399 protein-coding genes, 11 tRNA genes, 2 pseudogenes and 2 riboswitches (2 of these 414 only partly in view) are annotated in these 453,171 nt (G+C 67.0%); of the genes and pseudogenes, 191 read left to right on the plus strand and 221 right to left on the minus strand.

The window, feature by feature from the left end; all coding sequences use genetic code 11:
- The 8 genes in view from trmD to RAH39_RS01385 are tightly spaced (at most 57 nt apart) and all read right to left on the minus strand, a layout consistent with a single transcriptional unit that may run on beyond the window.
- Window positions 1-585, minus strand: the 5' portion of a protein-coding gene (trmD, locus tag RAH39_RS01350) for a tRNA (guanosine(37)-N1)-methyltransferase TrmD (protein ID WP_306591006.1). It extends 207 nt beyond the left edge of the window; the window shows 585 of its 792 coding nt (coding positions 1-585); its start codon is at window positions 583-585; the stop codon falls past the left edge of the window.
- Window positions 585-1,187: an exopolysaccharide biosynthesis protein gene (locus tag RAH39_RS01355; protein WP_306591007.1), complete on the minus strand. Its 603-nt coding sequence runs from the start codon at window positions 1,185-1,187 to the stop codon at window positions 585-587. Before RAH39_RS01355 ends, trmD begins: the two co-directional genes overlap by 1 nt.
- Window positions 1,188-1,206: 19 nt before the next feature.
- Window positions 1,207-2,427 carry a dual-specificity RNA methyltransferase RlmN gene (gene rlmN, locus RAH39_RS01360; RefSeq protein WP_306591008.1) on the minus strand — a complete coding sequence of 407 codons (1,221 nt, stop codon included), beginning with the start codon at window positions 2,425-2,427 and terminating at the stop codon, window positions 1,207-1,209.
- Window positions 2,428-2,429: 2 nt separating this feature from the next.
- On the minus strand, window positions 2,430-2,690 hold the full coding sequence (locus tag RAH39_RS01365; RefSeq protein ID WP_306591009.1) for a hypothetical protein: 261 nt from the start codon (window positions 2,688-2,690) through the stop codon (window positions 2,430-2,432).
- 57 nt (window positions 2,691-2,747) lie between these two features.
- Window positions 2,748-3,299 carry a thiamine phosphate synthase gene (locus tag RAH39_RS01370; protein WP_306591010.1) on the minus strand — a complete coding sequence of 184 codons (552 nt, stop codon included), beginning with the start codon at window positions 3,297-3,299 and terminating at the stop codon, window positions 2,748-2,750.
- The gene (locus tag RAH39_RS01375) at window positions 3,296-4,285 is read right to left on the minus strand and encodes an aldo/keto reductase (RefSeq protein ID WP_306591011.1); all 990 of its coding nucleotides are present in this window, start codon (window positions 4,283-4,285) and stop codon (window positions 3,296-3,298) included. The genes RAH39_RS01370 and RAH39_RS01375 overlap by 4 nt, the downstream gene beginning before the upstream one ends.
- A gap of 17 nt (window positions 4,286-4,302) precedes the next feature.
- Window positions 4,303-5,232, minus strand: coding sequence for an outer membrane protein assembly factor BamD (locus tag RAH39_RS01380; RefSeq protein ID WP_306591012.1), 930 nt, complete (start codon window positions 5,230-5,232; stop codon window positions 4,303-4,305).
- Entirely contained in the window at window positions 5,229-6,224 is a 996-nt protein-coding gene (locus RAH39_RS01385; RefSeq protein WP_306591013.1) for an alpha/beta hydrolase, read from the minus strand. Before RAH39_RS01385 ends, RAH39_RS01380 begins: the two co-directional genes overlap by 4 nt.
- A 101-nt stretch (window positions 6,225-6,325) precedes the next feature.
- Between RAH39_RS01385 and prfB the strand changes: the two genes are divergently transcribed.
- Window positions 6,326-7,432, plus strand: a complete 1,107-nt coding sequence (gene prfB / locus RAH39_RS01390; protein WP_306592096.1) for a peptide chain release factor 2 — start codon at window positions 6,326-6,328, stop codon at window positions 7,430-7,432.
- A 10-nt stretch (window positions 7,433-7,442) separates the two neighbouring features.
- Window positions 7,443-8,273 carry an EamA family transporter gene (locus tag RAH39_RS01395; RefSeq protein WP_306591015.1) on the plus strand — a complete coding sequence of 277 codons (831 nt, stop codon included), beginning with the start codon at window positions 7,443-7,445 and terminating at the stop codon, window positions 8,271-8,273.
- 1 nt (window position 8,274) lies between these two features.
- Here RAH39_RS01395 and RAH39_RS01400 read toward each other — a convergent pair whose 3' ends face one another.
- The 4 genes from RAH39_RS01400 to RAH39_RS01415 are packed head-to-tail and all read right to left on the minus strand — an operon-like array spanning window position 8,275 to window position 11,767.
- Window positions 8,275-8,778, minus strand: coding sequence for a DUF6677 family protein (locus RAH39_RS01400; protein ID WP_306591017.1), 504 nt, complete (start codon window positions 8,776-8,778; stop codon window positions 8,275-8,277).
- A gap of 33 nt (window positions 8,779-8,811) precedes the next feature.
- Window positions 8,812-9,312, minus strand: a complete 501-nt coding sequence (locus tag RAH39_RS01405; RefSeq protein WP_306591018.1) for an FMN-binding protein — start codon at window positions 9,310-9,312, stop codon at window positions 8,812-8,814.
- The gene (locus RAH39_RS01410) at window positions 9,312-10,538 is read right to left on the minus strand and encodes a porin (protein WP_306591019.1); all 1,227 of its coding nucleotides are present in this window, start codon (window positions 10,536-10,538) and stop codon (window positions 9,312-9,314) included. The genes RAH39_RS01405 and RAH39_RS01410 overlap by 1 nt, the downstream gene beginning before the upstream one ends.
- 32 nt (window positions 10,539-10,570) lie before the next feature.
- The gene (locus RAH39_RS01415; RefSeq protein WP_306591020.1) at window positions 10,571-11,767 is read right to left on the minus strand and encodes a cytochrome-c peroxidase; all 1,197 of its coding nucleotides are present in this window, start codon (window positions 11,765-11,767) and stop codon (window positions 10,571-10,573) included.
- A 248-nt stretch (window positions 11,768-12,015) separates the two neighbouring features.
- On the opposite strand from RAH39_RS01415, the gene RAH39_RS01420 reads away from it, so the two are divergent.
- Window positions 12,016-13,119, plus strand: a complete 1,104-nt coding sequence (locus tag RAH39_RS01420) for a TDT family transporter (RefSeq protein WP_306591021.1) — start codon at window positions 12,016-12,018, stop codon at window positions 13,117-13,119.
- Here RAH39_RS01420 and RAH39_RS01425 read toward each other — a convergent pair.
- The gene (locus RAH39_RS01425) at window positions 13,116-14,939 is read right to left on the minus strand and encodes a GGDEF domain-containing protein (protein ID WP_306591022.1); all 1,824 of its coding nucleotides are present in this window, start codon (window positions 14,937-14,939) and stop codon (window positions 13,116-13,118) included. The two genes, RAH39_RS01420 and RAH39_RS01425, sit on opposite strands and share 4 nt — an antisense overlap.
- Window positions 14,940-15,119: 180 nt before the next feature.
- Here RAH39_RS01425 and RAH39_RS01430 point away from each other — a divergent pair, with 180 nt between their 5' ends.
- The gene (locus RAH39_RS01430; RefSeq protein WP_306591023.1) at window positions 15,120-16,658 is read left to right on the plus strand and encodes a methyl-accepting chemotaxis protein; all 1,539 of its coding nucleotides are present in this window, start codon (window positions 15,120-15,122) and stop codon (window positions 16,656-16,658) included.
- A 35-nt stretch (window positions 16,659-16,693) separates the two neighbouring features.
- Here RAH39_RS01430 and RAH39_RS01435 read toward each other — a convergent pair whose 3' ends face one another.
- The 7 genes and pseudogenes from RAH39_RS01435 to RAH39_RS01455 all read right to left on the minus strand — a co-directional run bounded on the left by RAH39_RS01435 (window position 16,694) and on the right by RAH39_RS01455 (window position 21,451).
- Window positions 16,694-18,778, minus strand: coding sequence for a M1 family metallopeptidase (locus tag RAH39_RS01435; protein WP_306591024.1), 2,085 nt, complete (start codon window positions 18,776-18,778; stop codon window positions 16,694-16,696).
- Between the two features lie 194 nt (window positions 18,779-18,972).
- Window positions 18,973-19,212, minus strand: coding sequence for a hypothetical protein (locus RAH39_RS14020; RefSeq protein ID WP_373467334.1), 240 nt, complete (start codon window positions 19,210-19,212; stop codon window positions 18,973-18,975).
- A pseudogene (locus RAH39_RS14025) lies at window positions 19,193-19,249 on the minus strand (30S ribosomal protein S18); the annotation flags it as partial. The gene RAH39_RS14020 and the pseudogene RAH39_RS14025, both read right to left, overlap by 20 nt.
- A 121-nt stretch (window positions 19,250-19,370) precedes the next feature.
- Complete coding sequence (gene rpsR / locus RAH39_RS01440; protein ID WP_285576547.1) at window positions 19,371-19,637, minus strand: 30S ribosomal protein S18; 267 nt, start codon at window positions 19,635-19,637, stop codon at window positions 19,371-19,373.
- Window positions 19,634-20,023: a 30S ribosomal protein S6 gene (rpsF, locus tag RAH39_RS01445; RefSeq protein WP_306591025.1), complete on the minus strand. Its 390-nt coding sequence runs from the start codon at window positions 20,021-20,023 to the stop codon at window positions 19,634-19,636. The genes rpsR and rpsF overlap by 4 nt, the downstream gene beginning before the upstream one ends.
- 105 nt (window positions 20,024-20,128) lie before the next feature.
- Window positions 20,129-20,728: an aminoacyl-tRNA hydrolase gene (gene pth / locus RAH39_RS01450; protein WP_306591026.1), complete on the minus strand. Its 600-nt coding sequence runs from the start codon at window positions 20,726-20,728 to the stop codon at window positions 20,129-20,131.
- A gap of 87 nt (window positions 20,729-20,815) precedes the next feature.
- Complete coding sequence (locus tag RAH39_RS01455) at window positions 20,816-21,451, minus strand: 50S ribosomal protein L25 (protein ID WP_306591027.1); 636 nt, start codon at window positions 21,449-21,451, stop codon at window positions 20,816-20,818.
- Window positions 21,452-21,632: 181 nt separating this feature from the next.
- On the opposite strand from RAH39_RS01455, the gene ppk1 reads away from it, so the two are divergent.
- Together ppk1 and RAH39_RS01465 are read left to right on the plus strand one after the other, a co-directional pair.
- The gene (ppk1, locus tag RAH39_RS01460) at window positions 21,633-23,765 is read left to right on the plus strand and encodes a polyphosphate kinase 1 (RefSeq protein WP_306591028.1); all 2,133 of its coding nucleotides are present in this window, start codon (window positions 21,633-21,635) and stop codon (window positions 23,763-23,765) included.
- A 147-nt stretch (window positions 23,766-23,912) separates the two neighbouring features.
- Window positions 23,913-24,947: an Mrp/NBP35 family ATP-binding protein gene (locus tag RAH39_RS01465; RefSeq protein ID WP_306591029.1), complete on the plus strand. Its 1,035-nt coding sequence runs from the start codon at window positions 23,913-23,915 to the stop codon at window positions 24,945-24,947.
- Here RAH39_RS01465 and RAH39_RS01470 read toward each other — a convergent pair whose 3' ends face one another.
- Complete coding sequence (locus RAH39_RS01470; protein WP_306591030.1) at window positions 24,948-25,979, minus strand: PstS family phosphate ABC transporter substrate-binding protein; 1,032 nt, start codon at window positions 25,977-25,979, stop codon at window positions 24,948-24,950. It abuts the gene before it with no gap.
- A 118-nt stretch (window positions 25,980-26,097) separates the two neighbouring features.
- Here RAH39_RS01470 and RAH39_RS01475 point away from each other — a divergent pair, with 118 nt between their 5' ends.
- The 4 genes from RAH39_RS01475 to RAH39_RS01490 are packed head-to-tail and all read left to right on the plus strand — an operon-like array spanning window position 26,098 to window position 28,459.
- The gene (locus RAH39_RS01475; RefSeq protein ID WP_306591031.1) at window positions 26,098-26,541 is read left to right on the plus strand and encodes a PaaI family thioesterase; all 444 of its coding nucleotides are present in this window, start codon (window positions 26,098-26,100) and stop codon (window positions 26,539-26,541) included.
- A 1-nt stretch (window position 26,542) separates the two neighbouring features.
- Window positions 26,543-27,586: a potassium channel family protein gene (locus RAH39_RS01480; RefSeq protein ID WP_306591032.1), complete on the plus strand. Its 1,044-nt coding sequence runs from the start codon at window positions 26,543-26,545 to the stop codon at window positions 27,584-27,586.
- 47 nt (window positions 27,587-27,633) lie between these two features.
- Window positions 27,634-27,969 carry a hypothetical protein gene (locus RAH39_RS01485; protein WP_306591033.1) on the plus strand — a complete coding sequence of 112 codons (336 nt, stop codon included), beginning with the start codon at window positions 27,634-27,636 and terminating at the stop codon, window positions 27,967-27,969.
- A gap of 7 nt (window positions 27,970-27,976) precedes the next feature.
- The gene (locus tag RAH39_RS01490) at window positions 27,977-28,459 is read left to right on the plus strand and encodes an arsinothricin resistance N-acetyltransferase ArsN1 family B (RefSeq protein WP_306591034.1); all 483 of its coding nucleotides are present in this window, start codon (window positions 27,977-27,979) and stop codon (window positions 28,457-28,459) included.
- A gap of 151 nt (window positions 28,460-28,610) precedes the next feature.
- On the opposite strand, the gene RAH39_RS14030 is transcribed toward RAH39_RS01490, so the two are convergent.
- From RAH39_RS14030 to RAH39_RS01545, 13 genes are all read right to left on the minus strand, one after another.
- Window positions 28,611-28,703, minus strand: a complete 93-nt coding sequence (locus RAH39_RS14030; protein ID WP_373467335.1) for a Fe-Mn family superoxide dismutase — start codon at window positions 28,701-28,703, stop codon at window positions 28,611-28,613.
- Window positions 28,704-28,871: 168 nt separating this feature from the next.
- Entirely contained in the window at window positions 28,872-28,964 is a 93-nt protein-coding gene (locus RAH39_RS14035) for a Fe-Mn family superoxide dismutase (RefSeq protein WP_373467335.1), read from the minus strand.
- Between the two features lie 169 nt (window positions 28,965-29,133).
- Window positions 29,134-29,712 carry a Fe-Mn family superoxide dismutase gene (locus RAH39_RS01495; RefSeq protein WP_306591035.1) on the minus strand — a complete coding sequence of 193 codons (579 nt, stop codon included), beginning with the start codon at window positions 29,710-29,712 and terminating at the stop codon, window positions 29,134-29,136.
- Window positions 29,713-29,860: 148 nt separating this feature from the next.
- Window positions 29,861-31,360, minus strand: coding sequence for a catalase (locus RAH39_RS01500; RefSeq protein ID WP_306591037.1), 1,500 nt, complete (start codon window positions 31,358-31,360; stop codon window positions 29,861-29,863).
- 146 nt (window positions 31,361-31,506) lie between these two features.
- Window positions 31,507-31,950 (minus strand): Dps family protein, encoded by a 444-nt coding sequence (locus tag RAH39_RS01505; protein ID WP_306591038.1) that lies wholly within the window; start codon window positions 31,948-31,950, stop codon window positions 31,507-31,509.
- 10 nt (window positions 31,951-31,960) lie between these two features.
- Complete coding sequence (locus RAH39_RS01510) at window positions 31,961-32,512, minus strand: DUF3501 family protein (protein WP_306591039.1); 552 nt, start codon at window positions 32,510-32,512, stop codon at window positions 31,961-31,963.
- A complete protein-coding gene (locus RAH39_RS01515) occupies window positions 32,509-32,943 on the minus strand; it encodes a rubrerythrin family protein (RefSeq protein ID WP_306591040.1) in 435 nt (144 codons plus the stop codon). The genes RAH39_RS01510 and RAH39_RS01515 overlap by 4 nt, the downstream gene beginning before the upstream one ends.
- Window positions 32,944-33,119: 176 nt before the next feature.
- Window positions 33,120-33,296 carry a hypothetical protein gene (locus RAH39_RS01520; RefSeq protein ID WP_306591041.1) on the minus strand — a complete coding sequence of 59 codons (177 nt, stop codon included), beginning with the start codon at window positions 33,294-33,296 and terminating at the stop codon, window positions 33,120-33,122.
- A gap of 50 nt (window positions 33,297-33,346) precedes the next feature.
- Complete coding sequence (locus RAH39_RS01525) at window positions 33,347-33,874, minus strand: YaiI/YqxD family protein (protein WP_306591043.1); 528 nt, start codon at window positions 33,872-33,874, stop codon at window positions 33,347-33,349.
- Window positions 33,875-34,261, minus strand: coding sequence for a DoxX family protein (locus RAH39_RS01530; RefSeq protein WP_306591044.1), 387 nt, complete (start codon window positions 34,259-34,261; stop codon window positions 33,875-33,877).
- Between the two features lie 20 nt (window positions 34,262-34,281).
- A complete protein-coding gene (locus RAH39_RS01535; RefSeq protein WP_306591045.1) occupies window positions 34,282-34,590 on the minus strand; it encodes a hypothetical protein in 309 nt (102 codons plus the stop codon).
- 92 nt (window positions 34,591-34,682) lie between these two features.
- Entirely contained in the window at window positions 34,683-35,246 is a 564-nt protein-coding gene (gene folE / locus RAH39_RS01540) for a GTP cyclohydrolase I (protein ID WP_306591046.1), read from the minus strand.
- A 38-nt stretch (window positions 35,247-35,284) separates the two neighbouring features.
- Complete coding sequence (locus RAH39_RS01545; RefSeq protein ID WP_306591047.1) at window positions 35,285-35,752, minus strand: hypothetical protein; 468 nt, start codon at window positions 35,750-35,752, stop codon at window positions 35,285-35,287.
- Between the two features lie 160 nt (window positions 35,753-35,912).
- Between RAH39_RS01545 and RAH39_RS01550 the strand changes: the two genes are divergently transcribed.
- The gene (locus RAH39_RS01550) at window positions 35,913-36,038 is read left to right on the plus strand and encodes a hypothetical protein (protein ID WP_306591048.1); all 126 of its coding nucleotides are present in this window, start codon (window positions 35,913-35,915) and stop codon (window positions 36,036-36,038) included.
- A gap of 1 nt (window position 36,039) precedes the next feature.
- Here the strand turns inward: RAH39_RS01550 and RAH39_RS01555 are convergent, their stop codons facing one another.
- Entirely contained in the window at window positions 36,040-36,702 is a 663-nt protein-coding gene (locus RAH39_RS01555) for a hypothetical protein (RefSeq protein ID WP_306591049.1), read from the minus strand.
- Window positions 36,703-36,788: 86 nt separating this feature from the next.
- Between RAH39_RS01555 and purM the strand changes: the two genes are divergently transcribed.
- Together purM and RAH39_RS01565 are read left to right on the plus strand one after the other, a co-directional pair.
- Window positions 36,789-37,823, plus strand: coding sequence for a phosphoribosylformylglycinamidine cyclo-ligase (purM, locus tag RAH39_RS01560; protein WP_306591050.1), 1,035 nt, complete (start codon window positions 36,789-36,791; stop codon window positions 37,821-37,823).
- Window positions 37,807-38,862 carry an acyltransferase family protein gene (locus RAH39_RS01565; protein WP_306591051.1) on the plus strand — a complete coding sequence of 352 codons (1,056 nt, stop codon included), beginning with the start codon at window positions 37,807-37,809 and terminating at the stop codon, window positions 38,860-38,862. Before purM ends, RAH39_RS01565 begins: the two co-directional genes overlap by 17 nt.
- On the opposite strand, the gene RAH39_RS01570 is transcribed toward RAH39_RS01565, so the two are convergent.
- Window positions 38,863-40,305 (minus strand): helix-turn-helix domain-containing protein, encoded by a 1,443-nt coding sequence (locus RAH39_RS01570; RefSeq protein ID WP_306591052.1) that lies wholly within the window; start codon window positions 40,303-40,305, stop codon window positions 38,863-38,865.
- A 149-nt stretch (window positions 40,306-40,454) separates the two neighbouring features.
- Between RAH39_RS01570 and aceA the strand changes: the two genes are divergently transcribed.
- Complete coding sequence (aceA, locus tag RAH39_RS01575; protein WP_306591053.1) at window positions 40,455-41,729, plus strand: isocitrate lyase; 1,275 nt, start codon at window positions 40,455-40,457, stop codon at window positions 41,727-41,729.
- A 26-nt stretch (window positions 41,730-41,755) separates the two neighbouring features.
- On the opposite strand, the gene RAH39_RS01580 is transcribed toward aceA, so the two are convergent.
- A complete protein-coding gene (locus RAH39_RS01580) occupies window positions 41,756-42,562 on the minus strand; it encodes an alpha/beta hydrolase family protein (RefSeq protein ID WP_306591054.1) in 807 nt (268 codons plus the stop codon).
- Between the two features lie 91 nt (window positions 42,563-42,653).
- On the opposite strand from RAH39_RS01580, the gene frr reads away from it, so the two are divergent.
- From frr to RAH39_RS01760, 36 genes are all read left to right on the plus strand, one after another.
- On the plus strand, window positions 42,654-43,229 hold the full coding sequence (frr, locus tag RAH39_RS01585) for a ribosome recycling factor (RefSeq protein WP_306591055.1): 576 nt from the start codon (window positions 42,654-42,656) through the stop codon (window positions 43,227-43,229).
- Between the two features lie 193 nt (window positions 43,230-43,422).
- Window positions 43,423-44,196 (plus strand): TSUP family transporter, encoded by a 774-nt coding sequence (locus RAH39_RS01590; protein WP_306591056.1) that lies wholly within the window; start codon window positions 43,423-43,425, stop codon window positions 44,194-44,196.
- A 58-nt stretch (window positions 44,197-44,254) separates the two neighbouring features.
- Window positions 44,255-44,545 (plus strand): hypothetical protein, encoded by a 291-nt coding sequence (locus RAH39_RS01595; protein ID WP_306591057.1) that lies wholly within the window; start codon window positions 44,255-44,257, stop codon window positions 44,543-44,545.
- A 102-nt stretch (window positions 44,546-44,647) separates the two neighbouring features.
- Window positions 44,648-46,024: an OmpP1/FadL family transporter gene (locus RAH39_RS01600; RefSeq protein WP_306591058.1), complete on the plus strand. Its 1,377-nt coding sequence runs from the start codon at window positions 44,648-44,650 to the stop codon at window positions 46,022-46,024.
- Between the two features lie 2 nt (window positions 46,025-46,026).
- Complete coding sequence (gene rlmB / locus RAH39_RS01605) at window positions 46,027-46,785, plus strand: 23S rRNA (guanosine(2251)-2'-O)-methyltransferase RlmB (protein WP_306591059.1); 759 nt, start codon at window positions 46,027-46,029, stop codon at window positions 46,783-46,785.
- Window positions 46,786-46,918: 133 nt separating this feature from the next.
- A tRNA-Tyr gene (locus RAH39_RS01610) sits at window positions 46,919-47,005 on the plus strand.
- Window positions 47,006-47,037: 32 nt separating this feature from the next.
- Window positions 47,038-47,113, plus strand: a tRNA-Gly gene (locus tag RAH39_RS01615).
- A 66-nt stretch (window positions 47,114-47,179) separates the two neighbouring features.
- Window positions 47,180-47,254: transfer RNA gene (locus RAH39_RS01620), tRNA-Thr, on the plus strand.
- Between the two features lie 51 nt (window positions 47,255-47,305).
- A complete protein-coding gene (gene tuf, locus RAH39_RS01625; RefSeq protein ID WP_306591060.1) occupies window positions 47,306-48,499 on the plus strand; it encodes an elongation factor Tu in 1,194 nt (397 codons plus the stop codon).
- 32 nt (window positions 48,500-48,531) lie between these two features.
- Window positions 48,532-48,681 (plus strand): 50S ribosomal protein L33, encoded by a 150-nt coding sequence (gene rpmG / locus RAH39_RS01630; RefSeq protein ID WP_306591061.1) that lies wholly within the window; start codon window positions 48,532-48,534, stop codon window positions 48,679-48,681.
- 49 nt (window positions 48,682-48,730) lie between these two features.
- A tRNA-Trp gene (locus RAH39_RS01635) sits at window positions 48,731-48,806 on the plus strand.
- A gap of 69 nt (window positions 48,807-48,875) precedes the next feature.
- Window positions 48,876-49,070, plus strand: coding sequence for a preprotein translocase subunit SecE (gene secE, locus RAH39_RS01640; RefSeq protein ID WP_306591062.1), 195 nt, complete (start codon window positions 48,876-48,878; stop codon window positions 49,068-49,070).
- Between the two features lie 13 nt (window positions 49,071-49,083).
- On the plus strand, window positions 49,084-49,722 hold the full coding sequence (gene nusG / locus RAH39_RS01645) for a transcription termination/antitermination protein NusG (RefSeq protein WP_306591063.1): 639 nt from the start codon (window positions 49,084-49,086) through the stop codon (window positions 49,720-49,722).
- A gap of 192 nt (window positions 49,723-49,914) precedes the next feature.
- Entirely contained in the window at window positions 49,915-50,346 is a 432-nt protein-coding gene (gene rplK, locus RAH39_RS01650; protein WP_306591064.1) for a 50S ribosomal protein L11, read from the plus strand.
- A 131-nt stretch (window positions 50,347-50,477) separates the two neighbouring features.
- Complete coding sequence (gene rplA, locus RAH39_RS01655; protein ID WP_306591065.1) at window positions 50,478-51,170, plus strand: 50S ribosomal protein L1; 693 nt, start codon at window positions 50,478-50,480, stop codon at window positions 51,168-51,170.
- Window positions 51,171-51,180: 10 nt separating this feature from the next.
- Complete coding sequence (rplJ, locus tag RAH39_RS01660) at window positions 51,181-51,669, plus strand: 50S ribosomal protein L10 (RefSeq protein ID WP_306591066.1); 489 nt, start codon at window positions 51,181-51,183, stop codon at window positions 51,667-51,669.
- A gap of 54 nt (window positions 51,670-51,723) precedes the next feature.
- Entirely contained in the window at window positions 51,724-52,101 is a 378-nt protein-coding gene (rplL, locus tag RAH39_RS01665) for a 50S ribosomal protein L7/L12 (protein WP_306591067.1), read from the plus strand.
- A 370-nt stretch (window positions 52,102-52,471) separates the two neighbouring features.
- The gene (gene rpoB / locus RAH39_RS01670) at window positions 52,472-56,863 is read left to right on the plus strand and encodes a DNA-directed RNA polymerase subunit beta (protein ID WP_306591068.1); all 4,392 of its coding nucleotides are present in this window, start codon (window positions 52,472-52,474) and stop codon (window positions 56,861-56,863) included.
- Between the two features lie 43 nt (window positions 56,864-56,906).
- The gene (rpoC, locus tag RAH39_RS01675) at window positions 56,907-61,130 is read left to right on the plus strand and encodes a DNA-directed RNA polymerase subunit beta' (RefSeq protein ID WP_306591069.1); all 4,224 of its coding nucleotides are present in this window, start codon (window positions 56,907-56,909) and stop codon (window positions 61,128-61,130) included.
- Window positions 61,131-61,245: 115 nt separating this feature from the next.
- Complete coding sequence (locus tag RAH39_RS01680; RefSeq protein ID WP_306591070.1) at window positions 61,246-62,223, plus strand: GumC domain-containing protein; 978 nt, start codon at window positions 61,246-61,248, stop codon at window positions 62,221-62,223.
- Window positions 62,220-63,269: a Gfo/Idh/MocA family protein gene (locus RAH39_RS01685; protein ID WP_306591071.1), complete on the plus strand. Its 1,050-nt coding sequence runs from the start codon at window positions 62,220-62,222 to the stop codon at window positions 63,267-63,269. Before RAH39_RS01680 ends, RAH39_RS01685 begins: the two co-directional genes overlap by 4 nt.
- 3 nt (window positions 63,270-63,272) lie before the next feature.
- Entirely contained in the window at window positions 63,273-64,610 is a 1,338-nt protein-coding gene (locus RAH39_RS01690; protein WP_306591072.1) for a nucleotide sugar dehydrogenase, read from the plus strand.
- 10 nt (window positions 64,611-64,620) lie between these two features.
- Complete coding sequence (locus RAH39_RS01695; RefSeq protein WP_306591073.1) at window positions 64,621-65,205, plus strand: acyltransferase; 585 nt, start codon at window positions 64,621-64,623, stop codon at window positions 65,203-65,205.
- Window positions 65,205-66,314, plus strand: a complete 1,110-nt coding sequence (locus RAH39_RS01700; RefSeq protein ID WP_306591074.1) for a DegT/DnrJ/EryC1/StrS family aminotransferase — start codon at window positions 65,205-65,207, stop codon at window positions 66,312-66,314. Before RAH39_RS01695 ends, RAH39_RS01700 begins: the two co-directional genes overlap by 1 nt.
- Before the next feature lie 88 nt (window positions 66,315-66,402).
- On the plus strand, window positions 66,403-67,680 hold the full coding sequence (locus RAH39_RS01705) for a glycosyltransferase family 4 protein (protein ID WP_306591075.1): 1,278 nt from the start codon (window positions 66,403-66,405) through the stop codon (window positions 67,678-67,680).
- A 42-nt stretch (window positions 67,681-67,722) separates the two neighbouring features.
- A complete protein-coding gene (locus RAH39_RS01710) occupies window positions 67,723-68,778 on the plus strand; it encodes an N-acetylneuraminate synthase family protein (protein ID WP_306591076.1) in 1,056 nt (351 codons plus the stop codon).
- Window positions 68,775-69,383 carry a NeuD/PglB/VioB family sugar acetyltransferase gene (locus RAH39_RS01715; protein WP_306591077.1) on the plus strand — a complete coding sequence of 203 codons (609 nt, stop codon included), beginning with the start codon at window positions 68,775-68,777 and terminating at the stop codon, window positions 69,381-69,383. The genes RAH39_RS01710 and RAH39_RS01715 overlap by 4 nt, the downstream gene beginning before the upstream one ends.
- Window positions 69,380-70,261, plus strand: a complete 882-nt coding sequence (locus RAH39_RS01720; protein WP_306591078.1) for a sugar phosphate isomerase/epimerase family protein — start codon at window positions 69,380-69,382, stop codon at window positions 70,259-70,261. The genes RAH39_RS01715 and RAH39_RS01720 overlap by 4 nt, the downstream gene beginning before the upstream one ends.
- A complete protein-coding gene (locus tag RAH39_RS01725) occupies window positions 70,258-71,349 on the plus strand; it encodes a DegT/DnrJ/EryC1/StrS family aminotransferase (RefSeq protein ID WP_306591079.1) in 1,092 nt (363 codons plus the stop codon). Before RAH39_RS01720 ends, RAH39_RS01725 begins: the two co-directional genes overlap by 4 nt.
- On the plus strand, window positions 71,346-72,374 hold the full coding sequence (gene gmd / locus RAH39_RS01730) for a GDP-mannose 4,6-dehydratase (protein ID WP_306591080.1): 1,029 nt from the start codon (window positions 71,346-71,348) through the stop codon (window positions 72,372-72,374). The genes RAH39_RS01725 and gmd overlap by 4 nt, the downstream gene beginning before the upstream one ends.
- 40 nt (window positions 72,375-72,414) lie before the next feature.
- A complete protein-coding gene (locus RAH39_RS01735; protein ID WP_306591081.1) occupies window positions 72,415-73,143 on the plus strand; it encodes an acylneuraminate cytidylyltransferase family protein in 729 nt (242 codons plus the stop codon).
- Between the two features lie 13 nt (window positions 73,144-73,156).
- Complete coding sequence (locus RAH39_RS01740) at window positions 73,157-74,449, plus strand: glutamate-1-semialdehyde 2,1-aminomutase (protein ID WP_306591082.1); 1,293 nt, start codon at window positions 73,157-73,159, stop codon at window positions 74,447-74,449.
- 11 nt (window positions 74,450-74,460) lie between these two features.
- Complete coding sequence (locus tag RAH39_RS01745; protein WP_306591083.1) at window positions 74,461-75,198, plus strand: nitrilase-related carbon-nitrogen hydrolase; 738 nt, start codon at window positions 74,461-74,463, stop codon at window positions 75,196-75,198.
- Between the two features lie 48 nt (window positions 75,199-75,246).
- Window positions 75,247-76,530 carry a lipopolysaccharide biosynthesis protein gene (locus RAH39_RS01750; RefSeq protein WP_306591084.1) on the plus strand — a complete coding sequence of 428 codons (1,284 nt, stop codon included), beginning with the start codon at window positions 75,247-75,249 and terminating at the stop codon, window positions 76,528-76,530.
- Window positions 76,531-76,919: 389 nt separating this feature from the next.
- The gene (locus tag RAH39_RS01755; protein ID WP_306591085.1) at window positions 76,920-77,936 is read left to right on the plus strand and encodes a hypothetical protein; all 1,017 of its coding nucleotides are present in this window, start codon (window positions 76,920-76,922) and stop codon (window positions 77,934-77,936) included.
- Between the two features lie 60 nt (window positions 77,937-77,996).
- Window positions 77,997-78,773 carry an oxidoreductase gene (locus RAH39_RS01760; RefSeq protein WP_306591086.1) on the plus strand — a complete coding sequence of 259 codons (777 nt, stop codon included), beginning with the start codon at window positions 77,997-77,999 and terminating at the stop codon, window positions 78,771-78,773.
- Here the strand turns inward: RAH39_RS01760 and RAH39_RS01765 are convergent.
- The 9 genes from RAH39_RS01765 to pnp form a co-directional block, all read right to left on the minus strand.
- Entirely contained in the window at window positions 78,745-79,905 is a 1,161-nt protein-coding gene (locus RAH39_RS01765) for an O-antigen ligase family protein (protein ID WP_306591087.1), read from the minus strand. The genes RAH39_RS01760 and RAH39_RS01765 overlap by 29 nt on opposite strands.
- Before the next feature lie 442 nt (window positions 79,906-80,347).
- Window positions 80,348-81,598 carry a glycosyltransferase family 4 protein gene (locus RAH39_RS01770; RefSeq protein ID WP_306592097.1) on the minus strand — a complete coding sequence of 417 codons (1,251 nt, stop codon included), beginning with the start codon at window positions 81,596-81,598 and terminating at the stop codon, window positions 80,348-80,350.
- 21 nt (window positions 81,599-81,619) lie between these two features.
- On the minus strand, window positions 81,620-82,753 hold the full coding sequence (gene wecB, locus RAH39_RS01775; RefSeq protein ID WP_306591088.1) for a non-hydrolyzing UDP-N-acetylglucosamine 2-epimerase: 1,134 nt from the start codon (window positions 82,751-82,753) through the stop codon (window positions 81,620-81,622).
- Window positions 82,750-83,862, minus strand: a complete 1,113-nt coding sequence (locus RAH39_RS01780) for a UDP-2-acetamido-2,6-beta-L-arabino-hexul-4-ose reductase (protein WP_306591089.1) — start codon at window positions 83,860-83,862, stop codon at window positions 82,750-82,752. The genes wecB and RAH39_RS01780 overlap by 4 nt, the downstream gene beginning before the upstream one ends.
- Before the next feature lie 6 nt (window positions 83,863-83,868).
- Entirely contained in the window at window positions 83,869-84,903 is a 1,035-nt protein-coding gene (locus RAH39_RS01785; protein ID WP_306591090.1) for a polysaccharide biosynthesis protein, read from the minus strand.
- Between the two features lie 54 nt (window positions 84,904-84,957).
- A complete protein-coding gene (locus RAH39_RS01790) occupies window positions 84,958-85,740 on the minus strand; it encodes an AglZ/HisF2 family acetamidino modification protein (protein ID WP_306591091.1) in 783 nt (260 codons plus the stop codon).
- Between the two features lie 2 nt (window positions 85,741-85,742).
- Window positions 85,743-86,357 (minus strand): imidazole glycerol phosphate synthase subunit HisH, encoded by a 615-nt coding sequence (gene hisH, locus RAH39_RS01795; RefSeq protein WP_306591092.1) that lies wholly within the window; start codon window positions 86,355-86,357, stop codon window positions 85,743-85,745.
- The gene (locus RAH39_RS01800) at window positions 86,354-87,508 is read right to left on the minus strand and encodes an N-acetyl sugar amidotransferase (RefSeq protein WP_306591093.1); all 1,155 of its coding nucleotides are present in this window, start codon (window positions 87,506-87,508) and stop codon (window positions 86,354-86,356) included. The genes hisH and RAH39_RS01800 overlap by 4 nt, the downstream gene beginning before the upstream one ends.
- Before the next feature lie 65 nt (window positions 87,509-87,573).
- Window positions 87,574-89,754 (minus strand): polyribonucleotide nucleotidyltransferase, encoded by a 2,181-nt coding sequence (pnp, locus tag RAH39_RS01805; protein WP_306591094.1) that lies wholly within the window; start codon window positions 89,752-89,754, stop codon window positions 87,574-87,576.
- Window positions 89,755-90,185: 431 nt separating this feature from the next.
- Between pnp and RAH39_RS01810 the strand changes: the two genes are divergently transcribed.
- The 5 genes from RAH39_RS01810 (at window position 90,186) to RAH39_RS01830 (ending at window position 95,672) form a co-directional block, all read left to right on the plus strand.
- Complete coding sequence (locus RAH39_RS01810) at window positions 90,186-91,178, plus strand: MraY family glycosyltransferase (protein WP_306591095.1); 993 nt, start codon at window positions 90,186-90,188, stop codon at window positions 91,176-91,178.
- A gap of 216 nt (window positions 91,179-91,394) precedes the next feature.
- Entirely contained in the window at window positions 91,395-94,067 is a 2,673-nt protein-coding gene (locus tag RAH39_RS01815) for an SLBB domain-containing protein (RefSeq protein WP_306591096.1), read from the plus strand.
- A 60-nt stretch (window positions 94,068-94,127) separates the two neighbouring features.
- Complete coding sequence (gene queD / locus RAH39_RS01820) at window positions 94,128-94,475, plus strand: 6-carboxytetrahydropterin synthase QueD (protein WP_306591097.1); 348 nt, start codon at window positions 94,128-94,130, stop codon at window positions 94,473-94,475.
- Entirely contained in the window at window positions 94,475-94,978 is a 504-nt protein-coding gene (locus RAH39_RS01825; RefSeq protein ID WP_306591098.1) for a hypothetical protein, read from the plus strand. Before queD ends, RAH39_RS01825 begins: the two co-directional genes overlap by 1 nt.
- A 13-nt stretch (window positions 94,979-94,991) precedes the next feature.
- Complete coding sequence (locus RAH39_RS01830) at window positions 94,992-95,672, plus strand: HAD family hydrolase (protein WP_306591099.1); 681 nt, start codon at window positions 94,992-94,994, stop codon at window positions 95,670-95,672.
- A gap of 1 nt (window position 95,673) precedes the next feature.
- Here RAH39_RS01830 and RAH39_RS01835 read toward each other — a convergent pair whose 3' ends face one another.
- From RAH39_RS01835 to RAH39_RS01945, 23 genes are all read right to left on the minus strand, one after another.
- A complete protein-coding gene (locus RAH39_RS01835; RefSeq protein WP_306591100.1) occupies window positions 95,674-97,200 on the minus strand; it encodes an Rne/Rng family ribonuclease in 1,527 nt (508 codons plus the stop codon).
- A 190-nt stretch (window positions 97,201-97,390) separates the two neighbouring features.
- Window positions 97,391-97,789: an aspartate 1-decarboxylase gene (gene panD, locus RAH39_RS01840; RefSeq protein ID WP_306591101.1), complete on the minus strand. Its 399-nt coding sequence runs from the start codon at window positions 97,787-97,789 to the stop codon at window positions 97,391-97,393.
- Window positions 97,790-97,884: 95 nt separating this feature from the next.
- A complete protein-coding gene (locus RAH39_RS01845; RefSeq protein WP_306591102.1) occupies window positions 97,885-98,349 on the minus strand; it encodes a hypothetical protein in 465 nt (154 codons plus the stop codon).
- 106 nt (window positions 98,350-98,455) lie between these two features.
- A complete protein-coding gene (gene panC / locus RAH39_RS01850) occupies window positions 98,456-99,346 on the minus strand; it encodes a pantoate--beta-alanine ligase (protein WP_306591103.1) in 891 nt (296 codons plus the stop codon).
- A gap of 51 nt (window positions 99,347-99,397) precedes the next feature.
- Window positions 99,398-100,261 (minus strand): 3-methyl-2-oxobutanoate hydroxymethyltransferase, encoded by an 864-nt coding sequence (panB, locus tag RAH39_RS01855; RefSeq protein WP_306591104.1) that lies wholly within the window; start codon window positions 100,259-100,261, stop codon window positions 99,398-99,400.
- Window positions 100,262-100,322: 61 nt separating this feature from the next.
- Window positions 100,323-103,712, minus strand: coding sequence for an ATP-binding protein (locus RAH39_RS01860; protein WP_306591105.1), 3,390 nt, complete (start codon window positions 103,710-103,712; stop codon window positions 100,323-100,325).
- Window positions 103,713-103,789: 77 nt separating this feature from the next.
- The gene (locus RAH39_RS01865; protein WP_306591106.1) at window positions 103,790-104,683 is read right to left on the minus strand and encodes a protoheme IX farnesyltransferase; all 894 of its coding nucleotides are present in this window, start codon (window positions 104,681-104,683) and stop codon (window positions 103,790-103,792) included.
- Between the two features lie 10 nt (window positions 104,684-104,693).
- On the minus strand, window positions 104,694-105,641 hold the full coding sequence (gene coxB, locus RAH39_RS01870) for a cytochrome c oxidase subunit II (RefSeq protein WP_306591107.1): 948 nt from the start codon (window positions 105,639-105,641) through the stop codon (window positions 104,694-104,696).
- A gap of 17 nt (window positions 105,642-105,658) precedes the next feature.
- A complete protein-coding gene (locus tag RAH39_RS01875) occupies window positions 105,659-105,955 on the minus strand; it encodes a cytochrome C oxidase subunit IV family protein (protein ID WP_306591108.1) in 297 nt (98 codons plus the stop codon).
- A gap of 87 nt (window positions 105,956-106,042) precedes the next feature.
- Window positions 106,043-106,645, minus strand: a complete 603-nt coding sequence (locus RAH39_RS01880; RefSeq protein WP_306591109.1) for a cytochrome c oxidase subunit 3 — start codon at window positions 106,643-106,645, stop codon at window positions 106,043-106,045.
- Window positions 106,645-108,261 (minus strand): cytochrome c oxidase subunit I, encoded by a 1,617-nt coding sequence (locus tag RAH39_RS01885; protein WP_306591110.1) that lies wholly within the window; start codon window positions 108,259-108,261, stop codon window positions 106,645-106,647. Before RAH39_RS01885 ends, RAH39_RS01880 begins: the two co-directional genes overlap by 1 nt.
- Window positions 108,258-109,088 (minus strand): SCO family protein, encoded by an 831-nt coding sequence (locus RAH39_RS01890; protein ID WP_306591111.1) that lies wholly within the window; start codon window positions 109,086-109,088, stop codon window positions 108,258-108,260. Before RAH39_RS01890 ends, RAH39_RS01885 begins: the two co-directional genes overlap by 4 nt.
- 8 nt (window positions 109,089-109,096) lie before the next feature.
- A complete protein-coding gene (locus RAH39_RS01895; protein WP_306591112.1) occupies window positions 109,097-109,810 on the minus strand; it encodes a c-type cytochrome in 714 nt (237 codons plus the stop codon).
- Window positions 109,807-110,955 (minus strand): hypothetical protein, encoded by a 1,149-nt coding sequence (locus tag RAH39_RS01900; protein WP_306591113.1) that lies wholly within the window; start codon window positions 110,953-110,955, stop codon window positions 109,807-109,809. Before RAH39_RS01900 ends, RAH39_RS01895 begins: the two co-directional genes overlap by 4 nt.
- Window positions 110,952-112,112, minus strand: coding sequence for a quinol:electron acceptor oxidoreductase subunit ActD (locus RAH39_RS01905; RefSeq protein WP_306591114.1), 1,161 nt, complete (start codon window positions 112,110-112,112; stop codon window positions 110,952-110,954). The genes RAH39_RS01900 and RAH39_RS01905 overlap by 4 nt, the downstream gene beginning before the upstream one ends.
- Window positions 112,105-113,508 carry an NrfD/PsrC family molybdoenzyme membrane anchor subunit gene (gene nrfD / locus RAH39_RS01910; RefSeq protein ID WP_306591115.1) on the minus strand — a complete coding sequence of 468 codons (1,404 nt, stop codon included), beginning with the start codon at window positions 113,506-113,508 and terminating at the stop codon, window positions 112,105-112,107. Before nrfD ends, RAH39_RS01905 begins: the two co-directional genes overlap by 8 nt.
- Entirely contained in the window at window positions 113,498-116,494 is a 2,997-nt protein-coding gene (locus tag RAH39_RS01915) for a TAT-variant-translocated molybdopterin oxidoreductase (RefSeq protein WP_306591116.1), read from the minus strand. The genes nrfD and RAH39_RS01915 overlap by 11 nt, the downstream gene beginning before the upstream one ends.
- 4 nt (window positions 116,495-116,498) lie before the next feature.
- Complete coding sequence (locus tag RAH39_RS01920; RefSeq protein WP_306591117.1) at window positions 116,499-116,684, minus strand: hypothetical protein; 186 nt, start codon at window positions 116,682-116,684, stop codon at window positions 116,499-116,501.
- A 9-nt stretch (window positions 116,685-116,693) separates the two neighbouring features.
- Entirely contained in the window at window positions 116,694-117,257 is a 564-nt protein-coding gene (locus tag RAH39_RS01925; protein WP_306591118.1) for a cytochrome c3 family protein, read from the minus strand.
- 375 nt (window positions 117,258-117,632) lie between these two features.
- On the minus strand, window positions 117,633-118,256 hold the full coding sequence (locus RAH39_RS01930; RefSeq protein WP_306592098.1) for a Maf family protein: 624 nt from the start codon (window positions 118,254-118,256) through the stop codon (window positions 117,633-117,635).
- A complete protein-coding gene (locus RAH39_RS01935) occupies window positions 118,253-118,753 on the minus strand; it encodes a GNAT family N-acetyltransferase (RefSeq protein ID WP_306591119.1) in 501 nt (166 codons plus the stop codon). Before RAH39_RS01935 ends, RAH39_RS01930 begins: the two co-directional genes overlap by 4 nt.
- The gene (gene lnt, locus RAH39_RS01940; RefSeq protein ID WP_306591120.1) at window positions 118,753-120,261 is read right to left on the minus strand and encodes an apolipoprotein N-acyltransferase; all 1,509 of its coding nucleotides are present in this window, start codon (window positions 120,259-120,261) and stop codon (window positions 118,753-118,755) included. Before lnt ends, RAH39_RS01935 begins: the two co-directional genes overlap by 1 nt.
- Window positions 120,258-121,025 carry a TrmH family RNA methyltransferase gene (locus RAH39_RS01945; protein ID WP_306591121.1) on the minus strand — a complete coding sequence of 256 codons (768 nt, stop codon included), beginning with the start codon at window positions 121,023-121,025 and terminating at the stop codon, window positions 120,258-120,260. The genes lnt and RAH39_RS01945 overlap by 4 nt, the downstream gene beginning before the upstream one ends.
- Window positions 121,026-121,108: 83 nt before the next feature.
- On the opposite strand from RAH39_RS01945, the gene RAH39_RS01950 reads away from it, so the two are divergent.
- The 7 genes from RAH39_RS01950 (at window position 121,109) to RAH39_RS01975 (ending at window position 127,123) form a co-directional block, all read left to right on the plus strand.
- Window positions 121,109-123,223: an OPT family oligopeptide transporter gene (locus RAH39_RS01950; protein WP_306591122.1), complete on the plus strand. Its 2,115-nt coding sequence runs from the start codon at window positions 121,109-121,111 to the stop codon at window positions 123,221-123,223.
- Between the two features lie 376 nt (window positions 123,224-123,599).
- Window positions 123,600-123,884, plus strand: coding sequence for a hypothetical protein (locus tag RAH39_RS01955; RefSeq protein WP_306591123.1), 285 nt, complete (start codon window positions 123,600-123,602; stop codon window positions 123,882-123,884).
- A 302-nt stretch (window positions 123,885-124,186) separates the two neighbouring features.
- On the plus strand, window positions 124,187-124,633 hold the full coding sequence (locus RAH39_RS14040) for a BON domain-containing protein (RefSeq protein ID WP_373467347.1): 447 nt from the start codon (window positions 124,187-124,189) through the stop codon (window positions 124,631-124,633).
- Window positions 124,557-125,255, plus strand: a complete 699-nt coding sequence (locus RAH39_RS01960; protein ID WP_373467336.1) for a BON domain-containing protein — start codon at window positions 124,557-124,559, stop codon at window positions 125,253-125,255. The genes RAH39_RS14040 and RAH39_RS01960 overlap by 77 nt, the downstream gene beginning before the upstream one ends.
- Window positions 125,256-125,351: 96 nt before the next feature.
- Window positions 125,352-125,678 carry a YtxH domain-containing protein gene (locus RAH39_RS01965; RefSeq protein ID WP_306591125.1) on the plus strand — a complete coding sequence of 109 codons (327 nt, stop codon included), beginning with the start codon at window positions 125,352-125,354 and terminating at the stop codon, window positions 125,676-125,678.
- Between the two features lie 73 nt (window positions 125,679-125,751).
- Entirely contained in the window at window positions 125,752-126,285 is a 534-nt protein-coding gene (locus RAH39_RS01970) for an outer membrane beta-barrel protein (RefSeq protein ID WP_306591126.1), read from the plus strand.
- A gap of 91 nt (window positions 126,286-126,376) precedes the next feature.
- Window positions 126,377-127,123, plus strand: coding sequence for an SAM-dependent methyltransferase (locus tag RAH39_RS01975; protein WP_306591127.1), 747 nt, complete (start codon window positions 126,377-126,379; stop codon window positions 127,121-127,123).
- A gap of 140 nt (window positions 127,124-127,263) precedes the next feature.
- On the opposite strand, the gene RAH39_RS01980 is transcribed toward RAH39_RS01975, so the two are convergent.
- The 7 genes from RAH39_RS01980 to RAH39_RS02010 all read right to left on the minus strand — a co-directional run bounded on the left by RAH39_RS01980 (window position 127,264) and on the right by RAH39_RS02010 (window position 134,232).
- Window positions 127,264-128,985 carry an AsmA family protein gene (locus RAH39_RS01980; protein WP_306591128.1) on the minus strand — a complete coding sequence of 574 codons (1,722 nt, stop codon included), beginning with the start codon at window positions 128,983-128,985 and terminating at the stop codon, window positions 127,264-127,266.
- Between the two features lie 51 nt (window positions 128,986-129,036).
- Window positions 129,037-130,335 (minus strand): NRAMP family divalent metal transporter, encoded by a 1,299-nt coding sequence (locus RAH39_RS01985; RefSeq protein WP_306591129.1) that lies wholly within the window; start codon window positions 130,333-130,335, stop codon window positions 129,037-129,039.
- On the minus strand, window positions 130,332-131,468 hold the full coding sequence (locus RAH39_RS01990) for an AI-2E family transporter (protein WP_306591130.1): 1,137 nt from the start codon (window positions 131,466-131,468) through the stop codon (window positions 130,332-130,334). The genes RAH39_RS01985 and RAH39_RS01990 overlap by 4 nt, the downstream gene beginning before the upstream one ends.
- A gap of 65 nt (window positions 131,469-131,533) precedes the next feature.
- Window positions 131,534-133,075, minus strand: coding sequence for an FAD-dependent oxidoreductase (locus RAH39_RS01995; protein ID WP_306591131.1), 1,542 nt, complete (start codon window positions 133,073-133,075; stop codon window positions 131,534-131,536).
- Window positions 133,076-133,148: 73 nt separating this feature from the next.
- Window positions 133,149-133,529 carry a DUF948 domain-containing protein gene (locus RAH39_RS02000; protein ID WP_306591132.1) on the minus strand — a complete coding sequence of 127 codons (381 nt, stop codon included), beginning with the start codon at window positions 133,527-133,529 and terminating at the stop codon, window positions 133,149-133,151.
- A gap of 25 nt (window positions 133,530-133,554) precedes the next feature.
- Complete coding sequence (dps, locus tag RAH39_RS02005; protein WP_306591133.1) at window positions 133,555-134,034, minus strand: DNA starvation/stationary phase protection protein Dps; 480 nt, start codon at window positions 134,032-134,034, stop codon at window positions 133,555-133,557.
- A gap of 48 nt (window positions 134,035-134,082) precedes the next feature.
- On the minus strand, window positions 134,083-134,232 hold the full coding sequence (locus tag RAH39_RS02010; protein ID WP_306591134.1) for a lmo0937 family membrane protein: 150 nt from the start codon (window positions 134,230-134,232) through the stop codon (window positions 134,083-134,085).
- A gap of 591 nt (window positions 134,233-134,823) precedes the next feature.
- Here RAH39_RS02010 and RAH39_RS02015 point away from each other — a divergent pair.
- The 8 genes from RAH39_RS02015 (at window position 134,824) to ligD (ending at window position 143,510) form a co-directional block, all read left to right on the plus strand.
- The gene (locus RAH39_RS02015) at window positions 134,824-135,663 is read left to right on the plus strand and encodes a YihY/virulence factor BrkB family protein (RefSeq protein ID WP_306591135.1); all 840 of its coding nucleotides are present in this window, start codon (window positions 134,824-134,826) and stop codon (window positions 135,661-135,663) included.
- Window positions 135,664-135,739: 76 nt separating this feature from the next.
- Entirely contained in the window at window positions 135,740-136,072 is a 333-nt protein-coding gene (locus RAH39_RS02020) for a PqqD family peptide modification chaperone (protein ID WP_306591136.1), read from the plus strand.
- A gap of 24 nt (window positions 136,073-136,096) precedes the next feature.
- Window positions 136,097-136,414: an ATP-dependent Clp protease adaptor ClpS gene (locus tag RAH39_RS02025; protein WP_306591137.1), complete on the plus strand. Its 318-nt coding sequence runs from the start codon at window positions 136,097-136,099 to the stop codon at window positions 136,412-136,414.
- Entirely contained in the window at window positions 136,407-138,656 is a 2,250-nt protein-coding gene (locus tag RAH39_RS02030) for an AAA family ATPase (protein WP_306591138.1), read from the plus strand. The genes RAH39_RS02025 and RAH39_RS02030 overlap by 8 nt, the downstream gene beginning before the upstream one ends.
- Window positions 138,638-139,309: a leucyl/phenylalanyl-tRNA--protein transferase gene (gene aat, locus RAH39_RS02035; RefSeq protein WP_306591139.1), complete on the plus strand. Its 672-nt coding sequence runs from the start codon at window positions 138,638-138,640 to the stop codon at window positions 139,307-139,309. Before RAH39_RS02030 ends, aat begins: the two co-directional genes overlap by 19 nt.
- A 317-nt stretch (window positions 139,310-139,626) precedes the next feature.
- Window positions 139,627-139,899: a hypothetical protein gene (locus RAH39_RS02040; RefSeq protein WP_306591140.1), complete on the plus strand. Its 273-nt coding sequence runs from the start codon at window positions 139,627-139,629 to the stop codon at window positions 139,897-139,899.
- A gap of 117 nt (window positions 139,900-140,016) precedes the next feature.
- Window positions 140,017-141,018, plus strand: coding sequence for an SDR family oxidoreductase (locus tag RAH39_RS02045; RefSeq protein WP_306591141.1), 1,002 nt, complete (start codon window positions 140,017-140,019; stop codon window positions 141,016-141,018).
- An 8-nt stretch (window positions 141,019-141,026) separates the two neighbouring features.
- Entirely contained in the window at window positions 141,027-143,510 is a 2,484-nt protein-coding gene (gene ligD, locus RAH39_RS02050) for a DNA ligase D (RefSeq protein WP_306591142.1), read from the plus strand.
- A gap of 4 nt (window positions 143,511-143,514) precedes the next feature.
- Here the strand turns inward: ligD and RAH39_RS02055 are convergent, their stop codons facing one another.
- From RAH39_RS02055 to RAH39_RS02080, 6 genes are all read right to left on the minus strand, one after another.
- Window positions 143,515-144,375 carry a non-homologous end joining protein Ku gene (locus RAH39_RS02055; RefSeq protein ID WP_306591143.1) on the minus strand — a complete coding sequence of 287 codons (861 nt, stop codon included), beginning with the start codon at window positions 144,373-144,375 and terminating at the stop codon, window positions 143,515-143,517.
- A 109-nt stretch (window positions 144,376-144,484) separates the two neighbouring features.
- A complete protein-coding gene (gene ftsZ, locus RAH39_RS02060) occupies window positions 144,485-145,759 on the minus strand; it encodes a cell division protein FtsZ (protein ID WP_306591144.1) in 1,275 nt (424 codons plus the stop codon).
- Between the two features lie 34 nt (window positions 145,760-145,793).
- Window positions 145,794-147,008, minus strand: coding sequence for a cell division protein FtsA (ftsA, locus tag RAH39_RS02065; protein ID WP_306591145.1), 1,215 nt, complete (start codon window positions 147,006-147,008; stop codon window positions 145,794-145,796).
- A 107-nt stretch (window positions 147,009-147,115) separates the two neighbouring features.
- Entirely contained in the window at window positions 147,116-147,904 is a 789-nt protein-coding gene (locus RAH39_RS02070; protein WP_306591146.1) for a cell division protein FtsQ/DivIB, read from the minus strand.
- A 12-nt stretch (window positions 147,905-147,916) separates the two neighbouring features.
- Complete coding sequence (gene murB / locus RAH39_RS02075) at window positions 147,917-148,828, minus strand: UDP-N-acetylmuramate dehydrogenase (RefSeq protein ID WP_306591147.1); 912 nt, start codon at window positions 148,826-148,828, stop codon at window positions 147,917-147,919.
- Window positions 148,829-148,850: 22 nt separating this feature from the next.
- The gene (locus tag RAH39_RS02080; RefSeq protein WP_306591148.1) at window positions 148,851-149,426 is read right to left on the minus strand and encodes a TetR/AcrR family transcriptional regulator; all 576 of its coding nucleotides are present in this window, start codon (window positions 149,424-149,426) and stop codon (window positions 148,851-148,853) included.
- An 89-nt stretch (window positions 149,427-149,515) separates the two neighbouring features.
- Here RAH39_RS02080 and RAH39_RS02085 point away from each other — a divergent pair, with 89 nt between their 5' ends.
- Both RAH39_RS02085 and RAH39_RS02090 read left to right on the plus strand, forming a co-directional pair.
- The gene (locus RAH39_RS02085; protein WP_306591149.1) at window positions 149,516-150,433 is read left to right on the plus strand and encodes an oxidoreductase; all 918 of its coding nucleotides are present in this window, start codon (window positions 149,516-149,518) and stop codon (window positions 150,431-150,433) included.
- Between the two features lie 16 nt (window positions 150,434-150,449).
- Window positions 150,450-151,589, plus strand: coding sequence for an MBL fold metallo-hydrolase (locus RAH39_RS02090; RefSeq protein ID WP_306591150.1), 1,140 nt, complete (start codon window positions 150,450-150,452; stop codon window positions 151,587-151,589).
- A 665-nt stretch (window positions 151,590-152,254) separates the two neighbouring features.
- On the opposite strand, the gene RAH39_RS02100 is transcribed toward RAH39_RS02090, so the two are convergent.
- Both RAH39_RS02100 and RAH39_RS02105 read right to left on the minus strand, forming a co-directional pair.
- Window positions 152,255-153,586, minus strand: coding sequence for a hypothetical protein (locus RAH39_RS02100; RefSeq protein ID WP_306592121.1), 1,332 nt, complete (start codon window positions 153,584-153,586; stop codon window positions 152,255-152,257).
- Between the two features lie 57 nt (window positions 153,587-153,643).
- Entirely contained in the window at window positions 153,644-154,129 is a 486-nt protein-coding gene (locus RAH39_RS02105) for a methylated-DNA--[protein]-cysteine S-methyltransferase (RefSeq protein ID WP_306591151.1), read from the minus strand.
- 17 nt (window positions 154,130-154,146) lie between these two features.
- On the opposite strand from RAH39_RS02105, the gene ruvX reads away from it, so the two are divergent.
- Together ruvX and RAH39_RS02115 are read left to right on the plus strand one after the other, a co-directional pair.
- Entirely contained in the window at window positions 154,147-154,584 is a 438-nt protein-coding gene (ruvX, locus tag RAH39_RS02110) for a Holliday junction resolvase RuvX (RefSeq protein WP_306591152.1), read from the plus strand.
- 23 nt (window positions 154,585-154,607) lie between these two features.
- Window positions 154,608-155,483, plus strand: a complete 876-nt coding sequence (locus RAH39_RS02115; RefSeq protein ID WP_306591153.1) for an NAD(P)-dependent oxidoreductase — start codon at window positions 154,608-154,610, stop codon at window positions 155,481-155,483.
- Window positions 155,484-155,584: 101 nt separating this feature from the next.
- Here the strand turns inward: RAH39_RS02115 and RAH39_RS02120 are convergent, their stop codons facing one another.
- From RAH39_RS02120 to RAH39_RS02130, 3 genes are read right to left on the minus strand one after another with little or no spacing between them, the layout of a single operon-like run.
- Window positions 155,585-156,235: an ABC transporter ATP-binding protein gene (locus RAH39_RS02120; RefSeq protein WP_306591154.1), complete on the minus strand. Its 651-nt coding sequence runs from the start codon at window positions 156,233-156,235 to the stop codon at window positions 155,585-155,587.
- Window positions 156,232-157,458 (minus strand): FtsX-like permease family protein, encoded by a 1,227-nt coding sequence (locus tag RAH39_RS02125; RefSeq protein WP_306591155.1) that lies wholly within the window; start codon window positions 157,456-157,458, stop codon window positions 156,232-156,234. Before RAH39_RS02125 ends, RAH39_RS02120 begins: the two co-directional genes overlap by 4 nt.
- A 23-nt stretch (window positions 157,459-157,481) precedes the next feature.
- Window positions 157,482-158,819 carry a response regulator gene (locus RAH39_RS02130; RefSeq protein WP_306591156.1) on the minus strand — a complete coding sequence of 446 codons (1,338 nt, stop codon included), beginning with the start codon at window positions 158,817-158,819 and terminating at the stop codon, window positions 157,482-157,484.
- Window positions 158,820-158,899: 80 nt separating this feature from the next.
- Here RAH39_RS02130 and hflX point away from each other — a divergent pair, with 80 nt between their 5' ends.
- The 5 genes from hflX (at window position 158,900) to RAH39_RS02155 (ending at window position 165,579) form a co-directional block, all read left to right on the plus strand.
- Complete coding sequence (gene hflX, locus RAH39_RS02135) at window positions 158,900-160,084, plus strand: GTPase HflX (RefSeq protein ID WP_306591157.1); 1,185 nt, start codon at window positions 158,900-158,902, stop codon at window positions 160,082-160,084.
- Window positions 160,085-160,197: 113 nt separating this feature from the next.
- On the plus strand, window positions 160,198-160,620 hold the full coding sequence (locus RAH39_RS02140) for a MarR family winged helix-turn-helix transcriptional regulator (protein ID WP_306591158.1): 423 nt from the start codon (window positions 160,198-160,200) through the stop codon (window positions 160,618-160,620).
- A 6-nt stretch (window positions 160,621-160,626) separates the two neighbouring features.
- Window positions 160,627-163,851, plus strand: coding sequence for an efflux RND transporter permease subunit (locus tag RAH39_RS02145; RefSeq protein WP_306591159.1), 3,225 nt, complete (start codon window positions 160,627-160,629; stop codon window positions 163,849-163,851).
- Complete coding sequence (locus RAH39_RS02150) at window positions 163,848-164,951, plus strand: efflux RND transporter periplasmic adaptor subunit (protein ID WP_306591160.1); 1,104 nt, start codon at window positions 163,848-163,850, stop codon at window positions 164,949-164,951. Before RAH39_RS02145 ends, RAH39_RS02150 begins: the two co-directional genes overlap by 4 nt.
- Window positions 164,952-164,985: 34 nt before the next feature.
- On the plus strand, window positions 164,986-165,579 hold the full coding sequence (locus RAH39_RS02155) for a hypothetical protein (protein ID WP_306591161.1): 594 nt from the start codon (window positions 164,986-164,988) through the stop codon (window positions 165,577-165,579).
- 2 nt (window positions 165,580-165,581) lie between these two features.
- Here the strand turns inward: RAH39_RS02155 and RAH39_RS02160 are convergent, their stop codons facing one another.
- Window positions 165,582-166,094, minus strand: a complete 513-nt coding sequence (locus tag RAH39_RS02160) for a DUF4149 domain-containing protein (RefSeq protein ID WP_306591162.1) — start codon at window positions 166,092-166,094, stop codon at window positions 165,582-165,584.
- Between the two features lie 34 nt (window positions 166,095-166,128).
- Window positions 166,129-166,530: a type II secretion system protein gene (locus RAH39_RS02165; RefSeq protein WP_306591163.1), complete on the minus strand. Its 402-nt coding sequence runs from the start codon at window positions 166,528-166,530 to the stop codon at window positions 166,129-166,131.
- A 208-nt stretch (window positions 166,531-166,738) separates the two neighbouring features.
- On the opposite strand from RAH39_RS02165, the gene RAH39_RS02170 reads away from it, so the two are divergent.
- Complete coding sequence (locus RAH39_RS02170) at window positions 166,739-169,414, plus strand: serine/threonine-protein kinase (protein WP_306592099.1); 2,676 nt, start codon at window positions 166,739-166,741, stop codon at window positions 169,412-169,414.
- Between the two features lie 131 nt (window positions 169,415-169,545).
- Window positions 169,546-169,914 carry a DinB family protein gene (locus RAH39_RS02175; protein ID WP_306591164.1) on the plus strand — a complete coding sequence of 123 codons (369 nt, stop codon included), beginning with the start codon at window positions 169,546-169,548 and terminating at the stop codon, window positions 169,912-169,914.
- Between the two features lie 117 nt (window positions 169,915-170,031).
- On the opposite strand, the gene hppD is transcribed toward RAH39_RS02175, so the two are convergent.
- The 4 genes from hppD to rimP form a co-directional block, all read right to left on the minus strand.
- Complete coding sequence (hppD, locus tag RAH39_RS02180) at window positions 170,032-171,141, minus strand: 4-hydroxyphenylpyruvate dioxygenase (protein WP_306591165.1); 1,110 nt, start codon at window positions 171,139-171,141, stop codon at window positions 170,032-170,034.
- Between the two features lie 170 nt (window positions 171,142-171,311).
- Window positions 171,312-174,317 (minus strand): translation initiation factor IF-2, encoded by a 3,006-nt coding sequence (infB, locus tag RAH39_RS02185; protein WP_306591166.1) that lies wholly within the window; start codon window positions 174,315-174,317, stop codon window positions 171,312-171,314.
- Between the two features lie 57 nt (window positions 174,318-174,374).
- Window positions 174,375-175,703 carry a transcription termination factor NusA gene (gene nusA, locus RAH39_RS02190; protein WP_306591167.1) on the minus strand — a complete coding sequence of 443 codons (1,329 nt, stop codon included), beginning with the start codon at window positions 175,701-175,703 and terminating at the stop codon, window positions 174,375-174,377.
- A 1-nt stretch (window position 175,704) separates the two neighbouring features.
- Window positions 175,705-176,274 (minus strand): ribosome maturation factor RimP, encoded by a 570-nt coding sequence (gene rimP, locus RAH39_RS02195; RefSeq protein ID WP_306591168.1) that lies wholly within the window; start codon window positions 176,272-176,274, stop codon window positions 175,705-175,707.
- Window positions 176,275-176,539: 265 nt separating this feature from the next.
- Here rimP and RAH39_RS02200 point away from each other — a divergent pair, with 265 nt between their 5' ends.
- From RAH39_RS02200 to RAH39_RS02210, 3 genes are all read left to right on the plus strand, one after another.
- Window positions 176,540-177,445 (plus strand): hypothetical protein, encoded by a 906-nt coding sequence (locus RAH39_RS02200; protein ID WP_306591169.1) that lies wholly within the window; start codon window positions 176,540-176,542, stop codon window positions 177,443-177,445.
- Window positions 177,446-177,503: 58 nt separating this feature from the next.
- The gene (folD, locus tag RAH39_RS02205) at window positions 177,504-178,412 is read left to right on the plus strand and encodes a bifunctional methylenetetrahydrofolate dehydrogenase/methenyltetrahydrofolate cyclohydrolase FolD (protein WP_306591170.1); all 909 of its coding nucleotides are present in this window, start codon (window positions 177,504-177,506) and stop codon (window positions 178,410-178,412) included.
- A gap of 193 nt (window positions 178,413-178,605) precedes the next feature.
- Window positions 178,606-179,334, plus strand: coding sequence for a phosphatase PAP2 family protein (locus tag RAH39_RS02210; RefSeq protein WP_306591171.1), 729 nt, complete (start codon window positions 178,606-178,608; stop codon window positions 179,332-179,334).
- A 3-nt stretch (window positions 179,335-179,337) separates the two neighbouring features.
- Here the strand turns inward: RAH39_RS02210 and RAH39_RS02215 are convergent, their stop codons facing one another.
- The gene (locus RAH39_RS02215; protein ID WP_306591172.1) at window positions 179,338-179,703 is read right to left on the minus strand and encodes a diacylglycerol kinase; all 366 of its coding nucleotides are present in this window, start codon (window positions 179,701-179,703) and stop codon (window positions 179,338-179,340) included.
- Window positions 179,704-179,881: 178 nt separating this feature from the next.
- On the opposite strand from RAH39_RS02215, the gene RAH39_RS02220 reads away from it, so the two are divergent.
- On the plus strand, window positions 179,882-180,316 hold the full coding sequence (locus tag RAH39_RS02220; protein ID WP_306591173.1) for an EamA family transporter: 435 nt from the start codon (window positions 179,882-179,884) through the stop codon (window positions 180,314-180,316).
- Between the two features lie 7 nt (window positions 180,317-180,323).
- On the opposite strand, the gene RAH39_RS02225 is transcribed toward RAH39_RS02220, so the two are convergent.
- Complete coding sequence (locus RAH39_RS02225; RefSeq protein ID WP_306591174.1) at window positions 180,324-182,366, minus strand: TonB-dependent receptor plug domain-containing protein; 2,043 nt, start codon at window positions 182,364-182,366, stop codon at window positions 180,324-180,326.
- Window positions 182,367-182,632: 266 nt separating this feature from the next.
- Between RAH39_RS02225 and RAH39_RS02230 the strand changes: the two genes are divergently transcribed.
- The 4 genes from RAH39_RS02230 to RAH39_RS02245 are packed head-to-tail and all read left to right on the plus strand — an operon-like array spanning window position 182,633 to window position 186,766.
- Window positions 182,633-183,187, plus strand: coding sequence for a YfiR family protein (locus RAH39_RS02230; protein ID WP_306591175.1), 555 nt, complete (start codon window positions 182,633-182,635; stop codon window positions 183,185-183,187).
- 15 nt (window positions 183,188-183,202) lie between these two features.
- Window positions 183,203-185,143: a hybrid sensor histidine kinase/response regulator gene (locus RAH39_RS02235; RefSeq protein WP_306591176.1), complete on the plus strand. Its 1,941-nt coding sequence runs from the start codon at window positions 183,203-183,205 to the stop codon at window positions 185,141-185,143.
- Window positions 185,144-185,180: 37 nt separating this feature from the next.
- Window positions 185,181-185,558, plus strand: a complete 378-nt coding sequence (locus tag RAH39_RS02240; RefSeq protein ID WP_306591177.1) for a response regulator — start codon at window positions 185,181-185,183, stop codon at window positions 185,556-185,558.
- A complete protein-coding gene (locus RAH39_RS02245; protein WP_306591178.1) occupies window positions 185,555-186,766 on the plus strand; it encodes a hybrid sensor histidine kinase/response regulator in 1,212 nt (403 codons plus the stop codon). Before RAH39_RS02240 ends, RAH39_RS02245 begins: the two co-directional genes overlap by 4 nt.
- Window positions 186,767-187,076: 310 nt before the next feature.
- Here the strand turns inward: RAH39_RS02245 and RAH39_RS02250 are convergent, their stop codons facing one another.
- The gene (locus RAH39_RS02250; protein WP_306591179.1) at window positions 187,077-187,835 is read right to left on the minus strand and encodes a 3-oxoacyl-ACP reductase family protein; all 759 of its coding nucleotides are present in this window, start codon (window positions 187,833-187,835) and stop codon (window positions 187,077-187,079) included.
- A 46-nt stretch (window positions 187,836-187,881) separates the two neighbouring features.
- Here RAH39_RS02250 and RAH39_RS02255 point away from each other — a divergent pair, with 46 nt between their 5' ends.
- Complete coding sequence (locus RAH39_RS02255) at window positions 187,882-188,190, plus strand: 4a-hydroxytetrahydrobiopterin dehydratase (RefSeq protein ID WP_306591180.1); 309 nt, start codon at window positions 187,882-187,884, stop codon at window positions 188,188-188,190.
- Between the two features lie 171 nt (window positions 188,191-188,361).
- Here RAH39_RS02255 and RAH39_RS02260 read toward each other — a convergent pair whose 3' ends face one another.
- The 5 genes from RAH39_RS02260 to RAH39_RS02280 form a co-directional block, all read right to left on the minus strand.
- A complete protein-coding gene (locus tag RAH39_RS02260; RefSeq protein ID WP_306591181.1) occupies window positions 188,362-190,401 on the minus strand; it encodes a pseudouridine synthase in 2,040 nt (679 codons plus the stop codon).
- A gap of 133 nt (window positions 190,402-190,534) precedes the next feature.
- Complete coding sequence (locus tag RAH39_RS02265) at window positions 190,535-193,324, minus strand: M16 family metallopeptidase (RefSeq protein ID WP_306591182.1); 2,790 nt, start codon at window positions 193,322-193,324, stop codon at window positions 190,535-190,537.
- 80 nt (window positions 193,325-193,404) lie between these two features.
- Window positions 193,405-194,010: a uracil-DNA glycosylase family protein gene (locus RAH39_RS02270; protein WP_306591183.1), complete on the minus strand. Its 606-nt coding sequence runs from the start codon at window positions 194,008-194,010 to the stop codon at window positions 193,405-193,407.
- Between the two features lie 2 nt (window positions 194,011-194,012).
- A complete protein-coding gene (locus RAH39_RS02275; protein ID WP_306591184.1) occupies window positions 194,013-194,606 on the minus strand; it encodes an isochorismatase family protein in 594 nt (197 codons plus the stop codon).
- A 47-nt stretch (window positions 194,607-194,653) separates the two neighbouring features.
- Window positions 194,654-196,702, minus strand: a complete 2,049-nt coding sequence (locus tag RAH39_RS02280; RefSeq protein WP_306591185.1) for a M13 family metallopeptidase — start codon at window positions 196,700-196,702, stop codon at window positions 194,654-194,656.
- Between the two features lie 253 nt (window positions 196,703-196,955).
- Between RAH39_RS02280 and RAH39_RS02285 the strand changes: the two genes are divergently transcribed.
- Complete coding sequence (locus RAH39_RS02285; RefSeq protein ID WP_306591186.1) at window positions 196,956-197,150, plus strand: hypothetical protein; 195 nt, start codon at window positions 196,956-196,958, stop codon at window positions 197,148-197,150.
- Window positions 197,151-197,160: 10 nt separating this feature from the next.
- Here RAH39_RS02285 and RAH39_RS02290 read toward each other — a convergent pair whose 3' ends face one another.
- Genes RAH39_RS02290 through RAH39_RS02305 form a run of 4 tightly spaced genes read right to left on the minus strand, consistent with a single transcriptional unit; the run spans window position 197,161 to window position 201,534 of the window.
- Entirely contained in the window at window positions 197,161-197,925 is a 765-nt protein-coding gene (locus RAH39_RS02290; RefSeq protein WP_306591187.1) for an SDR family NAD(P)-dependent oxidoreductase, read from the minus strand.
- On the minus strand, window positions 197,922-199,262 hold the full coding sequence (locus tag RAH39_RS02295) for an aspartate kinase (RefSeq protein ID WP_306591188.1): 1,341 nt from the start codon (window positions 199,260-199,262) through the stop codon (window positions 197,922-197,924). The genes RAH39_RS02290 and RAH39_RS02295 overlap by 4 nt, the downstream gene beginning before the upstream one ends.
- Window positions 199,259-200,209, minus strand: a complete 951-nt coding sequence (locus RAH39_RS02300; RefSeq protein ID WP_306591189.1) for an alpha/beta fold hydrolase — start codon at window positions 200,207-200,209, stop codon at window positions 199,259-199,261. Before RAH39_RS02300 ends, RAH39_RS02295 begins: the two co-directional genes overlap by 4 nt.
- Before the next feature lie 29 nt (window positions 200,210-200,238).
- The gene (locus RAH39_RS02305) at window positions 200,239-201,534 is read right to left on the minus strand and encodes an O-acetylhomoserine aminocarboxypropyltransferase/cysteine synthase family protein (RefSeq protein WP_306591190.1); all 1,296 of its coding nucleotides are present in this window, start codon (window positions 201,532-201,534) and stop codon (window positions 200,239-200,241) included.
- Window positions 201,535-201,922: 388 nt separating this feature from the next.
- A riboswitch (SAM riboswitch) is annotated at window positions 201,923-202,023 on the minus strand.
- Window positions 202,024-202,210: 187 nt separating this feature from the next.
- On the opposite strand from RAH39_RS02305, the gene bamE reads away from it, so the two are divergent.
- Complete coding sequence (gene bamE / locus RAH39_RS02310) at window positions 202,211-202,687, plus strand: outer membrane protein assembly factor BamE domain-containing protein (protein WP_306591191.1); 477 nt, start codon at window positions 202,211-202,213, stop codon at window positions 202,685-202,687.
- A 166-nt stretch (window positions 202,688-202,853) separates the two neighbouring features.
- Here bamE and metH read toward each other — a convergent pair whose 3' ends face one another.
- From metH to RAH39_RS02335, 5 genes are all read right to left on the minus strand, one after another.
- Window positions 202,854-206,279 carry a methionine synthase gene (gene metH, locus RAH39_RS02315; protein WP_306591192.1) on the minus strand — a complete coding sequence of 1,142 codons (3,426 nt, stop codon included), beginning with the start codon at window positions 206,277-206,279 and terminating at the stop codon, window positions 202,854-202,856.
- 110 nt (window positions 206,280-206,389) lie between these two features.
- On the minus strand, window positions 206,390-206,677 hold the full coding sequence (locus RAH39_RS02320) for a 2Fe-2S iron-sulfur cluster-binding protein (protein ID WP_306591193.1): 288 nt from the start codon (window positions 206,675-206,677) through the stop codon (window positions 206,390-206,392).
- Window positions 206,678-206,799: 122 nt separating this feature from the next.
- On the minus strand, window positions 206,800-208,662 hold the full coding sequence (locus RAH39_RS02325; RefSeq protein WP_306591194.1) for a bifunctional homocysteine S-methyltransferase/methylenetetrahydrofolate reductase: 1,863 nt from the start codon (window positions 208,660-208,662) through the stop codon (window positions 206,800-206,802).
- Window positions 208,663-208,738: 76 nt separating this feature from the next.
- A riboswitch (SAM riboswitch) is annotated at window positions 208,739-208,842 on the minus strand.
- 61 nt (window positions 208,843-208,903) lie between these two features.
- Complete coding sequence (locus tag RAH39_RS02330) at window positions 208,904-209,866, minus strand: alpha-ketoacid dehydrogenase subunit beta (protein ID WP_306591195.1); 963 nt, start codon at window positions 209,864-209,866, stop codon at window positions 208,904-208,906.
- Window positions 209,863-210,864 carry a PLP-dependent cysteine synthase family protein gene (locus tag RAH39_RS02335; protein WP_306591196.1) on the minus strand — a complete coding sequence of 334 codons (1,002 nt, stop codon included), beginning with the start codon at window positions 210,862-210,864 and terminating at the stop codon, window positions 209,863-209,865. Before RAH39_RS02335 ends, RAH39_RS02330 begins: the two co-directional genes overlap by 4 nt.
- 63 nt (window positions 210,865-210,927) lie before the next feature.
- Here RAH39_RS02335 and RAH39_RS02340 point away from each other — a divergent pair, with 63 nt between their 5' ends.
- Complete coding sequence (locus RAH39_RS02340) at window positions 210,928-212,610, plus strand: DNA repair protein RecN (protein ID WP_306591197.1); 1,683 nt, start codon at window positions 210,928-210,930, stop codon at window positions 212,608-212,610.
- Window positions 212,611-212,763: 153 nt separating this feature from the next.
- Here the strand turns inward: RAH39_RS02340 and RAH39_RS02345 are convergent, their stop codons facing one another.
- Together RAH39_RS02345 and der are read right to left on the minus strand one after the other, a co-directional pair.
- The gene (locus tag RAH39_RS02345) at window positions 212,764-215,094 is read right to left on the minus strand and encodes a M4 family metallopeptidase (RefSeq protein WP_306591198.1); all 2,331 of its coding nucleotides are present in this window, start codon (window positions 215,092-215,094) and stop codon (window positions 212,764-212,766) included.
- Between the two features lie 227 nt (window positions 215,095-215,321).
- Window positions 215,322-216,869 carry a ribosome biogenesis GTPase Der gene (der, locus tag RAH39_RS02350; protein ID WP_306591199.1) on the minus strand — a complete coding sequence of 516 codons (1,548 nt, stop codon included), beginning with the start codon at window positions 216,867-216,869 and terminating at the stop codon, window positions 215,322-215,324.
- Window positions 216,870-216,968: 99 nt separating this feature from the next.
- Between der and RAH39_RS02355 the strand changes: the two genes are divergently transcribed.
- Window positions 216,969-217,367, plus strand: a complete 399-nt coding sequence (locus RAH39_RS02355; RefSeq protein WP_306591200.1) for a nuclear transport factor 2 family protein — start codon at window positions 216,969-216,971, stop codon at window positions 217,365-217,367.
- Window positions 217,368-217,752: 385 nt separating this feature from the next.
- On the opposite strand, the gene RAH39_RS02360 is transcribed toward RAH39_RS02355, so the two are convergent.
- Together RAH39_RS02360 and RAH39_RS02365 are read right to left on the minus strand one after the other, a co-directional pair.
- A tRNA-Asp gene (locus RAH39_RS02360) sits at window positions 217,753-217,829 on the minus strand.
- 25 nt (window positions 217,830-217,854) lie between these two features.
- Window positions 217,855-217,930: transfer RNA gene (locus RAH39_RS02365), tRNA-Val, on the minus strand.
- Window positions 217,931-218,121: 191 nt separating this feature from the next.
- Here RAH39_RS02365 and RAH39_RS02370 point away from each other — a divergent pair.
- The 8 genes from RAH39_RS02370 to RAH39_RS02405 all read left to right on the plus strand — a co-directional run bounded on the left by RAH39_RS02370 (window position 218,122) and on the right by RAH39_RS02405 (window position 224,795).
- The gene (locus tag RAH39_RS02370; protein WP_306591201.1) at window positions 218,122-218,634 is read left to right on the plus strand and encodes a F0F1 ATP synthase subunit B; all 513 of its coding nucleotides are present in this window, start codon (window positions 218,122-218,124) and stop codon (window positions 218,632-218,634) included.
- Window positions 218,635-218,636: 2 nt separating this feature from the next.
- Window positions 218,637-219,392, plus strand: a complete 756-nt coding sequence (locus RAH39_RS02375) for a F0F1 ATP synthase subunit B (protein ID WP_306591202.1) — start codon at window positions 218,637-218,639, stop codon at window positions 219,390-219,392.
- The gene (atpH, locus tag RAH39_RS02380; RefSeq protein WP_306591203.1) at window positions 219,389-219,931 is read left to right on the plus strand and encodes an ATP synthase F1 subunit delta; all 543 of its coding nucleotides are present in this window, start codon (window positions 219,389-219,391) and stop codon (window positions 219,929-219,931) included. Before RAH39_RS02375 ends, atpH begins: the two co-directional genes overlap by 4 nt.
- A 38-nt stretch (window positions 219,932-219,969) precedes the next feature.
- Window positions 219,970-221,538 carry a F0F1 ATP synthase subunit alpha gene (gene atpA, locus RAH39_RS02385; protein WP_306591204.1) on the plus strand — a complete coding sequence of 523 codons (1,569 nt, stop codon included), beginning with the start codon at window positions 219,970-219,972 and terminating at the stop codon, window positions 221,536-221,538.
- Between the two features lie 4 nt (window positions 221,539-221,542).
- Window positions 221,543-222,415, plus strand: coding sequence for an ATP synthase F1 subunit gamma (gene atpG / locus RAH39_RS02390; RefSeq protein WP_306591205.1), 873 nt, complete (start codon window positions 221,543-221,545; stop codon window positions 222,413-222,415).
- A gap of 95 nt (window positions 222,416-222,510) precedes the next feature.
- On the plus strand, window positions 222,511-223,932 hold the full coding sequence (gene atpD / locus RAH39_RS02395; protein ID WP_306591206.1) for a F0F1 ATP synthase subunit beta: 1,422 nt from the start codon (window positions 222,511-222,513) through the stop codon (window positions 223,930-223,932).
- Between the two features lie 60 nt (window positions 223,933-223,992).
- Window positions 223,993-224,415: a F0F1 ATP synthase subunit epsilon gene (locus RAH39_RS02400; RefSeq protein WP_306591207.1), complete on the plus strand. Its 423-nt coding sequence runs from the start codon at window positions 223,993-223,995 to the stop codon at window positions 224,413-224,415.
- Between the two features lie 29 nt (window positions 224,416-224,444).
- Window positions 224,445-224,795 (plus strand): Hpt domain-containing protein, encoded by a 351-nt coding sequence (locus RAH39_RS02405; RefSeq protein ID WP_306591208.1) that lies wholly within the window; start codon window positions 224,445-224,447, stop codon window positions 224,793-224,795.
- Window positions 224,796-224,811: 16 nt separating this feature from the next.
- On the opposite strand, the gene RAH39_RS02410 is transcribed toward RAH39_RS02405, so the two are convergent.
- The 3 genes from RAH39_RS02410 to RAH39_RS02420 form a co-directional block, all read right to left on the minus strand.
- A complete protein-coding gene (locus RAH39_RS02410) occupies window positions 224,812-225,573 on the minus strand; it encodes an MBL fold metallo-hydrolase (protein WP_306591209.1) in 762 nt (253 codons plus the stop codon).
- A 67-nt stretch (window positions 225,574-225,640) separates the two neighbouring features.
- Window positions 225,641-226,213, minus strand: coding sequence for a hypothetical protein (locus tag RAH39_RS02415; RefSeq protein ID WP_306591210.1), 573 nt, complete (start codon window positions 226,211-226,213; stop codon window positions 225,641-225,643).
- An 81-nt stretch (window positions 226,214-226,294) separates the two neighbouring features.
- Window positions 226,295-226,846, minus strand: coding sequence for a hypothetical protein (locus RAH39_RS02420; RefSeq protein ID WP_306591211.1), 552 nt, complete (start codon window positions 226,844-226,846; stop codon window positions 226,295-226,297).
- A 116-nt stretch (window positions 226,847-226,962) separates the two neighbouring features.
- Between RAH39_RS02420 and RAH39_RS02425 the strand changes: the two genes are divergently transcribed.
- Complete coding sequence (locus RAH39_RS02425; RefSeq protein WP_306591212.1) at window positions 226,963-228,006, plus strand: tetratricopeptide repeat protein; 1,044 nt, start codon at window positions 226,963-226,965, stop codon at window positions 228,004-228,006.
- Between the two features lie 62 nt (window positions 228,007-228,068).
- Complete coding sequence (locus RAH39_RS02430) at window positions 228,069-228,947, plus strand: phosphoribosylaminoimidazolesuccinocarboxamide synthase (RefSeq protein WP_306591213.1); 879 nt, start codon at window positions 228,069-228,071, stop codon at window positions 228,945-228,947.
- Here the strand turns inward: RAH39_RS02430 and RAH39_RS02435 are convergent.
- The 3 genes from RAH39_RS02435 to RAH39_RS02445 are packed head-to-tail and all read right to left on the minus strand — an operon-like array spanning window position 228,937 to window position 232,775.
- Window positions 228,937-230,175 (minus strand): M16 family metallopeptidase, encoded by a 1,239-nt coding sequence (locus RAH39_RS02435; RefSeq protein ID WP_306591214.1) that lies wholly within the window; start codon window positions 230,173-230,175, stop codon window positions 228,937-228,939. The genes RAH39_RS02430 and RAH39_RS02435 overlap by 11 nt on opposite strands.
- Window positions 230,172-231,848: a M16 family metallopeptidase gene (locus RAH39_RS02440; RefSeq protein WP_306591215.1), complete on the minus strand. Its 1,677-nt coding sequence runs from the start codon at window positions 231,846-231,848 to the stop codon at window positions 230,172-230,174. Before RAH39_RS02440 ends, RAH39_RS02435 begins: the two co-directional genes overlap by 4 nt.
- A gap of 24 nt (window positions 231,849-231,872) precedes the next feature.
- Window positions 231,873-232,775, minus strand: coding sequence for a DUF4097 family beta strand repeat-containing protein (locus RAH39_RS02445; RefSeq protein WP_306591216.1), 903 nt, complete (start codon window positions 232,773-232,775; stop codon window positions 231,873-231,875).
- 110 nt (window positions 232,776-232,885) lie between these two features.
- Between RAH39_RS02445 and RAH39_RS02450 the strand changes: the two genes are divergently transcribed.
- The 3 genes from RAH39_RS02450 (at window position 232,886) to yihA (ending at window position 235,492) form a co-directional block, all read left to right on the plus strand.
- Window positions 232,886-234,058 (plus strand): acetyl-CoA C-acetyltransferase, encoded by a 1,173-nt coding sequence (locus tag RAH39_RS02450; RefSeq protein WP_306591217.1) that lies wholly within the window; start codon window positions 232,886-232,888, stop codon window positions 234,056-234,058.
- A gap of 89 nt (window positions 234,059-234,147) precedes the next feature.
- Window positions 234,148-234,834 carry a cell division ATP-binding protein FtsE gene (gene ftsE / locus RAH39_RS02455; RefSeq protein WP_306591218.1) on the plus strand — a complete coding sequence of 229 codons (687 nt, stop codon included), beginning with the start codon at window positions 234,148-234,150 and terminating at the stop codon, window positions 234,832-234,834.
- Between the two features lie 70 nt (window positions 234,835-234,904).
- On the plus strand, window positions 234,905-235,492 hold the full coding sequence (gene yihA / locus RAH39_RS02460; RefSeq protein ID WP_306591219.1) for a ribosome biogenesis GTP-binding protein YihA/YsxC: 588 nt from the start codon (window positions 234,905-234,907) through the stop codon (window positions 235,490-235,492).
- Here yihA and RAH39_RS02465 read toward each other — a convergent pair.
- The 4 genes from RAH39_RS02465 to RAH39_RS02480 form a co-directional block, all read right to left on the minus strand.
- A complete protein-coding gene (locus RAH39_RS02465) occupies window positions 235,481-236,557 on the minus strand; it encodes a VanZ family protein (RefSeq protein WP_306591220.1) in 1,077 nt (358 codons plus the stop codon). The two genes, yihA and RAH39_RS02465, sit on opposite strands and share 12 nt — an antisense overlap.
- A gap of 137 nt (window positions 236,558-236,694) precedes the next feature.
- Window positions 236,695-236,994 carry a hypothetical protein gene (locus RAH39_RS02470; RefSeq protein ID WP_306591221.1) on the minus strand — a complete coding sequence of 100 codons (300 nt, stop codon included), beginning with the start codon at window positions 236,992-236,994 and terminating at the stop codon, window positions 236,695-236,697.
- 53 nt (window positions 236,995-237,047) lie between these two features.
- Window positions 237,048-237,122: transfer RNA gene (locus RAH39_RS02475), tRNA-Glu, on the minus strand.
- Window positions 237,123-237,139: 17 nt separating this feature from the next.
- Window positions 237,140-237,214 (minus strand) — tRNA-Gln (locus RAH39_RS02480).
- Between the two features lie 92 nt (window positions 237,215-237,306).
- On the opposite strand from RAH39_RS02480, the gene RAH39_RS02485 reads away from it, so the two are divergent.
- The 5 genes from RAH39_RS02485 (at window position 237,307) to RAH39_RS02505 (ending at window position 241,637) form a co-directional block, all read left to right on the plus strand.
- Window positions 237,307-237,855: a hypothetical protein gene (locus RAH39_RS02485; RefSeq protein ID WP_306591222.1), complete on the plus strand. Its 549-nt coding sequence runs from the start codon at window positions 237,307-237,309 to the stop codon at window positions 237,853-237,855.
- A complete protein-coding gene (locus RAH39_RS02490; RefSeq protein ID WP_306591223.1) occupies window positions 237,855-238,640 on the plus strand; it encodes a hypothetical protein in 786 nt (261 codons plus the stop codon). The genes RAH39_RS02485 and RAH39_RS02490 overlap by 1 nt, the downstream gene beginning before the upstream one ends.
- The gene (locus tag RAH39_RS02495; protein WP_306591224.1) at window positions 238,640-239,572 is read left to right on the plus strand and encodes a GGDEF domain-containing protein; all 933 of its coding nucleotides are present in this window, start codon (window positions 238,640-238,642) and stop codon (window positions 239,570-239,572) included. The genes RAH39_RS02490 and RAH39_RS02495 overlap by 1 nt, the downstream gene beginning before the upstream one ends.
- 114 nt (window positions 239,573-239,686) lie before the next feature.
- The gene (locus RAH39_RS02500; protein WP_306591225.1) at window positions 239,687-241,114 is read left to right on the plus strand and encodes a serine/threonine-protein kinase; all 1,428 of its coding nucleotides are present in this window, start codon (window positions 239,687-239,689) and stop codon (window positions 241,112-241,114) included.
- 52 nt (window positions 241,115-241,166) lie between these two features.
- Entirely contained in the window at window positions 241,167-241,637 is a 471-nt protein-coding gene (locus RAH39_RS02505) for a DMT family transporter (RefSeq protein ID WP_306591226.1), read from the plus strand.
- Here RAH39_RS02505 and RAH39_RS02510 read toward each other — a convergent pair.
- Together RAH39_RS02510 and RAH39_RS02515 are read right to left on the minus strand one after the other, a co-directional pair.
- Entirely contained in the window at window positions 241,634-242,122 is a 489-nt protein-coding gene (locus RAH39_RS02510; RefSeq protein ID WP_306591227.1) for a hypothetical protein, read from the minus strand. The two genes, RAH39_RS02505 and RAH39_RS02510, sit on opposite strands and share 4 nt — an antisense overlap.
- A gap of 22 nt (window positions 242,123-242,144) precedes the next feature.
- Window positions 242,145-242,393 carry a hypothetical protein gene (locus RAH39_RS02515; RefSeq protein ID WP_306591228.1) on the minus strand — a complete coding sequence of 83 codons (249 nt, stop codon included), beginning with the start codon at window positions 242,391-242,393 and terminating at the stop codon, window positions 242,145-242,147.
- A gap of 122 nt (window positions 242,394-242,515) precedes the next feature.
- On the opposite strand from RAH39_RS02515, the gene RAH39_RS02520 reads away from it, so the two are divergent.
- From RAH39_RS02520 to RAH39_RS02530, 3 genes are all read left to right on the plus strand, one after another.
- On the plus strand, window positions 242,516-243,328 hold the full coding sequence (locus RAH39_RS02520; protein ID WP_306591229.1) for a DUF4097 family beta strand repeat-containing protein: 813 nt from the start codon (window positions 242,516-242,518) through the stop codon (window positions 243,326-243,328).
- Between the two features lie 161 nt (window positions 243,329-243,489).
- Complete coding sequence (gene nrfH, locus RAH39_RS02525; RefSeq protein WP_306591230.1) at window positions 243,490-243,987, plus strand: cytochrome c nitrite reductase small subunit; 498 nt, start codon at window positions 243,490-243,492, stop codon at window positions 243,985-243,987.
- 71 nt (window positions 243,988-244,058) lie between these two features.
- A complete protein-coding gene (locus RAH39_RS02530; protein ID WP_306591231.1) occupies window positions 244,059-245,549 on the plus strand; it encodes an ammonia-forming cytochrome c nitrite reductase subunit c552 in 1,491 nt (496 codons plus the stop codon).
- Window positions 245,550-245,594: 45 nt separating this feature from the next.
- Here the strand turns inward: RAH39_RS02530 and RAH39_RS02535 are convergent, their stop codons facing one another.
- Entirely contained in the window at window positions 245,595-246,653 is a 1,059-nt protein-coding gene (locus RAH39_RS02535) for a helix-turn-helix transcriptional regulator (protein ID WP_306591232.1), read from the minus strand.
- Between the two features lie 92 nt (window positions 246,654-246,745).
- Between RAH39_RS02535 and RAH39_RS02540 the strand changes: the two genes are divergently transcribed.
- The 3 genes from RAH39_RS02540 to RAH39_RS02550 are packed head-to-tail and all read left to right on the plus strand — an operon-like array spanning window position 246,746 to window position 255,103.
- A complete protein-coding gene (locus RAH39_RS02540) occupies window positions 246,746-250,006 on the plus strand; it encodes an exodeoxyribonuclease V subunit gamma (RefSeq protein ID WP_306591233.1) in 3,261 nt (1,086 codons plus the stop codon).
- Window positions 250,003-253,338 carry a UvrD-helicase domain-containing protein gene (locus RAH39_RS02545; protein WP_306591234.1) on the plus strand — a complete coding sequence of 1,112 codons (3,336 nt, stop codon included), beginning with the start codon at window positions 250,003-250,005 and terminating at the stop codon, window positions 253,336-253,338. The genes RAH39_RS02540 and RAH39_RS02545 overlap by 4 nt, the downstream gene beginning before the upstream one ends.
- Window positions 253,331-255,103: an ATP-dependent DNA helicase gene (locus RAH39_RS02550; protein ID WP_306591235.1), complete on the plus strand. Its 1,773-nt coding sequence runs from the start codon at window positions 253,331-253,333 to the stop codon at window positions 255,101-255,103. Before RAH39_RS02545 ends, RAH39_RS02550 begins: the two co-directional genes overlap by 8 nt.
- A gap of 127 nt (window positions 255,104-255,230) precedes the next feature.
- On the opposite strand, the gene RAH39_RS02555 is transcribed toward RAH39_RS02550, so the two are convergent.
- Window positions 255,231-255,812 carry a hypothetical protein gene (locus RAH39_RS02555; RefSeq protein WP_306591236.1) on the minus strand — a complete coding sequence of 194 codons (582 nt, stop codon included), beginning with the start codon at window positions 255,810-255,812 and terminating at the stop codon, window positions 255,231-255,233.
- Between the two features lie 112 nt (window positions 255,813-255,924).
- On the opposite strand from RAH39_RS02555, the gene RAH39_RS02560 reads away from it, so the two are divergent.
- Window positions 255,925-257,583: a DUF4382 domain-containing protein gene (locus RAH39_RS02560; protein ID WP_306591237.1), complete on the plus strand. Its 1,659-nt coding sequence runs from the start codon at window positions 255,925-255,927 to the stop codon at window positions 257,581-257,583.
- 12 nt (window positions 257,584-257,595) lie between these two features.
- On the opposite strand, the gene RAH39_RS02565 is transcribed toward RAH39_RS02560, so the two are convergent.
- The 6 genes from RAH39_RS02565 to RAH39_RS02590 form a co-directional block, all read right to left on the minus strand.
- Window positions 257,596-258,759 (minus strand): class I SAM-dependent methyltransferase, encoded by a 1,164-nt coding sequence (locus RAH39_RS02565; protein ID WP_306591238.1) that lies wholly within the window; start codon window positions 258,757-258,759, stop codon window positions 257,596-257,598.
- Window positions 258,759-259,706 carry a ribose-phosphate diphosphokinase gene (locus tag RAH39_RS02570; RefSeq protein WP_306591239.1) on the minus strand — a complete coding sequence of 316 codons (948 nt, stop codon included), beginning with the start codon at window positions 259,704-259,706 and terminating at the stop codon, window positions 258,759-258,761. The genes RAH39_RS02565 and RAH39_RS02570 overlap by 1 nt, the downstream gene beginning before the upstream one ends.
- A 175-nt stretch (window positions 259,707-259,881) precedes the next feature.
- Entirely contained in the window at window positions 259,882-261,183 is a 1,302-nt protein-coding gene (gene murA / locus RAH39_RS02575) for a UDP-N-acetylglucosamine 1-carboxyvinyltransferase (RefSeq protein WP_306591240.1), read from the minus strand.
- 53 nt (window positions 261,184-261,236) lie between these two features.
- A complete protein-coding gene (locus RAH39_RS02580; RefSeq protein WP_306591241.1) occupies window positions 261,237-262,220 on the minus strand; it encodes a 4Fe-4S binding protein in 984 nt (327 codons plus the stop codon).
- A gap of 112 nt (window positions 262,221-262,332) precedes the next feature.
- Window positions 262,333-262,770, minus strand: a complete 438-nt coding sequence (locus RAH39_RS02585) for a carboxymuconolactone decarboxylase family protein (RefSeq protein ID WP_306591242.1) — start codon at window positions 262,768-262,770, stop codon at window positions 262,333-262,335.
- Window positions 262,771-262,783: 13 nt separating this feature from the next.
- Window positions 262,784-263,251: a carboxymuconolactone decarboxylase family protein gene (locus RAH39_RS02590; protein WP_306591243.1), complete on the minus strand. Its 468-nt coding sequence runs from the start codon at window positions 263,249-263,251 to the stop codon at window positions 262,784-262,786.
- 98 nt (window positions 263,252-263,349) lie between these two features.
- Between RAH39_RS02590 and RAH39_RS02595 the strand changes: the two genes are divergently transcribed.
- From RAH39_RS02595 to sigJ, 3 genes are all read left to right on the plus strand, one after another.
- Window positions 263,350-264,762 carry a MocR-like pyridoxine biosynthesis transcription factor PdxR gene (locus RAH39_RS02595; RefSeq protein WP_306591244.1) on the plus strand — a complete coding sequence of 471 codons (1,413 nt, stop codon included), beginning with the start codon at window positions 263,350-263,352 and terminating at the stop codon, window positions 264,760-264,762.
- 169 nt (window positions 264,763-264,931) lie between these two features.
- Window positions 264,932-265,282 (plus strand): antibiotic biosynthesis monooxygenase family protein, encoded by a 351-nt coding sequence (locus RAH39_RS02600; RefSeq protein WP_306591245.1) that lies wholly within the window; start codon window positions 264,932-264,934, stop codon window positions 265,280-265,282.
- Window positions 265,282-266,145, plus strand: a complete 864-nt coding sequence (gene sigJ / locus RAH39_RS02605; protein WP_306591246.1) for an RNA polymerase sigma factor SigJ — start codon at window positions 265,282-265,284, stop codon at window positions 266,143-266,145. Before RAH39_RS02600 ends, sigJ begins: the two co-directional genes overlap by 1 nt.
- Here the strand turns inward: sigJ and lepB are convergent.
- Window positions 266,142-266,585, minus strand: coding sequence for a signal peptidase I (gene lepB, locus RAH39_RS02610; RefSeq protein WP_306591247.1), 444 nt, complete (start codon window positions 266,583-266,585; stop codon window positions 266,142-266,144). The two genes, sigJ and lepB, sit on opposite strands and share 4 nt — an antisense overlap.
- 10 nt (window positions 266,586-266,595) lie before the next feature.
- Complete coding sequence (locus RAH39_RS02615; RefSeq protein ID WP_306591248.1) at window positions 266,596-266,949, minus strand: hypothetical protein; 354 nt, start codon at window positions 266,947-266,949, stop codon at window positions 266,596-266,598.
- Window positions 266,950-267,094: 145 nt separating this feature from the next.
- Between RAH39_RS02615 and RAH39_RS02620 the strand changes: the two genes are divergently transcribed.
- From RAH39_RS02620 to rfaE1, 5 genes are all read left to right on the plus strand, one after another.
- Window positions 267,095-269,137 (plus strand): (Fe-S)-binding protein, encoded by a 2,043-nt coding sequence (locus RAH39_RS02620; RefSeq protein WP_306591249.1) that lies wholly within the window; start codon window positions 267,095-267,097, stop codon window positions 269,135-269,137.
- A gap of 70 nt (window positions 269,138-269,207) precedes the next feature.
- Entirely contained in the window at window positions 269,208-270,797 is a 1,590-nt protein-coding gene (locus RAH39_RS02625) for a choice-of-anchor Z repeating domain-containing protein (protein ID WP_306591250.1), read from the plus strand.
- 87 nt (window positions 270,798-270,884) lie between these two features.
- A complete protein-coding gene (locus tag RAH39_RS02630; protein ID WP_306591251.1) occupies window positions 270,885-273,206 on the plus strand; it encodes a GH92 family glycosyl hydrolase in 2,322 nt (773 codons plus the stop codon).
- Between the two features lie 154 nt (window positions 273,207-273,360).
- A complete protein-coding gene (locus RAH39_RS02635; RefSeq protein WP_306591252.1) occupies window positions 273,361-273,528 on the plus strand; it encodes a Trm112 family protein in 168 nt (55 codons plus the stop codon).
- A complete protein-coding gene (gene rfaE1 / locus RAH39_RS02640; protein ID WP_306591253.1) occupies window positions 273,525-274,529 on the plus strand; it encodes a D-glycero-beta-D-manno-heptose-7-phosphate kinase in 1,005 nt (334 codons plus the stop codon). Before RAH39_RS02635 ends, rfaE1 begins: the two co-directional genes overlap by 4 nt.
- A gap of 31 nt (window positions 274,530-274,560) precedes the next feature.
- On the opposite strand, the gene RAH39_RS02645 is transcribed toward rfaE1, so the two are convergent.
- The gene (locus RAH39_RS02645; protein ID WP_306591254.1) at window positions 274,561-275,067 is read right to left on the minus strand and encodes a hypothetical protein; all 507 of its coding nucleotides are present in this window, start codon (window positions 275,065-275,067) and stop codon (window positions 274,561-274,563) included.
- A gap of 4 nt (window positions 275,068-275,071) precedes the next feature.
- A complete protein-coding gene (locus RAH39_RS02650) occupies window positions 275,072-276,022 on the minus strand; it encodes a zinc-ribbon domain-containing protein (RefSeq protein WP_306591255.1) in 951 nt (316 codons plus the stop codon).
- A 122-nt stretch (window positions 276,023-276,144) separates the two neighbouring features.
- On the opposite strand from RAH39_RS02650, the gene tmk reads away from it, so the two are divergent.
- The 4 genes from tmk (at window position 276,145) to mce (ending at window position 278,699) form a co-directional block, all read left to right on the plus strand.
- Window positions 276,145-276,801: a dTMP kinase gene (gene tmk, locus RAH39_RS02655; RefSeq protein ID WP_306592100.1), complete on the plus strand. Its 657-nt coding sequence runs from the start codon at window positions 276,145-276,147 to the stop codon at window positions 276,799-276,801.
- Window positions 276,801-277,814, plus strand: coding sequence for a DNA polymerase III subunit (locus RAH39_RS02660; RefSeq protein WP_306591256.1), 1,014 nt, complete (start codon window positions 276,801-276,803; stop codon window positions 277,812-277,814). Before tmk ends, RAH39_RS02660 begins: the two co-directional genes overlap by 1 nt.
- 63 nt (window positions 277,815-277,877) lie before the next feature.
- Window positions 277,878-278,120 (plus strand): DUF2492 family protein, encoded by a 243-nt coding sequence (locus tag RAH39_RS02665; RefSeq protein WP_306591257.1) that lies wholly within the window; start codon window positions 277,878-277,880, stop codon window positions 278,118-278,120.
- Between the two features lie 168 nt (window positions 278,121-278,288).
- Window positions 278,289-278,699, plus strand: a complete 411-nt coding sequence (mce, locus tag RAH39_RS02670; RefSeq protein ID WP_306591258.1) for a methylmalonyl-CoA epimerase — start codon at window positions 278,289-278,291, stop codon at window positions 278,697-278,699.
- 40 nt (window positions 278,700-278,739) lie between these two features.
- Here mce and RAH39_RS02675 read toward each other — a convergent pair whose 3' ends face one another.
- From RAH39_RS02675 to RAH39_RS02685, 3 genes are read right to left on the minus strand one after another with little or no spacing between them, the layout of a single operon-like run.
- Complete coding sequence (locus tag RAH39_RS02675) at window positions 278,740-279,096, minus strand: HepT-like ribonuclease domain-containing protein (RefSeq protein WP_306591259.1); 357 nt, start codon at window positions 279,094-279,096, stop codon at window positions 278,740-278,742.
- Window positions 279,086-279,379: a nucleotidyltransferase family protein gene (locus tag RAH39_RS02680; RefSeq protein ID WP_306591260.1), complete on the minus strand. Its 294-nt coding sequence runs from the start codon at window positions 279,377-279,379 to the stop codon at window positions 279,086-279,088. Before RAH39_RS02680 ends, RAH39_RS02675 begins: the two co-directional genes overlap by 11 nt.
- A gap of 45 nt (window positions 279,380-279,424) precedes the next feature.
- Window positions 279,425-280,339, minus strand: coding sequence for a prepilin peptidase (locus RAH39_RS02685; protein WP_306591261.1), 915 nt, complete (start codon window positions 280,337-280,339; stop codon window positions 279,425-279,427).
- 69 nt (window positions 280,340-280,408) lie between these two features.
- On the opposite strand from RAH39_RS02685, the gene RAH39_RS02690 reads away from it, so the two are divergent.
- Complete coding sequence (locus tag RAH39_RS02690) at window positions 280,409-281,047, plus strand: peptidylprolyl isomerase (protein WP_306591262.1); 639 nt, start codon at window positions 280,409-280,411, stop codon at window positions 281,045-281,047.
- 13 nt (window positions 281,048-281,060) lie between these two features.
- Here the strand turns inward: RAH39_RS02690 and RAH39_RS02695 are convergent, their stop codons facing one another.
- The 6 genes from RAH39_RS02695 to RAH39_RS02720 form a co-directional block, all read right to left on the minus strand.
- Window positions 281,061-281,462, minus strand: a complete 402-nt coding sequence (locus RAH39_RS02695; RefSeq protein ID WP_306591263.1) for a phage holin family protein — start codon at window positions 281,460-281,462, stop codon at window positions 281,061-281,063.
- A 13-nt stretch (window positions 281,463-281,475) separates the two neighbouring features.
- Window positions 281,476-282,375 (minus strand): serine O-acetyltransferase, encoded by a 900-nt coding sequence (locus RAH39_RS02700; RefSeq protein WP_306591264.1) that lies wholly within the window; start codon window positions 282,373-282,375, stop codon window positions 281,476-281,478.
- A 73-nt stretch (window positions 282,376-282,448) separates the two neighbouring features.
- On the minus strand, window positions 282,449-283,516 hold the full coding sequence (locus RAH39_RS02705; RefSeq protein ID WP_306591265.1) for a bifunctional methionine sulfoxide reductase B/A protein: 1,068 nt from the start codon (window positions 283,514-283,516) through the stop codon (window positions 282,449-282,451).
- 70 nt (window positions 283,517-283,586) lie between these two features.
- The gene (locus RAH39_RS02710; protein WP_306591266.1) at window positions 283,587-284,777 is read right to left on the minus strand and encodes a PepSY-associated TM helix domain-containing protein; all 1,191 of its coding nucleotides are present in this window, start codon (window positions 284,775-284,777) and stop codon (window positions 283,587-283,589) included.
- 27 nt (window positions 284,778-284,804) lie between these two features.
- Window positions 284,805-287,171 (minus strand): TonB-dependent siderophore receptor, encoded by a 2,367-nt coding sequence (locus tag RAH39_RS02715; RefSeq protein WP_306591267.1) that lies wholly within the window; start codon window positions 287,169-287,171, stop codon window positions 284,805-284,807.
- Between the two features lie 297 nt (window positions 287,172-287,468).
- Complete coding sequence (locus tag RAH39_RS02720; RefSeq protein ID WP_306591268.1) at window positions 287,469-289,640, minus strand: heavy metal translocating P-type ATPase; 2,172 nt, start codon at window positions 289,638-289,640, stop codon at window positions 287,469-287,471.
- A 75-nt stretch (window positions 289,641-289,715) separates the two neighbouring features.
- On the opposite strand from RAH39_RS02720, the gene cadR reads away from it, so the two are divergent.
- On the plus strand, window positions 289,716-290,195 hold the full coding sequence (gene cadR / locus RAH39_RS02725; protein WP_306591269.1) for a Cd(II)/Pb(II)-responsive transcriptional regulator: 480 nt from the start codon (window positions 289,716-289,718) through the stop codon (window positions 290,193-290,195).
- Between the two features lie 12 nt (window positions 290,196-290,207).
- Here cadR and RAH39_RS02730 read toward each other — a convergent pair whose 3' ends face one another.
- Window positions 290,208-291,188 (minus strand): zinc-dependent alcohol dehydrogenase family protein, encoded by a 981-nt coding sequence (locus tag RAH39_RS02730; RefSeq protein ID WP_306591270.1) that lies wholly within the window; start codon window positions 291,186-291,188, stop codon window positions 290,208-290,210.
- Between the two features lie 288 nt (window positions 291,189-291,476).
- Between RAH39_RS02730 and RAH39_RS02735 the strand changes: the two genes are divergently transcribed.
- From RAH39_RS02735 to RAH39_RS02760, 6 genes are all read left to right on the plus strand, one after another.
- On the plus strand, window positions 291,477-292,001 hold the full coding sequence (locus RAH39_RS02735) for an OmpH/Skp family outer membrane protein (RefSeq protein ID WP_306591271.1): 525 nt from the start codon (window positions 291,477-291,479) through the stop codon (window positions 291,999-292,001).
- Between the two features lie 167 nt (window positions 292,002-292,168).
- Entirely contained in the window at window positions 292,169-292,672 is a 504-nt protein-coding gene (locus tag RAH39_RS02740) for a hypothetical protein (protein WP_306591272.1), read from the plus strand.
- Between the two features lie 14 nt (window positions 292,673-292,686).
- On the plus strand, window positions 292,687-298,614 hold the full coding sequence (locus RAH39_RS02745; protein WP_306591273.1) for an RHS repeat domain-containing protein: 5,928 nt from the start codon (window positions 292,687-292,689) through the stop codon (window positions 298,612-298,614).
- Window positions 298,615-298,629: 15 nt separating this feature from the next.
- Complete coding sequence (locus RAH39_RS02750) at window positions 298,630-301,983, plus strand: RHS repeat domain-containing protein (protein WP_306591274.1); 3,354 nt, start codon at window positions 298,630-298,632, stop codon at window positions 301,981-301,983.
- A gap of 7 nt (window positions 301,984-301,990) precedes the next feature.
- Window positions 301,991-310,663, plus strand: a complete 8,673-nt coding sequence (locus RAH39_RS02755) for a putative Ig domain-containing protein (RefSeq protein WP_306591275.1) — start codon at window positions 301,991-301,993, stop codon at window positions 310,661-310,663.
- A 9-nt stretch (window positions 310,664-310,672) separates the two neighbouring features.
- Complete coding sequence (locus RAH39_RS02760) at window positions 310,673-311,302, plus strand: hypothetical protein (protein WP_306591276.1); 630 nt, start codon at window positions 310,673-310,675, stop codon at window positions 311,300-311,302.
- Window positions 311,303-311,469: 167 nt separating this feature from the next.
- Here the strand turns inward: RAH39_RS02760 and RAH39_RS02765 are convergent, their stop codons facing one another.
- Together RAH39_RS02765 and RAH39_RS02770 are read right to left on the minus strand one after the other, a co-directional pair.
- Entirely contained in the window at window positions 311,470-312,435 is a 966-nt protein-coding gene (locus RAH39_RS02765) for an IS3 family transposase (protein WP_306591277.1), read from the minus strand.
- The gene (locus RAH39_RS02770; RefSeq protein WP_306590246.1) at window positions 312,318-312,653 is read right to left on the minus strand and encodes a DUF1153 domain-containing protein; all 336 of its coding nucleotides are present in this window, start codon (window positions 312,651-312,653) and stop codon (window positions 312,318-312,320) included. The genes RAH39_RS02765 and RAH39_RS02770 overlap by 118 nt, the downstream gene beginning before the upstream one ends.
- Between RAH39_RS02770 and RAH39_RS14045 the strand changes: the two genes are divergently transcribed.
- The 10 genes from RAH39_RS14045 (at window position 312,645) to gspD (ending at window position 322,515) form a co-directional block, all read left to right on the plus strand.
- Window positions 312,645-312,968, plus strand: coding sequence for a helix-turn-helix domain-containing protein (locus tag RAH39_RS14045; protein WP_373467348.1), 324 nt, complete (start codon window positions 312,645-312,647; stop codon window positions 312,966-312,968). The two genes, RAH39_RS02770 and RAH39_RS14045, sit on opposite strands and share 9 nt — an antisense overlap.
- Window positions 312,969-313,003: 35 nt before the next feature.
- The gene (locus RAH39_RS02775; RefSeq protein WP_373467337.1) at window positions 313,004-313,228 is read left to right on the plus strand and encodes a DUF1153 domain-containing protein; all 225 of its coding nucleotides are present in this window, start codon (window positions 313,004-313,006) and stop codon (window positions 313,226-313,228) included.
- A 448-nt stretch (window positions 313,229-313,676) separates the two neighbouring features.
- Window positions 313,677-314,927, plus strand: coding sequence for a GspE/PulE family protein (locus RAH39_RS02780; protein WP_306591279.1), 1,251 nt, complete (start codon window positions 313,677-313,679; stop codon window positions 314,925-314,927).
- Window positions 314,924-316,042, plus strand: a complete 1,119-nt coding sequence (locus RAH39_RS02785) for a type II secretion system F family protein (protein WP_306591280.1) — start codon at window positions 314,924-314,926, stop codon at window positions 316,040-316,042. The genes RAH39_RS02780 and RAH39_RS02785 overlap by 4 nt, the downstream gene beginning before the upstream one ends.
- A gap of 4 nt (window positions 316,043-316,046) precedes the next feature.
- Window positions 316,047-316,472 carry a type II secretion system major pseudopilin GspG gene (gene gspG, locus RAH39_RS02790; protein ID WP_373467349.1) on the plus strand — a complete coding sequence of 142 codons (426 nt, stop codon included), beginning with the start codon at window positions 316,047-316,049 and terminating at the stop codon, window positions 316,470-316,472.
- The gene (locus tag RAH39_RS02795; protein WP_306591282.1) at window positions 316,469-316,864 is read left to right on the plus strand and encodes a type II secretion system protein; all 396 of its coding nucleotides are present in this window, start codon (window positions 316,469-316,471) and stop codon (window positions 316,862-316,864) included. Before gspG ends, RAH39_RS02795 begins: the two co-directional genes overlap by 4 nt.
- Complete coding sequence (locus RAH39_RS02800) at window positions 316,833-317,417, plus strand: hypothetical protein (RefSeq protein ID WP_306591283.1); 585 nt, start codon at window positions 316,833-316,835, stop codon at window positions 317,415-317,417. The genes RAH39_RS02795 and RAH39_RS02800 overlap by 32 nt, the downstream gene beginning before the upstream one ends.
- 1,339 nt (window positions 317,418-318,756) lie before the next feature.
- Window positions 318,757-319,167, plus strand: a complete 411-nt coding sequence (locus RAH39_RS02805) for a hypothetical protein (RefSeq protein WP_306591284.1) — start codon at window positions 318,757-318,759, stop codon at window positions 319,165-319,167.
- Window positions 319,168-319,810: 643 nt separating this feature from the next.
- A complete protein-coding gene (locus RAH39_RS02810; RefSeq protein ID WP_306591285.1) occupies window positions 319,811-320,302 on the plus strand; it encodes a hypothetical protein in 492 nt (163 codons plus the stop codon).
- Window positions 320,299-322,515 carry a type II secretion system secretin GspD gene (gene gspD / locus RAH39_RS02815; RefSeq protein WP_306591286.1) on the plus strand — a complete coding sequence of 739 codons (2,217 nt, stop codon included), beginning with the start codon at window positions 320,299-320,301 and terminating at the stop codon, window positions 322,513-322,515. Before RAH39_RS02810 ends, gspD begins: the two co-directional genes overlap by 4 nt.
- Here gspD and RAH39_RS02820 read toward each other — a convergent pair.
- The 4 genes from RAH39_RS02820 to RAH39_RS02835 all read right to left on the minus strand — a co-directional run bounded on the left by RAH39_RS02820 (window position 322,508) and on the right by RAH39_RS02835 (window position 328,622).
- Window positions 322,508-323,044 carry a hypothetical protein gene (locus RAH39_RS02820; RefSeq protein WP_306591287.1) on the minus strand — a complete coding sequence of 179 codons (537 nt, stop codon included), beginning with the start codon at window positions 323,042-323,044 and terminating at the stop codon, window positions 322,508-322,510. The genes gspD and RAH39_RS02820 overlap by 8 nt on opposite strands.
- 17 nt (window positions 323,045-323,061) lie before the next feature.
- Window positions 323,062-325,743 carry a M4 family metallopeptidase gene (locus tag RAH39_RS02825; RefSeq protein WP_306591288.1) on the minus strand — a complete coding sequence of 894 codons (2,682 nt, stop codon included), beginning with the start codon at window positions 325,741-325,743 and terminating at the stop codon, window positions 323,062-323,064.
- Between the two features lie 108 nt (window positions 325,744-325,851).
- Window positions 325,852-327,348, minus strand: a complete 1,497-nt coding sequence (locus RAH39_RS02830; RefSeq protein WP_306591289.1) for a hybrid sensor histidine kinase/response regulator — start codon at window positions 327,346-327,348, stop codon at window positions 325,852-325,854.
- Complete coding sequence (locus tag RAH39_RS02835) at window positions 327,339-328,622, minus strand: sensor histidine kinase (RefSeq protein WP_306591290.1); 1,284 nt, start codon at window positions 328,620-328,622, stop codon at window positions 327,339-327,341. The genes RAH39_RS02830 and RAH39_RS02835 overlap by 10 nt, the downstream gene beginning before the upstream one ends.
- 268 nt (window positions 328,623-328,890) lie before the next feature.
- Between RAH39_RS02835 and RAH39_RS02840 the strand changes: the two genes are divergently transcribed.
- The 7 genes from RAH39_RS02840 to RAH39_RS02870 all read left to right on the plus strand — a co-directional run bounded on the left by RAH39_RS02840 (window position 328,891) and on the right by RAH39_RS02870 (window position 337,251).
- Entirely contained in the window at window positions 328,891-331,713 is a 2,823-nt protein-coding gene (locus tag RAH39_RS02840; RefSeq protein WP_306591291.1) for a patatin-like phospholipase family protein, read from the plus strand.
- Window positions 331,710-332,543 (plus strand): hypothetical protein, encoded by an 834-nt coding sequence (locus RAH39_RS02845; RefSeq protein ID WP_306591292.1) that lies wholly within the window; start codon window positions 331,710-331,712, stop codon window positions 332,541-332,543. Before RAH39_RS02840 ends, RAH39_RS02845 begins: the two co-directional genes overlap by 4 nt.
- A gap of 128 nt (window positions 332,544-332,671) precedes the next feature.
- Window positions 332,672-333,727, plus strand: coding sequence for an NAD(P)-dependent alcohol dehydrogenase (locus RAH39_RS02850; RefSeq protein ID WP_306591293.1), 1,056 nt, complete (start codon window positions 332,672-332,674; stop codon window positions 333,725-333,727).
- Window positions 333,728-333,730: 3 nt separating this feature from the next.
- On the plus strand, window positions 333,731-334,270 hold the full coding sequence (locus tag RAH39_RS02855) for a flavodoxin family protein (protein WP_306591294.1): 540 nt from the start codon (window positions 333,731-333,733) through the stop codon (window positions 334,268-334,270).
- Window positions 334,271-334,325: 55 nt separating this feature from the next.
- A complete protein-coding gene (locus RAH39_RS02860) occupies window positions 334,326-335,321 on the plus strand; it encodes an aldo/keto reductase (protein WP_306591295.1) in 996 nt (331 codons plus the stop codon).
- Window positions 335,322-335,427: 106 nt separating this feature from the next.
- Window positions 335,428-336,018: an NAD(P)H-dependent oxidoreductase gene (locus RAH39_RS02865; RefSeq protein ID WP_373467338.1), complete on the plus strand. Its 591-nt coding sequence runs from the start codon at window positions 335,428-335,430 to the stop codon at window positions 336,016-336,018.
- Between the two features lie 270 nt (window positions 336,019-336,288).
- Entirely contained in the window at window positions 336,289-337,251 is a 963-nt protein-coding gene (locus RAH39_RS02870) for an AraC family transcriptional regulator (RefSeq protein ID WP_306591296.1), read from the plus strand.
- Window positions 337,252-337,314: 63 nt separating this feature from the next.
- On the opposite strand, the gene RAH39_RS02875 is transcribed toward RAH39_RS02870, so the two are convergent.
- From RAH39_RS02875 to RAH39_RS02915, 9 genes are all read right to left on the minus strand, one after another.
- Window positions 337,315-339,726 (minus strand): TonB-dependent receptor, encoded by a 2,412-nt coding sequence (locus RAH39_RS02875; protein ID WP_306591297.1) that lies wholly within the window; start codon window positions 339,724-339,726, stop codon window positions 337,315-337,317.
- Between the two features lie 95 nt (window positions 339,727-339,821).
- Complete coding sequence (locus RAH39_RS02880; RefSeq protein ID WP_306591298.1) at window positions 339,822-341,438, minus strand: PepSY-associated TM helix domain-containing protein; 1,617 nt, start codon at window positions 341,436-341,438, stop codon at window positions 339,822-339,824.
- Between the two features lie 2 nt (window positions 341,439-341,440).
- Window positions 341,441-341,749 carry a hypothetical protein gene (locus tag RAH39_RS02885; RefSeq protein ID WP_306591299.1) on the minus strand — a complete coding sequence of 103 codons (309 nt, stop codon included), beginning with the start codon at window positions 341,747-341,749 and terminating at the stop codon, window positions 341,441-341,443.
- Between the two features lies 1 nt (window position 341,750).
- Window positions 341,751-342,023, minus strand: a complete 273-nt coding sequence (locus RAH39_RS02890; RefSeq protein WP_306591300.1) for a hypothetical protein — start codon at window positions 342,021-342,023, stop codon at window positions 341,751-341,753.
- A 366-nt stretch (window positions 342,024-342,389) separates the two neighbouring features.
- Window positions 342,390-344,732, minus strand: a complete 2,343-nt coding sequence (locus tag RAH39_RS02895) for an ATP-dependent DNA helicase (RefSeq protein WP_306591301.1) — start codon at window positions 344,730-344,732, stop codon at window positions 342,390-342,392.
- Entirely contained in the window at window positions 344,732-345,907 is a 1,176-nt protein-coding gene (dinB, locus tag RAH39_RS02900; protein WP_306591302.1) for a DNA polymerase IV, read from the minus strand. The genes RAH39_RS02895 and dinB overlap by 1 nt, the downstream gene beginning before the upstream one ends.
- Window positions 345,908-346,240: 333 nt before the next feature.
- Window positions 346,241-346,315: transfer RNA gene (locus RAH39_RS02905), tRNA-Glu, on the minus strand.
- Window positions 346,316-346,328: 13 nt separating this feature from the next.
- Window positions 346,329-346,403: transfer RNA gene (locus tag RAH39_RS02910), tRNA-Lys, on the minus strand.
- A 105-nt stretch (window positions 346,404-346,508) separates the two neighbouring features.
- On the minus strand, window positions 346,509-347,813 hold the full coding sequence (locus tag RAH39_RS02915; RefSeq protein ID WP_306591303.1) for an adenylosuccinate synthase: 1,305 nt from the start codon (window positions 347,811-347,813) through the stop codon (window positions 346,509-346,511).
- Between the two features lie 148 nt (window positions 347,814-347,961).
- On the opposite strand from RAH39_RS02915, the gene RAH39_RS02920 reads away from it, so the two are divergent.
- The 4 genes from RAH39_RS02920 to RAH39_RS02935 all read left to right on the plus strand — a co-directional run bounded on the left by RAH39_RS02920 (window position 347,962) and on the right by RAH39_RS02935 (window position 354,971).
- On the plus strand, window positions 347,962-350,478 hold the full coding sequence (locus tag RAH39_RS02920) for an ATP-dependent Clp protease ATP-binding subunit (RefSeq protein ID WP_306591304.1): 2,517 nt from the start codon (window positions 347,962-347,964) through the stop codon (window positions 350,476-350,478).
- Window positions 350,479-350,528: 50 nt separating this feature from the next.
- Window positions 350,529-353,048 carry an outer membrane protein assembly factor BamA gene (gene bamA, locus RAH39_RS02925; protein ID WP_306591305.1) on the plus strand — a complete coding sequence of 840 codons (2,520 nt, stop codon included), beginning with the start codon at window positions 350,529-350,531 and terminating at the stop codon, window positions 353,046-353,048.
- Window positions 353,049-353,110: 62 nt separating this feature from the next.
- Window positions 353,111-353,704, plus strand: coding sequence for an OmpH/Skp family outer membrane protein (locus RAH39_RS02930; protein ID WP_306591306.1), 594 nt, complete (start codon window positions 353,111-353,113; stop codon window positions 353,702-353,704).
- Window positions 353,705-353,738: 34 nt separating this feature from the next.
- Window positions 353,739-354,971, plus strand: coding sequence for a spinster family MFS transporter (locus RAH39_RS02935; protein ID WP_306591307.1), 1,233 nt, complete (start codon window positions 353,739-353,741; stop codon window positions 354,969-354,971).
- 182 nt (window positions 354,972-355,153) lie between these two features.
- Here the strand turns inward: RAH39_RS02935 and RAH39_RS02940 are convergent, their stop codons facing one another.
- A complete protein-coding gene (locus tag RAH39_RS02940; RefSeq protein ID WP_306591308.1) occupies window positions 355,154-357,637 on the minus strand; it encodes a hypothetical protein in 2,484 nt (827 codons plus the stop codon).
- 125 nt (window positions 357,638-357,762) lie between these two features.
- Complete coding sequence (locus RAH39_RS02945) at window positions 357,763-358,908, minus strand: coiled-coil domain-containing protein (RefSeq protein ID WP_306591309.1); 1,146 nt, start codon at window positions 358,906-358,908, stop codon at window positions 357,763-357,765.
- Window positions 358,909-359,094: 186 nt separating this feature from the next.
- Here RAH39_RS02945 and metK point away from each other — a divergent pair, with 186 nt between their 5' ends.
- On the plus strand, window positions 359,095-360,237 hold the full coding sequence (gene metK / locus RAH39_RS02950; protein ID WP_306591310.1) for a methionine adenosyltransferase: 1,143 nt from the start codon (window positions 359,095-359,097) through the stop codon (window positions 360,235-360,237).
- Window positions 360,238-360,392: 155 nt separating this feature from the next.
- Here the strand turns inward: metK and RAH39_RS02955 are convergent, their stop codons facing one another.
- The 8 genes from RAH39_RS02955 to RAH39_RS02990 form a co-directional block, all read right to left on the minus strand.
- Window positions 360,393-361,316 carry a diguanylate cyclase gene (locus tag RAH39_RS02955; protein ID WP_306591311.1) on the minus strand — a complete coding sequence of 308 codons (924 nt, stop codon included), beginning with the start codon at window positions 361,314-361,316 and terminating at the stop codon, window positions 360,393-360,395.
- Window positions 361,316-362,329, minus strand: coding sequence for a glycoside hydrolase family 3 N-terminal domain-containing protein (locus tag RAH39_RS02960; RefSeq protein ID WP_306591312.1), 1,014 nt, complete (start codon window positions 362,327-362,329; stop codon window positions 361,316-361,318). The genes RAH39_RS02955 and RAH39_RS02960 overlap by 1 nt, the downstream gene beginning before the upstream one ends.
- Window positions 362,330-362,332: 3 nt before the next feature.
- Window positions 362,333-363,160, minus strand: coding sequence for a response regulator (locus RAH39_RS02965; RefSeq protein ID WP_306591313.1), 828 nt, complete (start codon window positions 363,158-363,160; stop codon window positions 362,333-362,335).
- The gene (locus RAH39_RS02970; protein WP_306591314.1) at window positions 363,157-364,590 is read right to left on the minus strand and encodes an HD domain-containing phosphohydrolase; all 1,434 of its coding nucleotides are present in this window, start codon (window positions 364,588-364,590) and stop codon (window positions 363,157-363,159) included. Before RAH39_RS02970 ends, RAH39_RS02965 begins: the two co-directional genes overlap by 4 nt.
- 105 nt (window positions 364,591-364,695) lie before the next feature.
- Window positions 364,696-367,269, minus strand: coding sequence for an ATP-dependent Clp protease ATP-binding subunit (locus RAH39_RS02975; RefSeq protein WP_306591315.1), 2,574 nt, complete (start codon window positions 367,267-367,269; stop codon window positions 364,696-364,698).
- A 199-nt stretch (window positions 367,270-367,468) separates the two neighbouring features.
- Complete coding sequence (locus RAH39_RS02980) at window positions 367,469-369,553, minus strand: M13 family metallopeptidase (protein ID WP_306591316.1); 2,085 nt, start codon at window positions 369,551-369,553, stop codon at window positions 367,469-367,471.
- Between the two features lie 84 nt (window positions 369,554-369,637).
- A complete protein-coding gene (locus RAH39_RS02985; RefSeq protein WP_306591317.1) occupies window positions 369,638-370,876 on the minus strand; it encodes a threonine/serine exporter family protein in 1,239 nt (412 codons plus the stop codon).
- A complete protein-coding gene (locus RAH39_RS02990; RefSeq protein WP_306591318.1) occupies window positions 370,873-371,964 on the minus strand; it encodes an NAD(P)/FAD-dependent oxidoreductase in 1,092 nt (363 codons plus the stop codon). Before RAH39_RS02990 ends, RAH39_RS02985 begins: the two co-directional genes overlap by 4 nt.
- A gap of 138 nt (window positions 371,965-372,102) precedes the next feature.
- On the opposite strand from RAH39_RS02990, the gene RAH39_RS02995 reads away from it, so the two are divergent.
- The 5 genes from RAH39_RS02995 to RAH39_RS03015 all read left to right on the plus strand — a co-directional run bounded on the left by RAH39_RS02995 (window position 372,103) and on the right by RAH39_RS03015 (window position 377,799).
- On the plus strand, window positions 372,103-373,680 hold the full coding sequence (locus RAH39_RS02995) for a methyl-accepting chemotaxis protein (protein ID WP_306591319.1): 1,578 nt from the start codon (window positions 372,103-372,105) through the stop codon (window positions 373,678-373,680).
- A 258-nt stretch (window positions 373,681-373,938) separates the two neighbouring features.
- Complete coding sequence (locus tag RAH39_RS03000) at window positions 373,939-374,382, plus strand: GxxExxY protein (protein ID WP_306591320.1); 444 nt, start codon at window positions 373,939-373,941, stop codon at window positions 374,380-374,382.
- 22 nt (window positions 374,383-374,404) lie between these two features.
- The gene (gene mutS / locus RAH39_RS03005; protein ID WP_306591321.1) at window positions 374,405-376,945 is read left to right on the plus strand and encodes a DNA mismatch repair protein MutS; all 2,541 of its coding nucleotides are present in this window, start codon (window positions 374,405-374,407) and stop codon (window positions 376,943-376,945) included.
- A 150-nt stretch (window positions 376,946-377,095) separates the two neighbouring features.
- A complete protein-coding gene (locus RAH39_RS03010) occupies window positions 377,096-377,401 on the plus strand; it encodes a hypothetical protein (RefSeq protein WP_306591322.1) in 306 nt (101 codons plus the stop codon).
- Complete coding sequence (locus tag RAH39_RS03015; RefSeq protein ID WP_306591323.1) at window positions 377,398-377,799, plus strand: VOC family protein; 402 nt, start codon at window positions 377,398-377,400, stop codon at window positions 377,797-377,799. Before RAH39_RS03010 ends, RAH39_RS03015 begins: the two co-directional genes overlap by 4 nt.
- A gap of 212 nt (window positions 377,800-378,011) precedes the next feature.
- Here RAH39_RS03015 and RAH39_RS03020 read toward each other — a convergent pair whose 3' ends face one another.
- The 15 genes from RAH39_RS03020 to RAH39_RS03090 form a co-directional block, all read right to left on the minus strand.
- On the minus strand, window positions 378,012-378,605 hold the full coding sequence (locus RAH39_RS03020; RefSeq protein ID WP_306591324.1) for a hypothetical protein: 594 nt from the start codon (window positions 378,603-378,605) through the stop codon (window positions 378,012-378,014).
- A gap of 944 nt (window positions 378,606-379,549) precedes the next feature.
- A complete protein-coding gene (locus RAH39_RS03025; RefSeq protein ID WP_306591325.1) occupies window positions 379,550-380,353 on the minus strand; it encodes an ABC transporter ATP-binding protein in 804 nt (267 codons plus the stop codon).
- Window positions 380,350-381,168: an ABC transporter permease gene (locus tag RAH39_RS03030; protein ID WP_306591326.1), complete on the minus strand. Its 819-nt coding sequence runs from the start codon at window positions 381,166-381,168 to the stop codon at window positions 380,350-380,352. Before RAH39_RS03030 ends, RAH39_RS03025 begins: the two co-directional genes overlap by 4 nt.
- Complete coding sequence (locus RAH39_RS03035) at window positions 381,165-382,187, minus strand: ABC transporter substrate-binding protein (RefSeq protein ID WP_306591327.1); 1,023 nt, start codon at window positions 382,185-382,187, stop codon at window positions 381,165-381,167. Before RAH39_RS03035 ends, RAH39_RS03030 begins: the two co-directional genes overlap by 4 nt.
- 63 nt (window positions 382,188-382,250) lie before the next feature.
- Window positions 382,251-382,856, minus strand: coding sequence for a methyltransferase domain-containing protein (locus RAH39_RS03040; RefSeq protein WP_306591328.1), 606 nt, complete (start codon window positions 382,854-382,856; stop codon window positions 382,251-382,253).
- 55 nt (window positions 382,857-382,911) lie between these two features.
- Window positions 382,912-384,108, minus strand: coding sequence for a winged helix-turn-helix domain-containing protein (locus RAH39_RS03045; RefSeq protein ID WP_306591329.1), 1,197 nt, complete (start codon window positions 384,106-384,108; stop codon window positions 382,912-382,914).
- Window positions 384,109-384,308: 200 nt separating this feature from the next.
- Entirely contained in the window at window positions 384,309-386,324 is a 2,016-nt protein-coding gene (locus RAH39_RS03050) for an NADPH-dependent 2,4-dienoyl-CoA reductase (RefSeq protein ID WP_306591330.1), read from the minus strand.
- 42 nt (window positions 386,325-386,366) lie between these two features.
- A complete protein-coding gene (locus tag RAH39_RS03055) occupies window positions 386,367-386,777 on the minus strand; it encodes a DUF4342 domain-containing protein (RefSeq protein ID WP_306591331.1) in 411 nt (136 codons plus the stop codon).
- Between the two features lie 11 nt (window positions 386,778-386,788).
- A complete protein-coding gene (locus RAH39_RS03060) occupies window positions 386,789-387,424 on the minus strand; it encodes a sensor domain-containing protein (protein WP_306591332.1) in 636 nt (211 codons plus the stop codon).
- 152 nt (window positions 387,425-387,576) lie between these two features.
- On the minus strand, window positions 387,577-389,112 hold the full coding sequence (locus tag RAH39_RS03065; RefSeq protein ID WP_306591333.1) for a M14 family metallopeptidase: 1,536 nt from the start codon (window positions 389,110-389,112) through the stop codon (window positions 387,577-387,579).
- A 12-nt stretch (window positions 389,113-389,124) separates the two neighbouring features.
- Window positions 389,125-389,565, minus strand: a complete 441-nt coding sequence (locus tag RAH39_RS03070) for a thioesterase family protein (protein WP_306591334.1) — start codon at window positions 389,563-389,565, stop codon at window positions 389,125-389,127.
- A 381-nt stretch (window positions 389,566-389,946) separates the two neighbouring features.
- A complete protein-coding gene (locus tag RAH39_RS03075) occupies window positions 389,947-390,150 on the minus strand; it encodes a hypothetical protein (protein WP_306591335.1) in 204 nt (67 codons plus the stop codon).
- Between the two features lie 12 nt (window positions 390,151-390,162).
- On the minus strand, window positions 390,163-390,528 hold the full coding sequence (locus tag RAH39_RS03080; RefSeq protein ID WP_306591336.1) for a 5-carboxymethyl-2-hydroxymuconate Delta-isomerase: 366 nt from the start codon (window positions 390,526-390,528) through the stop codon (window positions 390,163-390,165).
- 72 nt (window positions 390,529-390,600) lie between these two features.
- Window positions 390,601-390,888, minus strand: a complete 288-nt coding sequence (locus RAH39_RS03085; RefSeq protein ID WP_306591337.1) for a DUF2164 domain-containing protein — start codon at window positions 390,886-390,888, stop codon at window positions 390,601-390,603.
- Between the two features lie 20 nt (window positions 390,889-390,908).
- Complete coding sequence (locus tag RAH39_RS03090; RefSeq protein WP_306591338.1) at window positions 390,909-391,463, minus strand: hypothetical protein; 555 nt, start codon at window positions 391,461-391,463, stop codon at window positions 390,909-390,911.
- A gap of 127 nt (window positions 391,464-391,590) precedes the next feature.
- Between RAH39_RS03090 and RAH39_RS03095 the strand changes: the two genes are divergently transcribed.
- Complete coding sequence (locus tag RAH39_RS03095; protein ID WP_306591339.1) at window positions 391,591-393,894, plus strand: hybrid sensor histidine kinase/response regulator; 2,304 nt, start codon at window positions 391,591-391,593, stop codon at window positions 393,892-393,894.
- A gap of 65 nt (window positions 393,895-393,959) precedes the next feature.
- Here the strand turns inward: RAH39_RS03095 and RAH39_RS03100 are convergent, their stop codons facing one another.
- Entirely contained in the window at window positions 393,960-394,541 is a 582-nt protein-coding gene (locus RAH39_RS03100) for a TetR/AcrR family transcriptional regulator (protein WP_306591340.1), read from the minus strand.
- 154 nt (window positions 394,542-394,695) lie between these two features.
- Between RAH39_RS03100 and RAH39_RS03105 the strand changes: the two genes are divergently transcribed.
- Both RAH39_RS03105 and RAH39_RS03110 read left to right on the plus strand, forming a co-directional pair.
- The gene (locus RAH39_RS03105; protein ID WP_306591341.1) at window positions 394,696-395,676 is read left to right on the plus strand and encodes an SDR family NAD(P)-dependent oxidoreductase; all 981 of its coding nucleotides are present in this window, start codon (window positions 394,696-394,698) and stop codon (window positions 395,674-395,676) included.
- A gap of 451 nt (window positions 395,677-396,127) precedes the next feature.
- On the plus strand, window positions 396,128-397,435 hold the full coding sequence (locus RAH39_RS03110) for a retropepsin-like aspartic protease family protein (RefSeq protein ID WP_306591342.1): 1,308 nt from the start codon (window positions 396,128-396,130) through the stop codon (window positions 397,433-397,435).
- A gap of 168 nt (window positions 397,436-397,603) precedes the next feature.
- Here the strand turns inward: RAH39_RS03110 and RAH39_RS03115 are convergent, their stop codons facing one another.
- The 4 genes from RAH39_RS03115 to RAH39_RS03130 form a co-directional block, all read right to left on the minus strand.
- The gene (locus RAH39_RS03115) at window positions 397,604-398,422 is read right to left on the minus strand and encodes a DUF5677 domain-containing protein (protein WP_306591343.1); all 819 of its coding nucleotides are present in this window, start codon (window positions 398,420-398,422) and stop codon (window positions 397,604-397,606) included.
- Complete coding sequence (locus RAH39_RS03120) at window positions 398,415-399,155, minus strand: hypothetical protein (protein ID WP_306591344.1); 741 nt, start codon at window positions 399,153-399,155, stop codon at window positions 398,415-398,417. The genes RAH39_RS03115 and RAH39_RS03120 overlap by 8 nt, the downstream gene beginning before the upstream one ends.
- A 76-nt stretch (window positions 399,156-399,231) precedes the next feature.
- Window positions 399,232-401,694, minus strand: coding sequence for a type I DNA topoisomerase (gene topA / locus RAH39_RS03125; protein WP_306591345.1), 2,463 nt, complete (start codon window positions 401,692-401,694; stop codon window positions 399,232-399,234).
- 124 nt (window positions 401,695-401,818) lie between these two features.
- On the minus strand, window positions 401,819-402,652 hold the full coding sequence (locus RAH39_RS03130) for a DNA-processing protein DprA (protein ID WP_306591346.1): 834 nt from the start codon (window positions 402,650-402,652) through the stop codon (window positions 401,819-401,821).
- 138 nt (window positions 402,653-402,790) lie between these two features.
- Here RAH39_RS03130 and rpmB point away from each other — a divergent pair, with 138 nt between their 5' ends.
- The 4 genes from rpmB to RAH39_RS03150 all read left to right on the plus strand — a co-directional run bounded on the left by rpmB (window position 402,791) and on the right by RAH39_RS03150 (window position 404,626).
- Entirely contained in the window at window positions 402,791-402,982 is a 192-nt protein-coding gene (gene rpmB, locus RAH39_RS03135; RefSeq protein WP_306591347.1) for a 50S ribosomal protein L28, read from the plus strand.
- A gap of 105 nt (window positions 402,983-403,087) precedes the next feature.
- A complete protein-coding gene (locus RAH39_RS03140; protein WP_306591348.1) occupies window positions 403,088-403,498 on the plus strand; it encodes a bacteriohemerythrin in 411 nt (136 codons plus the stop codon).
- Between the two features lie 16 nt (window positions 403,499-403,514).
- Window positions 403,515-404,213, plus strand: a complete 699-nt coding sequence (tsaB, locus tag RAH39_RS03145) for a tRNA (adenosine(37)-N6)-threonylcarbamoyltransferase complex dimerization subunit type 1 TsaB (RefSeq protein WP_306591349.1) — start codon at window positions 403,515-403,517, stop codon at window positions 404,211-404,213.
- Window positions 404,210-404,626 (plus strand): GNAT family N-acetyltransferase, encoded by a 417-nt coding sequence (locus tag RAH39_RS03150; protein ID WP_306591350.1) that lies wholly within the window; start codon window positions 404,210-404,212, stop codon window positions 404,624-404,626. The genes tsaB and RAH39_RS03150 overlap by 4 nt, the downstream gene beginning before the upstream one ends.
- 237 nt (window positions 404,627-404,863) lie before the next feature.
- On the opposite strand, the gene RAH39_RS03155 is transcribed toward RAH39_RS03150, so the two are convergent.
- Together RAH39_RS03155 and RAH39_RS03160 are read right to left on the minus strand one after the other, a co-directional pair.
- Window positions 404,864-405,712, minus strand: coding sequence for a sugar diacid recognition domain-containing protein (locus tag RAH39_RS03155; RefSeq protein WP_306591351.1), 849 nt, complete (start codon window positions 405,710-405,712; stop codon window positions 404,864-404,866).
- A 45-nt stretch (window positions 405,713-405,757) separates the two neighbouring features.
- Window positions 405,758-407,017 carry a DNA methyltransferase gene (locus tag RAH39_RS03160; protein ID WP_306591352.1) on the minus strand — a complete coding sequence of 420 codons (1,260 nt, stop codon included), beginning with the start codon at window positions 407,015-407,017 and terminating at the stop codon, window positions 405,758-405,760.
- Between the two features lie 47 nt (window positions 407,018-407,064).
- Here RAH39_RS03160 and RAH39_RS03165 point away from each other — a divergent pair, with 47 nt between their 5' ends.
- Window positions 407,065-409,134, plus strand: a complete 2,070-nt coding sequence (locus tag RAH39_RS03165; RefSeq protein ID WP_306591353.1) for a sensor histidine kinase — start codon at window positions 407,065-407,067, stop codon at window positions 409,132-409,134.
- A 94-nt stretch (window positions 409,135-409,228) separates the two neighbouring features.
- Here RAH39_RS03165 and RAH39_RS03170 read toward each other — a convergent pair whose 3' ends face one another.
- The 6 genes from RAH39_RS03170 to RAH39_RS03195 all read right to left on the minus strand — a co-directional run bounded on the left by RAH39_RS03170 (window position 409,229) and on the right by RAH39_RS03195 (window position 417,186).
- Window positions 409,229-409,756 carry an adenine phosphoribosyltransferase gene (locus tag RAH39_RS03170; RefSeq protein WP_306591354.1) on the minus strand — a complete coding sequence of 176 codons (528 nt, stop codon included), beginning with the start codon at window positions 409,754-409,756 and terminating at the stop codon, window positions 409,229-409,231.
- 64 nt (window positions 409,757-409,820) lie between these two features.
- Entirely contained in the window at window positions 409,821-410,612 is a 792-nt protein-coding gene (surE, locus tag RAH39_RS03175) for a 5'/3'-nucleotidase SurE (RefSeq protein ID WP_306591355.1), read from the minus strand.
- A 103-nt stretch (window positions 410,613-410,715) separates the two neighbouring features.
- Window positions 410,716-412,143, minus strand: a complete 1,428-nt coding sequence (gene adeC, locus RAH39_RS03180) for an AdeC/AdeK/OprM family multidrug efflux complex outer membrane factor (protein WP_306591356.1) — start codon at window positions 412,141-412,143, stop codon at window positions 410,716-410,718.
- Entirely contained in the window at window positions 412,143-415,316 is a 3,174-nt protein-coding gene (locus RAH39_RS03185) for an efflux RND transporter permease subunit (protein ID WP_306591357.1), read from the minus strand. The genes adeC and RAH39_RS03185 overlap by 1 nt, the downstream gene beginning before the upstream one ends.
- Window positions 415,317-415,329: 13 nt before the next feature.
- Window positions 415,330-416,496 (minus strand): efflux RND transporter periplasmic adaptor subunit, encoded by a 1,167-nt coding sequence (locus RAH39_RS03190; RefSeq protein ID WP_306591358.1) that lies wholly within the window; start codon window positions 416,494-416,496, stop codon window positions 415,330-415,332.
- A 48-nt stretch (window positions 416,497-416,544) separates the two neighbouring features.
- Complete coding sequence (locus RAH39_RS03195) at window positions 416,545-417,186, minus strand: TetR/AcrR family transcriptional regulator (RefSeq protein WP_306591359.1); 642 nt, start codon at window positions 417,184-417,186, stop codon at window positions 416,545-416,547.
- Window positions 417,187-417,443: 257 nt separating this feature from the next.
- Between RAH39_RS03195 and RAH39_RS03200 the strand changes: the two genes are divergently transcribed.
- Window positions 417,444-418,004, plus strand: coding sequence for an outer membrane beta-barrel protein (locus tag RAH39_RS03200; RefSeq protein WP_306591360.1), 561 nt, complete (start codon window positions 417,444-417,446; stop codon window positions 418,002-418,004).
- 49 nt (window positions 418,005-418,053) lie between these two features.
- Here RAH39_RS03200 and RAH39_RS03205 read toward each other — a convergent pair whose 3' ends face one another.
- The 4 genes from RAH39_RS03205 to RAH39_RS03220 all read right to left on the minus strand — a co-directional run bounded on the left by RAH39_RS03205 (window position 418,054) and on the right by RAH39_RS03220 (window position 420,698).
- Window positions 418,054-418,710 (minus strand): TetR/AcrR family transcriptional regulator, encoded by a 657-nt coding sequence (locus RAH39_RS03205; protein ID WP_306591361.1) that lies wholly within the window; start codon window positions 418,708-418,710, stop codon window positions 418,054-418,056.
- An 82-nt stretch (window positions 418,711-418,792) separates the two neighbouring features.
- Window positions 418,793-418,869: transfer RNA gene (locus RAH39_RS03210), tRNA-Pro, on the minus strand.
- A 35-nt stretch (window positions 418,870-418,904) separates the two neighbouring features.
- Window positions 418,905-419,306, minus strand: coding sequence for a helix-turn-helix domain-containing protein (locus RAH39_RS03215; protein WP_306591362.1), 402 nt, complete (start codon window positions 419,304-419,306; stop codon window positions 418,905-418,907).
- 12 nt (window positions 419,307-419,318) lie between these two features.
- On the minus strand, window positions 419,319-420,698 hold the full coding sequence (locus RAH39_RS03220) for a sigma-54-dependent transcriptional regulator (RefSeq protein ID WP_306591363.1): 1,380 nt from the start codon (window positions 420,696-420,698) through the stop codon (window positions 419,319-419,321).
- A 109-nt stretch (window positions 420,699-420,807) separates the two neighbouring features.
- On the opposite strand from RAH39_RS03220, the gene RAH39_RS03225 reads away from it, so the two are divergent.
- Window positions 420,808-421,185: a (2Fe-2S) ferredoxin domain-containing protein gene (locus RAH39_RS03225; RefSeq protein WP_306591364.1), complete on the plus strand. Its 378-nt coding sequence runs from the start codon at window positions 420,808-420,810 to the stop codon at window positions 421,183-421,185.
- 6 nt (window positions 421,186-421,191) lie between these two features.
- Here RAH39_RS03225 and RAH39_RS03230 read toward each other — a convergent pair whose 3' ends face one another.
- Complete coding sequence (locus RAH39_RS03230; RefSeq protein ID WP_306591365.1) at window positions 421,192-422,112, minus strand: radical SAM protein; 921 nt, start codon at window positions 422,110-422,112, stop codon at window positions 421,192-421,194.
- A 122-nt stretch (window positions 422,113-422,234) separates the two neighbouring features.
- Between RAH39_RS03230 and RAH39_RS03235 the strand changes: the two genes are divergently transcribed.
- The 3 genes from RAH39_RS03235 to RAH39_RS03245 all read left to right on the plus strand — a co-directional run bounded on the left by RAH39_RS03235 (window position 422,235) and on the right by RAH39_RS03245 (window position 425,826).
- Window positions 422,235-423,023, plus strand: coding sequence for a TatD family hydrolase (locus tag RAH39_RS03235; RefSeq protein WP_306591366.1), 789 nt, complete (start codon window positions 422,235-422,237; stop codon window positions 423,021-423,023).
- A complete protein-coding gene (locus tag RAH39_RS03240; RefSeq protein WP_306591367.1) occupies window positions 422,999-423,730 on the plus strand; it encodes a hypothetical protein in 732 nt (243 codons plus the stop codon). The genes RAH39_RS03235 and RAH39_RS03240 overlap by 25 nt, the downstream gene beginning before the upstream one ends.
- Window positions 423,731-423,852: 122 nt before the next feature.
- A complete protein-coding gene (locus tag RAH39_RS03245) occupies window positions 423,853-425,826 on the plus strand; it encodes a DUF6600 domain-containing protein (protein ID WP_306591368.1) in 1,974 nt (657 codons plus the stop codon).
- A gap of 61 nt (window positions 425,827-425,887) precedes the next feature.
- Here RAH39_RS03245 and RAH39_RS03250 read toward each other — a convergent pair whose 3' ends face one another.
- The gene (locus tag RAH39_RS03250; protein WP_306591369.1) at window positions 425,888-427,672 is read right to left on the minus strand and encodes an acyl-CoA dehydrogenase FadE; all 1,785 of its coding nucleotides are present in this window, start codon (window positions 427,670-427,672) and stop codon (window positions 425,888-425,890) included.
- Between the two features lie 129 nt (window positions 427,673-427,801).
- Here RAH39_RS03250 and RAH39_RS03255 point away from each other — a divergent pair, with 129 nt between their 5' ends.
- The gene (locus RAH39_RS03255) at window positions 427,802-428,494 is read left to right on the plus strand and encodes a class I SAM-dependent methyltransferase (RefSeq protein ID WP_306591370.1); all 693 of its coding nucleotides are present in this window, start codon (window positions 427,802-427,804) and stop codon (window positions 428,492-428,494) included.
- 15 nt (window positions 428,495-428,509) lie between these two features.
- On the opposite strand, the gene RAH39_RS03260 is transcribed toward RAH39_RS03255, so the two are convergent.
- The 9 genes from RAH39_RS03260 to pyrR all read right to left on the minus strand — a co-directional run bounded on the left by RAH39_RS03260 (window position 428,510) and on the right by pyrR (window position 438,141).
- Window positions 428,510-429,961, minus strand: coding sequence for a methyl-accepting chemotaxis protein (locus RAH39_RS03260; protein WP_306591371.1), 1,452 nt, complete (start codon window positions 429,959-429,961; stop codon window positions 428,510-428,512).
- Window positions 429,936-430,454, minus strand: coding sequence for a PAS domain-containing protein (locus tag RAH39_RS03265; protein WP_306591372.1), 519 nt, complete (start codon window positions 430,452-430,454; stop codon window positions 429,936-429,938). The genes RAH39_RS03260 and RAH39_RS03265 overlap by 26 nt, the downstream gene beginning before the upstream one ends.
- Window positions 430,455-430,523: 69 nt before the next feature.
- Complete coding sequence (locus RAH39_RS03270) at window positions 430,524-432,269, minus strand: acyl-CoA dehydrogenase FadE (protein ID WP_306591373.1); 1,746 nt, start codon at window positions 432,267-432,269, stop codon at window positions 430,524-430,526.
- A 105-nt stretch (window positions 432,270-432,374) separates the two neighbouring features.
- Window positions 432,375-432,923, minus strand: a complete 549-nt coding sequence (locus tag RAH39_RS03275) for an ATP/GTP-binding protein (RefSeq protein WP_306591374.1) — start codon at window positions 432,921-432,923, stop codon at window positions 432,375-432,377.
- 46 nt (window positions 432,924-432,969) lie between these two features.
- Complete coding sequence (locus RAH39_RS03280) at window positions 432,970-434,601, minus strand: PAS domain S-box protein (RefSeq protein WP_306591375.1); 1,632 nt, start codon at window positions 434,599-434,601, stop codon at window positions 432,970-432,972.
- A gap of 7 nt (window positions 434,602-434,608) precedes the next feature.
- On the minus strand, window positions 434,609-436,132 hold the full coding sequence (gpmI, locus tag RAH39_RS03285) for a 2,3-bisphosphoglycerate-independent phosphoglycerate mutase (RefSeq protein WP_306591376.1): 1,524 nt from the start codon (window positions 436,130-436,132) through the stop codon (window positions 434,609-434,611).
- A 22-nt stretch (window positions 436,133-436,154) separates the two neighbouring features.
- The gene (locus RAH39_RS03290; RefSeq protein WP_306591377.1) at window positions 436,155-436,643 is read right to left on the minus strand and encodes an ORF6N domain-containing protein; all 489 of its coding nucleotides are present in this window, start codon (window positions 436,641-436,643) and stop codon (window positions 436,155-436,157) included.
- Window positions 436,640-437,599 carry an aspartate carbamoyltransferase catalytic subunit gene (locus RAH39_RS03295; protein WP_306591378.1) on the minus strand — a complete coding sequence of 320 codons (960 nt, stop codon included), beginning with the start codon at window positions 437,597-437,599 and terminating at the stop codon, window positions 436,640-436,642. Before RAH39_RS03295 ends, RAH39_RS03290 begins: the two co-directional genes overlap by 4 nt.
- Complete coding sequence (gene pyrR / locus RAH39_RS03300) at window positions 437,599-438,141, minus strand: bifunctional pyr operon transcriptional regulator/uracil phosphoribosyltransferase PyrR (protein ID WP_306591379.1); 543 nt, start codon at window positions 438,139-438,141, stop codon at window positions 437,599-437,601. The genes RAH39_RS03295 and pyrR overlap by 1 nt, the downstream gene beginning before the upstream one ends.
- 135 nt (window positions 438,142-438,276) lie before the next feature.
- Here pyrR and RAH39_RS03305 point away from each other — a divergent pair, with 135 nt between their 5' ends.
- From RAH39_RS03305 to asnS, 7 genes are all read left to right on the plus strand, one after another.
- Window positions 438,277-438,684, plus strand: a complete 408-nt coding sequence (locus RAH39_RS03305; RefSeq protein ID WP_306591380.1) for a PilZ domain-containing protein — start codon at window positions 438,277-438,279, stop codon at window positions 438,682-438,684.
- 28 nt (window positions 438,685-438,712) lie between these two features.
- Window positions 438,713-439,069 carry a response regulator gene (locus RAH39_RS03310; protein WP_306591381.1) on the plus strand — a complete coding sequence of 119 codons (357 nt, stop codon included), beginning with the start codon at window positions 438,713-438,715 and terminating at the stop codon, window positions 439,067-439,069.
- Window positions 439,070-439,081: 12 nt separating this feature from the next.
- Window positions 439,082-439,705, plus strand: a complete 624-nt coding sequence (locus RAH39_RS03315) for a hypothetical protein (protein WP_306591382.1) — start codon at window positions 439,082-439,084, stop codon at window positions 439,703-439,705.
- 3 nt (window positions 439,706-439,708) lie between these two features.
- Window positions 439,709-441,235, plus strand: a complete 1,527-nt coding sequence (locus tag RAH39_RS03320) for a chemotaxis protein CheW (RefSeq protein WP_306591383.1) — start codon at window positions 439,709-439,711, stop codon at window positions 441,233-441,235.
- Window positions 441,232-443,355 (plus strand): chemotaxis protein CheA, encoded by a 2,124-nt coding sequence (locus tag RAH39_RS03325; protein WP_306591384.1) that lies wholly within the window; start codon window positions 441,232-441,234, stop codon window positions 443,353-443,355. Before RAH39_RS03320 ends, RAH39_RS03325 begins: the two co-directional genes overlap by 4 nt.
- Window positions 443,352-444,296 (plus strand): chemotaxis protein CheW, encoded by a 945-nt coding sequence (locus RAH39_RS03330; RefSeq protein WP_306591385.1) that lies wholly within the window; start codon window positions 443,352-443,354, stop codon window positions 444,294-444,296. Before RAH39_RS03325 ends, RAH39_RS03330 begins: the two co-directional genes overlap by 4 nt.
- 77 nt (window positions 444,297-444,373) lie before the next feature.
- A complete protein-coding gene (asnS, locus tag RAH39_RS03335) occupies window positions 444,374-445,675 on the plus strand; it encodes an asparagine--tRNA ligase (protein ID WP_306591386.1) in 1,302 nt (433 codons plus the stop codon).
- 130 nt (window positions 445,676-445,805) lie between these two features.
- On the opposite strand, the gene RAH39_RS03340 is transcribed toward asnS, so the two are convergent.
- From RAH39_RS03340 to RAH39_RS03350, 3 genes are read right to left on the minus strand one after another with little or no spacing between them, the layout of a single operon-like run.
- Window positions 445,806-446,075 carry a DUF493 family protein gene (locus RAH39_RS03340; RefSeq protein ID WP_306591387.1) on the minus strand — a complete coding sequence of 90 codons (270 nt, stop codon included), beginning with the start codon at window positions 446,073-446,075 and terminating at the stop codon, window positions 445,806-445,808.
- Between the two features lie 50 nt (window positions 446,076-446,125).
- On the minus strand, window positions 446,126-446,401 hold the full coding sequence (locus RAH39_RS03345) for an HU family DNA-binding protein (protein ID WP_306247344.1): 276 nt from the start codon (window positions 446,399-446,401) through the stop codon (window positions 446,126-446,128).
- Between the two features lie 49 nt (window positions 446,402-446,450).
- Window positions 446,451-447,692, minus strand: coding sequence for a type IV pilus twitching motility protein PilT (locus RAH39_RS03350; RefSeq protein WP_306591388.1), 1,242 nt, complete (start codon window positions 447,690-447,692; stop codon window positions 446,451-446,453).
- Window positions 447,693-447,835: 143 nt separating this feature from the next.
- Between RAH39_RS03350 and typA the strand changes: the two genes are divergently transcribed.
- Together typA and RAH39_RS03360 are read left to right on the plus strand one after the other, a co-directional pair.
- The gene (gene typA / locus RAH39_RS03355; RefSeq protein WP_306591389.1) at window positions 447,836-449,662 is read left to right on the plus strand and encodes a translational GTPase TypA; all 1,827 of its coding nucleotides are present in this window, start codon (window positions 447,836-447,838) and stop codon (window positions 449,660-449,662) included.
- 25 nt (window positions 449,663-449,687) lie between these two features.
- Entirely contained in the window at window positions 449,688-450,383 is a 696-nt protein-coding gene (locus tag RAH39_RS03360) for a YdcF family protein (RefSeq protein WP_306591390.1), read from the plus strand.
- 1 nt (window position 450,384) lies between these two features.
- Here the strand turns inward: RAH39_RS03360 and RAH39_RS03365 are convergent, their stop codons facing one another.
- A complete protein-coding gene (locus RAH39_RS03365) occupies window positions 450,385-450,795 on the minus strand; it encodes a hypothetical protein (RefSeq protein WP_306591391.1) in 411 nt (136 codons plus the stop codon).
- Window positions 450,796-450,866: 71 nt separating this feature from the next.
- On the opposite strand from RAH39_RS03365, the gene rsmI reads away from it, so the two are divergent.
- Window positions 450,867-451,715: a 16S rRNA (cytidine(1402)-2'-O)-methyltransferase gene (gene rsmI, locus RAH39_RS03370; protein ID WP_306591392.1), complete on the plus strand. Its 849-nt coding sequence runs from the start codon at window positions 450,867-450,869 to the stop codon at window positions 451,713-451,715.
- 106 nt (window positions 451,716-451,821) lie between these two features.
- Here the strand turns inward: rsmI and RAH39_RS03375 are convergent.
- A pseudogene (locus RAH39_RS03375) lies at window positions 451,822-452,586 on the minus strand (alpha/beta fold hydrolase).
- A 133-nt stretch (window positions 452,587-452,719) separates the two neighbouring features.
- Between RAH39_RS03375 and RAH39_RS03380 the strand changes: the two are divergent.
- Window positions 452,720-453,171, plus strand: partial view of an MFS transporter gene (locus tag RAH39_RS03380; protein WP_306591393.1) — the 5' end (the start) only. Its footprint extends 712 nt past the window's final position; only the first 452 of its 1,164 coding nucleotides appear in the window; the start codon lies at window positions 452,720-452,722; the stop codon falls past the right edge of the window.

A 453,171-nucleotide genomic window follows, 5' to 3' on the forward strand; every position in this document is an offset into this window, starting at 1 on the left:
GCTCTGGAGAACGGCGGGAACGTCCAGATTCTCGAAGACCGCGGGCCGGGTGTAGTGGGGGTGATCCAGGAGGCCCGTGGCGAAGCTGTCCTCTTCGGCGCTGGCGCCATTGCCCAGCACGCCGGGGAGCCAGCGGCAGACGGCATCGATGAGGAACAGGGCCGGCAGTTCGCCGCCGCTGAGGATGGCTTCGCCCACGCTCAGCTCCTCGTCCACGCAGCGCGCCACCGCCCGCTGGTCCAGGCCCTCGTAGCGGGTGCAGACGAGGATCAACTGGTCGAGGCGGGCGAGTTCCAGGACCTTGGCGTGGGTCAGGGGCGGCGCGGCGGGGGTGAAGTGGATGACGCGGCCTTCGCCCGCCCGGGGAACGGACCCCAGCGCGTCCCGCAGCACGTCCGGCCGGAGGACCATCCCCGGCCCTCCGCCGAAGGGGGCGTCGTCCACGTGGCCGAAGGCGTTCCCGGCGAAGGGGCGGTAGCTGTGGGTATGGAGCTGGTGGCCCAGCTCCCGGAACGCCCGGCCGGTGATCCCCAGGCGGGCGGCCTCGAAGAATTCCGGGAACAGGGTGAGGGCGTCGATGCGCATCACTTCACCAGGGCATGGAACGCCTTCACGCAGGTCCGGACGATGAGCCCGAAGCTGGAGGCGAAGTAGACGGTGTTGGCCAGGGAGGCGATCGCCCCCACCCAGGCCCAGGTGGGGCGCTCCTCCAGGAGGGCCGCGCCCAGCAGGCACAGGATGCTCGCGGGGATCTGGTTTCCGAAGGGCAGCGGCACGGGAAGGGCGAGGAGGAAGCCGGTCCAGGCGATGCACAGCCCCATCCACCGGGGGCTGAGGGGGCGCTGGAGGGGCGCCCGGCGGCGGAAGCGCGCCAACTGGACCTCCAGTTTGGCCAGGGCCTCCTTGATCCGTCCCTTGTGGATGGGCTGGGACTGGATGCGCCGGGGCACCCAGGGATGGGTCGTGCCCCACGCCAACTGCGCGCCCAGCGCCATGAGGCCCGCGCCCCCGACGGGCGCCAGGCCGAGGTTCAGGCCCGGAACCAGGCTGGGGAGGGCGACCAGCAGGACCAGCAACCCGTAGATCTGCTCCCCCGCGGCGTCCAGCAGCTCGCCCAGCGTGATCTCTCCTTCCGCGTCCAGGAGCGCGCGGAGGGTCTCGAACAAGGGCTTGGGCAGCGGCGGCACCCGTCCAGCATGACCGAACTCAGCGCGGTTGCGGTCGCTCCCTCACCAGCTGGCCGCAGGCGCCCGCCACGTCCTGGCCGCGGCTGCGGCGAACGGAGACGGAAAGCCCGGCTTCCGACAGCAGGTGGCACAGGGCGCCGATGCGGGCCTCGTCCGGGGATTCGAATCCGCTGCCCTCGTGGGGATTGAAGGGAATCAGGTTCACCTTGGAAGGGAAGCGGCGGGCGAAGGCGGCGAGGCGCCGGCCGTCCTCCAGCCCGTCGGTGACGCCCTTCAGCAGGACGTACTCCAGCGTGACGCGCTCGCCGGATTGGAGCGGGAACCGCCCGAGGGCGTCGGCCAGGGCCTCCAGGTTCCACACCCGGTTCACGGGCATGATGGCCGAGCGGTGGAGGTCCGTGGTGGCGTTCAGGCTGAGGGCCAGCCGGGGGCGCTTCGAGAAGGCGCCGAGCCGCTCGATTCCGCTCACCAGGCCCGAGGTCGAGACCGTGATGCGGCGGGGCGGAATGGCGAGGCCCTTGGGATCCGTCAGCACCTCGAAGGCCGCCATCAGGTGATCGAGGTTGTGGAGGGGCTCGCCCATCCCCATGAACACCAGGTTCACGGGCCGGCCCTCGGGATGGCCGTGGTGGTTCAGCAGCGCCACCGCCTGCCCCACGATCTCCGCGGCGGACAGGTTGCGGACGATCCCCATCTGCCCCGTCGCGCAGAACGTGCACCCCATCGCGCAGCCCACCTGACTGGACAGGCATAGCGTGACGCGGTCGAGATCCTCCGCCTCCGCCTGGGTGGACGCGGGGCGGAAGACGGACCTTTGAGCAGGGGACAAGCTCCGCCCAGGCTTCGCCTGAGCGGAGCGCGGGGGCTCCGGGGGCGTAGGCCGCAGGCCGGACCCCCGGACAACATAAGGCATATGCACGCCCTCCACCTGGGCGCCGTCCGCCAGCTCGAAAGCGTGCTTGGTGGAGCCGTCGGAGGAGGGGAGGCTCTGGACGATGCGCGGCCAGACCAAGTCCACGTCCGTCTCCAACCGGGCGCGAAGGGCTTTGGAGAGGCTGGAGAACTGGTCCCAGGCGGTCCATCGCTGTCGGTAGAGGCCGTCGAAGAGTTGGGCGCCCCGCCAGGCGGGCTCGCCGAGGGAGGCAGCCAGCGCCTTCAGGTCCGGCAGGCCCATGCCCGTTGCGTTGGGACGCGCAACGATTCCGGCTTCGGGAGCCGGCGCATCCCAGGCCTGGGCCATCCTCAATCCATCCGGATCTTGAAGGACTTCATCAGGCGCTTGTCGTCCTCGGAGAAGGGAAGGCTCGACGCGCTCTCCACCGGCTCGTCCCCTTCCTCCGGTCGGGCCCCGATGGGCGCCGCCTCGAGAATCAGCATCAGGCCGTAGCCCTGCGCCTGGATCTGGAACGCGAGGTCCCGACAGTGATCGTCCTCCGCCAGCGCCTTGACCAGAGAATCCCCCAGCTCGCTCACCAGATGGTGAAGGTGCTCTGGTAAATCCATGGGACCTCCGCGTCCCCAGGATACCAGCGGGCGCGGACGCCGGGATGAAACCGGTTCCTAGTCCCGGAAGGCGGCCACGGCGCGGCGGGGATCGCCCTCCCAGAAGGGGCGGATGGCGGCGATTCCCGCCAGGCGGGGATGGCGCAGCGCGTCCATCCGGTCCGGCTCGACCCCCCCCAGCGCCAGGATGCGGGGGCCTTCCGCGGGCAGGGCGTCCAGGAACGCCCGGAAGCGCCCCGCGCCCCAGGGCTCGCCTTTTCCGGGACTGGAGAAGACCGGCGACACCAGGAGCTGGTCGCAGTCCCGGCGGGAAGACCACTGCCCTTCCACATGGAGGGGGCGGGAAAGGGGCACCAGTCCGGCGGGGACTTCGGGGTGGCGCTCCGGGGCGTGAAGTCCGCAGCCCGCCGCGAACGCCACGTCCAGACGGCCGCCCATCCATAGCGCCACCTCGGGCGCCACGTCCTGGCACCAGCGGGCGGCATCCAGCAGGGCGCGGGCGGAAAGGGCGCCCTCCCGAATCAGGAAGGCGTCCACGCCGGAGCGCAAGACGCTCGCCCAGCGGTCCCGGTCGAATCCCAGTCCCGGCGTGACGGCGAGCAGGATCACGCGAACAGCCCCGCCAGGACCGCGGGCTCCACCTTAGGCAGCGCCATCACCGCGGCGTTTTCCACCGCGTGCTCCGGGCGGCCCATCCCGCACAGGGCCACGGTCACGCCGGGGCAGGAGCGGGGGAACTGGAGGGCGGCCTGGGCCGGCGTGGCGCCGCCGAGGGCCGCGGCGAGTTCGGCGGGCAACTGGGTGAGGATCCGGGCCTGCATGATGGAGGCCGACGTCTGGACGGAAAGTCCCGCGGCCCGGGCCGCTTCGAGGGCGCTCAGGGCGACTCCGCCCCACCGCTGGGTGGGCGCGGCGAACGCCTCGGGCAGGGCGAGGTTCAGGGGAAGCTGGATCCAGCGGAAGTGGTGGCTCCGCCCGCCGGCCGCCTCCGCGGCGGTCACGAGCCGCTCCAGGCTGAGGTGGTCCGGCTGGCCCGGCGGAACGCGGAAGCCGTTCCAGGTGGCCACGCCGTAGGCCCTGATCCGGCCTTCTTGGACGAAGGTCTCGCAGGCCTCGAAGGCACGGGCGATCGCGGCGTAGAAGGCGTCGGGTCCCAGGTGCGGCAGCTGCTGTTCGGGATTGTGCAGATGGAAGAGGTCCACGGTCTCCACGCCCAGCGCGGCGCGGCTGATGTCCAGCTGGTGGGACAGGTAGCGGGGCGTCAGGGCGTGGCACCCGTCCACGACGTCCGCGGGATCGAGGATGCCGGGCTTCTCCAGCACGCGCTGGAACCAGGTACGGGGGCTCTCTTCGGTGACGCCATCCCCCATGGGCAGGTAGCCCGCCTTGGTGGACACGAAGAACGCGCCCCGCGGCAGCTTCGCGAACGCCCGGCCCAGCGCGCGCTCCGACCGCCCGCGCCGGTAGTTGGCCGCGGTGTCGAAGACATTGCCCCCGGCGGCGAAGAAGGCTCCCGCGGCGCGGATGTAGCCTTCGTCGGCGTCGGGGGTGTCGTCTCCCAGGTAGGTGCCGAGGCCGAGGGTGCTGAGTTCCATGGCCTCTCCGGTCGACCCTAGCTGTCCAGTTCCTCGTGGACGCCGCTGGTGCCCATGGTCACCAGGCGGTCGGCCGCGCGGCGGGCCCACTCGGAGCCGGGGTAGCTCTCCACCAGCTTCTGGTAGTAGCTCCGGGCCTCGTTGCGGAACCCTTCGATCTTCTCCTTGCCGAAGGCTTCAAAGCTCTTGCCGTATTCCTTCGCCTGCTCCTTGGTGAGGTCCTTCAGGTCCTCCTTCTGGAGCTTGACGGCGTAGTCCTTGTTGAACTGGGTCATCTCCTCGTTGGAGAGCAGGCGCTGGCGCATGGCCTCGCCCAGGTAGAAGTAGGCGCGCTCGCGGTCCACGTAGTCGGGATAGGTCTCCAGGAGGACCTTCAGCCGCCGCTCCGCGCCGGGATAGTAGTAGGTGTTCACGTAGAAGACGCCCACCACCAGCTCGTGCTCGGCGACGCGGCGCCAGCACTGGAGCACCTTGGCGCGAGCTTCCCGGGCGTAGGGACTGCCCGGCGATTCGTTCAGGAGCTGCTGGAAGCCCTCCAATGCCTTGCGGGTCTCGGCCTGGTCGCGCTCGGCGCTCTCGATGGCGGAGAAGTGGCACAGGGCGCGGTGGTAGAGCGCGTAGTCGCGCAGCTCGTGGCGGGGGAAGTAGTTCAGGAAGCTGGTGTATTCCACCTCGGCTTCCGGAAAGCTGGGGCTCGGCTGGAAGAAGAAGCTGTCCCCGAGCATCAGCTTGGCCTTGGGAAACTCCGGAGAGCCCGGCAGGTACTGCTCCAGGTGGCGCAGCGTCTGGCGCGCCTCGTTGAACTTGCCCTGCTTCATCTGCTTGTCCGCCGTGGCCATCAGCTCGGAGGACTGGACGCCCTTGTCGATGTCCTTCGGCTTGCGGCAGCCCAGGCCCAGCCCCGCCAGGAGGGCGGTCAAGGTCAGGGCGGTGAGGATGGGCTTCATGCGGGCTCCGGGGACGGCACTTCACTCGTGGCGGGAGAGGGGGAAGGGTTCCGGGCGGCGGCATTCCATCCGCGGCGGAGGCGGTCCAGCCAGGGCGCGGCGAGGGCGTGGGCCTCCTCCCGGCGGCGGTCGTGGAAGACCTCGTGATAGAAGGCGGGCAGGCGGTGGCGCTCCAGGAGTTCTGACCGGACCGCGGACCACAGCTCCTCGGAACCGTCGGGATCCACCACCGTGTCCGTCCCGGATTCCAGGAGGAGGATGGGGCGGTCCAGTTCGTGGCCCAGGGACAGGAGTTCGGCGCGGCCCTCGTCCAGGCAGGCGCCGAAGGCCGCGGTGACCCAGCGGTGGCAGAGGGGATCCGCCTCGTAGCGCTGGACGAAGACGGGATCGGAGCAGACCTGGTGCTTGTCGCCCTGGAGCCGGATGGCCCGGTGGGGCATGAGGCGGCGGAACACGTGGGCCAGCAGGGCGAGGCTCCGGGAAGGGGGGCGGACCACCACGGCGGGGCTGGAGAGGATCAGGCCGTCCAGGGTGTCCGGGTGCCACAGGAGGGTCAGGAGGGCGACCAGGCCGCCGAAGCTGTGGCCCAGCACCACCTGGGGACAGGCGGGGAGGGGATGCATGGGGACGCCGTCCACGTCCCGAACGGCCCCGCCGCCGCGCTCGGCGTCGTGGCGGCGCTCCTGGCGGAGGAAGTGGGCGAAGTCGTCCGCGAAGGCGCGGATCCCGGCGGAATCGCCCCGGGCGCCCTCTGATCGGCCGAACCCGGCGTGATCGAGGCTCGAAACCGACCAGCCCAGCCCGTGCAGCCAGCGGGCCGTGTGGCGGTAGCGCTCGCCGTGCTCGCCGTAGCCGTGGGAGATCACCACCCGACCACAGGGCGAAGGGTGTTCCCACCGGGCCCAGGCGAGGGACAATCCGCCGTGGCCGATCAAGGTGCCCCGGGAGGTGGGCTCCAGGTCGGCGGGGATCACGGGGGTGAACTCGGGCATCCCCTCAGAATACCGTGAGCCTGGAATTCGACGGATTGCATTAAACTTGAAGGTTTCCCGGGGCCGGGCGCGGCGCTGGATCTGGCCGGAGACGCGTGATGATGGATTTCGAGAGTCTGGCGCGGGCCAAGAACGAGCTGGAGCCCCGGATCCGTCAGCTGGTGGCCCACCTGGATCCCGAGCGCAAGGCGCTGGAACTGGAGCAGATCGAAGAGCGCACCACCGCCCCCGGCTTCTGGGACGACCCCGAAGCCGCCAAGCCCCTCCTGCAGAAGCGCGGCTCGCTCAGCGACGACATCGCGCTGGCCAAGCGCCTGTCCGGCGGGCTGGACGACCTGGAGACCGGCCTGGAGCTGGCGCGGGAGGACAGCGAGATGCTGGTCGAGGCCGACGCCGTGGAAGGCGGCCTCCGCAAGGCGGTGGAGGACGCGGAGCTGCGGATGATGCTCAGCGGTGACTTGGACAGCACCCACGCCATCGTGGCCATCGCGCCCGGCGCCGGCGGCACGGAGAGCCAGGACTGGGCCGCCATGCTCCTGCGGATGTACCTCCGCTTCTGCGAATCCAAGGGCTGGGCCACGGAGATGATCGACTACCAGGACGGCGAGGAGGCGGGCATCAAGGGCGCCACGTTCATCGTCGACGCGCCCTTCTCCTACGGCTACCTGCGGGCGGAGGCCGGCGTCCACCGCCTGGTGCGCATCAGCCCCTTCGACGCCGCCAAGCGCCGCCACACCAGCTTCGCCGCGGTCTACGTCAGCCCCGAGCTGGACGACACCATCGACGTCGACATCCCCGAGAAGGACCTCAAGATCGACGTGTTCCGCGCCAGCGGCGCCGGGGGCCAGCACGTGAACCGCACGGAATCGGCGGTCCGCTTCACCCACCTGCCCACGGGGATCGTGGTGAGCTGCCAGAACGAGCGCAGCCAGATCAAGAACCGCGCGACGGCCATGAAGGTGCTGAAGGCGCGGCTGTACGAGCTGGAGCAGCGCAAGTTCCTGGAGAAGGTGGCCGCCGCCAGCGGCGAAAAGGCGGACGTCGCCTGGGGCAGCCAGATCCGGAGCTACGTCCTCCAGCCCTACCAGATGGTGAAGGACCACCGCACGGGCGAAGAGACCAGCCAGACCCAGAAGGTCCTGGACGGCGACCTCGACGCCTTCATCCGGACCCAGCTCCTCGCCAAGACGCTGAAGACCGAGAGCTGAGGCGGCGGTCGTGGCTCCCGCGGCCCTCGGCTTGACCCTGGCGTCGGCGGTCCTCCACGCGATCTGGAACGCCCTGCTGAAGCGCTCGAAGGACGTGGACGCGACCTCCGCCGTGGCCTTCGCGGCGGCCGTGGCGATCGCGGCGCTCCTGGCGCTGGTGTGGCGCGCCCCCGCGTTTCCCCAGGTCGCCGCGGTGGGCTGGGCGCTGGTTGCCGGATGCGGCGAGGGCGGCTACTTCATCGGGCTCGTGGGCAGTCTGGAGCGCGCTCCCCTGGGCTGGTCCTACGCGTGGATGCGGGGTGGTGCCCTGCTGGTGGCGTGGCCCGCGGGGCTGCTGCTGGGCGAGCCCGTGGACGGGCTGGCGGTGGCCGCGGTGGTGGGGATGCTCGCGGGCCTGGCCCTGCTGGGCGGAGCGACCGGCGGCGTCCGCGGCGGGCGGGCCCTGCCCTACGTCCTGACTGCGGCCCTGAGCATCGCGGTCTACAACGCCTGCTACAAGCTTTCCCTCGGCGCAGGCGCGTCCCCGCCCGCCCTGTACGCGGTGTCCATGGCCGTGGGACTGGGGATCCAGGCGCTGTACCGCCGGCGGAGGGGAGGCCGTCTCAAGCCGGTGGCCCTGGGTCCCGCCCTCCTCGTGGGGGTGGTGTGCCTGGTCGCCTTCCTGTGCTACCTGGTGGCGCTCCGCACCTCTCCCAGCGCGGCGGTCCTGACTCTCCGCAACACCTCGATCGTCTTCACCTTCATCCTGGGCTGGGCCCTGGGGGAACGCCCCCGCCCCCGCGAGGCCGCCGGCGCGCTGCTGGTGAGCCTCGGCGCCGTTCTTCTGGGTTGGCCGCGCTGACCTACTCGCCCTGCTTCGGAGCGGCGAGCTGCTCCTGCTCGTCCTTGGGCAGGCGGAACACCCAGCGGCCCGTCAGGCGGTCCCACAGATCGAAACAGGAGAGCCAGTTCAGAAGGCCCGCGACCATCACGTAGGTGGCGCCGTATTCCTGGGTGAGGGTGCGGACGGGCTCGGTGCCCGCGCCGCCGAAGGCCCAGGCGAAGGCCCCGTACACGGGACCGATGCCCGCCGTCGCGAAGGCGCCCAGGGTGGGGAGCCACGTGCCCGCGGTGGGGACGAAGACGCCGCCCTTCACGCCGGCCACGGCGCCGTACTGCATCTGGAGGGCGCCCAGAACGCAGAAGAGGAGCCACACGCCGAAGAAGGCCTTGGCGCGGCCCTTCTGCCCGATGGCCCAGTAGCCCGCCCCCGGAACCAGCCACTGCAGCAGCAGCGGCTTCCAAGCGGCCTGGAGGGCCTTTTTCCGCCGAAGCGGCAGAGGGAGGCTGGGAAGGGCGTCGGGCATGGCTTCAGATTACCTCAAGCCGGGGACGCGCCCTCAGGGCAGGCGCCCGGCCTCGCGCGCTTCCTTCAGCATCGCCAGGGCGCGGCGCACGCCGTCGGTGACGCTGTTGCTCGAAATGGTGGCGCCGCTGATGGGCGCGATGTCTCTGCCCACCGCCAGCGGCGCGGCGGCGGTCTTGCCTTCGAACTGCCGGCGCCAGGCGGGCATCCGGACTTCCTGGCCGTGGCTCTCGCGGTAGGAGAGGATCTCCACCCGGCGGACGGCTCCGTCCGTGCCCACGCCCACGGCGAGGGTGATTCGCTCGCTGCGGCCCATGACGTTGTCGATGACGACGTGACCCAGGCTCTTGCCGCCCTGCTTGGCCACCAGCACCTGCCCCCGGAACGCGGCGAAGCCGCTTCCCGGGGTGAAGGCGAAGGGTTCGATCAGATCCGCCTGGGGGAACATCCCCCGGGCGGCCTGATCGGGCGTGAGGTAGTCCGTGGCGAAGAGCGGTCCGGACAGCAGGACCGTCGCCAGGAGCTCCCTCTTCATCAGAAGCTCCAGCCGAAGCCGAGGTTCACGCGGTTGGCGTCCTTGTTCTCGCGGAACCGCTGCACGTCGGCCTTGACGACGACGCCGCGGGCCACGTTGAAGTTGGCGCCCACGGTCCACACGCCCTGGTCCTTCATGGCGGCGGGGGTCAGCCCGGGGCCGAGGTCGGCGAAGGAGACGGCGGTGTTGTAGGACTCGTAGCGGGCGAAGGGCGCCAGGGAGTAGCTCCCGGAGGTCCACACGCGGTAGGCGGCCTGGCCGTACCAGCCGTGGAACTTCTCGGGCACCAGGGTGAGCTGGCCCACCAGGGGCTGGTTGAACTCGGCCGTGTGGGAGATGTTGCCGGCGGCGTAGAGGGCGGAGAGGTCCCAGTTGCCGGGGGTCCAGCGGGCGTGGGCGTCCCACAGGGTGATGTCCATGGAGGGGACGCCGACCTGGGCCTGCTTGGCGCCGCCGCTGAAGATGGAGCAGCCCAGCTGGAGGCCGGGGATGCCGCGCCAGTTCAGGGCGCCGAACACGGAGAAGTCGTGGGACTGCGCCTGGGCCAGTTCCTGGTGGACGGAACCCAGCGGCGACTCGGTGCCTTCCGTGGAGGTGGCGTCCCACTTGCCCATGTTGAAGCCCGTGGCCACGCCGGCCTGGAGGGAGATCCCGTTCTCGAAGTCGGCGTAGACCTGGACGCCGCCTTCGCGCCAGGTGCTGGGGATGATGGCCGTCTCCACGAAGTTGCGCTCCACGCCGTAGAAGGCGGTGGGCTCGTGGTTCGCGTTGAGCAGGCCCATGGGCACGAGGAACAGGCCGGCGCGGAAGCCCCAGGTGCGGTTCAGCTGGTGCTCGATGTAGGCCTGCTCGATCTCCACCTCGCCCGGATCGTCGGCGGAACTGACAGCGTGCTCCACTTCCACTTCCGCGACCATGCGGGTGCGGTCGTCGAAGCGGTGCGTGACGCCCAGGACGAAGCGGCGCACGTCGGCCTGGTTGCGGGACCGGTCGCCCTGGGTGAAGAAGTTGAAGTTCACCTCGCCGTAGCCGCCGATGACGGTGGCGGAGTCGGACGCGGCGGGAGCCTCCTTCTTCTGGAGGTCGGCCATCTGGGTCTTCACCTTCTGGAGTTCGGAGGTGAGGGCTTCCACGCGGCGGTTGAGGTCGGCCTCGCCGGGCGTCTGGGCCAGGGCGGGCAGGGCGACCAGGCTGAGGGTGAGCAGGGTGGGGGAGAAGGATTTCATGGCAGCTCGACGGAAAAGGGTGGTGGAAGACATCACGGTTTGTAGCCGTCAGTGAGGGTGAGAAGGAAGGCGACGACGTCATCGATCTCGGCGTCCGTCAGGGCGGGCGCATCGCCGAGCTTGCGGTTGTAGGGCACTTCGGTGGTGTTGACGTTCTTGTGGTACTGCGCCGGCAGGTCGTCGAACTTCTTCACGCTTCCGTCGGGGTTCCTGGGGTAGAAATTCTCGGGGTTGGTGTCGCGCTGGACGTAGAACGTGACGACGTCCTTCAGGTCCGTGTAGAGCCCGTTGTGGAAGTAGACCTTCCGGATTCCGACGTTGCGGAGCGAAGGCACCTTGAATGCGCCGTAGAGATCCGACCGGCCGGTCAGGTCGCCGAGGTCGCGGGCGGCCAGGCCCAGGTCGTAGTAGTTGGGATCGGCGTTCACGGGGAGCTTGGGGTTGCGGGGCACGCCCAGGACGTCATAGGTGAAGTCCGTGAATAGGGGCATGGTGCCGTCCGCGCCCCGGGTGGAGGGATGGCAGGCGGCGCAGTTGCCCTTGAGCGGATCGTTGAACAGGGCCAGGCCGCGCATCTCCTGGGCGGTCAGCTTGACCTTGCCCAGCAGGAACTGGTCGTACTTGCTGTCGTAGGGGCGGAAGGCGGGCTCCTCCAGCTCGTAGCGCTGGATGGCCAGGGTCATGGCCTGGTAGGCCTTCTCCGCGTCGTTGAAGATGTTGGGGCCGAAGACCGCCTTGAATTCCGCGGCGTAGGTGGCCTCCTTCAGGCGCTCCACCACGGAGGCCTTGTCGGGCATGGCCATTTCCTTGGGGTTGAGCGGCGGCCCGCCGGCCTGCTCCGCCAGGGACTGGGCGCGGCCGTCCCAGAAGAACCCGCCCGTGGGCGTGCCTTCCTTGTCGAAGAAGAAGGAGGTGTTGGTGGCCAGGTAGCGGATGCTCGGACTCTGGCGGTTGCCCTGGTCCTGCATGGTGGGACCGCCCATCTGGGCGGGCAGGGTGTTGGGCGCGCCGTGCGCGAACTCGGGATCGTGGCAGGTGGCGCAGGACTGCTGGCGCGAGGCCGACAGGTTCTTGTCCTGGAAGATCTTCGCGCCCAGAACGGCCTGGGCGGAAAGGGTGGCGGTCTGGGCGGCTCGGGTGTCCTCCTTGGACGTGCAGCCGACCAGGCAGGCCAGCCCCACACCGATCCCCAGGCACCACCCTGTGTGGGTGGGCGACAATTTCGGCATTGCATTCCTCCTTAGGCGGGACTGGAACCCAGCCCTGCATCTGTATCGATTCTGAGATTAAGACTCATTGCTGTAGCAACTGTCAAAGGGCATGTGATGAAGATCACCAGCCGAACGGGAACCTTCCCTGATCGTCAGCGCAAATGCAGGTTTCACTGGGAAAATGACCGCCTGGTCGATTGCGCAACGCGCCCTTTTGGGGTTTGGTGAAAGGGCGGAACCCTTCGGCGATCCGCGGTGGAGCGGGGATGGACGAGAAGCACGCGATCAAGCATTTCGCTCCGGGCTGGTTCGCGGTGGTCATGGGCACGGGAGGGCTCGCCAACATCCTCTGCCTGTGGGGAACCCCCGCCTTGCGGACCCTCGGCATGGGCATCGCGGCCCTGGCGGGCGCGGCCTACGTCGCGGTGCTGGTGCCCTGGCTGCTGCGCTGGATCCACCACTTCGAGTACGTGCGCCGGGACCTCCACCATCCGGTGGCCTCCAATTTCTTCGTCACCATGCCCGTGGCCACCGTCATCCTCGGCACCAACCTCCACCTGATCTGGAGCCCCTTCCTCGGTCCGGAGCGGACGTTCGCCCTGATGGTCGCGTGCTGGGCCGTCGCCATCGCGGGCGTGGCCTTCTTCACGGTGGTGACCACCTTCCGCTTCATCCGGGCCGAGGCGCCGCCCGCGCCCGAGACCATGAACTTCTCGTGGATCATGGCGCCCATCGCGAACATGGCCCTCCTTCTGCTGGGGAATCCCCTCTGCGGGCGGGCGCTGCAGTTGCGGCCCCACTGGTGTCCCACGATCTTCGTGATGAATGGGGCCATGTTGGGCATCGGCTTCTTTCTGTTCCTGTTCATCGGGGCCATCATCTTCGTCCGGCTGGCGCAGCATCCCCTTCCGCCGGCGGAAACCACGCCCACCTTCGGGATCTTCCTGAGCGCCGCGGGACTGGCGGTGAGCGGATTGCTGGACCTCGGCGCGTCGGCCCGCGCCCTGGGGATCCTTGAGGAGACGGCCCTCCTCGCTATCGGCGCGGCGGCCGTGTGGGGCTTCGGGATGTGGATCCTGGCCCTGATCCTGGTCATCTGCGTTCACCAGCTCCGCCGCGGCGGAATCCCCTTCAGCCTGGGCTGGTGGGCCTTCGTGTTTCCCCTCGCGGCCTACACCATCGGGAGCCAGAAGCTCGCCGCCCGGTTCCCCACGCTCCTCACCCGCGGCTACGCCGCCGCGCTGACGGTGCTGCTGGCGGCGCTGTGGGCCTACATCCTGGTGAACACGCTGCGGGCCCTCGCCCGGGGCACCCTCTTCGTGGGCAAGCCTCTCGTCCCGGCGCCTCTCACGGAAGAGCCCTCCGGCTAGACGCTCAGCGCTCCGCCGGCCTCCAGAGGGGAAGGCTGCTGCCGGCGGCGCTCCAGAAAGCAGCTGCAGCCGGGCTGCTGCTTGGCCATCTTCTTGGCGCCGCTGGCGGCGGTGGCGATCTCGTGGTGGTTCGCGTAGGCGCCGGGCTGGACGTGCACCACGCCGATGGAGATGGACGCCAGGGGATGGAAGACGATCTGTCCCTTCCGGTCCTCGGACGGATAGCCGCCGGCGGCCAGGTCGTGGGGGTGGAAGAAGGTGTGCCGCCCGCGCTCGAAGCGGTCGAGAAAGGCCCCCGTCCTCGGTTCCCAGCCCTCTTCGGGGATCGCCAGGATGAAGTCGTCGCCCCCCACGTGGCCGACGAAATCCCCCGGCTCGTCGAAACATTCCTGAAGCAGGAGGCCCGTCCACTGGATCAGTTCGTCGCCGCGCCGGTAGCCGTAGACGTCGTTGTAGGGCTTGAAGTGATCCAGGTCGCAGTAACAGACCATGAAGGGCGCGCCCTGCTCCAGGCGGCCCTCCAGGTGCTCGTGGATGGGGACGTTGCCCGGCAGCTGGGTGAGGGGATTGGCGTACCGGGCCGAGGCCAGCTGCATCTGGGTGATCTCCCGCATCAGGTCATGGCCCGAGCCCATTCCGGCGTAGCGTCCGTTTTGGGTGATGACGAACCCCAGCAGGATGTGCCGCGGGTCCGACGCCACCACCCGCTCGCTCAGGTCGTGGATGGGGATGGAGCGGTCCACCACCAGGAAGGCCTCTTCCATGAACTGCGTGCAGGAGCGCTTCCCGTAGAGTTCGGGGCTGAAGGGGCGGGACATGACGTCGATGAAGGAGTGCCGCCCCAGCAGCCCGACGGGAATGCCGTCCGCCACCACGGGCAGCGACTGGAGTTCCGGCTGGCGCAGGAAGCGGGCCTGGATGTCGAGGTTGCTCTGGTGGGGTTCGGCGGGGGGAATGGGGAGCAGCAGCCGCTCGGCCGTGGAGCGCTGGGTGGAGGAGGGCGGCCGGGAGGCCGAGGGCCGGACGGGGCGCAGGCGGTGGTGGAGCTCGTGGGAGATCCTCAGGTCGGGCTGGGGCCGCGGCTTTCCGAGCAGGAAGCCCTGGCCGTAGTCGATGCCCAGCTCCTGGATGACGGCGAGATCCGCGTCGGTCTCGATGCCCTCCGCCACCACCCGGGCGCCCATCCGCCCCGCCAGGTCGCGGATGGACTGGAGGAAGTGCAGCTTCACCGGATCGGCGCCCACGCCCTGGACGAAGTGCTTGTCCACCTTCACGAATTCGGGCTTCAGCTCGGACCATAGGCGGAGGCTGGAGAAGCCCTCTCCCAGGTCGTCCAGGGCGATGGTGAAGCCCAGGGCGCGGAGGTACTGCGCGGCCTCCAGGAGCGGGGCGTACTCGAAGGTCGGCTGGCTCTCCGTGAGCTCGATGACCACGTTGCTCGGCAGCAGCCCCAGCTGGTTCACCAGGTCGGAGCCCACCGACGCCCGGCTGCGCGCGTCCAGAAGGGCGCTGGGGCTCAGGTTCACGAAGATCCGGTGGTGGGTCGCCAGCTGCGACCACACGCCGAGGATGGATTCGATGCACGACCGCTCCAGCTCCGCGAGCATCCCCGCGCAGCGGGCCACACCCAGCAGGTTCAGCGGGGCCTGGAGGACGGAATCGCTCGGGCCCCGGATCAGGCCCTCGAAGCCGTACAGCTCCCCGATGCGGAGGTCGAGGATCGGCTGGAAGCGGGGCGACAGCGCCCGCCGGTCCAGAATGGCCCGCAACTCGGCCATCAGGGGATTGGCGTCCGCCGGGAGGTTGGTGGGCTCGGACATGGAGCACTCCATGGCCCCTTTGTCGTCGTTTGCGGGGAGGCTCCCGTGACGGCCCGGTGATTTCGGGGAAACAAGTGGCGCTCCGTGGGCCGTTACCGAAAAGGTGCAGGCAGGTTCCCTGAGGGGCACGCCGTTGTTCGGCGACCAGCCGATCCATAAAGGATGCAGAGAGCATCTTCCATGTGGCGCCGCTGGTCCCTCCGCCGCCGAATCTTCGGCGGCACTCTTCTGTTCGCGGTGGCGCTCACCCTGGTGATGACCCTGGGAGCGGGCCTGATCCTGGGGTCCATGCTGACCTCGGGCCTGCGCGATTCCGGGCGCAAGGCGGTGGCCGCCGCGGTGGAATCCGTCCGGTCGTGGATCGGCTACGACGATGCGGCCAACACGACGAAGGAGCTGAACAACCTCCAGGACGAATCCATCGTCCGGGTGCTGACCTGCACCTGGGATGAGGGCGCGCGGACCTGGACGGCCTTCGCCCAATCGGAGAAGGCGGGCGCGCCTGCGGCCGATCCCACCGACATCCTCAAGGCGCTTCCCGCGCCGCCTGCGGCCGAGGCGTTCCTGTCCCTCCCCGACGTGAAGGGCTTCCTGCTGATCGGGCGCACCCTCAACCTGGAGCGGGGGAACCGCATTGCGGCGGTGGTCGCCGTGCTGGACGCCGGGCCGGCCCGTGCCCGCCGCAACCAGCGCATCCTGCTTCTCGGGCTCGTGGGACTGGCCGCGGGGGGCTGCGGGGCCCTGGGGGCGGCCTACCTCGCCAAGCGGCTGCTGGGGCCGCTGGAGATCATCGAAGCCCGGATGCGGGACATCTCGGAAGGGGACGGCAACCTCACCCTGCGCCTGGACGAGCGCGGCGAGGACGAGCTGGCCCGCCTGGCCCGCCACTTCAACCGGTTCGTGGACAACATCCAGCGCATCGTCCAGCAGGTGTCGGCCACGTCCACCCACCTGGGCGCCAGCGCCTCCCAGCTCGCGGCGGGCATGTCCGGGATGGGCGATCGCGCCCAGGAGGTCTCCCGCTCCGCGGAACACCAGACCGCCAGCGTGTCGGCGAGCACCGCCACCATCCAGGGGATCGCCCTCGCCGCCCACGAAGTCTCCCGGAACGTGGGCCACGCCCTGCAGGTCTTCCAGAGGGCCGAGGCCGCCGCGGACCAGGGTGGGGCGGCCGTGGAGGGCGCCGTCCAGGGCATGGAGGCCATCCATCACACGTCGCGGGAGATCGGCCGGATCCTCACCGTGATCACCGAGATCGCCAACCAGACGAACCTGCTGTCCCTCAACGCCGCCATCGAGGCGGCCAAGGCCGGCGCCCACGGCAAGGGCTTCGCCGTGGTGGCCGACGAGGTCCGCAAGCTGGCCGAGCGCAGCGCCCTCGCCGTGAAGGAGATCTCCACCCTGATCTCGACCTCGGATCGCGCGATTACCGATGGCAGCCGCATGGTCCACGCCGCCGGTGAGGCCCTCCAGAGCATCCAGGGCGCCATCCGGGAATCCGCCGCCGGCCTCAGAACCGTGGGAGAGCAGAGCGAGGCTCAGCAGCAGGGCCGGCAATCCGTGGTGGCCACCATGGAACACCTCAGCGCCATCGCGGGAAAGAACGTCGCCTCACTGGGGGAGATGGCGTTGACCATCCAGGAATCGATCGGCAGCGTGGAAGCCCTACAGCAGCTCGCCCGGGAGCTGAATGGTTTGGTGGCGCGCTTCCGGGCCTGATGGGGCCCAGCGGGGACCTGGTGGGCTGTATCCGGTCAGGGCTTTTCGGGGGGCAGGCCCAGGCCCCAGAAATAATCGTTCAGGAACGCCTTGTAGTCCTTTTTGGTGATGAATCCCAGAAGATCGAAGAGGCGCGGGGTGGTGACGAACTTCCAGCGGAAGTTGGTCTGGCTCGACTTCAGCCACGTCAAGAAGACGTCGTCACCTAACTCCTGATGGAGGGCATGGAGCAGCAGGGGGCCTTTCCCGTAAAGGAGATCCCGCCGAGCGATCCAGGTTTCCCTCGGGTCTTCGAATCGGATGTCGTTGGCGAGGGGAATGGGCCCCTTGCTCTGGGATTGCTTTGCCTGGGCTTTCCAGATGGCGACCACCTGTGCAAAACGGTTCTTCCCCTTGGTATCGCGGTCATACAGAGCCGCGCAGTAGTCGGCGAAGGCTTCGGTGATCCATTGGTCCTGCGGGCTGGGCATTTTCACCATGATTCCCCAGTACTGGTGGGCGATCTCATGGGCGAGGACATGCCGCACATCCATCGTGCGAATGGAGATGTTGCGTTGGGCGTAGGTCCCGTAAGCATCGGCGAGCTCCTGCATTTGCCGGATGGTCTGGGCCTGTTCGAAGGCGTCGCGGGTGATGTACATCATTCCGGCCGGCGCCTGTCCGTAACCCCATTCGTTCTTTTCGACGATGAGGAATTCCTTGAACGGAAAGGGGCCTAGGAAGGTCTCGTAGTAGCGGATGACATTGCGGGTCTGCTCCTTGAAGACCTTGTTCACGGGACCGGGCTTGAATCCGTAGGTGGCGATCCGCACCGTGAGGCCGTCGCGCACATCCTCATCCAGGTAGTACTTTCCACCGAGGATGGTGGCAAAGCAGATGGGCTGTTCCGTGCGGGTCTCCACCAGGTTCCAGTCCCCGTCCTTCTCCCGCCGGACCGTTCCTCCGGGCATAAAGGCCAGCCAGTCCCCGCGCGTTCGGACCGTGCCGTGGAAGGTGTACCACTCTCCATTGAACCCCTTGGACGTGGGGTACCAACCTTCCTTCACACCCAGTTGCCAATAGTTGCTTCCGCCGGGCTGGATCAGGAAATCGCCTTCGTATTCGACCTGAAGGGTGAAGGGGACACCTCGGGTGGCGGGTTGGGGAAGGCACACGGCGAACAGGTCGTGGGAGTGGCTGAACGGCAGCGGCTTTCCGGCCCCGTCAGTCACACTGCGGATGCGGATATGTCGAGTGGTTTTGGGCTCCGCGATGCTCGACCAAAAGTCGAACGTGAACAGGCGCAATCCACCTTCCAAAGGCATGAGCGTTTGGCGGCTGACGAGGGTCGCCTGCCGGTTGTCCTCGGTCCTGAGATCCACGTCGAGGGCGTTGATCCGGAAGTGCGCTGGGGGGGCGTCCTTGCGCGGATCCCAGCGGAGGTACTGCCCGGAGAGCGGCGCGAGATAGTGCCAATCCTTAAGATCCGGATTGGCGCTTTGAAGGGGACGCACCGCCGCCAGCGTTTCTTCCATGGCTTCCACGTCGTCGTAGCGATACAGCCAATGTCGGCCGTTCCCTTCCAGCTCGATGACGGCCACCGCCCGATTCGGCGCGTTCAAAGTCTGGGAGGCCAACAAATGACCGGGGAAGTAGCCATCCACCTTTTGCCATCTGTCGGCAAAGGCGGCATAGCCAGCCGGGTTTTCCTCTGCGAATTGCCCTTCCCACGCCGGCAGGGCGAACCCGGCCAAGAGGATGCGGGCCCGGGTGAAGGGAATATTCACCACCCGGGCGGAGCTTTCCTTCGTGGGCGGGAGCTTGGTGAGCTCCTTGACGCTCTGCTCCACCAGGGGCCACTCAGGTTCGAAGGTGGACGTGTAGCTGAAGCGGCCGTTCCCTTCGAGAAAGAGACCTGCGTCTTGTTCGCCGCGGCGGAGGGGGGCCCAGCGCCCTGAAAATTGGATCCGGCTTTTCCCTACGGTGAAGGAGACCTCCTGGCTTCCCGTTCTGCTGGGCCCGAGGCGGAGAGCTTCCACGGACTCGAAGGGATCGGAAGGAACCTGAGCCCTGACCGCGGCGCCGAACATGAGGAACAGGCACGCCATCGCCCGGAACCGCAGAGTAAAAGGAGCAGCCATGTCGGGGCCCTTTCAGGAGGAAAGGCGAGAGACATTGAAGATGGTTGGGTCAGAAGCTACGATCCTGAATTTCCCCGCCCAAGGCAAGCGAAGTTCCCAGAACCCCATCCCCTTTTTGCTGCATGTGCGCGGGCTTTCGTACAAAAAAAGGGAGCCATGGGGCTCCCTTTTTTGAAAATCCATCAGCGCCAGGACTAGTCGGTGGCGAAGGGGAGGAGTGCGATGTTGCGGGCGCGCTTGATGGCTTCCACGAGCTCGCGCTGGTGGATGGCAGAAGGCGACCGGTCCCGAAGGGACGTCGAGGCTCCGGGGGAGCCTTGACGAGGGAGGCTTTCGTGCGGAAAAAAAGGGAGCCGTGTGGCTCCCTTTTTTGAAAATCCATCAGCGCCAGGACTAGTCGGTGGCGAAGGGGAGGAGCGCGATGTTGCGGGCACGCTTGATGGCTTCCACGAGCTCGCGCTGGTGGATGGCAGAAGGCGACCGGTCCCGAAGGGACGTCGAGGCTCCGGGGGAGCCTTGACGAGGGAGGCTTTCGTGCGGAAAAAAAGGGAGCCGCGTGGCTCCCCTTTTTGAAAATCAATCAGCGCCAGGACTAGTCGGTGGCGAAGGGGAGGAGCGCGATGTTGCGAGCGCGCTTGATGGCTTCCACGAGCTCGCGCTGGTGGATGGCGCACACGCCGCTGGTGCGGCGGGGCAGGACCTTGCCGCGCTCGGGGGTGAAGGCCTGGAGGGTCTTCACGTCCTTGTAGTCGATCATGAGGGACTTCTCGACGCAGAACTTGCAGAACTTGGCGCGTCGTCCCCCAAAAGCCTTCTTCTTCTTGGGCTTGCCCTTCTTGGCATCGGCGCGGCGCTTCATCCCATCACCTCTTCAGCGGAGCGTTCCTTGATCCCGGCCTGGGCCTTGCGCTTGGCCTCGCGCTCGATGCGCTGCTTGGTGCGGCCCGCGGCCTTCTCGGCCTCGTCCATGCGGACGCTGAGGTACTTGATGACCGCGTCGTGGTTGCGGAAGCGGCGCTCGAGCTCGGCGACGAGGGTGGGACCCGCGTTCATCTCGAACAGGGTGTAGTAGCCCTCGCTGAACTTCTGGATTTCGTAGGCCAGCTTCTTGCGGCCCCACTTGTCGGTCTTGAGCAGTTCGCCACCCTGCTCGGCAATGATCCCCTCGAACTGCTTGACGAGCTCATCGCTCTGCTCGTCCGTCAGCGTGGGGGAGGCGATGAAGATGGTCTCGTAGCGACGCATCTGTCCTCCTTGTGGATGTGAAGCCCCCTTTGGATTCCAGGGAGCAAGGAAGACGTCTTCCTGTGAAGACGCGAAGAATCAGTTTGGCCCGGAAGGGCAGGAAGATCAATGGGAAGTCTGCGAAGCGGCCCTTCCGTCCCCCTCCCAGAACGCCGCCGGATTGACCCGATTCGCCAGGCTCCCGAGGTCCTCCGTCCCGGCCAGGAGCTCCAGGAACCGGGCGAAGGGGGCGTCCAGGGCGTCGATGCGGTCCCACTCGGCTTCGGTCCAGGGGGCCAGGACATAGTCGGCCAGGGGGCGCTGGAAGGGGCCGATGCCGAGGCGCAGTCGGGCGATGTCCCCGGTCCCCAGGCAGCCGAAGACCGAGCGCAGCCCGTTGTGCCCGCCGTCGGAGCCGTCCAGGCGGAAGCGCCCCGTGCCGAGGGGCAGGTCCTTGTCGTCGTAGAGCAGGATCAGTTTCCGCGGATAGAGGCCGCCGGCCGCCGCCTGGGCGCAGGCTTCCCCCGAGAGGTTCATGTAGGTGCTCGGCACGAGCGCCTGGAGCCCCGGCGCCAGCGGATAGAGCGCTCCGGACGGAAAGCGGCGCGAAGGCGCGGGCGCGAGGTTCCGGTCGGCCATCCAGCGCTGGAGCATCAGCCGCCCCAGGTTGTGGCGGGTGTCCTGGTAGTCGGGGCCGGGATTGCCGAGGGGTACGAGGGTCCACATCGTTGAAGAACCTATCAGCTTCCGGGAAAGCAGAACGGGCGCCCTGGGGCGCCCGCTGTTGACGACGAATGACTCGAAGGCCGCTCGCTACTTCTTGTCGTCCTTCTTGCCCTTCTTGGCCACTTCGGGCTCGGCGGCGGCAGGGGCGGCTTCTTCCTCGGCGGCCTTGCCGTGGATGGAGCAGACCACCTGATGGGCGTCACCGGTGAACACGACGTTGGGAACCAGCGTGATCTGCTCGAAGCGGATGCTGTCGCCCACGGCCAGGTTGGTGATGTCCACGTCGATGTGGGCGGGGATGATGCTGGGGAGGCACTCGATCTCGATCTCGCGGTGGGCGAAGTCGAGGACGCCGCCCTGGCTCTTGACGCCGATGGAGGTGCCGGTCAGGCGGACGGGCACCTTGACGCGAACCTTGTGGGTCATGTCCACGCGCATGAAGTCGACGTGGCGCAGGCGGCCGGTGATGGGATCGCGCTGCACGTCCTTGAGGATCACGTGGCGCTTGATGTCCGTGCCCTCGCGCTGGAGGAACATCACGGAGTTCATGCCGGCTTCGCTGGCGATGACGCGGGCGACGGCCTTGGGGCTGATGGCGATGGGAACGGGGGGCTCGTTCAGGCCGTAGACCACGGCCGGGATCATGCCGCTCTTCTTCAGGTCGCGGATGGCGGCCTTACCGAAGGTGTCGCGCTTGGGGACGATCAGGACTTCCTGGGACATGTGTTCCTCCTACCTGGCAGCGGAATCGGGCTGCCCTCTCGTTGGGGCGGGTCCGGGCGGACCGTACGGTCCCTCCCCATGGAGGGCCGAACCAACGATTCTGCCCGAAAAGGCCTTAAAAACGAAGGACATTCCTGAGGCGGGACACATCCCCGTCACACGGCCCGATTATGCTGCTGGCATGTTCCATCCGATCCCCCGACCCGAGGAACTGCTCAACCGCGAGCTGAGCTGGCTGGACTTCAACGCGCGGGTGATGGAAGAGGCCGAGGACGCCACCGTTCCCCTGCTGGAGCGGGTGAAGTTCCTGAGCATCGTCTCCAGCAACTGGGACGAGTTCTTCATGGTGCGCGTGGCGGGGATCTGGCGGCAGATCGACGCGGGCATCACCCAGCCGGGTCCCGACGGGCTCACCCCCCGCCAGTTGCTGGAGCGGGTGTCGTCCCGGATCCACGCCTATTCCGCCCGGCAGCACGAGCTGTTCCACGCGGTGCTCGAACCCCAGCTGGATTCCCACGGGATCCGCATCCTGGATCCCAAGAACCTCGACGAGGATCAGCGGGCCTTCGTCCTCGACTACTTCGAGCGGAGCCTCCTGCCCCTGATCACGCCCCTGGCGGTGGACACGGGCCATCCCTTCCCCCGCCTGGGCAACCGGGCGCTGGTGCTGGTGGTGGAACTGGAGCCCGAGGAGGACCTCCTGGACGGCGACCTGCCGGCCTCGGAACTGTCCTTCATCCACGTCCCGACGGGCCTGGCCTCCCGCTTCCTGCGGATGCCCTCGGAAGCGGGCGCCCACGCCTTCATCATGCTGGAGGACGTGGTCCGCCATCACCTGTCGAGGCTGTTCCTGGGCTACGCGGTGAAGAGCTGCCACGCCATCCGCGTGACCCGGGATTCGGACCTGCCGGTGGAGGAGGATCCTTCCGAGGATCTGCTCAAGACGGTGGAAGAGAGCCTGCGCGACCGCCGCCGCGGCGCGGTGGTGCGCCTCCAGTACGAGCAGGGGCTGTCGTCGGAGGTGCTCGACCTGCTCATCGAGGAGATGGAGCTGAGTCCCGAGGACCTCTATCCGAGCTGGGGCCTGACGGCGTTCTCCGACCTGATGCAGCTCTACGGCCAACTGGACCTGCCGCACCTCAAGGACAGCCCCATGAAGCCGCTGCCGGTGCCGCAGCTGGACCAGAGCGGGAGCCTGTTCGACGCCATCGCCAAGAACGACATCCTGCTGCACCACCCGTACCAGAGCTTCGACGACAGCGTGGTGCGGTTCGTGCGCGAGGCGGCGGACGATCCCAAGGTCCTCGCCATCAAGATGACCCTCTACCGCGTCACGGCCAGCAGCCCCGTGGCGGCGGCCCTGGAACGGGCGGCGGAGCGCGGCAAGCAGGTGACCGCCATCGTGGAGCTGCGCGCGCGGTTCGATGAGGCCGCCAACATCGCCTGGGCGCGCCGGCTGGAGAAGACCGGCGTCCACGTGGTGTACGGGCTGCCCAACCACAAGATCCACTGCAAGGCCTGCCTCGTGGTCCGCCAGGAGGCCGCGGGGATCAAGCGCTACTGCCACCTGGGCACCGGCAACTACAACGAGCGCACCAGCCGCCTCTACTCCGATCTGGGCCTCCTCACCGCCCGCCCCGAATTCGGCGAGGACCTGTCCAACCTCTTCAACATGCTCACGGGGTACACCCGGCCGCCGCGCTTCCACCAGTTCCTGCTGGCTCCGCAGCACCTCAAGCGGGCCCTCCGGGAGCGGATCCACCGCGAGATCGCCCACGCGCGGGAGGGCCGTCCCGCCCGGATGATCCTCAAGATGAACGCCCTGGTGGATCCCCAGTTGATCCAGCTCCTGTACGAAGCCAGCCGCGGCGGCGTGGGGGTGGATCTCCTCGTCCGGGGCACCTGCTGCCTGCGCCCCGGGGTCCCGGGGCTGTCGGACAACATCCGGGCCCTGTCGATCCTCGACCGCTTCCTGGAGCACGCCCGGATCTACCACTTCGCCAACGACGGCCGCGCGGAGACCCTCCTGTCCAGCGCCGACCTGATGCCCCGCAACCTGGAACGGCGCGTGGAACTGGCCTTCCCCCTGGTCGATCCGCTCCTCGCCGCCCAGGTGGTGGAGATGATGGAACTGCAGCTCCGGGACACGCTGAAAGGCCGGGTCCTGGGGCCCGACGGCGACGTTCTGCGGCGCGGGTTCGACCCGGACGGCGCCCCTCTCCGCAGCCAGCTCCGGATCTACGAGCACGCCCTCCTCGCCAGCGGCGTCGGAGCGCTGACCCAGAAGCTGGGACCGCTCGATCCGGACATCTGAAACCGCGAAAGGCGCGAAAAAAGCCGAAAAAGGCATTGATGGCTTTTTGCCGTTCAATCCTTTTCGCGCGCCCGCAGGGCGTTTCGCGCCTTTCGCGGTTTCAGTCCTTCGCTCCGGCCATGGCAAACTGTCCGGCTGGAGACACGCATGTCGAAGATCAGCCGCGCCGCTCTGTTCGAAGCCCTGAATGCCTATGTCGTCCCGGGAACCCAGGCCACCCTCGCCGCCCTCAAGGCCGTGAAGGGGATCGATGTGACGGACGGGAAGGTGACCGTCCTTCTCCAGTTGGCGGAGTCCTACCGGGACCGGGTCGCCCCCATGAAGGAGGCCCTGGAAGCTGTGCTCGCCGGCCAGCCCGGCGTGACCCAGGCCGAGATCGAGATCGGCTGGGAGAAGACGGCCCAGGTGGAGTTCAAGAACCTGATCCCGGGCATCAAGCGCTGCGTGGTGGTGGGTTCGGGCAAGGGCGGGGTGGGCAAGAGCACCGTCACCACCAACCTGGCCGTGGCCATGGCCCAGCAGGGGCTGAAGGTGGGCCTGCTGGATTCGGACATCTACGGCCCCTCCATTCCGATGATGCTGGGCCTCAAGGAGTCGCCCCTGGGCACGCCCGAGGGCCAGATCCTGCCCCTGGAGGCCTTCGGCGTGAAGGTGATGTCCATGGGCGTCCTGATCGAGGAGGACCGGCCCGTCATCTGGCGGGGCGCCATGCTCAACAAGGCCCTCCAGCAGTTCTTGAAGGACGTGGCCTGGGGCGACCTGGACGTGCTCCTGATCGACCTGCCGCCCGGCACGGGCGACGTCCAGCTCACCCTGATCCAGAACGCCCAGGTGGACGGCGCCGTCATCGTCAGCACGCCCCAGGACGTGGCCTTCCTCGACGCCAAGAAGGCCATCGGCATGTTCGGGGCGGTGAAGGTGCCGATCCTGGGCGTGGTCGAGAACATGAGCAGCTTCGTCTGCCCCGGCTGCGGGCAGGAGACCCAGATCTTCGGCCACGGAGGCGTGAAGGCCGCCGCGGCCCGAATGGAGCTGCCCTTCCTGGGCGAAGTGCCCATCGACCTGGCCATCCGCGAGGGCGGCGACTCCGGTCGGCCCCTGGTGGCCGCCCATCCGGACAGCCCCCAGACCCGCGCCTTCCAGGGGATGGCCGAAACGCTGAAGGTCGCCCTGAAGCTCTGATCAGTTCAGCTTGCCGGCCCCCAGAGCCGCCAGATCGCCGGGAATGGCCACCGCGCCGAATCCGGCGACGGCGGCTTGGCCTTCGCGGGAAAGGACGAAGCGGACGAACTCCTTCACCGCCGGGTCCAGGGCCCGGCCCGGAGCCTTGTTCACGTAGAGGTAGAGGAAGCGCGTGAGGGGATAGGTGGCCCGCTGGATGGTCTCCAGGGTGGGTTCCACGAAGCGGTCGCTTCCGAAGGGCGCCACGGGCACCCCCTTCACCATGCGGTTGGCGTACTGGAGGGGGCCGTAGCTGATCCCGCCGCCGTCCACGGCCGGCGCCTCCACCACCGCGAACTGGTCCAGGTAGCCCTTCACCGAGGCCTTGAATTCCCCCTTTTTCAGGACGTGCTCGCGGAAGAAGGCCCGCGTCCCCGAATTCTCGTCCCGGCCGTAGGCCTGGATGTCCCGCTGCTTCCAGTCGCCTCCCAGCCCCAGGTCGCCCCAGCGCAGGATGTCCGCCTTGGCGCCGCCCTTGCGGGTGCTGGAGAAGATGGCGTCGATCTCCTCCATCCGGAGCTGGCGCACGGGGTTGTTGGCATTGACGTAGACCACCAGCGCGTCGACGGCCACGGGGATGCGGATGGGCGCGTAGCCGTACTTGGCCTGGAAGGCGGCCAGCTCCTGGTCGGTCATCTCCCGGCTCATCTGCCCCATCAGGGCCGAGCCCTCCAGCAGCGCCTTGGGCGCCGTGGCCGAGCCCTTGCAGATGAACAGGGTGCTGAGGCGGGGATGGAACCGCTTGAAGTCCTCGCCCCACAGGGCCATGAGCGGCTCCATGGAATCCGATCCCACGCTCTTCAGCTCCCCGGCGACGGGATGCTCCGGCACGTAGGCGGCCAGCGCCACCTCCCGCACGGGATCCCGGCTGGGGAGGGGCGGAACGGGCGGCGCGGGGGCGTCCTCCATGGGCCGGCAGGCGAGGCCGAGGGCGAGCAGGGCCGTGGGAACGCAGGCTCGCAGGAACGTGGAGACACGGGTTCTCGGGGTCATCGCGGATCCTCCCCCGCCATTGCCCCACGCCGCGATGACCGGCCCATGAAGCCTCCGTGAAGGTGCGGGACCGCCCACGTAACGCCCCGCTCCGCCCGGGCTCCAGCTATCCTGGGCCATGCCCCGACCGCAGATTCCCGAGACCCTGGCTCCGGATCTCCTGGAGCGTCTGTGCGCGCGGTTCCATCCCTGGCCGCTGATCAGCGGATGGGGCCTGAGCATCGAGTCCGTGGCCCCGGGCGAGGCCGTCATGGCGCTGGCGCCCACGAAGGCGGTGATCAACGGCAGCCGGGGGAACGTGAACGGCGGCGTCCTTGCCACCATCGCCGACATGGCCAGCGCGCTGGCCCTGAGCACGGCCTTCGACGGGGCGATGCCCTTCGCCACCTCGGACCTGCACATCCGCTACCTGGAGCCCGCCCGGGGCGAGGTGCGGGCGACGGCGCAGGTGGTGCGGATCTCCGGGCGGAGCGGGATCCTCGAATGCCGCCTGGTGTGCGGAGGCCACCTGGTGGCCCTCAGCACGGCGAACTTCGCCATCAAGCCCGGCCTCGGCGGATGAGATGAAGTTCGCGACCCCCTTTCCCTCCGGGCGCGGCGATCAGCACGGCGCGCCGGTGCAGCGCCTGCGCCACGCGCTGGCCCTGCTGGCGGCGGTGATCGTGTGCGGCGGGCTGGGCTACCACTGGCTGTCCGGGCTCGACGCCCTCGACAGCCTCTACATGGCCATCACCACCCTGTTCACGGTGGGCTTCCGCGAGCTGGGCCACGTCAACGCCCACACCAAGATCTTCACCATCTTCTACCTCGTCGTGGGGTTGGGCGTGGCGACCTACGCCATCTCGAACCTCACGGCCCTGCTCCTGGAAGGCGACCTCCGGGGCTACCTCTTGGAGCGCCGCATGCAGAAGCGCCTGGATGGACTCTCCGACCACGTGATCGTGTGCGGCTTCGGAAAGATGGGCTTCCAGGCCGCCTGGGAGCTCAAGAAAGCGGGCATCCCCTTCGTGATCGTCGAACAGGACGAGACCAAGGGCCGCAGCCCCCGCTTCGCCGGCGAGCTGATCCTCTACGGCAACGCCATGGACGAGCTGATGCTGGAGCGCGCGGGGATCCGGCGGGCCCGGGGCCTGATCACCGCCCTCACCACGGACGCCGACAACGTCCTGGTGACGCTCACCGTGAAGCAGATGCGCGCCGACCTGCCGGTGGTGGCCCGCAGCGCCAAGCTGGGCACCGAACGCCAGTTGAAGGCGGCGGGCGCCAACCACATCGTCAGCCCCTACGAGATCGGCGGGCGCCGGATGGTGGGCCTCCTGCTCAAGCCCGAGATGATGAACTTTTTCGACATCGTCCTCCAGCAGGAGCAGCTGGAGCTGGCGCTGGAGCGGATCGCCATCTCCCCCACGTCCGTGCTGGTGGGCCAGACGCTCCGCGAGGCCCGCCTGCGCCACGCCACGGGGGCCCTCCTCGTGGGGCTGGTCCATCCCGGCGCCGAGCTCCGCTTCAATCCGTCGGGCAACGAGCGGTTCCAGGCCGGCGACGAGCTGCTGGTGATGGGCCCGGAAGAGGCGCTGGAGACCCTCACGGAGCTGGCCCTGGGGTGAAGTCCCGGCAGGGGGGATGGTAAGGTGGCCGTTCCCAGGAGCCTCCCGTGACCGCGTCCACCCCCACTCCCGAAACCACCGAAACCGAGGGCCTGACCGAGGTCACCCTCAACCTCGTCGCCCTGGGCGCCGCCGTCGCGGCCAATGCGGAGCGCGCCTTCCACGCCCACCAGGCCCGGCTGGAGGAGCTGGGCGTCTCCAAGAACGAGATGATCCAGGTCGTGAACATGGCCCTGCGGGTGAAGAACGATCCGCACCAGCTCATGATGGGCCTCGCCGAATCCACGCTGACCGAAGGGGGCGGAGGCTGCTGCGGCGGCTGCGCCTGCGAGGAGGCGGGCGGCGAGAAGGGCGACTGCGGCGACGATTGCGACTGCCGCTAGTCCAGCCATGATCCGCCCCGCGGTCCCCGCCGACGCGCCGGCCATCGCCGACATCTACGACCCCTACGTCCGCGCCACCACCATCACCTTCGAGGAGGATCCGGTGACGGCGGAGGAGATGGCCGCGCGGATCGTCCGCGTGTCCGAAGGCTATCCTTGGCTCGTGCTGGAAGAAGAGGGTCGGATTCTCGGCTACGCCTACAGTTCCCTGTGGCGGACGCGGGCGGCCTACCGCTACGCGACCGAAACCGCCATCTACCTGGCCGAGGGCCAGCGGGGAAGAGGCCTCGGCGAGACGCTGTACCGCGCGCTCATCGACGAGCTGCGACAGCGCGGGTTCCATTCCGCGCTGGGATGCCTGGCGCTTCCCAACGACCCCAGCGTCCGCCTCCACGAGCGCCTCGGCTTCCGCAAAGCCGGCCACATGCGCGAAGCAGGCCGCAAGTTCGACCGCTGGGTGGATGTGGGGTTTTGGGAATTGCTTCTGTAGGATCAGCAGCCAAAAAAAGACTCACCACCAAGACACCAAGGGCGCCAAGAAAAGCCAGTCTTGGTGTTGTTCTTGGCGCCTTGGCGGTGTTCATTTTTTGAAAACAGGAAGGGCCCCTTGCGGGGCCCTTTCGTGAAGACGGAGATGTGAGTTACTTGCCGAAGCGTTTGGAGACTTCGCTCCACTTGATGTTCTCGGCGAAGGCATCGAGGTACTTCGCGCGGGCGATGCCGTAATCGACCATGGAGGCTCCGTCTCCAGGAGCGCGGGCCCGAAGGGCAAGCGAATGGGAGCACAGCGCGGGGCGCTGTGCGATAGACGGAGGGCGTGCGAGGGGGGAAACAGGCGGGCCCCCAAGCGGGGGCCCGTCCATGAGCACGCGTGGAGAAGCGCTGGGACGCCCGCGCGCGACCTACTTGCCGAAGCGCTTGGAGACTTCGCTCCATTTGATGTTCTCGGCGAAGGCGTCGAGGTACTTGGCGCGGGCGATGCCGTAATCGACCATGGAGGCTCCGTCTCCAAGAGCGCGGGCCCGAAGGGGCAAGCGAATGGGAGCACAGCGCGGGGCGCTGTGCGATAGACGGAGGGCGTGCGAGAGGGAAATAGGCGGGCCCCCCAAGCGGGGGCCCGTCCATGAGCACGCGTGGAGGGGCGCCGAGACGCCCGCGCGCGACTTACTTGCCGAAGCGCTTGGAGACTTCGCTCCACTTGATGTTCTCGGCGAAGGCGTCGAGGTACTTGGCCCGGGCGATGCCGTAATCCACCATGAACGCGTGCTCCCACGAGTCCAGGATCAACAGCAGGTCCTGTTCGATGGGGATGCCCAGGTGGTGCTCGGCGAAGAAGTAGGTGTGCAGCTTCCCGTCCTTGCGGTTGCGGGTCAGCATGGCCCAGCCGGGCCCGCACATGGCGGCGGCCTTGAGGTCCGCGACGACCTTGTCCTTGCCGCCGGCCTGGTCCAGCGCGACCTTCAGCCCGGCGCTGATGTCCTCGTCCGCGCCCAGGTTCTCGAAGTAGAACTCGTGCAGGAAGGAGCCGTTGAAGGCCACCGCTTCGCGGCGCTTCAGTTCGCTGTACTCGTTGAAGGAATAGTTCGCTTTGCTGTTGTCGATGGCGCCCAGCTTCTCCTCGATTTCATTCAGCTTCGTGATGTAGCCCTTGTAGAGGGTGAAGTGCTGTTCGAGCTGGGAGTCGCTGAGTCCCTTCAGGGCGCCGCCCTTCAGGTGATCGTAGTTTTTGGCGGTATAGGGCATGTGATTCGTCTCCTTCGCGCCCGTCGGGGCACCGAATTAATGTAGCGAATCCTTGAGGATCCAGGTGGAAAGCTTTGACGGATTTTGCCTGTTAACCGCAAGGGTATAAGCACCTTCGCGGTCGCTTGTTAGGGGGCGAGGATGCGATCTACACGCGGGCCGCGAGCATCGCGGCCACGGCTTCGACTTCCGCCTGGGGGAGGCCCAGATGCCTGGCGATGCCGAGGCCGTAGTCCTTGTCCGCGCGGTAGAAATTGTGGATGGCGCGGAGCTGGACCATCCGGTTGGCGGGCCGCATGTGGTTGGCGATGTTCGAGACGAGGCGCTCCCGCTCGTCGTCCTTCATCAGGCGATAGAGGAGACCGGCCTGCTCGAAGTCGCCGGCGCGGTTCGCCTGGGGGTACTCGCTGCGCGTGAAGGCGCCTTCGACCGGCGCGGCGGCCTCCGCGTGCCGGGGCGCTTCGTGCAGATCCCCCAGGCTGTTGGGGAAGTAGTTCGGAGCGGCGCCCCCGTTGGTGTTCACCACCATCGCGCCGTCGCGCTGGTGGTTCTGGGCGGTGGTGGCGTAGGGGCAGTTCACGGGGATCTGCGCGTAGTTGGGGCCCAGGCGGTGGCGCTGGGTATCGGGATAGGAGAAGAGCCGGCCCTGCAGGAGCTTGTCGGGCGAGGCCTCGATTCCGGGGACGAAGCTGGAGGGGCTGAAGGCCGCCTGCTCGATCTCGGCGAAGTAGTTCGCGGGATTCTGGTTCAGGACGAGGCGGCCCAGCGGGATCCGCGGATAGTCCTTGAACAGCCAGACCTTCGTGATGTCGAAGGGATCGTAGCGGTAGGTCTCCGCGTCCTCCAGGGGCATGATCTGGACCGAGACTTCCCAGGCCGCTTCGAGGCCCTGGGCGATGTGGTCGAAGAGGTCCCGCGTGGCGTGGTCGGGATCCTGGGCCGCGGTGCGGGCGGCTTCCTCGGCGGTGAGGTTCTGGATGCCCGCCTCGGTGCGGAAGTGGTACTTCACCCACACGGCCTTGCCCTCGGCGTTCACCCACTTGAAGGTGTGGCTGCCGAACCCGTGCATGTGCCGATAGCTGGCGGGAATGCCGCGGTCGGAGAAGAGGACGGTGAGCTGGTGCGTGGTCTCGGGGGAGAGCCCGTTGAAGTCCCAGAAGGCGTTGGCGTCCTTCAGGTTCGTCTGCGGATTCCGCTTGTGGGTGTGGACCATGTCCGGGAACTTGAACGCGTCGCGGATGAAGAAGACGGGCGTGTTGTTCCCCACCAGATCGTAGTTCCCCTCGTCGGTGTAGAACTTCAGGGCGAAGCCCCGGGGATCGCGCTCGGCGTCGGCGCTGCCCCGCTCGCCGCCCACGGTGGAGAACCGCGCCAGCACCTTGGTCTTCTGGCCCACCTGGCCGAGGAAGTGGGCCTTCGTGTAGCGGCTGAGGTCGTGGGTCACCTCGAAATAGCCGAAGGCGCCGGCGCCCTTGGCGTGGACCACGCGCTCGGGAATGCGCTCCCGGTCGAAGTGGGCCAGCTTCTCGATGAGGTGATGGTCCTGCAGCAGCACCGGGCCGCGCTCGCCGGCCGTCAGGCTGTGCTGATTGTCCGGCACCGGAGCGCCGAAGTTGGAGGTGAGGGGTTTGGAGTCGGAAGAATGCATTGGTGCCTCGCGAAAAGGGGGATGGGAGGGAGGTGGACCCAGATGAACCCCGGGCCCGTCCTCCTCCGCCGGTCCGTCAGGACCGGAGGCGAAGGGCGAGCCCGACGAGGAATGCCATGACTGATCCGAGCGGGATCCGCCGGGGGTTAGCCCAGCATCTCCCGCAGGAACCAGGCTTCCTTCTGGTGGATCTGGATGAAGCGGGTGAGCAGGTCGGCGGTGCCCGGATCTCCGGCGTCGTCCGCCAGTTCAATGCCTTCGCCCAGGAAGGCGACGACGGCTTCTTCGTTGGCCAGGGCCTCTTCCAGCATTCCCTTGTGGTCCAAGCGCGAAGCGGGATTGGAGACCTGGGCCTTGGTGAGGGCTTCGATCTGGGAGGGGGCGTGGATGGGGGTTCCGCCCATGATGCGGATGCGCTCGGCCAGCTCGTCCACGGTGCCGTCGGCGGCGGTGTAGAGCTCTTCGAAGCGCAGGTGGTAGTCGCGGAAATGGGGACCGAGCACGGTCCAGTGGTACCGCTTGGCGTTGAGGGCCAGGACGAAGGCGGTGGCCAGTTCGGCGTTCAGGTGGTCGATGACGGAACGGTTCATGGGGTTCTCCTCAGGAAAGCCAGTGGCTCCAGGCGGCGGGCGCGGGCCAGCGGCCGGGAGCTTCGGCGTGGTTGGAGACGAGGGCGACGGGGGTGCCCCCGTCCGGGATCAGGTAGCGGAGCGCCAGGACCGACGGAAGCCGATCCTCGGGTCCGGCCGTGCCCCGGTCCACGGCGGGCGCGGCGAGCGTGCCGTCGGCGAGTTCCAGGAACAGCTGGTCGGGGAAGGTGTGGAGGGCCGCCAGCCGGCGGTTGCGGATGGCATCGGGGAAACCGAGCATCAGCGTGGCGGCCACACTGCATCCGGCGCTCTCGCGCCGGGGCGCGAGCACGGCGAAGGAGGCGCGGGCCTCCGCCACATCTTCGGCGGGAGCCGAGTCGAGGGTCATGCCCTCGGCCCACAGGGTTTCCACCACCTGGTCCTGCACGCTCTCCGCCGTCTCCGGCTGGAAGGTCACGCCCTCGGCCAGATCCAGGCGCAGCGCGGCCTGGCGGCCCAGAAATGCCTGCCGTGCCTCGAAGCGCGCGCGCTCGGCGGCGGGATCGAAGGCCAGGTTGATCACTTGGCCACCATCGCTTCGAGCTTGGTGAGGGCCTCCTGGAAGCGGCCGGCGTGGAAGCGCTCGACCTTGGCCAGCGTCTGGAACCACGCGGCGATCTCGGGATAGCCCTCTTCCTGCGCCACGCGGGCGAACTCGGGATACATGTCCGTGTACTCGTAGGTCTCGCCGGCCACCGCGGACTTCAGGTTGGTGAGGCTGTCCCCGAGCGGCATGCCCGTGGCGGGATCCCCGGCCTTCTCCGCCAGGAACATCAGGTGCTTCAGGGCGTGGCCCGTCTCGCCGTCGGCGCTGTGCTTGAAGAGGTCGGAGACTTCCGGCAGGCCTTCCTTTTCCGCGACCTGGGCCATCCAGGTGTAGCGGCGATTCGCTTGGCTCTCGCCTGCGAACGCAGCCTTGAGATTCTGGTGGGTCTTGGAATCAGGGAAGGACATGGGAGTCTCCTATGGGCCGCGGTCGGCGGCCTCAAGATAGAGCGATCCCTGTGCCAAATCAATAAGTCAAATCATTGAATCAATTCTGAGATTCTTTGAGGTGCCTGATCCGAAGATCCGCGACCCGCCGAGAGCTTGATCCACGGCATGTCGGGAGGAGCCGCTACCCGCTGGGATCACTCCCCTTCGGGCTCGCCCTCGGCTTCGGTGCCCTCCGGCGTTTCGGCATCGGGAGCGTCGGAATCCGGCGAGTCCTTTTTCGAAGCCTTCTTCTGCAGCTTCTCTTCCTTCTTCTTCTGGCGGGCGAGATCCTTCTGCCGCTTCTCGAAGTTGTAGTTGGGCTTTCTGGCCATGGCGCGTCCGATCCGAAAGGGGGCGAAGCCGATCCAGCCCGGCTTCCAGTCTAGGACAATCTCTGCGCTCCACTCGGGTTCTTCCTCCGCCGGAGGGCCTGGATGAGGTCGTCCAGCCGCTGGAGGAAGGTGGACCGGTCCCGGGCGGTGAAGGGTGCGGGCCCCGTTCCCATCTCGCCCATGGCCCTCAGGTGGGTCATCAGTTCGCGGCCTGCCAGGGCATCCCCGATGGATTCCGGGGTGTATACGCGGCCCTTGGGATCCAGCGCCCGGGCGCCCTTTTCCAGACAGCGCGCCGCCAGGGGGATGTCCGCCGTCACCGCGATGTCCGTGGCCCCGATCCGCTCCACGATCCAGTCGTCCGCGCCGTCGAACTGGCCCCTCGCCACGGCCACCGCCTCGAACAGGGGATTCCGCGGGATCCGCAGCAGCGCATTCGACACGACGAATACCTTCAACTCGCAGCGCAGGGCCACGCGGAAGATCTCCTCTTTCACGGGGCAGGCGTCCGCGTCCACGAAGATCCGGATGGCCGGGGCTTCCGTCGGCGCTCCGGTTCCAGCTTCTCTCTCATCCATTCATTCCGCCTTGTCCAGGCTCCACCGCCCCGCGCCCCGGCAGGCGATGAACAGGAAGAGAAAGCAGTAGACCACGGCCAGTTCCCCCTGGTTCAACGCGGGCCAGAACCGCGCGCCCCACGCGAACTTCCAGTGGAACTGGGCATAGGCGATCGCCATCGTGCCGCTGCACAGGAAGGCCGCCTCCCGTGTGCGGAACCCCACGAGGAGGGCCAGGCCGCCCGCCAGTTCGATGACCCCGCCGATCCACAGTTGGGATCCTGCCGGCGGCCGGAAATCCGCCAGGAACCCGAAGACCTTCTGCGCGCCGTGGAACGCGAACAGCAGGCCCGACATCATCCGGAGCAGGGCGTAGGCGGGCTCGGCGAATCGGGCGAGGGCTCTCATGCGTGCTCCGGGAGGGAACGTCACTTTTTGGGCGCGTCCTTCTTCGCCCTGCGGCGGGAATCCGCTTTCCGCGCGGGCCGGGGCGGGTGGGCCTGGTCGTAGAGGTCCTCCAGCCGCAGGGCCTTGGCGGAGGTGTCCGCCGCCTTGTGGATCTCCTTCAGGACGGAGGCCACCAGATCCATGTCCGTCGCGTCCCCCTTCAGCAGCTCCTGGAAGGCCGCCGACTTCAGCGCCTCCAGCCGCTTCGACTGCCGCTTGCCCGCCGCCCAGTTCAGCAGCTTCGAGAACAGCTCGTAGCCCAACCGGAGTTCGGGGGTGGGGAGGGACATGGGGGAATGGTATCGGAGGCGGCGCGCCACCGGCTGTCCATTCGGGCGCTCATGAGCCGAGGTGCGCGCCTTCCGCAATTCCATGCGTCAGATCAGTTCTTGAACGCCGCCGGGGGATTCGCTTCCCACTCGCCGCCGAACAGGCTCGTCCGCACGGGTACGCCGGGCGTCTTGACGCCCCGGTGGCCCATGCAGGTATGGACGGCGACGAGCTGAACGCCCCAGGCGGCGGGGCGGAGGTAGGTGGCCAGAGCGTCGGCGATCTGCTGGGCCATCCGCTCCTGGACCTGGAGGCGCCAGGCGTAGGCCTGCACCACGCGCACAAGCTTGGAAAGGCCCACGGTGCCGCCCTCGCCGGGAAGGTAGCCGATGGTGGCGTGGCCTTCGAAGGGAGCCAGATGGTGCTCGCAGGTGCTGACGAAGGGAATGCGCTCAAGGATGACGGGAACGGGGGCCAGGGCACCGGGCAGCGGGCGCAGCTCGGCGGCAAGGTCCACGCCGTAGCCTGCCAGGCGTTCGCCCCAGAAATCGGCCACGCGGGCCGGGGTCTCGCGCAATTCCGGCGCTTCCGGATCCTGACCCAGTCCCCGAAGCAGCGCCCGGACGGCGGCTTCGGTGGCGGAGCGGTCGAAGGGCGAGATGGGGGATTCGGACATGGTCCGGTCAGTCTACGCCCGGAATGTCCGCGAAGGGCCTAGGCCAGGAGGTTGAGTCCCGAGGCCAGCTGCGTCTGCTGGCCGGCGGCCGCGGCCTGGGCGGCGGTGGCGGAGGGATTCTGGCTCTGATCGTAGGCGTAGCGGGCCTGGGCCTCGGTGCTGCTCGCGGAGATGGCTTCCGCGGAGACCGGCAGGCCGTCCGTGCTCAGCAGGGCCGACGTGCCGCCGCCCAACGAGGAGAGGAGCGACTGGACCGCTTCCGGGCCGTTGCCCGCGGCGTCGGCCGAACTGTAGGCGTAGGACGCCAGCGCCTGGCTGCCACTGGCCCCGGCCAGGGCGGAAGTGGCGTCGCTGGGGCCGGCGCTGGCCACGAGGCTGCTGGCCTGGGCTGCCTGGGAGCGCCCCGATGCCAGGGCCTGCGTGAGGGCCTGACCGGAGTTGCCGCCTTGCGAGAGGGTGGACTGGTAGGCGTAGGCCGTCAGGGAATTGCTCGCGCTCACGTCCATGGTCGCCTCCTCCAGCTTCATCTCTTCGGCAACTACTCCGGGGAAAGATGAGCTCATTCCTGCCGGTTTTCCATTGTTTCTTTGAAAAAGGTTTTTCCGGGCCGGATCGGGGAATCAACCTTTGGCTTCAGGCCCGCTTCCTTAGGAGAGGGAAGCCTGCATGTTCGAACCATTTCACCCATCGCCCTTGCCCGATTCCCCGCCGCCAGGCGGGATGAGCGGGCTGGCGCTTCGGGCGGGAATCGCCCTGGTGGCGCTGGCGCTCCTGTGGATGCTGCTGGATTGACTCACGCCAGCAGATCCACCTGGGTCTCGGCCTCGGACACGGCGACGGGCGCGTAGGTTTCGATCGCCTGGTGGGCGGTCTGGGGGCGGGTAAAGGCCCCGGAAGCAGCGCCTTGGCCCTGGGATTGGACCGGGCCCGTCCGCAGCACGGCTTCCGGCTGGCGAACAGGATTCGGGACCGGGTTGGAGACGGTGCTCGCGAATGCCGCGGCCGTGCCCACCCCGCTTCCGAACCGAAGCGCCGTCTGGAGCGCGAAGTCGGTGGTGGCGCCGTCCTGGATGGCTTGGGAAAGGGCAGGGAGGTCCACCGCCGGCGTATTTGCTGTGGGGGTGGAAGCATTGGAACTAGGAGCGGTCGCGATGGCCAGTTCGGGGGGCGTCGGGGCGGGCGCGTCCGGGGTAACGACTGCGCCGGCGGTCGCTTCGTCGGGGGTCGGCGAAGGATTGAGGACGGCCAGCAGGGCGAGGCTCGCCTCCTGGGCCACGCTGACGGCGGAGAGGGTATCGCTCGGCGCAGAGGCGCCGCGCTCCGACGCCCCTCCCAACAGATTGGTGAGGTCCAGCGGGGGTGGAACGGCCAGCGCCTGCGCATCGAAGGGCGTCTGCAGAATCCGCGAGGCGCCGGTGGGAGCCGTTCCCAGGGGATCAAGCCGGAGCGCGTCCATGACCCCAACATAGGCCTTTTCTGGCGGAAGGTTTGAGGTCGGCGTGGAAAGATCCGTGTGGGATCATGGGAGATTCGGGAGGGGCCATGAGCCAGAAGGTCAGTTACGCGTCCAGCGGGGTGGACATCAACCGCCAGGACGAGGCTCTGAAGCGGATCAAGCCCCTCGTGAAGGCCACGAAGACCCCCGGCGTCCGTAGCGACATCGGCCTGTTCGGCGGGCTGTTCGACGCCCGGTTTTCGGAAGCCAAACCCATTCTCGTCAGCAGCATGGACGGCGTCGGCACCAAGATGAAAGTGGCCCGCCGGGCCGGCATCTGGGACACCGTGGGCCAGGATCTGGTCAACCACTGCATCAACGACATCCTGGTGCAGGGCGCCCGGCCCCTCTTCTTCCTGGACTACATCGCGGCCCAGCGGCTGGAGCCCGAAATCATCGAGCAGATCGTCAAGGGCATGGCCACCGCTTCCCAGGCGGCGGGATCGGCGCTGATCGGCGGGGAACTGGCTGAAATGCCCGGCGTTTACGCCGAGGGTGAGGTGGACGTCGCGGGCACCATCGTCGGCGTGGTCGACGAAGCCGATCTCCTGCCGTGCCTCGAGGCCATGGGCGAAGGCGACGTCCTGATCGGGCTGCCCAGTTCCGGGCTGCACACCAACGGCTACTCCCTGGCCCGGGCGGTCTGCTTCGAGGTGGAGAAGCTCGACGTGAACGACACTCTGCCCGGCACCAGCCAGACCGTGGCCCAGGCTCTGCTGGCGATCCACCGCAGCTACCTGGCCCCCGTCATGCCCCTGGTGAAGGCCCACAAGCTGGTGGCCATGGCCCACATCACCGGTGGCGGCTTGACGGACAACCTGCCCCGGGTCCTGCCGAAGCACCTGGACGCCGAGATTGACGCCGCCAGCTGGGAGATCCCGGCCCTGTTCCGCTTCCTGATGGACAAGGGCGGGCTGGGAATCGAGGACGCCCGGCAGGCGCTGAACCTGGGCGTGGGCATGGTCCTGGTCGCGAAAGCCGACCTCGCCGGCGACGTTCTGGCCCACCTCCACGCGGACGGAGAGGCCGCCTGGGAACTGGGGCGGCTGGTGAAGGGCGCGGGGGTTGTCAGCTACCGCTAGCGCCGCTTCCGGCCGCCACGGCCTCCTGGATCCCCTCCGGGGCGTCCTGGCTCTCTGCGTGGCCGTGTACCACCTCAGCGTGTGGTTCGACCTGTGGCGCTCCGGCTCCGGGCTGAACATGGCGGCGGCGCGGCTGGGGAACTACGGCGTCTCGGCGTTCTTCGTCCTGAGCGGATTCGTCCTGTTCCGGACGGCGCCCCTGGATCGGATCCGCCGGGAGGGCCTGGGCCGTTTCTGGCTGCGCCGCTTCCTGCGGCTGGCGCCCCTCTTCTACGTGGGCGTGGCCGTGAACGTGCTGTTCCATCTGGGCATGGGCCCCGATCCCACCGGCCGCTTCCTGCTGGAAAACGTCACCCTCGCCTTCGGGGCCATCCATCCCAACCATGCGCTGGTGACGGGAGGCTGGTACGTGGGGCTGGTGGCCCTCCTGTACGCGGTATACCCGCTGCTGGCATGGCTGCGGGAAAAGGCCGGACTGCCCTTCCTGGTGGTCCTGGCCGTGGGCCTGTGGGCCTGGAGCCTGCCGTCGACGCTCCACGACGTCATGGCCCAGGCCCCCTGGAACCGCTTCCACGCCTACGTCCTGGCGCCCAACCAGGTGTTCCTGCTGGCGTGGGGGGGCCTCCTGGCGCACCTCCACGCGGGGACGGCCAAGCGGCTGGATCCGCGCTGGACTCTGCTCCTGGCGCTTCCCCTCATGTGGATTCTCGTCCGTCCCACGCCCCTGTTCTTCGACCACCTGGCGGCGCTCACGGGATGGATCCGCTACCGCTACCTCCTGGTGGCGACGGGGCTCGTCGCCCTCGCGGCGTTCACCCGGGTGGGGACCCTGCCGTGGCCCGGCCGGGTTCTGGCCCGGCTGGGGGCGTGGAGCTACGGGCTGTACCTCATTCACCCCTTCACCATGAAGGTGGTGGCGCGGCACGCCAGCGGCTGGGCCGGGTTCTCCCTTTCCCTGGGACTGGCGATCCTCCTCGCCGCGGCCGCGCACCGGTGGATTGAAGCGCCGGTGGACCGCCTGGGCCGCGGGAAGGCCTGATCAGGTCCCTTCGATCCGGGCGTAGAAGCTCGTGCGGCGGAGGTTCTCGTCCACCTTGAAGGTCTGCTGGAGGGGCGGGAAGGCGCGCTGCTCGCAGTCGGTGCGCTCGCACAGGCGGCAGGTCACGCCGACGGGGACCGGCGGCTGGTCGAGCCGGAGGCCGTCGGCGTAGATCAGGTCCTTGGCGTAGCCCATTTCGCAGCCCAGCCCCAGGGCCTGGGTGGCGTGCTGGCCCCGGTAGCCGCCGGTATCCTTTTGGATGGTGCGGGCGATGCAGAAGTACTTCCGGCCATCGGGCATTTCGCTGAGCTGGGTACGGATCAGGCCGGGCGTGAGGAAGGCGGCGTGGGCGTTCCAGCGGGGGCAGGCGCCGGAGAACCGCGCGAACCGGATGCCCGACGCGGAGAAGCTCTTGGAGATGTTCCCGGCGATGTCGATGCGCAGGAAGTGGAAGGGCACGCCCTCCGCCCCCGGGCGGCGGAGGGTGGTCAGGCGGTGGCAGACCTGCTCGAAGCTGGCCTGGAACCGCCGGGCCAGGATCTCGATGTCGTAGCGCTCCCCGCGGGCCGCGCGGAGGAACCGGTCGTAGGGCATGATCACCGCCCCCGCGAAGTAGTTGGCCAGGGCCACCCGGGCGAGGGCGCGGGAGGCGGCGGTCCGCAGCAGGGGATGGGCGGTGAGGTGGTCCAGCAGGGTACCGTGGTCCAGCAGCGCCAACTGGTGCGCCAGCTGGAAGCTGCGGCTGCGCTGGGGCAGCAGCTCCGACAGGCTGAGGGTCCGCCGGTCCGGATCGAAGCGGCGGAGGAGCCCCGGCGCTTCCGAGGCCGGATGGATCCGCACCTGGATGCCCCGGGCCTCGAAGGCCGCCGCGAGGACTGGATAGGGGCCGTTCGCCTCAAGCCCGGCGCGAGCCGCCAGGGCTTCCGCCGCGGCTTCCAGGTCGGGGAAGTGGTTCATGGCCTGCTGGATGAAGTCGCCCACCTCCTCTGAGGCCAGTCGGGTGGCCTCCGGGTCGAAGCCCTGGCCGTCGCTCAGCCGGGCTGACAGGGTGCCCAGGCTCCCCTGGACGTGCTGGTAGGCGCGGTACAGCTCGAAGACCCCCCGGGCGAGCTGCGGGCTGTTCTGGACCAGCTCCCGGACGTCCTGGGCCTGGAGGCCCAGGGGCTCGAACAGGGAATCGCCGAACACCTCCATCAGGTCGTCGGACAAGCGCTGGTCCTCTTCCGGCGCGAGGGCCTTCAGGTCGAGGTGGAACTGCTGGGCCAGCCGGATCAGGAGCGGCGCCGTCAGGGGGCGCTTGTTTCCTTCGATCAGGTTCAGGTAGCTGGGGCTGATGCCCAGGGCCTGGGCTAGTTGGAGCTGGGTGAGGCCCTCCTGCCGGCGGAGGAGGCGGATCTTGGCGCCGAGGCGGGCTGCGGGCTTGGCGGGGGCGACCGAGGGCATGGGAGGCCTTTACAAGAATTGACTGATAAAAAAGTGATGATTTACAGATATTTTCAATTTAACCCATATCAAATCAATCGTTCATTGACTCGGATCAGAATAAGTCAATCTTTGACACATCGCCACTCTTCCACCTTCCTGGAGCTGCCATGACCCCTCGCTTTTCCGTTCCCCCCCTCGACGACGACTTCTCCGCCCAGCGGTGGGCCGGGATCACGCGCCCCTACGGTCCTGAGACCGTCAAGAAGCTCCGCGGGAGCCTCCACATCGAGTACACGGTGGCCCAGCTGGGTGCCCGCAAGCTGTGGAAGCTCCTCCAGAACGAGGAGCCCACCCGGGCCCTGGGGGCGCTCAGCGGCGGCCAGGCGGTCCAGATGGCCAAGGCCGGCCTGCAGGCCATCTACTGCTCCGGCTGGCAGGTGGCGGCGGATGCCAATCTCTCGGGCCAGACCTATCCCGACCAGAGCCTCTACCCCGCCAATTCGGTCCCCGCGCTGGTCAAGCGCCTGAACGGGGCGCTCCAGCGGGCGGACCAGGTGGAGCACGGGGAAGGGGGCGTCAGCCGCGACTGGTTCCTGCCCATCCTGGCGGACGCAGAGGCCGGATTCGGCGGGCCCCTCAACGCCTTCGAGCTGATGAAGGGGATGATCGAGGCCGGGGCGGCGGGCGTCCACTTCGAGGACCAGCTCTCCAGCGAAAAGAAGTGCGGCCACCTGGGCGGCAAGGTGCTGATCCCCACCGGCCACTTCATCCGCACCCTCGTCGCGGCCCGCTTGGCGGCGGACGTGATGGACGTGCCCTCGCTGATCGTCGCCCGCACCGATGCCGATTCGGCCCGCCTGATCACCTCCGACGTGGACGAGCGGGACCAGCCTTTCCTCACCGGCGAGCGCACCCCGGAAGGCTTCCACCGGATCACCGGCGGATTGCAGATGGCCATCGCCCGCGCCAAGGCCTACGCGCCCTACGCCGACCTGATCTGGTGCGAGACCTCCACGCCGGACCTGAAGGAGGCGCGGGAATTCGCCGAGGGCGTCCACGCCGAGTTCCCCGGCAAGCTCCTGGCCTACAACTGCTCGCCGTCGTTCAACTGGAAGAAGAAGCTGTCGGACGAGGAGATCGCCGGGTTCCAGCAGGAATTGGGCGCCATGGGCTACAAGTTCCAGTTCATCACGCTGGCGGGCTTCCACAGCCTGAACTTCGGGATGTTCGAGCTGGCCAACGCCTACCGCACCGAGCACATGACGGCCTATTCCCGGTTGCAGGAGGCGGAGTTCGCCGCGGAGGCGAAGGGCTACACCGCCACGAAGCACCAGCGGGAGGTGGGCACCGGCTACTTCGACGAGGTGGCCCAGGCCATCAGCGGAGGCCTGGCTTCCACCCTGGCCCTGGCGGAATCCACCGAGGCCCAGCAGTTCCACTAGGTTTCGCCCCGAAGAGCCGGCGGGTGCTATTTGATGGCGTCCGCCGGCTTCGGCGTGGGGGTGGGAACCGCGTAGCGCTTCCCCGTGTGGTGGTAGGTGAGGTACTCGCCGAAGAACACGGCCATGAGATCGGCGCAGTCCGCGAAATAGGCGAAGCCGTGGGCCTCGCCCTCCTTCATGTCCACGGCCACCCCCGGTAGGCCCTTCACCGCGAGGGCGTTTTCGGCGGCGTCCTTGTCGTCGGCGGAAGCGAGCACCAGGACGGAAGCTCCCGCGCGGAGGACTGAGGTCTTCACCCGCTCGCGGGCGTCCGCGCCGAAGACGGGCGTTCCCGCCGGGCTGAGCGCCAGGACGGCCACGGGCTTCACGTCGGCGGCGGCCAGGAGGGACGAGAAAGCGCCGACGCTGGAGCCCGCGAGGCCGATGCGGCGGCCGTCCACGCCCCGCTGTTTGCGGACCCACGCTGCGGCCTGGACGAGGTCGGCGGGGATCCGGTCGAAGCCCACCGCCTGCGCGGAGGCCATGAAGTTGCCGGACACGGTCACGTCGGCTCCGGCCTTCCGGGTGCTGGTGCCGTGGCCGCGCAGATCCAGCGCCAGGGTGCCGATCCCGCGGTCCGCGAGGCGGGTCGCCAGTGGCGCCCAGCCCGCGCGGTCCTTGGCGAACTCGTGGGCCAGGATCACCACGGGCGCCTTCCCCTTCGCGTCCGGAAGCGTGAGGGTGCCCTTCAGCTCGAAACCATCGGAACTGGTGAGGGCCATTTCCGTGGAAACGGGCGCGGAAGCGGTCAGGACCAGGGACGCCAAAGGGGCCAGCAGGCGGAGCGTGCGCATGGGGACCTCGGGGAAGTGCCCCACTCTAGCACGCGTGGAACCGCGGCCTTCCTGAGGTATAAAAGAGGGTTTCCGATTTGAAGAGGTGCCCATGTCCATCCAGACCCCCGACGCCGTCCTGCAGGAGACCAAGCGGCGCATGCACGCGTCCGTGGAGGCGCTGAAGAAGGAGATGGCCACCATCCGCACCGGCCGGGCCAACGCGAGCCTGCTGGACAACGTCCACGTCGAGTACTACGGCTCCACGGTTCCCCTGAACCAGATGGGCACGGTGTCCGTCCCCGAGGCCGGAATGCTGGTGGTGACGCCCTTCGACAAGAGCGCCATCAAGGCCGTAGAGACGGCCATCCTCAAGTCCGAATTGGGCATCAACCCCTCCAACGACGGCAACGTGATCCGCCTCCCGATTCCGATGCTCACGGAGGAGCGGCGCAAGGAGCTGGTGAAGGTGCTCCACCGCCTGGGCGAGGAGATCAAGACCGGCGTCCGCAACATCCGCCGCGACGCCAACGAGGACGTGAAGAAGCTGGAGAAGGCGAAGGAAGGGCACATCTCCGAAGACGCGGCGAAGAAGACCCTGGAGGACATCCAGAAGGTCACCGACGCCCACATCAAGGAGATCGACGAGGCCATGAAGCACAAAGAAGCCGAGATCATGAAGGTCTGACCCCGCCGGGACCCGGCGAGGGTCAGAATAACGCCCGAGTGGGACACGATCCGGCGCGTGACCAGCCGGAATCGCAGCCCGCGAAGCCGGCCCCCGGCGAGGGTCAGAGCCACGCCGGAGTGGGACGCGCTCCAGCGCGGGGCGATGCTCCCTAGCTCATTTGTGCCGTTGAATCGCTTCTCAGAAGATCCCCATGCCCTCCCTCCCCGTCCTCGTCCTCCTCATGCTGGCCGCCCTCCTGGCGGGGTTCATCGATGCCGTGGTGGGAGGAGGCGGGCTGATCACAGTCCCCGCGCTGATGCTCGGGCTGCCGGCGGGGACGCCCCTGCCGACGCTGCTGGGGACGAACAAGGCGGTGGCGGTGACGGGCACCACCTTGGCCGCGGGAACGTTCCTGCGCTCCGGTGCGCTGGCGTGGCGCGAACTGGTGGGACCCGTCCTGGCCTCGGCCCTCGGCGCTTCCGTGGGCGTGTGGCTCACCTACCGCGTCCACGGGGATTTTCTGAAGCCCATGCTCTTGGTTCTCCTGGTGGCGATGCTGGTCTTCACGCTCCTCAAGCCGGAGCTGGGCAGCCTGCACGCGCCGCGCTTCGGGCTCCATCACCAGCGGGGTCTGGCGGCGCTCATCGCGCTGGCCCTGGGCTTCTACGACGGGTTCTTCGGGCCGGGCACGGGCTCGCTGCTGATCTTTCTGTTCGTGTCGGTGCTGGGATTCGATTTTCTGCGGGCCTCGGCCCTGGCCAAGGGCGTGAACTGGGCGTCGAACCTCACGTCCATGGTCCTGTTCGTGAGCCGGGGGAGCTGGATCCCCGGCGTGGCCGTGGGCATGGCCGCGGCGAACGGCGTGGGCGGCTATCTCGGCGCGCACGTCGCGGTGAACCGCGGCAGCGGGTGGGTGCGCGGGCTGTTCATCGCCGTCGTGGGGGCTTTGATCCTCCGGCTGGGCTGGCAGCTGCTCGTGCCCTGACCGCGGCTCCGGTTTCCCCGGTGGCCGGAAAAGCGGACCCGGGTATGCTGGTCGCTCCATGCCCGCTTCCCGCCACCGTCCTTTCGCCTGGGACATCCTCTTCCGAGCGCTGCGCTTCTTCTACCTGCTGTGGGGGGGGATGCTGCTGTCGACCCTGGCCTTCTACGGGCGGCTGAAGCTGCCGCCGGCCTTCTGGCACTGGCCGGACCTGTGCCGAGCGCTGATGGGCCCCTGGGGCCGGGCGGTGGCCCTGGCGCTGGGACTGGTGATGTGCCTGGCGGCGCTCCTGGAGGTGTGGGAGCTGGTGGATCGCCTTCTGGTTCGCTTCATGGACGATCCGGATTCCTGATCCTCTTGGTGATCGGGGATCTTTTGGCGATCCTGGAGCCTTGGGCTTGAACCCTTCGGGGGTTCGGGCCATTCAAGAGTCGTGTTTCGGAGGCGGGGCGATATGGCGCAGGCGGTTCGTGGAATCATCGGGGCGGGACTCGTACTGGGGGCCGCCGCGCTTCCGGCCGTGGCCCAGAGTCTGGCCCTCCCGGCGGCCGATCCCGTGGGCATCAGCCGGAGCGGGGCCCAGGTGGCCTACGGCTACAGCCTCGAAGCCGCCGCCCTCAATCCCGCCCTGCTGGCCTCCCTCCGGGAAAAGGGCGGCTTCTATCTCTCCGGTGGAGCCGACCTGGCGTCCATCCAGCAGAGCCTGGAATCTACCCAGTTCACGCGCTACAGCGCCGACCGCAACCGCGCCCTGGTGGCCTTCGGCGCCGGCTACCACCTCTCGCCCACGTTCAGCCTGGGATTGAAGCTGGACGAGCCCTTCGCCCGTCACGCCCAGCTCCTGGACGATGCCCCGAGCCGCTTCCAAGGCGACGGGATCGATCTCTCCGCCCGACGGCTGGAGGCGCAGGCCGCCTGGGCCCTCAGCCCCAACCTGTCCGTGGGTGTGGGCGTGGGCGCCGCCCGGCTGGGATTCGAGTCCAGCAGCGTCATGCGGTTCGGGATTCCCCTGGACGCCTCCGTGCCCGCCTCCGGCACCAACCCGGTCAGCGGCCTGGTGGAGCAGCGCGTGGGCCAGTCGGGCCACAAGACCGTGCCCAGCTACTCCCTCGGCATCCGGTGGGCCATCAGTCCCCGGTGGACCGTGGCCGCCGCGCACCAGTCGGGGCTGAAGGGAGACCTCGATCTCCAAGCGGGTTTCCGCGGCGCGGACATGGGCGTCTATGCCAATGACGGCCTCAGCCGGACGGCGCCCCTCGGCACGGCCGCGCGGGTTCCCGCGCTCCTGGCCGCGTCCACGCCGTTTCACGCGGGAAGCGACACCGTGGAACTGCCCTCGCAGACCACCCTCGGATTCCGTCACCGGGCCACGCCCATGGTGACCTGGGAGATGGACGTGCGCTGGACCTCGGCGGGCCTCCGGGTGCCCTCCTTCGCGCAGGTGGCCACGCCCAGTGGAACCGTGGTCTCGCCCGCGGAGATCGCCCAGGGCAAGAGCCACCTCGGGGTCGGCGCTTCCGTGGAAGTGGAACTCGGGAAGTTCTGGACGGTGCGCGGCGGACTGTCCCTGGACCAGCGATCGCAGGAGGAGGCCCTGACGGAGCCCCTGCTGGACGGGTCGCGGACGGCGGCCTTCTCCATCGGCGCGGGCTACAAGGTGTGGGGCGGCGAACTGAACTTCGGCTACCAGTACCGGCTGAGCGAGGATCAGGATTCCCGCACGATGGTGGGCAGCTGGAGCTCCTCCGGCTACCGCGTCGTGCAGGCCGACCGGCTGCGGATGGAGGGAATGGGACACCTCCTGGCCCTCGGCTTCAAGAAGACGTTCTAGCCGTGCGCTATCTCGGTCCCCACGCCTGCGAAGAGGCCCTGGTCCGCGGCGAACTGCACACGGTCTGGATCGCGCCGGCGGCCTTCGGGCGGCTGGCGCGGTTCATCGCCGAGGCCCGGACCGCCGGCGTCGTGGTCCATCGGGAGCCCATGGAGGGCCTCGATCGGCGCAGTCAGGGCCAGCGCCATCAGGGCATCCTGGGCGAGGGCGCGGCCTTCGCGTACACCGATTTCGAGGACCTGCTTCCCCGCTTGACGGCGAAGGGGGACGCGTCCCTCGTCCTGGCGCTGGACGGCGTGACCGATCCCCACAACCTCGGCGCCATCCTCCGCTCCGCCGCCGCGGCGGGCGTGGATGGCGTCGTGCTGCCGGAACGGCGCTCGGCGGCGGTGAACGAGACCGTGATCCGCGCCAGCGCCGGAACGGCGGGTCGCGTGCCCGTGTGCCGGGTGGTGAACCTGGGGCGGGCCCTGGACGGATTGAAGGACGCGGGCGCGTGGATCTACGGCCTCGCGGCGGGCGAAGGAAGCCGCGACTACCTGGCGGAGCCCTTCGACCGCGCCACGGTGCTGGTGATGGGCGCCGAGGGAGAGGGCCTCCACCTCAAGATCCGCGAGCGCTGCGACGGCCTGCTGCACATTCCGATGCCCGGCGGCGTGGAGAGCCTCAACGTGTCCGCGGCGGCGGCAGTGGCGCTGTTCCGCGTGCTGGCGCGGCGCAGCACTCCGAAGTTTTCCCTTGAGGCGTCCCCAGGGGTGTGATACCTTTCGAGTTCCCTGTCAGGAAAGCCCTGCCTCGCAGCGAGCCTGACACGGAGCCCTTTCCGGGCTTCGAGGACCGCCTTACGGGGCGCCCCTGGGAAGATTGACAAGCCCCGGGAGGGGCGCCGGACATGCCGAGATGGCCGAGTGGTTAATGGCAGCAGACTGTAAATCTGCCACGCATCGCGTTACGGAGGTTCGAATCCTTCTCTCGGCACCAGTCCTTTGGATCGCATTCAGATCGATCCCTTCGCGGGAATAGCTCAGTTGGTAGAGCGTCAGCCTTCCAAGCTGAATGTCGCGGGTTCGAACCCCGTTTCCCGCTCCACCCTCCCCGTCCTCCGGGCCGCCCGGTCGGACGGAAAGGCCCCCGCTCCCGCGGGGAAGGTTCCAAGCCCACATAGCTCAGCGGTAGAGCACTTCCTTGGTAAGGAAGAGGTCACCGGTTCAAGCCCGGTTGTGGGCTCCACCCTTTGCATCGTTCCCCTTCATTCTCTCTTCCACCCTTCAGGAGGCACCCGTGGCCAAAGAGAAATTCGACCGTTCGAAGCCCCACGTCAACATCGGCACCATCGGCCACGTGGACCACGGCAAGACGACCCTGACCGCCGCCATCACCTACGTGCTGGCGAAGAAGTTCGGTGGAGAGACCAAGTCCTACGACCAGATCGACTCCGCGCCCGAAGAGAAGGCCCGCGGGATCACGATTAACACCGCCCACGTCGAGTACCAGACCGAGAAGCGGCACTACGCCCACGTGGACTGCCCCGGTCACGCCGACTACGTCAAGAACATGATCACCGGCGCGGCCCAGATGGACGGCGCGATCCTCGTGGTCGCCGCCACCGACGGCCCCATGCCCCAGACCCGCGAGCACATCCTGCTCGCCCGTCAGGTCGGCGTGCCCTACATCGTGGTCTTCATGAACAAGATCGACATCGCCGACCCCGAGCTCGCCGAGCTGGTCGAGATGGAAATCCGCGACCTGCTGTCCTCCTACCAGTACCCCGGCGACGAGATCCCCATCATCAAGGGTTCCGCCCGTCTGGCCCTGGATCACGCCGACACCCCCGACCACGCCGATTGCGCCTGCATCCATGAGCTGATGGCCGCCGTCGACGCCTACATTCCCGATCCCGTCCGCGCCATCGACAAGCCCTTCATCATGCCCGTCGAGGACGTGTTCACCATCACCGGCCGCGGCACCGTGGTGACCGGCCGCATCGAGCAGGGCATCGTCAAGGTCGGCGAGGAAATCGAGATCATCGGCCTCAAGGACACCGTCAAGAAGGTCGTGACCGGCGTCGAGATGTTCCGCAAGTCCCTGGACCAGGGCCAGGCTGGCGACAACGCTGGCATCCTGCTCCGCGGCGTGGAGCGCAAGGACGTGGAGCGCGGCCAGGTGCTCGCCAAGCCCGGCAGCATCACCCCCCACACCAAGTTCAACGCGCAGGTGTACGTGCTGACCAAGGAAGAGGGCGGCCGCCACACCCCGTTCTTCAACAAGTATCGTCCCCAGTTCTACTTCCGCACCACCGACGTGACCGGCTCCATTGAGCTCGAGGCCGGCCGCGAGATGGTGATGCCCGGCGACAACGTCACCCTGACGGTCGAGCTGATCCAGCCCATCGCCATGGACAAGGGTCTGAAGTTCGCCATCCGCGAGGGTGGTCGCACGGTGGGCGCCGGCAACGTGGGCGAGATCCTGGCCTAGAGCCGGACCGCCCTCCGACTTAGGAGGTCCCCATGCGCGACATCATTCATCTGCAGTGCCAAGAGTGCAAGCGTAAGAACTACAGCACGACGAAGAACAAGAAGACCACCACGGGCAAGCTTGAATTCAACAAGTTCTGCCGGTTCTGTGGCGGTTATCGGGTTCACCGCGAGACGAAGTAGTCTCCGGTCCCGAGGGTTCCCACCCGGCTTCCCGCCGGGTGGTTCCCACAGGGGAGTAGCTCAGCTGGTAGAGCAGCGGACTCCAAATCCGCAGGTCGCGGGTTCGAACCCTGTCTCCCCTGCCACCTTCCCGGCCCCGGCGGACTCGCTCGGGGCCAGGTTTTTCTGACCGAATCCTTACCGCGAGGCCCATCGTGATCGGAGCCATCAAACAGCAGGCCAAGGATCTGTTCGCGGAGCTCGACCGCGTCGATTGGCCGAGCAAGGAGAAGGTGATGACTTCCACCTGGACGGTGGTGATCGTTTCCGTCTTCGTCGGGGCGTTCCTCTGGTCCGTGGATTGGCTTCTCTCCAAGGGCTTCGCGTACTTCTTCCTGAAGGCCCGTTGAGCCGGAGGCAGCCATGACCGATCTCGCGAGCACCCCCCAGGACACGACGATTCCCGTACAGCCCCAGGGCCGGGAGTTGAAGTGGTTCATCATCCACACCTACTCGGGCTACGAGGCGAAGGTGATGGAGCATCTCCGGCAGCGCATCAAGATGGAAGAGCGCGACGGGAGCTTCGGGGACATCCAGATTCCCGAAGAGACCTACGAGGAGATGAAGGTCGACGCCAAGTCCGGAAAGAAGGAGCGCGTCGTCAAGAAGCGGAAGTCCTTCCCGGGCTATCTGCTGGTCCAGATCCAGGTGGAGCGCAAGCCGGACGGCTCTGTGGAGATGGCCGACGCCGACTGGCACCTGGTGCGGAACACGCCCAAGGTCACCAGCTTCGTGGGCGCCAACAAGAAGCGCCCCACGCCCCTGACGGACGACGAAGTCCGCCAGATCATGCACCACACGGAAGAGACCCAGGAGAAGCCCAAGCCGAAGTACCACTTCGAGAAGGGCGAGAAGGTTCGCATCATCGACGGTCCCTTCGCGAACTTCGAGGGCGACGTGGAGGAGATCCACGAAGAGCGGTCCACCATCAAGGTCATGGTCACCGTCTTCGGCCGCTCCACGCCGGTGGAACTGGACTTCATCCAGATCGAAAAGAGGTGAGGCCGGCCGGGGGTCATTCCCCGGCTGCTTCGTTTCATTTCCTGAAGACTTCTTCGGATTCTTCAGATAAACTGTTCCGTCCCGGTCCGTCTGGATCGGGACGTTTTCAACCCGGTCGGCATCTACGCGGATGCAGGGCCCTCAAGGCGGACGTCGCCGGCATGCGCCGGAATCCCCCGCGGGAGTAGAGACATGGCAAAGAAGATCACCGGCTACATCAAGCTGCAGCTGCCCGCGGGCGAGGCCACCCCGGCCCCTCCCGTCGGTCCCGCGCTGGGCCAGCACGGCGTCAACATCATGGAATTCGTGAAGCAGTTCAACGCGAAGTCCGTGGGCGCGGTGGAGAAGGGCACGACCCTGCCCGTCGTCATCACCGTCTTCGCCGACCGCAGCTTCAGCTTCATCCTGAAGACCCCGCCCGCCGCGGTGCTGATCAAGAAGAAGATCGGCCTCGACAAGGGCAGCGCCACGCCCAACAAGCAGAAGGTCGGCAAGATCACCAAGGCGCAGCTCGCCGAGATCGCCAAGGTGAAGATGCCCGACCTCAACGCCGGCAGTCTCGAGGCCGCCGTCCGTTCCATCGCGGGCTCCGCGCGCTCCATGGGCGTCGAAGTCATCGACTGATGTTTTTCGCGCGGGTCCCCAAACCCGTGCGAGCTGCGTTTTAGTCTTTCGTTTTTGTTGGAGAGCCGCGTCGTGCGGCGATCCCGGCCACCGCGACCGTCATCGCGGGAGATCGTTCGAATGGAGCCAATATGGCAAAACCTGGAAAGAAGTACCGGGCTGCCGCGGCCAAGATCGAAGATCGCCCCTATGAGCTGAAGGATGCCCTCGCGGTCGTCAAGGACTCGGCCTACGCCAAGTTCGACGAGACGGTCGAAGTGCACATGCGGCTCGGCGTCGACCCCCGTCACGCGGACCAGATGGTCCGCGGGACCATCGTCCTGCCCCACGGAACGGGCAAGACGATGCGCGTGGCGGTCATCGCCGGTGGCGAAAAGATCAAGGAAGCGGAAGCGGCGGGCGCCGAGATCGTGGGCGGGGACGAGCTGGTCGAGAAGATCGCCGGCGGATTCCTCGACTTCGATGCTCTGGTCGCGACCCCCGACATGATGAAGGGCGTCGGCCGGCTGGGTAAGGTCCTCGGTCCCCGCGGCCTCATGCCCAATCCCAAGACCGGCACCGTGACCTTCGACGTGGTCAAGGCCATCAAGGAGATCAAGGCCGGCAAGGTGGAGTACCGCGTCGACAAGACCGGCATCATCCACGCGCCCGTGGGCAAGCTGTCCTTCGGTGTCGAGAAGCTGGAAGAGAACGCCAAGGCGCTCATCGATGCCGTCCACAAGGCCAAGCCCGCCACGGCCAAGGGCAAATACGTGAAGACGATGTACGTCGCCTCCACCATGGGCCCCTCGGTCACCCTCAACACCACAAGCGTTGAGAAGTAGGAGGCCGACCATGGAAAAGAATAAGAAGATCGCCGAAGTCGCCGAGCTCAAGGAAACCTTCGCGTCCGCCACCTCGGCTGTCGTGATCGAGTTCAAGGGCCTCGTGGTCGTGAAGGACACCGCCTTCCGCAAGAGCATCCGCGAGAGCAAGGCCCAGTACCGCGTCAGCAAGAACACCCTGCTCCGCCTGGCCGTGAAGGACACGTCCTTCGAGGCCCTCGGCGGTTCCTTCAAGGGCGCCAGCGCCGTGGCCACCACCAGCGACGATGTCATCGCCCTGGCCAAGGCCGTCAATAGCTTCCTGAAGGACAATCCGGCCGCGACCTTCAAGGCCGGCGTCATGGACGGCAAGCAGATCGACGCCAAGGAACTGCAGGTTCTCGCCGAGCTGCCCAGCCGCGAAGTCCTGATCGCCAAGCTGCTCTACCTCATGACCTACCCGATCTCCGGTCTGGCGGTCGCCCTCGAGGGCATCCGCAAGCAGAAGGCCGGCGAGTAGGCTGTGGGGCTTTCCCCCGAATCCAAACCTCAATCTCGAATTTAGGAGGCCATCATGGCTCTCACTGCCGACCAGCTCATCGCTGAGATCGAAACCATGACCGTCCTTGACCTGGCCAATCTGGTCAAGGCCCTTGAGGAGCGCTTCGGCGTCTCCGCCGCCGCCATGGCCGCTCCCGCTGCCGGTGGCGCCGCCCCGGCTGCCGCTGCCGAAGAGCAGACCGAGTTCAACGTCATCCTGGCTGACGCCGGCGCGAACAAGCTGAACGTCATCAAGGCCGTCCGCGAGATCGTCGCCGGCCTGGGCCTCAAGGAGGCCAAGGATCTCGTCGACGGCGCCCCCAAGGCCGTCAAGGAAGGCATCGCCAAGGACGAGGCCCAGAAGATCAAGGAAAAGCTCGAAGCCGCGGGCGCCAAGGTCGAGATCAAGTAGCCTCTTCCCAAGCATTGACGCAAAGCGTAGGGTGCACCCCGCACCTTGCGCTTTGCGGTTTTGTCTGGATCTGGTACGATTATTCCTTCCGCCCGACTTCTCGGGTGGTTCCGCCTCCCACAAAGGCCCCTGGTTGCGAATCGTCCTCAGTCGCCGCTTTCTTCCTTACGCCGCCGGGCTGCTTCTTTCACCGATCGGTGGCGGAGCGGCCATCGGCGCGTCCGTCCCGGCTCGCCTGTTCCGACCGTAATCCCTTCCCCGGGGCCGCGGCTCCGGGGGTCCCGCCGTCTTTGCCTAGGGCCCGCAGCACCGGCTTCTTCCGCCGCGGGTCGTCCATAGAAGGTTCCGCCAACTGCATCTGGAGCGAACCATGAGTGTTCAGCAGAACATCTACCGCCAGCGCCACAACTTCTCGAAGATCCGGTCCCTGGTTCCCATTCCCAACCTGATCGACATCCAGAAGCGCAGCTACGACGAGTTCCTCCAGATGAACCTGCTCCACAGCGAGCGGGAAGGGCGCGGCCTCAAGGCCGTGTTCGAATCGATGTTCCCCGTCCACAACGGGAAGAACCCCGAGGGCACGGACGCCACCCTGGAAGTCGAGTTCCTCGACTACACCGTGGGCCACTGGGCCTGCAAGTGCGAGAAGTACTTGGGCCTCGAGCACCTCCGTACCCAGTGCAAGCACTGCGGCCACAGCATCGTGTCGGACCACCCCAAGGACCCGACGGTGGACTGCCCCAAGTGCGGCACCCGCAACAAGAACGCGGCCACCATCTGCGACGTGTGCCAAGAGCCCGTCTCGATGAAGCAGAAGATGGGCATGGACGAGTGCGTGGAGCGCGGCTCCACCATGGCCGCCCCTCTGAAGATCCGCGTGCGCCTGAATCAGTTCGACAAGGACGACAAGGGCAACCGCCGCTTCAAGCAGAGCCAGGATTCGGAAGTCTACTTCGGCGACCTGCCGATCATGACCGACCGCGGCACGTTCATCATCAACGGCACCGAGCGCGTGATCGTGAGCCAGCTGCACCGCAGCCCCGGCGTCTTCTTCAGCATCGCGTCGGACAAGAGCCTCTACAGCGCCCAGATCATCCCCTACCGCGGATCCTGGATCGAGTTCGAGCTGGACGCGAAGGGCCTGCTCTACGCCCGCATCGATCGCAAGCGCAAGTTCCTCGGCGCCACCTTCATGCGCGCCCTGGGCCTGTTCAGCGAGGACCTCAGCTACAACGAGGCCATGCTCCGGCACTTCTACACGCCGGCCACCTTCTTCCTCAAGAAGGGCAAGCTGAGCGTCGCCGTGAGCGACCTCCTCGTGGGCCGCAAGCTCGGCGAGGCCGTGAAGCATCCCAAGACCAAGGACGAGATCCTGGCCAAGGACAAGAAGATCACCCGCCGCGTTCTCGAGCAGATGGAGAAGGCGGGGATCAAGGACGTGCCCGTGGAGCGGGAGATGCTCGACGGCGCCGTTCTGCTGCAGGACGTGGTGAACATGGGCACCGGCGAAGTGCTCATGGAAGCCAATGAGCCCTTCCTTCAGACGCACCTCGAGATGTTCCTGGCCAACGATGTGCAGTCCTTCGACGTCTGCTTCCCCGAGGCCGACGCCACGGGCAAGGTGTTCTCCGAGACCCTGGCCAAGGATCACACCGAGGACAGCGAAGAGGCCGCCAAGGAGCTCTTCAAGAAGATCCGTCCCGGCGAGCCGGCCACCCTGGAGTCCAGCAAGAAGCTGCTCTTCGGGATGTTCTTCGATGGCCAGAAATACGACCTCAGCAAGGTGGGCCGCCACAAGATCAACGCCAAGCTGGCGCTGTCCACGGACCTCGACTTCCGCACGCTGGGCACCGACGACTTCGTCAAGACCGTCCACTACCTGCTCCGCCTGAAGAAGTACGACACCACCCGCCAGGACATCGGCGAGATCGCCCCCGTGCGCGCGGACGACATCGACCACCTGGGCAACCGTCGCGTCCGGTCCGTGGGCGAACTCCTGGAGAACGGCTTCCGCGTGGGCCTGGTGCGCGTCCAGCGCGCCATCAAGGAAAAGTTTAGCATCGCGCAGGACCCCAACAGCCCCCTGCAGGCCCATGACCTGATCAACAGCAAGCCGGTCATCGCGGCCATGAAGGAGTTCTTCGGCAGCAGCCAGCTCTCCCAGTTCATGGACCAGACCAACCCGCTGTCGGAGATCACCCACAAGCGCCGCCTGTCCGCCCTCGGACCCGGCGGTCTCAGCCGCGACCGCGCCGGCTTCGAGGTGCGCGACGTGCACACCTCGCACTACGGTCGCATCTGCCCCATCGAAACGCCTGAAGGTCCGAACATCGGCCTCATCAGCTCGCTCTCCTGCTACGCCCGCATCAACGAGTTCGGCTTCATCGAGAGCCCCTACCTCAAGGTGGAGAACGGCCGCATCGTCCACTTCGCCAAGGTCACCAGCGTCGGCGACTCCAAGTTCGGCTACATGGACGTGGTGCGCCTCGACGACCTCGAGGAGGAGAACAAGAAGCTGGCGAAGGGCGGAAAGCGCCCGGCCAAGTACGAGATGCACGCCTTCTACCTCTCCGCGTGGGAAGAGGACGAGCACGTGATCGCCCAGGCCAACGTCCGCGTGGACGCCGAGGGCGCCCTGCAGGACGAGGACGTCACGGTCCGCGTCGCCGGCGAGACCAAGATCGTCGCCCGCGACAAGGTCACCCTGATGGACGTGAGCCCCAAGCAGGTGGTGTCCGTCGCCGCCTCGCTCATTCCGTTCCTTGAGAACGACGACGCGAACCGCGCCTTGATGGGCGCCAACATGCAGCGCCAGGCCGTGCCGCTCATCCGCACCGAGGCCCCCATCGTGGGCACCGGCATGGAATACGTGGCCGCCAAGGATTCCGGCGCCTGCGTGGTGTGCCGCCGCTCCGGCATCGTCGAGACCGTGGACGCCAACCGCATCGTGGTCCGGGTCGAGGACGATCCGGAAACCGAGGGCATCGAATCCGGCGTCGACATCTACACGTTGGTCAAGTTCGCCCGCAGCAACCAGAACACCTGCCTCAATCAGACGCCCCTCGTGAAGAAGGGCGAGTACGTCACCGAGGGCCAGATCCTGGCCGACGGTCCCTGCACAGACCACGGTGAACTGGCCCTGGGCCGCAACCTCGTCGTGGCCTACATGCCCTGGCGCGGCTACAACTTCGAGGACGCGATCCTGATCTCCGAGCGCGTGGTGAAGGAAGACCTCTACACCACCATCCACATCGAGGAGTTCGAGGTCCACGCCCGCGACACCAAGTTGGGCCCCGAAGAGATCACCCGCGACATCCCGCAGGTCCGCGAAGAGGCTCTCAAGAATCTCGACGACAGCGGCATCATCCGCATCGGCGCCACCGTGAAGCACGGCGACATCCTGGTGGGCAAGGTCACGCCCAAGGGCGAGACCATTCTCAGCCCCGAAGAGAAGCTCCTCCGCGCCATCTTCGGCGAGAAGGCCAGCGACGTGAAGGACGCCAGCCTGACCGTGCCCCCCGGCATCGAGGGCACCGTGGTGGACGTCAAGGTCTTCACCCGCAAGGGCCAGGAGAAGGATCTCCGCACCCAGCAGATCGAGCGCGACCAGATCGCCAAGTGGGAGAAGGATCTCTCCGACGAAGAGCGCATCATCCGCGCCGAGGCCAAGAAGAAGATCGTGACCCTGCTGAAGGGCAAGGAGCTCTCCGAGACCCTCACCGACGACAAGGGCCAGAAGGAGCTGCTGCCCAAGGGCAAGAAGCTCACCCAGAACATGCTCGAGGCCGTGTCCTACCACCGCTTCCGGCAGGTCTCCGTCGCCGCGGGCAAGAACCGCATCGAGACGGAAGTCCTGGACATCCTGGACAAGACCGAGAGCCAGCTCAAGGTTCTGCGCGACATCCTGAACGAGCGCATGGAGCGCCTCCTCAAGGGCGACGAGCTGATGCCCGGCGTGCTCAAGACCGTGAAGTGCTACGTGGCCGTGAAGCGCAAGCTGCAGGTCGGCGACAAGATGGCCGGCCGCCACGGCAACAAGGGCGTCGTGAGCCGCATCCTCCCCGTGGAGGACATGCCCTACCTGCCCGATGGCCGACCCGTGGACATCGTGCTGAACCCCCTGGGCGTGCCTTCCCGTATGAACATCGGCCAGGTGCTCGAATGCCACCTCGGTTGGGCGGGCAAGACCTTGGGCGTCCACTTCTCCACGCCCGTGTTCGACGGCGCCCGGGAAGCGGACATCAAGGGCTTCCTCACCCAGGCCTGGGAGAAGAACAACAAGCTGGGGCCCGACATCACGGGCAAGACCATGCTGTTCGACGGGATGACCGGCGAGGCCTTCGAGCAGCCGGTGAACGTGGGCTGTGTCTACATGCTCAAGCTGCACCACCTCGTGGACAACAAGATCCACGCCCGGAGCATTGGACCCTACAGCCTCATCACCCAGCAGCCCCTCGGCGGCAAGGCCCAGTTCGGCGGCCAGCGCTTCGGCGAGATGGAAGTGTGGGCGCTGGAAGCCTACGGCGCGGCGCACGTCCTGCAGGAACTGCTCACCTACAAGTCCGACGACATGCACGGCCGCACCCAGATCTACCAGGCCATCATCAAGGGCGAGACCATCAAGGATCCGGGCCTCCCCGAGAGCTTCAACGTCGTGAAGAAGGAACTGAACGCCCTCTGCATCGACGTGGAGATGCTGACGCGCGACATGCTGGATCCCGAGGAAGAAGTGGAGCCCGCGGTCTTCTCCATCGAAGGCTGATTCTCCCTTCCTCCCCCTTCCGACGCATTCCGAGAGGTCTCCCATGTATCCAGAACAGCAGAACATCAACGCCTACGAGTGCATCCGGGTCTCGCTGGCCAGCCCGGACAAGATGCGCTCCTGGTCCAAGGGCGAAGTCACCAAGCCCGAGACCATCAACTACCGCAGCCTCAAGCCCGAGCGCGACGGCCTCTTCTGCGCCCGCATCTTCGGACCCGTGAACGACTGGGAATGCCTCTGCGGCAAGTACAAGCGGCAGAAGTTCAAAGGCGTCACCTGCGACAAGTGCGGCGTCGAAGTCACCAAGAAGTCCGTCCGCCGCGAGCGCATGGGCCACATCCAGCTGGCGAGCCCCGTCAGCCACGTGTGGTTCTTCAAGGGCGTCCCCAGCCGCATCGGCTACCTCCTGGACATCCCCCTGAAGGACCTGGAGCGCGTCCTCTACTTCGAGGCCTACGCCGTCACCGAATCCGGCGGCACGCCTCTCAAGGAAGGCGAGATCCTCAACGAGGACAAGTTCCGCGAGTACCGTGGCATCCACGGTGAGGGCTTCAAGGCCCAGATGGGCGCCGAGGCCATCAAGGAACTGCTGAAGCAGGTCGACATCGAGGCGCTCACCATCGAGCTCCGCGACGTGATGAAGAAGGAGACCTCCAGCCAGAAGCGCAGCAAGGTCGCCAAGCGCCTGCGCGTGGCGGAATCCTTCCACCGCTCCGGGAACAAGCCCGAGTGGATGATCCTGGACGTCGTCCCGGTCCTCCCGCCCGAACTGCGCCCCCTGGTGCCCCTGGACGGCGGCCGCTTCGCGACCTCCGACCTGAACGACCTCTACCGCCGCGTCATCAACCGGAACAACCGGTTGAAGAAGCTGCTCGAGCTGAAGGCCCCCGACGTCATCGTGCGCAATGAGAAGCGCATGCTGCAGGAGGCCGTGGACGCTCTGTTCGAGAACGGCAAGCGGGGCCGCCTCCTGCGCGGCGTCAGCAACCGTCCCCTCAAGTCCCTCAGCGACGCCCTCAAGGGCAAGCAGGGCCGGTTCCGTCAGAACCTGCTCGGCAAGCGCGTGGACTACTCGGGCCGCTCCGTCATCGTGGTGGGCCCCGACCTCAAGCTGCACCAGTGCGGCCTGCCCAAGAAGATGGCGCTCGAGCTGTTCAAGCCCTTCATCTTCAACCGGCTCGAGCACAAGGGCTTCGCCGCCACCATCCGCCAGGCGAAGGAAATGGTCGAAGAGGGCCGCCCCGAAGTCTGGGACGTCCTGGAAGAGGTCATCAAGGACCATCCCGTCCTGCTGAACCGCGCCCCGACCCTCCACCGCCTCGGCATCCAGGCCTTCCAGCCCGTGCTGGTGGAAGGCAAGGCCATCCGCCTGCATCCCCTGGTCTGCACCGCCTTCAACGCCGACTTCGACGGCGACCAGATGGCCGTGCACGTCCCCCTCAGCCCCATGGCCCAGATCGAGGCCAAGGTGCTGATGATGTCCACCCAGAACATCCTCAACCCCGCGAACGGGCGTCCGAATGTGGTGCCCAGCCAGGACATCGTCCTCGGCGGCTACTACCTCACCAAGAAGCGCACCGGCCGCAAGGGCGAGGGCATGGTCTTCGGCCGCGCCGACGACGTGGTGGCCGCTCACCAGGCCGGCGTGGTGGACACCCACGCCATCATCCAGCTCCGCTACACCGGGGAGTGGGTGGACACCGAAGCCTGGCACGCCAAGGACCCCAAGAAGAACTCCGAGCAGGAGGTCTTCGAGGCGCCCGCCGAGACCGTCAACCACCAGCTCAAGACCACCACCGTGGGCCGCGTCCTGTTCAACCGCTCGCTGCCCGCCGAGCTGCCCTTCATCAACGGCCTGCTCAAGAAGGAGGGCCTGCTCTCCCTCGTGAACCGCGCCTACAAGCTGAACGGGCCGGAAGTCACCATCCGCATGCTGGACGCCATGAAGGACACCGGCTTCCAGTGGGCCATGCGCGCGGGCGTGTCCGTGGGCATCGACGACCTCGTCGTTCCCGACACCAAGGCCGCCCTGCTCAAGAGCGCCACCGAGGAAGTCCGCGCCATCGAGAAGGAGGCCTACGAGGGCCGCCTCGACTCCTCCACGCGCTACAACCGCATCCTGGAAGTCTGGTCCAAGACCAGCGATCAGGTGGCCAGCGACATGATGAAGGAACTGGAGAAGCGGAACGAGACCAACACGTTCCTCAACTCCATCTACATCCTCGCCGACTCCGGCGCCCGCGGTTCCAAGACGCAGATCCGCCAGGTGGCCGGCATGCGCGGTCTGATGGCCCGCCCCTCCGGCGACATCATCGAGACGCCCATCATGGCCAACTTCAAGGAAGGCCTGAGCGTCCTCGACTACTTCATCTCGACCCACGGCGCCCGCAAGGGATTGGCCGACACCGCCCTGAAGACCGCCGACTCCGGCTACCTCACCCGCAAGCTGGTGGACGTGGCCCAGGACGTGATCGTCAACGAGGACGACTGCGCGACCCTCAATGGGATCGAGGTGGAGGCCATCGTCAACAGCGACGGCACCATCCGCTCCCGCCTGCGCGACCGCATCATGGGCCGCGTCTCCCTCGAGGACATCCTGGATCCCTACGACGCGGCGATCACCATCGCGCCCGCCGGAACCCTGATCTCCGAAGAACTGGCGTTCAAGATCGAGACCAGCGGCATCGCCAAGGTCAAGATCCGCTCCACCCTCACCTGCGAAGCCCGCCGCGGCATCTGCGCCAAGTGCTACGGCCTCAACCTGAGCACCGGCCGCCGGGTGGATCTCGGCGAGGCGGTGGGCGTCATCGCCGCCCAGTCCATCGGTGAGCCCGGCACGCAGCTGACCATGCGCACCTTCCACGTGGGCGGCGCCGCGAGCCGTACCTCGGAGAAGAGCACCCACGAGGCCCAGATCGCCGGCATCGTGAAGTACGACGGCCTCCAAGGCCGGACGGTGGTCAACCGGAAGGGCGAGACCGTCGCCCTCACCCGCAACGGCTACCTGCTGGTGACCGACGCCGACGGCAACGAGCGCGAGCGCTACAAGATCACCTCCGGCGCCATCCTGAAGGTGAAGGACCAGGAACAGGTCGAGCCCCGCACCATCCTGGCCGAGTGGGACCCCTACAACGACGTGCTGCTCACGGAAGTGGGCGGCGTCGCGGACTTCAAGGAGTTCGAGCTCAACGTCTCCTACCAGGAAGAGAAGGATCCGATCTCGGGCAACTTCCGCAAGAAGGTCATCGATCCCACCGACGACAAGATCCACCCCCACATCAACATCAAGGGGGACAACCACAAGGTGCTCAAGCGCTACAACATCCCCACCGGCGCCTACATCGAAGTGGAAGAGGGCCAGGAACTGCTGCCCGGCGACGTCATCGCCAAGACCAGCCGCCAGCAGGCCAAGACCAGCGACATCACGGGCGGCCTGCCGCGCGTCACGGAGCTGTTCGAAGGCCGCAAGCCCAAGGATCCCGCGATCATCAGCGAGGTCACCGGCCTCGTGAAGTACGGGAATCGCGTCCGCGGCAACCAGAAGGTGGTGGTCGAGGCCGAGACGGGAGAGAAGGGCGAGTACCTGATCCCCCGCGGGAAGCACATCCAGGTGCAGGACGGCGACGACATCCGCGCCGGCGAGAAGCTCACCGAGGGCGCCGTCAGCCCCCACGACCTCCTCAAGGTCCAGGGCGACAAGGCCCTCCAGGCCTTCCTCGTCAATGAGGTCCAGGAGGTCTACCGGGCCCAGGGCGTGGTGATCAACGACAAGCACATCGAGGTGATCATCCGCCAGATGATGCGCTGGGTCCTGATCACCGACGTGGGCGATACCCCGCTGATCGTCGAGGAAAAGGTCGACAAGCACCGCTTCAAGGAGATCAACGAGCAGGCCCTCCGCGACGGCGGCGCCCCCGCCACCTGCGAGCCCCTGCTGCTTGGCATCACCAAGGCCGCGCTGACCTCCGAGAGCTTCATCTCCGCCGCCAGCTTCCAGGAGACCACCCGCGTCCTCACCGAGGCCGCGCTGGAGGGCCGTGTGGACTACCTGCGCGGGCTCAAGGAGAACGTCATCCTGGGCCGGCTCATCCCCGCCGGCACCGGCATGGCCCATTACCGGAACCTCGAGATCGAAGAGGGCGAGTACCCCGAACCCACCCTCAACGAATTCGCCAACGGCGAGGACTTCGACGACGAATACGCCCGCATGGCCCAGCATGTCGAAGAGTTGCAGGGCATGACGGAGATCGACGGCGAGGATCTGTAGCCGAAATCTTCACAGCACTTTTTCAGGGGCGGGAGCGATCCCGCCCCTTTTTTGTGCTCTCCGTTCCGAGAAGCGTGAGAGCGTCTTTGTTGAGACTCTGGTAACCTGTTTCCTTATGTCCGAGATGCCCGAATCTCCAGTCCTGGATCTCAAAGCCAGCCTGAAGCGGCCCCTCCAGTGGGCTTTGGCCGCAGGCGTCTTCGCCGCCCTCATCGCCCTCTTCATGCCGAACTACTACCGCTCGGAAGCGCGTCTCCTGCCGGTGGAATCGAAGGGGCTAGGGGGGAATCTCGGAGGATTGGCCAGTGCCGCGGCCGCCTTCGGCGTCAGCGTTCCCGGCGCTGAGGGCAACGACGCCAATTTTGTAGATATCCTCAACAGCCGATGGCTTCGGGAGCAGCTCCTGCAGAGTGAATTTCAGTACCCCATGCGCACCTGGCGATTTGGTTCTGAGCGTGTTGTGAAGGGGACACTCTCGGTCTATTTGGAGGCCAAGAATACAGATATGGCGCTTCAGGCGCTTGGTAAGGTTCTCTCTTCTTCGCGGGATCTCAAGTCCAAGGTCATCTCCATCAGCGCGGAGACCAGGTCACCAGAACTCTCTTGGGCTGTCGTCCTTCGTGCGAGCAAGCTGCTCGAGGTATTCCTCCAGGAAAAGGGGAGAACTCATGGGGGAGCCAAGGCCGCCTTTGCGGATGCTCGTCTTGCCGACGCTCGCCGAGAGTTCGAAGAAGCTGAAAACGCTTTCCGAACATTTCTTGAAAGCAATCGGAACTACTTGGGCAGTGCGGATCCGGGCGTTCGTCTCAAAGGGGCTCGTCTCGAAGGTGAACTCCGCCTCCGCCAGCAACTCATTACGACCCTTGCCCTCAACCGTGAACAAGCCCTGCTTGAAGAAAAGAACGATATTCCCATTCTAAATGTCTTGGATCCGGGCAATCTTCCCATCGAAAAGAGCCGACCTGCAAGAAGTCAGTTGGTGATCGCCTGGGCTTTCCTGGCTGGTCTCGTTGTATGGGGATTTGAGAACCGCAGGTGGATCAAGGGTCGCCTGTTTGAATCGTCGAAAGAGTCCGAGGGGGAGTCCGCGTGAAGACCATCGCATTAGTGGGTTGTGGACGGATTTCGCTTCGCCACGTGCAAGTGCTGACCCAAATGTCAAATCTCCGCCTCGTGGCTGTTTGTGACCTCCTAGAGGAGCGGGCCCGTACCACTGCAGGCCCACTGAGCATTCCCTACTACACTGATGCGCTGGAGATGGTGAAGCGGGAGAAGCCCGATGTCGTCAGCATCCTGACTGATTCGGGTTCCCATCCTGACGTGGGGTGTCTTCTTGCCCCTCATGTGCCGGTTCTCGTAGTGGAAAAGCCCATGGCGCTCACACTTGAGGACGCAGATCGGCTCATCGAAAGCTGTGAGACCCATGGGACTCGGCTGTTCGTGGTGAAGCAGAACCGGTTCAATCCAGCCATCCAACAGCTCCGACGAGCAGTTGACCAGGGCCGCTTCGGTAAAATGGTTCTGGGAACCGTCCGTATCCGATGGTCCCGGGGCCAAGACTACTATGACCAGGCGGCGTGGCGGGGAACCTGGAAGCTGGACGGCGGGGTTTTCACTAACCAGGCCAGCCATCATATCGACCTGCTCCAGTGGCTATTGGGGCCTGTGGAATCGGTCAAGTCCTACATCTCCACGCGGCTCGTCAACATCGAGGCGGAGGATACGGGGGTGGCCGTCCTCAAGTTCAAGAACGGAGCGTTGGGTGTGGTAGAGGCCACGACCGCCACTCGACCTAAGGATCTGGAAGGCAGCATCTCGGTGCTGGGTGAAAAGGGCTCCGTAGTTGTCGGGGGCTTCAGTGTCAACCGAATGGTGACCTGGAATTTTGTGGAACCATCCCACGAGGATGAGGAGGCCCAGAGAGCCATCACGGATCCGCCGAATGTCTATGGATTCGGCCACAAGCCCTTCTACGAGGACATGTTGGCCTGCCTGGATTCCGGAAAGCGGTCCATGCTGGATGGACTTCAAGGCCGAAAGTCCTTGGAGATCATCAATGCACTGTATGAATCTGCCTTCACAGGTAAGGAGGTTCATCTCCACTACGTGCCGCAGAGCGTCCCGCTTGGGCGCGGGTGATCCATGGAGAACGCGGTCATGCCAACCGGAGAACTCGTCCAGAACCTTCTGGAGAAGATCGAATCAGTCACTGCCAAAGTCGGCGTGATCGGGCTGGGATATGTAGGTCTTCCATTCGCCGTGGAGAAAGGCAAGGTGGGATTCAGAGTCCTGGGGTTTGACCGGAGTGCCCACAGGGTGGGGTTGGTGAACCGAGGGGAGAACTTCATCGGGGACGTCGACGACCGTGAATTGCAGACCTTGGTGGCTGGCGGCTTCATTGAGGCCACCACGGATATGGAGCGCCTGGGGGATATGGACGTGCTGATTATCGCCGTCCCGACGCCCCTCACTAAGAACCTGACTCCGGATCTGCAATACATCGAGGCGGTCACGCGAGATATCGCCAAGCGTCTCCGACCTGGCCAGCTCATTAGCTTGGAAAGCACCACTTATCCGGGGACCACGGATGAGGTTATGAAGCCTATCCTCGAACAATCGGGGTTGAAGGCTGGCGTGGACTTCTTCCTGGCACACAGTCCCGAACGGGTGGATCCGGGCAACCGGCGCTACACCACCAAGAACACCAACAAGGTGGTGGGAGCTTCCGATCCTGCGAGCCGGGAGGTGGCGGTGGCGCTATATCGGAAGACGATCCTCAACATCGTGCCGGTGAGCAGTGCGGCCACCGCAGAAATGACGAAAGTGTTCGAGAACACATTCCGGGCGGTCAATATCGCCTTGGTGAACGAACTGACCCTGCTTTGTGATCGTATGGGTTTGAGTGTGTGGGAAGTGCTCGATGCGGCTTTCACTAAACCTTTCGGCATCATGCCATTTTATCCGGGACCCGGCGTAGGCGGACATTGCATTCCGCTGGACCCCCACTATCTGGAGTGGAAGGCGAGAGAATTCAACTTCAACACCCGGTTCATCGCCCTAGCCGGAGAGATCAATCGTCGGATGCCGGAATTCGTGGCGGACAAAGCCATGCGGCTTCTCAGCGATCAGGGGAAAGGGCTCCGGGGCGCTAAGATCCTCATCCTGGGCGTGGCCTACAAGAAGGACATCGACGACCCCCGGGAAAGTCCCAGTGCGGAAGTGTTGCACCTGCTGATTCAGCGAGGGGCGATCATCACCTACCATGATCCCCACATTCCGCACTTCACGGAGCACAGCCATGACCTGCGTAGCGTGCTCCTCACTGAGGAGACTCTGCGGAAGGCTGATCTGGTGGTGATCCTCACCGATCATACGGCTGTGGACTACGCGCTGGTGTTAAAAATCTCCACCCGCATCCTCGACACCCGGAACGCCCTGAAGCGGGTAGAAGGATCCAAGGCCAATGTTGTGCTGCTCTAAGGAACTCGCCATGGAGAAACCCGCCTACACACATCCCACCGCCGTCGTCGATGAGGGCGCCCAACTGGGCGAAGGCACCAAGATCTGGCACTTCTGCCATGTCTATCCCCAGGCCGTCATCGGAAAGCATTCCATTCTGGGCCAGAATGTCATGGTGGCCAATGGTGTCACCATCGGCGATCACTGTAAGATCCAGAATAATGTGAGTCTCTACGAGGGTGTAATCCTTGAGGACTATGTGTTCTGCGGTCCCAGCATGGTGTTCACGAATGTGACCACCCCCCGCTGTCTCTTTCCCCGCAATACCAGTGAAGACTACCGGACCACCCGCGTGAAGCGGGGTGCCTCCATCGGCGCCAATGCTACTATCGTGTGCGGGATCACTCTTCATGAGTGCGCTTTCGTGGCCGCGGGGGCCGTGGTGACGAAGGATGTTCCCCCTTATGCCATGGTGGCAGGGGTTCCGGCCCGGATCATTGGGTATATGTGCGAGCGTGGGGAGCGCCTAGCTTTTGATGACAGGGGCGAGGCGACAACCAGCTATGGCCAGAAGTACAGGAAGCACGCCCAGGGCCTTGTGGGCAAGGTGGATTGATGAGTGCGCAGACGCAAATACCCATTCTCGATCTGAAGCCGCAGATCGAAAGCCTGTGGCCGGAACTCCAGGCCGCCTTCGAGCGGGTCATGAAGTCCGGCCACTTCATCATGGGGCCCGAAGTGAAGGCCTTCGAGGAAGAGGCGGCCGCCTACCTGGGCGTGAAGCATGCCATCGGTCTGAACTCCGGTACGGATGCTCTGTACATCGCCCTTCGGGCCCTCGGCGTCGGGCCCGGGGACGAGGTCATCACCACCCCCTTCACTTTCTTTGCTACTGCCGAGGCCATCAGCCATGTGGGTGCGATGCCGGTTTTCGTGGACATCGAAGAAGATTCGTTCAACATCGACCCCGACCTCATCGAGGCGGCTATCACGGCGCGCACCAAGGCCATCATTCCTGTGCACCTTTTCGGTCGCCCTTGCGACATGGATCGCATTCTGGCCATTGCCGACAGACACGGGCTGAAGGTGGTGGAGGATTGTGCCCAAAGCTTCGGGGCCAAGTGGAAGGGGCGGCATACGGGATCCATGGGTATCTTTGGCTGTTACAGTTTCTTCCCCACCAAGAATCTCAGCGCTTTTGGGGATGGCGGCATGATGGTTACCAACGACGAGGAACTAGCCGCCACAGCGCGCATGCTTCGGGTCCATGGGAGCCGGAAGAAGTATTTCAACGAGACGGTCGGGTACAACTCGCGTATTGATGAATTACATGCGGCGATGCTGAGGGTGAAACTTCCTCATATTGATATATGGAATACCGCTCGACGCCGAGCTGCCGATCGCTATAAAGGGTTGCTTGAGAACGTGCCTAGATTAATTTCACCGGAAGTTATCCATGGACATGTCTTCCATCAATACTCCGTACTGATTCCCGAAGATCGCCAAGATGAGGTACAAACCAGCCTCCAGGAAAGCGGCATCAGTACGATGGTCTATTACCCCGTGCCCTGCCATAAGCTTAAGCTTTATCAGGACTCTCATGCAGTTGTGACATGTCCGGTGGCCGAGGCTACATCACAGAAAATTCTGAGTCTGCCTATCTGGCCAGAAATAACGGAGGAGATTCAGCGTAGGATAGCTTTTGCTATTCGGCGATGCCTATAGATTCAATTGAAATTCTTGTGAGTGGACAAATGCTATTTGGAGCCGGATTTAAATTTTATTAGTATGAGAGCAGGAAATTAGGTGAATCGTGAGAATTAGAGTATTATATATTGATGGAGATGGGCCTTTTGGAGGAGCCTCGCGAAGCCTTTTTGAGGCCGTACGTGCCTTATCTGTTGAAGCAGTAGAACCTTATTTTATCGCAGCACACGGAACAGCATTTGATTTTTATAAATTGGTAGCGAAGGATGCTATTAATACTCATGGATTGACAAAATTTGATAATACCCGATACGGCTTCTATCGTGGATTACGCTGGTTAGTGCTGCTACGTGAACTGGCTTATATTCCCCTATCAATCGTCGCAGTTTTTAGAGCATATTTCCGATGGGAGAAGGTCGATTTAATTCATGTTAACGAGTTTGTTTATATATTCCCCGCTTTATTGGCAAAGATTTTATTTCGCGTTCCTTTGGTTGTTCATATTCGGTCTGTGGTAGAGTCAGGGCATGGGCTGAAGAGGACAAAATGGCTCAATAGGGTATTGGCGAAGCAGGCAGAAGTGGTAATAGCTATTGATGAAAATACACGGGCTTCGATTCCACCGCATATGAAAGTTGAGGTTATTCATAATTCCTTCACTCCAAAATATATGCTTGAATCTGATCTAGTTTTTGAGGAAAAACTGAAAAAATTGCGTTCGAGTTCTCTAAAAGTGGGATTTGTTGGCAACTTACATCATTCTAAGGGAATATTTGATCTCCTGGACGCCGCGCGAATTCTTAAGAGCCAGAAAGTTGATGTCGAATTTCTTATTGTAGGTTGGGTCACCATCCCAGATACAGGTCTCAAGGCTTGGTTATTATCAAGAGCGGGACTGGCTCAAAATGTTCAGAGGGAGTTGGAAAATCGAATAATTCAATATGATATGAATGATTATTTCCATCTGCTTGGAGGGACCAAGGATATTCAGCGTGTTTACGAGGGTATTGATGTAATTGCTTTCCCTTCGCATTACGATGCGCCCGGAAGACCTGTTTTTGAGGCGGCTTTTTCGTATGTGCCAGCGATCGTTGCTGTGAATCAGCCGCAGGCTGATACATTGGTCCATGGGGAAACAGGGCTAGCGATTCCTGCAAGAGATCCGGAACAATTGGCAGCTGCGATTAGATATTTTTCTGAAAATCCTGAAGAAGTGATTCGCATGGGAAATAATGCCAAGGCCCTAGCAGAAGAAAATTTTGAGCCCCTAAAAAATGCCAACCAATTGCTTGAAATTTACAAACATCTTGTCTTTTTTGGGGAGAAGGGGGCGAAGAGCGATATCACTCTTGCTTCAGGTGGAAAAAATGACGATGATTTGTAATCATGGTGGAGTGTGATTAATAGAAAGGAGAGTAATATGAGAATGAGGGATCTGGCTTTCAATCGAGAGATCTGCTTGGGAGGGCGAAAATTGGGGCAAACTGCCCCCATTTTTATAATTGCCGAAGCTGGGGTAAATCATGGAGGGAACCTTGCAAGTGCGAGGGAATTAATTGAGATTGCACAAGATGCGGGGGCAGATGCGGTTAAATTTCAGTTCTTTAAGGCCAATGAATTAATCGTTCCCGGGGTCGAAAAGGCGCCCTATCAGTTGGAAACTACGGGTTCGGGAGAAACCCAATATGAGATGCTGAGAAAATTAGAGCTTTCAATTGAACAAACGGCCAATCTCCAATCAATATGTAAACAAATTGGGATCACCTTTTTAACCACTCCATTTGATGAAGTGAGCCTTGCAGAACTTGATAGGTTGGATATGCCTGCCTATAAAATTGCTTCCACGGACATTACTAATCTTCCATATCTCCGAAGGGTGGCTCAGAAGGGTAAGCCAATGCTACTGTCCACTGGCATGGCTTATCAGGCTGAAGTAGATCTAGCGCTCACCGAAATTCATCCATTTAATCGAGATGTTGTTTTGCTCCAGTGTACAGCAAATTATCCTATCCAAGATGATGAGGCAAATTTAGCGGTTCTCGATACCTTTAGGGAATCCTATGACATCCTTCTTGGTTATTCCGACCACACTCAAGGAATTGGGGCTGCTCCCTTTGCCATCCCATTTGGAGTGAAGGTAATCGAGAAACATTTCACTCTTGACAAGTCTTTAGCTGGGCCAGATCATCGCGCATCTCTCGATCCCGATGAATTTAAGGCTTTTGTGACCATGGTACGCAGAGTTGAAACTTATTTGGGTAGTGCAATTAAAATGCCCAATTTATCTGAATTGCAGACGAGAAAAGCTCTTCAAAAAGCAATGGTTGCTAGCAGGGATATCGCTCAAGGGGAGATCCTGACGGAGAATAACCTGAAAGCAATGCGAACTGGAGGAAAAGGGATCTCTCCGGCCTATTATCATAATATTATGGGCCAAAAAACCCGGCAGGCTTTCCGTAAAGGTGACATCATCGAGCTATGAGTGAAACTGTTTTGGTTGGAGCTGGAGGGCACGCCCGTGTCGTACTTACGACCTTACGCCTGAACGGCGTAAGGGTTGTAGGCATTTATGACGATGTTTCTCGCGGCGATCAGGAGTACATTTTGGGGGTTCCGGTCGTAGGTGGGCTTCATCAAGTTCCTACAGATGCCAATGTAATCCTAGCTTGTGGTGATATTGCCAGTCGAGCGAATTTTGCCGAACGATTTGCAAACCAGTTAGATTTAACCCCTATCATTCATCCTAGTGCCATTCTGGAGGCTGGTATTATACTGGGAGACTATGTTCAGATTATGGGAGGGACCGTGATAAATGCGGGTGCGCAAATTGGGCGAGGGACACTGATTAATACGGGAGCGGTGATTGAACACGAGGCTGTAGTGGGAGAATTCTGCCATGTTTCCATAAACGCAGTTCTATGCGGGCGCGCAAAACTTGGGGATAGATGTTTCCTCGGGGCGGGGGCGGTGGTGCGGGACTGTGTATCTATCGCAGCTGGAGTGACGGTGGGTATCAACGGCGCCGTCACTAGAGATATTATAGAAGCTGGTATATATGCTGGAGTCCCAGCAAGGAAAATTAAATGATTTTTGTTTCTACATCATGTGTTCGGGCGCGTAAAATTGATGAAGCGGTTATTTTTCTAGCTGAAGCGGGATTCACGAACATTGAACTGAGCGGAGGGACGCAATATTATCCGTCTTGGAAGAATGATTTACTCAAACTTGCTCGATTATACAATCTTACCTATCGGTGCCATAATTATTTCCCCCCCCCGGAACGCCACTTCGTTCTCAATATGGCGTCGCAGGATCAGAACCTTCGTCAACGCAGTATTGCATTTCATTTGGATGCGATTAGACATGCCGCTGACCTCGGCTCTGATACTTATTCCTATCATGCGGGATTCTATGTGGAAATTCAGCCGAATGAGATCGGTAAACCATTGGATGCTCGTACGGCAGCATCTACAGAATTAGCTGAATTACTTTATTTCCAAGGTCATGAGCGTGTTGCAAGAGAGGGGGAGCGCTTGGGAGTCCGACTGTTTATTGAGAACAATGTTTTGGGCCGGGCGAATTTCATTACCTTTCAAGTGATCCCCTTTATGCTATTGACTTGGGAGGATGCTGAACGTCTACGCGCTAAGTACTCTTTCGACCTTCTTGTGGACTTGGCTCACCTAAAGGTTACTTGCGGTTCTCTGGGATTAGATTTTCAGGCCCAAGCACGGCGCTTCCTGACAGAAGCGGAATATGTTCATATTAGCGACAATGATGGATTCGAGGATACTAACGATGGTTTACTATCCGAATCGGATGTCCTCGAAGTTCTCGCAAAAACGCGATTTCTCTCTCGTCATATCACGCTCGAAGTTTATAGGGACCTTCCGACCATTAGTCATTCTCATAGACTGGTCGAAGGTCTGGACTGCCCTCCCCCGCACGGAGTCATCTCTCGATGAAATACCCGATTTATTTACCAGAAATTACCACTCGGGAGAAGGAACTTGTCCTCGAGTGCCTCGACAGTACCTGGATCTCATCTCGAGGACGCTTCATTGAAGAGTTTGAACGACGGGTGGCCGAGTATGTGGGAGTTCGCCATGCTATCGCGGTCATGAATGGAACTGTGGCGCTTCATCTGGCCGTCCTAGCTGCTGGGATTGGCCCTGGCGACGAGGTGATTCTGCCCGATTTTACATATATCGCCAGCGCGAATGCAGTGCGCTATGCAGGGGCTGTTCCAGTGTTAGCGGATGTTGATCCCGAAACGTGGAATATGGGTGTTGAGCAAATTTTGCCGTGCCTCACTCCGCGTACCAAGGCGATCATGACAGTCGACGTATATGGGATGCCGCCGGATATGGATCCCATCCTTAAGCTTGCGAGGCAGCGTGATCTCGTAGTCATTGAGGATGCCGCAGAATCTTTGGGGGCTGAATATCGTAATCGCAGGGCGGGGAATCTGGGCAATATCGGAGTGTTGAGCTTTTTCGGAAACAAGACCATTACCACTGGCGAGGGCGGGATGGTTGTCACGGATGACGACCATTCCGCCGGCGTCATTCGTCAACTCAGGAACCAGGGGAATTCAGAGACGACTCGCTACTTCCATGATCTCCTAGGGTTCAATTATAGGATGACTAACATTCAGGCCGCCATAGGTTGCGCTCAGATGGAGAGGTTGAACCGAATCTTGGAAAGGAAGCGAGAGATCCAGGACCTTTACCGCGAGAATCTGGAGGAATGGTTCACCTTCCAGCGGATCGAAGAGGGTTGCCGCTCATCCCACTGGATGGTGAGTCTCATGGCTCGGGATGCAGGGACTCGTGAACGCGTTATGTTGGGACTGAATCGCGCGGGAATTGAGACGCGACCCTTCTTCCTGCCGGTCCACTCCATGCCTTTCTACCCCAGCCAGGAGGACTCGCCGGTGACGGTGGATATTTCTTCGCGGGGCTTCAACCTTCCCTCCTATCACTTACTTCGGGACGAGGATGTCCTTGAGATCTGCAAAGAAGTCCGTATTTGCGCCGGAGCAACCTCATGAGTAAAAAGGCATTTATTACAGGTATTACCGGACAAGATGGGTCGTACCTTGCCGAGTTGTTGCTTGAAAAGGGATATGAGGTTCATGGCCTCGCACGGCGATCCAGCCTGGAGGTGAAGCTACGGATTGATCATCTGCTCCAGGATATCCACGAAAAGGGGAATCGATTCTTTGTTCACTACGGCGATATGACGGATTCTTCAAATCTCGTCCGACTGCTACAGGAGTTGCAACCCGACGAGATCTACAATCTGGCCGCGCAGAGCCATGTTCGCGTCTCCTTTGAGACGCCCGAGTACACGGCCAACGCGGATGCGATAGGAACCCTCCGACTTCTCGAGGCAATCAGAATCCTCAAAATGCAGAATTCCGTGAAGTTCTACCAAGCTTCTACGAGCGAGCTGTACGGTAAAGTGGACGAGACTCCGCAGCGGGAGACCACACGGTTCTATCCCAGGAGTCCCTACGGGGTGGCCAAGCTCTATGCCTACTGGGCCACGGTGAATTATCGGGAGGCCTATGACATCTTCGCTTCCAACGGAATCTTGTTCAATCATGAATCTCCACGACGCGGCGACAGCTTCGTGACTCAAAAAATTGCTCTAGGGGTGCGCGACATCGTACAGGGCAAGCGGGATCGAATCTATATGGGGAACATCTATGCTAAGCGGGATTGGGGCTATGCTCCCGATTATGTGGAGGCCATGTGGATGATGCTCCAGCATGACCGTCCGGATGATTTTGTCGTGGCGACGGGGGAGACCCACACAGTAAAGGAGTTTATCGAGAAGTGCTTCGCCTTTACTGGGAAAAGCCTTGCCTGGGAAGGGGAGGGAGTAGAAGAGAAGGCTATTGATACCTCCACCGGAAGAAGTGTGATCCTGATCGACCCGTGGTACTTCCGCCCGACTGAAGTTGACCTTCTTGTCGGTGATCCTACAAAGATTCAGCAAAAACTCGGCTGGCGGCCCAAAGTAAAATTCGACGGTTTGGTCGAGATCATGATGAGAGAGGTGCTGAAGTAAGCATGTCCATGAGTACAGTGTTTGCATAAGGATGTAGAATATGATCCATGGGAAGATAGTGTTGGCGGTTATTCCCGCGCGGGGCGGCAGCAAGGGATTACCAGGTAAAAATATTCGTCCGGTGGCGGGCAAGCCGTTACTGGCTTGGTCCATAGAAGCTGGGCTTCAAAGCCGCTATGTAGATTATCTAGTCGTCAGTACTGATTCTCCTGAGATTGCGGCGGTGGCAGAAAGCCATGGCGCTGAGGCCCCTTTTCTTCGTCCCGATAGCCTGGCCTCAGATACTGCCGGCCACGCGGAGGTGATGCTTCATGCCCTGGATTGGATGGAGGTGAACCGCAATGTCCAGGCAGATTATTTGGTGATGCTGGAGCCTACCAGTCCCTTGCGAGACGCGAAGGATGTGGATCTGGCTCTCGAGGTCATTGAGGCTCGGCAAGAAAATGGAAGCTTGGTAGGTGTTTGCCGAACGGAAGCAGCCCATCCGGCTTTCCTTTGTCAGCTTGAGAACGGATTCGTCCGTCCGTTCAACAGTGAGCGTTTTGTCTTCAAGCGTAGACAGGAGCTTGATAATCTTTATTTTTTCGAGGGCTCCATCTACATCTCAAAAGTATCCCTTTTTAGAACTCAGCGCTCTTTTTATCATGAATGGACTGTTCCGTTTGAAGTCCCCAAGTGGAAATCCTTTGAAGTAGACGATGTTGTTGATTTATTGCTAATTGAGCGTTTACTGGAGTTAAAACTGGCCCATTGCGAGGCCCTTAACTAGGTTGGATGGGTATATGAATTATTCCCAGCGTTTGAATCGTGTTATTCCTGGTGGCGGACACACTTACAGCCGCGGCGATGATCAATATCCTTCTAATGCACCCCATATCCTACAGCGGGCCAAGGGGGCCTATGTATGGGATCCAGACGGCAACCGCTATCTCGATTATGGCATGGCTCTCCGAGCGGTGACCATTGGTTATGGTTACGAGCCCGTCGTCATGGCTGCCATGGAGCAGGCGCTCTATGGCAATAACCTTACTCGCGCTTCGATAGTAGAGTTGGAGGCCGCAGAGGCCTTCTGCAACCTAATTCCTTCCGTAGAGATGGTCAAATTTGGGAAGAACGGATCTACGGTTACTACAGCCGCAGTAAAGCTGGCACGCTCCTATACTGGCCGTTCCTTGGTGGCTATTTGCGCCCAGCATCCTTTCTTCTCTTATGACGACTGGTTTATCGGGGCCACGGCCCTTCCTAAAGGCGTTCCAGAAGCATTCCAGGAACTCACTAAGAAATTCAGTTACAATGACATCACCTCCCTAAGCGCCCTTTTCGCAGAGAATCCTGGCCAGATTGCCTGCGTGATCCTCGAGCCTGCCGCGGCGGTACCTCCCAAGGATGGCTTTCTGCAGAAGGTACGAGATCTTTGCCACTTGAATGGAGCGGTGTTTATCCTTGACGAAATGATCACTGGCTTCCGGTTTCATCTTCAGGGAGCCCAGGTCTTATTCGATGTTCAGCCGGATCTTTGTACCTTTGGCAAGGGTATGGCTAACGGTTTCTCTGTCGCGGCGCTTGCAGGTAAGCGCGAGATTATGGAGCTGGGCGGTATTAAGCAGGACGGAATGGAGCGTACTTTTCTGGTCAGTACCACCCATGGTGCGGAGATGTGCGGCATGGGCGCTCTATTAAAGACTATCCAGTGTTATAAGGAATTGGGTGTCGTGGAGCACCTCTGGGCCTACGGCGAAAAGTTGGTGAACGGAATGAATGATGTGGCCAGAGAACTAGGCATCGAATCCGCTTTTCAAGTGGAGGGATATCCTTGCTCCCCCAATTACGTTACTCGGGACGCCAAGGGCGAGGTTTCCCTTGAATTCCGGACTCTATTTCACCAGGAGATGATTCGTAACAAGGTCTTGATTCCCTGGATGGCCTTGTGTTACCAGCATGGTAATGAGGAATTAGATCTTACCCTAACAGCGGTCCGCGCAAGCTTGCAGGTATATCGGAAGGCTTTGGAAGATGGTGTAGGGGGTTACTTAGAAGGCCGCGCTATCCGACCTGTGTTCCGTCGTTATAACTGAGGAGAGAGCGCTTGAGGATCGGTTTGGTCCAATTAGACACTGTCTGGGAGAAGCCCACAGATAGCAAGACACGCATTGAGAGGCTTCTGGATTCTACCCAAGGCCGCTTCGACCTTCTGGTATTTCCAGAGATGACGCTGACTGGTTTCTCCATGAAGCGTGAAAGGGCTACGCTTTCTGCTGAGGACCATACCTTCTTCAAGTCCTTGGCCGCCAGAACATCCTGCTTTGTTGTTTACGGAGGGGTGGAGGAAGATCAAAACCGTTTGATGGTGGTGGGGCCATCCGGCCGGCGCATGGGTTCCTATGCCAAGCGACATCTCTTCAGCCATGGAGGGGAAAAGGCAGTCTACCGACCCGGTTCGGGCCTCCTTACCCTTGACCTCGGCGGAGTGGAGGCCGGGTTTGCCATTTGTTACGACCTACGGTTCCCCTACGACTTCTGGGCCATGGCTGAACGCTGTCAAATGATGATTGTGATCGCCAACTGGCCGGAATCTCGACGTGAGCACTGGATGGCGCTGCTCCGTGCCCGAGCGATTGAGAACCAGGTTTTCATCGTGGGCGTGAACCGTGTTGGAAGAGATCCGGAATTGGCCTATAGTGGGGACTCCAGCGTCCATTCTCCTCTCGGCGAGATTCTCCTCCAATGTGGTAGTAAGGAAGGCGTTTATACGATAGAAATCGATCCTGCAGAGATTGCCCAAGTGCGAAGTCGGTTCAAGTTTATGGCTGACCGACTTGCTTAGCCGAAAATTAATTTGATGGGATACGTATTGCCGCTACGACTTGGAGCCTTGAAAAAGCTGTTTGAGAATTCCTTAGTGCGACATTCCATTCTTTTTATCGGAGCGGAAATTCTCAGCAAAGCCCTGCCTTTCCTGCTTCTTCCTGTTCTGACTCGATTCTTTTCGCTGGCAGACTACGGACTGGTGGCAACTTTCCTAGCCTTCCAAAACATCATGGCGGTGCTCACCGGACTATCCTCCCATGGAGCAGTCAATGTTGCCTATTTCCGGATGGGAAAGGAGTATCTCCCGCCCTACATCGCTTCTGTAATGGGGGTGCTTTCCCTCTCTCTCGGTATATCCATTTTGCTAGCTACCGCCATCTTTCCCTGGCTTGCACCGCGTCTGGGGCTTGGCTGGGGATGGTTAGCTACCGGCGTGGTTATGTCGGCCGCTCAGTTCGTTACCCAAATCAACTTGGTGCTTTGGCAGTGCGAAAGGCGACCTCTCCCCTTCGTGATCTATCAACTTGCACAGACATTTGTTGGAGTGGGGCTGACTATCCTTCTGGTCGTAATTTTCCGCTGGGGCTGGCGCGGACAGCTCGCTTCCCTGGCTTTTTCCTCTTTTCTCTTCGCCGCTCTCAGTTTAGTGATTCTCTGGCGGAGAGGCTATCTTCAGGCCCGCCCCAATGCTAGGGACATGAAGGATGCTGTGCGTTTCGGCGCCCCACTTATCCCTCACTCTCTTTCTGGTTGGGTGCTTACAGGAATTGATCGATTTTTCCTCACATCTATGGTCGGAGCCTCCGCAACCGGCCTTTATGCTGCCGGATTCCAGATCGGGATGATCTTGGGAGTAGCGGCCACGGCGTTCAATCGGGCTTGGATGCCCTATCTGTTCGAGAAACTGGCTGGGGACGATGCAGCCGCCAAAATCCGAATTGTCAGGATTACATACATATATTTTGGGGCTATTCTCGTAGGAGTAGGTCTCCTTGCCGTTTTCGCTCCGGTAGTGGCGGGGATCATCCTAGGCCCCAGGTTTACCGGAGCTACAGTTTATATCTTTTGGTTTGGCTTGGCCTTCGCATTTAATGGGATGTACTTCATGGTGGTTAACCAATTGCTATACGTTAAGAAGACTCATGTCTTGGCTACAATCACCTTTTGCATCGGATTTTTGCACATCGGTCTTACCTATGGATTGATCAAAATTCGTGGTCCTTTAGGGGCCTCTCAAGCTGTCGCCATATCCTTCGCATTGCAGTTCTTGCTCGTCTGGATTGCCAGCGCCCGGGCGTGCCCCTTGCCTTGGAACCTGCTGAAACAGTACGCCACGGAACTCGAATGAGGACCTTGGACGAACTGCTCGACTGTGAAGTTCGGGCCGGAGTGTTCAATGCCTGTTCAACCGATGGGAAAATGTTCTTCTGGCCTTTTATCCGTCATCCTATCCTCCTTGCTTACATAGAACAAGCGACTGGAACAGTGGCAGCCCACGCCATAGGGGGGCGGGGAAACCCCCTCCGCATGGCTAAGTATCTTGCCCAGACTCTCTGGTGGCACCCCACTCGGGTTCGGGAGGCACCACTCCTCTTTCTGTCGAGTGGGGCTGTGAACATGCTTCATGGGAAGGTCTACCGGAACCGGCTCCACGACCATTTCTTGCGGATCTTGCCACCAGGTAGCGTGAATATAATTGAGGATTCATTTCAGTGGACCTACCGTCGGCCGCGAGAAGTGCCGGTCCTCTACCACGATCTAGCCCAAATTCAGGCCAATATTTTAGGGTGTGTCAGTGGGCTCCGAAATCCGGATAGGAAGAAAGAGATCGATGCATTCATCGCATATACGCAGGCCTATTTCCCCCAGCCAGCACCTCTTGGGCTATGGGAAACCGCACGGGAGGATTTACTTCGTTTCGCTTGCAACCTCCCGCATTATCATGATATATATAAGCGCATCTTAGAACGAGCTCAGCCCCGGCTTCTTTGTCTTGATAATGCCTGCTACGGCCGCAGGGCATACATTCTCAGAATTGCGCGAGAGATGGGTATCCAAACTGGAGAGTTTCAGCACGGCCTCATTTCTCCCGCCCATCCGGCCTACAACTATCCGAAGGAGGTAACCGAGAGTCACCCATATACGGTATATCTACCACAAACCATCCTTACTTTCGGTTCTTACTGGTCGGACTGTATACGGGTTCCGGTGGAGAAGGTTCCAGTGGGGTTCTCCTACTTGCAGGAAGAAGCAGCGAAGAGCGCTCTGTCTCCCCAGCTGGATGTCCTCGTTATTTCAGATGGTGTGAATCCGCAGACGTACATCGACCTGATTTCTGCCTTAGCAGAGCAAGATCCCTCGCTCAGGATTTGCTTCAAGATGCATCCGGGTGAGATGCCCTTTGCGGAGCGGCGGTACGCCCGGTTGATGGGAATACCTCAGGTACGATTAGCAGGGCCCGAGCCAATCTACGGCCTCATCGGCGCTGCGCGATATGTAGTCGGTTGTTTTTCTACAGCCCTCTACGAAGCTCTGGCCTTCGGTAAGCGCCCTTTTGTCCTGGATAATGAGTTGAGCCGCCAGCACATCCATGGGGATATCTTCATCCGCTTTCAGGATGCTTCCGATCTCATCGAACGTCTACGACTTGCCCAAGCCCCCGGTGAGGCCAAAAAAGAAATGGGTGCATATTGGGCCCAGGATGGAGACTTGAGGTTTCTCAATTTAGTGGAGCCATTTTTGAATCATGCGTGAGGAAGACTTCTTCGGATCCGATCCGGTGGTATGGATATGAGTTAGATAGGAGGAGGTGAAATGGAGAGGCTTCGAGACAAGGTGGTGGTGCTTACGGGTGGAGCGGGCTTGATTGGGCAGGCGCTGGCCCGCGCGATCATCGCGGAAGGAGCGATCTTGGTGCTCACCGACATTGACACCTTTAGGGGGCTAGAGGCCATTGAAGCTCTAAAGGCCGAGGGATACCCAGGGCATGCCGATTACCACAGCCTGGATATCACATCCAAAGCCTCTGTCCGCGGACTATTGGAGAGAGTGACGGTCGCCCACGGTCGGATCGATGCTTTAGTGAACAATGCCTACCCCCGCAATGGGCATTACGGTCGACGCCTCGAAGAAGTAGAATATGAAGACTTCTGTGAGAATGTGAGTCTTCACCTGGGTGGTTACTTTCTGGCTACCCAGCAGTTTGCTCTGTATTTTAGAGACCAGGGGTTTGGGAATATCGTCTCCCTCTCATCGATCTATGGTGTAGTCGCTCCCCGATTCGACGTCTACGAGGGGACCGGAATGACGATGCCGGTGGAATACGCTGCGATCAAATCGGCTCTGCTGCACCTACAACGATATTTTGCGAAGTATTTCAAGGGGAGTCCGATACGATTCAACTGTTTGAGTCCAGGAGGAATCTTGAACAGACAACCCGAGGAGTTTGTAACTCGGTACAAGATTTATGCACAATCTAAGGGGATGCTGGACGCTTCAGACCTCGGGGGAGCTCTGGTATTTCTCCTCAGCGACGAGTCTCGCTATGTGAATGGGCAGAACCTCATCGTAGACGATGGTTGGCATCTTTGACCAACAGTCCTGCGAGAACTAGGAAGAGAAAGTCATAGGGGGCTAGAAAGCTGCCATAGACCAGCATGGCCGTAAGAAGGATCAAGCCTGTCCCCATGGGAAGAAGATCCATCGGTTTTTCCAGACCCCGATGGATCATACTCCAGATGTCCGCCATCAGAAGGGCGAGAGGTGCTCCCACTCGAGCGAACATCCCTGTCAACCAAGCCTCGGATCCAGTAGTCGCCCCCTCCAATAACTCATCCATAATTGTCACGTTTTTGAGGTTAAAAGTGCCGATGCCAAAAAATGGATTCTGACCAGCCAAGCGGAGATGTTCGGTCCATAGCCACACCCTGAATATGCTTTTCTTAGCTTCATCTGAGCTGCCGATGCTTTGGGTAGAGCGGAATAAGAACCGATTCAATGTGTCTCCCCCCCAATCGGAGAGGTAGAAGAGGATCTGGTCGGCTTGGAGGAGGAGGATCAAACAGAGAATGGCTAGGGGAAGGTAGACCATCTGGAAAGAAGTTCGAACTATAACCCTCCTGCGAACTAGAATTAGAAAAAGTATTGCGAACCCGGTCGCGATCAGGGCCGACCGGACCATGGAGAAAATGAGGAAATAGGCTCCTATGGTTAGGCATATTCTTCGAAAAGGGGCGGTTTTTTTAATGGCATTGAGAGTGATAATAATGGCAGAAAAAAAACCCGTCGTAGCAATAAATGGCGTAAACCCCGCTCGAAATACGGGCTCACCAAGGGGTTCCGTCCCTGGCCATGCTCCATAGGGGGCGAGACCCAGGATGTTCAAAGTAATGCCAACTAACACGGAGGTGAGGAAAAGACCGTTTAAGAGTGTTGGTGAAACGGAGAGTTCAAGGGAGAAGATTGTGAAGAAGGTTAAACCGATTAATCCGCATGCAGTGATAGTCGCGATATCGCCGCGCAGGAGCGCCACGCTAGTGACGAGGGCGGTGAAGCCGAGCGTCAATGCGCCTGAGGTCTTCGTTCCACGCCTCACCAAAGCTTGGATTGTCCCAAGAATAGCAAAGAGGGAAACAGGAAACAGCGTCAGGACATACAGGATAGAATCTCGCGCGAGTTCCATCTCTGTTGGTATGCAATATTGAATAAAGCAGTAATAGATCACTAGCCCCGAAAAGCAGCGTTGCATCAGGGGAGAAGCGGGGTGATGAGCAGGGAATCTCTTCAATGGGCGCTGGGAGTTAAAGGAAAGAGTTGCGAGAGCCAAGAGGACTCTCAAGGAGGGCAGTGATATCCTATCATCAGACTACAGGAGATCCTAGGCTTGATCGGAGATTTATCAGCATCCCGAATTGTTTTGCATATGTATTGGGGTGATTTCAGAGTTCTCCGTTCCGTAGATAATTCTATCCTGGCAAATTATAGTACCTCCGCCGATCTGTTATCTGGATGCCAATTAAACCTCATCTTCCTCCAAGGCGACATGCATCACAGGCGTCGTTACAAGAAAGATCGAAAATATACTTCAGCGGGTTTTGAATCAAGGGGAATAACTCTTCCAAGTGTGGCCCTATTTCTACGATTATTATAGATCCTTATTCTATTTCTTAGGGATGAGTCCTACCTCGCGACGGAATAACTACATTAGTAACAACAAGTTCTTCCGTCCAGGCTTCCAGGTCGGAGATCAGGCTTTCCCGATCAAAATGAGTAATGCAGTACTTACGCCCTTGTCGTCCCATTGAAGCGCGTACCTCTCGACGAAGATCGGCAAGGTTTCTTATGCATTGCGCGAGGGCGACTCCATCACCGGCCGGGCAAGCAAAACCGGCTCCGGAATCAAGAATAATTTGTGCCCCTTCTCCATCTAACATACCAATAAGTGGCAGACCGGTGGCTAAGTAAGTCTGTAACTTACCTGGAACCGTCAGACTGAAGATAGGTTCGCGGCGAAGAGTGACGAGAAGTGCCTGAGCTCCTCGCATAAAAGAGGGCACTCGCTCCAGAGGATGTCGACCGAGGAGAATTATCCTGCTCTGTAGCTTCCGTTCCTCGATTTGGGTCTTGAGAAAGCTCGCCGCTCGTCCGTCTCCAACGATAAGCCAGCGGATATCGCCATGTTCTTTTAGAATTTCAACCGCCTTCAATATCGTTGGAAAGTCCTGAGCCTCCCCGATATTTCCTGTGAACATTACATTGAACGTATTTTTAAATGGAACCATCTCCGGGGCTAGTGGCACATCTTCTAGGGGGATGTGAAAAATTGGCTCAGACCAGCTGGGGAAATAACGAACTTTCGAGATGTTCCCAGTATACCTGGCGATGTTTGGGAAGAAAGCCCTAGATTGGATAAGTATGCGATCGCAGTGCTGGTAAATGAATGATACTAGGTGACCCACCCATGCCAAAAGGTGTGGAGATTTCAGCACGCCGACGGCGGAGAGCGATTCTGGCCAGAGGTCCAGCACCCACATCAGCATCGGTGCCCGCTTCAGACGGCGGAACCAGATTGCGGGTAGAGCAGCGGTGATAGGGGAGGTCTGGAATACGAAGATCGCGTCGTAAGGCTGGCCGCGCAGGCGCCAGGTTCCGAACAACAGGCCGGAGAGGACGAAGCTGAGATAGTTGAGCGCCAAGCGAAGGTTGCCCTTGCCGCGTGGGAGGATTGGGACGCGCACAACTTTGGCCCTAGCGTATTCGTCGAAGTCGTCTGGAGAGGCTTTGAATGGGGGATAGATCTGACCCTCGGGGTAATTCGGGTACCCCGTGAGCACGGTCACCTGGTGGCCCCGGCTGACGAGATTCTCCACCAGGTCATTAATCCTGAAGGGCTCTGGCCAGAAATACTGAGTGACCACTAGGAGACGCAAAGCTGGCTCCTAGGTATATTTGCGCCACACTACCCGGTTCACGTAATCCGTGTAGCTGTGGAGGATGCGGACGACCTTGTGGGAAACATCGGGGATGCTGTAATCCGCAACGAGCCGGGGCCTGGGGGAATTCCCATCCACCCCACTCTGAAGGAGGGCTAGGCCCTGTCGGACGCGGTCCACCTCTAGGCCGACCATCATGACGGCAGCCTCTTCCATGCCTTCCGGCCGCTCGTGGGCTTCCCGAAGGTTGAGGGCGGAAAACCCCAGGATCGAAGATTCCTCCGTGATGGTTCCGCTATCGGAAAGCACAACTCTGGCCGACATTTGAAGTCGGACGTAGTCGTGGAATCCCAGCGGCTTGAGCAGGGACACTCGAGGGGAGAATGCGATGCCTTCGGCTTCGATGCGTTTCCGTGTCCTGGGATGAGTTGAGACAATCACGGGAAAGTCGAAATCGGTCGCCAGAGCGTTCAGAACCGCCACCAGCTTGGCGAAGGCGCGGGGCGACTCGATGTTCTCTTCCCGGTGGGCGCTCACCACGAAGTAGCGTCCGGCCTCCAGGCCGAGCCGTACGAGAGCGTCGGAGGCCTCGATGTGGGGGCGGTAGTGGTCGAGCACCTCGAACATCGGGCTGCCGGTCTTGATGACGAGGTCAGGGGGGAGGCCCTCCCGAAGCAGGTACTCGCGGGCGATGGAACTGTAGGTGAGATTCACATCGGCGGTGTGGTCCACGATCCGGCGATTGGTTTCCTCCGGGACGCGTTGATCGAAGCAGCGATTGCCAGCTTCCATATGGAAGATGGGGATCTGCCGGCGCTTGGCCGGGATGGCCGCCAGACAGCTGTTGGTATCGCCGAGGACCAGGAGGGCCTCCGGCCTGACCTCCGCAAGGACCTTGTCAACGGAGGTGATGATGTTTCCGATCGTTTCGGCTACGCCGCCGGTAGCGCTATTCAGGAAGTGATCCGGCCGGCGGATACCTAGATCTTCGAAGAAGACCTGGTTGAGTTCGTAGTCGTAGTTCTGGCCGGTGTGGATGAGGACATGGTCGCAATGCTCGTCGAGGCGAGCGAGAACGCGGGATAGCCGGATGATCTCGGGACGGGTGCCGACGACGGTGGCGACCTTGAGCTTCTTCACGGGATCACCTTCATGGGGATCGTGTCCGGCCTGGCCCGGTCGAACGCTTCGTTGGCCCAGAGCATCACGATGAGCTCGTCTTGGCCGATGTTGGCGATATTGTGCGTCCACCCGGGCACGGTCTCGACGATTCGGCCCTCCCCGCCCGGGACGGTCAGGGTGTGGATCTGTCCCGTGTCCATGTGGCGGAATTCGAATCGGGCGGTGCCCCGGACGACGAGGAATTTCTCGGTCTTGGTGTGGTGGTAGTGATCGCCGCGGGTGATGCCGGGGTGGGCCGTGAAATAGGAGAACTGGCCGCAGTCGTGAGTCTTGAGCATTTCCGCGAATTCGCCCCGGAGATCCACATGGCGGGGGACTTGGTAGTCAAAGTGTTCCGGAGGGAGGTGGCTGAGGTAGGTGGCGTAGAGAGCCCGAACGAGTCCAGAGCCGGCCTGGGGAGCCGCGAGAGAAATCCGATTCTTGGGGAAAGACCGAATGAGTCCGGCCACCTCGCCTACCGTGGTCTCGAAGACGGGACCGGCCTCAAGGAAACCTGAGGAGGGGGGGGGCGAGCTCAGAAGGCGCAGGAAGGCGTCGATGACATCATCGATGTAGACCAGCCTGAGCGGGGCCGAGGGGTCATGGATGGTGATCGGCAGGGCCCGCGCGACGTTATGGCAGAAGGTGGCCACCGCGGAGTTGTAGTTCGGCCGACTCCATTTCCCGAACACGTTGGCCAACCGAAACAGGTGGACCGAGGCCCCTGTAGTGCTGGCGTAGTCATGGAGCACCCCCTCCGCCTGACGCTTGCTCAAGCCGTAAGGGTTGTCCAGGGCCGCCTGGATAGAGGAGGAGAAGATCACGGGAATGGACCGCCCGGTGGCCGCAAGGGCTTCACACAACTGGCCGGTGAAGCCGGCGTTGCCCGTGGCGAATTCTGCCGGATCGGTCGGCCGGTTCACTCCGGCGAGGTGGAATACCACGTCCGCTTTGTGGACCGCCTCCTGGAGGGCTTCCTTGGAGGAATCCGCTTCGATCTCCAGGATGTCCCGATGGCCGACTTCACCCAGGCGGAGCATGAGGTTGCGACCGATGAAACCCTTCGATCCCGTGATGAGGATGATCATGGAGTCTCAGGCCTCCGCTACGGCCGGTTGACCGTTGGCGATGCGCCGCATGAATTCGAGCTTCAAAAGGAGTTCCTCCATGCCCGTCTGATCCAAGCGGCGCGTGTTGTGTGAGTTGTAGTCCTCACCGAGGGTGATGGACGTTTCGCCCTGCTCTACGAACTTGGCATAGTTGAGATCGCGGGCGTCCGGCGGAATGCGATAGTAGCCCCCGAGATCCTCCGCGGCCGCGAGTTCCTCCCGGGTGAGGAGCGATTCGTAGAGCTTTTCGCCGTGGCGGGTGCCGATCTCGCGAATCTGATGATCCCGCTGCTTCATCAGGGAGAGGATGGCCTGGGCCAAGACCTTGATGGTGGCAGCCGGTGCCTTCTGGACGAAAATGTCGCCGTTTCGGCCGTGGGTGAAGGCGTAGATCACCAATTCGACCGCGTCCTCCAGGGTCATCATGAAGCGGGTCATGGCTGAGTCGGTGATGGTGATGGGCGTTCCAGCTAGAACCTGCTCCACGAACAGTGGAATGACCGAACCCCGCGAGGCCATGACGTTTCCGTACCGGGTCCCGCAGATCACCGTTTCCGTCTGCTCCAGGTTGCGGGAAGTGGCCACCATGACCTTCTCAAGCATGGCTTTGGAGATGCCCATGGCATTGATCGGATAGACGGCCTTGTCGGTACTCAGGCACACGACGCGCTTCACACGCGCATCGATGGCGGCTTCCAGCACATTTTCGGTGCCCATCACATTTGTTCGGACGGCCTCCATGGGGTAGAACTCACAGGAGGGGACCTGTTTGAGGGCGGCGGCGTGGAAGCAGTAGTCCACCCCACGCATGGCCGACTTGACGCTCCTGGGATCTCTCACATCTCCAATGTAGAACTTTATTTTACTATTGTTGTATTTCTTCCGCATATCATCCTGCTTCTTCTCGTCCCGACTGAAGATGCGGATCTCGGCCAGATCGGAATCGAGAAACCGGCGAAGGACCGCGTTTCCGAAAGAGCCGGTTCCACCGGTGATCAAGAGTGTGCGGTTTTGAAACATGGAATGCCTCGTATGGTCCTGGGACGGGAATGAGGACTCGCCTAGCGGCACGGGTCAATGTGTAGGGAGGGCCTTCATGACAAGCTCGTCCTTGGCGGAAGGGTTCGGATAGTTGATCAAGACGGCACGATAGGGCCCTTTGAACACGAATAGGCTGCCGGCGGCGGCACCCACGATTCCACAAGCCTCTACGAGAAGGCGAATGTCATGGAGGGATCCAGCCCCGCCGAGAAGAGTGATGGGAACATGGACGGCTTGGCGGACGGTTCGTGCCAGATCGAGGTCATATCCCTTTCCGATCCCATCGCGGTCGATCGCATTGATGACGATTTCGCCAGCTCCGAGTGATTCGACTTCCTGGGCCACATCCACGAGGGATCGTCCCGTATTCCGCTGACCGTTGTGTGTCCAGATCTCATAGACGCCCCCCTTGGGTCCGGACCGGACGTCGAGTACCACCACGACACTCTGCGCTCCGATTTCGCTGGAGGCCTCACGGATGAGGGCCGGGCGTTCGATGGCGGCCGAACTGATGGCCACCTTTTCGACCCCGAGCCCGATGATTTTTCTCGCCTGGTCGGCCCTCTTGACCCCGCCGCCGTAGCAGAGAGGCATCCGACACTCGGCAGCCAGGTTGGCAATCAGTTTGAAATTAGGCTCGATTTGGTGGACCGTGGCGTCGATATCCAGGACCGCCAGCTCGTCCGTTTCCTTTTCGTTGAAGATTTTGACCGCGTTGATGGGATCGCCGACGTATCTCGGCGCCTTGAATTCAACTGTCTTGACTAGTCCACCTTGGTGGACGAGCAGACAAGGGATGATCCGGGGACGGAGCATCGTCAGAGTTCTCCGAAATTCTTGAGGAGCTGCTGTCCGTAATGATGGCTCTTCTCGGGATGGAATTGGACGCCGTAAATGTTGTCATGGTTGACGGCGCATGGGAAATCGAACCCGTATTCGGTGGTGGCTGCAATGTCTTTGGGGTGGTTGCACTCCATGAAGAAGGAATGGAGGAAGTAGAAGCGGGACCCCTCCTCCAATCCACGGAATAGCGGATTCCCGGCCATGGGGTAAACATCGTTCCATCCCATATGGGGAAGCGGGAGATGGTCGGGGCGGGGGACGGAACGAAAATTCCGAACCCTCCCCGTGATCCAGGAAAGCCCCGGAGTGACACCCTCCTCGCTGGATTTCGCCAACATTTGCATGCCCACGCAGATCCCAAGAACGGGGATCCCTCTGTTCGTCACCAGATCATGGAGGGAGGCTCGCATACCCGATCGATCCAGTCGCTCCATGGCATGATCGAAGGCTCCGACGCCCGGAAGGATGATGCGCTGGGATCCATCGAGATCCTTGGCTTCTCGGGCGAATCGAACTGCCATGTTGAGGCGCTTGTAGACATTGGCGAATGCTTGGATGTTCCCCAGGCCATAGTCGACGATGGTAATCATCGGATGATGGCCCGCTGGATGCCGACCGCCCGAAGGACCTGCGTCCCAAAATCGATCATAGCCATGCTGTTCTTGTAGTCTCGGTAGGTCTTATTGGGGCTATCCATGATCTGCTGGAGTTCCGCGACAGTGAGATCGAGCTTCGTCGCGATGTATTCGAAATCCTGGGCAATGGTTTCTTCGCTGTAGGCTGGTTCGGAAACCTTGCGCAACGCATTCTCGCGAGTCAGCTGTCCGGTGAGAATTAGGCTCGAGAAGTGCGCCCGTCGTTTGTCGTAGCCAAATTTGCGCGGGAGCCAGAATCCTTCATAGAACCGAGTGAACCTGGACTCATAGTGCTTATGGGCATATTTCTGCCATTCGAAGCGATCCACCAATTCCTGCATGGCCTCCTCCTTGTGGAAGGGGACGCAGTTCAACGGCTTGACGACCCGTACGCCTTTGACGAACCGAAAGTAGAGCTTGTACTTGAAGATGTCAGCCAGGGGGAAGGTCGTCAGCGGGCGCGTGCCATGGATGCGATGAATGTCGAGCAGTTGCCTGAGGTCCGAAGCGTGGTAGTGCCATTCTAGGGGCTCCCGGACGCACTCGGTGGAGTAATTGGCGCCGGTGAGGATGTACTTGAACCCGTGCTTGGCTGCGAAATTGTATAAGCCCGCGAAGAAGGCGTGGTCCTGCGGTGTATCAAGGTGAGGAACCTGTGCCTTGAAGAAAGCGAGCTGCAGGTCTTTCATCTCGAGCCAGTCGATAACCTCGGTGTGGAGATCCACTCCGAGCCCATCGACCAGTTTCTCGATGTTGTTGACAGCCTGCTGGGAGTTCCATCCTGCATCTACATGGAATAGCAGAGGCTTGAGCCCCATCTTCTCCTTGGCCAGGTAGGTGACGTAAGAGCTGTCCACACCCCCACTGATTCCAATGAGGCAATCATGATCCCGTCCGCGTCCATCCTTTCGGATCTGATCGGCGATGGCGGCCAGTTCCCGCGCACCCCGTTCGTCGGGATGCCAATTCGGAACAATGTTCTGGTGGTAGTTACTGCAGTAGTCGCACCACCCGCGGTCATCGAATCGTATGTTCGAGTCACTGGTGTCCATGATGCAGTTCGAACAGATCTGATAAGCACGCTTTGGATGGGTGGTGCGATCCACGGGTAACCTCGCCACTAAACACTGAACGTTGGTGGGTGCCTTCTTAACTCTCTAATCCCTGAGCCCTAGCGATCCCGCCGAGGCCGGGGACGCCGCTCGCGGCGGGCTTCCTCGCCGCCTTCGCTGACCGGCTCTTCTTCCGTTCCTTCGGGTTTGGGAATGAGCACCTTCCGGCTGAGCTTGATCTTGCCGTTCTTCTCGTCGATGCCGATGCACTTGACCATGACTTCCTGGCCTTCATTCAGTTCGTCGGCGGGGTCCTTGACGCGGTGGTGGGCGATCTCGCTGACGTGCAGGAGGCCGTCCAGGCCGGGGAGGATGGTGACGAAGGCACCGAACTCGACGACCTTGGCAACCTTGCCGAGGTAGGTCTTCCCGACTTCAGCGGTCTGGATGAGGTCGCCGATCATCTTGAGGGCGATGTTCAGCTTCTCCTGGGTCGGACCGGCGACCTGACAGAGGCCGTCATCGTCGATGTTCACTTCGCAGCCGCTCACTTCGATGATGTTGCGGATGGTGGCGCCGCCCTTGCCGATGACGTCGCGGATCTTCTCCTTGGGGAGCTGGATGCTGTGCATCTGGGGGGCGTTCTTGGCGTACTCGGCGCGCGGCATGGCGAGTACCTGGCCCATTTGCTCGAGCAGGTGCAGGCGGCCGGTCTTGGCCTGGTCGAGGGCCTTGGTCAGGATCTCGGTGGTGATGCCGCCGATCTTGATGTCCATCTGAAGGGCGGTGATGCCCTTGTCCGTACCGGCGACCTTGAAGTCCATGTCGCCGTAGTGGTCCTCCTGACCGGCGATGTCGGAGAGGACGACGAACTTGTCGCCGTCGCTGACGAGGCCCATGGCCACGCCGGCCACGGGGGCCTTGAGCTTGATGCCGGCGTCCATCAGGGCCAGGGTGCCGCCGCAGATGGTGGCCATGCTGGACGACCCGTTGCTCTCGGTGATGTCGGAGACCACGCGCACGGTGTAGGGATTCTCATCGGCGGAAGGGAGCACCGCGAACAGGCTGCGCTCGGCCAGCATCCCGTGCCCGATCTCGCGGCGGCCGGGCCCGCGGTTGGGCTTGCACTCGCCCACGCTGTAGCCGGGGAAGTTGTAGTGGAGGTAGAACTTCTTCTTGTACTCCTCTTCCAGCCCGTCGATGATCTGGACGTTGTTGATGGTGCCCAGGGTGGTGGTGACGAGGGCCTGGGTCTCGCCGCGGGTGAAGAGGCAGCTGCCGTGGGCGGAGGGAAGGACGCCGACCTCGATGTTGAGGGGGCGGATTTGGTCGAATTTGCGACCGTCCAGGCGCACGCCCTGCTTAAGGATGGCGTTGCGGAAGAGGGTCTCCTTGAGTTCGTCGAAGCAGGCGACCGTCTCCTTCTTCAGTTCGGGCTTGTCGGCGCAGAACTGGGCCACGGCTTCCTTCTTGAGGAGGTCGATGGCCTTGTAGCTCTCGATCTTCACCTTCATCGTGAGGGCCGCGAACAGCTTCTCGGCGAAGCCGGCGGCCACTTCGTTGTAGAGCGCGTCGTTGCGCTCGGCCTTGGCGGCGGCGACCTTGGGCTTGCCCACCTTGGCCTGCAGGTCCTTCTGGAGCTTCACGAGGGTCTTGATCTGGTCGTGGCCGAAGGCCAGGGCCTTCACCATGTCGGCTTCCAGCACTTCCTTGGCGCCGCACTCCACCATCACCAGGGCGTCGGCCGTGCCGGCCACCAGGAGATCGATGTCGCTTTCAGCACGCTGGTCCACCGTGGGGTTCACGATGAGCTGGCCGTTGACGCGGCCCACGCGGACGCCGCCCACGGGATTCACGAAGGGGATCTCGCTGATGATCAGGGCTGCGGAGGCGCCAACCATGGCCAGGGTCTCGGGGGCGTGCTGGCCGTCGTAGCTGAGCACCTGGGCGGTGATCATCGTGTCGCCGTTGTAGCCCTCTTCAAAGAGGGGGCGCAGCGGGCGGTCGATGAGGCGGGAGGTGAGAGTCTCCTTGGTGGTGGGGCGGCCCTCGCGCTTGAACCAGCCTCCGGGGATCTTGCCGGCGGCCAGAACGGGCTCGCGGTAGTCCACGGTGAGGGGGAAGAAGTCGATGCCTTCCCGGGGCGTGCCGTAGCAGACGGCGACGAGGACCATCGTGTCGCCCTGGCGGACGATCACGGCCCCATGGGCCTGCTTAGCGATGCGACCGGTCTCGAGGCTGATGGGCGTCCCGCCCAGATCCGCCGTGACGGTGGTGGGGTTGAACTTCAGTGCGTTCATGAAATCTCCTGGGCCCTGGGCCCCTTGGGTTCCCCTGAGTCCGGCTCGGCGGCCAGCTCTCCCGCGATCGCTCCATGAAACCCGTCCGCCGGTCGGGCCGGGGAAGTGGGCTTCCTGCAGAGGTCGCCGCCGAAGGGAACGGATGAATCGGCAGTTCTGAGCATACCAGGGGAGAATCGGTTTTCTTCTCCAGGAATACCTCGGAACGCGTGGCACAAACCGAAGGAGGATTGATCGATTTACGGCTTTTTCTCTTGGTCCTGTTTTGCCCATCTGGGACGATAAGACCTCATGCTCCTCTTCGGATGGATCGAGGTGGGAAGGTCGCTATCGAGGGTGCTGTGCCGATGTGGATCGAAGCCTTGGTGGGAATTGGGATTGGGGGAGGCCTTGCGCTGGGGCTGATCCGCTGGGTGGGGCCTCTCGGATGGATGGACCGTCCCGACGAGGCTCGCAAACATCACACCCGCCCCATTGCCCGGACGGGAGGCCTTGCCCTTTGGCTGCTGTTCGCGGGGGCCCAAATTACGGGACGGATGCCCTTCCACCTGAATGCAATTCAATGGATGGGTATTCACGCGATGGCACTGGTGGGATTGCTCGATGATCGCTTCAACCTGCGCCCTCGCTACAAGGCCTTGGCGGGCCTTGGGGTTTCGCTGCTGCTCGCAGCGGAGGTCGTGCGGACCTCTCCCCTGGCGGGAGGAACCATCTCCCTTTGCGGAATCAATCTGCCCAATCATCCCGCCATGATCTTTCCTCTCATGGCTCTGTGGTTCTGGGCGCTTCCCCAGGCCTATAACCTGATCGACGGTATCAATGGGCTGTCCATGGGCTTCGCGGCCCTACTGCTGGGCGTCATTGGCTGGAACCTCGGCGGACAATCCGCGCTTCTATGGGGCGGTCTGGCCGCGGTTTTCCTCCTGAACTTCCCCAAGGCCCGGCATTTCCTCGGGGATTGCGGGGCCCTCATGCTGGGGACTTTCTTTGCCGTCCTCGGGGTGAAAGCCTTCGCGTTGCGCGACCCCAACCTGCTGTTGTGGGTCTTCGCTTACCCCATCGTCGATGTGAGCCTGGTGGTGGGCATCCGCCGATGGAAGGGGCTGCCCCTTGCTGGCGCCGACCGGAGTCACCTCCATCACTGGATGATGGATCAGGTGGGCGGCCGTTCCTGGGTAGCGACTCCCATTCTCTTGGGTGTCGCGGTACTTCCCATGCTGCGGGCCTCTGGGATTCCCGGGGGAGACGCCGTCTCGGCGCTCGGACTGGCCTTCCTGCTCCTGTTGGCTTTCAAAGCGTTCAAGGATCGGGTGACGCGACTGGAAAAGGGGAAGGAATCTACACCTACCCGTGTGCGGCGCGCCATCCCCTTCATGGCCCCGGCGGGGGCCCGGGAGCCTTCGGGATCGCATTCCCAGCTGTAGTTCAATGAGGGAAAGGGCGTTGGGGCATACTGGAAGCCCGTGTCTTTCCGCCCATTGAAGAACGATTCCCTTCTTCCTGGCCCTTCCGACAGGACTGCCCTGATGCGCACGTACTTCCGATCCGTAATTCCCTTTCTGGCCGCTTCTGCCCTTTTGGCCCAACTCCCCCAGGGAGTGGACCTTCAGGCGTTGAAGCAGGCGGCTGCCAGTCAGGGAGTGGGAACGGCAGCTCCCGAATCGACTCCTACGCGCTCCGCGGTCAATCCCCTTTCGGGAGTCTCTCCGGAGGAGACGCTTCGCCAGCGCACGGAGGACGAGAAGCTGGACGAGGAAATTCGGGCGCTCAAGCGGCAGGAGAAGGGACCTCGCCGCTTCGCCGCGGACCTGTTCCTGATGCGCCAGCGGGGCTCCGCCGCCACCGAAGGGGGCGTTGCGGAGGACTATGTTCTGGGCACGGGCGATCGATTGAACTTGAACGTCTTCGGGAGCGCCACCTTCGATCTTCCCGTGCAAGTGGATGGGCGGGGAGAGATCGTCATTCCCAAGGTGGGGAGCGCAAAAGTCGGGGGGCTGACCCTGGGCAAGGCCAAGACGGTGGTACAGGGACTGGTGAACCGCAATTTTTCTCGCTCTACGGTGGATCTGCAGGTGGTCAAGCTCCGGGAAGTGCGCGTGTTCGTGCTGGGCGAAGTCTACAAGCCCGGCAGCTACCTCGTGTCCAGCCTCAGCTCCCTCGTGAACATTCTTAGCCTCGCAGGGGGCCCCACGGCGACCGGAAGCTATCGGGACATTCGTGTGATGCGAGGCGGACAGCGGGTGTTCAGTCTGGATCTCTACCCGCTACGGGCGGAAGGGTTGGGCAATCCCAATATCGCTCTCCAGAACGGCGACACCCTCTTCGTTCCCCTCGCCCAGAACCAGGTGCTTCTGGAAGGCGCTTTCCAGCGGGTGGCCCTCCAGCCCCAAAAACCAGCCAAACGGGGAGAGCAGCGGGAAACGGAAGACTCGGTAACGGATCCTCTGAAGAGTCAGCGGGAGCGGATCCAGCGGGAAATCAAGGCCATCGAAGAGCAGCTGACGCCCCAGCGGACAATGAGTGAGTCGGTGCCCGAGGAACGTGCGCTCCGAGCGGATGGGCGTGAGGCCGTTCCGGTAGCGGCGGTTCAACCTCCAGTGCCTCTCACGCTCACGGAGCGGGCCGCATTGGAAGATCGTCTTTTCGTGCTCAAGCGGCAGCTTGCCACGCTGCAGGAACCCCCCATCGGGGACTATCGCCTGCGGATCAATCCCGAGACCAACGAGCCCGTCTTCTCGCTCGAGGGAGAGGAAGCCGCTCCCGATTGGCTTCGTCGGTGGGAGCGGACCGGGGTCGCTCCCCGTATGCAGTTCGATCTCCGTGAGGGTGAGACGGCGGCGGATCTCCTCCGTTTCGCGGGTGGCTTCGCGCCTGAGGCGGGCCCAGGCACGTTGACGTTGCGGCGGCGGGAGGCCTCCGGCGCCCTCAGCGGGCGGGACGTGGCTTTGGCTTCGGCGGCGCGGACGGCCCTGCAGCGGGGGGACGTGCTTTCGGCCCTGCCCGAGCGGGATCGGCAGGGCGCCCTGGTCCAGATCGCTGGGTGGGTCCGGGTTCCCGGGATGTTCGCCCGCACGGAAGGGCTGAGGATAGGCGATCTGCTCCGCCGCGATTCCCAGGTCCTGCCCGACACCTATCGCCTGCGAGGCGAGGTGGTACGGACGGGCGTGGATGGGGTCACCCGCTTCCTTTCCTTCGACCTGGACAAGGCCTTGGCGGGAGATTCGACCCACAACCTCCTCCTGGAGGACCGGGACCGGATTGAATTGTTCCGGATGGAAGCGCTCCGTCTTCCCCGGACAGTCACCGTGATGGGTCCGGTGGCGCGGCCTGGCACCTATGCCTTCCACGAGGGCATGCGGGCCTCGGATCTCCTGTTCCGGGCCGGCGTTCCCGCCAAGTCCTCGGACCGCCTCGTGGCGGAATTGGCCCGGACCCGGGAGGGCCGCCCCAGCGAGGTCATCCGCCTGGACCTGACGAAACTGCTGTTCACGGAAGCCGCTAGTCCCGTCGCGCTGCTGGATGACGCGGTCAACCCCCGGGTCCAGGAGGACGATCAGCTGAGTGTCTTCGAGAAGCCCGACTACAAGCCCCACCGCACGGTGCGGATCTCGGGCCAGGTCCTGCGGCCCGGCTCCTACGCCCTCGATTCCGCCAAGCCCTCCCTCAGCGCACTCATCCAGCGGGCCGGCGGGTTGACCGCGGAAGCGATGCCCCACGCCGGGATCTTCCTCCGCCGTCTGAGCACCCAGGACGCCTCCCTCCAGCGGGCGGCGGAGGAATCCGGGCTGGCCGGGAAGGATCCCACCGCCAAGGGCGTCAACGAGATCCTGGAGCGCCTGAACGAGACCAAGCGCCAGCCCACCACGGGTCAGCTCCTGAAGAACCCGCTCCTCCACGGGCTGCTGGCGGGCAACCTGAACCGGATGGTGGTGGACTTCGGCGGTGCGCTCAAGGGCGACGCGCAGGCTGACGTGGAACTCCAGGATGGGGACGAGATCATCATTCCCCGGGCGACGGAGGCGGCGTACGTCGTCGGCGAGGCCGCGAGTCCCTTCGCCACCTACAAGGTTCGGAAGGGGATGAAGGTCTCCGACCTGATCAAGCTGGCCGGCGGGACGACCCGCAACGCCGACACCTCGAACATCCGTCTCCTGAAGGCCGACGGCCGCATCCTCGACAGCTGGGTGGGCAGCAAGGACGTGGATCCCGGGGACACCGTCCTCGTGCCCCAGCGCTTCCGCCGCGACGTGAGCTGGCAGGAGAACCTGCAGGCGCTGACGCCCCTGGCGCTGATCCTGAACGCCATCAAATAGCCGACGGAAAGCGTAGAATGAAGGGCCCCGCTTCCGCGGGGCCTTTTCTTCGTGAGTGCCATGATCCTGCGCAAAGAGTACTGGTTCGAAGCCGCCCATTTCATCTACAACCATCCGGGCAAGTGCCGGAACCTGCATGGCCACAGCTACAAGCTGTTCGTGTCGCTGGAAGGGGCGGTGAACCCGGAGACGGGGATGATCATCGACTTCGACGATCTGTCTAAAGTGGTGGTGGAGAAGGTGATCTCCAAGCTGGACCATCGCTTCCTCAACGACTTGATCCCCCTCTCCACCGCGGAAAACATCTCCGTCTGGATCTGGGAGCAGCTGAAACCGGCACTGCCCCAGCTCTGCCAGATCGAGGTCTTCGAAACCACCGACAACTGCGTGATCTATCGGGGCATCTGATGGGACGACTCGTGGCGGTACCGGCGACGCTGCTGCTCCTGGGAGGGTGCGGGACGCTCAATCCGGCCCTGCGCTACGAGGAAGCCGCCCGCCAGTTGCGCTTTTCCCTTGATCGAGTCGAGCCCCGGGTGGAGCTGGCGTTCCCCCTGGAGCGCTCGCGGATCCGCGTCCTGGTGGACGTGGGCGTGGACAATCCCTCGGCCCAGCGGATCCGGACCCGTCGCGTGGCGGGGGAGCTCCGCCTTCGGGCCCGCGGGACGGACTACGCCATCGGGTCGGTGGGTTTTCCCGAAGGGGTGGAGGTGGCGGCCAGCGGCCGCAGCACCCTGTGGGCCGAGATCGATCTGGGCTACGCGGATCTGCGCAGCGCCTGGGAACCCCTTTCCGGCGCGATTCTCCGGGGCGAGGCGGCGGAATGGAGCTTGGCCGGCGACGCGCGCCTGGAGGTATGGGGTGTGGAGTTCGGCGTTCCGTTCCGGACGCGGAAAGAGAGCGGCCGATGAGGGGTGGGCCTCGATGATCCGCGCCGTCGTCTTCGACCTGTGGAACACCCTGGTCTTCAGTCCCGACGGCAGCCCTTTCCAGCGGTTGAAGGCCCTATTGAAGCCGGACCAGTCCCCCTTCTATCCGGCGCTGGTGCGAGATGGGATGATTCGGGCCCACGCCTCCGTGGAGGCCTTCCTGGAACCGTGGCGGGAACGCGCGGGGTTGGACGATGCCCAGGTGGAAGCCATGGCCCAGGCCTTCCGGCAGGCCGGAGAGCGGGCCGAGTGCTTTCCCGGGGCGCCGGAGGCGGTGGGCGCGGTGCGGGACCTGGCGCGGGTGGCGCTGCTGTCCAACACCCAGAGCTTCGGCCTGGAGTTGCTGGACCGGCTGGGGATCTCCGAGCGCATCCGGATCCGCCACACCAGCGCCACGCTGGGCGCGCTCAAGCCGGAAGCCGCCGCGTTCGAGGCGGTCCAGCGGCACATGGGCCTGTTTCCGGGCAACCTCGCGATGGTGGGGGACAGCTGGACGGACGACGTGGAAGGGGCCCTCGCCGCCGGATGGACCGCCATCTGGGTGAACCGGGAAGCTCGGCCGCGGCCCGCCCACGATCCGGACGCGCCCCTCTACGAGCTCCGGTCCCTGGATCGCCTCCCTGAACTCATCGAAGGGCTCCAGGCCGGAATGCGCTGTCCGACCTGCTTGGGATAGGTCAGGCGCTGGCGGAGGCGGAGTCCGGGAGCTGGAGGTCCATGACCACCGCGTGCCGCGGGGTGTCGGCGCGTTCGATCCACTGGACGCGGGCCCCCAGCAGGCGGGCAAGCTGCATCAGCCCTTCTCGGGCTTCCTGGTGGAGGGAGCCGGCGAGGTCAGGGTGGAGCGTCAGGCGGACGTCGGCGCCCCGCAGGCGGTCGCCCAGGCGGACCAGCTCGCGGTAGGCCTTCAGAAGCGAGGTCTCGGGGCTCTGGAGGCGGCCGGTGCCGGCGCAGGTGGGGCAGGGGGTGGTGAGCAGCCGCTCCAGCGAGGGGCCCGTGCGCTTCCGGGTGAGCTCCACCAGGCCGAATTCGGAGATCCCGCCGGCCCGGGCGTGGTTGCGGTCGCGCTTCAGCTCCTCCTGGAGCCGCGCCAGGACTTCCTCCCGGTGGAGGGGATCCACCATGTCGATGAAGTCGATGACGACGATCCCCCCGAGGTTCCTCAACCGGAGCTGGCGCACGATCTCCGGAATGGCCTCGAGGTTGGTCAGGTAGACAGTCTCCTCCAGGTCCTTCTTCCCCACGAACTTGCCGGTGTTCACGTCGACGCTGACGAGGGCCTCGGTCTGGTTGAGGACGATGGAGCCGCCGTGCTTGAGGAAGACCTTGGGCTGGCGGGCGGATTCGATCTCGGCCTCGATCCCGAAGGCCTCGAAGATGGGCAGGTCCGACGTGAACCGCTTCACCCGCGGCGCCCAGTCGGGATGGAGCTTCTCGACGAAGGCCAGGACATCGCGATGGGCGTCGGCGTCGTCCACCCAGAAGGTGGAGACCTCCTCCCGGAAGATGTCGCGCATGACCTTCTGGAGCAGGCGCAGGTCCTGCCACACGAGGCCCGGGGCGGGGACGAGGTCGGCCTTGGCCTGGATTTCCTGCCACATCTGGCGGAGGAAGGCCACGTCGCCCACCAGGTCCTCGTCCTTCTCCCCGATGGCGGCGGTACGGACGATGAACCCCTCGCCCGGTTGGGCGTGGCTGCGGATCAGCTCCCGGAGGCGCTCCCGCTCCTCGGGATCGGTGATCTTGCGGGAGATGCCGATGTGGTCGATGCCCGGCATGAAGACCAGGAAGCGGCCGGGGAAGCTGAGGTGGCGGGAAAGGCGGGGGCCCTTGGACCCGATGGGATCCTTCACCACCTGGACCAGGGTCTCCTCGCCCTCCTTCAGGGGAGGAAGGGGCGGTGGCGGGGGCGGCAGGTCCTCGGCGGGCTCCTCGCCCTCCTCCTCGGAGGACAGCTCGGCGCCCAGGCGCTGGGTCATGGGGTCGTCCAAGTAGAGGAACCCGTCCTTGGGGCCCCCGATCCCGACGAAGGCGCTCTGCATGCCCGGCAGCAACTTGGCCACCCGGCCCTTGTAGACATCCCCCACCTGGCTCTTGTTCATCGTCCGCTCGAGGAACAGCTCGCAGAGCTGGCCGTTCTCAAGCAGGGCAATGCGCGTCTCCAGCGGGGTCGCGTTGACCACCAGGGACTTGCGGACTTCCATGGAACCAACCTTTCAGAACCGTGCGGAAGGTCGCCATGCCCTTGCCGCGGGCCCCGGGGTCGTGCCAGACCGCAGGGTGAGTCCTTTCTACCATGACCCTTGGATGCCGCACCGGGGGCGGAAGGTTCCGGGGCCGAAAGGATCCCTTTTCCTGCCGCCAGGAAGGATGCCCTTGACGGTACGGAAACGCTCAGTCCGTGAAAGCCGCTGCGCAGAGGGGGGTGCGCTCCTGCCGGCGGCGCTCGGTGATCCGGTTCCGGTCGTCCACGAAGACCACCTTGGGGGCGAGGGCCTCGGCCTCCTCGGCGGTCATCCAGCCGTAGGCCGCGATGATCACCAGGTCGCCCTTGCGGACCAGGTGGGCGGCCGCGCCGTTGATGCCGACCTCCCCCGATCCGGGGGTGCCGGGAATGACGTAGGTGGACAGGCGCGACCCGTTGGTCACGTCGTAGATGTCCACTTTCTCGTTCTCCATGAAGCCCGCGGCTTCGATGAGAAGGGGATCCAGGGTGATGGATCCCACGTAGTCCAGGTCCGCGCGGGTGACGGTGGCGCGGTGGATCTTTCCGAGCAGGAAGTGGCGCAGCATGCATCCTCCGGTCCAGGCTCCAAAGGGGGAGTCCCGGCCAACGGATAAGGATGGACCCAGGGCTACCCTGGGTCCATCCTCGATTTTTTGCGGCTTCAATCGAACAGGACCACGTGTAAATTGAGGCCCACAGGCGGGGGTATTGGCGGGGGAGCCACCGGCAACGCGAAGGCGCCCTCCACATCCAGGCGCGCGCGGCGGTCCCGGACCTCCCTCAGGACCCACCGGTTGCCGAGGAAGACGTACATCCGGGAAGGATCCCCGGGTACCAGCGCCACATACCGGCGCTCGCCGGGGCGCCAGTAGCCCTCCATCCACGCGGGGGGGCGGTAGTGGTGGGGAGAGACTTCATAGCGGTGGCGCTCGTAGTGGCGGGCATCCCGACCGTGCTCCTGCCAGTAGCGGCGTTCGGCCTGATCGCGATCGCGCCAGAAGGTCTTGTCCTCGCGGCGATCCTCCCGCCGGTCCCCGCGATGATCGGGGCCCGGCTGGGCGGAAGCGGAAAGGGTGCACAGGGCAAGGGCCGTGATGAGACCGGCCTTCAGCAGTCCTTGGGGCATGGAACCTCCAGAAACGGCCCGAAGCGGATCCGCCGGGGCCGTTCCAATGTAAGGTTCGAGGCTAAATCCGCCTCATGCGAAAGGCCTATGATGGGATAAAAGCGGCCTAAACCCGTTGGGGGCTGAGGCTCACGTTCAGGCCCGTTTCCACCGCCGAGGGAGCAAGGACGACGTTGTCGATCAGACGCGTTCCGCCCACGAAGACCGCGGCGCACAGCGCGGCGGTGCGGTCGACGGCGCCGGCGAGGGGTTCCAGCGCCTGGGCATCGACCAGCTCGAGGTACTGGATCGAATCCACGTCCGCGAGGCTCCTGCGGGCGATCTCGACCAGCTTCGCGGCCTGGCGCTCCCCGGCGTCGAAGGCGGCCTTGGCGGCCAGGAGGCCGTGGCTCAGTCCCTGGGCCCGCTTGCGGGCATCCTCGTCCAGGTAGGTGTTCCGGCTGCTGAGGGCCACGCCGTCCGTTTCGCGGATGGTGGGCACGACCACCACGTCCACCGGCAGGTTCAGGTCCCGCACCATCCGGCGGATGACCACGGTCTGTTGGAAGTCCTTCTGGCCGAAGAAGGCCACGTCGGGCTGGACGATGTTGAACAGCTTCGCCACGACGGTGGCCACGCCGCGGAAGTGGCCGGGTCGGAACTGCCCGCAGAGAGGCTCCGCCAAGCGGCCGGGTTCCACGTGGGTCTGGAAGCCGGTGGGGTAGATCTCCGCGACTTCGGGGAGGAACAACACGGTCGTGCCCGTCTCCAGGCACAGGTTCTGGTCCCGCTCCAGGTCTCGGGGGTAGCTGGCGAGATCCTCGCCGGGGCCGAACTGGTTGGGGTTCACGAAGATGGAAACCACGGTGGCATCGCAGCGCGCGGCGCTCTGGCGGATCAGGGCCCCATGGCCGTCGTGCAGGAACCCCATGGTGGGGACGAAGCCGATCCGCTTCCCCTCGTCCCGCAGGGGGCGAAGAAGGGCACGGAGATCGGCGATGGTTCGGACAACTCGCATGGACAAAAGCGGAATCCTTCAGAAGCGCCTGTCAGTTTACCGAGGGCGCGATCAGGGATGCCACTGGGTCAGAACCGGACGAACGGCTTCTGGAAGGGTATAGGATTCCCGGCTATCCGGGAACCCTCCCGCCCGCACGTCCTCCGCCCAGACGGCCATTCCGTCGCGGAGAACCTGGAATCCATCGACATAGCGCCGGACGAATTTGGGGGAGGAGCCGGGCAGCAGACCGAGGAGGTCGTGGAAGACGAGGACCTGCCCGGAGCACCCGGGTCCCGCTCCGATCCCGATGGTGGGAATCTCCAGGGTCTCGGTGATCCGGGCGGCCAGATCCGCGGGGATGCCCTCCAGCACCAAGCTGAAACATCCCGCCTCCTGGAGCTTGTGGGCGTCTTCCAGCAGGCGGACAGCGTCTTCGGCCTGCCGGCCCTGCACCTTGTAGCCGCCCATGGGGTTGACGCTCTGGGGCGTGAGCCCCAGATGCCCCATCACCGGGATCTCCGCGTCCAGCAGCGCGTGGATCATGGGCAGCCGCTTGGCGCCGCCCTCCAGCTTCACCGCCTGGGCGCCGCGCTGGAGGAAGCCCCCCGCGTTCCGGAGGGTGTCCTCCACGCTGAGGTGGAAGCTCAGATAGGGCATGTCCGCCACCAGCAGGGCCGCGGGCCGGGTCCGGGCCACCGCTTCCAGGTGGTGGTTCATCATCGCCATGCTCACCGGCAGGGTGGTCTCGAACCCCAGGCAGACGTTCCCGACGCTGTCGCCCACGAGGATGACGTCCACGCCGGCGGCATCGGCAATCTGGGCGGTGACGGCGTCGTAGGCGGTGGTCATCACCACCTTCCGGCCCTCCAGCCGCCAGGTCTGGAGCTGGGGGAGGGTGACGCGGGCGCGCGATTCGGCGGGCTGGTGGCTCATGGGGTCTCCGCTGGAAGGTCGAAGCCGTGGGCCTCCATCAAACCACCGAAGGGAAAGCCCGTCACTCCAGGTCGGCCAGCCTCGCGGTCAGGACCTGGGTGGGAGTCCAGTCCATCAAGGGGGCGACCCGCTCCGGGAGGACGAACTGCAGACCGGCCGCTTCGACCGTGCGGCGGAACCGACGGAGGTCCTCCCGGCCCAGGAAGGACGTTTCGTACGCGGGCGGAACGCGGCTCCACATCTGCTGGAAGCTGGGGAACGCGTCCTGCAGCCGGGCCCGGGCGCCCAGTTTCTCCCCGCGCTGGAGCAGGAGCAGGGCTCCCTCCGCGCTGGCCTCCAGGATGGGGGCGGGGAACTGGAGGTCCCGGGCGGCGGCCAGGACCTCGCCCCAGGCCCGCAGTCCCTCCTCCGCCACGGGCTCCGACGCCGGGACCGTGGTCAGGAGCAGGGCGTGGGCGCGGTGCCACTCCAGGTCCAGCCAGCGGGAACCTGACCCCTCCACGGGGCCTTTGAGGCTCTCGAGGATCGTCCATCCCTCTCCGGGAGCTGTCCCACCCGCGCCCTGAACCTCCCGCGCCAGGGCCTGGCACAAGTGGAGCTGGGCCAGACGGTGGCGCCACAGCATCCCCGCCGCCTCGAAGTGATCGGCCGCGGCCTTGAAGCACCGCGCGGCCTCTTTCCAGGCTCCCCGGAACCGGGCGATGTCCCCTTCCAAAATGCTGAAATCGCCCCGCTCCTCCGGCGACAGCAGGGCGGGCGCGACGGACGCCTGGAACAGGGCGTGGTCCGCCGCCACCGGATCGCCGAGGGCGGCCAGGGTCCGGGCTCGCCACAGGCGCGCGACGGCGGCGCGGGGCGCGTCCCCCACCCGCTGAGCCCGCTCGAGGGCGCGATCCAGGTGGACGAGGGCGGGCTCCAGGAGCTGCTGGAGGCTGCGCGCCATGCCCAGGGCGAGGTGCGCTTCGGCCTGGAGGGCTGGGTCCCCCTCCAGCCGGGCGGTATGGAGGGCCTCCCGGAGGAGGGCCACGCAGGCGTCCCCTTCGCCCCGCACGAGGTGGACCTGCGCCAGCGCGACCTGGACGGGCACCAGGGCGCGGAAATCCCGGGCGTGTTCGAGAGCCCGCCGCAGGGACTGGAGGTGGGCGGCGGCGCGCTGGAACTGGCCCTGGGCGATGAGCGCCCGCCCGAGCGTGGTGAGGAGGGCGGTTTCGTCCGGATCCGGGACAGCCTCGCCGCGAGGTCGCAGCCCTTCCTCCAGGGCGCGGATCCCTTTGGCCAAGTGCCCCTGAAAGAGGTGAAGGCGGCCGCAGGCGAGGCGCAGGCGGGCCTGCTCGGGATGGAGAGGGTGATCCGCGAGGCGCTCCGCCGCGGTGCCCAGGGCTTGCTGGGCTTCGCCCACCCGGCGGAGGTGGAGCAGCAGGAGCGCGCGCTTGCGGTGGATCCGGGCTTCCGCCAGCCGGGCACCCCCGTGGGCCTCCGCCTGCGACAGGGCCGCCAGGGCCCGATCCAGAGATTCCAGAGCCCCCGCCTGGGGAGGGCCGATCAGAGCCTCCATCGGTGGGGTCCCCCGGGCCCACGCCTCCGCCAGATGCTCGTGCAGCCGGGCCTCGTCCCAGGGGCGGGGATGCAGGCGCAGGGCCTGTTCCACCATGCGAGTCGCCACCTCGATGGGGGGCGGCGCTTCGTCGTCGAGGGAGGCCATCAGCGCGGCCAGGGCGGCGGAGTCGCCCACGGCCAGGGCATGCAGGGCGACGGCGCGGGCTGGAGTGCCGTCCAGCCGCTGGATCACCGGAAGGAGGACGAGGGCCAGCCCCTTGAGGGTGGAGGATGGCACCCCCGCGAGGACCAGGTCCCGCCACGCGGGATCCGAAAGGCTCGCTTCGCCCCGCCGCAGCCGCACCAGCCGCGAGGCGAAGGCTTCTTCCATCGCGTCCTCCAGGCTCTCTTCCCCCAAACCCACGAGGGAGGCGAGGGTATCCAGCGGAAGGGGGCGCTCCGCGAGGGCGAGGAGGCGGATCAGGGTCGCCGGCGCGGGGCTCAGCCGCTGGAGGCGGCCCCGGAATACCTGGCCGAGCAGATCCTCCGCCACCTGGGGCGGCGCGGCCCCCGGGTGCAGGCGCCACCGGTCGTCGTCCCACGCGAGGGCGCCCTCCTGTTGGGCCAGTTCCAGGAGGTTGCGGAGGAGCCCGGGATTCCCGAGGCTCCGGGCCACCAGTCCGTCCACGTAATCCTGGGGCAGCTCGTGGGAGACGAGGAGGTCATCCAGGACGCGGGCGAGTTCCGGGTCCTCCAGGCGGTCCACCCCGACCAGGGCCGCGGAGGCTTCTCCCCGCAAATCCGCCACGAGGGGCCGGAGCCCGGCGGGAGCGTCTCCCGTCGTGAGGGAGAGGAGCCAGGGGAGATCCGAAGCGCGGATCAGTTCCCGCAGGAGGGCCAGGACTTCCGGCGCGGCCTGCTCCAGTCCCGACAGGCGGATCAGCCGGGGATGCTGGAGCCGCGCGGCCTCCAGCGCCGCCGCCGCGGCTTCCACTTCCTCCGGGTCCGGGGAGCTGTCCGTGGGATGCAGGGGCCGGCCGTCGGCGAGAAAGGCGAAGGCCGGGAGGCGGGGAGCCAACAGACGCGCGGCTTCCGGGTTGCGGGCATAGAACTCCGCCTCGCCGCCGGCAAGCAGGCTCTCCAGCAGGCGCCTCAGGAACCGCCCCGCCGATTCGCCGGGGGAGATCCCCAGGGAATGGACCCACGTCCCCTCGCTCTCCGCCACCGCGCAGCCCCACGCCGCCAGATGGCCCTTGCCCACGCCTTCCTCTCCCTGAAGGAGGACGATCCGTTCGGTGGAGGCGGGGGCGCTGAGGCCCAGCATCAACGACTTGAGGTAGGTCATCTCCCGCCCGCGCCCGCGGAGGGGGCGGATCACGGGCGCCGACAGGGCCCGGGTCTGCCGCCAGGGAGGATCTTCCGGTGCGAGGGGGCCCGGGGGAAGGGCGGCGAGCGCCGCGGACAGCGGGATCAAAGGCTGGGCGGGTTCACCGAGGAGGCGCGGGATCTGGATGAGGCCCGGAAGGAAGGTGATCGCGTCGGGATGGAGGAAGCGGGGGTGGGGATTCCCGACGAGGCTCGCGTCCACGCGGCGGAGGGCTTCGTCGCGGGTTTCGGGATCCCAGCCCGGCCACAGGCGGGACAGGGGCGCGCCGTGGAGGGCCTGGAGGTGCCAGGCGTGGTGGTCGTCAAACCCCAAGTGGGCCGCCTCGGGATCCACCGGCGCAGCGTCCAGGAACCGCGCGAGGAAGGCTTCCCGGAGCTGGTCCAGATCGCGGTCCGATGGGCGGGGCGTCCAGATCTGGGCCACGAAGCGCCCGCCGTCGGATTCGCGCCGGAGCAGGTGGAAGGACGCCGCTTCATCGCCGCCGAGGTCCGCCAGGACGGCGAACCGGTGGGCGCCGAAAAAGCGCATCACCGCCACGGAAGCGGCTTCCGCGCGGGAGCGGGGACGGAGGGGAACATGCCGGGAAGTGTAACCCCGGCGGGCGTTCAGCGGCTGAAGAAGGGGTCCAGGATGACCGCCGCGGTGAGCACCAGCGCGAAGAGGTTGATGTTCATGAACACGCGGCGATAGAGCGGCGCGTCCTGGCCCGGCCGGAGAAGGGGGATCGAGCCCACGATCAGCCAGATCGCGCCCAGGCCGAGCATGATCTCCGCGGGGCGGGACGCGAGCACCCGGAACAGAGGGAGGAGCCCGCAGGCCGCGGCGGTGCCGCAGGTCCAGGTGAAGGTCAGCCGCGACAGCCGGGGCCGGCCGAAGACGGAGACCAGGGTGGGGAATCCGGCCTTCTCGTAGCCCTCGGCGTGGAGGCCCACCAGCAGCCAGAAGTGGGGCACCTGCCAGATGAAGAAGACGAAGGCGAGGGCCAGGATCGAGGGATCCGTGGCGCTTCCGCCCGCGGCGGTCCAGCCGATCGCCGGAGGCAGGGCGCCGATCAGCGAGCCGGGCACCACCGCGAAAGCGCTCACCCGCTTGAGGGGCGTGTAGAACCCGTTGTACCAGCCGAGGGCCAGGGCTCCCAGAAGGGCGGAGGTGAGGTTGTGGGCGGCGAGCAGGACGATGAAACCCGCGATGGCGAGCCCCACGGCGAACACCGTGGCCGCGGCGGGAGACACGTCGCCCCGCGGAATCGGCCGCTGGGCGGTGCGGGGCATCAGCGCGTCGAAGCGGCGCTCCTGGACCTCGTTGAGGGCGCTCGATCCCATCGCCAGCAGCAGGATGCCGATCAGGGTGGTGATCAGCCCCGCGTCCACGCCCCGCAGGCACGCGACGTAGCCCGCGGCCGCGGTGAAGGTGGACGCGCCGGAGATGCGGAGCTTCGTCAGTTCCAGGAGGGTGGAGAGGGGGTGGGGCTTGGAGGCCGGGATCGCGGCGACGGTCAAAGCGGAGCTCCTAGTTCAGGGTCTTGATGTAGCTCACGACCTCGGACACTTCCTGGTCGGTGAGGGGCAGCTTGGGCATCGCGGGGGGATAGCCGCGGACCACCTGATCCATCGGATCGGTGATGGCGCGGCGGACGTGGGCCTCGTCCACCACCACCGCGCGGTAGGAGCCGGCCATGAGGACCTCCTCCTGGCGGCCGTAGAGGGCCCGCAGGGTGGGCCCGACCTTGGGCTTGCCGTCTACGGAATGGCAGGCCAGGCAACCCTTCGAGGCCAGGACAGCGAAGCCCGGATGTACGTTCGCCAGGTCGGGATGGGCCTCGGCGGTGCGGATCCCCTTCCCGGGCTCCGGCGCGTCCTCCCCGCCGAAGTACCACGCCTTGAACTCATCCTCGGGCACCACCACGACCTTGCTGAGCATCACGCTGTGGTCCACGCCGCAGATGACGGTGCATTCGATGTCATAGGAGCCGGGCTTGGTGGCCTGGAACCAGGTGGTGTTGGTCCGCGAGGGCACGGCGTCGATCTTGAGGCGGAAGGACGGGACGAAGAATCCGTGGACCACGTCCGTGCTGCGGACCTCCAGCTTCATGGGCTTGTGGATGGGCGCGAACAGAACCTTGGTCTTCTTGCCGTTGGGGTATTCGAAGGACCAGCTCCACTGGCGGCCCATGACCTTCACGGCCATGGCGTCGCGGGGCGCCTGGCTCATGTACTCGTAGTTGGTCCAGCCGTAGTAGAAGATCGACAGGAACAGCACCAGGGGAATGACCGTCCACAGGATCTCCAGGCCCACGTGCCCCTCGATCTGCTCCGCTTTCGGATGGCGCTTGCGGCTGTAGCGGATCACGAAGTAGATCATCAGCACGGTGATGAAGATCAGGAACGCCACCGATAGGCCGAACACGTAGAAGAAGACCGCGTCGGACTTCTGGGCTGAAATGGCGGCTTGGTTCATCCAATCCATGGGAAGCCTCAGCGGAATGCGACGTCGGAGAACAGCAGGGCGAAGGAGATCAGCAGGCTCGCGAGTGTCACGAGGACCACGATCTTGAACAGCGCTCCTTCGTACTTCAGGTGCATGAAGAAGTAGAAGACCAGCCCGGCCTTCAGGGGGGTCAGGGTCAGCAGCCCCCACACGGCGTAGGTCTGGCCGAGGTGGCTGACGCCCACCAGGGCGGCCGTGAGGATCAGCAGGGCCACCCAGACCTTGATGAAGGTCCCGTAGCCGGGATGGGCGTGGGCCTCGGGAGAATGGAGGGTTTCACTCATGAGGTTCCTCGGACCGAGCGTCCAGCTTCGCTGGAGGCGAGGTGGGGGACCGGGGGTGGGCGCGCAGCGCGGAACCCCCGGAGGAGGTCAGGCAGCCAGGTAGAACAGCGGGAGGAGGAAGATCCAGATGACGTCCACCAGGTGCCAGTAGAGGCCGCCGTTCTCCAGGTGGATGTAGCGGTCCGCGCGGATGCGGTCCGTGGCGACCCACCACAGCATGACGCTCAGCACGCCCAGCCCGATGATCACGTGCAGCCCGTGCAGGCCCGTCATCGTGAAGTAGAGCCCGAAGAACACCTGCTGTCCGTGGGGGAGCGTGGCGAGGTGGGGGGAGCTGGGATAGAGGCCGTGATGGAACTTGGCGCCCCACTCGAAGGACTTGATGACGAGGAAGACCAGCCCCAGCACCAGCGTGGTGCCGAGCAAGAGCATCGCCCGCATCTTCTCCGCGCGCTGGACGGCGACGATGGCCAGGACCACCGTCAGGCTGCTGGTGAGCAGCACCACGGTGTTGACGATGCCCAGGACGGCGTTCAGCTCGGCGCCCGCGTGATGGAAATCCGCGGGGTAGAGGTAGCGCATCGAGGAATAGGAGATGAAAAGGCCCCCGAAAAGGACGATCTCCGTGACCAGGAACAGCCACATGCCGAGCCGGGCGCCGAAGTCGTCGCGGTGGACGTGCTCGCTCATCAGGACTCCTGCGGGAAGTGGTAGGCCCCGTGGGTGACGGTGGGAATGACTTCGAAGTTCTCCTGGGGGGGCGGGCTGGGGATGGTCCACTCCAGGGTGACGCCGCCCCAGGGATTGGCCTCCGCTTTCGGTCCGCGGAAGATGGCGTAGAGCAGGGTCGCGAAGAAGCCCAGGAGCCCGAGAATCAGCAGCCAACTGCCGACGGTCGCCACGACGTGCATGGTGTGGAACTGGGGCAGGTGGACGTAGTAGCGCCGGGGCATGCCCATCACGCCGAGGATCAGCATCCCGAAATAGAGCATGTTGAACCCGATGAACAGGGGGACCCAGGACGCGTAGATGGCCTTCTTGGAATACATCTTCCCGAACATCTTGGGGAACCAGTAGAGCAGCGCCGCGAACAGCGCCATGCCGGTGCCGCCGAACATCACGTAGTGGAAGTGGCCCACGATGAAGTAGGTGTCGTGGATGTGGACGTTCACGGCCAAGGCGCCCTGCATGACGCCCGTCAGGCCGCCGATGCAGAACAGGAAGATGAAGGTCAGGGCGAACAGGAGGGGCGGCTGGAAGTCGATGCTCCCCTTGTAGAGGGTGCTCACCCAGTTGAAGACCTTGATGGCGCTGGGCACGGCCACGATCATCGTCAGGAGGGAGAAGAGCATCGTGGCCAGGCTGCTCATCCCGGACGTGAACATGTGGTGGGCCCACACCAGGCTGCCGACGCCCGCGATGGATAGGGAGCTGAAGGCGATGGCCTTGTAGCCGAAGATGGAGCGCTTGGCGAAAGTGGGGAGGATCTCCGTGATGGCGCCCATGGCGGGCAGGATCATGATGTAGACCGCCGGGTGGGAGTAGATCCAGAACAGGTGCTGGTAGAGCAGCGGATCGCCGCCCTTGGAGGGATCGAAGATGCCGATGCCGAAGGCGCGCTCCAGGATCACCAGCACCAGGGTGATGGCCACGATGGGCGTCGCCAGGATCTGGATCCACGACGTGGAATAGAGGGCCCAGCACATGAGGGGCATCCGGAACCACGTCATCCCCGGGGCGCGGAGGCGATGGATGGTGGTGATGAAGTTGATGCCCGTCAGCATCGACGAGAAGCCCAGCACGAACGCCGCGAAGACCGCCAGGCTCACGTTGGTGCCGGTCTTCAAGCTGAAGGGCGCGTAGAAGGTCCAGCCCGTGTCGGGCGCGCCGCCGCCGGTGAACAGCGACAGCACCGCGAGGATGGCGCCGGCCATGAAGAAGTACCAGGAGGTCAGGTTCAGCCGGGGGAAGGCCACGTCCTTGGCGCCGATGAAGATGGGCAGGAAGAAGTTCCCGAAGATGGCGGGAAGGCCCGGCACCACGAACAGGAAGATCATGATCACGCCGTGGACCGTGAACAGGGCGTTGTAGGTCTGCGCGGTGATGAGCTTCTGGAAGCCCGCCAGCTGCACCAGGCGCATGACGAAGCCGATGCCCGCGCCGATCAGGAAGAAGCTGACCATGGAGTAGAGGTAGAGCAGCCCGATGCGCTTGTGGTCCGTGGTGGTGAGCCAAGCGAGGAGGCCCTTGCGCGTGCCGGTGTCCACCAGGTAGCTGGGCTGTGCCGGGATCGACTGTGCGCTCATGCGCCCTCCTCTGCCTTGACTTTGGGGCTCCGGCCCCGGCGGGTCACCAGGACCACGAATACCGCCGCGGCCAGGAGGGTCACGATGGCGCCGAGGGTGGTGGTGTTCAGGACGTACCGCCGCCCCGCCGGGTCATAGCTGAAACAGAACTTCAGGAACTTGTTGATGGTGGGCTGAGCCTCGCCGCGGGCCGCCTCCTGGGCGGCCATCTGGAGATCCGCGGGCAGGTAGGTGGTGCCGTACATGTAGCGGGTCACCTTGCCGCTGGGGCTGAGGAAGATGATCGCGCCCGCATGGACGAAGTCGTCGTTCACGCGCTTGAACTTGAAGCCCACGGAGTCGGCCAGGGCCTTGGTGGTGGCCGCGGGGCCGGTCAGGAAGCGCCAGGCCGCCGGAGGGAAGGGCCGGGTGATCTCGCCCAGGTAGTTGGTGCGCTTCTGGGCGGCGACCTCGGGCTCGTCCCGCTCGTCGAAGCTGACGGTGAGCACCTGGAAGTCCTTCCCGGGCGCGGCCAGCGTGCGGTTCAGGACTTCGGCCACGCCGTTGAGCTGGGGCGTGCAGATCCCCGCGCAACGGAAGTAGTTGAGGGTGAGGATCGTGGGCTTGTCGATGAGCGAGCGGAGCGTGACGGGCTGGCCGTCTTCGGCCTTCAGGACGAGATCAAGGGGAATCGAGGCTCCGAGCTTCTCGTCCACCCCCACTTCCTCGGGCGTGAACGTGGGCACCGCCGTCGGGGGAGGCGCGGCCGGCGCCTGGGCGAAGGCGGACGCGCGCAGGCACAGGGCGACGGCCAGCGCGAAAGCGGATCGGGAAAGGAACGGGCGCATGGAAAGCCTCAGGGAACGCTGGGAGAAGAGGACTGCGGCGCGCCGGCGGAATGGGCTTCGGCGTATTCGCGGGAGAGGGCGTTCACGGCCTGGGATACGGGGATCTTGTTGGGAATGACTTCCCCCGCGCTGGCGAACAGCTTCTCCAGGGCCGCCAGGGCCTTGGGATCGCTGGCGCCGTGGGTGAACGGGCCCATGCTCTGGACCAGGTGGGCCAGGGCCATCCGGTCCTTCTTGGAGAGGTAGTTGTAGGAGACCATCGAGCTGCCCTTGATCCCCTCGTCCAGGGTCTTGTAGATGTCCTCCAGGCGCGTGCCGTTCTTCCAATCGGCTGCGGCGGTGAAGTTGCGGGGCTTGGGGTTGAGGCCCGCGCCGCCGGGTCCGTCACCCTTGCCTTCCAGCCCGTGGCAGGTGGCGCAGGTCTGGACGTAGACCGTCCGGCCGCGCTCCATCAGGGCGGGATTGGGCTTCATCACGGTCTGGGGATCGATGGGAGGGATGACCTTGCGGACGGTGGCGGGGTACTCGGTGGGATCCAGCCAGCCGGTCTCGCCCTGGACGGGCTGCACCGGCGTTTCGTTGGTGGTGTGGGCCTGGTAGCGCAGGCCGGGCACGACGGTGAAGCCGAAGAAGGCGGCGATGAGGATGAAGCAGATCACCACCAGCAGCGCGGATCCCAGCCGCTTCCGCTCTTCGGGGGAGAGGTAGTCGTTGAGCTTCATAGGCGGAACTCCAGGCCCTCGCGGAGGAAGGGATCGCCGGCCGGCATGTCCTCGCCCTTCTGCATCGCCCCGCGGACCCACAGCAGGATTCCGCCGACGAAGAAGAGGGCGAAGCTGATCTCGGGCCACGAGAAGTGGGGCTTGGCGCCGAGCACGGGGAAAATGAGCCAGTAGATGTCCAGGACGTGCGCGCCCAGCATGAGCACGGCCACCCGCCTCAGGCGCCTGGGATCCTTCTTCGCGTCCCGGGTCACCAGGGCGAAGAAGGGCAGAATGAAGTGGAGCGTGGCCAGGGCGATGGTGACGGCGCGCCAGGCTCCGGTCAGGCGGATCCGGTAGTAGATCACCTCGTCCGGCAGGTTGGCGTACCACATCAGCATGTACTGGGCGAATCCGATGTAGGACCAGAACACCGTGAAGGCGAACAGGAATCCGCCCAGGTTGTAGAGGTGGTCGCCCCGCACGCCGCCCAGGCGGTCCTGGTCCTGGAGGTAGAGGACGGACAGGACCGTGGCGGCCAGTCCGCTGAGGAAGGCGCCCGCGAAGACGTAGACGCCGAAGATGTCGCTGTACCACTCCGGCGTGAGTCCCGAGATCCAGTCGAAGGCCACGAGGGTGATCACCAGGGCGAAGATCGCCATGAAGCCTGGGGCGAATTTCCGGGCGCGGAAATTGAAGGCGGGATCCCGCGTCGTGTCCTGCTTCAGCGAGCCGCCCACCAGCACCCATAGGCCCAGGAGGCAGAGGCCGAAGGCGATGAGCGTGCGGACGGAAAAGAAGGGCAGGCTCAGCCAGAACGCTTTTCCCGCGAGGATCGGATGGTGGGCCGCCTCCGGCCGGGCGCCGGGGTAGAGCACGGGAATGGCGCCCAGGGCGATGAGCCCCACGGGAATGGCCGGAATCAGGAGGGTGGCGATGCGCTCGGGGATCCGGCGCACGGGGACGCTCCACTTGGCGTTGACGAGGTGCTCCAGGGCGACGATGAACAGCGCGCCCAGCCCCAGGATGAACACCAGGACGAACCACATCACCCAGTTGGCCCAGAAGCGCTCGGCGCCGGCGGCCACGTAGGTGCCGGCCACGCCCAGCGCCCCGAGGACCACGGCGCCCCACAACAGATTGGAGGTGTTCTTGGTCCCGGTCATCGCGCGCCCACCTTCAGGTCTTCGTCCTTGGCGTTCTGGGCGCGCTGGAGGGCGCGCACGTAGTGCACCACGGCCCACCGCTGGGTCTCGCCCAGTTCCGCGGCGTGGGAGGGCATGGCGTTCTTGCCGTTCACGATGGTCCAGTAGATCTTGCCGTCCGGGTAGTCGCGGAACTGCTGGCTCTGGAGGTTGGCGGGCTTGCCGCCGTAGGCGGCCGTGAGGCTGCCCTGGCCGTCGGCCACGGGACCGTGGCAGACCTCGCAGCGGTTCTTGTAGGCCTGCCGCCCCGCGGCGAAGACCTCCTTGGTGCGAGGAAGCGGGTTCACCAGGCTGGCGGCTTCTTCCTGCGTGCCCGCCGCGGTGGGCAGGTGCCCGCGGGCCACGGTGCCGGCCACCGGGCGCTGCATGCCGTGACCGTCCTTGAAGAAGACGGACGGCTTCTGGGCGTTCAGCCGGGGCTGCTCCTGCATGTGCTTCATGGGGGGAAGGAGCGGGAACCACTTGATGGCGGTGAATATCGCGAGGCCAGCCACGGTGCAGGCGATCAGGATTCCGCCGCCGACGCGGAGGATGTAGTCGCTGGTGAGGAAGGGGCTCCGGTCCGGCGCGGGCAGGATTTCGACATCGGCGGCGCCGGCTTCCCGCAGGGCCTGGGCCGCTGCGGCGCTGTCGAAGAAGTCGTTTTCCGCTTCAAGGGCCAGGACGTAGCGGTCCCGCGTGATGCCCTTGATGGCCCGGGAGGACAGCATCGGATGCCCGAAGAAGGGCAGCTTGTTCAATAGCAGGAGCATCCCCAGCCCGGCCGTGAAGGTGGCGAACAGGACCGTTACCTCGAACATGATGGGGATGAAGGCTTCCCATGAATCGGGCGGCTTGCCGCCGGTCACGATGGGATAGTCGATGGCGCTGATCCAGTACTGGAACCCGAAGGCCGTCAGCGCGCCGAGGACGCCCATGACGAGGACCATCCCGCCCAGGGGGGAGCGGCGGAGGCCCAGGGCGTCGTCGATTCCGTGAATGGCGTAGGGCGTGTAGGCCTCCACGGTGCCGAGGCCCCCGCCGCGCACCTTGGGGATGGCCGTCATGAGGGCGTCGGGCGTGGCGAAGACGCCGAGCACGGCGTAGGACCGCCCGGGCGTGAGGGGCGTCTCAGGCATGGTGGTCGTCTCCATGGTGGGAGGGCTGCGCGTCCGGCAGGATCGCCTTCACTTCCGTGGTGGCGATCACGGGCAGGACCCGCGCGAAGATCAGGACCAGGGTGAAGAACAGCCCGAAGGTGCCCAGGAGGATCCCGAAGTCCGTCATGGTCGGCTTGTAGATCCGCCACGCGGAGGGCAGGTAGTCCTGGTGGAGCGAGATCACGATGATCACGAAGCGCTCGAACCACATCCCGATCGTCACGCCGATGGCCACCAGGATCATCCAGAAGTAGCTGGCGCGGGCCTTCTTGAACCACAGGATCTGGGGGATGAGGATGTTGCAGCTGATGGTCACCCAGCCCGCCCAGCCGTAGGTGCCCGTGATGATGTTCATGAACCCGTGGTGCAGGAATTCGTTCATGGAGTACCAGGCGGTGAAGCCTTCCATCATGTAGCTGTAGCCCATGATGCAGCTCATGGCGAGGATCACCTTGTTCATCACGTCCAGGTGACGCATGGTGATGAGGTTCTTCAGCTGCATGGTCTCGCGCACCACCACCAGCACGATCACCACCATGGAGAACCCGGCGAAGATGGCGCCCGCCACGAAGTAGGGCGGGAAGATGGTCATGTGCCAGCCGGGCACCACGGAGGTGGCGAAGTCGAAGCTCACCACCGAGTGGACGGAGAGCACGAGGCCCGTGGCGAGTCCCGCCAGCAGGAGGTAGGCCTTCTCGTAGTGCTGCCAGTGCGAGGCCGCGCCGCGCCAGCCCATGGCCAGCACCGTGTAGATCGTTTTCCGGATCTTGCTGGTGGTGCGGTCGCGCATGGAGGCGATGTCGGGGATGAGCCCCAGGTACCAGAACATCAGCGACACGGAGAAGTAGGTGTTCACCGCGAACACGTCCCACAGCAGGGGCGACCGGAAGTTGGTCCAGACGGCGCGCTCGTTGGGGTAGGGGAACAGCCAGAAGGCGAGCCAGGGCCGCCCCACGTGGATCAGGGGGAAGATCACCGCGCACATGACGGCGAAGATCGTCATGGCCTCCGCGAAGCGGGCGATGGCGTTGCGCCAGCGCTTGCGGAACAGGAAGAGGATGGCGGAGATGAGCGTCCCCGCGTGGCCGATGCCCACCCAGAAGACGAAGTTGATGATGTCGAAGGCCCAGAACACGGGGCTGTTGTTGCCCCAGGCGCCGATGCCGTGGAAGAAGGTCCACCCGATGAACCCCACGCCGATCATCAGGGCGGTGAGGGTGACGGCGAGGCCGATGTACCACTGCTTGGGCGGCTTGGTCTCGGGGAAGGCGAGGACCTGATCGTCGAGGCTGCCGGGTGTGACCGGGCCCACGGTGAGCGCGGGCTCGATCAGGCCTTTGGGGATCGCGCCGGGGAGGGCGGCCTCAGTGCGCATGGGAGCCTCCCAGGGTGGCCTCGGCGGCGGGGTTCTTCAGGTCGGCCAGGTAGGTGATGGCGGGCCGGGCGCCGATCTCCTCCAGCACGCGGTAGGCGCGGCTGGCGCTGGCGAGCTGGGAGATGCGGCTATTGGGATCCCGCAGGTCGCCGAACACGATGGCGTCCGAGGGGCACCCGGCCATGCAGGCGGTGGTCACCTCGCCGTCGCGGACCGAGCGGCCCTCGCCCTTGGCGCGGATCTTCACGTCGTTGATCCGCTGCACGCAGAAGGAGCACTTCTCCATGACGCCGCGGGGCCGCACCGTGACCTCCGGGTTGTTCACCAGGATCTCGGGCTCCGTCTTGTAGGCGGTGTATTCCAGGAAGTTGAACCGGCGGACCTTGTAGGGGCAGTTGTTGGCGCAGTAGCGGGTGCCGACGCAGCGGTTGTAGGCCATCTGGTTGAGGCCGTCGGGGCTGTGGTTCGTGGCGTTCACGGGGCACACGTTCTCGCAGGGCGCGTGGTCGCAGTGCTGGCAGAGCATGGGCTGGTGGACGACCTTGGGGTTCTCCAGCTCGCCCTCGTAGTAGCGGTCGATGCGGATCCAGTGCATCTCGCGACCCCGGGCCACCTGCTCGGGCCCCACCACCGGGACGTTGTTCTCGGACTGGCAGGCCACCACGCAGGCGGAGCAGCCCGTGCAGGCGGCGAGGTCGATGACCATGCCCCACTTGTGTTCCGCGGAGGCACCCGCTTCCTTGTAGAGGGTCACCAGCTCCGGCATGTGGTGGTGGCCCTGGGGATTGTGGGCGAACTCGTCCAGGGTGAGGGAGCGGACCAGGTCGCGGCCTTCCATCCGGTGGTGGCTCTGGGTCCGGGCCAGCTCCTTCCGGCCGCCGGCCTTGGCCAGGCGCGCGCCGGGGCGGACGTTGGCGGTGGCGGGATCCAGGCCCATCAGGGGGAACGCGTTGACGCCCACGCCCTTGGCCACGCCGCCGGTCCCGCGACCGTAGCCGAGGGCCAGCGCGAGGACGCCCTGGGCCTGGCCGGGCTGGATCACGGCCGGCAGGCGGAGGCTGGTCCCCTCCACGGAGAGGCTGACCCAGTCCCCTTCTTGGATGCCCAGGGCCTTGGCGTCCTGGACGGACACGGCCACCGGATTGTCCCAGGTCATCTTGGTGATGGGATCGGGGGTCTCCTGGAGCCAGCTGTTGTTGGCGTGGCGCCCGTCGTGGGTGGCGAACCCGGGGAAGAGCACCAGTTCCAGGCCCGCCGCCTTCGTCTCGGCGGCCTTTTTCGCCGCGGCGGCCACGGACGCCCCCTTGAAGGCGAGGGGTGCTTTCGCCTCAGTCTTCACCAGACCGTCGTGAAGGGCCTGCTCGAAGCTGCCGGACCCGAGCACCGCGCGCTTCCATCGGGCCTGAAGGTAGGCGTGGTAGGTGTCCGGCGCGGCGGCGCCCAGGGCCTTCAGCGCGCCGAGGAGGATCTCTTCGCCCTGGCGGGTGTCGTAGAGGGTGCCGATGGCGGGCTGCTGCAGGACCGCGGCGCCGGGGGTGTCGAAGTCGCCCCAGCTCTCCAGCCAATGGCTCTCGGCCAGCAGGACCTGGCACTGGACGGCGGTCTCGTCCTCCACTTCGCCGATCCAGGCGCGGAAGGGCACCTTGGCGACGGCGTCCTTCCATGCGGCGGCGCGGGGGAAGGCGAAGGCGGGATTGCCGCCCCAGAAGACGACGGCGGCGTAGCGACCGGCGGCCATGCCGTCGACGGCGGCCTGGAGCTCCCTCACGGTGGCGAGGGGCTCGGCGGGCTGCGCCGCCACGGCCTCGGAGCCCAGCAGGGCGTTCAGCAGGTGGGCGGCCTGGTGGACCTCCGCGGGCATGTGGGCGCCGCAGAGGACGACGGCCCGGCGGCCCGCGCGGTGGAGATCCCTCACCAGCTTCGACCAGACCTGGGCGGGGATTTCCTTCGGCGCGCCGGCCGGAATGGCCGACAGGTCGGTGCCCGCGGGAAGGCCGCCCAGCTCGCGCGCCAGGGCGAAGGCCACGGCCGCGAGGCGCGACGGCGCGACGGGTACGCGCTGGTCGGCGTTCGTCCCCGTCAGAGTGAGGGGCCCTTCCAGGACCCACAGCCGGTTGATGGAGTCGTGGGCGGTCTTCAGGCGGCGGCGCGCGCCCCAGGCGGCCTGGGCTTCCGGATCCTCGCCGCTCAGGAAATCCGCGCCGAGCGACAGGATGACGTCGGCGCGGTCGAGGCGGGGCTGAATCACCACGGACTGGCCGTAGCTGGCCTGGGCGGCCACTTCCGCGGCGTCCCCGGCGGCGGGCTCGAAGGCCAGGTACTCCAGCGTGGGAAGCGCGGCCTTCAGATCCGCAAGCAGCGCCTTCCGCGTGGGCGAGGCGACGGCGCCGGAGATCAGCAGCACGGGCCGGCCGGCGGCCTTGGCGTCCTTCAGGGCGCCATGGAGGCGGGCTTCCGCCTGGGCCCAGCCGGTGGTGCGGCCGTCGGCCTTCGGCGCCCGCAGGCGGTCGGGATCGTAGAGGCGCAGGACATCAGCCATGGTCCGGGGACTGGTCTTGCCCTTCACGCCGGGGTGCTCGTCGTTGCCTGTGATGTGGATGGGGCGCCCTTCCCGCGTCTTCACCAGGACGGGATAGACGCGGCGGCCCTCCTGGGCGGCGCTGGCGTAGTAGTTGGCGATGCCCGGAACGACTTCCGGCGGGCGCTTGGTATAGGGCACGACGGTCCCCTGGCCCTTGCGGTCGCAGGCGACGGTGGCGGCCAGCGCCGCAGCGGCGCTCACGAGCCCGAAGAAGTCGCGGCGGGTCACGCCGTCCTGGAAGGGCAGGCCGTGGACGTCGTTCTGGCCCGGGCCCGCGGGCACAGCGCCCGGCAGGAACTCGTCGTGGGCCGCCTGCTGGGCCTCCAGCGTTTCGGCGCGCTCGTCGAGGGTGCGCCAGAACCGCGGGCGTTCGAGGGGGCCATGTTCGGGGAGTCGAGTCTTCATCGGGTCATCCGCGGCGCTTGATGGCGTGTTCGGGGGACGTGACGGTCAGGCGGGGAGCGGCTTCAGGCGCCGCGGGCGGCCCGTCCTTGTCCGGCAGGAAGACGAGGTCGAGGGCCCTCCGGCCGAGGAGGAAGGGCCCGGCCACCAGGGCGGCGGCCCGATCCAGGAGCGGCTTGCGGTCGTCGGCCATCGTCGGCTCCTAGCGGTGGCAGGCGGCGCAGTGTTCGGGGCCCTTGGCGATCTTCGAGCCCGGGGGCAGGGCGGCGTGGGGATCGCGGTGGCAGGCGAGGCAGTTGCCCATGCGCATGCCCATCTCGCGGCGGACGACCTGCATGGTCTGCACCTCGCCGTGGCAGCTCTGGCAGGCGATCCCGGCGTTGACGTGGGGCCGGTGGTCGAAGAAGACGTGGTCGGGCAGGGTGTGGACCCGCTTCCAGGGCAGGGGTTCGCCCGAAGCCGCGATCCGGGCCAGCTTCTGGATGTCGGGCCGGTCGGTCCGGGTCACCTTGTGGCAGCCCATGCAGAGGTCCACGCTCGGGATGCCCGCGATGCGGGACTTGTCGACGCCCGAATGGCAGTACTGGCACTGCATCCGCAGCGTGCCGGCGTGGAGCTGATGGGAGAAGGCGATGGGCTGCTCGGGCGCGTAGCCCTTGGCGAAGCGGTCCGGCTCCGCGATCCAGCCCACGGCGAGAACCGTGATCAGGACCGCCGCGGCCCCGGCGGGCAGGACGAAGCGGAACGCTCGGTCGAATGGGTGCATGCACAACCTCTGCAAAAGGCTGGAAAGCGGAAACGGCGGGGAACTGGGGGAGGAAACAGGACGGGTCGCCGGAGAGTTTGGCACACGGTGCGGGCGTGGGAAGGAATTCCCGCACGCTGGGCGCCCCCCTCGGGGGAAAAATCAGTGCGATATTGCCCGTGATAAAGGTTCGACAACATCAAAGGCCTGGGCATGGGTCACGCCGGCGCTCAATTTGGCAGGTTGTGCCGCAAGTCACGATGATAGAACAGTGTCACCGAATTGTTTACCTATTTTTTCTGAGACAGATGCGGCGACTAAGCGGATTTTCGGGTGGTCTATCTTTAGGCTGTTTGGACACCCGAGTCCCCTTTGCCACGGCAGGGCTTTTTAGGGCTACGCGGGAAAACCCACCCACGGACGCAGCAGGCCGAGGTGGAGAAAGAGGGCTCCCATCCGCTCCACGGGCAGGCCCATGACGGTGGAGAAGCTGCCTTCCACGCCTTCGATGAACAGGGCGCCGATTCCCTGGATGGCGTAGGAGCCGGCCTTGTCCATGGGCTCGCGAGTTCCCACGTACCAGCGGATCTGCGCCTCCGTGAGGGGGCGGAAGCGGACCTGGGCCGTGTCCACGAAGCTGTGGACCGCGGCGTCCTTCTGGAGGCAGAAGCCGGTGTGGACCTGGTGGGCGCGGCCCTGGAGGAGGGTCAGCATCCGGACAGCGTCCTCCACGTCCACGGGCTTGTTCAGCGTGTGGTGGTCCACCGCCACGGTGGTGTCCGCCGCCATCACCCAGCGCCCGGGATTGCGGCCGGCCACGACTTCAGCCTTCAGCTCCGCCAGCCGCAGCACGAGGTCGCCGGGCTCCTCTTCCAGGAGGGGCGTCTCGTCCACGTGGGGAACCTGCAGCTCGAAGGGGATGCGCATGGCCTCCATCCAGTGCCGGCGGCGGGGGCTCCCGCTGGCGAGGATGACGGGCTGGAGGGCCGCGCCGGGCAGTCCGGGAAGGGTGTCGCTCAGCGGAGCCCCCGTGTCTGAAGGTCGTGGGTGGCCACGCGCATGTGGAAGCTGTCCACGTCCGGGCCCGCACGGAACCCGAAGCGGGGGTAGAAGTCGGCGGCGTCGCGGGTCTCCAGCACGAACCGCTGGACCTCGCCCACCCAGGGATGCCGCAGCGCCCACTTCACCAGCTCCGAGGCGATGCCCTCCCTCATCAGGTCGCGGGCCGTCACCACGTCGTAGAGCTTGGCTTCGTAGGCGTGATCGGACCACAGCCGCGTGGCGCCCACCAGCCGGCCGCCGCGGTGGCCCTCGGGCACCAGGCGCGCGGTGAGCAGCCGGGAGCAGGCCAGGAGCCGCCGCCACTGCTCGATGGTGCGGTCCGCCGTCCAGTAGACCTCTTCCGCCTGGAAGAAGATCTGCAGCTCGCGGGGGTCCACGGTCCAGGTCTCATCGAAGAAGGCGACGGTCCCGTGGGGCGTCGACAGGGGCTGCGGTACGAAGAAATCGCGGTCCATCAGGCCTTCCTGGATAGGGCCCTCCATCCTATCAGCAGGGCTCCCGCCGCCAGCCCGCCCGCGAGGAGCGGCAGCAGCCAGGCCGAGCGCGCGGGCGTCCGGATGGGCCGCCAGGTCAGGTTCACCGCGTAGGCGCCTTCGGTGAGGGGCGCTCCCCACAGCTCGAAGCGGCCATCCTGCCGGAAGATCCCGGACTTTCCCGTGAGCGTGGCCCGCAGCAGCGGAACGCCCAGCTCCGGGGCGCGCAGGCGGATCTGCGCGGCGTGGAGGTCCGTGGCGACGCTCCGGTCGAACCAGCCGTCGTTGGTGTGGTTGCTGAGGAGATCCGCCCGCCCCAGCGCGAGCCCGCGCCGCGCCCGCTCGGGGAGAAGCGCCTCGCTGCAGATGAGCGGGTGGACGCGGATCATCCCGCCGGGCGAAGGCACCTCGAAGGCGCAGCCCGGCGCGAGCTGGCCGGGCTCTTCGGAAATGAAGCCCATCCGCTCGTCCAGCCAGCGGCGGACGGGCGCGGGACCGGGCATCCGCTCGCCGAAGGGCATGGGCTCGATTTTGGCGAAGACGAACGGCGCGCGTCCGGGCGCCTCGCCGCGCACGAGATTTTGGAAGCCGCCTTCGGTTCCGAACAGCCACGCCACGCCCCGGGAAGCCGCCTCCCCGGACAGGCGCGGCTCGGCCGAGCGGGCGTCGCGGCCCATCACCGAACTCTCCGGCCACAGGAGGAGGGTGGAGCGCCCGGCGCGGGGCCAGCCCTTGGAGCTCAGCAGCGCGTCGCTGCGCTGCCACATCTCCAGTTCCATCCCCGCCCACCGTTGCCCGGGCGGGAAATTGGGCTGGATCATCGCCACGTCGAGGGTGCGCTCCGCGTCCCGGGGAAGGAGGAACCAGGCGCCGCCCAGCCCCGCGAGCAGAGCGACGGCGAAGGCCGGTCCCGCCAGCACGCGGCGCGCGGGGGCGCCCCCGGCGCGGGCCGATGCCGCCCAGGCGCCGGCGCCCCACGCGAGGGCCGACAGCCCGCGGGTTCCGAGGAAGGCCGCGGACCGCGCCGTCCAGGGCAGGGCGCCGAAGGGCGCGCCCCAGCTCCAGGTGTAGATGTGGAAGCCCCACGATTCCCACACGAGGATTCCGAGAGCCGCCACGACAGCGGCGCCCAAGGCCCCGCTCCGGCGGTGCATCCACCGCGCGGCCAGCGCCACCAGCAGGAAGCCCAGGGCTTCCCATGCGTAGAACAGCCCGCCCCCGAACAGCGCCGCGGCCCAGGGTAGGCCGCCCTTGGTCGCGAGGGTGGCCGGCACCCAGTGGAAGATGAGGACCAGTCCTCCCGTCAGCGACAGCCAGAGCCACGTCGCGTGCCGCCCCCGGAACGCCGCCTCCAGGAAGAGCAGCGGAAAGGCCAGGGCGGCGACGGGCTCCAGCCAGCCTCCCAGCGCGCCCGGAAAGCGGAAGGCCAGGGCGAAGATGCCCGCGAGAACAGCGGCTTCGAGGGGGCGCAGGAGCCCGGGGCGCGTCAACGGCCCGCCCGGCGCGCCGCTTCGTAGCAGGCGATGCCCGCGGCCACGGCGGCGTTGAGGCTCTCTACGCCCTGGATGGGGATGGCGAGGCGCCGGACCCTGGGCGGCAGGTCCGCGCCCGCCCAGCCGTGGCCCTCATTCCCCACCCACAGGCGCAGAGGTTCCGACAGGTCGGCCTCGGCCAGGGGCAGGGCGCCGGGTCCGCCGTCGAGGGCGTACCAGTGGCCCTCATCGGCAGCCAGCGCGGCCGCTTTCCGCAGGGGCAGCAGGAAGGCGGCGCCCATGCTTCCGCGAAGGGCCTTGGGATGGAACGGATCGGCGCACCCGGGGCCGAGGAGGGCTTCCTGGAAGCCGAAGGCCGCGGCGCTGCGGAGGATGGCACCCAGGTTACCCGGATCCTGGATGCCCCAGGCGCCGAGCACGCGGGCGGGCAGCGGGCCGGCGGGTTCGGGTCCCACGTCCATCAGGAGGGCGTGGGCCGGAGGGCTGCCGGCATCCGCCAGCTCCCGCATGAGCACCTCGCCCAGCTCCTGAACGTCCACGTCCAGTTCCGCTTCCAAAGGATGCGGAGCGGTCTGTTCCAGGCGCAGCCAGAGGGCGGGACGCAGCCGCTTTCCGGCGGTGGTCTGTCGGGCCGCCGCCCAGGCTTCGATCAGCTTTTCTCCCAGCAGCACCGTGGCCTCGCGCCGGGCGCCGCCCTGCCGGAGGCGCGCGGCGAGGGCCCGGAAGCGGGGATTGGCTTTGCTGGTGAGGAGGGGCGGCATGGGATGGGGATATCGGCAATGTATTAGACTATCCGCTCCATCAGCCTTTCCGTTTTCCTTCAGCGTCCTCCCCAGGAGCACCGATGCAACCCTTTGTCCCCTCCGACCAGAACCTGCGGGAGTTCTCCCTGCGGGCGGTGCTCATCGGCCTGATCATGGCCGTGATCCTCGGCTCCGCCAATGCCTACCTGGGGTTGAAGGCCGGCATGACCATCGCCGCCACCTACCCCGCCGCGGTGATCGGAATGGCCCTCATCAAGCTGATGAAGGGCACGATCCTCGAAGAGAACATGGCCCGCACGGTGGGCAGCATCGGCGAGTCCGTGGCCGCCGGCGCCATCTTCACCCTGCCCGCCTTCGTGATCAGCGGGATCTGGCCGAAGTTCTTCACGGCCGGGAACTACGTCACCAGCTCGCTGATCATGTTCGCGGGCGGTGTGCTGGGGATCATGTTCGTGGCCCTCCTCCGCCGCGTGATGGTCGAGGACGCCGAGCTGCCCTATCCCGAGAGCGTGGCCGCCGCCGAGATCCACAAGGCCGGCGCGCGGGGCGGCAGCGGCACGACCTTCCTGTTCGGGGCCATGGGCATCGGCGCCGGCGTCCAGGCCCTGGTCCAGCTTTCGCTCTTCGCCAGCACCTGGGAGAAGTTCATCGCCTTCAAGACCTCCGCCATCACCCTCGCCGCCAACTGGAAGGCGAAGGTCATGGGCGGGATGCTGCTCAGCTCCCCCGGCATCAGCCCCGCCTACATGGGCGTGGGCTACATCATCGGGCCCAAGCTCGGCGCCCTGAACTTCTCGGGCGGGATCATCGCCTGGGGCCTGCTCGTCCCGATCATCACCTACTTCCTCGCCCCCGGCGTCCTGCCCGAGGGCGCGGCTGAAGGGGATTGGATCGCCCTCTCCTACGCCGTCTGGAAGTTCATTGTTCGCCCCATCGCCATCGGCGGGATGCTCGTGGGCGCCGGCTTCACCCTGTTCAAGATGCGCAAGAGCCTCGGCGCCGGCCTCGCCCGCTCCGTCTCCGACGTGAAGAAGGCCGCCAGCGGCGACCAGGTGGTGGACCGCGTCAACAAGGACCTGCCCTTCACCTACGTCCTGGGCGGAATCGGCTTCGCGGCGGTCGTGGCCTTCTTCGTGACGTGGAAGATCTTCCACCTCAGCGGCATCACCGCCTTCGTGGCGGCCCTCGTGATGGTCATCCTCGGGTTCTTCTTCGCGGCCATCAGCGGCTACCTGGTGGGCATCATGGGCTCCAGCAACAACCCCATCTCGGGCCTGACGCTCACGGCGCTCGTCGTGACGGCCCTCGTGATGGTGATGCTGGGCGCCAAGGGCCAGGAAGGCGTGGCGGCCGTGCTCGGCGTGGCGGCCATCGTGTGCGTGAGCGCCGCCGTCGCGGGCGAGATGCTCCAGGACTTGAAGGCCGGCCACATCCTGGGCGGCACCCCCTGGCGGATGGAGATGGGCGACATCCTGGGCGTGGCCCTGGCGTCCGTCGTGCTGTTCATTCCCCTGATGGTCCTGCACGAGGGCGACATCACCGCCCAGGGCACCAAGCGGATCGCCGAGCTGACCGCCCAGCAGGTCCAGGTGGTCACCGCCCCCGACGGCAAGACCTACACCCTGGACCAGGTGAAGCAGCTCCCCGCGGACCAGAAGAAGGCCGTGCTGAACCTGGACGCCGGGTTCGGCTCCAAGCAGCTCGCCGCGCCCCAGGCCGGCCTGATGGCCCTCCTCAGCCGCGGGATCGTAGAAGGCAAGATGGCCTGGCCCCTGATCATCGTCGGCATGATGATGGGCTTCTCCTTCATCCTCATGCAGGTGAAGAGCCCCATGCTCGTGTCGGTGGGGATGTACCTACCGCTGGAGACCACCTTCGCCATCTTCCTCGGCGGCCTGATCAAGGGCGCGGTGGAGATGTTCGGCGCCAAGCGCGGGCTGAACGAGGCCCAGAAGGTGCGCGTGGAGAACAATGGCGTCCTCCTGGCCGCGGGCCTCATCGCCGGCGAGGCGCTGGTGGGCCTGCTCTTCGCGTCGCTGGCCTTCTTCGAGGTGAACTTCAAGCTCGTCGCGCGGCCGGGCATGTTCTGGATCAGCCTGCTGATCCTGGCCGCGATCGCCGTCTACCTCATCAAGGTCCCCCTCGACAACGCCGGCGAAGCCGACGAGCCCGCGCCTCCCAGCGCCAACTTCTAGCCGATCGGATTTCCACCTCGGGGGCGCGGGCGACCGCGCCCCTTTTTCGTGGCTCGAGCCGAGAGGGGAGACCTGGATACGAGGAGGTGGGGAAAGGTTCCTCAGAAGGCATTTTTTGAAGACCATACTTCTTTCGATCTATTTTTTAAATATTTAAATAATTAAAATTACAAAAAAATGAATAAGAAAATCACGGCAGGGGTGGCGCGCCTGGAGGGGGGGGCTACATTGGGTTCACTCGCTGCTCACCTTGACGCAGAAGCGCCAAGATTGCCCCACCGGCTGAGCAGCATCGCTTAACGAGCCCAGGCTGGATTTCCAGACGGGGCAGTGGCTTCGGCCACTTCAGCAGCCATGGCTGCCATCAGGAGTCGTTATGACCAAGTACGGAACGCACGATCCCAACGAGCAGCGCCCTGTGGGCGACGAGCCTCAGACGGGGCGGATGGAAGCGGCCAATACCAACAGCGGGTCCGGCAGCGGTTCCGGGTCCATGGGCGGCAGCCACACCGGCGGGAGCGGGCGGAAGCAGGAGCAGGGTTCCGATTCCTCCAAGGACTCCTTGAAGGACTCCACCAAGAAGAATTCCGGGACCCAGAGCAACCAGCCCGGAAGCCAGGGCGGCAGCCATTCCGGCGGCACCAGCGGCAACAAGCGCTAGACCTTCCTTCCGCGCTGCGGAGAGAAGCCTGAAGAACTGAAGAAGGGGGTCCGGGACCCCAGACGCCGAACACGCTGCGGCGGGGGTAGACGGTCCGATTCGATCCATCGTCTCGCTGGCTTTTGGGCCAGTCGCCCGGACTCCAGCACGGGGAAGCCCACGGCCTCTCCGCGCGTCCGTGACCCGGGAATGGACCCCACCGATCCGAGATCTTCACTTACCTCAAGGAGAGCATCATGAAGCCCACTTACCAAAGTCTGCTTGCCCCTGTGGTACTGATGGCCGTGGGGACGGCGCCTCTGATGGCGCGGAACAACGATTCGACCATCGAATCCGCGATCAAGAATTCCTACAACTACAAGACCTACCTCAAGGATGACGACATCAAGGTCGAGGCCAAGAACGGCGTCGTCACGCTGTCCGGCACCCCAGACGCCGAACACGCTGCGGCGGGGGTAGACGGTCCGATTCGATCCATCGTCTCGCTGGCTTTTGGGCCAGTCGCCCGGACTCCAGCACGGGGAAGCCCACGGCCTCTCCGCGCGTCCGTGACCCGGGAATGGACCCCACCGATCCGAGATCTTCACTTACCTCAAGGAGAGCATCATGAAGCCCACTTACCAAAGTCTGCTTGCCCCTGTGGTACTGATGGCCGTGGGGACGGCGCCTCTGATGGCGCGGAACAACGATTCGACCATCGAATCCGCGATCAAGAATTCCTACAACTACAAGACCTACCTCAAGGATGACGACATCAAGGTCGAGGCCAAGAACGGCGTCGTCACGCTGTCCGGCACCGTCTCCGAGTCCTTCCACCGCAGCCTGGCGGAACAGACGGCGGCCGATATCCCCGGCGTGTCGAACGTCAACAACCAGCTCACGGTGAAGGGCGACCAGCCCTCCGAGAACTCCGACGCGTGGATCACGGCCAAGGTGAAGAGCGCGCTGCTCTTCCACAAGAACGTGAGCGCGACGGGGACCACGGTGGAAACCCAGGACGGCGTCGTGACCCTGCGGGGAGAAGCCGACAGCGCCGCCCAGCGCGAACTCACCGCCCAGTACGCCAAGGATGTGAAGGGCGTGCGGAGCGTATCCAACCAGATGACCATCGGGAAGAACGGATCGCCCAAGCTCAAGAGCGGGAGCACCGTCGGCGAGAAGATCGACGACGCCTCCATCACCGCCCAGGTGAAGTCGGCCCTCCTGTTCCATCAGTCCACGTCGGCGGTGAACACCAAGGTCACCACCAACAAGGGCACCGTGACGCTCCAGGGCGAAGCCAAGAACGCCGCGGAGAAGGATCTTGTCACCAAGATCGTCGAGGACATCCACGGCGTGAAGCGGGTCGACAACAAGATGCGCGTGCAGTAATCCGCGCAGTCGATCCGCATGGGGCTCATCCCCGGCCGGAAGCTCGCCTGAACAGGAACCACGTCCCGCCTCCGAGGCGGATCAAGGAGACACACCATGAGTCACGAGATGAGCCCTCGCAGCACCGCCGTCCTCACCTTCCTGGGCGGAGCCGCCATCGGCGCCATACTGGTCGCCCTTACCACCCCCAAGCGCGGTTCCGAGCTGTGCGATGACCTCCGGTCCCTGGGCCGCCGGCTGCGGGGGAAGGCCAGCGCCCTGCTCGACGAGGCGGAGGACACCTGGGACGACCTGAAGGACGAGGCCGTGGACGAAGTGAAGTCCGCCAGCCGCAAGGTGCGCAGCAAGGCCCGCGAGATGGCCTCGGGCCGGGAAGACGGCCGCCGGTCCGGGTCGGACGAAGAACTCAGCGGCGCCGTGTAGCTGCGCCGCCCGTTGCCCGGGAACTCCGGTTCCCGGGCCCATTTTCCCCATCCGCCTTTTTTCCGGAGCGGACATGACACGACCCTTCAGCATCCTCGCCCTTGCCCTTTGCGCCGGCCTTTCCCTCTCCGCCCAGGAGGGCACCCACTGGGTCTTCGTCCATGGGACCCACACCCGCTTCGACTCCGATTTTCCCGCTTCCAATGAAGGGGGTTACGGCCTGAGCTATGGGGGATGGCTGACCAACGGCTTCGGCGTGGAAGCGAGGGCGGTCCGCACCGATCTTCGCGCGTCCACGGCCGGCGCCCTCGCCGACGGGGATCAGACGCAGTATTTCGGCAGCGCCCTGTTCAACCTCAATCCGGCCGGCAGCAAGGTTTTCCCGTATGTGGCGGCGGGCCTGGGCCTCACCCAGACCAGCGCCGAATTCTCCGACAGCGGCCGCCGGACCGCCCGGATCAACTACCACGCCGGTGTTGGCGTCCAGTGGCGGGTGGGCGAGCTGTTCGCCGTGTCCGCGGATTCCAAGTACGTCCAGACCCAGGCGGCGAGCAACCGCCGGGATTGGGTGAACAGCCTCGGCCTCGGCATGGTGTGGGGGCGTTGAACGGGGCGCGCCACGCCAGGCGCCCACAGCCTATGTTTCGGATTCACCAGGGCCGGATCTTCCGACCCTGGTTTTTATATAGGGAGCTGCCATGACCGAACCCCCCTTCGCCGTGGCCTTCCCCCGCACGGCGACCTACGATCCCGACTGGGTGCGGGAGAACGCGCTGGGGGAGAATCCCCTGTGCCAGGCGGAGCTCCTGGCGCGGCATCTCCCCTTTCATGAAGGGGACCGCGTCCTGGACCTGGGCTGCGGCCGGGCGGCGACCTCGATCTTCCTGGCGCGGGAGTTCGGGGTCCAGGTGTGGGCCGCGGATCGGGAGGTCTCGCCCACCGACAACTTCCTGCGGGCGGCGGAATGCGGCGTCGGCGACCGCGTGTTTCCGCTGCGGCTGGACGCCCGCGACCTGCCCTTTCCGGAGGGCTTCTTCGATGCGGTGGTGGCCATCGATTCCTGGCTGTACTACGGGACGGACGAACGCTACCTGTCCTACCTGGCGCCCTTCCTGAAGCCCGCCGGATGGCTGGGGGTGGTGGATGTCGCGCTCCTGCACGAGGTGGCCTCGCCGGAGCTGGCGCCGCCCTGCCTGGGAAGCGAGTATGAGGAGCACTGGTCCTACGTCCACAGCCTCGCCTGGTGGCGCCAGCACTGGGAGAAGACGGGGCTGGTGGACGTGGTGCACGGCGCCTATCTGGCCGAGAGCGGCCGCCTGCTCCGCGAGTACGCCCAGTGGCGCGAGCCGGGCCGGGAAGTGGATCCCATCATGCGCGCCGTGATGCGGGACGACGACGGCGTGGTGTCGCTGTTCAGCCTGGTGGGGCGCAAGCGCGAGGGCTGAAGCCTCATACCCATGGGCGCTCAAGCCCAACCCTTTTTATCGCCAAGGCTCCAAGAACTGCATCAAAGACCCTGCTTTTGTCTTTCTTGGGGTCCTTGGCGTCTTGGTGGTGATCCTTATTCTTCGAATGCAAAGAGGTATCAGGCCGGCGCCTCCACCTTCGGTTTGGCCTTCGGCGCTTCGGGCTTTTCCGCGGGTTTCTGCTTCTTCGGCGGAGGCTGATCCTTTTCCGCCTTTTTGGGATCGCCCGCGGGGGCCGGCGCGCCCCGGTCGAAGCCGGGCAGCAGCGCGCGGATGAAGGCGTTCTGCAGCAGCCGGCCGATCACCTGCCAGATGTTCGAATTGGGATCGTTGAGGGAGCCGCGCAGCTCGACCTTGGTGGCCACTTCGTCGCGGCGGTTCTCCAGGATCCGCGCCGCGAGGCCCACCAGCCGCTCGTACAGCCGGCGGAAGAACGACTTGTCCTTGTCCATCTGGCGGTCGTAGACATTCACGTCCTTGAAGAAGGGCTTCACGTAGCCGGAGAGCTGCTGGTCCTGCACCCGGACCTGGCTGTAGACCGAGAACGTGCCCTTGGAGACGTCGAATCCCCCGTGGGCCCGCAGCATGTCGTTGAGCGTCTCCAGGGAGGTGCCTTCCACCTGCAGGTCGAGGTCGAAATTGGGACCGGCCTTCCCGGGATGGAAGACCGCCTTTCCCCGGGCGGGGCCGCTGCCCATGAACCGGCCCGAGAGCTGGCCGCGGGCGGGCCCGAGGCCGTTCTGGTTGGTGACGTTGTGCAGGCTGATGCGGGTGTCCGCCATGTAGACGCGGTAGTTGGGCTTGGCGGCGCGGTTCACGAATCCCAGCGTGCTGCGCGAAACCTCCAGCTCCTCCAGGCTCAGGGCGATCTCCGACTTGGAGGCCTGCTTCGCCGCCGAGACCACCTGGTCCTTCCGCGCCGCCTCGGCGCTGGCGGTGGCCGCGGTGTGGATGTAATCCAGGTGCAGGTCGCGGACGGTGAGGTTGGCGACGCGGGCGGTCTTCACCTTGGGGGAATACTCCAGGTCCCCGTTGACGCCGAAGGTGCCGCCGCGGAGGTCCAGGTTGGCCCGGGCGATGACGGCCCGCGCCGCGGCCATGGGCACGTTCTCCACCCGGAAGGCCGTCTGGACGCTGGGGATGGGCTTGGCCAGGAAGTCCGCGTGGCCGTCCACCGACGCCCGGCCCGTGTCGAACACGACGCCGGAGGCGTGGAAGGGCGAGGGGTAGTCGCGGTCCGCCGAGTGGATGTTCCGGATGTTGTTGGCCACCAGCTCCAGGTGGGAGAGGGTCAGGGGGTTCTTCGGATCCTTGTCGATGTAGACCACGTGCGCGTCGTGGATCCGCACGAGGTTGATCTTCAGGGGATAGATCTGCTCCACCGCGTCCTGCCAGCCCTGGTCCTTCACCGGCGTGGGGTTGGCCTGCTCCTGCTGGAGCTGGATCAGGTTGATGTGGACCTGGGGCCGCTCCAGGCGGAAATCCGCCACCAGCCGGCCGCTGAGCAGCTCCCGCCACTGCACGCTGGCCTTGAGGTAGGGGAGCAGCAGGATCGGGGGCTCGGGATTGGCGACCTGGCGGACCTTCAGGTCCCGGAGGGTGATGGAGCCGCCCAGGAGCGACAGGTGCAGGCGGGGGATCTCCACCTGGTAGCCCTGCAGCTTGTCGTTCATCCGGCGCTCCATCTGCCGGCGGAGGGGCTCGTCGACGAACAGGAGGGCCACGGTGAACACCGCGAAGGCGAGGACGATTCCGCCGATGACGCGGACCCACCGCCTGCGGAAGAAGCCCTTCACGCCGGTGCGGGGGGCCGTTTCGTGGGGGCTGGGGGAACGCGTCACGGGGGACTCCGGGGAAGGGGCCGGCACGGACCGGCGCAGTTGAGGGGCGGGTCAGGGGCGCATGAATGCGAACAGGCCGAGGCTCACCGCCGCCATCACAGCTGTCGCGGACCACCCCAGCACCTTCAGCCAGGGAGGCAGGGTGAACTCGCCCATCACGTCCGCGCGGGCGGTGAGCAGCATCAGCATCCCCAGGATCGGCGCGGCGGCCACGCCGTTGACCACGGCGCTGAGGAACAGGCCCTTCATGGGGTCCATCCCAGTGAAGTTCAGCAGCGTGCCTCCCAGGGTGGTGATCGCGATCACCCCGTAGAAGCGCCGGGCCCGCCCGGCCTTCTTCTCCAGGCCCATGGGCCAGCGGCGGGCCTCGGCCATCGCGTAGGCGCAGGATCCCGCCAGGACGGGCACCGACAGGAGCCCGGAGCCGATCACCCCCAGCCCGAACAGCAGGAAAGCGAAGCGGCCGGCCACGGGGCGCAGGGCTTCCGCCGCCTGGCGCGTCGTCTCGATGTCGCGCACGCCGTGGGCGTTCAGGACCACCGCGCCGGTGAGCAGGATGGCGAAGGCGACGAGAGTGGAAAAGGCCATCCCGGCCCAGGTCTGCGGCCGCATCCGCCGGAGCTGAATCTCGCCCTGCTCGGGGGCTTCCTTCAGCGGCTGGGCGTTGGGATCCAGCTCCTGTTCCTCCACTTCTTCGGACGCCTGCCAGAAGAAGAGGTAGGGGCTGATGGTGGTGCCCAGGACCGCCACCACCGCCGTGACGGCGTCCTTCGACCACCGCATCCAGGGGAGGAAGGAGTACCGGAGCACCCGCAGCCAGGGCACCTTCACCGCGAACAGCACCGCCACGTAGGCGAACAGGCTGACGCACAGCCATTTGAGGATGGCGACGTAGCTGTGGTACGGAATGAAGAGCTGCAGCAGCAGGCACACGAGGCCGAACCCGCCCACGTAGACGAGCTGAGGGCCTCCCGCGACCATCTGGAGGGCCGCCGCCATGGCGCCGATGTTGGCCGCGATGTTGAGGGTGTTGGCCACCATCAGGAGGAGGATCGCCGTGATGAGGATCGGCGAGGGGAACTTGTCGCGGATGTTGGCGGCGAGCCCCCGGCCCGTCACCAGGCCCAGGCGGGCGCTGATTTCCTGCACGCCGGCCATCAGCGGATAGGAGAAGACCAGGGTCCACAGCATCCCCAGGCCGAACCGGCTGCCCACCTGGGAATAGGTGGCGATGCCGCTGGGATCGTCGTCGGCCGCGCCCGTCACCAGGCCGGGGCCGATCCAGCTCCAGGGGCCGTCGCCCTTCTTGCGCTCGGCTTCGGAGGGCCGGGAAACGGGGGGTGGGTTCATGCGCTCTCCTCGCTGCGATAGCTCCCGGCGAGGGCCAGCGCGATGGGCGCGGCCTCCGCGGCGCGCATGCCCGCCGTCTTCCGCGCGTATTCCTCTGTGCAGCGGGCTTCCCGTTCCCGCGCCTGGACATCGCGCGGGGTCTCCGTCTCGCCGGGCATCTCCATCCGCAGTTCGCGGGTCAGCATCCGGATGGCGGCGGCCACTGGGAGGGCCAGGAAGGCGCCCACGATCCCCAGCAGGGTGCCGCCGGCCAAGAGGGAGAAGAACACCACCGAGGAGGGCAGGCGCAGGGTCCGACTATAGATGCGGGGGAGGAGCAGCCGACTTTCCATCTCCTCGTAGACCAGCATGAGGACGAGGGCGATAAGCAGGACCACCGGGCCTTTGGAGGCCACCGCCAGGAGGACCGCGCCCACGGCGAAGAAGGGGCCGATGTACGGCAGCACGTCGGCCACGGCGGCGAAGATCGCCACGGCGATGGACGTGGCGCTGGAGGCGCCGCACCCCACCAGCAGCAGGAAGACGAAGACCGCCATCAGGGCGGACGTCACCAGCTGCCCGCGGATGTAGCCGCCCACGATGGCTTCGAGGTTGAGCAGGATTCGGGAGAAGCGGATGTGGTGGTTCCGCGGCACCAGCGCGTAGAGCCCGCCCCGCAGCCGGTCCTGGTCCACCATGATGTACAGGGCCAGGAAGAAGGCGCTGACCACGTAGGCGCCGGCGACGACGATGCGGGTGGAGAGGTCCACGGCATGGGCCGCGCCCGCCTTCACCAGATCCCCGTAGCGCACCGTCTGGAGGACCTCCGCGAGGGGCAGGGTCAGGCGGGAGCGGCTCAGCCGTTCCGCCAGCCGCCCGCGCAGGACCGGCTCATGGTCGAAGAACGCCCCGGCCTGGGTGACCAGGGCCGGCGCGGTGAGCAGGCCGAACAGGAGGATTCCCAGCAGCAGCGCGGAGAACACCACGGCGATGCTGGCGTTGCGCGACAGCCCGCGGTTGCCCAGCCACCGCATGATCGGGCCCAGCGTGCCCACGAGCATCAGCGCCGCCAGGAGCACCAGGATCACCGGCAGCATCCGGCCCAGGACCCACACGCCCGCCGCGATCAGCCCCGCGCTGACGAGCGTCCGCATCGAACACTCCAAGCGCACAACCCCCGCGCGAGTCCGTCCGGGCGCCGAGCGCGGGGGCTCCATGGCTAGTCCCCCGCTTCTTCGGCCGGCGCGAGATCCGTGATGGCGGGCCCCGCGATCACCTTGCCCAGCCGATCGAAGCGGGAGCCGTGGCAGGGGCAGTCCCAGGTGCGTTCCGCCGCGTTCCAGCACACGACGCCGCCGAGGTGGGGACAGGTCGCCGACACCTCGTGGACGAGGCCCTTCTCGTCCCGGTAGGCGGCGACCTTGGCCAGCCCGCGCCGGAGAATGGCGCCCGAGCCGGTGGGGATCTCGTCGGCGGACGCCACTTCTCCCGGCGTGAGCCAGTCGGTGTACTGCCAGGCCATCTGCGAGGCCTCCTTGGCGAACGTCCCGAGGGCGCGGAGGGTCTTGCGGGAGGGCTCGTACAGCTTGGCCCAGCCTTCGGTCTCCTTCCGCCCCAGGATCAGGTCGCTGACGAGGATCCCGCCCAGCGTGCCGTGGGTCATGCCCATGCCCGAGTCCCCGGTGATGATGAACACGTTGTCGGCGTCCATGGGATTCCGCCCGATGAAGGCCAGGCCGTCGATGGTCTCCAGCACCTGGCCGGACCAGCGGAACGCCACCTTCCCCATCGTCGGGAAGCGCTCCCGGGCCCAGGCTTCCAGCTTTCCGTAGCGGGCGGTCCCCTCGTCGTCGTGGCCGGTGTGGTGGTCCTCGCCGCCGACGATCAGGAAGTCCGTCGCGTCGTCGCCGCCGGGCTGCACCCGCACGTAGTGGTAGGCCTCCTGGGTGTCCCAGTAGAGGCCGAGGGGGACGGAACCCCGCGGGATGGGCGCGCTGATGGCGTAGGTCCGGTAGGCGTACTGCTTGGTGTGCATCGCGAACATGTCGTTGATGGGCGAGTTGGTGGCCACCACCACCGCCGCGGCGGTGACGGTCTGGCCGCCCCGGGTGGTCACGGCGGCGACCTTCCCGCCCGCGACCTTTTCCACGGGAGCTTCGGAGAAGATCCGCCCACCCAGCCGCGTGAAGCCCCGGGCCAGGCCCGCCAGGTACTTCAGGGGATGGAACTGGGCCTGGGCGGGAAAGCGGAGGCAAGGGCCGGTGTCGAAGCCCGCCAGGGGCGCCCGTTCCAGGAGTTCCACCTGGGAGAGGCCCGCCCGCCGCGCGGCCTCCAGCTCGTTCATCAGGAGATCCAGGGGATCCCCGGGCGACAAGAACAGGTGGCCGTCCACGCGCAGGAAGTCGCAGGCGATCTTCTCCTGCTCCGCGATGTGCTCGATCCACGCGATGGCTTCGGTGTGGCTCTCCGCCGCCAGCCGCGCGCCCTCCCGCCCGTGGAGCCGCTCGATCTGCACGTAGCGGTCGTCGATGGCGTTCGCCAGATGCGCGGTGGTGCGCTCCGTCTGCCCGCCGCCGATGGGCCCCTTGTCGAGCACCACCACGGACTTGCCGGCCCGGGCGAGGAGGTAGGCGGTGGTGAGCCCGGCGATGCCGGCCCCCACCACGCAGACGTCGGCCTCTACGCTCCGGTCCAAAGCGGGGGGAAGGGGAATGGCCTCCGTCATCCAGAGGGAGCGGCTTTCAGGAAAGGCTTCAGGCATGGGTTCCTCCCGAAGGCGGCCAGCCGCCGGCGGGCCCCCCGGAGGAGGACCGCTGGCGCCCGGCCGGAAAGCCCTATTGGGCGGGGCGGGACTTGAAGAGGGTCGGCAGCAGGTTCCGGAAGCCGCCCCGCATGCTTTCGACCAGCGAAGAGGCCAGGTCGATGCCCTGCTTCACCCGCCCGTTGACGTCCTTCACCGTGCGCCCGGCCTCGCCCAGGACGCGGGCGAAGCCGGACACCTCGTCGATGGATTCCCGCAGGGAATCGCTCAGGCCGTCCAGCCGCACCCGCGACGCGTGGACGTCGCCGGCGATCTGGGCGAGGTCCCGTTGGGCGCCCTGGAGAAATCTTTCGAAGGTCTGCGCCGTGCGGCGCACTTGCAGGAGCAGGGGGACCGCCGCGCCCACGAGGAGGACGATGGCCAGAATGAGGACGATCTGGAGGGTCGAGGACATGGGAATCTCCCGGGAGCGGGGAAGCTCAGGCGACTTCCAGGTGGGCGCGGAGCATCCACAGGGCCTTGTCCATGGCGCGGCTGACGCTGGTGAACAGGTCGGCGGTGTCCTGGTCCTCCAGTTCCTCCGCCTTGTGGATGGCCTCGCGCACGTTCTTGGTGTAGCCCTGGAAGCGCGCCACCAGCGCCTTGACGTGGGTGGTGCTGTCCTTGGCGTCGAGGGGGTATTCCTCCAGCCGGGATTTCTGCCCTGCCACGCGGACGGTTCCCAGCGCCTGCCCGCCCATGGTGACGGTGCGCTCCGCCAGCTCGTCCACGAAGGTGGAGAGCTGCGTGTAGAGGGAGTCGAACAGCAGGTGCAGGGCGTAGAAGTTCGAGCCCTTCACGTTCCAGTGGGCCTGCTTGGTCTGGTAGGCCAGGTCGATGGTGTCGGCCAGGGCCTGGTTCAGCAGGTTTACCAGCGTGGTGGTGGTCTTCGCGTCGAAAAGGACGGCTTGAACGGCCATGGAAGCTCCTTGGGAAGGGGGGTCGGAAGGGAGGTCCGCCGGGGCGCGTCAGATGGGGCGCCGTCCCTGGATGATGCGGATGAGGATGAGGATGATGGCGATCACCAGGAGCAGGTGGATGAAGCCGCCGATGGTGTAGGCGCTCACGAGGCCGAGGGCCCAGAGGACGAGAAGCACGACTGCGATGGTCCAGAGCATGAATCCTCCTTGGTGGTTAAAAAGGGGTTTTCAACTGCACGAAAAGGATCGCTATCGTTCCATGGAGCTTTCAAAATCATCCGGGAAAGCCGGAAAGGGCGGCTGGGCATGAAGCACGCGCTGCCCGAAAAGGCGCCAGGAAGCACGCATGTTCCGGCAATGCCAACGGTGCCGGGGCTCTTTCGGCCCCTCTGCCGGAAGCGTAGTTAAAAAGAACTATGAGAGATTGCTTCGTAAGTATATTAAGAATGAACTGTTGTTTGGCACCGATCTCAATCAAAAACCTTCGCGCCTTGACGCCAAGGGGAACGACAAGGGGGAATGTAGGCCACCGGGCTCTCCGCGCCAGTTCCTGCCTGAATTTTCTTAGTTCTATTTTTCATAAGATTAGTGTTTTCAATTTAAATATTCAAAAAAACTGAAGCCATGAAAAAACGTGATAGGATGAGGGGAACCTTTGGCGCCGCTCCCGCAGATTTGGGAATTTTCAATGCTTAAAGAGAAATAAATGCGCGATCAGGCGAAAGGATGGCGAAAATCCATCCCGCATCCTTGCGCAATTCCGCCCCGGACACCATCCATGGAGCCGTCATGTGGCTTCTGATGAAAGAGACCGTGCTCGCCTGGATCGAGGACCGCGCCGCCAGCATGGGCGCGTCGCTGGCGTACTACACCCTGTTCTCCATGGCGCCGCTGCTGCTGATCGCCCTGTCGGTGGCGGGCCTCGTCTTCGGCCAGGAGGCCGCCCGGGGCGAGATCTTCGGCCAGCTCCGCGGGCTGATCGGGGACAACGGGGCCATGGTCATCCAGGACCTGCTCGACCACGTCCACCGGCCGGGCCGGGGGGTGTCGTCCATGGTGATCGGCGTCGGCATCCTGCTGATCGGGGCCACGTCGGTCTTCACGGAGCTGAAGGCGGATCTGGATCTCATCTGGAAGACGCCCAAGTCCCCCCGGAGCGGCCTGTGGAGCCTCATCACGGTCCGGATCATGGCGGTGGGGCTGATCCTGGCGTTCGGGTTCCTGCTGGTCATCAGCCTGGTGCTCAGCGCGGCCCTGACGGGGCTCGGCTCCCACGTGTGGGGACGCATCCCCTACCTGCTCGAGGTGCTGAATTTCCTGAGTTTCACGTTCCTGGCTACCCTGCTGTTCGCCCTGATCTACCGCTTCGTGCCCGACGCCCGCACCCCGTGGCCGGACGTATGGGCGGGGGCGATGGTCACGTCCCTCCTGTTCGCCGCCGGAAAGGCCCTGATCGGGCTCTACATCGGCACCAGCGCCGTCGCCAGCGCCTTCGGCGCGGCCGGCGGGCTCGTGGCGCTGCTGGTGTGGGTCTACTACTCGGCGATGATCTTCCTGTTCGGCGCCGAGTTCACCAAGAGCTGGGCCCGCCGCCGCCTGCTTCCGGGCCCCGTCCCCCAAGTGAAGTAGGCCCGGCGGGAAACAACCCCTATCATTGCCCTCTACCGGTTTTCTCCCGCCCTTTCGTCCGATCCCGGAGTGGTCCATGCAGCCCTTTCCCGATGCGTCCTACCTGGTGCAGGTCCCCGTGCGGGCCCTGGCCTCCGAGCCCGGCGAAGGGGAAGGCGTGGTCCTGATCCGGCCCAAGATCCTGTCGCCGCGGTGGGCGTGGCTGGTGCGGCTGATGGGGAAGCCCAACTACCGGGTGAAGCTGGACGCGCGCGGCGCCGCGGTGTGGCGCGCCTGCGACGGGAGCCGGAGCGTGGCGGAGGTGGCCGAAGCCGTCTCCGCCGCCTTCCCCGAGGATCCCGAGACCCCCCGCCGGACGGCCCTGTTCCTGCGGGAACTGGCCAAGGGCGGCTTCGTGCGTTTCGCCTAGACTCTCTCGCGGAGGACGTCGCCCATGCCCAAGCAGCCCAAGGAAGGGAGCCGGGTCCTCACCCGCCAGCGGGCGAAGGTGGAGACGCCGGGGCTGTGGAAGGTGATCCTCCACAACGACGACTACACCACCCAGGAATTCGTCGTGTGGCTCCTGCGGACGGTCTTCGGGAAGACCGAACCCGAGGCCACGGTCATCATGCTGGCGGTCCACCGCGCGGGGATGGGCGTCGCGGGCCTCTACACCAAGGACGTGGCCGAGACCCGCGCCGAGCGCGCCCGCCAATTGGCCGAACGCGAAAGCTTTCCCCTGCTTCTGACGGTGGAGGCCGACCATGCCTGATTCGCCGCAACTCAGTCCCGCCCTGAACCTGGGCTTCCAGCGGGCCTTCGACCTCGCCAAGGCCCGGCGCCACGCGGACGTCGCCCTGGAGCACCTCCTGCTCGCCCTGCTGGACGATCCCCACGCGGCCCGCAGCCTGAAGGAGTGCGGCGTGCGGGTGGACGCCCTCCGTCAGGACCTGGAGGCCACCCTCCAGACCGTGTTCCAGCCCGTTCCGGAAGGCGATCCCGTCCAGCCCCACAGCACCCTGGGCTTCGTGCGGGTCGTGGAGCGCTCCCTGGTCCAGGCCTTCAGCTCGGAGCGGGGCCAGGTGGAGGGCGGCGAGCTGCTGCCGGCCTTCCTGGAGGAAGACGACAGCCACGCCCGGCACCTGCTGGAGCAGCACGGGCTGAAGCGCCTGACGCTGCTCAAGGTCCTGAGCCACGGGCCGTCGGCTTCCAAGTCGAAGCCCGCGAAGAAGGCCGACCTCCACGTGGAGGAGGAAGAGGTCGCCGTCGCCGAGAATCCCCTGGAGGCCTACGCCACGGACCTGGTGGCCCGGGCCGCCGCGGGCAGGCTGGATCCGCTGATGGGCCGCGACGGCGAGATCACCCGCATGGCCCAGGTGCTGTGCCGCCGCCGGAAGAACAACCCTCTGCTGGTGGGCGAGCCCGGCGTCGGGAAGACCGCCCTGGTGGAGGGCCTGGCCCGGCGGATCCACGAGCGGAACGTGCCGGCGCCGCTGGAGAACGCCCGGATCTACGCCCTCGACCTGGGCGCGCTCGTGGCGGGCAGCCGCTACCGGGGCGATTTCGAGGAGCGGCTCAAGGCCGTGCTCAAGGCTCTGGAGAAGGAGCCGGGCGCCATCCTGTTCGTGGACGAGATGCACACGCTCATGGGCGCCGGCGCGACGTCGGGCGGCGCCATGGACGCGGCCAACCTCCTGAAGCCCGCGCTCGCGTCGGGCGAACTGCGGTGCATCGGCGCCAGCACGTTCCAGGACATGAAGGGCTCGCTGGACCGCGACCGAGCCCTGTCGCGGCGCTTCCAGGTGGTGGAGGTCACCGAGCCCACGCCGGAGGAGGCCCTGACGATCCTGCACGGCCTGAAGGTGTCCTACGAGTCCCACCACGGCGTGAAGTACACGGACGAGGGCCTGGAGGCGGCGGTGCGCCTGGCCTCCAAGCACCTGCCGGAGCGTAAGCTGCCGGACAGCGCCCTGGATGTCCTGGATGAAGCGGGCGCTTCGCAGAAGCTGCTGCCCAAGAAGGCCCGGGCCAAGCAGGTGGGCGTCGGCGAGATCGAGACGGTGATCGCCCGGATGGCGCGGGTGCCCGTGGCCTCCGTCACCGCCGACGACCGCGAGACCCTGGCCGGGCTGGAGACCGCGCTCAAGGCGCAGATCTTCGGCCAGAACCTCGCCTGCGAAACCATCGCGGGCGCCATCAAGCTGGCCCGGTCGGGTCTCCGGGATCCCCAGAAGCCCATGGGCTCCTTCCTGTTCGCCGGTCCCACCGGCGTGGGCAAGACGGAGCTGTCCAAGCAGCTCGCCAAGGCGCTGGGGATCGCGTTCCTCCGCTTCGACATGAGCGAGTACCAGGAGAAGCACGCCGTGGCGCGCCTGATCGGGGCGCCGCCGGGGTACGTAGGCTACGAGGAGGGCGGGCTGCTGACGGACGCCGTTCGGAAATCCCCCCACGCGGTCCTGCTGCTGGACGAACTGGAGAAGGCCCATCCCGACATCTTCGGGATCCTGCTCCAGGTGATGGACCACGCCTCTCTCACGGACAGCCACGGCCGCACCGCCGACTTCCGCCACACGGTCCTGGTGATGACCACCAACGTGGGCGCGCGGGATCTGTCCGCCCGCCAGGTGGGCTTCGCCGAATCGGGAGCCCGCACGTCCTCCACCGGGGCTATGGAGCGGGCGTTCAGCCCGGAGTTCCGGAATCGCCTGGACGCCATCCTCCAGTTCGCCCCGCTGGGGTGGGCGGAGATGGGCCGCGTGGCGGACAAGCACCTGGCCGAACTCCAGGCGCAGCTGACGGAGAAGAAGGTCCTCCTCGAGTGCACGCCCGAAGCCCGGGCCTGGCTGGCGGAGCGCGGCCACGACCCCGCCTTCGGGGCGCGGCCCATGGCCCGCCTCATCGAGCGCGAACTGCGCCGCCCCCTCGCGGAGGCGCTGCTGTTCGGGCCTCTGGCGAAGGGCGGAAAGGCCACGGCGGACCTCAAGGACGGCCGTCTGTGCCTATCTTTCAGCTGACCGACCGGCTGACCTTTCCCGACCCCAACCTGGCCGAGGACGGCCTCCTCGCCGTGGGCGGAGACCTCGGCGTGGCGCGGCTCCTGCTGGCCTACCGCAGCGGGATCTTCCCGTGGTTCGGGGAGGACGATCCGCTGCTGTGGTGGTCCCCGCCCGAACGCGCGGTCCTGCGGCCGGGCCACCTCCATCTTTCCGCCCGCACCCGCCGCGCGCTCCGCCAGCGTCCCTTCGAGATCCGGTTCGACACCGCCTTCGACGCGGTGGTGGCGCAGTGTTCCGGCGTGCCCCGTCCCGGCCAGGACGGCACCTGGATCACGCCCGAGATGCGGGAGGCCTACGGCGATCTCCACCGCGCGGGCCACGCCCACAGCGTGGAGGCGTGGCGCGACGGGAGCCTTTGCGGCGGGCTGTACGGCGTGGCGCTGGGGGGCGCCTTCTTCGGCGAGAGCATGTTCAGCCTGGAGCCGGAGGCCAGCCGGGCGGCCCTGGCCGCCCTCGACCGGCGCTTGGCGGAATGGGGCTTCACCCTCCTGGATGGCCAGCTTCCCCACGAGGGGCTTCTCGCCTACGGGTTCCAGCCCACGCCGCGGAAGGTCTTCCTGGCGGAATTGGAGAGGGCCCTGAAGACCGAGGATCACTCCGGCGCGTGGTAACGCGTGAAAAGGAAGAATTGGAATGCGCGGGAATCAGGAAAGGTTCCGCGTGAATTTTGGATCGATATGGATTGATGCTTTGTTTTTTTAAATATTGAAATATTTAATTTTATAAAAAAAATATAAGAAAATGGCGGCAAAGCTGGCGCGGTCCGAGGGGGGGATTACATTGGATTCACTCGCTGCCCACCTTGCCGCCTCACGCGCAAGGCCTGCCGGATTCGGCTGGACAGCCCTCACGTAACGAAGCCCAGCCACATTCCTGGCTGGCGGTGGCCTCGGCCATCCATGCAGCTCACCCTGCAAAAGGAGGCGTTATGCCTAATTACGGAACCCCCCAGAATCCCAACAGCCGTCCGGAAAGCAATCCCCGCCCTGGCGAGCAGCGGCCTGGGGAGCAGCAGCCCGGCATCTCGCCCAACAGCCCGTTCCCGGATCCGGTCCAGGCCACCGGCAACCTGCGCACTCCGGCCCCGGGTCGCCAGCAGGAGGAGGATCTCTCCAAGCAGAAGAAGGACAAGGACCAGTGGGACGACGCGTCCAAGAAGTCCGGCCAGCTGGGCGATCCCATGAGGGAAGCTGAAGAGTAGTCCGTTCAGATTCCCCCATAGGGCATCCGGGATCCGATACCAGCGGAGGAAGGCTTTCCGCGCGTTGGATCCCGGATGTTTTGCGCTAAAAAATCAACACTTAGCAGCGAGGTGTCCATGGCCACCCGAACCGACGATCCCATCACTTCCCCGGTCGCCAAGCAGCGCGAGATTCAGGCCCAGCAGGACGCGAAGGATCAGAAGAAGAACGCCGGAAAGGCCGACGCAACGGCTCCTCCCAAGGAAGCGGTGCAGGCGGGAGCGCGGTTCCATCCGGACAAGCTGCCCGCCCAGCACATCGACAAGCCTGGCCGCGAATCCGAACTCGATCTGAAGCCCCACTTCGAAGCGCCTGACTACCGCGGCAGCGGAAAGCTGGAGGGCATGACGGCTCTCATTACCGGCGGGGATTCGGGGATCGGCCGCTCCGTGGCGGTCCTGTTCGCCCGGGAAGGCGCCGACGTCGCGATCGTGTACCTGAACGAGCACGAGGATGCGGAAGTCACCCGCGAACACGTCGAGAAGGAAGGCCAGGAGTGCCTGCTGATCCCCGGCGACGTGAAGGATCCGGCCTTCTGCAGACGGGCCGTCGACAGGACCGTGGACCGTTTCGGGCGCCTGGACGTGCTGGTGAACAACGCGGCGTTCCAGGAGCACGCCGACAGCATCGAGGACATCACGGACGAGCGGCTGGAGGAGACCCTCCGCACCAACGTCTTCGGCTATTTTCAGATGGCCCGCGCCGCGATGCCCCACCTCAAGAAGGGCGCGTCGATCATCAACACGGGTTCGGTCACGGGGCTCGAAGGCAGCGCCCATCTCCTGGACTACGCCACGTCCAAGGGCGCCATCCACGCCTTCACCAAGGCGCTGGCGCAGAACGTGCTGTCCAAGGGGATCCGCGTCAACGCGGTGGCCCCCGGCCCCGTGTGGACGCCGCTGAACCCCGCCGATTCACCCGCGGAGAAGGTGGCCCAGTTCGGCAGCCAGGTGGACATGCACCGCCCCGCGCAACCGGAGGAGATGGCCCCCGCCTACGTGTTCCTGGCGTCGCCCGTGTGCTCCAGCTACATCTCGGGCATCGTCCTTCCGGCCACGGGCAGCATCGGCGCCGCATAGGAGGAGGGATGGCTGCGGGGAATCTCGCGCGCTACCAGGCGAAGCGGAATTTCGCAGTGACGCCCGAACCGCAGGAGGGAGGCGAGCCCCACCCGGCCGCCCTTCAGTTCGTGATCCAGAAGCACTGGGCCCGACGCCTCCACTACGACTTCCGGCTGGAGTTGGAAGGCACGATGAAGAGCTGGGCCGTTCCCCGCGGCCCCAGCTACGATCCCGCCGACAAGCGGATGGCGGTCCACGTCGAGGATCATCCGATCTCCTACAACCGCTTCGAGGGCGTGATCCCTCCCAGGCAGTACGGCGCGGGCCGGGTGATCATCTGGGACAGGGGCGTGTGGGTGCCCGTGGGCGATCCCGCCGAAGGCTACCGCGCCGGCAAGCTCAAGTTCGAGCTGTGGGGCCACAAGCTGCGCGGCCGCTGGACCCTCGTCCGGATGCGGGCCCGCGACGAACGCCAGGACGCGTGGCTGCTGATCAAGGAGCGCGACGGGCTTGAACGGAAGGCCGGGGACTTCAGCGTCGTGGACGAACTTCCCGACAGCGTGGCGAGGCTCCCGCCGCCTCCTTCCCCGACGAAGAGGCCGCATTCGGCCATTGCGGCAGAGGTGCCCACCGCCCCGCGCAAGCGGTTGCCGGAGGCGCTCGCTCCGATGCTCGCCACCCTGGTGGACCGCCCTCCCGACGATCCCGATGCCTGGATCTTCGAGATCAAGTTCGACGGCTACCGGATCCTGGCCCGGATCAGCGGAGGGAAGGCGCGGCTGTTCACCCGCCGCGGCCACGACTGGACGGCGCGCCTTCCCCACCTCGTGAAGGCTCTGGAAGCCCTCCGCCTGAAGCCCGGATGGCTGGACGGGGAGATCGTCATCCAGGACGAGCAGGGCCGCACCGATTTCCAGGCCCTGCAGAACGCCTTCGAAGCGGAGCGCACCGGGCGGATCGCCTATCACCTGTTCGACCTCCCGCACTACGACGCCCGCGATCTGACGGGCGTTCCGCTGGCGCAGCGGCGCGAGCTTCTGGGCTCCCTCCTGCGAGACGCGACCTTTCCGCTGGGCTTCAGCGGGACCTTCGAGGCGCCTCCCGCACAATTGGTGGCGTCCGCCTGCCGCCTCGGGCTGGAGGGCGTGATCGGCAAGCGGCGGGACGGAGCTTACGTGTCCGGCCGCTCGCGGGAGTGGATCAAGCTGAAGTGCAGCCAGCGGCAGGAATTCGTCATTGGCGGGTGGACGGATCCGCAGGGCTCGCGCCAGGGATTCGGATCGCTGCTCCTGGGCGTCCACGCGCCCGGCGGCGACCTCACGTACGTGGGCCGCGTGGGCGCGGGCTTCACCGCCGCCAGCCTGGCCCACCTCCGCACGGAACTGCAGAAGCTGGCGGTGGCACGGCGGCCCTTCGCCGGTCCCACGGAGCAGGAATCCAGGGCCCACTGGGTGAAGCCCCGGCTCATCGCGGAGGTGTCCTTCTCCTCCTGGACCCGCACCGGTCGCATCCGCCAGGGCGTTTTCCACGGGCTGCGCGACGACAAGCCGCCCGCGGCCATCGTCCGCGAAGCGCCGCAGGTGGCGCTGGGGCCCGATGCGGAAGAGCCACTGCCCGCCCGGCTGCGCGTGTCCCATCCGGAGCGGGTGATCGACCGGGCGACCGGGATCACCAAGCTGGAGGTGGTCCGCCACTACGCCCGGGTGGGCGAGCTGATGATGGCGCACCTCGCCCACCGGCCGGCGGCGATGCTCCGCGCGCCCCAGGGCGTGGGCCGGCCGACCTTCTTCCAGAAGCACTTCGAGGAGGAGCCCCTCGACGGCTGGATCAAGCTCGATCCCGCCCTGGAGCCGGACCACGCGCCCTGGGCAGAGATCGCGGGGCCCGAAGGGCTGCTGTCCGCGGCCCAGATGAACGTCGTGGAATTCCACACCTGGAACGCCCTCAGCACGCGCATCGATCGGCCCGACCGGATGACCTTCGACCTGGATCCCGGCGCGGGCGTCGCGTGGGAGGCCATCCGCGAGGGCGCCGTCCTCGTGAAAACCCTCCTCGAAGAACTGGGCCTCGTTCCCTTCGTGAAGACCAGCGGCGGGAAGGGGCTGCACGTGGTGGTGCCCATCCGGCGGCTGCACGGATGGGAAGCCGTGAAGGGCTTCTCCCGGGCCATCGTCCAGCACCTCGCGGTGACCCTCCCCGCGCTGTTCGTCGCCAAGAGCGGCGCCAAGAACCGCGTCGGGAAGATCTTCGTGGACTACCTGCGGAACGGATTCGGAGCCACCACCGTCTGCGCGTGGTCGGCCCGGGCCCGGCCGGGGCTGGGCGTCTCCGTCCCCATCACGTGGGATGAACTTCCGGCCCTGGAGGGGGCGGCGCACTGGACCATTCGGAACGTCGATGCGCGGCTGGCGGTGGGCGACGCCCCCTGGAAGGCCTACGGGAGCGCCGCACGCGGCCTTTCGGCGGCCATGAAGCGCCTGGGCTACCGTCCGCCCGCGGAAGAGGAATAGCGCCTCAGGAGGCTTTCCTCTTCACCGGCTTCTTCTCTTTCTTGGCCGGCGCTTTCGCGTCTCGTACGCCGAGGCGCGGAAGGCTGCGCTTGAGCAGATCCGCCAGGTCCACGTCGGGGGCTTCCGTTCCCGTCGCAGGTTCCTCCAGGGGCCGCACCTCCGTCAGCTCGCCCGCGGCGGCCCGCCGGGCGACCAGCGTCTGGACGGCCTCCGCGAAGCGGTCCGTGAAGGCTGCGGGCTTCCAGGGGCCGGTCATGCCCTTGATCAGCTGCCGGGCCATGGTCAGCTCCGCGGGCTTCAGGCGCGGCGCGCTCTTGGGAGGCGCGGGGAATTCCATCTCCTCCAGGGGCCGAAGCTCCTCCTCCCACCGCAGGGTGTTGAGCATCAGCGCCGACCCGTCGGGGATGAGGGCGCAGAGGTGTTCCTTGGTGTGCATCACGATCCGCGCGATCCCGATGACGCCGAGGGCCGCCATGGAATCCCGCAGGAGGGCGTACACTTTGTCCGCCTTCGCGGCCGGAAGGACGGCGTAGGGCCGTTCCAGGTAGAAGAAGGGGATCTCCTCGGCCTTCACGAACTGCTCGATGCCGATGGTCTGGGTCGCCCTGGGATAGGCCGCGCGGATCTCCTCGTCGGAGAGGATCACGTAGTCGCCGGCTTCCTGCTTGACGCCCCGCACCACGTCCGCGGGCTTCACTTCCCTGCCCGTGCGCTTGTTGATCCGCTTGTAGCCCACGGGATCGTGGGAGCGCCGGTCGATCCAGTCGAAGTCGATCCCCGACTCCCGGGACGCGGGCTGGAGGGAGACGGGAATGTGGACGAGGCCGAAGCTGATCGCGCCCTTCCAGGCTGTGCGTGCGGGCATCGGTCCTCCCTTCGCCGAGGTGCCCACTGTGGGGCGGGGCGGGAGGGCTCGCCAGAAAAAGGGGCCCGAGATGGGCCCCTGATGGATCGTGCTGGGCGGAACGCGCCCGCTATTCGATGGGCAGCCGTCCCTGGCCCAGCCGGATGATGGCGGGAACGTGCAGATCGTCCTGGCCGCCGGGCAGCTCGCCGCTGGGCGTGGGCGCCTGGGGGAGGAGGCGCGTGGGCGTGGGGCCCTGTTCGCCGCCCGCGGGGACGTCGCCGTAGACCCGCCCGCTCACCACGCCGGTGGGCAGGGGCTGGGCGGTGGTGGGCGCGGGAACGGTGATGTAGGTGGAAGGGGGCAGCCCTTCCAGGGAAGATGTGCCGCCGCCGAGGTGCAGGCTGTTGCGCCGGTCCTCCATCAGCTTGTCCTCCTGGTCGAAGCCGCTGGCGAGGACGGTGATGAGGACGCGATCCTCCATCCCCTCGCCTTCCACCGTGCAGGCCTTGATGTCGGGCCGGCCGCCGTAGTGGTCCTGGAGGTAGTTCATGGCGGTCTCGATGGCGGAGGCCTCCATCACTTCCCAGTCCGCGGTGATGGACACCATCACGTTGGCGGCGGCGCCGGTCTGGGCGCGCTCCAGCAGGGGGCAGGCCAGGGCCTTGCGGAGGGCGTCCATGACGGCCTCTTCCCCGCGGCCCGCGCCGGTGCCGATGAGGGCCTCGCCGCCGTTGCGGAGGACGGCCTCCACGTCGGCGAAGTCGCCGTTGATGATTCCCGGCTTGAGGATGAGGTCCGCGATCCCGCGCACGCCTTGGATGAGGACGCCGTCGGCCACGCGGAAGGCCTCCTTCATGGTGACCCGGGCGTCGCAGACGTTCTTCAGGCGCTCATTGCTGACGACGATCACGGTGTCGGCGGTGTCGCGCAGATTGGAGAGACCGTCCAGGGCCAGGTCGCCCTTCTTGCGGCCCTCCCACGCGAAGGGCGTGAGCACCACGGCCACCGTGAGGGCGCCCAGCTCCCGGGCGAAGCTGGCCAGGACGGGCGCCGCGCCCGTGCCCGTGCCGCCGCCCATGCCCGCGGTGATGAAGATCATGTCGGCGCCCTGGAGGGCCGCCAGCACTTCCTCCCGGCTCTCTTCCGCCGCCACCGCGCCGCGCTCGGCGCTGCCGCCGGCGCCCAGCCCGCGACTGCTCTGGGGGCCCAGGGGCAGCTTCAGGTGGGCCTTGCTCTGGGCGAGGCTCTGCTGGTCAGTGTTCATGGCGATGAACTGCACGCCGGTCACGCCGCTGTCGATCATGCGGTTGATGGCGTTGCAGCCCGCGCCGCCCACGCCCAGCACCTTGATGTTGGCGCCGGGAAGGCTGTGGGGGCAGGGAAGGAAGGGGATCTCGGACATCGGGGCTCCCGAATGGATCGTGGCTGGGAGGGGACTAGAAGAGCTTCTTGAAGCGGCCGAGGAAGCCGTCGCCCCGGTCCTGCTTGCCCCGGGTCTCGCTCAGGTCCCGGGCCAGGGATTTCACCGCGCCCAGGGCGTTGACGAAATAGGGGTTGCCGGTGGCCTGGGGCAGGCCGCCCACGCCGTGGATCCGGCCCAGAACGACGCGGGGCCGGCCGAGGACGGTCTGGGCGAGGAGGGGCAGGTGGGTGAGGAGGGCGCCGCCGCCCACCAGGTGGACGCCGCCGTGGATCTCGTGCATCAGCCCGGTCCGGCCCATTTCCGCCAGCACCAGGTTCAGCAGCTCCGCCGCGCGGGCTTGGAGCACTTCGGCGATCTCGCGCCGGGGCACCAGGCGGCCCTCCTCCTCCAGCTCCACGGATTCCTCCGCGGGAACGTGGGGGTGCAGCACCGTCCCGAACCGGATCTTGATCCGCTCCGACGCAGCGATCCCGCCCAGGTGCTTGGTGATCTCCAGGTCGCGGGTGAAGTGCGCGCCGCCGATGGGGATGACCGCCGAGTGGAAGAGGCTGCCGTGGAGGAAGACGCCCAGGTGGGTGAGGTGCTCGCCGATGTCCACCACCACAGCGCCGTTCTCCCGGTCCTCGCGGCTGAGGATGGCTTCGGCGCTGGCGAGAGGCGAATACACCAGCTCGGCGCCGTGCAGCCCGGCGTTCTTGAGGGCGAGCTGGATGTTCATGATCACGGGGCCGGGGGCCACGATGATCCGGACCTCCGCTTCCAGCGTCTCCCCGAACATGGCGACCGGGTTGCGGATGTCGCGCTGGCCCTTGATGTGGAACATCTGCGGAATGCGGTGGAGGACCAGCTCCTCCTTGGCCAGCTTGCATCCGTTGGTGGCCTGCTCCAGCACGCGGTCCCGGTCCGCGGCGGTGATGATCTTGTCGCCGCTGCTGATGGTGATGGAGTCGCGGAGGTTCTCGCCCTTGAACTGGATCCCGTCGACCGCCACGCGGATGCCGTCCACCTTGGTTTGGCCGGCGGTGCTCATGGCCTCTTCCACGGCGCGGACGATGGCGCGGGTGCACAGGTCCATGTCGGTGATCTGGCCCTGGGTGAACCCGCCCTGGGGCGACGCCTGGCCGGTGCCGGTCACGTTCAGGGTCCCGTCTTCCTCCTGGACGGCGACCACCGCGACAACTTTGCTTGCACCGAGGTCGAGCCCGAGGAGAACGGCACGCTGAGCCATGAAGATCCTTTTCCTTGATCTAGATTTACACCAGTTCCGCGCCGGTTTCGAGCATTTGGAGCCCGCCGTTCCCCCGCGCGGCGCTCCGCGTCTTCGGCCGCGGCCTTTCAGTGGGGGGTCTTCGGTGCCGCGGCGGCTTCCTCGGGCTCGCCCACCGCCACCTCGTCGTCCCACCGCAGATCCACGTACCGCAGCCGGGCCAGATCGGGCCGCTGGGAGAGGTGATCCACGAACAGCCCCTGGAAATTGGGCACGTTTTTCGTCACATCCTGGCGCGAAAGGAAGATCGGCGCGGAAAGGCCCTCGATGTAGGCTACGGGCCCCCGCGGGCTCCACCTCAATTCCGTGATGCGCTCGTAAAAGCCCAGCTGTTTTTCGCGCAAGATCCTGGCGGCACTCACGAGGCGGGCCAACCCTTGATCCGTTTGACTTTCGGGTTCCACCACCACGGGAATGGGATTTAAATTCGCCGGACTCACCCGATCCAGCAGGATCCCGTCGTCGGACACCAGGAAGACGCCGTTAGGCCGCACCAGCCACAGGACCGGCCGCCGCTCCTCCACCACCAGGCTGAGGCGGTCCGGGGGATCCTTGCGGATCTGGAGCCCGCGCACCCAGCGCTTGGCCTCGATCCGGGACCGCAGTTCTTCGGCGTCCACCCAGAACAGCGGCTTGCCCAGGGCCAGCTCCTCGGCCAGCTTCTGGATCTCCGCCTGGCGCTCGCCCCGGCAGCCGCTGACGCTCACCTGCTCGATGATCAGCTTCTGGAGCCCGAGGTAGCGCGTCCCCAGCTCCATCAGTCCCCAGCCCGCGCCTCCGATCACGGCCAGGGTGATGCCCGCCCGCACCCAGGGAAACCAGGGGCGCTTGGGGCGGCTGCGGGGAAGCATCGGCATGGGGACACGCTATCAGGTGTGGACGGAGGGCCGGCCGTCCTCGCGCCAGATCTCCACCTCGGGCTCCAACTCCACGCCGTGCATCTCCAGGACCTTCGCCTGGACCTGGGCCATCAGGTCGGCGAATTCCGCGGCGGTGGCGCGGCCGTGGTTCACCAGGAAGTTGGCGTGTTCGGGGCTCACCTCGGCATCCCCCACCCGCAGGCCCTTGAGACCGGCCTGGTCGATGAGGCGGCCCGCGCTCTGCCCCGGCGGGTTCTTGAAGATGCACCCGGCGTTGCGCTTGGACAGGGGCTGGCTGGTGCCGCGCTTCCCGCGGTACTCCGCCACCTGCGCCCGGATGGCGGCGGGATCGCCCTCCGCGAGCTGGGCCGTGGCGGACAGCACCACCCGGCCGCCGGTGAGAAAGCTCCAGCGGTAGCGGAATTCGCTGGGTTCCGGGGCCTTCTCCACCAGGTCCCCCTCGGGCGTGAGGAAGCGGTAGCGAGCGAGGACGTCCACCCACTCGCGCCCGTAGGCGCCGGCGTTCATGCGGAGCGCGCCGCCGGCGGATCCGGGGATCCCGCTGGCGAATTCCAGGCCCGACAGGCCCGCGGCGGCGGCGGCTTCCGCCAAGGCCATGTGCCCGTGGCTGGCGGGAGCCGTGAGGCGCGTCCTGTCGCGGTGGACGGTTTTCGGGAGGGCGAGGCGCAGGACCGGCGCCTCGATGTCGCCCAGCACCACCAGGTTGGAGCCGCCCCCGAGCACGCGCCACGGCAGCTCCTCCCGGGCGCAGGCGCGGACGAAGGCCTGGGCTTCGGGTTCGGTGGTGGGCTCGAACAGCCAGCGGCACACGCCCCCGACGCCAAGCGTGGTCAGCCGCGCGAAGGGCACGTCCCGGCGGTGCGGAACCTTCAGCAGGTCGTCGGGGAGGGGGCGCGGCATGGGTTCAGTATGGGGGCGCTGCTCAGGTCGAGGATGCCGGGCGCAGGGAGCCCAGGACCATCTCCACCAGGCCGCTGATCATGGTCCGCAGGTCGTCGGGCGTCGCGGCGGACTCCTTGAAGCCGTGGACGGCGCGGGTGAGGACCCGGGCGATCTGATCCGGCGGGAGGGAGCGGACGGATGCGGCGGCCCACAGGGGCGCGAGGATGGCCGCCAGTTCCGCCTCGAAGGCCGCGGTGGCTTCTTCCACGGTCCCCCGCGCGAAGTCGAACCCGCAGTCCACCAGGTCCTTGGCGTCCGGCGCGGCGGCGAACAGGGTGAAGGGCCGCACGGCCCACAGCTCGAAGGCGGTCCGCAGCTTTTCCTCCGGGGTGGGGAGGCTCGGAAGGGCCTGCCGCAGGTCGTCCAGGGTGCGGGCGGTGAACGCGCCGAGGACGCCGCGGAACACCTCCTCCTTGTTGCAGAAGAGCAGATAGAGGGCGGGCCGGGACAGGCCGGCCGCCGCGGCCAGATCGCCCATGGTGGTCCGCCGGTAGCCGTACCGGAAGAAGACCCCCTGGGCCGCCTCCAGGACCTTGGCCTTTTTCGCATCCCTCATGCAAAGGAGTGTTGACAAAAAGTGTCTGAGTGTCAACATGGGCGTATTGACATTATTGGTCTGATTGTCAGAACGCATGGAGGCAGGACATGTCGGCTCCCGGCTGGAACGCGAACGCCATTCCCGATCAGACCGGCCGCGTGGCGGTGGTGACGGGGGCCACCTCCGGAACGGGCTTCCAGGCCGCCCTGGCTCTGGCGGGCAGGGGCGCGCGGGTGATCCTCGCCTGCCGGAACGCCTCCAAGGCGGAGGAAGCGATCGGGCGCATCCGCGCGGTCCATCCCCGGGCGCAGGTGGAGGTTCAAGCGCTCGACCTGGGCTCCCTCGCCTCCGTGCGGGCCGCCGCCGCGGTCATCCGGGCGCGGACGGAACGGCTGGATCTCCTGCTCAACAACGCCGGGGTGATGATTCCGCCCCATGGCCGGACCGAGGACGGGTTCGAAACCCAGATCGGCACCAACCACTTCGGCCACTTCGCCCTGACCGGCCTGCTCCTGGAGCATCTGCTGGCCACGCCGGGATCGCGGATCGTGACCATGAGCAGCCTGGCCCACCGCAACGGGCGGATCCAGGCCGACGACCTGAACTTCGAGCGCGGCTACCGCGCCTGGGCGGCCTACAGTCAGTCGAAGCTGGCCAATCTGCTGTTCGCCTTCGAACTCCACCGCCGGCTGGAAGCCGCGGGCATCTCCACCCTTTCCGTGGCCGCCCATCCGGGGTGGGCCCGGACTGAACTCCAGCGGCACGCCGGCTGGATCCGGTGGATGCGGGCCCTGGGGCTGGAGGCCCTGCTCAGCCAGGACGCGGCCGGCGGCGCGCTCCCCTTGCTCCGGGCCGCCACGGATCCCACCGTGGAAGGCGGCGTGTACTACGGCCCCACGGGCTTCCAGGAATTGAAGGGCGCGCCCGCGCCGGTCGCCCCCATCGCCCTCTCCCGGGATCGCGATCTTCAGGCGTGGCTGTGGCGGCGTTCCGAGGAGAGCACGGGGGTGGCCTATCCGATCTGAAACCCGACGACGCGTCGTGAAGAGCCTGTTCGCGGCCGGGGTGTTGGCCCTGGGCTGGTGGGCCTTCGACCTTGCCTCCGGCGACCCCAGGAGTCCCCGCATGGAACATTCCCCCCAATGGCGCGACGGCCGCTTCCGCAATCCCCAGCCCATGTGGAACGACACCTGGGGCGCCCTCATGGCCATTCGCAAGCGCGATCCCAATTCCCGCCCCACCGGGCCGGTGCCCGCGGTGCAGCCCACGCGAGCGGGACTGGAAGCGCCTCCGGCCTCGGGGCTCCGGGCCACGTGGCTGGGGCATTCCACCGTCTACCTGGAGGTGGACGGCGTGCGGATCCTGACGGATCCCATGTGGAGTGACCGGGCCTCCCCGGTGAGTTGGGCCGGGCCGCGGCGGTTCTACGCGCCGCTCATCTCCTTGGAGGACCTGCCGCGGCCGCAGGTCGTGGCCATTTCCCACAACCACTACGACCACCTCGACGAAGGCACCCTCAGCCGGATGAAGGACTGGGACGCGCGGTTCATCGTGCCCCTCGGCGTGGGCGCTCGGCTGGTGCGCTGGGGCATTCCCGTGGCGCGCATCACCGAGCTGGATTGGTGGCAGAGCTTCCGTGTCGGCGAGGTGGACGTGGTCAGCACGCCCTCCCGCCACGCCTCGGGCAGGGGGCTCCTCGACAAGGACCGCACCCTGTGGACCAGCTACGCGTTCGTCGGTCCGCGGCACCGCGTCTACTTTTCCGGCGACACCGGCATGTTTCCGGGCTTTCGGGAGATCGGCGCGCGCCTGGGACCCTTCGACCTGACGATGATCGAAAGCGGCGCCTACAACCGGGCCTGGCCCGATTGGCACCTCGGTCCCGAGCAGGCGGTGGAAGCCCATGGCATGCTTCGGGGCCGGACGCTCCTTCCCATCCACTGGGGCCTGTTCGACCTGGCCGCCCACGCCTGGACGGAGCCCGTGGAGCGCGTCCTGATCGCGGCGAAGGCGGCGGGAGCCACCGTCGTCGTGCCGCGCCCCGGTCAGAGCGTCGAGCCCGAGGCACCGCCGTCCTTCCAGCGCTGGTGGCCGGACCTGCCGTGGCACACCGCCGCCGAAGCGCCCATCCGCGCGACCTCGAACGGACAGCCGCTGGCCGTCCAGGGGAGCGCCCCATGAAGGTGATCCTGTTCGGCGCCACGGGCATGATCGGCCAGGGCGCGCTGCGCGAATGCCTTGCGGATCCGCGGGTGACGCGAGTGGTTTCCCTCGTGCGGGTGCCCACGGGACGGGCGCATTCCAAGCTGAAGGAGATCGTCCACGGGGATTTCTTCGAGTACGGCTCGATCGAGGGAGAACTGACGGGACTGGACGCCTGCTTTTTCTGCCTCGGCGCGTCCGCCGCGGGCCTGGACGAAGCGGCGTACCGCCGGGTGAACCACGACCTTCCCCTCGCCGCGGCCAGGACCCTGTCCCGCCTCAATCCCGCCATGGCCTTCATCTACGTGTCCGGCGCCGGAACGGACGACACCGGCCAGGGCCGCGTCATGTGGGCCCGGGTGAAAGGCCAGACCGAACATGCGCTGCGGGAGCTGCCCTTCCGGGCCGTGTATTTTTTCCGCCCGGGGCTCGTCCAGCCCCTGAACGGGATCACCTCGCGAACGGGCTGGTACCGCCTTATCTACGCCGGATTGGTACCCCTTCTTTCCGCTCTTGAAGATCCTATTTCGGGACAGCTTCACGACCACGGAACAGCTCGGGAAGGCCATGATCCGCGTGGCCAGCGAGGGTTCACCGACCGTGGTGCTGGAGACTCGGGAGATCAATGGAAAGACGCATCCGGCTTATCGGGATGGCTCCCCGGGCGCGGACGGCGCGGCCTCCTGAACCAGCCGCCAGTCCCCTTTTCGGGAATCGGGAACGAGCCTCCAGCCAGGCTTGAGCGTCAACGTCCAACCCCTCCCTCGGAGCGGGTCGGATATCGGATGTTCCGGCGCAGAAACGCGGAGATCCCCCGGCGTCAGCAGCGCGCCCTCGGTGACGTCGAGGGCACCCCAAATGTCGTTGGCCTGGAGGGTGGGATATGCGATCGAGCCCTGTTCCAGGGGAAGCAGCTCGTTGGGATTGAAGGAATATTTTATGGCTTCGGTGCGAGGCAGCGTCAGCACCGGGCCCTCCACCAGGCTGGCTTGAAAGCGCGCCACCCGGAGCTTCCTCCTGTAGTCCCGCTGCGTCTCGTCTTGGACCAATTCTTCGATTCCGTAACCCGCCGCGCGCCCGAGTGCCTGGCTTTTCTCAGGGGCAGCCATCCGGATGGCCAGGGCCTTCAGGAGGAGATCCCCCAGATCTGGGCCTTCCTTCATGTGATGGCGCCAGCCAGGGGCCGATCGATCCAAAAGCAGCCCATAGGCTGGTCCCGAGGCATAGGCGAAGGAACGGACGAAGGTCGGCTTCCGGACGCCGAGATCGAGTCCTCCCAGCGCATCGGCGATGGCCTGGGCTTCGGATCTCGCGCTCAGTCGGATGCCTGTGTATTCAGCGAGGCCCTCCTTCAGTTCGAGGTTGCGTTCGAGTTCGGCGGCGCCCGGGAAGAGGCTGCGCCGATAGGCTCTGAAGAGAAGGGCGTCCTGGATGGCCCTACGGCGAGTCGGACCCCGAGCCAGCAGCGCCTCCCCGAGGGCGCGCCACTCCAGCTGAAGCCAGATCCGGCCTTCCTTCGAATCCAAATGGCCGCAGGGGCGATCGGAAAGGTCCAAACCGAGCTCTTTTTGAATCCGGTGGAAGCATTCGTGGAGCATCAGGGATGCGCGCGCATGGCGGCTTTCCGGAAGGGGCCATCCCACCATGGTCCAGCGAAGGCCGGACCATTCGACGGCCGTGTTGGCGATGAACATCGCCGCGGGGAGTTCGCCCTCCCACATGTCGCCGGATCGCTGGAGCGTTCGATCCGTGTCTGGCCCATTGGCGATCACTGAGCGGGACGCCCGGTCCACGAACAACATGGGCCCATAGACTGACCTGCCCCACAGCTTGCCGCCGTCGCGGTCGCTGAGGGCCTTTGCCTCCTGAAAGAACTGGGCCGCCAATCCCCGGTCCATGGAATCGGGCGCGATCTCTCCGGCAACCGCGGCCACGGATAGGAGGCAGCCAAGGAACCAACCGGCGCGCGGCAACATGGAGACTCCTGGGTCGAGGGTGCAGGAAGCATGTTCGGGCGGAGCCCCGGCCGATGTCTATTCATCCCGGTTTTTCAATGTCTCCAGCGCCAGCAGCCGCGCTTTGACGTCGGGGCTCCCGAAGGCGCTCCAGCCGCCGGGGTCCCGGGCGCCCACCACCCGGTGGCAGGGCACCAGGATCAGGATGGGATTGGTCTTCACGGCGCGGCCGACGGCCCGCGCGGCGCCGGGGCGGCCCGCCAGCAATGCCACCTCGCCGTAGCTGAGGGTCTGTCCCGGGCGGGTGGCCCTCAGGACTTCCGCCACCTGGCGCTGGAAGGGCGTCAGGGCGGACAGGTCCACGGGGATGGCGCTGAGATCCTGGGGGCGGCCCGCCAGATGCGCCATGATCCGCCGCACGGCCTCCAGCACCCAGGCCGGGGCCTCGCGGGCTTCCTCCCGATCCAGCGCGTCCGTGAAGCGCAGGAGGCAGATCCCCTCCGCCGTCCACGCCAGCCGCAGGCGGCCCAGGGCAGTGGCGAAGGTGAGGCTGCGCGGGAACATCGGGCTAGGATGGCAGGATGCGCTGGCTCGCCATCGATCACGGGACGAAGAAGATCGGCCTTGCCCTGTCGGACGAGCTGGAGATCCTGGCCTCGCCCTTCGAGGTGTGGCCCCAGGAGGAAGCGCGGACCCTGGACCGCCTGGTGCGGCTGTGCCGCGAGGAGGGCGTCCAGGCCCTGGCGGTGGGGCTTCCCCGCCACAAGGACGGCGCGGAGAGCGCCACGGCGCCGGCGGCGCGGGCTTTCGGCGAAGCCCTGGCGGCGCGCACGGACCTGCCGTTGCGCCTGGTGAACGAGCACCTCAGCAGCGCCGAAGCGGAGCGCCTGCTCCGCGAGCGGGGCGTGAAGCCCGACAAGCGCAAAGCCCTGCTCGATGCCGCCGCCGCGGCCGTCATCCTGAACGAACTGTTGGAGGACCGGCGCGCGAAGGGAATTCCCGCGGGCCGCCTGGACTGAGCCTGGGGCTGGGAGGAGGAACCATGCGCGTCGCATTCCTGGGTCTGGGGAGGATGGGGGAACCCATGGCGCGGCGGCTGGCCGCGGCCTTCGACTTATCCGTGTTCAACCGCGACGGGGCCAAGGCCGCGCCGTTCGGAGCGCTGGGCGCGCGCGTGGCGGCCACCGTGCGCGAGGCCGTGAGTGATGCCGAGGTCGCCGTGACCATGCTGGCGGACGACGCCGCGGAGGAATCCCTCAGCTTGGGCGCCGACGGGTTGATCGCCTCGCTCCCGCCCGGGGCGGTGCACGTCTGCATGAGCACCATCGGCCTCGCCGCGTCCGACGCCCTGGCGGAGGCCCATGCCGCGGCGGGGCGGGGATTCGTGGCCGCGCCGGTCTTCGGCCGCCCGCCCGCGGCGGCTGCGGGCCAACTATGGATCCTGGCCGCCGGTCCTGCGGAGCAGGTGGCCCGGTGCGGGCCGCTGTTCGAGGCTCTGGGTCAGGGCGTGTTCCCGTTGGGCGAGCGGGCCGCCACGGCCCACGCCCTGAAGCTGGCGGGGAACGCGCTGCTCGTCACGGTGGTGGAAGCCCTGAGCGAGGCCTTCGCCTACGGGGAGAAGGCGGGCGTGGCGCCGGAGACCACGTTGAAGATCCTCAACACGGCGCTCCTGAAATCGCCCCTGGCGGAAGCCTACGGCGGCGCCGTGGTGAAGGGCGCCTTCGATCCCGCGGGCTTCGCCCTCCGCCTGGGACTGAAGGACGTGGATCTCGCCCTCCGCGCCGCCGAACTCCTGGGCGCTCCTCTGCCCGTCGCGGAGGTTCTGCGCGACCGGCTCCGCACTGCCGTGGCCAAGGGCTATGGCGACCAGGACCTGGCGGCCCTCTCCCGCATCAGCCGCGAGGACGCTGGGCTTTAGCGCTGTCATGCCTGAAAACAAAAGGTCACCACCAAGACACCAAGGCACCAAGAAAAGCTTTTTTCAGTTCTTGGCGTTCTTGGCGTCTTGGTGGTGATCTTTCATCCCAGCCGCACGGTCCGCTCGCACCGCGCGGCGAGGCCGGGGTTGTGGGTGACGAGCAGGGTGGTGGGGCGCAGGTCGGCGTGGAGGCCCAGGAGGAACCCGAAGACCTCTTCGGCGGTGGCGGGGTCCAGGTTGCCCGTGGGTTCGTCCAGGAGCCACAGCGCGGGTTTCCTGACCAGGGCCCGGGCCAGCCCGGCGCGGGCGGCCTGGCCTCCGGAGAGCTGGCCCGGAAGGCGCTCGCCGAGATCCCCCAGGCCCACGATGGACAGCAACTGTCCGATCCAGGCCTCCCCTTCCGGAGACACGTTACCTTCGATGAGGAGGGGCATCCGCAGGTTCTCGCGCACGGTGAACTCGGGCAGGAGGTGGGGCTGCTGGAAGGCCAGGCCCACGCGGCGGCGGCGGTAGAGGGCCCGGGCCTCGGCGCCTTCGGGAACGGGCGAGTCGCCCACCGTGATCCCGCCCTCCTCCCAGTGGTCCAGGCCCGCGATGCAGTTGAGGAGGGTGGTCTTCCCCACGCCGGAGACGCCCACGACGGCGCAGAGGCTGCCCGCCTCGATCTCCAGGGAGAACCCGTCGAAGACCGGATGCGCGTTCCCGGGATAGGTCTTCCTCAGGTCTCGGATGGAAAGGCTCTGTCCGATCATTCGGCCCTCAATGCGTCGACGGGATCCAGCGCGGCGGCCTTCTTCGCCGGATAGCGGGCCGCCAGCCACGAGACCAGGAGGGGCAGGGCGCCCACCAGGAGGACGTCCAGGAGCTTCAGCCGGAAGGGCATGTAGGTGATGAAGTCGTAGACGGCGGCGGGCAGCTTGACGAGGCGGAACCGGTCCAGCACCAGGCACAGCGGGACGCTCAGCCCCAGGCCCCAGGCGGTGCCCACGGCCCCGATCCGGAGGCCCTGCAGCTCGAACAGCCGCTGGATTTGCTTCGGCGTGGCGCCCAGCGCCAGCAGCACGCCCAGGTCGCGGCGCTTCTCCGTGACCAGCAGCACCAGAGACGCCACGATGTTGAAGGCGGCCACCAGCACGATGAGGCTGAGGACGGCGGCGAAGGCCCACTTCTCCACGGTGAGCGCGGCGAAGAGGGCCTTGTTGGATTCGCGCAAATCCGTGGCGTGGAAGGCGGGTCCCAGGGCCTCGATCACCCGCGGCTTCACGGTCTCGATGGCGTCGATGCTGTCGGCGCGGACCTCGATCATCTCCGCCCGGCCCTCGGAGCGGGCGAGCCGCATGGCGTCCGCCAGGTGGATGAAGGCCCACGATTTGTCGTATTCGGAACTGTGGCTGTAGAAGGTCCCGGCCACGCGGAAGGCCGCCAGCTTGGGCTGCTGGCCCCCCAGGCCCAGTTCCAGGCGGAAGACGGCCAGTGCCGCGGTGTCGCCGATCCGCAGGCCCAGGCGCTGGGCCAGCTCCTGCCCGAGGATGATCTCGCCCTCCCGCAGCTGGCGGATGGGCGTGGGCTTCAGCGAGTCGAAGATGCTGGAGGTCCCCTCGGCGGTGGCGGGATCCACCGCCTTCACCACCACCGTCTCCGGGGGCTGGTCGCTGTCGGGGCGGCGCAGGAGGCCCTTCTCCAGGCGGATGGGGGAAGCCGCGCGGACGCCGGGGACGGCGCGGACGGTCCGTAGGGCGGCCTCGGTGTCCGGGATGTCGCCCGCCAAGTGGAACACGGTGAAGTGGGCCGTGGCGCTGAAGAGGGTGGCCTGGATCTCCTCCCGGAAGCCGTTCATCACGGCCAGGGTCACGATCATGGCGAAGACGCCAAGGGCCGTTCCCCCCCGGGCGAACCGCACCATGATCCGCACGAAGGCCCCGCGGCGGTGGGTCTTCAGGTAGCGGTCGGCGACGGTGCGTTCGAACGAGGACATGGAGCCAGGGTAGCCGGTCGGACTCAGCCCAGCCCCAGGTGCGCCTCCAGGAGGCGGCGGAAATCCAGGTCCAGGCCGTAGGGCTTCACGAGGATCTGCGCCACGCCCGTCTGCCGCGCGCCCACCACCAGTTCCGCGTCCACGGAATCCTCGGCGAGGATCACCGGCGGCATCTCCTCCTCCATCCGGCGGCGGAGGAGGGAGGCCAGGGCCAGGCCCTGGACCTCGGCGACGCCCCCGTCCACCAGGATCAGGTGGAGGCCGGGCCGGTCCAGGTGATCGAGAAGGCCCGTGAGGGTGTCGGCGAACAGGATCCGGCCGTAGCCGTCCTCCGTGAGGAAGGCGGCGAGCTCGTCCCGGGCCGGGCCGGCGGGCATCGCCAGGAGGATGCCGCGGGTCCGCTTCTTCACGCGGAGCAGCGCCTGGGAGCGCTCGTCCGGGGGCGGGGGCTCCTCCGCGGTCGCTGCCGGTGCGGGGGGCGGTGGAACGGGGGCCGCCGCAACGGGCGGTTCCGGCGCCGGGGGCAGGGGAGCGGGGGCCTCGGCGGCGGGCGCTGCTTCGCGGACGGGAGGGGCTTCCTTCTTGGCGACTGGGCGGGCTTCCTCGGGCTCCCGGGGCGGTTCCGGCGAGCGGCGGGCCTTGGGGGGGACGGCGGTGGGAATGGCGCCGGCGCGGCTGGCCACCAGGGCCTTGATCGGGGCGAGCAGCGCGTCCTTCCCGGATTCGAACGCGATGCCCACCAGCAGTCCCTGGCTGGCGTCGAGGTAGGCCACCCTTCCGGACAGCTCGATCGGCGGGCACTTGGGCAGCTTGGAGAGCTTCACCAGCATCAGTTCCTGGCCGACGGGCATCAGGTTCGCCCCCAGGTGCATCTTCCGCTGGGTCTTGACCTCCATGGCGCGGTCCACGCGGATGCAGACGCCCCCTTCCGACACGTTCTCGATGGGGCCGCTGATCCCCACGCCGTCGAACAGGCTCATCAGGGCCGTGGCGGTGGCGCCCTCGCGCGCGTTCAGGCGGGCGCGGGGCTTCTTGCGGCGCTCGGCCAGGGCGATGGCGGCGGGGAGTTCGACGCCGGCGGTGCCGGCCTTGGCCTCCAGCAGGCGGGTGGTGGCCTTGAACCGCAGGCCCTCCAGAACGAAGACCAGGCTGAGCTCGGCGCCCTTCTCGACCGTCAGGGGGCCCTGGAGGTTGATCCCGACCCGCTCTTCCGTGACCGAGGTGACGAGGCCCGGAACGCCGCGGCCGTTGCGGTCCACCACGCTGATGGGGGTCCGAACGCGCTGGAGATCCTCCAGATAGGCCAACACCAGCTCGGAGCCCTCCGAGGACTTGGATTTTTTCAGCCCGAAAATGGCCATGCGGGGGTGGCTCCTGTCTGTTCCATCGACCTGAGGGCCGGGGGCTTGATTATTGCCGGTCGGCACGGCAGCTTTGCCTCATGACCGAAAATTCTCCCCGCTGTCTGCTCATCGCCCGCCAAGGGGCCGAGGACCGGGAGGAGGGCATCGAGGATCACCTCCTGGAACTGGCCGAACTGGCGCGGAGCTGCGGGTTCGAGGTGTGGGCCCGGCGGCGCCTCCGGCGGTCGGTCATCGCGCCGCGGACCTTCTACGGCTCCGGGCAGCTGGAGGCCCTGGCGGAGGAGGCCGCCCGCCAGGACGTCCGCCACCTGATCTGCGATGACGAGCTGAGCGGCAGCCAGGTGAACGCCATCGAAAAGCTGACGGGCCTGATCTGCCTGGACCGGACGGGGCTGATCCTCAGCATTTTCGAGCAGCGGGCCCAGACGCGGGAGGCCAAGGCCCAAGTGGAGCTGGCGCGGTGCGAATACGAGCTGCCCCGCCTCAAGGGCGCCTGGACCCACCTGGAGCGCCAGGGCGGCGGCGTGGGCCTCCGCGGCGGGCCGGGCGAGACCCAGATCGAGGTGGACCGCCGGATGATCCGCACCCGCATCAGCCAGCTCAAGCGGGAGCTGACCCACCTGGAGCAGGTGCGGCAGACCCAGCGCCAGGGCCGGCCGAAGGGCCTCCCCCGCGTGGCCCTCGTGGGCTACACCAACGCCGGCAAGACCAGCCTCCTGAAGGCCCTGACGGGGGAAGGGGAGCCCCGCGACCTGCTGTTCGCCACCCTCGACACCACCACCCGCAAGGCCTGGCTGGGGCAGGACGTGGATCCCGAGACGGGCGAAGGCTCCGGCCCCAAGCACTGCCTGGTGGCCGATACCGTGGGCTTCATCCGCAAGCTCCCCCATCAGCTGGTGGCGGCCTTCCGCAGCACCCTGAGCGAAGTGCGGACGGCGGATGCGCTGCTGGTGGTGGCCGACGCCGCCCATCCGGACCTGGAGGACCACCTGCGCGTGGTGGGGGCCACTCTCCGGGAAATCGGGTGCGAGCCTGACGGGGGCGAGGCCCAGCCCCGCCTTCTGGTGCTCAACCAGGTGGACCGCCTCCACCGCCCGCAGAAGCTGGATCTGAAGAAGCGCCACCCGGGGGCCGTGCAGGCCTGCGCCGTGGAAGGCGCCGGGGTCCAGGAGATCCGCGGGTGGCTGCGGGAGCTGATTCCCGGCCCGCCCCGGCCGCGGGATCTGGAGGCCTGGGAACTGGCCGAGCCCGCGGCGGTGTGAAGTCCGCGTCTGGACAACCGAACACGGTGTGATATAAATCGTTGCTTATGCAACTAGATTCTTTCTGGACTTCCGCTAGCCTTCCCCACCTGATCACCGCCGTGAAGAGCCGCATGCGCCAGGTGGCCTTCCGTCGCCTGACGCCCTTCGGCCTGTCGCCCCAGCAGTACCAGCTCCTGATGGCCGTGGCCGAAAAGGACGGGCGCTGCCACGGCGATCTGGCCCGCTGCACGTGGATGGACAAGCCCACGGCGACCCGCATCCTGCGCACCCTGCAGGATCGCGGCCTGATCCGCGCCGAGGGCGATCCCGCCCACCGCCGGAAGGTTTTGTTCCGCCTCCAGCCCGCGGCGGAGCCGCTGGTGCAGGAACTGCAGGATTTCCGCCGGTTCATGCGGGAAGGGATGGAGCGGGGGTTCGATGCTGCCGAGCGGGCGCGGATCCGCGAGATCCTCGGCGCCGTGATGGGCAACCTGGACCGGATGGAAGCGGAACTGATCGATGCCGCTTCGACGCCTGAGAGCGCAGGGGAGTAAGCCGCCATGTGGATCGTCCGCCTCGCCCTCCGCCGTCCCTACACCACCGCCGTGATGTGCCTGCTGGTGCTCCTCATGGGCGTCCTGTCCGTCCAGCGCATGCTGGTGGACATCTTCCCCAGCATCGACATCCCCGTGGTGGCGGTGGTCTGGCAGTACAACGGCCTCAGCCCCGAGGAGATGGAACGCCGGATGGTGACCATCAGCGAACGGTCGCTGTCCACCACCGTCAACGGGATCGAGCGGATCGAATCCCAGAGCATCCAGGGCGTCGGCCTGATGAAGGTCTACTTCCAGTCCGGCACGGATATCGGGGCCGCCATCGCGCAGATCTCCGCCGTGAGCGGCACCGTCCTCCGTATCATGCCGCCGGGCGCCACGGCTCCCGCCATCATCCAGTTCAACGCCAGCAACGTGCCCGTGGTCCAGCTCAGCGCGCGCAGCGACAAGCTGCCGGAACAGCAGGTCTTCGACTACGCCACGAACTTCATCCGCCTGAAGCTGTTCACGATTCCCGGCCTCACTACGCCGCTGCCCTACGGCGGCAAGGGGCGGCAGGTGTCCGTGGACCTGGATCTCGCCAAGCTCGCGGGCCGGGGCCTGGGGCCCGCGGACGTGGTGAACGCGCTGTCGGCGGAGAACGTGATCACGCCCGCGGGCACCGCCCGGATGGGCACCCGCGAAGTGCCGGTGGTGACGAACTCCAGCCCCACCACCATCGCCGCCTTCAACCGCCTGCCGGTGAAGGTGGTGAACGGGGCGCCCGTGTTCCTGGAGGACGTGGCGCGCGTCTACGACGGCTTCGCCGACCAGACCAACGTGGTGCGCATCGACGGGAAGCGGGCCACGTACCTCGCCATCCTGAAGAAGGCCGACGCCTCCACGCTGGCGGTGGTGGACGCCGCCAAGGAGGCCCTGCCGGCCATCCAGGCCGCGGCGCCCGAAGGCCTGGAGCTGAAGTTCGACTTCGACCAGAGCCACTTCGTGCGGGCGGCCATCCAGGACGTGGTGAAGGAGGCCCTGATCTCCTCCCTGCTGGTGTCGGTGATGATCCTGCTGTTCCTGGGCTCCTGGCGCAGCATGCTGATCGTGTGCACCAGCATTCCCCTGGCGGTCCTGGTGGGCCTGATCGGGCTGAAGCTGACGGGCCAGACCCTGAACATCATGACCCTGGGCGGGCTCAGCCTGGCGATCGGCATGCTGGTGGACGACGCCACGGTGGAGGTGGAGAACATCCACCGCAACCAGGCCATGGGCAAGCCGCTGACGGTGGCCATCCTCGACGGCGCCAGCCAGATCGCCGTGCCCGCCATCGTGGCGACGCTGGCCATCTGCATCGTGTTCTTCCCGGTGGTCCTGCTGGTGGGCCCCGCCAAGTACCTCTTCACGCCGCTGGCGATGGCCGTGGTGTTCTCCATGCTCGCCTCCTACGTCCTGTCCCGGACCCTGGTGCCCACCATGGCCCGGATGCTGATGGGCCACGACCACCCCGAGCCGGAGAGCTTCGTCGGCCGGTTCAACGCCTGGCGCGAGCACTGGCTGGGTCGCCTGCAGGACGCCTACGGCCGGGCCCTGGACCAGGTGCTCCATCACCGGGTATTCGTCCTGATGGTGTCCATCGCGTTCGTGGTGGTCAGTTCGGGCCTCCTGTTCGTGATCGGCAAGGACTTCTTCCCGGCGGTGGACGTGGGCCTGATGAAGCTGCACGTCCGCGCGCCCACCGGCCAGCGGCTGGAGGCCACCGAGCGGCTGGTGGCCGGCGTGGAGGCGGAGATCCGCCGCACCATCCCCGCCGCGGAACTCCGCTCCGTGAACAGCAACATCGGCGTGCCCAACGCCTTCAACCTGGCCTTCATGCCCAGCGACAACGTCACGAGCCAGGACGCGGACATCTTCGTCTCCCTGGCGCCCGAGCACCGGCCCACGGCGGAGCACATGCGGGCCCTCCGCGCGGTGCTGCCCAAAGCATTCCCGGGGACCAGCTTCTACTTCCAGCCCGCGGACATCGTGAGCCAGGTGCTCAACTTCGGCGTGGCCGCGCCCATCGACGTCCAGATCGAAGGGCCCAACCTGGTGGCCAACTCGGCCCTCGCCCAGCAGCTCAAGACGGCGATCCAGGGGATCCCCGGCGCCGTGGATGTGCGCGTCAAGCAGGTGGTGGACGCCCCGGCCTACCGGCTGGACGTCGATCGCCTCCGCGCCGCGCGCCTGGGAGCCAGCCAGCGGGACGTGGCCAACGGCCTGCTGGTCTCGCTGTCGGGCAACGGCCAGCTGGCGCCCTCCTACTTCCTGAATCCCGCCAACGGGGTCAACTACACGGTGGTGGTGAAGACGCCCCTCGCCGGTGTGGATTCGCCGGAGAAGCTCCTGGCGACGCCCTTCGGCCCTCCGGGCGCCGCGGCGCTCACCCAGACCGATCCCTTCCGCTCCGCGGGTCCCGCCGCCCAGCCCCAGTTCGGGACCCTGGCCAGCATCGCCTCCCTCCAGCGGGTGAGCACGCCCAGCGAGATCACCCACTTCACCGTCCAGCGCGTCATGGACGTGATGGCGAACGTGGATGGGCGCGACCTGGGCAGCGTGGTGAAGGAGATCGAGGGCAAGATCCGCGGCCTCGGCAAGCTTCCCGCCGCGACGCGCATCCGGATCCGCGGCCAGAACGAGGTGATGACCGAATCCTTCCGGAGCCTGGGCGGCGGCCTCATCATCGCCATCGCGCTGGTCTACCTCCTGATGGTGGTCCTGTTCCAGAGCTGGCTCGATCCGTTCATCATCATCACCGCCGTCCCCGGCGCTCTGATGGGCATCCTGTGGGTGCTGGCCCTGACGGGCACCACCCTCAACGTCGAATCCCTGATGGGAGCCATCATGGCGGTGGGCATCGCCACCTCCAACGCCATCCTGATCGTCAGCTTCGCCAACGAGGTCCGCGTAGCCCGGCCGGAGCTGAGCGCGTTGGAGGCCGCCTACGAGGCCGGGCGCGTGCGCCTCCGCCCCGTGCTGATGACGGCCCTGGCGATGATCATCGGCATGGTGCCCATGGCCCTGGCCCTCGGCGAGGCGGGCAGCCAGAACGCGCCTTTGGGACGTGCGGTGATCGGGGGCCTCGTGATGGCCACCTTCGTCACCCTGTTCGTCGTCCCCGTGGTCTACAGCCTCCTGCGGAAGAAGCCGCCCACGGCCCACCTGCTGGAGAGTCGGTTCCAGGAAGAGCAGCAAGGGAGTGAAGCATGAGCGAGCGCGCGGAATCCCCCGCCTTCAAGCGGGGCGGCATCATCACGGTCCTGTTGGCGGCCGGCGGCGTGGCGGCCCTCCTGGTGGCCCAACAGGCCAGCCACCGGCGGGAGGCGAAGGAACTCCAGTCCGCCGCCAGCGCGGGGCCCCTCGTCCGGACGGCCAAGGCCGTTCTGGAAGGCGGCGACCGGGGGCTGGTGCTCCAGGGTGAATCCCTGCCCTACGTGAGCACCACCCTCTACGCCAAGGTCAGCGGGTTCCTGCGGAGCATTTCCGTGGACAAGGGCTCCGCCGTGGCCAAGGGCCAGACCATCGCCGTGGTGGAGGCGCCGGAGACGGACCGCGACATCCAGGCGCTCCAGGCCGACGCGGACAACAAGCGCCGGAACGCCGAGCGCTCCCGCGCCCTGGGCAAGGACGGGCTGTTGAGTCCCCGGGATGCGGAACAGGCGGAGGCGGACGCCCGGGTGGCCGAGGCCAAGCTGGCCTCCGAAGTCACGCTGAAGGGCTACGAGATCGTTCGGGCGCCCTTCGCCGGCGTGATCACCCAGCGCTTCGCGGATCCCGGCGCCCTCATCCAGAACGGCGGATCCACCAGCAGCGCCCAGCCCCTGGTGAGCCTCGCCCAGGTTGACCGCCTGCGCGTGACGTTCTACCTGGACGCCTCCGTGGCCGCGGCGGCGCGGGTGGGGACGGGCCTGGACGTCCGCCCGGTGGATCATCCCGAAGTGGTGCGGTCCCTCACGATCGCCCGCCTGAGCGGCGCCCTGGATCCCAAGACCCGGACCCTCCTCGCGGAGGCGGATCTGGACAATCGGGACGGCGCGTTCCTGCCCGGGGGCTTCGTCCAGGTGACCCTGAAGGTCCAGGCGGCGCCCCGCCTGACGATCCCGGAGGAAGCGCTGACCCAGCGGGACAACCGCGCCCTGGTGGCCGTCGTCCAGGCCGACGGCCGGGTGCGCTTCCAGCAGGTTCAGGCGGGAACGCCCGAAGGCCAGAAGGTCCGCGTGCTCCAGGGCCTGAAGGAGGGCGAGGTGGTCCTTCTCGATCCGCCGCCGGCCCTGAAAGACGGCGATCGAGTGCAGGTCCCGCAGAGCTAGCTGTCACCCTGGGGCGATCGAACCCCGGGCGATGATGCCGATCTCCCTCCAGCCTCCTCCCCAGCCTCCGGCCCTCATCGGGCCGGAGTCGGTCGTCGAGCTTCCGATGTATCCGGGCTCGGATCCCATGATTCTGGCGACCTACCGGTGGGTGCTTGCCCATTCGCCCAGTCTCCGGGAGGTGGTCCGCCGGCTGGCGCGCGCGGACAAGAAGGCCCGCTTCCGGCTCGTGCCCGGACTGGGTGATCGGTACGACTTCCTGATCACGCCGACGCCGGTGGATTACGAGATCGAGATCCAGGTCCCCATCCTCGGGTGGACCCGGTGCGAGGACGCCCTGGAGCCCTGGATCGCCAGTTCCCTGTTCCTCGCGTTGGAGGTCGTGGAGAAGGAGCGGTACCGGGACCGCAGCGCCCGCGGCTATCTGGCTTTCCTGGATGGTTCCCTTCACGGTTCCTTCGTATTCCAGCGGAAGGTGCGCCAGGAACTCCAGGCCGTCGAGGCCGAGCGCCTGAAGGACCTTCCCGACGGGCCGGGGCTCTACCGCTCCGGGTTTCGGCCGTCCCCCCAGTGGAACCGACAGCGGAGGGCGCTGCCGGACGGGGTTCCGCTTTCCGCGGAGAAGTGAGGTCAGGCCTTCTTGTCGATCCCGCCCATGAGCCCGACGGTGCCGGCCAGCCCCACCGCCAGCAGGATCCGCAGGAAGAACAGGTTGCGGCTGAGGCCGTGGGCCCGGTTGTAGGCCACGCGATCCGCGTGGTCGGGGGGCAGGGTCTCGATGGGCGCGGCGATGCGCGCGCGGATCGCCCGGATCTTCGGGGTGACGATGGAGGTGCTGGCCAGGCACATGAGCAGCGCCACCAGCCAGGCCGCGCTCCACAGGCGGAGGGGACCGATGAGGTCCTCCTTCACGTCGGCCATCCAGCGGGCGCCCCAGCTCAGGCCCGCGAGGGCGAAAGCGCCCCAGGCCAACCAGTCCAGACGGGCGACGATCAGCCCGGCGATCCGGCCCGCCAGGTCCCGGCTGGGCAGTTCCCGGAACAGCAGGGGAGCGCAGATTCCGAAGCCCAGGGCCGCGCCCGCCCACAGCAGGAGGAGGCCGGCGGAGGCCCGGTCGAGGCGGCGGAGGGAGCGAGCGATCATGGCGTCCTCGGAAGGGAAGCGGCGGCGGACGGCCCTACTGCCACTCGTTGTACGGGACCCCGTCCTCGCTCTTGTCGGCGGAGCCGCTGCGGACCCGGAAGATGCCCACTTCGGAGTCGGGGTTCTCGGGATCGGGGGGTTCGAACTCCGTCACCCACGTGTCCCGCGACCGCGTCATCGGATCCCAGGGAATGTCGCGGAGGTAGCCCAGCTCGCGCAGGGCGTTCAGCGTCGCGGGATATTTGCCGCGGTCGGCGCGGTACTGCTCCAGCGCGTGGTTGATCTGGAAGAGGTTCTCCTTCAGCACCGCCTCCCGCGCCACCAGCGTCTTGTGGCGGTAGCCGGCCAGGCCCACCGTGGCCAGCAGGGCCAGGATGGTCATGACGGTCAGCAGCTCGAGAAGGGTGAAGCCGCGCTGGCGGGAAGGGACGCGCATGGAATCACCTTACCTCAGTCGGAGGCTCGGAACCGAAGCCGCGCGGGCCGACGGGCGACCCGCGCTTGACCCGGGAGAGGCTGCGGCGGAATGATGGCAACCGATGGCCTAATCAACAAAAACACGTTGGACAGGGATTTCCGTCGATTCCGTCCTCCCCGCTCCAATCCGAGTCCCCCGACCTCGACCCATGCACCTCGCCCCCGGAATGCGCGTTGGCCCCTACGAGATCCTGAGTCAATTGGGATCCGGAGGGATGGGCGAGGTCTTCAAGGCCCGCGATCCCAAGCTGGACCGGCTGGTGGCCATCAAGGTACTGCCCCAGGCGCTGTACCAGGATCCGCGGATGCAGGCCCGCTTCGAGCGGGAGGCCAAGGCGGTGGCAGCCCTCTCGCACCCCAACATCCTGGGCATCTTCGATTTCGGCTGGGACGGGAGCTTCGCCTACGCGGTGATGGAACTGCTGGAGGGCAAGACGCTCCGCCAGGTGATCGACGCGGGCCCCCTTCCTCCCCGCAAGGCGGTGGAATGGGCCCTCCTCATCGCCCGCGGCCTCGGCGCCGCCCACGAGAAGGGCCTCGTCCACCGGGACCTGAAGCCGGACAACATCTTCGTCACCGACGACGGGCAGATCAAAGTGCTCGACTTCGGGTTGGCCAAGGAAGTGGAGACCGGCCGGGATTGGATGGAGACCCTGCGGCCCGGTTCCGCGTCCCCCGTCGCCTTCAGCGACGCGGGGATGCTCGTCGGCACCGTGGGCTACATGAGCCCCGAGCAGGTGCGCGGCGAGCCCGTGGATCCGCGCTCGGACATCTTCAGCTTCGGCGTGGTCCTCTACGAGATGCTCACGGGGCGCCGGCCCTTCGTGGCGTCCAGCGGCGCGGAGACCTTCACGGCCATCCTGCGGGACGCGCCTCCGCCCTTCAGCGGCCTGCGGGGACCCCTCGTCCCGGGGCTGGAGCGGCTGGTGCTGCGCTGCCTGGAGAAGCGCCCCCAGGACCGGTTCCAGAGCATGAAGGACCTGGCCTTCGGGCTGGAGGCGCCCCTGTCGTTCGAGAGCCTGCTGCCCCTGCCGGGAACCGGATTCCTGCGGCGCTCCTGGCTGCGCCGCGCGGCGCTAGGGGTGAGCTTCGCCCTGGTCGGGGCCGCGGCTTTCTGGGCCTTTCGCGGCCGGCCCCAGGGCGGGGCGCCCACGTTCCAGCGGCTGCTTTTCACGCCCGGGACCGTCGAATCCGCCTTCTTCGGAGCGGACGGCAGGACCATCTTCTACACGGCGCGGATCGGGGGCGGCGAGACCGAAGTCTTCGTCATCGATCCGCGCAGCCCCGAGCCCAAGCCCCTGGGCCTGAAGGACGCCCTCCTGGTGGGCGTGTCGCGGAACAACGACCTGGCCCTGCTCCGGCATCCCCGCCGCTGGCTGCTGGGGCGCTACCGCGGCACCCTGGCCCAGGTCCCCGCCGGGGGCGACAGCCCCAGGGACCTGCGGGCGGACGTGGTGGAAGCGGCCTGGGACGGCCAGGGGCTGGCCCTCCTGACCAACGACGACGCCCAGCGGACGCGGCTGGAGTTTCCGGTGGGCCGGACGGCCTTCGAATCCGTCGGGATTAGCCACACGGTCAAGCTCATCCACCTCTCCCGCTCCGGAGAGCAACTGGCCTACGTGGAGGCCCAGGACGGCGGGGCCAAGGTCGTCCTGCTCGGCCGGGACGGCAAGCGCGCCGTGCTGTTCGAGAAGGCCGGCGACGGTTCCGGCGACACCCTCACCGGGTTGGCCTGGGGCCCCGGCGGCGACCTGTGGCTGTCCGAACTCCAGGCCGATCAGACGGCCCTGTGGGCGCTGCGGGTCGGCGCCCAGCCGCGCCTGCTGTGGCGGGGCGACGGGACGAAGCAGCTCATGGACGCCCTTCCGGACGGGCGGGCCCTCCTGGCCAACCACCAGGTGCGGCGGGGCGTGCTAGTGCAGCGGGCCGGAGATCCCATCGCCCATGAACGCTCGATCCGCACCGGCACCCAGGTCCAGGGCCTGAGTCCGGATGGCCGGTCCCTACTGCTCCTGGAATCCCCGGCGCTGGATGGGGGGACGGCCCTCGATGAGGCCTTCCTCGGGGCCTTCGGGCCGGGGGTGCCCCAGAAGCTGGCCAAGGGCAATCCCTACGGATTTTCCCTGGGCGGGCGATGGGTGCATTGCACGTTCAACGGGCTCACGCCGAAGGATCTGGACACGGGCGTGACCGCCGCGCTGGTGCAGGCGGGGTTGGATCCCGCGGCGGTCCTCGATCCCATCGCCCCCAAGCCGTGCCTGGTGTTCATCCCCACCGGGCCGGGACGGCCCATCGCCCTGCCGCTGCCGGATCGGTTCCAGGTGGTGGGCTGCGCGTTCCTTCTGCCGGACGGCCGCCGCGTGCTCTTCCAGGGGAGCGAGAAGGGGCGGGGATTGAGGTACTACCTGGCGGATCTCGGCGGCGGCGAGCCCCGGGCCATCACCGAAGACGGGTTCGGGCACAACATCGTGGGGAGCAGCCCCCTTTCCCCCGACGGCAAGCGGCTGTTCATCACCAGCGACCGCAAGACCTGGTTCGTCTTGCCCATGGAAGGCGGGGCGCCCCAGCCCATCCGCGGGGTTCAGCCCGAGGAACGGCTCATCAGCTGGACGGCCGACAGCCGCGGCATCTTCCTTCGGCCGGAGCTGTCGGTACTGCCCGTGATCATCCACCGGCTGGATCCCGTCACCGGACGGCGAGTGGAGGTCCACCGCTTCGCCCCGCCCGACGCCTCGGGCTACCTCCAGACCCGCACCGCCTACGCCACCCCCGACGCCAAGGCCTTCGCCTTCACTTACGATCGCAAGCTCAGCGCCCTCTACCTGGTGGAGGGGCTGAAGTAGCGACGCTCCGATTCCGCAGGAGGAGGTCCCCATGTCGCGCGAGGTCGATCTGATCCTTCGGGTCCTCGATCAGGCCTTCGACCGCAAGTCCTGGCACGGCGCCAACCTGAAAGGCGCGTTGCGCGGCCTGGATGCGGCCACCGCCGCCCGGCGGCCGGCCCCCGAACGGCCCTCCATCCAGGAGCTGGTGGTACCACCTGGCCTACTGGAAATACACCGTCCTGCGGCAGCTGAAGGCGTTGCCGAAGGGCGCCTTTCCCCTGAAGGGATCCAACTGGTTCCCCCGGCCCGAAGCCGACGCCGCCCAGTGGGAGGCCGACCTGGCCCTGCTGGACCGCCTCCATCGCGAACTGCGCGATGCCGTGGCGCTCCTGGCGCCGGAAGACCTGGACCGTCCCAGCGCCAAGAAAACCTACCGCATCCGCGACCTGATCCTCGGCGTCGCCGCCCACGACCTGCACCACGCCGGGCAGATCCAGCTCATCAAGCGGCTGACTTAGAGGACGCCCCGGTTCTTTTGATCCAGCTCGATGGTCGCGACCGGCCGGGTGGTGGAGCGGGGTCCGGGGGAGCCCGCGGAGCCGGGACCCGGCGAGGAGCGAATCACGGGGCGGCGGTTAGAGGACCCCACGCTTCTTTTGATCCAACTCAATGGAATCGTACAACGCCTGGAAGTTCCCCTCGCCGAAGCCCAGGTTCCCGCGCCGCTGGATGATCTCGAAGAACAGGGGTCCGATTTGGTCCTCGGTGAAGATCTGCAGGAGGTAGCCGGTCTCGTCGCCGTCGATCTGGACGCCCAGTTCCTGCACGGTGGGCAGGTCCTCGCGCACGGTGTAGCCGCTCTTGGCGATGCGCCCGGGCAGCAGTTCGTAGTAGGTGTCGGGGACGCGCAGGAACCGGAAGCCCTGGGCCTGGAGGGTGCGGAGGGTGTGGAAGATGTCGGTGGTGGAAAGGGCGATGTGCTGCACGCCCTGGCCACGGTGGCGGGTGATGTACTCCTGCACCTGGCTCTTGTCGTCGGTGGGCTGGTTGATGGGAATGATGACCTGGTTGTTGGCGCTCTGGACCACCTTGGAATCCAGCCCGGTCCCCAGAGCGCCGCGGATGTGGAATTCGCGGGTGACGCCGAATCCGTAGACCCGCTCGTAGAAGTCCACCAGGGCGTCCATCTCGGTGGGGCCCACGTTGTTGGTGAGGTGGTCCACCCGCACCAGCCCCGGGTCGCAGAGGGCGGGGGCCGCATCGGGCGCGAGGCCGGGCCAGAACGCGGAGGGCTCGCCCCGCCGTTCCACCAGGAAGTTCCACACGTCGCCCACGCCCTGGATGGCCGCGAAGCGGAGCGTGCCCTCGCCGAGCGCGTGGACCTCCGGTTCCAGCATCACGCGCGCGCCCTGGGTCCGCGCGTGACCGAGGGCCACATCCAGATCGTCCACCAGGAAGTTGAGTGCGCAGACGCCCTCGCCGTGGGCCTGGAAGTAGCGCCCCGCGGGATGGGAACCGTCGGCCTCGAAGATCACGATGTCCATCCGCTGCTGCCGGAGGTGGATCGCCCGGCCCCAGGCGTGGGCTCCGCTGGCGATGCGGGCGAAGCCCAGGCTGCGGTAGAGGGGTTCCAGCCGTTCGAGGGAGCCGGTCATCTGGAAGTGGTCGATGCGGACCAATCCCATGGGGTTGGTGGCGGGCGTGCGCTGGGCGGGAGCGGTGAGATCGAAGCTGGGCGTGGACACGGGGCACCTCGCTGAGGATTTGGATGCCCAGTGTGGAGACAAGGCTTCGTGATTGAAATCACATGTGAATGATTACTCAAGTGTGTTCAATATTTGAAATCGAGAAGGGGCTTTGTTTGCTGCAAAAAAACGGCCCGCCGAAGCGGGCCGTTTCTGGGGAAGGGAAGCGCTCAGCTGAGGCTGGTGGCGATCACCTTCTCCTTGCTGAAGAACTCCAGGACGTCGCCTTCCTTCAGGTCGTCGAACCCGTCGAGCGAGATGCCGCAATCGAGGCCGTTCTTCACCTCGGTCACGTCCTCCTTGAAGCGCTTGAGGTTCTTGAGGCCGCCCTCGAACAGGACCTCCTCGCCGCGCTTGACGCGGACCTTGTAGCTCTTCTGGACCTTGCCCTCGGTGACGAAGGACCCGGCGATGACGGTGCGGCCGATCTTGAAGAGCTGGCGCACTTCCGCCTGGCCGTGGACGGTCTCCTTCTCCGTGGCGTCGAGCATTCCGACCATGGCCTGCTCGATCTCTTCCGTGACCTTGTAGATGATGTCGTGGAAGCGCAGATCCACGCCCTCTTCGCGGGCGAGCTCCTCGGTCTTCTTCTCGGCCTTGGTGTGGAAGCCGATGATGGTGGCCTTGGAGGCCTCGGCGAGCAGGATGTCGTTCTCCGTGACGGTGCCGGCGGCGCTGTGGATGATGCGCACCCGGACCTTCTCGGTGCTGAGACGCTCGAGCTGGCCCACCAGGGATTCGACGGAACCCTGGGTGTCGGCCTTGATGATGAGCGGCAGCTCCTTGACCTGGCCGTCCTTGAGGGTGCTGAACAGCGTCTCGAGCGTGGCGCGCTGCTTGAGGTGAGCCGCCTGCTTGGCCTTCTCCTGGCGGAACGTCACGATCGTGCGGGCCTTGCCCTCGTCCTCGACCACCTGGAAGTTGTCGCCGGCGCTGGGCACTTCCTCGAAGCCGAGGATCTGCACGGCGCTGGAGGGACCGACTTCCGTGACCTTGCGGCCCAGGTCGTCGAACATGGCCCGGACCCGGCCCATGGTGGCGCCGGCCACGAAGATGTCGCCGGCCTTCAGGGTGCCGCGCTGCACGAGGACCGTCGCCACGGGACCGCGGCCCCGATCCAGGCGGCCTTCGATGATGGAGCCGGCCGCGGGGCAGTCGTAGACGGCCTTCAGTTCCTTCAGGTCGGCCACGAGCAGCAGCGTCTCGAGAAGTTCGTCGAGGCCCTGCTGGGTCTTGGCGCTGACGAGAACCGCCGGGACGTCGCCGCCGTAGGCCTCGGTCTGGACGCTGTGCTGGAGCAGGCCCTGCTGGACCTTGTCCGGATTGGCGCCGGGCTTGTCGATCTTGTTGACCGCCACCACGAGCGGGACGTCGGCGGCCTTGGCGTGGTTGATGGATTCCACGGTCTGGGGCATGACGCCGTCGTCCGCGGCCACCACGAGGATGGCGATGTCCGTCACCTTGGCGCCCCGGGCGCGCATCTTGGTGAACGCTTCGTGGCCCGGGGTGTCGAGGAAGACCACCTGGCGCATCTCGCCCGTGTTGGGGTCCTTCACGTCCACGTGGTAGGCGCCCACGTGCTGCGTGATGCCGCCGGCTTCGCCCGCGGCCACCTTGGTCTTGCGGATGGCGTCGAGCAGCGAGGTCTTGCCGTGGTCGACGTGGCCCATGATCGTGACGACCGGAGGCCGGGGACGCTTCTCGCCCTGGACGTCGGCGGATTCGTCGGACGTGAGCTGGACATCCTCTTCGAAGGAGACGATGTCGGCCAGGAACCCGAATTCCCGGGCGATGTCCTTGGCCATCTCGGTGTCGAGGGGCTGGTTGATGGTGGCGAAGATCCCGCGATGGAGGAGCTTGGCCACCACGTCCTTGGCGGGGCGGTTGCACTTCTCGGCGAGTTCCTTCACCGTCACGCCCTCGGAGAGCATGACGATTCCGATCTCTTCCTCGATGTACTCGCTGGCCACCTGCTGGGCGCGGGAGCGGGGCTGGCGGAGCTTGAGGTCGAGTTCCTCCTCCTTGCTCCGGACGTAGCCGCCCTTCTTCTTCTTGCCGCCCTGATGGGCGCCGCGACCGGGGCCCTTCTGGCTGTTGGGATCGATGGGACCCGCGGAGGGAAGCATCGGGCCGCGTCCGGGACCGCCGGGACGACCGCCGGGGCCTCCGGGACGGGAACCCATTCCGGGCCGGCCGGGACCGCCGGGGCCGCGTCCGGGACCACCGGGACGGCTGCCGGGGCCGCCACCCGGGCGCCCTCCGGGGCCGCCGGGCCGCGCACCGCCGGCGGGGCGGGGCTGGGGCAGCTGGATGTAGCGGGCGGGCTCCTGGGGACGGGGCGTGGGAGCGGGAGTATCCGACGTCTTGATGCGGCTGAAGCCCTGGTCCGGCCTCATCTCGGTGATGGCGGGCGGAATGTAGGGGCGCCGGGCCGGGGACACGGGGACCGGGGGCTCATGGCGCACTTCGCCGCGGCCGGTGTTGGTGGCCATGGGAAGGACGGCCTTCTCTTTCTGGGGCATGCCCGAACGCTGGACGTTGGTGGGCACGGAGCTCTGGCCGGGGCGCTGGACGATGGGCCGGGCGCCGGCTTCGGGGCGAGGTCCCTGGGCGGCGGCCTGGGGAGGCCGCGGGCTCTGGCCCGTAGGGCGGGCGGGGGGCAACTGGATGTAGCGGGCGGGCTTTTCCTCCCGCGCGGCGGGCGCGGGCGTTCCCATGGAGACCTTCAGCCGGGAGAACGTCTCCTGCGGCGGCTCCACGGGCTTGGCGGGAGCGGCCGGCGCGCTGGGGGCGGCCGGGGCCTCCGACGAGGGGGAAGCCGGCGCGGCGGCCGCTTCGGTGGGAGCGTCGAGCCGCGGCTCGGGCTTCTTCACGAGCACGGCGGGCGCGGGGCGCGGGGCCTCGGAGCGGATTTCCGCCTCGGCCTGGGGGCCGGAGGGAAGGAGCGGGCCCTTCACGATCCGGACGGCGGCGGAGGGCTTGTGGAGGGCCAGGGGGGGGGCTTCGGCCTCTCCCTTGCTCTTGCCCTGGAACGACCGGCGGAGCTGGTCCGCCTGGTCATCGGTGAGGTTGGAGCTATGGCTCTTCCCCTGGAGGCCCAGGCGCTTCTCGCAGGCCTCGATGACCTCCTGGTTGGCGACTCCGAGCTCTTTGGCGAGTTGGTTGATGCGCAGCATGTAAGCGGATTACCTCGGCCTGGGTGGGGGAAACGGGAAGGGCTGCAGGTCTACAGCCTACTCCCCGAAGTGGGCCTGCACGGCATCGATGAGACGGAAGGCCAGATCCTGGTCCATGCCTTCCACCTGCATGAGCTGCTCGGCAGTGACAGTGTAAAGGGATTTGGCGTCGGGGAATCCTGCGGTCGCCAGGCGCTCGGCCAGGGCCGCGTCCAGACCCTCCACCTGGATCTGCTCGAGGAGGGCGGAAGCGGGCGCGGCGGCGGGCGCTTCAGGGGTGGCCTCGGCGCTGACGTCGGGCAGGGCCAGGCCCATGGCGACTTCCGCCTCGCGGCGCTTGTCGGCTTCGCTGCGGACGTCGATGTTCCAGCCCGTGAGCTTGGCGGCGAGGCGGACGTTCTGCCCGCGCTTGCCGATGGCGACGCTGAGCTGCTCGTCGTCGACCACCACTTCGACCCGGCGGGCCTCGGGATCGCCGAGGTGGACGCGGAGGGCCTTCGCGGGGTTGAGGGCGTTGGCGATGAACTGGGCGGCGTCGTCGGAGTAGCGGACGATGTCGATCTTCTCGTTCTTCAGCTCGCGGATGATGGCCTGGACGCGGCTGCCCTTGAGGCCCACGCAGGCGCCCACGGGATCCACGTCCGGATCTAGGCTGTGGACGGCCACCTTGGCGCGGTCGCCGGCCTCGCGCACGCAGTTGCGGATGACCACGGTGCCGTCGTGGATCTCGGGCACCTCGTTCTCGAACAGCTTGATCAGCAGCCGCGGATCGGTGCGGCTGACCTGGACCTGAGGATCCTTGGCGCTGCGGTCCACGCTGACGATGACCACCTTGATGCGCTGGCCCTTGTCGAAGCGGTCGCCGCGCAGCGCCTCGCTGCGGCGCAGCATGGACTCCACGCGGTCGATCTCGAGGATGATGGCGCTCTTCTCGAAGCGCTTGACCTCGGCCACCACCACTTCGCCGATGCGATCGGCGAACTCGGTGAAGATCCGCTCGCGCTCGGCCTCGCGCACCTTCTGCACGAGAACCTGCTTGGCGGCCTGGGCGGCGATGCGGCCGAGCTGGCTGGTGTCCTGGGGCAGCCACAGGGTGTCGCCCTCGGCGGCATCCGGATTCAGCTGCTGGGCCTCGGCGAGGCTGATCTCCAGATCCTCCTCCTCGACCTCGGCCACCACCTGCTTCAGGGCGTAGACGTGGAACTCGCCCGTCTCCCGGTCCATCTGGGCCTGGAAGTTGCCGTAGAAATCCTGGGCGTTGAAGAACTTGTCCGCGGCCTTGGCGAGGGCTTCCTCCACCGCCGCGAAGACGTCCTCCTCGTTGATCCCCTTTTCAGCGGCGATCATCTTCACGCTGTCGAAAAAGGTCGTTGCTACGTTCGCCATGTCAGGCCTCCTCGTCCTCGGCGGCGCTTGTCTCTACGCCGTCGGCATCCGGTGCTTCGGTGAAACGGGCGGCCAAGTGCTTCGGCCGCGGGGTCTTCTCTTCGTCGAAGGGCGCCAGCCGCGCCTTCTGGATCGCGTCGAGGGGAACCGCCTTGAGGACGCCGTCCTCCTCGATCGTGACGCTGCCGTCCTCCACGGGACCGATCCAGCCCTTGAACCGCTTCTGGCCATTGATGGGGCCGGCGGTCTGGATGCGGCACAGGTAGCCGGCGAAGCGGCGGAAGTGGTTGGCCTTCTGGAGGGGACGCTCCATTCCGGGGCTGCTCACTTCCACGCCCAGGGTCTCGCGCAGGTCGGGGAATTCCACGTCCATCCATAGCAGCAGCCCTTCGTGGGCGGCGGTGCAGTCGTCCAGGGTGATGCGGCGCCCCGTGGCCTCGGCGTCCAGGTGATCGATGTAGAGGCGCAGCACCTCGTCCCGCCCTTCGCGGGCGGTCTCCAGGTGCACCAGCTCGAACCCCAGCAGGGCCAGCTGGCGCTCGAGGGGCGGCTGCACCTTCTTCAGATCCAAGGGAACTCCAGAACAACAAAAAAGGTGGGTCGAGCCCACCCAGTCTTGGCACCCCGAAGGGGGTGGCCATGGCCGAATTGATCTTGGAGTCTACCGCCATCCTTTGTTGGGCTCAAGGCCGGGAAGAGATCCGGTGGGTTTCCGAGGGGGATGCTTCAATGGACCTTCGCCCGGTCGGGTGGGGGGATGCATGGCTCGGGCGGGAACGGGGTTTGGAAGGCTGTGTCGGCTCGGGGTTCTGGTCTGCGCGGGCGCGAGTCCGGCGATGGCCCAGCAGGTGTCGCTGGGGTGGGGCCGGCTCCATGAGGTGGGGCACCGCGACTTCACCTACGCCTGGCGGATGGACTACTCCCAGTTCATTTTCCCCCGCGTGGCGCTGTCCTTCGGGTGGTTGAACGAAGGCCACCTCCCCGATCACCACCGGGACGGCTGGGTCTCGCAGGCCTGGTTCGTCCACAGGGCGCCGGACCACGGGCTCCGCCTCGCCGCGGGCCTCGGGGTCTACCGTTACTTCGACACGTCGATGGTGGGCGAGGAGTATCGCAACGATCACGGGACCCGGCCCCTGCTCAGCCTGAGCGCGAGCCACCCCATCGGGGACGGCCCCCTGGCCGCCCGCATCCAGTTCAACCGCACCCTGGGAGGGCGCGATCCCGTGACCTCCTCGATCCTGGTGGGTCTCAACCTCCGGTTGGGAGCTCCGGATCCGCCCGCGCCATCCATCGGGGGGAAGGGCGACGGCAAGAACGAGCTGGTGTTCTTCTACGGCACCACCATCCTCAACAGCGATTCCAGCGAGACGGCGGAGGCCTTCCAGGTGCTCTACCGGCGCCGCCTGTCGCCCCACTGGGCCTGGGGCGCCACGTACGTGAACGAGGGTTCCCCGGAGTTGCTCCGGCGCGACGGGCTCAACCTGCAGGCCTGGCTGGATGGCCACTACTTCCAGCGGCGGCTGCACCTGGCGGTGGGCTTCGGCCCCTACCTCACCCGCGTGGAGCAGTTGGATCCTGATGGCGAGCGGGACGATTTCCGGCTCTCGGGCCGAGTCAGCCTGGAAGCGGGCTGGCGGTTGGCGCCCCGCTGGACGGCCCACCTGTCCTGGAACCGCACGGTGACGACCTACCATCGGGATACGGATCTGCTGGCGGCGGGGCTGGGCTTCGAGTGGTAGCCGGCTGGTAGGCTGGAAAAGGGGCCCTGGCGGTCCCCTTTGGTGGAGAGGGCGGCCCATGGCTCAGGTGCTGGACGGGAAGGCGCACGCGGACCGCATGCTGGAAGCGGTGCGCCAGGGAGTGGAAGCCCGCCTGGCGCGGGGCCTCCGGGCGCCGGCCCTCGCGGTGGTCCTGGTGGGGGATGATCCCGCCAGTCACGTCTACGTGCGGAACAAGTCCGCCGCCTGCATCAAAGTCGGGATCACGTCCCTGGAGCACCGCCTGTCCGCGGACACGCCCCAGGCCGAATTGGACGCCCTCATCGACCGCCTCAACGCCGACCCGGGCGTGGACGGCATCCTCGTGCAGCTGCCCCTGCCCAAGGGCCTGGATTCCAAGCGCGCGCTCCACCGCATCAGCCCCGCCAAGGACGTGGACGGGTTCCATCCCGTGAACCAGGGCCTGCTCCTGGAGGGACTGCCCGGACTGCGTCCCTGCACGCCTAGTGCCTGCATGTCCCTCCTCGCCCATCACGGCGTGGACCTCAAGGGGCTGCGGGCCGTGGTGCTGGGGCGCAGCGAGATCGTGGGCAAGCCCATGGCGCTGATGCTCCTGGAGCAGCACGCGACGGTGACCATCGCCCACAGCCGCACGAAGGACCTGCCCGCCGTCTGCCGCGAAGCGGACCTGCTGGTAGCCGCCGTGGGCCGCCCCGGGATGGTGGAAGGCAGCTGGATCAAGCCTGGCGCGGTGGTGGTGGACGTGGGCATCAACCGGGTGGAGGACCTGGCCTTTGGGGAGAAGATCTTCGCCGCCGAGCCCCGCAAGCTGGAGACCCTGAAGGCCAAGGGCGCCGTGTTGTGCGGCGACGTGCGCTACGGCGAGGCCCTGGAGGTCGCTTCCGCGGTGACTCCGGTTCCCGGTGGCGTCGGGCCGCTCACCATCGCGGGATTGCTGACCAACACCCTTCAGGCGGCGGACGCCTGAAGGATCGCGGCGCTCTGCCCCGAATGCGAAAAAACGTCCTCAGTTGAGGACCTGAGGGAAGTTCTTTATGACCAGAGCGCTTCGATCGCTTAGCCCATGGCTTGGAATCCTCCTCCTCGGACCCATCTGCGTCCGGGCGGAATTCCCCCAAACGCCCCTGGCCCCGCCGGTCTTGCGGGAGCCCGATGCGCTTTTGAATCTTCCCGATCTGTTGGCGAAGGACACGCTGCACGTCCTTCGCCAGCCGGGCGAATGGGATGCGCAGACCTGGACGAATCTTTCCCTGGGCACGCTCGGCGTCATCGGAGCGGCCATCGCCTTGGATCCTCCCCTCGACCGGGCGGTGCGCCGGAACGCCCGGCCCGGGTGGGACCGCGTCGCCACGAACCTGGAGAACCTGGGCGGCACCGGCAGCCTGATCCTGGCCGGGGGAGCCTATCTGGGGGGCCAGTTCACCCACAACCCGACGCTCAAATCCGTGGGGACGGACGCGGGGATGTCCATGGCGATCGCTCAACTGGCGGTGATCATTCCCCTGAAATACGTCGTGGGGCGGGCGCGGCCTTCCGCGGACAAGGGGACCTTCCATTTCAAGCCGTTCCAGAGCGGGCAGTCGTTCCCTTCGGGCCACACGGCGCAGGCTTTCATCCTCGCTTCGGTGATCAGCGCCCACGCCGACAGTCCCTGGGTTTCCGGCGTTTCCTACGGCACCGCCTCGCTGGTGGCCCTCTCCAGGGTGGAGCGGCGCGACCACTTCCTTTCGGATGTCTTGGGCGGTGCCCTCATCGGGACCTTCGTCGGCAGGACGGTGGTGCGCTACAACGAATCCCTCCGCTCCCAAGCCAAATCGCGGCTGGCCATCTCCTTCGAGCCCCTGCTGGGAAGCGGGTATCAGGGGGCCGTGCTTCGGGTGAATTTCTGAGCCCTACCGCGGTGCAGGCGACAGGACGGAAACCAGGAACGCGGCAAAGGTGATCAGGGCGCTCGCGCTGAAAATCAGCACGGCGCCGGCGGCGCAGTCCTTGGCGATCTTGATGCTGGGGTGAAGGTCCGGATGCAGGTGGTCCAGGGCGTGCTCGAGGGCCGTGTTGAAGAGCTCCGCGCCCAGAACGAGGCTGCAGTTCATGGACAGGAGCGCCCACCACACGGGGGCGGGCCGGAACCACAGCAGCAGCCCCACCACGCCCGCGGCCATGGCGACCTGCGTGCGGAAGCTGGCCTCGAACCGGCAGGCCGCCGCGATTCCGCTCAAGCTGAACCCCAGCCGGTGGAAGAAGGATCTGTTTTTCACGGGGCGGCCACCAGTTTCGAGGATCTGCCGAGGTCCTCGTCGAAAAAAGGAACGGCCTCCTTCCCGAATGGGATCACGGTCAATTTCCGGAGGCCGTGAGGAGCCGCCCCCAGTCTACCGAAGCCGGGGATGGGGCGGTCTCGAGAGGATTCGCCTTACCCTGTCCTCGGGGCATCCCATGACCACATCCGACAGTTGGTTCTACTGGGCGTTCTTCTCGGCGGTCTTCGCCGCGTGCACCGCCATCTTCGCCAAGATCGGAATCCGGGGCATCGATTCCGACCTCGCGACGCTGATCCGGACCGTCATCATCCTCGTCGTCCTCGCCCTCTTCGTGGGGCTGAGCGGGAAGTGGACCAATCCCTTCGCCTTTTCCGGGAAGACGTGGCTCTTCCTGGCGCTGTCGGGCCTGGCGACGGGCGCGTCCTGGGTCTGCTACTTCCGCGCGCTGAAGGTGGGCGAGGCCTCGAAGGTGGCGCCCATCGACAAGCTGAGCCTGGTCCTGGTGGCGGTCTTCGCCGTGGCGTTCCTCGGGGAAAGGCCCTCTCTGCGGGAGTGGACCGGCATCCTGATGGTGGCCGGCGGTGTTTTGGTGCTGACGTTGAAGCGCTAAAGGCGGGCTAGAACCGCCAGACCAGATCCAGGCTCACCATCCGGTCATTGGCCGGCAGCGGGGCGTGGGCGCCGTAGTAGGGCTGGAGCAGGGGATAGCTGGCGGCGCCGAGGTTGGTGCCCGTCAGCCGCGCTTCGGTGCCGGCGCCCAGCCAGTCCTTCCATGTGACGGAGAGGTTCAGGAGGACCCGGCCGGGTTCGGGGGCGCTTTCCACCAGGTTGGGCAGGAGTTCGCCGGACACGATCCCCGACTGGGCGGAGCGGGCGGTCTGGCCCTCCCGGGCGGAGGCGTACAGCAGGCTGGGAGCCACCTGGAGGGGACCCAGGTGGACGTAGGCCCCCAGGTTCGCCTTCAGCGGCGAGATGCCCAGGAAGGCCTTCCCGCGGCTGTCGACGACGAAGGCGTCCACGGCGCCGTCGGGGCGCGTGTAGCTGAGGTTCGCGAAGCCGCCCCAGCCGGAGCGGCGGACCTCCAGGCTCGCCTCGGCGCCCTTGGAGTGGGTGGAGCCCGCGTTGACGTAGTAGAGGTCGCTGCCATCCAGGCCGAAGGAGATGGCCCGCGTGACGCTCATCCGGTAGAGGTTCAGGCGGAGGACGGACGCCGGGCCCAGCCGCCATCCCAGCTCCAGTTCCCGGCTGCGGATGATCTCCGGTCGAAGGTAGCCCTTGAACACGAAGAAGGTGCTGTAGGTCTGGAAGAGGGTGGGGCTCCGGAACGCCTCGCCGTAGAGCAGCTTGGCGTTGAACCGTCCGCGGACGAAGGTGAGCCCCAGCCGGGGCGCGAAGGCGTGGGACAGGCCGCTGTCCTCGTAGCGGCCGCCGGTCGTCAGCCCCCACGCGCCGGCCTGCTGGGTGTATTCCAGGTAGCCGTACCGCGTCTGGAGCGTCTCCTGGGGAACCAGGTTCGCGGGGTCCTGCGGATCGCGCAGGGCGCCGCGGTTCTGCAGGTCCACGCTGCGCTCCCGGTCCTGGATGAACCCCCCGCCCACGAGGAGCGCGCCGGGATAGGGCAGGTTCCACCGCAGGCCGGCGTCCGCCACGAAGCGCCCGCGCTCCGTCCCCGAGTGGTTCACGCCGTTGGCGTTGAGTTCCTGGGGATAGACGGAGCCGCCGGTATTCTCAAGGAGTTCCGCCCGGGTCTCCAGGCTCAGGCGCGAGGTCACGGGGGTGGTGCGCTGGATCCGGATCCCCTGGACGATCCGCGACGCCGTGCCCAGGATGCCGGGCGCGAAGCCCGGAAGGACGGGATTGCCGTTGCCGGATCCGCCGCCATCCACCTGCGCCTCCTGGAACGCCACCCGCACCAGGCTGAGGGACGTGCCCAGGGCCTTCACTTCCGCGAACAGGTTGGAGACTTCGCGTCGGGTGTTTCCCTTGTCCTGGCTGAAGCTCTGCCCGGTGAGGAAGGTGTCGACGTAGGGTTGGCGGCTGAAGGGACTGGTCTGGTAGCCCGCGTTCAGCGAGAGGGCGACGCCATTGGAGAACCGTCCGTTGGTGACGAGGTAGCCGCCCTGGCCGTGGTCGCCGGCGCCCAGCGTCGTGCCCCGCAGGGTGAAGCGGCCGGCCTCGGGATCCTCGGCGGAGCGGGTGATGAGGTTGATCACCGCCGCGCCCGCGAACTGGCCGTAGACGGCGCTTCCGGGGCCCCGGATCACCTCCACCCGCTCGATGAGCTCCGCGGGATAGTTCCCATAGTAGTTCACGTTCCCGTTGTGGAGGGGGCTGGTCTGGATCCCGTTCACCATCAGCAGGGCCTTGCCCTCGTGGGCCCAGATTCCGCGTTCGGACAGGCCGATCAGGGCCGTCCCGTCGTTGCCGAAATCGAATCCCGGCAGGGTGCGGAGGATATCCGCCAGCTCCCGCCAGCCGTAGCGCTCGATGTCGGTCCGAGTCACCACGAAGACCGCGGAGGGCGCCTGCTCCTGGTCCTGCTGGAGGCGGCTGGCGATGATCACCGGCGTGCCGAGCAGGCGCGCCATCTCATCCGGCGGCTCCTGGGCGGATAGGAACGCCGAAAGGAGCGGCAGCAGGCGCGCGAAAGTTCGGGACACCGGATCTCCGTCTGGGATGAGGAATGATTAAGCGGCTCTTCGGCAGGAATGCCGCGGGACCTTGAATGCGATATGAAGGGCCGGAATCAAGTCCCGCGCGGGGCCTGCCGAAAAAGCCCCTGAATCCCGATTCCATCCAGGTCCTCCGGAACGCCGACGTGCCGAATCCTGCGAGCGGCTCTCGGGCACCTTCCCCACCCGGCAGCCTTGTCCATGCGCCCCTGGACCCTTCCCATCGAGCCGAGATCCGGCTGCCCGGCGGCGGCATGAGACGCCTGCCCTTCCTTCTGGCGCCGGCGGTGCTCGCGGCGGGAGCCCTGGTCGAAGGCCAGCCGGCGGAGCCGGAATATTCGATCAAGGCCAAGATGCTGGTCGAGATGCTGTCCTACGTGCAGTGGCCGCCGTCGGCGGAACCCGCCGCCGCCTTCGATCTGGTGGTGATGGGCCGCTCGCCCTTCGGGAGGCACCTGGACGACTACGCCCGCTCCCGGACCATCGCCCGCCGTCCCATCCGCATCCGCTACCTGCCGAAGACCGGCGACCCGGGCCCCTGCGACGCGATCTTCCTGTGCGCCTCGGAATCCGCCCGGGCCGACGCCGTGTGGGCCTGGGCCCAGGAGCGCCAGGCGCTGACGCTCGCCGACGACGAGGCCCTCGCCCGGCGGGGCGCCATGGTCGTCCTCCTGATGGAGGGCCGCTTCGTCCGTCCCGCCGTGAACCTCGGCGCCGCCTCGGCCGCGGGGATCTCGTTCAGTTCGAGGCTGCTCCAGTATGCTCGGATTCTTTCGACCCCCCGTCCTTCCCGCCGTCCCGCGCCCTGATTAGGAGCCCTCCGCTTGCCCGCCCCGACCTCCTCCATCCGCCGCAAGGTGATCGCCCTGGTGCTCGCCGCCACGACGTCGTCCCTGCTGCTGGCGGCCCTCGCCTTCCTGGGCTACGAGCGGTACGCCCTGCGGCGGGGAGCGGCGCAGGATCTGGAGGCCCTCGGCGGAATCGTCGCCTACAACACCGCGCCCACCGTCGCGTTCCACGACGCCGGCGCCGCGGCGCAGATCCTGGAGAGCCTCAAGACCCACGGCCACATCATCCGCGCCCAGGTGCACCTGCCCTCGGGCGAACTGCTGGCGGCCTTCCCCCCGGACGCGGCGGCGGACGAGCCCCGGCCCCTCGCTACGGCGCAGGAGGGCGTGCGGTTCCGGGGCAGCCGCATCGAGCTGACGAAGCTGATCCACAGCCCTGAAGGCGAGCCCATCGGCGTGGCCTTCCTCGTCTCGGACCAGGGCCACCTCACCGATCGGCTGGTGCTGGCCGCGGTTTTCCTGGCGGGCCTGCTGGTGGTCCTGGGCCTGGCGGCGTGGAGCTTCGTCCGCCGCTGGGCGCGGGTGATCACCGGGCCGGTCCTGGATCTGGCGGACGTGGCTTCCCGGGTGTCCGCCAGCCGGGACTACAGCCTGCGGGCCCGCTCCCGGGGCGACGACGAACTGGGCGTCCTGGTGGGGGCCTTCAACGGGATGCTGGAGCGGATCCAGGAGCAGGACCGCCGTCTGGCCGAGCACCGGGGCCAGTTGGAGGGACAGGTCGCCGCGCGGACCTCCGAGCTGGTGCGCACCAACAACGAGCTGCTGCTGGCCAAGGAGCGGGCGGAGGTCTCCAACCGAGCCAAGAGCACCTTCCTCGCGAACATGAGCCACGAGCTGCGGACGCCGCTGAACGCGATCCTGCTCTACAGCGAGCTGGTGCGTGAGGATTCCGAGGCCGCGGGCCACGCGGAGATCCTGCCCGACGTGCGCCGCATCGAGTCCGCCGGCCGGCACCTGCTGAGCCTCATCAACGACATCCTGGACCTCTCCAAGATCGAGGCGGGGAAGATGACCGTGGCGGAGGAGGCCTTCGACGTCCCCGCCATGATCCGGGACGTGCTCGCCACCGTGGAGCCCCTGGCCGCCAAGAACGGGAACACGCTCCACTTCACCTGCGCGCCGGACGTGGCGGAGATCGTGTCGGACGCCACCAAGGTGCGCCAGTCGCTGTTCAACCTCCTGAGCAATGCCTGCAAGTTCACCCGCGACGGGCGCATCGAGGTGCGGGCGGCGGTGGATCCGCTCCCGGGTTCCGACGTGCCCTGGCTGCACCTCAGCGTGGAGGACACGGGCATCGGGATCAGCCCCGAGCAGCTCCAGCGGATCTTCAGCGAATTCATCCAGGCGGAGGAGGGGATGAGCCGCCAGTTCGGCGGAACGGGGCTGGGCCTCGCGCTCAGCCGCAAGTTCTGCCAGCTCCTCGGCGGCGACATCCGGGTGCGGAGCGAAGCCGGCAAGGGATCGGTGTTCACCCTGCTCCTGCCCCTCGCGCCGCCCGTCCCCAAAACCAATCCGGAGCCGGCCGCTACGGGGCCGGTGCTGTCGCCCATGGCGGGCCCGGTCCTGCTGGTGGACGACGATCCCACCCTGCTGGAGGCCCTGGCGCGGCTGCTGGTCCGCGGCGGCGTGGACGTGCGCACCGCCCAGAACGGCCGGGAAGGGCTGCGGGCGGCGCGGGAGTGCCGGCCTTCGCTGGTGGTGCTCGACGTGATGATGCCCACCATGGACGGCTGGGAGGTTCTCCGGGCGTTCAAGGAGGATCTGGCGCTGGCGGCCATTCCCGTCGTGATGCTCACCATCCTCGACCAGGTGGAGCGGGGCCTGGCCCTGGGGGCGTCGGAGTTCCTGTTCAAGCCCATCGACCGCGCGCAGTTGATGGGCGTCGTGGAGAAGTACCGCGCCCGGTGGGGGCGGTGATGCGCGGCGGAGGCCAAGGCGGCGAAAGGGGGCGGTCATGAACCGGATCCTGCTGGTGGAGGACAACGAGATGAACCGGGACGCCATCTCCCGGCTGCTGGAGCGGCGGGGCTTCACCCTGCTCCTGGCCGCCGACGGCGAGGAGGGCGTCCGGCTCTGCCGGGAGACCAGGCCGGACCTGGTGCTCATGGACCTGGGCCTGCCGGGGATCGACGGCTTCGAGGCCACCCGGCGCATCAAGGCGGATCCCGTCACCAGCCACATCCCCGTGGTGGCCCTCACGGCCCGGGCCCTCACCTCCGATCGCGAGGCGGCCTTCGCGGCGGGCTGCGACGACTACGACACCAAGCCCGTCGATCTCGGGCGGCTGGTGGACAAAATCCGCCGGCTGACCGGCGATCCGGAGGCGCCATGATGCCTGTTTCCGTCGGGGCTCCCGCCCGGCTGCTCGTGGTGGACGACGCCGAATCCAACCTGGAGGTGATGACCCGCATCCTCGAGCGGGAGGGCCACCAGGTCGTCACGGCCTCGGGCGGGGCCGAGGGGCTGGCGAAGCTGCGGGACGGCGACTACGACATGGTCCTCCTCGACGTGATGATGCCCGGCGTGGACGGGATCCAGGTCATGCAGGCCATCCGCGACGACGAGCGGCTCAAGCGCATTCCCGTGGTGATGCTGTCCGCGCTCCACGAGCAGGACACCATCGTGAAGTGCATCCAACTGGGGGCCCAGGACTACCTGCCCAAGCCCATCAACCAGCAGCTCCTCAAGGCGCGGATCAAGGCCTGCCTCGAGCGGAAGCGGCTGCAGGACCTGGAGGACGCCTCCACGTTGAGGCTGGAAGCCGTCGGCGCCCAGTTGCGGGCCGCCAACGAGCAGCTGCGCCGCGCCAATCAGCTGAAGAGCCGCTTCCTCGCCACCGCCGCGCACGACCTGAAGAACCCCCTGGGCGGCATCCTCCTGCTGGCGGATCGGATCCGGATGGAGGCGGAGCGGGGCGCGCCGCCCGAGCGCATCGCGGCGCAGGCCGGCCGCGTCCACGAGGTGGTCCAGAAGATGGTCCACATCATCAACAGCCTGCTCGACACCACCGTCCAGGAGATGGGCGAGGTGATCCCCGCGTTCGAAATGGCGGATCTGGGTTCCGTCATCCGCGCCGTGGTCCGCGAGAACGAGCCCTACGCCGCCAGCAAGGGGATCCGCCTGCATTGCGACGCTCCGGACGGGCTGTGCCGCGGAGTGGTGGACCGCGCCCGGCTGGCGCAGGCTGTGGACAACCTCGTGAACAACGCCATCAAGTACTCGCCCGGCGGATCCGAAATTCAGGTGGGCCTGGAGCACCACGGCGAAACTCCGGGCGGCGTCGCCCGCATCGGCGTGATCGACCAGGGGCCCGGGTTCACGCCCGAGGATCTGGATCGGGCCTTCGCCCCCTTCCAGCGCCTGTCCGCCCGCCCCACCGGCGGCGAGCACAGCACCGGCCTCGGCCTGTCCATCGTCAAGCAGATGGTCGAGCTGAACGGCGGCCGCGTGTGGATCGAAGGCGACCGGGCCTGGGGCGGCGCCTTCCATGTGGAGATCCCGCTGCGGGAGCTGGAGCCGACGAGCGTACCGCTGGCGTGATCTCCGCCAGCCCGCGGTTCCGTGGCACGACCTTCTTGTCGGGATCCGGTTTCGGATGCGCCGCTGAATGGGTCCTCTGTCACTCGGCGGTCCCGTGGCATGACCTCCTCGCCGGGGCCCGACTCCGGATGCGCCCCCGGCGCATCCTCCGTCACCCGGCGGTCCCGTGGCATGACCTCCTCGCCGGGACCCGACTCCGAATGCGCCCCCGGCGCATCCTCCGTCACCCGGCGGTTCGGTGGCATGACCTCCTCGCCGGGACCCGACTCCGGATGCGCCCCCGGCGCATCCTCCGTCACCCGGCGGTCGGTCAGGGACAGAGTCCTCCGTCGACGTTGATGATCTGGCCGCTCATGTAGCTGGCCCAGTCGGAGCACAGGAAGGCCACCACGCCGGCCACCTCCTCCGGCTCGCCTTCGCGCTTGAGGATGGCGGGCGCCAGCATCTCCCGGCGGGCCTGCTCGGGCACGTCCTGGGTCAGTTCGGTGCGGATGAGGCCGGGATTCACGGCGTTCACCAGCACGCCGAAGGGCGCCATCTCCCGCGCCAGGCTGCGCGTGAGGGCGATGACGGCCCCCTTGCTCGCGCCGTAGTTGGTCTGCCCCGCCTTTCCGAGGATCCCGGTGGGGCTGACGATGTTGACGATGCGGCCCCACTTGCGGGCCATCATCCCCCGCACGACGGCCTTGGTGGCGTAGACCGTGCCCCGCAGGTTCACGTCCATCACCTCTTCCCACTTCTCGTCGCCCATGAGAATGAAGGGGCCGTCCTTCCGCGTTCCCGCGTTGTTCACGAGGATGTCCACGGGCCCCAGCTCCGCTTTCACGCGCTCCGCGGCGGCATCCATGTCCGCCTTCACCCGCACGTCGGCCAGCACCACCACGGCCCGGCGGCCCAGGTCCCGGATCTCCGTCGCTACCGCTTCGGCGAGGTCCAGGTTCTTCTGCGCATGCACCACCACGTCCGCGCCCCACCGCGCGAATTCCACGGCGATGGCCCGGCCGATGCCCCGCGAGGAGCCCGTCACGAAAGCGATGCGCCCCAGCAGGGGAGGCCGATTGAAGGTCATGGGACAACTCGAATCCAACGGATTAGGATGCCTGAGGGGGGAAAGCATGTCCAAGGATCTGGTCGCGCCCGAGGCCATGGAAGCCTTCCTGAAGGCGCACCCCGACTGGGTCGCCCAGGGCGACGCCCACGGCCTCACCCTGCGGCGGCGCTACGTCTTCTCCGCCTACGCCCGCGGCGTGGGCTTCGTGATGGCGGCCGCGGAGCACGCCGAGCGCGTGGATCACCACCCGGACCTGACCCTCGGCTACCGCTGGGTCGTGGCCGTCCTCACCAGTCACGTCAGCCGCGGCGTCACGCCGCGGGACCTGGATCTGGCGGAAGCGCTGGACCGGATGTATCGGGAGCACATCTAGGAAGCGCGCTTTCCGCGCCAGCCAAGCGTTTCCGCAAAGAAGGGAAGGAGCGGGGGCTGCGGGATGGACCCGCTTTCGCTCCGTCGGCAAATCCGGAAGGGTCGCGACGGACGCGGGAAGAATCCGCTTCGCCCTCGCAGACAAACGAGAGGGCGAAGCAGGTTCCCGGTTTCAGGGTTTCCGCGGCTTGGGCTTTCCGAACCGCGGCGCGGGCTTGCCCGCCGGACGCTCCGTCGAACCTTCCCGGCGGGGACGCGCGGAACGGTCGGCGGGGCCGTGGGCGGAACGCGGTCGCGCGTCGTCTTCGCCCGAGCGGGGGCGACTGGGGCGATCGGCCGGATTGAACGCGCGCCGGGGCCGCTCGTCGCCGTCATCGCGGCGGGGACGGGCCGGGCGATCCGAGGGGCCCGCGGTGCGCCGGGGGCGCTCATCTCCGTCGTCGCGACGGGGACGGGCAGGGCGCTCCGTGGAGCTGAACGTGCGGCGGGGTCGCTCGTCGCCGTCATCGCGCCGAGGCCGGGCGGGACGATCCGCGGGACCCGCGGTGCGCCGGGGGCGCTCATCACCGTCGTCGCGGCGAGGACGGGCAGGGCGCTCCGTGGAGCCGAACGTGCGGCGGGGCCGCTCGTCGCCATCCTCGCGGCGGGGCCGCGCGGGGCGATCCGTGGGACCTGCGGTGCGCCGGGGGCGCTCATCCCCGTCGTCACGACGAGGGCGGGCAGGACGGTCCGTGGAACCGAACGCGCGGCGAGGACGCTCGTCGCCGTCATCGCGACGGGGCCGTGCGGGTCGATCCGAGGGGCCCGCGGTGCGGCGGGGGCGCTCATCCCCATCGTCACGACGGGGACGGGCCGGACGGTCCGTGGAGCCGAACGTGCGGCGGGGCCGTTCGTCGCCATCCTCGCGGCGGGGCCGCGCGGGGCGATCCGTGGGACCTGCGGTGCGCCGGGAGCGCTCATCACCGTCATCACGACGGGGAGGGGCAGGGCGGTCCGTGGAAGCGAACGTGCGGCGCGGGCGTTCATCGCCGTCGTCTCGCCGCGGATGGGAGGGCCGATCCGAGGCGCCGAAGGGACGGCGGGGGCGGTCCTCTCCGTCCTCGCGGCGGGGCCGTTCGCCGTCGTCGCGCCGGGGACGCTCGTCGGGGCGGTCCTCGAAGCGCTTGGCGCGGGCCACGCGCTTGAGCTTGTGGTCGCGGCTTTCGGTGGGATGGAAGATGCCCTCTTCGCCCTGGACGCCCGTGGAAGCGCGGTGGATGCGGGCCTGGTTGCGGAGGGCCTTGAGGGCGGCCTCCATATCGGCGGGCATGGGCGCGGTGACGGTGACCTGGTCCTCGGTGACGGGGTGCTTGAAGCCCAGCAGCTCGGCGTGCAGGGCCTGGCGGTCGAGGAGCGGGCTCTCCACGCCGTAGACCTGGTCGCCCAGCAGCGGGAAGCCGCGGTCGGCGAACTGGACGCGGATCTGGTTGCGGCGGCCGGTTTCCAGACGCACTTCCACCACGGTGTGGCCCGGGAGGCGCTCCACCACGCGGTAGTGGGTGACGGCTTCCTTGGCGCCCGCGGGCATCCGCTTGCCGCCCCCGGGGCCCTTGCGGACCTTGGCCACGGACATCTTGAGCGACTTGGCGTGCTCGATCAGATGGCCCGCCAGGGTGCCGCTGTTCTCGGGCAATTCGCCCACGAGGACGGCGCGGTACACGCGCTGGAGGCGGTGCAGCTCGAAGTGCTTCTTGAGGCCGTGGAGGGCTTCGGGGGTCTTGGCGAAGACCAGGACGCCGCTGGTGAAGCGGTCCAGGCGGTGGACGATGAACAGGTTGAAGCGCTTGAACCCGCGGCGGCGGTAGGACTCGGTGATGGCCTCCGCCAGGCTGGGCTCGCCGCCCTGTTCCGCCGGCACCGTGAGCAGCCCCGCGGGCTTGAACACGAACAGCAGGTGATTGTCCTCCCACAGCGCCTCGTAGGGCCCCGCAGTCAGCTTCTTGGCGGGAGGCAGCACGTCGTAGACGAGCTCGGGGTCGAACGCGACCTTCACGGCGTCGCCCGCCTTCAGCCGGAGGCCGTGCTTGTCGGCGATCTCGCCGTTCACCGTCACGCAGCGGCCGTCGATGAAGCCCTTGGCCTGCCGGTGGCTGATGACCATCACCTTGTGCAGTTCCGAAGCCAGGGCCGCGCCCTCGTGCTCCGCCTGCCATTCCCGTTCGATGCGTGCCATGGCGCCGCCCTCCGTCATCGCCCCGCGTCCTTGCAAACGCCAAGCGGACATCCAGAAGATCACGGAAAAGAGTGGGCTCCTAACGAAAAGGGAGCGGCTGGGCCGCCCCCTTTCCACTGGGACTGGAAAAAAGCTACCGCTTCTCCCCCTTCGCGAAGTCGCCGGCCTTCACCACGACGAAGGCTTCCGGCCGCAGATACTTCCGCAGCGCGGCGTTGACCTCGTCCAGCTTGAGGGCCTTCACCTTGGCTTCCAGCTGGGCCTGGAAGAGGACCGGGCGGCCCAGATGGAGGCTGTCCGACAGCCACGCGGCGATCTCGCGATCCTCCTGGCGCTGGGCTTCTTCGCCCTGGAGCCAGGTCGTGCGGGCGAAATCCAGTTCCTCTTGCGTGAGGCCGTCCTTCAGGGCCCTCTGGATCTCCTCCTGGAAGGCGGCTTCGAGCTTCGCGCCGTTCTGGGGGGCATGGATGGCGTAGGCCTGCCAGGAGGCGACGGGATCCTGGCTGCTCACGTTCACGAAGGAGCCGGCGCCGTAGCTGAAGCCCTCCTTCTGGCGGAGGCGGTCGGCGATGCGGTTCTTCAGGGCGCCGCCGCCGAGGATCTGGTTGGCCATCAGGAAGGCTGGGTAGTCGGCGTCGGTGTCCTGCATGGCCCAGCGCTCCGCGGCCAGGAAGATGGCCATCTGCTTGTCGGGCGTCTCCAGCACCTTCACCTGGCCCGTCACGTCCTTCAGGCGGGCGGGAATGCGCTCGTAGGCCGAGGCGGATTTCCAGGTTCCGAAGAGGTCCGTGACCAGGCCCTGGATCTCCCGGGCGTCGAAGTCGCCGGAGGCGGCGAAGGTCCCGCAATCGGCGCCGTAGAAGGCGGCGTGGAAGGCCTTGAGATCCTCGGCCTTGGCGGCCTTCAGGTCCTGGAGCCGCGTCTCGAAGGGGCGGTAGGCGGAGGGATGCCCCGCCGGATAGGGATCGAAGGTGCGGCCCATGAAGTCCATGGCCTGGGCCTGGGGCTCCTGGCGCTGGGCCTCGATGCCCGTGGTCTGCTGCTTCACGAGGGTGTCGAGCTCCGCGGGGGGGAAGGCGGGCTCGCGCAGCACCTCGGCCGCCAGCTTCAGCGCTTCGGTGAGGTTCTCCCGCGGGACGGTGAGGCGCACCGCGGCGGACGTGGCGCCGCCCGTGAGGGCGACTTCGGCCTTCATCCTGTCGAAGGCGTCGGCCAGTTCCTGGCGGGAGTGCTTGAGGGTGCCGCGCAGCAGCATGTCGGCGGTGAGGCTGGGAACGGCGGCCTTGTTCCTCAGGGTGGCTTCCTGCCCGAAGTGGAGGGTGAACTGGACCGCGGCCATCCCGCCCTTGGTCTTCTTGGACAGGAGGGCGCCCTTCAGGCCATTGGGCGCGGTGAAGCGGACGGCCCGCTGGTCCACGTTGGCCGGGCTGGCGTCGAAGGCTTCGCCCTGGGCGACGGCCTTGCGGCCGGTGTAGCTCTTCACTTCGGCGGCAATATCGGGCACCGCCGGCACGTCGGTGCGATCCGGCTTGTCCGTGGGGACGTACTGGCCCAGGGTGCGGTTGCTGGGCTTGAAGTAGGCCAGCGCCGCGGCCTGGACCTGCTCCAGGGTGGCGGCCTCGGTGCGGTCCCGATCCAGGAACCACTGGCGCCAGTCGCCGGTGGCCATGGCTTCGCTCAGGCCGATCGCCATCGTCTTGGTGTCGGCCGTGGCCTGGTCGACGTTCTTCCGCGCCTGGGCCTTGGCCCGATCCAGTTCGGCCTGGGTGAGCGGCTTGTCCTTCAGGCCTTCCACTTCGCGCAGGAGCGCTTCCTTGGCCTTCTCCGGATCGCCGTCTTTGGGCAGGACCACCCCGAACATCTGAAGGCCCGGCTCGTAGGTGCTGAAGGACAGCGGGAACACTTGGGCCGCCAGCTTGGCTTCCACCAGGGCCTTGTACAGCCGGCCGCTGGGCGCGTCGGACAGGATGGCGGCGGCGAGGTCCGTGGCGCTGCGGTCAGGATGGGCGCCGGGCGCCACGTGGTAGCCCGCCACCAGGAGCGGCGTGCCGCCCACGCGGCGGATGGTGACCAGGCGCTCGCCGTCCTGGACGGGCTCCACGGTGTAGGTGGGCTCCAGCGTTCGGGCCGGAGCCTGGAGTTTCCCGAAGGCGGCCTGGAGGTAGGCCAGGGTCTGGGGCTCGTCGAACTTCCCGGCGACAAGCAGGATCGCGTTGTCCGGCTGGTAGTACTTCCGGTAGAAGGCCCGGAGGTGGTCCACGTTCACGTGCTCGATGTCGCTGCGGGCGCCGATGGCGGGCTTCCCGTAGTTGTGCCAGTCGAAGGCGGCCGACATCACCCGCAGGATCGTCGTGCGAAAGGGGCTGTTCTCGCCCGCCTCGAACTCGTTGCGCACCACGGTCATCTCGCCGCTCTTCCCGTCCTTGCCCCACAGGGTCTCGGCCGTGAAGGCGCTGTTCTGCATCCGGTCGGCTTCGAGGTCGAGGGCCTTCTTCAGGTTCGCCTCGGAGGCGGGAAAGGAGACGTAGTAGTTGGTGCGGTCGAAGTTGGTGGTGCCGTTGGCGTCGCCGCCCAGCTCGTTGAGGATCTTCCAGGTGTCGGGCCGGTCCTTCGTCCCCTTGAACAGCATGTGCTCCAGCAGGTGGGCCATGCCCGTTTCGCCGTAGTGTTCGTGGCGGCTGCCCACCAGGTAGGTGATGTTGGTGGTGACGGTGGGCTTGCTGGCGTCGGGGAACAGCAGGACCCGCAGGCCGTTGGCCAGCCGGTATTCGGTGATGCCCTCCACGGACGCCACTTTGACGGGGGCCGCCGGCGCGGTGGGCGCGGCCGCCTTGCGCCGGGGTGCCTTGGGGGCCTCCCCCGCCACCAGCGCGAGGGCCAGGACCCCGCTCAGGGGAAGGACGAGTCGACGGGAGAAGGGCATGGCGCCTCCTGGCTGGAAAAGACTTCGAAACGAGAGGCCTCAGCTTACGAGACCTTTTTCCAACGGAGGGTTAAGAATTGTTAAGGCTGGGCGAGCAGTGCTTCGAGCTGCGCCTGCCAGGCCGCGCGGAGATCCTCCATCCGGTGCCCCCGGCCCCGGTCGCTGGCGCTGAACAGCAGCCCGAGCGGGCTGGGATGGGGCAGGCGGTGCAGGTCCATGGGCGGGGCCTCTGGCAGGCGGGTGAGCACCCATTCCGCCCGCTTCCCCAGGGCGATGACCCTGAGCGGAGACGTCCGGCCCTTGGAGGCCCGGGCCAGTTCCGCCGTCAGCCGCGCCACGTTTTCCGGCGCCAGCAGGTCGCGGTTGGAGGGGGCGTGGAAGTGTTCGCCGTCCTTGGTGGGGCAGGCCGGGAACGCGTTGCTGAGGGCGGTTCCTTTGAGGCGCGGCGCCAGCTCCAGGCGCTTGAACCGCGCGCCGTTCCATTCCTCCCAGGCGGCTTCGGGGACTTCGGCTCGGCCCGTGGCGGCGAGGGCGCGGTAGACGGGAAGCCCGGCGGCGTCGCCCCAGAAGGGGATGCCCGACTGGTCGGCGCCCCGGGGGCCGGGGGCTTCCCCGAAGAGCATCACGGAGACGGCCCCCGACCGGGGAAACAGGGGCGCCACGGCCTGGCCGAGGATGCGGGCCATGGTCACTCCCGGGGCTGGCCTTCCTTCATCAGCGCCGAGACGGCCTTGAACTGGGGATGGTTCTTGTCCCGGGCCCACTCGAAGGCCACGGACTCGTGGTTGGTGAGGGTGGCGCCGGCCGCGGCCATCCGGTCGAGGGCGTGCCTGCGGTAGTCCTCCCCGCGCCCGCTGATCGCGTCCCAGCAGAGGTGAACCTCGTGCCCGGAGGCGAGCAGTTCCAGCACCGTTTGCATCACGCAGACGTGGGCCTCGATGCCGGCGATCACGACCTGGCGCTTCGCCGGGGGAAGCCCGGGCCGCGCCTGCTGGAGCAGCCCCTCGAAGTCCGCGTCCCCGCAGCAGCCGAAGGCCGTCTTCTCCAGGAAGAACGTGGGCGTCGACAGGGCGTCGAAAGCCGCGCGGAAGCCCGCTTCCGTGGGGCCGATGCCCTTGGGGTACTGCTCCGTGAGGATCACCGGCACGGAAAACAGGTCGGCCAGTTTCAGGAGGCGCCGGGCGCTCTCCAGGGTGCTGGCGGGACGGTGGACCATCCCGACCAGTTTTCCCTGGAAATCGATGGCGACCAGGATGCTGCGGGAGGCGTCGAGAAGGGCCATGGGGGCTCCTGAAAGCGGGAATCCAGCCTAGCTCCGGCGAGGGGGCCCTACCAGACCCGCACGCGGTCGGCGGGGGCGAGGTAGAGCTTCTGGCCCGGCTTCACGAGGAAGGCGGCGTACCAGGCATCCAGGTTGCGGGACGTGGCGGGGCGGAGCGCCGCCGGGGTATGGCCGTCCGTCAGGATCTGCTGCCGCAGCAGCGGCTCCCGGGTCTTCTCCCGCCAGCTCTGGGCGTAGCTGAGGAAGAACTGCTGGTCGCCCGTGAGCCCCTGGACCGCGGGCGCCTCCTTCCCGCCCAGGGACAGGCGGTAGGCGTCGTAGGCGGCGGCGAGGCCCGCGATGTCGGCGATGTTCTCGCCCAGGGTCTGCCGCCCGTTGACGTGCAGGCCCGGCAGGGGCTCGTAGGCGTCGAACTGCTTCGCCAGCCGGTCGGCGGAGGCCTGGAAATGCTTGAGGTCCTCGGGCGTCCACCAGTTGTTCAGCTTCCCGGTCGCGTCGAACAGCGATCCGGAATCGTCGAAGCTGTGGCTGATCTCGTGGCCGATCACCGCGCCCATGGCGCCGTAGTCCATCACCATGGGCCGCCGGGAATCGAAATAGGGAGGCTGGAGGATGGCCGCCGGGAAGTTGAGGGCGTTCATCACCGGCAAGTTCACGGCGTTCACGGTTTGGGGCGTCATCACCCATTCGCCCCGGTCGATGGGCCGGCCCAGCTTGGCGACGTTGCGGGCGTACTCGAAGCGCTCGGCCCGCTCGGCGTTCCCGAAGGCATCGCCCGGCGCGATCCGCAGTCCGCCGTAGTCCTGCCAGCGGTCGGGGTAGCCGACGCCCACCTTGAGGGCGGTCAGCTTGGCGAGGGCCTTGGCCTTGGTGGCGGGCGACATCCAGTCCAGGGCCTCGATGCGGGCCTGGAAGGCCGCGATCAGGTTGGCCACCATCTTCTGCGCCCGGGCCTTCTCCTGGGCCGGGAAGTGCTTGGCGGCGTACGCCTTCCCCACGGCTTCACCCAGGGCTTCATTGGTGAAGGCCACTCCGCGGACCCACCGCTCCCGGGGCTGGGAGGCGCCGCTCAGGACCTTCCCGTAGAACGCGAAGGAGCGGTCGGCCACCGTCTTGGGCAGGACCCGCGCCCGGTGCTGGAGGGCGTGGAAGGTCAGGTAGTCCTTCCAGACGTCCAAAGGCACTTCCGCCGCCAGGGCGGACAGCCCCACAAAGGCGGCGGGCTGCCAGACCACGAAGGTCTCGGCCCGCTCCAGTCCCGCGGCGGCGAAGTAGGCCTCCCAGTCCAGGCCCGGCGCCTTCGCGGCGAAATCCCTGCGGGCCCAGTGGTTGTTGCCCTTCTGCACGTCGCCGGATTCCTCCCGGCCGAGGTGGACGCGGGCCATGCGGGTCTCCAGGTCCACCACCGCAGCGGCCCGGGCCGGGGCCCCGGCGACGCCCGCCAGCGCCAGCATGTCCGTGACGTGGGCGAGGTACTGGGCCCGGATGGCCGCCATGCCTTCGGAGGGATCCAGGTAGTAGGTCCGCTCGGGCATCCCCAGGCCGCCCTGGAGGAGGAAGGGGGCGTAGCGGGACGGATCGTCCAGATCCTGGGCCACCCACAGCCCAAAGATGTTGTCCGTGTAGTAGTTGGTCGCGTTCAGGATGTCCACGTCGGCCCGGAGCGTCGCGCCCAGGTAGCGGGCCAGGTCCCTGCGATCGTGGATCGCGGCGATGGTTCGGAACCCGGGCTGGATGGGAGCGAGGCCCTTGGCTTCGATCCCTTTCTCGTCCATGAAGCTCGCGTAGCAGTCGCCGATCTTGCGCAACTCGGAGCCCGCGGGGGCTTTGGATTTCGCTGCGGCCTGGATCAGGGCGGCCACGCGCCGGTCGGTCCGGTCCGCCACCTCGTGTCCCACCCCGAAGGAGCCGCGGTCCTCGGGAATGGCGGTCCGCTTCATCCAGCCGCCGTTGGCGTAGGCGTAGAAATCGTCCCCGGGCGCCGTCGCGCGGTCCATGCCCGCCAGATCGAGCCCTTTGGCGGGTGCCGAGGGGGGTGGAGCGGCCAGGGCGACGGCCGCCAGACAAAAGACCAAGGGGGAGAAAGAGCGGCGCATAGAGGACCTCGAAGGGCGGCGAGCGCGGAGCGGCAACAGGCAAAGGCCCGGCCCTTCCAGAGGTTAGGCGCCACCGGTTGGCCCCGGAAGACCGCCCGCAGTCTTCCCGGCGGGACGAAGCAAGTGGGCGGAAATTTCCGTGCCGTTTCTTTTGACAAACCATCTGTGGCATCCCGATATGGGCGGCCTATGTTTAGACTCCACAGGAGAAAGAGCAATGATTGGCGACCTTAAGGACGAGCGTAGGCGTGGGTTGACGCCGGCGAAAGCGGAGAGCCGCGGCGCGCTCTGGTCCCTTCCGAGTGGTTACCGCCTTCCCAACCTCGTGGACGCGGCGCCTCTTCTGATCGGCGATCCCTCCCATCCGGTGCGCCTGCGCGCCGCGGACCTCGACGATCCCGAGGGCTATCGCCTGCGGTTGGCGGCTTGGCTGCTGGAGCAGGGCTAGAGCGAGCGGCTCAGCCGCACAGGACGGTTCCCCCGTTCACGTTCAGCACCTCCCCGGTGATGGAGGCGGCCCAGGGGCTGAGGAGGAAGGCCACGGGGCCGGCCAGGTCCTCCGCTTCCGGAATGCGGCCGAGGGGGAACCCGGCGGCGATGCGCCGGCGCTGGTCGGGGTCGGACCGCAGCGCCGCGGCGCTCATGTCCGTGTCCACCCAGCCGGGCGCCACGGCATTCACCCGGATCCCGTCGGGCCCCAGTTCCGGCGCCAGGGACTTCACGAGGGAGATCACGGCCCCTTTGCTGGCGGCATAGGCGCCGTGGCGCGCCTCGCCGCGCTGCCCGGCGGTGCTGGACAGCAGCACGAGGCTGCCGCCGCCAGCGCGCTTGAGGGCCGGGATCACCTCCGCGTGCCAGCGGAACAGGCCGGTGACGTTGGTCTCCAGGATGTCCAGGAGGACGTCCTCCTCCGGCAATTCCGCGGGCGTCGCGGCCCAGATGCCGGCGTTGCCCACGAAGGCGTCGAGCCCGCCCCAGGCCGCTTCCACGGTGGCCACGGCGGTCTGGGCATCGGCCCGGAGGCGCTGGTCGGCGCGGATGGCGAGGACGGATCGCCCTTCGGCGGCCAGTTCCGCCTGGAGATCCAGCGCGGCCTGCTCCTGGCTGAGGTAGGTGAAGGCCGTGCGGGCGCCCAGGTCCGTCAGGAGGCGGACGGTGGCGGCGCCGATCCCGCGGCTGCCGCCGGTGACGAGGACGCGGAGGCCGGAGAGGTCGAGGGTCATGGCTGCTCCTGGAAGGGGGCGACGACGCAGCGGTCGTGCAGGCGGGGGATGAGCTCCCCCAGCCGGGATTCGGGAACGAGGAAGGCGATGGAGACCGTGCTGCTGCCGGTGAGCAGGCCGCCCACGGGCTCCTGGCCCAGCGCGGCGAGGTGGCGCAGGGCGGCGAGGGGATCGGTCCGCAGGCCCTCGCCCACCAGGGCTACCACCGCCCAGCCCGATTCGCAGCCCACCCCGGCGGCGGCCAGGGAGGCGAGGACGCCGGTCGCGGCGGAGGTCTCGGGCCGGAGCGCCATGAGGGTCCCCGCAGGACTGGAGACCAGCCCGAAGCGGAGGGCGCCCGCTTCCTCCAGGCGCCGGGCGGCGTCGAGCGGCGCTTCCAGCCCGGCGGCGGCGGGAAAGCGGAGGAGGGCGATGCCCTCCTTGTAGGCCACGGAGGTGACGGCGCCCGGCTCCCGCGCGGGCGGGTGGGGCAGGATCTCCGTCCGCGGCGCCCCGGGCCGGAGGGTGTTGGCCACCACCAGCCGGAAGCCCGCCCGGCCGCCGGGGGCCAGGCAGTCCGCGTGCAGGACCTTCGCCCCGAAGGCGCTCAGGGCCTCCGCTTCCCCCAGGCTCATGCGGGGGATGGGCCGGGCCTCCTCCACCAGGCTGGGATCGGCGGTGAGCACGCCGTCCACGTCGGTCCAGATCTGGACTTCCTCGGCGTCCAGGGCCTCCCCCAGCAGGGTGGCGCTGGTGTCGGACCCGCCCCGCCCCAGGGTGGTGGTGAGGCCGTCGGCGGTGGCGCCGAGGAAGCCCTGGGTGACCCACAGCGCGCCCGCAGCCAGGGCCTCGCGCCAGGGCGCGGCGGCCTCCCGCAGGGCGGAAAGCTGGGGTCGGGCCCGGCCGAAGCGGGCGTCCGTCCGCATCGCCTCGCGCACGTCGCGGAAGGCGCCGCCGAAGCAGCCCGCGGCGAGGTGCGCGGACAGCGTCTCGCCCACGGCCAGGGCCGAATCCCGGCCCCGGGCGGTGGCCTCGCCCAGGAGGGCCATGCCCGTCACCAGTTGGTCGAGGCGCTCGAAGAGGGGCATCCATGTGGACCGGATCTCCGTCCACAGCCCCAGCTCGGACGCCACGCGCCGATGCCGATCGCGGAGGGCGACCAGGCGTTCCCGGGCGGCGGGCAGGTCGCCGGCGCCGGCCGCGCCGCAGGCCTCTCCGATGAGATCCGTCGTCCCCCGGAGGGCCGACACCACCACCAGGCCGCCGCCGGGCAGCTCCTCGCGGACGATGGCGGCGGCGCGGCGCAGGGCCTCCGCGCTGCCCACGGAACTGCCGCCGAACTTCAGGACCTTGGTCATGCGCCGCGCTCCTCCAGAAGCCCGTCGAGCCACACGGCCACCTGGGCCCACTCCATCAGGAAGGCGTCGTGGCCGTGGGGCGTCCGCAGCCAGTCGAGGCGGACGTCGGCGCCCGCGGCCAGCGCAGCTTCCGCCAGTTCCAGGATCAGGTCCGGCACGAAGAGCTGATCCGAATCGATGCCCAGGACGTGCAGCGGGCAGTGGAGATTCCGAAGCGCGGCCTCCAGCCCGCCGCGGCCCCGCCCCAGGTCGTGGGCGTCCCAGGCCGCGAGGAGGGCCAGGTAGGACGCGCGGGTGAAGCGGTCCGCCAGCGCCGCGCCGTGGTGGTCCAGCCAGGGGCGGATGTCCTCGCCGCCGAAGCGCCCGTTGAGGCTCTTGGCGGTGCGGAAGGTGAGCATGGCGGCGTGCCGGGCCAAGGCCACCGCGCGGTCGTCGGGCAGGGCGGGCTCCTGGAGGATGCGCCGCTGCACGTGGTTGTGCCCCAGCAGCCAGGCGTCGCTGCGGCCGCCCGTGCCGATGACGCCCAGGGCGCCCACCCGCTCCGGCACGCGGAGGGCCAGCTCCAGCGCCACCATGCCCCCCAGGCTGCCGCCGGCCACCGCGTCGAAGCGCAGGTCCTCCGCCTCGATCCACGCTGCCAGCCCTTCGGCCATGTCGCGGGGCGTGAGGGGCGGAAAAGGCTCGTCTTGGGCGGGCCCCGTGGAGCCGTAGCAGGAGCCGGGGAGGTTCGGCGCCCACACGGTGACGCGGTCCGCGGCCAGCGGCGCGTCCTCCGCGAACAGGGGCCCCCACCAGCCCTTCGGTCCGTCCGGATGGACGCCGCCGGTGAGGGCGTGGAGGAGCAGCACTTTGAGCGGACCCTGCCCGATGCGCCGCCAGGCGATCTCCATGGACAGGGATTGTCCACTTTCCAGCAGGACGGGTGAGGACTTGACGGCGACGGGCATGGGAGGGGCTCCGGTTCGTGGAAGGGCGGTCAGGCGGACAGCAGGGCCTGGTCGAGATCCTCGATCAGGTCGTCCACATGTTCCAGGCCCACGCTCAGGCGGATGAGGTCGTCGGTGACGCCCGTGGTCGCGCGCTCCGCGGAGGAGAGCTGCTGGTGGGTGGTGCTGGCGGGATGGATGATCAGGCTCTTGGCGTCGCCCACGTTGGCCAGGCGAGAGAAGATTTCCACGCGGTCGATGACGGCCTTCCCGGCATCCAGGCCGCCGCGCACGCCGAAGGTGAGGATCCCGCCGAAGCCCGCGCCGGGACGGAAGTAGCGCGCCGCCGCGGCGTGGTTCTCGCTGGCGGGAAGGCCGGGATAGTTCACCCACGCCACCTTGGGGTGGTTCTCCAGCCACTGGGCCAGCGCCAGGGCGTTTTGTCCGTGGCGCTCCAGCCGCAGGGGGAGGGTCTCGATGCCCTGGAGGATGAGGAACGCGTTGAAGGGGCTCAGGGCCGCGCCCGTGTCGCGCAGCCCCTCGATGCGGGCCTTGGCGATGAAGGCCGCGGGGCCGGCGAGGTCCGCCAGCACGGCGCCGTGGTAGGCGGCGAAGGGTTCCGTGAACTCCGGGAAGCGGCCCGACCGCCAGTCGAACTTGCCGCCGTCCACGATGACGCCCGCGACGGAGGTGCCGTGCCCCCCCAGGAACTTGGTGGCGCTGTGAACCACGATGTCCGCCCCGTGGGCCAGCGGGTTGAGCAGGTAGGGGCTGGGCAAGGTGTTGTCCACGATGAGCGGAATGCCCGCCTCGTGGGCGATGGCCGCGATCACCTCGAATTCGGGCACGTCCAGCTTGGGATTGCCCAGGGCCTCCAGATAGACGGCGCGGGTGGCGGGGGTGATCGCGGCGCGGAAGGCCTCGGGATTCCTCGAGTCCACGAACGTCGTGGTGACGCCGGTGCGCGGCAGGGTGTGGCGGAGGAGGTTGTAGGTCCCGCCATAGAGGTTGTCGCCCGCCACCACGTGATCACCGCCGCGGAGGAGGGTCGTCAGCGTCAGGGCGATGGCGGCCTGGCCCGAAGCCACGGCCAACGCGCCAATTCCGCCTTCGAGCTGCGCCACGCGCGCTTCAAGCACGGCGGTGGTGGGGTTGGTGATGCGGGTGTAGATGTTCCCCGGCACCTCCAGGCTGAACAGCTTGGCGCCGTGCTCCGCGGAGTCGAACACGTAGCTGGTGGTCTGGTAGATGGGCACGGCGCGGCTCTTCGTATCGGAATCCGGGCTGTGGCCCCCGTGCAGGGCGAGGGTTTCGAAGCGGGGGGTGCGGGTGGCGGTGGCGCCCATGGCGGCTCCTGGAAAAGGGATGGAAAGGGCGAGGCCCGCAGTCCAAGCAAGTCCAGGATGGGGAGCCGATCGCCCGTCCCACGGGGCCCGCGACGCCGGCCAGCCTTATGTCCAGCGAGGCGGCGCGCGCCGGGCGATGGGGGACATCGTCCAAGCGTGCCAACGCTGCTGGGCGTGAGGCTGGCCTCGTCCCGGAGGGCTGGGGCGGCGGCCTTCGCCTGGCATCGTCCCGCTCCCTCGACATGGATCCACCATGCCTTCGGTCGCGCTCCTTGCCATGTTCGGCCGTCGCTCCCAGCGCGGGCCTCGTGGGGCGGGCGATCGGCTCCTAGACGCCGAAGGGCCCGACTATGCGGGCCCTTCGGCGTCTGCATCAGTTCGACACAGCTCGACATCTCTCCGCGATGACTCGCGGCAGGAATTGGCACCTTGCTTTCGCAGGTTGCCAAGGTTTCACAGGGCCCGTCCCTCCACCTTTCTGGATAACTCGCTATGGAACTGGCAAGGAACTCGTAAGAGAACGGCCCCGCAGGGCCGGTGAACCAAAGTAGTGCAGAAGGATCTCCGTGGCAAGCCGGTCGAAAGCGCCCGGTCGCGTTCGACCTGGTACGATGCCTTCGCATCCCTCGTCGGCCTCGCCTCGGGGCCGCTCTGCCTCGAATTTGGAGTTCCCCCCATGCGCCGCCATCCCTTGATCCTGTCCCTGGCAGTCCCTTTCGCGCTGATGGTGGGGTGCGTCAGCCCCGACATGGACGTGGCGAAGATCCGCATCGGAATGACGAAGAAAGAAGTGATCGAGCGCGTGGGAAGCCCGAGCCGGATTTCCACCGTCAACGACACGGACGTGTACGAATACGAGGCCTACGATCGGTACGGCGCCATCAAGATCAATTCGCGCTCCCGCTACATCCGGCTCGTCAACGGCAAGGTCGATGCGTTCGGCACCCGCGAGGACCTGCAAGCCGGAAGGGCCGCGCAGGGGATTCCGGCGAAGGGGGTTTTCGAAGCCCAGCCGGCTCCCGTCGCTCCGGCTGCCTTTGATCTGCGAACCGAGCTGGAGAAGCTGGAAAAGCTGAAGAAGGACGGCCTCATTTCGGAAGATGAGTTCAAGGATTTGAGGCATAAGGTGCTGGACAAGGCGAAGGCCCAATAGCACGCTGCCGCGGCGTCTCCGCGGCATTCCTCGTAACGGATGGGCGATCAAGACCCAAGATTTTTCACCACCAAGGCACCAAGAAAAGCCATGCCCGCGGTTGATGCGGTTCTTGGCGCCCTTCGTGTCTTGGTGGTGATTCTTATTTTTTAAATGCAATGTGGCATCAGGCGCTGAAGTACCGCGCCTGCGGATGCCAGGCCACGAGGGCGCTGGTGGTGTATTCGGGGTCCATCTGATGGGTCTCGCTGAGGCGGACGCCGATGGCTTCGCCGCGCAGCAGGTCGAGAAGCGCGGCGTTGCCTTCGAGGTCGGGACACGCGGGATAGCCGTAGGAATAGCGGGAACCCTGGTAGCCCTGGGCGAACAGGGCGCGTCCCGGCAGATCCTTGCCGTCGATGCCCAGCTCGCGCCGGATGCGGGCGTGGACGCGCTCGGCGTAGGCTTCCGTCAGCTCCGTCGCTAGGCCGTGGAAGGCGAAGTAGTCGGCGTAGCCGTCCTCGGCGTAGAGCTGTACCGCGTGGTCCGCGGCGGCCTGGCCCAGGGTGACGAGTTGGAGCGCCAGGACGTCGCGGCGGTCGGCGCGGAAGAAGTCCGCGATGCAGAGGCGCCGCCCCGCCGCCTGGCGCGGGAAGGCCAGCCGGGCGAGGAGGCGCTTGGGATCCGCGGGGTCGAACACCCGCAGGGCGTCGCCGTCGGCCTGCGCCGGGAAGTAGCCGTAGCGGGCCTTCGGCTGGAGGACGGGATCGGCGGCCAGGCGCGTCTTCCAGGCGGCGAGCTGGGGCTCGGCCTTGTCCCGCAGGACGGCGACGAAGGCCGCGTCGCTGAGCTTGCCCTGCGCGAACCCCCACCGGTTGCGGATCAGGGCGAACGCGTCCAGGAACTCGAACAGGTCCGCGGGCGCGTCCGCCAGTTCCCGCACGCCCCAGAAGGGCGGCTCCGGCGGCGGAGCGTCGTGGCGGACCCAGCTGCTCTGTCCCTGCGTGGTCAGCGGCACGGAGGCGCCGCCCCGCCGCAGGATCCGGATGTCCTCTCCCGCGGTTGGAGCGGGGACGGGGATTTCCGTCGACGCGCCGGGCGAGACGAGAGCCTGCATGTGCCGCAGCCCCTCGAAGGCGTCTTCGGCGTAGAGGACGGGCCCCGAGTAGGCGCGGCGGCAGTCGCCTTCCACGTAGTCGCGGGTGAGGGCCGCGCCGCCCAGGATGACGGGCACGCGCCGGCCCTGCTCCTCCAGGTAGTGGAGGTCCTCCTTCATCACGACCGTGGACTTCACCAGCAGCCCGGACAGCCCGATGGCGTCCGCGGGCCACGCCTCCAGTTCCTTGACGATGGCCTCGATGGGCTGCTTGATGCCCAGGTTCTTCACCTCGAACCCGTTGTTGCTGAGGATGATGTCCACCAGGTTCTTGCCGATGTCGTGCACGTCGCCCTTCACGGTGGCCAGCAGGATGCGGCCCTTCCGGTAGTCCGCGCCTTCGCCCTTGGGCAGGTGCGGCTCGATGCGGCGGATGGCGGCCTTCATGGCCTCGGCGCTCTCCAGGACGAAGGGGAGCTGCATCTCGCCCGCGCCGAAGCGCTCGCCCACCACTTTCATGGCGCCCAGAAGCACCTCGTTGATGAGCATCAGGGGATCGTGGTCCTTCAGGGCCTCGTCCACGTCGGCGAGGATCGCCTGTTTGCCGCCGTCCAGGATGCCGCGGCGGAGGCGCTCCAGGACGGGCAGGTCGGCCCGGGATTCCGCCGCGGCGGCCTGCCGGCCGCTGAACCGCGCCAGGACGGCTTTCAGCGGATCGTAGCCCTCGCTCCGCCGGTCGAAGATCAGGTCCTCCACGATGCGCCGGTCCTCGGGATCGATGGACGCCACGGGAATGACCTTCGAGGCGTTGAAGATCGCCATGTCCAGGCCGTGCTTCACTCCGTGGTAGAGCATGAGGGCGTTCAGGACGTGGCGGGTGGCGGGGTTCAGACCGAAGCTCACGTTGCTGACGCCGAGCAGCGTCATCACGCCCGGAAGTTCGGCTTTGATCAGCCGCAGGGCCTCGAGCGTCTCCACCGCCGATCCGCGGAAGGCCTCGTCCCCGCTGCCCAGGGTGAAGGTGAGGGGATCGAGGATCAGGTCACCGGGATCCAGGCCGTACTCGCCCACCGCGAGGGCGTGCAGCCGCCGCGCCACTTCCAGCTTCTCCTCCCGGGTCTTCGCCATGCCGCGCTCGTCGATGGTGAGGCCCACCACCGCGGCGCCGTAGGTGCGGCACAGGTCCAGGATCCGGCGGGCCTTGGCCTCGCCGTCCTCGAAGTTGATGGAGTTCACCACGCACTTGCCGGGGCTCCGCTGGAGAGCCCGTTCGAGGACGGGCACCTCGGTGCTGTCGATCATCAGGGGCAGCGTCACCTGCGAGATCAGGCGCCCCAGCAGCTCGTCCACATCCCGCACTTCGTCACGCCCCACGAAGGCCACGCAGAGGTCCAGCAGGTGCGCGCCTTCCCGCTGCTGGTCTTTGGCCAGGGCGACGAGGCCGTCCCAGTCCTCGGCGGCCAGCAGGTCGCGGAATTTCTTGGACCCGTTCGCGTTCGTGCGCTCGCCGACGATGAGCGGCGCGGGCTCCTGCCGCAGGGTCACGCTCTGGTAGAGGCTGGCGGCGCTGCGCTCCAGCTTCGGCGCGCGCTTCGGCGGATCGAGCTTCTCCACGCCGGGCGCGAGGGCCCGGATATGGTCCGGCGTGGTGCCGCAGCAGCCGCCGACGATGGCCAGCCCGAACTCCCGGGCCGCGTGCAGCACCTTGGGCGCGAAGGTCGCCGGATCCAGCGGGTAGACCACCTGGCCGCCCACGTTCTGCGGAAGCCCGGCGTTGGGTAGGCAGCTGATGGAAAAGGGGCTGGCCTCCGCGAGGGTCTGCAGGTGCATGTGCATCTCGTCGGGCCCCGTGGCACAGTTGAGGCCCAGGACGTCGATGCCCAGCGGCTCGACGCTGGTGAGGACGGCGGAGATGTCCGAGCCCACCAGCAGGGTGCCGGTGGTTTCCACCGTGGCCTGCACCCACAGCGGGATCCGGCGCTGCTTGGCGGCCATGGCCTCCCGCGCGGCTCGCACGGCCACTTTGATTTGGCCCAGGTCCTGGCAGGTCTCGATGAGGATGGCGTCGGCGCCGCCGTCCAGCAGGCCCTCCATCTGGACGCGGTACGAGGCCAGCAGCTCCGCATAGCCCACGTGCCCCAGGGTGATCAGCTTGGTGCCCGGTCCCACGGAACCCACCACGAACCGCGACCGGTCGAAGCTGCGGGCCACTTCCTTCGCGAGGGAGGCGGCCTGGACGTTGAGGGCGTAGGCCTGGTCCGAGAGCCCGAATTCCCCCAGCACCAGCGGATTCGCGCCGAAGGTGTTGGTCTCCACCGCGTCGGCCCCGGCCCGGAAATAGCTCTCGTGGATCTCGCGGATCCACTGGGGCCGCCGCTCGGTGAGCAGATCCACGCAGCCCTCCAGCGCCGCGCCGCCGTAGTCCTCCACCGTGGGCTGCCGGGCGAAGATCTGGGTCCCCATCCCGCCGTCCAGGAGCAGCACCTTGTCGCGGAGGAGGGTGTCGAGGGTCGTCATGGGAAGGCCTTGCGTTTAACCGCAGATGTCGCAGATGGGCGCAGATGAATGAAGAAGCGCGTCGTGGCTTTTCATCTGCGAACTCTGCGTCATCTGCGGTTTCATGTTTTTCAAATCCCCAAATACTCGATGTCCACGTCCCCGTGGACGCTGACCTGGCAGGCGAGGCGCTGGTCGGGAGGCGCGTCCAGGCCCTTCAGGAAGTCGCGCTCTTCGGGGCTGGGTTCGTTGCAGTGCGCCAGGCCCCGGGCGACGCGGACGCGGCAGGTGCCGCAGGAGCCCGTCCGGCAGCCGAAGGTGATGTCCGCCCCCGCCGCGTCGGCGATCCGCTGCAGCGCCGCCCCCGCGGGCGCCTCCACCAGCAGATCCTCCAGGAGGAAGTGGACCTTCACGGACATGGAACACCCGATTCACGGAGGGAAAGATCACCACCAAGGCACCAAGACACCAAGAAAGACAAGAACAGGTTTTTGCAGTTCTTGGTGCCTTGGTGTCTTGGTGGTGAGCAGGTGTTCTTCACTTATTCCTCCCGTTTCGGCAGCAGCGGCGCGACGAGTTCGACTTGGCCGAAGGGGGCGCTCAGTTGGAGGCCGCGCACGCGGGGGCGGATGGTTTCGATGACCTCCTGGGCGATGGCGAGGCCCTCCTTCACCTGGTCCTCGGCGGTGGACCATTTCGCCATGCGGGCCAGGATCGCGGGGGGGACGAAGGCGCCGGGCACTTCGTTGGCCATGAACTCGGCGTTGCGCAGGCTCTTGAGGGGCCAGATGCCGGCGATGATGGGCAGACCTCCCTTCCCGTCGAGGGCCTCGGTGAAATCGAGGAACCGGAACAGGGTGTCGGCCTCGAAGATGGGCTGGGTGATGGCCCATTGCGCGCCGGCTTCCACCTTGTAGCGGAAGCGGGACTTCTCGCGGTCCAGGTCGGTGGCGGCGGGGTTGGCGCCCACGCCCACGCTGAAGGAGGTGGGCTTGCCGATGCCGGCGCCGCCCAGATCCAGGCCGGTGTTCAGCCGCTTGAGCATGTTGACGAGCCCGATGGAATCCACGTCGAAGACGGCGGTGGCCTGGGGATAGGGGCCCAGCTTGGGCGGGTCGCCGGTCACGGCCAAGAGGTTGCGGAGGCCCAGCCCCGCGGCGCCCAGCAGGTCGCTCTGCATCCCCAGCAGGTTCCGGTCGCGGCAGGCGTAGTGGAGGATGGTCTCCACGCCCACGCGCTGCTCGATGATCAGGGCCGTGGCGAGGGCGGACATGCGGGCCATGGCGCGGGGCCCGTCGGGGACGTTGATGGCGTCCACGCCCAGGGCCCGGCACTGGCGGGTCTTGGCGAGCAGCTTGTCGTACTCCATGCCCCGCGGAGGCACCAGCTCCACGGTGTGGACGAACTCGCCCTGGGCCAGCTTCAGGCTGAAGTGGCTGCGGTAGGCGAAGGGAACCTCCGGCTGGGGCTGCTCGTGGGGCTTGGGCTCGAAGCCGCTGCTTCCCTGGATGAAGGCCCGCTCCTGGCGGAAGGCGCCGCGCATGGCGCGGATGTGGGCGGCGGTGGTGCCGCTGCACCCGCCCACGGCCCGCGCTCCGGCGGCCAGGGCGCGGGCGGCGAACTCGCCCAGGTACTCGGGACTGGCGCCGTAGATCAGCCGCCCGTCCACCTGCCGGGGGAGGCCCGGATTCGGCTGCAGAACGATGGGCTTGGCCGTGGCGGCCTTGAGGCGGTCCAGCAGGCGGAGGTGGGGCGCCGGGCCGTTCCCCCCGATGAGTCCCACCAGGTGGGCGCCCCAGGCGTCCAGCTGCTTGATGAACCAGTCGGGCTCCGCGCCGAAGAGGGCCTGCCCCTCGTCATTGGTGGTCATCAGGGCCGCGATGGGGAGGGGCGCCAGCTCCTGCACGGCGAGCAGAGCCTGGCGGATCTCGTTCAGGTCCTCGAAGCCTTCGAGGACGATGAGGTCGGCGCCGGCTTCGATCAGGGAGGCGGCCTGCTCCCGGAACAGGGCGCGGGCCTCGTCGAAGGAGGTGGGCCCCCAGGGTTCGATCCGGATCCCCAGAGGGCCGATGCACCCCGCCACCCAGGCGCGGGCGCCCTGCTGGGCGACGGCCTGCCGGGCCAGGGCCACGCCCTCCCGGTTGATGGCGTCCATCTGGGCGTCGAGGCCCCGGGCGGCGAGCTTCAGCCGGCCCGCGCCCCAGGTGTTGGTGGTGAGCACCTGGGCGCCGGCGGCCAGGAACTCGCCGTGAATGGCCAGCAGCAGGTCCGGCGCCTTGAGGTTGCACTCCTCGAAGCTGCGTTGGAGGGTGATGCCCCGGTCGTGCAGGGCCGTGGCGGTGCTCCCGTCGAAGAGGAAGCATTCGCCCGCGTCGAGGGCCTGCTGGAAGGAGGGGAAGGTCATGGATGCGCCTGCGCCGGGGTGGCGCTCAGGGCAGTCTTCATCGGCATCCAGAGGGTCTCGGGCCAGTCTGATCGGATTGGTATCTTCCCCCCGGCGAGACCGGGGGCAGGAGTTGGCACCTTGCGTTCGCAGGTTGCCAAGGTTTCACAGGGCCTTTCCCTCCACCTTTCTGGATAGCGCTATCGGACTGCCAAAGAGCGAGGAAACAGGTTGCCCGCAGCGGGTCCCCTCCGTCAATCGCTCACCAGGCCAGGAGGCGGTCCAGGCCCGCGCGGATCTGCGCCGGACCCGGGAGGTAGGCGGCTTCCAGGGGAGAGCTTGCGGGGACGGGGGTGTCCGCGGCGCCGAGGCGCATCACCGGCGCGTCCAGCCAGCCGAAGCAGGTCTCGCCGATGCGCGCGGCCAGTTCGGCGCCGGGGCCGTAGTTGAGGCTGGCCTCGGTGAGCACCAGGACGCGGTGGGTGCGCTTCGCCAGCGTCGCAACGGCCTCCTCGTCGAGGGGCCACAGGGTGCGGAGATCCAGGACGGCCACGTCCAGATCGGCGAGGGCCTCCAGCGCCGCGTGCTGGGCGGCGCCGTAGGTCACGACGCAGGCGCGCGCCCCGTCCCTCCGCAGGGCGGCTTCGCCCAGGCGGGCCGCCGGCGGTTCCTCCCACTGGTCCTTGAGGCGGCGGTAGAGGTGCTTGTGCTCCAGGAACAGCACGGGATCCGGATCCTCGATGGCGGCGCGTAGGAGGGCGTAGGCGTCGCGCACGGTACCCGGTGCCACCACCTTGAGCCCCGGGCTGCCCAGGAAGTGGCCCTCCGGATTCTGGCTGTGGAAGGGGCCGCCGCCGTTCCCGGCGCCGCTCGGGCCGCGGAACACGGTGGGGACGGTGGCGCCCCAGCGCCAGTGGGCCTTGGCCGCGAAGTTCACGATGAGGTCCGACGCCAGGAGGGCGAAGTCCATGAACTGGAACTCCGCCACGGGCCGCTGCCCCATCAGCGCGGCGCCGATGGCCGCGCCCGCGATGGCCTGCTCGGAGATGGGCGTGTCGATCACGCGCGCTGCGCCGAAGCGTTCCAGCAGGCCCTCGGTGGCGCGGAAGGCCCCGCCGTAGACGCCGATGTCCTCGCCCAGGCAGCAGACCCGGGGATCGGCCTCCATCGCGTCGTGGAGCGCCTGGCGGATCGCCTCGACGTAGGTGCCGGAGAAGGCGGTCACGCTTCGGACTCCAGCAGGCCCCGCTCGGCCAGCCACGCGTCGTTGAAAATGCTGCTGAGGTAGCGGCCGGCGCCGTCGGGGAAAACAGTGACGATGCGCGCCGGGCGGTCCATGGGCGGCAGGCTCGCCGCCACTTGGCGCACCGCCCACAGGGCCGCGCCGCTGGAGCCTCCGCCCAGGACGCCCTCCTCGCGCACCAGCCGCCGCGCGTGGTGGAAGGCCTGGGCGTCCGTCACCTGGAGCATCTCGTCGATGAGGTCGAACTCCATGGTGGGGATCAGGAACTCGTCGCCGAGGCCCTCCAGCCGGTAGGGGCTGGCCTTCAGAGCCTTCTCGCCGCGGAAATGGGGCGAGAAGACGGAACCCACGGGATCCACGGCCACCACCTTGATCTTCGGATCCTTCTCCTTGAGGTAGCGGCCCACGCCGCCCACGGTGCCGCCCGTTCCGGCGCCCGCCACGAACACGTCGATGCGGCCCTCCATCTGCTCCCAGACTTCCGGTCCCGTCCCGGCGTAGTGGGCGGCGTTGTTCTCGCGGTTGCCGTGCTGGTCGGGGAAGAAGCAGTGGGGCAGCTCCCGGGCGAGGCGCGGCGTGATGTTGTTGTAGCTGTCCGGATGCTCCGGCGGCAGGCGGGTGTCCACCTTGTGGACCTCGGCGCCCAGCGCCAGGAGCTGGTTCAGCTTCTCCTGAGAGATGGTGTCCCGCACCACGACCTTCAGGCGGTAGCCCTTCTGGATCGCCATCAGCGCCAGGCCCATGGCGGTGTTGCCCGAGGAGTTCTCGATGATGGTGTCGCCGGGCTTCAGGCGGCCGTCCCGCTCCGCGGCTTCGATCATGTGCTTCGAGATGCGGTCCTTGCTGCTGCCCATGGGATTGAGGAACTCGAGCTTGGCGAAGGCTTCCACCGGCAGGTCGGCGACGACGCGGCGCAGGCGGACCAGCGGCGTATTGCCGATGGCCTCCAGGATGCTGCCGCTGGGCTTCCGGTAGGGCATGGGATCCTCCAGGATCCAGTATGACGGGCGGGAAGGCCGCCTCCCTCCCGCTAGACTGATTCCATGCTCTCCTCCCTCCGCATCCAGAACCTGGCCTTGGTGGAGGATCTGTCGCTGGAATGGGGGCCGGGATTTACGGTGCTCACCGGCGAGACCGGGGCGGGCAAGTCGCTGCTGGTGGACGCGCTGTCGCTGCTGGTGGGCGCCCGCGGGGACGCGGAGCTGGTCCGCCACGGCGCGGACCGGGCCACGGTGGAGGCGGTGGTTGAAGGGCGCTTCGAGGCCTGGCAGGCCTTTCTCGCGGAGCGGGGCCTGCCCGACGAGCAGCCGGTGATCCTGCGCCGCGAGGTGGGATCCGGCCGGAGCCGGGCCTGGATCAACGGCGCGAGCTGCGCCCTGGCGGATCTGAAAGAAGCGGGCCGCCTGTGGATGCGGCTCACCAGCCAGCACGACCACCAGTCGCTGCTGGGCGAGGAGCGGCACCTGGCGCTGATCGACGAGGTGCTGGGGATCGAGCCCGGGCTGGAAGCCGAGGCCGCCGCGGTGCGCGAGGCGGAGAGCGCCCTCCGCGCCCGGCGGCGGAGCGAAGCCGACCGCGAGGCGCGGCTGGAGCGGCTGGCGGAATTCCTCGCGGACCTTGAGAAGCTGGAGCCCAAGCCCGGCGAATGGGCGCAGCTCAAGGCTGATCGCGAACCCCTGCGCCACGCCGTCCACCTGGAGCAGGCCTTCCGGGAGGCGGCGGAGGCGCTGGGCGCGGGGCTCCCCAAGGTGGAGCTGGCCCACAAGTCGCTGGTCCGGGCCGTCGCCCATTGGCCGGACGCGGTGGCAGAGCAGGATCGCCTCCGCTCCGCCGCCTTGGAGCTGGAGGATCTCCTGGCGCTGACCCAGGACCAGGCCCTTCGATGGGCCCAGGCGGGCGCGGACCGCATCGAGGCGATGGAGGCGCGGCTCGCCCTCTACGAGCGCCTCGCGCGTCGCCACCGCTGCGAACCGGAGGAGCTGGCGCCCCTGGTGCAGACGCTGCGCGAGGAGCAGCGGTCCCTCCTGGCGGGCGACGCGCCGCTGAAGACGCTGGAGGCGGCCCTGGACCGGGTGGCGGAGAGCTATCGGAAGGCGGCGGAGGCGCTGCACGCCCGGCGGGCGGCCGCCCTGCCGAAGCTGGAGGGAGAGGTTCAGAAGCGGCTGGGGCGCTTGGGCATGAAGGGCGCGCGGATCCAGCTCCGGCTTTCCCTCGCGGAGGAGGCCGGCAGTCCGGTCCATCAGGCGGGGCGGCCCGTGCGAGTTTCCGCGGCGGGCTTCTCGACCCTGGCCATCTGGATCGAGCCCAACCCCGGCGAGGGCTTCCGCCCCCTGGCCCGCATCGCCTCCGGCGGCGAATTGAGCCGGCTAATGCTGGCGCTGGTGGGCGCGGGATTGGCCCTCGGCGTGGGCGTCAAGGGCGGCCTGACGCTCGTCCTGGACGAAGTGGACGCGGGGCTGGGCGGAGAGACGGCCCTCGCCGTCGGCCGCGCCGTGGCAGAGTTGGGTCGAGCCCATCAGGTGCTGGCGGTCACCCACCTCGCCCAGGTGGCGGCCCGGGCGGACCGGCATGGCCGCCTGCGCAAGGAGACCGAAGGCGGCCGCACCCGCAGCGCCCTGGGTTGGGTGGCCGGAGAGGCGCGCCACCGGGAACTGGCCCGGCTCCTGTCCGGCCATCCCGACCGCGTCGAGGCCCTGGAGCACGCCAAGGTGCTGCTGGAAGGGTGATGCCGCTCTGCCTTCAACGAGGGTAAGGCTCACCACCCAGGCACGAAGACACCAAGAAAAGGTCTGCCCTCGTTGATGGGTTCCTGGCGATGATCTTTTTGAAGCAAAGAAAGAGGGCCGCGGATGCGGCCCTCTTTCGGGGAGCGGGAAACCTCAGCGGGTGAGCGCCAGGTTGTAGGGGGTCGTGGTGCTGGAGCCGCTGTAGGCGATCACCTTGATGTAGAACACCGTCGCCGTGGACGAGGTATTGGTGTAGGTGACGGTCTCGGTGGCGGTGGAGCCCAGGCTGCTCTTCAGCGTGGTGCCGCTGCTGTTGAGGAAGTAGAGGTCGTAGTCCACGCCGCTGGGGCCCGTCATGTTCACGGTGATGGACTTGCTGGGCTGGACGTTGACCTTGAAGTAGTCGATGTCCGAGGTGGTGCTCATGTAGCCCACGATCTTGGTGATGGTGTCGGCCACGACGTTGGCGGAGCTGAGGCTGTTGTTGCTCTCCACCTCGTTGTAGGTGGTGCTGCCGGTGCTGTTGCTGACCGTGAAGGTGACGGTGGTGCTGGTGCCCACGTTGTTCGCGGCGTCATAGGCCTTGGCCACCAGGCTGTGGCTGCCGTTGGTCAGGGTGGTGCTGTCGAGGGTGATGCTGTAGGGGCTGGTGGTGTCCGTCCCCTTGAGCACGCCGTCCACGTAGAACTCGACCTTGCTCACGCCGACATTGTCCGTGGCGGTGGCGGAGAAGGTGATGGTTCCGCTGGTTCCGGATTCGGAGGCGGAGACGGTGGGGGCGGTGGTGTCGGAGCTGCCGCCGGACCAGGCATTGCCCACGTTGATGCCGTGGAAGGCGTTCCACACGGCCTGCTCTTCGGCGCTGCCGGCTCCGTAGAGATCCTTCACGGCGCTGATGGCGGCGGTGCGGGCGCCGGCATAGTTGGTGCTGGAGGTCATGTAGGTGCTGAGGGCGCGGAACCAGATGGCGGCGGCCTTGTCGTTGCCCACGCCCGTCATCCCGCTGGGGAGGTAGGTGGTGCTGGTGTTGCCGCTGGTGGTGGCGCCCTGGCTCAGGAAGTAGAAGCAGCGGTTCATGGGGCCGCTGGAGTAGTGGACGTCCAGGTTCTTGGTGGTGGAGGACCAGGCGTCGGGGCTCGCGCCGTCCAGGCTGGGCTTGTACATGTAGCGGAGGGGCGTGGAGGCCAGCTGCTCGCCGATGGTCCAGTTGCCGCCGGTGTTTCCGATGGTGGCGCCCGATCCGCCGCGGGAATAGAACTCGATCATCGTGCCGAAGATGTCGGAGTTGGCCTCGTTCAGGCCGCCCGACTCGCCGGAGTAGGTGAGGTTCGCGGTGCGGGCGCAGACGCCGTGGCTCATCTCGTGGCCGGCCACGTCGAGGGCGGTGAGGGTGGTGAAGCTGGAGCCGTCGCCGTAGGTCATGCAGAAGCAGGTGTCGGACCAGAAGGCGTTGTCGTAGCTGTTGCCGATGTGGACGCGGCTGTAGGTGGCCGTGCCGGCGCCATCGATGCCGTTGCGCCCGAAGACGTTCTTGTAGAAGTCCCAGGACTCCATCATGCCGAACATGGCGTCCACGGCGGCGGTCTGGCCGTTGGCCGCGGTGGTGGAGGAGCCTTCCACGTAGTTGGCGCTGTCGCCCCAGGTGTTGTCGGCGTCGGTATAGATGGTGCCCTTCGTGGTGGAGGTGTCGGCCGCGTGGTTCGCGTTGGTGACCACGTTGTTCCCGAAGCTCCCGCCGCTGCCGCGCGTCATGTCGCGCATTTCGTAGGTGCTGCCGGTGTAGTTCGTGGGCAGCGAGACCGTGCCGTTGTACTGGCTCTTGCCGGTGCCGACGGCGGCGGTGGTGTGGAGGGCGTTCCACTTCTTGAGGATGGCGCCCGTGTGGGCATTCACCAGGTAGTCGGTGTGCTTGATGCCGTCCTGGTCGTTCTCGAGTTCGGTGTGGACGTGGTAGGCGAGGGTGAAGCGGAGGACTTCCCGGGTCAGGTCCTCGGCGTTGGCGTCGTCGATGCGGCGGCGGCCGGGCCGGACGACCTCGACGGTCTCGGGATACACGACCAGTTCCGAGGTGGGCGCGTAGGCGTAGGCGCCCTTGGGGGCCAGGTCGGCCTGCACGGCGGCCAGGGCCTCGCCGGCCTCGATGGAGGGGTTCACGTTCAACTGGATGGCGCGGTGGAGGGCGTTGGTGAGGGGCAGTTCGGAACCGTCCTTGGCGATGTGCGTGATCGCGTCGCCGCCCCACACGCGCACGCCCTTGTAGAGCTGGGCGAAGTGGCCGTGGGTCTGGCCCAGCTTGTCCGAGTGCGCGTCCCGGAGGTGGAAGCCGTTGTCGGCGTCCAGGCCGAGCTGGCTGCGGTTCGCCAGCAGGCGGCTGGCGGCGGCGTCCACGCGCAGGGTCTCCTGCGGGGTGCGGGCGATCAGGGCACCGGCGGCGAGGGCCGCGGTGAGGAAGGACAGAGCCATACGGCCCTTGGTAGTCGCCATGGGGCAACTCCTTCAAGGTGGGAGGATGGAGGTTGGCGCCGCCCCGGCACGTCCGGCCAGAACAGCGTCCGGGCTTCATGGAGGAAGACCCGGCGTCAGGGGGATAGAAAGAACGGGAACGAAGTCCCAGGGTCCCGTTCGTTTCCCCCGCCCTCAAGTTAAGGATTGTTAATTTTCCTGGAAACGAGTTCTGTTTAAGAGGACTTCTTCATCCTCATAGAGCCCGATCAGGAGCGTTTGGTAGATTTGCGGCGGTGCGGAGGGCTTCCGGCTTTCGTTTCCTGGGCGGAAGTCGACCTTCGCGGGCGGGCCTTGGTCTTCTCCTCCCGCTGGGTCCGAAGCGCCTCGTTGCTCCGCGAAGGCTTGAGCCCCTCGCCCGGATCGAGGATCCGGCGGACGGCGGCGGTCTCGCCTTCCTCGCCTTCTCCCTTTTGTTTCTTCTGGATGCTGAGGCGCAGGGGGACGCCCGCCAGCCCGAACTGGTCGCGCAGGCGGTTCTCCAGGTACCGCACGTAGCTGAAGTGGAGGCCGCGGTCGGTGTTGGTCTTGATGACGAAACTGGGCGGCCTCACGCCCACCTGGGTCATGAAGTAGAGCTTGGGGAGCTTGCCGTCCACGGCGTGGGGGCTCATGGTTGCGACGGATTCGCGCAGGAAGCGGTTCAGCTCGCCGGTGGGGATGCGCCTGGCGTGGGCCGCGGCCAACTGGTCGATCATCCCGAACAGTTTGGACACGCGCTGTCCGGTGAGGGCCGACAGGAAGATCATCGGGGCGTGGTGCAGGAACCCCAGGCTGCGGCGGAGATCCTCTTCGGCGCTGTAGATGGTGTAGGTGTCCTTCTCCACCAGGTCCCACTTGTTCACCACGAGGATGACGGCGGCGCCGGCCTCCTGTGCGTAGCCCGCGATGACCGCGTCCTGGTGGGTGGCGCCCTCCACGGCGTCCAGGAGGAGGAGGCTCACGTCGGCGCGCGCCATGGCCTGCTTGGCCTTGAGGATGCTGAGCTTTTCCGCGCCTTCGTGGGTCTTGCCCTTCTTGCGGATGCCCGCCGTGTCGATCATCCGGTAGATCTTGTCCTTCACTTCGAAGACCGTGTCCACCGTGTCCCGCGTGGTGCCCGCGACTTCGCTCACCAGGCTGCGCTCGTAGCCCAGGAGGCGGTTGGTGAGGGACGACTTGCCCACGTTGGGACGGCCGATGAGGGCGAAGCGCAGTTCGTCCGCCAGCTCGTGGGTCTCGGCCTCTTCGGGCGTGCGATGGAAGGGAAGGCGCGCGCGGACGGCGTCGATCAGCTCGGGCACGCCGGAACCGTGGGCCGCGGAGATGGCGAGGATGGTGTCGAAGCCCATCCCGTAGAATCCGCCGTCGGGCGCGCCGCCCTTCATTCCGTCCAGCTTGTTCACCACCAGCAGCACCGGCTTCCCCTGGCGGCGGAGGCGGGCGGCGATCTCCTCGTCGCCCGCGGTCAGGCCGTCATGGCCGTCCACCAGCAGGATGGCCACGTGGGCCTCGTTCAGGGCCGCTTCCGCCAGGCGGGTGATGCCCTGGGTGATGACGTCGTCGCCCTCGAAATCCAGGCCGCCGGTGTCCACCAGCTCGAAGACTTCCTCCGCGTCGCCTTCCTCGCTGAGGCAGGTGACGCGGCCGTAGCTCCGGTCTCGGGTCATGCCCGGCAGGTCGTGGACCAGGGCCGCGCGGCTGCGGGTGAGCCGATTGAAAAGGGTGGACTTCCCCACGTTGGGGCGTCCGCAGAGGGCGACGAGCGGCAGTTTCATAGTTGTTCCAAGCCTTCCAGTCTATCGCGCCAACTGGAAAAAGGCAGGCCGGATGTGGGAGGCGGAGCTAGAGTGATCCCCTTCGTGAAGGAGTCTTCCATGCGTCCCCTCCTCTCATGCCTGCTCGTTCCGGCCCTTTCCATCGCGGCGTCCGCCCAGGTCGTGGGCCCCGAGGCCGTCGTCCAGCGCCAGATCGAGGCCTTCAATGCCCACGATCTGGAGGCCTTCCTGGCCGTGTTCGGGGAAAAGGTGGAGGCGACGGATCTCCCCGGAAGCCAGGTGGTGCCCCAGGGCAAGTCGCGCCTCCGGGAGCTCTACGCCGAGCGGCTCCGGCGGAACCCCCAGCTCCACGCCAGCGTGCTGGAGCGGATGGTCTCCGGCAACTTCGTCATCCAGCGCGAGCGGATCTCGGGGCGCACGGACAAGCCGGACCTGGAGGCGGTGGTGATCTACCAGATCGAGGACAACGCGATCCGGCGGATGTGGACGCTGGGGTAGGGGGCGTTCGCGCGGGTTTCTCCGCCCTGGGCGTCGACCCACGCGGTTTCGGGGCTCGAACGCAGGCGCTGCGCCCTTTGGGCTTGCGCCTGCCGGTCTGCTCCTTCCTGTTCCGGCCCTCCCCCGGAGGGCCTCCACGACGGAAGGAACAGCCCACTCGCGGGTTCGAGCCCCGTCAGCGCTCGCCGTTCTCCGCCTTTCGTGCCGGCCCACGCCACCGGGGGGCTCGAACGAGTCCGCTGCGCCCTTTGGGCTTGCGTCCTCCGGTCTGCTCCTTCCTGTTCCGGCCCTCCACTGGAGGGCCTCCACGACGGAAGGAACAGCCCACTCGCGGGTTCGAGCCCCGTCAGCCCGAACGCCAAAAAGCGCCCAGTTGGGCGCTTTTTGGCGGGGCTGACGGGGCTCGAACCCGCGACCTCCGGCGTGACAGGCCGGCACTCTAACCGACTGAGCTACAACCCCTTGCATTTTCACCAGAAAGGAAACCTGGTGGGCGATGACGGGCTCGAACCGCCGACATGCTGCGTGTAAAGCAGCTGCTCTACCGACTGAGCTAATCGCCCGGATCGCCGAACACTGATGTTCACACGGTCTGCGGGGGTGGTCAAGGCCAAAGCTCCGCGTTGAGGGAAGCAGACTGATCTGGTAAGGTTTCAGGGCTTCCGTCCCACAGGTTCCCGCGGACCCTCGCTGGTGTCGGTTCGACCGTAGCCGAGCCCGGCTGTGGCCTTGGGATGTTTCTGGAGGGTGGCCTGTGGCGCTGCTGGAACTGGCGAATCTGACGCTCCGATCCCCCGAGGGAGGCGGGCCCGTCGCGCGCATCCTGGCCCAGATGCCGGATCCCATGCGGCCGGACGTGCCGGCGCTCCTGTTCGTGATCGTCCTTCTGGTGGGGCTCTACTTCTACCTCCGCGCGGTGTTCTTCCAGCCCATCACGAAGGTGATGGAGGACCGCGAGCGCGACCTGACGGCCGGCGGGGACGCCAAGGCCCAGGCCGCCGCCGCGCTGGACGCCCGTCAGAAGGACTACCAGGCCCGCCTGAAGGACCTGCGCGCGCGGGCCTTCGAGCGCCGCAAGGCCCTGGCGGATGCCGCGGGACAGGAGAAGCAGCGGCTCCTCGACGAGGCGAGGACGCAGGCGTTGGCCGATCGCCGGGCCGCCACGGAATCGCTGGCTGCCCAGCAGGCCGAGGCCAAGCGGAACCTGCTGGCCCAGGTGGACGCCCTCTCCGAGTCCATGGCCCAGACCCTTCTGAAGCAGGCCTGAGCATGACGACCCTGATCCGACTCTCCCTGTCCACTGGTCTGGCCGCCGCGCTGGCCTTCGCTCCCCTCGGGCTGTCGGCCCAGGCCCACGAGGCCCACCCGGCTGCCGCCGAAGCGCACCAGGCCCCTGCCGAGGGTCATGCTCCGCATGGGGAGGCCGCCGCGGGCCATGCCGAGGGAGCCCACGCTGAAGGAGCGGCCCACGAAGCGGAAGGCCACGCCGCCGGTCACCACGGCCCCGCGATGAAGCTGTTCGGCAAGGAATACGGGAACCTGGGCGCTTTCGTCGTCCAGCTTCTGAACTTCGCGATCTACGGCGCGGCGCTGTTCTTCCTGCTGAAGGGCGCGCTGTCCGCGCTCTTCAAGGCGCGCAAGGAGGAGCTGGAGACGCTGCTCGCCCAGGCGGAACGCGACAAGGCCGAAGGCGAAGCCCAGATGCGCGACATGGAAGCCAAGATGGCCGGGCTCGAGGGCGAGCTGGCGGGCATCCTGTCCAAGGCCGAGGCGGATGCGGAGACGGAGAAGCAGCGCGTGCTGGAGGCCGCCCGGGCCGAGGCCGCGCAGATCCTCGCGCAGGCCCAGGCCGAGATCGGATTCCAGAAGCGCCAGGCCGAGCAGGAGCTGCGGGCCCTGGTGGCCGAGCTGGCCGTGGAAGGCGCCGCCAAGCGGCTGGAAGCGAAGCTCCAGGGGGCCGACGCCGCCCACGCCATCGACCGCGCCATCCAGCAGGTCGGCCAGCAGACCGGAGGCATCCAGTGAGCAACCGCCTGACCGCCCGGCGCTACGCCAAGGCCCTCCTCCAGATCGGCGACAAGCAGGGCAACGTGGCCCAGCTTCAGCAGGAACTGGAGACGGTAGCCGCCGCCGTCGAATCCCATTCCGACCTCGCCCGTTTGGTCGCCTCTCCCCTGGTCCTGCCCCGGAAGAAGGCCGAGGTCTTCGAGGCCATCCTGGCCCCGGCCAAGGTGAGCGAGACGCTGCGCCACTTCTTCCGCGTGGTGGCGGAAGCCGGGCGGCTGAACCTCCTGCCCGACCTCCGCCGCTCCTTCGCGGAACTGGTGGACGAGCGGGCGGGGATCGTCGAGGCCCGCGTCGCCAGCGCCCAGCCCCTGACCGAAGCCCAGTCCAAGGCCCTGGAGGCCTCCCTGGCCGCGCGCACGGGCAAGGCGGTGCGCCTCACCTGGAGCCTGGATCCCGCCCTTCTCGGCGGACTGAAGGTCCAGGTGGGCTCCACCGTCCTGGACGCCTCGCTCCAGGGCCAGCTCCGCCAGCTCAAGAACCGGCTGCTTTCCGCCTAGATTCAGATTCGCTTTCACCCGCAGGTTTGGAGGACTTCATGGACATCCGCGCGGAAGAGATCTCCCGCATCATCCGCAGCCAGATCGAGGGCTTCGACGCCCAGGTGGACGTGGCCGAGGTCGGCACGGTCATCAGCGTGGGCGACGGCATCGCGCGCGCCTACGGCCTGGAGAAGGCCATGGCGGGCGAGCTGCTGGAGCTCCCGCACGGCGTGATGGGTCTCGCCTTCAACCTGGAGGAGGACAACGTCGGCATCATCCTGCTGGGCGAGGCCTCGGCCATCAAGGAAGGCGACACCGTCAAGCGCACCGGCAAGATCATGTCCGTGCCCGTGGGTCCCGCCTTCGTGGGCCGCGTGGTGGACGCCCTGGGCAACCCCATCGACGGCAAGGGGCCCATCCAGGCCGCCAAGACCCACCCCATCGAGCAGATCGCCCCCGGCATCGTCGACCGCAAGAGCGTCCACGAGCCCATGCAGACGGGCCTCAAGGCCATCGACAGCCTGATCCCCATCGGCCGCGGCCAGCGCGAGCTGATCATCGGCGACCGCCAGACCGGCAAGACCGCCGTCGCCGTCGATACGATCATCAACCAGCGCGAGACCGGCGTGATCTGCATCTACGTCGCCATCGGCCAGAAGCGCTCCACCATCGCGCAGGTGGTGAAGACCCTGGAAGAGTACGACGCCATGAAGCACACCATCGTGGTGGCCGCCTCCGCCTCCGAGGCCGCGCCGCTGCTGTTCCTGGCCCCCATGACGGGCGCGGCCATGGGCGAGTACTTCATGTGGCACGGCAAGGACGGCCAGCCCAGCAGCAAGGACAACCCCGGCGGCCACGTCCTGTGCATCTACGACGACCTTTCCAAGCAGGCGGTCGCCTACCGCGAGATCTCCCTGCTGGTGCGTCGCCCTCCCGGCCGCGAAGCCTATCCCGGCGACGTGTTCTACCTCCACAGCCGCCTGCTGGAGCGCGCCTGCAAGCTCAGCGACGAGCGCGGGGCCGGCTCCATGACCGCCCTACCCATCATCGAGACCCAGGCCGGCGACGTGTCCGCCTACATTCCGACCAACGTCATCTCCATCACCGACGGCCAGATCTTCCTGGAGAGCGACCTGTTCAACGCGGGCGTGCGTCCCGCCGTGAACGTGGGCATCTCCGTGAGCCGCGTGGGCGGTTCCGCCCAGGTGAAGGCGATGAAGTCCGTGGCCGGCACCATCAAGCTCGACCTCGCCCAGTACCGCGAGCTGGCGGCCTTCGCCCAGTTCGGCTCGGACCTGGACAAGGCCACCCTGGCGCAGCTGAACCGCGGCCAGCGGCTGGTGGAAATCCTGAAGCAGGGCCAGTACCAGCCCATGGCCGTGGAGAAGCAGGTGGTCATCATCTGGGCCGCGACCAACGGCTACACGGACGACTTGCCGGTGGCCCAGGTGCGCCGGTTCGAATCCGAGTTCATGGCCTTCCTCGACGTGAACGCCCCCGACGTGCTCCGCGGGATCCGCGACACCAAGACCCTGAGCGACGACGCCAAAGCCCAGCTCAAGACCCAGGTGGCGGCTTTCAAGGAGACCTTCCAGGCCTCCCTGAACCAGCCCGCGGGAGCCTAGTCCCATGGCCGGTCTCCAGGACATTCGCCGCCGCATCAGGTCGGTGAAGAACACTCAGCAGGTCACCAAGGCCATGAAGATGATTTCCGCGGTGAAGCTGCGGAAGTCCCAGGAGCGCCTGGTGGCCCTGCGTCCCTACGCCTCGAAGATGATGGAAGTGGTCCGCCGGGTGGTGGGCCGCATCCGGGGCGACGCGGAGATCGAGCCCGGGCCCGCCGCCCAGGCGTTCCTCTCCCCCCGCGAGGAGAAGCGCATCCGCCTCGTCGTCGTGGCCTCGGACAAGGGCCTCTGCGGCGGCTTCAACGCCAACGTGTTCAAGGCCGCCAATGCCTTCGTGACGACGTGTTCCGCCGAGATCGCCCACCTGGACGTGATCGGCAAGCGCGCGGCGGAATGGGCGAAGAAGCGCAAGCTGACCCCCGCCTGCGAGTACCTCCACGTCCCCCTGGCGGGCCTCCAGCGCGTGGTGACCGAGATCTCCGAAGGGGCCGCCGCCCAGTACCACGCCGGCGAGATCGACGCCCTCTACGTGATCTACAACTACTTCAACAGCCCCGTCGCCCAGACGCCCACCGTGTTCAAGGTCTTCCCCATGGACGTGCAGGGCTCCGAGAACCCCACGGAAGTGCCCCACCTGCTGGAGCCGGATCCCAATTCGGTGCTGGAGACCCTCCTTCCCCGGTTCGTGGAGACGGAACTCCTCCGGGCCCTCCTCGAGAGCAGCGCCTCCGAGCATGGCGCCCGCATGGCGGCCATGGACAAGGCCAGCAACAACGCCGGCGAGATGATCGCCAAGCTGACCCTCACCATGAACAAGATCCGCCAGGCCGGCATCACGAACCAGATCATCGAGATCGTCTCCGGCGCCAATGCTTGAAACCGCGAAACATGCGGACCTCTCCTCTCTCGCCCTGCTCTTTTCGTTTCGCGTGATTTAGCGTTTTTCGCGGTTCCTTCCTTTTCGAGGTCCCCATGTCCAACACCCTTCAAGGCCGCGTGATCGCCATCGTCGGTCCCGCCGTGGACGTCGAGTTCGACGCCCACCTGCCCGAGATCATGAATGCCCTGCACACCGAGATCGCCGGCGTGACGGTGACGCTCGAAGTGCAGCAGCACCTGGGCGAGAACCGCGTGCGCTGCGTGGCCATGCAGCCCACCGAGGGCATGGTCCGCGGCCAGGGCGTGAGCGACACCGGCAAGCCCATCAACGTGCCGGTGGGCCCCGAGACCCTGGGCCGCATCATCAACGTGGTGGGCGATCCCGTGGACGAGCGGGGTCCCATCGGCCACAAGATGACGCTCCCCATCCACCGCGAGGCCCCGAAGTACGAGGAACTGAACACCGCCTCCGAGATGTTCGAGACGGGCATCAAGGTCATCGACCTGCTGGAGCCCTACGCGAAGGGCGGCAAGACGGGCCTGTTCGGCGGCGCGGGCGTGGGCAAGACGGTGCTGATCATGGAACTGATCAACAACATCGCCAAGGGCCACGGCGGCTACTCCGTGTTCGCGGGCGTCGGCGAGCGCACCCGCGAGGGCAACGACCTCTGGCACGAGATGATGGATTCCGGCGTCATCAACAAGGAGGACCTCAGCAAGTCCAAGGTGGCGCTCATCTACGGCCAGATGACCGAACCCCCCGGAGCCCGCGCCCGCGTGGCCCTGACCGGCCTCACCGTCGCGGAGTACTTCCGCGATCAGGAAGGCAAGGACGTGCTGCTGTTCGTGGACAACATCTTCCGCTTCACCCAGGCCGGCGCCGAAGTGTCCGCGCTGCTGGGCCGCATGCCCTCCGCCGTGGGCTACCAGCCCACGCTGGCGACGGAGATGGGCGAGCTGCAGGAGCGCATCACCTCCACCAAGAAGGGCTCCATCACCTCCGTGCAGGCCGTCTACGTGCCCGCCGACGACTACACGGATCCCGCGCCCGCCACCACCTTCGCCCACCTGGACGCCACCACCAACCTCTCCCGCGAGATCGCGGCCCTCGGCATCTACCCCGCCGTGGATCCCCTGGCCTCCACCAGCCGCCTGCTCGATCCCCGCATCCTGGGCGACCTGCACTACAACACCGCCATGCGCGTGAAGGCCATCCTGCAGAAGTACAAGGAGCTGCAGGACATCATCGCCATCCTGGGCATGGACGAGCTGAGCGACGACGACAAGCTGATCGTGGCCCGCGCCCGCAAGATCCAGCGCTTCCTCAGCCAGCCCTTCTTCGTGGCCGAGCAGTTCACGGGCATGCAGGGCAAGTACGTGAAGCTGGAGGACAGCATCAAGGGCTTCAGCGAGATCTGCGACGGCAAGTGGGACCACCTCCCCGAGCAGGCCTTCTACCTCGTCGGAACCATCGAGGAGGCCGTCGAGAAGGCCGAGAAGCTGGCCGCCGTCTAAATCCGCCGTTCCGACCCGGAATCCGCGCGAGCGGATTCCGGGCCTTTCCAAGGGCCTCCCATGTCCCAATCGATCAAGCTGGAAGTCGTCACCCCGGAGCGGCCGGTCTTCTCGGCCGAGGTCTCCGAGGTGCAGTTCCCCACCGCCGAGCGGGGGTACTACGGCATCCTGCCGGGCCACACGCCGCTGATGACCGCCGTGGGCGACGGGTTGCTCTACTACGTCCAGAACGGCCAGAAACACTGGATCACGGTGTTCGGCGGATTCGCCGAAGTGGGCCCGGACCGCGTCACCATCCTGGCGCGCGAGAGCGAGACCGTGGAGATGATCGACCTGGAGCGGGCTGAGGCCTCGCGCCAGCGGGCTCTCAAGCTGCTCAAGGAGGCCCAGACCGAGAAGGACCTGGCCAACGCCCAGGCCAAGCTCGACGCCAGCCTCATCCGCCTCCAGGCCGCCGGCCATCCCGCGGGGCACGGATTCTGAGCGCCTTCCCGCCTTCCGGAGTGCCGATCTTGGCCGACCTTCCAATCCTCGATCCCCGTCCCCTGCGGGAGCTGGTGGACATGGGGGCGGGCCTCGGCCTGGTGGAGGAACTCGTCGTCCTGCTCAAGGAGGACGCTCCGCCCCGCTTCGCTCTGTTGCGCGCGGCCCTCGGCACCGGGGACGCGACCGCCGCGATCCACGAGGCCCATCAGCTCAAGGGCGCCTTGGCGAACCTCGGCCTCAAGCGGATCGCCGATCTGGCGGCGCGGATCGAAGCCCAGGCGCGGAAGGGCCACCTGGATGCCGCCCTCATCGCCGCGCTTCCCGCGGCCTACGAGGAAGCCCTGACGGCGCTGGAAGCGGCCTTCCCGAAGCCCTGAGGCATCGGAAGCAGATCTACCAGACCAGCCGTTCGTCCTGCGCCAGAAGGCCCACCCGGGAATCGCCGAGGGCCTTGAGCTGCGGGAGCATGATGGCCCGGTCGCCGGGCGTGAGGTGGTAGATCCGGACGGGCACGTCCCGCGTGAGCTTCTTCAACTCGGCGCCCAGCTTGGCGGGGGTGAGGTGGCGGGAGGCCTCCGCCAGCCAGGCCTGCTCGTTGGGGAAACTGGCCTCGGCGATCACGAGCCGCAGGTGGGGCGTGGCGTTGGCCACCTCCCACACGCGATCCGTCTCGGCGGTGTCGCTGGTGAAGATGAAGGCGTCCCGCCCGTCGTCCACCTTGTAGCCTACGCAGGGCACCAGGTGATTCACGCGGATGGGCGTGATCTCCAGCCCGCAGACGCGGTAGGCGCGCTCGGGCTCGATTTCCGTGTAGCGGATGGTGGGATCGTTGGGGCTGGGGATCACGCTGAAATCGGGCCACAGCTCGTCGTTGAACAGGTGGCGGCGCAGGACGTCGAGGGTCTCCGGCAGGGCGTGGATCTCCACCGCCCCGTGGGTGTGGCCGAAGATGTTCTTGGTGAAGAATGGCAGCGTGCAGATGTGGTCCAGGTGCGAGTGGCTGAGGAACACGTGCTGGATGGCGACCTGCTCCGCCACCGTCAGGGCCGCGGTCATGGAGCCGGCGTCGATGGCGACGCAGCCGTTCACCAGCAGCCCCGTCAGGCGCTCCCCGTCCGCCTCCCCGCCGCTGCAGCCCAGGATCCGGAGTTCCATCGTCCCTCGGTGGATGAAGGCTCCATCATACGGAAAAGGGAAGCGCCGGCGCGCGCTTTCCGCGCCTCTAGAACCGGATGCCGCCGTAGATGCCGATCTGCACCTTGGGAGCCAGCGACTTGAGCGTGTCGTCGGTGCCCAGGGAATCGTTGTAGTCCTCTTTGGTGAGCGGAGCGGCCGCTTCGAGGCCGATGAAGGGCTTCACCAGCGGCGTCGGGAAGGCGTAGCCCACGTTCACCCGCGCCCAGGGGCGGCCGTAGGAGGGGCCGGTCCCGTGCAGCGTCAGCTTCTCCGACCGGTATTCCACGCCCGCGCCCACGGCCAGCAGGGCCTTGAAGTTGAACATCGCGCCCACGCCCCAGTATTCCTGGCCGAACCGGGTGGCTGAGGTGGCGCCGTTGATCCGGACGTCCGTCTCCGCTTTGGGCTGATAGGCGGCGGTGGCCTGGAAAAGGACCGGGCCCCAATCTACGAGGGCGTAGCCGAACCGAGCGGCCACCACCGTCTTGTCCTGGGGCTCCACGCGGGCGCCCAGTTCCGTGATGGTGGGGTACTGCTGGCGGGAGACGTTCAGGCCCGCCTCGAACCGCTGGGCCGCCAGCGGAGCCGCGAGAACCAGGAGGAGGAGAAACGTCTTCATGGGCGACTCCACGCAGAGAAGCGCACCTTCATCCTAGACGGGTTGCCCGGTCCTGTCCGGGTTTCGGTCGGGCCGTTCCCCTCAGAACCGGATGCCCCCGTAGAGGCCGACCTGGAAGGTGGGGCCGAGGTTTTCATCGCTGAGGGGCACCGCCACTTCCACGCCCACGAAAGGCTTCAGGAACGGCGTGGGCACGGCGAATCCCACGTTGGCCCGAGCCCAGGGCCGGCCGTAGGAATGGGACGACGTGAAGGTGTCCCGGTAGGTGGTCTTCTCGAAGCGGTAGTCCACGCCCGCGCCGAAGGCGAGTCCCGCCTTGAAGGTGAACATGGCCCCGGCGGCCCAGTACTCGTGGCCGAGCTTCGCCGGATCCGGCGCGCCCTTCACCTCCGTGTCCGTCCGCGGCTGGTAGGCGACGCTGCCCTGGAGGAGGATGGGCCCGAAATCTAGGAGGGAGTAGCCCAGGCGCACGGCCGCCACCGTCTTGTCCTTGGGCTCGAGTCGCGGAGCGGCAGTCTGCTCCGTGTAGCTCTGGCGCGAGATGTTCAGCCCCACCTCGAACGTCTGGGCGGCCAGGGGAAGGGCCAGCAGAAGGGGGAGGCAGCGCGTCGACACGGTCAGGACCTTGCGCATGGGGCCTCCTCGGCGGATTCCTGCATCATCGGTTCGGGCGTCCGGTTGGTCAACCTCCCCGAAACGAAGAGATGCCTCCCCCCCGGCGAGCCGTCCGACTTTGCTACCCTCCAAGGATGCGGGCCCACCTGCGCTTTCTGATCCTCGACGATTTCGACCCCGACACGGGGGAGCTCGCCCTGCGGGTGGCCTTCCAGCCCGGGGCCGACCCGGGACTGGAGCTGCTCCGCCTGCGCCTTCACCTGGGAAGGGCCGGGAATCCCATCGATCCCCTCAGCCGGGAGCTGCGGACCCACGTCCAGATGCCCGTTCCCCCGCTCTGGGAGCACGGCCTCAAGACGATCATCCACGCCATCGAGGAGGAGCTGGCGGGCCCGGAAGGGCGCCACGCGCTGCGCTACCTGTGGGTGCGGACCCAGCTCCTGCACCCCGCCGATCCAGCCCGCTCCACGCCCAACCATCCCGTCCCGCGCCAGGTGGAAGTCCTGCGCGACTGGGCCAACCGGCTGGACCAGGAGGGCCAGTCCCTGCGGGCGGCCGAGGTCCTGGACCGCCTGCTGCTCCTGGCGCCCAAGGACGTGGCGAGCCTCGTCTACCTCACCAGTTTCTTCCGCGCCCAGGGGATGGCCGAGGAGATGGCCTCCGTGGCGGAGCGCTGGATCCGCGCGGAGCCCGACCGCGGCGAGGCCCGCCTCCGCCACGGGGAGGCCCTCCTCCGCCTGGGGCGCGCCCAGGAGGCCCGGGCGGCCTTCGAGACGGTCCTGAAGGCCCATCCCATGCACCTCCTGGCGCACGTGGGCATGGCCCAGGCCCTGGGGCTGCTGGGGGGAAATCCCTTTCCCCATCTGGACGCGGCCCAGGAGTTGGATCCCGCCGCCACCGCGTCGGTCCTCCGCGAGACCTTCGACTACCGGCTGCTGGCGCCCCCCGCCGGGGACCGCGTCCATCCCCTGGACGTCCTGCCGGGTCTCCTGGGCGTGTCCGGGGCGGAAGTGCAGGACTACCTGCAGTTCCTGGGGATGCCGAACACGGGCGGCGACGGCGCCGTCCGGGAGTCCGAACTCGCCCGATGGGTGGGCGTGATGAACCGCTACGCGCTCCTTCCGGCGGGGCTCCACTGGTCCGCTCCCACGCCCCGCCACCTCCCCGAACTGCCCTGACCTCATCCGTTGGCAACCGACGGCCCCGTCCCTGCGATGATGGAGGTTTGGCTGGAGGCCCCATGTCCGTCCTGCTCGGCACCGATCTGCCCTTCCCGGTCTTCCGCCGGGGCAAGGTCCGGGACGTGTACGACCTGGGCGAGGAACTGCTGATCGTCGCCACCGACCGGATCAGCGCCTTCGACTGCGTGATGCCGGAGGGGATCCCCGACAAGGGGCGGATCCTCACCGCGGTGGCGTCCTACTGGTTCGCGGCCACGGGCGATCTCGTGCCCAACCACTTCCGCCATTCCCCGGAGTGGCCCGGCGCCCTGGAAGCCCACCGCGACCTGCTGTGCGGGCGGGCGGTGGTGGTGGAGAAGACGCGGCCCCTGCCCGTGGAGTGCGTGGTGCGGGGCTACCTGGCCGGCAGCGGGTGGAAGGAATACCAGGCCGGCGGCGCCGTGTGCGGCGTGGCCCTGCCGGCGGGGCTGCGGCTCGCGGACCGGCTGCCGGAGCCGATCTTCACGCCGGCCACCAAGGCCGAGGAAGGGCACGACGAGAACATCGACTTCGAGCGCATGGCCCAGATCGTGGGACCCGAGCTGGCGGGCCGGCTGCGGGACCTGAGCCTCGCCCTCTACCGGCGCGGCGCGGAACTGGCGGCGCGGAAGGGGATCCTCCTCGCCGACACCAAGTTCGAGTTCGGACTGGGCCGCGATGGGGAACTGGTCCTCATCGACGAAGCGCTCACCCCGGACAGCAGCCGCTACTGGCTGGCCGACGGGTGGGAACCCGGCAAGAACCCGCCCAGCCTCGACAAGCAGTTCCTGCGGGACTACCTGGAGAGCCTGCCCGGCTGGGACAAGCGGCCCCCGGCGCCGAACCTTCCCGCCGAAGTGGTGGAGGGCATCCGCGCCCGCTACCTGGACCTGGCGGCCCGCTTCGGGATCACGATTTAGGCGGCGCTTTCGGGGCTTCGTCCTTCAGGGCGTCGGCGGGTCCCGCCGCGCCCACCCGGAAGCGGGCGGGATCCAGCCACCGCCGAAGCGCGGCGTTGAGCGCTTCCAGGGTGAGGGCCTCCATGCGGGCGGACAGCGCGGCGCGGCCGCGGGCGAAGGCCAAAGCCTCGTCGATCCGCGCCTCCGGATCCAGGGTGAGGAGGCTGCGTCCCGCGGTCCATGCGGCCCGGGCGCGGCGCAGATCCGCTTCCGAGAACCCCCGCTGGCGGAGCGCTTCCAGGCGGCCCATCAGCCGTTCCGTGAGGGCGGCGACGCTGGCGGGCGCCGCGGGATCGCCTTCCAGCGTGGCCACGGCGCCGGCGCTTTCGATCCGCAGGTCCACGGGCGCGAGCAGGGGATCGCCGGGAACCAGCTGTTCGAGGAGGGCCCGCGCTTCGGGAGTCAGCTCCGGGGGCGCCGCGGCCACGGCCTGGACGCGCAGAGGCAGCCCGTCCATCGCCAGCCGCACGGGACCCTGGGGAGGAGGAGGGACGGCGGGAGCCGTAGCGGGAGCCGCCTGGGCGGTCCAGGTGCCGAAGGTGAGCAGGACGACCTGCTTGGCCTGCTCCAGTCCGAGGTCGCCCTGGAGGACGAGCACGGCGCGGTCCGGGCGGAACACGCGGGCGCGCACGGCCAGGAGATCCTCCATGGTCACGGCCTGGAGCCTTTCCGCGCTCGGGGGACGCAGGGCGGGGAGGGGTTCCAGGATCTGGCGCAGGCGCATCGCGGGTGTCGTCGCCTGCCGTTCTCCTTCCTGCCGGGCCGCGACGCGCTGGGCCGCCAGCGTGAACGGATCGAAGACGGCGCGGATCACGCGGTCGCCGAGCAGGCCCAGCGCCCGGTCCTGGTCCCGGCTGCGGGCCACCAGTCGCCAGGAGACGCCGTCCGGTCCCAGTTCCTCCACGAGGCGGATCCCGGCGTTCTCCATCGCTTCGTCCGCGGCGGCGGCCTTGAGGGTGCCCACTTCACCGCGGTCCAGCATCCGCAGGGCCAGGCGGAGCGCTTCGGGCCGCGCCGGCGGCGCGTCTTCGGGAAGCAAGTCCAGATGGAGCCGCGCCCGGAGGAGGGGGCGATCGTGGTCCTCCAGGTGGACCACCCGCAGGCCGTTGGGCAGCGTGAACCGCTGGGGCGCCTCCGCCCGGATCAGGGCCGGAAGCGCCAGCAGGGCGAGGGCCAGCGCGCGTCTCATCGCTTCTCCGCGGGGAGCTGGGCTTCCAGCAGCTTGAGGGTGCGCGCCCGCTCCGCGGGGGTCAGCATCCGGAGCTGCCGCAGGCCCTCGGCCACCAGCCGCTCCCGCTGGGCGAGATCCTCGATGCGCGCAACGGCGAGGGCCTTGAGGATCCTCGTCGCCGCCACTTCCAGGGGATCTTCCCCGCCGGCGGAACCCTGCTGGAGGTGCGCGACGGTCCGGTGGCTGGGCTGGAGCCAGACGCGGGCGGCGGTCTGGACGGCCTCGGGCGCCAGGGTCCGCAGCCGCTGGAGCTCCAGGCCGACGGTGCGCCAATCGCCGGTCTCGGCCCAGCTCAGCCCCAGGATGCGGGCCAGGCTCCGCGGCTCGTCTTGGGCGGCCAGGTAGCCCACTTCCAACTGGGCCACGGCCCGCTGCCATTCGTCCGTGGAGATGGGCTCCTGCTGGAGCTTCAGGATTTCGGTGTCCAGCGCGGCCTCCAGCTCTGCCAGGGTGTGGCCCTCGGCCGGGACGAGGTCCGCCACGAACAGGCCCGGCAGCCGCGCGCCCGCCCCGCCCAGGCGGACCGTCGCTTCCTGGGCGAGCCCCTTCTGTTCCCCCAGCCGGAGCGGCAGGCGGCCGGAGCGGCCTCCGCCGAGCAACTGGGCGGCCATGCGGAGGGCCAGGTGGTCCCGGTGGCTGCGGGGTGGGATGCGCCAGCCCGCGAGGAGCCGGGCGCTCCCGCCGAGCGAGGCCTGGATCCGGCGGTCGCCGAGATCCGCGGGAATCTCGGGGGGAAGGGGATCCTCGACGTCCGCGCCCGCGGGCAGGGCGCCGAAGCTCCGCTCGATCAGGGGCAGCACCGCCTCCATGCCCGCGCCGCCGACGAGGATGAGGGTCAGCCGCCGAGGAACGCAGGCGCGGCGCGCCCAGGCGCGGAGGTCGGAGCGGCGGAGGGCCTCCAGCGCCGGAAGATGGTCCGCCAGGTCGCGGCCGTAGGGGTGGCCGGGCAGGGCCGCGCCCCGCAGCAGGGCGGCCCCCCGGGAATCGCGGTTGCGGAGCGCGCCGAGCAGTTCCGTCCGGGCTTCCGCGAACCGGCTGAGCTGGAGCGCCGTGAGGCGCTGGGCCTCCGTGCGGCACCAGAAGGCGAACGCGTCGGCCGGAAGTTCCGTCTCCGCCAGGAGGGCGTCGGGGCCCGCTTCGGCGCGCTGGCGACCGCCCCGGGCGAGGTAGAGGTCGTCCAGAGGAGACGAGACGCCCCGCGCCCGCAACGCGGCCTGGACCTTCTGGAGGTTCTCCTCCAGGCCCGTGTGCTGGGCGGCGAAGCCGGGATCCTTCTGCTGGCGGAGGCGCTCCTGCCGCAGGGATTCGAGCAGGCCCTCCTCCTGGGTCAGGAGGGCGTCGACGCTGGTGGGGCCCTGGGCGGTTTCGAGATCCTCGGGATAGGTGTGGCCGAAGAGGGCGCGGGCCAGCAGATCCGTGGCGCCCGCCAGGGCCGGGGGCTCCTCCGCCCGCCCGCCGCGGAAGACCAGGGTCGCGTGGAAGGCGGACAGGCCCCGGCGCTCCACCACCAGCAGCCGCATCCCGTTCGCCAGCCGCCGCTCCTGGACGTCCGGCAGGCGCTCCTGCGCCGTCAGTCCCGCGCTGAGGACGAACCCGCAGGCGGCGGCGAGGAACGGGACCGGAAGTCGCATGGCCTCAGGTTAGCCGGGCCCGCGCTATTTGACGCGGATGCTGCCGTTGGTGGTTTCCAGGCGGATCGACTGGCTGCGGCCCGGCACCTTCACGTGGACGTTGTGCTTGGTCAGTTCGATGACCTGGGCCCCGGGGACCTTGACGTCCAGCGAACCGTTGCTGTTCTCGGCCAGCAGATCGCCGGTGGCCTTCCCCAGCTCCACTTCGATGCTGCCGTTGGTGGATTCCAGATGGATGCCCTCGCCCCAGCCGTCGAGGTTGCGGGCCTTGATGGTTCCGTTGGTGGTCTCCAGGCGGATGCCGCCCAGCACGTCCTCCAGGACGATGCGGCCGTTGGTGGTGCTGCCTTGGATGCGGGCGGCCAGGTTGCGCGCCTCGATGGGGCCGTTGGTGGTGTCCACGTGGACTTCGCCCTTCACGTCCACCACCTGGATGCTGCCGTTGGTGGCCTCGCACCGGGCGTAGCCCTCCAGGTGCTCCACGGCCACGGTTCCGTTGGTGGTGCGGAAGTGGCCCAGGACCCTGCGCGGCACCTGCAGGGTCATCTCGCAGCGGGGGCTGACGTAGACCCCGAAGCTCCAGGAGGGCTGCTGGAACAGCGCCTCGATGTCCAGATCCTGCCCCTTGCGCTGGAGGACCAGCTCGACGCGGCGCTTTTCGCTGTCGCGGATCTGGGCGGTGAGGGAGACCTCGTCGCGCTCCCAGCCGGTGACGCGGATCCCGCCGTTGCGGTTCTTCACCCACAGCTTGGAGCCGGGCGCCAGCTTCTCGGTCCGTTGCTCCGTCCGGGAACCCGTGGGCAGATCGATGCCGATGGAGGGTGCCGGAGGCGCGGGCGGCGCCGGGGGCGGGGGGGGAGGCGGCACCTGAGCCAGAAGGGCGCTCCCGGCCAGGAACAGGGGGATCCAGCGGCTGGAAACGGTCATGGGGGACTCCCGTGGGAGAAAGAGCCGGGGCGGGCCCGGAATGAGAAGTTCACGCCTGCGGGGCTCGAACGTTTAGTCACGATACCCTGGAAGGTCCCTCCGGAGCCCCCATGTCCGTGTATATCCTCGCTTCTGCCCGCACCGCCGTCGGGACCTTCGGCGGCGCCCTCAAGCCCTTGAACGCCGTCCAGTTGGGCGCCCTGGCCATCGGGGAGGCCCTGGCCCGCGCGGGCGTGGCCGCCGACCGGGTGGAGGAGGTGGTGCTGGGCAATGTTCTCCAGGCGGGCAGCGGGCAGAACGTGGCCCGGCTGGCGGCCCTCAAGGCGGGCCTTCCCCAGGCCGCGCCGGCGCACACGCCCAATCAGGTCTGCGGATCGGGGCTCAAGGCCGTGGCCCTCGGCGCCCAGTCCATCCGCCTGGGCGATGCGGAACTCACGGTGGCGGGCGGGACCGAGAGCATGTCCAACGCTCCCTACCTGCTGCCCGCTGCCCGGTGGGGCGCCCGCATGGGGAACGCCCAGCTCATCGACAGCATGATCCAGGACGGCCTGTGGTGCGGCCACGGCGATACCCACATGGGCATCACCGCCGAGAGCGTGGCCGCGAAGCACGGCGTCACCCGCGAAGCGCAGGACGCCTTCGCCCTGCAGAGCCAGCGGAAGGCCGCCGCCGCCCAGGCCGCGGGCGCCTTCGACCGCGAGACCTTCACCGTGACCCTTCCCGGCAAAAAGGGCGACGTGGCCTTCAGCCGCGACGAGTACATCAAGACCGACGCCTCTACCGAGGGCCTGGCCAAGCTGAAGCCCGCCTTCCGGAAGGACGGCACCGTGACCGCCGGGAACGCCAGCGGAATCAATGACGGCGCCGCCGCCGTGGTGCTGGCGTCCGAAGCCGCCGCGAAGGATCACCGCCCCGTCGCCCGCATCCTCGGGTTCGCCCAGGCCGGCGTGGATCCCGCGCTGATGGGACTGGGCCCCGTCCCCGCTATCCGGAAGCTGTTGGCGAAGACCGGCGTGAAGCTCCAGGACATCGACCTGTTCGAGCTGAACGAGGCCTTCGCCGCCCAGAGCCTGGGCGTTCTCGCCGAACTGCCGGAGCTGGATCCCGCCAAGGTCAACCTTCGCGGCGGCGCCATCGCCCTGGGCCACCCCATCGGTGCCAGCGGCACCCGCATCCTCGTCACCCTCCTCCATCTGCTCCAGGACGAGAACAAGAAGCTGGGCCTCGCGGCCCTCTGCGTCGGCGGCGGCCAGGGCGTGGCCATGCTGGTGGAAAGGCTCTAAGGTTGGAACCGCGAAAGGTGCGAAAGGGCGCGAAAAAAGAGAAGGCTTCTTTCGCGGATTTCCGCGTCTTTCGCGGTTAGCTTTTTCTCATGATCACCCTCACCCACGTCGGCAAGCAGTACGACCGCATCCACACGGCTCTGACGGACGTGAGCTTCGGCATCGAGGCGGGGGAGTTCGTGTTCCTGACGGGGCCCAGCGGGGCGGGGAAGTCCACCCTGCTGAAGCTGCTGTTCCGGGAGCAGGTCCCGAGCAGCGGCGAGATCCAGTTGGCGGGGCACCGGCTGGCCGCCATGCCGGAGAAGGAGATGCCCCTCCTGCGGCGGAAGCTGGGCGTGGTGTTCCAGGACTTCAAGCTCATCCGCAGCCGCACCATCTTCGAGAATGTGGCCTTCGTCCTGAAGGTCCTGGGCGTGAGCGCCGCCGAGCAGAAGCAGCGCACCTTCCGCGCCCTCAAGATGGTGGGTCTCCAGCACAAGCTGAGCAGCTATCCCCTGCAGCTCTCCGGCGGCGAGCAGCAGCGCGTGGCCATCGCCCGGGCGCTGGTGAATGATCCGCTGGTCCTCCTGGCGGACGAGCCCACCGGCAACCTGGATCCGGACCTCGCGCAGGAGATCATGGCGCTGTTCGAGCGGATCAACGGCCAGGGCACCACGGTCGTCGTGGCCACCCACGACCGCAGCCTGATCCAGCGCATGAAGAAGCGGGTCATCGGCCTCGACCACGGCCGCGTGGCGTTCGACCAGCCGGCTCCCACGAGCCTCGTGACGGTGTGAAGGCGGAAGGCAGGAGCCCGCATTCCGTTACTCTGGAATCCGCGGTCCGCTCCGCCCTTCCCGAGTCCCCATGCCCCAGCCCCTCACCGACGCCCGCTTCGTCACGTCCGCTTCCGACGCCCGGACGCTGGGCGTGTGCCACGCGGAGGTGGCCTTCGTGGGGCGCAGCAACGTGGGGAAGTCCTCGCTGCTGAACGCGCTCGCCAACCAGAAGCAGCTGGCCCGCGTCTCGAAGACGCCCGGTCGCACGCGGCTGATCAACGTGTTCCTCACGGGCCCCGACCGCTGGATCGTGGACCTGCCCGGCTACGGCTTCGCCACGGGCCCGGCCTCGGAGCGGGCCGGCTGGCAGAAGATGGTGGAGGGCTACCTCACGGGCCGTTCCACCCTGCGGATGGTCTTCGTCCTGGTGGACGCCGAGGTGGGTCCCACGAAGCTGGACCACCAGATGATCGAGTGGCTGCGGTCCGAGGGCCTGCCCCATCGGGTGGTGGCCACCAAGGCCGACCAGGTGAAGCCGAGCAAGGCCCTCAAGCAGCGCAAGGACGTGGCCACCGATCTGGGCCTGCACGCCGGCGACATCGCCTGGGTGAGCGCCGGCAAGGGCACCGGCATCCAGGAGTTGCGGCGGGAAGTGGCGGACCTGCTAGGCCTCTAGGGGCTGGACCTTCCGCCGCCGCCAGACCATGAACCGGCCCTCGTGGGCCCAGGGCAGGGCGATGCCGTTGGCCTCGACTTCATGGGTATGGAAGTGGCCGGTGAGGAAGGTCTTTCCGGGATGGGCCTGGGCCGCGGCGCGGAAGGCCTCCCGGGGGAACGTCAGCTTGTAGGCGGCGTTGGTGGTGCGGAGCTTCCGCTCCATCCAGGCGGAGACCTTTCGGGCGGTGCCCGCCGGCAACAGGCGGAACAGCAGCCACACCGGTCCCGAACGGGAGATGAGGTTCCACAGCCGGTACTGCCGGTCCGCCGCGTTGACGAGGTCCCCGTGCTCCCACACCAGGCCCTCCTCTTCCAGCGCTCCGCCGGTGCCCTCGCCCATCAGGTCGAAGCGGGCGGCGTGGGAATCTAGGAAGTACTCGCGGTTGCCCAGCCACAGGCCCACCCAGCGGCCCGCGGCGCGCCGGGCGTCTACCCAGGCGAGGAAGGCCCGCTGGGCGTCGCTCTCCATCCCGGGCAAGCCCACCCACACGTCGAAGACGTCCCCCAGGAACAGCCAGTCGGCATCCGGATGGGCGGCGGCCGCCGCCTCCAGCCCCGTCAGGGTCGCGCCCCAGTGGGGATCGGCCACCAGGATCAGATCCCGGGAGGGATCCAGCCGGCGCTTCGGCCCGCGCCACCAGGAGAGGGCCGCCAGCCGGCGGGTCGTGAGGAGGTGCAGCGAGGCCGCCGCCAGGGCCAGCGCGCCTCCGACGGTGTCCGCCGCCCAGTCCGCGACCTCGCAGGAGCGGCCTGGCACGAAGGCCTGGTGCCACTCATCCGAGGCGCCGTAGAGCGACACCGCGGCCAAAACCAGCAGGTGGCGGCGGTAGATGGGCATCCCCGGGGCGACATGGCGGAGCGCCAGTTCCAGGGCCAGCGCCAGCGCGCCGAAGACCGTCGCGTGGGCGAACTTGTCGAGGGGCGGCGGCAGCTCCACGCCGCCCGGATAGTGCGACTGCGCGCTCAGGTAGAAGATGGCCGCCGCCACCGCCACGGGAAAGAACCACCACCATCGCATTCGCATGCTTCATCCAAGCACAGGTTTTCAGCCCGCAGGAAGAAGCCCTGGCGGAGGAGGCGCGTGGAGGGCCTGGCACGTCGGGCAGTGGCCGCGGCAGGTCCAGGAACAGGGCAGGGCGGGCATGCGGGGCGCGGGAGTACTCATTGCGGGCGCCGGAAGGGCACGATGTTGCCGGCGAGCGGAGGCTCGCTCTCCTCAGCCTCCGGCGCCGCCTCCAGGTCCTCGGCGCGGTAGCTGTTCTCCGTGCCGTTGTCCCAGCGGACGTAGTAGGGGCGGGGAGCGGCGCCCGGTTTGTGCGGGCGGTCTCCGGCGACCAGCACCGTTCCCGGGGTGCCTCCTCCCTGGGCCTGGGGCACGAAGTGGGGCCACGCCCCGCCGTACAGCGCCACGCCGGCGCGGGTGAGCTGCACGCGGTCCCCGGGCTTGAACTCCCACTCCATGGCGACCTCCCGTACGAGCCTACGAAAAAAGGCCCGGCGTGAGCCGGGCCGCTTGGTAGTCCCAAGGGGAATCGAACCCCTGTTCCCGCCGTGAGAGGGCGGTGTACTAACCGCTATACGATGGGACCATCGTCCAAGTTGTGGATGGTTGGGGAGGAAGGATTTGAACCCTCACCTGACGGTACCAGAAACCGTTGTCCTACCATTAGACCACTCCCCAACGAGTGGAAGATCCACTGTATCAGGTGCGGGACAAAAGGCAAGGGGGAGTTCCGCCGAAGGGAGGGGTAGCCTTCGGGAAGAGGAACCACAATGGCCGAACCGATCAAGCTGGCGTACTTCATGGCAGTCAAGGAGGGCGCGAGCTACCTCGGGGGGCTGCTGGTGACGGATACGTCCGGCATTCCGCTGGACTTCCGCTACACGGAGCCGATCACGCCCACGCGCCTGCAGGGAATCCTCTACGGCAAGTCGCTGGAGCCGCACCTGAAGGAAGAGGTCATCCAGAAGACGCTGCTCAAGGAGCTGAAGGCGCAGCCGGACCTGTTCATCGTCGGGCCCGCGGAACTGGCGGGAGGCTGGTCGGGGGATGCGAAGTGGCCGGTGCTCGCGGTCCAGAAGAGCCAGGAACCGCCCCTGGCGCGGGTCGGCGAGGTGTTCCGCGCCGGCGCCCGCGACCTCCTGATCCAGCTCGCCGAAGGCGCCGCTCCCCTGCGCGTGATGTTCGCCGGCTCGGTGGAAGCCGCGGCCCAGGAGCAGGCGGTGCCGAAACTTCTGGAGGCCGGCTATCACATGGATCTTACGGAACCCCTCGAACGCGTGGGGGCGGCGCTGCAGAGCCTGGTGGTGAAGGGAAGCTGATGCTCGGACGGATGAAGGAGGCGATGGCGGACGCCGCCGAGACGCTGCGTCGCACCTTTGCGGGGGCGACGGTGGTGGCGGCTCCGCCGGAGGCCTTCCTCCTCCAGACCCGGGGCTCGGAGATGGTGGGCGCCGTCGGGCGGGACGGACTGGAGGTCCTCCGCGGAGAGGACCGCGCCATGCCGCTTTTCCGGGATGCGGCGAAGGTCGGAGGGCTGGAGCCCTTCTCGGCGCGGGTGGAGGCCGAAGCGGGCTGGGCCCGGTGGGGCGCGGAAGCCACGGTCCTGGGGATGACCCCGCTGGCGGCGGGCCGCGCGACCCGGATGGCGGTGCCGCCCCTTCCTCGCCGCGTGGGCGTCGCGGGCAGGGTGGATGCGCCGGCCCGGCCCGCGGTGGCGCGGCTCCACGAGCCCCTGGCGCGTCCCGGCACCCGGCGGTTGGATCCGACGCTTTCCGGCGGTTCGGCCCTCCGGGACCTGGAGGCCGTGTTCGCCCAACCCATCGCCATCCGGGGCGAGGACATCCAGCATCTGCCCAAGGGCCTGTGGATGCGCTACAGCCTCCAGCTCGTGCGGGAGACCGGCGAGAACGTGCGGAATCTGGAAGTGCTCGGCCTGTTCCGGATCCCGCGCAAGGGCGTGGGCGATCTCCGGCACGACCCGCGCCTGGGGCGGATCCTCGTGCGCCTCGAGCCCAGCGCGGCCGCGGCGGCGCGCGCGCCATTCATCCTGGCGCGGCGAAAGGACGATGGAACCCTCGTCAGCTGTTTCGTGGAGGACCGGTGATGCCGAAACCCGCTCCCGCTCCTGAAGATGCGCCGGGCCGCGCCGGGGTCGCGCCGGAAATGCCCACGAAGATCCGCGCCAAGATGGAGGGAGAGATCCTGCCGGTGCCCGTGGAGTGGGCGCTCGTGGCCTACGCGGGCACCGCCCTCGGCCGCATCTTCCCGCTGCCCGCGGGCGAGGCGCTGGTCGGCCGGGCCCCGCAGGCCCAGGTCGTCCTCCTCGACAGCGAGGTGAGCCGCCACCATGCCCGCCTCGCCCTGGAGGACGGCCGGATCCGGGTGGAGGATCTCGGATCCACCAATGGAACCCACGTGAACGGCGAGCGGCTGCGAGGCGTTCGTATCCTGGATGCGGGCGATCGCCTGGCCATCGGAGGTCACGTCCTCAAGCTGGTGGCGCTGGATTCGCTGGAGCGGGCCTTCCACGAGACGCTGCTGGACCTCAGCACCAAGGACCCGCTCACGGGCCTGTCCAACCGCGCCAGCACGCTGTCGGAACTCCAGACGCGCTTCGGGATGAGCATGCGCTACGACCGCCCTTTGGCGGTGGTGGTGTGCGACCTGGACCGCTTCAAGCAGGTGAACGACACCTATGGGCACGGAGCCGGCGACCTGGTGCTGGCGAACTTCGGGGAGCGGCTGCGCGCCACCCTGCGGGAGACGGATCTGGCGGGGCGCATCGGCGGAGAGGAGTTCCTGATGGTCCTCCCCGAGACCGACCTCAGCGGCGCCGTTCCCTTCGCCGAGCGGCTCCGGCAGGCCCTGGCGGCCGCGCCGGTGCTCCTGCCCAGCGGACCCCTGCAGGTCACGTGCAGCCTGGGCCTGGCGGAGCGCCAGCCGGGCGACGTGGAGGCCGGCCAGCTCCTGTCCCGGGCGGACGCGGCGCTCTACCGCGCCAAGGCCGAGGGCCGGAACCGCGCCTGCCACGGCTGAGCCGACGCCGGGACCCTGGGCTAGACTGAGAGGGATGTGGTCTGCCTTCCGAGCGCTGGAGCCGAGGTCCGCCGATCCGGCGGCAGGCCTGGCCTTGCGCGGACGGGAGTGGCGATGAGTTCCCTGCGTCTCCCCGTCCAGATCGGCAGCGTCCGCCTCATGGAGCCCCTGGGCGAGGGCGGGATGGCGCTCGTCTTCCGGGGAGAGGACCGCTTCCGGGGCGAGTCGTCGGCGGTGAAGCTGCTCCGTCCGGAGGTCCACGGGGACACCGAACTGGTCCGCCGCTTCCTGCGGGAAGGGGAGGTGCTGACGCGCCTTTCCCATCCCCACCTGGTGGAGATCCAGGCCTACGGACGCAGCGGCTCCTGGCCCTACCTCGTGATGGAGCTGCTTCCCGGCGGCAGCCTGAAGGCCTGCCGCGGCGAGGCCCCCGCTTCCATCGCACGCCGGCTGGTGCCCGTGTGCGAGGCCCTGGCGCTGGCCCACGGCGCGGGCGTGATCCACCGCGACCTGAAGCCCTCCAACCTGCTGTTCGCCGCCGACGGCCGCCTCAAGGTGACGGATTTCGGCGTCTGCCTGTGGGAGGGGGAAGAAGGACGGACCCGCGTCACCCGCAGCCAGATGGTGGTGGGGACGGTGGGCTACATGGCCCCCGAACAGCACGGCGATCCCCGCCGCGTGGACGGCCGCTGCGACGTCTACGCCCTCGGCGCCATCCTCTACGAATTCACCACCGGCCAGGCCTACGCCCAGATCCAGCTCCCACCGGCCGCCGCCCGCCCCGGCTTCCCTCCCCGCTTTGCGGGGCTGATCCTGCGGGCCCTGCAGCCCGATCCCGCGCGGCGGATCCCGGACATGGCGACGTTCGGACAGGAGCTGTCCACGTGGCTGGAGAGCGCCGAAGCCGCCGGCTGGGGCGAGGAGCCGCTGCCCGGCTACCGGGGCGTGGACCGGGAGATCGCCACCGTGACCATGCCGCGGGGGGAGCTGCCCGAGGAGAGCGGCCCCGAGGTTCGACTGGGCCCCTATCTGGATGCCCTGGCCACCGGCCCCGTGGGCATCCGCCGCTCCGCCGCGGAAGGCCTCTATGTGGCCGCCCGGCCCGCGGACGGCCCCTGGCTGCTGGAAGCCCTGGGCCAGGGGCCGGAGGGCTCGCGGTTCGCCCTGGCGAGAACCCTCGGCAAGGTGGGAAACGACGAAGCCCTGGGCGCGCTCCTCTCGTTGGTGCCCGATCCTTTCGCCCAGCGGGAGGCGGCGGAAGCGGCGGCCCACCTGGCCCGGCGCACGAACCGGGAGGCGGAGGCCCTGGCGGTCCTCAAGGAAGCCGGGTTGGGTACCGTCTGGCGGTGGCTCCCTCGGGCGCTCCTGGGCGACGCGAGTTGGGCAGAGGCGGTGGTCGCGGCCTGGCCGGACCTGGCGCAGCCCTTCAAGGTCCAGGCCCTGGAGGCCGCCCGCAGCCTGCCGCCGGAGCTCCGCGCGCGGGTGAAGGGCGGGACGGGGGACGCCACCGGCAGCGCCCGGCAGGCCTGGGACGCCCTCTGAGACGGGGGAGCGGGCGCCGGGCTACCATCGCAGCTTCTCGCGGGGAGGGCCCATGCTCCTGATGTTCATCCTCATGGCCTTCGCCATCGGGCTGGTGATCCCGCTCCAGTCCGCCATCAACGGGGCCCTCCGGATCACGCTCAGCAGCGGATCCGTGCTGGCGGCCTTGGTCTCCTTCGCGGTGGGCACGGTGGTCCTCGGCCTGGCGTCCTGGCTCACGGGCCAGCCCTTCGCCACCCTGGGCGGCCTGTCCCGGATTCCCCTCTGGCAGTGGGTGGGCGGCGCCCTCGGGGCCTTCTTCGTGTTCGGGTCCACCCTGCTGGCCCCGCGCATCGGAATGGCGGCGATGATCTCGCTGATCGTGGCGGGGCAAGTGTGCTCATCCCTGGCCTTCGACCACTTCGGCTGGGTGGGCCTGCCCGTGCGCGGCATCTCGGGCGTCCGGATCGCCGGGGCGGCCCTGATCCTGGCGGGGGTCCTCCTCGTGAACTTCGGGGACCGCTGGCTGGGCGCGCGGCCCTAGGCCAGGAGGGGGACGGGCAGGGGAGTGCGGCGGTCCCAGGTCCGGGCGGGCACCGCCACGGGGACGGACGGGGCGAAGGACCCGACCAGGCCCAGTTCGGGGAACTCCAGAGGCACGTCGAACCAGGGCGTCATCCAGTCCCGCGCGAACACCCACAGCCCGTCCGACGCCAGCCCCGCACTCCCCCGATCCAGGAGGAGCCGCAGGTCCGCGTGCATCCGACCGCAGCGAGGGGCGTGCAGGTTGACGATGGAAGTGGCCTTGAGGTCCGCCAGGAGGGCGGGCCGGTCCAGCAGCAGGTGGGCCACCTTGCGGCCCTCCACCCGCTCCGGAAGCGAAACCAGGTGGAATCCGGCCGCCCGCTGGGGAAGCCCGGCGCGGAAGGTCAGGTCCGCCTCGGCTCCCGCCTGCTCGAACTGACGCCCGAAGAAGGCCTCCATGGCGGGCCAGGCGGTCCGGTCCGCCTCCACCACGAGGACCCTCACGCGTCCCACGCGGACCCGCGGGTCAGGCCGTCCGGCCGCGCTGGGCCACGCGGTCCAGCACGTCCCAGACCTCGTGGCACTCCTCGCAGGCGGACTGGGGATCGCCGCAGGGGAAACCCTCCACGCCCATGCCCTGGCAGCGGGGGTTCCGGAAGAAGAAGAGCAGCCCGTCGAGCGAGGCGTGCATCCGCTCCCGCAGGGCCGGATCGGGCAGGGCGCGCAGGCTCTCGATGAGCTTCCACTCCGCGGGGCTGAGGTCGATGGTCGGCATGGGGGACTCCGGCGCCCCAAGTATACGGAGATCCTGGATTTTTGCGGCGCCCCGCGAGCTCTAAACGCGGGCCCGAAACCTTTCGTATCCTCCTCGCGATCTCTGACATCCAGGAGGCTCCCATGGCCCTTCCCCGTTTCCTTTCCGCGGCCGTCGCCGCGATTTCCCTCTGCGCGCCCGCGATGGCCCAGACGCTGGTGATCCAGCCCGCCAAGGCGGAGAAGGTCACCGAGACGCGGACGGTCGCCCTGCCTGCGGGTTCTTCGCTCAAGGTGAAGAACGTCAACGGCTTCATCCGCGTGGAAGCCTGGGACAAGGAGGAAGTCCAGTTCACCGGCGAGTTCAAGCCCGGCAGCAAGGACGAGCAGGTGAAGGTGGTCCTGGAATCCGGGAAAAACAGTCTGGAAATTCGCGGGGAATACCCCAAGCGCGAGGAGCGGGATTCCTCCCGCCCGCCCGTGTGCCAGATGACGCTGAAGGTGCCCCGGCGGGTGTCGCCCACCCTGGAGAACGTGAACGGCGAGATCGCCCTCACGGGCACGCGAGGGACCGCCAACCTGACCACGGTGAACGGCGGGATCCGCGCCGTGGATCTCCAGGATTCCCTGAAGGCCACCACCGTCAACGGCGGCATCGCGCTGGAGCGCGTCCATGGCGCCCTGAACCTCCAGACCGTCAACGGCGGCATCAAGGGCTCGGCGCTGGACGGCCAGGGCAAGGGCCTGAAGGCGGAGACGGTGAACGGGGGGATCCGCCTCCAGATGGCGGGACTCAAAGGCCGTTTGAAGGCGTCCACCCACAACGGCGGCATCACCTTCAACGCCAAGGGCGCGGAGCAGGTGGAGGCCACCCGCCGCCGCGTCACCGCGGTCTTCCCCGGCAGCGACGAGGAACTGCGGCTGGAGACCGTGAACGGCGGAATTACCTTGGATTGAAAGGAAAAGCGATCCGTAAGGGGCCGGTTTAGCCGGCCCCTTTTCATGGGCCCACATCAAATCCCGGCGCGGGTTTTTGATATTCGGATTGACTTGTCTTTATTTTGATCCATGCTGTTCCGGGTGCGGGATCGGACCCCGCACGCCGGATGGATACCCCCGTGAGCGGAAAGCGTCGCCTGTTCCTGTTGAGCGTTCTGGCCAGCGTCTTCGCGGGCGTGTTCCTGGGCTCCGGCACCTACACCTTCCTGACCGCCCATGGGACCTCCTACTTGTCCAACGATCCTTCGGTCTGCGTGAACTGCCACATCATGCGCGAGGAATACGACGGCTGGCGCCACGGCTCCCATCACGCGGTGGCCGTGTGCAACGACTGCCATCTGCCCCACGACAACCCCGTCAGCAAGCTGTTCGTGAAGGCCAGCAACGGCTACCACCATTCCAAGGCCTTCACCCTCCAGAACTTCCCCGAGCCCATCCGCATCAAGCCCTCCAACGCCGAGGTGCTGGAGAGCAACTGCCTGCGCTGCCACGGCGGGCTGGTGGGCGAGATCACCGCGCATGGGACCCTCGGCGTCCCCACGGATCCCACCCAGAAGGCGGACCTCTACGGCTGCGTCCGCTGCCACCAGGAGGTGGGCCATGGGCCGACGCGCTGACAGGCGAACCTGCCGTACCCTTTTCCGATCCACCCTTTGACGCGTAGCCCCCACGCGGGAGGACCCCTCCGATGACCGACAATCCCACTCCCCTGCTCTCCCGGCCGGTGGTCCGGATGGGCCTGCTCGCCGCCGGCGCCGCGCTGGCGACCGTCCTGGTGATGTCCCTCTACGCCAACATCTCCACCCGCAAGGCCGAGGCGCTCCAGACCAGCCTCAAGCTGGTGGACCTGGACGAGAAGACCGTCGATCCCGCCGTGTGGGGGAAGAACTTCCCGCGCCAGTACGACGCCTACCTGCGCACCGCCGAGAAATACAGCACCAAGTACGGCGGCGCCGGGAGCGAGGGGCTGCCCAAGAGCCGGATCCTGGAGGATCCCCGCCTGGTGACGATCTTCGACGGCTACGCCTTCGCCATCGACTTCAACCAGCGCCGAGGCCACGCCTACATGCTGGACGACCAGCGCACCACCAAGCGCGTCACGGATCGCCCGCAGCCGGGCTCCTGCCTCCACTGCCACGCGTCCAACACCGTGGCTTTCCGCGAGCTGGGTCTGAAGGGCGGCGCGCCGGGCACCCTGGACGAGGCCTTCGGCAGCCCCAACGCCCAGGCCCAGTTGATGGCGGGATTCGAAGCCCTCTGCAAGATGCCCTACCAGGAGGCCACGGCCCTCGTGAAGCATCCGGTGGCCTGCATCGACTGCCACGAGCCCAAGACCATGGCCCTCCGCGTCACCAAGCCGGGCTTCATCCGGGGCATCGACGCCCTGGCCCGCAGCGGCGAGCCCGTCCCGCACCTGCCCTCCATCGAGAAGTGGCGGAAGGGCGACCGTACCACCGCCTACGACGCCAACCGCGACGCCTCCCGCCAGGAACTGCGCTCCATGGTGTGCGGGCAGTGCCACGTCGAGTACTACTGCGGCCCCAAGGTCACGCTGTTCTTCCCCTGGAACAAGGGCCTGAAGGTCGAGCAGATCGAGGCCACCTACGACGACTACAAGTTCCCCGACGGCCACCGCTTCTTCGACTGGAAGCACGGCCGGACCGGCGCCGAGGTCCTCAAGGCCCAGCATCCCGAATTCGAGATGTGGAGCCAGGGCATCCACGCCCGCTCCGGGGTCTCCTGCGCCGACTGCCACATGCCCTACAAGCGCGAAGGCGCCCTCAAGATCAGCGACCATCAGGTACGCAGCCCGCTCCTCGACATCTCGCGGTCCTGCCAGACCTGCCACCGGTTCCCCGAGGACGAGCTGAAGGCCCGCGTCACCGCCATCCAGGACCGCACCAAGGCCCTGATGGACCGGGCGGAGGACGCCGTGGTGAACCTCATCAACGACATCGACGCCGCCAAGAAGGCCGGCGTGGACGACGCCAAGCTCAAGCCCGTGCTCGAACTCCAGCGCAAGGCCCAGTGGCGCGTGGACTTCGTCAACGCCGAGAACTCCATGGGCTTCCACGCCCCCCAGGAGGTCGCGCGCATCCTCGGCGAATCGATCGACTACGGCCGCCAGGGCCAGGTGCTCCTCCGCGACCTACAGGGCGGCAAGGTGGCGAAGAAGTAGGGAGAAGGGGGAACCGCAAAAGGGCCGGCTTTGCCGGCCCTTTTGCTATCGGTACCTTCCCGCCATCTCCTTCAAGACCCCCGTCAAATGGGTCCGCAGCGCGGGCGGCTCCAGGACTTCCGCGTCGGCGCCCAGCTGGAGGATGAAGCGCGCGGGGCCGGAGGGCTCGGTGGCCTGGAAGGCGAGGAGGACCGTGCCGCCCTTCTCCTTGTGGACGGTGACGGAGGGCAGGGCGGGGGGCGCGTCCAGGAGGGCCTGGGGCCAGTTGGATCCGCCCACGCGGACCTTCACGTGGAACGGGGCGCCGGGGCCGAACCAGCCGCCGATCTGAAGGTCGCGGGCCTGTTCCAGCGGGCGCTTGTCGGGGATGAGCCCGCGCTTGGCGAGGCTCCGGGCCTCGGCGATGCGGGCCAGGCGGAAGGAGCGGACTTCCTGCTTGGCCGCGTCCCAGGCCAGGAGGAACGCCCCGCCGGAGAACACGTCGTGGGTGAGGGTGAAGGGGACCGCGGTCCGCGTCGTGGTGCGGCCTGTGGACGCCGCGCGGTAGGTCAGCTCCAGCTCCCGCGGGCCGTCCGAATGGCCCAGGGCGAGGAGGACCTGCGTGAGCATCACGGTGTCCAGGGCCTGCTGGTCGTCGGCGCCGCCGCGGACGCACACGTGCGTCTGGAGGGTGCGGAACAGCTCCCGGTCCCGGGTGCTCAGGTGGCTGTCGGCCAGCGCCCGCAGCCCCTCCAAGTGGTCGAACCACAGCTCGGTGGCGGTGCCCTCCAGCGCCATCAGCGCCACCTCCATCGCCAGGCGGGCGTGGGGCGTGATCCGGCTGTCCCAGGAGGGGCCCTTCTCCAGGGTGAAGTGGATGACGGGAGGACGGCCCTGGCGGCCCTTCCCGAAGCGCGCGCCCTGTTCCTCCAGCAGGCCGATGGCCCGGTCCACGGTGCGCAGCGCGGCGCCGCCCAGCTTGCGGCTGAGCGCGGCCTTGGTGATGCCGGCCTCGCCCGCGTCGCGGACAGCGTCTAGGACGGCCTGGACCCGCTCCGGCTTCACCAGGCGGCTGCCGTCCGGACGGGCGGATTCGGGAACCTTGCGGGGGGAGATCCGGGCCATGGCAGCCTCCGGGACCATGATTGGTCAGCCACTGTCCAGAGGCAAGGCGTCAAGCGGACCCGGGAGCCCCATCGCCGCTACTCTGGAGGCCCATGGCCCGGCTCCACTATTCCAACCGCACCGAGGCGCTGCTGGAGCGGCTGGCCGAAGGCGCCGCCGCCCATCGGGCCGCGGAGGGCCCCTGGGAGCCCCTGACGATCGTGGTGCCCAACCGCAACGTCCAGCTGTGGCTCCAGCGGGGGCTGGCGGACCTCCTGGGGATTGCGGCCAACCTCCGCTTCCTGTTCCTGGACCAGCTGTGGCGGGACTCCCTTCCCGTCCAGGAGCCGCCCCTGCGCCTCTTGGATCGTCCCGCCATCCAGGGCCAGCTTCTCGTCCTGTTGGGGGAGGCCGACGTCCTGGCGGGAACGGCGTTCGGCGCCTACCTGGAAGGCGATCCCGGCGGCCGCAAAGCCGTCCAGCTCAGCGGGCGGCTGGCGCGGCTCTTCGAGGAATACCTGCTGTCGCGCCCGGACTGGATGGCCCGCTGGGAACAGGGTCGGGCGGTGGGCGAGGATCCTCGCGAGGCGTCCCAGCGGCGGTTGTGGCAGGCCCTCCGGACCCGGCTGGCGGGCGCGCAGGAGCGATGGCTCGCCCTGCCGGAGTACGTGGGCTCGGACCTGTTCCCGCGGGGGCGGTTTCCCGCCACCATCCACGTCTTTGGTCTGTCCCAGATGGCGCGCGCCTACCACTTGGCGCTCCGCCGCTTGAGCCTCCTCCGGCCCCTGGATCTCTACATCCTGAATCCCTGCGAGGAGCTGTGGGAGGACGTCGTCGATCCCCGGGAGGCCGCGCGGATGGCGCGGGAGGAATCGGAGGATCCCTACGGCCTCCTGGCGGCGGATCACCTCGGACTGCAGCGCTGGGGGCGGCCGGGCCGCGAGAACATCCGCCTGCTCAACGACCTCGTGGACTGCGATTTCGAGGACCACTTCCGGGAGCCGGACGACCCCACCCTCCTGGCGCGCCTCCAGTCGGACCTGCTCCATCGGGCGCCCACGGTTTCCGCGGAGCCTCCGCTGCCTGCGGACGACAGCGTGCGCGTGCAGGCCTGCGCCAGCGAGCGACGGGAAGCGGAGGCGGTGGCGTCCGCGGTGTGGGAGCGGGTCCGGACCGGCGGCGTGCGGTTCTCCGACCTCGCCGTGATCGTCCCGCCGGGACGGAAGGCGGAGTACCTGGACCATCTGAAGGCCGCTTTCGAGGCCTGCCACCGCATCCCCTGGGTGGCCGGCGACGAGGCCACTCTGCGAATGGCGGAGCTGGTGGACGGGGCCGCGAGCCTTCTGCGGCTTCCCCTGTCGGATTTCACGCGGGCCGAGGTCCTGGAGCTGGTGGGCCATCCGGCCCTGGCGGCCCGGCATCCCGGTGCGGCCGGGGACTGGGCGGGCCTCTGCGAGGAGCTCGGCGTCATCCGCGGACTGGAGGCCTGCGGGGCCGCGGAGGCGCCCGGCGACCTGTGGACCTGGTCCATGGCCGCGCGGCGCCTGGCGCTGGGCGCGGTGCTGCCGCCGGGCGAGGTGGATTTGGATGGGCGGATGTCCGATCCCGTCCTCCCGCCCGAGCAGGGCGCCGCCTTCCTGGCGCGGGTGGAAGGGCTGCTGGCCGACGCGCGGCGGCTGCGGGATCAGCGCCTGTCGCCTTCGGCGTGGGCCGCCCAGCTGGCCCTCGTGATGGGAGCCCACATCGGCGATCTCCAGGCCGATGCGGCGTCGGTGGCCCGCATCCAGCGGGGACTGCTGGGGCTGGCCTCTTTGGAAATCGCCGGACTGCCGGTTCCCGTCCTTCCCTACGCCGCGGCGCTGGACCTGGCCCTGGAGGCGCTCGAAGGGCTGAAGGCCGACCGCGCCGCCTTCGGGCAGGGCGTGATGGTGGCCAGCTACGCGCCCATGCGGGCCCTGCCCTTCGACGCCATCTTCCTCATGGGGCTGGGGGAGGGCGTCTTCCCCGGGCAGGACGCGCGCAACCCCCTGGACCTGCGCAGCGGCGGGCGCCGCGCGGGGGATGTCTCCCGGCCCGAGCAGGACCGCTACCTCTTCCTCGAGAGCCTGCTGTGCGCGCGTCGGCACCTGCACCTCTCCTTCGTGCGCCGCGACGTGCTGGACGGTGCTCCGTTGGAACCCTCGCCGCTGCTCGACGATCTGAAGGAACTGGTGACGGCCGCGGCGGGACCGAAGGGCTGGGCGGCGCTGGGACACGCACCGCCCGTGGACCGCCACGATCCCAAAGCTTTCGCGCCAGGCGGTCTCCCCGAGTTCAATCCGGAGGCCCTGCGCGAGGCGCGGGCGGCGGAACGGGGCAAGATCCATCGGCCGGAAGCGCCGCCTGTCACCGCGCCCTTCATTCCGGACCTTGCCTCGCGGCGCCTCACCTTCGGTCAGCTCCGCAAGTGGCTGTGCTGTCCCCTCCAGGGCAGCGCCGCCGTCCGCCTCGACCTGCGGGCCGAGGACGAGGGCGCGGAGGAGGCCGCTGCCCGCGAGGAGACGCCCTTCGAGTCGTCCCTGTTCGACCGCCGCGCGTGGGTGCGGGAGGCGTTCTGGGAAACCCTGGCCGGCGAGGACGCGGATCGCGCCCTGCTGCGGGGGTGGCGCCGCCGCGTCGCCGCGGCGCGGGCGCCGGTGGGGCCCTTCGCCGAGGCGGAGCTCGTCCGCGCCCGGGTTCTCCTGGGCGGATGGCGGGCGCTGTGGGCCGGCGGGCTTCCCCGCGTGCCACGCTTTGGAAGCGGGCCTTCGGGGGGGCTGCCCGCGGAGGACCATCCGCCGTTCCGCTGGGGCCTGGACGGATCGGAAGGGAGCTTCCGGATGGAGCTGGAAGGCGCCCTGCCGCCGCTGGGTGAGGAGGGCTTCCTCTTCCTTTCCGAGTCCGAGCCCCCCAAACCCGGGCGCCCACCCCAGGACGGCGACGCCCGCGCCCTGCTGTCGGCCTGGGTGGGCCAGGCTGCGCTCCGGGCGCAGGGACTTCCGGGCGCGGCCCGGGCGGTGGTCCTGAGCGTCCGCGAAGGCCGGGCGGCGCGGTGGAGCCTGCCGCTCCCGGACTGGACTCCGGAGACGGCGGAAGCGAAGCTGCGCGGGTGGTGCGGGGACCTGCTGGCGGGCGATCCCGGGCCGCTTCCTCTGGAAGCCCTCCTGGCCGGAACGGAGGATTTGGAAGCGTGGATCGGGAAGGCCCTGGAGGAACCGGAACCGCGCTTCTCCAGCCTGTGGGGGCCGATCCCCGCGGCGGCGCTTTCGCCTCCCGCGGCCGACTGGGCGGACCGCGCCGAGCGGCGGCTGGGGGATTTCCTCCGGGCGTGCCGGCAGGCGGGAGGCGACGCGTGAGCGTCCCGTTCCGCTTCGCCCGGCCCGCGGTCCTGGATCGCATTCCCGCTCCCTTCGCCGTGCTGGAAGCCAGCGCGGGGACGGGGAAGACCTACACGCTGGAGCACCTCGTGGCGGACCGGGTGCTGGCGGGCATTCCGCTCGAGCGCATCCTGGTCGTCACCTTCACGGAAAAGGCGGCCCTGGAGCTGCGGAGCCGCATCCGCGCCCTGTGGAATCGGCTGCTTTCGGAGGAGGCACCCGAGGCGCCGGAAGATGCGCCCTGCTGGATCCTGGATGGCGCGGCGGGGGAGCGCGTGAAGGCCGCGCGGGCGGCCATGGAGCGGGCCACCGTCGCCACCATCCACGGCTTCTGCCAGCGGGTGCTGCAGGAGAGCGCCCTGGAGCGCCGCAGCCTCTTCGATCAGACCCAGGCCGACGCCCGCCAACTCTTCGACTGCGCGTGGCGGGACCTCCTGCGGGGGGAGCAGGAGGCCGAGCTTCGGAGCCTCCTGGCGCGGGCGCTGGGGGCGGGCTGGAGCGTGGAGGCCCTGGGGCACCTGCTATGGGAGGTCCACCGCGAGCGGGCGGAGTTGGTTCCGGGACCCGACGCGCTCTCCCGATTCCGCCGGAGCTTTCCCGCCGCAACGCCGGAAGTCAGGGACGAGATCCGCGCCGCCTGGGCCGCGGCGAAGGTCCGGAAGGACGTGGCCGAGCGGGCGGGAACGGCGCTGGATGCCGTGGCGGCGCTGCTGGCCGCTCCGCTGGAGCCCTGGGAGTTCGTGCGGGAATGGGATGCCCTCAAGCTCACCAGCCTGCGATCCGCAATGGCCAAGGCGGTTGGAGAAGGACCGGCAGCTCAACTCGCCGCATGGCTGGCGGAGGCACCACCCACGGAGGAATCGGTGCTGGCGAACGCCTTCCTGGAGCCGGTGCGGGCGCGGCTGGAGGCCATCAAGGCGGCGGAGGGGCTGTTCGACTTCGATGACATGATCCTCCGTGTCCGGGACGCGCTGGCGGGCCCCGGCGGCGAGGCCCTCGCGGATCGGCTGCGGGAGCGGTTCCAGGTGGCCCTCATCGACGAGTGCCAGGACACGGACGCCGCCCAGTGGGAGATCTTCCGGACCCTCTTCCACCGCGAGGGCCACGAGCTGGTGCTGGTGGGCGATCCCAAGCAGGCCATCTACGGCTTCCGCGGCGGCGACCTGCCCACCTACCTGGGGGCCCGCGAGCTGCTTGCTCCAAGGGGATCCGCCGTGGAGCTGGGCGAGAACTTCCGTTCCACGGCGCCCCTGCTGGCCGCCTGCGAGCGGATCTTCGCCCATGAAGGGTTCTTCACCGGGCCGGTGGGCTTCCGGCCCGTGGCCTGCGGCCGTCCGGATCTGGGACTGGAGGACGCGCAGGGCGCATCCCTGCCCCCTTTGCGCGTGATCCGCGTGGAGACTCTGGACGGCGGAACGCGCCTGTGGCGCCGGGTGGCCGCGGGGCTGGCCCGCGAACTGCGCGATCTGCTCGCCTCCGGCGCGTGCTTCGGACCCGGAGGAAATCGACAGCCGTTGTCGAACCGGCATGTCTTCGTTCTGGTGGGCAACGCGTCCGAGGGACGGCTGATGGCGGAGGCCCTCGGTGCCGCTGGGCTTCCCTTCGCGTTCTTCAAGCAGCGCGGGCTGTTCGGAGGGCCGGAAGCACTCGCCTGGCTTCACCTGCTCCGCGCGGTGGAGGCTCCCCGCGACCGGGGCCGTCTCGCCCGAGCCCTGCTCACGCCCTTCTTCGGCGCGAGCGTGGCGGACCTGGACGCGCTCCGCGACTTGCGGGAGGACCATCCCGCCCTCCAGCGGCTCCGCGCTTGGGGCGAGACCGCCCGGCGGCGGCGCTTCGCGGACCTGGTGGAGCAGGTGCTGCGGGAGAGCGCCGTGGCGGAGCGCGTGCTGCTGCGCAACGACGAGCGCACCCTCGTGAACCTCCGCCACCTCGGCGAGCTGCTGGTCCGCGCGGCGGCGGAACGCCACGGCGACCTGGCCCTCCTCATCCGCCAGCTCTCGCGGTGGCGGAAGGGGCTGGACTTTCCGCCGGGCGAGAACGGCGACGAGCAGCGGCTGGAAGGCCGCTCCGACGCGGTGCAGATCCTCACGCTCCACGCCGCCAAGGGACTGGAGGCGCCGGTGGTGGCGGTCTTCGCGCCCAAGGCGGGCCGGGCCTCCGCCCTCCATCGGTTCCATGGCCCTGACGGCGCGCGCCGGCTCCACCTGGGTCGTTCGCCCGAGGGCTCGGACGCCGAAGCCCGGATCGAAGCGGAAGAGGCCCAGGAGCAAGAGCGCCTGATGTACGTGGCCCTCACCCGCGCCCAGGCTCAGCTGGTGGTCCCCTGCTTCGTCGTGGACGGCGCGAAGGGGAGCGGCCCCGTCCACCCCAAGGGCCCGTTGCGGGTCCTTAACCGCGTCCTGAGGCCTCTTCTGGAGGCAGGGGAGGATCCGGCGTTTTCCGTGGTGCCGCTCGCCGAGCCCCAGGGCGACGCTTTCGCCGAGGCGGAAGAGCGGCCTGCCGCCGAACCCGCCTCCGCCCTGCATCCGCCCCGCCTCGATCCGGAGGCCCTTCGGGCCGCCGCGCGGCCTCGGCGCGCCACCAGCTTCACCGCGCTCCAGCGGCGGCTGGAGGAGGTCCGCGCCCCGGAGCCGGAGGATCCCGAGCCGGACGCTCCGGACGCGGCGCCCGACGGCCTGCCGCGGGGCCGGACCGTGGGGACCCTGCTCCACGAGCTGCTGGAGGCTCTGGATCCTGCGGCCCTCCCCGGAGACTTCGACGGCTGGTGGGGCGATCCGGGCGTTCGGGAATCCGTCCTCCGCCGCGCGGCGCTGGCGGGACTGGGGCCCGACGCCGCGCGGGAGGCCGCCCGGCGGGCCTTCCTAGGGTTCACCACGCCGCTGCCGCTGCACGAAGGCGCCGCGCCCCTCGCCGCCGCGGACCGCCTGCTGCGGGAGCTGGACTTCCTGACGGGACTGCCGGGCAGCGCGGATTTCCTCGGCGGTAGCCTGGACGCCCTGTTCGAGAAGGACGGCCTGGCCTATGTCCTCGACTGGAAGAGCAACGGGCTGGCGGACTACGGCTCGGCGGCGCTGGAGGCCTGCGTCGCCGAGCACTACGCCCTCCAGGTCCGCATCTACACCCTCGCCGCCCTGCGCTTCCTGGACATCCGCGACGAGGCCACCTACGAGGCCCGGTTCGGCGGGGTGCGCTACGTATTCCTGCGGGGCCTGCCGGCGGCAGGCGTGTGGACCTGCCGGCCCACGTGGACCGAGGTGGGGACATGGGAGCGGGACCTGGCCGCAACGGCGGCGGAGGCGTTCCGTGGCTGAGTTCCCCAATCCCCTGGGCGCCCTCGCGGGCCGCGGCTTCGCGCCGGAAGCGTGGCTGCGCGCCGCGGGGGATCCGGCGCCGATCCTGTTCGCCTGGGAGTTGGCGCGGATTCCCGCGGACCTCGACGCCCGGGAGCGACGGAAGCTGCACCTCCTCCTGAGCCTGCTGCTGACGGCTCAGGCCCAGGGCAGCACCCGCCTGCCGCTGACCGGATCGCAGATGGAGGAACTGCACCGGGCCTTTGGCGAGGCGCCCGTGGACTGGGCCGCCTTCCTGGACGACCCGCGCCTGGAGGTTTTGGTGGGCGGGCCGGAGGCGGGGCGGCCCCTGGTCCGTTGGGATGGCGCTCTCGCCACCCGTCGTCTCGTGACCGCGGAAGCCCGGGTTCGGGAGGTCCTCCGCGCGCGGGCGGCCCGGCCCGCGCTCTCCGTCGCGGTATCGGACGCGGTCCTCGCCGCGCCCGTGCCCCTCAATGCCGAACAGCGCACCGCGGTGGCTGCCGCCGCCCAACTGCCCCTTGCCGTGATCACCGGCGGGCCGGGGACGGGCAAGACCTCCATCCTGGCGGCGCTGCTCCGGACCCTGCTGGAAGCGGGGCTCGAGCCGGAGGCCATCGTCCTGGCCGCGCCCACCGGGAAGGCGGTCCAGCGCATGGGGGAGGCCGTGCGGCGCGTCCGACCGGGCGGGGAATTGCCCGAGCCCCTCACCCTCCACCGCCTGCTGGGCTGGGATCCGCGGTTGCGGCGCTTCCGGCGCGATGCCGAGAACCCCCTGCGGGTGGACGTCCTGGTGGTGGACGAGGCCAGCATGATCGGGCTGGAGCTGATGGACGCCCTCTTGGCCGCGCTTCCCGCCGCCGCGCGGCTGGTGTTGGTGGGCGACGCGGACCAGTTGCCCTCGGTGGAGGCGGGAACCGTGTTCCGCGATCTCGTGGCCGGGCTGCCCCAGGCCGTATCCCGTCTCCTCCACAGCCACCGGCTGGATGCCGCCGATCCCGGAGGTCGCGCCATCCTCGAAGCTGCCCGCGCCATCGGCGAAGGCCGGGGACCGGACCTGCCGATGGACGGCGGGGATCCGGAAGCGCCGGGCATTCGCGTCGCTTCCGGCGACGATGCGGGACTTCGTCTGTTCCTGCGGAGTTGGTCCGAGCGGCGGCCGGGAGAGCTGCCCCTCCTGCAGGGCGAAGGAGGCGGCCTGGACGCGGCCTCCGTCGCCTTGCTCGAGCGCCAAGTTACGGGCTGGGAGGCCGCGCGGCTGCTGTGCCTGCTGCGGGAAGGCGGACTCCGATCCGTGGCGGGCCTCAACGCCCACCTCCACGCGGAGCGGACGCGGGCTGCCGGACCGCGGGGAACCGACGCGCCGTTCCTTCCCGGCGAACCCGTCCTGGCGCGGCGGAACGACTACGGCCGCGGCCTGTTCAACGGCGATCAGGGGATCGTGGGCCTCGTGCGCCGCGACGGCGCGCCCCGCCTGGAGGCCCTGTTCCTGCGGCCGGATGGTCCGGCGTGTTTCCCCCTGGACGCGATCCAGGGGAGCCTGGAGCACGCCTACGCCCTCACCGTGCACCAGGCCCAGGGCTCGGAGTACGACCACATCGCGCTCGTCCTGCCCGGGGGCGATCACCCGCTGCTCACCCGGGAGATCCTCTACACCGCCCTCACCCGCGCCCGGCGGAGCGTGGCCGTCCTGGGGAACCCCGGGCTCCTGGCCATCGGCGCCGCGAGGCCGCTCCAGCGCGCCGGCTCCCTCGACCTGGAGGGCTGATCCCCCAAGCACGGGTGTCGTCCGAGAGACACCAGACACACCCCGAACCGCGTGAATCGTGCACAGAGCTTTTCTTGGTGTCTTCGCGCCTTGGTGGTGATCCTTAGTCTTTTAATGCAACGCGGGATCAGCGCTCCGGAAGCCACAGCTCTTCGAAGGGCGTGGGATTCCACACCGGGAGGGACTGCAGGATCGCGTGGCCGCCGGCGTAGAGAAGGCTCCACAGGGCCGCGCGAAGCGGGGGTTCTCCGAGGCGGGCCAACGGCAGTTCCACGGCGGACTCGTGATCCCATTCCAGGATCCGGTTCAACCGGCGGAGGCGGGTCATGAATTCGCCGTGGGCGAGGCCGGCGGCGAAGGGCGTGTCCTCGGCGACCGTTTGCTCCCGGGCGTGGTAGAGGCCGCGCCCCGCGTCGAGGTTGAAGCGGGAGCCCCCCAGGATCTCGGGTGGGACTGGCATCCCCGCCGGATCCCAGGCCAGTCCCGAAGCCGCGACGGCCAGTTCCGCCATCCAGTCCCAGGGCGTGCCCGTGCTGCTGAACCAGCCGGCGGTTGGGTGCGGCTCCGCCAGCAGACCGAAGGCCACACCCTCCGCGCGATTGCGGAGCCGGGCGTAGCTCAGGGTCCCCCAGTCGGGCGCGGTCAGGGCGGGCCGGTCCTGGAGCCTCGCGGCCCGCTGGATGAGGAGGTCCCGGAGGGTGGAAGCCATGGGTGAGTGTCGCAAGGCGAGGTTGAGATTCGCAAAATTCCTTCTTCAACCCCTCGTGGAGAGGCGGGGTCAGTGGGGATGTCCGCGGCCTTTTCCGTTCCTGGAGGTTCCCATGCGCCCTGCGCCTCGCCCCCGCTCCGTCCTCGCGTCCCCCTTCGGCCTTTCCGCGCTGGCCCTCGTCCTGGCCTGCGGTGGGGGCGGCGGTTCCTCCGCCCCCACCGTCCCCGCGTCGGGTTCCGCGGCGATCATCCTCACGGACGCGCCCTCGGAACAGTGGTCGGCGGTGGAGGTGGTCGTCACCCAGGTGGCCCTGCTCAACAAGGCGGACCACACGAAGGAGGTGGTGGCCTTCCAGGGCGCCACGGCGAAGCTCAATCTCGTGGACCTGGACAGCGTGGGCGAGCTGCTGGCCTCGGCCTCCCTGCCCATCGGCACCTACGACGCGGTGCGGATCACCATCGATCCGGCCAGCGTCAACCTGGTGAAGGCCGACGGCACCGCCGTGCCCGCCGCCCAGGTCCACGTCCAGGGCGCCAGCGCGGTGGTGAGCCTGAGCTCCGACCTGGTGGTCACCGCCTCGGGAAGCAATGCCGTCCAGCTGGACTTCGATCTGGCCCACCCGCTGTTCCTGGTGCAGCTCCCCGACGGGAGCTGGGTCCTCACCCTCCAGGTGAAGCACCGTCCCAACGACGGGGGGATAGCGGGCGTGGCTCAGCTGGTGTTCCGCCACCGCCGCGGGACGGTCGCCTCCGTGGGCGCGTCGAGCTTCGTGCTGCATACGGACAGCGGCAACGACCTCACGGTGAACGCCGACGCTGGGAGCTTGTTCTTCAACGCGGACGCGAAGGCCGCGGGCAGCCTGGCGGGCCTGTCCGCCGGGAAATCCGCGCTGGTGTCCCTGCGGATGCAGCCCGACGGCAGCCTGTGGGCCGTGCGGGTGTGGTACAGCGCCGCCGCGCTTCCCGCCTGGACGCCCGAAGGGCACGTCTACGGCGTGGACCGCGCCGCCGGCCGCCTGCTGGTGAGCACCAACGCGGCCCTGCCGCGGCCCATCCTGATCGATGCCGACACCGCCTTCACCTTCCGGAGCGGCTCGGCGCTCGGTACGGGGACCGCCGCCCTGGCGAACCTGTGGACCGGCTTCAAGGTCCAGGTGGAGGTGAAGGATCCGCTCCAGGCGCCCATGCACGCCCAGTCCGTGACCGTCCAGCGGGCAGTGGACGGCGGGGCGATTGCGGCGGCGGGCGGGACGGGCTTCACCTACCAGCACCCCCTGGCAGGGGACCGGACCTACGCCTATGCGCCCTCTTTCAGCTGGTGGTACCTCGGTCTTCCCGGCGCGGCGTCCTCCAGCTCCGCCGCTTTCGCCGCGGCGGTGACGGGGGCCGGGGACGTGCGCTCCCAGGGGCTCAGCGACCTGGCGTGGAACGCCGGCACCGGGGCCTGGGATGCCGCCGCCACCGTCCTGGTGCCTGTGGCGCTTCCGCCGGGGACGCTCAGCACGTCCTACAGTGGCGGGCAGGTGGGCTTCACCTTCACCAATTCCGCCTCCGTCGCGCAGACCGTCACCGTCAGCTTCAACCCCACGCCCGGCCTCCAGCCTGCTGTGGTGGAAGTGGCCAAGCAGGGGAGCGCGATCACCGTCTCGCCCGTGGCCGTCGACGCCTGGGCCGCCAAGCTGGTGAGCCCGGCCAAGGCCCGCGTGGCCGTCGTCCCCAAGCCCGACGGCACCTTCGCCGCCTACAGCGTGGCCGTGTTCACCGGGTTCTGAGGCCGCTTCGCCTCACGCGAAGGCCGTCAGGGCGCCCACGGTGAAGGCGGGGTGGCGATCCATGAGGGGGCGCGGTGGCGGGAGATGGTCGACGCTCGCGAAGCCCGCGTGGCGCAGGGCCGCGGCCCAGGCCTCGGGCGTCAGGAATCCGTGGCGGGGCCGCCAATCGGGATCCAGGGCCACCTCCGTGAAGCTTGCGACAAAGGTGAAGAAGAACTCCAGGTAGAGCGGCGCGTCCAGATTCGGCTTCAGGCACTCGCCGAGGATGAGCCGCCCGCCGGGCTTCAGGCGGCTACGGAGGTCGCGGAGGGTGGCGCCCAGGTCCTGGGCCGCGTGGACCACGTTCACGCCCACGATGGCGTCCAGGCTTTCCGCCGCGATGCCCTGATCGCCGCAGGGGCGGTTCAGGTCCAGGGACTGGAAAACCAAGGGCAGGCCCGGCGCTCCGGCCTCCAGGTCGCGCTGGGCGCGGCGGAGGAAGGCCGGCGCCACGTCCGTGAAACGGTATTCGCCGATGCGCCCCAGCCAGTTCTCCTCGGCGGCGCGGGCGGCCACCAGGCGCGCGAAGGATCCGCCGCCGCCGCCCACTTCGAGGATCCGCGCTCCGAGGGGCAGGCCGTCCCGCAGGGCGAGGAGGGTGAGCAGGTTGTTGGGGAAGTAGATCCGGTTCTCGTTCCGGAAGTAGGCCAGCCACAGGGGAAAGAGGGACAGCCCGAACAGCAGCTCGTCGCCGTTCTTCCCTTCGGTGAAGAAGGGGCGGATGCGGGTCCGGACGCCGTCCAGGAGGTCGAAGTTGGCGCCGTGGCCCGGCGCCTCCGCTTCCGCCGCGGCCCGGAGGCCCGCGAGGTCCAGGTCCGGCCGCCCGTCCAGGACGTAGGTCTCCCCTTCCCGGCGGAGCAGGCCCTCCGCCGCGAGAAAGGGCAGCATCCACGCGAGGGGCTTCCGCACCTGCGCCGGAAACCCCTCGCACAGGGCATCGAGAGAGGCGCCCCGCCGGAGCGCCTCTTCCCAGCCCAGGTCGAGCAGGAGCAACAGGCAGGTGCGGGCGGTGTACCGCTCCGACGCGCGGTGCAGCACGAGGAAGGGGCGATCGAAAAGGGGGGCGATCTCCGCGCCGCGCGGCCCCAGCAGATCGGGGCCCGGCGGGGCCGCGATGGGGCCGAGGCGGCGGGGCATCAGTCCATCATCTCGCTGATGCTGCGGCCTCCGTGGATGCGCAGGATCGCGTCGCCGAAGAGGGCGGCGGTGGAGAGCACCTTGAGGTTCGGCAGGGCCTTGGCGCGCTCCGCGGAAATGGGCACGCTGTCCGTGACCACCAGCTCGTCCAGGCCCGCGGAGGTGAGCGTCTCCACGGCATTTCCGGAGAACACGGGATGGGTGACGCCGACGCGGACGGTGCGGGCGCCGAACTCGCGCAGGATGCGGGCGGCCTCCTTGATGGATCCGCCGGTGGCGATCTCGTCGTCGTAGATGATCGCGTCCTTGCCCTTCACGTCGCCGATGAGGGCCACGCTCTGGGCCTTCTCGGAGTCGTCGAAGCGGCGCTTGTCGATGATGGCCATGGGCACGGACAGGCGCTTGGCGAAGTGGCCCGCGAACTTGGCGGCCCCGGCGTCCGTGGCCACCACCACGGCGTTGGAGAGGTCCTTGGTCCGGAAGTAGTTGGTGAGGATGGGCGTGGCCAGGAGCTGGTCCGCGGGCTTCCGGAAGAAGCCCAGGATCTGCGGGGCGTGCAGGGTCATGGTCAGCACGCGGTCGGCGCCGGCGGTCTCCAGCAGGTCCGCTACCAGCCGGGCGGTGATGGAGATTCGCGCCTCGTCCTTCTTGTCGCTGCGGGCGTAGGGGAAGTAGGGCAGCACCGCCGTGATGCGCGCCGCGGACGCGAACTTCAGCGCGTCGATGAGGATCAGCAGCTCCAGCAGGTTGTCGCTGACGGGCGGACAGGAGGTCTGGATCACGAAGACGTCGGACTCGCGGACGTTCTCCTCGATCTTCACCTTGATGTTCTCGTTGGAGAACCGCGTGACCTTCAGGCGCCCCAGCGGCATGCCCATGTGCGTGGCGATGCCCCTCGCCAAGTCCGGGTGGCTGCTCCCGGAAAAGACCTTCATCTCGCCGAACATGGATCCCCCGATCTCGAATCCAGTGTAGCCGACCGCTCCCGTGGAGGTCGTCACAGCGAATGCTGTCGGAACCGCGAAAGGCGCGAAAAAACGCGAAAGACGGGCTGCGGAAGCGCCGCCGCAGCGGGCGTTTCCCCTTTTCGCGCCCTTTCGCGTTTTTCGCGGTTCCGGTGCTCTAGACCTTTCCGCCGCCGACGCGCTCGATGCGGGCGCCGACTTCCTGGAGTTTCCGCTCCAGGCCGGCGTAGCCGCGGTCCAGGTGGTAGATGCGGTCCACGATGGTCTCGCCCTTGGCGACGAGGCCGGCGATGACGAGGGCGGCGCTGGCGCGGAGGTCCGTGGCCATCACGGTGCAGCCGGTGAGGTCCGCGGGGCCGGCGATGATGGCGGTGTGCCCGTCGGTGCGGAGGTTGGCGCCCAGGCGCTCCAGCTCCATGGCGTGCTGGAAGCGGTTCTCGAAGATCCCCTCGTTGATGACGCTGATCCCGCAGGCCTGGGTCATCACGGCCATGAACTGGGCCTGGAGGTCCGTGGGGAAGCCGGGGAAGGGCAGGGTGGTGGCGTCCTTGGAGCGGAGCTTCTGGCCGGGCTCGCGCTGGATGCGGAGCTGGCGGCCGTCCTGCCCCTCGCGCTCGGTGATCACGCAGCCCGCCCGCTCCAGCAGGTCCAGCAGGGCTCGGAGGTGATCCGGCTCGCAGCGGTCCAGGACCACGTCGCCGCCCGCGGAGGCCACGGCGCAGAGGTAGGTGCCCGCCTCGATACGGTCGGCGATCACGGCGTGGTCGCAGCCGCGGAGGACCTCGACACCCGTGACGGTCAGCGTCCCGGTTCCGATGCCCTCGATCTTGGCGCCCATCTTCACGAGCAGGGCGGCCAGGTCGGCGATCTCCGGCTCTTGGGCGGCGTTCCGCAGAACGGTGACGCCGTCGGCCAGGGCCGCGGCCATCAGGATGTTTTCCGTGGCGCCCACGCTCACCTTCTCGAAGGCGTGGTCGATGGCCTTCAGCCGGCCCTTCACCGAGGCGTGGATGTAGCCGTGGCTGATCTCGAGGGTGGCGCCCATCCGCTCCAGGGCCTCCAGGTGGAGATTCACAGGGCGGGCGCCGATGGCGCAGCCGCCGGGGAGGCTGACGGTGGCCTTCCCGAAGCGGGCGAGCAGCGGGCCCAGCACCAGGATGGAGGCCCGCATGGTCTTCACCAGGTCATAGGGAGCCTTGGGATCGTCGCTTCCGGCGCAGGCGAGATCGGCCTTCAACTCGAAGCCCTCGCCTTCGGAGGCCAAGGTGGCGGCGGTGCCCAGGGCCTGGAGGACCTTCACCATGGTGCGGATGTCCGCCACCGCGGGCAGGTTGGACAGGACCACCGGTTCCGCGGTCAGCAGGGCCGCCGCGAGGCAGGGCAGGGCCGCGTTTTTCGCCCCCGACACCCGGATGCGCCCCCGCAGGGGATGTCCACCTTGGATCACCAGTCGGTCCATCGAAACTCCAGCCTTCCAGCGTAGCCCAACCCCGTCGCGGAGCGGGCCGGGGCTCAGTGGGCCAGCCGCCGCAGCCGCTCCAGCCAGAAGCGGTATTCCAGGCTGGACACGGCGGAATCCCAGTAGCCGGTGGCCATGGCGAGGAACACGGCGGCCCAGAAGACGCAGAACAGCGCCAGGGCGAGGCGGCGGTAGTCCACCCGCCCCGTCTTCAGGCAGCGGTCGTTGGCCCGCACCCGGACGCAGTCGTGGCAGCCGATGCACTCGGGGCTGTGGATGGTGCCGGCCTGGTGCACCTGGATTCCGGCGGGGCAGGCGCGGGTGCACTTCAGGCAATCGATGCAGGCCTCGGCGTCGCGCTGCACCTTGAATGGGGAGAGCAGCGAGGCCAGGCCCATCAGGGCGCCGTAGGGGCACAGGAATCGGCACCAGAAATTGCGGACCAGATACCCGAGGACGGCCAGCACGGCGAGAACGACCAGGGTGACGGTGGACGGGGCGGTGAAGAAATCCATCAGCTTCGCGTCCGACACCTTGTTGAAGGGCGCGTTCAGGAAGCCGTCGATGGCCTCGAGGGGCATCATCCACACGATGCTGTACAGGAAGAACGCCAGTAGCACGTATTTCAGGGCCGACAGCGTCCGCGCCGCCCACTGGGGTAGCGGAAGATCCTTGCCCGCGAAGCCCACCACCTCGGACACCAGCCCCACTGGGCAGATGTAGCCGCAGAACCCCCGCTTGAAGACGAGGCTGATGGCGAGGAAGACCAGCAGCAGCGTCAATCCCGCGGGGTGGATCAGGTCGTACCGGCCGGTGAGGAGCAGGCGCTTCAGCCCCAGGAGGGCGCTGATCGGCAGGAAGGCCTCGACGCCGCCGGGCTTCGTCAGGGATGCGTCGCCCCGCCCCAGGGCGGAGAGGAAGAAATGAAAGCTCGCGCCCACGTACGCCGTGACCGCGAGGAAGAACACCTGGACCGCCCGCCGGACCTGGGTCCGGTGGCTGGAAAGGAATGACAGCGAATGGGTGAAGGCGGCCATGGGGATCCCCTGCTCGCGGAGGCAAAGAGCCGGGACGGTGTCCCTGCCCCGAGCATGGCAGCCGGGGATCCGGCAGGCGGTCACATTTCGGAGGCTGCGGTCCCGTTCGGGATCAGGCCTGGGGCGGGGTGCGGGAAGCGACCATCAGCCGGTTCCAGGCGTTGATTTCGGCCACGGCGAAGGACAGGTCCGCCAGCTCCTTGGGGGCGAACTGCTCCGCCGCCTGGGCGTAGATCGCGTCGGGGACTTCGCCTTCGAGGTGGGTCAGCGCTTCCGCCCATTCCAGGGCCGCGCGGACGCGGGCGTCGAACACCGGCGCCTCGCGCCAGGCGGCGAGCAGGTGCAGCTGCATCTCGCTGACGCCGTGCTGGCGGGCCAGGGGAACGTGCATCGCCAGGCAGAAGGCGCAGGCGTTGAGCTGGGAGACGCGGATCTTCACGAGTTCGAGCAGGCCCAGGTCGAGGCCGCTGCCCTGGACGTAGCTGTGGACGCCCAGCATGGCCTTGTAGCCCGCGGGGGTGAGGGTGGTGAGGTCGAAGCGCTGATGCATGGAGGGCTCCAGGTCAGGAACGGGAATGGGCCGCGCGGGCGGCGGCGGGCAGGTTGCGGGCACTGACGCTGAGGCGGTTGTAGGCGTTCATCAGCGAGATCGCGACGGTGAGGTCGGACAGCTCTTTTTCGTCGAACAGTGCGGCCACGGCGGCGTATTCGGCGTCCGGAACGGCGGTCTGGGCCACGCAGGTGACCGTCTCCGCCCAGGCCAGGGCCGCGCGCTCGCGCGCATCGAACAACGGCTCAGCCTCCCGCCAGACGCCGACGAGCATGAGCTTCTCCACGGACAGCCCGTGCTTCAGCAGGTCCCGGGAGTGCATGTCGATGCAGAAGGCGCAGCCGTTGATCTGCGACACGCGGAGGTAGACCAGCTCCACCAGCGCGGGGGCCAGGCCGCAGCCGGCCAGATAGGCGTGGACGGAACCCAGGCCCTGGACGGCGGCGGGGGCGAGGCGGGCGTAATCGAAGCGGGGGCTCATGGCGGCTCCGGAGAAGGTGTTCGAACAGATCTAGCCTCGCCCGGCGCATGGTGCATGCGATAGACCCAAGAATTGCCCATTCATGGGTACCATCGATCATGGCCGCCGTTTTTTCCCTCCAGCTCGATCGCCACGGATCGGCTCCGCTGGCGGAGCAGATCCGCGCGGGCATCCGCGCCGCCATCGGCGATGGCCGTTTGGCGCCCGGCGCGCGCCTGCCGTCCTGGCGGGACCTGGCCGCCCAGCTGGGCGTGGCCCGGGGCACGGTGCGGATCGCCTACGAGCGGCTCATCGACGACCAACTCGTGGCCAGCGCCGGGGCCGCGGGCACCTACGTGGCCGCCCGGCCCGCGGCTCCCCTGCCGCCCGCGCCTCCCGCGGACGAGGCGCCCCTTCTGAGCGCGGGGATCCTCGCGGAGCCCAACGTCTTCCAGCTGGGGGTGCCCGCGCAGGACGCCTTTCCGGCCAAGGTCTGGTCCCGCATCCTGCTCCGCGCCACCCGCGCGGCGGCGGGCCGGTCCGTGGGCTATCCGGACGCCCGGGGCGAGTTGGCCCTGCGCCAGGAAATCGCCGCCAGCCTGGCCCTCACCCGGGGGATCGCCTGCTCGCCGGCCCAGGTGTTCATCACGGCCGGGTACGCGGGCGGGCTGGGCCTGGCGCTGCGGGTCCTGCGGACCGAAGGAGCGGAGGCCTGGATGGAGGATCCCGGCTACCTGTTCGCCCGGCGGGCCCTCGAACTGGCGGGCGTCCGGCCCGTGGCCGTGCCCGTCGATGCGGAGGGTCTGGACGTGGCCGCGGGCGTCCGCGCCGCCCCACGCGCGGCCCTGGCGCTGGTGACGCCGGGCCAGCAGGCGCCCCTGGGAATGACCCTCTCCCTCGCGCGCCGCCACGCCCTGCTCGACTGGGCGGAACGGGCGGGCGCGTGGATCCTGGAGGACGACTACCTCGGCGAACTCCAGCTCAAGGGCCGCGCCGCGCCCGCCCTGGCTTCCCTGGACCGCGCCGGGCGGGTGATCCACTTCGGCACCTTCAGCAAGACCATCAGCCCCGCTTTGCGGCTGGGCTTCCTGGTGGTGCCGCCGGCGCTCGTCACCCCCTTCGCGGAAGTCGCCGCCCTCCTGGCCCCGGCGCCGGCCGCGCCGATCCAGCACGCGGTGGCCGAGTTCCTGCGGGACGGCCACTACCTGCGCCACCTCCGCCACATGAAGCGCGTCTACGCCCATCGGCGGCAGATGCTGGCCGCATGCCTGGCGGAGGCGGGGGAGGATCCGGTCCTCGCCGGATTGGCGGTGCTCCAGCGGCTGCCCGCGGGAAGCGACGACGCGGCGGTCGTCCGCGAGGCCAATCGCGCGGGTCTGTTCCCCATGCCGCTCTCCGTGTGGTACGCGGATCCCGCCGCGGCGCCCCGGGGCCTGCTGCTGGGCGTCACCAACCTGCCCGAGGCCCGCGTGGCGGAGTGCTGCGCGGCGCTGGCCGCCGCCATCGACCGGGCGGTGGGGACGGACCAATAGGCGATCAAACCCAAGATCTTCTTTTCACCACCAAGACACCAAGAAAAGCTCTATTCACTCGGGGGGGCCTTCGCCTCTTGGTGAGGATCCTTATCTTCTGAATGCTTTCCTGCCGGGGATGTCACATCTCGCCGCGCTGGCTCGTCATGTGTTATCGAGGAGGAAAACCATGACCCCGAACCCCCGCGCGCAGATCACTCCCGGCGGCGAAGCCGTCGTCCTGATCAATGTCTACGAGGTGGCCCCGGAGCGGCAGGACGAACTGGCCCAGCTGCTGGGCGAGGTGACGGAGGCCGCCATCCGGGACCGGCCGGGCTTCGTCTCGGTCTGCATCCACAAGAGCCTCGATGGCACGCAGGTGGTGAACTACGCGCAATGGGCGTCCAAGCCGCACTTCGACCAGATGCTGAAGGATCCGGCGGCCCAGGCCCAGTTCCGGCGCCTCGCGGGCGTCGCCCGGGGCGTGGCGCCGGTGCTGTACCAGGTCGCGGCCGTCCACCTTCCGGGTACGGCCGGCTGATGACGGAGCAGCCCGAGGACCCGTTCACCCTCGCCCGCCCTTGGCTGCTCCGCATCGCCTATCGGATGCTGGGCTCGGTGGGCGATGCGGAGGGCGTGGTCCAGGAGTCCTATCTCCGCTTCCAGGACCAGGCTCCGGGATCGATCCTGAACCCCGGGGCCTTCCTCCGCCGCGTCGTCATCCGCCTCTGCCTCGACCACCTGAAGTCGGCCCGGCGCACGCGGGAGATCTACGTGGGCACCTGGCTGCCGGAGCCGGTGGTGGAGCCAGCCGAGGGCGAGGTGGACGACTTCGTGATGCCGCTGCTGCTGGCCCTGGAGCGCCTGACGCCCCTGGAGCGGGCGGCCTTCCTGCTGCACGACATCTTCGGCGTGGCCTTCGACGAAGTGGCCGCCACGATCCGCCGGGAACCCGCCGCCTGCCGCCAGCTGGCGCGGCGGGCCCGGGAGAGCGTGCGGGCGGACCGGCCCCGGTTCCCGGTGGCGCGGGCGCGGGGCCTGGAGCTCGCCGCGGCCTTCTTCGCGGCCTCCCGGAACGGGGAACTTGATCGTCTCCAGTCCCTGCTCTCCGAGGACGTGGTCGTCTACTCGGACGGCGGGGGGAAGGCCTCCTCCCTGGAGCATCCCTGCGCCGGCCTTCAGCCCGCCCTGGAGCTCTTCGCGTCCCTCCAGCCCCTGTTCGCGGAGTGTCCCTCCACGCTGGTGCGCTACGCCTTCGTGAACGGCCTGCCCGGCTTCGTCACCCGGGAGGCGGGCGGCCTCCTCCAGACGACGGGCCTGGAGGTCGACGGGGACCGCATCCGCCGCATCTACGTCACGCGGAATCCCGACAAGGTCCGCCACCTGGACCGGTCCAGCCCCTAGGACGATCCGCCCAGGAGACGGGCCTTGAGCGCCGCTTTCGGCAGGCTGCCCCAGGCGCGCCCGTCCCGGCTGTCGGGGCGGTTGTCGCCCAGCACCAGGTAGCCTTCGCCGCAGGCCTGCCGCCCTTCGCCGCTCCGCTCGGGGTGGACCACCCAGGGCTCGTCCAGGCGCCGGTCGCCGATCCACAGGTCCGGTCCGTTCCAGGCCACCACTTCGCCCGGGAGGCCGATCACCCGCTTGATTGAAGAGCCAGAGGGGCCTTCCACCACCCATACCTCGCCACGCTTCGGCGAAGGCGCTGCCCAGGCCCGCACCGCCCATCGCAGGTCCCCGCCGCGGAGGACCGGCTCCATGCTGCGTCCTTCGATCCGCACGGGATGCACCGCGACGAGGGGCGACAGGGTGAGGGCGACAGCAGCGACGGGGAGCCAGGGCCTCATCGGGAAGACCTCACCCGCCGACCACCATCCGCCGTCCCCGGCCGTCCGTGAGGGTGACTTCCTTGAGGCGGGCCGGGGCGGGGACGAAGGGCGCGAGGTCGGCGAGCAGGCGCTGGGCCAGGGCCAAGGGCCCGTCCAGTCCCAGATCGGACAGGAGCTGGCCCTGCAGGGGCGCGAGGCTGCGGTCCAGGGCCGCTTCCAGGTCCCGGAAGTCCACCACCACGTCGAAGCCGTCCAGTCCCCGGCGCGCAGCCACCACTTCCACCGTGTAGTCGTGGCCCTCCCAGGCCTCGCCCGCGCGGAACACCACCGACAGCGGGCGGGCCACGGCGGCTTCGAACAGCAGGGGAACATCCGGGGACAAGGCTGACTCCAGGTCGGGTCTCTCAGTTTGTCATGCCCATCGCTACACTGTCCCTTCGACACCGCATACTTGATCATCGGGTGAGACAATGCCGGACCGCGCGCCCGGCGGGTTCCATCCGGGTCCGGCGGCGAGGAGGAATCCCATGAAGGCCCTGGAAATCGCATTGTTCTGGATCATGACCCTGGGCGCCGGCGGGTTCTTCGCATGGACCATGCGGAAGCGGTTCGAGACGCTGAAGGCGGGCCTGCCGGACAACCGCTTCGACCAGCCCTGGGAGCGGCTGAAGGGCGTGTTCACCCTGGCGCTCGCGCAGAAGCGGATGGTGCGCGATCCCTACGCGGGCTTCTACCACATCCTGATCTTCTGGGGCTTCTGCGTCCTGTCGCTGCGCTCCATCGGCCTGGTGGTGGAGGGCCTCTTTCCCGCCTTCCACATGACCGAGGCCCTGGGCGGGTTCGGCTACGGCTACCAGGCCACGAAGGACCTATTCGAGGTGCTGGTGCTGCTGGGCCTGGGCCTCGCCGCCTTCCGCCGCGTCGCCGCGAAGCCCTGGCGGCTGGAGAACTCCCTCGACGCGTGGGCGACGCTGAGCCTCATCGGCAGCCTGATGGTCACGGACCTGCTGGCGGACGGCGCCTTCGTGGCGCTGCACCATCCCGCCTGGGCCGCCTGGTCCCCCGCGGGCGTGGCGGTGGCGCGGTGGCTGGGCGGAATGAGCGAGACGGGCCTCACCGTGCTCTACAAGAGCATGTGGTGGCTGCACCTGGCGATGCTCTACTTCTTCGCCAACTTCCTGCCCTACTCCAAGCACTTCCACGTGTTCACGTCGCTGTTCAACATCTACTTCCGCGACCTGGAGCCCCGGAAGAACCTCAAGCCCATGGATCTGGAGAACTCCGAGCACTTCGGTGTCAACCGGATCCAGGACTTCACGTGGAAGCAGATGCTCGACTTCTACACCTGCGTGGAGTGCGGGCGCTGCCTGGAGAACTGCCCGACCACCCTCACGGGCAAGCCCCTGCGGCCCAAGAACTACGGCACCGACCTGCGCGACTACCTGAAGGCCACGCCCCTGGAGCAGATGGCCCAGGACAAGCCCGTGCCCGAGGACCGCAAGCTGATCGGCGGGCTCGTTCCCGAAGGCGCCTATTGGAAGCGCGACGACGAGGAGGCGCCCTGGAGCAAGGCCCAGCTCGAAGGCTGGATCAGCCAGGACACCATCTGGGCCTGCACCAGCTGCGGTTACTGCGAGTGGGCCTGCCCCCTCCAGATCACCTTCGTGGACAAGCTCGTGGGGATGCGCCGCTACCTCACCCTGGAGGAGAGCGACTTCCCGGCGGAGGCCCAGACGGCCTTCAAGGGCATGGAGCGCCAGGGCAACCCCTGGAACCTGCCCCAGGCCGACCGCGCCAAGTGGGCCGAGGGCCTGGAGGTGCCCACCGTGGAGGAGAAGCCCGACGCCGAGTACCTGTTCTGGGTGGGCTGCGCGGGCAGCTACGACGCCGCCGGCCAGAAGGTGTCCAAGTCCCTGGTGAAGCTGCTGCAGGCCGCGGACGTGTCCTTCGCCATCCTGGGCACGGAGGAGAGCTGCACCTGCGAGTCCGCCCGGCGCCTGGGGAACGAGTACCTGTTCCAGTCCGCCACCGAGGCCAACGTGGAGACCCTCAAGGGTCACGGCGTGAAGAAGGTCGTCACCAACTGCCCCCACTGCCTCAACACCCTGAAGAACGAGTACCCGGCCTTCGGCGGCGAGTTCGAGGTGGTCCACGGTACGGAGCTGGTGGCCAAGCTGATGGCCGACGGCAAGCTGAAGCTGGACCAGACCGTGGAGACGGACCTCACCTACCACGACCCCTGCTACCTCAGCCGCATCAACGGCCAGGTGGCGGCGCCCCGGGCCATCCTGGACGCCATTCCCGGCGTGAAGCTCACCGAGATGGAAAAGCACGGCGAGGCCACCATGTGCTGCGGCGCCGGCGGCGGCCGGTTCTGGCTGGAGGAGCACCTGGGCAAGCGCATCAACCACGAGCGCTTCGAGCAGGCGATGGAGACCAAGGCCACCACCATCGCCGTGGGTTGCCCCTTCTGCAACGTCATGCTGAACAACGCCGCGGGCGAGACGGGCCACGAGGGCGTCGCCACCACCGACGTGCTGGAGCTGGCGGCCAAGGCGCTGAAGGCCTGAGCGGGTGGACTGGGCGCAGCGGCAATGGCGTTGCCATTGGGAATTCCGAGTCATTGGGAAGGAGAGAGGCATGCATTGTATTTTCTGGCTTGGTGCCCAGCGGTCCGCGTTCCGGCAGGGGTATTTCCTCGCTGCTGCGCTCTTGACTCTGTTCGTGGCAATCGGCTGTGGCGGTGGTGGAGGCGCTGCCCCACCGTCATCTGCGACGGCTCCTCGGATTACGGTGGCAACCATGGCCTGCCCGCCGGATACACCCTCCTTTCTCTTGACGGTGCCAGGCTCGAACTTCAACAGCAGCTCCGTGATCCTTCTCAATGGTCGCGAACTTCCCACCACCTTCTTGGGGCCAGATCGTCTATCGACCTTTGTCAACGCCCAGGAGTTGGCTTCCGGCGGAAATTGCCAAGTTCGGAATACCTCGCCGGCGCGAGAAACGTCAGAACTAAAGACAATCTCCTCCGCCAATTTTAAAGCGGGCTATCTCACTCCGATTACATCTCCGACGCAAGTCGTGGCAGGGTCACCATCGTTTCGGCTGGCCATGTGGGGCCTTCCGGTGGACGATAAATCCGTCATCATCTGGAATGGGCTTTCCCTGCCAACCACTGTTGATGTGGCGACTGGCTATGCATTCACCACCATTCCCGCTTCTGAAGTTGCTCGGCCAGGTTATGCGGTGGTCGCTCTCTACAGCCCGAGTGGTTGGATTACGCCTGCCCAGATTGTGAACATCACAATCAACCAGCAGGTAACTGGAATCATGGAAAGTCCCGATGGCGGCCAACTTCTGGCCATTGTTCCGGAGACGAGCTCTACATATGCTGGTCAGTTGATCCGAATCGATCCTGAGACAGGATCGGTGTCTCCACTGCTTGCTTTGGGTAAGCCGACATCGATGGTAGCTGCGAGCGACAAGAGATCCCTCTACGTGGGGTCCCGATGGTCGAGCCGGATCCGCCGATTAGCGTGGCCGGGGCTGGCGGAGGTCATGGCCTTTGATCTGCCTTCGGAGGGGGCTTTGACCCTTCTTGCCGTCCCGGGCGCGCCCGGCTCCATTCTGGTAGGACAGCCCGCATTATTGGGTGGCCAGGAGATCGTGATCTACGATGGAAATGTGGGAAGGCCCGGACACGGGGCTGTCTATGGCTACGGGGATTGTGTTGCCTTCGACACAAGTGGAAGCAGGTTCTACATCCTGAACAACGGCCTTTCTTCCTTTGATCTGGCGGCCTACTCCGTGGATGCAGGCGGTCTCCTCCTGCTCGGTCGGTCGCAAACTTTAAATGTCACCTACGGAACTGGGCTGGCTGCATGGGGGGGTGCGCTATATACCAGTAATGGCCTCGTCATTGATCCCACTCAATTTATCGTACGGCCGAAATCTATCGGGACAGGATTCCAGTCCCAGTTTTTTCTGGATCCCCCAAATAATCGAATGTACTTCGTGGGTGATTCAGGGCAGTACGGAACCGTATACCTGATGGTTTATGACCTCACTACTTTGAACCGAGTGGGGGCCCTGGTGCTCCATGGCATCCGAAACCTACCTGTTCGGATCGTGCGATGGGGGCGCAATGGCTTGGCGGTAGCCCAGGATGCCGGTATTGGAAGTGACTCCTCAATGTATATCTTCCAAACCGATTTGGTTAGGGCGTTTTAGGAGAAATCTCGCCTCCTTACTGCCTAGTGGCCTCATGTCTCATTCCGAGGAAGGGGTAATCTGGTCGGCGTCCGGAAGGAATCATTTATGAGACTGAGGCTGCTGGTCCTACTCCTAGCTTGCACTCTATTGTCCGCCCAATCTCGGCGCGTGGACAGCGTGGATCCGTTCATCGGCACGAAGGACATGGGCCACTGCTATCCCGGCGCCACGGTGCCCTTCGGGTTCGTCCAGCTGAGCCCCGATACGGACACGGCGATGTACTCCACGGACGGGAAGACCTACCGGAAGGAGGTCTACGCCTACTGCGCGGGCTACCAGCACGGCGATCCGACCATCGTGGGCTTCAGCCACACGCACCTCCACGGCACGGGCCACTCGGACCTGGGCGACCTGCTGGTGATGCCCACGGTGGGGCCGCTGAAGCTGGAGCCCGGCGATGCCGCGAAGCCCGGCAGCGGCTACCGCTCCCACTACGCCGGCGAGGTCGCGCGCCCCGGCTACTACGGAGTGACGCTCACGGACCCGGGCGTGAAGGCCGAATTGACGGCCACCACCCGCGTGGGCGTCCACCGCTACACCTTCCCCAAGAGCGCGGACAGCCGCGTGGTGCTGGACCTCGTCCATTCCATCTACAACTACGAGGGCAAGGTCCTGTGGTCCCGCGTCCAGGTGAAGGGCCCCGACCTGGTCACGGGCTACCGCCACGTCCGCGGCTGGGCGCGGGACCGCCACCTCTACTTCGCCATGGCCTTCAGCAAGCCCTTCAAGAGCTACGGTCAGCAGGGCGAGCCGGCCTCGGTCTACCGCGGCTTCTGGCGGAAGTGGGACCAGACCGCGAACTTCCCCGAAATGGCCGGCACGAAGCTTCGCCTGCACTTCGATTTCGACACGGCGGAGGGCGAGCGGATCCTGGTGAAGGTGGCCCTGTCCGCCGTCAGCGAAGAAGGGGCTCTGGCGAACCTGAAAGCCGAAACCCCCGATTGGGACTTCGACGGAACCGCCGCGGCCGCCTCGAACGCCTGGGAGAAGGGACTGTCGCGCCTCGACTTCGCGGGCACGGTCTCGCAGCGGAGCACCTTCTACACGGCCTTCTACCACAGCCTGCTGGGGCCGGTGGAATTCCAGGACGTGGACGGACGCTACCGCGGCCTGGACGGGGCGATCCACGAGGCCAAGGGCTTCACGAACCACACCGTGTTCAGCCTGTGGGACACCCACCGGGCGCTGCACCCGCTCTACACCTTGATCGAGCCCCGCCGCGCCGGCGACATGGTCCAGTCCATGCTCGCCCACTACGACCAGTCGCCGTGGAAGATGCTGCCGGTGTGGAGCCACCACGGCCAGGAGAACTGGTGCATGACCGGCTATCACGCCGTGAGCGTCCTCGCCGACGCCTGGGCGAAGGGGATCCGCTCCTTCGACGGCGAGAAGGCCTTCGCGGCCATGAAGGCCACCGCCACCCACGGCGCTTACGACGGGCTGGACGGCTACATGAAGCTGGGCTGGGTGCCTGACGAGGGGAACAGCTCCAGCGCCTCCAAGACCCTGGAATACGCCTACGACGACTGGGCCATCGCCCGCATGGCGGGGGCTCTCGGCAAGAAGGCCGATGAAGTCGAGTTCCTGCGGCGGGCCCGCTTCGGACGCAACCTGTGGGACCCGAAAACGGGCTTCATGCGGGCGCGGAAGGCGGACGGAAGCTGGCGCGAGCCCTTCGATCCCCTCCAGACCCACGACCAGGGCTACATCGAGGGGAACGCCTGGAACTACAGCCTGTACATGCCCCACGACGCCGGGTGGCTGGTGAAGCAGTGCGGCGGCCCGGAGGCCTTCGGCCGCCGCCTCGACGAGCTGTTCACCATGCACCTGGACGACAAGTTCTTCGCCGAGACCGAGGACCTGGCGCGGGTCTCCATGATGGGGAACTACGCCCACGGCAACGAGCCCAGCCACCACGTGCCCTACCTCTACGTCTGGGCCGGGCAGCCCTGGAAGACCCAGGCGCGGGTGCGGGCCATCCGGGAACAGATGTACCTGGACCGTCCGGACGGCCTCTGCGGCAACGACGACGTGGGCCAGATGTCCGCCTGGTACCTGTTCAGCGCCCTGGGCTTCTATCCCGTGGCGCCGGGCAGTGACCAGTACGTGATCGGCGCCCCCGCCAGCCGCGAGATGGCGATCGCCTTCGAGGACGGCCGGCGCCTCATGCTGCGCGCCCCCAAGCTGGACGAAAAGAACATCTACGTCCAGGGCGTCCTCCTGAACGGCCGGCGCTGGGACAAGGCCTACTTCCGCCACGGCGACCTCGTCCGGGGCGGCGAGATCGTCTACGAAATGGGGCCGAAGCCCAACAAGGCCTGGGGGACCGGCCCCGGCGCCCTGCCGGAGTCCCTGCCTGTGGATTGAAGCCCCGCCGGGGACCGCAGGATCAAGGATTGAACCGCAGATGACGCAGATGGCCGCAGACCCTGTCTTTTCATCTGCGCGATCTGCGTCATCTGCGGTTCCCAGTTTTTTCCGCCGAGATTCACCGCCAAGCAGGTTCCGCTAATCTGTCCCCATGCCGCTCGACCCGCGCCTCCTCGAGATCCTCTGCTGTCCGGCCTGCCACGGCGACCTCGTGGAACGGCCCGAGGCCCTCCGCTGCCAGAGCTGCGGCCTGGCCTATCCCATTGAGGACGGCATTCCCGTGATGCTGGTGGACCGCGCGCGGAAGGACGAGGCATGAGGCTGGGCCGCGTCGAAGCCGAATCCCTCCTGCAGCGGATGGAGGGCCGGAAGGTGGCCGTCCTGGGCGACGTGATGCTGGACGAGTACCTGTTCGGCGAGGTCAGCCGCATCTCGCCGGAAGCGCCCGTGCCCATCGTGCGCGTGGTGGGCGAGCGCGCCGTGCTGGGCGGCGCCGCCAACGTGGCCGCCAACCTCCGGGCGCTGGGGGCGGAGCCGCTGCTCATCGGCACCCTTCAGAAGGACGCGGCGGGCGACCGGGTGCTCGGCCTCCTGAGCGATCTGGGGATCTCCATCTCCAGCCTCGTGTTGGACGCCTCCCGCCCCACCATCATCAAGACCCGCGTCATGGGCCAGCAGCAGCAGATGCTCCGCATCGACCGGGAGGAGATCGGGCCGCCCGATCCCGCCGTCCTCCTGGGCCTGAAGACCCGCCTGGAGCAGGCCCTGGACGAGGCCTCGGCCCTGATCGTGTCCGACTACGCCAAGGGCGCGGTCAACGAGCCGGTGATGGACGCCGTCCGGGAGCTCTGCGCCGCGCGGAACCTGCCCTGGATCGTGGATCCCAAGCCCGCCCACAAGGCGCTCTACCGCGGCGCGACGCTGATGACGCCCAACACCAAGGAGGCCGCGGAACTGGCCCACCGGCCCGCCAAGACGGACGCGGAGATGGCCGCGGCGGGCGCGGCGCTGATGGCCGAACTGGATTTGAAGGGCCTCCTCGTGACCCGCAGCGAGCGGGGAATGGCGCTCTTCTCCACCGACGCCGGCCACCGCGCGCCGTGGATGATCCCCACCGAGGCCCAGGAGGTCTTCGACGTCAGCGGCGCCGGCGACACCGTGATCGCCGCCTTCGGAGCCGCCGTGGCCGCCGGGGCGGACTGGCGCGACGCCGCCATGCTGGCCAACGCCGCCGCGGGCCTGGTGGTCGCCAAGGCCGGGACCGCCACCGTCACGCCCGCCGAACTCCTCGCCCACTACTGCGAGCAGGAAGCGGTCTAGGTCCGGCGCGGGATTGCCTGGAGGGACGGGCCTAGTTCCGCAGTTCGATCGCCAGGACGAACCGGTCGCCGCGGGCGAGGCGCTCTTTCACCTGGGTGAAGTTCAGGTCGAAGGTCTCGGTCTCGCCGGGCTTCACCGTGCCCAGCTTGGTGCCGCCGGAGGCCACGCCCAGCAGCTTTCCTTCGCGGTCGAGCACGGCCACGGCGAAGCCGGGGATCTTGGGGTACTTTCCGGTGTTGGTGACTTCCACCTGGGCGCGGGTGCCGAATTCGGCGCCCTTCAGGATGTTGAAGAACCCCGATTCCACCACGCGCTTGTTGAAGAAGATGCGCGTGACCTTCAGCCCATCCAGGTTCACCGACAGGGGAATGGTGCGGTCCCAGGAGAAGGGGAAGGATTCGGAGAAGTAGGAGAGGGAGGTCTCCCCGGCCGGAGCTGGGGCGGCCGGGGTGGTGACGGCGGGCGCCGGGGCCGGCGGAGGCTCCTGGGCGGGCGTCTGGGGCAGGGCGAGGAGGGCGGCGAGCAGCAGGGCGGGCATGGGATCAGTTCTTTCCGAAGAGGCCGCCGAAGAGGCTCTTCTTGGGGGCGATGTCGAGGACGGGGCTGCTGAGGGTGGCGCTTCCGCCGCTGCGCTCCCGGCGCAGGCGGTCGAAGACGGGACGCAGGCCGGGCACCTTGTGGGCCTCCAGCCAGTTCTCGCTGTGCTGGCGCGCCACGAGGTGGCCTTCGAGGATGCGGCCCTCCTCCACCCACGCGGTGAGCTGGCCCATGGTCAGGCCGGGGTAGATCTCCTCCCCGATCTTGAGGCGCAGGAGTTCGCCGCCGGAATCGGCCGCTGCCACGGGCGCCGCGGCGCGGACCACGGGCTGGGAAGGGGCCGGGGCGGAAGCCTGGGGCGCCGAATCCAGGATCGCCTGGAGGTCCTCCTGGGAGAGGCGGACCGTGGTGCTGCTGGCGGCCTGGGCGTCCCGGCCGATGCGGGGGGAGATGCGGCTCGATTCCGTGGGGCCGTCGCCCGCCCACGCCGGATCCGTGCCGGCGGGCTGGGGGGCCTCGGGAGAAGGCGTGGCCGGCACGCCGCCGAGGGTCGCTTCCAGCGCCGACAGCGTGGCTTCCATGTCCATGGACGACGGATCCGGCGAGGCCTTCAGCCCCGGCGACGACACGGGCGCGTCCCCGAACAGCTTGTCGATGGCGTCGCGGGCGGAGGTGTAGCCGGAGAGGGTCGTCTCGGTGATCTCGGGCGGGAAGGCCGGCGGCGGAAGCGGAGCCTCGGTTTCCGGCTCGTCTTCCAGGTCGCCGAGATGGAGCGAGTGCAGGGGCTCCAGCTCCTCGGCGGACGCGGGCGGCGCGAGCAGGCGGGCCACGACGTCGCCCACGGGGAACACGCTGCCGCAGGAGAAGCACTTGGCCCGGCGGATGGCGGGGCGGAGCCGCTCGGAGCGCAGGCGATAGCGGGTGGAGCAGCTGGGGCAATGGATCGCTTCGGCCACCTGGAACTCCTGGAGTTTCGAGCAGGATAGCACCCGGGGCAGGCCGGGCCAACGCGGCCGTGGGGCCGGAAAAGCCCCGCCGCGGGGTATCCTCAACGGAGCGGGAGGCGGCGTTGAGGGGCGTGTTCATCACCATCGAAGGGGTGGAGGGGTCGGGCAAGTCCACCCAGCTCCTGCGGCTCTCCGAGCGGCTGCGGCGGCTCGGCCTGCCCCTGGTGGTGTCCAAGGAGCCCGGAGGGACCCCTCTGGGTCGCGAGCTGCGCCGGCTGCTGCTGGAGCCCCACGCCAGCGGCGACGCCTGGTGCCCGGATTCGGAACTTCTGCTCTTCTATGCCGACCGGGCCCAGCACCTCTATGCGGTGATCCGCCCGGCCCTGGCGGCCAAGCAGGTGGTCCTGGTGGACCGCTTCGAGGATTCCAGCCGGGCCTACCAGGGCGCCAGCGGGGTGCCGGACGCGTCCCTCGACCGGCTCAGCGACCTGGTGCTGAAGGGCCTCCGTCCCGACCTCACGGTGATCCTGGACGTGGATCCCGAGGTTTCCCTCCAGCGGGTGGAAGTGCGGAACCTGTCGCTGGGGACCGAGTTCGCGGAGACGCGCTTCGACCACGCGGCGCTCGCCTTCCACCGCCAGGTGCGGGAGCGCTTCCTCCAGATCGCCCGCAGCCACCCCGACCGCGTGGCCCTGGTGCCCGCCCGCGACCCCGTGGAGCAGGTGGAGGCGGCCATCTGGGCCCGCGTGGCTCCCAAGCTGCGCCACGCCGGGTTCGAGGTTTCCTGATGTTCTCGCCGCACCTCGCCGGCCACCGCGCCCTCCGGCAGCGCCTGCTGGACCGCCTGCGGGACGGGCGGATCCGCGGGTCGCTCCTGTTCACGGGCCCCGAGGGAATCGGCAAGCGCCGGGTGGCCCTCGAACTCGCCCAGCGGGAGATCTGCCTGCGCCGGACCGCCTGCGGCGAGTGCGAGGGCTGCCGGATGCTGCAGGGCGAGGACCTGCCCTTCGAACTGCCCAACCTCCTGCGGATCGCGCCGGAGGGGAAGGCCGGGGTCATCCGCATCGATCAGATCCGCGAGGGCCTGGATTCCAGCAACCAGCCCCGGTTCAGCCGGGGCGTCATCGAGTGGGCCTCGCTGGCGCCGCCCCTGGGCTGCCACCGCTGGATCATCATCGAGGAGGCGCACCGCCTGAACGAATCCAGCGGGAACATCCTGCTGAAGACCCTGGAGGAGCCGCCGGAGGGCACCCACTTCATCCTGGTCACCCACCGGCCCGAGGCGCTGCTCCAGACCATCCGCAGCCGCTGCGAGCGGATCCCCTTCGCCCCCCTTCCACCCGAGGAGGCCTGGGCCGTGGCCCGGCGCCAGGGATGGGACGAGGCCGATCGCCCGCGGTGGGAGGCTTTGGGCGACGGGAGCCTCCGTTTCCTTGATGAGGCGATCTTCCGCCGCGCCGAAGCCCAGGTGGATGCCTGGATCGCGCTGCTGGGCGGCCGTCCCTTCACCGAGGCCGGCGACGCCCTCCTGCCCGAGCGCGAGTCCCCGCTGGCCCAGGGGGAGCAGCTCCGACAGCCCCTGGAACTGCTGCTCCGGGTGCTCGCGGATCTGGCGCGGATCCGGGCGGGCGAGGCCCCGTCCCTGGAGCCCTGGCGCGGCGCCCTGGAAGCCCTGGCCGCGCGCTCCGGCGACCTGAAAGCGCCCCAGGAGGCCGCCCTCGACGCCCTGCGCCACCTGCCGCGGAACCTGAGTCCCGAGCCCCTCCTGCGGGAAGTGGCCCTGGCGCTGCCCAGGGCGTGATCCCGGTCAAGCCGGACCGGGCTAGACTTGATTTGGGAGTTGCAGCTCCTGAAAGGGAAACCCATGTCCGAACCCCTCTACGGCCACGATTTGTTGTCCCTCCTCCTGGCGCGGGGCGGCTCGGCCTCTCTGGCGGACCTGCGGGCCGCGTCCATCGCCGCCCACGGGCCCGACGCCGTCTACCACAACTGCCACGGGGGCGCCTTCGACTTCGACGGCGTGGTGGCCTTCCTGGGGAGCAAGGGGAAGGTCAGCGTCGAGCACGGCACCATCAGCCTGGGGAACGCCCCCGCCTGCCAGCACTGAGACCGCTCTGCATTCAAAAGATTAAAGATCACCGCCAAGACACCAAGGACGCCAAGAAGAACAAACCAAGTCCGGATACTTTTCTTGGCGGTGAATGAGAACCTTGGGTCTTGATCGCCCTTTGCTATGAGGCCCAGTCGGGGAGGGGGCCGGGAGTACACTGGTCCCATGAGACTCCTGCGGATCAACCACCTGGGGATCGCGGCGCCGGGCCTCGACGAGGCCGTGGCCCGCATGGCGCGGCTGTTCGGCATGGCCGCCGACCACACCGAGGCCGTGCCCGATCAGAAGGTGAAGACGGCGTTCTTCCCCGTGGGCGAGAGCACCCTGGAATTCCTGGAGAGCACTGATCCGGACGGCCCCGTCGGAAAGTTCCTCGCCAAGCGCGGCCCGGGCATCCACCACGTCTGCTTCGAGGTGGACGACATCGACGTCGCCGTGGCCCAGCTCCTGGCCAAGGGCGTCCGGATGATCGATCAAGCGCCCCGCAACGGCGCCCACGGCTGCCGCGTGGCCTTCATCCACCCCGCCGAGACCGGCGGCGTGCTGATGGAGCTGAGCCAGGGTGGCGGGCACTGAGATTCACGAGCAGAGCATTCCTCCAGCGGGTGGAGGAATGCTAAGGGGCCTCTTCAGGGGGCAGGGACTCCAGCAGCCGTCTGGCCGCTTGGGTGAGGGCTGGCAACTCGTGGATCACCACGTCCCATACGGTGTCGTCATCAATGCCGAAATAGGGGTGAGCCAGATGATCTCGGAATCCGCAGACCATTCGCCACGGAACCTCCGGGGCAGCTTCCTTCATGGACTCCGGAAGGCGCTTGGCCGCCTCTCCGAGGATCTCCAGGTTGCGGATCACCGCATCGTAGACCATCCCATGGGTCTCGAATTCCGCGCGGGGGAGATCCCGGACGTAAACGGATGCTTTCTCCGCAGCTTCCAGGATGTCCTGCAGGAAGAGGCGCGGATCACGCGACACGGATGAGATCCCGATCGATCCGCGGCCGCAGCGCGGGTTTCACAGCTCCTATGGTCACCAGGTCCACTCGGGTTCCAAGCAGATCTTCCAGTTCAAACTGGAGACCCATGAAGGCGCGGAATCGCGCGGGACCCTCGAAGGTCACCAGCAGATCCACGTCGCTTTCCGGGCCCGATTCGTCCCGGGCCGTGGACCCGAAGAGGGCGAGTTCCTTCACGGCGTAGCGCTGCCTCAGGTCCGGGAGGGCCTGGCGGAGAATCTGCAATGCCCGCTGACGATCCATGGAGAGCGCCTCCGGCCCATTGTAGGCGAAGAGGCGCAGCGGCCCTCAGCCGATCCACCCCAGGTACCCCAGCCACAGGGCCCGGCCGAAGAACACGACCAGGGGCGTGGCCAGGGCCAGGAAGCAGCCGAAGGGGAGCATGGTCTGGGCGCCGGAGCGGCGCGTCAGCATGAGGGGGACGCCGACGGCGGTGCCCAGGGCGGCGCCGACGAACAGGATGCCGAGCATGGGAGCCCAGCCCCAGAAGGCGCCCAGCCAGGCCAGCATCTTGAAGTCGCCCATTCCCAGGCCATCGGTCTTGCGGAGGGCCTTGTAGGCGAGGTTCAGGAGGGCCGGGGCGCCATAGCCGATGACGAGACCCAGGAGGCTCTGCTGCCAGGTGACAGTGGCCTCGAATCGCGGGAAGGCGGGCGCGGGCTGCAGCCCGTTGTGGAAGGTCAGGACCTGGAGGAGGCTGCCGTCGCGGCTCCACACCTTCATCAGCGATTCGGGCCACGCCAGCTGGGGCAGGGCGGCGAGGACGCCCAGGACCATCAGAGGAAACTGGATCGCGTCCGGCAGGATCATCTCGGTGAAGTCCGTGAAGAACAGCACCACCAGCGCGAAGGCGCACAGGACGGCCTTGAGCCAGATCAGCGTCCCGAAGGGAAAGAGCCAATGGGCGGCGCCCAGGATGAGGCCGCCCAGCAGCTCCACCAGCGGGTAGCGGAAGGGGATGGCCCACCCGCAGGCGGCGCACTTCCCCCGCAGCCACAGCCAGCCGAAGACCGGGACGTTGTGCCAGGGCTTGACCTTCGCTTTGCAGGAAGGGCAGTGGCTGGCCTTCGTGACCACGTCGCGGTCCTCGGGCGCCTCCTGGGGAAGGCGGTGGATGAGCACATTGCAGAACGAGCCCAGCAGCAGCCCGAAGGGCGCCAGGAAGAGGCTGAGAAGCCAGGGCGGAAGGTCCAGAAAGGGCATGGAGACCACCATACCGGGGACTTCCCTCCCGTTCGCGGCAGAATGGAGGGGAACGCCCTGGGAGCATCCGTGATCCGTTTCGCCCTCGCCCTTTCCGTCAGCCTGTCCCTGGCCGCCCAGGCACCCGCCCCCGCGCCGGCTCCCCCCTCGACGCCCGCGCCCGTCGCGGCTCCCGCGCCGGTCCCCGTGACGAAGCCCCGGGTCCAGGTGCTCACCAGCTACGGGCCGATCGTGCTGGAGCTGGAGCCGGAACTCGCCCCCAAGACCGTGGAGAACTTCCTCCAGTACGTGAAGGACGGCCACTACAAGGGCACCATCTTCCACCGCGTCATCGACGGGTTCATGGTCCAGGGCGGCGGGCTGCTGGAGAACATGGAGGAGAAGCCCACCCGCGCGCCCATCCTCAACGAAGCGCCGCAGACGTTCCGCGCCGGGCTGAAGAACACCCGCGGGACCGTGGCCATGGCGCGGACGGGCTCGCCCCACAGCGCCACGGCCCAGTTCTACATCAACACCGTGGACAACAAGGCGCTGGACCACCGCGACATGAGCGACGACAACTACGGCTACTGCGTGTTCGGCCGGGTGGTGTCGGGCATGGAGGTCGTGGACAAGATCGAAAAGGTGCGGACCGAATGGCGCAAGGGCCAGAGCGCGGTGCCGCAGTATCCCGTCCGGCTCAAGGACGCGGTTCTGCTCCCCCAGTAGGAAGCGGCTTCATTTAATTGATGATCTTGATGGGCGGCGGCGGTCCCTGGGGCCGCCGGCGGTCGTTGGGGATGAAGATCGCGCCGAGGGCCGAGGCCACCACGCTGGTCACCAGAGCCCCGAAGAAGCCCGCCCAGAACCCGCTGACGGTGAACGCGAGGCCCAGCCGCGCGGACAGGCTCCCCGCCAGCCAGAAGACCAGCCCGTTGATGACCAGGCTGAAGCACCCGAAGGAGCAGGCCATCGGGACGAAGGCGACGATCTTCAGGAAGATCCCCACGGTGGCGTTGAGGGCGGCCAGGATGACGGCCACGATCACCAGGTCCAGGAAGGACCCGTGGCCCAGGCCGGGGACCAGGGCGCTGGCCACCAGCAGGCCCACGGCGGAAAACAGAAAGCGGAGCGCGGTGTTCATCGGATCTCCTGGATCAGGCGGGCATCCCGTCCTTCTCGTTGGCCTGGGTGATCACGCTGCCCGGCGACACGCTGCGGGTGAGCCATACGTTCCCGCCGATGGCCGACCCCTTGCCCAGGGTGATCCGGCCCAGGACCGTGGCATTGGAGTAGATGATCACGTCGTCCTCCACCACCGGATGGCGGGGGACGCCCTTCACGGGATGGCCGTCGACGTCCAGCGGGAAGCTCTTGGCGCCCAGAGTCACGCCTTGGTAGATGCGGACGTTGCGCCCGATCACGCAGGTCTCGCCGATGACGACGCCCGTCCCGTGGTCGATGAAGAACCGCTCGCCGATCTGCGCGCCGGGATGGATGTCGATCCCGGTCAGGCCGTGGGCGTGCTCGGTGATCATCCGGGGGAGCAGCGGAACGCCCAGCTTCAGCAGTTCGTGGGCCAGGCGCTGGCTGGTGATCGCGACCATCCCCGGATAGCAGAACAGCACCTCGTCGGGGCTGGTGGCCGCCGGGTCGCCCTCGAAGCCCGCCTGGACGTCCGTGGCCAGCAGCCGCCGCACTTCCGGCAGCCGCGCGAGGAAGGCCTGGGCCAGGTCGCGGGAGCGCTCCCCGCATTCGCCGCAGGTGGGATCCGACACCATCAGGCCCCGCTGGATCTGGTCGCACAGCCCGTGGAGGGCCCGGTCCATCCGCGCGCCCAGGTGGTAGCGCAGGGTGTCGGCCTTCAGGTCCGACGCGCCGAAATAGCCCGGAAAGAGGAGGGCGCGAAGTTCTTCCACCAGCCCCGCCACGGCGGTGCGGGAGGGGAACTGGCGGCGGCCCAGCGGCATGCCCGTCAGTGCGGTGGACGCGGCGGCGAGGGATTCCACGACGCCGTGCAGGTCGGACCCGCGGTCGGGAGTGGGCTCGCTGGGCATGGGAACTCCGAATCCGTCCGGGCGCGGAGCCCGTGGAATCAGGATGCCGCAGAACCTCGGATCAGTCGCGGGGTCAGTCGCGCACGTAGTGGCAGGTGTAGCCGCCAGGGTGCTTCACCAGGTAGTCCTGGTGGTATTCCTCCGCGCGCCACCAGGCTCCGGCGGGCGCGATCTCGGTGACGATCGGGCGCTTCCATTTGCCGCTGGCGTCGACCTCGGCCTTCACGCGCTCCGCGGTCTGCCGCTGCGCTTCCGAGTGGAAGAAGATCGCGCTGCGGTACGACGTGCCCATGTCGTTGCCCTGGCGGTTCAGGGTGGTGGGATCGTGCATCCGGAAGAAGAAGCGCAGCAGCGCCTCGTAGCTCGTCTTCGAGGGGTCGAAGCGGATCTGCACGGATTCGGCATGGCCGTCGTGGTGCTCGTAGGTGGCGTTGGGCACCTTCCCGCCGGTGTAGCCCACCTCGATGCCGGTCACGCCGGGCTGCTGGCGGAGGAGATCCTCCATGCCCCAGAAGCAGCCGCCGGCCAGGGTGGCGGTCTCTTCCTTGGCGGGCGCCTCCTGGGGCGCTGGCGCCGTCTTTCCGAAGAGGGGAAGCAGGCGGCCCAGGCCCTCCTTCTCCAGATCAGCCACAGGCACGAACCGGAGGGCGGCGGAATTGATGCAGTAGCGGAGGCCGCCCTGGTCCCGGGGACCGTCGTCGAAGACGTGGCCCAGATGGGAATTCGCCTCGGTGGAGCGGACTTCGGTGCGGATCATCCCGTGGGTGGTGTCCCGCCGCTCCACCACGTCCTTTTCCTCCAAAGGCTTGGTGAAGCTGGGCCATCCGCAGCCCGAGTCGAACTTGTCCTTGGAGGAGAAAAGAGGCCGCCCGCTCACGACGTCCACATAGACGCCCTCCCGGTGCTCGTTCCAGTACTCGTTGCGGAAGGGAGGCTCGGTCCCCGCCTCCTGCGTGACGTGGAACTGCATGGACGTGAGCTTTTGCTTGAGGGCTTCGGGGGCGGGCTTGCTGGGGGCGGTCACCTTCACCTCGCTGGATCGAGCCGGGGCGTCGCCGCCGTGGAGGCGCGGAAGGGCCAGCGCCGCGCAGACGATCATCCCGACCCCCGCCGCCGTCAACCACATTCCCAATTTCGCCATGGGCTTCACTCCCGGTCGAAGGCTTGGATGCCGCCGGGCAGGAAAGCGTTGGGCGAAAAGGGAGGCGCGATCAGCGGGCCGCCTGGACGGTCCGGGTGGCCCGGCGGCGGCGCAGCCAGAGCAGGACGCCGGTGGCGCTGAAGGTGGCGATGACCAGGCCCATGAGGGAGATCAGCACCCGGCCCGGGGTGCCCAGGATCCGCCCCGAGTGGAGGGGGAACATGGCCTGGAGGAAGATGTCGCCGGCGGTGCCGGTGCCGGGGACGTCGGCCCCCAGCGGGGCCCCGGTCTGGGCGTCGAAGTAGAGCCAGGGATTCCCGAGGCCGCCGTCGCCGTGGCTGCGGCCCGCCTCGAAGAAGCCCACGCCCCACACGCCGAATTCCGCGGACAGGAACACCCCGCCGGCGGGTGCGGTCCAGCCCCGGCGCTGGGCTTCGGCCCGCCCCAGCTCGATGGCCTGGGGCAGGGAGACCTTGGGCTCGGCGGGCGTGGCGGAGCGGGCTGCCATGCGGGCTTCAAAAGGAGAAGGGGTCAGCTTGGAGAACAGGGACACCACCGGCCGCATGACCTGGGGGCCCAGGTTCATGCTGACGGAGGTGACCGCCAGGGTCAGGACCAGCAGCCAGGTCCACACGCCGCCGGAACGGTGCAGGTCGAAGACCAGCTTGGGCCCGCCCTGGCGCCACCGGAACGCGAAGGAGCGGCGCCAGGCGGCGAAGGACGGAAACGAAATCCCCAGGGCGATGAAGCTGTCGAACACCCAGAAGATGGCGAGGACGCCCATCAGGAGGATTCCCAGCTCGATGCCCCAGGCCTTGGGGATGTGCATGCTGTAGTGGAGCTTGTAGAGGAAGGGGAGCAGGTTCTCCCGCGACAGGGAAGCGCGGCCCCATTCGCGCCGGCCCTGGATCTCGCCGGTGGCGGGATCCACCGCGACCTGGTTGTAGCCCAGGTCGTAGGGCTTGCCGGTGGTGGGGTCGAGGCGGGGTTCCACCGATACGGACAGGGTGTGGCCCGGATCCGCTTCGAGGGGCATGAAGCGGATCCGGGCGCGGGAATCCGCGGCTTCCACCGCCGCGGCCAGCTCCTGGGCCGGCTTGGCCGGGCCCGCGGTGCGGGCCGCGAACAGGCGCGGGTTGAGCCAGGCGTCCAGCTCGTGGTCCCAGGAGATGACCGCGCCGGTCAATCCGGCGATGAAGAGAAAGGCCGCCGCACCCAATCCGAACCAGCGGTGCAGCTTGACGAACCATCCACGGAGCACGGCGGCCCTCCCTCGGCTAGAAACGGGCTAGAAGCGGTACGTGACGCTGGCGATGACGTTCCGCCGCGCGCCGTACCACGCGTCGCCCCGGCTCAGGATCGTCGTGGTGTAGATCTTGTCCGTGAGGTTGGTGCCGTTGAGCGCGAACCGCCAGTGGCCGGTCTCCAGGGCGAGCATCGCGTCCAGGAGGTTGGTGGCGGCCACTTCGGGCGCGGCGGGATTGGCGAACGCCGCGGTGTGGCGGAAGCCCAGGCCCGCGGACCAGCCGTCCATGCCGGCGAGGGAGAAGCGGACGCGGCCCCACAGGGAGCCCTGGTTGGCGGGCGCGCCCTCGAGCTGCTCATCAAGGTCGATATGGTCGAAGTTGGCCACCAGCTCGAAGTTGCGGCCCAGGCGGGTCTTCAGCTCCGCCTCGAATCCCTTGCTCTTGGTCTCGCCCGCCTGCAGGTTGTTGAGGGGCTGGACCGGATCGGGGATCTGGCGGTTCTTCTCCTTCAGGTCGTAGTAGGCGGCGTTGAAGGTGGTGGCGCCCGAGGCGCTCTGGAACTTCACGCCCGCTTCCCACTGCTCGCCGCGGAGGGGCTTGTAGCGCTGGTTGTAGAAGTTGCTGCCGGCCACTGGCTGGAAGGACTCGGCGTAGCTCACGTAGGGCGACCAGCCGGAGTCGGACAGGTACATGAAGGCCCCGCGCACCGTGGTGGCGTTGTCGCGGTCCGTGGGGGAGCCCTCGGATGCGTTGGTGGCGTGATCCCGGCGCGCGCCCAGCAGGATGGAGAAGCGGGACGCGATCTTGATCTGGTCCTGGAGGTAGATGCCCGTCTGCCGCAGTTCGGTCGAGGGGTTGGGCGTCAGGTCCGGCGCCGTGAAGTTCCCGTAGACCGGGTTGTAGAGGTCGAAGGTGGGGCTGAACCCGAAGGCGGAGGCGGCGTTCTCGCTGTAGCGGATGTGGTCGAAGCCGAACAGGATGCGGTTCTCCACCACGCCCGTCTTGATGTTGCCTTCGAGGGACTGGTCCGCCGCGAAGGCGTGGCCGTCGCGCTTGTTGGCCCAGATGTAGCGGCTGATGATCCGCTGGTCGGGGTCGAGGTAGGGGTTCAGGGGATCCGAGAAGTTGCTGGCGGGGTAGAGCGACTGGTAGCTGCCCCGGTTGGCGGCGTAGCGGACGTTCTGGCGCACGGTCCAGGTGTCGGAGAACCGGTGCTCGAACTGGTAGCCCAGGCTGGCCTGGCGCATGTTGTATTCGTCGTAGCCGGGCTCGCTGACGAAGCGGCTGGTGGGGATCCGGCCGTTGGGGTTGGGCAGGACGGTGCCGGACCAGGGCAGGAACGTGGCGCTGGAGCCGCTCTCGTCCTTCTGCCAGTAGCCGAGGAAGGTGAGGCTGGTGTTGGCGTCGGGCCGCCAGGAGACAGAGGGCGCGATGGCGTAGCGGTTGTCGGGGACGAAGTCCACCTGGGTGTCGCTCTTGCGGCCCACGCCCACCACGCGGTAGGACCAGCGGCCGTCGTCGGTGAGGGCGCCGGTCACGTCGCCCTGGATCTGGCGGCGGTCGTAGGTGCCCAGCTGGAGGCCGATCTCCGCCTGCTGCTCGGCCTGGGGCCGCTTGCTCTGGAGGTTGATGACGCCGCCGGTGCTGCCCTGGCCGTACAGCATGGAGGAGGGCCCGCGGAGGACCTCGACGCGCTCCAGGAGGTAGGGATCGGGGCGGACGTTGTTGTTGTAGCCGTAGATCTGGAGCAGGCCGTCCATGAACTGGGTGGGCTCGGTGCCGCGCACCCGCGTCCAGTCGCCGCGACTGTCCACGCCGTAGGCGTTCGAGCGCACGCCGGACGCGTAGTTCAGGACGTCGCTCACGGAGATGGCGCCCTGGTCCTCGATCTGCTCGCGGCTGACCACGGACACGGATTGGGGGGTCTCGGAGAGGGGCGTGTCCGTCTTGGTGCCCGTGAGGGAGCGCTTGGGCCGGTAGCCGGTGGTGGCGCTGGTGGCGGTCTCGCGCACGGCGGCGCCCTTGACGCGCACCTCGGCGAGGACGGCTTCCCCGCCCGCCCGCTGGATGGTGGCCGTTCCGCCGGCGATCCGGGCCTCGAGGCCGGTGCCCTGGAGCAGGACCTTCAGGGCGGCTTCGGGCGTGTAGGATCCCTTCACCTCGGGCACCGTGCGGCCGGCCACGAGGGCGGGATCGACGGCGACCCGCAGGCCGGCCTGGCGACCCAGGGCTTCAAGGGCCTGCGCCAGGGGCTGGGCCGGAAGATTGACGGAGACCGCCTGGGGGGCCTGGGCTCGGGCAGCGGGGGCGACGGCCGACACCGCCAGGGCGAGGGTCAGTCCGCCCAGGCGGGCGTGCGGCCTCAGGCTCGAGGCGCGGGAGAGCAGGGTTCCGAGGAGCATGGACATCCTTCCTGGCTGAGATCCCACCCCGCGCGGGGACGGAATCGAAAGAGGAAACGGCGCGCCGGTGGGACCGGGACCGGAAAGAGCGCCGGGGAGGCCGAAGCCCCGCACCGGGGAAAGAGAAATATATGATAATGAGACTAAGTCTCATAGCTAAATTGTTGACAATCACACCTTCTGTGATCGCTGTCACGGCATCTATGTTTTTAATTTATTGATAATAAATATGTTGATTACATGATGATCTCCCGCGGAACCTCCGGAGAGGTTCGCGGGACCTGCGTTCCCCGGGGCGCCGCGCTACTTCCGCAGCAGCCGCAGCCCGTTGCCGACCACCAGCAGGCTGGTGCCCATGTCGGCGAAGACGGCCATCCACATGGTGCCCCTCCCGGCGAGGGTCAGCGCCAGGAAGACCGCCTTGATGCCCAGGGCGAGGGCGATGTTCTGGACGAGCACCGCGTGGGTGGCCTGGGAGAGGCGCACGAAGGCGGGGACCTTCCGCAGGTCGTCGTCCATCAGGGCCACGTCGGCGGCCTCGATGGCGACGTCCGTGCCCATGGCGCCCATGGAGAACCCGATGTCGGCCCGGGCCAGCGCCGGGGCGTCGTTGATCCCGTCGCCCGCCATCCCCACGGGACCTTCGGCAGCGAGGCCTTCGATCAGGGCCAGCTTGTCCGCGGGCAGGAGGTTGCCTTGGATCCGGTCGATGCCGACCTGCTCCCCGATGGCCTGGGCCGTGTGGGGGTTGTCGCCCGTCAGCATCATCGTGCGGATGCCCAGCCGATGCAGGTCCGCCACCGCCTCGCGGCTGTGCTCCCTCACCGTGTCGGCCACGGCGAACACGGCGAGGATCCGCCGCGCGTCCCCCAGGACGACCGCGGTCTTGCCCTGCCGTTCGAGGGCGTCCAGGCGCGCTTCCAGCTCCGGCGAGCAGCGGCCCAGCTCCTCCACCAGCCGGTGGTTCCCCAGGAAGTGGGCGTCCCCGTCCACGAGTCCGCGTACCCCGCGGCCGGGCAGGGCCTCGAAGGCCTCGACGGCGAAGGGGACCACGTCCGCCTCCTCCGCGGCCCGGGCCACGGCCTCGGAGACCGGATGGTCCGACCGCGCGGCGAGGCCGGCGGCGAGGCGCCGGCTCTGTCCAGGATCCGCGTCGCCCCAGGGCTCGAAGTCAGTCTGGACGGGCTTTCCGTGGGTGAGGGTGCCGGTCTTGTCGAGGGCCAGCCAGGCCAGCTTGCGGCCCTCCTCCAGGTGGACGCCGCCCTTGATCAGGATCCCGCGCCGGGCGGCCGCGGCCAGGCCGCTGACGATGGTCACGGGGGTGGAGATGACGAGGGCGCAGGGGCACGCGATGACCAGCAGCACCAGCGCGCGGTAGATCCACGCGGACCAGGCGCCGCCCGCCAGCAGCGGGGGAAGGACCGCCACCGCCACGGCGAGGGCGAACACCGCGGGCGTATAGGTCTTCGCGAACCGGTCCACGAAGCGCTGGGTCGGCGCCTTCGCGCCCTGGGCGTCCTCCACCGCGTGGATGATGTGGGCCAGGGTGCTGTCGGAGGCCACCGCGGTGACGCGGCACTCCAGGGCGCCGGATCCGTTGATCGTCCCGGCGAAGACCGGATCGCCCTCAGCCTTGTCCACGGGCAGGCTCTCGCCCGTGATGGGGGCCTGGTCCACGGCGGACCGGCCGCCGAGCACTTCGCCATCCAAGGCGATGCGCTCGCCCGGCTTGATCCGCACCACGCTGCCCACCGGCACCGCCGCCGCCGGCACGTCGCGCCAGGAGCCGTCCGCCTGCCGCAGGGTGGCCGTGTCGGGAATCAGGCGGAGCAGGCCCTGGATGGCGCGGCGGGCACGGTCCAGCGATCGGGCTTCCAGCCGCTCCGCCACCGCGAACAGGACCATCACCATGGCCGCCTCCGGCCACTGGCCCAGGGCCATGGCGCCGGTCACCGCCAGGCTCATCAGGGCGTTGATGTTCAGGTTGCCGTGGTACAGGGCCGTCCAGCCCTTGCGGTAGGTGGGCAGCCCGCCGATGGCCACCGCCAGGATGCCGAGGACGGCGGCCGTCCAGGGGGGCAGGCCCGCCCATCCCGCGGCTTCGGATCCCAGGGCGGCGATGGCCGACAGCACGAGGGGCCACCAGGCCTTGGCCCGTTCGGCCCCGGGGGGGGCGGCATCCTCCTCTGGCCGAGGATGGAACCCCAGGGCCCGCACCGCCTCCAGGATGGAATCGAGCGAACCGGGAGCGTGGATCACCGTCAGGATCCGCCCGAGGAGGTTGAACTCCAGGTGCTCGACGGCGGCCATGCTTCCGAGCTGCTTGCGGATCATGGCCTCTTCCGTGGGGCAGTCCATCTCCAGGATCCGCAGCCGGGTCCGGATGCCGGTGCCGCTGAGGACGGGCGGCGGAGCGGGGGCGGGAGCCGCGTCTTTCCGCCCCGTGCAGCCCTCCTGTCCGTCGCAGCAGCCCATGGCGGAACGCCCCTTTCCTCCGTATCCTCGACCATTCAAAACCCTGAAGCTGCTCCAGGGTCAAGGGGAGGCCCCATGAAGATCGGAGAGTTGGCGGCCCAGGCCGGTTGCACCGTGGAGACGGTGCGCTACTACGAGCGGGAGGGGCTGCTGCCGGTGGCGGTCCGGGACGGGGCGAACTACCGGCGCTACGACCGCGGCCACCTGGAGCGGCTGTCCTTCATCCGCCGCTGCCGGGCCCTGGACATGGCCCACGACGAGATCCGCGCCCTGCTGTTGGCCCGCCTCGATCCCGAACGCACCTGCGATTCCGTCAACGCCCTGGTCGAAGTCCACCTGGCCCACGTCCGGGCCCGGATCTCGGAACTGGGGGCGCTCGAAGCCCAGCTCAGCGAGCTGCGCGGCCAGTGCCGCGGCGCGCAGCCCACCCGGGACTGCGGCATCCTGCGGGAGCTGGACCTTCCCCCGGGCCCCGATTTGGAGCCGGCGCCACGGAGTCCCGCCAGCCATGTCGCCCGCCACGCCTGCGGGAGCGAAGGCCGCCTCCACCCGTGAAGGCGGGATCGCTCAGCCGATCTCGACGACCACCTTTCCGCGGGCTGCTCCGGAGGCCAGGTGCCGGTGGGCGTCCGGCGCCGTCTCCAGCGTGAAGCGGGCCGGATCCACCAGGGGCCGCAGCCGCCCGGCGTCCACCAGGGCGGCCACCTCGCGCAGGATGCGCCCGTGGGCCTCGCGGCCGGGCCCCTCCAGCATGGGCAGCAGCATGAACACCACGTGGAGCGACAGCGCCTTGGCGTGGAGGGGCGACAGGTCCGCCGTGGTGCGGGCATTGGTGGTCGCCACCCGTCCGCCGGAGGCCGCTGCGGCGAAGGACGGCGCCAGGTTGGGGCCGCCGATGGTGTCGAACACCACGTCGAATCCCCGGCCCTGGGTGAGGCGCCCCACGTAGTCCGCCACCGCCTCTTCGCGGAACAGGACGGCCTCGTCCGCGCCCAGCTCGCGGACCACGTCGGCATCCTCCGCCCCCACCGTGGCCGCCACGCGGGCGCCCCGGGCCTTGGCGAGCTGCACGCCGACGTGACCCACGCCCCCCGCGCCGCCATGCACGAGGACGTGATCTCGGGCCGAGACCTGCGCGCGTTCCAGGGCTTCCCACGCCGTGATGGCCACCAGCGGCAGGGCCGCGGCGTCGCGCATGGACAGCGATTGCGGCTTGGGGGCCACCAGCCGCGCGTCCGCCACGATCCACTCCGCCAGCGTTCCGCCGTGGCCCCGCACGCCGCCCGCGCATCCGTAGACCTCGTCGCCGGGCCGGAGATCCGTCACGCCGTCGCCCACGGCTTCCACCGTTCCCGCCAAATCCGCCCCCAGGATCGCCGGCAGGGCGGGCCCGATGGGCAGCCCCTCGCGGATCTTGAGGTCCACCTGGTTCACCGCCGCCGCCGCGATGCGGACCAGGACCGTTCCCGGCCGCACCTCTGGCCGGGGCACGTCCCGCAGTTCCAGCCGCTCCGGTCCCCCGAACTCCGTCAGCACCTGCGCGCGCATGCGAGCCTCCTCTTTGGATGGTCAGCTTCGGAGAGGGCTGGAAATGAGTCAAATAGGCACTTTCATGGCGGTTCGGAACCACGTGGTTTGTATTTTTTGAATGACCAAATGACAAAAGGGGCTGGGGTTTGTACGATTTGCTACAAACTTAATTAAATAAATATTTAAATCTTAACAAAAATTAACAAGAGCTTCCGGCTTGAAACCCTACCGCAGGGTTGTTTAAACTGCGTTTTTCCTTTCAAAGAATTTGGGTCGTGCTTTGCGCATCGCCCATGGAGGTTTTACGTGGGCGTGGATAAGAGTCGAACTGCATCACCCTTTGGGGTTTCTTTGCTGAGTGCTGCTTTGGTGGTGGCTGTGGTGGCGGGAGGCTTGGGGTTCTGGATGGGATCCAGACTGCGGCGTGCCGACATGGTGTTCGTCAAGACCAATGAACTCATGAGCCGGGCAAGGGTTCTCATTCAGGCGCGGGAACAGTTTCAAAAGGATTCGGCAGCCTGGGCCGAGGAATCCAAACAACTGGAGATCAAGCTGCAGGAGGTCCTCAAGTCAGGCTCGCTCCAGCAGCCGAAGGTCCGTGAACAGGCATCGCAGCTGAGGTCACGGTTGGAGTTCCTCAGAGAGAAGGGAGGCCACCGGGAGCAGGAGTTGATGGGGCCTGCTCTGGCGGAGATCAATTCCGGTATCAAGAAATTCGCCCAGAAGAATGGCTATCGCATGGTCCTGGGGACGCTCAATGGAGGTGTGGTACTTCACGGCGACGATACCGTGGACGTCACGGAAGCGCTGCTATCCGATTTGAATCGTTGATGCGTCGGTCGGTTCTTCCCTTTCTATCTGCCATGGCTCTGCTCCTGGGCTGCGGCGCTCGGAGTGCCGCAGAACGAGAGCGGGAAGTTTCCACGCGTACAGCCGTGGAGGTCGAGGGCGGGGCTGCTCCTCTCAGAGCGGCTCTTTCATTCAGGTCGGATGAAGCCATGGCGATTCAGTTGGTGCCTTTTGCCGAGGGAACACAGGCCGAGCGCGAATTGGAAGAAGCGCTAGAACGTCTTCGTCGACAGTGGACTTTTCAACTCGTCATTGGTCCCAAGCGGACGACTGGACTTACTGAGCAAGAGCGCCTTTCCGTTGATATCGAAAACAACGGCGGCATGTGGGGAGACCATGCTCGCAACTTGCAGCGCGTTTTGTTCGAGATGGATGGTTTCATTCGATTGAGGCTTTCAGGAGGAAAGGAAGTGCCCCCGCTGGAGGTTGCTTATCAGCGGAGTTTCGGGATGGGGCTTGATCGCCGCTTCTTCCTCGTGTTTCCCAAAGTGTTCGAAGGGCGACCCGTTCAACCTCCCTTCGAAGTGATTGTTCGCGAATTTGGTCAGGGGATGGGGATGCTTCGTTTCCAGATGGAACAGGCTCCTCCTGTCCTGGCTGCATGGCGTATCAAGCGCCTTTGGAAGCAGTCCGCGCAGAAAGACAAATTCTGAGGGTGGAGTAGGAAATGATGGGCATGGAACAATTCCAGGGGACCAGAACTTTTGCGGCAAGGCTTTGTGGCCGCGCAGAAAGGCTCTGGCGGTTGACGCTATGCGACCGGCCTGTTCGGAGGCTGATCGCGTTGGTGCTTGTGGTCCTGATGATTCAAGACCAAGGCAGTCTCCTTTGGCAGAGCCTGCGAGCGGAAACTGGTGGGGCCACAGCTCCAGAGGTAACGAAATTCGAGCCAGTAAACACCACTGACCTGGTAAATCTCGCGTCTGGGGATTTCGCATATACCATCCCCGTCATCAATGTTCCAGGGCCCGAAGGGGGCTATCCCCTGGCCTTGAGCTACCATGCTGGTATCCAGCATGGAGAAGATGCCTCCTGGGTTGGGCTGGGATGGAACCTGCAGCCTGGAAGCATCTCTCGCGCCGTTCGTGGTTATCCCGATGATTTCAAAGGCGTGGGGATCGATACCAATTATCGTTCCAACGTCTATGAGACCTATTCTGTTGGCGTCACTTTCTGCTTTATTGAGGCGGGAGTCAGTTACACCAGCTTTAAAGGATTTGGGGGAAGCATCGGCCTTTCGGTCGGAGTTGGTGTATACGCAGGCCCCTTCAGCGCCTCTGCCAGCGTGGGAGTGAGCGTCAACTTCGCCCCGGGAGGAGGCGTGAGTTATACGGCGAGCGCCAATGCGAGCGTATCTGGTCCAGGTTTTTCCGCAGGACTCAACGCGAGTATGGACCTGGCGAGTGGAGGCGTGAGCTTAAGCAAGAATGCGGGTGTGTCATTGAATCTCGATTCCTTTAAAAGGAGCGGATCTGGTCCTACTTCGACTCAAACGAACTTGTCCGAAGCGGCCAGCAGTCTGGCCACAAAGAATGACTTCGGGGGAGCCTCCGGAAGCTTTGGATCCTATTCCGGAGGAGGTCAGCATAGTCAGACGATCGGCATCGGGTTCAGCATCGGAGTGGTTGGGATTCACGCAAGTTACACGCGATCCTGGCTAGATAAGACCGATACCGAAAAGGCGTACGGCTATTACTATCACACCGAGATCAATGCCGAAGACGAACGCGTTAATGAATGGACGATGGAATCTGACCCGGCAGCCATGCGAGATGATTCTGAAAAGCATGCTTTGGCCTCTGGACTGCACTATCTCCCGAGCAATGATGGCTATGCCGTCATGGCGGAGGGAACCGGGGGAGGATTGAAGCTCACGCGAGGAGAAGACCGTGTCTATCGCCCTCGTCGTGTCGTGAAGGACAAGTGGGACGAAGGAAGAGACTGGCCCTGGGGAACAGAGACTCCTGTTCCTGCTAAATTCAAACCTCGCTTTGTGTTCCTTGGCGATAATACGGAGTCAATTCAGCCTGATTATGTCGGCATGGACCAAGTTGGCTTCAAAAGCTTGCTCAATCAGCGCCTGGCTGAGTCTCAACGACTCTCTTTGGGTGATCTAGATGCTCTTCAACAACTGGTCTTGGGAAAGACCTTTAAGAAGGGATCTCGATTCGTCAAGGAGAGTCTGGATGGAAGCGGTCATTTTGCAGCCTTTGATGTGTGGGAGACTGATGGGAAACGGTACACCTTTGGTGAGCCTGTATGGCACTGGGAAAGCGAATCACTCAGTGCGAATAAGCAGGACCTGGTGGGGGAATGGTTACGTTCCAAGGTAAATAACCCTGGCAACTACGCCTATGCATGGTACCTCTCCGAATTAAAGTATCCCGATTACTGGGATGCAGACGAGGACGGGAAGCTCTCGGATGGAGACCACGGCGGCTGGGTTCGATTCAGTTATGCATTAGCCGCTAACCGGTACAAATGGAGTTCTTCGGTCGATGGGCGAATGAATGACGGACCGGTCAATCGCATTGACGCCTTGGGGAAGGACAAGGCCGGGATGATGTTCTCCATGCAATCCGGCTTTAAACAAATCAAGTACCTTAGCCGAATCGAAACGGCGACTCATGTGGCTCATTTCGTGACCAGCCCGCGCAAGGACGGCCAACAGATCGGCGGAAGCACCACTCCCCTGAGCATCGGAACGGTTTCAGGAAACTCCGGGACCTATACGCTGTCAACGTCATCGGATGGGCTTGAGCGCTTGGGTGTCCAGCTCAATTTTGCCGATGCGGTGTGGCATGTGGATGCTTCCGATGTCCACACGGTCACGAGTGGAATCTGCGAGGGAGAGCTGACCGGTACAGAGACGTCAACCTACCTAGGAACATCCGTGACGATGGTGCTGAATGGGGTGCCGGTCAAAACGGCTGCCATACGCCGAAGCCGCACCTTCGCCGCGGGTGCGAGTCACCCTGGGCCCCAAACCCCGACTCCCTTGAAGGCGAAGCTGGAGGCGGATGGGAAACGTGCCCTGAGCGACCAGGAGCCTCCTGTCTGCGAGACCAGCGTTACGACTCGTTTCGAAGTCCAGATTCTGAGAAAGGACCAATTTTGGGGAGATCCGGTCAGCCAGGAGGGCTTCCGGGATCTTGCCCGTCAATGGGACGAGCAGGTGGTGGGAAAGCCGGCCCTGGTATCCGATGGCGCCATGCAGCGGCTCGACGACATCTACCTTGTGGAAAAGGCCACCGGCCAAGTGGTCAAGCAGGTGCATTTCGATTACACCTACGAGCTGCAGCAAGGGGTTCCCAATAGCAGTGGTGGAGGAAAACTGACCCTGAAAGCCGTGTGGACGTACGGGCGGGACGGGAAAGCCGGCAGCGCAGTCCTTCCTCCCTATCGCTTCGAATATGCTTTCAACCCGGCTTGGGGAGACAAGTACAAATACGACCGTTGGGGTTTCTACAAGCGGGATGGAGGGCTATGGAACCACCGAGACGTCAATGGAGACGATCAGGCAGCTTGGTCGTTGACGCGCGTCACCCTACCCAGTGGGGGCACGCTCGACGTGCAATACGAACCCAAGGATTACACCTACGTCCAGGACCGAATTCCTCAAAACTCTCGGGCCTACGCGGCTCAGGACGTATCTTATACCGTCGATATGGAGGCTTGGCTCCAAGAGGCGACTCAAGATCCCGATCCCTCCCTTCAGCTCCCAACCGGCTGGCCAGTCTCGCCGGAAGAATGGGAGATTTTCCGGCGACGCGTTCAGCTCCGCCCCCTCAAGGTCCTGGGAACCGTGGACCTGAGTCAGACTGCCCTTAAGAAAACAGCGTCCATATCCCAGTCGAAAGCAAATGGCCGCATCCCCATCGAGAGTGCACCCAATCCTGTCGACCTGAAGCGGCACTATGCCGTGAAGGCGCTGAAAGAAAAAGGGAGTTCCCAGTCCATCGCGGCCAAGAAATGGCTGGCGGACTTGGCCCCGCAGACGAAGGCCGCTGCTACGGTGGCAGCGGCAGCGGTAGACCGAATGGTGATGCTGCGCATGGGATACAACTCCAGCCCTGATGAGAACCGGAAAGACGTGCTTCACCGGGCGGCCCTCGTGCATCTCGCCAGTACGTCGAGTGGGGCAGATTTGACGGTCACCGATCCCGCCATGCTATGGCCGGCACGGCCACCAGCGACAATGACCGTGAGTTGGAATCGCGCCCAGGCCACTCCGAAACTGGGAGGCGGAGTTCGTGTGAAGCGCATCATCAGCTTTGATGGACAGCGGCGCTACACCACCGGCTATAGCTATACAGATTTTGTGGACGGTGTGTGGACCTCCAGCGGCGTAGCTGCGCAGGAACCGCCCCCATTCGGCTTCTCCCTGCAGGATGACCGCGTGATCCAGACGGAGAAAGGCGGCTGGGCCAATGAAGGAGGAGGAGGCATCACTCACAGCCGCGTGATCGTGAGGCATTCCTGGACGGACGATCCCTATCCCGCCGGGGTTCAGCCGATCCAGCGGGGTGGAAACGCACAGCGGGTTTCCACGCCCATGGGAGAAACGGTCTATCGCTTTCTCTCTCCTCGTGATCTTCCTCATTTTCAGCGTGAAGCTGAATTTGTGAATACCGTACGCGCAAACGGAAAAGTCATGACCAATAGCGTGCGGATGACCGAAATCTTCAACGTGGGTTCGTGGTGGGGCCAGTTGCTGTGGAGAGAGGATCGAGATGCGCTGGGTCGTCCGCTCACCCGGACCGAAAACCGTTTCACACAGTTGGAAGGCTATCTCCGCGCTTTGCCTGTCGGCATGAGCGCAGGGACGGACGAGGATCGGGAGCGGCTGGGGGGTAATGCTCCTCGGCCCGACATGACCTATTCCTGGTCTGGAGATCCGGCCTTAGGAAACACTCTGCCCCGCTTGGTGGAACGTAATCCAGCCCATCCGGAAGGGACCGTCGGGCAATCCTTCCCCAGCGACTCTCCAGGCTACTTGAATGCCTCTATTAACGTGACGGTCATGAACGCCCAGACCTCGTCCACGACGCGGGTGATCACCTCCCGCGACACCGTAACACCTACGTTAAGCCAGCAGGTCCAGAACAATCGCCGTTCCCTCTGGATGGGCGACGATCCACCGGAAAGAGAAGTGGTGGAAACGGGATGGCACAGCTCGCTTGTGGGTGTGCGGGAGATCAGTTTGGCTCCTCTGATCTCCGAAGTTCGGACGTATGGTGAAGGGCTGCGCCTTCTCACCGTGCTTCGCCATACCCGCTTCGATCGCCGTACGGGCGCGTCTCTAGAAACCTGGCAGCGCGGACGCCGGGTCGAGACCGTGCCCTCTTCGGAGCGCTCGACGGAGATGATTCCGAATCCCCGTGGGGGGCAATCCCTTCCCTTTATCCGGAATCGGTTCGAGAAGGACGGTGGAGATCCTTTCAATTACCACGAGAAGATCGTGAACCGCATCTGGCCAGCGTACTGGGTCTATCCCGCCATGGATCAGGACCCTGAGCCTGACCAGGCGATCGCGGGCTGGAATCCACCCGTGAAGGGTTTCGGTCACGCCCTCAGCCAGATTGCCCAGAGAACGACCCTTCGGATCTCCCCCACTGGTGCGGAAACATTCCTGAACAGCAAGATCGATACTTGGCAGCAGCCGGAGGACGTAGACCGGAAGCCCGGAGCTTGGTTCAAGGGTGGGGAGTTCGTGTGGAATGGTATGGGAACGGGAGCTGCGCCCCCTGTCTTTGGGGAAGCGAGCTCTCCGAGGTGGGGCTGGACTCCAAAGGACCTGGATTCAGGAAGCGGAAGCTGGGCATCGCGGGTCCAGCCTTTCAAGGATGCCAACTGGTTGATGGCAGGAGCCACCACCATCTATGACGCCTTTGCCCATGCGTTGGAGGCGATCGATGGGGATGGTGTCTTCGGATGCAGCGTCTATGGATACCCCTACGGAGAGGCGACATTGCCTGCTGGGAACCTCCCCATTGCAAAATTCGGAAACGCCCGGTATCAAGAGGTCCGCTACTACAACTTCGAAGATCCGAAGGGTCGCCAAGTAGGCGCTCCTGCTTGCAATCGCCGGAGCGATGACGCGGATCCAAGAGTGCGGTTGGCCACTGCCTATACGGGAGGGGGTGCGTATTTTGGCACCCACACTTTTGGCATTCCCGCTGCCCCGAGTGGCATGGCTGATGAAGGCTATGAATTCCGAGCCTTCGTCAAAGTGGCGACGGCTTCAGCCGCCGAGGGGGCCCTCAGTGGGGCGGCGATCCATTGGAAGAAGGCTGTTCCCGCCGAAGGCGGCTGGTGGCTCCTTCGAGCACGGGTGGATTCGGGCGCAACCGCCACGCTGTCCAATGTGCTGATGGACGATGTGTCTATTTTCCCGTGGCGTCGAAACGGGGCACCCGTCTCCATAAGCCACTTCACGTACGATCCAACCTGCGGCCTCGTGACGAGCATTACCGGTTCCAATGGACGAACGACTCGCTATCGCTATGACGGTCTCGGTCGTCTGATCGCGACCTACGACCCCTATGGGCAGGCCTCTTCGGCCACCCAATACCGCCATGCCGCGCAGCAGTAGGCGCAGGAGAAGATGATGAGAACCCGCATTCGGCCTCTCCCTTCGTTCCTGTGCTTCCTGGTCGCCCAGACCGTCGTGGGGCAGGTGGCCTTCGAGCCGCGGAGAATTTGTCGGGAATTCGCCGGTGACGTTCCAATGCTGTGGACGCTCGAAGGCACCGGCAGTTTGAAGTCGGTGACGCTTCGCATTGTGGATGAAGCAGGGAGGGAGGTCGCTCCCAGTCGAAACCTGGTGCCTGTGCGCATGGGATCCAACCGTTATCAGGTCACCGACCTGTGGCGGCCTGCGGAGGCATGCAAGACCTGGCTCGAAGGAAGCTATGTCTTGGAATGGGACCTCCGCTGGGAACGAGAGGGCGGCGGTGTTCGTCCAGAGCGCCTAGAAACAGGATTCCGCTTGGAGGAGACGGGAGGAGGATGGCTCCAAAGGGCCTATCTCACCCAGGATGGAAGTGAGCGCTTGGTGGGAAGCGGCGATTGGCCGTCGACAGGCGCCTACGCGCTTCGGTTGGAACAAGCATCGACGCTGCGGCGAGTCCGTTATCAGGTCATTGATGGGGATACGGAAAAACCATTGCGCGCTTGGACGGAGCTTCCGCTCGACAAGGGAAGCGTCTGGAGCCTTCCGGGAGACGGTCGGTGGGGGAATGGGGCCAAGGTCCTGTGGCTCTGGATCGAGCGCGGGGATGGAAGCTCCACTGTACTGACTCAGGAAATCGGCGGGAAGGGACAGGGGGGCATTACGGGAGGTGCGGGCACCATCAGCATCCAGCCCGTGTCGGCTTCTGCGGTGCTCCAGGGAGGCCGGGCGTCCTTGGTGAAACGTTCCCTCGCGGCGACTGCTTCCGAGTTGATCGAAAAGATGGATTCTCCGTCGCTTCCTGGTGGATGGGCTGCTTCCAACCGGGTGGCCACGGTCCAGGTGGGTTACCTCGATGAGGAACGGGGGACGAAAAATCCGGATGGTTCCGTTCGTCTGTGGCCATCTTTGGACAATCGGCCCATCAGCTTGTCTGTGGAAGGAAGCGATCTTTTAGCTAAGCCGGTCTTTAGCGTTTCCTACCTCCTGGACGAGCGGGCCGGAAGCGCGGGACGAGACCCGCTCGACATCGCGTTCCTCGCGGTGGGTACTGCCAGTGGACCGAGTTTCCCCCCTGGTGCCAAGCAGCTTCAGGTAGGGGGCGTCACCACGCCGGTGGTGTTCAAGGCTGGGCATATGGAGGATTTCCTGGGCAAGCCTCTGGTGGGGGGCTACGGTTGGGCTGCTTCGGATGCGAGCGGTGTCGTCCAAAGCGCTCAGGGTTGGGTGCGTAGCCTACCGGGAGAGCCTTCTGTCGGCTTGGATGCCATCAAAAAAGCCGCGGTCCTTCGTGCTCGGATCATCGAGGATGCCATGAGCGATGCGGCCTATGCGGGCGACAAAGCGCAGGTTCGCCTGAACGAACAGCGTCAGCCCTTTGGCATCACCCTGGCCTCCCAGGATCCGACGGGTCGCCCTGTTCTTTCCCGGCCCTTGGGAGCCCGCTTCGAACCCGGGGAAGTTCTTCCCTTTGGGGAGATCAAAGCGCAGAAGCAACAGTGGACACAGACTTTTGATGGGTCGACGCTTCCTCTTGGGATAACGGCAGATGGGCATTGGGGTTGGGACACCACCGATTCTCAACCGGCCCTCGTTCTGCAGCCGCAGGAGAGCTATCTCGCCTCATGGGACGACCGTGACGAGAATGGCCAGACCCACCCTTACACACAGACCTACGAAGAACCTTGCGGCCAGGTTCAGTTGCCCATCGGGCTGGTCTATCCCCAGGCTCAAATCAGTTTGAGCATCCAGATCAGTGGTCCTTTCGAGGCCAAATGGGTGGTAGACGGCCAGGAGCAGACCGCTGCTGTGGATTCGGGGGGGCATCTTGACACGGCTTGGCTGACGACTCGGGATATTCCTGTTCGGCTTGCTCTGCGCATTCGGAACAGTCGTGTCATCGACCAGAACGGAGCTGTCCGTCCCGAGGATGCGGTCCGAATCAATCAATTCAGCATGGATTCTAATTTGGGCATGGCCGGCCTCGAAATTGACGAGGACCGCCTCGATGCTCTGACCTCCTCTCGAGTGCCGGGATTTACATACACCCAGTACGGAACGGTGGAGATCGAGGGGCAGGGGACATGCACGGTCAGCATGGTGACGGACCCCGACGGGTCCGCCGTTGCGGAAGTGAAAGATCCGGAAGGAAGGACGGTCTACAAGATCGTGAACCCGACCCGGACCTACACGGATCAATTCCGGGATTTCCGGGGAAAGGCATTTCTTCCCGCCGCTCCCCGTCATCGCGGAGCCGTCGTTCAGGCGGAGCCTATGCGGGCCGATGTCCAGCAGGACTTGGTGACCCAATATGTGTTTGATTCGGAAGGTCATTTGAGGGTGGTGATTCCTCCCAAGGGCCTCACCTGGATAAGTGGGGAATGGGGATATGCCCCCGATCATGCTTTGCTCGTCGCGAGCCTTGCCTGGAATCCTTCGGCATCTGCTTCTCCCTCATTAACACCGCTCCCCTACGCCACTCACAATGCCTACGACGCTTCCGGTCACCTTGTCGCCACGCACAATCCGGACGAAGGCATCACTCGCTTTTGGGTCGATCAGAAGGGGCGGGCCTATTACAGCCAGACCGAAGGGCAGCGCAGAAAATCTCCCCAAACCTGGACCCGGACCTACTACGACCAGATCTTCCGCGTGGTGGCGGTGGGAGAGACGACAGGAGCCCCTGGTACGAATTTCGAGATTGAAGGAGTGGTTCCGGCGAACGAAAGTGGCACGTCCTTTTCCGCATTGGCGACCGAAGGACTTTCACGAAACCTGTACGATGCCTACGTGACCGGAGAGGACGACCCGTTGGCGGCCGCTTCGAATCTTCCACAGGCGGTGCGGGATCTACTCCCTGCCAAAGAGTTGTGGGAGCGCTTTCCGGATGGGCATCTGACGCTCACATTCGACGGAGCGACGCGCGAACGCTATTTCTACGATCAGGATGGTCGAGTCGTCATTCGGTGGGTAAGTCTCCTGGACGGCCGTGGTGCGTGGCAGCATCACGCCGTCGGTATCTACTATGACTTTGCCGGGCGTGTGAAGCGGATCGTGTATCCGTCGGGCCCTAGCGGAGATCCGTTGCAAGTGGTCTATACCTACGATGAATTGGGCCGTTTGTTCGCCGTAGGCACTCTACAGGACAAAGCCTATTTCGCCCGCTATGCCTACCAGCCGACGGGAGAAATCCGGTCGGTGATCTACGGGCCGGGCGAAGGTTTTGTCGCCAAGCGCATGGTCCAGGACCCGCAGGGCTGGCTGCGTTCGTTGACCATCCAGGGCAAGTGAGGGCGCGATGAAGATGATGCGATTGGGATTGCGGGCTGCGGTCCTCACGTTGATTGGATTCCTCGGAACTGCTCTGGCGGCAGAACCTCTTCCTGTTTCCAGGATCGCAGTGATGCCTCCCGATCCCGGAGATGCCGAACCGGTCGGAGCCGATATCGAACCCCCAGGCCCCATCACAGTCAATGTAGGCCAGGCCATTTCGTTCTGGGGGGGCACGGACTACGGAAATGTCTTCAACTGGAATTTTGGGGATGGAACGACCGCGGTCGGTTCCACCGTCACCAAGACTTATGGCACGGGAGGGACCTACACCGTGACGTTGAGCGTCCGGCGTACGCCGGCCAATGTGAATTTCGTGGCTTCTTCGGCGACTGCGCGGGTGACCGTCATCGCTCCGGCCCCGCCTACCATCGGTAGCTTTGGCGCATCCCCTTCCGCCATTCTCCAAGGGCAATCTGCTACCTTGAGTTGGTCGGTGAGTGGCGCAACCTCCCTCAGCATTTCCGGGGTTGGAAGCGTGAGCGGGAGTTCGGTTTCCGTCGCGCCGGCGAATACCACCACTTATCGCCTTTCCGCGAGTAACGCCTATGGAACCGTCACGGCGGATGCTACGGTGACGGTGAATCACTCCCCCGTGATCGGCGGGGGGCTGTCGGGGCGAACTCTCCCCGCTCTGGTTCCCGTCGACATCACCTTGGCTGCGGCCTCGGATCCGGATGGGGACGGCGTCTCCTACAGTGCATGGGGATTGCCGCCGGGTTTGGCCTTCGATCCCGGAAGCCGCCGCATCACGGGGACGCCCACCACCCTCGCCTCCTATCCCAGTGGTTACACCATCACCTATTACGTGAGCGATGGGCGAGGGGGAACCGCTTCCCAGTCTGCCGTTTACTACGTGGACGTTCCCCCACCTTCCATCAGCAGTTTCACGGCATCGCCCTCCCTCGTGCTGCTGGGCAATGGCACCACCCTCCAGTGGGGTGCGCAGTACGTCAGCAGTGCCTACGGAGGAAGTTATTCCGTCCAGATTCAAGGGGGCGGTTCCACTGGGATGGGTTTGGGACAGAGCGTGGTGATGACGCCTTCCCAGGCGACCACCTACGTGCTTACCGCTTCCAACCGGTCCGGCTCTGCCACCGCCGCCGTTTCCGTGCAGGTAAACCGACCTCCCACATGGACGGCGATCCAGTCAGCCCAGGATTGGCCCGCAATGATTTCCATCGACCTCACGCTCCCTGCGGCGAGCGATCCGGATGGAGATGGAATTGGCTACGCCCTCTCCGGCACCCTTCCCCCGGGATTGACCTTTGATCCAGGCAGCCGCCGGATCACGGGAACGCTGGGGGGGACCAGCCCTTATCCGAGAACCTTTCCTCTCAGCTACCTCGCGACGGACACCCGTGGAGCGCAGATCTCCCAGTTGGTCTATTTGACAGTACATGCTCCCGCGCCGGTGATCACCTCGTTCACGGCTTCAGCCCCGGGCGTATCTGCCGGCACTTCCATCAGCGTCCAGAGCGGTCAGACCGTCAGTTTCAACTGGGCCGCCCAAAACGTGTCTAGCGCCACCGGCGGTAACTATAGCCTGGGTGAAGAGTCCCTGGCAGGTCTGCGCAGCCACCTCATTTCGGTTCCCATCGATGATCCTGGGGGAGGCGGGGGAGGTGGCGGTGGTGGCGGAGGGGGGACTACGGAACCTGGTACCTCTGCGAGCGCCATTCCCACCCGCAGCACGCGCTATATTTTGACGGCGCGGAACGACTCGGCCAGCGCTACCGCCCAGGTGATCGTCTACGTCAACCGGGCTCCCTCCTTCAATGGAACCGTGTCCGCTCAAACCTGGCCAGGGCTTTCCGGTGTGGATGTCACGCTTCCTTCGGCGTCTGATCCGGATGGTGACGGAATCGCCTATGGGCTTTCCGGCACCCTGCCGCCCGGGTTGGCCTTTGATCCTGCTTCTCGCAGGGTCTACGGCACGTTGAGCGCTTTGGGCAGTTATCCCTCCACCTTCTCTCTGACCTATTCCGCCAGCGACGGGAAAGGCGGCGGTGTCGCCCAGACGGCCACTTTCGTGGTCGACGTGCCAAAACCCATCATCACGGCTTTCACGGCCCTCCCTTCGACGGTGGTCCAAGGGGGGGCATCCACGCTCCAGTGGAATGCCCAGTACGTGTCGACCTCTTATGGGGGGAACTACAGCGTCCAGGTCCAAGGTCAGGGTGGCTCCACCAATGCCGGGATTGCGGTCAGCATGGGGGTGGCGCCCTCCCAGGCGACCACGTACGTACTCACGGCTTCCAATCGTTCCGGTTCGGCCACAGCCACCGTATTGGTCCAGGTGAATCGGCCCCCTATTTGGAACGCCACACTTCCCGCGCAAGCTTGGCCCGGCCAGACCTTCGTGGATCTCACGCTGCCGGGTGCGACGGATCCGGATGGGGATGCCATTTCCTATGCTCTGTCCGGAAGCCTGCCTGGCGGATTGACGTTCGACTCAGCCAACCGCCGCGTGTACGGCACCCTATCCACCCAATCTGCTTATCCGGCGGGGTTCGCGCTGACTTATATCGCGACGGATGTCCGTGGCGCGCAGATTAGTCAATCTCTTTCCTTTACGGTCAAGGCTCCCCTTCCCGTGATCACTTGGTTCGTGGCTTCGGCTTCGGGCGTTTCGGCCGCTCCCGCGATCACCATCAATGCGGGGCAAGCCGTCAACCTGGCCTGGGCCGCCCAGAATGTGTCACTGGCGACCGGTGGGGGCTATGGTCTGGGAGAAGAGGCGCTGTCCACGCTGAAGGCGACAATCATCAACGTTCCCATCGACGATCCCGGCGGGGGAGGAAGTGGCGGCGGAGGGGGAGGCACGACCCCCACGGAGCCCAGCACGTCCACGACCGTCACACCTTCAAGGAGCAGCCGCTACATTCTGACGGCCAGCAACGCGTCCGGTTCCGCCACAGCCCAAGTCACGGTTAACGTCAACCGTCCTCCGAGCTGGAACGTCACACCTGCAGGAATGACCTGGACGGGGCTGACGGGGGTGGATGCGACGCTGCCATCCGCGACGGATCCCGATGGGGATGCCGTCAGCTACTCCATCGTGGGAACTTTGCCCGTCGGATTGAGCTTTGATCCTGCCACCCGGCGGATTACAGGGGTTCTCGCGGCCCAGGCCAGCTATCCGGCCAGTTTCTCGGTCACCTATGTCGCCACCGACACGCGAGGGGCCCAGCTTGGTCAAAGTCTGACGTTCCGAGTGAACGTTCCGCTTCCGGTGATCACCTCTTTCACGGCCACCCCTGCGGGAGGAACGGCAGGAACCACGGTTCAGGCGCAGGCGGGACAAGCCGTCACGCTCCGTTGGACGGCGCAGTACGTTTCCGCCAACACGGATGGGAATTACTCGCTTTCCGATCAGGCGCTCACGACCTTGCGAGCTACGATGATTCCCATTGATGGAGGTGAAGGAGGGGGTGGCGGGAATTCCCTGGGCACCTCGGCGACGGTCACGCCCGGTGTGGGGACGCGCTACATTCTGAGTGCCAGCAACAGTTCGGGGACGACGACAGCCCAAGTGGTCATCAACATCAATCGTCCCCCGGTTTGGACCAGTCTGCCGGTGGATCAGTTGTGGACGGGGTTGACTGCGGTTGATACCACCCTACCTGCCGCCACGGATCCCGATGGGGACGGACTCAGCTACTCCCTGTCGGGGAACCTCCCCGCGGGAGTGACCTTCAATGCCGCCACTCGCCGGATCAGCGGCACCCTGGCGGCCCAAGCCGATTATCCTGTCGCATTCCCCGTGGTTTATACGGCGACGGATCCCAAAGGCGGACAGGTCTCCCAGTCGCTCACCCTGACCGTAAAGTTCCCTCCTCCAGTCATTACCACATTTCAGGCATCTGCTCCGGGGGTATCCTCTGCTTCGGCCATCACCGTCAAAGCAGGTCAGACGGTGACTCTGAATTGGGGAGCGCTGTTTGTGTCTTCCGCTTCGCTAGGCCGTTACGAGCTCGGCGAAGAGGCGCTGTCCACACTGAAGGCGACGATCATCAACGTTCCCATTCAGGACCCTGGCGAAGGAGGTGGCGGTGGGGGCGGAACAGGCGGCAATCCTGTGGAGCCGCGAACTTCCACGGCCGTTTCTCCGTCGAGGAACACCCGTTACGTCTTGACGGCCATCAACCAGTCCGGTTCCGTGAGCGCCGAGCTCAGGGTCAACGTCAACCGTTTCCCGACCTGGACCACAGCACCCATAAACCTGGCCTGGACCGGCCTCACGCCGGTGAATGCAACGCTCCCACCGGCGGCCGATCCCGATGGCGATGCAATCACGTATTCATTGACGGGCACGCTACCCGCCGGGTTGAGCTTCGACGCGGCCAACCACCGGATCATCGGGACCCTGGGGCTCCAGGCCAGCTATCCTGCCTTCTTCACAGTGACCTATGCCGCCACTGATTCCGGAGGAGCCCAGCTCAGCCAGTCGTTGACTTTGACGGTGAATGTGCCGCTGCCTGTGATCAATTCCTTCCTTGGCACGGTTTCTGGGGGGAGCCCGACGGCGGATCTCAACATCCAGGCGGGCCAGCCCGTGTCCCTTCATTGGGATGCCCAGTTCGTTTCGGCGCAGTATGACGGAAACTACGCAGTCCTTGAGGAACCCTTTACCGCGCTTCGCGCCAGCATGATTCCCACCGACGATCCGCCGGAAGGCGGAGGTGGGAATTTGGGGACTTCGGCGACCAAGAATCCAACCCAGAGTACGCGGTATACCTTGAGGGCGACCAACGCGTCCGGTTCTACAACGGCCCAGGTCGTGGTTCACCTCAATCGCCCGCCCGTCTTTACGGTAGATCCGGTGCCGCAGACCTTCCCTACCAATACGGCCCAGTCCTTCGTGCTGCCGGCCGCGACGGATCCGGATGGCGACGCTTTGACCTATGAGGTGAGTTTCCCCGCGGATGGGCTGTCGTTCACGTTCGATCCCGCCACCCGCGTCTTCCAGGGCACCTCGGGAAAGGTGGGAACGTATTCCATTACCTACACCGTCAAAGATGGAAAGGGCGGCGTAGCCATCAAGACGACGACGTACACCACCACCCTTCCCACCGATGCTCCCTCCATCGGAATTTTTTCAGTGGATGCCGCCCGGCTCAGCCCCGGTCAGACCGCCAAGCTGAATTGGCAGGTGGATGGGCCGCTTAGTGCCTTGTTGGTCGAAGTGGTCGGGGGCCCCACCCTGCAGGTTGGATTGCCGGCCTCCGGCAGCCTTACCGTGACTCCTTCCACGGACGCGCAGAGCCAGTCCTCTGTGGCCTACCATCTGGTGGCCACCAACCTCAAAGGGACCACTGACAAGACGGTGATGGTCTCCATTAACCGGCCTCCGGTGATCGGAACATGGACGCTCCCCGCATTGCGAGCTGGCACGTATGTGGTGGTCGATCTGCCACTTCTGAGCGATCCGGATGGAGATCCTCTCGGAGCGCCGATGCTTGCAGGCTTGCCCGTGGGACTCACGTTCGACGTATCCAGCCGACGGCTGATGGGAATCCCCACGGCGGCGGGAAGCGCCTCGCTGACTTTGAGCGTGACGGACCAACCACCGGCGCCGGCCGCGGCTTTGACGACCACCCAGTCGTTCTCTTGGTCGGTGCAGGGGCTGGGCGACGGCACTACACCGGCACCTACGCCCTCATTGCCGGCGGATGACACGGTGTTCAAGAAGCCCCGTTTTGTCGAGAACCTGGAGTATGCCGACAGCGATACGGGGCTGATCACCTCCGTAGAGGTGAACCGGCAGCTTCAGGAGAACGTGTCGGCATTGTTGGCGACGACGCCCAAGGCCCGGGATGCCGCCACGCGCAGCATTTATCAGTACGGTTACGATCCTCTGGGCCAGTTGGTCAGAGCCGAAGGCATCTTCAAGAACGCGGGGGGGACGGGCGTCTTCACGGACCATACGTCCTACACCTACGACGCCCATGGAAATCGCGAGACGCACGCGGTGGCGTCCTACGATTCGGATCCCTCCCAAGCTAAGGGCGCGACGTGGACCTACCGCTACAAGAGCGGAACCAACCAGCTGCTGCGGACGGAAGGAGGACTCTTTCAAGGCGCCAGCGGTGGGGACGCCAGCGCGGGCGACGGGTTCGCCTACACGGCGGATGGCGCCGCCAGCGAGATCTGGAGGGATGGAAAGAAGCAGTCCCTGACCTACGGGGACTCGCGGTTCATGCGGCTGCCGACCGGGATGGCGCGGGCGGCCGCGGACGGCCGGACAGTGGAGAGCAGCCTGCGCTACGACATGAGCGGGACGCGCATCTACAAGCGGGACAAGGTGACGCAGGGGGCGAAGGTGGTCTCGGACCGCGAGACGTCCTATCTGGCGAACGGGACGGAAGTCCTGATGGAGATGGAGCAGCGGAGCGGAGGCGGCAACTTGTGGCAAGGGGCCGGTTCGGTCGCGCTCACCGCGGACCCCACGGGATGGGGAGGAAGCTACTATACGGTCCCCTGCCAGGGGGGGGACGTGCTTTCGGGAGAGTGCCGGGCCAGAACGATCGGCATGACCTCCGGAGACGCGATCCTGGGGATCCGATTCGATTCGGACAGTCAGACGGCGCTGGGTTGGGGGGCTTCCGGCCTGACGCACGGGACGGACTGGGTGAAGCTGACGACGACGGGAACCGCGCCTGCGGGCGCCACGAAGGCCCTGATCTTCATCAACGTGGGGCAGTGCCCGGCCGGAGCTCAGGGATTCTTTGAAGGGTTGCGGTTCTGGGGGGGCGGTCCCGGCGAAGGCGGAGGCGCGTCCAGGCGGTATACGGCCTACGTGTTCGGCGCAGGATCGCGACTGGCTCGCGTTTCCTGGGACGAGGACGGCCAGCCGGTGAAGTCCGTAGGGCTCCTGAATGGGGGCTTCGAGGCGGCCGCAGCCGGAGGGAACCTGGGCGGATGGCGCGCGGGGATTTCGGCGGGATCGATGATGCAGGTGGTCGCCGACACCGCGACAGGGTCGGTTCAGGGGCAGGTGCTGGCGATGACGAAGGGGTCGGGGACCGGCTATGTGGAGCAGTCCCTGGGGAGTTTCGGCATCAACGACAAGGTGGAGGTCTCCGCGAAGGTGCGGAGCGAGACAGGGGTGGCGTCGGGACAGATCCAGTTGGTGAGAGCCGATGGAACGGTGCTGGCGCAGAGCCCCTTGAGTGCTGCGACTGCATGGACGCCCATCAAAGCTGGGGCCACCCTGACGGCAGGCTCGGAGTTGAAGGTTCGTCTGCTGATTCCCGATGTGGATGGGCCGAAGGTCTATTTCGATGAAGTAGCTGTGAGAAGCCTGCCGGCGTCAGCGACGATCAGCGGCCAGGCGAACCTGTGGCCGGATCCTGGGTTTGAATACACCTTGGGAACCGGTGGAGGTGTCATGGCTGGCGGCGCCGAGGTGGCGGATGTCGGCCCGGGCATCTCCCGGGAGGGCCTGCATGCGCTGAAGGTCAGCGCGGGCGGCAGCTACGAGCGGACCGTCAGCGGATTGGACCCAGGCAAGCAGTATCTCTTCAGCATCTGGAAGAACCTGGGAGCGGGATGGACGCCGGAGGTTCAGCGGGGACTCTCGGCTCCCGGAGGGAACCTGAGAATTGTTTTGAATGAGGCCGGGACTTACGACCAGGCGGAACTCGTGGAGGATACGGGGCAGACCCTTCCGGATTCGTGGATTCCCGAAAACAGACTCGGGCGCGTAGATTGGTTCATCACCGACCACCTGGGCAGCACCAAACTCCTCATCGACCAGAACGGGCAGCACCGATTCACGGGAGATGATGATCCGTTTGGGATCAACCTGCGGTCATTCGGGGAGAAGGACAGCCACCGCTACACAGGGCAGATGCTGGATGAGGAGCAGGGGCTTTACTACTACGGGGCGCGGTATTACTTGCCGGAGATCGGTCGATTCCTGAGTGAGGACCCAGCAGGACAATATCCGAATCCATATATGTATGCAGGTAATTATCCTATTGGGAAACAAGATCCGACGGGGAAATTTGACATCCCGACTCATATGGGTATTACAGAGAAAGCATTGCAAAATACTCTTCCTCAGGCCAATTGGATGTGGACAAAAATTGTAGTGCTATGGTCGGGTGTTATTGATGTTTTCACGCAAACAAAACCATCTCAACATTTTGACGATATGGATTACAAAGGAATTGTTAGTAATTGGAACGCAAAAATAGATAGGGCAAATTTGAACAATCCTTTTAGTCTTGCCTCGACCAGTCATAGAGTCGGTGATCTCTACTCTCATAGTAACTACATTGAGTTGTATGTCCGAGAACATCCTGGGGTCAGCCCGGAAAGCATACCTACTTTCACTGAGGTTATAAAAGGCGGGGTGGATCCACAGTTTAAATCTGTGCTTGAGAAGGAGATGCGAACTGGATCATTTAGTATTTTAAACCCACATGATAAGAGCCCCGGCACCCATGAGGTAATGAATCATGATAAACCTACTAGTATGCGTGGATCTGAACTGATTGGAGATAAGACAAAATATGAGATAGCGACGGGATTAGCTCAAAAGGAAGTTGAAGGACTGATAAAGAGCGGAACACAAGTTGAAATTCCGGAATTAGCCCAGTCCCCCCAACCCGCCGATGTTAAATCTGAGTAAGGATCCGAAATGAGACGAATTGCTGCTTTTCTCTTTGGGCTGACTTCCTTATTTGGCGGCATCGAATGTACGCATTTTGAATGGAAGGGAGTGCGCTATTCAATTACTTATTTAGGAGAGCAATGTCCACACTCGGGATTTTTTACATATAAGCCGTCTAAAGGTGACATTGTTAAAATTCAAGATTGTACATCTCAACTGGTCTCAGATGGAAGAATGTTGCCTATTGATGGTTTTAAATTGTTGGCTAGGCTATTGTCCAATAATAATTTTAAAAAGAGAGGGTTATTTTTTGCCCGAGAACCCTCTGATCGAGAAACCTATAGTTTAGCTCTTTTTACATTTATTAAAATTGAAGATATTGTTAGGCATGCTACTCATAAACCCGATCTTTATATAGATGATGCGGAAAAGCAACTGATAGGATTTGGTATTATGAATGCTAGAGGCACAGATGAGGAATTGTTTAAAAAAAAGATATTAAGTAGAGATGATTTTAAAAAATTTATATCGGTGGTTAAAAATATGGAGGAGAAAATCAAGACGGATGATCGTTTTGATAGATTTGAAAATCGTTCAATAGCTCCATTGACGGAAGTAGCCAGTAAGAATTTGTGTCCGCTCAAAGTGCTTCCATAGCTCATCGGGGGATGTTAGCGGGGATCCGATTCGATTCGGACAGTCAGACGGCGCTGGGCTGGGGGGTTTCCGGCCTGACGCACGGGACGGACTGGGTGAAGCTGACGACGACGGGATATTCCGTCCCCTGTAGTGCTCCCCTGATTGTTGGACAAGTTTGAGGGTTATCAGGCAGCGGGTTGGGGGTTGAGGAACGCCTCTCGGGGCGTCCGGTAGGCCAAGGCCTGGTGGGGCCTCTGGGTGTTGAAGTGGTCGATGTATCGGGCGATGACGGCGCGGGCTTCGCGGATGTCCTGGAACCGGTGGAGCCAGGCGCACTCTTCCTTGAACGAACGGATGAACCGCTCGCACAAGCCGTTCTGCTCGGGGGTATAGGGCGTGATGTATTCCTGCTTCAGGCCGTAGTCCTTGACCAGAGCCCGGTAGGCCCGGGAGCCGAACACGAGGCCATTGTCATGGCGGAGGGCGAGGCCCGGCGGTGCGCCGTGGGTCCATCCGAACCGGTGGATCAGGGCTTCTTCCAGAGCGCGTTCCGCATTCTGGGCCCTGGCCGTTCGATCCAGGCTCCAGCCCAGGACTTCGCGGGTGCAGCAGTCCAGGACGGGCACGAACGCGCACCAACCATCAACCCCGCATTCCACCAGGGCGATGTCCGTGGACCAGCGCTGGTTGGGGAACGGGGCAATGGATTTCGACCCCGGCACCCTTGGGCGCTTCCCCACGGCCCGCTGGCGGCAGCTCCAGCCCTTGATCCGCATGAGGCGGTGGATCTTCTTGCGATTGGTGGACTGACCCAGGCGATACCTCAACCAGGCCCATACCCGCCGGATGCCGAAGGTCGGGTGGGCCTGGATGATCTCGTGGACGGTCCTGGCCAGGGCCTCGTCCACCGGGCGATGCAGCTTCTCCACCTTGGGCTGGTGGTAGACCGTGGAGCGCGGCACACCGAGCACCCGGCAGAGGCGAGTCATCGGGATCTCCATCCCCGCCTCCAGCACATCGCACCGCACCGCATTCACGAGATCCCTTCCGGCAAGTCCTTGCCGAGAATGCGATGCGCTTTTTTTAGGATGTCCACCTCCAGCGCCAGCTCGCCGACCTTGGCTTGCAGGCGCTGCTTCTCGGCCTCCCACTGGGCCTCGCGGTCCCGTGGGTGGGTGCGCAGGGCCTCCGTGCCCTGGCTGAGGAAGTCGTCCTTCCACTGCTCCAACTCGGCCACGGTCAGCCCGTGCTGGCGGGCGGCATCGGCGGCCGTGATCTTTCCCTTGATCAGGTCCAGAACGACGGCGGCCTTCCTTTTGGCCGTCCATCGCTGGATATTCCCTTCGGGGAGGGGTTGGGTTTGGGACATAGGGGTTCTCCTGGTGAAGGACCTGAGCCCTCCGGAGCCGCCGCGCCAGGGTGCTTCGCTTCGGTCGGCCTACGGCCTCCCATCGCTTCGCACCCTGGCGGCTGGATATCATCCTTCTCGGCTCCTTATTGCCTGTCCAACCTCAGAGGGGGACGGAATAGGACGGCCAAAAGGAAGGCCGCCGTCGTTCTGGACCTGATCAAGGGAAAGATCACGGCCGCCGATGCCGCCCGTCAGCACGGGCTGACCGTGGCCGAGTTGGAGCAGTGGAAGGACGACTTCCTCAGCCAGGGCACGGATGTAATGACCCAGTGAAAAGCTGCTCAGGGGATACTCCAAAGGAGACCCCCATGAGTGGAGCCATGGAAGACGAGATCAAACGATGGACGGCACGCCGGAAGGCGGCATTGGTGCTGGAGATCATCCAGGGGAAGACGACGGTGGCGGAAGCCAGCCGGGCCTTCGACCTTCCCCCCTCGGAGATCGAGGGATGGATGGAGGATGGCAAACGCGGGATGGAGAACGCCCTCCCAAGTCCTTCTCCCATCAGACGTCTAATCGCTGGAGATCGATAACGCCGTCGTGGTCCAATGGATTCATCAGGCACAGGTATGATTCATTCGATTCAATGGATTCTGACTTCTCACGGTGCAATGCGGGGGCGCCACCGGCAGGTGGCGAGCGGGGCGCATGCGCTTCGGTGAGCACGCCCTTGCGAGAGGTTGGATCACGGCGCTGGATTTGGACAGGGCTTTGGCTGTCCAAGCTCAAGGCGGTGAGCGGCTGGGAATGCTATTGGTGCGCATGGGAAGTCTCAGCCGACGCCAGCGGTTGGAGATTCTCGGGCAGATGTCCGGTATGGCTTTTCTAGAGCGCCTGCCAGTTCTCTTCCTGCCTATGGAAGGCGCGTTTGGTGAGCGGACTCGAACCTATGTCGCTCGCCGGGGACCCTGGCGGCGGAGAAATTTTCGGACGATTCGGCTGAGCGGTCGTGTGTGCTCCCGTTCTCGCATTCGCCGGCCCATGGAATGGGTGGCTCTGCCCGATCCTTTCGATTTTGAGACGAGAACCAACCTACGGGTATGGCGCCCGGCGGCGAAGCAGATCTTCTATGATTTCCCGCCTCAGGCTGCGGGGACGATCGCGGTTTCCCTGGGGGAACAGGCAGGCGGAGGCCTCTCCAGCCCGGTCGTGGACTGGCTGGATGAATCCCTGGCCGAAGGCGTTCGTCTGGGCGCATCGGACCTGCATTTTGTGCGAGAGCAAGGAATCATGGTGCTTCGCTATAGAATCCATGGTCGTTTCAGGCCGGGACCTGCGGTGCCCGCCGCCTTCCAGGAAGCCTTGATCCCGAGGCTCAAAGTGATGTCGGGTCTGGATGTGGCGGAGGAGCGTCTTCCCCAGGACGGCAGCTTCGAACGCAGGCTATCGGGGTATCGCCATGATTTTCGCGTGAGTCTGTTGCCCGGCGTGGAGGGAGAAGGGGCGGTCCTGCGCATTCTCGGGGGAACGACCCGTCAGGACGCCGGGCTTTCGCTGGATGAGATGGGAATGCCCCCCATCCTCCTCGCTCAACTTCGCGGATGGGCTCAGCGCCGGGCAGGCATCGTCCTCATCACCGGTCCCACCGGAAGCGGAAAGACCACCACGCTTTATTCCCTGCTTCAGGAACTGGACCGGAGCCAACTGAAGATTGTGACCCTCGAGGATCCGGTGGAGTATGCCCTAGAAGGAGCCCACCAGGTGCAGGTGAATCCGGAAATCGGCCTTACTTTCGCTCAGGGGCTGAGAGCCATTCTTCGCCATGATCCGGATGTCATCCTGGTGGGGGAGATTCGCGACCGGGAAACCGCCGAAATTGCTCTGAGGGCCAGTCTCACGGGGCATCTTGTTCTTTCCACATTGCACACCAATTCGGCGGTTGGGGCCTTCACCCGCCTGCACGATATGGGCATCCCCGCCTATCTCACCGCGGACGCTGTTCTGGGCGTGCTCGCCCAGCGGCTTTTGGGGCGCACTTGCCGAGCCTGTGGAGCGTCGGATTCCGCCTGTCCTATTTGCCGGGGTGGGGGGGTGGATGGCCGACTGGCCATCTTTGAGGGGGGACCTGCAGAGCCGCTTCGGACCCTGGTTCGAGGACAGGCCTCCGAAGAAGAGCTGTCAGCCTGTCTTAGGGATCGAGGGTACCCGCTTCTGATCCACGAGGCCCATCGGGCCGTGGAAGAAGGAAGGGTGCCTGCCTTCGAATTGCGAGCAGCGGGGTTGGGCACATGATCGAGGTCACGGTCCTCGAACGCGGAGAAGTGCGCGTAGTGCGACTTCAGGCAGAGGCTTTGGACGACTTCGAAGCCGCCCTGCAGGCAAGGGGCGGTACTCTTCTCGATCAGCGACGCACACGGGGCGGGCCTCCGAGGAGACTGTCCCGTCCCAGTGCTGAGGCTTGGGCCCCTTGGTTCAGCGCCTTGGCGCGTACGTTACAGGGAGGGGTTCCTCTCGATCGGACGTTGGACCTGCTGGCAGAAGCGGCGCCGGAACCCGACAGCGCACGGCGCCTGCATCAGGCGGTGGTGGGGGGCCGGCGTTTCAGCGAAGCCGTCGCGCAGCATCTCGAGTCGATCCCCGATCTCATTCCGGCATTGCTCCGGACCGGCGAAGCGGCGGGCGACTTGGCTCGGGGGGCCCGATTGGCCCACCGGGGGCTGGTGGAACGGGCGAAATTCCGCCGGGAACTCAGGGGCCGCCTTGCTTATCCGGTGGTGGTGGTGAGTGCTGCAACATTGGCGCTGGTCGTCCTTCTTCTCAAGGTATTTCCCGCCCTGACGGGTATGTGGACGAACCTTGGCCGGCCGCTGCCTCCTCGCCTGCAGGTCCTGCAGTGGAGCGGCTGGGCATCGGTTGGGCTCCTGGCAGGTCTGACAGGAGGGTTGAGCTGGCTGATGGCTGGCAAGGAGGGTGCTCATCGCTTGCCTGGTTTCCGCCGGCTGGGGTTGCATCGCACCCGAACGGAAGCATGGTCGGCTCTGGCCATGGCGCTTGGAGGCGGGGTGTCTCTTCTGGAGGCCCTGAATCTTCTCGGGGAGCGCTGGGAAGCGGCGGAGCTTCGCCGGGCGATTCAGGAAGGGGGACGACCGGAACAGGTACTGGATGCCTGGGTGGCGGATGCTCCTGGGCAAAGGGCGGTCTTGTTGGCTGGCCTCCGCGTGGGTGATCTGGCTGGCGGAGCCGCATCCGTCGCCGAGGGATACCGTGAGATGCTGGAGGAAGATCTTCAGAGGCTTCAACGCTGGTTGGAACCGGCGGTTCTCATCCTGCTCGGCACCATTCTCTTGGGCTTGGCCTGGAGCCTCTTCTCGCTGATGGGAGAAATGGAGCATGGCCTCGTTCGTTGAACCTATGTCCGCCCGCCTGCGCAGAGGGCGCGGATTCACATTGCTGGAACTGGTGGTGGTCCTCGTCATCCTGGGGACCTTGGCCGCGCTTGTGGGACCGAGGCTCGTCGGGCATTCCAGCGAGGCAAGGATGACGGCTGCGAAAACCCAGATCGAATTGTTCCGCCAAGGGATTGAGACGTTCCGCATGCACATGGGGCGTTATCCCACCACGCAGGAGGGCCTGGAGGCTCTGCAGGTCGCACCCGCCAACAGCTCCAATTGGCGCGGCCCCTACCTTACAAAAGGGGTGCCCAAGGATCCCTGGGGAAACGCGTATGCCTACCGCTGCCCTGGTGAGCAAGGGCGGGATTACGACCTCGTCAGTTTCGGAGCGGATGCCCAGCCGGGTGGCAGCGGAGAAGCCGCCGACATCGTGAGTTGGCAGTGAGGGAGAGCCGGGGGTTCACCTTGCTTGAGGTCATTGTGGCCCTGGCAGTGGTTGGCCTCGGCGTGACGGCCCTGATGGGAGCGTTGAGCCAGAATGCGCGCGCTCGTTGGATGACACGGAGTTGGGCCGAAGAAGAGAGCCGAGCGGCTGACCTGCTGATGGACGAATTGAATCGATGGCAGCATCTGCGCTCGAATGTCGCTCGCAGACAGTTTCTGCGGAATGCAGGGGACGATGCGAAGCTGGGGGACTGGACCTTCGAGGCGGTTGTGAAGGAATCACAGGCCGATCAGGCTCTGGCCCTCTATCACCTGACTCTCCGCTGGCAGAAGGATGGCCGGGGGCGAGAAGTGAGCACTGATGCTGTCTTACGAATCCCCCAGGGCCTGTAGAGGATTCACTCTTCTCGAACTCACCGTGGCGCTGGCCTCGGCCGCCCTTCTTGTCGCGCTACTGGTTGGGGTGTGGTTGCAGGTGGTGCGGAGTGCCGAGAAGCAGGCACATGATGCGGAAGTGAGCAGGACCCGCGCCGAACTCCACAGGACGCTTGAATCGGTGGTGGCGGGCGCCCAGTGGACGGCAAACTCCCAGGCACCGCAAGGCTCGCTCGTTTGGGAGCAGGGTGAGGGAAAGCTCGTCCTCTGGAGCCGGGAGGGGTTGGGGCGCTTCGCGGGACCCACCCGCTGGTGGTTCCAATGCGACGCGGAAGGACTCCAGGCAGTGGTGGAAGATCCTCAGGAAGGTGGTCGAGTGATCCGACGATGGTCCGGTGTGCGGCGCGTTCAGCTCGAGTGTTGTCGAGTGGAGAGCGGCCTCGAGGGAGAGACAATCCGCTGGCTTCCCTTTGATCAGTGGGACGTCGCATGGCCCTTCCGCCCGGTGGGGCTGCGTCTGGTGGTCGAGGACGCGAGCGGTCTCTCCTGGAAAGTGGTCTCGTGGACATGAGAAGGCCGCAGGAGCGCGGATTCATTGCTTTGTTCGCGGTGCTGAGCCTTGCGCTGTTGGTGGGGGTGGTGGCGCTGATCCTGGCTCGTTCGGGAGGACTGCTGAACAGGGACCGGCAGGAAGGAGGGGGGGCGCAGGCTCGCCTCGCCGCTCATGCTGCGTTGAGCCGGGTACTGTTGCAGGAGCGTCTTCGTACGCCTCGTTGGTGGCTTCCACCCCTGGAAGGAAAGGTACTGTTGGAAGATGGGACAGAAGTCCATTGGACCCGTCGACCTTCGGAATCGCGCTGGCGAGTCGGGGCTCGACCCTGGACTCCAGAGGTCCAGACCCGGTGGCGCCAGTTGGGGGCTCAGACGGAAGGGCTGGCTCGGTGGGCAGCTCTGCTGGAAGTGCGACAGCAAGGACGAAACAAAGTCGCGGGTGCGCGCGGAGATCTGATTCAGGACTGCGGCCTGCTGCGGATCTGCTGGCAAGAACTTGGACTGGAAGCCCGTTGGGGAGGTCCGGAGCGTGTCTGGACCGGGGATGACGCTGGCGCCCTTGGACGTCTCAATTTGGCCGGTGCCGATGCGGAGATCCTGGAATCTCTCAGTGGCATCTCTGCCCAGCGCCTCCGGACCATCCAGAACCAAGTGGCGCAGGGCGTGGTTTCCCCAGCGGAGATCGGGGATCTGCTCAGCTATCAGGAGAGCTTGGCGCTTGGGCCTTATGCCACATTGAGGCCCTTCGTAGAAGCGATCTGGACTGTGGATGTACACCTTCCGACGCTTCGTGAGCCCATCGTGCAACATTGGAGAAGCAGCTTGGACGAGGGCTTGCCCGGCAATCCATGGTTCAGGTTGCGACCTCTCCCCGGAGACCATTGGTGACGCGCAGACCGCCCCTTTACTGGCCCATCCTTGGACCCCCTTCTGCTGAAGTCCGGAAAGCGCTGGAGGACCCGCGGCACCCTCTCTGCCTGGAGGTTCCGGAACTGTGGTGTTACCGCATTGTTCGTCCGGCGCCGTTGAGAGGGTGGACGGCCCGTCATTGCGAAGCGTTGAGACAAGGACTGTTTCCTGTGCCCATGGATCAACTGCTTTGGGACGAAGAGCGGGGGGGGAAGCGAAGCTGGCGAGTTTGGGCCTTGGAACGAGCCAAGCTCGACCGATCACTCGGGCTTTGGCGAGACCAGGTCTGGGCTCCCGGGCGCAAAGTTCGAGTGCATCCGCAGGGTCAATTAGGGGATGGTTCGAGCCTGGCGTCTTTCCCTAATTTGGCGCCTCTTCCCCATCGGGCTCGCCGATGGCCTATGGCTGCGCTGCGGAAAGCTGCTTTCTGGGGAACTGTAGGAGTGGGAATGGCGGTATCCGCAGCCATTACCTGTTTTCGGGATGTTCGGGAGGGGCGGTCGCTCCGCCTGGAATCGGATCACCTGGAGCAGCGTGTACAAGCGCTTCAAACGGACCTCGATGGTCTGAAGGGCTCGGTCGAGGCCCTGGGAGGTCTGAGTCGAAGCTCAGAAGAAGCCGGTTGGATCAAGGACCTGGACGGGTTGACTCGGCTGCTGCCCGAGGACAGTCGAGTCGTGGGGCTTGTGTGGAAGCCTTCGGCGATTCATATCGACCTAATCACGCCTCATCCCGAGCTGATCCGGGAGGCACTTGAGGCGTCCCCGGAATTCCGGAACGTGCGCTTTGTGGGGAACCTGGAACGGAGGGATGGCAAGAACCGCCTCACCCTGGAATGTGAGCAGGAGCGTACGCCATGAAAGCCAGGGATCGAAGGGCAGTGGTCGTGCTGGTTGTGTGGCTCGTCGGTGCGGGGCTGTACGTGGGGGGACGGGCCTGGTGGAACCATCGGCAGGCCCGAAGAGCGTTGCAGGCCCGCGTCCAAGGGCTCCGACAAAGGGAGGCGGCTCTTCGCAAGACCTGGGAAGAAACTCGATCCAAGCGGGCCGCCGGCTTTGCGGCGCTATTGTCCGAGGTCGGGCGACTCCCGGAAGACCAACTGCGCCTGCGAGGGCAGGAGGGGCTCCTCAGTGCGGCCGGCCAAGCCGGCCTCCAGGGACTCCGCCTGCGCCCGCAGGCAATGGAGAGCCGGGATGGCATGTGGCATATGAAGTGGGTCCTGGACGGCGAGGGGCCGCTGGGCCAGTGGTTGGCAGGGATGGAGGGGCTCCGAAGTTCCCAGCCCCTCATGGCGATCCAAAGTTTCCAGTTGAATCTTGCAGGTGATCCCTGGTCCCCTGCGGCTGGCGGAGCAGAAGGGCCAACCTTGAAGGGAAGCGTCGATCTTGTTTGGGTCATCCCCCGGCCTTCCGAGACGTGGTAAATTTTAAAAGATCATCTCGTGGTTGGGTTCGACCTCGTGCTTGCGGAGGATGTCTTTTGCGTTCGGGATGGGTGCGTACCATGGCGGCGATGGCGTTGTGGGTGGGAGCAAAGGCTCAGGCTCCGATGCCTGGCACGGAACCGGCCATTGCCTCCCGTCCTGCGGCTCTTCTGGAAGAAAGCCCCAAGGGGCGGATCCTGAAGCGCAATCTTTTCCACCCAACTCGGAACATGGGGGGGCTCGTTTCGGAGGCTGAGGCTGTTCAAGTCCCCTTTCCGATACTGAAAGGCATCGTCTTGGTGGGCTCCGTGAAAGGGGCAATGCTGCAATGGCCGAGCGAAGGAGAGATTCAGTTTCTTGAACTGGGTGCGCTCCACGCAGGCTACCTTCTCGCGAAGGTCGAGTCCGATCGTGTCGAGCTCTTGACCGAAGATAAGAAGAATGGCCGGTGGTTAGGTCTGGACGATGCCGGGAACTCCCGAACTGTCGCCACAGGAGAGTTCGAGAAACTGTTGGCGCTTCCTCAGACCTTCAAATCAGTGGATTCCCCTCCCCGTAAGGTTGCTCCATGAAACCTTTGATTGCCTTTGCGGGGTTGGTTGTTTTTCCTTCCTTCGCTCAAGTGGTACCTCCTCAGCCGGTTCCCCAGCCCGGTCAGGCCCCTGCCCCGAATTCAGGTGCTCCCCCCGTTGCTGGACCGAAGAAGCCGGTGGCCGGCCAGTTAATCGTTCGCGACAAGGCCGGCAAGGACGTCCTCCTCAATTTCGCGAATGCCAAGCTGTACGACGTCATTCAACAAGTGGCTCGGGTCGCGGGACTGAACTACACCGTTGACCCCGCCGTGAAGGACGGTCCCGTTCGTTTGTTCATGAATGGACGCCTTGAAGAAGACGGCTTGTTAGATGTGCTCAGTTTGGCGCTCAAGCTGCATGGCGTGGCGATGGTCCGGAATCGCGACTTTCTGGAATTCGTTCCTTTGAATGCCGCGACGGGGCGTTCCGCTTCCCCATTGTTTGTGGGAACACAACCGCTTGAGGGAATGGGCGAATCCTTTCTGGTGACACAGGTCCTCCCGTTGAAATTCCTGGACGCGGAAGGGTTTGGAGGATTCGCCAAGGATTTTCTCAGCCATGACGGGAAGGCGCTTCCAGACAAGAATCGTAATTTATTGATCTTGATGGACTATGTCCAGAATATCCGCCGCGTAATGGACTTTGCTGACTTGATGGACAAACAGCCTTTCGAGCAGCGCAAGCTGGCATTCTTTCGCCTGAAGAATGCCTCGCCGGATCGGGTCCAGAAAGAACTGGAGCCTCTTCTTAAAGCAGCTGGTGTACCGGTGGGAACCGGAGCGCTTCAGCTTCTCCCCGTAAGCAGCCTTAATGGCCTTCTCTTGATTTCTCAGGCGACGGAATGGATGGGAGAAGTGAAAAGTTGGATCGAGCGGTTTGATGAAGTCCCCCAAACAGAAGATGGGGAGATATTCGTCCTTCCTGTTCGCTACGCAAAGGCCGAGACCCTCTATCCTCTTCTGACTCAGGTTCTTCGGCTTCCAGTCGGGGGAATGTCCATCTCGAAGAACAGCAATTTGACCAATGCGGCCCTGCCGGCTCCACGTTCCTTCGGTTCCCCGACAAATTCACTGGGAGGAACATTGGGCGCCTATCCTCCTTCTCAGACTCAAGGGACGGCGGTTCAAGCCCCTCAGCCAGCGTCGACTTCTACTGCCGTGACCCCCTCGCTTTCCCAGCCAGGCCCCCTTTCTCCAGGCGTTACCATCTCGGTGGATCCGGATAACAATGCATTGGTGATCTTCGGCCCTCGCCGTGACTATGCCCTGATTCAGGCCGCGGTGGAGAAACTGGACCAAGTGCCTCGCCAAGTCCTCATCGAGGCGACCATCCTCGATCTGTCCATGACAGGGGAATTCGAATTGGGGCTGTCGGGGTTCATCCAGTCGCGATTCGCGCCCGCTGATGTGAATGTAAACTCGCTTCCTACGCCGGCCAACAAATACGACTGGCGCGTGGATCGAACCTCCTCGAGCGGGCCTTTCACCTTCTCGGGAGTCGCGGTATCGGGGTCCCAACTGTTGGGTGTGCTGCTCAGCGTCAAAGATAGTAAAAGCAATGTCAACGTGGTGTCCCAGCCCCGTATCTGGGCGTTGGACAACCGGCCTGCGAGGCTCCTGGTGCAGGATCAGATCCCCGTCCCGGTGAACACTTTCATTCCAGGAAGCGGGACGGGCACGGGAAGCTCCGGTTACAGCGTTACCAATGCTCAATACCTGGATACTGGTTTGAATCTCACGGTCACCCCTCACATCAATGGAAGTGGAACCATCCGTTTGGAAATCAACCAGGAAATCAGCTCGTCTTCAGGATTTGAAACCCTCGGAAGCGGGGATTCCGCGATCCAGGCCCCCCGCATTTCCAGGCGAAGTCTTTCTACGGAACTCATCGCGCAAGATGGCGCCACGGTGATCCTTGGGGGACTCGTTCGTCAGGACAGCACGCACACCACCACCGGCGTACCGTTCTTCAATCGCATTCCTTTGCTGAGGAATCTCTTGGGCAGCACGCGGAAGGTTAATACCAAAAGCGAACTGGTCATCATGATGACCCCTCGCGTGATCAGCCAGGCCGAGGACATTGATCGCGTAACCCATGAGATTCGGGAGAGGGTTGATCATGCCATTCGGCGCATGAATGGCATGTTCGAAACCCTCTTGCCACCTTCCCCTTCCGACCCTCGCCATCCTGTGGAAGCTGGGGAAACTATTTGATTTCCAATGTTCCCACGGCGATGTTGATGGCGGTCATGCCCTGGCTCTTCAATTCCTTCGCCTGCTTCACCCGTAGCGGAACGACACTTGCCGCGAGAGGTTGAAGCGGTTTCAAACAGAAACTGAGCACCCTGCCTTGGTCATGGGAAGCGGGGGTTGTGGAAAGTCCTTTCTGGTAGATGCCCAGCATCAACTCTCCTTCCACAACTGCTGTTTTCAAGAAGGGTGTGCCGCTTCCCAGGTCGTAAGCTCCGCATTGCACCAGCTCGGAATCAGAAGAATCTACTGGAGTGAAGGTGGCCTTGGATGCATCCAGTGTCAAATTCAGACCTACGCCGAATCCCGCTCCTCCGTCGGAGGGAGGAATCAGATCCAAGATGAGGTGATCTGGTGTGCTCGTAGGATTCTTCTTCAGTACCCACTGGGATTGGGTGGGCGTGGGATCGGTGTAGGAGAGGCCTGAGAGGGGTGGCTTAGGATCGGAGCAGCCGAAAGCGACAGCCATCGCCAGGCAGGCCAGCGTGAACATGGAGCCAGATGGGCGCATCATTGTGATTTCCTTTGCCCAAATTGCTTCATCAACAGGAGCACATCTGCGGAATCCACCCTTCCGTCGTTGTTGAGGTCCGATAGGGGTGAGGATGTCGGGATGCTTCCTCCGTAAGCTTGGATGAGGATGCCCAGATCAATGCCATCCACAAGGCCATCCCCGTTCTGGTCGGGATCGGACCATTGGCGTCCAAGGAAAAGATCGTCGATGCGGAAAAGGGTTGCGAGAGTATCTGCGTTTTCCTCGGCGACGAACTTGAGGGTTACCGTTTTCCCCTTGAATCGGGATAGGTCCAAAGTGCGCCGTATGAACGCGGGTGTGGAGGAGTCAAGGCTTGTGGCTGCCGCGTCGGCGTTCGTGTAGGTTGCCAGCGTGGTCAGAAGGAGTGAATCCGTTTCATCGAAAAGCTGAATCTTGAGGTTGTCGTGGGGAATGCCGGAGGTGTCCGTTGAGGATGTCCACAACCAGAAGTCTAGGGATAACCCCTCGATATCGGGAAGCAGGATGCGCTGGGCGAACGATCCGGTGACGGGGGATCCCGTACGTCCTTTTCCACCCAATATTCCGAAAGCCTGTCCTGTTCGAGCCAAGGCGGAAGTGATCCCGATCTCTGCGCTTCCTTCCATCTTCCAGAAAGAATTCCCGCCTTCGAAGCCTGGGTTCTGAAGAACCTGGGTGAAGGCGTTGACCACGGAGAAGAACATCACGGCAGAAACCGCGCGATTGCCGGAGCTATCGTAAGCCGCAGCTTGGAGCGAATGATGGCCATTCGCGAAAAGATGGGAGTCGACCTGTACGCTTCCACTGGTGGCATTAAGCTTGGCGACGACAATTCCATCGACCAGGAAATCGATGCGTTCCACTTTAACGTCGTCGGTTGCAGAACCTGTAAAAACGATGGTGTCCGAAGAGCCCGCCACGCCCACGGTGACATTGGCAGGCGCGGATGCGTCGTCCGGAAGTCCGGCGCTGGGTCCCACATTGATGCCGTGGAAGGCATTTTGCACAGCCGCGAGCTCGGAGGAATTGGCTCCATAAAGGGCAGTGGCGGCCGACTGACAGGCGATTCTCGCATCGTGGTAGGTCGCACCGGAGGTCAGGTAGTCTCGGAGAGCCTTGAACCAGATCCGGATGGCCTTGGTGTTTCCGATGCCGGTCATGCCAGAGGGGAGATAGGACGTGAAACCGCTCTGCATGCTGTCTGAACTGGCGCCCGCGCTGAGAAAATAAAAGCAGCGGTTCATGGGGCCGGAAGAATAGTGAGGATCCATGTCGGCCAGGGCGAGGGTCCACGCATCGGGAGAAAGGCCGTCCAGGCTGGGCTTGTCCATGTAGCGTAGAGGCAGGTGGCTCAGCTGCTCCGCAATGGTCCAGTTGCCACCCACATCGGGGACTTCGCTGCCGTGGGTCCCTCCCCGGGCATAGAATTCGACCATCGTTCCATGAATGTCGGAGTTGGCTTCGTTGAGCCCGCCGGCCTCCCCAAAATAGTCGAGGTTGGCGGTGTTGGTGCATACGCCGTGGCTCATCTCGTGGCCGGCGACGTCAAGGGCGGTCACGGTCTTGAATCCCCATGTTCCCGTGGGATCGTCCCCATCCCCGTACGTCATGCAAAAACAGGCATCGCTCCAGAAAGCGTTCGCATAGCCGTGGCCGTAATGGACGCGGTTCAGTGTCGCAGTGCCTTTCCCGTCGATGCCTTCCCATGCGTGGACGTTAAGGTAGTAGTCCCACGTGGATTGAAGTCCAAAGTGCGCGTCCACTGCCGCGGTTTGACCGTTTTCCGAAGCGGTTGCCCCGCCACCGAAGTTGAGGCCGTCCCCCCAACTGTCGTCAGCATCCGTGAAGATGGATCCGCTTTGGAAGGGCGTAGCGTCATCTTCGGGCTCGGCACCTGCGAGGTCGTAGGTTGCGTTTCCTCGCTGCGCGGTTGCGGGATGAGGCAGGGCTGAACCTCGGGTCACATCCCTTAGCTCCGCTCCTCCGGACGAAAGTGGATTGGTTTTGAGAAGAACTGTCCCGCTGTACTGGGATTTGCCAGTGCTGTTCGTGGCGCCTTTGAGAGTGGACCACCGCTGGAGGATCGTCCCTGTATGGGCATCCACCAAGTAGTCCCAGTGCCGGGTATCTATGGTCCCTCGCTCGATCTCCAAATGAAGGTGATAGACGAGGGTGGCACCTTCCACGATCGTGGTGACATCTGCTGCATTGACTGTATCCGGAAGTATTCCAGGCCTGACCGCTCGTCGGCGTGTGGGGTAGATCGCCAGTTCGCACGTGGGAGTGCGTGTGAAAGCTCCCTGGGGGTTCATGTCGGCTGCGGCAACAGCGAGCGCCTCGGAAGAGCCCAGGGTTGGGAAGGGAGAGAGTTGTAGGCCGCGAATCAATCGATCCGTGGGGGGCTGGGATGGGACCTCTCCGGCCATGTGGTAGATGGTTTGACCACCCCAGACCCGGAGTCCACGGAATGTCTGATCAAGGCGGAGATGAAGTTTTCCCTGTTCGTCGCGGCTTTCGTTGCGGAATCGAAGATCATCCTCTTCCTGAAGGTTGAGGGCTGCCTTGGTGCTTCGGAAGAGCTTGACTGCTGCGTCTCGCGCGGACGTGGAGGGCGGCGCATTTGATAAGGCTCCTGCCACCAGACTCGGAGCAATGAGCAATGAAAGCTCATTCCGCATTTGAAAACTCCCATAAGCGCAAGGAATTTCCATCATATCTGGCAGGCGTTCGCCTGGCCATGATCGTCTGCGGGCAAGGGACCCGAAGGGCCGGAGTATTCTCGCGGCCTAGCCGCAGACCTCCGCGGGCTGCCGCGGGGCGGTGGAAGGGAAGAGCATGCGGAAGCGGGTGCCCTTTCCGGGTTCCGACGCGCAGAGCAGCAGGCCGTCGTGGCCCTTCACGATGGCCTGGACCATGGCCAGGCCCAGGCCGGTGCCCTTGCCGGGGGGCTTGGTGGTGAAGAACGGGTCGAAGATCTTCTGCAGGATCTCCTCCGGAATGCCGGTGCCGGTGTCCTCCACTTCGACGTAGGTGTAGGGCCCGGGCAGGCGGCCCTGCTGCTCGGCTTCCGCGGCGCTCAGCACCTGCTGGCCGGTGCGGAGGGTGATGGAGCCCTCGCTCGGGATGGCGTCCTGGGCGTTGATGCCGAGGTTCATGATCGTCTGGACGATCTGGCCGGGATCGCCGCAGACCTCGGGAAGGGAGACGAGGCAGGCGGTCTCCAGCCGGATCTCCGGGCGCAGGATGTGCCTCATCAGCCCGGCGGCCTCGTTCACCAGGCCGTTGAGGTCCTGCTGCGACCGCTCGAACTCCTGGTTCTTGCGGGCGAAGCCCAGCAGCTGGCGCACCATGTCCCGGGAGCGCTCGCCGGCCCGGCGGATGTTGGCCACGAACCGGCGCTGGGAGTCGAGCAGCGGCCCGCCGTCCAGCAGCTCCGTGTTCGCCAGGATCACCATGATGTGGTTGTTGAAGTCGTGGCTGAGCCCGCTCACCATCACGCCGGCCGTCTCAGCCTTCTGGCTGAGGATGAGCTGTTCCTGCGTGGCGTGGAGTTCGGACACGTCCTGGAGCACGCCGCGGTACATCCCGGGGCTCTGTACCAGGGTCCAGCGCGTCCAGATCCACGACCCGCCCGCGTGGCGCATGCGGCAGTCGAAGCCCACGGCCTGGCCCGAGGCGCTGCGGGCGCGGGCGGAGACGAAGCGGTGGACGTCCTCGGCGTGGATGAGCGCCTCCACCAGCCCGGGGTTCACCCGGAACTCCAGCGGGCCGTAGCCCAGCACCATGGCGGCGGAATCCCCGAATACCCACACGTTGGAGGCGATGTCCTGCTTCCACGGGACCACCTTGGCGATGCTGGCGGCTTCGAGAAGGGCCTGGCGCTCCTTGTCCGCGCGGACCCGCGCGGCGCGCTCCTCCACCTCCGCCAGGGCCCGGGTGATGACCATGGGCAGGCGGCGCAGGTTCGCTTTCAGGACGTAGTCCGTGGCGCCGCGCCGCACGCATTCGACAGCCTTCTCCTCGCCGATGGTCCCCGAGATCAGGATGAAGGGAAGGAGGGGCCGGGCCGCGCGGCACAGGTCCAGGGCCTCCAGCCCGTCGAAGGCCGGCAGGTTGAAGTCGGAGAGGACCAGATCCAGGTCCGGATCCTGAAGGCGCTCCAGGAATTCCTCCCGGTGGGGGGCCCAGCGCACCTCGCAGGCCCCGAGCTCCCGCTGGAGGGCCGCCCGGGTGAGCTTCAGGTCCAGTTCCGAGTCTTCGAGATAGAGGATCTTCAGGGGCATGGCTCGGCCTCCTCCTGGGGAAGGGCCACGTGGAAGGTGGCGCCCTCGCCGGGGCGGCCCTCCGCCCACACCCGGCCCCCGTGCCGCTGGATGATGCGCTGGACGTTCGCCAGCCCGATGCCGGTGCCTTTGAACTCGTCGTAGGTGTGCAGCCGCTGGAACACGCGGAACAGGCGGTGGGCGTAGGCGGGCTCGAAGCCGGCGCCGTTGTCCTTCACGAAGATCTCCACCTCGGTCGGGCGCTCCTCCGTCCCCACTTCGATCACCGCCTCGGGCCGCCGGGAGGTGAACTTCACGGCGTTGCTCAGCAGGTTCTCGAACGCGGCGGTGAGCAGGGCCTCGTCCCCCTGGACCGTGGGCAGCGGACCGCGGACCCAGCGGAGGGACCGGCCCGCCAGATCCGGCGCCAAGTGGCCCACGACCTTGTCCACCACGGCGTTCAGGTCCACGGGGGACCGGCGCAGGGTCTGGCGGGACAGCCGGGAGAAGGCCAGAAGGTCGTCGATGAGCCGCTCCATGCGATTCGAGGCGCCGAGGATGCCTTCCAGGTGCTCGCGGGCCGCCTCGTTCAGGACCAGCCCGCTCTCCTCCTCCAGCAATTCGGAGAAGCCGCGGATGTGGCGCAGCGGAGCCCGCAGGTCGTGGGAGACGGAATAGGAGAAGGCCTCCAGCTCGCGGTTCGCCGCCTCCAGCTCCTGGGTGCGGTCCTCCACCCGCTGCTCCAGTTCGTTGTAGACCTTCACGTTCTCCATGGCCACCGCGGTGGTGTCCGCCAGGGCCTGGAGCAGCGCCACTTCCTCCGGCGGGGCCTCGTGGCGGGTGGCCCAGTAGTTCCCGATGGCGCCGAGGGGGGCGTCCTGGCGGATGGGGACCATCACCAGGCTCTTCACGAACGTGGGCCGGTAGGCCTCCACCGGGATGCGCGGATCCACGTAGATGTCGGGGATCACGGTGGATCGCCCGTTCGTCATGGCCCACCCGCTGATGCAGATGGAGATGGGGAAGCGGAGGCCCTTCCAGAGGGGGGAAATGGAATCCTCGTCCACGTAGTGGCACTTGTCCCCATCGCGCAGGACGAAGGTGGCTCCGTCCGCCCCGGTCAGCTCGCGGGCGGCGTGGCGGACGATCTCCTGGATCGTCTCCACGTCCCGCGCCTGGGAAAGGTCCTGGACCGCGCGCACCAGCCGGGCCATGCCTTTGTTGAGGGCCTCCAGGAAGGCCACCCGGTCGGGACTCGTGATCGACGTTGTGGGGGATATGTTGCTCAGGGTCATAGAAAGCCTCGGAACAAATCGACAGCACCTCATCGGAATGCGGATGGAATACTTCAGCAATAAAAAGAGTGCATATAAAACCTATTAAAATATTGAATATGATCTTTTAAATACCAATAAGTCCCTTTGTGTGGGAAAGAAAGGCCGGGAAAAAGACGGCTTGACTTCCAGGCTGAAGGGCAAATACTCCCTTTTGCCTTCCCATTGTTTTTTCTTGGTCGATTCCAGGCATCACGCTGATCGCAGCTCGATTCCCGCGGAGGGATGGATGCGGCCCGATCCACCACTGCTTAAAGGCCACGGCGCGGAATATCCCGAGGAGTTCGCCCGGGAGGAGGGGGAGCGGATCGCCGTCCGCCGGCGCGCCGTCCGGAAGGAACTCGGAGACGCGGCCGCAGGCCCGGCGGACGCCCGCCCGGTGGGGTTGGCCCTGTCGGGAGGCGGCATCCGCAGCGCGACCTTCTGCCTGGGCGTGCTCCGCGGGCTGGCCCGCCACGGGGTGCTGCCGCGGGTGGACCTGCTGAGCACGGTCTCCGGCGGCGGCTACATCGGCAGCTTCCTCGGCGCGCTCATCCATCGCGAGGGCCTGAAGGCGGCGACGGACTGCCTGGAGCAGGACCCGCCCCCCTTGGCCGGATCCGCGCCGGTCCTCGCTTCTCCCGTCCGGTGGCTGCGGGAGAATGGGCGCTACCTGGCGCCCAGCGGAAGCGGCGACCTCCTGCTGATGATGGCGATCCTCTTCCGGAACTGGGTCGCGGTCCACGTGGTGCTGGGGACCCTCCTGCTGTCGGTGATGCTCCTCCTGAAGGGGGTTTGGGCCCTCTCCCTTCCCGCGTCCTGGCTGGCCTGGACGGTGGCCCCCGCCGCGGGCCTGTGGTGGAGCCCGTGGATCGCGGGCGCGGGGGTGCTGTTCCTTACGTTGGTGGTGCCTCCGGGCTGGGCCTATTGGCTGGTGGAAGCCGTGGGGGAGGACTATTCCTCCCGCTGGTTCTCGCCGGTATGGGCGGCGGCGGCGAGCGTCGCGCTCTTCGGCGGCCTGGGGCTGGCGGGACTGCACGTGCCCTGGATCGCGGCGACGACGTGCTCCATCCGCGGCGTGTCCTGGGTCGCATGGGTCTGTTTCGGGTTCGCCCTGGAAGGGCTGCAGGCCCTGATCTGGTTCGTCGTCCTCGCCTGGGGGCCCGAAGGCGAGTGGGGCGCCCGCAGGGGCGAGGCCTTCGATCCCCTGCCGGGCAAGCGCGCCGCCTGCCTCCGGTGGCGGCTGTCGCGCCTGCTGTCGGCGGGAATCATCGCCACCCTGGCCATGGCCCTGCTCGCCCTGGCCGACAGCCTGGGGCAGTCCGTCTATGCCGTCCTCCGGGAGAAAGGCGCCTCGGGTCTGGCCCTGTGGGCCGCGGGGCTGTCGTCGGTCACGGCGTTCCTCGCCGCGTGGGGCCCCAAGCTGGCGGCCGTCCTGCCGAAGCGCCGGGAGGACGTCCACCTTCCCGTCAGCCTGCTGGCCGGGGCCGCCGCGGTCCTGCTCATCGGCGTCCTGTTCGTCGGCCAGGCGGCCTTCGCCACGGGCCTCGCCTGGGGCTTCCGGCCCGTCGCCATTCCCGCGGAGGAAGGCGGCCTGCGGCCCGTGGGGGCCGCTTTGACGAAGCCCCCTGCCAAGGCGGAGAAGCCGACGGCGCCGGTCTCCCCGCCGAAGACGCCGCCGGCGCCCTTCGCGCCCGGGGTGTGGCTGGGCAGCTTCGCGCTTTGCGCCGGCCTGACCCTCTTCGCCTTCGGGCGCAACCGCGCCTTCCTGAACCTCAGCGCCATGGGCGCCTTCTACCAGAAGCGCCTCTCCCGGACCTACCTCGGCGCGAGCAATCCCCGCCGCCAGGAGAAGGGAACCAGTCCGCGGGACGAAGCGCCTGGCGACGACTTCCGCTTCGAGACCTACCGGCTCTGGGAGAAGGGCGGTCCCCTGCACTTCATCAACGTCACCATCAACGAGACCCTGGACGGCGCCACCGGAATCCAGAACCAGGACCGCAAGGGCACGCCCCTGGCCGTGGGCCCCCTGGGGGTGAGCGTCGGGGTCTCCCACCACGCGCAGTGGACCGACCCGGCGCGGCGCCAGCTCCTGCCCGAGAGCCTGGAGGGCGCGGGGCGGTGGCCGGTCTTCTTCGCGTCCCCGGGCAAAGCGCTGGAGCCGCAGCCCCTCACCCTCGGCCAATGGATGGGCATCTCGGGCGCCGCGTTCAGCACGGGGATGGGCTCCCGCACGAGCTTCGGCCTCAGCTTCCTCTGCGGCTTCTTCAATGTGCGGACGGGCTACTGGTGGTACAGCGGCATGGATCCCGAGGCGCGCCCTACCAAGGTCACGTCGCAGGCGGGCGGGTGGTACCACTTCTCGCGGGCCCTGCCGGTGCAGGCCCACCTCCTGGACGAATGGATGGCGCGCTTCCGCGGCACCCTCCAGCGCTACTGGTACCTGAGTGACGGCGGCCACTTCGAAAACACCGCCGTGTACGAGCTGGCCCGGAGGCGCATTCCGTACCTGATCCTGTGCGACGCCGGGGCGGACCCGGACTACGCCTTCGACGACCTGGCGAACCTCACCCTGAAGTTGCGGAACGACTTCGGCGCGGAACTGCGGTTCCTCGACGGTGCCGACCTGGCGGCGGCCTGGAAGACCTTCCGCGCCGGCGTGGGACTGGAGGAGGGCGGCCTGTGCCCCGCCCTCGGGCCGGTGGAATCCCTGCGCCGGGGCGATTGGGAGGTGAAGGGGCAGGGGGTCGACCCGACCCTGGTGAAGGCCGCGCTGGAAGGGCGCTCCCGGGCCCATGCCGCACTGGCCCGGATCGACTATCCCTGCTGCACCGGCGAGGGGCCGGAGCATTCCCTCCTGCTGGTCCTCAAGCCCACGCTCACGGGGGACGAGCCCATGGATGTGCGCTTCTACCACGAGCGGCAGCCCGCGTTTCCCCACGAGCCCACCCTGGACCAGTTCTTCGACGAGGCGCAGTGGGAAGCCTACCGCCGGCTGGGCGAGCACACCGTGGATGCGGCCTTCGAATGCTCCAAGCCGGTCCGTCCTACCGTGGGAGGAACGTCCGCATGAACCGCGCCTGCGCCATCGCCCTCGCCGCGCTCCTGGGGGGCCCCTTCCTCGCGGCCCAGCCCGCCGGCGCGCTCCAGGCCGACGTGAACCTCGGGTTCCAGGCCTCCAACTATTTCCGGGATCGCGAGGGCGGCGACAACTTTTTCGGGATCCGGGGGATGCTCCAGGTGGAGACGGTGCGGACCTGGAGCCTCCGCGATCCGGGACGCCAATCCTTCAAGGAGCTCCAGCTGTTCGGGTCCGTGCTGGTCAACGGGAAGAACGAGTCCGCCTTCTCCACCCAGGAGGGCGATTCCGCGCAGACCTACGTGAAGCGGGTGGTGAAGGAGACCTCCAACTACAGCGCCGAAGTCGGATTGCGGCTGCACCTCTACCAGTGGTCCGACGCCGCGAAGCTCGCGGCGGTGGGCTCCTGGACCTTCCGCAACGCCAGCCAGACCGCCCAGCGGTTCCAGGCGGACGGCGTGACGCCCATCGACGCGGATCCGAAGATCGAATACTCGGACCAGTCCAAGGCCACGGACAAGCTGGGTCTCCGCCTGAGCGACGGCACGCCCCGCAGCGCCGGCCCCCTGGGCGGTTCCTTCCTGGAATTGGCCCACCTCTACGACCGCTTCTACACCTTCGAGAAGGACCGCTTCCAGCTTCGGGGCCGCCTGTGCGTCGGCGCCAAGACGCCCGCGTCGGCGTCCTCCCTGGGCTTCCTCCTGCCCGACGGGTTCTACATCGAGGGCGTCATCAGCCGGGCCTGGCGCGCGAAGACGTCGCGGGAGAAGGACGAGTCCGCGATCATCTTCGGCCTCTGCTACCACGTGGGCGGAGCGGGCTGAGACGATCCGCCGGCCTCCTCGGAGGTTTGGGAAAGGATTTCAGAGGAATGAGCAAGTCCTGAGCCGGGCTGGTTCCTAGACTTCATTCCGTGGCCGGTGATCGAAGCCTGCCGCGGACCGGAGGAATCATGCCCTTTCCCGCGCTCGGCTATGCCGCAGAGTCCCCCACGGCGGAGCTGGCCCCGTTCCATTTCGAGCGCCGCGATCCGCGCCCCGATGATGTGGTGATCGACATCCTGTACTGCGGGGTCTGCCACTCCGATCTGCACACCGCGCGAAACGACTGGGGCTGGACCACGTATCCCATCGTTCCGGGCCACGAGATCATCGGCCGCGTCCGCGAGGTGGGCGCCGGCGTGACCCGCTTCCAGCCCGGCGACGCCGTCGGGGTGGGCTGCATGGTGGACGCCTGCCGCCACTGCAAACCCTGCGAGCGGGGCGAGGAGCAGTACTGCGCCGAGGGTTCCACCTTCACCTACGGCGGCCAGGACCGCCACGACGGCACCCCCACGCAGGGCGGCTACTCCGATCAGGTCGTGGTGTCCGACCGCTTCGTGCTGAAGGTTCCGGCCGGGCTGGACCTGAAGGGCGCCGCGCCGCTGCTCTGCGCGGGCATCACCACCTGGTCGCCCCTGCGGCGCTGGAAGGTGGGCCCGGGCAGCCAGGTGGTCGTGGTGGGCCTCGGAGGGCTGGGGCACATGGGCCTGAAGCTGGCCAAGGCCCTGGGCGCCGAGGTGACGCTGTTCACCCGGTCCAAGGGCAAGGAGGCCGATGCCCGCCGCCTGGGCGCGGATCACGTCGTGCTGTCCACGGACGCCGCGCAGATGGCCGCCGTCTCGGACCGCTTCGATCTCATCGTCGACACCGTGCCCTACGTCCACGACCTGAATCCCTACGTCCCGACCCTCGCCTCGGACGGCACCCTGGTGCTGGTGGGCTACCTGGGCGCACTGGAGCCCATGCTGGACACCACCCCCCTGGTCCTGGGCCGGAAGTCCGTGGCGGGCTCCCTGATCGGCGGCATCCCGGAGACCCAGGAGCTGCTGGATTTCTGCGGCGAGCACGGCATCGCCTCCGACGTGGAGGTGATCTCCGTCCAGGAGATCAACGCCGCCTACGAGCGCCTGCTGAAGAGCGATGTGAAGTACCGCTTCGTGCTCGACATGGCCTCGCTGAAGGGCTGAGCCATGGGAAAGAAGGTGCTCATCCTGTCCTCCAGCCCCCGCAAGGGCGGCAACTCGGACCTCCTCTCCGACCGTTTCCTCGCGGGCGCCCGGGAGGGCGGCCATGCCGCCGAGAAGGTCTTCCTCCGGGACCGGGCGATCGGCTACTGCACGGGCTGCGGCGCCTGCAGTAAAGGAGGGAAGCCCTGTCCCCAGAAGGACGACATGGCGGAAATGCTCGACCAGATGGTTCGCGCCGACGTCATCGTCATGGCCACGCCCGTCTACTTCTACGCCATGGCCGGCCAGATGAAGACCTTCATCGACCGCACCTGCGCCCGCTACCAGGAGCTCCGCGACAAGGAGTTCTACTTCATCCTGGCCGCGGCGGACGGCAGCCGGAAGGCGATGCACCGCACCCTCGAAGGGTTCCGGGGCTTCACCTCCTGCCTGGATGGCGCCCGGGAAAGGGGCGTCGTCTACGGCACCGGCGCCTGGGAGGTGGGGGACATCAAGGGCGCCCCCGCCATGAAAGAGGCCTACCAGATGGGCCTGTCCCTCTAGGCGCCGTCCGCGCGCTCACGCCCTCCCATTACCTCATTTCCCAAGGAGCACCCCCATGAAGATGCGAACGCTAGGCACCCGCGGCCTGAATGTCTCGGCCCTCGGCCTCGGCTGCATGGGCCTGAGCTTCGGGCTCGGCCCCGCCGTCGACAAACAGGAAGGCATCGCCCTGATCCGGGCCGCCGTGGAGAAGGGGATCACCTTCTTCGACACCGCCGAAGTCTACGGTCCCTGGGCCAACGAGGAGCTGGTGGGCGAAGCCCTCGCTCCCTTCCGCGGCCGCGTGGCCATCGCCACGAAGTTCGGATTCGACATCGCCCAGCAGGGCGGCGTCAACCTGGGCGGCGTGAACAGTCGCCCGGCGCAGATCAAGGCCGTGGCCGAAGCCTCCCTGAAGCGGCTGCGCGTGGAGCGCATCGACCTCTTCTACCAGCACCGCGTGGATCCCGAAGTCCCCATCGAGGACGTCGCGGGCGCCGTGAAGGAGCTCATCCAGGAGGGCAAGGTCCAGCACTTCGGACTGTCGGAAGCCGGCGCCAAGACCATCCGCCGCGCCCACGCCGTCCAGCCAGTGACCGCGCTCCAGAGCGAGTACTCCCTGTTCTGGCGGGAGCCGGAAGCGGAGATCCTCCCCACCCTGGAGGAACTGGGCATCGGGTTCGTCCCCTTCAGCCCGCTGGGGAAGGGCTTCCTCACGGGGAAGATCGATGAGACCACCACCTTCGATCCCTCCGATTTCCGCAACATCGTCCCGCGGTTTACCCCCGAGGCGCGCAAGGCGAACCTCGCCCTGGTCGAGGTGCTGAAAGCCCTCGCGGCCGAGAAGGGCGCGACGCCCGCGCAGCTCGCCCTGGCCTGGCTGCTGGCCCAGAAGCCGTGGATCGTTCCGATTCCCGGCACGACCAAGCTCCATCGGCTGGAGGAGAACCTGGGAGGCGCCGCCCTCGAACTCACCGCGGAAGACCTGCGGAAGATCGACGAGGCTTCCGCGAAGATCACGATTCAGGGCGCGCGGTACCCGGAGCACCTGCAGAAGCTGGTGGGCCGCTAAACATCCAGTGGGACGGCAGGGCCGCGGTTTCATCGTGGCCCTGCCGTCCCTTCCTCGTCAGCCGATCCTGCATTTGTGAGTGGCCTTCATCCAAGGAGACGAATCTTTGAACGTGCTCATCATCAACGCCCACCTTTCCTATCCCGGCTGGTCCGAGGGCAAGCTGAACCTCGCCTTCATGGACTTCGCCAAGACGTTCTTCGCCGAGCGCGGACACCAGGTCGCCGAGACCTTCGTGGAGCGCGGCTATGACCCCGAAGAGGAAGTTAACAAGCATGTGGCGGCGGATCTGGTGATTCTCCAGATGCCCGTGAATTGGTTCTCGGCGCCGTGGATCTACAAGAAATACGTGGATGAGGTCTTCAACGCCGGGCTGAACACCAAGACCCTGCTGGAAGGGGACGGCCGCACGCGCCAGGATCCGACCCGGCAGTACGGGATGGGCGGCCACATGCAGGGACGGAAATTCATGATCTCCGCCACCTGGAATGCCCCCAGGGACGCCTTCGACAACCCCAACGGCGCACTCTACGGCGGCAAGGGAACGGCGGACGTGTTCCTCCCTCTCACCTCGAACTACAAATTCGTGGGGTTCGACATTCTCCCGGATTTTGGGGTGTTCGATATTTTCAAGAGCCCGGACATTCCCGGGGCGCTCGAAGAGTACCGAGGGCATCTGGAGAAACATTGCCTCTGATCTTTGCCTCCGTGGCGCTCCGGCACCTCTCCCGCCGGTCGCGAGGAGGCGTGACGAACGCGATCCCGCGCATTCATCACGCCTCCTGCGCGGGGTGGCCCAGGGCGAGGAACGCCATTCGGGTCGCCACGGAATGCTTCGCGGTGGAAGATGTTCCTCCGGCCTAGGCTTCGGCTCCGAGGCGCCCATCGGCGTTCTTCGGCCCGCGCCGGCGCGGAACTCCGGAGCGGACATCCCATCACCTGCGATCTCGTCCTAGGGACCCTTCCCATGAACAGAAGCCATCCCCTCCCGCGCCCCACCGATCCCGAGGAAGCTCCGACCGACCTGGCCCGGCTCGCGCGCATGATGATGGCCCACGCGCCCTACGACGGGAGCTTCGACCTGCGGCTGCCCGGCGTCCATGTGTCGAAGGCCTCGCGGATCGAGAAGGACATGCACCACGCCCTGGCATGCCCGGCCCTCTGTCTGGTGGCCCAGGGGGCGAAGCGGGTGATCCTCGGGAAGGAAATCTACGAATACGACGCGTCGCGGATGCTGGTCTACTCCGTGGACGTGCCGATCACCGCACAGGTGACCCAGGCCAGCCTGGATTCCCCCTACCTCGGCCTGCGGCTGGACATCGACGCCGGCCGGGTCGCGGAGTTGACGGCCAAGGTCTATCCCCACGGCCTTCCGAAGCAGGGCGGCGGCCACGCGATCTGCGTGGACCAGGTGGACGATCACGTGATCAACGCGGTCGTCCGGCTCATGGGGCTCGCGTCCCAGCCGGGGGAAGCGGAGCTGCTGGCGCCCCTCGTCATGGACGAGATCCTGATCCGGCTGCTGAAGAGCTCCCTGGGCCTGCGGCTCGCGATGATCGGCCAGGAGGAGAGCAAGGTCCACCGCATCTCCAAGGCGGTGTCGTGGGTCCGCTCCAACTTCGACAAGCCGCTGGACGTCGAGCGCCTCGCGACGCTGGTCCACATGAGCCCCTCCTCCTTCCACCAGCACTTCAAGGCCGTCACCGAAATGAGCCCGCTTCAGTACCAGAAGGCCCTGCGGCTTCAGGAGGCCCGCCGCCTCATGCTGCTGACGAAACTGGACGCCGGCTCCGCCGGCCGGAAAGTGGGCTACCAGAGCGTCCCCCAGTTCACCCGGGAGTACGGCCGGTACTTCGGGAACGCCCCGACCAAGGACATCGCGATGCTGCTCCAAAAGGCCGGCGTGGACCGCCCCGCTTCTGAAAACTAGACGGTCCTGGCAACGCTTGCGCTGCCAGGACCGGATTCCAGACCTACACGTTCGGTGAGCGCGTCAGAAGCTCATGCTGACGGTCGCGCTCACCGTGCGCGGCGCGCCCAGCGTGGCGATGGGGGTGCTGTCGCTGAAGCTGCCGGAGTAGTAGTGGCGATCGAACAGATTCGCCACGTTCAGGTGCACGGCGAGTTTGCGGCCGCCCACGCGCGTGGTGTAGCGGGCGCCGAAGTCGTACTGGCTCCAGCCGGGAATCTCCTGGGTGTTCGCGGCGTCCAGGTACTGGCTGGTGCTGGCGAAGACGCGCCCGCTCAGCGTGAAGCCCTGGATCCACGGAAGGTCCCATTCCGCCCCGAGGTTGCCCTGCCAGCGGGGAGCGCCGACCGCCACCTTGCCGTTGTTCCGGTTGTAGGCGGTCTTCGTCAGCACGCCCTGGGTGTAGGTCGCGCCGCCGAGCAGCCGCACATGGGGCACCACCTCGCCGAAGGTGTTCCACTCGATGCCCCGGACGCGCTTCTCGCCTTCGTCCGTGTAGGTGGGGCGCGTGCTGGTTCCCAGGGCGACTAGTGTGGGCTTGGTGATCTCGAACAGGCTGGCGGTGTTGCTGAAGCCGCGGACGCTCCACTTGGCGCCCAGCTCCTTCTGCTCGGTCTTGTAGGGCGCGAACACCTGCTGGTAGTTCGTCGCCGCCGCATCCGTCACGCTGTCGCCCTTGCTCAGCCCCTGCACGTAGTTGGCGTAGAGGGAAACGCCCGCTCCCCAGGGCTTGACCACCACGGCGACGCTGGGCGTCACGGCGTGCTCGTCATATTTGCCGGTCACGGCTCCCGCGGTGTTGTAGCTGGTGGTGTCGACTTCCTGGTCGCGCAGGCCGAGGGTCAGCCGCACGGCCTCGCCCATGAAGGACATGGTGTCGACCAGGGCCCAGCTCGACAGGGTCGACTCGCCGGTCTTGGGAGCCGTGGTCGGAAGGGCCACCATCACCGGGGTCACGGGCCGATAGATGTTCGAGGTGAAGGACGACGAGGTGGTGTTGGAGCTGTCCTCCTGCTTCAGGTTGGTGGCGTGGAGCACCAGCTCGTGCTGTACCCCGCCCGTCCCGAAGCGGCCGCGGATGCCCGCTTCGGAGGAGACGCTGTCGCTGCTGCCCAGCTGCCCGACCATCATGCCGGTGTAGTTGCCCACCGCGTTGATCTGGCGCGCATGGGTGCCGTTGATGAAGCCGGAGTAGTCGTAGTTCCGGAATCCCGCTCCCACGAAGGCCGAGAGGTGCCGGTTGAACTCGTATTCGGCCCGCCCGATCACGGCGTCGCTCTTCAGTTCGCCGTAGCCGGTGCGGAACTGGTTGATCCGCGGATCCGGAGCCTCCGGAATGCTGGGCGTGGAGAACCAGAACATGGCGGGGGTGCCGCCCTCGAACGACTCCTTGCTGTGGTAGGCGTCAAGGGAGGCCGTCAGGGATTCGCCCTGGTAGTCGAACGCGGTGGACAGGAATTCGCGCTTCTTGGACTGGCCGTCCAGTTCGGTGTCCCCATCGCTGTAGGCGCCGTTCACGCGAACGCCCCACTGCTTGGCATCGCCGAAGCGGTGGCCGACGTCGACGGTGCCGCCCAGCTGGCCTTTCGACTGGTAGCCGAGGGACACCTCGGTCAGGGGATCGTTGGCCGCGCGCTTGGGCACGAGGTTGATCACGCCGCCGATGCCGCCGCCGGGCGCCATGCCGCTGAAGAGCGCGCTGGGGCCCTTGAGGACTTCCACCCGCTCGACGAATTCCACCGGCGAGTGGCCCACGGGCGCGAGCCCGAACATGCCGTTGATCGCCAGCTCGGAGGCGTTGACGTCGAAGCCGCGCACGCGGAAGTTCTCGTACATGTGCCCGTTCGACGTGGTGAAGCGCACGGAGGGGTCGTTGACGAGCACGTCCGCCACCGTCCGCGCCTGCTGATCCTCGATCAGCTCGGCGGTGTAGCTGGTGATGTTGAAGGGCGTGTCCATGACGGACAGGTTGCCCAGCGCGCCGAGGCGCGCGCCCTTGGCGACTTGCTGGCCGGCGTGGGCTTTCGGCAACTCCGACGGGGCGGTGCTGGTGGCCGAGACCTTGACCGTGGGCAGGGTCGCTTCGGAAGCCGCGGGCGCTTCCTTCACCGTCACCGAGGTCCCCTCGACGGTCGCCACCAGTCCGCTTCCGGCCAGCAGCCGGTCCAGTGTCTGTTTGACCGTGAACTGGCCCGACACGGCGGGCGCCAACTTGCCGGCCACCAGCCCCTCCGGATACGCGATCTGCAGGTTGGCCTGCCGCGCCAGCTTGTCGAGCGCCTGGCGCAGGGGCTGCGAGGGAAGGTTGACGGTCATGGGCGCCGCCGGGGCAGGAACCCCTTGGGCGGCCGCCAGGGAGGTGAAGCCGGCGGCCAGGGCAAAGGCGCGGGCGGTCGCCAGGCTCAATTGGGCACGGCTGGATTTCCGTGAATGCATGGGTGCGTACTCCTACGTGGATGGCGGATCCAGGCGGCCTTGGCGATCAAGGCTGCGTCCGGAACCCGGAAGAATGGGGAGACTGCGTGTGTCGGCTAGATGGCGTTGGGAAGGCCGGAATGCTTTGACCAGATGCTGTCCGCCGGTCCCGACTGCACCCGCTTCGACGTGACGCGGGCCATCCATGCGAAGCAGAGGCTCCCGGCCAGGGCGGTGAGGTCCACACCGAGCGCGGGAGCGCTGGCATGAGCCCAGAGGCCCAGGGCGGGGAAGAGCCACGCCAGCAGCGTCGTCACCGGAATCAGCAGGGTGAAGGCGGCAGCCACCCACAGGAGGTCGACGGAGGCCCTGGCCGCGCCGCGCAGGAAGGCCCAGGCGAGGCTGGCGAAAAAGACGGAATAGTAGATGGCCCGCGGCCCGCCGCTGAGCTGGGGAGCGAGGCTGTGGAGCCCTTTGCTGGCGGCGATGGTCAAGGAGAGGCCGCAGATGCAGCCCAGGCAGACGCCCACGGTGGCCGCGGCCAGCGCCCGCGTGTCGCGGCGCCGGGCGGGCGGCGTCTGATCCTTGCCCGGGATCTTGCGGCGGGATTCGAGCCACAGCAGGTTCCCGCTGTAGAACAGCCACGCTCCGCCCATGGCCAGCACGAAGTAGAGCCACTTGGCCGGCGCGCCGCCGTAGGTTCCGAAGTGCAGCGCGAAGAAGCTGGCGATCGTCGTGTTGGGCCCGTCCTGGCGACCCGGGAGGAAGTCCGTGCGGAGCACCTCGCCTCCGTAGGGATTCAGGGCGACGAAGCCGCCCACGGGCCTGGGCGAGAGGGCTTTGGGATCATGGCCCCACACCTGCACCACGGCTTTGGGCGTGAAGACCTGCTTGTACTGCAGGCGGGTCGGTTCGAAGGTCGGCGACAGGGCCTTCACCTTCGCCAGCAGCTCCTCGGGCGGCAGCATGGCCGAGGGCTGGCGCGGAGCCGCCGGCTTCGGCGGCGCCTGGGGAGGCGCCCAGGCGCTGGACAGGCGGCCCCGGTGGATCAGCTTGTTCTGGAGGTCGTAGATCTCGTCGTGGAAGGCGAACACCACTGCCGTGGTGGCGATCACGATGTGGAAGGGAAGGCTCGCCAATCCGACCACGCTGTGGGCATCCAGCCAGAGGCGCTTCGGGCCCTTGTCCGTGCGCAGGGCGAAGAAGTTCTTCACGAACGTGGGCACCAGCAGGATCACGCCGGAAACCAGGGCCAGGGCGTAGAGCGTGGCGGCCACGCCCATGAACCAGCGGCTGGGATCGTTGTCGAAGGGCAGGCCCACGACCCGGTGGAGGGTGTCGATGAACGCGGCGAGCTGGTGCGGGCGGGCCTGGTCGATCCGCACGCCGTCGGCGTCCAGGGTGGCGACGTACTGGCGGCCCGACGCGGCGTCATGATCATCGCCGCCCTCCCTCCAGGTCAGGCGGCTGGGCACGTCTTCGGCGGGCTTCAGGTGGAGCTGGAAGTCCTTCCCGGCCGCCGGATGCGCCGCCAGGGCGCGGTTGATGAGGGCGGGGGCGTCGGCGAGGGGCACCGCCGCCGCGCCGATGGAGGGCGGCGAAGCCCAGCGGGCCAGCGGCTCCTTGAACAGGGTCAGGCCGCCCGCATAGAAGGCGATGAACAGGAGCATCCCCGCCAGGACGCCGGTCCAGGTGTGCAGGACTTTGTAGGTGCGGATGAGGTCGACGCGCATGGTCAGTGGGATCCGATGGGGCAGAACAGGCGCAGGGCGCCGAGAACCAGGAACAGCAGGCCATTGGCGGCGCCCAGGCAGGCCCAGGCGCGCTTGCCGCTGCGGAAGGCGTAGCAGCCGGCGAGGATGGCGAGCCAGATCGGGGCGACCATCCACATGACGAGCTGGGCCCGCGCGCTCGCCTTCAGGCCGTGCAGCGCCAGCGCCATGAGGCCGCTGGCCCCCAGGGCGAAGGTGAAGCCGAGCAGCGCGCCGGCCAGGGTTTTGGAGATCCAGTCGGGCCGGATCGGGGGATGTTGGGCTGGGGTCATGTCACCGGATCCGAAGACTGACCGCGAGGGCGCTGACGTAGGGCAGGAGCATCAGGAACGCCATCACGCCCGCGCAGAACAGGAAGACGGCCGGCAGGACGCGCAGGGCGAGGCCCAGGTCGGCCAGGCTGCACGCCAGAAGCAGCCCGCCGCCCACCCGGGCCGGTTTGGCCGGCCAGGGGGCGCGCAGCAGCCCCTGATGGGGCGAGGCGAGGTAGAAGCAGGCGCAGCCGGCCAGCGCGAGGGCCAAGCCCAGAAGAAGAATTCCGCCCATCTCAAAACCCCATCGAGGCGGCGCAGGGAAAACCGGAAGGAGAGGGCCCGACCTGGGCGCCGCCTTCCTCCGTGCGCGTCCGGACGGGATGGCCCTCCCAGAACTGGCCTGTTGTCTTCACGATCCGCGACGCGGTTCGACGGGGGTTGGGTCGTGGCTCGGCCATTTCAAAGGGCTCCAAGGAAGAGATGCTTGTCGGAGCCAACTATTATTGCGAATGCGTCTCAGAATCTCAAAATGTTTTTTGACTTATGTATCGGCATCTCTCGCTTTCCGGCATTTCAAGGCGCTGTCCTTGAAATAACCGTCTGCGCGTTCGCTGGACCGAGGCTTTCCCGGACGGGATTGTCGAAGAAGGGTCGACCTTCAGCCCCGCGCCCAGAACCGCGTCACGTCCGCCAGGATCCGGTCGGACACGCCCTCCCAGGGAGAGTCCTGGAACCAGTCCCGCGGGAAGCACTCGGCGAAGGCGGGCTCCAGAAAACGGGGATCGAGGAACGCGAGCAGGCCCCGCTCTTCGGGCCCGCGGATCACGCGGCCGGCGGCCTGGACGGCCTTCGCCATGGCGGGGTAGACGTAGGTGTAGGCCTCCCCCTGGCCGCAGGAGCGATCGAAGTACTCCTTGGTGAGCCTCCGCTCCAGATCGAAGGGCGGGATGGGGGGGCCGACGATGACCGAGCCGATGAGGGCGTCGCCGGGCAGGTCGATGCCCTCGGACAGGGAGCCTCCCTGGACGGCGAGAACGACGAGGCCACGCTCGCTCGCGAGGGCGGCGAGGATCCGGTCCAGAGCTTCCGGCGTGGCCCGGCGCGGCTGGGCGAGAATGCGGAATTCCGGCAGATCCAGGAAGGGAAGGGTCTTTTCCAGAAACTCGAAACTGGGGAAGAAGACCAGGTAATTGCCGTGGCGCAGGGGCAGCACCCGGGACAGGAACTCCGCGATGCGGGGCGTCTCCTGGTCGCGGCGGCGGTAGAGCGTCGAGACCTGGGGAACCATCAGCAGGCGGCGGTGCTCGGCTGGAAAGGGCGAGGGGATCTCCTCGCAGCGGGGCTCCGCCAGGCCCGAGAGGCGCGCATAGAAATCGAAGGGCTTCAGCGTTCCGGAGAAGAGCACCGCGCCCGCGAGGGATTCGAAACGGTCGGCGAGGTGGGAGGATGCGTCGACGCAGGTGATCTGGAGCCGCCCCGGCGGCGTCCAGGTGAGCAGATGCGCGTCGGTGCGCTCGCGCAGGACGGCGCAGAAGTCCGACCACAGGCGGAAGAGCTGAACGAGGGCGTGACCGGGTGCCAGTTCCACGCCGTCGGAGGTGGCCTTGGCGATGAGCTCCCGGATCCGCTTCTCCTCCGCGGTGAAGGGGAGAGGATCCAGATCCAGTTTCCGGTTGGGCCCCTCGTGCGCGGCCACCAGCGCGAGACAGCGGTCCACCTGGCGGGTGAAACGGCCTTTCAGGGATGTGCGTTTCCCCTTCCAGGCCTTCTTCAGACCTTGCAACTGGGCCAGCTCCAGCGCGGGCGAAAACCACGCCGTGGCGCGGTTCGGCAGGTTGTGGGCCTCGTCAATCAGAAGCAGGTTTCGCGCCTCGGCTTCCTTCTCCCCGAAGAACCGCATCAACGTGGCCGAGGGCGAGAGCGCGTAGTTGTAGTCCCCGATGATGACGTCCGCATTCCGGGCCGCGTCCAGCGACAGCTCGAAGGGGCAAAGGGCGTGCTCGTCCGCCAGGGCCTGGATGGCGGGTGAATCCGCGCAGCCGAGGCCGGCGATCCGGTCCAGCGCTTTCGATTCCTTCAGCCGGTCGTAGTAGCCCTTGGCCCGGGGACAGGCGTCGGGATGGCAATGGACTTCGTCCTGGGGACAGACGCGCTCCTTGGCGCGCAAGGTGACCGAGCGGACGGGATGGCCGGCCTGCACCAGGCGGCGCACGAACGCTTCCGCCACGGCGTGCTGGCTGTTGCGGGGCGTGAGGTAGAAGGCGCGCAGGTCTTCGGCCAGGGCCTTCTGGAGTCCGGGGTAGAGCACGGCCGCGGTCTTGCCCAGCCCCGTGGGAGCCTGGACCAGGAGGGGCTCGCCGGCCTCCAGGGCCTCTTCCACCACATGGAGAAGCCTCGTCTGACCGGGGCGGGGCGCCTCGAAGGGGAACGCCAGCCCTTCGCCCACGGCCTTCCGTTCGGCGGCCCGCGCCAAGGCCCGCAGATGCTGCGCATGAAGCCCTTCCACTTGGGCCTCCACCCACGTGGTGAACGACGCCAGATCGAAGGGAACGTCCACGAGCGTTTCGGCCTCATCCAGCAGCGAGATCACGCGCAGGCGGCAGGTGGGGGCGGTGTCGCTGGTCCGCGCGTGGATCCAGGCGTACATCCGCACCTGCTGCGCGAAGGGATGCGCGGGATCCGCCGCCAGCGCGCGCAGCAGCCGCTGGGGCTGGAAGGTGGTCTTGATCTCCTCCAGGATCGGCGGAGGGCCGGGAAGCAGCACGTCGATCCGCCCCCGCACCACGCACTCGAAGCCCTCCCGTTCGAGGGTGGCCAGTACGGCCCGCTCGCTCTGCACGTCCGGATGCTCACGGCCGAGGCGTTTCTGGACCTTGGCGTGGAGGCGCGTGCCCTGGGCGGCGGCATCCTCCTCCAGCTGGAAGGAAAGGGACGCGTCCAGGCTGCCGCTGGGTTCGAGCGGAAGCACGAAATCGCGCACGGAGCGGGTGATCCGTTCCATCAGGAGACCGGCCTGTCGAAGAGACCCGGTTCGGACACCCGGTCGGGTTGCGCCGGAGGCGCTTGCCAGTCCGCTTCCTTCACGAGGGACCCTGCGCGGATGCCCAGGAGGCGCAGCTTCCGGTCCAGCGGAACGCGCTTCAGGCTGTCGCGCGCGGCATCGCGGAGGGACGCCGCATCGGCGATGGGTGCCGAGAGCGAATGGTCCCGCGTCACGGTGGAGAAATCCTCATAGCGCAGCTTGATGCCCACGCTTCGGGCCAGGTAGCCCTTGCGGGCGAGATCCTGGGCCAGGCGCTCGCAGAGGGCGAGGAGGATGCGGGTCAGCTCCTCGCGATCCTGCCGGGGGTGCAGATCGCGCTCGAAGGTCGTCTCCCGGCTGATGGATTTGGGTTCCCGGGAGAGGGCCAGGGGGCGGTCGTCCCTGCCGTGGGCGGCCTCGTGGAGCCAGGCGCCGTAGCTGCGGCCGAAGTGCTCGATGAGGAAGTCGGGATCAGCCTCGGCCAGTTCGCCGATGGTGCGGATCCGGAAGCCCTCCAACTTGACGGAGGCCTTCGGCCCGATGCCGTTGATCGCCGCGCACGGCAGCGGCCAGATTTGCGAGGGAATGTCCTCGAAACCCAGGATCGTCAGCCCGTCCGGCTTCTGGAGCTCCGACGCGAGCTTGGACAGCAGCTTGTTGGGCGTCACCCCGATGGAACAGGAGAGCCCCGTGGCCCGCCGCACCGCGTCCTTGAGCCGCTGGGCAAGATCCCGCGTCTCGCCCGGCACGTCGGTCAGGTCGACATAGATCTCGTCGATGCCCCGATCCTCGATGCAGGGAGCCACCTCCGCCACCGCCGCCTTGAACGCGCGGGAAACCCGGCTGTAGGTCTCGTAGTCCCCCGGCAGCAGGATCGCATCCGGAGCCAGCGCCGCTGCCTTCATCAACCCCATCCCCGACCGCACCCCGAACACCCGCGCCTCGTAGGTCGCCGTCGTGACCACGCCCCGGCCCGCGTAGCCGCTGAGGCGCTGAAATTCCCCGGACGCCATCGCCTGGCGGCGCCCTCCAATCACGAGAGGCCGACCCCTCAGTTCCGGATAGCGCAGCAACTCCACGGACGCGAAGTAGGCGTCCATGTCCAGGTGGGCGATGCGGCGGAGCCGGTCCTCGACAGGTCCGTTTGAACTCATCCCCGAATCCCTTTCGGATTCCAGCCCATGCGGATAAATCGATGTGGGGCCATGCTGATTTCCCCAAGAAAGCATTAGGCGAAATTATAGCGAAAAACATGAGCACCATGACACTCGATCGGCAGTGCTTGAATCTCAGACCGTCTGCTTTTCTCCGTAGTTCTCATTGCGAGAAAACGTCGGAGCAAGACTCTCTACATGCCAGACGGCAAGAGGGAAATTTTAAAGATCGCTTTTATCTGCTTCCAAGATCGGAATTCGCAGAATTGAGCTAATACCAAGATGATTTTGGCTTTAAAAGAAAAAGCGCTTGACCGTAGTCAAGCGCACTTCTGGTAGGGCTAACGGGATTCGAACCCGTGTTACCGCCGTGAAAGGGCGGTGTCCTGACCCCTAGACGATAGCCCCCTGGGGTGGAACTTGGTGGGCCCTGCGGGATTTGAACCCGCGGCCAACGGCTTAAAAGGCCGCTGCTCTACCGCTGAGCTAAGGGCCCTTGCCGGTGGTCCCAGGCCCTCGCGCCCTCGAGCGCGCGGTGCACGCGAGCGTGCGGGTGCCTGGATGGGCAGGACGATCAGTGTGCCCGCGAACGGGCGCAGGGTCAAGCCAGGAGCGGCTCGAGGAAGGTTCCGGGGTAGACGCAGCCTTCGTGGCGGTCGGGGCCGGTGCTGAGGTAGGCGACGGGAACCTCCACGCTTTCCGCGAGGGCTTCGAGGTAGGCCTGGGCTTCGGCGGGGAGTTGGCGGTGGTCGGTGATCCCGCGGGTGCTGGCCCAGCCCTTGAAGCGCTTCACTTCGGCTTTCAGGCCCTTCCAGTCGGCGGCGCAACTGGGGAGCTTCGTGGTGACCGTGCCTTCGCCGGTGCGGTAGCCCACGATGAGGCCCACCTCATCCAGGCCGTCGAGGACGTCCAGCTTCATGATGGCGAGGCCGTCGACGCCGTTGGTCCGGCAGGCGTGGGCGGTGATGGGGGCATCGAACCAGCCGCAGCGGCGCGGCCGGCCGGTGGTGGTGCCGAACTCCCGGCCCACTTCGCGCAGGCGGTCGCCCAGCGCGTCGTGCAGCTCGGCGGGGAAGGGGCCGGCGCCCACCCGGGTGGTGTAGGCCTTGGCGATCCCCAGGATGCGGTCGAGGGCCTTGGGGGGCAGGCCGGTGCCTGTGAACAGGCCGCCCAGGCTGCAGTTGCTGGAGGTGACGAAGGGATACGTTCCGTGGTCGATGTCCAGGAGCGTCGCCTGGGCGCCTTCGAACAGGATGCTGTCGCCGCGCTCCCAGGCCGTGAGGAGGTGGCCCTGGGTGTCGCCGATGAAGGACAGGAAGGGCTCCGCGGTGCGGAGGAGGGCGTCGACGATGGCCTCGAGGGAGGACAGGCCGCTCCCTTCGCCGAGGCGCAGGCGGACTTCCTCGTAGCCGGGACGGATCCGGTCGGCCAGGGTCTCGGGGTGGAGCAGGTCGCCGAGGCGCACGCCCATCCGGCCGGCCTTCATCTCATAGGCGGGGCCGATGCCGCGACCGGTGGTGCCGATCTTGTTGGCGCCGCCTTCGCGCCACAGGTCCAGGGCGATGTGGTGGGGCAGGATCAGGTGGGCCTTGTCGGAAAGGAGAAGGCGGCCGGCCAAGTCGAAGCCCCGCGCGCGGAGGCGGTCCAGCTCCTGCTGGAAGACCTCCAGGTTCAGGACGACGCCGTTGCCCACCACCAGGAAGCATCCGGGGTGGAGGGCGCCGCTGGGCACCTGGTGGAGGGCGATGCTCTGGCCGTCGACGACGACGGTGTGGCCGGCATTGTTGCCGCCCTGAAAGCGCACCACCTGCTGGAAGCGGGGGCTGAGCAGGTCCACGACCTTGCCTTTGCCTTCGTCACCCCACTGGAGGCCCAGGATCGCCAGGTTGGTCCTAGTCAGGCTCATGTCTCCCTCCGACCCTCCAGTCTACCGGCGGCGGGGGGATCTGTCGCCGCCGGGGATGGCCGGATGGGTCCTCCCGCGGGACAAGGCTGGCGGAAGGCGCTACCCTGGTAGACCGCCCCGGAACCATCCCGGCTTCGGAGCCATCCTAATGACCCGTAAGGGTTATCCCGCTACCCCGGAAGGGTGTCCCGTGTTCGAGAAGTTCACCGAAAAAGCCCGCCGTGTGATGTTCTTCGCCCGCTACGAGGCGAGCCAGTTCGGTGCGGAAAGCATCCAGAGCGGCCACCTCCTGCTGGGGCTTCTCCGCGAGTCGGAGAAAACCAGCACCCAGTTGCTCGAACGCATGGGCGTGCACGTCAGCGCCCTGCGGGAGCGGCTGGTGGCGGCCCTGACGCCGAAGGACCGGAAGATCACCCCCAGCAGCACCAGCATCGACATCCCCATGGAGGAGGAGGTCAAGCGCATCCTCCAGCACGCCACGGCGGAGAGCGGGAAGCTCAATCACAAGCACGTGGGAGCTGAGCACCTGCTCTTGGGCATGCTGAAGGAAGAGGGCTGCCTGGCGGGCCGCCTCCTGAAGGAATCCGGCGCGGACCTGATCGCGGCCAAGGAGATCCTGCTGGAGAGCAGCAAGGAAGAGAAGATCGCCAAGAAGAAGAAGGAGCACCCCCTCCTGTCGGAGTTCGCCCGCAACCTGTCCGAGATGGCCGAGCGCGGAATCTTCGACAACCTGATCGGCCGCGACCAGGAAGTGGAGCGGATCATCCAGATCCTCAGCCGCCGCCGGAAGAACAACCCGATCCTCCTGGGCGAGGCGGGCGTGGGCAAGACGGCCATCGTGGAGGGCCTGGCCCAGAAGATCCACGAAGGGCTGGTGCCCCCGAGCCTGGCGGACAAGCGGATCTACGCTCTGGACCTCAGCCTGGTGGTGGCGGGCACGAAGTACCGCGGTCAGTTCGAGGAGCGGCTGAAGTCCATCATCGCGGAGGCCAGCAAGGACCCCAGCGTGGTCCTGTTCATCGACGAGATCCACAGCCTCATCGGAACCGGCGCCGCCGAGGGCAGCCTGGACGCCGCCAACATCCTGAAGCCAGCCCTCAGCCGCGGCGAGATCCAGTGCATCGGCGCCACGACGCACAAGGAGTACGCCAAGTACATCGACAAGGACCGCAGCCTGGTGCGCCGCTTCCAGCCGGTGACGGTGAATCCGCCGGACGAGTCGGAGAGCCTCCGCATCATCGAGGGGATCCGCAGCCGCTACGAGCTGTTCCACCGCGTCCGCTACACGCCGAAGACCATGGAGGCGGCGGTCTACCTGTCGAACCGCTACATCACGGACCGCTTCCTGCCCGACAAGGCCATCGACCTTCTGGACGAGGCCGGCGCCCGCGTGAAGCTGCGGATGGGTCCGGGCGGCGCCTCCGCGGAGGGCCAGACCCAGGAAGAGGAACTGCACCGCGTCATCAACGAGATGAACGAGGCCGTCCTCAGCCGCGATTTCGAGAAGGCCGTCCTCCTCCGCCAGAAGGAGCTCCAGCTCCGGGACGAGATCCAGAAGGACCGCACGGAACTGACGGACGAGGATTATGCCCGCTTCCCCGAGGTGGGCGAGCAGGACATCGAGGATGTGGTGGCGAGCTGGACGGGCATTCCCGTGAAGGCCCTGAAGGGCGACGAGAAGGCCAACCTGGTGAACATGGAGCCCAAGCTCAACGAGCGGGTCATCGGCCAGCCGGAGGCGGTGAGCGCCGTCGTCCGCGCCGTCCGCCGGGCCCGCACGGGCCTCAAGAATCCCAACCGGCCCATGGGCTCGTTCCTGTTCCTCGGCCCCACGGGCGTGGGCAAGACCGAACTGGCCAAAACCCTGGCGGCCTTCCTGTTCGGCGATCCCAAGAAGATGATCCGCTTCGACATGTCCGAGTACATGGAGAAGCACGAGGTCTCCAAGCTGCTCGGGGCCCCTCCGGGGTACGTGGGCTACGAGGAAGGCGGGATGCTCACAGACCGCATCCGGCGGAATCCGTACTGCGTCCTGCTGTTCGACGAGATCGAAAAGGCCCATCCCGACCTGATCAACATCCTGCTCCAGATCTTCGACGACGGGCAGGCATCGGACGCCTTCGGGAACCTGGTCGACTTCAAGAACACGATCATCATCATGACCTCCAACGTGGGCAGCCGCGAACTCCTGTCGGACAAGAACCTCGGTTTCGTCGAGCAGGACGGCCGTCCCGACGCCAAGACCGGCGACGCGATGAAGGTCCTCAAGCGGACCTTCCCGCCCGAGTTCCTGAACCGCATCGACGAGATCGTGGTGTTCAACCGCCTGGGCGACGACGAACTGCGCAAGATCGTCCGCCTGCTGGTGGAGGACCTGAACATCACCCTCCAGAAGCACAAGCTGTCGGTCACCCTGACGGACGCCGCGTGCGACTGGCTGGTGAAGACCACCCTGCGGGATCGCGCCTACGGCGCGCGTCCGCTCCGCCGGGCCATCCAGAAGCAGGTCGAGGATCCCCTCGCCGAGCTGATGGTGGGCCAGGAGATGATGCCCTCCGGCGCGGTGAATTTCGAGTTGGTGGACGGCAAGCTCGTTCCCACCCTGTCTGATTCCGGAGACGTGGCCCCTGGCCAGGAAACCCATCTGGTCGGAGCGCCTGAATGACGCATCCAAACATGGTTCGGAACCGGGTTCGGCCCCGGTGGCGCAGGGGTGTGCTGCCTCTGGCCCTGGTGGCGGGCTTCGCCCTGCCCCTCGCGGCCCAGGAGATCGAGCCGATCAGCCAGATCGAAGTGGTCGGCGCCCAGAAGCAGACGGCGGAGACGGTGATCTTCAAGTCGGGCGTGAAGGTGGGCGACGACCTGCGGAGCCTGGACTTCACGGCGGTGCTGGAGAAGTTGTGGGCCACCGGCGGATTCGACGACGTGAAGCTGGAGCTGGAGGACACCAAGGACGGCAAGAAGCTGGTGATCCGGATCCGCGAGCGGCCCCTCATCAAGGAAGTGGACTTCCGGGGTGGCACGGAGCTGGGCCTCACGAACATCAAGGACAAGGTGAAGGAGAAGAAGCTCACCATCAATCCGGACACGGTCTACGATCCGGAAGCGGCGCGGAAGATCAAGGACCTGATCGTGGATCAGGCCGGCGAGAAGGGCTTCCGCAATCCCGTGGTGGACATCACTCTGGAGCCCATGAGCCCCGGCGTGGCGCGCTTGGTCTTCGAGATCAAGGAGGGCGGCAAGGCCCGGATCTACCGGGTGGAGTTCCGCGGGAACAAGGTGTTCTCCAGCCCCCAGCTCCGCAGCGTGATGAAGAAGACGCGCAAGCACTGGATGTTCAGCTGGCTCACCACGCACGACCTCCTGGTGGACAAGAACCTGGACGAGGACGTGGAGAACCTCAAGAAGGCCTACTGGCAGCGCGGCTACAAGGACGTCTTCATCGGAAAGCCCCTCATCGAGGTGGAGGACCGGACCACCGCCAAGCAGAAGCGGAAGAACGAGAAGCGCCTGCAGGAGGCCAAGTCCCCCAAGTACGACCTGCGGGCGACCCTCACCATCCCCATTCTGGAAGGCGAGCAGTTCTTCGAAGGCACCTTCAAGACGGAAGGCGGGAAGCTCTTCCACGAGCAGTTCTACCCCGCGAAGTACGCCGAGGTGAAGCGCGACAACCGCTCGTTCCTGCGGAAGTTCTTCAATATCCGGCCCTCCACCGAAGGCCCCAAGGCCGAGGCCAAGCCCGTGCCCTTCGACCTGGACGCGGTAAACCAGACCGTGGACAAGCTGAAGGAGGCCTACAGCAACCAGGCCTACATCATGTTCCGCGCGGAGAAGAAGCTCGACATCCGCGAGGAAGGCGGCGTCAAGAAGGTGGACACCACCCTCAAGTTGGACGAGGGCGAAGCCTACACCGTCCGCAGGATCGAGTTCGAGGGCAACCTCACCACCAAGGACAAGGTGCTCCGCCGCAGCATGCTCCTCCGTGAGGGTGACCCCTTCCGCACGGACATCTTCAAGGATTCGATCCTGGGCATCAGCCAGCTCAGCTTCTTCGACGTGAAGAATTCGGAGCCCAAGGTGGACCTGGTGCCGGACAAGCCCCAGGTGGACGTGGTGGTCCGCGGCGAAGAGGCGGGTGTCAACGAGGTCCTGTTCCAGGGCGGCTACGGGTCGCTGTTCGGGTTCTCGCTGGGCGTCAGTTTCTCCACGCGCAACCTGGGCGGCGGCGGCGAGACGCTCTCCGTGAGCTACAACGGGGGCAAGTTCGCCAAGAGCGTGACGGTCGGCTTCACCGAGCCCTTCGTGTTCGACCTGCCGTACTCCTTCTCGACTTCGGTGTCGAACGGATCTGCGGACTACGACGCCTCCCGCGTGGGCGTGGCCAACGCCTACAAGCAGTTCACCCGCAGCCTGGGCCTGTCCGTGGGCGCCCGCCTCAGCAACTGGTTCCCCAATCAGCCGTGGGCCTTCTTCACCACCTATTCCACCGGCTACACCTTCCGCCTCATCCGCATCGAGGGCGGGCAGAACTACTATTTCCGCGACCTGGGCAACCAGCTCACGTCCACCTTCAGCCAGAGCCTGAGCTACAGCACCGTGAACCACCAGTTCAAGCCCACCCAGGGCACGCGGCTGGGCTTCGGACTGGAATATGGCGGCTGGCAGTTCGGCGGCGACCGGCCCTTCCTGCGCGCCAGCTGGGACTTCGCGAAGTACGCCAACATCGCGGACCGGCACATCTTCGCGATCAACATGAACTACGGCTACCTGCAGAACATGGGCCGCGAAGAACTCCCGCTCTACGACCTGTACCGGCCCGGCGGCGAGAACACCATCCGCGGCTACCGCTACGGCCAGGTGGGCAGCGTCCTGCTGGACAACAGCGGCTATCCCGTGGTGGTGGGCGGCAACAAGCAGTTCATCGCGAACCTCGAGTACCAGTTCAAGATCGCCGACCAGTTCCGCATCGTGGCCTTCTACGACGCGGGGAACGCCTGGGGCAGCGGCACGAAGGTCTTCAGCAAGGATCAGGTGACGTACACGCCGGTGGGCGGTAGCACCCAGGTCTCCTATACCAATCCCAGCCTGATCCGTTCCGCGGGTCTGGAGTTCCGCTTCTTCCTGCCCATCAGCCCGGCGCCCCTACGTCTGATCTGGGCCCGGAAGCTGAACCCCTATCCCTTCGATTCGGAGAGCCGCACGGACTTCCAGTTCTCCATCGGAACCACCTTCTGATTTGAGGGCGGAAGGCCCAGGAGTCCCGCGCTACAATGGTTCCTTTCGTCCTGGAGCCCTTCATGCGCCTGTTCGCCCCTACGATGGCCGCCCTCTGCCTGTCCTCCGCCCTCGCCGTGCCCGCGGCGGCGCAGGAGGCGCCCCGCTTTGCCTTCTTCAGCATCAACCAGCTGGTGCGGATCTCCAAAAAGGCCGGCGCCATTTTCTCTGAACTGGAAGTCACCGGAAAGAATCTGCAGGAGAAGCTCCAGGCCAAGGGCCAGGAACTGCAGACCCTCCAGCAGCAGCTGAATTCCCCCAGCCTCGACCCCGACAAGAAGGAGGCCCTGGCCAAGCGCTTCCGCGACCTGGAATTCGAGGCGAAGAAGATGCAGGAGGACAGCCAGCAGGAGTACCAGCGCGTGGAGAAGAAGGTGGGTGAGGCCATCACCAAGCTGGCGGGCCCCATCGTCGAGCAGCTGGCCAAGGAGCAGAAGCTCCAGCTCGTGCTGTCCGACCAGGCGGTCCAGGTCCTTTCCTGGGGCGACCCCGAGTGGATGAAGACTTTCACCACGGAAGTGGCCACCCGCCTCGACGCCAGCGAGACGGGCGCCGCGGCCAAGCCGGCAGCCCCCAAGCCCGCCGCGCCGAAGCCGGCCGCGCCTCCCAAGAAGTAGGCCCGAGCGCCTCCGCGGCGCAGGGCCCTCGGCAATGACCGCGACGCGACGGCTCCTCCTGCTGCTCACCGGGATCAACCTGGTGAACTACCTGGATCGCTACGTCGTGGCGGCGGTCCTGGAGCCCCTGGGCCGGGAGCTGCGGTTGTCGGACGCCGAACTGGGGCGGCTGACCTTCGTCTTCATCGCGGTCTACATGTGCGCCGCGCCCCTGTTCGGCTACCTGGCCGACCGCTTCCACCGCCCCCGGCTCGTCGCCGGGGGCGTCGTGTTGTGGAGCCTCGCCACGGTGGGCGCCGCCTTTGTCCATAACTATCCGGCCCTGCTCGTCACCCGAGCGCTGGTGGGCGTGGGCGAAGCGGCCTACGCCAGCCTCGGCCCCGCCATGCTGGCGGACGGGTTTCCTGAATCGGCGCGCGCGAAGAGTTTCACGTGGTTCTACCTGGCCATTCCGGTGGGCAGCGCCTTCGGCTACGGGCTGGGCGGACTCGTGGCCGGCGCCTGGGGATGGCGGGCCTCCTTCCTGGTGGCGGGGCTTCCGGGGCTGGCTCTTGCTCTGTGGATGGCGTTCCAGCCCGATCCTGTGCGCGGCGGGATGGATGCCGTGCCGGATCAGGAGGCTGCGGCCCCCTACCTGCAGCGGCTGAGGCACCTGTTCCTCAATCGGGTGTGGCTCGCCTGCACGGCCAGCTACATCGCCTACACCTTCGCCATGGGTGCGCTCAGCACCTGGGCTCCCACCCTTCTCCAGCGCCGGTTCGGGGTTTCCACCGCCAGCGCGGGGATGGTGTTCGGGGGCCTGGCCGTGGTGACGGGCATCCTGGGCACCCTGCTCGGCGGCTGGCTCACCGATCGCTGGCAGCGGCGATGGCCGGATGCCGGGGCCTGGCTCTCCAGCGCGACGCTTCTGGCCGCGGCTCCCGCCGTGGCGTGGGGGCTGAAGAGCCCGGCTCTCGGCGCCGTCTACGCCCTGTTCTTCGTGGGCATGTTCCTGCTGTTCGTCAACACCAGTCCCGTGAACGCCCTCACGGTCAGCAGCCTGCCCGCGGGCATCCGCGCCACGGGTGTGGCCGTGAACGTCCTGCTGATCCACCTCCTGGGGGATGCCATCAGCCCCGAGCTGGTGGGCCGCCGGGCCGATGCTCTCCACGCGGCAGGGATGGCGGGAGGCGACGCCCTGGCCCGCGCCCTGACCTGGGTGCTCCCGGCCATCGTGCTCAGCGGCGCGGCCCTGTGGTGGGCCCGGCGAGGCCCTTCCCGGGCCTGATGCCGCGTGCATTCAAAAAGATAAGGATCACCACCAAGGCACGAAGACACCAAGAAGGACTCGGTCCACTGGTGACGCGGTTCTTGGTGGTGAGCAGAAGACTTGGTTCTTGATCGCTTGAGGAGGCGGGCCGAATGAAAAGGGCGGGACCGAGGTCCCGCCCTTCTGTCGTTCCCGCTCGGCTATCGGGCGGCGGGATAGCGGATGGCCAGGCTTTCGGGACCGTAGAGGGCGGGGAGCACCATGGGAAGAAGATCCTCCTCAGTGACCTGGCGGTAGCCGTTGCCGGTCGCGGCTCCGTCCGCCACGACGCCGGCGGCCACCCAGATCGCCAACTGGCGCTGGGCCGCGGCGGTGTTCGCGGGCGTGGCCGTGTCCTGGAGAAGCAGGCCGTGGGCGGCTGCGGTGGCCGTGGTGCCGTACTGCATCACGCCCTGGGTGGGATTGGCGGTGCCGGTGGCCGTGGCCGCGGCCACGGGCGTCTTGAAGGCCGCGAACGTGGCGCCGTAGACGAAGGGAGCCGCCGGGGCCGTCTGGCCCGCGCGCAGGATCTGGGTGAACCCGCCGCTGACGTCGCCGCCCAGTTGGCCCTGGCGGCCGGCGAAGGCGTTGACGAAGTAGCGGCCGTTGGCGTTGGGGATCACGGTATCGCCCACCGCTTCCTGCACCAGGACGCGGCCCGCGAGGCGAGAGGCGGTCTGGCCGGACAGGGGCGTTCCCATGGTGGCGGGATCGACGGGATCGAGGACCGCCTGGGCCAGGGCGAAGAACTGGTAGTAGGCCGCGCTGCCCGTGGGCACGCCCGCGGCGGCGAGGCCGGAGTTCACCGTGGAGGCGAAGGCGGGGCTGTCCTTGAGGACCGTGGCCACGCGACCGCCCGGGACGCTCAGCAGGCCCTTCATGTTTCCGCCGCCGGTCTGGGAGCTGTTCCCCGCCAGGAAGTAGGCGCCCACGATGCTGCCGAGGCTCTGGCCCACGTACTGGGTGGCGCCCGCGGTGGCCAGGGGCTTGCCGGCGGTGGTGAAGGCGGCCTGCAGGCTGGTGGGATCGACGGTCGGCTGCTTGAGGATCCGCTCCAGGCGCCACAGGTTGAAGGCGCTGTTCTGGCCGTTGGTCCGGGCGGTGAGCATGGACGGCAGCATGAAGAAGTTGCTGGCCCAATCCCCTACGGGCTGGCTGTCGGCGAGGGCGCCGTGGCGCACCTGATCGATGGCGATCACGGCGTAGCCCGCCGCACACAGGGTGTTGGCGAGGCCGAGCACCTGTTCCTTCTGGCCGCCGATCCCGTGCATGAAGACGGCGACGGGATAGGAGCCGCCTGCGGGCGCGGCCTTGGGGGCCAGGGCGATGAAGGGCACGGTGCGGGTGGTGTGGTAGAACCCGCGCAGCTTGCCGGTGGCGTTCCGCGCGGCCTGCAGGACGCCGCTGCCGGGAACGGTGGCGGTGCCGGGGTTGTAGACGCCCGTCACCGACGTGAGGTTGCCGCTGATGCTGGCGTTCTGCTTGACGGTATAGGGATCGAGCTGGAGGTTGGCGCTCTCGAAGGCGCCCGTAGCGACCAGTCCGATGGCGCTGTTGGGGGCGGTGGCCAGGCCAGCGACGCTGTAGAACGCGGCCACGGAACCCGGAGAGGCGGCCTCACTGGCCTGGACGGTGAACGAGCTGGCGGCATTGCTCCAGGCGCGGCTCTCGGAGGTGCTGAAGTCCACGGTGGAAGGCACGGCGGCGTTGTTGGCCCACGCCCACAGCGCCATCTCCACGGGGATGCGGGTGGCGGGAGTCGCAATGGGATCGGGCGGGATGTAGCCGGCACCGGTGGTGATGAAGCGGCCCATCAGGGCGATGTCGGTACGGGAGGACACGGTGGTGGTGGCGCTGGCGGCGATGAGGTCGTTCATCACCTTGGCGTAGCCGGAAAGTTGGATGTTGCTTCCGCCGGCAACCAGGGCGTTGGCGCGCACCGGCTCCAGCGCGGCGAAGGAGGTGGTCAGGGCGGTGGTGGACTTCAGGGCCTCGAAGTAGGGCGAGGCGCTCACGGACTTGCCGTCGGGATCCTTCACGCGGTTGGTCACGACGTACAGGTAGCGGCTGCCCGGGAGCAGCGGCACCTTCGGCATGGCGTAGACGCCGGTTCCGCCGGCGGCGAGGGTGAAGGCGCTGAAGTCGAACAGCCCCGAGATGTCCACGAAGCCCAGGGCGTTGTTCTCGGTGCTGGAGGGGTTGGTGGGCGCGTCCGGCACCACCTGGAATATCTTGATGTTGGCACCCGTGACGGTGGTCGTGTCCACGCTGCCGCTGAAGCCGATGTAGATGGGCGCGTTCACGCCGGCGACGGCGTGCGTGTTGCCCATCTCCTGCAGGTTGACGTAGGCCAGGGCCTTGTCGGGAGTGAGGGGCAGGCCGGGGGTGAGGTTGAGGGTGCCGGCGGCGGGCGTGGCCGTGGCGGTGAAGGTGACACTGGTCGTGGCGGCGGTCAGGAGCACGTTCGGAAGGGGCACCGCGCCCGCGGCCGGATCGAAGGTCGCGGTGGTCGCGCTGGGCGTGAGGGCGGTTCCCGCGACGATGGTGGGAGCCTTGGAATCGCCGCCGCCGCCGCAGGCCAGGAGCGCCAGCAGCGAGGCGCCGAGAACCGTCGGTGGGACCGCTCGGGTCAAGCGTGGATGCATCGCATCACCTCATGGTGGGAGTGGGAAGAAACGGAGGAAGGTCCCAAGACGATAGGCGGCCCCGCGACGAATTGCCATATAAAAGCGAAGGGCCCCTTGCGGGGCCCCTCCAGGCGCGTGAATGCTCATTCCGCGACGGCAAAGACGACCTTGTCGTTCTTAAAACGGCTGACCGTGATGAGCTCGATCGTGGCCGTCGTGCGGTCCTCGCTGAGGGTCAGTTTGTAGTGCTCATCCTTGATGTAGGACCCGGGCACGACGTTCACTTTCCCGATCTTCTTCAGGCCCAGGTCGGCGGCCCGGATGGTGATGGTCTTGCCGGAACGGAGGTCGAGGCTCTGCGTGAACACCTCGTCGCGCCAGTTCTTGCCCGCGCGGTCCTTGGCGAAGACGGGGATCTCGATGACGCCTTCGGTCTTGAGGGCGTCGCGCTTCCCGACCACGTAGTGCAGCGAGTTCAGCTTGGCGAGCTGGCCGGCGTTGTCGGTCTGGAGCTTGGTGCGCTCTTCGATGAGGTTGGCCCGCTCGGTGCGGAGGCCGGCGATCTCCTCCTCGATCTCCCGCTTGCGGTTCTCCAGCACGCCGATGTCCTCCTGCAGCTTCTCGTTCTGGGCCACGGCCTCGTCCCGCTCGCCTTCGACCTTCTCGCGTTCCTGGCGGACCAGGTCATTGGGGGTGATCTTTGCGCGGCCCTGGGAGACCCACGTGCCGTAGGAACCGTTGGCGTAGAAGTGGTAGACCTCGAAGCCGGGCGCCAGCTTGTCCATGATGGCGACGCGGCTCACCAGCTTGCGGGCTTCGGCTTCGGCCACGCCCTTCTTCCGCAGGAAGCGGATGGCCATCCCGTAGTGGCTGTCATTGGGCCGGGCGACGTCGGGCTTGGGAAGGTCGGCCTTGAGCTTGTTCAGGCGGGCGTTGACCTCCTGGATCTCCTTGTCCTTGTCCAGCACCTCCTGGAGGAGGGCCTGGTAGGAGCTGTTCTTCTCATTCTTGATGCGCTCCTCCAGCGCCTTCTTCTGCTCGTCGGTGAGCTGGAGCGTCTCGGCGTTGGGACGGATGTCGTTCACCCCCGCCTGGGCCAGCTTCTTCTGCTGGTCGGCGCCGGCCTGGTTGAGCTGCTGCCCGGCCTTGTCGGCTTCGGCGGCCTTCTCGGTCAGCTCGCGGATCTGCGGGTCCTCCCGCTTGCAGGCGGTGGAGACCGTCAGGAGGGAAGAGGCCGTCAGGGCCAACGCGAGGGCCAGCGGCGAAGTCGGACGGCGGAAAAAACTCATGGGTTCCTCCATGGTGGACGTCGGGAATGTCGCTTCGGGGAACAGGGAACTCCCCACCTTAGACCTCAGGCTAAGGCAGGACAAGGATCTGCGCGTCATCCGAAAGGTGTAGGAGCGGCGATCCCCGCGATATACTCACCGTTCCCTCCGGACGGGACGTCCTGGCGGGAGGCTGAGGAGTCCTGCATGGCCACCCAGGGGCGTCACCTGTTCACTTCCGAGAGCGTCACTGAAGGCCACCCGGACAAGATGGCGGACCAGATCTCCGACGCGGTCCTCGACGCGGCCCTCAAGGACGATCCCCGCAGCCGCGTGGCCTGCGAGACCCTCCTGACCACGGGCCTGGTGCTGGTGGCGGGCGAGATCACCACCGAGACCTACATCCCCGTGGCCTCGCTGGTCCGGGAGGTGGTGAAGGACATCGGCTACGACCACCACATCAAGGGCTTCGACTACAACACCTGCGCGGTGATGGTGACCATCGACCAGCAGAGCCCCGACATCGCCATGGGCGTGGACACCGGCGGCGCCGGCGACCAGGGCCTGATGTTCGGCTACGCCTGCCGCGAGACGCCGGAACTGATGCCCGCGCCGGTCCACTTCAGCCACCTGCTCACCCGCAAGCTCGCCGGCGTCCGCAAGAGCGGCCAGCTTCCCTGGCTGCGCCCCGACGGCAAGTCCCAGGTGACGGTGGAATTCGAGGGCGACCAGGTGCGGCGCATCCACACGGTGGTCATCTCCACCCAGCACGACGAGCACCTCACCCAGAACGCCATCCGCGACGCCGTGCTCGAAGAGGTCATCAAGGCGGCGCTGCCCGCGGAGCTGCTGGACGACCGCACGGTCTACCATGTGAATCCCACCGGCCGGTTCGTGGTGGGCGGTCCCATGGGCGACACGGGTCTGACGGGCCGCAAGATCATCGTCGACACCTACGGTGGCAGCGGCCACCACGGCGGCGGCGCCTTCTCCGGCAAGGATCCCAGCAAGGTGGACCGCAGCGCCGCCTACATGGGCCGCTACATCGCCAAGAACATCGTGGCCGCGGGCCTCGCTGACCGCTGCGAGATCCAGCTGGCCTACGCGATCGGGGTGGCCGAGCCCGTCTCCATCGCCGTGGACACCTTCGGCACCGGCCAGGTTTCCGACGAGGCCATCGTCCGCGCGGTCCGCGAGGTGTTCAGCTGCACGCCCAAGGCCATGATCGAGGCTCTGGACCTGCGCCGGCCCATCTACCGCGCCACCGCCGCCTACGGCCACTTCGGCCGGCCCGAGTTCAGCTGGGAGAACACGGACAAAGTGGACGCCCTGCGCGCCGGAGCGAAGTAGGCTTCATTCCGCTTTGCATTCCAAAAGATAAAGGATCACCACCAAGGCGCCAAGGACACCAAGAACCGCATCCGCCGTGGATGGAGCTTTTCTTGGTGCCTTGGTGGTGAAAAGAGAATCTTGGATCTTGAGCGCACCTGGGTATAAGGCGCGAGCTACTTCTCCGCCACTTCCACCCGGTTCCGTCCGCCCTGTTTGGCGCGGTAGAGGGCTTCGTCGGCGTGCTTGAGAAGTTCCTCGGCGTCGGGCATCTCCCCTTGGCCGTCGCGGGCGGCGAGGCCCATGCTGGCGGTCTTGCGGATGGTGATCCCGTCGACGGTGTGCTCCATCTCGGCGAACTTCTCCCGCAGGTTCTCGGCGACCTGGAGGGCCGCGGGAATGTCGGTGTGCGGCAGGACCAGGGTCAACTCCTCCCCGCCGTAGCGGGCGGCGAGGTCCGTCGCCCGCAGGCTGGCCTTCAGCATGGCGCCGATGTTCCGCAGTACCTCGTCCCCCATGGCGTGGCCGTGGGTGTCGTTCACCTGCTTGAAGTGGTCGATGTCGATCATCACCACGGTGAGCGGGGTCTTGTAGCGCCGGGCCCGCTGGACCTCCTCCTCGAGGCGCGCCATCAGGCGGCGGCGGTTGGCCAGCCCCGTGAGCGCGTCGGTGACGGACAGGGCCTCCAGCTGGGCGTTCTTCTCCCGCAGCTCGTCCTGGAGCAGCTTCAGCTTGGTGTGGATCCGGACCCGGGCCAGCAGCTCCTTCTCGTGGAAGGGCTTGGTGACGTAGTCGGAGGCGCCGCGCTCCAGGATCTCCGCCTTGCGGTCCAGGTCGTCCTCGGCGGTGAGGATGATCACCGGAATCTGCGCCAGCTCCTTGCGGCTGGCCTTGAGCCCCAGGAACTTCAGCCCGTCGAAGCCGGGCATCACGAGGTCGCACAGGACGAGGTCCGGGGGCGTCTCCATGATCGTCTTGAACGCGGTCAGCCCGTCCGCGGCTTCCATGAAGTGGGTGAAGCCGCCGTCCTTCATGAGGACCGCCTTGATCTCGCTCCGGATCATGGTGTTGTCGTCGACGATGAGGATGCGGCCCGCCATTACGCCTCCTCGGCGGCGGTCCGGAGGCGCATGAGCCACTCGTCCCAGGCGTGGGCGTCGAAGGGACGCACCGGACGCGAAAGCTGGCGCCGGAGGGTCCGGGAAGCGGCGAGGGGCGGCTCCCACAATTCCGGGGGCAGGGTTTCCGCCGCGGCGGCGCAGGCGGCGGCCCCTTCCGGCGTCTGGCACACCAGCAGCCACTGGTGGCCGGCTTCCAGGGAGAGGCGCACCCGCTCCTCCCAGGTCCAGTCCGCGCAGCCGCCCATCTCCAGGTCGTCCGGGAGGAAGCGGCCCTGGACGCCCCAGGGGTTCTCGCCCACGGAGCCCCGATGGAAGCTCGCGGGGAAATCGCCGGAAGCCGGCGTCCGGAGATGGGCCACCATCACCAGCCGGTCGGGATGGGCCAGAGGGACGAACGCCGAGGCATTGCGGTCCACCAGGTCCGCGTCCGCCAGAGCGGGGAGTCCCACGTGGCTGTCCAGGGTGGTGCCGCCGAGGCCGGGGAAGTGCTTGAGGCACCCGCGCACGCCGGTGGATTCGAGGCCGTGGAGGAAGGCTCCCGCCGCCGCGGCGGCCTCCGCGGGATCAGGACCCGCGGCCCGGTCCCCGATGCCGGCGTCCGGATGGCCGTCCCACAGGTCGACCACGGGCGCGAAGTCCACGTTGAAGCCGAGCAGACTCAGCCCTTCGCCCCACAGGCGGCCCCAGGCGGAGCAGGCCTCGGCCCCGCCGCGGGTCCACAGCCGGCGCAGCGGTGGGGTGGGGCCGGTCCAGGGGCGCAGCCGGCTGACCGGTCCCCCTTCCTGGTCGAGGGCCACGGCCAGGGGCAGGTCGATTCCCAAGCGGTGCTGGAGGCCGTCGATCAGGGCGCGACAGCGGGCCGGCCCCTTCTCGGGATCCGGATCCAGGTTCCGGGCGAACAGCACGATGCCGCCCGGCTCGAAGGGAAGGTCGACCTCCCCGGCGTCAAAGCCTCGGAAGCCGGTCCAGAGGAGACCGTGAGCCTGGTGCATTCCCTACCTTACCCGGAGGGCGAGCTCCAGGTGGCGGGTGAGGAGGAGGAAGCCCGGATCGGCCTCGCTGAAGGTGGAGCGGTCGCCGAAGCCCAGGTAGAGCCAGCCGGCGTCGCCCAGCGGGACGAAGCGCGCCTCGGGGTAGCCCAGTTCCGGCGCCCGCAGGGGCCCCGGGTAGGGGATGTCGAGGGAGGCGGGAAGGGGGCGGGGGCCCCGGCGGACGACGGCCCGGAGGCCGTCCCCATCCCGCCGATAGCACCCCAGGCCATCGGGGGACCAGCGGGTGGCGAGGCGGTCGAGCAGGGACTCCAGAAGGGCCTCCTGCCCCGGGGCGTCGAGGTTCTGGAGGGTCAGGTCGCAGAGGGCCAGGGCCTCCCGGTGGGCCTCCTGGAGATCCCGGGTGCGGTCGAGGATCCGGGTCTCCAGCTCCGTCTGGTAGGCGTGGACCTTCCGCAGCAGGCGGGCGTGATCCAGCGCGCGGTCCAGCACGACCTCCACTTCCGAGGCCCGGAAGGGCTTCTGGATGAGGTCGTAGGCGCCGCGCTTCAGGGCCTCGATGCTGGTGTCCAGGGTGGCGTGGGCCGTGATCAGGATGGAGAGGGTCTCGGGATGGCGCTGCTTGACGGCGGCGATGAGATCCAGCCCCGTCATGCCGCCGGGCATCTGGAAATCCGTGAGCACGACGGGAAACGGATTCGCGCCCATCCGCGTCAGGGCCTCCTGTCCGCTGGCCGCGCTCTCCACGGTGTAGCCCCGCATCCGCAGCACTTCCGTGAGGGAATCCCGGACGTCGCGCTCGTCGTCGACGAGGAGGATGGGCTCGGAGATCACGGCGCGGCCCGCATAGAGACGAGGGTGCGCTCGAAGATCCGGGCGTCGATGAAGATCCGCAGGACTTCGGAATCCAGCAGGTTCACCTTGGCTTCCTGCTCCAGGATCTCCAGGCTGCGCTCCACGCTGACCGCGGCCTTGTAGGGGCGGTCCGCGGCGGTGAGCGCGTCGTAGACGTCCGCGACGGCCATCAGCTTGCTCTGGACGGGGATGTCCGGCTCCTTGAGCTGCCGGGGGTAGCCCTTCCCGTTCAGCCGCTCGTGGTGGGCCCAGGCGATCTCCGGCACGCCGGCCAGCTCGCTCGTCCACGGGATCTGGCGGAGGAAGCGGTAGGTGTGGGTGACGTGGCTCTGGATCTCCTCCCGCTCCTGCGCCGACAGGCTGCCCTTGGGGATCCGCAGCAGGTCCAGGTCGCCGGGCGCGATGAGGGGTCGCCGCTCGCCGGACCAGTGCTGGTAGGTGAGCCGGTCGAGCTGGTCGAGCCCCTGGGCCACTTCCTGGGGCAGGACGGAGGGTTCGTTGCTGCGGGTGACCAGTTCCACCAGGCGGCGGGTCTCCTCGTCCTGCTCGCGCAACAGCGCGGCGGCCTGGTCCGAATCCAGGCTTCCGCCGCGGCTCCAGGCCTCCAGCAGCCGATCGCGCATGGATTCCAGCGTCCGCTGGTGGAGCCGCTGGAAGATGCTCTCCAGGCGCTCCCCCTCGATCTTCTTGGCCTTCACCAGCACCTGCTCGCGGACGCCCACCTTGCCGAAATCGTGGAGGAGGCTGGCGTAGCGGATCTCCCGGACCTGGGTGGGGGTGAAGTGGAGCGCGCCGTAGGGGCCGTTGGGCGTCTGGTTGACGGCTTCCGCCAGTCCGACGGTGAGGTCCGCCACCCGGCTGGAATGGCCGGAGGTGCTGGGGTCGCGGGCTTCGATCGCGGTCACGGACGCGTTCACGAAGCCCTCGAACAGCCGCTCGATGTCGTTCTTCAATCCCAGGATCTCCTGGGTGCGGGCCGCCACCATCCGCTCCAGGTTCTCCTGGTATTCCTCGTTCTCCCGCAGCAGCCGGTAGTGCTCCAGGGCCCGCTCCAGCCCGGCTTCGATCTCCGCCAGCTTGAAGGGCTTCTGGATGAAGTCGTAGGCGCCGCGCTTGAGGGCTTGGATGGCGGATTCCGTCGTCGCATAGCCCGTCATCAGGATCCCGAGGCTGCGCGAGTCCTCCTCGTGGATGGCCCGCAGCAGCTCGAGCCCGGACAGCCCGCCGGGCATGTTCAGGTCCGTGAAGATCACGGGGAAGTGCTGCTTCCGGACCTTGGCCAGGGCCTGCGCCCCGCCGTCCGCCCCTTCGGCGGCGTAGCCCTGGTCTTCCAGGGCCTCCACCAGCAGGTTCCGCAGGTCCGCTTCGTCGTCGACGATCAGGATGGGGATGGGAGAAGGGAGGGGCACGCGAACTCCAGCGTCCCCGACATCATCGGACGGGAAGCTCCGGATGGAAAGTTTCGATCCTTCTCCCGCAGACTGCCCGGGTTTCCACCCCCCCCCTCAGTCAGTCTACTGGACGGCCTCCACTTCCACATCCAGTTGGCCGTCCCGGACCTTGAGACGGGCCAGGCCGCCGGGCTGGAGCTGGCCCTGGAGGACCAGACGGGAGAGGGGGTTCACGACGGCCTGCTGGATGAGGCGCTTGAGGGGCCGGGCTCCATATTGGGGGTCGAAGCCCTCCGCCGCCAGCCAGTCCAGGGCCGGTTCCGGCACTTCCAGTTCCAGCCGCTGGGCCTGGAGCAGGAGTTCCACCCGCTTGAGCTGGATGCGGGCCACGGCCTTCATGTCCGCCGCGGTCAGGGACCGGAAGATCACCACTTCGTCCAGGCGGTTGAGGAACTCGGGCCGGAAATGGCCGTGAAGCGCCATTTGGACGGCGGCCTCGGCCTTGGCCGGATCGCCCCCCGCCGCGAAGATGGCCTGGCTGCCCAGGTTGGTGGTCATCAGGACCACGGTGTTCCGGAAGTCCACGGTCCGGCCCTGGCCGTCCGTGAGGCGGCCGTCCTCCAGCACCTGGAGGAACAGGTCGAAGGTCCGCGGATGGGCCTTCTCCATCTCGTCCAGGAGGATCACGGCGTAGGGCCGGCGGCGGATGGCCTCCGTGAGGCGGCCGCCCTCCTCGTAGCCCACGTAGCCGGGCGCCGCGCCGATCAGCCGGGTGGCGTCCGCTTCGTGGGTGAACTCGCTCATGTCGATCCGGACCAGGGCGTTGTCGTCGTCGAACAGGAACTCGGCCAGGGCTCGCGCCACTTCCGTCTTGCCCACGCCCGTGGGCCCCAGGAACAGGAAGCTGCCGATGGGGCGCTTGGGATCGCCCAGCCCCGCGCGGTTGCGGCGGAGGGCGTCGGCGATGGCCACCAGGGCGGCGTCCTGGCCCACCACTCGGCCGCGCAGGCGCTCCTCCATGTGGAGCAGCTTTTCCACCTCGCCTTCGAGGATGCGGCTGACCGGGATGCCGGTCCACCGGCTGACGATGGCCGCCACATCCTGCTCGCCCACCTCCAGCCGCAGCATCCCGCTGTCGTGCGGGGACACCGCCGCCAGCTGCTTCTCGATGGCGGGAATCTCGCCGTACTCCAGGCGGGAGGCCCGCTCGTACTCGCCCTTGGTCTTGGCCTGGTCCAGTTCGATTCGCAGGTCGTCCAGCTTCTTCTGGAGGGTGCGGGCCCCTTCGATCACCTTCTTCTCGTTCTCCCACTGGGCGCGGAGGCGGCCCAGCTCCTCGTTCAGCTCCGCCAGCTCCTGGTCCAGGTCGGCCAGCCGGGCGCGGCTGGCGGCGTCCTTCTCCTTGGTGAGGGAATGGCGCTCCAGCTGGAGCTGCATCTCCCGGCGCTCCCGGACGTCGATCTCCGTGGGCCGGCTGTCGATCTGCATGCGGATCGCGCTGGCGGCCTCGTCCATGAGGTCCACGGCCTTGTCGGGCAGGAAGCGGTCGGCGATGTAGCGGTGGCTGAGCTGGGCGGCGGCCACCAGCGCCGCGTCCTGGATGCGCACCCCGTGGTGCAGTTCGTAGCGCTCCTTCAGGCCGCGGAGGATGGAGATGGCGTCCTCCACGTCCGGCTCCTCCACGAAGACGGGCTGGAAGCGGCGCTCCAGGGCCGCGTCCTTCTCGATGTGCTTGCGGTACTCGTCCAGGGTGGTGGCGCCGATGCAGCGCAGCTCGCCGCGGGCCAGGGCCGGCTTCAGCAGGTTGGCGGCGTCCATTCCGCCCGACACGGCGCCCGCCCCCACCAGGAGGTGCAGCTCGTCGATGAACAGGACGATTTCCCCGTCGGCCTTCTCCACTTCCTCGATGACGCCCTTCAGCCGCTCCTCGAACTGGCCCCGATATTGGGTTCCTGCCACGAGGGAACCCATGTCCAGGCCCATGACCCGCAGCCCCTTCAGGCTCTCGGGCACGTCGCGCTTGTGGATGCGCTGGGCCAGGCCCTCCACGATGGCGGTCTTGCCCACGCCCGGCTCCCCGATGAGCACGGGGTTGTTCTTGGTGCGCCGGGACAGCACCTGGAGGACGCGGCGAATCTCCTCGTCCCGGCCGATGACCGGATCGAGCTTCCCGGCCTCCGCGAGGGCGGTGTAGTCCTTGGCGTACTTCTCCAGGCTGGCGAACTTCTCCTCCGCCTTCTCGTCCTCCACCCGGGAACCCTTCCGCAGGTCCCGGATGGCGGTTTCCAGGGCCTTGCGGTCCAGCCCGAAGCGCTCCAGCACCTTCTTGGCGTCCGTGTGGGCGTTGGCGAGGGCCAGCAGGAGGGCGTCCGTCGCCAGGAAACGGTCGCCCAGGCCCCGGGCGGTATCGCTGGCCACCTCCAGGAAATGGCGGAACGCGGAGCCCACCTGGGGCTCGGCTCCGCCCACGGCGCGCGGGAGCTTGGCCACGATCTCCTCGGCGGCGTCGCTCAGTCCCTGGATGGTTTCGGGGGCCAGCCCGGCCCGCTCCAGGAGGGGCCGCAGGCCCGCCTCGGAGGCCGTCAGCGCGCCCAGCAGGTGCTGGGGCACCAGTTCCGGATGCTGATCCTGGGCCGCCCGCTGACGGGCCGCCACCAGGACATCGTTGGCTTTCTGGGTGAAGGGAAGGAGGGACATGAACCACCTCGATCTTCAGGATGAATCAAATATGATGTGAATGCACTAAAATTTTATTATAAATTTGAATCCATCTGATTTTTCAAGCCGTGCCTTCGCTGCCGCCCGCCAGCATAAAGGAGAGAGCGATTCCTGAAAACCTTCCTGCATGAAAATGGCCCTCCCCGGACATCGGGGAGGGCCATCGGAAAGAGTCGGATTACCAGATCTTGATGCGGTCTTCCGGCTTCAGGTAGAGGGCCTGCCCCGGCTTCACGGAGAAGGTGTCGTACCAGGCGTCCAGGTTGCGCACCACGTTGGGACGCAGGAACCCGGGGGTGTGCTCGTTGGTGGTGAGCTGCTGCAGCAGGGAGGCGTCCCGGTATTTCTGGCGCCACACCTGGGCGAAGCCCAGGAAGAAGCGCTGGTCGCCGGTGAACCCGTCGATGACCGGAGCGGGCTTGCCGTTCAGGGACTTGTGGTAGGCGTCGAAGGAGACGCACAGTCCCGCCAGGTCGGCCATGTTCTCGCCCAGGGTCAGCTCGCCGTTCACGTGGGTGCCGGGCAGGGGCTCGTAGGCGGCGTACTGCTTCACCACCTTGTCCGTGAGGGCGGTGAACCGCTTGACGTCCTCGGGCGTCCACCAGTCGGACAACTTGCCGTCCTTGTCGAACTTCCGGCCCTGGTCGTCGAAGTGGTGGCTGATCTCGTGGCCGATCACCAGGCCGATGCCGCCGTAGTTGATGGCGGTGTCGGCGTGGGCATCGAAGAACGGCGGCTGGAGGATCGCCGCGGGGAACACGATCTCGTTCCAGAAGGGGTTGGCGTAGGCGTTGACGGTCATGGGCGTCATGCCCCATTCCGTCCGGTCGATGGGCTTGCCGATCTTGTCCAGCTCGCGCTGGAAGGCGAATTCAGCGGCGCGGAAGGCGTTGCCCAGGGCGTCGCCGCGGCGCACTTCCAGCCGGGAGTAGTCCCGCCACGTGGCCGGGTAGCCGATCTTGGGGGTGAACTTCGCCAGCTTGGCCCGGGCCTCGGCCTTGGTCTTGGGGTCCATCCAGGTCAGGCGGGACAGCCGCTCATCCATGGCCGCGATGATGTTCTTCACCAGCAGGTCGGCCTCGCGCTTGGCTTCCGGGGGGAAGTACTTCGCCACGTACAGCTTGCCGACCGCCTCGCCCAGGGCCGCGGTGGTGGTGTCCACGCCCCGCTTCCAGCGCGGCTGGATCTCCGGCTGGCCGGAGACGACCTTGCCGCTGAAGGCGAAGTCCTCGTCGACGAAGGCCTTGGGCAGGTAGGGCGAGGCGGCCTTGAGGACGTGGAAGGTGAGGTAGTCCTTCCAGATGTCGAGGGGCTCCTCCGCGATCAGCTTGGCGGTGCCCGCGATGGCGCTGGGATGGAGGATCACCAGCTCCTTCTCGTTCTGAACCCCGATGGCGGTGAGGAGGGAGGTCCAGTCCAGGCCGGGATAGGTGGTGTCGATGGCGGCGCGCTTGATGGGGTTGTACAGCTTCTCGATCTGGCGCTCTTCAACCTTGCTCCAGTGGATCCCGGCCAGCTTGGTCTCCAGGGCGAGGATCTTCTGGGCGCGGGCCTCGGCCCCCTCCACCCCGGCCAGGCGCAGCATGGCGGCGATGTGGGCGACGTACTTCCCGCGGATCTCCGCGAACTTGGGGTTCTTGGTGTCGAGGTAGTAGTCCCGGTCGGGCAGGCCCAGCCCGCCCTGGCCCACATAGACGGCGTAGATGTCGGGGTTCTTCAGGTCCTGCTGGGGGCCGGCGCCCACGGGGAGGGTCACCCCCAGGCGCGACGCCTGCCCGAAGGCCTGCGCGAGCTGGCGGCGGTCGGCGATGGCGGAGATGAGCCGGAGGTGTGGCTTCAGCGGCGCCAGGCCCTTGGCCTCGATGGCGGCCTCGTCCAGGAAGCTGCCGTAGAAGTCGCCCACCTTCTGGGCCTCGGAGCCGGGCTTCACGTCCTTGGCGGCGGCGGCCGTCTCGATGATGGTGCGGGTGCGCTCCTGGCTGAGGTCCCGGAGCTTGGTGAACATCCCGTAGTTGGAGCGGTCGGCGGGGATGACCAGGTTGGTCAGGTAGGTGCCGCTGGCGTAGCGCCCGAAGTCCTCGCCGGGGGCCACGGTGCGGTCCATCCCGGCCACGTCGAACCCGAAGGTGCCGTAGGCGGGCTGGACGGCGGCGGCCTTTCCGGCCGCCGGGGCGGGAGCGGGTTTGGCGGCCTGGGCCGCGGCGGGCAGGGCGCACGCCAGCGCCCCCGCCGCGAGAATGGCGAATTGCCTGTGTCTGAGCATGGGAACTCCTCGGTGGATCCCTGGTTCACGCGGGATCGGCCTGCCCAGGTTATTCCCCTTATTCGCCCGCGGCGGTGACGCGGGCTACAGTGCCGTCCGCGGCTGGACCGCCGCCTGGGCCAGAAGGAGGCCCGTCAGCAGGGCGATCGCCACGAACAGGGCCTGGAAGGCTGTGTCCAATCCCATCACCAGCTGCTTCTGGATGATGAATTCCAGGCCCTTGAGCCCCAGGCCCCCGGGCACCAGCACCATCAGCCCCGGCAGGAGGGTCACGATGGACGGCCGGCGCCGGAAGCGGGTGTAGATGTTGCTGCCCAGGCCCAGGGCGAAGGCCCCGAGCCCCACCCCGAACTGGGGCCCCAGGAGGACGGCGCCCTGCCGCGCCCCGTAGAAGGCCAGGACGCAGGCGGCGAAGATGGCCGGCAGGTCCCGGGGCCGGGCCTTGAAGATCACCACCAGGGCCGCGGCCGCCACCAGCAGCACGGGCGGGGCGGTCCAGGCGGGCAGCGGAAGGGGCGTCCCCTGGAGGGCGCGGTCCACCAGGGGCCCGGCCAGCCGCTGGCCCAGGGCCACCCCGAAGCCCAGGGAGAGGAAGGTCATGGCCGTGTCCACCAGCCGGGCCGTGCCCGCCACCAGGTTGCCCGTGGCCAGCTCGTTCATGGACACCACCAGGCGCAGCCCCGGCACCAGGACGATCAGCCCCGCCACCGTCAGGACCTGGGGCGAGACGTGGGGAAAGCGCCAGGCCGCGGCCACGGCGAGGAAGCCCACCAGGACGCCCGCCACCGGGTGGACCAGCCGGGCCAGCCCCGCCCGGCGCCCCAGGAGCGTGACCGTCAGCCCCACCCCGGCGCCCAGCAGGGCGGTGAGGGCCATCTCCCGCCAGCCGCCCCCGAAGAACATGGCCGCCGGCGCCGAGCCCAGCCCGAAGCACAGGACCGTCAGGAGGGCGCCCCAGCGGTCCGGCGCGGACAGGATGGCGCGGACGCGGTCCCGGGCCTCGGGGGCGTCCATGCGGCCGTCGATGAGGGCGTCCGTCATCTCCTGCAGGTCGGACAGTTTTTCCAGGTTCGTCTCGCCCGCGGGACTGCGCTGGATGAACGTCCAGTGGTGTTCGCCCTGGCCGAGGGACGCGAAGAACGCCGTGGGCAGGCCGAAGAACTGGCCGTCCAGCCCCAGCCGGGCGCAGACCCGCGACAGGGCATCCTCGAACCGGTGGGCGGGGATTCCATAGGCCTGGAAGGCCCGGCCCAGCTCCAGGCAGAAGGCCACCTCCGGGGGAGGGGCGGAGGTCGAAGGAGAAGGCGGTTCGGGAAGGCTCACTCGGCCACCTCCTCCGCCAGGGCCAGGCTGGCCGTGAGGCCCGGCGATTCGATTCCGAACAGGTTCACGAAGCCCGAAAGGCCGTGGACGTCCTCCCGCTGGATGGTGAAATCCGGCATGGGCTCGCCGGGGCCGTGCAGCTTGGGACGGATCCCCGCGTAGGCCGGCTGGAGGGCGCCGTCCCGCAGCCCCGGCCAATACTTCCGCACCTCCGCGTAGAACCCGTCCGCGCGGCGGGGGTCCACGCCGTAGTCCTCGCGGTCGATCCATTCCACGTCGGGCCCGAACCGCGCCTGGCCCGCCAGGTCCAAGGTGAGGTGGACGCCCAGGGCGCCCTGGGAAGGGATGGGGTAGACCAGATGGGAGAAGGGCGCCCTTCCGGAGAGGGAGAAGTAATTGCCCTTGGAGAGATGCCGGGGCGGCACCGCGCCGGGGCGGATGCCCTCGAAGCCCGCGGCGACGGCCTGGGCGCCGAGGCCCGCGCAGTTGAACACCCGTTCCGCCCGGAGGGCCATGGGCTCCGCGCCGCCGACCTCGACGACGAGGCCGCCGCGTTCGCGCCGCCCGCCGGTGACGGGACTCTTGAGGACCACCGCCGCGCCGCGGCTCTCCGCGTCGCTCCGCAGGGCGCGCATCAGGCCGTGGCTGTCCACGATGCCCGTGCCCGGCGACAGGAGGGCGGCGACGGCGTTCAGTTCGGGCTCCATCTGCTGGATTTCTTCGTGGTCCAGCCACCGGAGGTCGTCGACGCCGTTGGCTTCCGCGCGGGCGCGGATCTCCCGCAGGGCGCCGATCTGCCCTTCGTCCGTCGCGACGATCAGCTTGCCGCAGCGGCGGTGATCCACGCCCCGCGCTTCGCAGTAGGTATAGAGGGCGCGGTTTCCGGCGACGCAGGTCCGGGCCTTTCGCGAACCGGCCGGATAGTAGATGCCCGCATGGATCACTTCGCTGTTGCGGGAGCTGATGCCGGTGCCGATGCGATCCTCCGCTTCGAGGACCACCACCTCGCGGCCCCGCAGGGCGAGGGTCCGCGCGAGGGCGAGGCCGACCACGCCCGCCCCGACGACCACATCCTCCGTGCGTTCCATGCCTACCCCTTGTCTAAAAACAAAATTGAGAATTAATTCTCACATCCGGCATCCAAGAACTCGATACGGCCTCGTGGATGTGTAAGCGCCGGCAATAGGTTGCCGACGCAGGGGTCACTTTCGGGAGTCATTCGTACCATGCGGACCAATCTTCCCATCACCCAGCACGAGCACCACATCCAGGAGGGGGCGTTCGTCGTCTCCAAGACGGATCTGGCGGGGGTGATCACCTACGTGAACGAGGAATTCCTCCGCATCAGCGGGTTCCAAGAACGCGAGTTGATCGGCGCTCCCCAGAACATCGTCCGCCACCCCGACATGCCCGCCGCGGCCTTCACCGACCTGTGGAAGACGGTGAAAGATGGAAAACATTGGCACGGGATGGTGAAGAACCGTTGCAAGAACGGCGACTTCTACTGGGTGGACGCGGCGGTGTCGCCCATCATCGACGGCGGCCGGCCCGTGGGCTACGTCTCCATCCGCAGCCGGCCGACCCGCGCCCAGATCGAGCAGGCAGAGCACACCTACCGGCTGCTGAACCAGGGGATGTCCCTCGAATCCACCTATCACCAGCCCTACATCCCCCTTTCCGGCCTCGACTTCCGCCAGCGGATCTTCGCCTCTTTCGGTGCCGCCACGGGCGTGCTCCTGCTGGGGGGCATCCTGGGGTGGGCCGTCGGAGGCGCGCTGTGGGCCTTCGGCTTGGCCGCGCTCCTGGGCCTTCCCGTCGCCTTCGGCGCGGGCCTGCTGCTGGTCCGCGCCCAGGAGGTGCAGTTCGGCGGCGATCCGGGCCAGGCCATGGCCGTCATCCGCGCCATGGCGGAGGGCGACCTGTCCACCAGCATCACCACCCGCCATGGGGACGTGCAGAGCCTGCTGGCCCATACCCGGGCTCTCCAGCAGCGGGTGAAGAGCATGGTGAACCGCATGCGCTTCGAGGCCACCGAAGTGGCGTCCGGCGCCCAGAGCCTGTCGGCCACCACCCTCCAGATGGCGGGGGCGACGGAGGAGATCGCGCGGAGCACCGAAGGCCAGCGCACCACGTCCGAGAACCTGGCCTCGGCCATCACCGAACTCTCTGCTTCCGTCAGCGAGGTCGCTTCCAACGTCCGCCTGGGACAGAGCCAGGCGAAGGAGGCGGTGCAGGCCGCGGTCGAAGGCGACCGGGCGGGCGAGGCGGCCATGGCGGCCATGTCCGACGTGGAAGCGGCGACCTCCAAAGTGGTGGCCGCGGTCCAGGTGATCCAGGAGATCGCCGGCCAGACCAACCTCCTCAGCCTGAACGCCGCCATCGAAGCGGCCCACGCGGGCCAGGTGGGCAAGGGCTTCGCCGTGGTGGCCGAGGAAGTCCGCAAGCTGGCGGAGCGTTCCGCCGCCGCAGCGGAGGAGATCGGCCAGCTCATCGACGCCTCCAACCGCGCCGTCCAGAGCGGGCGCGCCACCGTGCAGGAGGCGGTGAATTCCCTCGACCAGATCCGCACGCGGATCGGCACGCTCCAGTCGCTGACCCTGGAGATCGCCGGCGCCACCGAAGAGCAGGCCCGCACCAGCGCCGAAGTGGCGGACCAGGTGGAGCACGGCGCGCAGGTGGCCATCAAGAATGCCGCCTCGACCCTCCAGCTCTCCGTCACCGTGGAGGCCTCCTCCCGCACCACCCACGACCAGGCCCGCATCGCCAACGGCCTGCTGGATCTGGTGGATCAGTTCAAGGTCTAAGGCGTCACGCCTGAGAAAGGCCTTTCACCACCAAGACACCAAGGCACCAAGAAAAGCGAAAAGCGGTTCTTGGTGCCTTGGTGGTGAGTTTTTATCTTTTCCCCTCGACCCCCGAGGGCCGACCCTGGTTGCGACTCGGCCGAGAACCTGATCGAGCGGTCGGCCGCGGCGGGGTGAATGTGGGAAGATCGAGGATTCGGGTGCTTCTTCTTCCGAGAGGGACCGGGGAAAAGATGGCTGAAAGCGGAGGGAAGCGGAGTGGGGGAGTGCAGCGGAGAGCTGGAGTGGGAAGCCCTGACGGAGACGATCCTGGGGTGCGCCATCAAGGTTCAACGTAGCCTGGGGCCCGGCCTGCTGGAAAGCGCCTACGAGACCTGCCTCGCCTATGAACTGGAGCAGGCCGGGCTGGACGTCCACCGGCAGGTGCCGCTCGACATCACCTATGGGGAGATCCTGGTCCCCGCGGCGTATCGGCTCGATCTGCTGGTGGAGAATCGGGTCGTCCTGGAACTGAAGACGGTCGACCGGCTCACGGATTTCCATGAGGCGCAGCTTCTGACTTACCTGCGGTTTTCGGGCAAGCGGATCGGGCTCCTTCTGAACTTCTGGCGCTGGCCCATGAAGGACGGCGGCATCAAGCGCCTCCTGAATCCCAAGGCCCCTCCGCTTGCCTCCGGCCTTCCGCTGCCCTCCGCTTTCTGAACTTCCGATCCGCGAGCCGCCCATGTCCACTCCGATGATGCAGCAGATCGCCGGCCTCAAGCGCGAGGCGGGCGAGGCCGTGCTGCTCACGCGGATGGGGGACTTCTACGAGATCCTGGGCGAGGACGCGGTCCGGGCGGCGCCGGTCCTGGAGATCGCGCTCACCTTGCGGGGGAAGGGGACGGACGCCGAGGCGCCCATGTGCGGCGTGCCCCACTTCGCGCTGGAATCCTACCTGCCCAAGTTGCTGGCGGCGGGCTTCTCCGCGGCCATCGCCGAGCCCACCGCCAAGGCCGAGGAGGTCAAGGGGCTGCTGCCCCGGGCCATCAAGCGGATCATCACCCCGGGCACCTGGCTGGACGACGACGCCCGCTGGCTGTGCGCCTTCCACCGCGTGGGCCCCATCTGGGGCGCGGCGCTCCTCCAACTGGCCTCCGGCGCCCTGCGCGTCCTGCCGGGCGAGGGCGAGGAAGCGCTGCGGGCCACCCTGGAGCGGCTGGGGCCGCAGGAAGTGATCCTCGCCGAGGGCGCCGACGACGTTCCCGATCTGGAGGCGGCCCGCACGCGGCTGCCCGCCTGGCGCTTCGAGGCCTCCCGGGCGAAGCAGCAGGTCCTCGCCTTCTTCGGATGGCAGCACTTGGAGGGCGTGGGCCTGGATCCGCATCCCGCGGCGCTCGGCGCCCTGGCGGCGCTGCTGGATCATGTGGAGGCGACGCAGAAGGGCCGCCCCGCCCACCTCCAGGGCGTCAGCCTCGAACTCGGCGCCGCCGGTCCCCTGCTGGATGCCACCAGCGCGCGCCACCTGGACGTGTTCGCCAACAGCCTGGACGGCGGGCGCCAGGGCTCGCTCCTCGCGCTGCTGGACCAGTGCCGCACGCGGATGGGTTCCCGCCTGCTGAAGGCCTGGCTGGAGCAGCCGCTGCGGGACCGCCCCGCGCTGGAGCGGCGCTGGTCCCAGGTGGGCTGGCTGACCGAGGACCGCCGCCGCCTGCCCATCCGCAGCCTCTTGGACCAGGTGCCGGACCTCGACCGCCTGCTGGGTCGCGTGGCCCTGGGCCTCGCCGCGCCGCCGGAGCTGGGGCAGATCCGCCAGGGCCTCGCCGCCCTCCAGAAATTGCCGGGCCGTATCCAGGACGAGGGCTGGGCTTCGGAGGTGGCGGAGCTGGGCCTGTGGCCGGCGGACACGCCCCTCTGTGGGCCGCTGCTCGCCGAGTTGCAGCGCTGCCTGGAGGAGGCGCCTCCGCTGGACCTCGACAAGGGCGGGGTGATCCGCGAGGGCGTGGACGGGGAGCTGGACGCCGTCCGCCGCCTCGCCCGGGACGCCAAGCAGGTGATGCTGGAGCTGGAGGAGGAGGAGCGGGCCGCCTCCGGGATCAACAGCCTGAAGATCAAGTACAACCGCGTGTTCGGGTACTACTTCGAGATCACCAAGGCGAACCTCGGCGCCGTCCCCGCCCACTTCCTGCGGAAGCAGACGCTGGCCAACGCCGAGCGCTTTACCACGGAGAAACTGGTGGCCTTCGAGCAGCGGCTGCTCAGCGCCGAGAGCGACCAGGCCCGGCTGGAGGCCCTCCAGTTCCAGCGGCTGCTGGCCCTGGTACTGGAGCACCGCGCGGACCTCACCTGCTTGGCCCGCGCCGCGGCGGGGCTGGATGTCCTGGCGGCCCTGGCGGAGCGGGCGCGGCTCTCCGGCTGGATCCGCCCGGAATTGGGCGAGGACCGGGAGCTGCTCCTGGCCTCCGCCCGCCACCCCATGCTGGAATCGCGCCTGGGCCGCGAGTGCATCCCCAACGACCTCCAGTTCAGCGCCGCCCAGCTCATGGCCGTGGTGACCGGCCCCAACATGGGCGGCAAATCCACGTTCCTGCGCACGGTGGCCCTGCTCGTCGTCCTGGCCCAGACGGGCTCTTTCGTCCCCGCGGAGCTGATGCGCTTCGGGCTGGTGGACCGGATCTTCACGCGCATCGGCGCCTCGGACCAGCTCGCCAAGGGCCAATCGACGTTCATGGTGGAGATGACGGAGACCGCGCGGATCCTCAACCAGGTCACGTCCGCCAGCCTGGTGATTCTCGACGAGATCGGACGCGGGACGTCCACCCGCGACGGGTTGGCCCTGGCGGAGGCCATCGCCGGATTCCTCCGCGATTTAAAGGGCGGAACGAAGGCCGGCGGGACCCCGCGGACCCTGTTCGCCACGCACTACTTCGAGATGACCAAGCTGGCGGACGACTCCCGCATCCAGAACCTCCACGTCGAGGTGCAGGAGTGGGAGGAGCAGCTGCACTTCCTCCACCGCGTGGCGCCCGGCCCCGCCGACCGCAGCTACGGCATCCAGGTGGCCCGGCTGGCGGGCCTGCCCAAGGCCGTCATCCAGAAGGCCCAGCGCCTCCTGGCCCAGGCCCCCGAAGCGCCCCCGCGCGCGCCCACGGCCCAGCAGCCCCTTCTCCCGCTGTTCGAGCCCGAACCCGATCCCCTCCGCGCGGAGCTGGACGCCCTGGACCTGGGCCGGATGACGCCGCTGGAAGCGCTGAACTGGCTGGCGGCGAAGCAGGGACGCGCATAAACGTTCCCGGAAAAATCGTTTTAGCCACGGATGAACTCGGATAGACACGGATGACGTGCGCGCGAGAGCTCCATCGTTTCCATCCGCGTTCATCAGTGTTCATCCGTGGCTTCTTCCTCGCGCGTTCTGACCCGGGCGTAGACTGTGGGGATGCCCCAGACCCCCCTCAGCCGGACGCGGATCCGCCTTGCGTGGGCGATCGCGCTGGTGGTGGATGCGATCCAGATTCCCGCGGAGGCCACCGGCCCTGTCGGGTGGTTCCTGGGGGCGGGGCTGGACCTGATCACCATGGCCGTGATGTGCGCCCTGCTCGGGTTCCACTGGGCCTTCCTGCCCTCGTTCCTCACGGAGTGGATCCCCTACCTCAACCTTGCGCCCCTGTGGACCCTGGCCGTGGTGCTCGCCACCCGAGGCCGGGGAGAAGCGGGGCTCCCCAAACCCCCGGAGCTGACATGAATGCTGGTGTTCGCGGTCTCGGCGGGATCTTCCTGTACGCGGAGGATCCCGAAGCCCTCTCCAAGTGGTACGCGGCCCACTTCGGCCTCAGCTTCAACGAGTGGGAACCCGGTCGCTGCTACGGCCTGGAGTTCCCGTACACGGACCCGGACGGACAGAAGGCCTCCACCGTGTTCTCGTTCAACAAGGCCAAGGCTCCGCTCGGCGAGGGCCGGCCCGAGTGCATGGTGAACTGGCGGGTGGCGGACCTCGACGCCTTCTGCGCACGGCTGGAGGCGGCGGGCATCCCCGTGGAGCCGCGCGAGGACTACAGCTACGGCCGCTTCGCGTGGATCCGGGATCCGGAAGGCCACCGCATCGAGTTGTACCAGCCGCATCAGGAACCGGACGGCCTTTGAGGCGAAGGGGGCTTGTCAGCGGCACATTGAAGCTTCCATCTCCTCAATGAACATGCAAAAGCTGTAATGCATGAGTTTGATTTTTAATAAAACTATGTTCAGCTGCCTTAAAGTGCATGGCAACCCTATTTTGCCCCGTATCAGTTCAATAAAAACCGACCCGGCGCGTGGAGTGGCTCCCTGAAGTAACCAGATCGCCCGTGATCTCCGTCCTAACGCGAGGGTACCCGCGTTTCAAGAGGTGGCACTGACACTGACACGTGCAACTTGGCTTCATCGCTCTTGGCTCGTTTTGCCGTATCAAAGTCGATTGTTACGACTCCCAAAGTGGATGCATTCCTAGACGGCCCTTCTTGGATTAACTTCCCATTAATTAATGTTCCCCAATAAGCAATCCCTTTTGCAGCTCCTCCGCACAATCCAATCAAAAAGAGTCCATAACTAAGTACTTTTACGAATTGGCCAAGATCCTTTTCTTTAAAAATTGCATATGTAATCACTCCCAAACTAAAAAGAGTATAGGCTGATATAACACCCAAAAACACACTTGAAACACTAAGCAGTACTCCAAGCGTAAATAATCCAAAAAATGGCGCATATTGAAGAAAAGCCATAGAGTATTTCAGCGATTTTAATTTTTGTGCGATCACACATTGAATGACCAGCTGATCCTGTCTTCGAATCGCAATTTCTAATATCTCCAAAAAACTAAATTTTTCTGCCACCAATGCAACATAGGAACGTCTTCCGGATTCCCACCCCTTCAGAGAAAGCCGGGATTGAAGTTCACCCACGAGATCATTCATAGAGGATCCAACCTGAAGGCCGTCTTCATCGTCTCTTGGCGATCCGGTCTTGGCGATGCTCTCGGACCACCGTTTCGCCCAGATTCGGTCGAAGGGGCGTGCCTCCGTTCCCTCAGCCCAATTGCTAATAAGGAGAATCAGAAGGCCCCAACAAAACGTGCAGAGAAAATAGGCCGGAAATATTTTGTCATGAGCGATCAATTTTGATAAATGTTCTGAAGATTTATGAATCAAATAAAGAAATATGAGTAAACATATAAACTGAAGATTGAACCATATCATCCTCCACATAAAAATTCGTATACTATCTCGATTATATATCTGATAATCCGTACTCGCTTCTAGGACAGGATTCAGCAAAGATTTATTCAACTTATTGGAAGTCCAAATAGAAGGGTGCATCCAATTAATCAAATTCTTTATTAAGGGTAAAAATGTTAAATTTTTAAACTGCATTTTAACTCCTATTATTTATAGTTGGGAACTACAAAGGGCGATTTTCGCCCAAATATAACAATTATTGCGTTAAATACATGAATACTCGGAATTTCTGCAACTGTATCAATTGGTGCTTTGCTCTCAAAGAGGGGATGCCGGTTTGGCTTCAATTTCAAGAATACCTCCATTCTTCGATAGAAGTTGAGGGAGAGCCTGATTGCAGACCGCTTTCGCGATCGATGGTATCGACTCAATGAGATATTCCCGAGCATCCCTTGGAGCCTGACCGGATGAATCCCGACTTCTTCCACAAGGTCACCGCCAAGGCGCCAAGAAACCAAGAACTGTAAAAGCAATTGTTCTTGGTTTTTCTTGGCGCGCTGCTCAGCATCCGCTTTGCGGATGCGCGAGACAAAGGCGCATCTGGCTTCTTGGCGGTGAATGTCTTTCCCATCGAACTGAGTGGACGTGGATGTGACTCGGCTTTTTGAAGGCCGGGCCTGCGCCTAGTCCACCGCCGCGCCCCGGAATTCGTCGCGGGTGTGGCGGTCCTGCTCCTCCATCAGAAGCTGTGACAGTTCCTTCTTCAGGGCGTTGAAGGCGGGGCTGGCGACGTCGCGGGGGCGGGGGAGGTCCACGGCGAGGTCGCGCTTGAGGGTGCCGGGGCGGTAGGTCATCACCACGGTGCGGTCGGCGAGGTAGAGGGCCTCCTCGATGCTGTGGGTGACGAACAGGATGGTCTTCTTCAGCTCCAGCCACAGGCGCAGCAGCTCGTCCTGGAGGGTGCGGCGGGTGAGGGCGTCCAGGGCGCCGAAGGGCTCGTCCATGAGCATGATGGGCGAATCCAGGGCCAGCACCCGGGCGATGGCGACGCGCTGGCGCATCCCGCCGCTGAGGTCTTTGGGATAGCGCTTCCGGAAGTCCTGGAGGTTGAGCAGGCGCAGCAGGTCGTCCACCTTGGCACGGGCGGCATCCTTGGGCTCGCCCTTGATCTGCAGGCCGAAGCCCACGTTCTGTTCCACGGTCATCCAGGGGAACAGCGCGTACTCCTGGAACACCATGCCCCGGTCGGGGCCCGGCGCGACGATGGGCAGGCCTTCCACCGTGATCGTGCCGGCGCTGGGCAGGCTGAACCCCGCCACGGCGTTCAGGAGGGTGGATTTGCCGCAACCCGACGGCCCCAGCAGGCAGACGAATTCGCCGCGGCGGACCTCCAGGTCGATGTCTTTGAGGGCGTAGACGTCCTGGCCTCCGCTCTGGAAGACCTTGTGGACGCCCCGGATGGAGATGTGGCCGGCGGCGTCGCTCATCCCTGCTCCAGACCGCGGTGCCACCGCAGCATCCAGGTGCTGAGGCGGCTCATCAGGGTGTCGATGCCCAGCCCCAGCAGGCCGATGGTGAACATCCCCGCGATGATCTTGTCGGACCAGAGGTACTCGCGGGCCTCCAGGATGCGGTAGCCCAGCCCGTTGTTCACGGCGATCATCTCGGAGACGATCACGACGATGAACGCCGTGCCCATCCCGATCCGCGCGCCGGTGAAGATGTAGGGCGTGGCCGCGGGCAGGATGATGTGCGTGAACTGGGTGAGCCGCGAGGCGCCCAGGTTGCGCCCCACCCGGAGGTAGATGCTGTCCACGTTCTGGACGCCCGTCACCGTGTTCATCAGGACGGGAAAGAAGGCGCCGATGGCGATCAGGAACACCGCGGGCGGGTTGCCCAGACCGAACCACAGGATGGACAGCGGAATGTAGGCGATGGGCGGGATGGGCCGCAGCACCTGGACCAGCGGGTTGAACAGCCCGTAGGCCAGCCGGCTGTAGCCCATGGCCAGGCCCAGCGGCAGCGCCAGCCCGCCGCCGATAACGAAGCCCAGCAGCACGCGGTAGAGGCTTCCCAGGGCGTCGTGGACCATCTCGCCGGAGAAGCACCACGCCAGGTAGGAGCCCTGCGCGGGATCGAAGGGCTCCATCGGGCGGAGGTAGGCCCACCACTTGATGAGGACCTGCATGGGCGACGGCAGGATGGTGGCGTTCACCCAGCCTTCGCTGGACAGCAGCTGCCACAGCGCGAGGGCCGCCAGCGGGACGAGGATGCCGGAGGCGGCGGTGCGGTAGCGGGTCATCCCTTCTTCGCCTTGGGGGACTTGATGGGCGTGGGCTTGGGAGCGACGGGCTTCGGCTGGTCGATTCCGAGCTGCTTCTTCGCTTCGGTCAGCAGGTCGAGCTTCACCCAGTCGGGAGCCTTGGGCGGCGCGGCCATCTTGCCCACGCCGTACTTGGCCATCAGGTCGGTGGTGATCTGGACGTGCTCCACGCTGATGTCGTAGCTGAAGGGCGAGTTGTCGATGGCGTCCTGGTAGTCGTCGGACGTGATCTGGTTCTTGAACATGGATTCGCGGACGTACTTCTCCGCGGTCTTGGGCTCGTCGATGAACTTCTTGGTGGCCTCCACGAAGCACAGCAGGAACCGCTGGGCCACGTCGCGCCGCTCCTTGTACAGCTTCTCCGTGATGACGAGGGCGCGGATGGGGACGCCCATGGGCGTGTCGTAGGGCTTGATCACCTCGATGCCGAACTTCTTGTTGATGGCCTGGGAGCTATAGGGCTCGCTCTGGCACATGGCGTGGATGTTCCCGGCCATGAGCGCCTGGTTGAGGTCGGCGAAGGGCAGGTACAGCACCAGGACGTCCTTCCCGGGCTTGTCGGACCAGGTGAGCCCCGCCTTGGCCAGCTCCGCCAGCAGCAGCAGTTCCTGCGCGCCGCCCCGGGCCACGCCCACCTTCTTGCCCTTGAGATCGGCGAGCGACTTGATGCCCGCGTTGGCCCCCGCCACGATCCGCGCCCCGCCCTTGGCGAAGCCCGCCACCACGACAATGGGCACGCCCTGGGCCCGCCCCGCGATGGCCGCGTCCAGGGCCGCCGCGCTGGCGTCGATCTCGCCCGCCACGATCGCGGGATTGATGTCGATCCCCTTGGCGAACATCCGCTCTTCGATCTTCAGGCGGTACTTCGGGGCGATCTCCTTCATGTAGGACACCGCGCCGTAGTGGGCGAACTTGAGGTTGCCGAGCCGCACCACGTCCTGGGCGGACAGCGCCAGGCTCGACAGGAGTAACAGCGACAGGAAGGATTTCGCGCGCATGGTTCGCTCCGGATTGGGAAGGGTGGGCACTATTCTAGGCCACGGAGCGCCCCGCGCACGGCTTCAATCGCCGGTCCCCAGTTTGCGCCGCGCTACCAGCAGGAATTCCCGTCCCGCCCGCCTCGGGTGGCTGCGTAGGGCCGGGCCGAGGTGCAGGACGTCGAACCGCGGCTCCGCGAGCGCGCGCATCTCGCCCGGCGAGACCGCATGGGGTGGCCCGGGTCGCCCGCTCACGTCGTGGAACAGGACTGCCATCCACAGGCCGCCGGAGTGGAGATGGTCCGCGCAGGCGGCGACGTAGGCCGGGCGGCGCGGCGGATCCATCGCCACGAAGCAGGTGTGGTCGAAGATCGCGTCCCAGGGGCCCAGGTCGGGCGAGAACCAGTCCGCCTGCATCCACGTGGCGCGATCGCCGTAGCGGGCCCGGGCTCCCTCGATCGCGAAGGGCGCGAAATCGATGCCCGTGACCGCGAAGCCCCGCGCGGCCAGCTCCGCCGCGTCGTGGCCGTACCCGCACCCCGGCACCGCCAGCTCGCCGCCCGGCCGCAGGCCCTGCGGGAGCGCGAGATCCAAGACCTCCGCCAGCACCGGCGTGGCGCGGTCCATGTCCCACTCGGGCCTTGCCGCGTCCGCGTAGTACCGGTTCCAGTCGTCGGCGTGGGTGAGCATGGCCCCAGGATAGCGGGGCTTCCCTTCGCGGTCGGCGGGAGCGGAGGTCGACGATTCAGGAAGGGAGGCTCACCGCCTCGGCTCCCACGAATTCCGCCAGCCGCGCCAGGGCCTCGTCCAGGCCGCGACGGCGGGCCTTGGTGGCTTTCACGCCCGGCTCCCACCACAGGCCCTTCACGTCGAGAAGGCCGCGGTCCCGGTGGAGCTTGGGGTCCAGGCGGCCCACGAGGCGCTCGCCTTCGAGGATCGGCAGGACGAAGTAGCCGTAGCGGCGCTGGGGCTCCGGAACGAAGGCCTCGAACCGGTAGTCGAACCCGAAGCGGCGCAGGGCGCGGGCCCGATCCCGAAGAACGGGGTCGAAGGGGCAGAGTAGGCGCGTCCGTTCCGGCGCCTCCGGCAGCTTGGCGAGGCGCGCCTCCCAGTCCGCGACGGCGTAGGCGGGACGGATCTCCCCGTCGGCGCCCTCTACCTGCACCGGCACGATCCGGCCCTCCCGCTCCGCGGACGCGCACCAGGCCTTGGCCTCGGAGGCCTCGATGCTGTGCCAGAACTCCGCCAGCTCCTTGGGCGTGAAGATTCCCAGGCGCTCGGCCGCGGTGGCGCAGGCCCAGGCCACGTGATCGGCGGGGGCCGGGCAGGCGTGGCCGTGGCATTCCGGCAGCACCCGCTCGGTGAGGTCATACAGTTTTTGGAATCCCTCGCGCCGCGGAACCATCAGCTCCCCGCTGCGCCACAGGAAGTCCAGGGCCGCCTTCTGGGGCTTCCACCCCCACCAGGGACCGCGCTTCTCGGGATGCTCGAAGTCGGAGGACTTCAGCGGTCCCTCGCGCTCGATGCGGGCCTTCACGGCGGCGACGATCGCGGCGCCCTCGGTGCCCTTGAAGTGATTCTGCCACCAGGCGTTCCCCTGCATCCGCGCCCGATCCCGGTCGAAGCGGGGCTTCCAGTGGGCGAACCACGCGGTGGGCACGGCGGAGGCGTCGTGGGTGAACGCTTCGAACAGGCTACGCTTTCCCTCCAGCAGCTTTCTCAGGTGCTCCGGCCGGTAGCCGTCCAGCCGCGTGGCGAGGGTCAGGTCGTGGGCCCGGGCCACCACGTTGATGGTGTCCACCTGGACGAAGCCCAGCCGCTCGATCAGCGCCTGGAGCGATGCTGCCGTGACGCGCCGCCCCGGATCGTCCAGCAGCCCCTGGGCGCCCATGAACAGCCGCCGCGCGGCGGAAGCGGAAACGAGAGGAAGGAGGTTGGCCACGGATGAACTCGCAGGAACGCGGATGAATGAGTATCTGCGTTCATCCGCGTTTAGCCGCGGCAAAAATTCAGACCCTGCCCGTTCCTCCATCCATGCCCCGCGGCGGCGAGCGACATGAAAGGGTCTTGGCCACGGGTGAACTCAGATGAACGCGGATGAATGACCATCTGTGTTCATCCGTGTTTATCCGTGGCCAATCCTCAGATTTTCGCGGCCAGTTCGGCGCCCTGGCGGATGGCGCGCTGGGCGTCCAGTTCGGTGGCGACGTCGGCGCCGCCGATGAGGTGGACGCTCCGTCCCAGGGCCTCCAGAGGTTCGGCCAGGCCGCGCTCGGAGACCTGGCCCGCGCACAGGATCACGCTGTCCACGGGCAGGCAGCGGGCGCCGGCGTCCTTGCCGTCCCGGATCCACAGGCCCTCGTCGTCGATCCGCTCGTAGTGGATGCCGCCCTGCATCTTCACCTTCAGGGCCTTGAGGGTGGCGCGGTGGATCCAGCCGGTGGTCTTTCCCAGCTCCGCGCCCATGCGGTCCGTCTTCCGCTGCAGGAGGTGGACGGTCCGGGCGGGTTGCGGCGGCTGCGGAGCGGGCAGCAGGCCGCCGCGGTGCGCGTGGGCGCCGTCGACGCCCCACTCGGCCAGGTAGCGGTCGACCGCCGGAGCGTGGTCCGGCTGCGCCAGGAATTCGGCCACGTCGAACCCGATCCCGCCCGCGCCGATGACGGCCACGGTGCGTCCCGCCACCTTCCGGCCCGACAGCAGGTCGGGATAGCTGATCACCTTGGGATGGTCCACGCCGGAAATGTCGGGCCGCCGCGGACGGACGCCGGTGGCGAGCACCACGTCGTCGAAATCCTTCAAATCCTCCACTCCCGCCCGCTGACCGAGGCGCACGGTCACGCCCGCGGCGGCCAGGCGCCGACCGAAGTAGCGCAGCGTCTCGAAGAATTCCTCCTTGCCCGGCACGCGCTTGGCGTAGTTGAGCTGGCCGCCCAGCTCGGTCTCGGCCTCGAAGAGGGTGACGACGTGGCCGCGCTCGGCGGCGTGGCAGGCGAAGCTGAGGCCCGCGGCGCCGCCGCCCACCACGGCGATCCGCTTGGGCGCGTAGGCGGGCTGGAACACCAGTTCCGTCTCGAAGCAGGCGCGGGGATTCACCAGGCAGGTGGCGCGCTTCTGCTCGAAGACGTGGTCGAGGCAGCCCTGGTTGCAGGCGATGCAGGTGTTGATGTCCTCAGCCCGGCCCTCCTCGGCCTTCTTCACGAAATCCGCGTCCGCCAGCAGGGGGCGCGCCATGCTCACCATGTCGGCGCACCCGGAGGCCAGGACTTCCTCGGCCACCTCGGGCGTGTTGATGCGGTTGGTGGTGATCAGGGGGATGCCCACCTCGCCCTTCAGCTTCTGCGTCACCCACGCGTAGGCGCCGCGGGGCACCATCGCGCCGATGGTGGGCACCCGCGCCTCGTGCCAGCCGATGCCCGTGTTGAGGATCGTCGCGCCCGCCGCCTCCACGGCCTTGGCCAGCTGGATGACCTCCTCCCAGGTGCTGCCGTCGGGCACCAAGTCCAGCATGGACAGGCGGAAGATCACGATGAAATCCGGCCCCACCGCCTCGCGCACAGCCTTCACCACCGCCACGGGGAAGCGCATCCGGTGTTCGTAGCTGCCGCCCCAGGCGTCCGTGCGGCGGTTGGTGCGGGCGGCGATGAACTGGTTGATGAGGTAGCCCTCGCTGCCCATCACCTCCACGCCGTCGTAGCCCGCCCGCTTGGCCAGGGCCGCGCAGCGGGCGTAATCCCGGATGGTGGCGCGGATGCCCCGCTCCGACAGGGCCCGTGGCTTGAACGGCGTGATGGGGCTCTTGACCGCGGAGGGCGCCACGCTGAGCGGGTGGTAGCTGTAGCGCCCGCCGTGGAGGATCTGGAGGGCGATCTTCCCGCCCGCGGCGTGGACCGCGTCCGTCACCAGCCGGTGCTTCCCCACCTGCCACGGCCAGGAGAGCTGCGACCCGAAGGGCGTCAGGCGCCCGCGCAGGCTCGGCGCGATGCCCCCCGTGACGATGAGCCCGACGCCGCCGCGGGCGCGCTCGGCGTAGAAGGCCGCCAGCTTGGCGAACCCGCCCTTGGCCTCCTCCAGGTTGGTGTGCATGGAGCCCATCAGCACGCGGTTGCGGAGGGTGGTGAACCCGAGGTCGAGGGGGGCCAGCAGGTGGGGATAGGACACGGGCGCTCCGGGGGGTGCGGCCAGTGTAGAGCCTCGCCGGGCCTACCCGGAGGCAGAGTGGCTGGAGGGCCGGCCCCTGCGGTTTGTCTCTAAAGAAAAAAAGCTCACCACCAAGACGCGAAGACACCAAGAAAGAAAAGGACGCTTTTCTTGGTGCCCTTGGTGTCTTGGTGGTGAGGCTTTTCCGGTCTGAGGTCGGTTCTCCACCTTCTCCACGGCGATCACCATGCGGGTGGCGACGGCGGCGAGGGCGCCCACGGCTGCGAAGACGGGCAGCAGCGCCGCGCCCACCACGCCCAGGGTCAGGGGGATCTCGATGAAGGTCTTGCCCTCTTCGTTCTTGAGGATGATCCGGCGGATGTTCCCCTGGTGGATCAGGTCCTTGATGGTGTCGAGGACCTTGCCGCCGTCGACTTTGAACTCCTCGTTGCGAGAGCGATCGGACTCGGTCATGGCTCCTCCCTTCACGCCCGGACCAGCAGGTGCCGGGCTAGCCAAGTCTGGAAGCGGCCCAGCGCCAGGGCCAGGTGGAACGTGAGGGGCAGCAGCGCCAGGCCCGCGAGGGCGCACAGGACGCCCGCCGAGCCGGGATGGGCGGCGAGCCAGGCCGGCGCTCCCAGGTCCAGGCTGGCGGTGGCGCCGAACAGGGGCGCGAAGGGCGCGGCGATCAGGCTCAGCCCCACGGACAGCAGCGTGGCGAAGGCGGTGAAGTAGGCGATCCCCAGCGGCAGGTGGAGCAGGAAGTAGAGCAGGCTCGTCCAGGTGCGCCGGTCCGCCGCCAGGGCCTTCGTCCGCGCCAGGAAGCCCGTTCCCGGCGGCAGGGGGTCGGGGATCGGGGCCGCCTCCATCCCATCGTCCACCAGCAGCCGGAGAAGGTGCAGTTCCGCCACGGACAGGAGCCTCGTCCCCAGCAGGAAGAGGAGGGCCACCGGCAGCCCCACGATCAGGATGGCGAGGCCCAGGCTGAGGGAGAGGCCCGTCACCGCGAAGGTGAAAGCGAGGATGCCCGTCCCCAGGGACAGCAGCAGGTAGAGCAGGGTGGTGTAGGCCCGCCGTACGGCGAGCACCTCGAAGAAGCCGGGATGGGATGGGGACGACATGGGACCTCCGGATGCCCCAACCTACGGCGGGTTCCTGTCCCATTTCGCCGGCAATCGGCGAACGGCAGCCTTCCGCCGGTAAGGATCCCCGCCAAGGCGCCAACAAAGAACGTCATTCAGGTCTTTCTTGGCGCCTTGGCGGTGGATTTTTTTCAGTTGCCCAGGTGCGGCACCCGCCACAGGGCCAGTTCCTCGCCCAGCGCGGGGACGGGCAGCAGGCCGTTCTCCACGGCGCCGTCGTCGCTCTCGGCTTCGCACAGGTAGGCGGCGATGGCCCCCAGGGGCTGGTCCGTGGGCACCAGCGACCACCCGGCGGGAGCCGCGCGGGGGCCGCGGCGCCAGGAGACTTCGAGCTCGCCCACGGCGGCGGCCTCCAGGATGGCCCGGCCGCCCTCGGAGCCGAGGCTCTCCACCACGGGGACTTCCGCCTCGAAGGTGCCGCGGGCGTCCTCCACGCGCAGGCCGTGCAGGCGCAGGTGATCGGCCACGGACGGGGCCACCAGGTAGGCCGCAGGGCGGTCCACCACCAGGGTGCCCACGAAGCGCCCGAAGTGCGGGAGGGTCACCGTGCTGGGTGCGCCCTCCAGCGTCCGGGGCGTGCGGGTGAGGATCTCCACGGGGCGGTCGAAGGGCTCCAGCTTGGAGCGGACGGCGATGCGCTGCCGCGGCGTCCGGCTCTGGGCCACGGTCTGAACCACCTCGTCCCGGTGGGCGGCCACGAATTTCAGGGTCTCCAGCATGAAGGCGTAGGCGGTGCGGACGCGCTCGGCGAAGGGGATGTAGCTGTAGCACTCCAGCAGCAGGTCCATGTGGCTGGTGAGCCCGCGGTAGTTGCTGCCGAAGCGGGGGTGGTGTGGGTAGGTCATCCACCCTTCGCGCACCGGCGCGCCGGGCTCCGCGTCGCGGTCGGCGTCCAGGGCCCGCTCGTCTTCCACGAAGTTGCCGTACCAGCCGGCGTCGAGGCCGTGGTTGGCCTTGAGCGCGGCGGTGACGGGCGGCAGCAGGCGGTTCCGCATGTACTCGATGGGCTCGGGCCGGCCGCTCTCCCCGGTGTGGGGGATGTCGTAGGTCATGGAGAAGCGGTGGACGGAGCCGTTGGTGGCGTGGTTGTCGATGGTGAGATCTGCCGCCCAGGGCTGGCACACGCGCTGCTGGAGCAGGCGCATCTCCGCGCCCTCGTAGCGCAGGTAATCGCGGTTCAGGTTGATCTTCGCGGCGTTCACGCGGGTGCCCACGCCGCTGTCGGGGCCGAGCTGGCCGCTGAGCTTGGGCAGGTGCAGCTTGCGGTTGCCGGGGTCGATGGCGTCGTTCCCGTCGGGGTTGAACAGCGGCGCCACCACCAGGGTGAGGTTCTCTAGGATCTGGCCGGCGTCGAGGCTGGGCTTGCCGTCCAGCAGGTCGCGCACCAGCATCAGGCAGCCCTCCTTGCCCTCCACCTCGCCGGCGTGGATCCCGCTGATCACCAGCACCACAGGCAGCCCCAGGCGCCGGGCTTCTTCGGGCGTCTTCACGCCCCGCGACGACACCACCAGCAGGGGCAGGTCCCGGCCCTGGGGGCTCGCGCCGAAGCTGGTGACGTGCAGGCGCGTGTCGCCCTTGGCTTCCAGGGCGGCGATGAAGGCCATCACGTCCGCGTGGCGGCTGGTCTCCTCGTAGCGGGTGGCTTCGGCGCGGGTGAGCGGGGTCATGGGGGCTCCTTGTCAGGTGCGCGAGGGGAGGTGCTGGAAATCTTCGGTGCGGCCCATGGCGTCCATGGCCTCCACCAGGGCGGCGGGGGGCGCCACCAGCTTCCGGGCGGCCAGGTCCAGCCAGCCGCCGCGCGTGAACAGGCGCGCCGCGGGCCGGCCGTCGGCCTTGAAAAACTCGTTCCGCAGGAGGAAGCGGCTGCCGTCCGCCGACTGGCCCGCCACCGCCAGGGTGACGCGGAAGGATTCCATCAGCCCGATCTCGCGGAGGTATTCGACCTCGTCCTTCATCACGACGGGGCCGAGGCGCAGCCGCGAGAACTCCGACACGGGGAACCCGTGCGTCTCGAAGAACCGCATCCGTGTGTCCCCGGCCTTGTCCAGGTAGGCGGTGTTCCGCATGTGGCCGTTGAAGTCCATGTCACCCCAGCCGGCGTAGAGGGTGGTTTCGAACATGCGGGACTCCGGACAGGCGGGGCTCCATCATCCCCGGTCGGGCAGGGGCGCGGAACCCGGAAAAGGGCCGCGGATGAACGCGGATCGACACGGATGGGAAGCCCAATGCCGTTCCATCTGGGTTCATCCGTGGCTCATCCTGCATTCAAAGAATACGGATCACCACCAAGACACCAAGAACACCAAGAAAGGCAAAAGCGGTGTCTTTATGCGGTTCTTGGCGCGCTTGGCGGTGAAAAAAGTTGAGTCTTGATCGCCATTGGCATGAGGCCGCCCTACGGCCGGAAAAAGGCCACGGATGAACACGGATCGACACGGATAAGAAGTCCAACGCCGTTTTATCTGTGTTCATCCGCGTTCATCCGGGGCTGATCTCCTTCCCTAGATCCGCTTCAGGACCTGCTGTCCCAGGTGGGAGACGCGGTAGTGCCCGACCTCGCGCTCGCGGATCAGGTCCTGGCGCTCCAGGTAGACGAGGTCCGCCTCCGCCGCGCCGGCCTTCAACAGGTGGTCCCGGGCTACGTCCGGGTGCTTGGCCACCAGTTGCAGCAGCACTTTCTGGCGGGAGGTGATGGGATCGGTCATGAAGTCGGTCTCCTACCCGCTGGTCTGGCGGCGGTAGCTGGGGGCGTGCAGGTCGCTGATCTGGACGGTCAGGTTGAGCCGCATCCCCGCGGAACTGAGCGGAAAGGCCCCCGCCAGGACGCCCATCAGCGCGTCGCTGACCCGGGACTTCACCTCGTCGGGGCGGCCCGCCAGGATCTGCAGGTTCAGGGCGACGAAGGCCCGGTCCGGCGCGCCGTCGGCCACCCGGAAGGCCTCGGGCCGGATCACCCGGCTCTTGATGTCGGCCTCCTGGAAGAGGCCCGTCGCCGCCAAGGTCCGGTGGATCTCCCGCAGCAGCGCCCCCCAGTCCGGCTGGTCCAGGAGGTTGTCGGAGGCTTCGAGGATGCAGTGGGGCATGGGGACACCGTCAGGGGCAGGTTCCACGGTGGGCGGAGACGGGAGTCCCGTCCACCTGAGATGTGGAAGGCCTCAGCCTCGGAGCGGCTTGCGGGCCACGGTCCGCTTTGTCCCCTTGTCCCAGTAGCCCGTCTCCTCGGCGAAGCAGATGTTCTCCAGGTCGCTGACGCGCTCCTGGATGCAGGCCTGGGCATCGCTCACGGCGCGGTTGTAGATGGCGGGGCCGATCTCCTTCAGGCAGAAGCGCAGGAAGGTGGCGGAGCCCAGCTCGCCCAGGCTCTCGCCGTACTCCTCGGCCACGAAGCGCTGGATGGCGCCGTAGAGCTTCTTTTCGACGTCGGGGGCGAGCTGGATGTCCATGCGGCTTCTTCCTCTTGCCTCTATTCTCCGCCCTCGGGCGCCGGAGGCGGCGCGGCCTTCTCCCCCGGCTTGGCGAAGCGCTGGGCGCGGAGATGAAGGTCGTCGACGAACACGCGGCGGACCGGAGGAAGCGGCGCGGCCTCCGCTTCCTGCCGCGCCTTCCGCAGGCGCCAGAGCCCCCAGGCGATGGGCAGCAGCAGGAGGCCGGGGTACTCCAGCAGGATCCGCTGGGGGGTGAGGCGGAACTGGGTGGGCCGCAGCCCGTCGGCGTACCAGGCGTCCAGGATCCACACCTCGTCGTCGGCCTGGAGGGCGGCGGCCTCCGCCTTGGCCATCCGCAGGACCTCCTCCGTCTCCCGGCGCTTCACGGTGACGAAATCCGTGATCTGGCTGTCCGGATCCCGGTCCACGCTCTGCACGGCGGCGTGCGTGACGCCCGGGCGCTGCAGGCGGCAGAAGGGGTTCAGGGCGATGAGGAAGGCCTGGACCGCCGTCAGCCACAGGACCGCACCCATGACCGCCCACAGGGCCGCGAGGGCGGACCAGCGCAGGGCGGGGCGGGCGAAAACGGACATGGGGCGAGTATGGCCCACCTGCGAGGGGCGAGTAGTCCCAAAGCCCACCTCCAGGTTTTTTGCCAAGCGCCGGAAAAGGCCTCAGAATGCCCTTCCGATCAGACGTATGCCCCTTGCCGATGCCCCCATGCCCCTCCCCGACGGTCCCATGCCGCCCGACCCCCCCTCCTGGACCGATGGGCCCGCCCGGACCGTTCTGTTCGAAGCCGCCCCCCTCGGGATCGCCGTCAGCCGGAAGGGGGCCTACCTCCGGGCCAATGCCGCCTACCTGAAGCTGTTCGGCTACGGGCAGGAGTCGGAGATCCTGGGCCGCCCCCTCATCGACAACGTGGTCGAAGGGGAGCGCCACCGGGCCCGGGCCCGCAACGAGCTGCGCGAGCGCACCGGCGACGGTCCGCCCTTCTACGAGATCATGGGCCTGCGGAAGGACGGCACGGCCTTTCCCATGCAGGTCCACGTCAGCGCGGTGATGCTCGAGGGCGGCCCCGCGACGCTGGTGTTCGTGTCGGACATCTCCGAGCGGCGGGAGATGGAGGCGCGGCTCCGGGAGCGGGAAGAGGTCTTCCGGTCCTATGTCGAGCAGTCCCTGGACATCATCTTCACCCTGGATGCCGAGGGGGTCTTCACCTTCGTATCCCCCGCCTGGGAGCGCCATTTCGGCCTGCCGGTGACCGCCGTCCTGGACAAGCCCTTCGCGCCCTTCGTGCATCCCGAGGACCGGGAGGCCTCCGCGGCCTACCTCCAGCGGGTCCTGGCTTCGGGGCAGGCCGGAAGCAGCCCCCCCTACCGCATCCGCCACGCCGACGGCAGTTGGCGCTGGTTCGTGGCCAACGGCACCCCCATGGCCGCCCCCGGCGGGGGCCAGCAGTTCATGGGCGTGGCCCACGACATCACCGAGGACCGCCGCGCGGAGAGCGCCCTGCGCGAGAGCGAAGAGCAGATGCGGATCATCTTCGAGGCCTCGGACGCGGGGATCATGCTGGTCTCGCCCGGCGGCGAGATCCACTTCGCCAACCGGCGGATGGGCGAGCTGTTCGGACGCACGGGCGAGGCCATGATCGGCCTCCTCTATCCCACGCTTCTGCACCCTTCCGAGCAGTCCTCCGGCGACGGGCGGATGCGGCAGCTCATCACGGGCGGCATCCAGTCGGTCTCCGTGGAGCGCCGCTACCTGCGGGCCGACGGCGGCGAGTTCTGGGGCCACCTCTCCGGCCGCCGCCTGGAGAACCCCGACGGTAGCCTGCGGGCCCTGGTGGGGATCATCACGGACATCACCCAGCGGCGCCGCGCCGAGGAACAGCAGCGCGTCCTGCAGGACCAGCTCCACCAGGCCCAGAAATTGGAGAGCCTGGGCAGCCTGGCCGGGGGCCTCGCCCACGACATGAACAACGTGCTGGGCGCCATCCTGGGCCTGGCCTCGGCCCACCGCCAGGGCGTGCCCACGGGAAGCGCCGTCCACGCCGCCTTCGGGACGATCATCAAGGCCGCCGAGCGGGGTGGGGCCATGGTCAAGCGGCTCCTCACCTTCGCCCGCCAGAGCCCCGGCGAGGAGCGGGATCTGGACCTGAACGCCATCCTGTGGGAGGAAGCGCATCTCCTGGAGCGCACCACCCTGGCCAAGGTGCGGCTGGTCATGGACCTGGCGCCGGATCTGCGCCCCATCCGCGGCGATGCCGGCGCCCTGACCCACGCGCTCATGAACCTGTGCGTCAACGCCGTGGACGCCATGCCGGAGAACGGCACCCTCACCCTCCGCACCCGCAACGTCGGCGCCGCGCACATCGAGGTGGAGGTGGAGGACACGGGCACCGGCATGAGCCGGGAAGTCCTGGAGCGGGCGCTGGATCCATTCTTCACCACGAAGGAGGTGGGAAAGGGCACCGGCCTGGGCCTGTCCATCGCCTACCGCACCGTGGAGGCCCACCAGGGGAAGCTGGAGATCCGCAGCGAGCCCGGCCGGGGCACCTGCATCACCATGCGCTTCCCCGCCTCCCAGGGGAGCGCCGACGGCGAACTGGCGGGTCCCCATGAATCCGAGGCCCCGCCCAGCACGCTGGACGTGCTCCTGGTGGACGACGACGAGCTGATCCAGGCCTCCATGGCCGCCATCCTCGACCTGCTGGGCCACCGCGCCACCGTGGTGGGCAGCGGCGAGGGCGGCCTGGCGCGGATCGAAGCGGGCTTCCGCCCCGACGTGGTCATCCTCGACATGAACATGCCGGGCCTGGGCGGCGCCGGCACCCTGCCGCGGCTCCGGGCGCTGCTTCCCGCCGTCCCGGTTCTGCTGGCCACCGGCCGCGCCGACCAGACCGCCCAGGACCTCGTCCAGGCCCACCCCCACGTCACCCTGCTGTCGAAGCCCTTCGGGAAGCGGGAACTGGAGGCGCATTTCCAGCGGATCGGCGTGAAAGCCCCGGATGAACGCAGATGAACCCGGATCGCACGGCGATGGGAGGTTCCCATCCGTGTTGATCCGAGTTCATCCATGGCCCTTCCCTAGTCCGTCGGTCGCGACCCCAAGATGAGGATCTCCACCAGCCGGCGGGCGCTCTGGGCCCAGTCGGGGGTGGAGGCCACGTTCGACACGCCGATGAGCGCCCGCAGCAGGTCCAGGGGGTCCAGGTCCGGGCGGATGTCGCCGTTGGCGATGGCCCGTTCCACCAGCGCGTGGATGGCGCCCTTCACCTGCGCGCCCGTGCACTCGAACAGCTTGGAAGGGCCGCCCACCAGCGTGTTGAGGGCCGGCGCGATGATCTGCTTCGCGGCGATGTAGTCCACGAAGAGCAGCATCCACGCGCGCAGGGCCTCGATGGGCGGCAGGGTCTCCGCGAAGGCCCGCTGGGCCTCCGCCAGTTTGGCCACCTCCGTCCGGTAGACGGCCTCCAGCAGCGCCTCCCGGGTGGGGAAGTGGCGGTACAGCGTGCCGGGGCCGATTCCCGCCAGCTTGGCCACCTCGTCCAGGCTGATGCCCGCGCCCGACCGGGTGAACGCGTCCCGGGCGATGTCGAGGATCCGCTCGCGGTTGCGCTGGGCGTCGGCGCGGGGCTTCCGGGCAGAGGGGGATGGCGGTTTGGGCATGGGATCCCGAAAAAGGGGGATTGCAAGCGGAGAAAGTCTCCGCTTATTCTTCCGTAGCGGAGACACTCTCCTCTTTGTACCGGCGGATCGGTCCCCGGGTCAATGGGCGGGCGCCTCGGCGCATCTCCCACATCTGTGGATCAGGAGGATCGACATGACCAAGGGCTTCGGCGCGACCTCGACGACGGACGACGTGCTGTCCGGCGTGGACCTGAAGGGCAAGCGGATCCTGGTGACCGGCGTGTCCGCCGGGCTGGGCGTGGAGACCGCGCGGGCCCTCGCCGCCCACGGCGCGCGGGTGGTGGGCGCGGCGCGGGACCTGGCCAAGGCGGAAGCCGCCACGGCCCAGGTGCGGAAGGACGCGGCGGCTGGGGGCGGAAGCCTCGACCTGGTGGCCCTGGACCTCGCCGACCTCGCCAGCGTGCGGGCCTGCGCCGACGCGCTGGTGGCGCAGGGCGAGCCCTTCGACGTGATCATCGCCAACGCGGGCGTGATGGCCACGCCCTTCGGCCATACCGCGGACGGATTCGAGACCCAGTTCGGCACCAACCACCTGGGCCACTTCGTCCTGGTGAACCGCCTCGCAGGGCTGCTGCGGCCCGGGTCCCGGCTGGTCAACCTGGCGTCCTCGGGCCACCGCTTCGCCAACGTGGACCTGGACGATCCGAACTTCGAGCGCACCCCCTACGAGCCCTTCGCCGCCTACGGCCGATCCAAGACCGCCAACATCCTGTTCGCCGTCGCCTTCGACCGCCGCCACCGGGACCGCGGGATCCGCGCCACCGCCGTCCACCCCGGCGGCATCCAGACCGAGTTGGGCCGCCACATGGGCGAGGAGAAGCTCCAGGCCCTCGTGGACCAGATCAACCAGCAGCGCGCCGCCGAGGGCCAGCCCCCCTTCGAGTGGAAGACCATTCCCCAGGGCGCCGCCACCTCCGTCTGGGCCGCCGTCGTCGCCCCCGCCGACGAGATCGGCGCCCGCTACTGCGAGAACTGCCACGTCGGCCCCGTCGTGCCTGACGACGCCGTGATCACGGCCATCAGCGAGGGCGTGCGGGGGTATGCGCTGGATGGGGAGCTGGCGGAGGCGCTGTGGGGGAAGAGTGAGGAGATGGTGGGGGAGAAGTTCGCGTGAGGTGAGGCGGGAAGGAAGGTTTTTTTGAAATCTAGGAGAGAAAAAGGGATATTGGTCTCTTCATTTCCTCCTAAATCTCTCCCTTATAAAATTTCTTCGCCTGACCTTTTGATAGGTATTGGTGACATTGTGGAAAAGGAGTGCACCTTTAATTATCTATTCGAACTTCGTAGCTCTTGGACCTCCGAAATATAGCGAGGGTGAGAGATCGGGCCGTCACTGTGGGAACTGTCCAATGGTCAAATGTGATTAAAGACTTATGTGATGGGGCATTGATCTAACGAAGTTCGGAAGGCGGACAAACGGAGACTAGGCTTAGAGAATTTCTCTCCTCTCATCATAAATCAACATTCATTCGCACCACGATCAGCCAAGTCTTGAGCCCTTCGTGTGTTTCGGATGGCGTTGATGCTGCATATTGGTTTATGCTGTTCCAGCATCAGGAGGAGAGATGAGCCAATTTCGGATCCCTTCCCTTCTACACGTTCTGTCGCTTTGGTTGACTCTTTTGAGTCAATTAGTTCTATTTGGCAAGATGCCTAAACCCACTCCCACGTTCAACACGCCCCTAGGCGTTGTCGCCATTCAGGGAGCAACAGACTATGAAAAGACGTTGACTCTTAATGGGCATGTGCTGATTCGAGATTATATTATTGATGTATATGGGGTATTTCCAAGTGAGAAAGACCCAAAGATTTTGTTCATCCACAATGCAAGTGGAGGAAATGCGTGTTGTTGGTCCGACAATATATTGGACCTGACGGGTAATGCACCAATCTTACTTAAGGATATTGCACCTCCTCTCAGGGGAGCGGTTAATAAAGTGTTCACGCTCACTCCTCGGGCTGTGATTTATCAGGCAAATGGCAAAACTAATGGTCCCTTAGGAGAGCCCATTTTAGAGCTTTGCCAATACACTTTTGGAGTTGGAAGGGTTGAAACCAAGCGATCTGTTCCTCAGTTCAACAGTCTTCCCATGAAGGAAAAACGATTTGCCCACGAAATTTTCAACGACCCCATTAACCGGAAACCCCTTTTAGACCTCTTGGGTCCAAAGGGGTTCAAGGATCTACGCAGTCATATGGAAGTGTCGTCGGGGTTGATTTGGTTAACTGAGAGCCTCGTATGGGCCACGGGGTGTACCTCGCACTCATGTACTATCAGTGAAGGAGCTTTTCTTCTAGAGACGCGAGCCAATAAGGCCTGGGCAATCTCATTTGATTCAGAGGGGAAAAGGTTTTTCGGCTCCAAGTTAAATCCTAGTTCGCCAGGGATGCGAGCAATTGATGATTGGTTAAAGGTGCGCCATTTGTTTTGGGGATCATTCTCTTTTATAAGGGATCAATCAGGAATTTCTGCTCCGATCAAAGGTGCCAGGCATAGTGTTCCTCTTACGCTTGAAGGAGGTGTACTAACAGTACAAGTTACTCTTAATGACACCATCTTATTGGATTTTATCATTGATAGTGGGGCATCAGATGTTGTGGTGCCTGCTGATGTCGTTCTCACCCTTATGCGAACTGGCACACTCTCTCCTTCCGATTTTATCGGCTCAAAGACATATCGTTTGGCGGATGGAACTTTGGTTCCATCTAAGATTTTTCGCCTTAAAAGAATTAAAATCGGAGATCGAGTAATAGAAAATGTCACCGCGACCCTGACGGGTGTAGAGGGTTCATTACTCTTAGGACAGAGTTTTCTTAGCAGGCTGGGGAAATGGTCGATCGATAACGCACAAAGAATCATCGAGATAGAATAAAATTCTGTTATTAGAGTGGCTCCGATAGATCGTAGATATGGGGTTATATATTTAGGGAATTTTTCTCATGCGGGTATGCCAATAAATGACGAGAAGATCTTGGTTTTCTGATGTATGGAATTGGCGTAAATTATATCATTAGAAGGCGCTATTGAAAAATTGCATTTTTTACTCATTTTTGTTATTTTCTTCTTCCGAAAAAGATGAAAATAATTCATGTCGCAAAAAGAAATCATCGGGTAATTCGATATCGCATGAAATATTTAATTTAAGATCGAAAAGTTCATAAGATTGAGAAAGGTATTTTGAAGATCGGTACATAAAATCCGGCTCCCAAGAAGCTTTCTTAATAGTGGGAATAAGGTGAAATTTATGCATTGCATTTTCACATTGTCTTACATTGTATATTCCAACATGTTGCCACATGTTATGAACTGGACCACTAAATGGCACATATGCGTAATGGTATAGTGATTCTCTTTTTATGGCGATAGCCATTTCTCTAGCAGAATGTCCTGACCACGAACCTAGATTAATTTCTGTTGCCCATTCAGCAAGTTGAGAAGTTAACCATTTTCTTCTTAAATTAATTATTTCATTGAGGCTCTCAGTGTTTTCAGGATCTGTTTCCTCGTGAAGGGATTGCTCCAAATGTTCGAGATATAGTTTTTCTTGGCCTAGACCATATTTTACATATTTCTCGCTCCGATCTATCGGGCTTTCAAAAATCCATGCCATTGTTATATAGGCGTCAATCATGCATCGTAAAAAAAGGGGAGCAACATGTCCGTTCCATATAGATGGGGCTCTCGCTAATTCTATTGAAAGGGTAGCTTGTCTTGCTAATAATCCCCATAGACATTCATGCACATATTTTGTCTGCAGATCAGGTTTTGCCTGGGCAATACGTTGCTCAAAACCCAGATTGACAACATCAGTATATGACTCAACAAAATTGGACATCATTTTATTGAACCTATTAGGCATCTGTATCACCAATATTGAATTGACAGGGGCTGATAAGGAGGTTCTGATTCCAAAACAAATTTGCCCATGAAGGATCAACTTCTCCATGACCGAAATCTGCTAAGGCATGTGATCTTGCGATCCCCGCAGCATATTTTCCTTCCTCAGAATGCAGATCGTTAAAAATACAATTAAAATCAGGTAATTCCATATCGGAAGGGAAATGAATTTTCCCTATCGTGAGCTTATATAGCAACATAGAAAAATTCAGAGCGGTGCCTGGTATCTCGTATTTATCAATTGTTTCCCGGAGACATTTCTCTAGGATGTCAGTTAATATAGTGGGAGATATCATCTCAGTGGGTGGACCAAAAAAGGACAGTGGGCATCCGTCATACAACAATACTAATGGTGCAATTCCGTTTTGGAGGGACTCTAAAATGCCCTTATATTTGCATTCGGTATGAATTTGATTTTTTTGAGGAAGACTTAATCGATTATAACTGGAAATTAACGCAAAATTTCCTGAAGCCTGGGAATTTGTAATCTTGTCAATAGTTAAAAATAGAGATTCGAGAATTCTTGACGTAATTAAATATCCATATTTTTGATTTAATAAGCCAATCCAAATAAGCTCGGGGAGCAAATGGTCGATATAGCTTATAGATTTGAGATTTTTTATACGCATCATGGGTGGCACGAGACGTTTGCCGATTCTCTGATGGCCAGCCAAAAATTGCTTTTTCTTGTCCATCGCCGATAATCCGGAGGAATTCTCTCTGGAACGGAAGATCTTATATTGAATAATATTCAAACTTAACTGCAGGATTCTATCCCATCGGCTCCTCATGCCCACACTTCGGGCACAAGAGCACCTGAATCGGATCCTTCCCCCGGGGCTTCCGCGTCTTCTCGCCCATGCTGGGGTTCTTGCAGGCGGGGCAGGTGACGGGGACGGGCTTGTCCCAGGCGGTGTAGTCGCACTTGGGGTAGTTGGTGCAGCCGTAGAAGATCTTGCCGAAGCGGGTCTTGCGAGGGCTGAGGCCGCCGCCGCACTTGGGGCAGGGGACGGCGAGGATCTCCTTCTTCACGGTCTTGCAGGCGGGGTAGTCCACGCAGCACACGAACTCGCCGTAGCGGCCGTGGCGCTTGACGAAGCCCTTGCCGCAATTGGGGCATTTCTCGCCGGTGGGCTCGTCGGGGGGGACGGGGATACCCTTGGGGTCGGCCTTCACGATGCCCTTGCACTTGGGATAGTTGGGGCAGGCCCAGAAGGGGCCCCACTGACCCTTGCGCAGGCTCATGGGCGTGGTGCCGCACAGCGGGCATTCCGGCGCGTCCTCGGGCTCCTCCATCTTTTCGAGGTCCGCGGTGTAGTCGCACTTGTCCTTCTCGTTCTCGGCGCTGTAGTTGGTACACCCCACGAACAACCCGTTGCGGCCGATGCGCTTGAGCAGCGTGCCCGGGTGCTTCTTGCGGTCGCCGCACTTGGGGCACTTCTCCCCGGTGGGGACGCCGGCCTTGAGGTTCTGCATGTCCTTTCCGGCGGCGGCCAGGGCCTGCTCGAAGGGGCCGTAGAAGTCCGTCATGGCCTTCTTGAAGGTGAGCTTGCCCTCTTCGATGCGGTCGAGGTTGCCCTCCATGCCCGAGGTGTACTTGGGATCCAGCAGATCCTGGAAGCCCTGGAGCAGCAGCTCCGTGACCGTCATCCCCAGGTCCGTGGGCTTGAAGCGGCCCTCGTGCTTCTTGACGTAGTCCCGGTCCTGGATGGTGGCGATGATGCTGGCGTAGGTGGAGGGGCGGCCGATGCCGTCCTCTTCCAACTCCTTCACGAGCGTGGCTTCGTTGAACCGCGCCGGGGGCTTGGTGAACTGCTGGTCGGCGTCGAGTTGCTCCAGCTTCAGGGCCTCGCCCAGCTTGAGGGCGGGCAGGTGGGTGCCGTCCTCGTCCTCGTCGTCCGCCAGCTTGGCGGCGTCGGCGATGCCCTCGGCGTCGGTCTCGGTCTTGTCCGCGCGGTAGACCGCCAGCCAGCCGGGGAAGCGCTCGATCTCGCCCTTGGCCTCGAACAGGGCCACGTCCTTGCCCACTTCGGCCTCGGTCTGGACCACGGTCTCGTCGAAGCGGGCGGCCTCCATCTGGGAGGCCATGGTCCGCCGCCAGATCAGGGCGTAGAGCCGGAACTGGTCGGGCTCCAACTGGCCGCGCAGGCTCTCGGGGGTGCGGGTGATGTCCGTGGGGCGGATGGCTTCGTGGGCGTCCTGGGCGCCGGCCTTGCCGGTGTAGATCCGGGCCTTGGCGGGGATGTGGTCCTTCCCGTACTTCTGGGCGATGAACTCGCGGATGGCCTCCACGGCCTCCGGGGCCATGCGGGGCGAATCCGTGCGCATGTAGGTGATCAGGCCCACGGGGCCCTCGCCGAAGTCCACGCCCTCGTACAGCCGCTGGGCGTTCTGCATGGTGCGGCTGACGCTCATCTTCAGCTTCTGCGCGGCCTCCTGCTGGAGCTTGGCGGTGGTGAAGGGCGCGGCGGGATTCCGCTTCTTCTCCTTGGTCTCCAGGCTGGTGACCTTGTAGGCGGCCTTTTCCAGGGCGGCCTTCAATTCCTTGGCCTGGACGGCGTCGGCCACCCGGCGCTTGGTCTCCTTGTTGCCGAGCTGGAGGCTCTCGCCGCCGAGCTTGACGAGCTTCATCCAGAAGCTGGGCGGCAGCTTGGCGGCGAACTTGCCCTTCAGCACCCAGTATTCGACGGGGTTGAAGGCCTGGATTTCCCGCTCGCGGTCCACGATGATCCGCACGGCGACGCTCTGGACCCGCCCGGCGCTGAGGCCGCGGCGGACCTTGTCCCACAGGACCTGGCTCACCTTGTAGCCCACCAGGCGGTCCAGGACGCGCCGGGCCCGCTGGGCGTCCACCAGCTTCTTATTAATGATGGTGGGCGCCGCCATGGCCTTCTGGATGCCCGAGGCGGTGATCTCGTTGAACAGGACGCGGCTCACGGGCAGGGTCTTGGGGGGCTTGATGGCCTCCAGCAGGTGCCAGCTGATGGCCTCCCCCTCGCGGTCGGGGTCAGTGGCGAGCACGATCTCGTCGGCGCCCTTGGCGGCGGCTTTCAGCTCCTTGACCACCTTCTCCTTGGCCGGGCTGATCTCGTATTCCTCCTGGAATCCGTTCTCCACGTCCACGCCCAGTTTCTTGGGCAGATCCCGGATGTGCCCCACGGACGCCATGACCTTGTACCCCTTGCCGAGGTACTTGGTAATGGTCTTCGCCTTCGACGGGCTTTCGACGATCACGAGCTTCTGACCACGCGATGCGTGCTCAGAACCGTCCGGCGTACTCGAATCGCCCTGATTTGGCTTCCTGGTCACGGCAGATCTCCTATGGGGGCTAAGGATGGAACCAGCCCACGGAGGTTTGTCAAGGGACCCGTCCCGCGGCCAGGTCCTCCAGGAGGTCGGCTGGAGATAGGCAAATATGTGCAGCACCCTCCCTTAGAAGAAAATTCGGCCCTTCGGCCGACGGGTCCTCCGGTGATCCAGGGCACACCCACAGCTCCTTCCCCAGGTCCAGGGCGAGGCGGGCCGTGACCAGGGAGCCCGACTTCCGCCGGGCCTCCACCACCAGGACGCCCTCCGTCCAGGCCGCCAGCAGCCAGTTCCGCCGCGGGAAATGCCAGGCCCGGGGCGGCGCTTCGGGCGGAAAAGGCGTGATCACCCCGCCGCCGGAGGCCGCCATCCGGTCCATCAGGTCGCGGTGCTCGGGCGGATAGGGATGGTCGAGGCCCGAGCCCATCACGCCCCAGGTGGCTCCCGCTTCCAGGGCGCCCCGGTGGGCCGCGCCGTCGATGCCGCGGGCCAGGCCCGAAAGGACGGCCACCCCCGCCTGCGTCAGGTCCTTCGCCCAGGCGCGGGCGCGCTCCACCCCGCGGCGGGAGGCCTGGCGGCTGCCCACCAGGGCGATGCGGGGGCGGGGAGGCGGGAGGGTTCCGCGCACCCACAGGGCCACCGGATAGGGCAAAGGGGCCAGCAGCTCGTCCACGCCCGGATCGCCGGGGAGGAGCAGCCGGGCGCCCCGGACCTGCGCCTCCTCCCGCCGGCGGGGAAGGTCGGCTTCCAGATGGGCCAGGGCGGCGGCCTGCGGGGGAGTCAGCCGCGGTTCTTCACCCGCCTGGAGGGCGGCCCAGATTTCCGCTTTCTGGCGCTCGGGCCAGTCGGCTACGGTGAAGGCGAGGGCCCAGAGGCGCAGGTCCATGGGGAATCCGGGAGATGCTCCATCGTGGCTCTCTCCCCGCGGGGGACGCAAGGCAAGGCAGGTTTTCCCTTGCGTTTCCGACCTGCACGACTACACTGGTTCTCTTGGCTGTTTTCTTCTTCGGCTCGTGAGGTTCCCATGTCCCGTCAGTGCGAAATCTGCGGTAAGAAGCCCCAATTCGGGAACAACGTCTCCCATTCCAACAACGTCACCAAGCGGCGGTGGAATCCGAACATCCAGCGCGTGCGTGCCCTGGTGGGCGGCGCCCCGAAGCGGCTTCGGGTGTGCACCTCCTGCATCCAGTCTGGTAAAATCCTGAAGGCCGTTTAGTCCTTCTCCAAATTTTCATCCACGAGGCGGCCCAGTCGGCCGCCTCGTCTTTTCCATATCGAGCTTCACGTCCGCCCCACCCGCCCCACCACCCTGGAGCACCGAATGGCGCGCATCACGTGGCAGCCCGCCCTGGAAACGGGGCACGACCGGATCGATGAGGAGCACCAGTCCCTGGTGGCGGCCATCAACCGCCTGCGGGACGCGATGGAGGCGGGGAAGGGCCCCGATGAAATCGAGGATCTGCTGGTCTTTCTCCGGGACTACACCGTCCGCCATTTCGCGATGGAGGAGGGCCTGATGATCCAGTACAGCTACCCCGGCACCGCCGCGCATTTCGCCGCCCATTCCAACCTGGTGCTCCAGGTGAGCGATCTTCTGGCCGCCCACCGCGCCGGCCAGCCGCGCCCGCTGGAGGCCGTTCTCGCCTTCCTGGAAACCTGGCTGCTGGGGCACATCCAGAACGTGGACAAGGAACTGGGCAATTTCCTGAAGAACCGCGAGGGCAGCGCCTAAGCCCTACACTGGATCCATGCTGCTCGCCCTCGACACCACCACGGAAATCCTCCATCTGGCGCTGATCCGAGGGGAGCGCGTCTGGTCGCGGCGGGTGGCCTCGGAGGCGGGCCGGGGGCACAGCGAGCGCCTGATTCCGGCCCTGGACGGCCTCATGGCCGAGGCGAGCGCCCGTCCCGGCGATCTTTCCGGCGTGGCGGCCTGCGTGGGACCCGGGGGCTTCACCAGCCTGCGGATCGGCGTGGCCACGGCCGAGGGCCTGGGCCTCACGGGCCTGCCCACCTGGGGCTTCTCGGCCTTCGCCCTCCGGGCGGAGACCTTGCGGCGGGCCGGGGTGGAAGGGCCGTTCTGGATCCTGCTGGACGGCCAGCGGGGCGAGGCCTTCCACCAGCGGTGGGAGGAGGGGGCGCCCGCTTCCGCCGCGGCGAAGAGCCTCCTCGCGGCGCTGGCGGAGCGGGTGAATACGGAGGCCTGGTGGGCGCCGGAGGCGTTCGCTCCCAAGGTGGAAGCCGTCCTTCCCGAGCGGAGGATTCGCCTGGAGGACGAAGGCGAGGCCACCCTGGCCGGGCTCATCGCCGTCGCCCAGCGGGCCTCCCAGGGGCCTCCGGAAGCGCCCCTGGTGCCCTTCTACCTGCGGGAGACGGACGCCGAGGTGAACTTCCCCCACGCGGCGGCCCACCTGTCCGAAGCCCTGCGGAAGGGCGTGGCCCGATGAAGCTGGAGATGGGCCGCCTGGAGGACGGGGCGCCCCTCCCTGAGTGGGTGGCAGCCCTGGACCGCGCGGCCTTCGGCGACGCCTGGCAGAGCCTGGCGCCCCACGAGGCTCTGTGGGCGATCCCGGAAGTGGCCTTCGCCCGCTGGTCCCGGGTGCCCGCCGCCGGCGAGGCCGAGCTGCTGCGGATCGCCGTGGCGCCCGAAGCCCGGGGGCAGGGGCTCGGGCGGGTGCTGCTGGAGGTCTGCCAGCGGGAGCTGGCGGCGGAGGGCCTCGTCCGCCTGTTCCTGGAGGTCCGGCCCTCCAACGCCCCCGCCCTCCGGCTCTACCAGCGCTGCGGCTGGGAGCCCTGCGGCCTGCGCCCCCGCTACTACTCCAACGGCGAGGACGCCCTGGTGTTCGTGCGGACGAGCTGAGCGTCCCTCCGGAAGCGGAGACGTCTTTCAAGTTCACGGTTTGCAAGTTGAACCGCAGATGACGCAGATGGCCGCCGATGCCGCGCCAAGCGGCCTGCGTTCCCTTCGGTTTCGCCCCACCTATGTTCAATCTGTGTGAATCTGCGGAATCTGTGGGCCAGAAGCCCTTTCTGCGGCCATCTGCGACATCTGCGGTTCCAGCTTTCCCAGATTGTTTCGCGTCCTGCGGAGCTGGGCTCAGTCTCGCGTCAGGGCCATCAGGTCTTCGCTGACCTGCTTCAGGTCCAGCACCATCCCCGCGATGGCGCGGGTGGTCTCGGTCTGCTCGTGGGTCTGGGTCGTCAGGTCCTTGGAGAAATCCACCACCCGGCCCATGGATTCGTTCAGGTGGGACTGGGCCACCTTGATGTGCTCCGCCGACTGGTTGGACTGGTCCGACAGCTTGCGGACGGCCTCCGCCACGATGGCGAAGCCGCGCCCGTGGTGCTTGGCGTGGGCCGCCTCGATGGCCGCGTTCAGGCCGAGCATCTGGGTGTTGCTGGCGATGGACTGGATGGTCTCCACCACTTCGCCCGTCGTCTTGATGTCCTCGAAGGAGGCGTTCACCAGCCGCTCCACCTCTTCGACCATGCCCGACACCCGGGCCTGGGAGGCGTTCACCTGCTCCGCGGTGGACACGATGGTGCTGATGGCGGTGTCCATCTGCGCCGCGTGGCCCACCAGGCGTTCGAGCAGCTCCCGCTCCCGCAGTTCCTTGGAGAACAGGCCGGAGGCCATGCGGGTCACCAGCAGCGTCTTCTCGGGATCGCCCGGGATCCCGATGGATCCGATCAGCTCGCCGTTGTGGCGGATGGGCAGGTTGATGCCCGCCCGGACCGTTCCGCCGGACGCTTCCTCTTCTTCCGCGGTGACGATCAGGAAGGGGAGGTCCTCCTGGAGCATCTTGCGGGTGCCGGCGTGGAAGGTGCCGATCCGCGAGGTGACGTGGGCAGCCACGATCGTCCCGTCGAGGTCGCAGACGATCGGATTCATCTCCGTCGCGGTGTGGATGAACTCCACGATCTTTTGGGCGATTTCACGGTCCATCCCAGGTCTCCGGCATTTCCATACCTGATCGGCAGGTCCGCTCCTTCACTTTCTTTCGAACAAGACGATCCGGTTGCTGTTGGTGCCCTGGGCGTTGTTCCCCACGCCCCAGATGTGGGCGGTCTTGGTGAAGGCCTGGGTGTTCACCAGCACGCCGTGGGCGCGGAAGCCTGCGGCGAGGCCCAGGGGCAGCACCACTTCATCCAGCTTGACCTTCCCGCGGCGGACCTCGCCGACCTCGAAGGCCACGAAGCCTCCGGGCCGGGTGACGCGGTGGAGTTCGGCGAACACCTCGCCCATGGTCGCGGCCCAGGCCTCCACCGTCCGGGGCGTGCTGATCCCCTTTCCCACGGCCTCGGCGTCCAGCCCCGCAAACCAGCAGCGGAGCCAGTTGTCGGCGGCGTAGTCCACCACGTCGAGGAAGGGCGGCGACGTGACCGTGAGCTGGACGGCGCCGTCCGCCAAGCCCGGCGTTCGCCGGGCGTCTCCGGTGAGGAACACGGCGTCCTCCGCGGCGGCGGCCAGGTGGCGCCGCTGCTCGGGGCCCAGGTCCGAGAGCAGCCGCTTCGTCTTCCGCAGGATGAGGGCGCGGGTGTCGCGGTAGGGAGGAACCTGGTTCCGCCGGGCGTTGATCTGCCGCTGCTTGTCGGCGCCGAGGGCCTGGTTGGGGGGCAGGGTGTAGACGGAGAAGAAGCCGGGGCTGTGGCCCGTCAGGCGGTTCGTCGCCACCATGCGGATCCAGGCGTCCAGCGCGTCCAGTTCCCCGGAGGCCGCGCGGTCCAGGAACCATCGGCGGAGCCCGCGGATCTCGGCTTCCGTGTCCAGATGGAAGAACATCCCCAGGTCCGGGCCGCCGGTTTCCGTCGCGGGGGAAATGGCTTCCAGGCGTTGCGCCACGGCTTTGGGATCGGGCGGCGCGAGCCGTGGTTCCGCCAGCATCCGGGACAGCGGATTGACGTCGTTGGCGGCCACCCGGCGGCCCATCAGCGCCGCTTCCAGGGCCGTGGTGCCCCGTCCGCTGAAGGGATCGTAGACGCGGTCGCCGGGCCGCGTGAGGCGCTCGATGAAGTGGCGCGGGAGCTGGGGCTTGTAGCAGGCCCGGTAGGAGATCTCGTGCAGGCTGGAGGCCTGGCGCTGCTTCGCGGTCCAGAACTCCAGCGACAGCCGGGGATAGGTGCCGTTCTCGGATGCCACCGCATCCCAAGCCGCATCGGGCAGCGGCGAGTCGACGTTGGAGAGGCCGGCGCCGGGAATGAATCCCGCCAGGAAGCTCTGCCTCGCCGCTTCCGAATCCGCCGTCGCCATCCGCTTCCGCCTGCCTTTCGAGGATCTTCCAGGATAGCCTGCTGAAGATGAGCCCCGCCTCCAAACGCCATCCCGAGCTGACGCGCCTGTACGTGGCCGTGGGCCTGGGAGTGCTGATCGTGATGATCATCCTGGCCTACAAGGGCGTGGGGAACCGGATCGCGGCGGGGGGGCTGGACGCGCCCTCGCGCTGGGCCCTGGTGGCGGTGGGGACGGCCAACGTCCTCGCCATCGGGACCCTGATGTTCATCGTGGCCCGCAGCCTCGCGAAGCTCTACTTCGAGCGCCGCAGCGGGATCCTGGGCGCCCGGCTCCGGACGCGGCTGGTGCTGACCCTCTTCATCGTCGGCATCGTGCCCAGCCTGATCCTGTTCCTGGTGGGCCGGGACTTCATCAACAAGAACGTGGAGCGCTGGTTCAGTCCCGAGACGGAGGTGGCGATCCGCGAGGGGCAGAAGGCGGCGGAGGACATCCGCGCCGCCGCCGCCGCCCGGCTGACCTTCGGCGCCGAGCGGCTGCTGGCCTCGCCGTCGGCGGAGGCCTCCGCGATGCGGGTGGCGTCGGGCCTCGACCTGGTGGCCTTTCTCGGCCCCAAGGGCGACGGCGTGCGCTCCCTGGATTTGGGCGCGGCGCTGACGCCGCCGGACCTCACCTCCCTGCCCGCCATGGAGACGGCCTGGGAATCCCAGGAGGGCCTGTGGCTGCTCCGCGCCGTTCCCCGCGGCGACGGCCTGTGGGCGGTGGGCGTGTTCATGCCGCGGGCGACGCTGGACCGGGTACTGGCCCTCGAACAGCGCTTCCGGGAGGGCCAGCAGATCCGCGCCAACCGCGACACGCTTCAGACCCTGCCCCAGAGCACCTTCCTGTTCCTGACGCTGCTGACGCTGTTCTTCGCGGTGTGGTCGGGGCTGGCCCTGGCGCGGTCCCTCAGCGAGCCCATCCGCGCCCTGGCGAAGGCCGCCCAGCGCGTGGGCAGCGGCGATCTGGAGGTTCAGTTGCCGGAATTGGGGGAGGACGAACTGGCCTTCCTCGCCCGCACCTTCAACGCCATGACCCGCGACCTCAAGACCAACCAGGCCGCCATCGAGGCCCAGGCCAGCCGCTTGGAGCAGCAGCGGGCGTACCTCGATCAGATCCTTGCCGCCCTGCCCGTGGGCGTGATGAGTTGGCGGGCGGACGGCGAGCTGCGGACCTTCAATGCCGCGTCGCGGACTTGGCTGGGGCTGGAGTCCTTCGACCTGGGCGAGGCCCGCTGGGCGACGGTGGAGACCCTGCCACGCCTGGGCCGCCTGCCGGATCTGCTGGTCGCCGTGCGGGAATCCGGGCGCGGCGTCCAGGAGGAGCTGCGGCTGGGCGGCGAGGGCGAAGGGCGGCCCGTGCGGGCCATCCTGGAACCCCTCAAGAACGGCGGCGTGCTGGCGGTGCTGGAGGACCTGTCGCTGCTGGCCCAGGCCGAGAAGCGGGCCGCCTGGCAGGAGGTGGCGCGGCGGATGGCCCACGAGGTGAAGAACCCCCTCACGCCCATCCAGCTCACCGCCCAGCGCCTCCTCCGCCGCACCCGGGAAGGGCGGCTGGATCTGCAGGCGGTGCAGGAGGGCGCGGAGACCATCCTGGGCGAGGTGGCGAGCCTGTCGCGGCTGGTGGACAGCTTCAGCCGCTTCGCCCGCCTGCCCGTGCCCCAGTTCGCGCCCTGCGACCCCGCGGACCTGCTGCGCCAGGTGCTGGCCCTCTATGAGCCCAACCACCCCGACATCCGGTGGAGCCTGGCGCTCCCCGAGGACGGCGCGGAGGTCCAGTGGGACGGCGACATGGTGAAGCGCGCGCTGATCAACCTGGTGGACAACGCGGTGGCGGCCGTCGAAGGGCGGGGATCCGTGGCCCTCGCCCTCCGATCGGAAGACGGCGCGTGGCGCTACGACGTGGAGGATGACGGGACCGGCATCCCCGAGCCGGACCGCGACCGTTTGTTCGAGCCCTACTTCTCCACCAAGCGGAAGGGCACCGGCCTCGGCCTCGCCATCGTCCGCCGCATCGCCCAGGACCACGGCGGCGACGCCTGGTACGAGCCGCTGGAGCCCGGCAGCCGCTTCAGCCTCGCCCTCCCGTCCCGGCGGTGATCCGGCGCCTCAGCCACAGTCCCAGCGGACCCACCACCAGCCAGGCCAGCAGGACGGCCTTGAACAGCGGAGACACGGCCGGCGGCTTCCGGGATCAGTAGCGCAGGACGCTGAACACCGGCAGTCCCTCGACCTGCTCGCGGCCGGGGAGGGAGGCCAGTTCGATGAATACCGTGAGGCCCACGGCCTGGGCTCCGGTGAGCTTCACGAGGCGTCCCGCAGCGGCGGCGGTGCCGCCGGTGGCCATCACGTCATCCACGATCAGCACCCGGTCGCCGGGGCCGAAGGCGTCGGTGTGGATCTCCAGGGCGTCGGACCCGTACTCCAGCCCGTAGGCCTCATGGTGGGTGGGCCGGGGGAGCTTGCCGGGCTTGCGGGCGGGCACGAAGCCCACGCCCAGCTTCTGCGCCAGGGCGCTGCCGAAGATGAACCCGCGGGATTCCAGTCCCAGGACGTGGGTGGGCTGGAGGGTCAGCGCCGGCTGGGCCATGGCCGCTACGGCTTCGCCGAAGGCCTCGGCATCCGCCAGCAGCGGCGTGATGTCCTTGAACAGGATTCCCGCTTTGGGGAAATCCGGGACGTCCCGGACGAAGGCGGCGAGGGGGGAGGTGAGCGGCGGCATGGCTACCTGCGGACGAAAAGGAAGGGAAGCGAGGATCGCACGCTCCCGCCGCGCCGTCCAGAGGCTAGCCCAGGGAGGATTCCTGCACGCCGGATTCGTTCAGGCTGGGGGCGTTGAAGGCCGCGTCGAAATCCGTCTGCCGCGCCAGGGTGTCGGGGCAGCCCAGGTCCAGGCGCAGGGGCGTGACGCTGGCCCACCCGCTGAAGACCGCCTCGGCATCCGTGCGGGGCGCCCGGGCGTAGGTGGGGCCGGCGTCCCCGCCGATCCAGAAGTAGGGCACCTGGCGGGGATCCATCCGCCGCTCCACCAGGTCGTGGTAGGCGCGGCTGTCCTGGCCCGCCAGCCGGAACCCCAGCGGCTCGCCCTGGGGCAGGTTCACGTTCCAGATGCGGTTGGAGGGCAGCTCCATGGTTTCCCACCGCTCCAGGAAGCGGCCGATCCACCGGCCCGCGGCGTCCAGCGAGCCCTGGGGGTGGAGGGAGAAGGCCGCGGCCCGCGCGCCCTGCAAGCGGCCCTCGAAGGCCGCGCCCACGGTGCCCGAATAGAACACGTCCTCGCCCAGGTTGAACCCGTGGTTGATGCCCGACAGCACCCAGTCCGGCGCGCGGCCCAGGACCTCGCAGACGCCCAGCAGGACGCAGTCCACGGGCGTGCCGTCGCAGGCGTAGCGGTCCGTGCCGGTGGGGTTCAGCCGCAGGATGTTGTGCAGGCTCAGCGCCGACGAGATGGCCGACCGGTTGCGGTCCGGCGCCACCACGACCACCCGCCCGAACGGCGCCGCCGCCTGCGCCAGCGCCTCCAGCCCCGGGGCCCACAGGCCATCGTCGTTGGTGAGAAGGATCAGGCGTTCGGGCATGGATTCAGTGTACCGGGGCGCCGCGTCCGGGCGGTTCCCATTCCGTGACGCGTCGGCACCCGCGCCGGGGTGGCGGTGCGGGTGCCGAAGGACTGCTGGACGGTCAGGACGCCGAGGGCTTCCAGCCGCCGCCGAGGACGCGGTAGAGGCCGACGAGGTTGCCGTGCTTGGCCTGGCGGAGGGAGATGAGACCCTGCTGGGCGGCGTAGAGCGAGCGCTGGGCGTCGAGGACGCCGAGGTAGCCGTCGATCCCCGCGGTGTAGCGGGCCTGGGCGAGGCGGTAGCTCCCCTCCAGGGCCTGGGTGAGGGTCTCCTGGGCGGCGAGCTGCTCCGCCAGGGTGCCGCGCTCGGCCAGGGCGTCGGCCACTTCCTTGAAGGCCATCTGGATCGCCTTTTCGTACTGGGCGAGGTAGATGTCCCGGTCGGCCTGGGCCACCTTCAGGTTCGCCCGCCGGGCCCCCATGTCGAAGATCGGCAGGACGGCCTGGGGCGAGACGCTCCATGCGCGGGAGCCGGACTTGAACAGGCCGGAGAGTTCCGCGTCCATGCTCCCGAAGGTGGACGTGAGCGAGATCCGCGGGAAGAAGGCGGCGCGGGCGGCGCCGATGTTGGCGTTGGCCGCCTTGAGCTGGTTCTCGGCCATCAGGATGTCGGGCCGGTGGGCCAGGACGTCGGAGGGCAGGCCGGGCGCGACGTCCTGCACCGCGGCCACGCTGCCCAGGGCCTGGGGCAGCCACTCCGCGGGCACGGGGGCGCCCGCCAGGAGCGCGAGCGCGTTCTCGTCCAGGGCCACGGCGCGGGTGTAGCGGGCCACATCCGCCCGGGCCGTCTCCGCGCTGACCTGCGCGCGGTAGGCGTCCAGCTCCGAGGAGGCGCCCACTTCGAACCGCCGGCGGACCAGCTTGTGCGAGTCCTCCTGGTTGGTGAGGGTGTCCTGGGCCAGCTTCAGGCTCTCGCGATCCGCCGCCAGGGCGAGGTAGGCGTTGGCCACCTCGGACAGCAGGGCGACCTGGGCGCTGTTCCGGGCCTGTTCGGTGGCGAGGTACTCCTCCAGGGCGCGGTTCTTCAGGCTGCGGACCCGCCCGAAGAAATCCAGCTCCCAGGAGGTGACGGCCACGCTGGCGGAGTACTGCTGGGCGATGATCGACTCGCCCGTGCCGGAGACGCTGGCGGGGAGCCGTTGGCGGCTTCCCTGGCCCACGGCGCTGATCGAGGGGAACAGCTCCGCCCGCTGGATGCGGTAGTAGGCGCGGGCCTTCTCCGTGTTCAGCGCCGCGATCCGCAGATCGCGGTTGTTGCGCAGGGCGAGGTCCAGGACCTTCCGCAGCCGGGCGTCCGTGAAGAAGTCCTGCCAGGGGAGGTCCGCCGCGAGAGCCCCGCTACCTGCGGCCTTGTAGGACGGGCCTTCCGGCCAGGCCTTGGGCACGGGCGGTTCCGGCGTGCGGTAGCGCGGGGCCATGGACACGCAGCCGAGGCCGGCGAGCGCCAGTGGGAGCGCGAAGGGGAGGAGGGTGCGGGAATGGGATGACATCAGGCGTGTCCCTCCTCGGAGGCGGGCCCGGAAATGGGGGGCTCGGCGGTCGCCTTCTTCTTCCGGAACAGCTGGCTGACCAGGACGAAGGACAGGGGGATGTAGAAGATCGCGATGAAGGTGGCGGACAGCATCCCGCCCACCACGCCGGTCCCGATGGCGTTCTGGGCCGCGGCGCCCGCCCCGCGGCTGATGGCCATGGGGAGCACGCCGAAGGTGAAGGCCAGGGAGGTCATCAGGATGGGGCGGAGGCGGAGGCGCGAGGCCTCCAGCGCCGCTTCCATCAGGCCCACGCCCTGCGCCATCTGCTCCTGCGCGAACTGCACGATCAGGATCGCGTTCTTCGCGGTGAGGCCCAGGGTGGTCAGCAGTCCGATCTGGAAGTAGACGTCGCTGGAGAGGCCGCGTCCCCAGGTCGCCAGCGCCGTCCCGAAGACGCCCACGGGGAGCACCAGCAGGATCGAGAACGGGATGGTCCAGCTCTCGTAGAGGGCGGCGAGGCACAGGAAGATGACGAGGATGGACACCGCGTAGAGCGCCGGGGCCTGGGTTCCGGCCTGGCGTTCCTGGTAGGAGAGGCCCGTCCACTCGTAGCCGATGCCGGCCGGGAGCTTCGAGGCGATCTCCTCCATGGCGAGCATCGCGTCGCCGGTGCTCTTGCCCGCGGCGGGCTCGCCCTGGACGTTCACCGCCGGGAAGCTGTTGTAGCGCTGGAGATTGGGCGATCCGTAGCTCCACTCGCCGGTGGAGAAGGCGGAGAAGGGAACCATGGCGCCCTGGGTGTTGCGCACGTAGAGCTTGTTGAGGTCCTCGAGCTGCATGCGGAAGGGTGCGTCGGCCTGGATGTAGACTTTTTTGACGCGGCCGCGGTTGATGAAGTCGTTCACGTAGGAGCCGCCCCACGCGCTGGCGAGGGTGTCGCTGATGACGGGCAGGGGGACGCCCAGGGCGCCGGCGCGATCCTGGTCGAGCCGCACGTTGTACTCCGGCTGGTCGTCCAGTCCGTTGGGGCGCACGGCCTTGAGGTTCTTGTTCTGGGCAGCCATGCCCAGCAGCTGGTTGCGGGCCTCCATGAGCTTGGCGTGGCCCACGCCGCCGCGGTCCTGGAGCTGGAAGTCGAAGCCCGTGGCGTTGCCGAGCTCGAGGATGGCCGGCGGCGCGAAGGCGAACACCATGGCGTCGCGGCGGGCGGAGAAGGCGCGCATGGCGCGGCCCACGACGGCATCCGCCCTCAGCTCCGAGCGGTCGCGGAGCTTCCAGTCCTTGAGCTTGACGAAGGCCATGCCGTTGTTCTGGCCGCGGCCCGCGACGCTGTAGCCGCCGACGGTCATGCAGGATTCGACCGCGTCCTTCTCGCTGTTCTGGAAGTGCTGCTGGACCTCGGTCATGACCTTCTGGGTCTGCTCGAGGGTGGAACCCGCGGGCAGCTGGACGATGGTCATGAGGATGCCCTGGTCCTCCTCGGGCAGGAACGCGGTGGGGAGGCGCAGGAACAGCACGGCCATCCCGCCCACGATGACGAGGTAGACGATGCCGTAGCGCACCCACTTGGACAGTACCTGGCCAAGCTGGGCCACGAAGATCGCGTTGATCTTGTTGTAGAAGCGGTCGAACCAGAGGAAGAACGGACGCGTGACCTTCCACCCGCTCTCGGCGGCCTCGTGGCCCTTGTTCACGGGCTTGAGGAAGCTGACGCACAGCGAGGGCGTGAGGACGAGCGCCACCACCACGGACAGCATCATGGCGGTGATGAGGGTGAAGGAGAACTGGCGGAAGATGATGCCCGTCGATCCGCCGAAGAAGGCCATGGGGCCGAACACCGCGGACAGCACGAGCCCGATGCCCACCAGGGCGCCGGTGATCTGGCCCATGGATTTCCGCGTGGCCTCCAGGGGCGACAGGCCCTCTTCGTGCATGATGCGTTCGACGTTCTCCACCACGACGATGGCGTCGTCCACCAAGAGGCCGATGGCCAGCACCATGGCGAACATCGTGAGCATATTTATGGACATCCCCACGTACTGCAGGATCGCGAAGGTGCCCAGCAGCACCACGGGGACGGCGATGGTGGGGATCAGCGTGGCGCGGAAGTTCCCGAGGAACAGCAGCATCACGAGGAACACGAGGACCACGGCCTCGATCAAAGTCTTGATGACCTCCTCGATGGCCACGGACACGAAGGGGGTGGTCTCGTAGGGGTAGTCGACGCGCACGCTGGGCGGGAAGTAGGGCTCCAGCTCGCCCATCTTGGCCTTGATGAGCTTCGACGTGTCGAGCGCGTTCGCGCCCGAGGCCAGGCGGATGAGCATGCCCGCCGCGGGCTTGCCGTTGAGCTTGGTGTCGCTTTCGTAGGATTCGGTGCCCAGCTCCGTGCGCGCCACGTCGCGGAGGCGGATGGTGGAGCCGTCGGCGTTGATGCGGAGGGGAATGGCCGCGAACTGCTCGGGCGTCTGGAGCAGTTCCTGCACGTTCACCGTGACGTTGAGCTGCTGGCCGTCGACGGCCGGCAGACCGCCCGCCTGGCCGGCGGAGATCTGGGCGTTGTAGGCCTTCAGCGACTGCCGGACGTCGTCGGGGGTGAGGCGGTAGCCCACCATCTTGTCCGGGTTGAGCCAGATCCGCATGGCGTACTGGGTGCCGAAGGACAGCACCTCGCCCACGCCCTCCACGCGGCTGATGACGTTCTCCACGTTGGAGGCGAGGTAGTCGCGCAGGTCCTCGGCGTTCATGCTGCCGTCCGTCGAGGTGATGGACAGGATCATGAAGATGTTCTTGGTGGACTTGGTGACGGCGATGCCCATCTGCTGCACGACCTGGGGCATCAGGGGCTTGGCCAGCTCCAGCTTGTTCTGGACCTTGGCCCAGGCGGCGTCGGGATCGGTGCCGGGCTGGAAGGTCAGCGTCACGCTGCCGTGGCCCGCGGAGTCGCTGGTGGCGGCCATGTACAGCAGCCGGTCCAGGCCCGTCATCTTCTGCTCGATGATCTGGGTGACGGTGTTCTCCACGGTCTTCGCCGAGGCGCCGGGATAGAAGGCGTCCACGGAGATGGAGGGCGGCGCCACGGGCGGGTACTGGGACACCGGCAGCGTCTTGATGGCCAGGAGGCCCGCCAGCATCATCACGATGGCGACGACCCACGCGAAGATGGGCCGGTCGATGAAGAAATTGACCATGTTGGGCGCTCCTCTACTTTGCGGCCGGAGCGGGGGCCGCGGGCTTGGACTCGAACGGCACGACCTTCGGCGTCACGCCGGGCCGTACCTTCTGGAGCCCCTCGACGATCAGGCGGTCCCCGGCATTCAATCCTTCGGTCACCAGCCACTTCGAGCCGACGGCGCGGTCCACCTTCAGGGTGCGCTGCTCGACCTTTCCGGAGCCGTCCAGGACCAGCGCCACGGCGTTCCCCTTGGGATCGCGGGTGACGCCTTGCTGGGGCGCGAGGATGGCCTGCTCGGCCACGCCCTCTTCCACGACGGCGCGGACGTACATGCCGGGGAGGAGGACGTGCTTGGGGTTGGGGAAGACCATCCGCAGGATCTGGGAGCCGGTGGTGGGATCCACGGTCACGTCCGAGAACTTGAGGAGGCCCTGCTGGGGATAGGGCGTGCCGTCCTCGAGGAACAGCTTCACCTTGGCCTGGTCGGGCGTCCCGCCCTTCAGCCGGTTGGAGGCCAGGTTGCGCTGGAGGGCCAGCAGCATGGCGCTGGACTGGGGCGAATCCACGTAGACCTGATCCAGCTGCTGGATGGTGGTGAACGCCGGGCCCTGGTAGGCGGTGGCGAGGGCGCCGGGGGTCACATTGGACTTCCCGATGCGGCCGGAGATCGGCGCGGTGATGCGGGTGTAGCCCAGATTGATCCGGGCGGATTCCACGCCGGCCTTCAGCGACTGGGCCTCGGCCTCGGCCTGCTTCGCGGCCGCGTCGGCGTCCTCGAAATCCTGGTGGCCCACGGCGTTGACCGAGAGCAGCTCCTTGAACCGCTCGGCGCGCTTGCGGATGGCGGGCAGGTTGGCCTCCACCCGCGCCAGGGCGGCGGCGGCGGTGTCGTAGGCCGCCTGGTAGGGCCGGGGATCGATCTGGTAGAGGAGGTCGCCCTGCTTGATGTCGGCGCCCTCGGTGAACACGCGCTGCTGGACGATGCCGTTCACCTGGGGATGGACCTCGGCCACCAGGAACGCCGAGGTGCGGCCCGGCAGCTCGGAGGTGATGGCGACGCGCTCCGGCTGGAGCGTCACCACCGCCACTTCCGGCGTGCCCTTGACCTGCTCCTTCTTGCTGCACGCGATGGTCAGCCCGCAGGCCACGAGCGCGGCTGCGAGAGGGACGGCGCCGCCGCGGTAGGGATGCTGCATGGGAATCTCCTTGAATGAAGGGAAAAAGGAAAGGGCGGGGGAAGGGGATCAGGCCTGTTTCAGGCCGTGGTAGGCGAAGCCGGTCAGGCGATCCGCCATGGCCTCAATGGTCAGGTCGGGATCCAGCGCGGTCCACACGAGGCGGTTGATTTCCGAGGTCAGGGCATGGCCGATGCAGCTTCCCTGGAGGGTGATGCCCAGCAGATCCACGTCCGCCGGCGACAGGTCCGGGCGGATCTCGCGGATGCACTCGCGGATCTCCCGCACGGAGGGTTCCAGCCGCTCCCGCAGCAGGTCCCGCACTTCCTCCTTGGGCGACTGCAGCTCGCTCAGCCACAGGCGCACGGCGGCGTCCCGCAGGGGATCCGGCGAATGGAAGTGGGCGTCCACCTCCACGAGGATGCGTAGGATGAGCGCGCGGAGCCGGGAGCAGGGGGAAGCTGCGGCGGGCTCGGGCCGATCCTCCGCCGGTCGGGGCGTGAACCGCGCCAGCAGGTGCTGGATGACCTCGCGGTAGAGGCCCTCCTTGTTCTTGAAGTAGTAGGCGATGAGGGAGGAATTCTTCCCCGCCATGGAGGCCACCAGCCGGATGGAGGTCGCATCGTAGCCGTAGCGGGCGAAGCAGGTCAGCGCGGCCTCGATGAGGGAATCGCGGGTATCCGACGGCTGGCTGGCACAGATGGGGGTCATGGTCCCGATCTACTCTGGTCGATCGACCGAATCATATGATCGATTCATCGATCGTTTGAGTCAACCATTTTATTTAAGAAGTCAACAATTTGATAAATCATCTATACATAATTTATAAGCATAACAAATGGAGTTGACGAAGATAAAATATTTCCTATGATTTGAATGTTGGTGTTGGTCAATAGACCGATTAATCAACCCTGATGACCTCAGGAGTTCTCATCTTGCTCGCCCCCCGGGGCAAAAAGGAGCTTCCCGTGAAAACGAACATAGGACTGGCGCTCTGCCTGACCGGCGCGGCTCTGGCCAGCGCGCCCCTGACGGCCCAGGACATCCGGTGGGGCCTTCAGGGCACCCTGTCCTTCCCCACCAGCGACCTCGGCGACAAGGGCCTCCTGGACAACGCCCTGGGCTACGGCGTGGGCGCCCACATGCTGATCGCCTTCCCCGGCGGCCACGCCATCGTGCCCCGCCTGGACTACGCCTACTTCGAGAAGAGCAGCCCCACCCGCCGGGTCCAGATGCTGAACGTGGGCGCGGACTATAACTACTTCCTCTCGCAGCAGGTCAACCGGGGCGCCTATGTGGGCGCCGGCCTGGGCCTCGGCATGGCGAAGTTCGAGATGAACCCCCCCGGCGGCAGCGACAACGACACGCCGAACGCCGTCTACGGCTCGGTCTCCGCGGGGTACATGTTCAACGCCCACATGGGCGCGGAACTCCGCTACGTCCACGCCAAGTACGAGCCCGAACTCTTCGGCGCCAAGCCCGAGTTCACCTCGCCCGTCATCCAGGCGAGCTTCCTCTACCGCTTCTGAGCGGGCGCGATCCGAAAGCCGGAGGGCGCTGCTCTCCGGCTTTTTTGTGTCAGGCGATGGGCGCGTCCGCGCGCAGGCCGTGGAGGCAGAAATCCACGAGCAGCTCCGCTTCCTGGAAGTGGCTGCCGAAGGGCGGATGGTCGCCCCACAGGACGCGGTTGAGGCCGGACATCGTCCCGTGGCCGGAGACCTGGCCCATGATCGTGGTGCCCAGGAACGCCACCTGCGCGGCGCTGAGGTCCGGGCGCAGAACGCGGATGCAGGCCGCGATCAGGTCGGCGGTGGGGCTGAGGTACTGGTGAATGAACGGGTGGAGGCTGAGGCGGGGCGACCGGAACTCGCTCATCCACAGGCGGGCCCGGTGATCCTGGAAGGGCTTGGCCCAGGCGGCGTCCGGCGCGGCTTCCTGGTACATGAAGTGGATCTGCTCCCGCAGCAGGCAGATGGCCTTCTGGGGATTGCGGGGATCCAGCCCCTCGGGAGGCACGGTCTGGAGCGCCCGCGGCGCGGCGCTCTCGAACAGGTGCTTGAACACTTCGAGGTAGAGCCCTTCCTTGTTCCCGAAGTAGTGGGAGAGGAGCGACAGGGGCCGGCCCGCCTTCTCCGCGATCATCCGCATGCTCGTTCCGTCGAACCCGTGGTCGGCGAAGCACACCAGGGCGGCCTGGAGGAGGAGCGTGCGGGTGTCGGGGGCTTTGGGTTCCATCGATCCCAGGTTATCCACATGTCGGAAGGGATCGCCGTACGCGGAAAGGCCCTCTTTCGAGGGCCCTTCGTCTGGTGTGTTTTGGTCGGCGCGAGAGGATTCGAACCTCCGACCCCTACCACCCCAAGGTAGTGCGCTACCAGGCTGCGCCACGCGCCGTGAACCTTCGACTGTAGCCCCTTCCAGGGGGGCGGTCAACTCTTCGGTGGCGCGGACAGCCGTTCGTACAGGGCGCGCACGGATTTCAGGATCGGCTGCAGATCGGAGCCGGTGCGGAGCAGGCGCGGAAAGGCGGGCTTGGTCTTCACCGCGGGCGCCGCCGGCAGCTCGTCGCCGTCGAGGCCGAGATCCAGGCGCTGCACCAGGTGGCCGTGGGCCAGCAGCTCGGCGCAGTCGGCCACCGTCAGGCCTTCGGCGAGCCAGCCCTTGATGCGCTTCAGCCGCGGCAGCTCGTCCACGTGGTAGTAGCGGAGGTTGCCTTTGCTCCGCCGGGGGCGGATGTCGGGAATGACCTCCTCCCAGTAGCGGAGGTCCTTGGGCCCCACGCCTACCTGGGTGGCGGCTTCGCCGATCTTGAACCACTTGCGGTCGGTCATGGCCGCACCCCCCTACGTCTCCCTGGGCTCGATGCCCAGGGCTTTGAGGCGCTTGTAGAGGTTGGAGCGATCCACGCCGACGCGCTCGGCCACCCGCGTCATGTTCCCGTTCTGGAGGCGCAGTTCGCGCTGGAGGTACTGGGCCTCGAACCAGTCGCGGGCTTCGCGCAGGCTGGGGAACTCGGGGAAGGAGAAGGGGTCCTGGTCGGCGAGGTGCCGGGTGGCGAGGGGCCCCAGGTCGCGGGGGCCGATCTCCGTCCCGCGGCCGAGGATCACGGCCCGCTCCATCAGATTCTTCAGCTCGCGCACGTTTCCGGGCCAGTCGTGGCGCAGCAGCGTATCCTTGGCCTCCGGTCCCAGGCGGCGCGGGGGACGGCCGTACTGGCGCCCGATGCGGGTGATGAAGGCCTCGGCCAGCGGCAGGATGTCCTCGGGCCGCTCGCGCAGGGGCGGGATGCGCAGGGGCACCACCGCCAAGCGGAAGTAGAGGTCCTCGCGGAAGCGGCCCTTGGCGATCTCCCCGGCCAGGTCCTTGTTGGTGGCGGCGATGACGCGCACGTCCACGCCCACGGCCCCGCCCCCGCCCACGGGCTCCACGCGGCCCTCCTGAAGCGCGCGCAGCACCTTGGCCTGGGTCTTGAGCGACATGTCGCCCACCTCGTCGAGGAACAGCGTCCCGCCGTCCGCCTCGCGGAACTTGCCCTTCTGGTCGCGCACGGCGCCGGTGAACGCGCCCTTCTGGTGGCCGAACAACTCGCTCTCGATCAGCTCCTCGGGGATGGCCGCGCAGTTGACCTCCACGAAGGGGCCTTCCTTGCGGGGGCTCTGGAGATGCAGCAGGCGAGCCACTTCCTCCTTGCCGCTGCCGTTCTCGCCGGTGAGCAGGACGCGGCCTTCCGTCGGCGCCACCAGCGCCACGTCGGCCATCAGCCGCTTCATGGCGGGGCTGTCCGCCAGGAAGAAGCGGCCGCCCTCCACTTCCGCGAGGAGGCGCTGGTTCTCCTGCTCCAGCTTCGACTGCCGCAGGGCGTTCCCGGTGACCAGCAGGAGGCGGTCCAGGTCGATGGGCTTTTCCAGGAAATCGAAGGCGCCCAGCTTGGTGGCCTGGAGGGCGGTCTCGATGCTGGCGTGGCCGGAGATCATCACCACCGGCAGGTCGGGGCGGATCTGCTTCGCCTGCTTGAGCGTCTCCAGCCCGTCCTGCCCGGGGAGCCACACGTCCAGAAGGACCAGCTGGATGCCCTCGCCGTCGGGGTTGTGCAGCAGGTCGATGGCCTGCTCGCCCCGCTCGGCCTTCACCACGTGGTAGCCCTCGTCCTTCAGGGCTTCGCCCAGGGACCGCCGGATCCCGGGCTCGTCATCCACCAGGAGGATGGTCGTGGGGGCGCGCATGGATCCATGCTGGACGGGCGACAAGCCTTTGTCCAGCAATGGATTAGGCGGATTGTTGCCGATGGCTTCAGGGCGCGGGAGGGCCTGCTATGGTGGGGGCGAGGCCGCCATGGACGAGTTCCCTCCGATGCCCACGCCCGAAGACGACGCCGCGCTGAGCCCGGTGATGGGCTCCGCGGTGAAGCGCCAGGTGCTGGTGTGCACCGCCAAGAGTTGCGCGGGGCGGGGCTCCGAAGCCGTCCTAGAGGCGTTCAAAGCACAGTTGGCGGAGGGCGATCTCCTGTTCTCCAAGGCGAACCGCCAGGGCGAGGTGCAGTGCGCGAGCTGCGGTTCCGTGGGCTTCTGCGCCATCGGCCCGGCGGTGCTCGTCTATCCCGAGGGGATCTGGTACGCCCACGTCACCCCCGCCGACGTCCCCGAGATCATCGACAGCCACCTGAAGGGCGGCATCCCGGTGGAACGGCTCGTCCGCAAGCGCCTGGGCTGAGGCCGCTCAGCCGCCGACCTGCTCCAGGGCTCCCGCGAACGCCGCCTCCGGAACTGCGGGGCAGGCGCGCTTCGCCTGGAGGGCACCCCGGATGAGGCGGACCAGTTCCTCGTGGGACGCGCGGTTCCGCAGGGCTCCCGCGAGATCCAGGGCGGGGCCGCCGAGCAGGCAGGGTTTCACCTCGCCGCGGCTGGTGAGGCAGACCCGGCCGCATTGATCGCAGGAATCGCCCGGCGAGGCGGCGGAGATGTCCGGCCCTTCCTCGCCGGCTTCCCGGAGGCGGTCGCGGATCGTTTCGGTGAGAAACTCGCTCCCCACCGGCATCCCGGTGAAGCGCAGAGGCAATCCCTCGACCCGGGCGAGGCGGGCCAGGGGCACGATCTGGTCCTCGTTCCAGCCTCTCCGCACGCGGGCGGTGAGCCCCACCGGCAGGCCCGCGGCGCGCGCGGCGTCCACGCCGGCCAGGACCTGAAGCAGCGCGTCGCGCCCCGCGAGGCGCTGGAAGGCCCGGCGATCCGCGGCTTCCAGGCGGACGCTCACGCCGGAAAGCCCCGCGTCGCGGAGCGACCGGGCCCGCCGCGCCAGGCGCAGGCCGTTGGTGGCGAGGTGGAGATGGCCTTCGACCTCGGGGCTGATGCCCGCCACGAGGATCTCCAGATCCCGGCGGAGAAGGGGCTCGCCGCCGGACAGCCGCACCTGGCGGATCCCCAGGCGGGTGAAGGTCTTCACCAGTTGGAGGAGTTCCCGACGGCCCAGCGGTTGAGTGGGCGCTTCCTGGGGGCAGTGGGCGCAGGGCAGGTTGCACAGGTCCGTCACCGCCACCCGGAGGGACGTGACGCTCCGCCCGGCGCCGTCCGTCAGCGCGTCCCGCAGCCGCAACATGCGGGGAAGCCGGCTGGCGGGGGGCGGGGGAAAGTCGAGCAGCACGGAGCGCTCCTGATATTTACCAGGATGCGTTAGACGGGACGCGGGGTGGCGCAGGTTTTGTCCGGAATCACAGCGGGGGGAAAGGCGCTCGATTTGGCCTCTTTGAGGAGAGGCGTGGGACCATGGACGCCATGCTGGTGGACGCGCATTGCCATCTCACGGGGAGCTACCTGGGCGAGGACCAGGTCGGGGCGACCCTGGACCGGGCCCGGGCCGAGGGCGTGACCGGCTTCATCGCCGTCGGGACGGATCTGGAGGACTCCCGCCGGGTTCTGGCGCTGGCGCACGCCACCCCCGGGATCCAGGCCAGCCTGGGCGTGCATCCCCATGAGGCCAAGGGCTGGAATCCCGAGGTGGACGCCGCGCTGGCCGCCCTGGCCGCGGATCCCGCCGTGCGCTTCGTGGGAGAGACGGGGCTCGACTGGCACTACGACCTCAGCCCGCGCGACGAGCAGGAAGCGGCGTTCCGGGCGCAGATCCGCCTGGCCCTCGCCGTGGGCAAGCCGCTGATGATCCATACGCGGTCGGCTCCGGAAGCCACCGTGCGGATCCTGGCGGAAGAGGGCGCCGACCGGGTGCGCGGGATCATCCACTGCTTCAGCGAGGACCGCGCTTTCGCGGAGAAGGCCCTGGAGCTAGGCTTCTACCTCAGCTTTTCGGGGATCGTCACCTTCCGGAAGGCCGAGGCGGTGCGCGACGTGGCCGCCTGGGCGCCCGCCGACCGGATCCTGGTGGAGACGGACGCGCCCTTCCTGGCGCCCGTGCCCTACCGCGGGAAGCCCAACGAGCCCGGGTTCGTCCGGTACACCGCCGAAGCCGTGGCGGGCCTCCGGGGCCTTTCCGCGCAGGCTCTGGCGGACCTCACCACCCGCAACCTGGAGGCCCTGTGCGGCTGGACGCCCTCTTCCTGACCGGCACGGCCCTGGCGGCCCAGGCGCCTCCCGTGCCGGCGCCCTCGCTTCCTCCGGCCTCGACCGCCCCTGCGACGGCGCCTGCCCAGGAGGAGCGCCGTCACCCCCGGCTTCCCTGGGAGCAGTCGGCGCCCCTGGCGTGGCAGCCGGAACCGGGCGCCCCCGCGCGGGAGACGCCGGCTCCGCCCGAGGCTTCCACGGGCCCCCTGCGGGCGGAACTGGCCGGGGACGGCAGCCTGCGGGTGATCGACGGGCGCGGGCTGGTCCGGCTTCAGGCAGGCCTTCCGGGGCGTCCTCTGCGGGCTTGGCGCGACGGCGGCGTTCCGCTGTCCCAGCCGTTCGGGACCTGGCTGTTTCCCATGGATTCGCCCTTGGCGGGCGGACTCGGCAACCTGCAGTGGGTGGCCCCGGATTTCCGTCCCTACCTGCGCGGCCTGCTATGGCTGCTGGAGGACGGGGAGGCCTTCCTCAGCGTGGCCCATCCCGCCACGGGCCGGATCATCCACCTGCCGCTTCCTCCGGGGCGGGTCTTCGCGGTGCGCTTCCTGGCGGAGCGGCTGGAGATCCGGGCGGACGAAGTGGAGAAGGGCGCCCCGCGCCAGTGGTCCCTGCCGTGGATCGCGCTGCTGCCCCGGCTCGCCGATCTCGGTCCCCATCCGGCGCCGCCGAAGGTGGGAACCGCCCTTTCGCCTTTTCCCAACGGATGAAGGGACCGCAATGTCCTTGAAACCGGGCGGTTCGAGACCTTGCCGGGCTTTGGCATGGGCTTGGCTGTCCCTTTGCGGGAACCGACCCTGAAGGGGGCGGCATCCAATTCCCGGGAGGCTCCATGAACCCGCTTTGCTCTTCCCGCGTTGCCGCGGCGCTGTTGCTTCCCGCGGCCCTCTTCGCCCCTTCCGCGCGGATGGCCGCCGCCCAGGCGCCCCCCGTACAGGCGCCTGCCGATGACGACACCTACCAGGGCGAAGCCCCCGAGCGCTACGCGATGGTGCGCGCCGTGGAAGGCGAGGTCCGCATCCGCAAGGGCGAACTCGACGAGGACCTCAGCCGCGGCACGCCGGTGGCCGAAGGCGATGTCGTGGAAAGCCGCGGTCGTGGCGTTCTGCAACTCGGCGACGGCACCCGCGTGGCCTTTGGCGGCGCCACCCGCTTCACCGTGGCCGCCCTCTTCACGGATCAGAAGAACGAAAAGCAGGTGCTGCTCCGCCTGGATTACGGCCGCGTGCGGATCCTCCTCGGCGGGCAGTCCGACGCCCGGTTCCGGGTGGACACGCCTTCGGGCACGGCCACCTGCCTGGACAAGGGCTCGTTCACCGTGGAGGCCGAGCGCGACAAGGTGGTGCGGGTCAAGGTCCACAGCGGGCGCGTGACCTTCGCCAACGAGCGCGGCGAGGCGCGGGTGAGCGCCGGGGAGCGGATGACCGTCTACAGCCCCCAGGACGGGCTGGACCGCGTGCGTAGCTTCAACACCTACGAGGGTGACGACTTCGACCGCTGGAGCGAACAGGCGGTCGCCATCCGCCGCGGCGAAAGCTGGGACCGCGTTCCCCCGGAGATCCGCTACTACGCCGATGAACTGGACGGCCACGGAACGTGGGTCCAGTCGGAGGAATTCGGATGGGTCTGGCGCCCCAGCGGCGTGGCCGAAGACTGGCGCCCCTACTACGAAGGCCGCTGGGCGCCCTACGCCGGCGGCATGACGTGGATCTCCAGCGAGCCCTGGGGCTACGTCGCCTACCACCACGGCCGCTGGCACTGGAGCGTCGGCGTGGGCTGGTGCTGGATCCCCGGCATGTACTACAGCCCCGCGTGGGTGGCCTGGAACCACACCCCCGGCTACTACGGCTGGGCGCCCCTGGGCTACTACAACACCCCCTGCCATTGGGGCTACGGCGCCTGGGGCGGCGGCTACGCGTGGAACGTCGTGGCCGTCACCAACATCAACGTGATCAACGTCCGGACGCGGGTCTACGCGGATCCGGGCGTCCTGCGCACCTTCAACGGCCCCGGTGGTCGGGACCTGAGGGCGCCCTGGCAGCGCGCGCCGCTCGTCGTCTCCCGCGCGGAGTTCCACAACCCGGGCCAGATGCAAGGGGCCTTCCAGCGGGAGGTCAACCGCGAGCGGCTGGTGGCCTACGAGCGCCACGCCCAGCAGACCACGGGGCGCACCATCATCCGCCGGCCCATGGTCGAACCCCGGCCTGAGGGCCGCCCCGGCGGGCCCGCGGGGGGACCTGGCCCCGGTCCCGTCCGGACGCCCTTCGAGGTTCGCACCCGGCCCCAGGGCGACCGCGGCGTGGCGCTTCCCCGGCCCATCGAGCGCGGACGGGAAGGGGTTCCCGAGCGTGGGCGCGAAGCCGCCCCGCCCGTGGAACGCCGCATCGATCCGGCGCCCCGCGACCGCGGGAATGAGGGCCGCCCCCGGCCCGAGGAACGGCGTCCCGATGCCGGCCCGCAGCCCGTGGCCCCTCGGCCCACGCCGAGAGAGGCGCCCCGCGAGACCCCGCGGGAAGCGCCGCGCCCGGCGCCGGAATCCCGCCCCGAGCGCCGCGTGGATCCCCCGGTCCGGGAGCGCCCCGCGCCCACCGAATCGAGACCTTCGTTCAACCGCGAAGAGCGCCGGCCCGAACCCGCGCCCCAGTCGCGGCCCGTGGAGCGGGAGTCCCGCCCCGCGCCCCGGCCCGAAGCGCCCCGGGAGCGCCCCCGTCCCGAGCGCCGGGAGTCGGCTGCCGAACCCAAGGCCGACATGCCGGCCTTCCGGCCTTCGGGCGGCGAAGGCCGCGGCCGGGAGATCCGGCGCTGACGGAAGAAAGCCAAGAAAAGGGCCCCGGATTTCCGGGGCCCTTTTCTTGGGATCGGCTGGGTCAGATGACTTCCACCGGATAGCTCCCCTTCTGGATCAGTTCGCTGGCGATGCGGCCGCGGAGGCGGGCGCTGCTGGTGGGGTGGAATTCGGTGAAGGCCTTCACGCCCGCCAGGGCGTGGCGCAGGGCCTCGCCTTCCACCACGTCGGCGCACAGCATCCGGGCGTCGCCGTGGACCTTGTGCCAGCTCTCGTTGACGTAGAGCTCGGTGATGTCGCGGGCGAGCTGGGCCCAGCGGTGGCCGGACTCCACCATCCGCTCCGCGCGGACCACGGCGCTCTCCATGGCGTAGATCTCCATGAGCATGTTGCTCATGCGGGCCATGACCTCCTGGTTGTCCACCAGCTTCTGGCCCAGCACTTGGACGGCCAGCCCGGCGGCCAGCATGCACTGGCGCTTGCTGAGCTCCACGCCGTGCTTCAGGCGGGCCAGGGGGCCGGTGAAGGTCTCGGGCTTGGGCGGGTTGGAGATCTCCTTGGCCACCTGCTGGCCGAACTGCATGAGGGGCAGCTCGCCCTTCATGGCGCGCTTCAGCAGCGTCCCCGCGATGAGCAGGCGGTTGATCTCGTTGGTGCCCTCGAAGATGCGGTTGATGCGGCAGTCGCGGAGGGCCTTCTCGGGCGGGTACTCGGCGCTGAAGCCGTAGCCGCCGTAGGCCTGGACGGCCTCGTCCGCCACGAAGAACAGGGCCTCGCTGCCCCACACCTTGGAGATGCTGCACTCGATGGCGAACTCGTCGATGGCGGCCATCTTGTCCGCGCCGGCGGTGGGGCTGTCCCAGCTGGTGGCGTGCAGGGCGTCGTCGAGGTAGCCGATGGTGCGGAAGTTCAGGGCCTCGCACACGAAGATCCGCGCGGCCATGTCGGCCAGCTTCTGCTGGACCAGGCCGAACGAGTTGATGGGTTTCCCGAACTGCTGGCGCTCGGAGGTGTAGCGGATGGTGTATTCGAGGATCCGCTTCATCCCGCCCTGGCTGCCCACGCCCAGCTTGAAGCGGCCGATGTTCAGGATGCCGAACGCGATCTTGTGGCCCTTTCCGATCTCGCCCAGGAGGCGGTCCTTGGGGATGCGGCAGTTCTCCAGGATCACGGTGCGGGTGGAGCTGCCCTTGATCCCCAGCTTCTTCTCTTCCGCGCCAGTGCTGATGCCCGGGTCGGTCTTCTCCACCAGGAAGGCGCTGAACTGCTGGCCGTCCACCTTGGCGAAGATCACGAACAGGTCGGCGAATCCGGCGTTGGTGATCCACATCTTGGTGCCGTTCAGCACCCAGCTGTCGCCGTCCAGGACGGCCGTGGCCTTGGCGCCCAGGGCGTCGGAGCCGCTGCCGGCCTCGGTCAGGGCGTAGGCGGCGAGCCACTCGCCGGTGGCGAGCTTGGGCAGGTAGGCCTGCTTCTGGGCTTCGGTCCCGAAGTACACGATGGGCAGGGTGCCGATCCCGGTGTTGGCGCTGTAGCTCACCGCGAAGCTGCCCTGCTTGCTCATCTCCTCGAGGACGAGCATGGCGGTGCGCTTGTCCACGTCCATCCCGTCGTAGGCCTCGGGGATCTCCAGCCCCAGCAGGCCCAGTTCGCCGGCCTTCTTCATCAGGCCCACGGTGAGGGGCAGGTCCAGTTTGTCGATCTGCTCGTCCTTGGGCAGGACTTCGCCCTGGATGAAATCCTGCGCGGCACGGGCGAATTCCTTGGCGTCGTCGCCGAACTCCTCGGGCGTGAACTGGGGCAGGGCCCCGATGGGGGTCAGCAGGAAACTGCCTCCCTTGACCTGCTCGACGGCGGCGGTGCTCATCTCTGTCCTCCAGTTGGGGGTAGGGATCAAGATGGGGGCCGCCGGCGCTCTTGGCTAGCCTCTACCTTTGGTCAAGCGCGGTGCCCGCGTGGGGCCCCGCTCTGGTTGAATGGAGGATCGGGAGGTCGGATGCCGGAAGGCAGGCAGGTCCAGCAGATGTTCTCGGCCATCGCCGGGAAGTACGACGTCCTCAACCACGTCCTGTCCGGCGGGGCGGATTTCTGGTGGTGGTGGCGCATGGCCCGGCGCTCCGGCGCCGCGCCGGGGAAGCGCTTCCTGGACGTGGCCGCGGGAACCGGCGATTCCAGCGTCGCCCTGGCCCGCCGCGGGGCGGAGGTCGTGAGCACGGACTTCACCCACGCCATGCTGCGGCTGGGTCCGGCCAAATTCCGGCGCAAGGGCCTGGCGGAGCGGATCTGGGCCTCCAGCGACGCCGACGCCCAGCGGCTGCCCTTCCGCGACGGCAGCTTCGACGGGCTCACCATCTGCTACGGCATCCGCAATGTGGAGGACCGCGCCCGGGCCTACGCGGAATTTCTCCGCGTGCTCCGCCCCGGCGGCCAGCTCACCATCCTGGAATTCAGCACGCCCGTCTGGCCCGGCCTCAAGGCGTTCTACGACTGGTACAGCCTGCGGGTGCTGCCTCGCGTCGGCGCCTGGATCAGCGGGGACGCCTCCGCCTACACCTACCTGCCCGAGAGCATCCGCACCTTCCCCAACCAGGGTGCCCTAGCCGGGGAACTGCGGACCGCGGGCTTCCGGGAGGTGGCGTGGACCAACCTCACGGGCGGCATCGTGGCCCTGCACACGGGCGTGAAGTAGGAACCTGAAGAACGGTTAGGCGCGGTGCCGCTCGGCGACCATGCGGTCGATGGCGGACACCACCTCTTCGCTGGCCCTTTCGGCCTGCTCGAAGTGGGCGAGCACCTGCTGCTGGATGGCGGGGTCGGACTGCCAGCGCTGGTCCAGGAGGGAGACTGCCTCGTGGATGTGGCTGTGCACGCGGGCGTGGGGTTCCTCCAGGCGCCCGTAGGAGGGCAGCTGGGCGAACTCCTCGGCGCCCTTTCCGTCGTAGTACCACTCGCCGAGGCGGCAGCTCCGGGAGTCGACTTCGGCCGCCCGCGCCTCGGGGGAACCGGTGCCCTGGTTCACCACGCGGTAGCCGTTCTGCTTGAACAGGAAGTGGTCCACCTTCACCAGCGAGGCGAAGCTGACGTCCTGGGCGCGGGACATCTGGCGCAGCGACGTGCGGGCGGATTCCGCGAAGTGGTGGACCTGGTCGCGGAAGGCCGTGACCGTGTCGCGGGAACTCTCAGTGATCTCCTTGGCGCGCTGGGACTCGTCGCGGATCCGGGCGGTGCCCTGGGCGAAGGATTCCAGCGTCGCCGCGATGCTCGCCGCGGCGTCCTTGGTGTTTTCGGAGAGGGTGCGGACTTCCTCGGCCACCACTGCGAATCCCTTGCCCACTTCGCCGGCGTGGGCGGCTTCGATGGCGGCGTTGAGGGCCAGGAGGTTGGTCCGGTCCGCCACGTCGGTGATCACCTGGACGATCTGGGTGATCTCGGTGCTCTTCTCGTGGATGTGCTCGATCTGGGTGTTGGTGAGGGCCACCATCTCCGCCACGCGGTTGAGGTCGGTGACGATCCGCTCGATGGTCGCGCGGCTGCTGTCGGCCTCGGCGGCGGTGCCCCGGGAGAGGTCGCTCACGGTGCCCAGCTCCTTCGTCATGTCGAGGAGGTAGTCCTGGATGGAGCGGAGGTTCTGGATCAGGTTGCCGCTGTTCAGGTCCGTCACCTGCGCGATCAGCTTCTCCTTGAGCGCCATCCGCTGGACCTGACCGAGGCTCTCCACGGAGACGTTGATCCGCGTCATCCCGTCCTTGAAGGCCCCGTGCAGCCCCTGGTCCATGGCGAGGCGGTAGGTCTGACCGCGGCTGGCGTGGTCGAAGGCGGAGAAGACTTCGCGGAAGTACGCCTCCTGCTGGTCCAGCAGGTCGTTGAGGGCCCAGGACAGGCGCTCGGTGGCGGCGCCCTTCTTGATGCCGGTGATCCGGTGGTCCAGCTCGCCCCGGGCGGCCTCCTCCAGGTTCGAGGCCAGGCGGGCGAGGGCGACCAGGATGCGGTGGGCGGTCCACAGGGTGAACAGCAGCAGGCCCGCGATCACCGCGCCCAGGACGACCAGCGGCAGGTCCATTCCCTTCGACCCGACCGCGTAGGCGAAGCCCAGGAAAAGGACCAGCACCGCCGCGATGAGCAGGTGGATCCTAGAGCCCAAGGACAAATTCTGCATAGCTGATGCCCTTCTCTTCGAGAGTCCGATTGAGGATCGCCAGGGAAGCCTTCATGCCCGCCTGTCCGTCGCCGGCCCGGCGCTCGGCGTCGAGCAGGGTCCGGTAGAGGCCGGAGACGACCTGGACGGCTTCCGGCCGCGGCTTGCGGCGCACGGAGTAGTACCCGATCACGTTCCCCCGGCGGTCGAAGGAGGGCGTGATGTTGGCGAAGACCCAGTAGAAGCTCCCGTCCTTGGCCAGGTTCTTCACGTAGGCGCAGATCTCCTGCTGGGCCTGGAGGGTGTCCCACAGGAGCTTGAACACGACCCGGGGCATGTCCGGGTGGCGGAGGATGTTGTGGGGAGTGCCCAGCAGCTCCGCTTCCGAATAGCCCGACATGGCGATGAAGATCCGGTTGCCGTAGGTGATGATTCCCTTGAGGTCGGTCTTCGAGACGATGAAATCATCCACTCCCAGGACGCGCTCGTTCTGGGTGGGTTCGGGCCTGCTCATGGGTGGGGTCTCCACCTCCACTATCGGTAGTTTTCAGTTTTTTGCATCAGTTTTGACAACTCGAGCCGCTCAGCACAGAGGGTAGCGACCCTGCTCCATCAGGGCGGCGGCGATCCGCGCGCGGAGGCCCGACAGGGGAAGGGGCGCGGGAGCGCGCATCAGCAGCAGATCCGCCACGAGGGCATCCAGGGCCTCGCCGGAGGCCAGCTCCGCCGCCAGCATCCGGGCCTCGCCCTGGACGCGGTTCCAGGCCTCCTGCGCGTAGACCTCGGCCATGTCCCGGGCCAGGTCCGCCCAGCGGTGGCCGGAGGCCGCCATCTTCCCGGCGCGGACGGCGGCGGATTCCATGGCGTAGAGCTCCAGCAGCAGGTTGCTGATCCGGGCGGCGGCCTCCTGGTTGTCGAGGATCCGCGGTCCCTGCGCGGCCTGCGCCAGGGCGACCACCTTCAGGGCCCGGGCCTTGGCCAGGGCGACGGTCCGCAGGAGGCCGTCCTCCGGCAGGACCGGCGTTCCCGCGGCAGCCGCCGCCAGGGGCAGGCCCTCCGTTCCCCCGCAGCGCTTCAAGAACGTGCCGGCGATCAGCAGGCGGTTGATCTCGTTGGTGCCCTCGAAGATGCGGTTGATGCGGCAGTCCCGGTAGATCTTCTCGGCGGGATACTCGGCGCTGAACCCGGCGCCGCCGAAGGTCTGGACGGCGTCGTCCGCGGTGGCGAACAGGGCCTCGCTGCCCCAGACCTTCGCCATGGAGGCTTCGACGGCGTATTCCTCGATGGCCTTCATCTTGTCGGCGCCGCCAGTCTCGCTCTCCCAGCTGGTGCGGGCCAGGGCCTCGTCCAGGTAGCCGATGGTGCGGAAGTTCATGCTCTCGCCCACGAAGATCCGGACGGCCATGTTCGCCAGCTTCTGCTGGATCAGGCCGAAGGCGGCCAGCGGCTTCCCGAACTGGGTGCGTTCGCCCGCGTACTTCAGCGTGTATTCCAGGACGCGCTTCCCGGCGCCGGCGGAACTGGCGCCCAGCTTGAAGCGGCCGATGTTCAGGATCCCGAAGGCGATGCGGGCGCCCTTGCCCTTGCCGCCAAGCAGCCGATCCTCGGGGATGCGGCAGTTCTCCAGGATCACGGTGCGCGTGGAGCTGCCCTTGATCCCCATCTTCTTCTCTTCGGCGCCGGTGCTGACGCCGGGATCGGCGCGCTCCACGATGAAGGCGCTGAAGTGGGTGCCGTTGACCTTCGCGAACACCACGAACACGTCGGCGAAGCCGGCGTTGGTGATCCAGGCCTTGGTGCCGTTCAGGACCCAGTGTCCGTCCTGGAGGACCGCGGTGGTCTTGGCGCCGAGCGCGTCGGACCCGCTGCCGGCCTCGGTCAGGGCGTAGGCCGCCACCCACTCGCCGCTGGCGAGCTTCGGCAGGTACTTCGCCTTCTGGGCCTCGTTCCCGAAATAGACGATGGGCAGGGTGCCGATGCTGGTGTGGGCGCCGTAGCTGGTGGAGAAGCTGGCCTGTCGGGCCATCTCCTCGAGCACCAGGAGGGCGGTCTTCTTCTCCAGGTCCAGCCCGCCGTAGGCCTCGGGGATCTCGATTCCGAGGATGCCCAGCTCGCCCGCCTTGCGGAGCAGGTCGCGGTTCAGGTCGAGGTCCAGGTGGTCGATCTCCTCGTCCCGGGCCATGACTTCGCCGGTGACGAAATCCCGGGCCGCCTCCGCGATGGCGAGCGCTTCCTCGCTGCTCTCCTCGGGGGTGAACTGGGGCAGGGTGCCCGCCGGATGGAACATGAAACTGCCACCGCGGACGATTTCGACGCTGGTCTCGGCCATAGGGGACCTCCCGACCCCCTGATCATCTACCCGGGGTCAGGACCTCCCGACCCCCTGATCATCTACCCGGGGTCAGGGACGTGGGTCACAACCGGAAGCCCCGCCTCAGATCAGGCGCTTCTGGCCCTTCGGATGGTGCAGCACGACTTCCTTCACGCGCTCGATCCAGGTGGACCGGGCGCCCGGCTCCAGGCGCTCGTGGGGGATGGAGCGCTCGTCCAGCAGCTTGTCCACCAGCTGGTCGATGGCCTCGGCGAAGAAGGTGTCCGTATCGCGCACGCCGTCCGCCGCGAGGTGGCCGCCGAAGGGCACCTTGAACAGCAGGTCGTAGCCCTTCATCCAGTGGTGCATGAACCGCTCGATGGGGAGCTGGCGGCCGAAGGCCAGCATCATGTAGGCGTAGTTGTCGAGGACGCTGCGGTCGCAGACCACCGCGTCGTGCTGGCTGCCGGAGCGGATCTCCTCCGCCATCTGCGTCATGAAGATCCAGGTCTGGGCTTCCAGGGAGGTCTTCTGGTTGATGGGAAGGGGCGACAGCCGGGCCACTTCCTTGACGATGTCCACGTGGACGCCCTCCCGCTTGAGGGCCGCGGCCAGTTCGTAGCAGAGGGTGGTCTTGCCCACCCCGTGGGTCCCGATGAACGCGATCTTCATGCGTCCAGTATCCCGTGGGAAGGCCCGCGACGGGATGTGTTCTCCATCACCTTGGGGGCTTGGGACCGTCCCGCTGCTCGCGCCGGGCCTGCATCTCCTGCCGCATGATGGTGGCGCATTCGGGGCACACGCCGTGGGTGAACGTGGCATCGGTGTGCTCGCCCAGGTAGGCCTCGATCTGGTTCCAGTAGCCCTGGTCGTCGCGCACTTTCTTGCAGTGGCTGCAGATGGGGAGCAGGCCCGACAGCGCCCGCACCTGGCCCAGGGCCCCAGTCAGCTCCTGGATCAGCTTGTCGCGCTCCGCCTCCATCCGCCGGCGGTCGGTCACGTCCCGGGACGCGCCCTGGAGCCCCAGCACCCGCCCGTCGGGGCTGCGGACGATGCGGCTGCGCACCTCCACCTCCAGTTCACGGCCGTCCCGGTGGCGGACGGTGGCCTCGAAGGTCTCCATTTCGGGAGTCGGAGCGTCGAGGGGCAGGGTACGGGCTTCGGCGATGCGCTCGCGGAACCGCTGGGCGCCGTGGGCCGAAGGGGCGCGGTCCTCCAGGCTGAGAGCCAGGAATTCGTCCGGAGTCCAGCCCCGCTGCTGGAAGACGGAGGGGCTGATGTAGGTGAGGTTTCCCTCGGAGTCCGAGGTCCAGATGACGTCCAGGGCGTTCTCCGCCAGCAGCCGGTACTTCACCTCCTGGAAGGCCAGCCGCTCCTGGTCGGACAACTGCCGCAACCACGCGGCGCGGGCCAGCCAGCCCATGGCCACGCTGAGGGAGACGAGGGCGGCCACGGCCACGGCGGCGAACAGGGCCTCGTGGCGCCAGGCGCGGAGGTACTCCTGCTGGGCCAGGCCCACCTGCACCTGAAAGGGGGGCGCGTCGAGCTTGCGGACGCTGTAGGTGCGCCGGCGGCCGTCCAGGGTGGAATCGGCGGTGAACTGGGCGCTGCTTCCGGGGGCGAGGGCATTCTCCAGGTAGGGGCCCGCGGGGCGCTGGCCGAGGCTCCGGTCCAGCCCCTCGAAGGCGGGGTAGCGGACCAGCAGGCGCAGGTTCTCGTCCCGCAGAGAGACCGAGCCCCAGCGGCCCACGTCCACCCGCGCCATGGCCCGGGCCAGCTGCTCCGTGGCCAGGGTGGCGCAGATCGCTCCCCGGAACTCCCCGTGGGGCCCGCTGATGCGCTGGGCCAGGGTGATGGCCGGGGCTCCGCCGGCGCCCTCCCGGGCGGGCGGCGAGATGATCAGGGTGCCGTCGGCGCTCTCGCGCAGGGCGCGGAGGAAATCCGCTCCGCCCGGTGCTTCCGGGGCCGCGGCGGCCGGGACGCGGTGGACGACCCGCCCCTCCGCGTCCACCACCCGCAGGGCGTCGAGCGTGGCGAGGCGGCGGAACCGGATTCCGATGAAGGCGCCCAGCGCCGGGTCCTCGAGCCTGCCGGAGCCCCGCTGGGCTTCGTCCCGGGCGGCGAGCATCCCCAGGTTGATCTGCCGGATGGTGCCCTTGACGTTCTCCTCCAGGACCTGGGCCAGGTTCTGGGTGGTGGCGAAGGCCCGCTCCACGCTGTGCCGGTGGCTGAGATACAGCCCCCAGCCCGCCAGGCCCACGATCAGCAGGTTGAACACCACCATGCCCCACCGCATCCAGCGGGCGAAGGAGGAGGGGCTGAGGGAGTCCGGTGCGGCGGGAAAGAGCATGGTGGCTTCAGAAGAGGCTGGTTCCGTCCATGGCGAGGGGCTGCTCCACCCCCAGGAGCTTCAGAAGGGTGGGGGCCACGTCGCTGAGGGCGCCCCCGGCGCGGAGCTGGCGCGCCTCGAAGCCGGCGGCGACCAGGACCGCCGGAACGGGATTCAGCGTGTGGGCCGTGTGGGGATTGCCCTTCTCATCCCGCATGCACTCGCAGTTGCCGTGGTCCGCGGTGATGAAGAGGGCGCCCCCGGCGGCGAGGGCGGCGTCCGCGAGGCGCCCCACGGCGGCGTCCACGGCCTCGCAGGCGGTGATGGTCGCGGCCAGGTCGCCGGTGTGGCCGATCATGTCGGGGTTGGCCAGGTTGCATACCAGCAGGCGGTAGTCCTTCGATCGGATGGCCGCTTCCAGGCCCGTGGACACGTCCTGGAGGCTCATCTCCGGCTGCAGGTCGTAGGTGGCGACCTTGGGGGAGGGAACCAAGCGCCGCTCCTCCCCGACGAAGGGCGCTTCCTGTCCGCCGTTGAAGAAGTAGGTGACGTGCGCGTACTTCTCCGTCTCGGCGGTGCGGAACTGCTTCCAGCCGCGCTCCGCCACCAGCTCGCCCAGGATGCGGTCGAGGTTCTGGGGCGGGTAGGCCACGGCCGAATAGGGCGCCAGTTCGACGTCGTAGGCGGTGAAGGTGACGAGCTTCACCGCGGGCCGGTGCTTGGCTGCGAACCCGTCGAAGGCGGGATGGACCAGGGCGTGGCACAGCTGGCGGGCGCGGTCGGCGCGGAAGTTGAAGAACAGCACGCCGTCGCCGTCCGCGATGGGATGGAAGGCGTCGAGCCGGGTGGGCGCCACGAATTCGTCGGTCTCCCCCCGGCCGTAGGCGGCGGCCAGGGCGGCGAGGGCATCGGGCGCCCGGTGGGGCGCGTCGCCGTCCACGAACAGCTTCCAGGCCTGCTCGGTGCGGTCCCACCGCTTGTCCCGGTCCATGGCGGTGTAGCGCCCGCAGATGGAGCCGATGGTCACGAGCGGCGCGTCCCGGAGCTGGAAGCCCAGCCACTGGAGGTAGCCGTCGGCGCTCTTCTGGCCCGTGTCCCGCCCGTCCGTGATGGCGTGGATGGTGGTGGGGACGCCCTCCGCCTGGGCCCACTGGGCGAGGGCCGCCAGGTGGTTCTGGTGGCTGTGGACGCCGCCGTCGCTGACCAGCCCCAGCAGGTGCAGCCGCTTGCCGGAAGCCTTGAGCTCCGCGAGCAGGCCCCCGATGACCGCGTTCTCGCGGAAGGTCCCGCGGCGGATGGCGGCGTCGATCCGGGTCAGCTCCTGCCACACCACGCGGCCCGCGCCCAGGTTCATGTGGCCCACTTCGGAGTTGCCGAATTGCCCCGGCGGGAGCCCGACAGCTTCGCCGCTGGTGTGGAGCTGGGTGGTGGCGTAGGTCTTCCGCAGAGCGTTGAACCGGGGCATGTCCGCGGTGAAGGTGGCGTCGAAGGCGTTCCGGGGGCCGTCGCCGAATCCGTCGAGGATGAGGAGGGTGATGGGACCTTGGATCATGGGGCCTTCAATCATGGGTGGGTCATCCCTTTTTTGCCTGGCGCTGCTTGGCTTTCAGTCCTCGGGGAAGGTCGTCGGCCACGAATCCGATGGGGCGGTCGGGGACGCTCTCGGCCTCGTCGGCGCGGAGGGCCTTCTGGACGAGATCCATTTTCTCCTCCAGGGCCGTGATCCGGGCGGAGAGTTCGGCCTGGGCGGTGAGGATCCGCCGGGCGTCGGCGAAGGCCGGAAGTAGGGCCAGGAGCGGGGTCTCCTTCCCGGGCACCAGGCCCGTCAGAAGGGCGGCGCCGGCTTCGGTGAAGGCCATCACCGGCGCGTCGGGGATCTTCTGCCGCTCGGCGGCGGTGAGGTGGAACACCATCGATTCCGGAAAGCGCTCGGGGTGGGCCTGGATCAGGGCGGCCAGGGTGTTGGGCTCCAGCCCAAGCTGGTCCGCCACCACCCGGTCCGGCAGGACCGCCGCGTCCCGGATCCACAGCAGGCGGGACAGGATCTCGACGGGCGTGCTCATGGCACTTCCTCGCCATGGGGGTGGGACAGCAGGAACAGGACGGCCATCCGGACGGGAACGCCGTTGGTGACCTGGTCCAGGATCAGGCTCCGGGGGCCGTCGGCCACGTCGCTGGTGATCTCGAGTCCCCGGTTGATGGGGCCGGGATGGAGGACGGCCACGTCGCGCTTGGCCCGCGCCATGCGGGCGGGGTTGAGCTGGTAGAAGCGGCTGTACTCGCCCTGGCCGGGGATGTAGGCGCCGGTGCCCCGCTCGAACTGGGCGCGGAGCATCATGACGGCGTCCTGGTCGGGGAGGACGGCGTCGAAGTTGTGGCTGATCCCGATGGAGGGCCAGGTGGCCTTCAGGTCCGCCGGGACGAGGGTGGGCGGGCCCACCAGGGTGACGTGGGCGCCCATTTTGGTGAGCAGCCAGAGGTTGGACCGCACCACCCGGCTGTTGCGGATGTCGCCCACGATGGCCACGCGGAGGCCCTCCAGCTTTCCGAAGCGCTTGCGGAGGGTGTAGGCGTCCAGGAGGGCCTGGGTGGGGTGCTCGTGGGCGCCGTCGCCCGCGTTCACGATGCTGGCCTTCATGTGCCGGGCCAGCAGGGCGTGGGCGCCGGGCGCGCTGTGGCGCATGACGACCAGATCCGGATGCATGGCCTGAAGGTTCATGGCCGTGTCGATGAGGGTCTCGCCCTTGTTCAGGCTGCTGGTGTCCGCGTCGAAGTTGATGATCTCGGCGGACAGCCGCTTCTCGGCGATCTCGAAGCTGTTGCGGGTGCGGGTGCTGTTCTCGAAGAACAGGTTCACCACCAGCTTCTTGCGCAGGGCCGGGACGATCTTGATGCTGGGCCGCTCGCAGACCTCCTCGAAGGCCAGGGCCTGGTCCAGCAGGGCGGTGATGTCCCGGGGGCTGAGGGGCTCGATCCCCAGGAGGTGCTTGTGGGGGAAGACGTAGCGTTCGGCGGTCATCAGCAGGCCTCCAGGCTCACGCCGTCCTCGCCGTCGATCTCCTTCAGGCGAACGGCCACCCGGTGGCCGGGGGGCACTTCCACCTTCAGGGCCGCCAGGTCCGGCTGGATGGGCAGCTCGCGGCCGCTGCGGTCGGCCAGGACCAGCAGCATCACCCGGCGGGGCCGGCCGTGGTCGAGCAGGGCGTCGAGGGCCGCGCGGACGGTGCGGCCCGTGTAGAGCACATCGTCCACCAGAACCACCGTCCGGCCCTTGAGCGTGAAGGGAATTTCCGTGGGGCGGACGATGGGGCTGCCCACCATCTCGGTGAGGTCGTCCCGGTAGAGGGTGATGTCCAGGGCCCCGACGGGGACCCGCGCGCCGCTGGCGGCCCGCAGGAGGATCGCCAGGCGCTCGGCCAGGGGCAGCCCCCGGGAGCGGATCCCCAGCAGGACCACCTCCTCCTCCGGCTGCAGGCGGGCGCCCAGCTCCCCGGCCAGGCGGTGGAGCGCGGCGTCCATCTGGCCGGGGTCCATGGAACAGCGGCCTGGGTCGTCGGGCATGGAATCTCCGGAGGGGGATGCGCTCGGAGCCAAGTTTAGCCGAGCCCCGGGGCCGCCCGGAGCCGCGGCCCCCCTTTTCCAAGATTCAAGTCCCCAGGCCACTTCTCCGATGGCCAGATTTGAGGACGCCTCGCAATGACCCAGGACCGGCGACAGTACCGACGAATCCCCATGGAAGCGGCCCTGAGCTTCCAGGAGCTCAGTTTCCACAAGGGAGAAGCCCCTGCGACCAGCAGCTACCGGGACGTGTCCATCGGGGGCCTGCTGGTGGATTCCCCCCGGGCCTACCCCCTGGGGACCCTCCTGAAGCTGGAGATCCGGGTCCCGGGCTGGGGCCGGTTCCAGAACCACTTCGGGCCCGCCCAGGAAGCCGACGTCCGCCCGCTGGTCGCCCTCGGGACCGTCGTCCGGGTGGAACAGTTGGACGAAGGGGGATACGAATTGGGCGTGAAGTTCCAGAATGTATATCCGGACGACCTCGAAGCTCTGATGAAATTCGTGGAGGCCGCCGCGCCCTCGTCCGTCCCCCCGTCCACTCTCTGATCCGATACCCACTCCCAGGAGGCCACCCGTGAAGATCCTCATCGTGGACGATTCCTCGACGATGCGGCGCATCATCATCAACACCCTCTCCCGCATCGGTTACACCGACGTGGTCGAGGGCGAGAACGGCAAGTCCGGGCTCGAGAAGCTCGGTCAGGGCGGCGTGGAGATGATCATCACCGACTGGAACATGCCCGAGATGGACGGCCTGGAGTTCGTGAAGACCGTGCGCGGCCAGAACCCCTCGATCCCCATCCTGATGGTGACTACCAACGCCGCCAAGGAGGACATCGTGGAAGCCCTCCAGGCGGGCGTGAACAACTACGTGGTGAAGCCGTTCACCCCGGAGACCCTCAAGGAAAAGATCGAATCCCTCCTCGGGTAGGGAGGAGCCCCCATGGATCAGTCCGAGATCGACGCCCTCCTCGCCGGAGGCGGCAAGTCACCCAAGAAGCCGAAGGCGACGGCGGCGCCCGCTGCCGCGGCGGCTCCGGCCCCCGCGCCTCCAGCTCCTGCGCCCGCACCGGCCTCCGCGCCCGCCCACGAGGAGCCCCACAAGGACGGCAGCGGCCACGTCATCTCCGAGCTGGACACCGTCACCGCGGTGACCGAGCGCGAGTCCAACAAGGTGATGGACCAGCTGGACCAGATCAGCCGCCTGGTCTCCCGCCAGCAGCAGCTGATCACGGACATGATGCGCCACGAGGGGGCCCAGACCCCGGGCGTCCAGAAGGCCATCCACGAGGTGATGAGCGCGGGCAAGGAGATCCAGGACAAGGTCTTCGAGGCCATGGACCTGATGCAGTTCCAGGACATCACGCGCCAGAAGCTGGAGCGGATCGTCCACCACCTCCGCCAGATCCACGACTACATCGTCGACCTGCTGGGCACGGGCCTGAAGAGCGACACCGAGCGTCCCTCCATCAGCCACACCATCGCCCAGACCGGCACCACCCCGGACGAGAACAAGGCCCACGCGGATTCCGTCATCGAGGCCTTCCGGCAGCAGAAGAAGGGGTAGCACATGGCGGACACCACCCAGGCCCTTCTCGCCGGCGAACTGGTCCCGTCGGGCCAGCTGGTGACCTTCACCCTGGACGGGGTGGAGTTCGGCCTGGACATCGACCGCGTCCAGGAGATCACCCACCGCTCCGACGTGACGCCCGTTCCCGGCAGCCCCAGCTTCATCCTGGGCGTGATCAACCTCCGCGGGCTGATCATCCCCGTGATCGACAGCCGCGTCCGCTTCCACCTGGCGCCCCAGGAGCCCACCTCCAAGACCCGGATCATCGTCCTGCGCCTGGCCAGCGGGCCCACCGGCCTCCAGGTGGATTCCGTGGCCGAAGTGGTGCGCCTGGAGGACCACGCCCTCCGCGAGACCCCGCCGCTCGTCGCCGGCATCCGCGCCGAGTACCTGGCCGGCATGGTCACGGTAGGGAATCGGCTGATCACCCTGATCCATCTCGAGAAGCTGCTGGACAGCAGCGAGCTGAGCCGCCGCGCCGAGCTGGAGGAGCTCAGCATGGAGGGCTCCTTCGGCGGGAACGAGGGCACCGAGGAGGAAATCGAGGCCGACGGGCGGCCCTTCGTCACCTTCCGGCTGGGGACCGAATCCTTCGGGATCGCCCTCCAGCAGGTGGAAGAGATCGTCGAACTGCCCACCGTGACCAAGGTCCCCGACGCTCCGGACTACGTTCTGGGGGTGATCTGCCTGCGGGACCAGGTCATGCCGCTCATCGACCTGTCCGAGATCCTGTCCATCGAGCAGGGCGAAGGCGGGCGCCGCCGCGACATGGTGGTGCTGCTGTCCTTCGGCTCCGCCCGGATCGGCGTGGTGGTGGACGAGATCCAGGAGATCCTGCGCGTGCAGGACGACCAGATGCTGCCGCCGCCCCAGACCCTGTCCGAGGCCGAGCGCGAGCACCTGGAGGGCATCCTCCTGCTTCCCGGCCGGATGGTGAGCCTGATCAACGTCCTCAAGATCATCACCGGCGACGACCAGGAGAAGATCGCCGCCATGGGCCAGGGCCTGGGGTTGGGCGACGCCCGCACCCAGGAGACGCACCCCAGCCTCGAACTGGTGGCCTTCCGGCTCGGCCCCGAGAGCTACGGCCTGCGCCTGCACGAGGTCCGCGAGATCATCATGGTGGGCCAGATCACGCCCGTTCCCCGCGCCCCGCACTTCGTGGACGGCGTCCTGAACCTCCGCGGCGAGGTCATGCCGGTGGTGGATCTCCGCACCCGGTTCGGGCTGGAGCGCGTCGAGGCCACGTCCATCTCCCGGATCCTGATCACCAGCATCGGCGGCGTGTTCACCGGCCTGGTGGTGGACGCGGTGGATGAGGTCCGTCCCGTCGAACTCCACCGCTTCGGGCCTCCCCCCTCGGTCACCGCCGTGGGCGCCAACCGCTATATCGAGAAGGTGGCGCGGCTGGACAACGGAATGATCTTCCTGCTGGAGCTGCAGCAGCTCCTGACGGACGCCGAGACCGAACAGCTCCAGGGCCTCCAGGGGCGCCGGACCACGGCCAACAGGACGGGTGAGCCATGAGCGACTTCGCCCTCGACGATCCCAGCTTCTACGAGGATTTCCTCATCGAGGCGCAGGAGCACTTCGAGCAGATCGAGACCAACTTCCTGGCGCTGGAGGAATCCCCCGGCGACCTGGACCTGCTGAACGCCATCTTCCGCAGCATCCATACCATCAAGGGCGCCGCCGGGTTCCTGGGCCTCCAGAAGGTCCAGGCCCTCGCCCACGTCGGCGAGAGCGTGCTGGACGACCTCCGCAAGGCCCGGATGGAGCTCAACGAGCGGGTGATGGAGCTGCTGTTCGAGACCGTGGACATGCTCAAGGTCCTGGTGGACGACGTCCGCGTCCAGGTCCGGAAGCAGGGCGAGCCCGAGGATCCCGATCCCAGCGAGCTGATCCGCAGCCTGGAGGCGCTCCGCAAGGGCGGCGCCCAGGCCACGGAGGCCGCGCGCGCCGCGGCGCCCAAGGGCGAGCTACACCTCCCCTCCGCCCTCGACGGCCTCGACCCCGCGGGGAAGAAAGCCGCGGAGGCAGCGCTGGCCGAGCACAAGTCCGTCGTGGGCATCCGCGCCGAACTGGACGGCGCCATCTTCGGGACCGCCTTCAATCCCTTCTCCCTGTTCCAGATGGTGGAGCTGGTGGGACGGCTGCTCTACCGCCAAATGGTTCCCCGCCAGCCGCTGGTGGACCTGGACACCTTCGAACCCCGGAGCTTCCATCTGGACCTGGTGCTGGTCATCGAAGCCGCCGAGCCCATCGAGGAGGTCCGCCGGATCTTCGGCGCGGTGACGAACGCCACCATCGGCCTGTTCCCCCTGGGCCTCGCCGAAGCCGAAGCGCCCGCCGAGGCGGAGGCCGCGGCCGGTTCTGACGGCGCGGCCGCCCCGGAGGACCGCCGGAAGACGGGCCGTCGGGCCGCCGACGACAAGAGCGGCGCGGACACCATCCGCGTCAGCCAGGCCAAGCTCGAGCAGTTCATGAACATCGTGGCGGAGCTGATCATCAGCAAGACCATGATCAGCCACCTGGTGGAGCGCCTGACCCCCCTGGTGAACGGCCATCCAGCCGCCGGCGTGGCCAAGGAACTGGCCCACGCCTCCGTCTACCTGGACCACGTCAGCAAGGAGATCCAGGCTTCCGTCCTGGGCATCCGCATGGTGCCGGTGAAGACCGTGTTCTCGAAGTTCCCGCGGATGCTGCGCGACCTCGCCAAGGCCAGCGGGAAGAAGATCGACCTCCAGATGATCGGGGAGGACACCGAGATCGACAAGAGCATCATCGAGGAGCTGGGCGACCCGATGATCCACCTCATCCGCAACAGCGCGGACCACGGGATCGAGATGCCCGAGGTGCGCGTGAAGTCGGGCAAGCCCGAGGTGGGCACCGTCGTCCTGCGCGCCCGCCACGAGGGCGACAGCGTGATCGTGGAGATCGAGGACGACGGCAAGGGCATCGATCCCGCCGTCATCCGCGCCAAGGCCGTCGAAAAGGGGCTGATGTCCCCCGAGCGGGCCGACGCCATGGCCGACGAGGAGGTGATCGAGCTGATCTTCGCGCCGGGCTTCAGCACCGCCGCCAAGGTCACGGACATCTCCGGCCGCGGCGTGGGCATGGACGTGGTCCGCTCCAACGTGCGCAAGCTGAACGGTCGCGTGGGCGTGCGCTCCACCGTGGGCAAGGGCTCGATCTTCACCATCAAGCTGCCCCTCACCCTGGCGATCATCGACGCCCTGCTGGTGAAGAGCGGCGGCCAGGTCTTCGCCATCCCGGGCACGGCGGTGGAAGAGACCCTGATCGTCCCGCAGGAGACCGTGTCCCACCTCACCCGGCGCCAGGCCATCAACCTGCGCGGCGAAGTCCTGGGCGTCTCGCGCCTGCGCCACCTGCTGCGCTCCGCCACCGCGCCCGAGGGCGCCGAGGAAGACGGCCTGTCCGTGGTGGTGATCGCCTCCGGCGGACGCCGGATGGGGATCATCGTGGACAGCTTCGTCCGCCGGCAGGAAGTGGTCATCAAGCCCCTGGCGCCCTACCTGGCGAGCCTGCCCGGGATCAGCGGCGCCTCCATCATGGGCGACGGCGGCGTGGTGCTGATCCTCGATCCCGCCGAACTCCTGCAGCTCGCCGTCCAGGAGGCCGTGTGACCCTGGGCGGTTCTCCGGCGCCCGTGGGGGCGTCCCGGGCTGAGGGCCGGGCGGATGCTCGGGAGGCGGCGCAGCAGCGCTTCCTGACCTTCCACCTGGACGGGCGGACCTACGGCCTGCCCCTGAATCGCGTGGCCGAGATCAGCCCCTTCCGCGAGCTGAACAAGCTGCCCCACATGCCCAAGTCCGTGGAGGGGATCCTGGATCTGCGGGGGCGCGTGATCCCCGTGGTCAACCTGCGCATTCGCATGTCCCTTCCGCCCCTGGACGCTTCCAAGGTCGGGACGATCCTCGTCCTGGACCTGGAGGGCCAGCCCACGGGCCTGCTGGTGGATGGCGTGGAAGGCGTCCTCAGCGTGGGTGAAGGGGAGCTGGTTCCCGCCAGCCCGCTGCTGGCCGGCCTCGACGGCGCCTGGGCGGAGGGCTTCATCGTCCAGGGCGAGCGGGTGGTCACCCTCCTCGACGCCCTGCTGATCACCGCCCAGGGAGCGGGCCGGGCCCACACGCGCCACGCCGTGGCGGAGCGGGGGCTGGAGGAGCGCCTGGACGAGGGCCTCCGGCGGCTCATCGCCATGGCTCCCACCAAGGAGCAGGGGGGGCAGCGGGTCATGCCCCAGATCGAATCCTCCATCTCCTACACCGAGCAGGAAATGGCGAAGGTCCTCGACCGCGTGGAGGCCATGCTGGGCGGCGCCGATCGCACCTTCCGCGGCCTGGCCTACCTCAAGCAGGAGGCCGGCCTGGGCAAACTGAAGGGCCACGAGCGCAGCATCGCCGAGCTGGAGCGCACCAACCAGGAACTCCAGGACACCGTCTTCGCGCTGATCCAGCAGGTCCAGTACCAGGACATCGCCCGCCAGAAGCTGGAGCGCGTCATGGCGCACCTCAAGGGCATGCAGGTGGCGATCTCGGGCAAGTTCAGGGCCACGAAGGCGGAATAGCCGCCGCACGGAAGCGACTCCCGCTCCCCTCCCGCGCCTCCCCCGGGCACAATGGAGGTTTCGGCCCAGGAGCCCCCGTGACCAGCCAGCCCTTCACCGAAGTCCGATTCCTCGCCGGCCAGGTCGGCGAGACCGTCCGGCTGCGGGGCTGGGTCCGCAATGCCCGCACCAGCAAGACCCGCTTCATCGAGCTGCGCGACGGCTCGGGCTTCGTCCAGTGCGTGGTGGGCGCCGCCGAGGCCGATCCCGAGAGCTACGAACTGGCGGGGAAGCTGACCCAGGAAGCCGCCGTCACCGTGACGGGCGTCGTCCAGCAGCATCCCAAGACGGGCCAGCCCGAACTCCTGGTGAAGTCCCTGGAACTCGTCGGGGGCAGCCAGGACTTCCCCATCACGCCCAAGGAGCACGGCACCGAGTTCCTGATGGAGAACCGCCACCTGTGGCTGCGGAGCAAGCGCCAGTGGGCGATCCTGCGCATCCGCCACACCTTGGTGAAGGCCATCCGCGACTTCTTCGACGGCGACGGCTTCACCCTGCTCGACGCGCCCATCCTCACGCCCAGCGCCTGCGAGGGCACCAGCACCCTGTTCGGCACCGAGTATTTCCATGAGGGCATGGCCTTCCTCAGCCAGTCCGGCCAGCTCTACCAGGAGCCGGGCATCGCGGCCTTCGGGAAGGTCTACTGCTTCGGCCCCACCTTCCGCGCCGAGAAGAGCAAGACCCGCCGCCACCTCACCGAGTTCTGGATGGTGGAGCCCGAAGTGGCCTTCGCCCACCTGGACGACGTGATGGCCCTCGGCGAGCGCATGACCAAGTTCCTGATCCAGCGCGTGCTCGAGAGCCGCCAAGAGGAGCTGAAGATCCTGGAGCGGGACATCGCGCCCCTGGAGACCTCGCTGAACACCACCTTCGACCGCATGACCTACACCGAGGCCGTCGAGAAGCTGAAGGCCCTCGGCAGCGACATCCAGTGGGGCGAGGACTTCGGCAACGACGACGAGACCATCCTCATGAACGCCACGGACCGCCCCCTGTGGGTCCACCGCTTCCCGAAGGCCTTCAAGGCCTTCTACATGGAGCCGGATCCCCAGGATGCCCGCCTGGCCCTGGGCGCCGACCTGCTGGCCCCCGAAGGCTACGGCGAGGTCATCGGCGGCGGCGAGCGCGCCTCCAGCCTCCAGTACCTGCTGGACCAGATCGAGCACGAAGGCCTCACCCGCGCCGACTACGAGTGGTACCTCGACGTCCGCAAGTACGGCAGCGTCCCCCACGCCGGCTTCGGCATGGGCCTGGAGCGCGCCGTGGCGTGGATCTGCAAGCTGCCGCATGTCCGCGAAACCATCCCGTACCCCCGCATGATGGGGACGCTGCGGCCGTAAGGCGCCTCGATCGGCTCAAGAGAAAAGGATTCACCACCAAGGCTCCAAGACACCAAGTAAAAGCACTCATGCCGTTCTTGGTGTCTTGGAGCCTTGGTGGTGATTTTGTCGTTTTAGGGGCGCGTTCCCCTCACAGCTGCATCACCACGCCCGGCAGCTTCTGGATGGCTTCGCGCAGCGGGATCTCGACCTGGTCGTCGGGGAGGGTGATCCAGAAGGTGTAGCTGATGAAGGCGCCTTTGCAGTTGGCCTGGTGCTGCTCGTCCCCGTCGGGCTGGGGGCCGAGGTGGGCGAGGATCAGTTCCATCACCATCTCGGGGCGCAGCTCTGCCTGGCGTCCGATGATCTTCATGGGGACGCGGGCGGGGTAGGTGATCTCGGGGCGGCGGGATTCTTCCATCCCGCCATCCTCCCAGTTTTTTCCGTGGGGCTCAATGCGCCCCGAGCGCCCTATTCGACTTCGATTTCCCGCAGGTCCTTGCCGGGCTTGAAGCGGATGCTCTTGCCCTTGGGAATCTGGACGCTGGCGCCGGTCTTGATGTTGCGGCCCATCCCGCGCTTGCGGGGGCGGGGCTCGAAGACGCCGAAGCCGCGGATCTCGATGCGGTGCCCGTTGAGCAGGGCGTCCTTCAGGCGCTCGGTGAGCAGGTCCACCACCTGGAGGGCGGTGGCCCGGGAGCAGGGATGCACCTTCATCAGCGAATTGGCGATGTCGATCTTGATCATCTGCGACCTCGGGCCGGGGTTGGGAGGGTCAGGATACGAGGAAGGACGCCTAGCGTGCCAGCGTGATTTTCACGTCGGGGGGCGGCGGCATCGGCAAGCTGGACCCGGGAGCCGCGGGGGGAGCCGGCGGCGGGGGGGCGGGAGCGGCCGCTTCGCGGCCCAGGCCCTGGGCGATGGCCATTCCGCGCTCCATGTTGCTCCGGGCCATGTCGGCGGTGGCCATCACGCCCTCCAGGCGCAGCTTGAACTCGCCCACGTTGGTGGCCCGCAGCAGCGCCTCCTCCTCCGTGATCAGCCGCTGGCGCAGCAGGAAGTACAGGCTCTGGTCGAAGGTCTGCATCCCGTACTGGGCGGTGCCCGACGCGATGACGTCCTTCAGCATCTTGGTTTTCTCCTTGTCCTCGATGCAGGCGCGGACGGTCTCGGTGGTGACCATCACCTCCACGGCGGGAACGCGCCCCTGGCCGTCGGCGCGGGGAACCAGGCGCTGGGAGATCACGCCCTTCAGCACCGCGGCGAGCTGGAGCCGCACCTGCTTCTGGTGATGGGGCGGGAACACGGAGATGACGCGGTTAATGGTCTCGGTGGCGTCCAGCGTGTGCAGCGTGCTGAAGACCAGGTGACCCGTCTCCGCGGCGTGGAGGGCGGTCTCGATGGTCTCCAGGTCGCGCATCTCGCCCACCAGGATCACGTCCGGATCCTGGCGGAGGGCGGCGCGCAGCGCGGACGAGAAGGTCCGGCAGTCGGCCTCCACTTCCCGCTGGTTCACGATGCTGAGGTTGTCCCGGTGCAGGTACTCGATGGGATCCTCGATGGTGAGGATGTGCTCGGTGCGGCTGGCGTTGATCAGATCGATCATGGCCGCCAGGGTGGTGGACTTGCCCGAGCCCGTGGTCCCCGTCACCAGCACCAGCCCCCGCTGCTCCTCGCAGATGGTCTTCAGGGCCTTGGGCAGCATCAGGTCGTCGATGGTGTAGATCTTCCGCGGGATGACGCGCAGCACCAGGCCCACCGTCCCGCGCTGGTTGAAGATGTTGCAGCGGAAGCGGCCGAGGCTCGGCACCGAGTAGGCGATGTCGAGGTCCAGGTTCTCCTTGAACTTCGCCTTCTGCTTGTCGCTGGCCATGATCGCGTAGGCCATGGCGATGGTGTCCTCCTGAACCAGCCGCTTGAACTGGGTCATGGGGGTGAGGCGGCCCCGGATGCGGGCGATGGGGTGGTTGCCGACCTTGAGGTGGAGGTCGCTGGCGCCCTGCTCGCAGACCACCGTGAGCAGTTCGTTGATGTGCATGGCATCCCCCGCCGTAAGTCCGCTTATCTTAGACCTCCCCACATCCAAGGGAAGGGGTCGCCATCTTCCCTCGGAAATCGGCAGAATCTCTGGTAAAATCGAGGGTTCTGCCCGGGGAATGCCCGGGGCGCCCCAGGAGCCCGATGACCGCCCTCGAGAAGATCCGCAATATCGCCATCATCGCCCACGTGGACCACGGGAAGACGACCCTCGTGGACGCCCTGTTCAAGGGCGCCCACATGTTCCGGGACAACCAGCGCGTCCAGGAACGGGCGATGGACAGCAACGACCAGGAACGCGAGCGCGGCATCACCATCCTCGCCAAGACGACGGCCCTCCACTGGGGCGGCTACCGCTTCAACATCGTGGACACCCCCGGCCACGCCGACTTCGGCGGCGAAGTGGAGCGGGTGCTGTCCATGGTGGATTCGGTCCTTCTGGTGGTGGATGCCTTCGACGGTCCCATGCCTCAGACCAAGTTCGTGACCCGGAAGGCCCTGGCCCTGGGCCTGCGGCCCATCGTGGTCATCAACAAGGTCGACCGCCCCGGCGCCCGCCCCGTGTGGGCGCAGGATCAGGTCTTCGACCTGCTGATCGAGCTGGGCGCCACGGAGGAGCAGCTGGACTTCCCCTGCGTCTTCGCCAGCGCCAAGCAGGGCTACGCCATGCTGGACGTGAACGACGCCAGCGAGAACCTCGACCCGCTGTTCGACACCATCGTCAAGCACTGCCCCCACCCCAAGGGCAGTCCCGACGCCCCCCTCCAGATGCTGGTCACCCTCATGGACTGGAGCGACTTCGTCGGCCAGATCGGGATCGGCCGCATCGTGAACGGCCGGATCAAGGTGGGCGATCAGGTGGCCCTCATCAAGCGGGACGGCACCATCCAGCAGCAGAAGGTCAGCCAGCTCTACGGCTTCGAGGGGCTCACCCGCGTCCAGCTCCCGGAGGCCAGCGCCGGCGAGATCGTGGCCCTGGCGGGCATCAACGACATCCGCGTGGGCGAGACCGTCGCGGACGCGGCGAATCCCCAGGCCCTGGAGTACGTGGACATCGACGAGCCCACCATCTCGATGATGTTCATGGTCAACGCCGGACCCTTCGCGGGCCAGGACGGGAAGCACGTCCAGAGCCGCCGGATCCGCGAGCGCCTCACCAAGGAACTGCAGCACAACGTCGCCCTGCGCGTGGAGGACACGGACAGTCCCGATTCCTTCAAGGTGAGCGGCCGCGGCGAGCTGCACCTCTCCGTGCTCATCGAGACCATGCGCCGCGAGGGCTTCGAGTTGTGCGTCAGCCGGCCCGAAGTGATCCTCCACACCGACCCCGAGACCGGCGAGAAGTTGGAACCCTACGAGGACGTCACCATCGACATCCCCGAGGCCTACATGGGCGTGACCATGGAGCACATGGGCAACCGCAAGGCCGAGATGCAGGACATGGGCAACGAGGGCGGCCGGCTGCGGCTGCACTTCAAGATCCCCAGCCGCGGCCTCATCGGCTTCCGCAGCGAATTCATGACCGACACCCGCGGCGAGGGCATCCTCCACAGCTTGTTCAGCCACTACGGCCCCCACAAGGGCGACCTGCCCGGCCGCAAGAACGGCGTGCTGATCAGCATGGAAGCCTGCGAGGCCGTGGGCTTCGCCCTCATGAACCTGGAGGACCGCGGCATCATCTTCATCCACCCCGGCACCAAGTGCTACGAGGGCATGATCGTGGGCGAGCACGCCCGCGAGAACGACCTGGTGGTGAACGTCGCCAAAGGCAAGAAGCTGTCCAACATGCGCGCCAGCGGCAGCGACGAGGCCACCCGCCTCACCCCGCCGCGGGAGCACACCCTGGAGCAGGCCCTGGAGTACATCGAGGCCGACGAGCTGGTGGAAGTGACCCCCAACTTCATCCGGATGCGCAAGCGGGTGCTCGACACCAACGAGCGCAAGAAGTCCGAGAAGCGCAGCGAAGGCTAAGGGGGCCACGCCCTCTCCGAGTCCCATGGACGCCCCTTTCCAAGCCCCGGCCCGCGCCAGTTTCCGCGAGAAGCTGGGGCCGGGGGGCTTGGTTTCCTTGGGGCTGGCCGCCCTCAGTGGCTTGGCCCTGGCGGGGCTGCCATGGATCTACCGCCTGCGGCAGGTGCTGAAGGGCGCCGCCGGAGACCCGGCGGAACCCGCGGACGCCATCCTCGTCCTGGGCCGGCGCCTGGAGCGGGATCGCCTCACCCCCGTGTTCGAGGCGCGCCTGGCCCATGCGGAGGACCTGTGGCGGCGGGGCCTGGCGCCGCGGATCGTCGTGGCCGGCGGCACCACCGGCGACGCCGCGCGGAGCGAGGCCGAAGCGGGCCGGGAATGGCTCGCCGCCCGGGGCCTGCCCCCCGAGGCCGTCCTGCTGGAGGACCGCAGCCAGCACACTCTGGAGAACCTCTACAACGTCCGTGCCCACCTCCGGGCCGAAGGCTGGCGCACCCTGCTGATGGTGTCCGATCCCCTTCACCTGAGCCGCGCGCGGGCCACCGCCCGGGGTCTGGATCTGGTCGTCCAGTGCAGTCCCGCCCTGGGCTGCCCGCCCCGCGCCGGCAGCCTCCGGTGGTGGAAGCGCGCCGTTCACGAGGCCTTCCTGCTGCACTGGTACCACACCGGCATGGCCTACAGCCGCCTCGTCGGAAGCAAGCGGGCTCTGGAGCGGGTGACCTGAGTCAGCGGAATGCGACGGCGGTCTGCACCAGCACGCGCAGGGTCTCGTCCCGGGCGGAGGGTTTGCCGTTCTTGAGGAACGCGACCTGGACAGGAAACGTCTCCCGCCCCATCTCCACCGTCAGATCGAAGGGCCGTCCCTCGGCCACGCGGCCGGACTCGACGATCCAGGTGGCCCGGCTGTGCGGAGCGTCCTCCTCCACCCGAATGTCGAGGGGCTCCCGGGACACCACGCGGTAGACGCGGTCCCGGTGGGGATTGGGCAGCTCCAGCACCACCTGCCAGCGCCCATCCGGAAGGTGGTTCATCACCCCGCGCAGGCCCGGAACGCCCTGCGGATGAAGGGGCGTGCTGCTGGGCGTGACGCACGCGGACAGAACGGCGAGGGGAGCGAGCCAGAGAAAGGGGCGCATGGCGGAAGCATAACGCCGAGGCGCGCGGACTGAATGTCGCGTCCGATCGAGGGCTGCCAGACTGAATGGCTATGGCCGGCCACCTCATCCTCGTTCCCACCCCCATCGGCAATTTGGGCGACCTCACGGATCGCGCCAAGGAGGCCCTCGCGGAGGCCGACCTGGTGGCCTGCGAGGACACCCGCCGCACCGGAGGACTGCTCAAGCACCTCGGGATCGACAAGCCCCTGCTGCGCTTCGACGATCACGCGGGCGCCGCCGCCTTCGAGCGCCTGGGCCTGGAGCTGATCTCCGGCCGAACCGTGGCCTACTGCAGCGACGCGGGGATGCCCGGCATCAACGACCCCGGCTTCGAGATCGCCCGCGCGGCGCGGGCGGCGGGCGCCAAGGTGACGGTCCTTCCCGGCGCATCCGCGGTCCTGCTGGCGGTGGTGGCCTCGGGCCTCTCCACCCACGCCTTCAGCTTCTGGGGCTACCTCCCCAATCGCAGCGAGCCCCGCCGCACCCTGCTGAAGAAGCTGGGCACCGAGGAGGAGACCGTCGTCGTGTTCGAGACGCCCCACCGAATCCACGAGACCCTCGCCGACCTCGACGACCTCCTGCCCGACCGCGAGATCGCCCTGGGCCGCGAGCTGACCAAGCTGCACGAGACCTGGTACCGCGGGACGCCCGCCCAGGTGAAGACCCAACTCGGCTCCGAAGACCGCGGCGAGATGGTGCTGGTGCTGGCGGGAGCCGGGGCCAAGCGCCTGGTGACCGAAGTGGACACGGCCTTCGACGGCTCCCTCCCCGACTGGGCCCGCGCCTACCTCGCTGCCGCGAGGGAAGGCGGGATGACGCTGCGGGAGGCGGTCAAACCGCTGGCGAAGCACCTGGGCGTGCAGGCGTCGGAGCTCTACCGCATCGCATCGGAACTGTGAATCTCGCAAAGAAGGGTTTGCCACAGATGAACACGGATGAACTCAGATAAAGGACCGGGTTCCTTATCCGTGTCCATCTGGGTTCATCCGTGGCCCTTCTTCCCGCTCATGCGCAAGCGTCGGCGATGGCTTGGGCGAGGCCGGACGGATTCTCCCAGGCCATGGAGTGGCCCGCTTCCGGAACGACGGCGACGGAGATCCCATCTTGGTGCAGGGCGTCGAAGTCAGGATCGGGAAGGGACCTCGCCCCGAATAGCACCGTGCGCGGCATGGACAGGCCGCGAAGCTGCTCGTACCAGGATGGCGAACAGCCCCGAACGAGGGAGGTCGCGGCACGATGGACGGCGAGGGGATCCGTGACCGCCATGGATCCGGCCCACACGAGGTTTCCCGTCTCGGCGGACTCGCGAATCGTGCCCGCATGGCCCCGGGCCACGTAATCGGTCTCGGCCTGCGCGGCGATGGCACGGCTGAAGATGCCGCCGCCGGGATGCAGATTCGACTCCGACAGCACCAGATGCCGCACGCGAGAGTGGAGCAGTCCCGCCGCCTCGATGGCGATGGACCCGCCCATGCTGTGCCCGTAGAGGTCCACCGCCGCGAGGTCCAGGGCATCGAGCACCGCGACGATCGTTTCCGCGTGTTCCCGAATGGATTACCCGAAGTCGGAAGGCCGGTCGCTGAACCCCGACCCCAGCAGGTCCACCAGCACCGTCCTGCGCGAACCCAAAGCAGGATCGCGAACCACGCGCGGATAATCGCAGGAAGAAGCGCAGCCCAGCCCGTGAAGGAAGACGAGCGGAACTCCGCCACCCGGAAGGTCATGGATGCGGATGGTGGCTTTGGGGCTATCGAGGGGGATTGCTCTCATGGGAGGTTCCGAGTTGGATGCTCATTATGCAACTGAGAGCCGATCAGGCCCTTTCACGGCCCCTATCCTGTTCATCCTTGGCTTCTCAGATTTGGGTTTCCCATTGAGTGTGCCTGTCGGACAGTAAAAGCCCATGTCAACCTCCCATCCTCTCTCTCGTCTCCAATGGCTCGTCTTCGCGCTGGTGAGCGCGGTGTTCACGACGGTGTACATCCCGCAGCCGGTACTTCCGGTGCTACGGCGGACGTTCGGGGTGGGGGAGGGGGCGGCGTCGATGGCGGTGTCGGCGGTGGTGCTGGGGATCGCGTTGGCGAACCTGCCGTTCGGGGCGCTGTCGGACCGGGTGGCCATTCGGCCGATCCTGCTGACGGGGGGGCTGGTGGTGGCCGGGGCGGGGGTGGCGTCGGCGCTGGCGCCCACGCTGCCGCTATTGGTGGCGGCACGGTTCGTCCAGGGGCTGTTCGTCCCGGCGTTGACCACCTGCCTGGCGGCCCACCTGGCGCGGGAGGTGCCGGCCGACCGTCTCAACGTGGTGATGGGATCCTACGTGTCGGCCACGGTGGTGGGCGGGCTCGCGGGACGGCT

This window comes from Geothrix sp. 21YS21S-4 (assembly GCF_030845995.1).
Lineage (GTDB): Bacteria > Acidobacteriota > Holophagae > Holophagales > Holophagaceae > Geothrix.

What these genes read in the sequence shown, in the direction of transcription:
- rlmN (WP_306591008.1), bottom strand. Translation starts at nt 2,427, where the DNA reads ATGGCCCAGGCCTGGGATGCGCCGGCTCCCGAAGCCGGAATCGTTGCG.
- RAH39_RS01365 (WP_306591009.1), bottom strand. Translation starts at nt 2,690, where the DNA reads ATGGATTTACCAGAGCACCTTCACCATCTGGTGAGCGAGCTGGGGGAT.
- RAH39_RS01375 (WP_306591011.1), bottom strand. Translation starts at nt 4,285, where the DNA reads ATGGAACTCAGCACCCTCGGCCTCGGCACCTACCTGGGAGACGACACC.
- RAH39_RS01380 (WP_306591012.1), bottom strand. Translation starts at nt 5,232, where the DNA reads ATGAAGCCCATCCTCACCGCCCTGACCTTGACCGCCCTCCTGGCGGGG.
- RAH39_RS01385 (WP_306591013.1), bottom strand. Translation starts at nt 6,224, where the DNA reads ATGCCCGAGTTCACCCCCGTGATCCCCGCCGACCTGGAGCCCACCTCC.
- prfB (WP_306592096.1), top strand. Translation starts at nt 6,326, where the DNA reads ATGGATTTCGAGAGTCTGGCGCGGGCCAAGAACGAGCTGGAGCCCCGG.
- RAH39_RS01400 (WP_306591017.1), bottom strand. Translation starts at nt 8,778, where the DNA reads ATGCCCGACGCCCTTCCCAGCCTCCCTCTGCCGCTTCGGCGGAAAAAG.
- RAH39_RS01405 (WP_306591018.1), bottom strand. Translation starts at nt 9,312, where the DNA reads ATGAAGAGGGAGCTCCTGGCGACGGTCCTGCTGTCCGGACCGCTCTTC.
- RAH39_RS01410 (WP_306591019.1), bottom strand. Translation starts at nt 10,538, where the DNA reads ATGAAATCCTTCTCCCCCACCCTGCTCACCCTCAGCCTGGTCGCCCTG.
- RAH39_RS01415 (WP_306591020.1), bottom strand. Translation starts at nt 11,767, where the DNA reads ATGCCGAAATTGTCGCCCACCCACACAGGGTGGTGCCTGGGGATCGGT.
- RAH39_RS01420 (WP_306591021.1), top strand. Translation starts at nt 12,016, where the DNA reads ATGGACGAGAAGCACGCGATCAAGCATTTCGCTCCGGGCTGGTTCGCG.
- RAH39_RS01425 (WP_306591022.1), bottom strand. Translation starts at nt 14,939, where the DNA reads ATGTCCGAGCCCACCAACCTCCCGGCGGACGCCAATCCCCTGATGGCC.
- RAH39_RS01430 (WP_306591023.1), top strand. Translation starts at nt 15,120, where the DNA reads ATGTGGCGCCGCTGGTCCCTCCGCCGCCGAATCTTCGGCGGCACTCTT.
- RAH39_RS01435 (WP_306591024.1), bottom strand. Translation starts at nt 18,778, where the DNA reads ATGGCTGCTCCTTTTACTCTGCGGTTCCGGGCGATGGCGTGCCTGTTC.
- rpsR (WP_285576547.1), bottom strand. Translation starts at nt 19,637, where the DNA reads ATGAAGCGCCGCGCCGATGCCAAGAAGGGCAAGCCCAAGAAGAAGAAG.
- rpsF (WP_306591025.1), bottom strand. Translation starts at nt 20,023, where the DNA reads ATGCGTCGCTACGAGACCATCTTCATCGCCTCCCCCACGCTGACGGAC.
- pth (WP_306591026.1), bottom strand. Translation starts at nt 20,728, where the DNA reads ATGTGGACCCTCGTACCCCTCGGCAATCCCGGCCCCGACTACCAGGAC.
- RAH39_RS01455 (WP_306591027.1), bottom strand. Translation starts at nt 21,451, where the DNA reads ATGTCCCAGGAAGTCCTGATCGTCCCCAAGCGCGACACCTTCGGTAAG.
- ppk1 (WP_306591028.1), top strand. Translation starts at nt 21,633, where the DNA reads ATGTTCCATCCGATCCCCCGACCCGAGGAACTGCTCAACCGCGAGCTG.
- RAH39_RS01465 (WP_306591029.1), top strand. Translation starts at nt 23,913, where the DNA reads ATGTCGAAGATCAGCCGCGCCGCTCTGTTCGAAGCCCTGAATGCCTAT.
- RAH39_RS01470 (WP_306591030.1), bottom strand. Translation starts at nt 25,979, where the DNA reads ATGACCCCGAGAACCCGTGTCTCCACGTTCCTGCGAGCCTGCGTTCCC.
- RAH39_RS01475 (WP_306591031.1), top strand. Translation starts at nt 26,098, where the DNA reads ATGCCCCGACCGCAGATTCCCGAGACCCTGGCTCCGGATCTCCTGGAG.
- RAH39_RS01480 (WP_306591032.1), top strand. Translation starts at nt 26,543, where the DNA reads ATGAAGTTCGCGACCCCCTTTCCCTCCGGGCGCGGCGATCAGCACGGC.
- RAH39_RS01490 (WP_306591034.1), top strand. Translation starts at nt 27,977, where the DNA reads ATGATCCGCCCCGCGGTCCCCGCCGACGCGCCGGCCATCGCCGACATC.
- RAH39_RS14030 (WP_373467335.1), bottom strand. Translation starts at nt 28,703, where the DNA reads ATGGTCGATTACGGCATCGCCCGCGCGAAGTACCTCGATGCCTTCGCC.
- RAH39_RS14035 (WP_373467335.1), bottom strand. Translation starts at nt 28,964, where the DNA reads ATGGTCGATTACGGCATCGCCCGCGCCAAGTACCTCGACGCCTTCGCC.
- RAH39_RS01495 (WP_306591035.1), bottom strand. Translation starts at nt 29,712, where the DNA reads ATGCCCTATACCGCCAAAAACTACGATCACCTGAAGGGCGGCGCCCTG.
- RAH39_RS01500 (WP_306591037.1), bottom strand. Translation starts at nt 31,360, where the DNA reads ATGCATTCTTCCGACTCCAAACCCCTCACCTCCAACTTCGGCGCTCCG.
- RAH39_RS01505 (WP_306591038.1), bottom strand. Translation starts at nt 31,950, where the DNA reads ATGAACCGTTCCGTCATCGACCACCTGAACGCCGAACTGGCCACCGCC.
- RAH39_RS01515 (WP_306591040.1), bottom strand. Translation starts at nt 32,943, where the DNA reads ATGTCCTTCCCTGATTCCAAGACCCACCAGAATCTCAAGGCTGCGTTC.
- RAH39_RS01520 (WP_306591041.1), bottom strand. Translation starts at nt 33,296, where the DNA reads ATGGCCAGAAAGCCCAACTACAACTTCGAGAAGCGGCAGAAGGATCTC.
- RAH39_RS01525 (WP_306591043.1), bottom strand. Translation starts at nt 33,874, where the DNA reads ATGGATGAGAGAGAAGCTGGAACCGGAGCGCCGACGGAAGCCCCGGCC.
- RAH39_RS01530 (WP_306591044.1), bottom strand. Translation starts at nt 34,261, where the DNA reads ATGAGAGCCCTCGCCCGATTCGCCGAGCCCGCCTACGCCCTGCTCCGG.
- RAH39_RS01535 (WP_306591045.1), bottom strand. Translation starts at nt 34,590, where the DNA reads ATGTCCCTCCCCACCCCCGAACTCCGGTTGGGCTACGAGCTGTTCTCG.
- folE (WP_306591046.1), bottom strand. Translation starts at nt 35,246, where the DNA reads ATGTCCGAATCCCCCATCTCGCCCTTCGACCGCTCCGCCACCGAAGCC.
- RAH39_RS01545 (WP_306591047.1), bottom strand. Translation starts at nt 35,752, where the DNA reads ATGGACGTGAGCGCGAGCAATTCCCTGACGGCCTACGCCTACCAGTCC.
- RAH39_RS01550 (WP_306591048.1), top strand. Translation starts at nt 35,913, where the DNA reads ATGTTCGAACCATTTCACCCATCGCCCTTGCCCGATTCCCCGCCGCCA.
- RAH39_RS01555 (WP_306591049.1), bottom strand. Translation starts at nt 36,702, where the DNA reads ATGGACGCGCTCCGGCTTGATCCCCTGGGAACGGCTCCCACCGGCGCC.
- purM (WP_306591050.1), top strand. Translation starts at nt 36,789, where the DNA reads ATGAGCCAGAAGGTCAGTTACGCGTCCAGCGGGGTGGACATCAACCGC.
- RAH39_RS01570 (WP_306591052.1), bottom strand. Translation starts at nt 40,305, where the DNA reads ATGCCCTCGGTCGCCCCCGCCAAGCCCGCAGCCCGCCTCGGCGCCAAG.
- aceA (WP_306591053.1), top strand. Translation starts at nt 40,455, where the DNA reads ATGACCCCTCGCTTTTCCGTTCCCCCCCTCGACGACGACTTCTCCGCC.
- RAH39_RS01580 (WP_306591054.1), bottom strand. Translation starts at nt 42,562, where the DNA reads ATGCGCACGCTCCGCCTGCTGGCCCCTTTGGCGTCCCTGGTCCTGACC.
- frr (WP_306591055.1), top strand. Translation starts at nt 42,654, where the DNA reads ATGTCCATCCAGACCCCCGACGCCGTCCTGCAGGAGACCAAGCGGCGC.
- RAH39_RS01590 (WP_306591056.1), top strand. Translation starts at nt 43,423, where the DNA reads ATGCCCTCCCTCCCCGTCCTCGTCCTCCTCATGCTGGCCGCCCTCCTG.
- RAH39_RS01595 (WP_306591057.1), top strand. Translation starts at nt 44,255, where the DNA reads ATGCCCGCTTCCCGCCACCGTCCTTTCGCCTGGGACATCCTCTTCCGA.
- RAH39_RS01600 (WP_306591058.1), top strand. Translation starts at nt 44,648, where the DNA reads ATGGCGCAGGCGGTTCGTGGAATCATCGGGGCGGGACTCGTACTGGGG.
- rpmG (WP_306591061.1), top strand. Translation starts at nt 48,532, where the DNA reads ATGCGCGACATCATTCATCTGCAGTGCCAAGAGTGCAAGCGTAAGAAC.
- nusG (WP_306591063.1), top strand. Translation starts at nt 49,084, where the DNA reads ATGACCGATCTCGCGAGCACCCCCCAGGACACGACGATTCCCGTACAG.
- rplK (WP_306591064.1), top strand. Translation starts at nt 49,915, where the DNA reads ATGGCAAAGAAGATCACCGGCTACATCAAGCTGCAGCTGCCCGCGGGC.
- rplA (WP_306591065.1), top strand. Translation starts at nt 50,478, where the DNA reads ATGGCAAAACCTGGAAAGAAGTACCGGGCTGCCGCGGCCAAGATCGAA.
- rplJ (WP_306591066.1), top strand. Translation starts at nt 51,181, where the DNA reads ATGGAAAAGAATAAGAAGATCGCCGAAGTCGCCGAGCTCAAGGAAACC.
- rplL (WP_306591067.1), top strand. Translation starts at nt 51,724, where the DNA reads ATGGCTCTCACTGCCGACCAGCTCATCGCTGAGATCGAAACCATGACC.
- rpoB (WP_306591068.1), top strand. Translation starts at nt 52,472, where the DNA reads ATGAGTGTTCAGCAGAACATCTACCGCCAGCGCCACAACTTCTCGAAG.
- rpoC (WP_306591069.1), top strand. Translation starts at nt 56,907, where the DNA reads ATGTATCCAGAACAGCAGAACATCAACGCCTACGAGTGCATCCGGGTC.
- RAH39_RS01680 (WP_306591070.1), top strand. Translation starts at nt 61,246, where the DNA reads ATGTCCGAGATGCCCGAATCTCCAGTCCTGGATCTCAAAGCCAGCCTG.
- RAH39_RS01690 (WP_306591072.1), top strand. Translation starts at nt 63,273, where the DNA reads ATGGAGAACGCGGTCATGCCAACCGGAGAACTCGTCCAGAACCTTCTG.
- RAH39_RS01695 (WP_306591073.1), top strand. Translation starts at nt 64,621, where the DNA reads ATGGAGAAACCCGCCTACACACATCCCACCGCCGTCGTCGATGAGGGC.
- RAH39_RS01700 (WP_306591074.1), top strand. Translation starts at nt 65,205, where the DNA reads ATGAGTGCGCAGACGCAAATACCCATTCTCGATCTGAAGCCGCAGATC.
- RAH39_RS01710 (WP_306591076.1), top strand. Translation starts at nt 67,723, where the DNA reads ATGAGGGATCTGGCTTTCAATCGAGAGATCTGCTTGGGAGGGCGAAAA.
- RAH39_RS01715 (WP_306591077.1), top strand. Translation starts at nt 68,775, where the DNA reads ATGAGTGAAACTGTTTTGGTTGGAGCTGGAGGGCACGCCCGTGTCGTA.
- RAH39_RS01720 (WP_306591078.1), top strand. Translation starts at nt 69,380, where the DNA reads ATGATTTTTGTTTCTACATCATGTGTTCGGGCGCGTAAAATTGATGAA.
- RAH39_RS01725 (WP_306591079.1), top strand. Translation starts at nt 70,258, where the DNA reads ATGAAATACCCGATTTATTTACCAGAAATTACCACTCGGGAGAAGGAA.
- gmd (WP_306591080.1), top strand. Translation starts at nt 71,346, where the DNA reads ATGAGTAAAAAGGCATTTATTACAGGTATTACCGGACAAGATGGGTCG.
- RAH39_RS01735 (WP_306591081.1), top strand. Translation starts at nt 72,415, where the DNA reads ATGATCCATGGGAAGATAGTGTTGGCGGTTATTCCCGCGCGGGGCGGC.
- RAH39_RS01740 (WP_306591082.1), top strand. Translation starts at nt 73,157, where the DNA reads ATGAATTATTCCCAGCGTTTGAATCGTGTTATTCCTGGTGGCGGACAC.
- RAH39_RS01760 (WP_306591086.1), top strand. Translation starts at nt 77,997, where the DNA reads ATGGAGAGGCTTCGAGACAAGGTGGTGGTGCTTACGGGTGGAGCGGGC.
- RAH39_RS01780 (WP_306591089.1), bottom strand. Translation starts at nt 83,862, where the DNA reads ATGATCATCCTCATCACGGGATCGAAGGGTTTCATCGGTCGCAACCTC.
- RAH39_RS01785 (WP_306591090.1), bottom strand. Translation starts at nt 84,903, where the DNA reads ATGTTTCAAAACCGCACACTCTTGATCACCGGTGGAACCGGCTCTTTC.
- RAH39_RS01790 (WP_306591091.1), bottom strand. Translation starts at nt 85,740, where the DNA reads ATGCTCCGTCCCCGGATCATCCCTTGTCTGCTCGTCCACCAAGGTGGA.
- hisH (WP_306591092.1), bottom strand. Translation starts at nt 86,357, where the DNA reads ATGATTACCATCGTCGACTATGGCCTGGGGAACATCCAAGCATTCGCC.
- pnp (WP_306591094.1), bottom strand. Translation starts at nt 89,754, where the DNA reads ATGAACGCACTGAAGTTCAACCCCACCACCGTCACGGCGGATCTGGGC.
- RAH39_RS01810 (WP_306591095.1), top strand. Translation starts at nt 90,186, where the DNA reads ATGGACCGTCCCGACGAGGCTCGCAAACATCACACCCGCCCCATTGCC.
- queD (WP_306591097.1), top strand. Translation starts at nt 94,128, where the DNA reads ATGATCCTGCGCAAAGAGTACTGGTTCGAAGCCGCCCATTTCATCTAC.
- RAH39_RS01825 (WP_306591098.1), top strand. Translation starts at nt 94,475, where the DNA reads ATGGGACGACTCGTGGCGGTACCGGCGACGCTGCTGCTCCTGGGAGGG.
- RAH39_RS01830 (WP_306591099.1), top strand. Translation starts at nt 94,992, where the DNA reads ATGATCCGCGCCGTCGTCTTCGACCTGTGGAACACCCTGGTCTTCAGT.
- RAH39_RS01835 (WP_306591100.1), bottom strand. Translation starts at nt 97,200, where the DNA reads ATGGAAGTCCGCAAGTCCCTGGTGGTCAACGCGACCCCGCTGGAGACG.
- panD (WP_306591101.1), bottom strand. Translation starts at nt 97,789, where the DNA reads ATGCTGCGCCACTTCCTGCTCGGAAAGATCCACCGCGCCACCGTCACC.
- RAH39_RS01845 (WP_306591102.1), bottom strand. Translation starts at nt 98,349, where the DNA reads ATGCCCCAAGGACTGCTGAAGGCCGGTCTCATCACGGCCCTTGCCCTG.
- panC (WP_306591103.1), bottom strand. Translation starts at nt 99,346, where the DNA reads ATGCGAGTTGTCCGAACCATCGCCGATCTCCGTGCCCTTCTTCGCCCC.
- panB (WP_306591104.1), bottom strand. Translation starts at nt 100,261, where the DNA reads ATGAGCCACCAGCCCGCCGAATCGCGCGCCCGCGTCACCCTCCCCCAG.
- RAH39_RS01860 (WP_306591105.1), bottom strand. Translation starts at nt 103,712, where the DNA reads ATGCGCTTTTTCGGCGCCCACCGGTTCGCCGTCCTGGCGGACCTCGGC.
- coxB (WP_306591107.1), bottom strand. Translation starts at nt 105,641, where the DNA reads ATGAACCAAGCCGCCATTTCAGCCCAGAAGTCCGACGCGGTCTTCTTC.
- RAH39_RS01875 (WP_306591108.1), bottom strand. Translation starts at nt 105,955, where the DNA reads ATGAGTGAAACCCTCCATTCTCCCGAGGCCCACGCCCATCCCGGCTAC.
- RAH39_RS01880 (WP_306591109.1), bottom strand. Translation starts at nt 106,645, where the DNA reads ATGAGCGAGCACGTCCACCGCGACGACTTCGGCGCCCGGCTCGGCATG.
- RAH39_RS01885 (WP_306591110.1), bottom strand. Translation starts at nt 108,261, where the DNA reads ATGAGCGCACAGTCGATCCCGGCACAGCCCAGCTACCTGGTGGACACC.
- RAH39_RS01890 (WP_306591111.1), bottom strand. Translation starts at nt 109,088, where the DNA reads ATGCGCCCGTTCCTTTCCCGATCCGCTTTCGCGCTGGCCGTCGCCCTG.
- RAH39_RS01895 (WP_306591112.1), bottom strand. Translation starts at nt 109,810, where the DNA reads ATGAAGCTCAACGACTACCTCTCCCCCGAAGAGCGGAAGCGGCTGGGA.
- RAH39_RS01900 (WP_306591113.1), bottom strand. Translation starts at nt 110,955, where the DNA reads ATGACCGGGACCAAGAACACCTCCAATCTGTTGTGGGGCGCCGTGGTC.
- RAH39_RS01905 (WP_306591114.1), bottom strand. Translation starts at nt 112,112, where the DNA reads ATGCCTGAGACGCCCCTCACGCCCGGGCGGTCCTACGCCGTGCTCGGC.
- nrfD (WP_306591115.1), bottom strand. Translation starts at nt 113,508, where the DNA reads ATGCGCACTGAGGCCGCCCTCCCCGGCGCGATCCCCAAAGGCCTGATC.
- RAH39_RS01915 (WP_306591116.1), bottom strand. Translation starts at nt 116,494, where the DNA reads ATGAAGACTCGACTCCCCGAACATGGCCCCCTCGAACGCCCGCGGTTC.
- RAH39_RS01920 (WP_306591117.1), bottom strand. Translation starts at nt 116,684, where the DNA reads ATGGCCGACGACCGCAAGCCGCTCCTGGATCGGGCCGCCGCCCTGGTG.
- RAH39_RS01925 (WP_306591118.1), bottom strand. Translation starts at nt 117,257, where the DNA reads ATGCACCCATTCGACCGAGCGTTCCGCTTCGTCCTGCCCGCCGGGGCC.
- RAH39_RS01935 (WP_306591119.1), bottom strand. Translation starts at nt 118,753, where the DNA reads ATGGACCGCGATTTCTTCGTACCGCAGCCCCTGTCGACGCCCCACGGG.
- RAH39_RS01945 (WP_306591121.1), bottom strand. Translation starts at nt 121,025, where the DNA reads ATGCCGCCCCTCCTCACCAGCAAAGCCAATCCCCGCTTCCGGGCCCTC.
- RAH39_RS01950 (WP_306591122.1), top strand. Translation starts at nt 121,109, where the DNA reads ATGCAACCCTTTGTCCCCTCCGACCAGAACCTGCGGGAGTTCTCCCTG.
- RAH39_RS01955 (WP_306591123.1), top strand. Translation starts at nt 123,600, where the DNA reads ATGACCAAGTACGGAACGCACGATCCCAACGAGCAGCGCCCTGTGGGC.
- RAH39_RS14040 (WP_373467347.1), top strand. Translation starts at nt 124,187, where the DNA reads ATGGCGCGGAACAACGATTCGACCATCGAATCCGCGATCAAGAATTCC.
- RAH39_RS01960 (WP_373467336.1), top strand. Translation starts at nt 124,557, where the DNA reads ATGGCGCGGAACAACGATTCGACCATCGAATCCGCGATCAAGAATTCC.
- RAH39_RS01965 (WP_306591125.1), top strand. Translation starts at nt 125,352, where the DNA reads ATGAGTCACGAGATGAGCCCTCGCAGCACCGCCGTCCTCACCTTCCTG.
- RAH39_RS01970 (WP_306591126.1), top strand. Translation starts at nt 125,752, where the DNA reads ATGACACGACCCTTCAGCATCCTCGCCCTTGCCCTTTGCGCCGGCCTT.
- RAH39_RS01975 (WP_306591127.1), top strand. Translation starts at nt 126,377, where the DNA reads ATGACCGAACCCCCCTTCGCCGTGGCCTTCCCCCGCACGGCGACCTAC.
- RAH39_RS01985 (WP_306591129.1), bottom strand. Translation starts at nt 130,335, where the DNA reads ATGAACCCACCCCCCGTTTCCCGGCCCTCCGAAGCCGAGCGCAAGAAG.
- RAH39_RS01990 (WP_306591130.1), bottom strand. Translation starts at nt 131,468, where the DNA reads ATGCGGACGCTCGTCAGCGCGGGGCTGATCGCGGCGGGCGTGTGGGTC.
- RAH39_RS01995 (WP_306591131.1), bottom strand. Translation starts at nt 133,075, where the DNA reads ATGCCTGAAGCCTTTCCTGAAAGCCGCTCCCTCTGGATGACGGAGGCC.
- RAH39_RS02000 (WP_306591132.1), bottom strand. Translation starts at nt 133,529, where the DNA reads ATGTCCTCGACCCTCCAGATCGTCCTCATTCTGGCCATCGTCCTCCTC.
- dps (WP_306591133.1), bottom strand. Translation starts at nt 134,034, where the DNA reads ATGGCCGTTCAAGCCGTCCTTTTCGACGCGAAGACCACCACCACGCTG.
- RAH39_RS02010 (WP_306591134.1), bottom strand. Translation starts at nt 134,232, where the DNA reads ATGCTCTGGACCATCGCAGTCGTGCTTCTCGTCCTCTGGGCCCTCGGC.
- RAH39_RS02015 (WP_306591135.1), top strand. Translation starts at nt 134,824, where the DNA reads ATGTGGCTTCTGATGAAAGAGACCGTGCTCGCCTGGATCGAGGACCGC.
- RAH39_RS02020 (WP_306591136.1), top strand. Translation starts at nt 135,740, where the DNA reads ATGCAGCCCTTTCCCGATGCGTCCTACCTGGTGCAGGTCCCCGTGCGG.
- RAH39_RS02025 (WP_306591137.1), top strand. Translation starts at nt 136,097, where the DNA reads ATGCCCAAGCAGCCCAAGGAAGGGAGCCGGGTCCTCACCCGCCAGCGG.
- RAH39_RS02030 (WP_306591138.1), top strand. Translation starts at nt 136,407, where the DNA reads ATGCCTGATTCGCCGCAACTCAGTCCCGCCCTGAACCTGGGCTTCCAG.
- RAH39_RS02040 (WP_306591140.1), top strand. Translation starts at nt 139,627, where the DNA reads ATGCCTAATTACGGAACCCCCCAGAATCCCAACAGCCGTCCGGAAAGC.
- RAH39_RS02045 (WP_306591141.1), top strand. Translation starts at nt 140,017, where the DNA reads ATGGCCACCCGAACCGACGATCCCATCACTTCCCCGGTCGCCAAGCAG.
- ligD (WP_306591142.1), top strand. Translation starts at nt 141,027, where the DNA reads ATGGCTGCGGGGAATCTCGCGCGCTACCAGGCGAAGCGGAATTTCGCA.
- RAH39_RS02055 (WP_306591143.1), bottom strand. Translation starts at nt 144,375, where the DNA reads ATGCCCGCACGCACAGCCTGGAAGGGCGCGATCAGCTTCGGCCTCGTC.
- ftsZ (WP_306591144.1), bottom strand. Translation starts at nt 145,759, where the DNA reads ATGTCCGAGATCCCCTTCCTTCCCTGCCCCCACAGCCTTCCCGGCGCC.
- ftsA (WP_306591145.1), bottom strand. Translation starts at nt 147,008, where the DNA reads ATGGCTCAGCGTGCCGTTCTCCTCGGGCTCGACCTCGGTGCAAGCAAA.
- RAH39_RS02070 (WP_306591146.1), bottom strand. Translation starts at nt 147,904, where the DNA reads ATGCCGATGCTTCCCCGCAGCCGCCCCAAGCGCCCCTGGTTTCCCTGG.
- murB (WP_306591147.1), bottom strand. Translation starts at nt 148,828, where the DNA reads ATGCCGCGCCCCCTCCCCGACGACCTGCTGAAGGTTCCGCACCGCCGG.
- RAH39_RS02080 (WP_306591148.1), bottom strand. Translation starts at nt 149,426, where the DNA reads ATGAGGGATGCGAAAAAGGCCAAGGTCCTGGAGGCGGCCCAGGGGGTC.
- RAH39_RS02085 (WP_306591149.1), top strand. Translation starts at nt 149,516, where the DNA reads ATGTCGGCTCCCGGCTGGAACGCGAACGCCATTCCCGATCAGACCGGC.
- RAH39_RS02100 (WP_306592121.1), bottom strand. Translation starts at nt 153,586, where the DNA reads ATGTTGCCGCGCGCCGGTTGGTTCCTTGGCTGCCTCCTATCCGTGGCC.
- RAH39_RS02105 (WP_306591151.1), bottom strand. Translation starts at nt 154,129, where the DNA reads ATGTTCCCGCGCAGCCTCACCTTCGCCACTGCCCTGGGCCGCCTGCGG.
- ruvX (WP_306591152.1), top strand. Translation starts at nt 154,147, where the DNA reads ATGCGCTGGCTCGCCATCGATCACGGGACGAAGAAGATCGGCCTTGCC.
- RAH39_RS02115 (WP_306591153.1), top strand. Translation starts at nt 154,608, where the DNA reads ATGCGCGTCGCATTCCTGGGTCTGGGGAGGATGGGGGAACCCATGGCG.
- RAH39_RS02120 (WP_306591154.1), bottom strand. Translation starts at nt 156,235, where the DNA reads ATGATCGGACAGAGCCTTTCCATCCGAGACCTGAGGAAGACCTATCCC.
- RAH39_RS02125 (WP_306591155.1), bottom strand. Translation starts at nt 157,458, where the DNA reads ATGTCCTCGTTCGAACGCACCGTCGCCGACCGCTACCTGAAGACCCAC.
- RAH39_RS02130 (WP_306591156.1), bottom strand. Translation starts at nt 158,819, where the DNA reads ATGGCCATTTTCGGGCTGAAAAAATCCAAGTCCTCGGAGGGCTCCGAG.
- hflX (WP_306591157.1), top strand. Translation starts at nt 158,900, where the DNA reads ATGACCGAAAATTCTCCCCGCTGTCTGCTCATCGCCCGCCAAGGGGCC.
- RAH39_RS02140 (WP_306591158.1), top strand. Translation starts at nt 160,198, where the DNA reads ATGCGCCAGGTGGCCTTCCGTCGCCTGACGCCCTTCGGCCTGTCGCCC.
- RAH39_RS02145 (WP_306591159.1), top strand. Translation starts at nt 160,627, where the DNA reads ATGTGGATCGTCCGCCTCGCCCTCCGCCGTCCCTACACCACCGCCGTG.
- RAH39_RS02150 (WP_306591160.1), top strand. Translation starts at nt 163,848, where the DNA reads ATGAGCGAGCGCGCGGAATCCCCCGCCTTCAAGCGGGGCGGCATCATC.
- RAH39_RS02155 (WP_306591161.1), top strand. Translation starts at nt 164,986, where the DNA reads ATGCCGATCTCCCTCCAGCCTCCTCCCCAGCCTCCGGCCCTCATCGGG.
- RAH39_RS02160 (WP_306591162.1), bottom strand. Translation starts at nt 166,094, where the DNA reads ATGATCGCTCGCTCCCTCCGCCGCCTCGACCGGGCCTCCGCCGGCCTC.
- RAH39_RS02165 (WP_306591163.1), bottom strand. Translation starts at nt 166,530, where the DNA reads ATGCGCGTCCCTTCCCGCCAGCGCGGCTTCACCCTTCTCGAGCTGCTG.
- RAH39_RS02170 (WP_306592099.1), top strand. Translation starts at nt 166,739, where the DNA reads ATGCGCGTTGGCCCCTACGAGATCCTGAGTCAATTGGGATCCGGAGGG.
- RAH39_RS02175 (WP_306591164.1), top strand. Translation starts at nt 169,546, where the DNA reads ATGCGGCCACCGCCGCCCGGCGGCCGGCCCCCGAACGGCCCTCCATCC.
- infB (WP_306591166.1), bottom strand. Translation starts at nt 174,317, where the DNA reads ATGCTGCGCATCAACCAACTCGCCAAAGAGCTCGGAGTCGCCAACCAG.
- nusA (WP_306591167.1), bottom strand. Translation starts at nt 175,703, where the DNA reads ATGGCGAACGTAGCAACGACCTTTTTCGACAGCGTGAAGATGATCGCC.
- RAH39_RS02200 (WP_306591169.1), top strand. Translation starts at nt 176,540, where the DNA reads ATGGCCCAGCAGGTGTCGCTGGGGTGGGGCCGGCTCCATGAGGTGGGG.
- folD (WP_306591170.1), top strand. Translation starts at nt 177,504, where the DNA reads ATGGCTCAGGTGCTGGACGGGAAGGCGCACGCGGACCGCATGCTGGAA.
- RAH39_RS02220 (WP_306591173.1), top strand. Translation starts at nt 179,882, where the DNA reads ATGACCACATCCGACAGTTGGTTCTACTGGGCGTTCTTCTCGGCGGTC.
- RAH39_RS02230 (WP_306591175.1), top strand. Translation starts at nt 182,633, where the DNA reads ATGAGACGCCTGCCCTTCCTTCTGGCGCCGGCGGTGCTCGCGGCGGGA.
- RAH39_RS02240 (WP_306591177.1), top strand. Translation starts at nt 185,181, where the DNA reads ATGAACCGGATCCTGCTGGTGGAGGACAACGAGATGAACCGGGACGCC.
- RAH39_RS02245 (WP_306591178.1), top strand. Translation starts at nt 185,555, where the DNA reads ATGATGCCTGTTTCCGTCGGGGCTCCCGCCCGGCTGCTCGTGGTGGAC.
- RAH39_RS02250 (WP_306591179.1), bottom strand. Translation starts at nt 187,835, where the DNA reads ATGACCTTCAATCGGCCTCCCCTGCTGGGGCGCATCGCTTTCGTGACG.
- RAH39_RS02255 (WP_306591180.1), top strand. Translation starts at nt 187,882, where the DNA reads ATGTCCAAGGATCTGGTCGCGCCCGAGGCCATGGAAGCCTTCCTGAAG.
- RAH39_RS02260 (WP_306591181.1), bottom strand. Translation starts at nt 190,401, where the DNA reads ATGGCACGCATCGAACGGGAATGGCAGGCGGAGCACGAGGGCGCGGCC.
- RAH39_RS02265 (WP_306591182.1), bottom strand. Translation starts at nt 193,324, where the DNA reads ATGCCCTTCTCCCGTCGACTCGTCCTTCCCCTGAGCGGGGTCCTGGCC.
- RAH39_RS02270 (WP_306591183.1), bottom strand. Translation starts at nt 194,010, where the DNA reads ATGGCCCGCATCCTCGGCCAGGCCGTGGCGCCCCTGTTTCCCCGGTCG.
- RAH39_RS02275 (WP_306591184.1), bottom strand. Translation starts at nt 194,606, where the DNA reads ATGGCCCTTCTCGACGCCTCCCGCAGCATCCTGGTCGCCATCGATTTC.
- RAH39_RS02280 (WP_306591185.1), bottom strand. Translation starts at nt 196,702, where the DNA reads ATGCGCCGCTCTTTCTCCCCCTTGGTCTTTTGTCTGGCGGCCGTCGCC.
- RAH39_RS02290 (WP_306591187.1), bottom strand. Translation starts at nt 197,925, where the DNA reads ATGACCCTCGACCTCTCCGGCCTCCGCGTCCTCGTCACCGGCGGCAGC.
- RAH39_RS02295 (WP_306591188.1), bottom strand. Translation starts at nt 199,262, where the DNA reads ATGACCAAGGTCCTGAAGTTCGGCGGCAGTTCCGTGGGCAGCGCGGAG.
- RAH39_RS02300 (WP_306591189.1), bottom strand. Translation starts at nt 200,209, where the DNA reads ATGCCCGTCGCCGTCAAGTCCTCACCCGTCCTGCTGGAAAGTGGACAA.
- RAH39_RS02305 (WP_306591190.1), bottom strand. Translation starts at nt 201,534, where the DNA reads ATGGGCGCCACCGCCACCCGCACCCCCCGCTTCGAAACCCTCGCCCTG.
- bamE (WP_306591191.1), top strand. Translation starts at nt 202,211, where the DNA reads ATGCGCCGCCATCCCTTGATCCTGTCCCTGGCAGTCCCTTTCGCGCTG.
- metH (WP_306591192.1), bottom strand. Translation starts at nt 206,279, where the DNA reads ATGACGACCCTCGACACCCTCCTCCGCGACAAGGTGCTGCTCCTGGAC.
- RAH39_RS02320 (WP_306591193.1), bottom strand. Translation starts at nt 206,677, where the DNA reads ATGTCCGTGAAGGTCCACTTCCTCCTGGAGGATCTGCTGGTGGAGGCG.
- RAH39_RS02325 (WP_306591194.1), bottom strand. Translation starts at nt 208,662, where the DNA reads ATGACCTTCCCCTCCTTCCAGCAGGCCCTCGACGCGGGCGAATGCTTC.
- RAH39_RS02335 (WP_306591196.1), bottom strand. Translation starts at nt 210,864, where the DNA reads ATGCCCTACCGGAAGCCCAGCGGCAGCATCCTGGAGGCCATCGGCAAT.
- RAH39_RS02340 (WP_306591197.1), top strand. Translation starts at nt 210,928, where the DNA reads ATGCTCTCCTCCCTCCGCATCCAGAACCTGGCCTTGGTGGAGGATCTG.
- RAH39_RS02345 (WP_306591198.1), bottom strand. Translation starts at nt 215,094, where the DNA reads ATGGCGACTACCAAGGGCCGTATGGCTCTGTCCTTCCTCACCGCGGCC.
- der (WP_306591199.1), bottom strand. Translation starts at nt 216,869, where the DNA reads ATGAAACTGCCGCTCGTCGCCCTCTGCGGACGCCCCAACGTGGGGAAG.
- RAH39_RS02355 (WP_306591200.1), top strand. Translation starts at nt 216,969, where the DNA reads ATGCGTCCCCTCCTCTCATGCCTGCTCGTTCCGGCCCTTTCCATCGCG.
- RAH39_RS02375 (WP_306591202.1), top strand. Translation starts at nt 218,637, where the DNA reads ATGACGACCCTGATCCGACTCTCCCTGTCCACTGGTCTGGCCGCCGCG.
- atpA (WP_306591204.1), top strand. Translation starts at nt 219,970, where the DNA reads ATGGACATCCGCGCGGAAGAGATCTCCCGCATCATCCGCAGCCAGATC.
- atpG (WP_306591205.1), top strand. Translation starts at nt 221,543, where the DNA reads ATGGCCGGTCTCCAGGACATTCGCCGCCGCATCAGGTCGGTGAAGAAC.
- atpD (WP_306591206.1), top strand. Translation starts at nt 222,511, where the DNA reads ATGTCCAACACCCTTCAAGGCCGCGTGATCGCCATCGTCGGTCCCGCC.
- RAH39_RS02400 (WP_306591207.1), top strand. Translation starts at nt 223,993, where the DNA reads ATGTCCCAATCGATCAAGCTGGAAGTCGTCACCCCGGAGCGGCCGGTC.
- RAH39_RS02410 (WP_306591209.1), bottom strand. Translation starts at nt 225,573, where the DNA reads ATGGAACTCCGGATCCTGGGCTGCAGCGGCGGGGAGGCGGACGGGGAG.
- RAH39_RS02415 (WP_306591210.1), bottom strand. Translation starts at nt 226,213, where the DNA reads ATGAAGACGTTTCTCCTCCTCCTGGTTCTCGCGGCTCCGCTGGCGGCC.
- RAH39_RS02420 (WP_306591211.1), bottom strand. Translation starts at nt 226,846, where the DNA reads ATGCGCAAGGTCCTGACCGTGTCGACGCGCTGCCTCCCCCTTCTGCTG.
- RAH39_RS02425 (WP_306591212.1), top strand. Translation starts at nt 226,963, where the DNA reads ATGCGGGCCCACCTGCGCTTTCTGATCCTCGACGATTTCGACCCCGAC.
- RAH39_RS02430 (WP_306591213.1), top strand. Translation starts at nt 228,069, where the DNA reads ATGTCCGTCCTGCTCGGCACCGATCTGCCCTTCCCGGTCTTCCGCCGG.
- RAH39_RS02435 (WP_306591214.1), bottom strand. Translation starts at nt 230,175, where the DNA reads ATGAGACGCGCGCTGGCCCTCGCCCTGCTGGCGCTTCCGGCCCTGATC.
- RAH39_RS02440 (WP_306591215.1), bottom strand. Translation starts at nt 231,848, where the DNA reads ATGCGACTTCCGGTCCCGTTCCTCGCCGCCGCCTGCGGGTTCGTCCTC.
- RAH39_RS02445 (WP_306591216.1), bottom strand. Translation starts at nt 232,775, where the DNA reads ATGACCGTTTCCAGCCGCTGGATCCCCCTGTTCCTGGCCGGGAGCGCC.
- RAH39_RS02450 (WP_306591217.1), top strand. Translation starts at nt 232,886, where the DNA reads ATGTCCGTGTATATCCTCGCTTCTGCCCGCACCGCCGTCGGGACCTTC.
- ftsE (WP_306591218.1), top strand. Translation starts at nt 234,148, where the DNA reads ATGATCACCCTCACCCACGTCGGCAAGCAGTACGACCGCATCCACACG.
- yihA (WP_306591219.1), top strand. Translation starts at nt 234,905, where the DNA reads ATGCCCCAGCCCCTCACCGACGCCCGCTTCGTCACGTCCGCTTCCGAC.
- RAH39_RS02465 (WP_306591220.1), bottom strand. Translation starts at nt 236,557, where the DNA reads ATGCGAATGCGATGGTGGTGGTTCTTTCCCGTGGCGGTGGCGGCGGCC.
- RAH39_RS02470 (WP_306591221.1), bottom strand. Translation starts at nt 236,994, where the DNA reads ATGGAGTGGGAGTTCAAGCCCGGGGACCGCGTGCAGCTCACCCGCGCC.
- RAH39_RS02485 (WP_306591222.1), top strand. Translation starts at nt 237,307, where the DNA reads ATGGCCGAACCGATCAAGCTGGCGTACTTCATGGCAGTCAAGGAGGGC.
- RAH39_RS02490 (WP_306591223.1), top strand. Translation starts at nt 237,855, where the DNA reads ATGCTCGGACGGATGAAGGAGGCGATGGCGGACGCCGCCGAGACGCTG.
- RAH39_RS02495 (WP_306591224.1), top strand. Translation starts at nt 238,640, where the DNA reads ATGCCGAAACCCGCTCCCGCTCCTGAAGATGCGCCGGGCCGCGCCGGG.
- RAH39_RS02500 (WP_306591225.1), top strand. Translation starts at nt 239,687, where the DNA reads ATGAGTTCCCTGCGTCTCCCCGTCCAGATCGGCAGCGTCCGCCTCATG.
- RAH39_RS02505 (WP_306591226.1), top strand. Translation starts at nt 241,167, where the DNA reads ATGCTCCTGATGTTCATCCTCATGGCCTTCGCCATCGGGCTGGTGATC.
- RAH39_RS02515 (WP_306591228.1), bottom strand. Translation starts at nt 242,393, where the DNA reads ATGCCGACCATCGACCTCAGCCCCGCGGAGTGGAAGCTCATCGAGAGC.
- RAH39_RS02520 (WP_306591229.1), top strand. Translation starts at nt 242,516, where the DNA reads ATGGCCCTTCCCCGTTTCCTTTCCGCGGCCGTCGCCGCGATTTCCCTC.
- RAH39_RS02530 (WP_306591231.1), top strand. Translation starts at nt 244,059, where the DNA reads ATGACCGACAATCCCACTCCCCTGCTCTCCCGGCCGGTGGTCCGGATG.
- RAH39_RS02535 (WP_306591232.1), bottom strand. Translation starts at nt 246,653, where the DNA reads ATGGCCCGGATCTCCCCCCGCAAGGTTCCCGAATCCGCCCGTCCGGAC.
- RAH39_RS02540 (WP_306591233.1), top strand. Translation starts at nt 246,746, where the DNA reads ATGGCCCGGCTCCACTATTCCAACCGCACCGAGGCGCTGCTGGAGCGG.
- RAH39_RS02555 (WP_306591236.1), bottom strand. Translation starts at nt 255,812, where the DNA reads ATGGCTTCCACCCTCCGGGACCTCCTCATCCAGCGGGCCGCGAGGCTC.
- RAH39_RS02560 (WP_306591237.1), top strand. Translation starts at nt 255,925, where the DNA reads ATGCGCCCTGCGCCTCGCCCCCGCTCCGTCCTCGCGTCCCCCTTCGGC.
- RAH39_RS02565 (WP_306591238.1), bottom strand. Translation starts at nt 258,759, where the DNA reads ATGCCCCGCCGCCTCGGCCCCATCGCGGCCCCGCCGGGCCCCGATCTG.
- RAH39_RS02570 (WP_306591239.1), bottom strand. Translation starts at nt 259,706, where the DNA reads ATGTTCGGCGAGATGAAGGTCTTTTCCGGGAGCAGCCACCCGGACTTG.
- murA (WP_306591240.1), bottom strand. Translation starts at nt 261,183, where the DNA reads ATGGACCGACTGGTGATCCAAGGTGGACATCCCCTGCGGGGGCGCATC.
- RAH39_RS02580 (WP_306591241.1), bottom strand. Translation starts at nt 262,220, where the DNA reads ATGGCCGCCTTCACCCATTCGCTGTCATTCCTTTCCAGCCACCGGACC.
- RAH39_RS02585 (WP_306591242.1), bottom strand. Translation starts at nt 262,770, where the DNA reads ATGCATCAGCGCTTCGACCTCACCACCCTCACCCCCGCGGGCTACAAG.
- RAH39_RS02590 (WP_306591243.1), bottom strand. Translation starts at nt 263,251, where the DNA reads ATGAGCCCCCGCTTCGATTACGCCCGCCTCGCCCCCGCCGCCGTCCAG.
- RAH39_RS02595 (WP_306591244.1), top strand. Translation starts at nt 263,350, where the DNA reads ATGGCCGCCGTTTTTTCCCTCCAGCTCGATCGCCACGGATCGGCTCCG.
- RAH39_RS02600 (WP_306591245.1), top strand. Translation starts at nt 264,932, where the DNA reads ATGACCCCGAACCCCCGCGCGCAGATCACTCCCGGCGGCGAAGCCGTC.
- sigJ (WP_306591246.1), top strand. Translation starts at nt 265,282, where the DNA reads ATGACGGAGCAGCCCGAGGACCCGTTCACCCTCGCCCGCCCTTGGCTG.
- lepB (WP_306591247.1), bottom strand. Translation starts at nt 266,585, where the DNA reads ATGAGGCCCTGGCTCCCCGTCGCTGCTGTCGCCCTCACCCTGTCGCCC.
- RAH39_RS02620 (WP_306591249.1), top strand. Translation starts at nt 267,095, where the DNA reads ATGAAGGCCCTGGAAATCGCATTGTTCTGGATCATGACCCTGGGCGCC.
- RAH39_RS02625 (WP_306591250.1), top strand. Translation starts at nt 269,208, where the DNA reads ATGCATTGTATTTTCTGGCTTGGTGCCCAGCGGTCCGCGTTCCGGCAG.
- RAH39_RS02630 (WP_306591251.1), top strand. Translation starts at nt 270,885, where the DNA reads ATGAGACTGAGGCTGCTGGTCCTACTCCTAGCTTGCACTCTATTGTCC.
- RAH39_RS02635 (WP_306591252.1), top strand. Translation starts at nt 273,361, where the DNA reads ATGCCGCTCGACCCGCGCCTCCTCGAGATCCTCTGCTGTCCGGCCTGC.
- rfaE1 (WP_306591253.1), top strand. Translation starts at nt 273,525, where the DNA reads ATGAGGCTGGGCCGCGTCGAAGCCGAATCCCTCCTGCAGCGGATGGAG.
- RAH39_RS02645 (WP_306591254.1), bottom strand. Translation starts at nt 275,067, where the DNA reads ATGCCCGCCCTGCTGCTCGCCGCCCTCCTCGCCCTGCCCCAGACGCCC.
- RAH39_RS02660 (WP_306591256.1), top strand. Translation starts at nt 276,801, where the DNA reads ATGTTCTCGCCGCACCTCGCCGGCCACCGCGCCCTCCGGCAGCGCCTG.
- RAH39_RS02665 (WP_306591257.1), top strand. Translation starts at nt 277,878, where the DNA reads ATGTCCGAACCCCTCTACGGCCACGATTTGTTGTCCCTCCTCCTGGCG.
- mce (WP_306591258.1), top strand. Translation starts at nt 278,289, where the DNA reads ATGAGACTCCTGCGGATCAACCACCTGGGGATCGCGGCGCCGGGCCTC.
- RAH39_RS02680 (WP_306591260.1), bottom strand. Translation starts at nt 279,379, where the DNA reads ATGGATCGTCAGCGGGCATTGCAGATTCTCCGCCAGGCCCTCCCGGAC.
- RAH39_RS02685 (WP_306591261.1), bottom strand. Translation starts at nt 280,339, where the DNA reads ATGCCCTTTCTGGACCTTCCGCCCTGGCTTCTCAGCCTCTTCCTGGCG.
- RAH39_RS02695 (WP_306591263.1), bottom strand. Translation starts at nt 281,462, where the DNA reads ATGAACACCGCGCTCCGCTTTCTGTTTTCCGCCGTGGGCCTGCTGGTG.
- RAH39_RS02700 (WP_306591264.1), bottom strand. Translation starts at nt 282,375, where the DNA reads ATGCCCAGCGAGCCCACTCCCGACCGCGGGTCCGACCTGCACGGCGTC.
- RAH39_RS02705 (WP_306591265.1), bottom strand. Translation starts at nt 283,516, where the DNA reads ATGGCGAAATTGGGAATGTGGTTGACGGCGGCGGGGGTCGGGATGATC.
- RAH39_RS02715 (WP_306591267.1), bottom strand. Translation starts at nt 287,171, where the DNA reads ATGTCCATGCTCCTCGGAACCCTGCTCTCCCGCGCCTCGAGCCTGAGG.
- RAH39_RS02720 (WP_306591268.1), bottom strand. Translation starts at nt 289,640, where the DNA reads ATGGGCTGCTGCGACGGACAGGAGGGCTGCACGGGGCGGAAAGACGCG.
- cadR (WP_306591269.1), top strand. Translation starts at nt 289,716, where the DNA reads ATGAAGATCGGAGAGTTGGCGGCCCAGGCCGGTTGCACCGTGGAGACG.
- RAH39_RS02730 (WP_306591270.1), bottom strand. Translation starts at nt 291,188, where the DNA reads ATGCGCGCGCAGGTGCTGACGGAGTTCGGGGGACCGGAGCGGCTGGAA.
- RAH39_RS02740 (WP_306591272.1), top strand. Translation starts at nt 292,169, where the DNA reads ATGGCGATTCAGTTGGTGCCTTTTGCCGAGGGAACACAGGCCGAGCGC.
- RAH39_RS02745 (WP_306591273.1), top strand. Translation starts at nt 292,687, where the DNA reads ATGATGGGCATGGAACAATTCCAGGGGACCAGAACTTTTGCGGCAAGG.
- RAH39_RS02750 (WP_306591274.1), top strand. Translation starts at nt 298,630, where the DNA reads ATGAGAACCCGCATTCGGCCTCTCCCTTCGTTCCTGTGCTTCCTGGTC.
- RAH39_RS02755 (WP_306591275.1), top strand. Translation starts at nt 301,991, where the DNA reads ATGAAGATGATGCGATTGGGATTGCGGGCTGCGGTCCTCACGTTGATT.
- RAH39_RS02760 (WP_306591276.1), top strand. Translation starts at nt 310,673, where the DNA reads ATGAGACGAATTGCTGCTTTTCTCTTTGGGCTGACTTCCTTATTTGGC.
- RAH39_RS02770 (WP_306590246.1), bottom strand. Translation starts at nt 312,653, where the DNA reads ATGTCCCAAACCCAACCCCTCCCCGAAGGGAATATCCAGCGATGGACG.
- RAH39_RS02775 (WP_373467337.1), top strand. Translation starts at nt 313,004, where the DNA reads ATGAGTGGAGCCATGGAAGACGAGATCAAACGATGGACGGCACGCCGG.
- RAH39_RS02780 (WP_306591279.1), top strand. Translation starts at nt 313,677, where the DNA reads ATGGAATGGGTGGCTCTGCCCGATCCTTTCGATTTTGAGACGAGAACC.
- RAH39_RS02785 (WP_306591280.1), top strand. Translation starts at nt 314,924, where the DNA reads ATGATCGAGGTCACGGTCCTCGAACGCGGAGAAGTGCGCGTAGTGCGA.
- gspG (WP_373467349.1), top strand. Translation starts at nt 316,047, where the DNA reads ATGTCCGCCCGCCTGCGCAGAGGGCGCGGATTCACATTGCTGGAACTG.
- RAH39_RS02800 (WP_306591283.1), top strand. Translation starts at nt 316,833, where the DNA reads ATGCTGTCTTACGAATCCCCCAGGGCCTGTAGAGGATTCACTCTTCTC.
- RAH39_RS02805 (WP_306591284.1), top strand. Translation starts at nt 318,757, where the DNA reads ATGGCGGTATCCGCAGCCATTACCTGTTTTCGGGATGTTCGGGAGGGG.
- RAH39_RS02810 (WP_306591285.1), top strand. Translation starts at nt 319,811, where the DNA reads ATGGCGGCGATGGCGTTGTGGGTGGGAGCAAAGGCTCAGGCTCCGATG.
- gspD (WP_306591286.1), top strand. Translation starts at nt 320,299, where the DNA reads ATGAAACCTTTGATTGCCTTTGCGGGGTTGGTTGTTTTTCCTTCCTTC.
- RAH39_RS02820 (WP_306591287.1), bottom strand. Translation starts at nt 323,044, where the DNA reads ATGTTCACGCTGGCCTGCCTGGCGATGGCTGTCGCTTTCGGCTGCTCC.
- RAH39_RS02825 (WP_306591288.1), bottom strand. Translation starts at nt 325,743, where the DNA reads ATGCGGAATGAGCTTTCATTGCTCATTGCTCCGAGTCTGGTGGCAGGA.
- RAH39_RS02830 (WP_306591289.1), bottom strand. Translation starts at nt 327,348, where the DNA reads ATGCCCCTGAAGATCCTCTATCTCGAAGACTCGGAACTGGACCTGAAG.
- RAH39_RS02835 (WP_306591290.1), bottom strand. Translation starts at nt 328,622, where the DNA reads ATGACCCTGAGCAACATATCCCCCACAACGTCGATCACGAGTCCCGAC.
- RAH39_RS02840 (WP_306591291.1), top strand. Translation starts at nt 328,891, where the DNA reads ATGCGGCCCGATCCACCACTGCTTAAAGGCCACGGCGCGGAATATCCC.
- RAH39_RS02845 (WP_306591292.1), top strand. Translation starts at nt 331,710, where the DNA reads ATGAACCGCGCCTGCGCCATCGCCCTCGCCGCGCTCCTGGGGGGCCCC.
- RAH39_RS02850 (WP_306591293.1), top strand. Translation starts at nt 332,672, where the DNA reads ATGCCCTTTCCCGCGCTCGGCTATGCCGCAGAGTCCCCCACGGCGGAG.
- RAH39_RS02855 (WP_306591294.1), top strand. Translation starts at nt 333,731, where the DNA reads ATGGGAAAGAAGGTGCTCATCCTGTCCTCCAGCCCCCGCAAGGGCGGC.
- RAH39_RS02860 (WP_306591295.1), top strand. Translation starts at nt 334,326, where the DNA reads ATGAAGATGCGAACGCTAGGCACCCGCGGCCTGAATGTCTCGGCCCTC.
- RAH39_RS02870 (WP_306591296.1), top strand. Translation starts at nt 336,289, where the DNA reads ATGAACAGAAGCCATCCCCTCCCGCGCCCCACCGATCCCGAGGAAGCT.
- RAH39_RS02875 (WP_306591297.1), bottom strand. Translation starts at nt 339,726, where the DNA reads ATGCATTCACGGAAATCCAGCCGTGCCCAATTGAGCCTGGCGACCGCC.
- RAH39_RS02880 (WP_306591298.1), bottom strand. Translation starts at nt 341,438, where the DNA reads ATGCGCGTCGACCTCATCCGCACCTACAAAGTCCTGCACACCTGGACC.
- RAH39_RS02885 (WP_306591299.1), bottom strand. Translation starts at nt 341,749, where the DNA reads ATGACCCCAGCCCAACATCCCCCGATCCGGCCCGACTGGATCTCCAAA.
- RAH39_RS02890 (WP_306591300.1), bottom strand. Translation starts at nt 342,023, where the DNA reads ATGGGCGGAATTCTTCTTCTGGGCTTGGCCCTCGCGCTGGCCGGCTGC.
- RAH39_RS02895 (WP_306591301.1), bottom strand. Translation starts at nt 344,732, where the DNA reads ATGGAACGGATCACCCGCTCCGTGCGCGATTTCGTGCTTCCGCTCGAA.
- dinB (WP_306591302.1), bottom strand. Translation starts at nt 345,907, where the DNA reads ATGAGTTCAAACGGACCTGTCGAGGACCGGCTCCGCCGCATCGCCCAC.
- RAH39_RS02915 (WP_306591303.1), bottom strand. Translation starts at nt 347,813, where the DNA reads ATGAGCCTGACTAGGACCAACCTGGCGATCCTGGGCCTCCAGTGGGGT.
- RAH39_RS02920 (WP_306591304.1), top strand. Translation starts at nt 347,962, where the DNA reads ATGACCCGTAAGGGTTATCCCGCTACCCCGGAAGGGTGTCCCGTGTTC.
- RAH39_RS02930 (WP_306591306.1), top strand. Translation starts at nt 353,111, where the DNA reads ATGCGCCTGTTCGCCCCTACGATGGCCGCCCTCTGCCTGTCCTCCGCC.
- RAH39_RS02935 (WP_306591307.1), top strand. Translation starts at nt 353,739, where the DNA reads ATGACCGCGACGCGACGGCTCCTCCTGCTGCTCACCGGGATCAACCTG.
- RAH39_RS02940 (WP_306591308.1), bottom strand. Translation starts at nt 357,637, where the DNA reads ATGCATCCACGCTTGACCCGAGCGGTCCCACCGACGGTTCTCGGCGCC.
- RAH39_RS02945 (WP_306591309.1), bottom strand. Translation starts at nt 358,908, where the DNA reads ATGAGTTTTTTCCGCCGTCCGACTTCGCCGCTGGCCCTCGCGTTGGCC.
- metK (WP_306591310.1), top strand. Translation starts at nt 359,095, where the DNA reads ATGGCCACCCAGGGGCGTCACCTGTTCACTTCCGAGAGCGTCACTGAA.
- RAH39_RS02955 (WP_306591311.1), bottom strand. Translation starts at nt 361,316, where the DNA reads ATGGCGGGCCGCATCCTCATCGTCGACGACAACACCATGATCCGGAGC.
- RAH39_RS02960 (WP_306591312.1), bottom strand. Translation starts at nt 362,329, where the DNA reads ATGCACCAGGCTCACGGTCTCCTCTGGACCGGCTTCCGAGGCTTTGAC.
- RAH39_RS02975 (WP_306591315.1), bottom strand. Translation starts at nt 367,269, where the DNA reads ATGTCCCTCCTTCCCTTCACCCAGAAAGCCAACGATGTCCTGGTGGCG.
- RAH39_RS02980 (WP_306591316.1), bottom strand. Translation starts at nt 369,553, where the DNA reads ATGCTCAGACACAGGCAATTCGCCATTCTCGCGGCGGGGGCGCTGGCG.
- RAH39_RS02990 (WP_306591318.1), bottom strand. Translation starts at nt 371,964, where the DNA reads ATGGAACGCACGGAGGATGTGGTCGTCGGGGCGGGCGTGGTCGGCCTC.
- RAH39_RS02995 (WP_306591319.1), top strand. Translation starts at nt 372,103, where the DNA reads ATGCGGACCAATCTTCCCATCACCCAGCACGAGCACCACATCCAGGAG.
- mutS (WP_306591321.1), top strand. Translation starts at nt 374,405, where the DNA reads ATGTCCACTCCGATGATGCAGCAGATCGCCGGCCTCAAGCGCGAGGCG.
- RAH39_RS03010 (WP_306591322.1), top strand. Translation starts at nt 377,096, where the DNA reads ATGCCCCAGACCCCCCTCAGCCGGACGCGGATCCGCCTTGCGTGGGCG.
- RAH39_RS03015 (WP_306591323.1), top strand. Translation starts at nt 377,398, where the DNA reads ATGAATGCTGGTGTTCGCGGTCTCGGCGGGATCTTCCTGTACGCGGAG.
- RAH39_RS03020 (WP_306591324.1), bottom strand. Translation starts at nt 378,605, where the DNA reads ATGAATGATCTCGTGGGTGAACTTCAATCCCGGCTTTCTCTGAAGGGG.
- RAH39_RS03025 (WP_306591325.1), bottom strand. Translation starts at nt 380,353, where the DNA reads ATGAGCGACGCCGCCGGCCACATCTCCATCCGGGGCGTCCACAAGGTC.
- RAH39_RS03030 (WP_306591326.1), bottom strand. Translation starts at nt 381,168, where the DNA reads ATGACCCGCTACCGCACCGCCGCCTCCGGCATCCTCGTCCCGCTGGCG.
- RAH39_RS03035 (WP_306591327.1), bottom strand. Translation starts at nt 382,187, where the DNA reads ATGCGCGCGAAATCCTTCCTGTCGCTGTTACTCCTGTCGAGCCTGGCG.
- RAH39_RS03040 (WP_306591328.1), bottom strand. Translation starts at nt 382,856, where the DNA reads ATGCTCACCCACGCCGACGACTGGAACCGGTACTACGCGGACGCGGCA.
- RAH39_RS03055 (WP_306591331.1), bottom strand. Translation starts at nt 386,777, where the DNA reads ATGACCGAGTCCGATCGCTCTCGCAACGAGGAGTTCAAAGTCGACGGC.
- RAH39_RS03060 (WP_306591332.1), bottom strand. Translation starts at nt 387,424, where the DNA reads ATGTCGTCCCCATCCCATCCCGGCTTCTTCGAGGTGCTCGCCGTACGG.
- RAH39_RS03065 (WP_306591333.1), bottom strand. Translation starts at nt 389,112, where the DNA reads ATGACCCCGCTCACCCGCGCCGAAGCCACCCGCTACGAGGAGACCAGC.
- RAH39_RS03070 (WP_306591334.1), bottom strand. Translation starts at nt 389,565, where the DNA reads ATGTTCGAAACCACCCTCTACGCCGGCTGGGGTGACATGGACTTCAAC.
- RAH39_RS03075 (WP_306591335.1), bottom strand. Translation starts at nt 390,150, where the DNA reads ATGACCGATCCCATCACCTCCCGCCAGAAAGTGCTGCTGCAACTGGTG.
- RAH39_RS03080 (WP_306591336.1), bottom strand. Translation starts at nt 390,528, where the DNA reads ATGCCCCACTGCATCCTCGAAGCCTCCGACAACCTCCTGGACCAGCCG.
- RAH39_RS03085 (WP_306591337.1), bottom strand. Translation starts at nt 390,888, where the DNA reads ATGGACATCCAGCTCGCCCCCGACGTCGAAAAGAAGCTCTACGGCGCC.
- RAH39_RS03090 (WP_306591338.1), bottom strand. Translation starts at nt 391,463, where the DNA reads ATGTCCGTTTTCGCCCGCCCCGCCCTGCGCTGGTCCGCCCTCGCGGCC.
- RAH39_RS03095 (WP_306591339.1), top strand. Translation starts at nt 391,591, where the DNA reads ATGCCCCTCCCCGACGGTCCCATGCCGCCCGACCCCCCCTCCTGGACC.
- RAH39_RS03100 (WP_306591340.1), bottom strand. Translation starts at nt 394,541, where the DNA reads ATGCCCAAACCGCCATCCCCCTCTGCCCGGAAGCCCCGCGCCGACGCC.
- RAH39_RS03105 (WP_306591341.1), top strand. Translation starts at nt 394,696, where the DNA reads ATGACCAAGGGCTTCGGCGCGACCTCGACGACGGACGACGTGCTGTCC.
- RAH39_RS03110 (WP_306591342.1), top strand. Translation starts at nt 396,128, where the DNA reads ATGAGCCAATTTCGGATCCCTTCCCTTCTACACGTTCTGTCGCTTTGG.
- RAH39_RS03115 (WP_306591343.1), bottom strand. Translation starts at nt 398,422, where the DNA reads ATGCCTAATAGGTTCAATAAAATGATGTCCAATTTTGTTGAGTCATAT.
- RAH39_RS03120 (WP_306591344.1), bottom strand. Translation starts at nt 399,155, where the DNA reads ATGGACAAGAAAAAGCAATTTTTGGCTGGCCATCAGAGAATCGGCAAA.
- RAH39_RS03130 (WP_306591346.1), bottom strand. Translation starts at nt 402,652, where the DNA reads ATGGACCTGCGCCTCTGGGCCCTCGCCTTCACCGTAGCCGACTGGCCC.
- rpmB (WP_306591347.1), top strand. Translation starts at nt 402,791, where the DNA reads ATGTCCCGTCAGTGCGAAATCTGCGGTAAGAAGCCCCAATTCGGGAAC.
- RAH39_RS03140 (WP_306591348.1), top strand. Translation starts at nt 403,088, where the DNA reads ATGGCGCGCATCACGTGGCAGCCCGCCCTGGAAACGGGGCACGACCGG.
- tsaB (WP_306591349.1), top strand. Translation starts at nt 403,515, where the DNA reads ATGCTGCTCGCCCTCGACACCACCACGGAAATCCTCCATCTGGCGCTG.
- RAH39_RS03150 (WP_306591350.1), top strand. Translation starts at nt 404,210, where the DNA reads ATGAAGCTGGAGATGGGCCGCCTGGAGGACGGGGCGCCCCTCCCTGAG.
- RAH39_RS03155 (WP_306591351.1), bottom strand. Translation starts at nt 405,712, where the DNA reads ATGGACCGTGAAATCGCCCAAAAGATCGTGGAGTTCATCCACACCGCG.
- RAH39_RS03160 (WP_306591352.1), bottom strand. Translation starts at nt 407,017, where the DNA reads ATGGCGACGGCGGATTCGGAAGCGGCGAGGCAGAGCTTCCTGGCGGGA.
- RAH39_RS03165 (WP_306591353.1), top strand. Translation starts at nt 407,065, where the DNA reads ATGAGCCCCGCCTCCAAACGCCATCCCGAGCTGACGCGCCTGTACGTG.
- RAH39_RS03170 (WP_306591354.1), bottom strand. Translation starts at nt 409,756, where the DNA reads ATGCCGCCGCTCACCTCCCCCCTCGCCGCCTTCGTCCGGGACGTCCCG.
- surE (WP_306591355.1), bottom strand. Translation starts at nt 410,612, where the DNA reads ATGCCCGAACGCCTGATCCTTCTCACCAACGACGATGGCCTGTGGGCC.
- adeC (WP_306591356.1), bottom strand. Translation starts at nt 412,143, where the DNA reads ATGTCATCCCATTCCCGCACCCTCCTCCCCTTCGCGCTCCCACTGGCG.
- RAH39_RS03185 (WP_306591357.1), bottom strand. Translation starts at nt 415,316, where the DNA reads ATGGTCAATTTCTTCATCGACCGGCCCATCTTCGCGTGGGTCGTCGCC.
- RAH39_RS03190 (WP_306591358.1), bottom strand. Translation starts at nt 416,496, where the DNA reads ATGCAGCATCCCTACCGCGGCGGCGCCGTCCCTCTCGCAGCCGCGCTC.
- RAH39_RS03195 (WP_306591359.1), bottom strand. Translation starts at nt 417,186, where the DNA reads ATGACCCCCATCTGTGCCAGCCAGCCGTCGGATACCCGCGATTCCCTC.
- RAH39_RS03205 (WP_306591361.1), bottom strand. Translation starts at nt 418,710, where the DNA reads ATGGAACCCAAAGCCCCCGACACCCGCACGCTCCTCCTCCAGGCCGCC.
- RAH39_RS03215 (WP_306591362.1), bottom strand. Translation starts at nt 419,306, where the DNA reads ATGACCGACCGCAAGTGGTTCAAGATCGGCGAAGCCGCCACCCAGGTA.
- RAH39_RS03220 (WP_306591363.1), bottom strand. Translation starts at nt 420,698, where the DNA reads ATGCGCGCCCCCACGACCATCCTCCTGGTGGATGACGAGCCCGGGATC.
- RAH39_RS03225 (WP_306591364.1), top strand. Translation starts at nt 420,808, where the DNA reads ATGGACGAGTTCCCTCCGATGCCCACGCCCGAAGACGACGCCGCGCTG.
- RAH39_RS03235 (WP_306591366.1), top strand. Translation starts at nt 422,235, where the DNA reads ATGGACGCCATGCTGGTGGACGCGCATTGCCATCTCACGGGGAGCTAC.
- RAH39_RS03245 (WP_306591368.1), top strand. Translation starts at nt 423,853, where the DNA reads ATGAACCCGCTTTGCTCTTCCCGCGTTGCCGCGGCGCTGTTGCTTCCC.
- RAH39_RS03250 (WP_306591369.1), bottom strand. Translation starts at nt 427,672, where the DNA reads ATGAGCACCGCCGCCGTCGAGCAGGTCAAGGGAGGCAGTTTCCTGCTG.
- RAH39_RS03255 (WP_306591370.1), top strand. Translation starts at nt 427,802, where the DNA reads ATGCCGGAAGGCAGGCAGGTCCAGCAGATGTTCTCGGCCATCGCCGGG.
- RAH39_RS03260 (WP_306591371.1), bottom strand. Translation starts at nt 429,961, where the DNA reads ATGCAGAATTTGTCCTTGGGCTCTAGGATCCACCTGCTCATCGCGGCG.
- RAH39_RS03265 (WP_306591372.1), bottom strand. Translation starts at nt 430,454, where the DNA reads ATGAGCAGGCCCGAACCCACCCAGAACGAGCGCGTCCTGGGAGTGGAT.
- RAH39_RS03270 (WP_306591373.1), bottom strand. Translation starts at nt 432,269, where the DNA reads ATGGCCGAGACCAGCGTCGAAATCGTCCGCGGTGGCAGTTTCATGTTC.
- RAH39_RS03275 (WP_306591374.1), bottom strand. Translation starts at nt 432,923, where the DNA reads ATGAAGATCGCGTTCATCGGGACCCACGGGGTGGGCAAGACCACCCTC.
- RAH39_RS03280 (WP_306591375.1), bottom strand. Translation starts at nt 434,601, where the DNA reads ATGCTCTTTCCCGCCGCACCGGACTCCCTCAGCCCCTCCTCCTTCGCC.
- gpmI (WP_306591376.1), bottom strand. Translation starts at nt 436,132, where the DNA reads ATGATCCAAGGTCCCATCACCCTCCTCATCCTCGACGGATTCGGCGAC.
- RAH39_RS03290 (WP_306591377.1), bottom strand. Translation starts at nt 436,643, where the DNA reads ATGAGCACGCCCGTCGAGATCCTGTCCCGCCTGCTGTGGATCCGGGAC.
- RAH39_RS03295 (WP_306591378.1), bottom strand. Translation starts at nt 437,599, where the DNA reads ATGACCGCCGAACGCTACGTCTTCCCCCACAAGCACCTCCTGGGGATC.
- pyrR (WP_306591379.1), bottom strand. Translation starts at nt 438,141, where the DNA reads ATGCCCGACGACCCAGGCCGCTGTTCCATGGACCCCGGCCAGATGGAC.
- RAH39_RS03305 (WP_306591380.1), top strand. Translation starts at nt 438,277, where the DNA reads ATGACCCAGGACCGGCGACAGTACCGACGAATCCCCATGGAAGCGGCC.
- RAH39_RS03315 (WP_306591382.1), top strand. Translation starts at nt 439,082, where the DNA reads ATGGATCAGTCCGAGATCGACGCCCTCCTCGCCGGAGGCGGCAAGTCA.
- RAH39_RS03320 (WP_306591383.1), top strand. Translation starts at nt 439,709, where the DNA reads ATGGCGGACACCACCCAGGCCCTTCTCGCCGGCGAACTGGTCCCGTCG.
- RAH39_RS03325 (WP_306591384.1), top strand. Translation starts at nt 441,232, where the DNA reads ATGAGCGACTTCGCCCTCGACGATCCCAGCTTCTACGAGGATTTCCTC.
- RAH39_RS03340 (WP_306591387.1), bottom strand. Translation starts at nt 446,075, where the DNA reads ATGGAAGAATCCCGCCGCCCCGAGATCACCTACCCCGCCCGCGTCCCC.
- RAH39_RS03345 (WP_306247344.1), bottom strand. Translation starts at nt 446,401, where the DNA reads ATGATCAAGATCGACATCGCCAATTCGCTGATGAAGGTGCATCCCTGC.
- RAH39_RS03350 (WP_306591388.1), bottom strand. Translation starts at nt 447,692, where the DNA reads ATGCACATCAACGAACTGCTCACGGTGGTCTGCGAGCAGGGCGCCAGC.
- typA (WP_306591389.1), top strand. Translation starts at nt 447,836, where the DNA reads ATGACCGCCCTCGAGAAGATCCGCAATATCGCCATCATCGCCCACGTG.
- RAH39_RS03360 (WP_306591390.1), top strand. Translation starts at nt 449,688, where the DNA reads ATGGACGCCCCTTTCCAAGCCCCGGCCCGCGCCAGTTTCCGCGAGAAG.
- RAH39_RS03365 (WP_306591391.1), bottom strand. Translation starts at nt 450,795, where the DNA reads ATGCGCCCCTTTCTCTGGCTCGCTCCCCTCGCCGTTCTGTCCGCGTGC.
- rsmI (WP_306591392.1), top strand. Translation starts at nt 450,867, where the DNA reads ATGGCCGGCCACCTCATCCTCGTTCCCACCCCCATCGGCAATTTGGGC.